The organism is Thiomicrorhabdus chilensis DSM 12352, assembly GCF_000483485.1.
Classification (GTDB): domain Bacteria; phylum Pseudomonadota; class Gammaproteobacteria; order Thiomicrospirales; family Thiomicrospiraceae; genus Thiomicrorhabdus; species Thiomicrorhabdus chilensis.
Window position 1 is genome coordinate 169026 of record NZ_KI519609.1, and the last position, 454053, is coordinate 623078.

General features: G+C 49.4%; 400 protein-coding genes, 9 tRNA genes, 3 rRNA genes and 3 pseudogenes. 207 read left to right on the forward strand and 208 right to left on the reverse strand.

Annotated elements, in window-relative coordinates:
- The 9 genes and pseudogenes from B076_RS13365 to B076_RS11655 all read left to right on the forward strand — a co-directional run.
- Window positions 1–135 (forward strand): annotated as a pseudogene (locus B076_RS13365) (BMC domain-containing protein); the annotation flags it as partial.
- 43 nt (window positions 136–178) lie between these two features.
- Window positions 179–727 carry a ferritin-like domain-containing protein gene (locus tag B076_RS0100805; RefSeq protein WP_028485640.1) on the forward strand — a complete coding sequence of 183 codons (549 nt, stop codon included), beginning with the start codon at window positions 179–181 and terminating at the stop codon, window positions 725–727.
- Window positions 724–984, forward strand: coding sequence for a 4a-hydroxytetrahydrobiopterin dehydratase (locus tag B076_RS0100810; RefSeq protein ID WP_028485641.1), 261 nt, complete (start codon window positions 724–726; stop codon window positions 982–984). The genes B076_RS0100805 and B076_RS0100810 overlap by 4 nt, the downstream gene beginning before the upstream one ends.
- Before the next feature lie 10 nt (window positions 985–994).
- Window positions 995–1291: a hypothetical protein gene (locus tag B076_RS0100815; protein WP_028485642.1), complete on the forward strand. Its 297-nt coding sequence runs from the start codon at window positions 995–997 to the stop codon at window positions 1289–1291.
- A gap of 241 nt (window positions 1292–1532) precedes the next feature.
- A complete protein-coding gene (locus B076_RS0100820) occupies window positions 1533–2540 on the forward strand; it encodes a sodium-dependent bicarbonate transport family permease (RefSeq protein WP_245566291.1) in 1008 nt (335 codons plus the stop codon).
- A gap of 11 nt (window positions 2541–2551) precedes the next feature.
- Entirely contained in the window at window positions 2552–2863 is a 312-nt protein-coding gene (locus tag B076_RS0100825; protein ID WP_028485644.1) for a P-II family nitrogen regulator, read from the forward strand.
- 12 nt (window positions 2864–2875) lie between these two features.
- Entirely contained in the window at window positions 2876–3487 is a 612-nt protein-coding gene (rdgB, locus tag B076_RS0100830) for an RdgB/HAM1 family non-canonical purine NTP pyrophosphatase (RefSeq protein ID WP_028485645.1), read from the forward strand.
- Window positions 3484–4089 carry a BMC domain-containing protein gene (locus B076_RS0100835; protein ID WP_028485646.1) on the forward strand — a complete coding sequence of 202 codons (606 nt, stop codon included), beginning with the start codon at window positions 3484–3486 and terminating at the stop codon, window positions 4087–4089. The genes rdgB (B076_RS0100830) and B076_RS0100835 overlap by 4 nt, the downstream gene beginning before the upstream one ends.
- A gap of 118 nt (window positions 4090–4207) precedes the next feature.
- Window positions 4208–5182, forward strand: coding sequence for a LysR family transcriptional regulator (locus B076_RS11655; protein ID WP_038150301.1), 975 nt, complete (start codon window positions 4208–4210; stop codon window positions 5180–5182).
- 57 nt (window positions 5183–5239) lie between these two features.
- Here the strand turns inward: B076_RS11655 and B076_RS0100845 are convergent, their stop codons facing one another.
- From B076_RS0100845 to gmk, 7 genes are all read right to left on the reverse strand, one after another.
- Window positions 5240–7381 carry a RelA/SpoT family protein gene (locus B076_RS0100845; protein WP_028485647.1) on the reverse strand — a complete coding sequence of 714 codons (2142 nt, stop codon included), beginning with the start codon at window positions 7379–7381 and terminating at the stop codon, window positions 5240–5242.
- 16 nt (window positions 7382–7397) lie between these two features.
- On the reverse strand, window positions 7398–7622 hold the full coding sequence (gene rpoZ / locus B076_RS0100850; RefSeq protein WP_028485648.1) for a DNA-directed RNA polymerase subunit omega: 225 nt from the start codon (window positions 7620–7622) through the stop codon (window positions 7398–7400).
- A 112-nt stretch (window positions 7623–7734) separates the two neighbouring features.
- Window positions 7735–8955: a 3-deoxy-D-manno-octulosonic acid transferase gene (locus tag B076_RS0100855; protein ID WP_028485649.1), complete on the reverse strand. Its 1221-nt coding sequence runs from the start codon at window positions 8953–8955 to the stop codon at window positions 7735–7737.
- 94 nt (window positions 8956–9049) lie between these two features.
- A complete protein-coding gene (gene kdsB / locus B076_RS0100860; RefSeq protein WP_028485650.1) occupies window positions 9050–9796 on the reverse strand; it encodes a 3-deoxy-manno-octulosonate cytidylyltransferase in 747 nt (248 codons plus the stop codon).
- Window positions 9797–9893: 97 nt separating this feature from the next.
- Window positions 9894–10967 (reverse strand): iron-containing alcohol dehydrogenase family protein, encoded by a 1074-nt coding sequence (locus B076_RS0100865; RefSeq protein ID WP_028485651.1) that lies wholly within the window; start codon window positions 10965–10967, stop codon window positions 9894–9896.
- A 9-nt stretch (window positions 10968–10976) separates the two neighbouring features.
- A complete protein-coding gene (locus B076_RS0100870; protein WP_028485652.1) occupies window positions 10977–12164 on the reverse strand; it encodes a DegT/DnrJ/EryC1/StrS family aminotransferase in 1188 nt (395 codons plus the stop codon).
- A gap of 38 nt (window positions 12165–12202) precedes the next feature.
- The gene (gene gmk, locus B076_RS0100875; protein ID WP_028485653.1) at window positions 12203–12820 is read right to left on the reverse strand and encodes a guanylate kinase; all 618 of its coding nucleotides are present in this window, start codon (window positions 12818–12820) and stop codon (window positions 12203–12205) included.
- Between the two features lie 218 nt (window positions 12821–13038).
- Between gmk and aroK the strand changes: the two genes are divergently transcribed.
- From aroK to B076_RS0100895, 3 genes are all read left to right on the forward strand, one after another.
- Window positions 13039–13563: a shikimate kinase AroK gene (gene aroK / locus B076_RS0100885; protein WP_028485655.1), complete on the forward strand. Its 525-nt coding sequence runs from the start codon at window positions 13039–13041 to the stop codon at window positions 13561–13563.
- A 65-nt stretch (window positions 13564–13628) separates the two neighbouring features.
- Entirely contained in the window at window positions 13629–14714 is a 1086-nt protein-coding gene (gene aroB / locus B076_RS0100890) for a 3-dehydroquinate synthase (protein ID WP_028485656.1), read from the forward strand.
- 72 nt (window positions 14715–14786) lie between these two features.
- Window positions 14787–15692 (forward strand): D-hexose-6-phosphate mutarotase, encoded by a 906-nt coding sequence (locus B076_RS0100895; RefSeq protein WP_028485657.1) that lies wholly within the window; start codon window positions 14787–14789, stop codon window positions 15690–15692.
- Between the two features lie 86 nt (window positions 15693–15778).
- On the opposite strand, the gene B076_RS0100900 is transcribed toward B076_RS0100895, so the two are convergent.
- The 4 genes from B076_RS0100900 to purT form a co-directional block, all read right to left on the reverse strand.
- A complete protein-coding gene (locus tag B076_RS0100900; protein ID WP_028485658.1) occupies window positions 15779–16474 on the reverse strand; it encodes a YoaK family protein in 696 nt (231 codons plus the stop codon).
- 114 nt (window positions 16475–16588) lie between these two features.
- Complete coding sequence (gene rpoH / locus B076_RS0100905) at window positions 16589–17485, reverse strand: RNA polymerase sigma factor RpoH (protein WP_084205665.1); 897 nt, start codon at window positions 17483–17485, stop codon at window positions 16589–16591.
- A 199-nt stretch (window positions 17486–17684) separates the two neighbouring features.
- Entirely contained in the window at window positions 17685–18116 is a 432-nt protein-coding gene (locus tag B076_RS0100915) for a flagellar export chaperone FliS (RefSeq protein WP_028485660.1), read from the reverse strand.
- A gap of 336 nt (window positions 18117–18452) precedes the next feature.
- Window positions 18453–19634: a formate-dependent phosphoribosylglycinamide formyltransferase gene (gene purT / locus B076_RS0100925; RefSeq protein ID WP_028485661.1), complete on the reverse strand. Its 1182-nt coding sequence runs from the start codon at window positions 19632–19634 to the stop codon at window positions 18453–18455.
- Window positions 19635–19782: 148 nt separating this feature from the next.
- Between purT and B076_RS0100930 the strand changes: the two genes are divergently transcribed.
- Window positions 19783–21318: a putative bifunctional diguanylate cyclase/phosphodiesterase gene (locus tag B076_RS0100930; RefSeq protein ID WP_028485662.1), complete on the forward strand. Its 1536-nt coding sequence runs from the start codon at window positions 19783–19785 to the stop codon at window positions 21316–21318.
- A gap of 74 nt (window positions 21319–21392) precedes the next feature.
- Here the strand turns inward: B076_RS0100930 and mtnN are convergent, their stop codons facing one another.
- From mtnN to B076_RS0100980, 8 genes are all read right to left on the reverse strand, one after another.
- The gene (gene mtnN / locus B076_RS0100935; protein ID WP_028485663.1) at window positions 21393–22106 is read right to left on the reverse strand and encodes a 5'-methylthioadenosine/S-adenosylhomocysteine nucleosidase; all 714 of its coding nucleotides are present in this window, start codon (window positions 22104–22106) and stop codon (window positions 21393–21395) included.
- A complete protein-coding gene (luxS, locus tag B076_RS0100940; protein ID WP_028485664.1) occupies window positions 22103–22624 on the reverse strand; it encodes an S-ribosylhomocysteine lyase in 522 nt (173 codons plus the stop codon). The genes mtnN and luxS overlap by 4 nt, the downstream gene beginning before the upstream one ends.
- A 16-nt stretch (window positions 22625–22640) precedes the next feature.
- Complete coding sequence (locus B076_RS0100945) at window positions 22641–23090, reverse strand: hypothetical protein (RefSeq protein WP_157753484.1); 450 nt, start codon at window positions 23088–23090, stop codon at window positions 22641–22643.
- A 234-nt stretch (window positions 23091–23324) separates the two neighbouring features.
- Window positions 23325–25778 carry a methyl-accepting chemotaxis protein gene (locus tag B076_RS12865; RefSeq protein ID WP_051347083.1) on the reverse strand — a complete coding sequence of 818 codons (2454 nt, stop codon included), beginning with the start codon at window positions 25776–25778 and terminating at the stop codon, window positions 23325–23327.
- 11 nt (window positions 25779–25789) lie between these two features.
- A complete protein-coding gene (locus B076_RS0100960; RefSeq protein ID WP_157753485.1) occupies window positions 25790–26680 on the reverse strand; it encodes a hypothetical protein in 891 nt (296 codons plus the stop codon).
- A gap of 447 nt (window positions 26681–27127) precedes the next feature.
- Window positions 27128–27211: transfer RNA gene (locus B076_RS0100970), tRNA-Leu, on the reverse strand.
- Window positions 27212–27251: 40 nt separating this feature from the next.
- Window positions 27252–27327, reverse strand: a tRNA-Phe gene (locus tag B076_RS0100975).
- A gap of 139 nt (window positions 27328–27466) precedes the next feature.
- Window positions 27467–27685, reverse strand: coding sequence for a (2Fe-2S)-binding protein (locus B076_RS0100980; protein ID WP_028485667.1), 219 nt, complete (start codon window positions 27683–27685; stop codon window positions 27467–27469).
- A gap of 222 nt (window positions 27686–27907) precedes the next feature.
- Between B076_RS0100980 and B076_RS0100985 the strand changes: the two genes are divergently transcribed.
- Complete coding sequence (locus tag B076_RS0100985) at window positions 27908–28789, forward strand: ABC transporter substrate-binding protein (protein WP_028485668.1); 882 nt, start codon at window positions 27908–27910, stop codon at window positions 28787–28789.
- A 1-nt stretch (window position 28790) separates the two neighbouring features.
- On the forward strand, window positions 28791–30791 hold the full coding sequence (locus tag B076_RS11665) for a putative bifunctional diguanylate cyclase/phosphodiesterase (RefSeq protein WP_051347084.1): 2001 nt from the start codon (window positions 28791–28793) through the stop codon (window positions 30789–30791).
- Window positions 30792–30834: 43 nt separating this feature from the next.
- On the opposite strand, the gene B076_RS0100995 is transcribed toward B076_RS11665, so the two are convergent.
- The 6 genes from B076_RS0100995 to B076_RS0101020 all read right to left on the reverse strand — a co-directional run bounded on the left by B076_RS0100995 (window position 30835) and on the right by B076_RS0101020 (window position 38975).
- Window positions 30835–33102: a bifunctional diguanylate cyclase/phosphodiesterase gene (locus tag B076_RS0100995; RefSeq protein WP_038150306.1), complete on the reverse strand. Its 2268-nt coding sequence runs from the start codon at window positions 33100–33102 to the stop codon at window positions 30835–30837.
- Between the two features lie 221 nt (window positions 33103–33323).
- On the reverse strand, window positions 33324–33974 hold the full coding sequence (adk, locus tag B076_RS0101000) for an adenylate kinase (RefSeq protein WP_028485670.1): 651 nt from the start codon (window positions 33972–33974) through the stop codon (window positions 33324–33326).
- A 142-nt stretch (window positions 33975–34116) separates the two neighbouring features.
- On the reverse strand, window positions 34117–34998 hold the full coding sequence (locus B076_RS0101005) for a fructosamine kinase family protein (RefSeq protein WP_028485671.1): 882 nt from the start codon (window positions 34996–34998) through the stop codon (window positions 34117–34119).
- An 80-nt stretch (window positions 34999–35078) separates the two neighbouring features.
- On the reverse strand, window positions 35079–37484 hold the full coding sequence (locus B076_RS0101010) for a penicillin-binding protein 1A (protein WP_028485672.1): 2406 nt from the start codon (window positions 37482–37484) through the stop codon (window positions 35079–35081).
- 219 nt (window positions 37485–37703) lie between these two features.
- Window positions 37704–37919 carry a hypothetical protein gene (locus tag B076_RS0101015; protein ID WP_028485673.1) on the reverse strand — a complete coding sequence of 72 codons (216 nt, stop codon included), beginning with the start codon at window positions 37917–37919 and terminating at the stop codon, window positions 37704–37706.
- A gap of 186 nt (window positions 37920–38105) precedes the next feature.
- Window positions 38106–38975: a YicC/YloC family endoribonuclease gene (locus B076_RS0101020; RefSeq protein ID WP_028485674.1), complete on the reverse strand. Its 870-nt coding sequence runs from the start codon at window positions 38973–38975 to the stop codon at window positions 38106–38108.
- A 195-nt stretch (window positions 38976–39170) separates the two neighbouring features.
- Between B076_RS0101020 and rdgB (B076_RS0101025) the strand changes: the two genes are divergently transcribed.
- Entirely contained in the window at window positions 39171–39764 is a 594-nt protein-coding gene (gene rdgB / locus B076_RS0101025) for an RdgB/HAM1 family non-canonical purine NTP pyrophosphatase (protein ID WP_028485675.1), read from the forward strand.
- Window positions 39765–39848: 84 nt separating this feature from the next.
- On the opposite strand, the gene B076_RS0101030 is transcribed toward rdgB (B076_RS0101025), so the two are convergent.
- Both B076_RS0101030 and B076_RS0101035 read right to left on the reverse strand, forming a co-directional pair.
- Window positions 39849–41246, reverse strand: coding sequence for an MBL fold metallo-hydrolase RNA specificity domain-containing protein (locus B076_RS0101030; protein WP_028485676.1), 1398 nt, complete (start codon window positions 41244–41246; stop codon window positions 39849–39851).
- A 156-nt stretch (window positions 41247–41402) separates the two neighbouring features.
- The gene (locus tag B076_RS0101035; RefSeq protein WP_028485677.1) at window positions 41403–41819 is read right to left on the reverse strand and encodes a hypothetical protein; all 417 of its coding nucleotides are present in this window, start codon (window positions 41817–41819) and stop codon (window positions 41403–41405) included.
- A gap of 294 nt (window positions 41820–42113) precedes the next feature.
- Between B076_RS0101035 and hemW the strand changes: the two genes are divergently transcribed.
- On the forward strand, window positions 42114–43262 hold the full coding sequence (gene hemW, locus B076_RS0101040; RefSeq protein WP_028485678.1) for a radical SAM family heme chaperone HemW: 1149 nt from the start codon (window positions 42114–42116) through the stop codon (window positions 43260–43262).
- A gap of 107 nt (window positions 43263–43369) precedes the next feature.
- On the forward strand, window positions 43370–45676 hold the full coding sequence (locus tag B076_RS0101045; RefSeq protein ID WP_028485679.1) for an AsmA family protein: 2307 nt from the start codon (window positions 43370–43372) through the stop codon (window positions 45674–45676).
- 26 nt (window positions 45677–45702) lie between these two features.
- Here B076_RS0101045 and trmB read toward each other — a convergent pair whose 3' ends face one another.
- Complete coding sequence (trmB, locus tag B076_RS0101050; protein WP_028485680.1) at window positions 45703–46443, reverse strand: tRNA (guanosine(46)-N7)-methyltransferase TrmB; 741 nt, start codon at window positions 46441–46443, stop codon at window positions 45703–45705.
- 74 nt (window positions 46444–46517) lie between these two features.
- Between trmB and mutY the strand changes: the two genes are divergently transcribed.
- The 4 genes and pseudogenes from mutY to B076_RS11670 all read left to right on the forward strand — a co-directional run.
- Entirely contained in the window at window positions 46518–47597 is a 1080-nt protein-coding gene (gene mutY / locus B076_RS0101055) for an A/G-specific adenine glycosylase (protein WP_028485681.1), read from the forward strand.
- A complete protein-coding gene (locus tag B076_RS0101060; protein ID WP_028485682.1) occupies window positions 47563–47832 on the forward strand; it encodes an oxidative damage protection protein in 270 nt (89 codons plus the stop codon). Before mutY ends, B076_RS0101060 begins: the two co-directional genes overlap by 35 nt.
- Before the next feature lie 66 nt (window positions 47833–47898).
- Window positions 47899–49101 (forward strand): EAL and HDOD domain-containing protein, encoded by a 1203-nt coding sequence (locus B076_RS0101065; RefSeq protein ID WP_028485683.1) that lies wholly within the window; start codon window positions 47899–47901, stop codon window positions 49099–49101.
- A gap of 114 nt (window positions 49102–49215) precedes the next feature.
- A pseudogene (locus tag B076_RS11670) lies at window positions 49216–49554 on the forward strand (IS3 family transposase); the annotation flags it as partial.
- Between the two features lie 72 nt (window positions 49555–49626).
- Here B076_RS11670 and hemE read toward each other — a convergent pair.
- From hemE to trxA, 5 genes are all read right to left on the reverse strand, one after another.
- Window positions 49627–50691, reverse strand: a complete 1065-nt coding sequence (gene hemE, locus B076_RS0101075) for a uroporphyrinogen decarboxylase (RefSeq protein WP_028485684.1) — start codon at window positions 50689–50691, stop codon at window positions 49627–49629.
- A gap of 186 nt (window positions 50692–50877) precedes the next feature.
- The gene (locus B076_RS0101080; protein WP_028485685.1) at window positions 50878–51681 is read right to left on the reverse strand and encodes a thermonuclease family protein; all 804 of its coding nucleotides are present in this window, start codon (window positions 51679–51681) and stop codon (window positions 50878–50880) included.
- A 235-nt stretch (window positions 51682–51916) separates the two neighbouring features.
- Window positions 51917–52165 (reverse strand): type B 50S ribosomal protein L31, encoded by a 249-nt coding sequence (locus B076_RS0101085; RefSeq protein ID WP_028485686.1) that lies wholly within the window; start codon window positions 52163–52165, stop codon window positions 51917–51919.
- 175 nt (window positions 52166–52340) lie between these two features.
- The gene (gene rho, locus B076_RS0101090; RefSeq protein ID WP_028485687.1) at window positions 52341–53597 is read right to left on the reverse strand and encodes a transcription termination factor Rho; all 1257 of its coding nucleotides are present in this window, start codon (window positions 53595–53597) and stop codon (window positions 52341–52343) included.
- Between the two features lie 123 nt (window positions 53598–53720).
- Window positions 53721–54035, reverse strand: a complete 315-nt coding sequence (trxA, locus tag B076_RS0101095) for a thioredoxin TrxA (protein ID WP_038150309.1) — start codon at window positions 54033–54035, stop codon at window positions 53721–53723.
- Between the two features lie 426 nt (window positions 54036–54461).
- Here trxA and uvrD point away from each other — a divergent pair, with 426 nt between their 5' ends.
- The 4 genes from uvrD (at window position 54462) to B076_RS11680 (ending at window position 58788) form a co-directional block, all read left to right on the forward strand.
- A complete protein-coding gene (gene uvrD, locus B076_RS0101100) occupies window positions 54462–56711 on the forward strand; it encodes a DNA helicase II (RefSeq protein ID WP_028485689.1) in 2250 nt (749 codons plus the stop codon).
- Between the two features lie 5 nt (window positions 56712–56716).
- The gene (locus tag B076_RS11675; RefSeq protein WP_084205666.1) at window positions 56717–57346 is read left to right on the forward strand and encodes an ABC transporter ATP-binding protein; all 630 of its coding nucleotides are present in this window, start codon (window positions 56717–56719) and stop codon (window positions 57344–57346) included.
- Window positions 57343–58137 (forward strand): ABC transporter permease, encoded by a 795-nt coding sequence (locus B076_RS0101110; protein ID WP_028485690.1) that lies wholly within the window; start codon window positions 57343–57345, stop codon window positions 58135–58137. The genes B076_RS11675 and B076_RS0101110 overlap by 4 nt, the downstream gene beginning before the upstream one ends.
- A 207-nt stretch (window positions 58138–58344) precedes the next feature.
- Window positions 58345–58788, forward strand: coding sequence for a rhodanese-like domain-containing protein (locus tag B076_RS11680; RefSeq protein WP_051347086.1), 444 nt, complete (start codon window positions 58345–58347; stop codon window positions 58786–58788).
- A gap of 74 nt (window positions 58789–58862) precedes the next feature.
- Here B076_RS11680 and B076_RS12870 read toward each other — a convergent pair whose 3' ends face one another.
- The 3 genes from B076_RS12870 to B076_RS0101135 all read right to left on the reverse strand — a co-directional run bounded on the left by B076_RS12870 (window position 58863) and on the right by B076_RS0101135 (window position 65297).
- Window positions 58863–60170 (reverse strand): diguanylate cyclase, encoded by a 1308-nt coding sequence (locus B076_RS12870; protein WP_051347087.1) that lies wholly within the window; start codon window positions 60168–60170, stop codon window positions 58863–58865.
- A 247-nt stretch (window positions 60171–60417) separates the two neighbouring features.
- Window positions 60418–63312, reverse strand: coding sequence for a methyl-accepting chemotaxis protein (locus tag B076_RS11690; protein ID WP_038150312.1), 2895 nt, complete (start codon window positions 63310–63312; stop codon window positions 60418–60420).
- 248 nt (window positions 63313–63560) lie between these two features.
- Window positions 63561–65297, reverse strand: coding sequence for a GNAT family N-acyltransferase (locus B076_RS0101135; RefSeq protein WP_028485691.1), 1737 nt, complete (start codon window positions 65295–65297; stop codon window positions 63561–63563).
- Window positions 65298–65461: 164 nt separating this feature from the next.
- On the opposite strand from B076_RS0101135, the gene B076_RS11695 reads away from it, so the two are divergent.
- Window positions 65462–66754, forward strand: a complete 1293-nt coding sequence (locus tag B076_RS11695; RefSeq protein ID WP_157753486.1) for a TlpA disulfide reductase family protein — start codon at window positions 65462–65464, stop codon at window positions 66752–66754.
- 315 nt (window positions 66755–67069) lie between these two features.
- On the opposite strand, the gene B076_RS0101150 is transcribed toward B076_RS11695, so the two are convergent.
- Together B076_RS0101150 and pgm are read right to left on the reverse strand one after the other, a co-directional pair.
- A complete protein-coding gene (locus tag B076_RS0101150; RefSeq protein ID WP_028485693.1) occupies window positions 67070–67996 on the reverse strand; it encodes a patatin-like phospholipase family protein in 927 nt (308 codons plus the stop codon).
- 24 nt (window positions 67997–68020) lie between these two features.
- The gene (gene pgm / locus B076_RS0101155) at window positions 68021–69661 is read right to left on the reverse strand and encodes a phosphoglucomutase (alpha-D-glucose-1,6-bisphosphate-dependent) (RefSeq protein WP_028485694.1); all 1641 of its coding nucleotides are present in this window, start codon (window positions 69659–69661) and stop codon (window positions 68021–68023) included.
- 204 nt (window positions 69662–69865) lie between these two features.
- Between pgm and B076_RS0101160 the strand changes: the two genes are divergently transcribed.
- From B076_RS0101160 to sppA, 6 genes are all read left to right on the forward strand, one after another.
- Window positions 69866–70168 (forward strand): hypothetical protein, encoded by a 303-nt coding sequence (locus tag B076_RS0101160; protein ID WP_028485695.1) that lies wholly within the window; start codon window positions 69866–69868, stop codon window positions 70166–70168.
- 137 nt (window positions 70169–70305) lie between these two features.
- Window positions 70306–72516 carry a TonB-dependent receptor gene (locus B076_RS0101165; protein ID WP_028485696.1) on the forward strand — a complete coding sequence of 737 codons (2211 nt, stop codon included), beginning with the start codon at window positions 70306–70308 and terminating at the stop codon, window positions 72514–72516.
- A gap of 239 nt (window positions 72517–72755) precedes the next feature.
- Window positions 72756–73676, forward strand: coding sequence for a DnaJ C-terminal domain-containing protein (locus B076_RS0101170; protein ID WP_028485697.1), 921 nt, complete (start codon window positions 72756–72758; stop codon window positions 73674–73676).
- 201 nt (window positions 73677–73877) lie between these two features.
- Entirely contained in the window at window positions 73878–74981 is a 1104-nt protein-coding gene (locus B076_RS0101175) for a TRAP transporter substrate-binding protein (protein WP_084205776.1), read from the forward strand.
- Window positions 74982–75170: 189 nt separating this feature from the next.
- Entirely contained in the window at window positions 75171–76160 is a 990-nt protein-coding gene (locus B076_RS0101180) for a 2-hydroxyacid dehydrogenase (protein WP_028485699.1), read from the forward strand.
- 22 nt (window positions 76161–76182) lie between these two features.
- A complete protein-coding gene (gene sppA / locus B076_RS0101185; protein ID WP_084205669.1) occupies window positions 76183–77184 on the forward strand; it encodes a signal peptide peptidase SppA in 1002 nt (333 codons plus the stop codon).
- Between the two features lie 15 nt (window positions 77185–77199).
- On the opposite strand, the gene B076_RS11700 is transcribed toward sppA, so the two are convergent.
- From B076_RS11700 to B076_RS0101225, 8 genes are all read right to left on the reverse strand, one after another.
- Complete coding sequence (locus tag B076_RS11700) at window positions 77200–77973, reverse strand: OmpA/MotB family protein (RefSeq protein ID WP_051347089.1); 774 nt, start codon at window positions 77971–77973, stop codon at window positions 77200–77202.
- Window positions 77974–77978: 5 nt separating this feature from the next.
- Complete coding sequence (locus tag B076_RS0101195) at window positions 77979–78770, reverse strand: motility protein A (RefSeq protein WP_028485701.1); 792 nt, start codon at window positions 78768–78770, stop codon at window positions 77979–77981.
- 189 nt (window positions 78771–78959) lie between these two features.
- The gene (locus B076_RS11705; RefSeq protein WP_245566292.1) at window positions 78960–80036 is read right to left on the reverse strand and encodes a ChaN family lipoprotein; all 1077 of its coding nucleotides are present in this window, start codon (window positions 80034–80036) and stop codon (window positions 78960–78962) included.
- A complete protein-coding gene (locus tag B076_RS0101205) occupies window positions 80011–81258 on the reverse strand; it encodes a malic enzyme-like NAD(P)-binding protein (protein WP_028485702.1) in 1248 nt (415 codons plus the stop codon). The genes B076_RS11705 and B076_RS0101205 overlap by 26 nt, the downstream gene beginning before the upstream one ends.
- Before the next feature lie 126 nt (window positions 81259–81384).
- Window positions 81385–81810, reverse strand: coding sequence for a hypothetical protein (locus B076_RS0101210; RefSeq protein ID WP_028485703.1), 426 nt, complete (start codon window positions 81808–81810; stop codon window positions 81385–81387).
- A gap of 12 nt (window positions 81811–81822) precedes the next feature.
- Window positions 81823–82494: a nitroreductase gene (locus B076_RS0101215; protein WP_028485704.1), complete on the reverse strand. Its 672-nt coding sequence runs from the start codon at window positions 82492–82494 to the stop codon at window positions 81823–81825.
- 21 nt (window positions 82495–82515) lie between these two features.
- Complete coding sequence (locus B076_RS0101220) at window positions 82516–83226, reverse strand: SDR family oxidoreductase (protein WP_028485705.1); 711 nt, start codon at window positions 83224–83226, stop codon at window positions 82516–82518.
- Between the two features lie 108 nt (window positions 83227–83334).
- A complete protein-coding gene (locus B076_RS0101225; RefSeq protein ID WP_028485706.1) occupies window positions 83335–84603 on the reverse strand; it encodes a TsoY family (seleno)protein in 1269 nt (422 codons plus the stop codon).
- A 480-nt stretch (window positions 84604–85083) separates the two neighbouring features.
- On the opposite strand from B076_RS0101225, the gene soxY reads away from it, so the two are divergent.
- A complete protein-coding gene (soxY, locus tag B076_RS0101230) occupies window positions 85084–85551 on the forward strand; it encodes a thiosulfate oxidation carrier protein SoxY (RefSeq protein ID WP_028485707.1) in 468 nt (155 codons plus the stop codon).
- Window positions 85552–85609: 58 nt separating this feature from the next.
- Entirely contained in the window at window positions 85610–85921 is a 312-nt protein-coding gene (gene soxZ, locus B076_RS0101235; RefSeq protein ID WP_028485708.1) for a thiosulfate oxidation carrier complex protein SoxZ, read from the forward strand.
- Between the two features lie 161 nt (window positions 85922–86082).
- Here soxZ and B076_RS0101240 read toward each other — a convergent pair whose 3' ends face one another.
- From B076_RS0101240 to gpmI, 6 genes are all read right to left on the reverse strand, one after another.
- A complete protein-coding gene (locus B076_RS0101240; RefSeq protein ID WP_028485709.1) occupies window positions 86083–88155 on the reverse strand; it encodes a [FeFe] hydrogenase, group A in 2073 nt (690 codons plus the stop codon).
- A 225-nt stretch (window positions 88156–88380) separates the two neighbouring features.
- A complete protein-coding gene (locus tag B076_RS0101245; RefSeq protein WP_028485710.1) occupies window positions 88381–89790 on the reverse strand; it encodes an FAD-dependent oxidoreductase in 1410 nt (469 codons plus the stop codon).
- A 24-nt stretch (window positions 89791–89814) separates the two neighbouring features.
- The gene (gene gltB / locus B076_RS0101250; protein WP_028485711.1) at window positions 89815–94305 is read right to left on the reverse strand and encodes a glutamate synthase large subunit; all 4491 of its coding nucleotides are present in this window, start codon (window positions 94303–94305) and stop codon (window positions 89815–89817) included.
- Between the two features lie 190 nt (window positions 94306–94495).
- The gene (locus B076_RS0101255; RefSeq protein ID WP_028485712.1) at window positions 94496–95245 is read right to left on the reverse strand and encodes an endonuclease/exonuclease/phosphatase family protein; all 750 of its coding nucleotides are present in this window, start codon (window positions 95243–95245) and stop codon (window positions 94496–94498) included.
- 17 nt (window positions 95246–95262) lie between these two features.
- Window positions 95263–96669 (reverse strand): cardiolipin synthase, encoded by a 1407-nt coding sequence (gene cls / locus B076_RS0101260; RefSeq protein ID WP_028485713.1) that lies wholly within the window; start codon window positions 96667–96669, stop codon window positions 95263–95265.
- A 218-nt stretch (window positions 96670–96887) separates the two neighbouring features.
- Entirely contained in the window at window positions 96888–98465 is a 1578-nt protein-coding gene (gene gpmI / locus B076_RS0101265) for a 2,3-bisphosphoglycerate-independent phosphoglycerate mutase (protein ID WP_038150314.1), read from the reverse strand.
- 98 nt (window positions 98466–98563) lie between these two features.
- Here gpmI and B076_RS0101270 point away from each other — a divergent pair, with 98 nt between their 5' ends.
- The 4 genes from B076_RS0101270 to B076_RS0101285 are packed head-to-tail and all read left to right on the forward strand — an operon-like array spanning window position 98564 to window position 100882.
- Window positions 98564–99004, forward strand: coding sequence for a rhodanese-like domain-containing protein (locus B076_RS0101270; RefSeq protein ID WP_028485715.1), 441 nt, complete (start codon window positions 98564–98566; stop codon window positions 99002–99004).
- Between the two features lie 44 nt (window positions 99005–99048).
- Window positions 99049–99306, forward strand: coding sequence for a glutaredoxin 3 (grxC, locus tag B076_RS0101275; protein WP_028485716.1), 258 nt, complete (start codon window positions 99049–99051; stop codon window positions 99304–99306).
- A 43-nt stretch (window positions 99307–99349) separates the two neighbouring features.
- Window positions 99350–99820 (forward strand): protein-export chaperone SecB, encoded by a 471-nt coding sequence (gene secB / locus B076_RS0101280; protein ID WP_028485717.1) that lies wholly within the window; start codon window positions 99350–99352, stop codon window positions 99818–99820.
- A gap of 33 nt (window positions 99821–99853) precedes the next feature.
- A complete protein-coding gene (locus B076_RS0101285) occupies window positions 99854–100882 on the forward strand; it encodes an NAD(P)H-dependent glycerol-3-phosphate dehydrogenase (protein WP_038150316.1) in 1029 nt (342 codons plus the stop codon).
- 97 nt (window positions 100883–100979) lie between these two features.
- On the opposite strand, the gene B076_RS0101290 is transcribed toward B076_RS0101285, so the two are convergent.
- Window positions 100980–101444, reverse strand: coding sequence for a tRNA (cytidine(34)-2'-O)-methyltransferase (locus B076_RS0101290; RefSeq protein WP_028485719.1), 465 nt, complete (start codon window positions 101442–101444; stop codon window positions 100980–100982).
- 14 nt (window positions 101445–101458) lie between these two features.
- Here B076_RS0101290 and B076_RS0101295 point away from each other — a divergent pair, with 14 nt between their 5' ends.
- The 10 genes from B076_RS0101295 to B076_RS0101340 all read left to right on the forward strand — a co-directional run bounded on the left by B076_RS0101295 (window position 101459) and on the right by B076_RS0101340 (window position 111363).
- A complete protein-coding gene (locus B076_RS0101295; RefSeq protein ID WP_028485720.1) occupies window positions 101459–102406 on the forward strand; it encodes a dihydroorotate dehydrogenase in 948 nt (315 codons plus the stop codon).
- A gap of 30 nt (window positions 102407–102436) precedes the next feature.
- Window positions 102437–103627 (forward strand): tyrosine--tRNA ligase, encoded by a 1191-nt coding sequence (gene tyrS / locus B076_RS0101300; protein WP_028485721.1) that lies wholly within the window; start codon window positions 102437–102439, stop codon window positions 103625–103627.
- A gap of 631 nt (window positions 103628–104258) precedes the next feature.
- Window positions 104259–105804, forward strand: a 16S ribosomal RNA gene (locus B076_RS0101305).
- Between the two features lie 75 nt (window positions 105805–105879).
- Window positions 105880–105956: transfer RNA gene (locus B076_RS0101310), tRNA-Ile, on the forward strand.
- Window positions 105957–105960: 4 nt separating this feature from the next.
- A tRNA-Ala gene (locus B076_RS0101315) sits at window positions 105961–106036 on the forward strand.
- A 434-nt stretch (window positions 106037–106470) separates the two neighbouring features.
- Window positions 106471–109333 (forward strand): 23S ribosomal RNA (locus B076_RS0101320).
- 155 nt (window positions 109334–109488) lie between these two features.
- Window positions 109489–109603: ribosomal RNA gene (gene rrf / locus B076_RS0101325) — 5S ribosomal RNA — on the forward strand.
- The 16S, 23S and 5S rRNA genes sit together here with 2 tRNA genes alongside, the layout of an rRNA operon.
- Window positions 109604–109678: 75 nt before the next feature.
- The gene (locus tag B076_RS0101330) at window positions 109679–110476 is read left to right on the forward strand and encodes a biotin--[acetyl-CoA-carboxylase] ligase (RefSeq protein WP_028485722.1); all 798 of its coding nucleotides are present in this window, start codon (window positions 109679–109681) and stop codon (window positions 110474–110476) included.
- Window positions 110473–111252 (forward strand): type III pantothenate kinase, encoded by a 780-nt coding sequence (locus B076_RS0101335; RefSeq protein ID WP_028485723.1) that lies wholly within the window; start codon window positions 110473–110475, stop codon window positions 111250–111252. The genes B076_RS0101330 and B076_RS0101335 overlap by 4 nt, the downstream gene beginning before the upstream one ends.
- Window positions 111253–111287: 35 nt before the next feature.
- A tRNA-Thr gene (locus B076_RS0101340) sits at window positions 111288–111363 on the forward strand.
- 194 nt (window positions 111364–111557) lie between these two features.
- Here B076_RS0101340 and B076_RS11710 read toward each other — a convergent pair.
- From B076_RS11710 to B076_RS0101400, 10 genes are all read right to left on the reverse strand, one after another.
- Window positions 111558–112526, reverse strand: a complete 969-nt coding sequence (locus B076_RS11710; RefSeq protein ID WP_084205670.1) for a phage integrase — start codon at window positions 112524–112526, stop codon at window positions 111558–111560.
- Window positions 112526–113749 carry a hypothetical protein gene (locus tag B076_RS0101355; RefSeq protein WP_038150318.1) on the reverse strand — a complete coding sequence of 408 codons (1224 nt, stop codon included), beginning with the start codon at window positions 113747–113749 and terminating at the stop codon, window positions 112526–112528. Before B076_RS0101355 ends, B076_RS11710 begins: the two co-directional genes overlap by 1 nt.
- A 480-nt stretch (window positions 113750–114229) precedes the next feature.
- Entirely contained in the window at window positions 114230–115567 is a 1338-nt protein-coding gene (locus B076_RS0101365) for a type II secretion system protein GspD (protein ID WP_084205671.1), read from the reverse strand.
- A complete protein-coding gene (locus B076_RS0101370) occupies window positions 115533–116549 on the reverse strand; it encodes a zonular occludens toxin domain-containing protein (protein WP_028485727.1) in 1017 nt (338 codons plus the stop codon). The genes B076_RS0101365 and B076_RS0101370 overlap by 35 nt, the downstream gene beginning before the upstream one ends.
- Before the next feature lie 13 nt (window positions 116550–116562).
- Window positions 116563–116952, reverse strand: a complete 390-nt coding sequence (locus B076_RS0101375; RefSeq protein ID WP_028485728.1) for a DUF2523 family protein — start codon at window positions 116950–116952, stop codon at window positions 116563–116565.
- A complete protein-coding gene (locus B076_RS13225) occupies window positions 116953–118401 on the reverse strand; it encodes a hypothetical protein (protein WP_028485729.1) in 1449 nt (482 codons plus the stop codon).
- 122 nt (window positions 118402–118523) lie between these two features.
- Window positions 118524–118694, reverse strand: a complete 171-nt coding sequence (locus B076_RS13230; protein ID WP_157753487.1) for a major capsid protein — start codon at window positions 118692–118694, stop codon at window positions 118524–118526.
- 246 nt (window positions 118695–118940) lie between these two features.
- Window positions 118941–119198: a hypothetical protein gene (locus B076_RS0101390; protein ID WP_028485730.1), complete on the reverse strand. Its 258-nt coding sequence runs from the start codon at window positions 119196–119198 to the stop codon at window positions 118941–118943.
- Between the two features lie 9 nt (window positions 119199–119207).
- A complete protein-coding gene (locus B076_RS0101395) occupies window positions 119208–119525 on the reverse strand; it encodes a hypothetical protein (protein ID WP_028485731.1) in 318 nt (105 codons plus the stop codon).
- A 13-nt stretch (window positions 119526–119538) separates the two neighbouring features.
- Window positions 119539–119772, reverse strand: a complete 234-nt coding sequence (locus B076_RS0101400) for a Cox family DNA-binding protein (protein WP_028485732.1) — start codon at window positions 119770–119772, stop codon at window positions 119539–119541.
- A gap of 225 nt (window positions 119773–119997) precedes the next feature.
- Between B076_RS0101400 and B076_RS0101405 the strand changes: the two genes are divergently transcribed.
- From B076_RS0101405 to fabB, 3 genes are all read left to right on the forward strand, one after another.
- Window positions 119998–120258 carry a helix-turn-helix domain-containing protein gene (locus tag B076_RS0101405; protein ID WP_028485733.1) on the forward strand — a complete coding sequence of 87 codons (261 nt, stop codon included), beginning with the start codon at window positions 119998–120000 and terminating at the stop codon, window positions 120256–120258.
- 277 nt (window positions 120259–120535) lie between these two features.
- A complete protein-coding gene (fabA, locus tag B076_RS0101410; protein WP_028485734.1) occupies window positions 120536–121051 on the forward strand; it encodes a 3-hydroxyacyl-[acyl-carrier-protein] dehydratase FabA in 516 nt (171 codons plus the stop codon).
- 3 nt (window positions 121052–121054) lie between these two features.
- The gene (gene fabB, locus B076_RS0101415; protein ID WP_028485735.1) at window positions 121055–122275 is read left to right on the forward strand and encodes a beta-ketoacyl-ACP synthase I; all 1221 of its coding nucleotides are present in this window, start codon (window positions 121055–121057) and stop codon (window positions 122273–122275) included.
- Window positions 122276–122412: 137 nt separating this feature from the next.
- On the opposite strand, the gene B076_RS0101420 is transcribed toward fabB, so the two are convergent.
- From B076_RS0101420 to ftsY, 3 genes are read right to left on the reverse strand one after another with little or no spacing between them, the layout of a single operon-like run.
- Entirely contained in the window at window positions 122413–122988 is a 576-nt protein-coding gene (locus B076_RS0101420; protein ID WP_245566293.1) for a transglycosylase SLT domain-containing protein, read from the reverse strand.
- On the reverse strand, window positions 122988–123938 hold the full coding sequence (locus B076_RS0101425; protein ID WP_028485737.1) for a DUF2914 domain-containing protein: 951 nt from the start codon (window positions 123936–123938) through the stop codon (window positions 122988–122990). The genes B076_RS0101420 and B076_RS0101425 overlap by 1 nt, the downstream gene beginning before the upstream one ends.
- 21 nt (window positions 123939–123959) lie before the next feature.
- The gene (gene ftsY / locus B076_RS0101430) at window positions 123960–125195 is read right to left on the reverse strand and encodes a signal recognition particle-docking protein FtsY (protein WP_028485738.1); all 1236 of its coding nucleotides are present in this window, start codon (window positions 125193–125195) and stop codon (window positions 123960–123962) included.
- A gap of 226 nt (window positions 125196–125421) precedes the next feature.
- Between ftsY and B076_RS0101435 the strand changes: the two genes are divergently transcribed.
- Both B076_RS0101435 and B076_RS0101440 read left to right on the forward strand, forming a co-directional pair.
- Complete coding sequence (locus tag B076_RS0101435; protein WP_028485739.1) at window positions 125422–126783, forward strand: M16 family metallopeptidase; 1362 nt, start codon at window positions 125422–125424, stop codon at window positions 126781–126783.
- Between the two features lie 12 nt (window positions 126784–126795).
- Window positions 126796–128091: a M16 family metallopeptidase gene (locus tag B076_RS0101440; protein WP_245566294.1), complete on the forward strand. Its 1296-nt coding sequence runs from the start codon at window positions 126796–126798 to the stop codon at window positions 128089–128091.
- Window positions 128092–128150: 59 nt separating this feature from the next.
- On the opposite strand, the gene B076_RS0101445 is transcribed toward B076_RS0101440, so the two are convergent.
- Entirely contained in the window at window positions 128151–129164 is a 1014-nt protein-coding gene (locus B076_RS0101445) for a glycosyltransferase family 4 protein (RefSeq protein WP_028485741.1), read from the reverse strand.
- 122 nt (window positions 129165–129286) lie between these two features.
- Complete coding sequence (locus tag B076_RS0101450; RefSeq protein WP_028485742.1) at window positions 129287–130048, reverse strand: EAL domain-containing protein; 762 nt, start codon at window positions 130046–130048, stop codon at window positions 129287–129289.
- 566 nt (window positions 130049–130614) lie between these two features.
- On the opposite strand from B076_RS0101450, the gene B076_RS11730 reads away from it, so the two are divergent.
- The 4 genes from B076_RS11730 to B076_RS0101470 all read left to right on the forward strand — a co-directional run bounded on the left by B076_RS11730 (window position 130615) and on the right by B076_RS0101470 (window position 138001).
- Window positions 130615–133455 carry a sensor domain-containing protein gene (locus tag B076_RS11730; RefSeq protein ID WP_051347092.1) on the forward strand — a complete coding sequence of 947 codons (2841 nt, stop codon included), beginning with the start codon at window positions 130615–130617 and terminating at the stop codon, window positions 133453–133455.
- A 220-nt stretch (window positions 133456–133675) separates the two neighbouring features.
- Window positions 133676–134422, forward strand: coding sequence for a DUF4395 domain-containing protein (locus tag B076_RS0101460; RefSeq protein WP_028485743.1), 747 nt, complete (start codon window positions 133676–133678; stop codon window positions 134420–134422).
- A 248-nt stretch (window positions 134423–134670) separates the two neighbouring features.
- On the forward strand, window positions 134671–136800 hold the full coding sequence (gene ovoA / locus B076_RS0101465; protein WP_028485744.1) for a 5-histidylcysteine sulfoxide synthase: 2130 nt from the start codon (window positions 134671–134673) through the stop codon (window positions 136798–136800).
- A gap of 10 nt (window positions 136801–136810) precedes the next feature.
- Window positions 136811–138001 carry a MalY/PatB family protein gene (locus tag B076_RS0101470; RefSeq protein WP_028485745.1) on the forward strand — a complete coding sequence of 397 codons (1191 nt, stop codon included), beginning with the start codon at window positions 136811–136813 and terminating at the stop codon, window positions 137999–138001.
- Between the two features lie 16 nt (window positions 138002–138017).
- Here B076_RS0101470 and B076_RS0101475 read toward each other — a convergent pair.
- Together B076_RS0101475 and B076_RS0101480 are read right to left on the reverse strand one after the other, a co-directional pair.
- Window positions 138018–138092: transfer RNA gene (locus B076_RS0101475), tRNA-Arg, on the reverse strand.
- A gap of 80 nt (window positions 138093–138172) precedes the next feature.
- Complete coding sequence (locus B076_RS0101480) at window positions 138173–138805, reverse strand: LysE family translocator (protein WP_028485746.1); 633 nt, start codon at window positions 138803–138805, stop codon at window positions 138173–138175.
- 325 nt (window positions 138806–139130) lie between these two features.
- Here B076_RS0101480 and B076_RS11735 point away from each other — a divergent pair, with 325 nt between their 5' ends.
- From B076_RS11735 to pdxH, 3 genes are read left to right on the forward strand one after another with little or no spacing between them, the layout of a single operon-like run.
- Entirely contained in the window at window positions 139131–140042 is a 912-nt protein-coding gene (locus B076_RS11735; protein WP_157753488.1) for an alpha/beta fold hydrolase, read from the forward strand.
- 14 nt (window positions 140043–140056) lie between these two features.
- Window positions 140057–140257 (forward strand): CPXCG motif-containing cysteine-rich protein, encoded by a 201-nt coding sequence (locus B076_RS0101490; protein WP_211230170.1) that lies wholly within the window; start codon window positions 140057–140059, stop codon window positions 140255–140257.
- On the forward strand, window positions 140258–140911 hold the full coding sequence (gene pdxH, locus B076_RS0101495; protein ID WP_028485748.1) for a pyridoxamine 5'-phosphate oxidase: 654 nt from the start codon (window positions 140258–140260) through the stop codon (window positions 140909–140911).
- A gap of 81 nt (window positions 140912–140992) precedes the next feature.
- Here pdxH and B076_RS0101500 read toward each other — a convergent pair whose 3' ends face one another.
- From B076_RS0101500 to rluF, 6 genes are all read right to left on the reverse strand, one after another.
- Window positions 140993–141319: a carboxymuconolactone decarboxylase family protein gene (locus B076_RS0101500; protein WP_028485749.1), complete on the reverse strand. Its 327-nt coding sequence runs from the start codon at window positions 141317–141319 to the stop codon at window positions 140993–140995.
- Between the two features lie 178 nt (window positions 141320–141497).
- Window positions 141498–142037: a hypothetical protein gene (locus B076_RS0101505; RefSeq protein WP_051347094.1), complete on the reverse strand. Its 540-nt coding sequence runs from the start codon at window positions 142035–142037 to the stop codon at window positions 141498–141500.
- Window positions 142038–142147: 110 nt separating this feature from the next.
- Window positions 142148–143143 carry a sensor domain-containing diguanylate cyclase gene (locus B076_RS11740; RefSeq protein WP_051347095.1) on the reverse strand — a complete coding sequence of 332 codons (996 nt, stop codon included), beginning with the start codon at window positions 143141–143143 and terminating at the stop codon, window positions 142148–142150.
- A gap of 158 nt (window positions 143144–143301) precedes the next feature.
- Window positions 143302–144420, reverse strand: a complete 1119-nt coding sequence (gene mnmH / locus B076_RS0101515; protein ID WP_028485751.1) for a tRNA 2-selenouridine(34) synthase MnmH — start codon at window positions 144418–144420, stop codon at window positions 143302–143304.
- Window positions 144420–145481, reverse strand: coding sequence for a selenide, water dikinase SelD (gene selD, locus B076_RS0101520; protein ID WP_028485752.1), 1062 nt, complete (start codon window positions 145479–145481; stop codon window positions 144420–144422). The genes mnmH and selD overlap by 1 nt, the downstream gene beginning before the upstream one ends.
- A 48-nt stretch (window positions 145482–145529) precedes the next feature.
- Window positions 145530–146420, reverse strand: a complete 891-nt coding sequence (gene rluF, locus B076_RS11745; protein ID WP_038150622.1) for a 23S rRNA pseudouridine(2604) synthase RluF — start codon at window positions 146418–146420, stop codon at window positions 145530–145532.
- 249 nt (window positions 146421–146669) lie between these two features.
- Here rluF and B076_RS0101530 point away from each other — a divergent pair, with 249 nt between their 5' ends.
- Window positions 146670–147497 (forward strand): CvfB family protein, encoded by an 828-nt coding sequence (locus B076_RS0101530; protein ID WP_028485753.1) that lies wholly within the window; start codon window positions 146670–146672, stop codon window positions 147495–147497.
- A gap of 36 nt (window positions 147498–147533) precedes the next feature.
- Here B076_RS0101530 and B076_RS0101535 read toward each other — a convergent pair whose 3' ends face one another.
- Window positions 147534–148604: a GGDEF domain-containing protein gene (locus B076_RS0101535; protein ID WP_028485754.1), complete on the reverse strand. Its 1071-nt coding sequence runs from the start codon at window positions 148602–148604 to the stop codon at window positions 147534–147536.
- Between the two features lie 215 nt (window positions 148605–148819).
- Here B076_RS0101535 and rsmD point away from each other — a divergent pair, with 215 nt between their 5' ends.
- Window positions 148820–149470, forward strand: coding sequence for a 16S rRNA (guanine(966)-N(2))-methyltransferase RsmD (gene rsmD, locus B076_RS0101540; RefSeq protein WP_051347097.1), 651 nt, complete (start codon window positions 148820–148822; stop codon window positions 149468–149470).
- Here rsmD and B076_RS0101545 read toward each other — a convergent pair.
- A complete protein-coding gene (locus B076_RS0101545; protein WP_028485756.1) occupies window positions 149467–149700 on the reverse strand; it encodes a DUF2789 domain-containing protein in 234 nt (77 codons plus the stop codon). The genes rsmD and B076_RS0101545 overlap by 4 nt on opposite strands.
- A 219-nt stretch (window positions 149701–149919) precedes the next feature.
- On the opposite strand from B076_RS0101545, the gene coaD reads away from it, so the two are divergent.
- A complete protein-coding gene (coaD, locus tag B076_RS0101550; protein ID WP_028485757.1) occupies window positions 149920–150402 on the forward strand; it encodes a pantetheine-phosphate adenylyltransferase in 483 nt (160 codons plus the stop codon).
- A gap of 35 nt (window positions 150403–150437) precedes the next feature.
- Here the strand turns inward: coaD and B076_RS0101555 are convergent, their stop codons facing one another.
- Together B076_RS0101555 and B076_RS0101560 are read right to left on the reverse strand one after the other, a co-directional pair.
- Window positions 150438–150893 carry a hypothetical protein gene (locus B076_RS0101555; protein WP_028485758.1) on the reverse strand — a complete coding sequence of 152 codons (456 nt, stop codon included), beginning with the start codon at window positions 150891–150893 and terminating at the stop codon, window positions 150438–150440.
- Between the two features lie 36 nt (window positions 150894–150929).
- Complete coding sequence (locus tag B076_RS0101560) at window positions 150930–151883, reverse strand: HPP family protein (RefSeq protein WP_028485759.1); 954 nt, start codon at window positions 151881–151883, stop codon at window positions 150930–150932.
- A gap of 236 nt (window positions 151884–152119) precedes the next feature.
- Between B076_RS0101560 and B076_RS0101565 the strand changes: the two genes are divergently transcribed.
- From B076_RS0101565 to modC, 4 genes are all read left to right on the forward strand, one after another.
- Complete coding sequence (locus tag B076_RS0101565) at window positions 152120–152929, forward strand: TOBE domain-containing protein (RefSeq protein ID WP_028485760.1); 810 nt, start codon at window positions 152120–152122, stop codon at window positions 152927–152929.
- Window positions 152930–153020: 91 nt separating this feature from the next.
- Window positions 153021–153782 carry a molybdate ABC transporter substrate-binding protein gene (gene modA, locus B076_RS0101570; protein ID WP_028485761.1) on the forward strand — a complete coding sequence of 254 codons (762 nt, stop codon included), beginning with the start codon at window positions 153021–153023 and terminating at the stop codon, window positions 153780–153782.
- Window positions 153783–153894: 112 nt separating this feature from the next.
- A complete protein-coding gene (gene modB / locus B076_RS0101575; protein WP_028485762.1) occupies window positions 153895–154590 on the forward strand; it encodes a molybdate ABC transporter permease subunit in 696 nt (231 codons plus the stop codon).
- 1 nt (window position 154591) lies between these two features.
- Window positions 154592–155680, forward strand: a complete 1089-nt coding sequence (gene modC, locus B076_RS0101580; RefSeq protein ID WP_084205673.1) for a molybdenum ABC transporter ATP-binding protein — start codon at window positions 154592–154594, stop codon at window positions 155678–155680.
- A gap of 33 nt (window positions 155681–155713) precedes the next feature.
- Here the strand turns inward: modC and mutM are convergent, their stop codons facing one another.
- Entirely contained in the window at window positions 155714–156571 is an 858-nt protein-coding gene (gene mutM, locus B076_RS0101585) for a bifunctional DNA-formamidopyrimidine glycosylase/DNA-(apurinic or apyrimidinic site) lyase (RefSeq protein WP_028485764.1), read from the reverse strand.
- 184 nt (window positions 156572–156755) lie between these two features.
- On the opposite strand from mutM, the gene B076_RS0101590 reads away from it, so the two are divergent.
- Together B076_RS0101590 and B076_RS0101595 are read left to right on the forward strand one after the other, a co-directional pair.
- Complete coding sequence (locus tag B076_RS0101590; RefSeq protein WP_028485765.1) at window positions 156756–156965, forward strand: hypothetical protein; 210 nt, start codon at window positions 156756–156758, stop codon at window positions 156963–156965.
- 224 nt (window positions 156966–157189) lie between these two features.
- Window positions 157190–159823 (forward strand): diguanylate cyclase, encoded by a 2634-nt coding sequence (locus tag B076_RS0101595; RefSeq protein WP_051347098.1) that lies wholly within the window; start codon window positions 157190–157192, stop codon window positions 159821–159823.
- 238 nt (window positions 159824–160061) lie between these two features.
- Here B076_RS0101595 and rpmG read toward each other — a convergent pair whose 3' ends face one another.
- The 7 genes from rpmG to radC form a co-directional block, all read right to left on the reverse strand.
- The gene (rpmG, locus tag B076_RS0101600; RefSeq protein ID WP_028485767.1) at window positions 160062–160214 is read right to left on the reverse strand and encodes a 50S ribosomal protein L33; all 153 of its coding nucleotides are present in this window, start codon (window positions 160212–160214) and stop codon (window positions 160062–160064) included.
- Window positions 160215–160224: 10 nt separating this feature from the next.
- Entirely contained in the window at window positions 160225–160461 is a 237-nt protein-coding gene (rpmB, locus tag B076_RS0101605; protein ID WP_028485768.1) for a 50S ribosomal protein L28, read from the reverse strand.
- A 252-nt stretch (window positions 160462–160713) separates the two neighbouring features.
- Window positions 160714–162441, reverse strand: coding sequence for a hypothetical protein (locus B076_RS11750; RefSeq protein WP_051347099.1), 1728 nt, complete (start codon window positions 162439–162441; stop codon window positions 160714–160716).
- Between the two features lie 146 nt (window positions 162442–162587).
- Window positions 162588–164504 carry an alkaline phosphatase PhoX gene (locus B076_RS0101615; protein WP_245566295.1) on the reverse strand — a complete coding sequence of 639 codons (1917 nt, stop codon included), beginning with the start codon at window positions 164502–164504 and terminating at the stop codon, window positions 162588–162590.
- 262 nt (window positions 164505–164766) lie between these two features.
- Window positions 164767–166656, reverse strand: coding sequence for a PhoX family protein (locus B076_RS11755; RefSeq protein ID WP_051347100.1), 1890 nt, complete (start codon window positions 166654–166656; stop codon window positions 164767–164769).
- Window positions 166656–167441 (reverse strand): lipoprotein intramolecular transacylase Lit, encoded by a 786-nt coding sequence (locus tag B076_RS11760; protein ID WP_051347101.1) that lies wholly within the window; start codon window positions 167439–167441, stop codon window positions 166656–166658. The genes B076_RS11755 and B076_RS11760 overlap by 1 nt, the downstream gene beginning before the upstream one ends.
- Before the next feature lie 2 nt (window positions 167442–167443).
- Window positions 167444–168127, reverse strand: a complete 684-nt coding sequence (radC, locus tag B076_RS0101630; protein WP_028485770.1) for a RadC family protein — start codon at window positions 168125–168127, stop codon at window positions 167444–167446.
- 329 nt (window positions 168128–168456) lie between these two features.
- On the opposite strand from radC, the gene B076_RS0101635 reads away from it, so the two are divergent.
- On the forward strand, window positions 168457–168852 hold the full coding sequence (locus B076_RS0101635) for an acyl-CoA thioesterase (RefSeq protein WP_028485771.1): 396 nt from the start codon (window positions 168457–168459) through the stop codon (window positions 168850–168852).
- Window positions 168853–169047: 195 nt separating this feature from the next.
- Here the strand turns inward: B076_RS0101635 and B076_RS11765 are convergent, their stop codons facing one another.
- The gene (locus B076_RS11765; protein ID WP_051347102.1) at window positions 169048–172509 is read right to left on the reverse strand and encodes a mechanosensitive ion channel domain-containing protein; all 3462 of its coding nucleotides are present in this window, start codon (window positions 172507–172509) and stop codon (window positions 169048–169050) included.
- A gap of 340 nt (window positions 172510–172849) precedes the next feature.
- Between B076_RS11765 and B076_RS12885 the strand changes: the two genes are divergently transcribed.
- From B076_RS12885 to B076_RS0101665, 4 genes are all read left to right on the forward strand, one after another.
- On the forward strand, window positions 172850–173290 hold the full coding sequence (locus B076_RS12885) for a c-type cytochrome (protein ID WP_051347103.1): 441 nt from the start codon (window positions 172850–172852) through the stop codon (window positions 173288–173290).
- Window positions 173291–173292: 2 nt separating this feature from the next.
- Window positions 173293–174642 (forward strand): FAD-dependent oxidoreductase, encoded by a 1350-nt coding sequence (locus B076_RS0101650; protein WP_038150331.1) that lies wholly within the window; start codon window positions 173293–173295, stop codon window positions 174640–174642.
- A gap of 280 nt (window positions 174643–174922) precedes the next feature.
- On the forward strand, window positions 174923–175984 hold the full coding sequence (locus tag B076_RS12890) for a c-type cytochrome (RefSeq protein WP_051347104.1): 1062 nt from the start codon (window positions 174923–174925) through the stop codon (window positions 175982–175984).
- Window positions 175985–175987: 3 nt separating this feature from the next.
- A complete protein-coding gene (locus B076_RS0101665; protein WP_038150333.1) occupies window positions 175988–177250 on the forward strand; it encodes an FAD-dependent oxidoreductase in 1263 nt (420 codons plus the stop codon).
- 322 nt (window positions 177251–177572) lie between these two features.
- Here B076_RS0101665 and B076_RS0101670 read toward each other — a convergent pair whose 3' ends face one another.
- Window positions 177573–178073: a helix-turn-helix transcriptional regulator gene (locus B076_RS0101670; RefSeq protein ID WP_028485775.1), complete on the reverse strand. Its 501-nt coding sequence runs from the start codon at window positions 178071–178073 to the stop codon at window positions 177573–177575.
- Window positions 178074–178197: 124 nt separating this feature from the next.
- On the opposite strand from B076_RS0101670, the gene coaBC reads away from it, so the two are divergent.
- The 3 genes from coaBC (at window position 178198) to betT (ending at window position 182760) form a co-directional block, all read left to right on the forward strand.
- A complete protein-coding gene (coaBC, locus tag B076_RS0101675) occupies window positions 178198–179409 on the forward strand; it encodes a bifunctional phosphopantothenoylcysteine decarboxylase/phosphopantothenate--cysteine ligase CoaBC (RefSeq protein ID WP_028485776.1) in 1212 nt (403 codons plus the stop codon).
- 146 nt (window positions 179410–179555) lie between these two features.
- Window positions 179556–180677 carry a hypothetical protein gene (locus tag B076_RS0101680; protein ID WP_028485777.1) on the forward strand — a complete coding sequence of 374 codons (1122 nt, stop codon included), beginning with the start codon at window positions 179556–179558 and terminating at the stop codon, window positions 180675–180677.
- 103 nt (window positions 180678–180780) lie between these two features.
- Entirely contained in the window at window positions 180781–182760 is a 1980-nt protein-coding gene (gene betT, locus B076_RS0101685; protein WP_028485778.1) for a choline BCCT transporter BetT, read from the forward strand.
- Between the two features lie 35 nt (window positions 182761–182795).
- Here the strand turns inward: betT and B076_RS0101690 are convergent, their stop codons facing one another.
- The gene (locus B076_RS0101690; protein ID WP_028485779.1) at window positions 182796–183431 is read right to left on the reverse strand and encodes a YchE family NAAT transporter; all 636 of its coding nucleotides are present in this window, start codon (window positions 183429–183431) and stop codon (window positions 182796–182798) included.
- Between the two features lie 264 nt (window positions 183432–183695).
- Between B076_RS0101690 and chrA the strand changes: the two genes are divergently transcribed.
- Window positions 183696–184958, forward strand: coding sequence for a chromate efflux transporter (chrA, locus tag B076_RS0101695; protein ID WP_245566296.1), 1263 nt, complete (start codon window positions 183696–183698; stop codon window positions 184956–184958).
- A gap of 148 nt (window positions 184959–185106) precedes the next feature.
- Here the strand turns inward: chrA and B076_RS0101700 are convergent, their stop codons facing one another.
- From B076_RS0101700 to arfB, 9 genes are all read right to left on the reverse strand, one after another.
- On the reverse strand, window positions 185107–186450 hold the full coding sequence (locus B076_RS0101700) for an MFS transporter (protein ID WP_028485781.1): 1344 nt from the start codon (window positions 186448–186450) through the stop codon (window positions 185107–185109).
- Between the two features lie 52 nt (window positions 186451–186502).
- The gene (locus B076_RS11780) at window positions 186503–187396 is read right to left on the reverse strand and encodes an SMP-30/gluconolactonase/LRE family protein (RefSeq protein WP_051347105.1); all 894 of its coding nucleotides are present in this window, start codon (window positions 187394–187396) and stop codon (window positions 186503–186505) included.
- Between the two features lie 108 nt (window positions 187397–187504).
- A complete protein-coding gene (trhA, locus tag B076_RS0101710) occupies window positions 187505–188158 on the reverse strand; it encodes a PAQR family membrane homeostasis protein TrhA (RefSeq protein WP_028485782.1) in 654 nt (217 codons plus the stop codon).
- Window positions 188159–188248: 90 nt separating this feature from the next.
- Window positions 188249–189019 carry a pseudouridine synthase gene (locus B076_RS0101715; protein WP_028485783.1) on the reverse strand — a complete coding sequence of 257 codons (771 nt, stop codon included), beginning with the start codon at window positions 189017–189019 and terminating at the stop codon, window positions 188249–188251.
- A gap of 133 nt (window positions 189020–189152) precedes the next feature.
- Window positions 189153–190064 carry a sulfurtransferase gene (locus B076_RS0101720; protein ID WP_084205675.1) on the reverse strand — a complete coding sequence of 304 codons (912 nt, stop codon included), beginning with the start codon at window positions 190062–190064 and terminating at the stop codon, window positions 189153–189155.
- Between the two features lie 395 nt (window positions 190065–190459).
- Complete coding sequence (locus B076_RS0101725) at window positions 190460–192373, reverse strand: 5'-nucleotidase C-terminal domain-containing protein (RefSeq protein WP_028485785.1); 1914 nt, start codon at window positions 192371–192373, stop codon at window positions 190460–190462.
- A 190-nt stretch (window positions 192374–192563) separates the two neighbouring features.
- Window positions 192564–193181 carry a response regulator transcription factor gene (locus B076_RS0101730; RefSeq protein ID WP_028485786.1) on the reverse strand — a complete coding sequence of 206 codons (618 nt, stop codon included), beginning with the start codon at window positions 193179–193181 and terminating at the stop codon, window positions 192564–192566.
- Between the two features lie 5 nt (window positions 193182–193186).
- A complete protein-coding gene (locus B076_RS0101735) occupies window positions 193187–195463 on the reverse strand; it encodes a sensor histidine kinase (protein ID WP_211230171.1) in 2277 nt (758 codons plus the stop codon).
- Window positions 195464–195704: 241 nt separating this feature from the next.
- Entirely contained in the window at window positions 195705–196118 is a 414-nt protein-coding gene (gene arfB, locus B076_RS0101740) for an alternative ribosome rescue aminoacyl-tRNA hydrolase ArfB (protein ID WP_028485788.1), read from the reverse strand.
- 191 nt (window positions 196119–196309) lie between these two features.
- Between arfB and B076_RS0101745 the strand changes: the two genes are divergently transcribed.
- The 4 genes from B076_RS0101745 to B076_RS0101760 all read left to right on the forward strand — a co-directional run bounded on the left by B076_RS0101745 (window position 196310) and on the right by B076_RS0101760 (window position 200421).
- Entirely contained in the window at window positions 196310–196951 is a 642-nt protein-coding gene (locus B076_RS0101745) for a CBS domain-containing protein (RefSeq protein ID WP_028485789.1), read from the forward strand.
- Between the two features lie 114 nt (window positions 196952–197065).
- On the forward strand, window positions 197066–197527 hold the full coding sequence (gene dut, locus B076_RS0101750; protein WP_028485790.1) for a dUTP diphosphatase: 462 nt from the start codon (window positions 197066–197068) through the stop codon (window positions 197525–197527).
- Window positions 197528–197687: 160 nt separating this feature from the next.
- Window positions 197688–198887 carry a hypothetical protein gene (locus tag B076_RS0101755; protein WP_157753489.1) on the forward strand — a complete coding sequence of 400 codons (1200 nt, stop codon included), beginning with the start codon at window positions 197688–197690 and terminating at the stop codon, window positions 198885–198887.
- A gap of 151 nt (window positions 198888–199038) precedes the next feature.
- The gene (locus B076_RS0101760; RefSeq protein WP_096777335.1) at window positions 199039–200421 is read left to right on the forward strand and encodes a phosphomannomutase/phosphoglucomutase; all 1383 of its coding nucleotides are present in this window, start codon (window positions 199039–199041) and stop codon (window positions 200419–200421) included.
- A gap of 80 nt (window positions 200422–200501) precedes the next feature.
- Here the strand turns inward: B076_RS0101760 and B076_RS0101765 are convergent, their stop codons facing one another.
- Entirely contained in the window at window positions 200502–201710 is a 1209-nt protein-coding gene (locus B076_RS0101765) for an aminotransferase class I/II-fold pyridoxal phosphate-dependent enzyme (protein ID WP_028485793.1), read from the reverse strand.
- Window positions 201711–201895: 185 nt separating this feature from the next.
- Here B076_RS0101765 and B076_RS0101770 point away from each other — a divergent pair, with 185 nt between their 5' ends.
- The 4 genes from B076_RS0101770 (at window position 201896) to B076_RS0101785 (ending at window position 205073) form a co-directional block, all read left to right on the forward strand.
- Complete coding sequence (locus B076_RS0101770) at window positions 201896–202381, forward strand: YajQ family cyclic di-GMP-binding protein (RefSeq protein ID WP_028485794.1); 486 nt, start codon at window positions 201896–201898, stop codon at window positions 202379–202381.
- A gap of 41 nt (window positions 202382–202422) precedes the next feature.
- Entirely contained in the window at window positions 202423–203337 is a 915-nt protein-coding gene (gene argB / locus B076_RS0101775) for an acetylglutamate kinase (protein ID WP_028485795.1), read from the forward strand.
- Window positions 203338–203387: 50 nt separating this feature from the next.
- Window positions 203388–204197, forward strand: a complete 810-nt coding sequence (locus tag B076_RS0101780; protein WP_028485796.1) for a mechanosensitive ion channel family protein — start codon at window positions 203388–203390, stop codon at window positions 204195–204197.
- A gap of 114 nt (window positions 204198–204311) precedes the next feature.
- Window positions 204312–205073 carry a sulfite exporter TauE/SafE family protein gene (locus B076_RS0101785; protein ID WP_038150336.1) on the forward strand — a complete coding sequence of 254 codons (762 nt, stop codon included), beginning with the start codon at window positions 204312–204314 and terminating at the stop codon, window positions 205071–205073.
- Window positions 205074–205175: 102 nt separating this feature from the next.
- On the opposite strand, the gene B076_RS0101790 is transcribed toward B076_RS0101785, so the two are convergent.
- The 4 genes from B076_RS0101790 to nfo all read right to left on the reverse strand — a co-directional run bounded on the left by B076_RS0101790 (window position 205176) and on the right by nfo (window position 208173).
- Window positions 205176–205805: an OmpA family protein gene (locus B076_RS0101790; protein ID WP_028485798.1), complete on the reverse strand. Its 630-nt coding sequence runs from the start codon at window positions 205803–205805 to the stop codon at window positions 205176–205178.
- 189 nt (window positions 205806–205994) lie between these two features.
- The gene (sixA, locus tag B076_RS0101795) at window positions 205995–206531 is read right to left on the reverse strand and encodes a phosphohistidine phosphatase SixA (RefSeq protein WP_051347338.1); all 537 of its coding nucleotides are present in this window, start codon (window positions 206529–206531) and stop codon (window positions 205995–205997) included.
- 13 nt (window positions 206532–206544) lie between these two features.
- Entirely contained in the window at window positions 206545–207183 is a 639-nt protein-coding gene (gene pyrE / locus B076_RS0101800; protein ID WP_028485800.1) for an orotate phosphoribosyltransferase, read from the reverse strand.
- A 150-nt stretch (window positions 207184–207333) separates the two neighbouring features.
- Entirely contained in the window at window positions 207334–208173 is an 840-nt protein-coding gene (gene nfo, locus B076_RS0101805; protein WP_028485801.1) for a deoxyribonuclease IV, read from the reverse strand.
- 150 nt (window positions 208174–208323) lie between these two features.
- On the opposite strand from nfo, the gene B076_RS0101810 reads away from it, so the two are divergent.
- Together B076_RS0101810 and B076_RS11785 are read left to right on the forward strand one after the other, a co-directional pair.
- Window positions 208324–208824 carry a hypothetical protein gene (locus B076_RS0101810; RefSeq protein ID WP_028485802.1) on the forward strand — a complete coding sequence of 167 codons (501 nt, stop codon included), beginning with the start codon at window positions 208324–208326 and terminating at the stop codon, window positions 208822–208824.
- Between the two features lie 123 nt (window positions 208825–208947).
- Window positions 208948–210039, forward strand: coding sequence for a flavodoxin domain-containing protein (locus tag B076_RS11785; RefSeq protein WP_157753490.1), 1092 nt, complete (start codon window positions 208948–208950; stop codon window positions 210037–210039).
- 53 nt (window positions 210040–210092) lie between these two features.
- Here the strand turns inward: B076_RS11785 and ppx are convergent, their stop codons facing one another.
- The 3 genes from ppx to yidD all read right to left on the reverse strand — a co-directional run bounded on the left by ppx (window position 210093) and on the right by yidD (window position 214593).
- A complete protein-coding gene (gene ppx / locus B076_RS0101820; RefSeq protein WP_028485803.1) occupies window positions 210093–211619 on the reverse strand; it encodes an exopolyphosphatase in 1527 nt (508 codons plus the stop codon).
- A gap of 234 nt (window positions 211620–211853) precedes the next feature.
- Window positions 211854–213974 carry a polyphosphate kinase 1 gene (gene ppk1, locus B076_RS0101825; protein ID WP_038150338.1) on the reverse strand — a complete coding sequence of 707 codons (2121 nt, stop codon included), beginning with the start codon at window positions 213972–213974 and terminating at the stop codon, window positions 211854–211856.
- A 289-nt stretch (window positions 213975–214263) separates the two neighbouring features.
- Window positions 214264–214593: a membrane protein insertion efficiency factor YidD gene (gene yidD / locus B076_RS11790; RefSeq protein WP_051347107.1), complete on the reverse strand. Its 330-nt coding sequence runs from the start codon at window positions 214591–214593 to the stop codon at window positions 214264–214266.
- Between the two features lie 172 nt (window positions 214594–214765).
- On the opposite strand from yidD, the gene B076_RS0101835 reads away from it, so the two are divergent.
- The 4 genes from B076_RS0101835 to B076_RS0101850 all read left to right on the forward strand — a co-directional run bounded on the left by B076_RS0101835 (window position 214766) and on the right by B076_RS0101850 (window position 219683).
- Entirely contained in the window at window positions 214766–216109 is a 1344-nt protein-coding gene (locus B076_RS0101835; protein WP_028485805.1) for a dihydroorotase, read from the forward strand.
- A 97-nt stretch (window positions 216110–216206) separates the two neighbouring features.
- Complete coding sequence (locus B076_RS0101840; protein ID WP_028485806.1) at window positions 216207–217418, forward strand: EAL and HDOD domain-containing protein; 1212 nt, start codon at window positions 216207–216209, stop codon at window positions 217416–217418.
- Window positions 217419–217537: 119 nt separating this feature from the next.
- Window positions 217538–218908 carry an NAD-dependent succinate-semialdehyde dehydrogenase gene (locus B076_RS0101845; protein WP_028485807.1) on the forward strand — a complete coding sequence of 457 codons (1371 nt, stop codon included), beginning with the start codon at window positions 217538–217540 and terminating at the stop codon, window positions 218906–218908.
- Between the two features lie 7 nt (window positions 218909–218915).
- Window positions 218916–219683: an EI24 domain-containing protein gene (locus B076_RS0101850; protein WP_028485808.1), complete on the forward strand. Its 768-nt coding sequence runs from the start codon at window positions 218916–218918 to the stop codon at window positions 219681–219683.
- Window positions 219684–219829: 146 nt separating this feature from the next.
- On the opposite strand, the gene B076_RS0101860 is transcribed toward B076_RS0101850, so the two are convergent.
- Together B076_RS0101860 and ppnN are read right to left on the reverse strand one after the other, a co-directional pair.
- On the reverse strand, window positions 219830–221053 hold the full coding sequence (locus tag B076_RS0101860) for a DEAD/DEAH box helicase (RefSeq protein ID WP_028485809.1): 1224 nt from the start codon (window positions 221051–221053) through the stop codon (window positions 219830–219832).
- A gap of 19 nt (window positions 221054–221072) precedes the next feature.
- Window positions 221073–222443 carry a nucleotide 5'-monophosphate nucleosidase PpnN gene (gene ppnN, locus B076_RS0101865; RefSeq protein WP_028485810.1) on the reverse strand — a complete coding sequence of 457 codons (1371 nt, stop codon included), beginning with the start codon at window positions 222441–222443 and terminating at the stop codon, window positions 221073–221075.
- 43 nt (window positions 222444–222486) lie between these two features.
- On the opposite strand from ppnN, the gene B076_RS0101870 reads away from it, so the two are divergent.
- On the forward strand, window positions 222487–223590 hold the full coding sequence (locus B076_RS0101870) for an AI-2E family transporter (RefSeq protein ID WP_028485811.1): 1104 nt from the start codon (window positions 222487–222489) through the stop codon (window positions 223588–223590).
- 63 nt (window positions 223591–223653) lie between these two features.
- Entirely contained in the window at window positions 223654–224745 is a 1092-nt protein-coding gene (locus B076_RS0101875; RefSeq protein ID WP_028485812.1) for an MBL fold metallo-hydrolase, read from the forward strand.
- Between the two features lie 389 nt (window positions 224746–225134).
- Here the strand turns inward: B076_RS0101875 and folE2 are convergent, their stop codons facing one another.
- The 4 genes from folE2 to B076_RS0101895 form a co-directional block, all read right to left on the reverse strand.
- On the reverse strand, window positions 225135–226094 hold the full coding sequence (folE2, locus tag B076_RS0101880; RefSeq protein WP_028485813.1) for a GTP cyclohydrolase FolE2: 960 nt from the start codon (window positions 226092–226094) through the stop codon (window positions 225135–225137).
- Window positions 226095–226216: 122 nt separating this feature from the next.
- Window positions 226217–227299 (reverse strand): CobW family GTP-binding protein, encoded by a 1083-nt coding sequence (locus B076_RS12895; protein WP_051347108.1) that lies wholly within the window; start codon window positions 227297–227299, stop codon window positions 226217–226219.
- Window positions 227300–227316: 17 nt separating this feature from the next.
- Window positions 227317–228669 (reverse strand): FAD-dependent oxidoreductase, encoded by a 1353-nt coding sequence (locus B076_RS0101890; protein ID WP_028485814.1) that lies wholly within the window; start codon window positions 228667–228669, stop codon window positions 227317–227319.
- A 228-nt stretch (window positions 228670–228897) separates the two neighbouring features.
- The gene (locus B076_RS0101895; RefSeq protein ID WP_028485815.1) at window positions 228898–229248 is read right to left on the reverse strand and encodes an ArsR/SmtB family transcription factor; all 351 of its coding nucleotides are present in this window, start codon (window positions 229246–229248) and stop codon (window positions 228898–228900) included.
- 179 nt (window positions 229249–229427) lie between these two features.
- On the opposite strand from B076_RS0101895, the gene B076_RS0101900 reads away from it, so the two are divergent.
- From B076_RS0101900 to arsJ, 6 genes are all read left to right on the forward strand, one after another.
- Complete coding sequence (locus tag B076_RS0101900; protein ID WP_038150641.1) at window positions 229428–230363, forward strand: MBL fold metallo-hydrolase; 936 nt, start codon at window positions 229428–229430, stop codon at window positions 230361–230363.
- A 6-nt stretch (window positions 230364–230369) separates the two neighbouring features.
- A complete protein-coding gene (locus B076_RS0101905; protein WP_211230172.1) occupies window positions 230370–231350 on the forward strand; it encodes a permease in 981 nt (326 codons plus the stop codon).
- Window positions 231347–231832: a DUF6428 family protein gene (locus B076_RS11800; RefSeq protein WP_051347109.1), complete on the forward strand. Its 486-nt coding sequence runs from the start codon at window positions 231347–231349 to the stop codon at window positions 231830–231832. Before B076_RS0101905 ends, B076_RS11800 begins: the two co-directional genes overlap by 4 nt.
- 54 nt (window positions 231833–231886) lie before the next feature.
- Window positions 231887–232525 (forward strand): thioredoxin family protein, encoded by a 639-nt coding sequence (locus B076_RS13130; protein WP_245566297.1) that lies wholly within the window; start codon window positions 231887–231889, stop codon window positions 232523–232525.
- 69 nt (window positions 232526–232594) lie between these two features.
- Window positions 232595–233611, forward strand: coding sequence for an ArsJ-associated glyceraldehyde-3-phosphate dehydrogenase (locus B076_RS0101925; protein ID WP_028485818.1), 1017 nt, complete (start codon window positions 232595–232597; stop codon window positions 233609–233611).
- Between the two features lie 46 nt (window positions 233612–233657).
- Window positions 233658–234863 (forward strand): organoarsenical effux MFS transporter ArsJ, encoded by a 1206-nt coding sequence (arsJ, locus tag B076_RS0101930; protein ID WP_211230173.1) that lies wholly within the window; start codon window positions 233658–233660, stop codon window positions 234861–234863.
- A gap of 244 nt (window positions 234864–235107) precedes the next feature.
- Here arsJ and B076_RS0101935 read toward each other — a convergent pair whose 3' ends face one another.
- Window positions 235108–236211, reverse strand: coding sequence for a YeeE/YedE family protein (locus B076_RS0101935; RefSeq protein ID WP_245566298.1), 1104 nt, complete (start codon window positions 236209–236211; stop codon window positions 235108–235110).
- Between the two features lie 381 nt (window positions 236212–236592).
- Between B076_RS0101935 and B076_RS13325 the strand changes: the two genes are divergently transcribed.
- From B076_RS13325 to B076_RS0101955, 4 genes are all read left to right on the forward strand, one after another.
- A complete protein-coding gene (locus B076_RS13325) occupies window positions 236593–238830 on the forward strand; it encodes a choice-of-anchor O protein (RefSeq protein ID WP_028485821.1) in 2238 nt (745 codons plus the stop codon).
- 127 nt (window positions 238831–238957) lie between these two features.
- Window positions 238958–239434, forward strand: a complete 477-nt coding sequence (mrtJ, locus tag B076_RS0101945) for a JDVT-CTERM system glutamic-type intramembrane protease MrtJ (protein WP_051347110.1) — start codon at window positions 238958–238960, stop codon at window positions 239432–239434.
- 177 nt (window positions 239435–239611) lie between these two features.
- Window positions 239612–240280, forward strand: a complete 669-nt coding sequence (locus tag B076_RS0101950; protein WP_084205678.1) for a DUF2202 domain-containing protein — start codon at window positions 239612–239614, stop codon at window positions 240278–240280.
- A 128-nt stretch (window positions 240281–240408) separates the two neighbouring features.
- Complete coding sequence (locus tag B076_RS0101955) at window positions 240409–241911, forward strand: thymidine phosphorylase family protein (RefSeq protein WP_028485824.1); 1503 nt, start codon at window positions 240409–240411, stop codon at window positions 241909–241911.
- A 37-nt stretch (window positions 241912–241948) separates the two neighbouring features.
- Here B076_RS0101955 and B076_RS0101960 read toward each other — a convergent pair whose 3' ends face one another.
- The gene (locus B076_RS0101960) at window positions 241949–243784 is read right to left on the reverse strand and encodes an ammonium transporter (protein WP_028485825.1); all 1836 of its coding nucleotides are present in this window, start codon (window positions 243782–243784) and stop codon (window positions 241949–241951) included.
- 327 nt (window positions 243785–244111) lie between these two features.
- Between B076_RS0101960 and B076_RS0101970 the strand changes: the two genes are divergently transcribed.
- Window positions 244112–244188: transfer RNA gene (locus B076_RS0101970), tRNA-Arg, on the forward strand.
- 32 nt (window positions 244189–244220) lie between these two features.
- Here B076_RS0101970 and B076_RS0101975 read toward each other — a convergent pair.
- The 4 genes from B076_RS0101975 to doeB2 are packed head-to-tail and all read right to left on the reverse strand — an operon-like array spanning window position 244221 to window position 249393.
- Window positions 244221–245609, reverse strand: coding sequence for an NAD-dependent succinate-semialdehyde dehydrogenase (locus B076_RS0101975; protein WP_028485827.1), 1389 nt, complete (start codon window positions 245607–245609; stop codon window positions 244221–244223).
- Window positions 245610–245618: 9 nt separating this feature from the next.
- A complete protein-coding gene (gene doeA, locus B076_RS0101980; RefSeq protein WP_028485828.1) occupies window positions 245619–246902 on the reverse strand; it encodes an ectoine hydrolase in 1284 nt (427 codons plus the stop codon).
- Between the two features lie 13 nt (window positions 246903–246915).
- Entirely contained in the window at window positions 246916–248172 is a 1257-nt protein-coding gene (locus tag B076_RS0101985; RefSeq protein ID WP_028485829.1) for an aspartate aminotransferase family protein, read from the reverse strand.
- A 57-nt stretch (window positions 248173–248229) separates the two neighbouring features.
- Window positions 248230–249393, reverse strand: a complete 1164-nt coding sequence (doeB2, locus tag B076_RS0101990) for a N(2)-acetyl-L-2,4-diaminobutanoate deacetylase DoeB2 (protein WP_028485830.1) — start codon at window positions 249391–249393, stop codon at window positions 248230–248232.
- 263 nt (window positions 249394–249656) lie between these two features.
- On the opposite strand from doeB2, the gene B076_RS0101995 reads away from it, so the two are divergent.
- Window positions 249657–250529 (forward strand): TIGR01777 family oxidoreductase, encoded by an 873-nt coding sequence (locus B076_RS0101995; RefSeq protein ID WP_245566299.1) that lies wholly within the window; start codon window positions 249657–249659, stop codon window positions 250527–250529.
- A gap of 40 nt (window positions 250530–250569) precedes the next feature.
- Here the strand turns inward: B076_RS0101995 and B076_RS11810 are convergent, their stop codons facing one another.
- From B076_RS11810 to B076_RS0102010, 3 genes are read right to left on the reverse strand one after another with little or no spacing between them, the layout of a single operon-like run.
- Window positions 250570–251808, reverse strand: a complete 1239-nt coding sequence (locus B076_RS11810) for an MFS transporter (protein WP_038150341.1) — start codon at window positions 251806–251808, stop codon at window positions 250570–250572.
- The gene (locus B076_RS0102005; RefSeq protein WP_051347111.1) at window positions 251805–252302 is read right to left on the reverse strand and encodes a nuclear transport factor 2 family protein; all 498 of its coding nucleotides are present in this window, start codon (window positions 252300–252302) and stop codon (window positions 251805–251807) included. The genes B076_RS11810 and B076_RS0102005 overlap by 4 nt, the downstream gene beginning before the upstream one ends.
- Entirely contained in the window at window positions 252295–253071 is a 777-nt protein-coding gene (locus tag B076_RS0102010; protein WP_038150344.1) for an SDR family NAD(P)-dependent oxidoreductase, read from the reverse strand. The genes B076_RS0102005 and B076_RS0102010 overlap by 8 nt, the downstream gene beginning before the upstream one ends.
- A 101-nt stretch (window positions 253072–253172) precedes the next feature.
- Between B076_RS0102010 and B076_RS0102015 the strand changes: the two genes are divergently transcribed.
- From B076_RS0102015 to B076_RS12900, 7 genes are read left to right on the forward strand one after another with little or no spacing between them, the layout of a single operon-like run.
- The gene (locus B076_RS0102015) at window positions 253173–254525 is read left to right on the forward strand and encodes an NAD(P)/FAD-dependent oxidoreductase (protein ID WP_169721402.1); all 1353 of its coding nucleotides are present in this window, start codon (window positions 253173–253175) and stop codon (window positions 254523–254525) included.
- The gene (locus B076_RS0102020) at window positions 254515–255297 is read left to right on the forward strand and encodes a DUF1365 domain-containing protein (RefSeq protein ID WP_028485835.1); all 783 of its coding nucleotides are present in this window, start codon (window positions 254515–254517) and stop codon (window positions 255295–255297) included. The genes B076_RS0102015 and B076_RS0102020 overlap by 11 nt, the downstream gene beginning before the upstream one ends.
- Window positions 255291–256568: an SAM-dependent methyltransferase gene (locus B076_RS11815; RefSeq protein ID WP_051347112.1), complete on the forward strand. Its 1278-nt coding sequence runs from the start codon at window positions 255291–255293 to the stop codon at window positions 256566–256568. The genes B076_RS0102020 and B076_RS11815 overlap by 7 nt, the downstream gene beginning before the upstream one ends.
- On the forward strand, window positions 256555–257106 hold the full coding sequence (locus tag B076_RS0102030) for a DUF3833 domain-containing protein (RefSeq protein WP_028485836.1): 552 nt from the start codon (window positions 256555–256557) through the stop codon (window positions 257104–257106). Before B076_RS11815 ends, B076_RS0102030 begins: the two co-directional genes overlap by 14 nt.
- Window positions 257103–257669 (forward strand): chalcone isomerase family protein, encoded by a 567-nt coding sequence (locus tag B076_RS0102035; protein WP_051347113.1) that lies wholly within the window; start codon window positions 257103–257105, stop codon window positions 257667–257669. Before B076_RS0102030 ends, B076_RS0102035 begins: the two co-directional genes overlap by 4 nt.
- Window positions 257666–259114, forward strand: a complete 1449-nt coding sequence (locus B076_RS0102040) for a cryptochrome/photolyase family protein (protein WP_028485838.1) — start codon at window positions 257666–257668, stop codon at window positions 259112–259114. The genes B076_RS0102035 and B076_RS0102040 overlap by 4 nt, the downstream gene beginning before the upstream one ends.
- 55 nt (window positions 259115–259169) lie before the next feature.
- Entirely contained in the window at window positions 259170–260009 is an 840-nt protein-coding gene (locus B076_RS12900; protein ID WP_051347114.1) for a MerR family transcriptional regulator, read from the forward strand.
- Window positions 260010–260120: 111 nt separating this feature from the next.
- Here the strand turns inward: B076_RS12900 and B076_RS0102050 are convergent, their stop codons facing one another.
- Window positions 260121–260585, reverse strand: coding sequence for a PAS domain S-box protein (locus tag B076_RS0102050; RefSeq protein WP_028485839.1), 465 nt, complete (start codon window positions 260583–260585; stop codon window positions 260121–260123).
- Window positions 260586–260806: 221 nt separating this feature from the next.
- Entirely contained in the window at window positions 260807–261781 is a 975-nt protein-coding gene (locus tag B076_RS0102055) for a YbgA family protein (protein ID WP_028485840.1), read from the reverse strand.
- A 199-nt stretch (window positions 261782–261980) separates the two neighbouring features.
- On the opposite strand from B076_RS0102055, the gene B076_RS12905 reads away from it, so the two are divergent.
- Window positions 261981–264635, forward strand: coding sequence for a diguanylate cyclase (locus B076_RS12905; RefSeq protein WP_157753491.1), 2655 nt, complete (start codon window positions 261981–261983; stop codon window positions 264633–264635).
- Window positions 264636–264692: 57 nt separating this feature from the next.
- The gene (locus B076_RS0102065) at window positions 264693–265265 is read left to right on the forward strand and encodes a mechanosensitive ion channel domain-containing protein (RefSeq protein ID WP_051347115.1); all 573 of its coding nucleotides are present in this window, start codon (window positions 264693–264695) and stop codon (window positions 265263–265265) included.
- On the opposite strand, the gene B076_RS11830 is transcribed toward B076_RS0102065, so the two are convergent.
- A complete protein-coding gene (locus B076_RS11830; RefSeq protein ID WP_028485843.1) occupies window positions 265262–265747 on the reverse strand; it encodes an ATP-dependent zinc protease family protein in 486 nt (161 codons plus the stop codon). The genes B076_RS0102065 and B076_RS11830 overlap by 4 nt on opposite strands.
- A gap of 140 nt (window positions 265748–265887) precedes the next feature.
- Here B076_RS11830 and B076_RS0102075 point away from each other — a divergent pair, with 140 nt between their 5' ends.
- Complete coding sequence (locus tag B076_RS0102075; protein ID WP_028485844.1) at window positions 265888–267171, forward strand: mechanosensitive ion channel family protein; 1284 nt, start codon at window positions 265888–265890, stop codon at window positions 267169–267171.
- A gap of 119 nt (window positions 267172–267290) precedes the next feature.
- On the opposite strand, the gene msrA is transcribed toward B076_RS0102075, so the two are convergent.
- Together msrA and B076_RS0102085 are read right to left on the reverse strand one after the other, a co-directional pair.
- Window positions 267291–268538 carry a peptide-methionine (S)-S-oxide reductase MsrA gene (gene msrA / locus B076_RS0102080; protein WP_038150350.1) on the reverse strand — a complete coding sequence of 416 codons (1248 nt, stop codon included), beginning with the start codon at window positions 268536–268538 and terminating at the stop codon, window positions 267291–267293.
- 323 nt (window positions 268539–268861) lie between these two features.
- Entirely contained in the window at window positions 268862–269407 is a 546-nt protein-coding gene (locus B076_RS0102085; RefSeq protein WP_038150653.1) for a peroxiredoxin, read from the reverse strand.
- A 111-nt stretch (window positions 269408–269518) separates the two neighbouring features.
- On the opposite strand from B076_RS0102085, the gene B076_RS0102090 reads away from it, so the two are divergent.
- Both B076_RS0102090 and folM read left to right on the forward strand, forming a co-directional pair.
- The gene (locus tag B076_RS0102090; RefSeq protein WP_051347116.1) at window positions 269519–270505 is read left to right on the forward strand and encodes a YbgA family protein; all 987 of its coding nucleotides are present in this window, start codon (window positions 269519–269521) and stop codon (window positions 270503–270505) included.
- Between the two features lie 78 nt (window positions 270506–270583).
- A complete protein-coding gene (gene folM, locus B076_RS0102095; RefSeq protein ID WP_028485848.1) occupies window positions 270584–271309 on the forward strand; it encodes a dihydromonapterin reductase in 726 nt (241 codons plus the stop codon).
- A 91-nt stretch (window positions 271310–271400) separates the two neighbouring features.
- Here folM and hemH read toward each other — a convergent pair whose 3' ends face one another.
- Both hemH and B076_RS0102105 read right to left on the reverse strand, forming a co-directional pair.
- Window positions 271401–272519, reverse strand: coding sequence for a ferrochelatase (hemH, locus tag B076_RS0102100; protein WP_028485849.1), 1119 nt, complete (start codon window positions 272517–272519; stop codon window positions 271401–271403).
- Window positions 272520–272753: 234 nt separating this feature from the next.
- The gene (locus B076_RS0102105; RefSeq protein WP_028485850.1) at window positions 272754–274097 is read right to left on the reverse strand and encodes a Y-family DNA polymerase; all 1344 of its coding nucleotides are present in this window, start codon (window positions 274095–274097) and stop codon (window positions 272754–272756) included.
- Window positions 274098–274199: 102 nt separating this feature from the next.
- On the opposite strand from B076_RS0102105, the gene B076_RS11835 reads away from it, so the two are divergent.
- From B076_RS11835 to B076_RS0102140, 7 genes are all read left to right on the forward strand, one after another.
- Window positions 274200–274868, forward strand: coding sequence for a LexA family protein (locus tag B076_RS11835; protein WP_245566300.1), 669 nt, complete (start codon window positions 274200–274202; stop codon window positions 274866–274868).
- A 193-nt stretch (window positions 274869–275061) separates the two neighbouring features.
- Window positions 275062–276897, forward strand: coding sequence for a sensor domain-containing diguanylate cyclase (locus B076_RS12910; RefSeq protein WP_051347117.1), 1836 nt, complete (start codon window positions 275062–275064; stop codon window positions 276895–276897).
- A 99-nt stretch (window positions 276898–276996) separates the two neighbouring features.
- Window positions 276997–277386 (forward strand): glycine cleavage system protein GcvH, encoded by a 390-nt coding sequence (gcvH, locus tag B076_RS0102120; protein WP_028485851.1) that lies wholly within the window; start codon window positions 276997–276999, stop codon window positions 277384–277386.
- A gap of 131 nt (window positions 277387–277517) precedes the next feature.
- Window positions 277518–278714: a class I SAM-dependent rRNA methyltransferase gene (locus B076_RS0102125; protein WP_028485852.1), complete on the forward strand. Its 1197-nt coding sequence runs from the start codon at window positions 277518–277520 to the stop codon at window positions 278712–278714.
- 22 nt (window positions 278715–278736) lie between these two features.
- The gene (locus B076_RS12915; RefSeq protein WP_051347118.1) at window positions 278737–280662 is read left to right on the forward strand and encodes a PAS domain-containing hybrid sensor histidine kinase/response regulator; all 1926 of its coding nucleotides are present in this window, start codon (window positions 278737–278739) and stop codon (window positions 280660–280662) included.
- Entirely contained in the window at window positions 280655–281728 is a 1074-nt protein-coding gene (locus tag B076_RS0102135) for an HD domain-containing phosphohydrolase (protein ID WP_051347119.1), read from the forward strand. The genes B076_RS12915 and B076_RS0102135 overlap by 8 nt, the downstream gene beginning before the upstream one ends.
- A complete protein-coding gene (locus B076_RS0102140; RefSeq protein ID WP_245566301.1) occupies window positions 281718–282905 on the forward strand; it encodes a hypothetical protein in 1188 nt (395 codons plus the stop codon). Before B076_RS0102135 ends, B076_RS0102140 begins: the two co-directional genes overlap by 11 nt.
- A gap of 55 nt (window positions 282906–282960) precedes the next feature.
- Here B076_RS0102140 and lysA read toward each other — a convergent pair whose 3' ends face one another.
- A complete protein-coding gene (lysA, locus tag B076_RS0102145) occupies window positions 282961–284214 on the reverse strand; it encodes a diaminopimelate decarboxylase (protein ID WP_028485855.1) in 1254 nt (417 codons plus the stop codon).
- Window positions 284211–284453 carry an LPS translocon maturation chaperone LptM gene (gene lptM / locus B076_RS0102150; RefSeq protein WP_028485856.1) on the reverse strand — a complete coding sequence of 81 codons (243 nt, stop codon included), beginning with the start codon at window positions 284451–284453 and terminating at the stop codon, window positions 284211–284213. Before lptM ends, lysA begins: the two co-directional genes overlap by 4 nt.
- 67 nt (window positions 284454–284520) lie before the next feature.
- On the opposite strand from lptM, the gene B076_RS0102155 reads away from it, so the two are divergent.
- Both B076_RS0102155 and B076_RS11850 read left to right on the forward strand, forming a co-directional pair.
- Window positions 284521–285183 (forward strand): alpha/beta hydrolase, encoded by a 663-nt coding sequence (locus B076_RS0102155; protein WP_028485857.1) that lies wholly within the window; start codon window positions 284521–284523, stop codon window positions 285181–285183.
- Between the two features lie 9 nt (window positions 285184–285192).
- Window positions 285193–285714 (forward strand): HugZ family pyridoxamine 5'-phosphate oxidase, encoded by a 522-nt coding sequence (locus B076_RS11850; protein WP_051347121.1) that lies wholly within the window; start codon window positions 285193–285195, stop codon window positions 285712–285714.
- A gap of 20 nt (window positions 285715–285734) precedes the next feature.
- On the opposite strand, the gene B076_RS11855 is transcribed toward B076_RS11850, so the two are convergent.
- The 10 genes from B076_RS11855 to B076_RS0102210 all read right to left on the reverse strand — a co-directional run bounded on the left by B076_RS11855 (window position 285735) and on the right by B076_RS0102210 (window position 296586).
- Window positions 285735–286151, reverse strand: coding sequence for a hypothetical protein (locus B076_RS11855; protein ID WP_051347122.1), 417 nt, complete (start codon window positions 286149–286151; stop codon window positions 285735–285737).
- Window positions 286152–286243: 92 nt separating this feature from the next.
- A complete protein-coding gene (locus B076_RS0102170; RefSeq protein ID WP_028485858.1) occupies window positions 286244–287185 on the reverse strand; it encodes a PilZ domain-containing protein in 942 nt (313 codons plus the stop codon).
- Window positions 287186–287226: 41 nt separating this feature from the next.
- A complete protein-coding gene (locus B076_RS13135) occupies window positions 287227–287493 on the reverse strand; it encodes a FeoC-like transcriptional regulator (protein ID WP_084205680.1) in 267 nt (88 codons plus the stop codon).
- A gap of 15 nt (window positions 287494–287508) precedes the next feature.
- Window positions 287509–289827 (reverse strand): Fe(2+) transporter permease subunit FeoB, encoded by a 2319-nt coding sequence (feoB, locus tag B076_RS0102180; protein ID WP_028485859.1) that lies wholly within the window; start codon window positions 289825–289827, stop codon window positions 287509–287511.
- On the reverse strand, window positions 289824–290060 hold the full coding sequence (locus B076_RS0102185; protein ID WP_028485860.1) for a FeoA family protein: 237 nt from the start codon (window positions 290058–290060) through the stop codon (window positions 289824–289826). The genes feoB and B076_RS0102185 overlap by 4 nt, the downstream gene beginning before the upstream one ends.
- A gap of 179 nt (window positions 290061–290239) precedes the next feature.
- Window positions 290240–290869, reverse strand: a complete 630-nt coding sequence (metW, locus tag B076_RS0102190; protein WP_028485861.1) for a methionine biosynthesis protein MetW — start codon at window positions 290867–290869, stop codon at window positions 290240–290242.
- Window positions 290866–292038: a homoserine O-succinyltransferase MetX gene (metX, locus tag B076_RS0102195; protein ID WP_245566302.1), complete on the reverse strand. Its 1173-nt coding sequence runs from the start codon at window positions 292036–292038 to the stop codon at window positions 290866–290868. The genes metW and metX overlap by 4 nt, the downstream gene beginning before the upstream one ends.
- A 15-nt stretch (window positions 292039–292053) precedes the next feature.
- Window positions 292054–292632, reverse strand: a complete 579-nt coding sequence (locus B076_RS0102200; protein ID WP_028485863.1) for a YggT family protein — start codon at window positions 292630–292632, stop codon at window positions 292054–292056.
- The gene (gene proC, locus B076_RS0102205; protein ID WP_028485864.1) at window positions 292632–293459 is read right to left on the reverse strand and encodes a pyrroline-5-carboxylate reductase; all 828 of its coding nucleotides are present in this window, start codon (window positions 293457–293459) and stop codon (window positions 292632–292634) included. The genes B076_RS0102200 and proC overlap by 1 nt, the downstream gene beginning before the upstream one ends.
- Before the next feature lie 484 nt (window positions 293460–293943).
- Window positions 293944–296586, reverse strand: a complete 2643-nt coding sequence (locus B076_RS0102210; RefSeq protein ID WP_028485865.1) for a Calx-beta domain-containing protein — start codon at window positions 296584–296586, stop codon at window positions 293944–293946.
- A 240-nt stretch (window positions 296587–296826) separates the two neighbouring features.
- Between B076_RS0102210 and B076_RS11860 the strand changes: the two genes are divergently transcribed.
- On the forward strand, window positions 296827–297840 hold the full coding sequence (locus B076_RS11860) for a hypothetical protein (RefSeq protein WP_051347123.1): 1014 nt from the start codon (window positions 296827–296829) through the stop codon (window positions 297838–297840).
- Window positions 297841–298031: 191 nt separating this feature from the next.
- Here the strand turns inward: B076_RS11860 and B076_RS0102220 are convergent, their stop codons facing one another.
- Window positions 298032–298730, reverse strand: coding sequence for a YggS family pyridoxal phosphate-dependent enzyme (locus B076_RS0102220; RefSeq protein WP_028485866.1), 699 nt, complete (start codon window positions 298728–298730; stop codon window positions 298032–298034).
- Window positions 298731–298955: 225 nt separating this feature from the next.
- Between B076_RS0102220 and ppk2 the strand changes: the two genes are divergently transcribed.
- Window positions 298956–299750, forward strand: a complete 795-nt coding sequence (gene ppk2, locus B076_RS0102225; protein ID WP_028485867.1) for a polyphosphate kinase 2 — start codon at window positions 298956–298958, stop codon at window positions 299748–299750.
- 77 nt (window positions 299751–299827) lie between these two features.
- On the forward strand, window positions 299828–300064 hold the full coding sequence (locus B076_RS0102230) for a hypothetical protein (RefSeq protein ID WP_028485868.1): 237 nt from the start codon (window positions 299828–299830) through the stop codon (window positions 300062–300064).
- Window positions 300065–300083: 19 nt separating this feature from the next.
- On the opposite strand, the gene B076_RS12920 is transcribed toward B076_RS0102230, so the two are convergent.
- The 13 genes from B076_RS12920 to metK form a co-directional block, all read right to left on the reverse strand.
- Entirely contained in the window at window positions 300084–300818 is a 735-nt protein-coding gene (locus B076_RS12920) for a hypothetical protein (protein ID WP_028485869.1), read from the reverse strand.
- A 23-nt stretch (window positions 300819–300841) separates the two neighbouring features.
- On the reverse strand, window positions 300842–302128 hold the full coding sequence (locus B076_RS0102240) for a dihydroorotase (protein WP_028485870.1): 1287 nt from the start codon (window positions 302126–302128) through the stop codon (window positions 300842–300844).
- Entirely contained in the window at window positions 302125–303165 is a 1041-nt protein-coding gene (locus B076_RS0102245) for an aspartate carbamoyltransferase catalytic subunit (protein ID WP_028485871.1), read from the reverse strand. Before B076_RS0102245 ends, B076_RS0102240 begins: the two co-directional genes overlap by 4 nt.
- Window positions 303162–303674: a bifunctional pyr operon transcriptional regulator/uracil phosphoribosyltransferase PyrR gene (pyrR, locus tag B076_RS0102250; RefSeq protein WP_028485872.1), complete on the reverse strand. Its 513-nt coding sequence runs from the start codon at window positions 303672–303674 to the stop codon at window positions 303162–303164. The genes B076_RS0102245 and pyrR overlap by 4 nt, the downstream gene beginning before the upstream one ends.
- On the reverse strand, window positions 303671–304096 hold the full coding sequence (gene ruvX, locus B076_RS0102255) for a Holliday junction resolvase RuvX (RefSeq protein ID WP_028485873.1): 426 nt from the start codon (window positions 304094–304096) through the stop codon (window positions 303671–303673). Before ruvX ends, pyrR begins: the two co-directional genes overlap by 4 nt.
- Entirely contained in the window at window positions 304089–304646 is a 558-nt protein-coding gene (locus B076_RS0102260; protein WP_028485874.1) for a YqgE/AlgH family protein, read from the reverse strand. The genes ruvX and B076_RS0102260 overlap by 8 nt, the downstream gene beginning before the upstream one ends.
- 264 nt (window positions 304647–304910) lie before the next feature.
- Window positions 304911–305963 carry an FAD:protein FMN transferase gene (locus tag B076_RS0102265; RefSeq protein WP_051347125.1) on the reverse strand — a complete coding sequence of 351 codons (1053 nt, stop codon included), beginning with the start codon at window positions 305961–305963 and terminating at the stop codon, window positions 304911–304913.
- Window positions 305964–306043: 80 nt separating this feature from the next.
- A complete protein-coding gene (gene gshB, locus B076_RS0102270) occupies window positions 306044–307012 on the reverse strand; it encodes a glutathione synthase (RefSeq protein ID WP_028485876.1) in 969 nt (322 codons plus the stop codon).
- Between the two features lie 58 nt (window positions 307013–307070).
- Window positions 307071–308378: a glutamate--cysteine ligase gene (gene gshA, locus B076_RS0102275; protein WP_028485877.1), complete on the reverse strand. Its 1308-nt coding sequence runs from the start codon at window positions 308376–308378 to the stop codon at window positions 307071–307073.
- A gap of 115 nt (window positions 308379–308493) precedes the next feature.
- Window positions 308494–310902 carry a transporter substrate-binding domain-containing diguanylate cyclase gene (locus B076_RS11870; RefSeq protein WP_084205681.1) on the reverse strand — a complete coding sequence of 803 codons (2409 nt, stop codon included), beginning with the start codon at window positions 310900–310902 and terminating at the stop codon, window positions 308494–308496.
- Between the two features lie 115 nt (window positions 310903–311017).
- Entirely contained in the window at window positions 311018–311755 is a 738-nt protein-coding gene (locus B076_RS0102285) for a 16S rRNA (uracil(1498)-N(3))-methyltransferase (protein WP_028485878.1), read from the reverse strand.
- Window positions 311756–311820: 65 nt separating this feature from the next.
- Window positions 311821–312675 carry a methylenetetrahydrofolate reductase [NAD(P)H] gene (metF, locus tag B076_RS0102290; RefSeq protein WP_028485879.1) on the reverse strand — a complete coding sequence of 285 codons (855 nt, stop codon included), beginning with the start codon at window positions 312673–312675 and terminating at the stop codon, window positions 311821–311823.
- Between the two features lie 107 nt (window positions 312676–312782).
- Window positions 312783–313943: a methionine adenosyltransferase gene (gene metK, locus B076_RS0102295; protein ID WP_028485880.1), complete on the reverse strand. Its 1161-nt coding sequence runs from the start codon at window positions 313941–313943 to the stop codon at window positions 312783–312785.
- Between the two features lie 303 nt (window positions 313944–314246).
- Here metK and B076_RS0102305 point away from each other — a divergent pair, with 303 nt between their 5' ends.
- Window positions 314247–316058: a GGDEF domain-containing protein gene (locus tag B076_RS0102305; protein WP_084205682.1), complete on the forward strand. Its 1812-nt coding sequence runs from the start codon at window positions 314247–314249 to the stop codon at window positions 316056–316058.
- A gap of 43 nt (window positions 316059–316101) precedes the next feature.
- Here the strand turns inward: B076_RS0102305 and B076_RS11875 are convergent, their stop codons facing one another.
- Together B076_RS11875 and B076_RS0102315 are read right to left on the reverse strand one after the other, a co-directional pair.
- Entirely contained in the window at window positions 316102–318507 is a 2406-nt protein-coding gene (locus B076_RS11875; protein WP_084205683.1) for an EAL domain-containing protein, read from the reverse strand.
- Between the two features lie 70 nt (window positions 318508–318577).
- A complete protein-coding gene (locus tag B076_RS0102315; RefSeq protein ID WP_028485882.1) occupies window positions 318578–319474 on the reverse strand; it encodes a phosphate/phosphite/phosphonate ABC transporter substrate-binding protein in 897 nt (298 codons plus the stop codon).
- Window positions 319475–319694: 220 nt separating this feature from the next.
- Here B076_RS0102315 and purE point away from each other — a divergent pair, with 220 nt between their 5' ends.
- The gene (gene purE / locus B076_RS0102320; protein WP_028485883.1) at window positions 319695–320207 is read left to right on the forward strand and encodes a 5-(carboxyamino)imidazole ribonucleotide mutase; all 513 of its coding nucleotides are present in this window, start codon (window positions 319695–319697) and stop codon (window positions 320205–320207) included.
- Between the two features lie 90 nt (window positions 320208–320297).
- The gene (locus B076_RS0102325) at window positions 320298–321404 is read left to right on the forward strand and encodes a 5-(carboxyamino)imidazole ribonucleotide synthase (protein WP_028485884.1); all 1107 of its coding nucleotides are present in this window, start codon (window positions 320298–320300) and stop codon (window positions 321402–321404) included.
- A 73-nt stretch (window positions 321405–321477) separates the two neighbouring features.
- Here the strand turns inward: B076_RS0102325 and B076_RS0102330 are convergent, their stop codons facing one another.
- The 3 genes from B076_RS0102330 to B076_RS0102340 all read right to left on the reverse strand — a co-directional run bounded on the left by B076_RS0102330 (window position 321478) and on the right by B076_RS0102340 (window position 325148).
- A complete protein-coding gene (locus tag B076_RS0102330) occupies window positions 321478–322962 on the reverse strand; it encodes a bifunctional ADP-dependent NAD(P)H-hydrate dehydratase/NAD(P)H-hydrate epimerase (protein WP_028485885.1) in 1485 nt (494 codons plus the stop codon).
- 162 nt (window positions 322963–323124) lie between these two features.
- Entirely contained in the window at window positions 323125–323934 is an 810-nt protein-coding gene (locus B076_RS0102335; RefSeq protein WP_028485886.1) for an undecaprenyl-diphosphate phosphatase, read from the reverse strand.
- A 26-nt stretch (window positions 323935–323960) separates the two neighbouring features.
- Complete coding sequence (locus B076_RS0102340) at window positions 323961–325148, reverse strand: class I SAM-dependent methyltransferase (RefSeq protein ID WP_028485887.1); 1188 nt, start codon at window positions 325146–325148, stop codon at window positions 323961–323963.
- Window positions 325149–325344: 196 nt separating this feature from the next.
- On the opposite strand from B076_RS0102340, the gene B076_RS0102345 reads away from it, so the two are divergent.
- Both B076_RS0102345 and B076_RS0102350 read left to right on the forward strand, forming a co-directional pair.
- Window positions 325345–325809 (forward strand): FliG C-terminal domain-containing protein, encoded by a 465-nt coding sequence (locus B076_RS0102345; protein WP_028485888.1) that lies wholly within the window; start codon window positions 325345–325347, stop codon window positions 325807–325809.
- A 31-nt stretch (window positions 325810–325840) separates the two neighbouring features.
- The gene (locus B076_RS0102350; RefSeq protein WP_028485889.1) at window positions 325841–326302 is read left to right on the forward strand and encodes a FliG C-terminal domain-containing protein; all 462 of its coding nucleotides are present in this window, start codon (window positions 325841–325843) and stop codon (window positions 326300–326302) included.
- A gap of 25 nt (window positions 326303–326327) precedes the next feature.
- Here the strand turns inward: B076_RS0102350 and folB are convergent, their stop codons facing one another.
- A complete protein-coding gene (gene folB / locus B076_RS0102355) occupies window positions 326328–326684 on the reverse strand; it encodes a dihydroneopterin aldolase (protein ID WP_028485890.1) in 357 nt (118 codons plus the stop codon).
- A 147-nt stretch (window positions 326685–326831) separates the two neighbouring features.
- Between folB and plsY the strand changes: the two genes are divergently transcribed.
- Window positions 326832–327449, forward strand: a complete 618-nt coding sequence (plsY, locus tag B076_RS0102360) for a glycerol-3-phosphate 1-O-acyltransferase PlsY (RefSeq protein ID WP_028485891.1) — start codon at window positions 326832–326834, stop codon at window positions 327447–327449.
- Between the two features lie 89 nt (window positions 327450–327538).
- On the opposite strand, the gene tsaD is transcribed toward plsY, so the two are convergent.
- Window positions 327539–328576, reverse strand: coding sequence for a tRNA (adenosine(37)-N6)-threonylcarbamoyltransferase complex transferase subunit TsaD (gene tsaD / locus B076_RS0102365; RefSeq protein WP_028485892.1), 1038 nt, complete (start codon window positions 328574–328576; stop codon window positions 327539–327541).
- A 172-nt stretch (window positions 328577–328748) separates the two neighbouring features.
- Here tsaD and rpsU point away from each other — a divergent pair, with 172 nt between their 5' ends.
- From rpsU to B076_RS0102390, 5 genes are all read left to right on the forward strand, one after another.
- Window positions 328749–328964: a 30S ribosomal protein S21 gene (gene rpsU / locus B076_RS0102370; protein ID WP_028485893.1), complete on the forward strand. Its 216-nt coding sequence runs from the start codon at window positions 328749–328751 to the stop codon at window positions 328962–328964.
- Between the two features lie 14 nt (window positions 328965–328978).
- Window positions 328979–329428: a GatB/YqeY domain-containing protein gene (locus B076_RS0102375; RefSeq protein WP_028485894.1), complete on the forward strand. Its 450-nt coding sequence runs from the start codon at window positions 328979–328981 to the stop codon at window positions 329426–329428.
- Between the two features lie 114 nt (window positions 329429–329542).
- Window positions 329543–331315 carry a DNA primase gene (dnaG, locus tag B076_RS0102380; protein WP_028485895.1) on the forward strand — a complete coding sequence of 591 codons (1773 nt, stop codon included), beginning with the start codon at window positions 329543–329545 and terminating at the stop codon, window positions 331313–331315.
- Window positions 331316–331475: 160 nt separating this feature from the next.
- Entirely contained in the window at window positions 331476–333260 is a 1785-nt protein-coding gene (gene rpoD / locus B076_RS0102385; RefSeq protein ID WP_028485896.1) for an RNA polymerase sigma factor RpoD, read from the forward strand.
- A 122-nt stretch (window positions 333261–333382) separates the two neighbouring features.
- Window positions 333383–333459 (forward strand) — tRNA-Ile (locus tag B076_RS0102390).
- A gap of 17 nt (window positions 333460–333476) precedes the next feature.
- Here B076_RS0102390 and B076_RS0102395 read toward each other — a convergent pair.
- Entirely contained in the window at window positions 333477–334178 is a 702-nt protein-coding gene (locus B076_RS0102395; RefSeq protein WP_028485897.1) for a hypothetical protein, read from the reverse strand.
- A gap of 1 nt (window position 334179) precedes the next feature.
- On the reverse strand, window positions 334180–335040 hold the full coding sequence (locus B076_RS0102400) for an HDOD domain-containing protein (RefSeq protein ID WP_028485898.1): 861 nt from the start codon (window positions 335038–335040) through the stop codon (window positions 334180–334182).
- Window positions 335041–335273: 233 nt separating this feature from the next.
- On the opposite strand from B076_RS0102400, the gene B076_RS11880 reads away from it, so the two are divergent.
- A complete protein-coding gene (locus tag B076_RS11880) occupies window positions 335274–336032 on the forward strand; it encodes a putative metalloprotease CJM1_0395 family protein (RefSeq protein ID WP_051347127.1) in 759 nt (252 codons plus the stop codon).
- A 24-nt stretch (window positions 336033–336056) separates the two neighbouring features.
- On the opposite strand, the gene B076_RS0102410 is transcribed toward B076_RS11880, so the two are convergent.
- Window positions 336057–336383, reverse strand: coding sequence for an ArsR/SmtB family transcription factor (locus B076_RS0102410; protein ID WP_407635172.1), 327 nt, complete (start codon window positions 336381–336383; stop codon window positions 336057–336059).
- Window positions 336384–336582: 199 nt separating this feature from the next.
- On the opposite strand from B076_RS0102410, the gene B076_RS0102415 reads away from it, so the two are divergent.
- The 10 genes from B076_RS0102415 to B076_RS0102460 all read left to right on the forward strand — a co-directional run bounded on the left by B076_RS0102415 (window position 336583) and on the right by B076_RS0102460 (window position 345103).
- Window positions 336583–337914: a S41 family peptidase gene (locus B076_RS0102415; RefSeq protein ID WP_038150354.1), complete on the forward strand. Its 1332-nt coding sequence runs from the start codon at window positions 336583–336585 to the stop codon at window positions 337912–337914.
- 58 nt (window positions 337915–337972) lie between these two features.
- A complete protein-coding gene (locus tag B076_RS0102420; RefSeq protein WP_028485901.1) occupies window positions 337973–338527 on the forward strand; it encodes a DJ-1 family glyoxalase III in 555 nt (184 codons plus the stop codon).
- A 281-nt stretch (window positions 338528–338808) separates the two neighbouring features.
- Window positions 338809–339120 (forward strand): HvfA family oxazolone/thioamide-modified RiPP metallophore, encoded by a 312-nt coding sequence (locus B076_RS0102425; protein ID WP_211230174.1) that lies wholly within the window; start codon window positions 338809–338811, stop codon window positions 339118–339120.
- Between the two features lie 130 nt (window positions 339121–339250).
- Window positions 339251–340105, forward strand: coding sequence for an HvfB family MNIO-type RiPP peptide maturase (locus B076_RS0102430; protein WP_028485903.1), 855 nt, complete (start codon window positions 339251–339253; stop codon window positions 340103–340105).
- Window positions 340095–340883 carry an HvfC family RiPP maturation protein gene (locus B076_RS11885; RefSeq protein WP_051347128.1) on the forward strand — a complete coding sequence of 263 codons (789 nt, stop codon included), beginning with the start codon at window positions 340095–340097 and terminating at the stop codon, window positions 340881–340883. Before B076_RS0102430 ends, B076_RS11885 begins: the two co-directional genes overlap by 11 nt.
- Window positions 340884–340989: 106 nt before the next feature.
- Window positions 340990–341868: a YihY family inner membrane protein gene (locus tag B076_RS11890; protein WP_084205684.1), complete on the forward strand. Its 879-nt coding sequence runs from the start codon at window positions 340990–340992 to the stop codon at window positions 341866–341868.
- Window positions 341865–342854, forward strand: a complete 990-nt coding sequence (locus tag B076_RS0102445) for a FecCD family ABC transporter permease (RefSeq protein ID WP_051347130.1) — start codon at window positions 341865–341867, stop codon at window positions 342852–342854. The genes B076_RS11890 and B076_RS0102445 overlap by 4 nt, the downstream gene beginning before the upstream one ends.
- On the forward strand, window positions 342851–343684 hold the full coding sequence (locus tag B076_RS11895) for an ATP-binding cassette domain-containing protein (RefSeq protein WP_084205686.1): 834 nt from the start codon (window positions 342851–342853) through the stop codon (window positions 343682–343684). Before B076_RS0102445 ends, B076_RS11895 begins: the two co-directional genes overlap by 4 nt.
- A 100-nt stretch (window positions 343685–343784) precedes the next feature.
- Window positions 343785–344315: a sigma-70 family RNA polymerase sigma factor gene (locus B076_RS11900; RefSeq protein WP_038150356.1), complete on the forward strand. Its 531-nt coding sequence runs from the start codon at window positions 343785–343787 to the stop codon at window positions 344313–344315.
- Window positions 344312–345103 carry a DUF3379 family protein gene (locus B076_RS0102460; protein WP_028485905.1) on the forward strand — a complete coding sequence of 264 codons (792 nt, stop codon included), beginning with the start codon at window positions 344312–344314 and terminating at the stop codon, window positions 345101–345103. Before B076_RS11900 ends, B076_RS0102460 begins: the two co-directional genes overlap by 4 nt.
- A gap of 116 nt (window positions 345104–345219) precedes the next feature.
- Here B076_RS0102460 and B076_RS0102465 read toward each other — a convergent pair whose 3' ends face one another.
- Entirely contained in the window at window positions 345220–345687 is a 468-nt protein-coding gene (locus B076_RS0102465; protein WP_038150358.1) for a hypothetical protein, read from the reverse strand.
- 204 nt (window positions 345688–345891) lie between these two features.
- Window positions 345892–348585 carry a bifunctional acetate--CoA ligase family protein/GNAT family N-acetyltransferase gene (locus B076_RS0102475; RefSeq protein ID WP_028485908.1) on the reverse strand — a complete coding sequence of 898 codons (2694 nt, stop codon included), beginning with the start codon at window positions 348583–348585 and terminating at the stop codon, window positions 345892–345894.
- A 33-nt stretch (window positions 348586–348618) separates the two neighbouring features.
- On the opposite strand from B076_RS0102475, the gene B076_RS11905 reads away from it, so the two are divergent.
- On the forward strand, window positions 348619–349545 hold the full coding sequence (locus B076_RS11905) for a histone deacetylase family protein (protein WP_038150360.1): 927 nt from the start codon (window positions 348619–348621) through the stop codon (window positions 349543–349545).
- Window positions 349546–349669: 124 nt separating this feature from the next.
- Here the strand turns inward: B076_RS11905 and B076_RS11910 are convergent, their stop codons facing one another.
- From B076_RS11910 to B076_RS0102520, 8 genes are all read right to left on the reverse strand, one after another.
- Window positions 349670–350824, reverse strand: coding sequence for an HprK-related kinase B (locus tag B076_RS11910; RefSeq protein WP_051347132.1), 1155 nt, complete (start codon window positions 350822–350824; stop codon window positions 349670–349672).
- Window positions 350821–351732, reverse strand: a complete 912-nt coding sequence (locus B076_RS0102490; RefSeq protein WP_028485909.1) for a GAK system ATP-grasp enzyme — start codon at window positions 351730–351732, stop codon at window positions 350821–350823. The genes B076_RS11910 and B076_RS0102490 overlap by 4 nt, the downstream gene beginning before the upstream one ends.
- Window positions 351725–353371: an aminoglycoside phosphotransferase family protein gene (locus B076_RS0102495; RefSeq protein WP_028485910.1), complete on the reverse strand. Its 1647-nt coding sequence runs from the start codon at window positions 353369–353371 to the stop codon at window positions 351725–351727. Before B076_RS0102495 ends, B076_RS0102490 begins: the two co-directional genes overlap by 8 nt.
- Window positions 353372–353382: 11 nt before the next feature.
- Window positions 353383–353667, reverse strand: a complete 285-nt coding sequence (locus tag B076_RS0102500; protein WP_028485911.1) for an amphi-Trp domain-containing protein — start codon at window positions 353665–353667, stop codon at window positions 353383–353385.
- Between the two features lie 211 nt (window positions 353668–353878).
- Window positions 353879–355012: a class Ia ribonucleoside-diphosphate reductase subunit beta gene (gene nrdB / locus B076_RS0102505; RefSeq protein WP_028485912.1), complete on the reverse strand. Its 1134-nt coding sequence runs from the start codon at window positions 355010–355012 to the stop codon at window positions 353879–353881.
- A gap of 252 nt (window positions 355013–355264) precedes the next feature.
- Window positions 355265–357208: an ATP-binding cassette domain-containing protein gene (locus B076_RS0102510; RefSeq protein ID WP_028485913.1), complete on the reverse strand. Its 1944-nt coding sequence runs from the start codon at window positions 357206–357208 to the stop codon at window positions 355265–355267.
- A 119-nt stretch (window positions 357209–357327) separates the two neighbouring features.
- On the reverse strand, window positions 357328–358044 hold the full coding sequence (locus B076_RS0102515) for a spermidine synthase (protein WP_028485914.1): 717 nt from the start codon (window positions 358042–358044) through the stop codon (window positions 357328–357330).
- A gap of 14 nt (window positions 358045–358058) precedes the next feature.
- Window positions 358059–358592, reverse strand: coding sequence for a redoxin domain-containing protein (locus tag B076_RS0102520; RefSeq protein WP_028485915.1), 534 nt, complete (start codon window positions 358590–358592; stop codon window positions 358059–358061).
- A 207-nt stretch (window positions 358593–358799) separates the two neighbouring features.
- Here B076_RS0102520 and B076_RS0102530 point away from each other — a divergent pair, with 207 nt between their 5' ends.
- Complete coding sequence (locus tag B076_RS0102530) at window positions 358800–359429, forward strand: thiopurine S-methyltransferase (protein ID WP_028485916.1); 630 nt, start codon at window positions 358800–358802, stop codon at window positions 359427–359429.
- A 75-nt stretch (window positions 359430–359504) separates the two neighbouring features.
- Here the strand turns inward: B076_RS0102530 and yrfG are convergent, their stop codons facing one another.
- Window positions 359505–360167, reverse strand: a complete 663-nt coding sequence (gene yrfG, locus B076_RS0102535; RefSeq protein ID WP_038150363.1) for a GMP/IMP nucleotidase — start codon at window positions 360165–360167, stop codon at window positions 359505–359507.
- A 35-nt stretch (window positions 360168–360202) separates the two neighbouring features.
- Between yrfG and nudE the strand changes: the two genes are divergently transcribed.
- On the forward strand, window positions 360203–360793 hold the full coding sequence (gene nudE, locus B076_RS0102540) for an ADP compounds hydrolase NudE (protein WP_028485918.1): 591 nt from the start codon (window positions 360203–360205) through the stop codon (window positions 360791–360793).
- Window positions 360790–361635 (forward strand): 3'(2'),5'-bisphosphate nucleotidase CysQ, encoded by an 846-nt coding sequence (gene cysQ, locus B076_RS0102545; protein WP_028485919.1) that lies wholly within the window; start codon window positions 360790–360792, stop codon window positions 361633–361635. Before nudE ends, cysQ begins: the two co-directional genes overlap by 4 nt.
- Before the next feature lie 52 nt (window positions 361636–361687).
- Here the strand turns inward: cysQ and B076_RS0102550 are convergent, their stop codons facing one another.
- The 4 genes from B076_RS0102550 to B076_RS0102565 form a co-directional block, all read right to left on the reverse strand.
- On the reverse strand, window positions 361688–362524 hold the full coding sequence (locus tag B076_RS0102550) for an HDOD domain-containing protein (protein ID WP_028485920.1): 837 nt from the start codon (window positions 362522–362524) through the stop codon (window positions 361688–361690).
- Window positions 362525–362699: 175 nt separating this feature from the next.
- The gene (gene nrdA, locus B076_RS0102555) at window positions 362700–364967 is read right to left on the reverse strand and encodes a class 1a ribonucleoside-diphosphate reductase subunit alpha (RefSeq protein WP_028485921.1); all 2268 of its coding nucleotides are present in this window, start codon (window positions 364965–364967) and stop codon (window positions 362700–362702) included.
- A gap of 449 nt (window positions 364968–365416) precedes the next feature.
- Entirely contained in the window at window positions 365417–366472 is a 1056-nt protein-coding gene (locus B076_RS0102560) for a CobW family GTP-binding protein (protein ID WP_028485922.1), read from the reverse strand.
- A 43-nt stretch (window positions 366473–366515) separates the two neighbouring features.
- Window positions 366516–367562, reverse strand: coding sequence for a GGDEF domain-containing protein (locus B076_RS0102565; protein WP_028485923.1), 1047 nt, complete (start codon window positions 367560–367562; stop codon window positions 366516–366518).
- A gap of 236 nt (window positions 367563–367798) precedes the next feature.
- On the opposite strand from B076_RS0102565, the gene B076_RS0102570 reads away from it, so the two are divergent.
- Window positions 367799–368359: a hypothetical protein gene (locus B076_RS0102570; protein ID WP_028485924.1), complete on the forward strand. Its 561-nt coding sequence runs from the start codon at window positions 367799–367801 to the stop codon at window positions 368357–368359.
- Window positions 368360–368450: 91 nt separating this feature from the next.
- Here B076_RS0102570 and B076_RS0102575 read toward each other — a convergent pair whose 3' ends face one another.
- Window positions 368451–368654 carry a DUF2892 domain-containing protein gene (locus B076_RS0102575; RefSeq protein WP_318901123.1) on the reverse strand — a complete coding sequence of 68 codons (204 nt, stop codon included), beginning with the start codon at window positions 368652–368654 and terminating at the stop codon, window positions 368451–368453.
- 157 nt (window positions 368655–368811) lie between these two features.
- Between B076_RS0102575 and B076_RS0102580 the strand changes: the two genes are divergently transcribed.
- The 19 genes from B076_RS0102580 to gspC all read left to right on the forward strand — a co-directional run bounded on the left by B076_RS0102580 (window position 368812) and on the right by gspC (window position 390530).
- Window positions 368812–369195 (forward strand): winged helix-turn-helix domain-containing protein, encoded by a 384-nt coding sequence (locus tag B076_RS0102580; RefSeq protein ID WP_028485926.1) that lies wholly within the window; start codon window positions 368812–368814, stop codon window positions 369193–369195.
- A gap of 177 nt (window positions 369196–369372) precedes the next feature.
- Window positions 369373–370047, forward strand: coding sequence for a TorF family putative porin (locus tag B076_RS0102585; protein ID WP_028485927.1), 675 nt, complete (start codon window positions 369373–369375; stop codon window positions 370045–370047).
- Between the two features lie 138 nt (window positions 370048–370185).
- A tRNA-Met gene (locus B076_RS0102590) sits at window positions 370186–370262 on the forward strand.
- A gap of 333 nt (window positions 370263–370595) precedes the next feature.
- Entirely contained in the window at window positions 370596–372611 is a 2016-nt protein-coding gene (locus B076_RS0102595; RefSeq protein WP_028485928.1) for a cache domain-containing protein, read from the forward strand.
- Window positions 372612–372800: 189 nt separating this feature from the next.
- Complete coding sequence (locus tag B076_RS0102600) at window positions 372801–373766, forward strand: ABC transporter permease (RefSeq protein WP_084205687.1); 966 nt, start codon at window positions 372801–372803, stop codon at window positions 373764–373766.
- Between the two features lie 17 nt (window positions 373767–373783).
- Entirely contained in the window at window positions 373784–374713 is a 930-nt protein-coding gene (locus B076_RS0102605) for an ABC transporter ATP-binding protein (protein WP_028485930.1), read from the forward strand.
- A 1-nt stretch (window position 374714) separates the two neighbouring features.
- Window positions 374715–375191 carry a CopG family ribbon-helix-helix protein gene (locus B076_RS11915; protein WP_038150365.1) on the forward strand — a complete coding sequence of 159 codons (477 nt, stop codon included), beginning with the start codon at window positions 374715–374717 and terminating at the stop codon, window positions 375189–375191.
- Window positions 375192–375193: 2 nt separating this feature from the next.
- On the forward strand, window positions 375194–375937 hold the full coding sequence (locus B076_RS0102615; RefSeq protein WP_028485931.1) for an urea amidolyase associated protein UAAP1: 744 nt from the start codon (window positions 375194–375196) through the stop codon (window positions 375935–375937).
- Window positions 375921–376562, forward strand: coding sequence for an urea amidolyase associated protein UAAP2 (locus tag B076_RS0102620; RefSeq protein ID WP_028485932.1), 642 nt, complete (start codon window positions 375921–375923; stop codon window positions 376560–376562). The genes B076_RS0102615 and B076_RS0102620 overlap by 17 nt, the downstream gene beginning before the upstream one ends.
- Before the next feature lie 134 nt (window positions 376563–376696).
- A complete protein-coding gene (uca, locus tag B076_RS0102625; RefSeq protein ID WP_028485933.1) occupies window positions 376697–380305 on the forward strand; it encodes an urea carboxylase in 3609 nt (1202 codons plus the stop codon).
- On the forward strand, window positions 380295–382115 hold the full coding sequence (atzF, locus tag B076_RS0102630; RefSeq protein WP_051347134.1) for an allophanate hydrolase: 1821 nt from the start codon (window positions 380295–380297) through the stop codon (window positions 382113–382115). The genes uca and atzF overlap by 11 nt, the downstream gene beginning before the upstream one ends.
- 183 nt (window positions 382116–382298) lie before the next feature.
- Window positions 382299–383318, forward strand: a complete 1020-nt coding sequence (locus B076_RS0102635; RefSeq protein ID WP_028485935.1) for a fatty acid desaturase — start codon at window positions 382299–382301, stop codon at window positions 383316–383318.
- Between the two features lie 35 nt (window positions 383319–383353).
- Window positions 383354–384136 carry an N-acyl homoserine lactonase family protein gene (locus B076_RS0102640; RefSeq protein ID WP_028485936.1) on the forward strand — a complete coding sequence of 261 codons (783 nt, stop codon included), beginning with the start codon at window positions 383354–383356 and terminating at the stop codon, window positions 384134–384136.
- A 6-nt stretch (window positions 384137–384142) separates the two neighbouring features.
- A complete protein-coding gene (locus B076_RS0102645; RefSeq protein WP_028485937.1) occupies window positions 384143–384982 on the forward strand; it encodes a sugar phosphate isomerase/epimerase family protein in 840 nt (279 codons plus the stop codon).
- Window positions 384983–385021: 39 nt separating this feature from the next.
- A complete protein-coding gene (locus B076_RS0102650; protein ID WP_028485938.1) occupies window positions 385022–385876 on the forward strand; it encodes a DMT family transporter in 855 nt (284 codons plus the stop codon).
- Between the two features lie 182 nt (window positions 385877–386058).
- Window positions 386059–387036, forward strand: a complete 978-nt coding sequence (locus tag B076_RS0102655; RefSeq protein WP_028485939.1) for an ABC transporter substrate-binding protein — start codon at window positions 386059–386061, stop codon at window positions 387034–387036.
- 180 nt (window positions 387037–387216) lie between these two features.
- Window positions 387217–387990 (forward strand): creatininase family protein, encoded by a 774-nt coding sequence (locus B076_RS0102660; RefSeq protein WP_028485940.1) that lies wholly within the window; start codon window positions 387217–387219, stop codon window positions 387988–387990.
- A gap of 15 nt (window positions 387991–388005) precedes the next feature.
- Window positions 388006–389367, forward strand: coding sequence for a type III glutamate--ammonia ligase (gene glnT / locus B076_RS0102665; RefSeq protein ID WP_028485941.1), 1362 nt, complete (start codon window positions 388006–388008; stop codon window positions 389365–389367).
- A 275-nt stretch (window positions 389368–389642) separates the two neighbouring features.
- Entirely contained in the window at window positions 389643–390530 is an 888-nt protein-coding gene (gene gspC, locus B076_RS0102670; protein WP_084205688.1) for a type II secretion system protein GspC, read from the forward strand.
- A 494-nt stretch (window positions 390531–391024) separates the two neighbouring features.
- Here gspC and B076_RS0102675 read toward each other — a convergent pair whose 3' ends face one another.
- The 7 genes from B076_RS0102675 to B076_RS0102710 form a co-directional block, all read right to left on the reverse strand.
- Window positions 391025–392554 (reverse strand): c-type cytochrome, encoded by a 1530-nt coding sequence (locus B076_RS0102675; RefSeq protein WP_157753493.1) that lies wholly within the window; start codon window positions 392552–392554, stop codon window positions 391025–391027.
- Between the two features lie 80 nt (window positions 392555–392634).
- Window positions 392635–393351: an SCO family protein gene (locus tag B076_RS11920; protein WP_051347135.1), complete on the reverse strand. Its 717-nt coding sequence runs from the start codon at window positions 393349–393351 to the stop codon at window positions 392635–392637.
- 121 nt (window positions 393352–393472) lie between these two features.
- On the reverse strand, window positions 393473–394258 hold the full coding sequence (locus B076_RS0102690) for a LolA family protein (protein ID WP_038150368.1): 786 nt from the start codon (window positions 394256–394258) through the stop codon (window positions 393473–393475).
- An 11-nt stretch (window positions 394259–394269) separates the two neighbouring features.
- Window positions 394270–394824, reverse strand: a complete 555-nt coding sequence (locus B076_RS13240; RefSeq protein WP_157753494.1) for a hypothetical protein — start codon at window positions 394822–394824, stop codon at window positions 394270–394272.
- Window positions 394825–394936: 112 nt separating this feature from the next.
- The gene (locus B076_RS0102700; RefSeq protein ID WP_028485946.1) at window positions 394937–402523 is read right to left on the reverse strand and encodes an Ig-like domain-containing protein; all 7587 of its coding nucleotides are present in this window, start codon (window positions 402521–402523) and stop codon (window positions 394937–394939) included.
- Between the two features lie 97 nt (window positions 402524–402620).
- On the reverse strand, window positions 402621–403937 hold the full coding sequence (locus B076_RS11930) for a multicopper oxidase domain-containing protein (protein ID WP_051347137.1): 1317 nt from the start codon (window positions 403935–403937) through the stop codon (window positions 402621–402623).
- A gap of 10 nt (window positions 403938–403947) precedes the next feature.
- A complete protein-coding gene (locus B076_RS0102710; protein ID WP_211230175.1) occupies window positions 403948–405249 on the reverse strand; it encodes a multicopper oxidase domain-containing protein in 1302 nt (433 codons plus the stop codon).
- Window positions 405250–406698: 1449 nt separating this feature from the next.
- Here B076_RS0102710 and gspD point away from each other — a divergent pair.
- The 13 genes from gspD to B076_RS0102780 all read left to right on the forward strand — a co-directional run bounded on the left by gspD (window position 406699) and on the right by B076_RS0102780 (window position 420082).
- Window positions 406699–408822: a type II secretion system secretin GspD gene (gene gspD, locus B076_RS11935; RefSeq protein ID WP_245566303.1), complete on the forward strand. Its 2124-nt coding sequence runs from the start codon at window positions 406699–406701 to the stop codon at window positions 408820–408822.
- Window positions 408819–410294 carry a type II secretion system ATPase GspE gene (gspE, locus tag B076_RS0102725; RefSeq protein WP_028485948.1) on the forward strand — a complete coding sequence of 492 codons (1476 nt, stop codon included), beginning with the start codon at window positions 408819–408821 and terminating at the stop codon, window positions 410292–410294. Before gspD ends, gspE begins: the two co-directional genes overlap by 4 nt.
- Before the next feature lie 37 nt (window positions 410295–410331).
- The gene (locus tag B076_RS0102730; protein WP_028485949.1) at window positions 410332–411555 is read left to right on the forward strand and encodes a type II secretion system F family protein; all 1224 of its coding nucleotides are present in this window, start codon (window positions 410332–410334) and stop codon (window positions 411553–411555) included.
- Between the two features lie 72 nt (window positions 411556–411627).
- Window positions 411628–412077: a type II secretion system major pseudopilin GspG gene (gene gspG / locus B076_RS0102735; protein ID WP_281168937.1), complete on the forward strand. Its 450-nt coding sequence runs from the start codon at window positions 411628–411630 to the stop codon at window positions 412075–412077.
- A gap of 26 nt (window positions 412078–412103) precedes the next feature.
- Window positions 412104–412625, forward strand: coding sequence for a prepilin-type N-terminal cleavage/methylation domain-containing protein (locus B076_RS12925; protein ID WP_028485951.1), 522 nt, complete (start codon window positions 412104–412106; stop codon window positions 412623–412625).
- The gene (gene gspI / locus B076_RS12930; protein WP_084205690.1) at window positions 412612–413010 is read left to right on the forward strand and encodes a type II secretion system minor pseudopilin GspI; all 399 of its coding nucleotides are present in this window, start codon (window positions 412612–412614) and stop codon (window positions 413008–413010) included. Before B076_RS12925 ends, gspI begins: the two co-directional genes overlap by 14 nt.
- Before the next feature lie 9 nt (window positions 413011–413019).
- Window positions 413020–413757, forward strand: a complete 738-nt coding sequence (gene gspJ, locus B076_RS11950) for a type II secretion system minor pseudopilin GspJ (RefSeq protein ID WP_157753495.1) — start codon at window positions 413020–413022, stop codon at window positions 413755–413757.
- The gene (gspK, locus tag B076_RS0102755) at window positions 413754–414770 is read left to right on the forward strand and encodes a type II secretion system minor pseudopilin GspK (RefSeq protein ID WP_028485952.1); all 1017 of its coding nucleotides are present in this window, start codon (window positions 413754–413756) and stop codon (window positions 414768–414770) included. Before gspJ ends, gspK begins: the two co-directional genes overlap by 4 nt.
- On the forward strand, window positions 414751–416046 hold the full coding sequence (gspL, locus tag B076_RS0102760; protein WP_028485953.1) for a type II secretion system protein GspL: 1296 nt from the start codon (window positions 414751–414753) through the stop codon (window positions 416044–416046). Before gspK ends, gspL begins: the two co-directional genes overlap by 20 nt.
- Window positions 416030–416518, forward strand: a complete 489-nt coding sequence (gene gspM / locus B076_RS0102765; RefSeq protein WP_038150370.1) for a type II secretion system protein GspM — start codon at window positions 416030–416032, stop codon at window positions 416516–416518. The genes gspL and gspM overlap by 17 nt, the downstream gene beginning before the upstream one ends.
- Window positions 416518–417318 carry a type II secretion system protein N gene (gene gspN, locus B076_RS0102770; RefSeq protein WP_028485955.1) on the forward strand — a complete coding sequence of 267 codons (801 nt, stop codon included), beginning with the start codon at window positions 416518–416520 and terminating at the stop codon, window positions 417316–417318. The genes gspM and gspN overlap by 1 nt, the downstream gene beginning before the upstream one ends.
- Window position 417319: 1 nt before the next feature.
- Window positions 417320–419485 carry a S8 family serine peptidase gene (locus B076_RS0102775; protein WP_028485956.1) on the forward strand — a complete coding sequence of 722 codons (2166 nt, stop codon included), beginning with the start codon at window positions 417320–417322 and terminating at the stop codon, window positions 419483–419485.
- A gap of 33 nt (window positions 419486–419518) precedes the next feature.
- Window positions 419519–420082, forward strand: a complete 564-nt coding sequence (locus B076_RS0102780; RefSeq protein ID WP_028485957.1) for a hypothetical protein — start codon at window positions 419519–419521, stop codon at window positions 420080–420082.
- A gap of 112 nt (window positions 420083–420194) precedes the next feature.
- Here B076_RS0102780 and B076_RS0102785 read toward each other — a convergent pair whose 3' ends face one another.
- The 7 genes from B076_RS0102785 to hslU form a co-directional block, all read right to left on the reverse strand.
- Complete coding sequence (locus B076_RS0102785) at window positions 420195–420716, reverse strand: thioredoxin family protein (RefSeq protein ID WP_028485958.1); 522 nt, start codon at window positions 420714–420716, stop codon at window positions 420195–420197.
- 32 nt (window positions 420717–420748) lie between these two features.
- Complete coding sequence (locus B076_RS0102790; protein ID WP_157753496.1) at window positions 420749–421399, reverse strand: hypothetical protein; 651 nt, start codon at window positions 421397–421399, stop codon at window positions 420749–420751.
- Window positions 421400–421483: 84 nt separating this feature from the next.
- A complete protein-coding gene (gene ubiB / locus B076_RS0102795) occupies window positions 421484–423097 on the reverse strand; it encodes a ubiquinone biosynthesis regulatory protein kinase UbiB (RefSeq protein WP_028485960.1) in 1614 nt (537 codons plus the stop codon).
- Between the two features lie 12 nt (window positions 423098–423109).
- On the reverse strand, window positions 423110–423715 hold the full coding sequence (locus tag B076_RS0102800) for a ubiquinone biosynthesis accessory factor UbiJ (protein WP_028485961.1): 606 nt from the start codon (window positions 423713–423715) through the stop codon (window positions 423110–423112).
- Window positions 423715–424467 (reverse strand): bifunctional demethylmenaquinone methyltransferase/2-methoxy-6-polyprenyl-1,4-benzoquinol methylase UbiE, encoded by a 753-nt coding sequence (ubiE, locus tag B076_RS0102805; RefSeq protein ID WP_028485962.1) that lies wholly within the window; start codon window positions 424465–424467, stop codon window positions 423715–423717. The genes B076_RS0102800 and ubiE overlap by 1 nt, the downstream gene beginning before the upstream one ends.
- Before the next feature lie 39 nt (window positions 424468–424506).
- Window positions 424507–424887 carry a gamma-butyrobetaine hydroxylase-like domain-containing protein gene (locus tag B076_RS0102810; RefSeq protein WP_028485963.1) on the reverse strand — a complete coding sequence of 127 codons (381 nt, stop codon included), beginning with the start codon at window positions 424885–424887 and terminating at the stop codon, window positions 424507–424509.
- Window positions 424888–424915: 28 nt separating this feature from the next.
- On the reverse strand, window positions 424916–426235 hold the full coding sequence (hslU, locus tag B076_RS0102815) for an ATP-dependent protease ATPase subunit HslU (protein ID WP_028485964.1): 1320 nt from the start codon (window positions 426233–426235) through the stop codon (window positions 424916–424918).
- 139 nt (window positions 426236–426374) lie between these two features.
- Between hslU and dapF the strand changes: the two genes are divergently transcribed.
- The 8 genes from dapF (at window position 426375) to B076_RS0102855 (ending at window position 431677) form a co-directional block, all read left to right on the forward strand.
- Window positions 426375–427211: a diaminopimelate epimerase gene (gene dapF, locus B076_RS0102820; RefSeq protein WP_028485965.1), complete on the forward strand. Its 837-nt coding sequence runs from the start codon at window positions 426375–426377 to the stop codon at window positions 427209–427211.
- A complete protein-coding gene (locus B076_RS0102825) occupies window positions 427204–427881 on the forward strand; it encodes a DUF484 family protein (protein ID WP_028485966.1) in 678 nt (225 codons plus the stop codon). Before dapF ends, B076_RS0102825 begins: the two co-directional genes overlap by 8 nt.
- 18 nt (window positions 427882–427899) lie before the next feature.
- Window positions 427900–428835 carry a tyrosine recombinase XerC gene (xerC, locus tag B076_RS0102830; protein WP_028485967.1) on the forward strand — a complete coding sequence of 312 codons (936 nt, stop codon included), beginning with the start codon at window positions 427900–427902 and terminating at the stop codon, window positions 428833–428835.
- Between the two features lie 293 nt (window positions 428836–429128).
- Window positions 429129–429650 carry a type II secretion system protein gene (locus B076_RS12935; RefSeq protein WP_028485968.1) on the forward strand — a complete coding sequence of 174 codons (522 nt, stop codon included), beginning with the start codon at window positions 429129–429131 and terminating at the stop codon, window positions 429648–429650.
- 157 nt (window positions 429651–429807) lie between these two features.
- A complete protein-coding gene (hslV, locus tag B076_RS0102840; RefSeq protein WP_028485969.1) occupies window positions 429808–430350 on the forward strand; it encodes an ATP-dependent protease subunit HslV in 543 nt (180 codons plus the stop codon).
- Window positions 430351–430384: 34 nt separating this feature from the next.
- Entirely contained in the window at window positions 430385–430948 is a 564-nt protein-coding gene (locus B076_RS0102845; RefSeq protein ID WP_084205692.1) for a YqhA family protein, read from the forward strand.
- Window positions 430949–431169: 221 nt separating this feature from the next.
- Window positions 431170–431424, forward strand: coding sequence for a type II toxin-antitoxin system Phd/YefM family antitoxin (locus tag B076_RS0102850; protein WP_028485971.1), 255 nt, complete (start codon window positions 431170–431172; stop codon window positions 431422–431424).
- Complete coding sequence (locus B076_RS0102855) at window positions 431417–431677, forward strand: Txe/YoeB family addiction module toxin (RefSeq protein ID WP_028485972.1); 261 nt, start codon at window positions 431417–431419, stop codon at window positions 431675–431677. The genes B076_RS0102850 and B076_RS0102855 overlap by 8 nt, the downstream gene beginning before the upstream one ends.
- 208 nt (window positions 431678–431885) lie before the next feature.
- Here the strand turns inward: B076_RS0102855 and B076_RS0102860 are convergent, their stop codons facing one another.
- From B076_RS0102860 to B076_RS0102875, 4 genes are all read right to left on the reverse strand, one after another.
- The gene (locus B076_RS0102860; RefSeq protein WP_028485973.1) at window positions 431886–432236 is read right to left on the reverse strand and encodes a type II toxin-antitoxin system PemK/MazF family toxin; all 351 of its coding nucleotides are present in this window, start codon (window positions 432234–432236) and stop codon (window positions 431886–431888) included.
- Window positions 432233–432499: an AbrB/MazE/SpoVT family DNA-binding domain-containing protein gene (locus B076_RS0102865; RefSeq protein ID WP_028485974.1), complete on the reverse strand. Its 267-nt coding sequence runs from the start codon at window positions 432497–432499 to the stop codon at window positions 432233–432235. The genes B076_RS0102860 and B076_RS0102865 overlap by 4 nt, the downstream gene beginning before the upstream one ends.
- Before the next feature lie 208 nt (window positions 432500–432707).
- Window positions 432708–433847, reverse strand: a complete 1140-nt coding sequence (locus B076_RS0102870; RefSeq protein ID WP_028485975.1) for an RNA-guided endonuclease TnpB family protein — start codon at window positions 433845–433847, stop codon at window positions 432708–432710.
- A 10-nt stretch (window positions 433848–433857) separates the two neighbouring features.
- Window positions 433858–434205 (reverse strand): hypothetical protein, encoded by a 348-nt coding sequence (locus B076_RS0102875; protein ID WP_028485976.1) that lies wholly within the window; start codon window positions 434203–434205, stop codon window positions 433858–433860.
- Between the two features lie 114 nt (window positions 434206–434319).
- Between B076_RS0102875 and tnpA the strand changes: the two are divergent.
- A pseudogene (tnpA, locus tag B076_RS13140) lies at window positions 434320–434715 on the forward strand (IS200/IS605 family transposase); the annotation flags it as partial.
- A 79-nt stretch (window positions 434716–434794) separates the two neighbouring features.
- Here the strand turns inward: tnpA and B076_RS11960 are convergent.
- From B076_RS11960 to B076_RS0102900, 5 genes are all read right to left on the reverse strand, one after another.
- Window positions 434795–435523, reverse strand: coding sequence for an ABC transporter ATP-binding protein (locus B076_RS11960; protein WP_051347141.1), 729 nt, complete (start codon window positions 435521–435523; stop codon window positions 434795–434797).
- 1 nt (window position 435524) lies between these two features.
- The gene (locus tag B076_RS0102885; protein ID WP_028485977.1) at window positions 435525–436673 is read right to left on the reverse strand and encodes an ABC transporter permease; all 1149 of its coding nucleotides are present in this window, start codon (window positions 436671–436673) and stop codon (window positions 435525–435527) included.
- Window positions 436670–437818: an efflux RND transporter periplasmic adaptor subunit gene (locus B076_RS0102890; protein WP_028485978.1), complete on the reverse strand. Its 1149-nt coding sequence runs from the start codon at window positions 437816–437818 to the stop codon at window positions 436670–436672. Before B076_RS0102890 ends, B076_RS0102885 begins: the two co-directional genes overlap by 4 nt.
- A 93-nt stretch (window positions 437819–437911) precedes the next feature.
- Window positions 437912–438352 carry a cytochrome c gene (locus tag B076_RS11965; protein ID WP_038150371.1) on the reverse strand — a complete coding sequence of 147 codons (441 nt, stop codon included), beginning with the start codon at window positions 438350–438352 and terminating at the stop codon, window positions 437912–437914.
- A 12-nt stretch (window positions 438353–438364) separates the two neighbouring features.
- Window positions 438365–439036, reverse strand: a complete 672-nt coding sequence (locus B076_RS0102900) for a TetR/AcrR family transcriptional regulator (RefSeq protein ID WP_028485979.1) — start codon at window positions 439034–439036, stop codon at window positions 438365–438367.
- Between the two features lie 132 nt (window positions 439037–439168).
- Here B076_RS0102900 and B076_RS0102905 point away from each other — a divergent pair, with 132 nt between their 5' ends.
- Window positions 439169–440335, forward strand: a complete 1167-nt coding sequence (locus tag B076_RS0102905) for an NnrS family protein (protein ID WP_038150372.1) — start codon at window positions 439169–439171, stop codon at window positions 440333–440335.
- Between the two features lie 7 nt (window positions 440336–440342).
- Here B076_RS0102905 and B076_RS0102910 read toward each other — a convergent pair whose 3' ends face one another.
- Genes B076_RS0102910 through B076_RS0102920 form a run of 3 tightly spaced genes read right to left on the reverse strand, consistent with a single transcriptional unit; the run spans window position 440343 to window position 443382 of the window.
- Window positions 440343–441695 (reverse strand): 3-deoxy-D-manno-octulosonic acid transferase, encoded by a 1353-nt coding sequence (locus B076_RS0102910; protein ID WP_028485981.1) that lies wholly within the window; start codon window positions 441693–441695, stop codon window positions 440343–440345.
- A 21-nt stretch (window positions 441696–441716) separates the two neighbouring features.
- Window positions 441717–442658 (reverse strand): KpsF/GutQ family sugar-phosphate isomerase, encoded by a 942-nt coding sequence (locus tag B076_RS0102915; RefSeq protein ID WP_028485982.1) that lies wholly within the window; start codon window positions 442656–442658, stop codon window positions 441717–441719.
- A 49-nt stretch (window positions 442659–442707) separates the two neighbouring features.
- A complete protein-coding gene (locus tag B076_RS0102920) occupies window positions 442708–443382 on the reverse strand; it encodes an acyloxyacyl hydrolase (RefSeq protein ID WP_028485983.1) in 675 nt (224 codons plus the stop codon).
- A 307-nt stretch (window positions 443383–443689) separates the two neighbouring features.
- Here B076_RS0102920 and hldE point away from each other — a divergent pair, with 307 nt between their 5' ends.
- The 7 genes from hldE (at window position 443690) to glgB (ending at window position 453914) form a co-directional block, all read left to right on the forward strand.
- Window positions 443690–445126, forward strand: coding sequence for a bifunctional D-glycero-beta-D-manno-heptose-7-phosphate kinase/D-glycero-beta-D-manno-heptose 1-phosphate adenylyltransferase HldE (gene hldE, locus B076_RS0102925; RefSeq protein WP_028485984.1), 1437 nt, complete (start codon window positions 443690–443692; stop codon window positions 445124–445126).
- Window positions 445119–445730 carry a D-sedoheptulose-7-phosphate isomerase gene (locus B076_RS0102930; RefSeq protein ID WP_051347142.1) on the forward strand — a complete coding sequence of 204 codons (612 nt, stop codon included), beginning with the start codon at window positions 445119–445121 and terminating at the stop codon, window positions 445728–445730. Before hldE ends, B076_RS0102930 begins: the two co-directional genes overlap by 8 nt.
- A 97-nt stretch (window positions 445731–445827) precedes the next feature.
- Complete coding sequence (locus tag B076_RS0102935) at window positions 445828–446955, forward strand: glucokinase (protein WP_028485986.1); 1128 nt, start codon at window positions 445828–445830, stop codon at window positions 446953–446955.
- Between the two features lie 83 nt (window positions 446956–447038).
- Window positions 447039–448307, forward strand: coding sequence for a glucose-1-phosphate adenylyltransferase (gene glgC, locus B076_RS0102940; protein ID WP_028485987.1), 1269 nt, complete (start codon window positions 447039–447041; stop codon window positions 448305–448307).
- 76 nt (window positions 448308–448383) lie between these two features.
- On the forward strand, window positions 448384–450102 hold the full coding sequence (locus B076_RS0102945) for a glycoside hydrolase family 57 protein (protein ID WP_028485988.1): 1719 nt from the start codon (window positions 448384–448386) through the stop codon (window positions 450100–450102).
- 53 nt (window positions 450103–450155) lie between these two features.
- The gene (malQ, locus tag B076_RS0102950) at window positions 450156–451556 is read left to right on the forward strand and encodes a 4-alpha-glucanotransferase (RefSeq protein ID WP_028485989.1); all 1401 of its coding nucleotides are present in this window, start codon (window positions 450156–450158) and stop codon (window positions 451554–451556) included.
- A gap of 81 nt (window positions 451557–451637) precedes the next feature.
- On the forward strand, window positions 451638–453914 hold the full coding sequence (glgB, locus tag B076_RS0102955) for a 1,4-alpha-glucan branching protein GlgB (RefSeq protein WP_051347143.1): 2277 nt from the start codon (window positions 451638–451640) through the stop codon (window positions 453912–453914).
- Window positions 453915–454053: the final 139 nt, after the last annotated feature.

Here is a 454053-nt window from a genome sequence, read left to right on the forward strand (position 1 = left end):
GCAGCGGTCCGCGCTGGAGCAGATGCTTGTGAACGTGTAGGTGACGGATTGGTTGCTGCACACATCATTGCCCGTCCACACAAAGAAGTGGAACCTGTCCTTGAAATGGACGGAAGCGGTGCAAAGCGCAGTTAATAGAGAGGGGAGTTTAGGCTCTCCATATCGAGAGGAGTAAGTTATGCGTTATCAACCACGAATGCAAGGCAGTGTTATGCCTGGTTCCGGTAGCTATCCTCGTTTTGAGACACCGCAGCAGATGGGTGGAAACTCAAGAGTATTGGGTTATTTAGGTAGAGCGTTGAGCTTGGAGTTTTCTGCAGGCCAACACTATTTAGCTCAGGCTTCCTTAGCAAAGTTTCGAAATGAAATGAATTACGCGCAAGGTTTTGTGACCTTGGCGAATGAAGAGTTTCAGCATGCTAACTTATTAACCGATCGTATGGTCGCTCAGGGCGCTTTGCCATCTGGCAGCGTACTGAGCCCGGCTACTCCGGCCAGTTCGATTGCCGAAGCCTTGAGAAGTTGTGAAGCCAGAGAGTTGGCTTTGATTCAGCTTTATGGTGAGGCAACTCAATATTGCGCCAACATGGGAGCCGCTGAAGACCATGCGTTATTCAGCCGTCTTCTAGAAGAAGAGCAGGCACAGTTAATGAGAATTAACGGTTGGCTGGAAGAGTTTTACCATTCAATGCAGGTGAACCAGGCGCCGTCAAGGGGCTTTGTATGAACGAGCGTTGGAAAACGAAAAAAAAGCCCGCCTCTTTAGAGGCGCGGTTTGAATTCGACGAGTTTGAAGTTTTAAGAGCTTTTTTGGATGAGTTGGCTGAACAGGCCGATCGCCTTGAGCATCACCCTAATATCAGTTTTGGGCGTAATCATGCTTCAGTGGTGATCTATTCAACAGAAGCGGAACTTCAACCCATTGATCTCGAGTTAGCCGAAAGCATTGATGAAGGCTATAACCGAGTGACCAAAATTTCATAAGGAGCAGGGTATGACGACTGTAGATGAAACCATAGAAACCTGGTCTGCGGCGAAGACATCATCGTCTACCGGCAGCACAACCCAGACTAAATCGGCTAATAAAACTGCCGAGCAGAAAGTGGCTGACAATAAAACGTCACCTGCAAAAGCGACACAATCTAAATCTAGCCCTTCTCCAAAAAGAAAGGCACCTGCAACCCGCAAAACGACAAGTCGTCCAAAAAAGACTGCGACTGCGGTTGTAAAAAATGAACATATTGCCGATCAGGTACAAGTGTTTCCAAGCAAGCGAGTATGGCCTGATTGAGTATGTTTCTGAATTGTCTTAGCCATTGAGGGTACCCTTCGGTTGTACCCTCTTTTTTTATCTGTCAATACACCTCAAATAGCGCGATTTAGCATGGAGGTAGGACAGTGTATTTTATAAAAATAATCCATTCACTGTTCTCTATAGCAGAGCGTTGAAATTTCAATTTCTCTTCTATGGGTCTTTTCAATATTATGAGAGCCATCGAAGTGATTGTGATGGCAATTAAAGGAGAAAAGTCATGTTGGGATTAGATAGCTTATTGATTCCCGCTGTACTGTTTTTTGCCTTAGGGGTGATAGCACAGTTAATTAAATCTGATTTAAAGTTTCCAGAAGGTATGGCCAAGGGTATTTCATTCTATTTGCTGATGGCAATTGGTTTGAAGGGGGGAGCCGAGTTGGCCCATGCAGACTTGGGCGTAGCTTTCCAAGCTATTTTCTGGGCGATCGTGATGGGCTTTTTGGTGCCGCTAATCGGCTATGCCTTGTTACGTTTCCGTGACCGCATTGATGCGTTCAATGCGGCAGCCATTACCGCCCACTACGGTTCAGTGAGTGCCGCGACCTTTTTGACCGCCGTCGCCTTTCTGGAAGCCTCACAGATTGCGCATGAGAGCTATCCGATCATCATGATGGTCATTATGGAATCCCCTGCCATCATTGTTGGTTTGATTTTGGCGGCCATGGCACGTAAGAAATTTTCGAATCCTTCAGCCGATGGCAGTACTAATGCTGCCAGTGCCCCTCAAATGGAGTGGAGCCCCCTTTTAAAAGAAGCCTTTACCAATGGCAGCGTGATACTGTTGTTGGGTTCGATGATTGTCGGCGCAATTGCCTCACCGGAAGCGATGGAAAAAGTCTATCCGTTTTCACATGAGATTTTCATGGGTGTTTTGTGTCTATTCTTGTTGGATATGGGGATGGAAGCCGCGAAACGCATTAAGTCGTTCAAGAATGTAGGGGCAACCTTGGTAGCGTTTGGCGTGATCATGCCCCTGATTGGTGGAACCATCGGTGTGTTTGTTGGTGTGACTCTGCTTGATTTGTCAATTGGTGGATCCTTGTTAGTCGCCATCTTAGGCGCCAGTGCCTCTTATATTGCAGTGCCTCCTGCAATGCGTTTTGGGGTGCCTGAGGCCAACCCGTCCTATTATTTGACGTTGGCTTTGGGGGTTACATTTCCGTTTAACGTGGTCATCGGTATTCCTCTGTTTTACCAGATGGCGACTTGGTATTCTGGAATCTAGAGGAGAGTATGATGGAAATTTCGACTTGTACGGAAAAGATGGTCCAAATCATCGCCAATTCCACTTTGGAAAAGAGTTTGAAAAAGACCCTAAAAGAAGTGGGTGTCAGCGGCTACACCCTATTTGATGTCAGGGGAGATGGCGATTCAGGCGACCAGAGCGGCCATTTGGAAGGGGATAGCAATATCCTGATGATGGTGGTGGTGCCTTTGAAAACCTCGCAAAATTTGATGGAAGCACTCAACGGCTACCTTAAGAAAGGCCATCACCTGATGGTGTTTTCAGTGGATGCCGAGGTGCTGACACCGAGCAAGTTCGGGTAAGAGTCGATTGATATGAAGACCTTGATTTTGGCCACCGGCAATCCACATAAAGTTAAAGAAGTGCATGCCATGCTCGAGGAGTATGATTTTGATGTGCATTTGCAGACTGATTTTTTCTGTGAGGAAGTGGAAGAAGATGGTTTGAGTTTTGTGGAAAACGCTCTGAAGAAGGCGCGTTTTGCCAGTCAGAAGACAGGCCTGCCGGCTTTGGCCGATGATTCCGGTTTGGAAGTCGAGGTTTTAGGCGGAGAGCCGGGCATTTATTCGGCTCGTTATGGTGAGGGTTATCAAGGTCAACCCGCTTCGGATGAATTAAACAACCGCAAGTTGCTCGATGCTTTGAAAGGCTTGCCATACAAACAACGAAAAGCGTGTTATTACTGTGCCATGGTGTTTGTCCGCCATGCAACCGATCCCGTGCCGATTATTGGCGTAGGGCAGTGGTGTGGTGAGATTTTGATGGAACCGCGAACCGAGTATGGCGTGGGCTATGATCCCATTATGTGGATGCCGCAACATCTTAGATCGGCATCGGAGATACCGCTGGAGGTCAAAAACCAAGTGAGTCATCGCGCCCAAGCACTGCGTCAGGTGCTACAACAATTACAACAGGAACGCTTATGATTGAGCTAAGAACCTACGTTTTTCTAGATTCCCTGCAACCGCAGCTGGCCTCCTATATGGGAACCGCCTCTATGGGGTTTTTGCCGGTACCAGGTGATTCCTGTCTTTGGATTGAGGTGGCGCCGGGCATGGCGGTACACCGTCTGTCTGATATTGCCTTGAAGGCTTCCAATGTGCATCTCGGTCAACAAGTGGTGGAACGCGCCTATGGTTCGATGGTTATCCATCACAGAGACCAAAGTGATGTGCTGGAATCCGGTGAGCATGTTTTGCGTTACCTGAATACCGAACACTCCACTCGCCAGCCTTGCAAAATGATGTGGAAAGAGGTGATCCGTGCCATTACACCGGATCATGCCACTTTGATCAACCGCGATAACCGTCGCGGGTCGATGATTTTGCCGGGGCAGAGCATGTTTATCATGGAGACCGAACCGGCAGGCTATATTGTCTATGCGGCCAATGAGGCTGAAAAAGCCGCCAATATCACCTTGGTGGAAGCTAGGGCGGTCGGAGCTTATGGACGGTTGATCATGGCCGGTAAGGAAGCGGACATCAATGAAGCGGCACGGGCTGCCACTGAAGCTTTGCAAAGATTGTGATACGATTTTAGTCACAATTATTGCATTTAGTTATACAGGTTATTTGCAAAAAATTATACGTTAATGGCAATTTACTGGTAATTTATGTTCTAACACTTTCAACTTGAGGAAAGTTGACATGGAAAAACACACACCCGAAGCCAGTCATGGCCAATTTTTAATCCGCCATGCCTCCTTGCGTCAAATTCAAATATTTGAGGCGGTGGCTCGTCATTTGAGCTTTACCAAGGCCGCGAACGAGTTGTATTTAACGCAACCGACCATTTCTGCCCAGGTCAAAAGCCTTTCCGAATCTATTGGACTGCCGCTTTATGAACAGGTTGGGCGCAATATCTTTTTGACTGAAGTGGGTGAGCATGTGGCTTGCACATGTCGTGATATTATCGATCGCCTTTCTAACCTTGAAATCCTATTGGATGATTTCCGTGGCATGACGCGAGGGCGATTACGGGTTGCCGTGGTGTCCACCGCCAAGTATTTCATGCCGATTGCTTTGGGTAAATTTGCAAAAAAACACCCGAATATCGATCTGAGTTTGAAAGTCGCCAACCGCGAGAAAATGCTCAAACGCATTCACCAGAATTTGGATGATCTCTACATTCTTGGCCAGGTTCCGCCAAGTCATCTGGATTTGGAAGTGATTCCGTTTGCCCCCAACCCGCTGGTGGTAATCGCCAACAGCGAACATGAGTTGGTCGGCCAAAAAGTGAGTTTGAAGAAATTGGCTAAGCAACCTTTTTTGATGCGTGAAGAAGGCTCCGGAATCCGTTCAGCTGTTGAGGATGTGTTTTCTGAGAAAGGTCTGAAAGTCAATGAACGCATGACATTGGAGACCAATGAGGCAATCAAACACTGTGTGGTCGGTGATTTGGGTGTGGCAGTCGTCTCCAGGCATGCCCTGTATTTGGAAGATATGCATGGTCCCATTGCCGAATTGGATGTGGAAGGCTTTCCTATCAACAAGCAGTGGAATATCGTCTATCCAAAAGGCAAAGAGTTATCGCTTTTGGCCAAAGAATTTTTAAACTTTTTACAGGAACGTGGCAACAAGTATATTCAGCTTGAAGGGAAAGACTCAGTCGAGTCCGCATAGGTTGAAAATAGGCAGGCCTGTCCGTTTTCGACGGCGGGTTGAACGAGCTTCGTTGATTTATATGCGCTGAATTTTGTCGACAATTGGCACACGTTTCAGGAAACGCATGACCTGAGCTAGATGGGTTCGGTCACGAACGGCAATCACAAAATTCATCAGACTGTAAGTCTCGTCTTTGTCTTCGGAACGCACACGTTCGATATCGGTTTTATTCTTGGCAATCTCGTTGGCGATGATCGCCAAGGCGCCACGTTGATTTTTCACTTCGATCTGTATCTCCGCCAAATAGGTGGCGTTTTGATCTTCTTCCCAGCTCACATCTAGCAGTTTTTCAGTCTGGTTTTTCATCTTTTTGACGTTATGACAGTCACTACGATGAATCACAAGTCCTTTTTCAGTACTGATAAAGCCCACGATTTCATCGCCCGGTATCGGATGGCAGCAGTTGGCAAAACTGATTACCATGCCTTCGGTGCCGGAAATCGCCAGGGGCGCATCTGGGTTGGCATTTTTAGGTGCAATCTTGTCTTCGGCACCCAGTAGAAGGTCATGAATCTGCTTGGCAACCAATCCCGCCATGCGGTTGCCTAAACCAATCTCACTGAGCAGCTCTTCCCAGCTTTGTAGTTTTAATGCCTCGGCAATTTCCCGGCGAATCAATTCGGTCAGACCTTCATAGGCCATGTTGTAGCTGCGCAGCGCTTTGGTGAGGAGTTTTTGTCCTAGGCTGATGGCGGCACCAGATTTCTGGTTTTTCAGATAATGGCGGATTTGCGAGCGCGCTTTGGCGGTGGTGACAAAATTCAACCAGGCCGGATTGGGGTGTGCATCCTTGCCTTTAATAATGTGGATGGTTTTTCCGCTTTCCAACGGTGTGCGCAACGGCACCAGTTTTTTGTCGATGCGACAGGCAACCGTTGAATGTCCGATATTGGAGTGTACCGCATAGGCGAAATCAACCGGCGTAGCGCCTGTCGGCAAGGTAATGATGTCGCCCTTGGGAGTAAACACATAAATCACATCCGGGAAGAGGTCGATCTTGACGTTTTCCAGGAAATCGAGTGAGTTACCAGCGCTTTGTTGAATTTCCAGCAGGTTCTGCACCCACTCCTGGGCGCGCACTTCAACCGCACTTAATGTGCCTTCATGCTGTTCAATGCCGTCTTTATAATGCCAGTGCGCCGCAATACCGTGTTCGGATACTTCGTGCATGGTTTCAGTACGAATCTGCACTTCCAGGTGCACGCCATAAGGGCCAAACAGGGTAGTATGCAAGGATTGATAACCGTTCGGTTTGGGAATGGCAATATAGTCTTTGAAACGATTCGGCAGCGGCTTATAGAGCGAGTGCACGGTACCGAGTGTGCGGTAACATTCGTCGGCGGTATTGACGATAATGCGGAATGCGAAAATATCGAGAATATCCCGAAAACTTTGGCGTTTGCTGCGCATCTTTTTATAAAGGCTGTAAAGATGTTTTTCACGACCGATCACACGTGCCGGAATGTTTTCTTGGCTTAGACGGTTCTGCAGGGTTTCGGTGATGTGTTCAATGACTTCATGACGATTACCGCGGGCTTTTTTGACTGCGTTCTCGAGCACGGCAAAGCGCAAGGGGTGCATAGCCTTGAAGCCTAGGTCTTCGAGTTCAATACGGATGGCGTTAATGCCCAGACGTGCGGCGATTGGCGCGTAAATGTCGAGCGTTTCATGGGCGATGCGACGTTGTTTGTCGGGGCGCATGACGCCTAATGTGCGCATGTTGTGCAGTCGGTCGGCGAGTTTGATCAGGATGACGCGAATATCACGAGCCATCGCCAGAATCATTTTACGAAAGTTTTCGGCTTGGGCTTCTTGGGGGGTTTCAAACTGAAGTTTACCCAGTTTGGTGACGCCATCGACAATCTCGGCCACGTTTTCGCCAAAGAGTTCAATGATGTCATCTTTGGTGTGGGGCGTGTCTTCGACCACATCGTGGAGTATGGCGGCGATGATGCTTTCTTGGTCGAGCTGCATCTCCGCCAATATTTCGGCTACCGCGACCGGATGCCAGATATAGTCGCCGCCCGCTTTGCGGGTTTGGCCTTGATGCGCTTTTGCCCCAAATTCAAACGCCGATTTGATTTTATTCAAGCTCTCGTCATTCAGATAGACCGAGGCCTTTTCAATCAAACCGTCAATTGAGCTGGGGGTGGGCATATACGGGGCTAAAATCTTAGCTGAAGAATGGAGGGGTGTCCGGATCGGTCATGACCACATCGCGGTCAATCGAGTTCTCGGCCAACTCTCGTAGGGCCATAACGGTTGGTTTGTCGTTGTCCCAGCTCAGAGTTGGTTCAGCACCATTGGCCAACTGGCGAGCACGTTTGGCGCTGACCAGTACCAACTCAAAACGGTTTTCAACTTGGGTTAAACAATCTTCTACTGTGACGCGTGCCATAATTCAGTCCACCTAAATACAAGTTTAAACGAGTATTTTACCCTAATTTCTCCAGATTTTAAGGGGAATATGCATTCATGCGACGATATTTTGATCCACTCACCGTCGAGCCTTAAGTAATGTTGAGTACCTTAAGATAGTTTTGTAAGGTGTCTTTTTGTGATTGTAAAGTCTGGTAAGCGCACAAACCCATGTCGATACGTTTTTCAGGGTGGTTGAGCAGGTCGAGGATGGCGGATTTAAGTTCAGCATAATCTTGACAGCGAAGGATGCCGTTGCGGGCTTGCAACATGGCCAGCTCGTCTTCAAAGTCTCGCATGTCGGGTCCGGTTAAGATGGCGCGTTTGAAGGCTGCAGGTTCCAAGATGTTGTGGCCGCCTTTGGGTACGAAGCTGCCGCCCATGATGACAAGCTTGGCGTGGGCGAACAAAGGCAACAAGTGGCCGATCCGATCGTCCAGAAACACTTGGGTGTCGGTACTCGGTTGTTGCCCTTTACTGGCCACCTTCAAAGCATCGCCCAAAAAAGCCAGTTGGGTCTGAATGTGTTCGCTGCGTTTGGGATGTCGCGGTACGATGACGAGCAATTCGTCACGATGGGTTTGTCGCCACATTTGGGTGATTTGCAGTTCTTCATCCTCGTGGGTAGAAGCGGCAAGCAGGTAATCGCGCCCAATCACGTCTTGTTGCGGCTGGATTTCAGGCTGGGCGGCATATTTAAGGTTTCCCAATACGGTGATGCGTTCCCGATCCGCGCCCATTTTGACAAAGAGTTCGGCGTCTTTTTCGGAGCGCACGATCAGTTTGTCAACGCGGCGGAGACTGTTGCGATAGGCGGTTTGCAACCAGTTGGGTGCGTTGAACGTTTTATGGGAGAGGCGTCCGTTGAGGATGCACAGTTCGAGGTGCTGTTTGTGGACGGTGCGGTACAGATTCGGCCAGATTTCGGTTTCCACAATCCACAGTCTGACCGGTTGATACCGACGAATGAAGCGTCGTAAAGCAAACGACCAGTCAAACGGCAAATAACGGTGTTCTACGCGGTCGCCAAACAGGTTACCGACAAGCGGTTTACTGGTGGCGGTATTGGTAGTGATCAGTATGGAGTGTTCCGGTATCAGTGCACGTATCAAGGGTTCGGCTGCTTTAAGTTCACCCACCGAAGCGCAATGAATCCAGATAGTAGGGTGACCAGACTTTGCCAGCGCGGGGAAGTATAGCCCGGTTTTTTGCAGGAAAAAACGCCAGCCGCCACGATTTTTGATGGCTTCGACCAGGATTGCAAGCACAATCACGGGACTTAAAAGGCGGATTAACAGCTGATAGATCAACACGTATATTCGTCCAGAGTGAGTTGAAATTGCAAAACAAGCAGGCCTGCTTGTTTTGTACGGTTTAATAAGATTTTATTAAAGGGTCAGTTGCTGGTTAATGACCGGCGATCAACAGTGCTTCCATCATGGCGATGTCACCCGGAAGATCCACCTCGGGAGAATCCCATTTGCTTTCCACGACTTTGATTTTATGGCCAAATTCCAACGCGCGCAGCTGTTCCAATTTTTCGATGTCTTCCAAGCGGCCCATCGGCAGGGTGTTGAACAGATCGACAAAGCGTTTGGTGTAGGCGTAGACGCCCAGGTGTTTGAAACTGTCATGATCCCAGTAATCGCGGCCGTGAGGAATGGTGGCGCGCGAAAAATACAAAGCGAAGCCATCAATATCGGTGACCACTTTGACGTCTTTGGGATTGGTGATTTCAGCCTCGTTGACGATTTTGAACGACAGGGTGCTCATTTCAAAGGCACCGTTGTAATTGTCAGCCAAAAAGGGCGCGATGACGTCCTCAATCGACTCGTGGTGCACCAGCGGTTGGTCACCCTGCACATTCACAATCAGGTCGTCGTCCTTAAGGCCCAGGGCGCTGGCCGCAGCGGCGATTCGGTCGGTGCCGGAGGCGGCTTCTACCGGCGTCATCACCACCTTTCCACCAAACGACTCCACCACGGTTTTGATGCGCTCGTCATCGGTGGCGACATAGACCCCTTGTAATCCCTCTGCCTCGGCGATGCGTTCATACACATGCTGAATCATCGGCTTGCCGTTAATCGGCTTCAAAGGTTTTCCCGGAAGGCGTGATGAGCCGTAACGGGCGGGGATAAAGACATAAATGTTCATTCAGAGGGTCTCGTGTTAAACCTGTTTGTTTGTATTGCGACTACTCACTATGGACCAGAATAATCAGGCAGGCCTGCTGATTTTGCCAGAGTAAATCTTACATCTTCTCGTAAAGGCTTCTCAGCAGTTCCGGAGTGACGTGCTCTTGCCAGTCGGTGCCGTAGACGTTTTCCCATAAAGGCGCCAAGCCGGAAGCGACCTTGATCATTTTCTCCATGTCGGCTTCGCTCATCCCTTTGGTGATCCCTTTTGGCAGGGTGATGTTGTGTTTTTTCATCATGTCGCGGAAGACCTTGACGCCTTCCGGATAGAAGTCGTCGAGCACGTCGAAAGCGATGCAGTTACCGATGCCGTGATGATAACCCAGCACGTACGACAGGCCGTAGGACAGCGCGTGGCAGGCTCCTACCTGGCTGTAAGCGATGCTTTGACCGCCCATGTAAGAAGCCATCATCAGTTTTTCGTCCGCATCCGGGTGGTCTTCCAGGAAAATCTCATGACACAGGTTCAGCGATTTCTCACCGAAAGCGCGGGCGAACTCATTGATGTAGGTGCCGTTCAAAGCTTCGATATTGTGGATGTAACAATCCATGCCGGTGTAGAACCACTGTTCCTTGGGCACGCCGGTTATCAAATCCGGATCGAGGATGATCTGGTCAAACACGGTGTAATCGGAATTCATGCCCAGTTTCTTGTCCGGGCCGGTCAAAACGGTGGTACGTGACGCTTCGGCACCGGTGCCCGACAGTGTCGGGATGCCGACATGGTGCACGGCCGGGTTCTTGATCAGATCCCACCCTTGATAGGAGGCCGAGCCGCCCGGGTTGGTCAACATCAGGGAGATGGCTTTGGCCATGTCCAGGGTCGAGCCGCCGCCCAGACCGACCACACTCACCGGATTCTTACCGTTGGCAAAGGCCTGCACTTCTTCCGTGAGCTGATCCACATAGCTGGTTTTGGGTTCGTGGGTGGTGTCGATCCAGATGATCATGTCGTGTGACTGTGCCGGAATTTGCTCTCTTAAGGGACGGTCTTTGTGGATATGGTCAACGGCGAACACCACGAAGTCATCAGCTTTTTGGCGCTCTTCGGCCAGTACGTCGTCGAGTTGTTCGAAAGAACCTCGTCCGAAAATGATTTTAGGAACGGTTTTAAAATTACGAAATTTCATGGGGTAACCCTATTTTTTGAATACGTTTGCAAAGGCATCGATGCGCTGCTGAATATCTTCTTCTGTCCAGGAAAGCTGAATCAGCATGGACAGTGTACGGCTCATGATGGCGTCGGATTTCGGAGTCTTTACCTGAGTATAGTCGGGGCGGTCGGCAACCAGTTCGATTGGCAATTTGGCCGCGCCTTTCATGTGCTGGATGTGAGTCCAATTCTTGAAGTAGTGCCAATTATTGGCATACCAGTAGAAGACCGCAGGCACCTTTTCCGCAGCCAGGGCGCTGACCACCTCTTTGGCGCGCTCTTCATCAGGCAGGAAGAAACTCAAGAATCCGGCATTGTCACCGGATTCGTCAGGGATTTCGCGGAAGCTCACTTCCGGATATTGTGCCAGAGCGTCTTTGAGGGCTTTCTTATTGCGGCGCTGGATCTCTAATATGCGATCGAGCTTTTTCCATTGAGCCACACCGACAGCAGCGTTCATCTCGGAAATGCGGTAGTTGGTACCCATGATCGGGTGGCTTTCGGCTCCGCGGTCTGAGCCGATATGGTCATGCCCATGATCGGAATACATGTGGGCATGATTGTAAATGCTTTCATCGTTGGTCAAGACCGCACCGCCCTCACCGCAGGAGATGGTTTTAACCGAATCGAAGGAAAAGGTTCCAACTTGCCCCAACGTTCCTAAAGCCTGCCCTTTGTAAGTACCACCGGTGGCCTGGCAGGCGTCTTCCATCAATACCAAACCGTGTTTATCGCACACCGCTTTCACTTCGTCCATCTTGCCCATGGCACCGCACATGTGTACAAAGTTGACCGCTTTGGTACGCGGGCTAATCACCGCTTCAATGCCTTCAGGCGACAGGGTCAGGGTTTCATCGATTTCGGCAAACACCGGAATGGCGCCGGCCAGAACAATCGCCTCCACGCTGGCAACAAAGGTGAAAGGCGGAACGATGACTTCGTCACCGGCACCGATTCCCGCGGCCGCTAGAGCCGTTGAAAGTGCCGCAGTGCCGCTGGAGACCAGATGAGCGTGCTTGACGTTGAGCGTTTCACAAATCAGGCTTTCGAGTTCACGCGCTTTCCAGACGTCATTGCGCATGCCATCAAAGTTGTAACGAAAGGTAAAGCCTTTCTCCATGACTTCATTAATTTGTTGTTTTTCAGATTCGTCAAAAATCTCAAAGCCTGGCATTGCGTGACTCCTTGGTCGGTAAAAGGGCGAAACCTCGTTTAGTTAGAGGAAATGAGCGCGTTAATTAAATTCTTATGCTGCATCTGCTGTTTGTTTTGGGTCAAACGGTTGGCGCTGAAAATGCTGTGCAGTTGTTTTAAGGCGGTATCAAAGTGGTTATTGATCACGATGTAGTCAAATTCATGATAGTGAGACATTTCGCTGACGGCATCCTGCATGCGCCGTGCAATCACTTCGTCACTGTCGGTGCCACGGCCACTTAAACGGCGATTCAGCTCATCCAGGGAAGGCGGCAGAATGAAAATGGAGATCGCTTCCGGAATCAGCTTGCGCACTTGTTGGGCGCCCTGCCAATCAATTTCCAGAATGACGTCCTTGTCGTTTTTCAGTTGCTCTTCGACGGTACTTTTTGAGGTGCCGTAGAAGTTATCGAACACTTGGGCATGTTCGAGAAAGTCTTCTTGCTGAATTTTTTCCTGAAACTGTTCGACACTTAAAAAGTGGTAGTTTACCCCGTCTTTTTCGCCAGGACGTTTGGCACGGGTAGTCGAGGAGATTGAAACCTTGATGTGGCTGTCCAGTTCGATTAATTTGCTTACCAGCGAGGTTTTACCCGCTCCGGAAGGGGCAGAAATAATGTAAAGAGAACCGCTCATAGGGCTTTGCTCCAATTCAGTTTGTTCAGGTCTGTTTCCAAGTAATGCGCTATTTTAACAGAGAAATCCGACCAGTTGGAATCTAAGAAGCCGGGCATGTTTGAATTGGAGCTCTGAGTCCAGGCAAGCCTGTTTCCTGCTAAGTGAAGGCCATAAATTTTGCGATGTTTTAGAAATCTTAAATGGAGGCAAAACCGTAAATCCATTACAATGATTTCATGCATAAAGAAAGTATATTTTTAATTGGCCCGATGGGTGCCGGAAAATCGACGGTAGGTCGTGCTTTAGCCGAACGGCTTGGCTATGAGTTTGTGGACAGCGATCACGAGATTGAAGCCCGCACCGGTGCGACCATCCCGATGATTTTTGATATAGAGGGCGAATCAGGGTTTCGTGACCGTGAGCAGTCGGTGATTGATGAGCTGACGCAGCGTCCGCAAATCGTTCTGGCCACGGGCGGTGGCGTCGTCGAACGTGAGGAGAACCGCAAGCATCTGCGAACTCGCGGTTTTGTGGTCTATTTAAAGTCACCGGTGGAATCGCTAATTCAGCGAACCAAGCACGATCGCAATCGCCCGCTGTTGCAGCAGGCAAACCCTCAGAAGGTGCTCAGGGAGCTGATGGTCAAACGTGAGCCTTGGTATCTGGAAATGGCGGATCTGGTGATTGAGACCCAGCAGGTTCCGGTACACCGGGTGGTCAAGGCGATTGTCGACCAGTTAGTGGTTGAACAGGTCGTTTAACCGACGGCTACCAGTCAGACAGAAAATCAACATTCAGCAAAACAAGACAGTTAAGAGAGACGTGAGTGAAAACATTAACGGTGGATTTAGGGGATAGAAGTTACCCGATTTTTATTGGTGAAGATATTTTGGGCCAAGCCGATTTGGTTAAGCCTTATGTAAAAGGTACACAGGTTCTCATTGTGACCAATACCACCGTTGCACCGCTCTATCTCGAGCAATGCAAACAGGCGTTTGCCGATTTTGAGGTGGAAGCGGTGATTTTGCCGGACGGTGAGCAATACAAGAACCTTGAGGTTTTGAATCAGGTTTTCGATGCGCTCATCGGCAAACGTTTTGATCGTAGTTGTACCTTGGTGGCACTCGGCGGTGGTGTGATTGGCGATATGACCGGGTTTGCAGCGGCGGCGTTTCAGCGCGGCGTGAATTTCATCCAGATTCCGACGACTCTGCTTTCGCAAGTCGATTCTTCGGTGGGGGGGAAAACCGGTGTCAATCACCCTTTGGGTAAGAATATGATCGGCGCCTTCCATCAGCCTCAATGCGTGATTATTGACACCAAAACCCTGAATACGCTCGAAGATCGTGAGCTTTCAGCAGGCCTGGCGGAAGTGATTAAGTACGGTCTGATTGGCGACACCCCGTTTTTTGAATGGCTGGAAAGCAATCTGGAAGCCGTTATGCAGCGTCAGCCCCAAGCTTTGGCCGAGGCGATTGAACGCTCTTGTGCCAATAAGGCACGTATTGTGGCTTTGGACGAGAAAGAATCCGGCATGCGAGCGCTATTCAATTTGGGTCATACGTTCGGCCACGCGATCGAGGCGGGCATGGGTTACGGTAAATGGCTGCACGGTGAAGGTGTCAGCGCCGGCACCATGCAGGCCGTGTATATGTCGCAATTGATGGGGCAGCTGGATCAGGCCGATTTTGATCGCATTAAGGCGATTTTCGAACGCGCCAAACTGCCAGTTTGCCCACCTTCGGTAAACGATATGCCTAATGAAAAGTATCTGGATCTGATGGCGGGAGACAAGAAAGTTCAGGCGGGGACCATCCGTCTGGTGCTGTTGAAACGCATTGGCGAGGCCTATGTGACGGGCGATTATCCGGCCGAATTGTTACAGCGTACTCTGAGTGAGTGGCGCTGTTAGGGTGTGGAAATCAAAACGCACTGTCGATTGGTAATCCGATCCCAACTATTTTGAACTGAAAAGGAAGGCCGCATGCCGGAAGCTTATCGCAGTCAATTCAATGCCAAGAACGTCCGTTTCTCGATGCGAGATCATCTGATGATGATTGAGGTGGACAACGATTATGCGCAAGCCACCATCACCACACATGGCGCATCGGTATTGAGCTATGTTCCCAAAAACCAATCCGATGGCACTCAGGATTTGTTGTGGGTCAGTTCCAGTGCTGTCTTTAACGGTCAGAAAGCGGTACGTGGCGGGATTCCGGTTTGTTGGCCCTGGTTCGGAAAAGCAAAATCGGCAGGCCTGCCCGCGCATGGCTTTGTTCGCAATCTTGTCTGGCATTTGGATCATGTAGCCGATTTGGAATCGGGTGTGACCGAGGTGGTGTTGAGTTACGATGCTGATGAACATACCTTGGCCATTTGGCCGCATCAGTTTCATTTGCAGCTGCGTATCGAAATCGGCGAAAAGTTGATTCTGTCCCTGACCACCACCAATCTCAACGATCACGACCTGGAAATCACCGAGGCGTTGCACACCTATTTCAATGTGGCTGACCCAAGGGGCTTGGTGATTCACGGACTGGAAGGCAGCACGCACCTGGATAAACTCAATGAACAGGCGCCTGCCGAAATCCAGCAAGAGCCTGTCGTGTTGCATCCACCTATGGATTCGGTCTATCTTAATCAGTCAGGCGACGTGATCCTTGACGACAGTGGCCATCAGCGTCGCATTTTGATTGAAAACCGGCAGACGACGTCTGCGGTGGTCTGGAATCCTGGGCCTGAAATCGTTAAGGGCTTTGATGATATAACGGATGATGGCTGGCTGCAGTTCGCCTGCGTGGAGAGCGGCAATGTGCTTAATAATGCGGTGATTGTGCCAGCCGAACAAAAGCATACCTTTAGCGTAATGCTTTCGGCTTTGCCCGCTTAAACTTGATAACCCTTGGTCAAATTGCACGTTTGAAAACGGGCAGGCCTGTCCTCCCTCCCCTTTTCTATGGCATTCTTCAATCTTTCTTACTGTTTTTGATAATAGACTTTTAAATAGAGTAGCCCCAGCAGCGCGGTGATGCTACTGGGTATTAACAAAGACCAGTTTGGAAAACTCCGGTAGGCGAAAATCCCCAAGACGCCGCCTATCAGAAAACTGACCAACAGCACCAGAAGAAGATTGGCTTGCCAAGGCCAGGGAGTGCCGGTTTTCAATTTAAGCGCCAAATGCACACCGATGTCGGTAACCGTGCCGGTCATATGGGTGGTGCGTAGCTGCAAACCCCGATAGCTGGCGACCAGCGCATTCTGCAAGCCACAGGCAACCGCACTGAGCAACAGTGAGATTTCCGAGTGAATGAAGCTGAAGATTGCCGCTGATGCGAGTAAGGTGCTGTTGATCAGCAAAGCGTGCCCGTAATTGGCGGTGGTTTTAAATTGCGCTTTGCCGATCAACAGGCCCGACAAGAGCGCGCCTCCCAGAAAACCAAACAGAATCATCAGGCTGGTGAGAAAGTCGCCAAGTTCTAGGTGAACCGCCGAATCGCTGAGGTGTGAGGCAACCCCCGTCATCTGACTGACGGGAATGCCGAATTCAATCAACATCGCACTGTTGATGTAGCCTGCCATCGACGCCATAAGGGTGGCGATCAAAAAGACTTTACGAACCGGAAATTTCAGCTCGTCGTTGTCCGATAGGGTTTCTTTAACGGGATAGGGCATCGCTTTTCGTGGATTATTCTTGAATTATAAAAGTTATATATGCGGTTGAAATAAAAAGGCCTGTTATATAACAGGCCTTTGAACTTAAAGGTTAGCGCTACTTAGAGCCGCTACTTAAGGCAGTAATTGGTTTTTAAGTTTGTTCAGGGCTTGTTTTTCCACTTGGCGGATACGCTCCATGGAAACTCCGTACTCCTGAGAAAGTTCCTTCAGCCCGACTTTGTCTTCAGTTAACCAACGCTTTTGCAGAATGTCGCGGCTGCGTTCATCCAGTGTCGCTAAGGCTGCTTGCATGCGGTTCATCTCGAATTCCGCATGGTTTTGCTGAACCAGTGCCGTTTCCGGATCGGCCGTGGGGCTGATCAATACCGGAAACGTGGTGTTCTCATCGTCGTCCGCATTTTGATCAACCGACAGGTCCTTACCGTAAAGGCGGGTTTCCATCTCCAAAACGTCTTTACGGGTTACGCCCAACTCTTCGGCCACCGCATCCGCATCTTTGTCACCAAACCATTCCAGGTTTTTCTTGGTGCTACGTAACTTAAAGAACAGTTTGCGCTGCGCTTTGGTGGTCGCCGTTTTAACGATACGCCAGTTTTTGATGACGTATTCGTTGATTTCGGCACGAATCCAATGAACCGCAAAGGTCATCAAGCGCACATTTTCTTGAGGGTTAAAACGTTTAACCGCTTTCATCAAACCGATGTTGCCTTCCTGGATGATATCTCCCAGTGGCAAGCCGTAACCACTGTAAGAGCGTGCTACCGGCACAACATAGCGCAAAGACGATAAAATCAGTTGCTGGGCGGCATTGAGATCTTTGTCATAATACAGTTTTTCCGCCAGCTCTTTTTCCTGCTTGGCAGTCAGTTGGTTGATGCTTTGAATGGTGCGCAAATACGCCTCCAGGTTCTGCCCCGGCGTTAATTCGTGTGCGAGAACACGTGCAGCAGGCACATTGGCGTGCTGTTTCAGTTGTTTAGTTTGTGAGTTTTTTACAAGAGATTGCATGTTTCTCCCTCCTAAACGCAATTTAATGACTTAAATATAACAGATATTTAGCACTCATTGCAAGAGAGTGCTAATCAAATTCATGATTGATTCATGGTTTGATTAACTTATTGAAATTATTTTATTTTTTATCTGGGAGAGGGGCCAGTGCCGAGGATCGGCGCTGGCTTTTTAAAGGGGTGGTTTTGATGGGTTTGGATTAAGCATTTTCTGGCAGTTGGCCGGTCTGTTGCATCATTTCCATCCAGGCATCGCGCAGTTCGGTCAGAATTTCGATGGCGCTGTCCAAATAGAAGGTCTCTTTTTCAAAAACCGATTCTTGAATGCATTGATCGGCGTAACGGTATAGTTCTTCCAGATCAAAAGCCAGCGGCGTATCCTGGGTGAATTGCAAACGGTCACGCAGTGCATCCAGAATCGTGGTCATGCGGCCAAGGTGAAAGCCTTTTTCAACCAGTGCGCTGCTCTGATGGCAGACTTTGGCCAAATTTCCTTTGTCTACCGCGCCTTGTAATAGAAGCAGTACGGTTTTTCTCGGGTTTTCAACCAGGTGTTGTTCCACTTCCTGGCTGCGCTGATATTCCTCTAAAAGAGGGGCTTTGGCTTGTGAAGCATCGTTGTTCGTTGTCATGGCAATGTCCTATTGTTGGAATCATAAGGCAAAAAATGCCTATAAAAATTAAAGTAATAGCGTTTATTGCCGTACAGCAGAGAGCGTGCCAGTTTTTTAGGGTTTGGCCGCTTAGGAAGAAAAGGTTTGAGATTTTTAGTCTTGATGATTTATTTTAACTGTATGTAATTTGAAGGTTTTTAAGTTTTATCTTGGGTTTTTTGTACGTTGAGTTTTAAGGCGGGGGTGGCGCTTGGACTGGGCCGGTTTCCAAATATTTGACACCCGGCAAGGCGGTCCGCTTGCCAATAAAGGCGAGCGGACGCAGAGATGCATGTGTTGGGAAAACGCCTGCTTTTAGAAGGTGACTTTGACGGCGTTGGCGACGTTTTTGGCTTTTTCAATCGCTTTTTCAATGGTATCGTCGCGTGCGATGGCGACGCCCATACGGCGGCGGCCATTAATGTCAGGTTTACCGAACAGGCGGATTTGAGTATCCGCTTCAGCCAGGGCGTTGTCCAAGTTGGAAAAGCTGGTTTGCGTGGAATGCCCGGTTGGTAGAATGACGCTGGAGGCTGAAGGGCCGTGCTGGGCGATGTTTGGAATCGGCAGACCAAGAATGGCACGGGCGTGCAAAGCAAACTCGGAGAGGTCCTGCGACATCAGGGTCACCAGACCGGTGTCGTGCGGTCGTGGAGAAACCTCGCTAAAGTAAACCTCGTCGCCTTTAATAAAAAGCTCCACGCCAAATAGACCGCGTCCGCCAAGCGCGTCGGTGACGTCTTTGGCAATTTGCTGGGATTTCTCCAAAGCCACTTGACTCATTGGATGCGGTTGCCAGGATTGGCGGTAATCGCCGTCTTCTTGGTAGTGGCCAATCGGTTCGCAAAAACGGGTGCCATGAATATGACGCACCGTCAGCAAGGTAATCTCATAATCGAAGTCCACAAAGCCTTCAATGATCACTCGTCCCTTGCCGGCACGGCCGCCTTCTTGAGCGTAGGACCAGGCCTGCTCGATTTGGTCTGCCGATTTTATGACACTCTGGCCTTTGCCGGAAGAGCTCATAATGGGCTTAACCACGCAAGGCATGCCGATGCGCTCGATTGCGGCGTTAAAGTCTTCCAGGGTGTCGGCAAATTCATAAGGAGAAGTGGGGATTTTCAGCTCTTCGGCGGCCAAGCGGCGGATGCCTTCGCGATTCATTGTCAATTGAGTGGCACGGGCTGTCGGAATAATGGTGACGCCTTGTTGTTCCATTTCAGCTAAGGTATCGGTTGCGATGGCTTCAATTTCCGGAACCACATAATGCGGTTTTTCTTCTTCAATCACCTTCCTTAATGCATCGCCGTCGAGCATCTCGATTACGTGGGAACGGTCTGAAACCTGCATGGCTGGGGCATTTTCGTAGCGATCGACGGCAATGACCTCTACCCCGAGGCGTTGCAGTTCAATGGCAACTTCCTTGCCCAATTCACCTGCACCACAGAGTAAAACACGGGTGGCGGTTGAAGAAAATGGTGTACCAATGCTAGACATGGCATCTCCTTTGCTTAGAACAAGTTAAGAATTTTATAAGGCAGAGTCATCGGCCGATTTAATCACTGTTTTAATAAGCCGTATTATACGGCAAAGCGTAGGTTAAATTCAGTGGCATCGGACGTTTTGTCGGGAAAGAGGAATCACCATGTTAGAGCTTCGTAAATCAGATAAACATCAGCAGCCCAAGTCTGTTGGCATGTTGCTTGAGGACGACCGCGTTAGAACCTCAAAAATGATTGCACGCAGTGAAGAAGAGAATCGCGCTGACGTCAAAAAAATGATGGGCTCTTTGCAGAAACGCTTTTCACATACCGCAGACCTTCCCGAAGAGATTGCCAAAATGGTTGAAGATCAGGTGCAGATGCGTACTCGTGACTTGTTCCGTCAAGCCAATTACGATGCCTTAACGCATCTGCCGAACCGTACTTATTTTGGCGAGACATTGGAAACTGTGTTGGAGCGGGCTAAAGCGGCCGGTTCGGAATTCAGTCTACTGTTTTTGGATTTGGACGGTTTCAAAGCGATTAACGATACCTTGGGTCATCATGCTGGAGATGAGTTATTGCAGCATGTGGCGGCGCGTTTGGTTTCGTCGGTTCGTGAAGGGGACATTGTCAGTCGCCGAGGTGGCGACGAATTTGTCATCCTTTTGACAGACCTTTCCAGCCGTGAAGACATCGTCAATATCTGTAAACGTATTATTAATGAAGTCAGTCGCCCTTATTGGCTGGAACAAAGAGAAGCCAATATCTCCACCAGCATCGGCGTGGCGCGTTACCCTTTAGACGGTGTGACCCCTTCCGAATTGATGGAGCATTCCGATTCGGCACTGTATGTGTCTAAATCAAGCGGCCGTAAAACCTTCCGCTTTTATGATGAAGTGATGAGTGTCGTGCCGGCTCAGTCGCATGAATTGCAGGCAGAGTTGTTGGACGCAATTGAACAGGGAGGCATTCAGACCTGTTTTGAACCCCAAGTTGAGCTGAAGTCCGGCCAGATTGTTGGAGCAAGTTTGACAGCCTGCTGGCATAACGATCATTTGGAAACGCCTTATTTGAATGGCTGGATGGAGCTGTTGGTAAAGAGTGGCCAATCGCGTTCAGTGGCCAGTTGGTTGTTGGATTCGGCACTGTATTACCTTCAGCAGTGGCAATCCCAGCAAAGTGAGTTGGTCGTGTCGGTTCCCGTGCTTGACAGCTTGTGGTTGCATGATGATGTGGTGGTCATGCTCGACAGTCGTTTGCAGAGCATGAAACTGGGTCGTGAACAGTTGCAGTTGGAATTCTCATTGGCTTCATTGCAGAGTGTCGACGGCAAATTGAAGCAGACCTTAATTGCATTGGGTCAGGCCGGTTATCAGATTACTTTGACGGAGGTCGGTGCCTATCCTTTGGATTTGGCTCTATTGTCGAGCCTGCAATTGAATGAGATCAAGTTGGACAGAGCCTGGTTGCAGACGTCTATGCAATCCAAAAGTGGGCAGGCCTGGTTGCAAGGATTGATTCAAATGGCGAAAAGCCTGGATATTTGTGTGATTGCAAGCGGATTGGATTCGAGCGACCAGGTTCGTCAGTTACGTGAGTGGGGCTGTTTGATGGGGCAAGGCAAGGTATGGAGCCAGCCGATTGAAGCGCAACGTTTCAATGCCCATTTGATGGCGCGTTCACGTGTAGGTGTTTGAAGATTTCCGATGAAAAAAACCGCCCTGCCGGGTTTCCGTAGGGCGGTTTTTTTATGGCTCGAATAAAGCTTGGCTTAACCCGATTTATTCATTTTTTTTAGCTGTTTGAGCATTTCCATAATCACCTTGGCGGAATGGGTGGCCGCCTGTTCCAGGTATTTCTCGAAGGTGACAGCGTTCTCTTTGCCGGCAATGTCCGATAAAGAGCGGATAATCACAAACGGAGTCTCGAAGGTATGGCAGACTTGGGCGATGGCCGCCGCTTCCATTTCGCAGGCAATCATTTCCGGAAAGTTGTTGCGTGTATTGGTGACGTCTTCCGCTTGATGCATGAAGCGGTCTCCAGTGGCGATCAAGCCGTGCATGTGCACCACTTCCTGTAAGGCATCAATGCTGTTTTGAGCCGCTTTCACCAAGTTTTCGTCAGGCAAGAAGCAAGCCGGCATGCCGGGTACCTGCCCTAAATCATAACCAAAAGGGGTTACATCGACATCATGATGGCAGACCGAGCTACTGATGACAATGTCGCCGACATTCAGGTCGGTATGAAAGCCGCCGGCCGATCCGGTGTTGATCACATAGTCCGGATCATACAGCTGCAGCAATAAAGTGCTGCTGATGGCGGCGTTGACCTTACCGATGCCGGAGCGCAACAGCACGACTTCAACATTGCCAATTTGTCCCAGATAGTATTCAAACCCAGCATGGTGTTGCGTTTGCAGGTAAGTCAATTGGCTGCGAAGAAGGGTGACTTCCTCTTCCATCGCGCCAATAATGGCTACTTTCATAGTTCGTTACCCAGCGCTTGAAGTTTGTCTTTGCTTAGGGCGATATCAGCGTTTTTATTAACGCCAATGCCATGGTCGATAATCTCCTGGGCAATGGCTTTGGCCTCTTCCAGCGAATGCATCACAAAAGTACCGCACTGGTATTCATTCAGTTCCGGAATGTCTTCCATACGCTCCACCTTGAGTACGTCTTGCATTGAAGTCAGCCAGGCCTGAGCAACACGTTCTTCAGAAGGGGTGCCTAGCAGGCTCATGTAAAAACCGGTACGGCAACCCATTGGGCTGATGTCGATGATTTCCACGCCATCGCCATTCAGGTGGTTGCGCATGAATCCGGCAAACAGGTGTTCCAGGGTGTGGATTCCTTTTTCGCCCATCATCGACTCGTTGGGCTTATTGAAACGCAAATCGAAAACGGTGATGGTATCGCCCGATGGTGATTGCATTGTCTTGGCGACACGCACGGCGGGGGCATTCATAATGGTATGGTCAACGGTAAAGCTGTCTAATAATGGCATGAGTAAAATCCTGTGGTTAAATCGAATTGGATGAATCGTCCGGGGTCAGTTCTTTTTTGAGTAACCAGCCCTTGTCGGTTTTGATGAAAAGGTAATCTTTCTTAAATTCAAGTTCATCCCCGGTCTGAAATTCCGGCATGGTCATTTTCAGCAATCCAAGGTTCACCGTTTGGCTCATTTTTTCAAAAGCCGTTAAGCTGCTGTCTTCCATGATCTGTCGGGCATATTCGTCCACACTGCGCTCGGCGCGTGCCTTGATAGTCATTTCGGCGACATAGTGGGTGTCGTTTTGTTTATAGCCGTTGTCTTTTTGGACTTGTGTGGCTGTAAACAGGCCGACATACTGCTGGTTGAACTGCTGTTCGGACATGTTTTGAATGGCCTCGTCCGTGGGCTGGTTAATACCAAAGCAACCGGATAGCAGGAGCATGGTCGCTGCCAGAAAACCTAATAAAGAATAACGCATAACCACTTCTCCGCTTGGCGCGATGGATAAAAAATAGGAGTTAAAGGATACCATATTCCAGTTTGTTTCGTGAAAGTGCAAGTTGCTCAGAGGATAGAAAGCGGGTTGATGTTGACGGTGGGTAAAAGAGGTGAAGGCAACTTAAGGAAGGGGAGTTTCAGCCTAATCAATCACCTTAGGCTGAAGTCCAAACACAAGTTTGCACAAGTCTTTGTGTGGTTTTTTGGTAACTTTTTAGGTTAACGATTTTAATTCCGATACTTTGAAAAATGCCATGGCCTCTTTCATGGTATGTGATTCATTCAGCATCTGTGTTGAAGCTGAAGAGGTCTCTTCTGCAAGTGCCGCGTTTTGTTGAGTGATTTCATCAATATTGGCAATTGCCGCGTTCACTTGTTCAATGCCCTGTTGTTGTTCCATGGAGCCTTTGGCAATCTGTTCGATCATATTGCTCACTTCGTAAATGGCTTGGTTGATCTCATCTAAGGAGCGACTGGTCTCTTCTACTTGTTTTTCACCCGCTTCAACTTGAGTCACGCTGTTTTCAATTAAAGTCTTAATGGTACTGGCGGCTTCAGCCGATTTTTGCGCCAGGTTGCGAACCTCCCCGGCTACGACCGCAAATCCACGCCCGTGCTCTCCGGCCCTGGCGGCCTCTACCGCTGCGTTGAGTGCAAGCAGATTGGTTTGGAAGGCGATGCTGTCGATCAAAGAGGTGATTTCTGAAATCTCATGGCTGGATTGAGTGATTTGAGACATGGAATCCTGGGCGCGTTGCACAACTTCCATACTTTTTTGCGATTTTTCGCGAGCGGCGTGCGACATCTGATTGGCATCCTGGGCCGATTCCGTATTGGAACGGATGGTGGCGGTGATTTCTTCGAGTGCGCTGGCGGTTTCTTCCAGGCTGGCTGCTTGTTGTTGAGTTCTATCCGACAAGCTGTCGCTGCCTTCATTGACTTGGGTGATCATCAGAGAGACCGACTTGGTCGATGCTTGAAGATGTGTGACGGTTTTGGACAGGCCTGTTATGGCACGGTTTACGTTTGCTGTGAGTTCGGCGAAACGGCCTTGGTAGTCTCCGCTGATTTGCACGTTTAAGTTGCCTTCTGCCTGTGCCTGGGTCACGCGACTGATATCATCGATGGAGTCTGCAATGACATCGATGGTCGTGTTGATGGCCTGTTTCATCTCGTTTAACTGCCCCGGCAACTCGACGGCGATACGGTTTTCAAGTTGACCTTGGCTGACGGCTTGCATGACCTTGTTGGTTTCGCTGACAAATTCGTTAAGTAAGGTCACCGTTCGGTTTACCGAATCGGCGGCACCTGCGAACTCCCCTTTTAGTTCCAGTTGGATTTGTTGAGAAAAGTCCCCGGAAGAGAGCGAGCGGTTGACCTGATTCAGTTCCTTGAAGATCGCATTGATTTGGTTGACTGTATGATTGATGTTGCCCTTCATGTCATCGAAATCACCTACAAGATCGGTTTGCACCTGTTGATCAAAGTTACCATTTGCCAGGTTACCCATCACGGATTTAATCTCTTCGATCGCTTGGTGTTGAAGGCTTAACATATCGTCAAAGGCGCGTGCCATTTGACCTATTTCATCGGTCGATGTGATATTGGCTCTTTGCGAGAAGTCGCCTTTTTTATGGACATCAATAATGGTGTTTTTAAGATGCTCAATCGGGGTATTAACTTTTCTGGCAATATAAATCACGATAAAACTTGAAAATATCAGGCTGGCTAGGGTGGCGGCAGAGGTGCTGTTAATCAACAAGTCAGCACTGTCCTGGATCTGCTGGGTATCTCGTCGGGTTCCGCTCCATACCGTTTCCTGCAGGCGCTGTGACCCATCGATTAATTGGGTTGTGATGTCAACCAGGGCGACGTCGGTCAGGGAGGTCAGGGATTTTAAATCCATTTTAAGTCTAAAAAGCGCACGGTTGATCTTATTGGTTGCGATAAATACCGCTTTGATCAACTCTTTTTCGCCTGAGTGGAGAAATTGGTTGGTCTGCATCAATTTGATGGCTGCTTTAAGATCGTTGATTTCTAAACTTAAACGCTCAAAGTCGTTTTTGTCGCGGGAATTGAAGTAGCGCAAGGTGTATTGCTGGACGATGTTTAAGGTCTGGATTGCATAGGAAGTCTGTTCATCCAGGGTTTCATCGGTGTTGGTTTGGCTGATAAGTTCGAGTTTCATCAGTGCATCCGGCGCTAAGTCTTTGGTGATCGCATTGAGTTTGTCTAAAGCATTTGTGGCTTTGGGAAGTATTTTGTTAATGGCCAGACCAAAATAGGTTTGGTTGGCTTCTTCAATGGAGGTGAGAAGTTCAGATTCCTGTTCGCCCAGCGGGTAAAGTTTGAGCTCTTCCTGCAACCAATGCGCACGCTCTCTTAGTAGTTTAAGCTCTTTCGCAAAGCGCTCATCGTAGGTCAAGAGGTAACGGTTAATCAGTATCTGCGCTTGTTGGGTGTTTTTCACCAGGTTTGTGGAAAGACTGGCGACAGGGATGGACGTCTCCTTTACCGTATCCGATGCATCCAGGATTTTGCTTGAATTGAAGTAGGTGATCCCTCCGATGACCAGCATCATCGCAATGATCATAAATGGCCCGATGGACAGTTTTGTAGACATTTTTAGATTGGAAATGATTCCTGTAAACTTCTTGGTTTCAGACATGATTAAATTCCTTATTCTGCCAAGGCATCGATTTTACGGCCAACTTGTACCATCAGCTGATTCACTTCATAGGGCTGTTTGCCTTGCATCAGCCTAGGGTTTGGTGCAGGGTCGGTCATTCCAAGCTTGACTTTAATACGTACCAGTTCGGCCAGGATATTGTTGGTCATGTCATAAACTTGGGTGGGGGTGATTTTTTCGCTAGGGAAGTCTGCAGCACGCACGGCAGGCATGCCGAGTTTGCGTTGTAATTTGGCCAATTTGTATAGATTCATAAACCCTTGAATGGTTGAGTCATAGGGCGTGGCGTTTTTGTCTAAAGGGATGGCCCGGTCGACAAATTCGACTTGCATGGCCTTTGCAATCAGGTCAATTTCGCCATTGATAATCTGACTGTTGCGAAATACCTGATTGGGATCGATCGGCTCAATTAATCCGTCCATTGCCATGGAGGCAGCCATCAGTTTTTCATAGGAGTTGGCGGGTGTTTTATTGTTTGCCGTTGTTGCGGGAGAGAAGTCCACGCCCTTGGCCTGTATGACTTTGGAAACCTCGAGGTTAAGTTCCTTTACCAGTTTGAATGCTTCAGAAACCGTAATTTCCTTCAGGGGAATAGTTTTCGGTGTTGCACTGGTGATGCCGTATTTGCTTTGAAGTTGAATGATCTTGTCGTTCAACTCAATCGCTTTGGCGTAAACGTGAACCGGTCTTTTGTCGGTTTGCAGTGAGGGGTGGTTCGGCGTGACGTCAATTTTCTCATGTTCGCGCAGAGCCATAATTTGCTTATAGATATTATCAGCTTGTTGAAACACCTCATTGGGGGTCGGGTTTGCCGATCCAAAGCTTGGGAGTAGGAGGCTTGTAGCGATTAGCCAGATCGAAAGACGTGCGCCTAGATTCATAATGAAACCTTTTGTATCAAAATAATGCTTATTGCGATAAAAAGCATTTATAGTGCCATTTGATAGAATGTTTTTGTATGAATGGGGTGTGTCTGAGTGTTTTATGAAATGAGTAATGGTGCTATCTATATGTATTATAAGTATTAATGGTTTTAATCTATTTGGGGTGAGGTGTATTATCTTTTTTGAAATTCGTAATACCGAAGGCCATTCTTATTTAAGGCAATCAAAAAGAATTGTGTTGATATTGTGCGGATGCACTATTTTAGTAACAGCTTTAAGTCCGAGTTCAAAGAAGTGGCTGAGAGTGATGGGTTGGGCGTTGAAGATGCTTGCCTTCAGGATGAAAACAGCATCTGTTTGTTTGTAGTAAGTCTGGATTTGGGCATAAAAAAAGCCAGCATAAAGCTGGCTTTAGAGTCATGTGAATGATCATCACATTAAATATGGTGCGGAAGGAGAGACTCGAACTCTCACACCAAAGGCACCAGAACCTAAATCTGGCGTGTCTACCAATTCCACCACTCCCGCGTATCTTTAAAGCCGTTATGTTAACCACTTCAAGAATTAATGGTGGCCTGACCTGGAATCGAACCAGGGACACAGGGATTTTCAATCCCTTGCTCTACCGACTGAGCTATCAGGCCTAAATTTGATTTGGCGTATTATAGAGAGGGGCTTAGGGCCTGTCAAATTTAATTTAAAGAAATTGTGAGAATTTTTGTTGCTTTTGTTAAAGGTGAATCCCGCTTATTTTGGCGGTTCTTCAAATGGGATTCTGGACTTTTAGGTTAAATGTTCCAGGATATCCTTGATTTGTAAACGGCAACAGCCGTTGCCGTCTGAGGCGTAGGTCTTGGCGCGTACTTTTTCCAAGGTGTCGGCACCTTCTGCAATGGCGTTGATCACAGTCATTTTTGGAACCTCATTGCAGACGCATAAGTTGCGGTCCAAGTTTCGTTTGAGAATTTCCGGTAATTTGTCCAGTGTGTTTTGTTGAGTCATGGCAGTTCTTTGGAAGGTTCGTTTCCCTATTTTATCGCATTGATCAAAAGATTGGCATGATTTGGGGAAGAACGGTTATCGATTTAAGGCATTGTATTCAGTCGATTTAAGATAATTTAACCTAGTTTTAATGCGGAGATTCTATGATATGATGCTGAATGATTAATTTCTGTTTTAATGTCACTCCTAAGCTGTTGGCGTGACCAGAAGGTTTTTACAGGTATGTTGAAAAAACTGGCGTTGTTTTTAAGTGCACTCTTGTTGCTTTCGGCCTGTTCGCAGGGTGATTATGCGAAGCTTAAGATTTCTGCGACAACCTGGGTGGGCTATTCTCCGCTTTTTTATGCTAAGGAGAAAGGCTGGCTGGACGGCTTGAATATCAAGTTGCTTCATGTGGTGTCGCTCAGTGAAAACATGTATCTGTTCCAAGTCGGTAATGCCGATGCTTATGTCGGGACTCAATATGAATACAGTTTATTGAGCGAGACAGATCCGACCTTGATGCCGGTGATGATGTTTGACCGATCTTACGGCGGAGACATCATCATGAGCAATGTCTCCCTGGAAGAGTTGAGGTTCACTACCGAGCCGATTGATGCCTATTTGGAGATGGATTCCATTAACAACACCTTATTGGCTGATTTTCTCTCTCATTATGGTCTGCAAGACAAAAAACTCAATTACATCAATCAGGATCAGGCCAATCTATCGGGCTTAAAGGCCAAAGCCCTTTCCCGTCCGAGTTTGTTGATTACCTATACCCCTTATAATATTCAATTGGCCAAGCAGGGATTCAAGGAAATTGCCTCCACCAAGGATGGATTGGGTCTGTTGGTGGTGGATGCCCTGTTCACCCGGGAGGCGACTTTACATCAGCATCGTCAACAGTTCGAGGGATTGAAACAATTGGTGGATGACGCGACAGAGGTCCTTCAACGAGACCCTCATGAGTTTTATGAAACCGTGAAGCCTTATATGCTCGGACTCAGTTATGAGGAGTTTTTACGTTCATTGGACGACATTATTTGGATTAATAAACAGATTTCTACCGATCTAAGAATTCGCATGCAGCAAGCCGACTTTCCAATAAGGGGGTTGATTTAGTATGCGCCTAAGCATCAAGCATTTCATGCTGCTGATCATTTTTTCCTTGTTGGGATTTCTGTACGGAATTTTTGCGGATTATTATCAGGAACAGCAGGAGCATACCGCAGAAGTCATTTTGGGGAGTTTGCAGGACGACATGTCAGAAATCAGTTATTTGCTCTCCAAAGACATTCAGGACAAAAAGGGAGTGCGGACTTCACGCGCCCTTTTGGACCGGGCAGTGTCCAATAATGATTTTATTAAGGCCATTATGATTCTGGACGACCAGCGTGTTCTTTTGACAACGGATCCGCGCTATCGTCACGCGCCTGCCAAAAGCGCGGTCTTTTTGGATCCTGCCCTAAGTGCCCAGGAGCAGTTGTCGGATAATAAGGGGTTTGAAGGGGTTATCCGTTTTTATCAGGGTAAGGATCTTCAAAAGCTGACTTTAGTGTTTTTGTTTGACAAGCAGGAAGTAGCCACTTATCTAAGCCATAACAGTTCGAAATTTCTAATCAATTTTGGCGTGATGCCGGGTTTGATTATATTGCTTATTTGGTTGCTGTTAAGCCACTTCATTATTAAACCTTTGGAACGCTTGCGACAATACGCCTACTACCAAAGTGAAATTCCCAAGGCGCTAAACCTCAGAGAATTAGAGTCGATTCGTAGCTCCATGGCGCAGACCTTTTCACGTCTTGATAATGAGCAAAAAGAGCTGTTTAAGATGGCGCGTACCGACTCTTTGAGCGGCTTGGCTAATCGGCATGCCTTGAATGAACATTTAAAACGTTTGATTGCCGATGCATCGCGCAAACAGGAAGAGTTTGCGTTTCTGTTTTTGGATTTGGATAATTTTAAAGCGGTCAATGATGCATTGGGTCACCATATTGGTGACGAGTTATTGCAACAGGTGGCCTCGGTCATTGCCGAGGTGTTGAGAACCAACGACTTTGTGGCACGCGTCGGAGGGGATGAGTTTGTGATTGTCTTGCATGATTATCAATCGCTCACCGAACTTTCTAATGTAATCGAGAGAATTCAGGATCGCTTGAAAATGACTTGGTTGATTCAGGAGCATCCCATCAATATAACCAGCAGTATTGGGATCGCACTTTATCCTAAAGATGCCCAAGACATGATTGGATTGATGCAGTGTTCCGATATTGCGATGTATGAGGCGAAGAAAAAAGGTCGTGCCCAGCATCATTTTTACACTGAGCAGTTGAATGTCACGGTGCAAGAGACCATCGCGCTGGATAAAGCCATGCGTCAGGCGCTGAAGAAGGATGAATATCAACTGTATTATCAACCTAAGGTGAATTTGCATAGCGGAAAAATCGTCGGTGCAGAGGCTCTGATACGCTGGATCAGCCCAACGCAGGGCATGGTTCGTCCCGATGTATTCATCCCTTTGGCAGAAGAGAACGGTTTTATTGTCGAGCTGGGGCAATGGGTGCTAAAAGAGGCGTTTCATCAGCAGAAGGCCTGGAAAGAACAGGGTATTGATTTGCCGATTTCAATCAATGTGGCGGCACAGCAGTTGCTCAATGATCGGTTTGAGTCACAGTTCCAGGCGTTATTGGAGGAGACTGGAGTTGATCCCCAACGCATCAATCTTGAGATTACCGAGTACCTGTTTCTGGATCAGAGTGAAAATAACTTCAATGTCTTAAGCCGTTTGCGCAGCCGAGGGGTGTCGATTTCCTTGGATGATTTTGGTACCGGTTACTCTTCCTTGTCTTACTTGAAGAAATTCCCAATTGACCACCTTAAGATAGACAAGGCGTTTGTGGATGATTACAACACGCCCGATGGCGCGGTGTTTCTGGAAACCATTGTCAAGATGGGGCAGTCTTTGAATATGCAGGTCATTGCCGAAGGTGTTGAAACCGAAGCACAGGCTCGTTATTTGAAACAGATCGGCTGTATCTATTACCAGGGTTATTTCTGTTCCAAACCCTTGCCTGTAGAAGAGTTTATTGCTTTTTATGGAAATCACCAGGCCTGCTCAGTTTGAGAGAAGCCAGGTAAGCTCTTCGCAAACGGCTGAATGAAGCGGATTAAGAGCGCTGTAAAATATAGTCTTTCAGGTCATTCAGGCCCATTGGGCGGGCAAAATAATATCCTTGGTAGAGATCGCATTCGAATGCAGCCAGGAATGTCTCTTGTTCCTGAGTTTCCACGCCTTCTGCAAGCACTGTCATTCCCAGTTTTTTGCCGATGGCAATAATCATTTCAACCAGGTTTTTATCGTGCTTATTGTTGAGGGTGTCTTGGACAAAGCTTTTATCGATCTTGAGTTCGTTGAATGGCAATTCCCGTAACATCGAAAGCGATGAATAGCCGGTTCCAAAGTCATCCAGAGACAATCTAAAGCCCTGTTGCTGAATGGATTGTAAAATAGGGCGGATGTAGTCAAGTTCTTCAATGAACAGGGATTCGGTCACTTCCAGAAAAATCTGTTCGCGTGCCAAAGGATAGCGTTCGACGGTTTCAAGCAGGTTTTCATAAAAGCGGGCTTCCATGAACTGGCGAACGGAGATGTTGATGGAGAGTTCAAAGCGAATGCCAATCTCCTGTTGCAAGTCACTAATCTCTCTCAGGCATTTATTGAGGATGTAGTCTCCCAGCTCCGGCATCAGGCCGGTTTCTTCGGCGATGGCGATAAATTCATCCGGAGGTACTTGCCCCAATTCCGGATTTTGCCAACGTACCAAGGCTTCAACGCCATGCAGGCGATGGTGGATATCCAATTGGGGCTGGTAGGCCATGAATATTTCTTCGTTGGCCATGGCCTGACGCAGGTGATGTTCGATTTGGATTTTACGCAGTGCTTGTTCTTTCATTTTGCCGGAAAAAGATTCAACCGCGTTTTTGCGTTTTTTGGCTTGATACATCGCTATATCGGCCAGACTGGCGAGCGCTTCGAGTTGGTCCGCGTCCACTGGATAGTGAGCAATTCCGATGCTGGCTCCCAGATTGAATTTCATTTCACCCACCAGATAAGGCTGCCCGACGGAGTGAATGATTCGCTGGCTGATTTCGGTATCGGCAACGCGATTGTTGAACAGCAGGATCATGAATTCATCTCCGCCAAAACGGATTAACGTATCCTCTGAGGAGAGCTCTTTCTGCAGACGTTTGGAAACCTCGACCAGAATATGGTCGCCCATTTCATGGCCAAAGGTGTCATTGATGTTTTTAAAGTTATCCAAGTCAACAAACAGCAGGCAAAAAGGCGTTTGCGATCCTTCTAGAAAAGGTTTCAGTTCCTTGTCGAGGTAGTTGCGATTTGGCAGGCCGGTCAGTGGGTCGTGATTGGCTTGGTGTATGAGTTTTTGACGGGCTTTCTTTTCATAGCTGGCAATGGTTTTGAACAGCAAAAACAGAGTGTACAGTATGATTAGAAGAATGCCGAAGTAGGTCAATATGGTGCTGATGATTTGATTGGTGAGTTTATTGGTGGGCTCGGTAATCGCAACCCAGAATTGGTAATTGGGGTTAAACAGTAAGGACATTTTGGCCTTTTGCGCAAACACGTTTGAGTAGCTATTTAAAATCAAAGGCTCGTGTGTCGATTTCGCCTGGTTGAGCGACCACAGGTATTCTTGTTTGGTTTCATGTTTGGCAAGCATGGTGTGTTCATCGAAAACCGGCGTTTGGTATAAGTCAGGGTTGGTATCAGGAGCACTGCCCGTTATCAGAATTCGGCGTTTGGTGCGGTCACTGACCAGCATGGCTTTACGTGCTTGAGATAGGCGTACATTGCTTAAATAGCCCGCCTTGTCGAGCCTTAAGCCGGTTGCCATCACGGCTACAACCTTGCCGTTATCGTCTCTGAGTGCCTTTCTGAGCGGAATCACCCAAGATTTGACCGGAGGGAAATAGTAGGTGTTGCCAATCACCATGCGGTCGCTTTGCAATGTTTCCAGAAAGGCTTCGCGTGATTCGGGCTGCTGCAGAAGGTTGGGAAAACCTTTAGGGTCAATGTTGGCGCTGAGTGCAATATAGTTGCCTTGCGGATCAATCAATCCAAAACCGGCCAGAACGGGTTTGGTTTTGAGCATGGATTTAAGCAGTTTTTGGGACTTCTTCTGATTCAAGAAAGTTTTATTTTCGAGCAGGCTGGAACCCAGAATATCCAGAACCAGTTCGTTTTCCACAAAAGCGGAGTGGGCGGAATGCGCAAACAGGTTGGTGAGGTTGGCCAATTCGGTATTGGAGTCCTCATGGATTTGCTGATATTTGTTATAGGAAATCGCGCCGAACAGGCCGAATGCAACCATCACAATCAGGTAAAAAATTGTCCATAAGTTGAATTTCAGCATTAATGAACCTGAGTGGATTAAACTTAAGAATACTTTAGCATTATTACAAGCGAAACATAATGATGTTTTATTGAATCGGATAAAAAGAGATAGAGGGAAGGGGGATTTTGATTTGACTGGACCAAAGTCCTATTTCAAATTAAATGAAAGGAAGAGATTTCACAGAGTGGAATCCGTGAAACCTCATAAAACCGCATGCAAGCAGAGCATGCTTTGGAATTTTAAGCTTTCAGTGCCTTTAAAATGGCTTTTTCAACGTCGTCGATTTTTTGGGTACCGTCGACTTTGATGTATTTCAGCGCGCTGTTTTTGGCTGCTGCATCGTTGTAGTAGTCGATTAAGGGTGCGGTTTGCTCATGGTAAACACTTAAACGATCCTTGACCACTTCCGGCTTGTCGTCATCACGTTGAACCAGGTCTTCGCCGGTTTCGTCATCCTTGCCTTCCTCTTTTGGCGGATTGTAAACGATGTGGTAGGTGCGTCCGGAAGCCAAATGCGCACGACGCCCTGACATACGTTTGACGATCTCTTCATCCGGCACATCAATTTCCACCACGGCATCGATTGCCACGCCGGCATCGGACAGTGCATCCGCTTGTGGAACCGTACGCGGGAAGCCGTCCAGCAGGAAGCCGTTGGCACAGTCGGATTCGGCGATGCGTTCTTTGACCATACCGATGATGATGTCGTCGGTGACGAGCTGGCCGGCATCAATCGCTTCCTTTGCTTTCATGCCCAGTTCGGTACCGGCTTTGATGGCGGCGCGCAGCATGTCGCCGGTCGAGATTTGCGGAATATTGAACTGTTTGGTCAGGAATTGTGCTTGGGTGCCTTTACCAGCGCCGGGAGCGCCTAATAAGATGAATTTCATTGGAAAATCCTAAGAGTCAATTTAAAAAATGCGAATGGCGGCTATTATACGGCCTTTACCCAGGAGGTAAAAGCCTTGGGTTTTTGCGTATGACCAGGCCTGCCGGTTTTCAGGTTTGCCTTAAAACCGTTTGTTATGGGGTTTATCCCTGTTGGAGCAGTTGCTCGATGGTGCCTTGTGCTTGTTGGGCGTAGTGGCCGCCAAACAGATTGTAGTGGTTTAGGATGTGGTAGAGGTTGTACAGCGGCTTGCGTTTGGCATAGTCGCGGTCAAGCGGGAAGACTTCATTGTAGCCGGCGTAGAAGGCGTCGGAAAAACCACCAAACAGTTCGCTCATGGCCAAGTCGGTTTCGCGGTCGCCATAATAGCAGGCCGGGTCAAACACCACCGCGTCGCCGCTGGTGGTGAAGGCGCTGTTGCCGCCCCACAGGTCGCCATGCAGTAGTGACGCTTCCGGTTGATAGTTTTGAAACCAGTTTGGCAGTCGCTCGATGAGTTCGCAGCCCAGTTCGTAAAGTTGTCGCGGGGCATCGTTGAGTTGTGTCATTTCCAGCTGAGGGCGCAGGCGCTCTTCACCATAAAATCCGACCCAGTCGCTGTGCCAGCGATTTAATTGAGGGGTATGACCGATATAGTTGTTCTCGAACCAGCCGAACGGTTTGGTTTCGTGGTTAATTTGATGATGCATCAAAGCAAGATCGCGTCCACGTTGAAAATCGTCGCCTTTGGAGGTTAATTGCAGGTGTTCCATCAATAACCAGGCCTGCTCATTATGCCGACCGAAGCCCAGCGGTTTTGGGCAGAGAATACTGCCTGAGCGTGTAATGGCGCGCAGGTTATGGACTTCGGTTTCGAAAAGCGGCAAGGCCTCAAGGTGGTTGAGTTTGAGGAAATAGTTGCCTGTGTGCGTGTGGAGTTTGAACGCCTGATGGATGTCGCCGCCAGATACCGGTGCTGCCGTTTCGATGTGGATGCTTTGCGATAAGGTCTGGGAGAGGGTGTGTGAAAATTCTTTCCAGTTCATATTGGCTCCTTATGGCGGCATGTGATTGAGCACAGCATAACTCCCGGCCTTGAATAGGCCGGGGCACAGTCTAAGTGGGTTTATTCAAACAGCTCTTCGGTGATTTGATGCATTTTTGTGGCGGTAATGTCCGGAATCTCCGGCGCATTGTCTTCTCTGAATACCTCAAAGAAGGCGTTGGGCGTATCCGCCGGTACGGCCTCGCCGGTATCCGGGTTAATGGGCACATTGACCAGACCATCGGGTCGGGCAAAAGGCGCATTCGGGTAGTCGGCCAGCGCTAGGCGCATGTAATCTATCCAGATCGGCAAGGCGGCACGCCCTCCCACTTCGCTACGTCCAAGCGTGGAAGGGGTGTCAAATCCGACCCATACCGTGGTCGCTACATAGGGATTGAAGCCGGAGAACCAAGCGTCTTTTTGGTCGTTGGTGGTCCCGGTTTTGCCAGCGATGTCTTCACGTTTGAGAACATTGGCTTTTCTGCCGGAACCGTATTTAATCACGTCCTGCATCAATGATGTGGTGATGTATGCGGTTTGCGGGCTGATGACGCGCGGTGCGCTGTTCGGGTCGCCTTCCATGCATTGCACCTCGCAGGCCGTTTTCGGGCTGGCACGGTAAATCACGTCACCGTTGAAATCGCGTACTTCCTGAATCAGGTAGGGGCTGATACGGTAGCCGGTATTGGCGAAAGTCGCATACGCCTGAACGATCTCCCAGGGCGTGAATTGCGCGCTCCCCAGAGACAAGGACAAGTCGCGGTGTTTGTTCATCTCTTCAACCGGCAAACCGAAACGCTGCACATAGTTGACCGTGTAATTGATGCCGATACGTTGCAGCAAACGGATGGAAACCAAGTTGCGCGAATAAGCCAGGGCTTTACGCAAACGTGTCGGTCCATAGAATCGACCGGAATAGTTCTCGGGACGCCAAACATCTTCCAGCGCACGGTCATGGAACACCACTGGCGCGTCGTTGATGGTGGTGGCAGGAGTCAGCCCCTTGTCAAATGCGGCAGCGTAAAGGAAAGGTTTGAAATTGGACCCCGGCTGACGTCTGGCCTGAACCACCCGGTTGAACTTGCTGCGGAAGAAGTCAAAGCCACCCACCAATGCGAAAATCTGCCCGTCTTTCGGGTTGACTGAAATCAATCCGGCTTCGGTTAAAGGGTCCTGCGCCAGTTGCCATTGTCCGTTCAGCTTTTGCAGGTACACCACGTCGCCCACTTTCAAAACGTCTTGAGGGCGTTTGGGTTCGGCTCCTTTCTTGTTGACCTCTATGTAAGGAGCCGCCCATTGCATATCCTCAAATGGCAGAGTCACCGTTTGTCCGTCCAGCATCATCAGTTGAGTATCGGTTTTAGAAAACCGGGTGACGGCGGCGGTTTGCAGCTGACCATACTTTGGAATGCCGTTCAATATTTCCAGTACCTGTTCCTCATCCGCCATTTCAGCCGGGCTTAGGTGCTGAATTGGGCCGCGATAACCATGGCGGCGTTCATATTCCTGCAAACCGTTGCGTACCGCCTGATTGGCTTGATTCTGCAGGCGACTGTTGATGGTGGTCACAATGGTTAACCCCTGCTTGAGGGCGTCTTCTCCAAAGTTTTCGATGGCGAAGCTACGAGCCATTTCTGCAACATAACCCGCTTCGATATCAATGCGGGCGCCCATCAGTTTGGCGTGCACTTCAACCGCTTGCGCATCCAGCATCTCTTGTTCTGTGATGAATCCCTGTTCAAACATGCGTCGCAGCACATAGTTGCGGCGAAGTTTGGCACGTTCCGGGTTGGCGATCGGGTTATAAGCCGAAGGCGCTTTGGGCAAGCCCGCAATCATCGCATATTCGTCCAGAGACAAATCATTGATGGATTTTCCGTAATAGGTTTGTGCGGCAGCGGCTACACCATAAGAGCGGTAACCCAAAAAGATTTTATTGAGATAGAGTGCCAGAATTTCCTGTTTGCTGATTTCATTCTCGATTTTATAAGCCAGGATGATCTCGTTGAACTTGCGCAGATACGTCTTCTCTTTGGTCAAAAAGAAGTTACGTGCCACCTGCATGGTGATGGTCGAGCCTCCTGACTTCTTGCTGCCGGTGGTGACCAGTTCGAAGACCGCACGAGCCAAACCTTTATAGTCGACACCGCCATGTTCGAAAAAGCTTTCATCCTCCGAAGAAATGATGGCCTGAGTCATACGCTCAGGAATTTCTGTATAGTCCAGTGGAATACGTTTCTTGGTGCCGATTTCGCTGATCAGCTGACCGTCTTCGGTGACGATCTTAAGCGGCACCTGGTAGGTCACATCTTTGAGTGAAGCGGCATCCGGCAAAGTCGGGTAGATGGTAAACACATAGACGGCCAGTGCAATCAAAGGCGCACCGATAAAGCCGGCAATCACACTTAACCAGAGTGCAGTTTTGAGTTTGTGTTTTGGCTTGGGAGTTGGTTGTTTTTCCGGAGTTTGCGGGTTTGTGTCGCTCATAAATACTCTGAGTAGGTTCAATTCATGTGTCTTATTAAAGAGATAGCTTCTTAACAGAAGTTGACTGAATAGCCAACATTATACCTATTTATCAAATATAAAGGGGCACAGAACGACAGGAGAGGCAGACAATAAAAAACCCAGACAAGCTGGGTTTTTTATTGCAATCGAAATCCAACCACCCCGCCTTTGTCAACAGCAGGGTTAAGGATAGACGATTTAAGAGTTTTTGCTGTAACGGCCGGTTTTGATGTCGCTCCACATCAAATACAAGTTGCCGATCAGGATGAAAGCAGCCGCTGCAATCACACCGAATACACCTACTGCAACCTGGACTGATTGCGGAAGAATGTCTGCCCAAATTCCCAATAGGACAACTAAAGGAATCACCACCGATACGACGATGGTCAATAGCATTTTTGTTAAATTACTCATAGTACTGCGCCTCAGATAATATATTATTGGTTTTATAACACTCGAAACTATACTTTTGTTAAAGTCGAATTTCAAATAAAAATGATTGATTTCAATCAAGAAACTATTTTTTGACGGCATGTTTTGTCGTTGTATTTGAATTTTGTCTTTTTCTGCTCGAACATCGACTCTTTGGATGCGTTCAAATTATTCGATATTCTGCACCTGCTCGCGCATCTGCTCGATCAGAACCTTCAGCTCTACGCTGATTTGTGAAGTGCGGCTGTCGGCCGATTTGGAACCCAGTGTATTGGCTTCTCGATTGAGTTCCTGCATTAAAAAGTCCAATCTCCGGCCGATGGCGCCTTTCGATTCGAGCACATGGCGCACCTCGGTCAGGTGGGTGCGCAGACGATCCAGCTCTTCATGCACATCGAGTTTTTGAGCCAGAATCGCGACCTCCTGATGAAGGCGCATCTCGTCGTATTCTTCCAGTAGAGTGGCAATGCGCTGTTGCAGTTTTTCGGTTTGGGTGGCAATGATTTCCGGCAACAGGCGCTGGGCTTCATTGACGTAATGGTCGATCGCTTCGCAACGCTGCAAAATGATTTCCGCCAGCGCCTGGCCTTCTCTCTGGCGGTGGGCATTAAGAGCGTCGAGGGTTTGCTCTAACCCCGCCATCAGTTCATTCTCTCTTTGCATCACGTCTCCCTCGCCGGCTTGTTCATGACCGAGTACACCGGGCCAGTTGAGCACCTCTAGCGGGTTGATCTGGGTGGCTTCCATCAAGGTTTGCTGCACTTCGCAAATTGCGGCGGATAAGGGTTGCAAGACAGTTTGATTGACTTCGAAAGCCTGATTGGCCTGGTTTTCGTTTAGCTTAAGGCTCACTTCGACCTTGCCGCGATGCAGGGCCTGTTTGATCTGCTCACGTATTTTCATTTCCAGATGACGCTGATTTTCGGGCAATTTGAAATGCGTTTCCAGAAAACGCTGGTTGACCGAACGAATTTCCCAGCTGAAATTTCCCCAGTCTGTGGCGGTTTGGGTGCGTGCAAAAGCGGTCATGCTTTTCATCGGATAGACTCCATCGTCAATATGGCTTGGTTTATAATTATCGCAATTTTAACGCGTATTAATTAAAGGTTACAGCCGAGCTTATGCAGAAGTGTCGTGCCTCATGTTTTTTAGTTGGTATGATCGCAACCAGGCCTGCCGAGATTGTAAAAAGAATGCAAAAAAGAGTTTTGTTTGAATGAAAAGGAACGTTTTATGAAACAGGTTGTTTTGGCAACCGGCAACCCCGGTAAGCTCAAAGAGATGGCGGAGATATTGCAGCCGTTTGGTTGGGGGGTGGCTCCACAGTCTGACTTTTTTGCCGATGAAGCCGAAGAGACCGGATTGAGTTTTATTGAAAATGCAATTTTGAAGGCTCGATTCGCCTGTCGGAAAACGGGCTTGCCCGCGATTGCGGATGATTCGGGCCTTGAAGTCGCGGCATTACAGGGTCGCCCTGGAGTTTATTCAGCACGTTACGCGGGGCCGAATGCCAGTGACGAAGACAATTTACAGAGATTGTTGGTGGATATGGAAAAGGTGCCGCCCAAGCAGCGTCAGGCGAGTTATTATTGTGCGATGGTGTTTTGCCGCCATGCCGACGACCCGACCCCTTTGATTGCTTTGGGACGCTGGAAAGGCGAAATTCTGCATGCCCCTCAAGGTGACGGCGGTTTTGGTTATGACCCGATTTTTTGGGTGCCGCAACTTGAAAGGAGTGCCGCTCAATTAAGCAAACAGCAGAAAAATGCCATCAGTCACCGCGCTCAGGCGTTGCATGCGTTGGTCGAGCAGATTAAAGAGGCTTAAAAGCTGTGGGCGCAAATTAGGCAGGCCTGCCCGGTTTTGTAAAAAATAAGCAGGCCTGTCGATTTGGGGTTTGAGTGAATCACATTAGACCCAAACTTCTTCCGCGTATTCCACAATATGCACGGTTTTATGCAGTTTGTCTTCGATGGCTTGCTTGAACACTTCTTGTTTGTCGCGTTCACCGTGAATCAGAAAGACTTTGCCGAGTTGTTCGAATTCCTGCATCCATTGCAGCATCTCGCTTTGGTCGGCATGGGCTGAAAAGCCGTTGATCATATAAATGTTAGCGCCTACCTTTATTTTTTCGCGATAGATGCGTACCTCTTCAGCTCCGTCGACCAGCAGACGGCCAAACGTTCCTTCCGCTTGGTAGCCGACGAAAAGCACGCTGTTGCGCTCGTTCCATAAGCGGTGTTTGAAGTGATGCAAAATGCGCCCGCCGCTGCACATGCCACTTCCGGCAATGATGATGCAACCGCTCTCCTCATCGTTGATGCGGATCGAGTCTTCGCCGGTGAGGGTGTATTCCAGATAGGGGAAGTCGAACACCGAACCGTCTCGCTGGAAAAGTCGGTTGGCGGATTCATTTAAATCATTGTGATATCGGTTGTAGATTTCGGTGGCGCGTATCGCCATCGGCGAATCCAAATAGACTTTGCACGGGGGGAGTTCCTGATCGTAATACATCTGCTTGAGCAGAACCAGAATCTCCTGGGTACGTTCGATGGCGAAGGATGGAATCATCACATTGCCTTGATTGTTCAAGGTGTCGGTAATGGCCTGTTTAAACTCCTCGATGCTGGCCTCCAGGGTGCGGTGATTGCGATCCCCATAGGTGGACTCGATGTAAAGCGCATCCGCCTTTTTAACAATGTCAGGCGAAGGCATTACCATGTCTTTGCGGTTGCCCAGGTCGCCACTGAAAACCACGGTTTTGGGTTCCCCGTTTTCTTCAAAGTCGACTTGAATGGTGGCCGAACCTAAAATGTGACCCGCATTGCGGAAGGTCGCTTCGACTCCTGGGGAGAGTGTGATCGAGTGATCGTAATCGGCATACTGTATATTCAGGTCAAACACCGAACGCACATCGTCGATGGTGTAAAGCGGCTCTTTGACTTTATCTTCTTCACCGCGCCTTTGTGCTTTTTTTAGTTCGGTTTTATGGTCTTCTTCGGCAATTTTGGCGCTGTCGAGCATGACCACTTCGGCCAGTTCCATCGTCGAACGCAGTGCGATGATTCGTCCGTCAAACCCCTCTTTGACGAGTTTGGGAATACGCCCGACATGGTCAAGGTGAGCATGGGTGATGAGCAGAATATCCACCTTTTGAGGGTCAAAGCCAAAATCGTCGGCCGAACGTTTTTCGGCGCTGCCCTGAAACATTCCGCAGTCAATGAGGATTTGAGGACCTTGCTTGAGTTGCAAAAAATGGCAGGAACCGGTAACGGTTTCGGCGGCGCCAAAAGATTGAATAGGAGTCATGGTGGTTTTCCTTGAGTTGTCAGTGCTTAAGCGACGTTGAATCTGAATATAGCATGAGTGCCCGATTCAAGTCTTGAGCCTAATCAAGCCTGAAAGCGATTTTGTGAATGCGCTTTAGGGTTGGTTGTTGAAGGTTGAATAATCGTTTTAGTTTATTCACTGATGGGCCAACGTAACGGTGACGCCTTTATTGGAGATCAAGTAGTCACGTCCCATGCCGCTGTTGGCCATGGTGCCTTTGATATTGTGCTGTCCGCGAACCACTTGTCCAACGCGGATTCTTTGGCCGTTTTTGATGCAGTTGATCGGCATCAGATCATATTCATAACGTAAACGCTTCGGGTTTAAAAAAGCCGTGCCTTGAGCCGTGCAGCCTTTTGCCGGCCCTTGAACAATTTCCAGCTTAACCGCTTGGGGGCTGGAGGCGGGTATGGCACCTTGAACTGGCGTAAGCAATACCGCACGGGTAGGTTCGGCATAAGCCGGAAAGGACAAGCTAAAGGTTAAGGCCAGAAGGCCGGAAAGAGTCGAAATGGACAGGTGTACAAAAGGGAAACGCTGTGATTTTGGCATAATTGAGCCCTCCTTGTTGGGTTGAACGCAAAGCCGTGGGCAGATGAAGGTTTTCATGCGCCATTTTGTTGGCTTTCATCAATTGATGCACGCTATCAGTATCCTCTTTAAAGCTTGTCAATATCAACAAAAACAGATATTTAATCTAATGATCAAAGGATAAGTAAAAGTGATGATTGTCTGAATTCGAGTGCCGTGCCTGATGCTTTCAGGTTAAAATGAGGCCGGCTTGAATATGGGCGCATCGATTTTGGCCATACCAGGCCTGCCGGTTTTCAAAATGAAGAGAGTTTTGTGAATTTTACCCAACCTATTCCATTGAGTTTATATGTGCACTATCCCTGGTGTGTGCAGAAATGTCCCTATTGCGACTTCAATTCCCATACTTTGAAAGCCCAGGCTGATGAGTCCGCTTATATTGAGGCCTTAATCAAACAGTTGGAGCTGACTTTGCCGCATATTTGGGGGCGTCCGATTCGCTCCATCTTTTTTGGCGGAGGCACCCCAAGCCTGATTTCAGAAGCGGGTTTGAACCGGTTTTTATCTCAAGCCCGCGCACTGCTGGGGTTTGGGCCTGAGATTGAAGTGACGCTGGAGGCCAATCCCGGGACGGTGGATTTTCAAAAATTCGCCGGGTTTCGTGAGGCCGGGATAAACCGACTGTCGATGGGCATTCAGAGTTTTGACGATGAAAAGTTGCAGGCTCTGGGACGTATTCACAGCTCCAAAGAAGCGTGTCTGGCGATTGATGCGGCGCGTCATGCCGGGTTTGATAACTTCAATCTGGACTTGATGTTTGCCCTGCCTGGCCAGACGCTTGAACAAGCCGTGGCCGATGTGGAAATGGCGCTGGGATTTGAGCCTCCCCATCTGTCACATTATCAGTTGACCTTGGAACCGAATACGCCTTTCTATAAACAGCCTCCGGTGTTGCCCGACGAGGATCTCGCCTGGGAAATGCAACAGGCCTGTCAGTTGCGTCTGGCTGAAAGCGGATATCAGCATTATGAGGTCTCCGCTTACACCCAGCCTAACCGTAACTGTCAGCACAATCTCAATTATTGGCAGTTTGGCGATTACATCGGTTTGGGAGCAGGGGCGCACGGCAAAATCACTGATCCGCCCCAGGGGCAGATATGGCGCACGCAAATGCCCGCTTCCCCAGGGGCTTATATTGAAGAGATGAAAACGGCCAGACCGGGACGAACCCACCAGCTTGATAAGCAGGATGCGGTGTTTGAATTTATGCTTAACGCCTTGCGCCTGCAGGATGGTTTCGATTTATCGCTGTTTACCGCCCGAACCGGTTTGCCATTGACGGAGTTGAGACCGCAGTTGACTGAAATGCAAACCAAAAACTGGGCAAAAATAGACAATAACCGTTTGTGTTTAACGTCTTTAGGGCAACAATATTTGAATGATGTGGTAGGGTTGTTTCTATAATTTTTCATGGACTGGAGCACAGCGATTTGTGTCTCTTGGCAACCGGGTTTGGCAAAATGGATCGTGCTGCAGTAAGGTACGATTCCAATCAGCATTAGGAGTGTTTGATGACATTGAATTCCGCTCAGCTTTTTAAATGGTCTAATCGGCTGATTTTGGTGGGGGCGATTGTGCCGCTTCTGCTTTTTCTTGGATTTGCGGCCGCCATCAGTTTTATAGACTTCAATCAGTATAAACCGCAAATCGAGAGTGAGGTGCAGCAGCGTAGCGGTCATGAGTTGCACATTGAAGGCGCCATTGAGGTGTCGGTGTTTCCGTTTGCTTTCAGTGTTGGAGAGTTGGCTTTAAAGAACAAGGCCAGCTTTGCGGAGAAGTTTGGTCAGGAAAACCTGTTGTCGGTTAAGCAGATGCGGGTTGAGGTTTCATTGTGGGACCTGTTTATCAACAAGCAGCTGAGCGTGGTGGGGTTGGAGTTGATTGACCCCAAACTGGTCTTGTTGAGAGGTCAGGAAGCCGCAAATTGGGAAGCCGTGGCTCGACTTATTCCTCTTTTTTCAAAAGAAGAGGCGGGTGTTAGCCGTCGCTATGCAAATGCAAGCCTGGAAGATCTGGATTTGTTCATGCGTCGGGTCTCGGCTATTGCCGCGCCAAAGGATGAGGCAATAGAGGCTGATTCTGTGGTGACCAATGCGTTAGAGGATCGGCTTTCTGACAAAGCCGAAGAGCTGGCCGATCCTTCCGGTTTAAACGGGGCAGACGTTACGGATAACCCAGAGGTTACAGCGCCAAATGCTTCCGACGATTTGGCTTTGCAGTGGCATTTTGAGAGTGTGATCATTAAAAATGGCCATTTTGAATTGCAGGATGCGGTGGTGAATCATCAGGCGGTGGTCTCAAGCCTCAACCTGTTGGCATTTGACGTCACCCTGGGCAAGCCGTTTCAGGTGCGCACCGATTTTGCCTATCGCAATACCCTTAAAGCCAGACACTACGAATTCGATTTGAGTGCCGATTTGGATGTGAGTAAAGATCTGTCTCTTTGGCAGGTCAGTGATTGGCAGGGCGCCTTTAAACTTAAACTGCCGGAAGCTCAAAAGGTTCCGGAAATGCGTTTGGTAACCGAAGGTAAACGTTTTAGTTTGAACCTGCTTGAAGACCAGATTCAAGTCACCGATGTGCAATTGAAAGCGCTGGGCTCTCAAGTGACCACCTCGTTTTCCGGTTTTTATGGGGAGCAGGCCAATTTGTATGGCGTGGTGGATGTCGAGGGTGTGAATGTCCAGAACTGGGGGCGTCATTTGGGTGTGCAAATGCCCGACTTCGTCAATGAAAAGGCTCTGACTGAGATCAAGGGTCAGCTTAATTGGGCGTTGGAATCAGGTACTTTGAATGTCAGTGACATGATGCTCAGTTGGGATGAGTCGACCCTTAAGGGCACCTTGTGGCGTAAGTCCGAGCCCCAAGTGAGTTACGCCTACGATTTTACGATTGATCGCTTGAACCTGGATGATTACCGGGCCCGTTTTAAAGACGATGCGCCAATGCAAAAGAAAGATGCGGGAACTCTGGCTGACGAACCAAAGCCAGCCGAGGGTAAGTCTGTTGATTTGGGGAGGATGGAGTCGACTTATTTGCCTTTAGCCGTTCCGATCTCCACTTTGAGAGAGTTGAACGCAGACGGCAAGCTTCAAATCGCAAGCCTGACAGCTTGGGGAGTGACGGCTCAGTCAGTGGAGATGGAGTTGAAGGCGGGCCAAGGCAAGCTGCAGTTGGCGCCGTTTGATGCCGAACTTTATCAAGGTCGGTTGACTTCCAAGCTTGAATTGGATGTAAATGGCAAGACACCAAGCTACCGCTGGCAAGGGAAAACGCAACAGGTTCAGGTGGGTGAGCTGTTGCAGGCCGGTTGGCAAACCCGTCCATTAGGCGGGGCTTTGGAAAGCCATTTTGATTTGAACACTTTAGGCAGCAATGCTTCCGTGCTCAAGCAAAATCTGCTGGGTGAATTGAACCTTTCCGTTACCGATGGGGCCTTTTATGGCGTAGACCTGGATCGATTGTTGGCCGGCCAAGCCGTGGCCGAAGGCGATAGCACCGCATTTAAGTCCATGGAAATCAAGGGGCCGATCAAGCAAGGGGTTTTTAACATTCAGAAGATGGGAGTCGACAGCCAACGTTTCAGTGCCACGGGGTTCGGATCATTGGATTTGAATCAGGGGCGCATCGATACACAAATGAAAGTGCTTGTATCCAATCCTATCAAGGCGTTGAGACACCTAAAGGGCATGAAGGTGCCGGTGCGTTATCGCGGGCCTTTGGATCAGGCGGTTTGGAGTGTAAACCTGCAAGCCTTATTGGCGGAACCGGGTAACCAGAAGAAACTGGTGGCTCAGCTTAAGGCCCTATTGCAGTAGAGGCTTTGTGAATCAGGTGGTGCTGTCTAATCGTGGTCTATTTTCTCGAAAATAAGATCCCAAACGCCGTGCCCCAGACGTTGACCGCGCTGTTCGAATTTGGTCAAAGGTCGGTAGTCAGGGCGTGGCGTATATTGGCCGTCTGGCTGGGTGTTACGAAAATCGGGCGCCGCGTTCATCACTTCCATCATGTGCTCGGCGTAGTCTTCCCAGTCGGTCGCCATGTGGAAGTGGCCACCGGTTTTTAGATGGCTGGCGATGGTTTTGGCAAATTCCGCCTGCACAATGCGGCGTTTATTGTGGCGTTTTTTGTGCCAAGGATCTGGAAAAAACAGGTACACGCCGTCTAAGGAATTTTTTGGGATGCGTTTTTCCAGAACTTCAATGGCATCGTGATTGAATATGCGGATGTTGGTTAGGCCCTTTTCTTCAATCAATTTCAGCAGAGCCCCTACGCCGGGACGATGCACTTCAATGCCGATGTAGTTTTGCTGAGGATTGGCCTCGGCCATTTCCGCCAGACTTTTCCCCATGCCGAAACCGATTTCAACAATGGTGGGTGCTTCTCGTCCAAACAGCGTTTTCATGTCCAGCAATTCATCGCTTATTTCCAGACCGAATTTTGGCCAGTTGTTTTCCATGGCGCGTTGTTGTGATTGCGACATGCGTCCCTGACGCAACACAAAGCTTTTAATGCGACGTGGTTTGTCGTCAATCTTTGCGGTGTTGGATTCGATATTGGATTCGTGCTGTGTCTGATCTGTCATGGCAGGGAATTTTGAATGGGTTGAAATAGAAATTCGGTATAGTATACCGTATCTTTAAAAACACAAGTTTGAATATGCCTTCATTCTCTCAACGACTGCTCGAATGGTTTGACGAACATGGACGTCATGACCTTCCTTGGCAGCAAGACATCACCCCTTATCGGGTTTGGGTTTCGGAAATCATGCTGCAACAGACCCAAGTGAAAACCGTGATTCCCTATTATCAGCGTTTCATGCAACGTTTTTCGAGTCTGGTCGACTTGGCGCAGGCGTCTCAGGATGAGGTACTGAGTTATTGGTCTGGACTGGGATATTATGCGCGCGGTCGGAATTTGCATAAGGCGGCGCAAATCATCCAACAAGATTTCGATGGTGTTTTCCCGAATCGTTTTGAAGACATTGTGGCCTTGCCCGGTATCGGTCGTTCAACCGCCGGAGCAATTTTGGCGATTGCCCATAAACAACGTTATCCGATTTTGGACGGCAATGTGAAGCGGGTATTGAGTCGCTATTTGGCGGTGGAAGGCTGGCCGGGTGATAAGAAAATCGAAAATGCACTGTGGTTGGAGGCGGAATCCCTGACCCCCATGCAGCGTTTTGACGACTATACTCAGGCCATCATGGATTTGGGGGCGACGTTGTGTACCCGATCCCAGCCAGGATGCAATCGATGTCCCCTTGCGCAAGCTTGTCAGGCTTTGTCTCAGGATCGGGTCAGTGATTTTCCGTTTTCCAAGCCCAAGAAAGACAAGCCGGTCAGGCAGGCGAGTCTGCTGATGTTGTTAAATAAAAAACGCCAAGTCTGGCTTGAACAGCGCCCCTCCCAAGGCATTTGGGGAGGCCTGTGGAGTTTGCCGCAGTTTACCTGCGCAGAGGCGCTGGAAGAGGAATTGAAGGCTTCAATGCAAACAGGTGTTGGTTGGCAACAGAGTTTGGTAAAATGGGAATCATTCCGTCACACCTTTAGTCATTACCACCTGGAGATTGAACCGGTTAAAGTGGCTCAGGTGCAAGAGGCACCCGCAGAATGGCAGGGACAGTGGCATAACCTTACGCAGGCCGATAATTTGGGTCTGCCAGCCCCGGTGAAACGTTTACTGGGCCAATTGGAGAAAGAATATGTCAAGAATGGTGAAATGCTTAAAAATGGGTGAAGAGCTGGAAGGCTTGGATTTTGCTCCATTTCCTGGAGAGTTGGGTCAGAAAGTCTATGACAACATCTCTAAGGAAGCGTGGAAGCAGTGGCTGGCACAGCAAACCATCTTAATCAACGAATACCGCTTGTCGAGCCTGGACCCTAAAGCACGCAGTTTTCTTCAGGAAGAGATGCAGAAGTTTCTGTTCAATGATGAAGATTTGGATATGCCCGAAGAGTTTAAGGCGATCTAATATAACCTGGTACGATTAAATTCAAAGCCTGTTGAAGTGAATGTGATTTTATAAAGAGATGTACTTATGGCGGAATTGTTGGATGTGTTTGTAGGGCGCCAGCCCATCTTTGACAAGGAGATGCAGCTTTTCGCCTATGAATTGCTTTTCCGCGGAAACCAGCAGGATAATCATGCCGTCATCTTGGGAGGCGACAGCGCCTCTGCTCAGGTTATGCTCAACGCCTTTGGCGACATCGGTCTGCAAGATGTGGTGGGGGAACACAAGGCTTTCATCAATTTCACCGAAGGGCTTTTGAACCCGGAGTACCAATCCTTTTTTCCGCGCAAACACATCGTGATTGAGGTTCTGGAAGACGTCAAGGTCACTCCACAGCTGATTCATTCTTTGAAGCAGTTGCGTGATAAAGGTTTCACTATTGCTTTGGACGATTATGTATTCAATCCTGAACTTGAGGTGTTGGAAGACTTTGCCGACATCATCAAGGTGGATATCATGGAGGTGGGTGCCAAGGCTTTGATTCAGCATACCGCGAAGCTGAAAGCCAAGGGCATTCGTCTGCTGGCCGAGAAAGTTGAAACCAGCAATCAGTTTGAATACTGCAAAAAGTTGGGTTTCGATTATTTTCAGGGTTATTTCTTCGCCAAGCCGAAGATCATTCAGGGCAAACGTCTGCCTACCAATCAGCTTAGCGTGGTGAACTTGTTGTCCAGTGTTTACGATCCGGATATTGATATGCGCAAGCTATCGGAACTGATCAGCCGAGACGTGACGCTGAGTCAGAAGTTGCTCAAGTTCGCTTCGGGTACCAGTCGTGGCAATCATGCCGTGACCTCGATTCATGATGCAGTCATGCGTTTTGGTCTGGAGCGTTTGAAAAGTTGGACCAGCATGCTGGTGCTTTCTGGCGTTGATGACAAACCGATAGAACTGTTTAAAACCGCGCTTACCCGAGCGAAGTTTTGCGAACTGGTCGGTGCCAAAATTCGAGATTACTCGATTGATACCTATTTTACGGTGGGTTTGTTTTCGAGTTTGGATGCGGTCATGGACAGCGATATGGGTGAGCTATTGGACAAATTGAGTCTGTCAGACGAGGTTAAAAATGCTTTGCTTAATTTTGAGGGCAGCTTAGGTAAGACCATGAAAGCGGTCTGCGGCATTGAGCATGGCTTGACCGATTTCGACCCGCCGGGAGAACTCAGTGCGACCGAAATGTCGAGTTTGTATCTGCAGGCCATGCAGTTTGCGGAAAGTGTTGAAATGTAATCGTCATCGGCTTACAAAGTCGGCTAAACAAAAAAAGCCCGCATTTAATGATGCGGGCTTTTTTTATGGATGTTGTCCCGTCCTGAAATAGGTTGACACATTGGAGACCTATCCATGGACATTCCGCATAGAAAAAGAACCCAACGTGATTACACTCTAGGCTTTAAATTATCCGTTGTAGAACAAGTAGAAAAAGGCACGTTTACCTACAAGCAAGCTCAAAAACATTACGGCATCCAAGGCCGTAGTACTGTATTAACCTGGTTGAGAAAACATGGTAATCTGGACTGGACAAAACTCCATAAGGAACCGACCGTGTCAAAACCCCAATCCAAGACTGCCCCCGAAACCCCAGCACAAGCCATCAAACGTCTAGAGCGCCAGCTATCAGACGAACAGCTCAAAAATAGCATTCTAAATGAAATGGTCGATCTTCTGGATAGTCAGTACGGAACGCAGTGTCCCGTCCTAAAATACGTTGACGGTTTTAGGACGGGACAATGCTTTAATGGCCGTTAAAAGCTTTTACTTATGATATTGAGGGCTCAACTCGACCACGGCATTAATGAAGGCGCCGGCATGCTCCGGATTGACTTCAGGGTGGATGCCGTGCCCCAGGTTGAATATATGTCCCGTGCCTTTTCCGTATTTGGCGAGGATGGTGGCGACCTCTTCACGAATGCGTTCCGGCTTGGCATAGAGGATACTCGGATCCATATTGCCTTGCAGGGCGACCTGGTCACCTACTCGGGCGCGGGCTTCGTCAATATCCGTGGTCCAGTCCAAACCTAGAGCGTCGGCTCCGGTAGCGGTCATTTTCTCAAGCCACTGGCCACCGCCTTTGGTGAACAGGATCACCGGCACTTTACGGCCTTCGTTTTCACGCTTCAGGCCATCGACGATCTTGTGCATGTAACGCAATGAAAATTCTTGATAGTCGCGTGGTGTCAGGACGCCGCCCCAGGTATCGAAAATCTGCACGGCTTGGGCGCCGGATTCGATTTGTGCATTCAGGTAAGCGATGACCGAATCGGCCAATACATCCAGAATATGGTGCAAAGTGGCTGGCTCGTCATACATCATGGCCTTGATTTTAGCGTAAGTCTTGCTGGAACCGCCTTCTACCATGTAGGTCGCCAGCGTCCACGGGCTACCGGAAAAACCGATCAAGGGCACACGACCGTTCAGGTTTTTGCGGATGGTGCTCACGGCGTCCATTACATAACCCAGATCCGATCCCATATCCGGAACAAACAGTTTCTTGGCATCCGCCAGGGTGCGAACCGGTTTATCGAAAACCGGACCTTCACCTGTTTCAAAACGCAGTCCCAATCCCATGGCATCTGGAATCGTCAGGATGTCGGAAAACAGGATTGCCGCGTCCAAAGGAAAGCGTTCCAGCGGCTGCAGGGTCACTTCACAGGCCAATTCTTTATTGCGGCACAAATCCATGAAAGAGCCGGCCTGTTTGCGTGTAGCACGATATTCTGGCAGGTAACGACCCGCTTGACGCATCATCCATACCGGGGTGCGGTCAACAGGCTCTTTAAGAAGGGCACGTAAAAAGCGGTCGTTTTGAAGTTCTGCCATGGAAGTTCCTTTGTTGCATTGAGCGCGATTCAACGTCTTGGGTGTCGGCACGCGTCATCGCTTATGAATTTTGTTTGAATTTGAAACAGTTAAGCCGGTTATTTTAACGGAAATGAGTGGCTGCGGGTATAAAAAATACCAGGCCTGTTCATTTTCAACAGGCCTGGTTTCTTACCCCGTTTGAGGTTAACGGTTAAGGGGGTTCAGCAGGTCGATGGCATTGGGGTGGTCGATTACAACAAACATCGCGCCCTTATACAGAAAGCCTGCACCGCGCACCTCAATCTCTTTGCCTTCCAGTTTCTGCAGGCTGGTGTAGTCGAATTGATCCCAGTGACGTTTGGGGACTCGAATCCCGGTGGTATCCAAGTTGACGATGTAATTGGTGCTGGATTTGTCGACCTTTTCCACCTTGCCGCGAATAATGCGAAAACCGTCATCGTCACGGCGCAACTCGGTGCTGTTGACAATCGGGTAGTGTAATTCGGGATATTTTTCAGCCAGATCCCAAAGCTGGTAACCTTTGTTACGGGCCTCTTGTTCAGCCTGGAAATAACAGCGCTCATGCAGGCTGTTTTGATTGCTGGTAAAGGCCAGAGCATAGCCGTTCTCCAACATCGCCTTTTGCACATTGGTGCCGTCTCTGAGAAAGAGGTGTGCCAACTGACGGTTGAACTTATCCACTTTGGTGGCATCGTATTCAACCCCAACCTCCTGGTTATTATTGGCCAACAGTTTGTTCAAAAAAGTTTGGGCCTCTTTCGCCAGGGGTTGGCCGGGAGTGTTGAATTTTTGTTTGCGGGGTATTTGCGGAGCCTGGATGCCAATCAAACGGAAGCGGCCATCTTGGATGATGACGGTGTCACCGCTTTGAGCATAAGTCGCCTTGACCCAAATCAAATCGCTTTGGGGCGCGCAGTCATCCGCATGGGCTGTCACCCCCCCCGCAAACCAGCCGGTCAGTAAAATTAATATAAATCGAATGTTCATGGCTGAAATTGTACTGCCTTTTTCTTTAAAAATAAAAACGCCCTTTCAGGAACCTTATGGAATCGAATGAAAAGTTGGGATTGCCAGCGGCTTGATTTAAAGCAATTACAAGGCCAGCTAGTGCACAGAGTGATGGGAGTGGGAAATTTTAGATATAAAAAAAGCGCTGCATTCAAACCCGTTTAGGCTTGAATAACAGCGCTTGCTTGAAAAGCGTACTTTACTGGAAAGTGGCTTATCGACGTGCGTATTTTTGTTTGAACTTCTCAACACGCCCTTCAGTATCCACAAGTGTTTGCTTACCTGTGTAGAAAGGGTGAGAAGCGCTAGAAACTTCAACACGAACTAGCGGATATTCTTTACCGTCTAAAGTAATTGTATCGCCAGAAGTTTTTTCAATGGTAGAACGAGTCAAAAATGTTTCGCCAGTAGAAATGTCCTGGAAAACGACTTCGTTATATTCTGGATGAATGTCTGCTTGCATGATGACGGTCCATTAATTAGTTTTTCAAAAAAAGTGAATTATAGTGATAAAAATATAAATTGCAAATTTCTTTTCAGGTTTATTTTCGGTTTCTGATTGAATTTACTGCAAAAAATTATTAAATCACCCTGGCTGGAGGGGCCTATAAGGGCCTTCTCATTGCCGAAGAGGATTTTTAGCGTTTCATCGCACTGAACAAGTCGCCATTGGTTTTCGTGACCTTCATCTGGTCGATCAAGGTTTCGATGGCCTCGACCTCGTTCATTGACTGTAAGAAACGTCGTAAAATCCAGATGTTTTGTAACTCATCTGGAGTGGTTAACAACTCTTCTTTACGCGTACCGGACTTCTCTAGGTTGATGGCCGGGAAGACGCGTTTCTCAGCAATGCTGCGTGACAGGTGCAGTTCCATGTTACCGGTTCCTTTGAATTCCTCAAAGATCACTTCGTCCATTTTAGAGCCGGTATCGACCAGTGCGGTGGCGATAATGGTCAAAGAACCGCCTTCTTCGATATTACGCGCCGCACCGAAGAAACGTTTCGGACGGTGCAGGGCGTTGGCATCGACCCCCCCGGAAAGGATTTTACCGGATGCCGGTGTCACGGTGTTGTAGGCACGAGCCAAACGGGTAATGGAATCCAGAAGGATCACGACGTCAGTTTTATGTTCAACCAGGCGTTTGGCCTTTTCGATGACCATTTCCGCAACCTGAACGTGGCGAGTAGCAGGTTCATCAAAGGTTGATGAAATGACTTCACCGCGAACGGTGCGTTGCATTTCGGTCACTTCTTCCGGACGCTCATCAATCAATAGGACAATCAAGTAAGCATCAGGATAGTTTTCGGCGATGGATTGCGCCATCTGTTGCAAAATTACGGTTTTACCGGATTTTGGCGGTGCCACAATCAGACCACGTTGCCCTTTACCGAAAGGCGCTGCAATGTCGATAATACGCGGTGTGATGTCTTCGGTGCTGCCATTGCCCACTTCCATTTTCATGCGTTCATCGGCATGCAGTGGCGTCAGGTTTTCAAAGGCGATTTTTTTACGCGCGACTTCCGGTTCTTCAAAGTTGATTTTCTCGACCTTCAAAAGCGCAAAGTAACGTTCGTTGTCTTTTGGCGGACGGATTTTACCTTGGATGGTATCCCCTTTGCGCAATCCGAAACGGCGGATTTGGCTTGGAGAAACATAGAGGTCATCCGGTCCGGCCAGGTAGGAACCGTCTGCGGTTCTTAGAAAGCCAAAGCCATCAGGCAATATTTCAAGCACCCCATTACCGTAGATGTCCTCACCCTTTTTGGCATGGGCTTTGAGAATCGCGAAAATGATGTCCTGTTTGCGCAGGCGTGCCACGTTGTCGAGCCCCATGGTGGCGGCAAGGTCAACTAAAGAGGATACGGATTGTTGTTTTAGATCGGTTAAATTCATAGTGTAATCTGGGTCGTTATTGTATTGAGTGAGGGTTATTCAAAGGAGTTGGGCGATGGTAAAACGGAAAGGGGGTTGGGTAGTGAAACTAAGCACCCTGAAACGTTCAGGGTGCCGAAAATCTTACAGGTTTCCGTCTAGGAAAGTGCAAAGTTGAGATTTTGATAGGGCGCCAACTTGGGTCGCATCAACTTCACCGTTTTTGAAAAGCATCAAAGTCGGAATGCCGCGCACGCCGTATTTTGGTGGCGTGGCCGGGTTTTCGTCAATGTTCAATTTGGCGACTTTTACTTTGCCGTCGTATTCACCGGCGATCTCGTCTAGGATTGGGGCAATCATTTTACAAGGACCACACCACTCAGCCCAAAAGTCGACTAGAACCGGAATGTCGGATTGCAGTACTTCAGCTTCAAAATTCGCATCGCTGGTTGAAATCATGTTTTAACTCCTAAATAAAAAATTTAATTCTATACGAGTAGGCTTAATCGTGCCCTGTTACTCAAAAATATGTCTGAGCAATCTTGCAGAGTTCACGTTAGATTCGTATGGAAATTTTCTGAATCGATGATGGATGTCCATATTTTAAAATCGAGCTTTAAAAAAGGAATGAGCATCCAATAAATGTATATTGAAATTTTAGAATTGACTAATTATTACATTAACGCAAAACAAATTGCAAGGAGTTATTTGGGATAGTTTCGGATTTTGCAAGGTGAAAGGGATCGAAAATTGCGGTTTTGCTTGTTTTGCCCGCCAAAAAAAACTCAAATTAGCGTACGATATGTGCCATTAAACAGGTTTTGCCGAATGGCGGAGATTTTGTAAGAAGCGGCGTGGTGGCGTCGCCTGAAAACGATGGACTTTATGGATATTTCCTACATATTAAATGATTTGAATGATGCTCAGCGGGAAGCGGTGACCGTAGAGGATCAGCATGCATTGATTTTAGCGGGTGCCGGCAGTGGAAAAACTCGTGTTCTGGTGCATCGCATTGCATGGCTGACTGAAGTCATGGGTTTTTCCGCCTATAACATTCTGGCGGTGACCTTTACCAATAAAGCCTCCAGCGAGATGCGCGGGCGGATTGAAAACCTGATTGGACAGCAGGCACAGGGCTTGACCATGGGCACCTTTCACGGCATCGCCTATCGCTTGTTGCGCCAGCATTATCAGGAAGTCGGCTTGCCGCAGAACTTTCAAATACTGGATTCTGACGATCAGAAGCGGGTCATTAAACGTTTGCTTAAAAGTTTGGACTTGGATGAGGCGCAATGGCCGCATCGCCAGGTGCAGTCCTTTATCAACAGCGAAAAGGAAGAGGGCCGGCGTCCGCAGCATATCGATCCCGGTCACAATCCGTTTGTCGCCAAGATGGTTCAGATCTATGCCGCTTATGAGGAGCAGTGCAAACGTTCCGGTTTGGTCGATTTTGCCGAGTTGCTGTTGCGCGCCCATGAGCTTTGGTTGAAACATCCCGCGGTATTAGCGCATTATCAGGCACGTTTTAAACACATTCTGGTTGATGAGTTTCAGGATACGAACTCTCTGCAGTACGCGTGGCTACGGGTTTTAGCAGGTGGCACGGGTAAACTGTTTGTGGTCGGTGACGATGACCAGTCGATTTATGGATGGCGCGGTGCCAAGGTTGAGAATATCCGCCAGTTCGATGAAGATTTCGCTAATGTCAAAATGGTGCGGCTGGAACAGAATTACCGTTCCACCGGCACTATTCTTAAAGCCGCAAATGCGCTGATTGCGCACAATGAGACGCGCATGGGCAAGCAGTTATGGAGTGCCGGTGAGGAAGGCTCACCAATTCGCATCTATGAGGCGTTTAACGACCTGGACGAGGCGAATTATGTCTGTAATCAGATACAGGCTTGGTGCGATCAGGGCGGTTCACGCAGTGATATTGCCGTGCTTTATCGCTCCAATGCCCAGTCTCGAGTCATGGAGCAGGGGTTGATGCATGCACAGATCCCCTATCGGGTCTATGGCGGCCTGCGTTTCTACGATCGCGCCGAAATCAAGGATGTCTTGAGCTACCTGCGTTTGTTGGCCAATCGCGATGACGATGCGGCTTTTGAGCGGGTTTACAATCACCCGCCGCGTGGTATCGGCCAAAAAACCGCCGACGGCATCCGTGATGTGGCACGTGATCAGCAGATATCAATGTGGCAAGCTGCCCGTAAAATGGTCGATCAGGGTCTGACGGCGCGTGCTAAAACCGCAGTCAATGGATTTTTAAGTCTTATTGAAGGTTTGGCTCTAAGCAGTGCCGATTTGGATTTGCAGGATCAGGTGATGCAGGTGATTTCGCGTTCCGGCTTGCAGGCGCATTTTGAAAAAGACCAGTCCGAACAGGGTCAAAGCCGCCTTGAGAATATTGATGAATTGATCAATGCGGTCAGTCAGTTCAAAAGTACCCCGCCCCAAGAAGCGGTAGCCGGAATTGAATCTGAAGAGCAGGCCAATCAAGCTGCTGCAGGCGTGACGATCGGCACCCAAACCGAATACGCCAATCCCTTGTCGGAATTTTTGGCGCAGGCCGCATTGGAGGCCGGCGAGCAACAGGCCGATGCGTGGGAATCTTCGGTACAGCTGATGACGTTGCATGCGGCCAAGGGGTTGGAATTCCCGCTGGTGTTTATGATTGGTGTGGAAGAAGGGCTGTTTCCGTCTCAGCAGTCTCTGGAAGATCCCTCTCGTCTTGAGGAGGAGCGGCGCCTCGCTTATGTTGGGGTGACACGAGCGGAACAGCAGTTGATCATCACGTTTGCCAACCGGCGGCGTCTGCACGGTTCGGAGTTTTATCCGACGCCGTCGCGTTTTATTAAGGAGATTCCGGCGGAGTGTGTCGATTTCGTCCGCCTTTCCGGTTCGGTAAGGCCGACGTCGGAAGGAGCCATGAATACCAGTTTGAATGCGGCTTTAGCGGCAGAAAATCAAAGCGGTTATCAGATTGGAGATCGCGTTATTCACGCCAAGTTTGGCGAAGGCATTGTGCTTTCTATTCAAGGCAGTGGCGATCATGCCAGTGTGAATGTGCATTTTGATGAGGTCGGTTCCAAGTGGTTGGTAATGGCCTATGCCAAATTAGAGAAATGCGGATAGGGCCGATGGTATTGCAAGTCAATCAGCTCAAAGCGAAAGGGATGCGCCAAGCGGTGAGCTTTAGCGTGCCTGCGGAGCAGTTGGTGTTGTTGTACGGCGTTTCGGGTACCGGTAAATCGGTATTGATGCGTGCCTTGGCAGACCTGATTGTCCATGAAGGTGAAGTGCTTCTGGACGGAGTTGAGCAGAGAGGGCTGTGTCCAGAGAACTGGCGCAGGCAGGTGATGTACTTTTCGGCGGAAACCGCCTGGTGGCGAGAGACGGTCGAAGAGCACTTCGAAACGCTGCCGTCGGCGGAAACATTGCATAAACTCGGATTGGATAACGATTATCTGAAACGTTCGGTCAATAGCCTGTCTAGCGGCGAGAAACAGCGACTGGCTTTGCTGCGTGGTTTGCTTTACGAACCGCGGGTGTTGTTGCTGGATGAGATCACCGCCAACTTGGATTTTGACAGCGCTTTAGATGTCGAGAAAATGGTGTTGGATTATAGTCGTCAACATCAGGCTGGCGTTTTGTGGGTCAGTCATGACCAGGCACAGCAGAAGCGACTGGCCGACTCTGAATGGCTCTGGGATATCGAAGATTTGTACGCGGGCAGGCCTGCTGAAAATTCAGGAGGAGTCGCCGAATGATCTATTTAAGTTACTGGGATCTGGCCACTCTTTCTGTATTGGTTATCTTGTTGGGTGGGCTTTTGTGGCTTAATGGCTTTACCCATGTCAAGCAATATTGGTGGGCCAATGTGCGCATGGTGGCGCAGTTGCTGTTGATGGGCGTGTGGTTGAGCTGGGTTTTTTATGCCGAAAACTGGGTATGGGTCGCTCTGGTTGGTTTGGTGATGTTGCTGGCGGCGGCCTATGAAATTGCTAAACGTCAACATTATCGTTTCCACAAAGGTTTCAGTGTGTGGATCGGACTGTTTTCCATCTCCATGACGTCTTTGTTATTGCTGGTGGGCGTTTTGACGGTGGTGATCGAGCCGCAGCCCTGGTATCAGGCACAGTACGCGATTCCGTTATTAGGCATGCTGTTGGGCAACAGCATGACCGCCATCGGCTTGGGATTGGATACGCTTACGCGCAACAGCGTGCAACTCAAAGCGCAGGTCGAAGCTCAGCTGGCGCTGGGTAAAACCGCCAAGCAGTCGATGCAGTTTATCCGTGAACAAAGCCTGCACACCGCAATGATGCCGGTGATCAATATGTTGGTGGCCGCCGGAATTATCTCCTTGCCGGGCATGATGACCGGCCAGATTTTGGCCGGTACGGATCCTTCCGAGGCGGTTAAGTACCAAATTATGGTGATGTTTCTGGTGGCCACTTCCACCGGTTTGGGTACCTTGATTGCGATTTATGTCGGCTGCCGCAGGCTGTTTGATGCCCGCCAAAGACTTGATCTGGAGCAGCTCTACAAAGCCAAATAAGCATTTGGATGGGCCTTGCAGTGAGACACTAAAAACTTCCAAAAAAGGCGTTGGTCTGCTGTTTTTACGCTCCTTTTTGTTCTGAAAAGGGGCAATCCTTTCTAAAATAACGACTTGTTATTAAACGAATTTGTCATTAAAACCTTATATTTTGAGCAGTTGAATTGTGCTAGGCTAATTCTGTCTCACCATAAGGAGGAAAGACCGATGCCATTACGTTTAAAAGAACTGGTTACGCAAGCCAAAGCCAATATCAAAGAGGTCAACTGTAAAGAAGCGCAGGACCTTTTTAAATGCGGATCCTATAAGCCGCTTGATGTCAGGGAGCCGGCCGAGTATTTGGATGGAACCATTCCGATGTCGTTACACGTTCCACGCGGCATGCTTGAGCCCATGTGCGATACCCAGTACGCTTGCCATAAGGGCGAATTGTCCGATTTGGAACAGGGCTGGGTGGTGTTTTGCCTGTCTGGCGGACGCGGTGCTTTGGCGGTTGATACCATGAGGAAAATGGGTTACACCAATGTGGTCAACCTGGCCGGCGGTTTCAATGCGTGGAAAGAGTTTGGTGGTGAAGTCAGTGTGCCGCCCATTGAAAACGGCTTAATGCGCTGCGATCACCCTTGGAATCCCGGTTTTCAAACGGCGTGAATTTCACGCTTAAGCGTTGTTAAACTCGAATTTAATGATTGTTTGAAAACAAGCAGGCCTGGTTAAGATTGCTCTCATTGACCGGGCTCACCCAAAGCCAGACGGTGTTGTGTTTTTGGGGTGAAAGTTTTGCTGGTGGTGATGCGGTTGCGGCCGGCATGTTTGGACTCGTAGAGGGCGTTGTCCGCACGATGAATCAGTTCGGAAGTGCTTTCCGCTGCTTCAATGCAGGCCAATCCAGCGCTTAGGGTAACCTGGCCGATGCGTGGAAAATCAAACGCCTCTACTTGTTTTCTGAAGTTTTCCGCTTGCTCTTCGGCCTTTTCTAATTCGCAGTCTTCCAGTATCACAATAAACTCTTCGCCACCCCAGCGGCCGATGCGGCATTTGTATTTAAAGTGCTGTTGCAGCAGATTGGAAAAGGCTTGCAGAACCTTGTCGCCGGTATGGTGTCCAAAGGTGTCATTGATGTTTTTAAAGTTATCCAGATCAATCAGTAGCGCGCAGTAAGTGGCTTGGTTTTTGGTGAAAGTCTCTTGCTGCTCTTCCAGGAACCGTTCGACTTTGAGGCGGTTGCACAGTTGGGTGAGCGGGTCGGTGGTGGACAGTTTTTCAAGCATGCTGTTACGTTGCAGCAGGCTTTCTTGAGTTTTAATCAATTCGTGTGTGCGTGACTGCACTTCACGCTCTAGGCTGTCATTGGTTTGCATGAGGCGTTGATTGATGTTGCTGAAACGGCGCGCCATCATAATCGAAAAAACCATACTCGACCCAATCAGCAACGCCGCAACAATGACAAAAGTCTGCATCAGTTGATCGATCTTCAAGCGAGCCTGGTTGATCGCATTTTGAATTTCCGTTGATTGGTAAAGTGAAAACTCTTTAACTTTTTGGTTGAAGGTATTCAGGTCGTCAATCAAGCCGGAAAACATCAGTTTTTTGGCCGCATCCACTTCATCATTGATCGCCAATTCCGCGACCTTGTCTTGTGTGGGGCCAACCTTGCTGGCCATGGCAGTGATTTCCATGAACCAAGCACGTTCAAATTCATTGTTGGCCACTAAGGGAGCCAGTTGGTCACGGTATTTGGCATAGCTGACGCCATTTGCATAAAAATTCAATAAAGCTTGATCTTGCTCAAAAGGATCTTCATGCAATAAGACCTGTTCCAGATCCACGGTGCGTTTCTGTCCGGCAATGTGCAGATTGATGAGATTATGCAGTTTTTGATACTGTGTTTCGGTGACTTCGGCGGTACTGTCGAGCGTGGTTTGAGTGATTCTGTCGGCCGTCAGCAACAGGACGCTGACCAGGGTGAGCGTTAAGAAAAAAGCAATCAGAATAATGCTGTTGTTGGGAATGGCAATGAAGGGTTTGGGCATTATCGGTAATTGCTGTAATTGAATGCTTAAGTTACTAACTTTACAGCAAAAATTGCGTAATGGTCAAGCAAACATTGGGTTAGATTTTGAAAAAAAACACGAGAAAAACAATAATTAACGAATGGGAATAGGTGAGCAAAAGCTTAGCCTTGTTGATAGCATTCCAGACAGGCCTGCTTGTTTTGTGAAAGAGGGGTGGGCGCATCGTTTGCAGGATGCGCCGGATTGGAAAAGGAATGAAAGTCGACTATTTCAGGCGACGTTTCAGCTGAAACGCACTCACTGCATTTTGCAGACGCTGTGCAGAATCGATCAGTGTCTCGGTGGTGGCGGTGGTCTCTTCCACCAGTGCAGCGTTTTGCTGAGTGGTGCTGTCGATTTGGGTGATCGCCTTGTTGACTTCATCCACCCCGTGAGACTGTTCTTCGGAAGCGCGTGACACTTCGTTGACGATGTCGAGCATTTTTTGCGTCTCCGAAGTGACTTCCCCTAAAGAATTGCCAACTTTTCCAACTTGTTCGACGCCGACATCGATGGCACTGGAGGTCTGCTCGATCAAGCTGCCGATCTCTTTGGCCGCTTCGGCTGACTTGGCGGCCAGATTGCGTACCTCACCGGCAACTACGGCGAATCCGCGGCCGTGTTCACCGGCACGCGCCGCTTCCACCGCCGCATTCAAAGCCAGGAGGTTGGTTTGGAAAGCGATGGAATCGATTAAGCCGGTAATCTCCTTAATTTTGTTGGAGGCGGTTTGAATGTTGCTCATCGATTCTTTGGTGTCTTGCATGATGCCATTGGCTTCGGTCAGCAAGCCGCTTTGCGAGGTGGCGATTTGTCGCGCCGTTTGAGTGTTTTCCAGATTGCTGCGTATTTGCGCAGTGGTCTGTTCCATGGCCGCTGAGGTCTCTTCCAAAGAGGCCGCTTGTTCCTGAGTGCGTTGGTTGAGGTTTTGCGTGCCTTCGGCCACCGTTTCAACCCCTTCGCGCACCTGAAAGGCCACATCGGTGACTTGGGTCAAGGTATCGGTTAAACCGTTGATGCTGTTGTTGATGGCTTCCTTGGCGTCGGCGATGGCATATTCATACTCTTGGCTGATGGTTTGAGTGAAGTCACCCTGCGCCATGCGTTTGGCGGCTTGCACGATATCGGAGAAGCCGGATTCTAGCGTTTCTAAAGACTGGTTGATGGTGTTTTGCAGCATCAGGATATTGCCTTTGGAAAGCGTTTGGATACGTTCGTCGAATTTCCCACGTGCCGCGTACCCCATGATCTGGTTGATTTCCGCAAAGGCCACAGATAGGCTGTGCATCGCCGAGGTGCAATCCTCAATGACTTGGTAATAGGCGCCTTGCAGGTTGTTTGTATGTTCCTTGTCAAAGTTGCCGTCTTTCAAATCCTGCATGACTTCGGAAATATTGTCGAAGGTTGCTTTCAAGCCTTGGCTGGACTGGTTGACACGTTCTTTAAGCATGCCGAAATCGGATTGCAGCGGGAAAGTGATCTCATTCTCGAGTCGTCCGGCGACAATCTCTTCGAGTGCGCTGTTGACTTCGGAGATGACCACTTGCGTGAGCATCGCCTGACGGTTATAGGCCAGAGCCATCTGTTTGATTTCATCGTTGCCGTAGCTGTGCACTCGGGTGAACAGGTCGGAATCGTTGACGGCCTGCTCCATGGTGTTGCGGGTGTTGCGTATTGGTTGGATGATAAGAACCCACAGCAGAACGGTGACCAGAAGCAGCATAATGAGCATACTCAACAGGATGCCGTAAGTGGTGCTTTCCGCAACGGCAAATTGCTTGTCGATTAAGGCCTGATAGTCTTGGATGTCTTCGGTGACGATGTGATAGCCGATCAGAGTTTGGTCAAAATCATAGACAGGCTGTGCAAAATGGAAATGTGTGGCAGTGGTCAAAAAGCCTTGTTTGAAGAGTGTGTTCAAATCCAGCTTTCTCAGCAATTCAATCTGCTGGCCGGATTTTTCCATAGAGAATTGCTTATTGTGTCCTACCACCCATTTTTTGTCGTTGGAGACGGGAATGTTTTCGGCGTTTTTGGCGCGAAAAGCATCACCGGACAGAGCATATTCAGTAGATACGGCAAGAAGGTACTGCAAATTCTGCACCGCAAAATCACGGCGAATCGATCCCAGACCTTGGATGAATTCAACCGCCCCCTGATATTGACCGTTCTCGATCAGAGGGACAATCGATTTGATATTGAACCCGGCCGAGCTCACGGCAAAGACCACCATCGGTTTCTGTTCCTTGGCCATGGCTTGCAGATAGCTGCGTCCGGAAAGATCGCTGATGCTCTGCTTTTCGGCGGGTTTCCACGATTTATAGAATGATTGCAGATTCTCGTTGGTGAAGTGTAGTTTGATGTTCTGCAGGTCCGACAGTTGGCGGTAATGACCGCCAATATTGGCTAGATTGTTGGCCAGCTCAGCCTGGTCTTCGCTTGAAGCAGCCGTGCGAATCGATTGCGAAAACGTCAGGCCTACTGCATTGGTCAGGCCGATTTCGGACTTTTTGGTCATCAGTTTATTCAGGCTGGTGGACAGAAGTTTGGAGTGGTTTTCGGCCGCATGTAATTCGATATTGGACTTAACATGCTGTTCATAAGCAAAGGCGCCGAGCATCATCAGTGCGGCAATGGCCACCATAGTGCCCAATACTTTCTGACTAAGCGAGGCTTTGTGCAAACCCAGCAATGAATAGAGGCGGTGTTTGCTCTTGCTGACCCATTCGCCGTTATAGAAAAGTATGCTGCCCTGTGCCATCTGCTGGTAAGCGCGTGCGGCCTTTTCAATGCGTTTGGGGTCATCAATCAGGCGTTTGACTGAGGTGTAGCCCTGATATTCGCCGTTTTCGAAAATCGGCTGAATCGCCATTTCTACCCAAAAGGTGTCGCCGTTCTTTTTTACCTCCTGAATGTCGAAACTCAGGGTGCGGTTATGGTGACACTCATCGCGGATGGTCTCTTGCACCGCTTTGGGGGTGCCTTGGGCTCTGAGTATCTGGGTGGGCTGTCCAATGATTTCTGCGTCGGCGTAACCAAGCCATTCCTGGTATTCACTGTTGATGTATAAGATATTGGCATTCTTGTCGACCTTGGTGACAAAGCGCAGATTTTTATTCATAGTCAAACATTCCACTGATAATTTTAGGGTTTTGTACAAAGGCTGTAAGCTGTTTTCTAGCTTTTGTATCAGTGCAATACTATAGCCCGAACGGAGGATGAATGCCATGCCTTACAGGCAATAAGGTCATAAAAATTAAGATTTTATTGAGGGCTGTTATAAAATTTACAAATGAGCAGGCCTGTCGGTATTGAAAATGGACAGGCCTGTTGGTTTTGAACGGAGTTTTATTCAATCCCAGAGCGTTTTCAGGCTCCGATAGGGGTCAGGTAACGCTGCTTTTTCTTGGGTTTGATTTTGTCGAGTTCTACCAGAATCAGGCTGTCGATGCAGTCGCCAAATTCGGGGTCGACACTGAAATCGATGAATCGGCAGCCCTTGTCTTCGCACAATTCGGCGTATTGTTTGAATAGGGTCGGTACTTTGACGCCTTCCAGATCAAGCAACGCATTGAGTTTTTTGAAGCTGGTTTTATAGTCGTCTGCAAACACGCTTTCGGCAATCTGGCGGTTTTCTTTGCGGATTTTCACCGGGCGTTTTCCGACCGCCAGGTCTTGCTTGGAACCGAACTGTTGCTGATAAAAGCCGATAATCAATTCTTTGGCGTTTTGCGGATAGGCGTCGCTTAGTGAAACCGGTCCGAACAGGTATTGGATGTGGGGGTGTTGCGCCACATAAGCGCCGATGCCGTACCATAGATAATCCAGGCTACGTTTGCCCCAATAGCGCGGTTGCACAAAACTGCGTCCCAACTCAATCGCATTCGGCAGATACGTTTCGATTTCCGGCTTCAGGTCAAACAGGGTACTGGTGTACAGGCTTTCGACCCCATGTTTTTCTACCAACTGTTTGCATTCGCCGATGCGATAAGCCCCCACAATCTCAAGGTCTTCGTCGTCCCAAAGCACCAAATGGCGGTATTGGCTGTCGTATTTGTCGAGGTCCATCGGCGTGCCGGTGCCTTCTTCGACCGAACGGAAGGTGAGTTCGCGCAGTCGTCCGATTTCATGCATCACCGGCGAATCCGCTTCATAGTCGTAGAGGTAGATCTTTTTGCCGTCCTGAGTCTGCCCCAGGAGTTGTGAATGCTTTAACGCCTTTTTCAGTGCTTTTCTATCCACTGGGTGGGCCACGGTTTCGACCGTCTCAAAAAGAGGTTTTTTGCCTTTTTTAGCGGCTTTGCTTTCTTTGTCGAGCTTGTAGAGATGTTTGCGAAAACGGTTGGCGAGCGCCTTGGCCGGCAAGTCGAGTTTGGCAACCGATTTCCACGGAATGGCTTTGCCGATGTGAAACTGGATCTCCTGATGGTCTTTGTTGAACATTTCCTGAACCAACATCAAGGTGCCAAGTGGTTTGTACAAAGCGGAAAGGCTGTAAAACAGGGCTGAGTTGCGTGCGTCTACATAAATCGGCACAATCAGCGAATTGGATTTTTCCGCCAACTTGATGAAACCGGCTTTCCATTTGCCGTCACGCACGCCATTCGGGCGGATACGCGAAACCTCTCCGGCCGGGAAGATGATCACCGCCTCATCGTTATTGAGGGCTTGTAAAATCGCCTTGAACTGGGTTTTGTGAGACGGTTTGCTGTTGATGTTGTCCACGCCCAGAAACAGAGACTGTAACGGGTCGATATGGTTCAGCAGGTCGCTGGCGACAATGCGCACGTCCGGACGCACACTGCGCACCATCTTCAGCAAGGCCAACCCATCCAGAGAGCCGATTGGATGGTTGGCGACCAATATGACACGCCCTTCGGAGGGAATCCGGTTTAGGCTGCGGGCACTGACCCGGTAGCCGAAATTGAAGTGGTTGAGAACCTGATCGAGAAACGCAAAGCCGCGTAAATGTTGATGGCTTTGCATATATTGGTTAATCTCATCTTCATGGGTCAGCGCTTTGATGAGCTTGATAATCAGTTTCCCTCCCTTCTTATTGGGAAGGTCGGGGAATTTTTCAATCAGGGCTTTTTCTAGGTTCAGCATCGTGTTTGAGGTGCCTTGTGGTTGGTCGGGTTATTTTGTGTCACAGTGGATTATGTAAAGTAGATTTGACTGTCAGATGACATTACGGTGATGTTTTTTTGACATACAATAGGATTTCAGCAGGTCTAGTAACGTTTCATTGAGGGGGCATGATGGCGGTGAATGTGGCAAGTAAATGGTTTGGGGTGGCCGCCTGTCTGGCGTTTTGGTTCAGTCTGGTTCCTGGAGCATTCGCCTCTGAACGGGTTCTGGAATTTGATGAGGCCAGCGTGACGATTCAAGTGGTAGAGACGAGTGGATCGCCTAGAGCACGCCTGCTGTGGTTACCCTCTGAATATGGTGTTTTGCAGAAGGAGCGGGATTTGGCGGATCAGTTGGCGAAAAACGGCATCGAAAGCTGGTTTGTGAATTATTATGAGGCGCTTTTTCTGGCCCCGACGCCAAGCGCGGTGGATAAGGTTCCGGAAGAGTGGATTGCGGCCACCATTCAGGCGGCACGGAATCCTGAATATTCCAACCAGGCCTTGCCAGTCTGGATCATTGCACCCAACAAGGCAGCACAATTGGCGGTGCGTGGCCTGGTTCATTCTGGACAGCAAAATGCGCCGTTGCATCATTTAGGGTTGATTCTGATTAATCCCAACCTCTATCTTGAGACTCCTAAGCCGGGTGAAGCAGCGCAATATTGGACACAGGTCTCCAGTGTGAATTTACCGGTTGGCATTCTGCAGGCTGAGTTGTCGCCATGGCGTTGGCGGCTCAAGGAGTTGGCCACTCAGTTGCGTCACAGCGGCAGTGATGTATTTGTGAATCTTGAGCCCAAGGTGCGGGATCGTTTTTATTTTCGTGACGACGCCTTGGCTTATGAAAAAGCCGTGAGTCAACAATTGGCCGATAAGCTGCGACGTATGATGCAGATGCAGCTGACGTATCTGCCAGAAAACAGAGTCATGGGTAAAATAAAAAAACAAGCGCCAAACAAACTCGAAGTCAGCCGCACCACGGAACTGCAAGCGTATCAGGGCGAGCAAGAGTTGCCGTTGGAATTGCTGAGTCTGGATGGTTTGCCGGTTTCCTTGAGCGACTTTCAAGGCAAGGTGGTACTGTTGAATTTCTGGGCCAGTTGGTGTCCGCCATGTGTGCATGAGATGCCGTCCATGGCGCGTTTGAAAAGCCATTTGCAAAATCGTCCGTTTGAAATACTGGCGGTCAATCTGGCCGAAGAGCAGCCTGCCATACAGGCTTTTCTGGACGAGCATCCTGTGAACTTTCCGGTGCTGCAGGACCCAGGTGGATCGGCGGTCAAGACCTGGCAGGTCTTTGCTTACCCCAGCACCTACCTGATCGACAAGCAAGGCAAGATTCGATTTGCATTGTTTGGCGGAACCGAGTGGGATCAGGCCAGTCATTTGCAAAAGATCGAGCCGCTACTGTCCGAACCTGAAAAAGTCGAATGACTTCGATAACGAAAGGCTTTTTTAGTGCAGGCCAATTAAAGGCAATGGATTCGGCGGGCGAAATAACCGGCAAACAACAAGCAAAGAACAAGCTGTGGATAACCGGGGCAAGTCGGTTTTTGGCTCTCATTAAGCGTGAACGATTAAGCTTGATAAGATTTGGCTATCTTTTAGTCATAAATTTTTAATTAGCTGAATCTCGGCTGTCTGTTTTATGCTTGGCATGAAAACGGAATGCCCGTTTTCACATCCCAGTTTGACTCCGGTGAATGCAGTCTGCTCTACCGGAGTCTTTTTTAGGGGCTTAGCGTGTTTTTATCTGCGGGTTTCTTTTGGGAGGGTGTCCGCCGCCATCCGGTATCCGAGTTGAATCATCTCGTTGACTTTGGTGAATTCCATCATGCCGCAGGCATTTCTGGGGATCTCAATAGTGATATCCGGCGGGTAAGCCGCCAACTTCTGGCGGGCGATGGTGTTTTGCATGCTGTCAAACGCCTTGTTGCTGACTTCATACACATCCAGGTTGAATGTTTTTTCCAGAGCTTTTTCCTTAGAGTTGGATAAAAAGTGTTCTTTGAGTGAATTGAACAGGCCTGTGATGTCGTTGAGCCAGGAATCCTCATCGATTTCGGCCTCGCTTTCGGCTTTGCTCGGGCCGTCGAAAACCGGTTTGCCGCCAAGGTTAACTGCAATCGTCAGGTCATTGTTATGGTTGAAGGTGGGGGCAATTGGCATGGGGTTGAGCACGCCACCGTCAATCAACGTCATGTCATGCCAGTGGTATGGCGTAAAAATCATCGGCAACGAAATGGAGGCGCGAATCGCTTTCAATAATGAGCCGGTTTGCAGCCACACCTCTTTTTCATCTTCGATGTCCGTTGCCACCGCGGTAAATGGGATCGCAAGCTCCTCTATGTCCGGGTCTCCAATCAATTCTTTGAGGGCATCGAAGAGTTTGTCGCCTTTGATTAAGCCGCTGCGGTCCCAAGCGATGTCGGCCAATCCAAGAATGTCCGTATTGCTGAGTTTTTTGAACCAGGTCTCAAATTCATCCAGTTTGCCGGCGGCATAGACACCCCCAATTAGGGCGCCCATGGAACTGCCAGAAACAAAACGGATTTCGTAACCCTGCTCTTCCAGCCAGCGGATGATGCCGATGTGCGCCAGTCCTCGAGCGCCGCCGCTTCCCAGAATCAGCGAGACGGTTTGTTTGCGGTTTTCCGTGGGGTGTGAATGTGGCATTATAATCCTTTGTCGAACGATGAGTTAGTTCAGCGCATCGGCCACAATGGCTTTGGCTTCTTCCAGAATGGCGTCCAGATGGGCTTGCCCTTTAAAGCTTTCCGCATAGATTTTGTAGATGTCTTCGGTACCGGAAGGACGTGCCGCAAACCAGCCATTTTCAGTGGTAATCTTCAGGCCGCCAATGGCCGCGCCGTTGCCCGGCGCGTGGGTTAGTTTGGCGGTAATGGCTTCACCCGCCAGGGTGTCCGCTTTGACCATCTCGGCTGAGAGGTTGCTCAAGACAGCCTTCTCCTCACGGTTGGCGGGGGCGTCGATGCGGCTGTATATCGGGTTGCCGAACTTTTGGGTGAGTTCGCTATATAGCTCTCCAGGGTCCTTGCCGGTGACAGCGGTGATTTCGGCCGCCAGCAGATTTAGGATGATGCCGTCCTTATCGGTGCTCCAGGGGCCGCCGTCAAAACGCAGAAAGGAGGCACCGGCGGACTCTTCGCCGCCGAATCCAAAGGTGCCGTTTTGCAGACCGTCCACAAACCATTTGAAGCCCACCGGAACTTCGCACAAATTAAGATCCAGTGCATTGGCGACACGGTCGATCATCGAACTCGACACCAGGGTTTTACCCACGGCGGCGTTTTTCGGCCAGTCCGGACGGTGGCTAAACAGATATTGGATCGCTACCGCCAAATAGTGGTTCGGGTTCATCAGTCCGACCGATTTGGTGACAATGCCGTGACGATCCACATCCGGGTCATTCCCGAAAGCCAGGTCGTAATTGTCTTTCAAATCAATCAAACCGGCCATAGCGTAGGGTGATGAGCAGTCCATGCGGATTTTGCCGTCCTTATCGACGTGCATGAAGGAGAAGGTGGCATCTACCTGTGGATTGACGATCTCAAGATCCAGTCCGTAATAGTCTGCGATCGGTTGCCAGTAATCCACGGCGGCACCGCCCATCGGATCAATTGCCAGTTTCAGTCCGGCGTCTTTGATCGCCTGCATGTTGATGACTTTATCGAGATTCTGCACATAGGGCGTGATCAGGTCGGTGGGGATGACCTGTTCGCAAACCATCGCGTCGTTCAGAGCCATGCGACGCACTTCTTTCAAACCGTCGCGGATGATGTGGTTGGCGCGATCCTGAATCCACTGGGTCGCCTCGGTGTCGGCCGGACCGCCGGTCGGCGGATTGTATTTGAAGCCGCCATCTTGGGGCGGATTATGCGACGGCGTGATGATGACACCGTCGGCCAATCCCCCTTGACGCCCTTCGTTATAGCTCAGAATGGCATTGGAAATGACCGGAGTCGGCGTATAGCGACCGTTGGACTGGATAATGACTTTGACCTTGTTGGCGGCGAACACTTCAATGGCGGTGGCGTGCGCCGCTTCGGACAAAGCGTGGGTGTCCATGCCGATGAATAGCGGGCCGATGATGTTATGCAGGCCTCGATATTCGACAATGGCCTGGCAGATGGCGGCAATGTGGTCTTCGTTGAAGGTGGTTTTGCTGGAGCAACCACGGTGCCCCGATGTGCCGAAACTCACCGCCTGATCGGCCAGGTTGGCATCCGGTTTAAGATTGTAGTAATCCGCCATCAATAAGGGGATGTTTTCCAGAAGTTGGTAAGGGGCTTTTTTGCCGGCAAAAGGAGATAGGGCCATCGGATTGCTCGCTTTTTGGGTTCGTCAACGGGTAAATGTATTTGCTCAGTTAACCATGTTTTGCGTATATCAGCTATTGGTCGCTTTATGATTATATCGGCTAAAAATGTGAATTTTATGAAAAATTGAAAATCGACAGGCCTGCCTAAAATGATAATGCTTTTCGGCTGGATTGTTACGCGGCTTTCCTTATAATGGAAGCCTATGATTCAAAAGCGACGCGCACTTCTTAAGCCCTCCTTGCATTGGCTGGTTTTCAGCCTGATGACACTGTTTGTGTTTTCACAAACGGCGGGCTTGTTGCATGCTGAAATTCATCCGTTTCATCAGCATACCGCCGAGTGTGACATCTATGAGCACATGGCGCAACCAAGCAGCGGTGCGCTTGACGAAGTGGCGACTTTGCCTGCCCGCTGGCAAAGTGTGTTGCAACCCGCAATGTGCTTCTCGACGGTTTCCATCGATTTTATGCCTGCCTTTATGGGGCGCGCACCGCCTCAGGCCTGACTGCCAATCCGAATATTTCATAAACTCATGAAACATTCGGGTTAAAACCATTCAAAACAGTTTAATTATTAATGAATGTTACCTCCTCCGGCGCTTATCGTAGTGTCGGCGGTGGGTCATGGTCATCAGGAAAAAACATGAAACTCAAAACCTTAACTTTGGCCGTGTGGACGGCCAGCGGACTCTTAACTGCAAATGCAGACAATACAGCGGCCACCAACACTTCCCCGCAAAACATGTTGGCACCGGTAACAGTCTCGGCCTCGCCGATTCATGAACACGAAGCCTTTGATGTGCCGTCACAAATCGACAGCCTGTCCGGACAGCAAAAAATGCAGAAAGACAGCGGTTCTTTGGGTGAGATGCTGGATGGCATTCCCGGCGTCAACAACATGTCGGCGGGAACCCAATCCGGCAAGCCGGTGATTCGCGGTATGACCGGTAATCGTGTCAAGGTCTTGTCTAATGGGCAAACCACCGATTATCAGGCCTATGGTACCCGTCACCTTCCCAATGTAGACCCCTATCTGGCCGAGCGCATTGAAGTCATCCGCGGTCCGCAAAGCGTGTTGTACGGTTCCGAAGCAATGGGCGGCGTGGTCAATGTCATCCAGTCTGATATCCCTTATGGTCGCGAAACCCACGGTGAATTGGCCGGGGAATACAACACCAATAACCGTGAAACCCAAGTGGGAGCGAAGGTGGGGGCAGGCTCCGAAAAGTTTGGTGTTACGGCCGGTATCTCCGTACGTGAGGCGGATAATTTCCGCGTACCGGATGTCGATTCGAAACAGGCCGCAAGCCCACCAATCACCGACCTTCCGGTTTTTGTCGGTGAAGTGCCGTTTACCAACTTTGAGAATCGCTCGGCGAATATCGGTTTGGGTTACCAGGACGATTGGGGTCAGGTCGAACTGCGCCATACCCAGTGGATTTCCAAGCAGAATTACCTGGGAATCGAAAAGGAAGACGGCCAATTTGAAGCGGTCGCCGCCGGTCAAAAACTGCAAAATGACGAAACCCAGTTGAGTGCCGAATTTTTCCTGGACGGCGATTGGGTGCTGAAACCGAGTTGGACGCATACGCGCAATACGCGTGAAGCGACGCACGACTTGCCGTATGAAACCATGAGTGAAGACGAAGGCACCGACCATTATCTGGATCTGGTGGTACACCGTGATGATGTCAAACTGGCTTTGGAACATCCGAAATTTGGCGATTTTGAAGGTGAGATCGGTGTGGAAATGTCTGAAAAGCAGCAGACCTTGCGTTCCGGCCACCTGACGCCGTCGGCGGATGTCAGCAAACGTGCGATTTACCTGTTTGAAGAAGCGGATTATGACCGTTGGCTGGTACAGTTTGGGGCGCGTTACGATACCCATACGGTGGAAGCGCCGATTAACGACGACAACGAGCATTTTGAACACCTCGGTTTCTTTGATGAAAGCAATAACGAGCGTGATTTCAGTGTCTTCAGTGGCTCTTTGGGCGCCACCTATCGATTGAACGACGAGTGGAGTCTGGCGGCCAATCTGGCACGCGGTTTCCGTGCGCCGAGCATTTTTGAGCTGTATGCCGGTGGCGAACATGGCGGTGTGCAAGCGTTCCAAATCGGGAACCCCGACCTGAATGAAGAGGTTTCGTTAAATACCGACCTTTCTTTGCGTTGGCAGACCGATAAGGCGCACATGGTGGCGACGGTCTATCAAAACAGCGTCAGTGATTACATCTATCTGGCGAATACGGGCAAATACCGTTACAGCGAAGCGGCCATTGAAGGCGATGATGCGCTCGACGAGGACGATTTAGCCACACAGTTCGACACTCAGGTAGACGGCACCTTGCCGGAAATGCAGGCGCAACAGACCGATGCAGTCATCCGCGGTCTTGAGTTGAGCTATGCACAGCGATTCAATGCGCGTTGGTCCGGTGATCTGGCTTTGGAGATCATTGACGGTCAGGATGTGTCCAACGATCAGGAACTGCCGTTGATTCCGGCCAATAACCTGACATTGAACGGCCATTATCATCCAGCGGATATGGGTAACTGGCGTAACCAGAAAGTTTCGCTTGGGGTGAAACTGGTGGCGGAAAAAGACGCCGCCGGTTCCTATGAACCCTTCTCGCAATTTGACAATATGCCGGTCGGAACCGCTTCCACCGACGCTTATGCGGTGTGGAATCTGGGATATGTGGCGGACGTGAAGCTGGATCGTCAAACCGTGCAGTTGGGTGCGGCGGTGGAGAACCTGTTCGACACCGATTATGTGGACTTCTTGAATACCTATAAGGGGTATACGTTGAATCCGGGACGCAACTTCAAACTGACGGCGCGCCTGAACTTCTAGGCGTCTTTTTAACCAGGCCTGCTTGTTTTCAAAAGCGGCTTTTCGTTAAAACCAAGGCTTTAAATTCGACATAGTGCGGGTTTAAAGCCTTTTTTGTCTCCATGCCCAGTTAAGACCCCATTAAATGGCAAAATGCGCTCCCTAAAATAAAATGCCCTAAACCTGTGCAGAAGACTTGAAAAAGACAACATTCATCCCTATGTTATTGGCATTCGTTGAGTTTTAAGAGAAAGGGTTCTATGAGCAAAGATTATTATGCTGTTTTAGGCGTGGGCCGCGACGCAAGCGAGGCGGACATTAAGAAAGCCTACCGCAAAATGGCGGCTAAATACCACCCTGACAAGCCGACTGGTGACGAGGCCAAGTTCAAGGAGTTGAGCGAGGCCTATGAAACCCTGAGCGATCCGGAAAAACGCGCCATGTACGATCAGTTTGGCTCGGATTACGCTCAAAGGCACACCTCCGGTTTTGGGGGCTATGGCGATCAAGGTCCCGACTTTGGTGATATTTTCGGATCCATGTTCGGTGGGGGCGGAGCACAAGGGTTTGAGGGCTTCGGCGGAGCCGGCGGCCACGGCGGCTTTGGCGGTCAACGTCAGGCGCGTCCCCAAAAAGGCGAAGATCAGAACATCGCGGTGATGGTCAGTCTGCAAGAAGCGATCAGCGGTGTCGAGAAAACCATTAACGTACAGATTGGCGATTCGCGTTCGGCCAGCCACTCTTATGACACCAAGCCCATTAAGGTGCGCATTCCGGCGGGTGTCACCCAGGGGCAGAAAATCCGTGTCAAAGGCAAAGGTTTCAGCGGTTTTAACGGCGGACCAAACGGCGATGTCATCATCGACATCAACTTGCAGAAAGACCCGCGTTTCAAGGTCGATGGCAAGGACATTTATGTGGATGTGCCGATTACCCCCTGGGAAGCCGCCTTGGGCGCCAAAATTGAGATTCCGACCTTAAAGGGCAATATCAAGATGGCGATTGCGCCGGGCACCCAGTCCGGTACCAAGTTGCGCATCAAGGATCGTGGACTGGGTCGTGAGCCGGGTAACCAGTATGTGGTGATTCAAATTCACACCCCGCCGGCGGAAACCGATGAGCAAAAGGCGCTTTATGAGCAGATGGCTCAACAGATGCCGTTTAATCCGCGTGCCGAGTAAACAGACATTAATTTGATAAGCCCGGAACTTTAGCCGGGCTTTTTTGTGTCTGCAAAACTTTTTCGGAGGCGATGCGGAAAATACGTTTATGGCGCCTTTTAAAAAAATTTCATTCCTGAAACGCTTTTGCATAAAATGATTCACAATCATCACAAAAGATAACGAATTACATCAGAAAAGAGAGACTTCATGAAAGACATTATGAGACGCAGAGAGCTGCTGGGTGCCATTGCCGGTGCCACCGCAGCCACGACCCTGAGCGCTTGCGGACAAAAGGATGAACAAGCCCCGGCCGCCAGTTCCGAGCCTCAGAAAACCTATGAGTGGAAAATGGTCACCACCTGGCCCAAGAACTTTCCGGGCTTGGGAACGGGCGCCAATAATGTCGCCAAACTGATCAACGAGATGTCCGGCGGGCGCATCAAGGTCAAGGTGTTTGGAGCCGGTGAGCTGGTGGGCGCGTTTGAGGTGTTTGATGCGGTCTCTCGCGGCAATGCGCAATTGGGTCATGCCGGTGCCTATTACTGGAAAGGCAAGATTCCGTCAGCAGCGTTTTTCTCTTCGGTGCCGTTTGGCCTGACCGCCAATGAGATGAATGCCTGGTTGTACTATGGCGGCGGGATGGAATTATGGGAAGAGGCTTACAAGCCGTTTGGCCTGATTCCCAATCCGGCCGGTAATTCCGGCACGCAGATGGGTGGTTGGTTCAATAAAGAGATCAATTCGGTCGAAGACCTGAAAGGCCTCAAAATGCGTATTCCCGGACTGGGCGGGGAAGTTCTGAAGCGTGCCGGCGGCGTGCCGGTGACTTTGCCGGGCGGTGAATTGTTTCCGTCGATGCAGTCGGGCGCGCTGGACGCCACCGAATGGGTGGGGCCTTATAACGATTTGGCGTTTGGTTTCTATAAGGTCGCCAAGTTCTATTACACGCCGGGTTGGCACGAGCCGGGTACCACCATGGAGTGTATGATTAATGAGGCGGCCTTCAATGAGTTGCCGGCCGACTTGCAGAGCATTGTGCGCAATGCCATCAAGGTCGCCAATCTGGAGATGCTCGCCGAATACACCGCCCGCAACCAGCAGGCGCTGCACACTTTGATCACTAAACATGACGTGCAGTTGAAATCTTTCCCGGATGAGGTTTTGAAGCAGTTGAAAGTCTTGTCGGAAGAGGTGGTCGAAGAGGAAGCTCAGAAAGACGATTTGTCCAAGCGCGTTTGGGCGTCGCAAAAAGCCTTCCGCGAGCAGGTTTCCAAGTGGACTCATGTCTCCGAGCAGGAATATATCCGGGCACGTGGTCTCTGATTCTTTAGGAGATTTTCAATAAGCCTGTTATGAAAAAAAAGCACGGTGTGGTCTGACTGCACCGTGCTTTTTTACGTTTTAGCTTGAGGCAAAGGATTTTAAAATGAACAGGCCTGCCTGTTTTTGGTAAGGTGATTCAAGGCACCTTCGGAATAGCAAAGGTAATCAAAGTTTCAGTGGGGAAATAACATGAAAGTCGTGGTCTACAGCAGCAAACTTTATGATAAGCAGGCGCTCTGCCGAACGCTTGATCCGCAGTGGCAGGTGGTCTATTTCGAAGCCGCTCTGGATTTGAATACCGTGCCCGGTGCGCACGGTGCCGAAGTGGTCAGTGTGTTCGTCAATGACCGTCTGGATGAGCCGGTTTTGCAGCAGTTGGCGGCTGGCGGCACCAAGATGCTGGCATTGCGCTGCGCCGGGTTCAATCATGTCGATTTGCAGGCGGCTCAGCAGTTGGGTATTCGGGTGGCGCGCGTGCCGGCCTACTCCCCCTATGCGGTGGCCGAACACACCATCGGGTTGATGCTGGCATTGAACCGCAAGCTCTATCGGGCTTACAACCGGGTTCGCGAAGGCAATTTTTCGCTCAACGGCATGTTGGGGTTTGATATGTACGGCAAAACCGTCGGCATCATCGGGGCCGGAAAAATCGGCCGTCTGGTGGGCAAGATGCTCAAGGCGTTTGGCTGCCGCGTGCTGGTGTACGATCCGTATGAGTGCAGCGTATGCAAACAGCTGGGCATTGAACAAGTCCAGCTGGATGAGATTTGGGAGCAGTCGGACATTATCTCCTTGCACTGTCCGCTGACGCCCGAAACCGACCATGTCATCAATGCCGACACCATCGCCAAGATGAAACGCGGGGTCATGCTTATCAATACCGGACGCGGCGCCTTAATGGATACCGAAGCCTTGGTGAACGGCCTCAAATCGAAACAGATCGGTTACCTGGGATTGGATGTCTATGAAAAGGAAGGTGCACTGTTTTTTGAGGACCACTCCTGCGAGATCATTCAGGACGACCTCTTCGAACGCCTTTTGACTTTTCATAATGTATTGATCACCGGTCACCAGGCGTATTTCACCGAAGAGGCGCTAAACCATATTGCCGAAACCACTTCTGATAACATTCGCGCCTATTTGGCCGACGAAATCATGCAGAATGAGGTTAAGGCCTAATTAGGGAGCTGGAGAAAGCAACATGGCAAAATGTAATGCAATGAGATCTTGGGCAAAATGGACAGGCCTGTTCATTTTAGTTACCGGTTTTTTGGGCTTGAGCGGCTGCGCCACCATCAAACTCGGGCCATCTTACGACAAGCCCTTCAAAGAACAGGTGGTGGCGGAAACCGACGGTGCGCAAGCAAAAGTGTTGTTGGTTGAAGTCAAAGGCACCATCAGCGATCAGCCGGATAAAGGCTTGCTCGGCAAAGCGCCGAGCTTGTTGGATTCGGTGTTGATGCAGCTGAAAAAAGCCGAAGACGACGAACGCATCAAAACCGTGCTGCTCAAAATCAACACGCCCGGCGGCGGCGTGACCGCGAGCGACATTCTTTACCATGAACTGCTGGCCTTCAAAGAACGCACTGGCAAGAAACTCTATGTGCAGATGATGGACGTCGCCGCCTCCGGGGGGTATTACATCGCTATGGCGGCGGATCACATTCAGGCGCACTCCACCAGTGTGACCGGGTCGGTGGGGGTGATTTCGATGACGCCCGACATTTCCGGCACCATGGAAAAAATCGGGGTTGGCGTCAATATCTATAAAACCGGCGAAAGCAAGGATATGGGTTCGCCTTTCCGTGCCGCGAGCGAACGCGACAAAACCTTATTCCAAAACCTGGTCGAAGAGATGGCACAGCGCTTCTACGGCGTTGTCCAGAAAAACCGTAAATTGACCGATCAACAGATGAACGAGGTGAAGAGTGCGCGCATATATACCGGAGAAGCCGCAAAACAGGCAGGCCTGGTGGATTCATTGGGCTATTTGTCGTCTGCGACTCAAGCGGCATGCGAATTGGGCGGAGAGAGCAAATGCAATGTGGTAACTTACCGTTACCAGAAAAACCCCAATGCTTCGCTCTATTCGCCGAATGTATCGGTTGCTCCACAAACGCCGTCGATGAATTTGCTGGAGGCGCCGATTCTGAATCATGCGCTTAATCTGGAGCCGGGGCTCTATTACCTGTATCTGCCTTAAGCCTAAGGCGGGGCTTTAACGCATCATGCGCGAGACGATGATTTCCACCCGGCGGTTTTGCGCGCGGTTGTTTTCGATCGGTTCGCCAGCCTCATTGCGGTTGGGCAATTTGGGGCGTGTATCGGCATAACCGATGGCTTTCAGTCGGTCCTTGCTGATGCCTGACTCGAAAAACAGCTGCAGTACCGCTATGGCGCGCCCTGATGAGAGTTGCCAGTTGGACGGAAAACGCGGATTGCTGATCGGCACGTCGTCGGTATGCCCTTCGATTTCAATGGTGTAGTTCTTGAACGGGAAGGCATCGATTTTCGCGGCCAGTTCACGGATCAGGCGACTGGAATCCTGTCCCAGATCGGTTGAGGCGGTTTGAAAGAGCAGTTCGCCCGGCAGGTCGATTTCCAAGCTGTTGTCGCTCAGGGTAATGGCCTGAATCGGGTTGATGCTATGCGAATCGAGCACATCCGCCAGAGAGCTTTGCAAGTCACTTAGCGGATTGCGTACCTCTTCCTTTTTGAGCAGGGTGGAACCGAGCGATTGGCTCAGGACTTCGAATTGGGTTTGGCGAATTTCCGAAACCGAAAAGATCAGCACAAAAAACGCCAGCAGAATGGTGACGGCATCGGCATAGGTAATCAGCCAGTCGTCGTCCTCAGACTCGGAAGGTTTTTTGCTGGGAAGCAACTCACTGTTCTCCAGCACTTTAAGCTGCAACAGGCGTTCGAACTCCGCGGGCGGAATATTGTGCGCTTCGGGTGTCTGTGGCTTGGCTGGCGTATTGGGCTTTTCCATAAGAATTACGCTCTTTTAAACTGGTATTTGGGTTCCAGATAGGCGTTCATGGCATCCTCGATGTGCGCTGGCGACACCCCATCCGAAAGCAACACCACCCCTTCGGTCAGCACCTTGTTGCGGTAGGCTTCCAATTCCTGTTTGTGTTCGACCTTGCGTGCGGCGGGTTTGAATATCAGCTGTGCCATCAACACACCGTATAACGTGGTCAGCAGCGCCACCGCCAATCCCGCGCCGATTTTTGAAGGGTCGCCGTTCATGTTGTTGAGCATGATAATCAAACCCACCAGCGTGCCGATCATGCCGAAAGCCGGAGAAGCGGAGGCCATGGTCATCAGCACTTTGGATTGCGTCATCTTACGCTCGTAAATCGACTGTTGGGCGTGTTGCAATAGCACCCGCAACTTGTCACCCCGATAGCCGGACAGCAGATAGACAAAACATTGCCCCAGAAAGTTCTGATCGTCTTCTGCCGAAAGCGACACGGTGTTTTCCAGTTTTCTAAGGCTTTCGCGGCGGACAATCTTGGCCCAGTCGATGAGCACGCCCACGTCTTCATAAAGGGTTCTTGGATCGACTTTGGCGGTGGTCAGGGTGGCGATGATTTCCTTGAAGGCGAGCATGACATTGCGGCCTTCAAATGAGATCATCGCCACCGCCATGGTTCCGCCAAACACCATCAACAGACTGGAAAGGCTGAAGAACATCAGATAGTTTTCGGTATTGAGGTAAACCGCCAGGGCAAAAAGCCCAAGCCCCAAAAAGAAGCCCATTAAAGCCGACAGTGAAATGCGCATTGTGTGTCCTAATTTTTGTGTGTTAAATCTTTTGGTATAACGGGTTTTGTTATATGAAGCCGTTTCCTGCCGTTGACATAAGCCCATTGAACTTTAGCCATCAGGCGCTTCGGTCAACGATACCAGCCGGGCTTTTTTTGAAACTGAATCAAACCCTTATAGGGGTTATCGACGGCCGGAATGAAATCTTTACCGGCAGACTTTTGAATCGGCGTTTTTGAACAGTTTGCTGAAGGCTTTTTGCCGATAGGCCGCGTTGCGGTACTGCTCGGGTTGCGCCTGCTGCAGATAGAGGTAGTCGCCTTGTTCAAAATCCTCAGATTGAACAGTGGGTTTAAGCGGGTTGTCGATTGTAATCGGGCTGATGACGCTGATTTTAAGATTGGGGTTGAGGGCTTTCAGAGCGCCAACGGTGCCCAAATGGGCCGCACTGTGAAAGGCGCCGTTCAAATGGATGACTTGATGTTTGGGGTGATCTCGCAAGGCGCGTAAAATGCTTTCCGCCATGGTGTTGTCGCGGACGATTTGCGCCTGGTAACTTTTTTGGGCTTGATCGTCTGTCAGATGACGGGCTTCCTGAATCCAGGACTGGTATTTTTCCAGATAACCAGGAATGTCGGCAAAGGGCGTTTGCGCGATCCAATTGCGTTCATCCTCGGTGAGCTTGCCGACATAGTCTTGTCCCTGACGACCGATGCAGCGCACAATATCGGTGGGGGCATTGGCGGCCACCACGGGTAGAAAATGCTGTTTGGCAAATTCCACCATCGGGCGGTAAGAGGCGGTGTAGTTGTCCCAGGCGGGTGCTTCTTTCACCAGGTAGGCTTCGCCGATTTCGTCATCCAGATAGCGAAAAACCAAGGTTTGCTGGTGGCGCTCAAATTGTTCCATCGACAATATTTGTAAAGGGCGTTGCTTGAAGAGCAAGGCTTGCAGTTGTGCTTGCAATAGATGTGATGCATGGTTGCCGTGAAATTCACCGATAAACACCACGTCGCGGTCTTTGAGGCGTTTTGCCAGATCTTGCAAGGAAATCGGCGTTTGGCTTTGGCTGTCCAGCACCACGGAATCGTATAAGGTGTGCAAAGCCGGCAAGGTTTCGGTTTTTTGCGGATAAAGACCGCAGCCATGCAAATTCACCAGCGCAAACATGGCCAGCAAAGCCAAACTGTAATGCAATAGACGATGCAGCGGTAATGCGTTCTTGTTCAAAATCAGCAGGCCTGTCAGTAGCGGTGGATTAAATGAAGTCTTCGGGTTCGGCATGCGCTTTGATGCGGGCGACGCCCGATTCCGCCGCCGCTTCACTGACCGCTTTGGGCACCACATCAATCAAACGCGGGTCATTGGGTTTGGGCAGGATATAGTCGGGTCCGAATTCCAGCGACTCCAGTCCATAGGCCTTGATGACTTCCTTGGGGACGTGGCTTTGTGCCAGTTTCTGCAAGGCGTAAACCGCCGCCTTCTGCATCGGCAGGTTGATGTCCGATGCGCGTACGTCAAGCGCCCCGCGGAACAGATATGGAAAGCCCAAGACATTATTGACCTGGTTGGGGTAATCGCTGCGGCCGGTGGCCATAATCAGATCCTGACGGGTGTGGTAGGCGAGTTTGGGATCGATTTCCGGATCGGGATTGGCCATGGCGAAGACAATCGGTTTTTCGGCCATGCTCAGCAACATGTCCGGGGTGAGGATGTCCTTGCCGGAGACACCAAAGAACACATCCGCATGCTGTAGGGCATCGGCCAGCGTCACTTTGTCCGTGTCCTGCGCAAAGGGTTGTTTGTAGGCGTTGAGGTTGTCGCGCCGGGTGGAGACCACGCCTTGACTGTCCACCAGTAGAATATTGGCCGGATCGGCACCCAGTTCGATCAGAAGATTCATGCTGGAGAGACCGGCCGCACCGGCGCCCACACAGACGATGCTGGCGGTTTGCAAAGTTTTCCCCTGCAACTTAAGCGCATTCAGCAAGCCCGCCGCGGCAACGATGGCAGTGCCGTGCTGGTCGTCGTGAAACACCGGAATGTCCAACTTGGCCTTAAGTGCCTTTTCCACTTCAAAACATTGCGGGGCGGCGATGTCCTCCAGATTGATGCCGCCGAAGGTGGGCGCGATGTTGGCGATGGTCTGCACCAGCTCGTCGGTGTCGTCGCAATCGACCTCGATATCAAAGACATCAATATTGGCGAAGCGTTTGAACAGCATCGCCTTGCCTTCCATCACCGGCTTGCTCGCCAAGGCACCGGTATGACCCAGACCCAATACCGCCGACCCATTGGAGATGACCGCCACCAGATTGCCTTTGCCGGTATAACGGTAGACATCGTCTGGGTGGTTTTGGATTTCGCGCACCGGCTCCGCCACGCCGGGGCTGTAGGCCAAGCTCAGATCGCGTTGCGTGTCGCAGGGTTTGATCAGACCGGTTTCCAGTTTTCCCGGCTGTGGGCGTTCATGATAATGCAGGGCATCTTGGCGCAGGTCACTCATCGGTTTCTCGCTTTGTTATAAAGAACGAATGGTTGGAGAATAAATTGTAAATCAAAAAAACAGCCCATGGCGCGAAGTTTTACGTATTCATTTCATGAAAACTCCAGTATCGTCTGTTTTCAGCAATCAGAGCGGCTTTACGTCAACCATACCACCGGACAACCAGCCGTGCAAAGTGGTTTGGGTTCGCAAAATGCAGGGCAGTTGAAGCAGCAAGAGATTAAAGAGGAGTAAGTCTCCCGGAAACCATACCCAAAACAGCACACTTGCGAAACTAGCGGTGTAGAGCCCCGCGTGCAACAGTTGATTCCGTGTGCAATAGCTGTGTTTCCAGTGCGTATGCTGCAATACCATGCCCGGCAGACGGTATTCGAAAAACGCAATCGATACCAGGTTTTCCAACAGGAACAGGCCGATAAAAATCCATTTTAACTCCACAATCGATAAATCCAACCACAGGAACGGGAGCAGAAACAGCAAGGCGACGCTTATATTGATAAGCGAGGTGAGCAACTTTTCAAGCGCGGTGGTTTCTCGAAAAGCCGTGTTCATCCTATGTGAACCTTATTCGAAAAACCGGGTAAAGTGTTCGACCGGTTCGCGGTCAGTGCGGTACTGGTTGACCGGGTGATTTTTATCTTCGTAACCGAGCGCCATGCCGCAGATTAAAAGCTGGTTGCTATCGTAACCGAGTTGCTGGCGGGCAATATCCGGGTATTCCCCCAAGGCACCTTGCGGACAGCTCGCCAAGCCTTCCTCTATGGCCAGCAGCATGACATTCTGTACAAACATGCCATAGTCAAAATAAGAGCCGGTTTGCAGGCAGTCGTCCATCCAGAACAGCAGCATGACGGGCGCGTCAAACGCACGGTAGTTGGCCGCCCATTGTGCCAGTTGGCGCTCCTTGTCCTGGCGTTCGATCTGCAAGGCGCCGTACAATTGTTTGCCGGTTTCGACACGGCGCTGCTTATAAGGCGGCTTCCATTCGTCGGGGTAGTAGCTGTAATCCATCTTGCCGCGTTGACCGGCATGGAACTCATCAACCATTGCCTGTTGCAGGCGCTGTTTGCTTTCGCCCGTGACCACCGAGACTTGCCAAGGCTGGGTGTTGACACCTGAAGGCGCAAAGCGCGCACGATCCAGAATGCGATGAATCAAACGGGTTTCGACAGGCCTGTCTAAAAAGGCGCGGACGGAATGACGTTGTTGGATGGCTTGGTGAACGGAGGTGGTCATTATTGTTAAGTTCCTATTGGTTTATCTTGGCAAAGACCCGTTATTGATGTCGATGCAGACGCCGTTAATGTATTCCGGCGAGTCGGTGGCCAGCCAGAATAGGGTGTCGGCCACTTCCTGGGCGGTGGCAAAGCGGCCGCTGATGGTGTTTTTCAAAAAGGCTTGCTGGCGCTGTTCGGGAATGCTGTTGAGCATTTCAGTTTCCACCGGGCTGGGGGCGACGGCGTTGACGATGATCTCTCCCTGAAAGGCTTTGGCAAACGCTTTGGTGGCGTTGATCAAGCCGGCTTTGGCGATGCCGTACCAGATGTCGGGATGGCCGATCTGCCCGGCGATGGAGGCGTTGTTGACGACACGGGGTTTATAATCGGAGGAGGCACGCAGTTTGGCTTCCAGTAGGGTGGTCAACTGCACCGGCGAGACGATGTTGAGGTTGAGCGAGTAGTCGCGCCGCTCGTCGGGATAGTTTTCGTAGGTAATGGGTTGCAGAAGACCGGCGTTGTTGATGAGTACGTCGATCTGGTCAATCTTGTCCACCAGACCCGGCAGGTTGTGGATGTCGGTCAAATCGAATGCAATGCAGCGCACTAAAGGATGGTTTTGGTAATCAAAGGCTTCCTGGTTGCTGAAATCACGCGCAATGATGGTGACGTGATCGCCGTTGTTCACAAATTTTTGTGTCAGAGCCAGGCCGATGCCTTTGTTGCCGCCGGTAACAAGGATATGTCTCATGCAGTTTTCCGAGTTGAACAGAAAGGAACGACATAGTAACAAAAAAACAGACAAGCCGCATGGCGGGCCTGTCCGTTTCTTTGGCTAAGACAAGTCAGTTAACGCGAATCAGGCGGCTTTGCCTTGAACGATTCGGTCGACTTCATCTGTGTGCCAGCATTGGATATTGCCTTTAAGCACCATGCGGTAAACCAGTGCGGCGACCGTGAAGAGGTTAAGCGTGAGCAACAGGGTTTCAACGCCGATGATGGCGTAAAGCGCGACACTGTCGTAACTTAACAGCCCGATTTTCAGAGCGGTCAGGGTAAACAGAGCGGTAATGACGTAACTTGAAACCAGCATACAGATCAGACCGAGCGAGAAGATGAGCGGACGCTGAGCTTGGAAGAGATGGCCAAAGAAGCCACGTCGCCACAGCGTAAACAGTACAATCAGTGCGAGTGTGACCGTAAGTCCGGCTCCCCAAGTGATCATGTTTTTGGTGGCAAAATCAAAAGCGGAAAAATGGTGTCCGTAGTTGAGGTAATTGCGCACGCTGGTAATCAGCCACACATTGAAGGCGGTGACGGCGGTGCCGAAATTAATGATTTGGGCCCAGTTGTCAGAGCGTTCAGTCTCGCTCATCTTCGAATTTTGGAGTGGGGTGAACAAGGCTTTGGCGTCGCGTTTAAAGACCGATAATTTGCTTAAAAACACAATCATCGACAGTGCCATAAATCCGAGCGACAGGGTCAATGAGAGGCCGACCACATCATCATGACTACCAAGTGCCCCCGGCCCTGCGAGGTTGAGTCCCATAAAAGCAAGGGCAAAGGGAACCACCATCGAGGCTTGTTCGGCAGCGACGTGCCCCTGACGTTTGAGGCGGGTTTTGAGGTTACGGTACCAGATATATTGCACCAATGCCATCAGGGCAATGGCGGTGTTGTAAGCGAGCCAGAAGGGCCAGATCAGGTCATCGGCTTTTGCACTCAGCTCAAAAAACATAATAGTGGCAAAGGCAGAGACATTGCCGTACATGGCTAAAGACAGAGAAACACCGAACCACCCGGCGGTTTCCATGGGGTTGGAATCGGATAGGCGGTGGGCGCTGGCTTTGAGAAACTGTATTGATTTATACAAAAAATAAGGCACCATTAGGCTGCCGAGAAAGAACAGCGTCCAAAATCCGTACCAGGCCAGCGCCAGACCCCAAAAGACAAAACCGTCTACGCTGGCAAGGTGAGTGCTGAACTGGGTGAGGGAGGGAAGAAAGTGTCCTTTGTGCGGGATAAATGCATTCAGAATAAATACCAGCATAATGCTTGTGCCCATCATGCCCAGCGGCAACAGCCAGTGGCGCGGATGCCATTTCTGCAGTGTGATTGAGGTGTTCATGATAAAGTCCTTTTATAAATTAAGTTTATTTATGCATATCTAAAATTAATGGTCTGTAATTTTACGCAAATTAACATCAGTAAGTCACTGATATAGTCTGCATCTTCATACTTTATTCACTGTTTTCTAAGGAACCTCAAATCGATTCAATCAGAGGTTCGTTAAACAGGCCTGATGAAAAATTAAAGTGGTTTTTTGCGCTTTTAAATCGTTAACCAAATATGACAATAGTGTGTACTCAGATTGGGTTTTTGAGTGACTTGGAAAGATGTAACCTTATGAAAATAAAGTGATTGTTAAAAGTATTGAGCGCTTAATACTTTTGCTTTGCCTTGTTTCTTGGTTGGATTTGGACTTGTTTTAATGCTGGGAATCATTAATCTGGAATTAAGGAAAGATTAGCCCTTTCTAATATTTAAGGAGTTTGCATGAAGGGTTGCTTCCTAGACATTTTTTATTGGTAACCAGGAGTAAACAATCATGAAACGTAGAGCATTTTTAAAAAATACCGTCGCCACCGGTGCGGCGGTTGTGGCCGCTAATGCGGGTCTTTTAACCCCGACTACAGTATTGGCGGACTGGAACAAAACCGCATTCTCGGCCAAAAAAACGGATGATGCCTTGAACAGCTTGTTCGGCTCGGCCAATGCAACGGAATCGTCCGACATCAAGCTTAAAGCGCCCGCCATTGCAGAAAACGGTGCGGTGACCCCCGTCACGGTCGATGCGACCAGTTTGGACGGAGTTGAATCAATTGCGATTCTGGCCAGCAAAAACCCGCAGCCGTTGGTGTGTCAATATTCGTTTGCAGCCGGAGCTTTGGGTTATGTCTCCACTCGAATCAAAATGGGTGAAACCATGAATGTCATGACGGTGGTCAAAGCCGGCGGCAAGCTGTTTAAAGCCCAGCAGGAAGTCAAAGTGACCATCGGTGGATGTGGCGGTTAATAAACGCCTAATCCACCCAATGAAAAGCATTAAATAATTAGTTTAAAAGGATGTCATCATGAGTATTAAAATCAGAATGCGCGGTAAATCAAAAGGCGGAATCGCCGAAGTCAAAGCCTTGATCAAACACCCAATGGAATCGGGGGTTCGTATGAACAAAAAAACCGGTAAGCCTTATCCGGCCAAATACATCGACATGGTCGAGGTGATGGTCAATGGCACCAAAGTGGTGGATGCCCAGTGGTCGGGCGCCGTGTCAGCCAACCCTTATGTGGCGGTCAAGGTCAAGGCCAATTCGGGGGATGAAGTCGCGTTGAGTGTGACCGACAACACCGGCGAGAAAGGGTCGAGTTCGATCACGCTTAAATAATCCGTTTAGCGTTTAAACGGATTCATGTTGCCATTGGCCAATTGCGGCCAATGGTTTTAGAAGCAAAGCCTGTTAAGAGAGATCTTAACGGGCTTTTTTGATTTTAACCGGTCTACAAATGGGCAGGCCTGTTCATTTTCACGGCTCTGTACCGGTTTTGATTACAGGATTTCTCTCGTCAGTTTTTTGATTAACATTCTGATTTGAGTGCCGTCATGCACGGCTTCTGTTTCCAGGCTGAAACGGCAGCGCTCTCCTGCTGGCGTGATGACGGTGAGGTCGTTCATGTCAGCAGCGGATTCCATTCGATGCCGCGCATAATGCGGGCCGTATTTTCGTGGCGGTAAAGCGTTTTTGATAACGTCTTGGATATTTGTAAGGCCTTGAATGTCGCCAAAAGAGGAAGCGGTTGACCAGACTGCATCGGAGTGAAACAGCTTGGCGACCGCGTCGGCATCTCTTCTGTCGACACAGTCGAGAAAGCGCATCAATAGTAAACGTCTGGAATTTCGCGCTGCATAGGTTGTGTGCAGCAATTTGTGGGCTTTCTTGGAGTTCGGTTTTTTCAGCTGCGTGGCATAGAGCTTCTGCACGTCGCGGTTTTCATAGGAGCGTCTTCGAGGCGCCTGTTTGTCGATCTCGTAAATTGCCTGCATGCGTTTTTCGAGTACCAGAGGATCCATTGACTTGGGTTCGCCGCCGCCGCCCAGACAACCGCCCACGCAAGCCATGACTTCTATGGCCACATAATCGTCCCGCCAGTTCTCCGATTCCAGCATTTTCTGCGCAGCGGCAATGCCGTTGCAAATCGCCACCTTACCTATGCCTGGAATCTCGGCCTCTTTCACACCTTGGTTGACGCCACGGAGTGGCTGCCATTCGATCGGTAGCGTGTTTTCTTCATCAATGAAATGGGAGGCCGTGCGCACCACCGCTTCCATGACACCGCCCGATGCGCCGAATATCTGCGCCGCCCCGGTGCTTTCTCCCAAGGGGTTGTCGAATTCACCGTCTTCCGGCAAGGCGTTGAATGCGATATTGCGCGCTTTAATCATTCTCGCCAGCTCACGTGTGGTAAGCACATGATCGATGTCTCCAGCGCCGCCCGGGCGTGCGGATTCGTCTTTTTTGGCGGTGCAGGGCATGATGCTGACCACATAAGGCTCGATTTTTCCTGCGGCGAAATCCGGACCAAGCGACGCTGCAAAGGCACCACGTTTGGTCAAAGCGCCGTGCATTTGCTGCGGGGATTTGGTGGTGCTCAGGTGTGGCAACAGGTCGGGACGGTTGAGTTCCACCCAGTTGATCCATCCGGGACAGCACGACGTGAATAATGGCAAGTGTCTCTGTTCTTCAAGACGGCTCAGAAATTCGGTGCCTTCCTCCATGATGGTCAGATCGGCCGCAAAATTGGTGTCGAACACATAATCAAAACCGAGTTGACGCAGGGCATTGACCATTCGTCCCGTGCTGATGGTGCCGGGTTTCATGCCGAACTCTTCACTGATGGCCACCCGCGTGGCCGGCGCGACCTGAACCGCAGAGACGCGTCGATGCGCGTCAAGGGTATGCAGTACTTGGTGCCAATGCGGTGTCTCAATCAATGCGCCGACCGGGCATACCAGCGTGCACTGTCCGCAGGAAATGCAGTGAGTATCGGCCAGTGACTGGTCAAAAACGGTGACGGGTAAACGAGCCGAACTGTGTTCGGCAAAGCCGATGATGTGCTGTTGCTGTCCAGCATCGCCGCAGGCCTCAACGCATAGGCCACATTCAATGCATTTTGACAGGTCACGCCAAATGCTCGGCGAGGTGTGGTCCGTCAACGCATGTTCGGGGTGTTCTTCCGAACCCCTTGGCATCTTGGGCCAACAGTCTTCCAGCTGATATTCGTGGATAAAGTTTTGAAATTGGCAAGTTCCGTTAACTTCACATCTTATGCAGTCGTTGGGATGGCGGGCCAGCAGCCATTGGGCATCCGTTTTGCGGAATTCGATCAGTTTTTTTGAGTCGGTCGTGACGATGTCGCCGTCTTTGGCTTGTGTTTTACAGGCAGGTTGGGGGCGATTTACCCCTTTTACGTCAACCAAGCACAAACGGCAAACGGCATGGGAGGGCAGGCGAGGGTAAAAGCACAGTGTCGGGATATGTACGCCGACTTCCCTAGCCGCTTCGAGCAGTGTCGTTCCTTCCTTAACTTTGACAGGTCTGCCGTTCACGGTGATGTTAATCATTTTATCCTCACAGTTTGGCGGTTTGGGGTAGGGAGGTAATTTGGCGTCTTATCCGATTCAGTTTTGCAATTAATGTTCTGGACAATCTTGTTGAATTTAAAATCAATCAAGTATTCATCATACAAAAATTTCAGACAGTCACAAACAAAAAAAGCCCGCCAGGAAGAATCTTGACGGGCTTTTCTGATTTGAACTGACCTGAAAATGAACAGGCCTGGTGGAAATTTAAACTTCGAGGAAGTCCAACATGCCTTCTGCGGCGGCACGACCTTCGGCGATGGCTTCCACCACCAGGCTGGAACCGCGAACCATGTCCCCACCGGCAAAGACTTTCGGGTTGGTGGTCTGGAACTGGTATAAAGACTTTTCGGAAGCGACCACGCCATTCCAGTTGTTGACTTCGATATTGAAGTCTTTGAACCATTCAGGAGGGTTCGGCTGGAATCCGAAAGCGACAATCACTGCGTCACATGGAATGACTTGCTCGGAGCCTTCGACCATTTCGGCACGACGGCGTCCGTTTTCGTCCGGCTCACCCATGCGGGTTTGAATGACCTTGATGCCTTCCACTTTGCCGTCACCAATCACTTCGACCGGAGCCAGATTGAATTTGAACTGCACACCTTCTTCCTTGGCGTTTTTGACTTCGGCACGTGAGCCTGGCATGTTTTCTTCGTCACGACGGTACACACAGTAGACTTCTTCCGCCTGTTGACGGATTGATGTACGCGTACAGTCCATGGTGGTATCTCCCCCACCCAGCACGACAACCTTTTTGCCTTTCATACTGATGAACGGTTCTGGATCGTTTGGCATGCCCAGCTCGTTTTTGACGTTACCGATCAGGAAGTCTAATGCCTTGTGCACGCCCGGCAGGTCCTCACCTGGGAAACGACCAGCCATGGGCTTGTAAGTCCCCATTCCCATGAAGACGGCATCGTAGTCGTTCAATAGGGTTTGGAATTGGATGTCTTTTCCGATTTCGGTATTGCAATGGAATTCGATGCCCATGCCTTCCAAAATTTGGCGACGACGCACGACGATGTCTTTATCCAGTTTGAATTGCGGGATACCGAAGGTCAAAAGCCCACCGATTTCAGGCTGTTTTTCAAAGACTACCGGTTTGACGCCGTTACGGATCAGAATGTCGGCCGCTGCGATACCAGCCGGGCCGCCACCGATAATGGCGACTTTTTTATCGGTCATCTTGACGTTGGAAAGATCCGGCGTCCAGCCTTGCGCCATGGCGGTATCGGTGATGAATTTTTCCACCGCACCGATGGTGACCGCACCGAAGTTGGTGTCTTCCAGAGTACAGGCCTGCTCACATAGACGGTCTTGTGGGCAGATGCGCCCGCACATTTCCGGCAGGGAGTTGGTTTTATGCGAGATTTCCGCGGCTTCCATAATGTTGCCTTCGGCAACCAGCTTCAACCAGTTGGGGATGTAGTTGTGCACGGGACAGGCCCATTCACAATAAGGGTTACCGCAGTGCAGACAGCGATCGGCTTGGGCCATCGCGTCTTTCATATCAAACGGGCTGTAAATCTCGGCAAATTCTTGGGTACGATCAACCGCGGCCTTCTTTTCGGGAAGCTGGCGGTTCAGTTCTAAAAATTGTCTTACATTTGGCATTTTTTAAATTCCTTCCAGTTTCTCTTAGTTGGCTTCGGTTGCGAACAGTTCAAACAGCGAATCGATGCTGATTGCACGAGATTTCACCAGCCAGAAGTCACCGATGAAACGACTGAAGTTATTCAACACCTCTTGTCCCCAAGGGCTGTTGGTTTTTTCAACGTATTCTGTAATCAAGGCTTTCAGGTACACGCGGTACTCTTCAGTGGTTTCGGTATCGATGCGAATTGCTTCCACCATTTCAGTGTTAAGCTGATCAGGTAAGGTTTTGTTCTCATCCAGAATGAACGCCATACCACCGGACATACCGGCACCAAAGTTAACGCCCACGGCTCCCAAACTCACGACAGTACCGCCGGTCATGTATTCACAGCCGTGGTCGCCCAAGCCTTCCACCACAGCGGTGGCTCCTGAGTTACGCACCGCAAATCGTTCACCACCGGTTCCGTTGGCAAACAATTTACCGCCGGTGGCACCGTATAGACAGGTGTTACCGACAATCGGCGTGTTTTTGGCTTCGAAGGTGCTGCCTGCAGGTGGACGGATGACGATTTCACCACCGGCCATGCCTTTCCCGACGTAGTCGTTGGCATCGCCGTCAAGGTGCAGGTTCAGACCATGCACGTTGAACACACCGAATGACTGTCCGGCAATCCCTGTCAGGTTCAGAGTGATTGGCGTGTCTTTCATGCCATTGTTGCCGTAACGTTCGGCGATTTCACCGGCCACACGCGCACCGATCGAACGCCCGGTGTTGACCAGGTTGAACGAGAAGTGTGCACTCTCTTTGGCTTCAATTGCCGGCAGAACAGTTTTGACCATGTCTTCGGCAATGTCACCGTGATCCCAAGGGTTGTTGCGATCAACCTGAACGGTTTGCGGCTTGTCAGCCGGTACGCCACCGTCAGAAATGAAAGCGGAAAGGTCGATGTTTTTCTGCTTTTCAGTGAGCGGGTTGTCGATCACTTTCAACAAATCAACGCGTCCGACCAGTTCTGACAGTGAACGTACGCCAAGCTTGGCCATCCATTCACGAGTCTCTTCCGCTACAAAACGGAAATAGTTCATGACCATTTCCGGCATGCCGATGAAGTGTTCTTTACGCAGACGTTCATCCTGAGTCGCTACGCCCACCGCACAGGTGTTCAAGTGGCAGATACGAAGGTATTTACAACCCAACGCAACCATTGGCACGGTACCGAAACCGAATGATTCCGCACCCAGAATGGCCGCTTTGATGACGTCCAGACCGGTCTTAAGGCCACCGTCTGCCTGTAGGATAACCTGTCCGCGCAAGTCATTGGCACGCAATACCTGGTGCGCTTCCGCCAGACCCATCTCAAACGGGTTACCGGCATATTTGACCGAAGTCATCGGACTCGCGCCGGTTCCGCCGTCATAACCGGAGATGGTGATCAGGTCGGCGTAGGCTTTTGCCACACCGGCGGCGATGGTTCCGACACCCGGCTCGGCCACCAGTTTGACCGAGATTAGGGCTTTCGGGTTGATCTGTTTCAAGTCGTAAATCAGCTGCGCCAAATCTTCAATCGAGTAGATGTCGTGATGTGGCGGAGGTGAAATCAGGGTGACACCAGGTACCGAATGACGCAGTTTGGCGATGGTCAAATCAACCTTGTGCCCTGGTAGCTGCCCACCTTCACCTGGCTTGGCGCCTTGCGCCACTTTGATTTGCAAGACTTCCGCATTACGCAGGTAGTGTGCGGTGACACCGAAACGTCCTGAAGCGATCTGCTTGATTTTGGACATTCTTTCGGTTCCGTAACGCGACGGATCTTCTGCACCTTCACCTGAGTTGGAGCGCGCGCCTAAACGGTTCATTGCGGTGGCAAGAGATTCATGCGCTTCCGGAGACAGGGCACCCAGTGAAATACCGGCGGAGTCGAAACGTTTGTAGATGGCCTCAACCGGTTCAACTTCGGTCAGTTCAACACCTTTGATGCCCTCTTTGAAAGTCAGCAGATCACGAATGGTCATGGCCGGACGGTTGTTAACCAAGTCGCGGAAAGTATTGTAGGCGTTCTGGTCGTTTTTCTGAACCGCTTCACGAATGCTGTTGACCACTTCAGGATTGAAGGCGTGGTATTCTCCGCCGTGAACGTATTTGAACAGGCCACCTTGCTGCAGAGGTTTACGTGGGTTGAAAGCTTCCCACGCCAAACGACGCTGATCCAACTCTAAGTGAGAGAAGTTGGTTCCCTGAATACGTGACGGTGTCCCTTTAAAACACAGGTCGACGATTTCAGAGGTTAGACCCACGGCTTCAAATAACTGTGAACCACGGTAAGAGGTAATGGTGGAAATCCCCATTTTAGAAAGGATTTTATACAAGCCTTTGTTGATTCCCTTACGGTAGTTTTTGATGTAGCTGCTGATCGGCGTAGCCTTATCCAGCTCGTTGGTACGGCGCATGTCTTCGATGCTTTCGTATGCCAGATACGGGAAAACCGCCGTGGCGCCGTAGCCGAACAATACCGCAAAGTGGTGCGGGTCACGCGCGGTCGCAGTTTGCACGATAATGTTGGCTTCCGGACGCAATCCCTCACTAATCAAACGGTGGTGAACCGCACCGGTCGCCATGATGGCCGGGATGCTCACCTTGCCATCTTCGATTCCCAAATCGCTTAGGATCAGAAGGGTGATGCCGTTGCGTGCCGCTTCAACCGCTTGGTCACAGACGCCAATAATGGCGTCTTTGAGTCCGAGTTCTTCATGGTTGTAGTGCAAAGAGATAATCTGGTTCTGATAGTCTTTATCATCCATGGACATCAATTGATCCATCATCGACGGACATAGTACCGGGGATTGCACTTCCAAGCGGTGGGCGTGCTCCGGGCCTTCTTCGAACATGTTCAACTCGCGGCCGAAACAGGTGTTCAAAGACATGACGATGTTTTCACGTAACGGATCGATCGGCGGGTTGGTGACCTGCGCGAACATCTGACGGAAATAATCGAATACCGAGCGAGGCTTGTGTGAGAATACCGGTAAAGGCGCATCGTCCCCCATGGAAACTGTGGGTTCCTGGCCGTCTTCGGCTAAGACGCGGATAATCGCATCACGCTCTTCAAAGGTGACCTGAAAGTATTTTTGATAGGTATCCGCAATATTAGAATCCCAGCCCAAAGTCTGGTCATCCTGCTCCATCTTCTCTTCGATGCGCATATAACCTTGATCCATCCATTCGCAATATGGCTTGGCGGATTTCAGCTGGTTGTCGATCTCTTCAGGCTTCAACAGGGTGCCGGTTTCCAAGTCAATGGCAATCAATTGTCCAGGTTTTAAGCGGCCTTTCTCAACGACATCTTCTGGAGCGTAGTCATAGACGCCGATCTCTGAAGCGAAAGTGATGTGACGGTCTTTGGTGATCACATAACGGGTTGGACGCAAGCCGTTACGGTCCACCCCGCAAATGGCGTATTTACCGGTGTTGATAACCATTCCGGCTGGGCCATCCCACGGTTCCATGTGCATGGAGTTGTATTCCAGGAAGGCTTTTAGGTCCGGGTCCATGTGTGGCATGTTTTGCCAAGCGGGTGGGATCAACAGACGCAATGCCTGGAAGACATGCATGTCACCCATCATCAACACTTCAAGCATGTTATCAAGCGAGTTTGAGTCTGAGCCTTCTTGAGCGACCAGCGGCTTCAATTCTGCCAAGTCCGGCAATAGCGGAGTGGCGAATTTACTTTGGCGCGCCAGAGCCCAGTTGCGGTTACCGCGAATGGTGTTGAGCTCACCGTTGTGTGCCAGGAAGCGGAATGGCTGAGCAAGACGCCATTGTGGCATAGTATTGGTTGAGAAGCGCTGATGGTATGAAATGATGGACGAGGCAAAGGCATCGTTATTCAGATCAAGATAAAACTCCGGCAGCTCGCGAGGCATGACCAGACCTTTATAGGACAGTAATTGGCTGTTCAAGGACGCGATGTAGAAGGTGTTGTCTTGTGGTTCAATGACCATTTCCGTTTTACGACGGGCGGTGAACAGCAGACGGTTGAAGTCGGCTTCACTCATGCCGGACGGTGCATTGACGAACACCTGTTCAATCACAGGTTCCATACCAGCCGCTTGCGCACCCAGAACCTCGGACTTAACCGGAACCTTACGCCAGCCGGCTACGTTCAAACCTTTATTGGTCAGTTTCTCTTCCAGGGTTTTACGTGCCAAATCCGCTTTGTCGGCATCTTGGTTCAAAAAGACCATTCCCGCAGCATAGATGTCGGCCAGTTCATAACCGGCTTGTTGCGCGACGCTTTGTAAAAAGGCTTCCGGTTTTTTGATCAACAGCCCACAACCGTCCCCCGTGCAGCAGTCGGCTGCAACCCCACCACGGTGGGTCATGTTTGCAAGAGACTCAATAGCCGTTTGTACGACCCAGTGGCTGGGTTTGTCATCCATATTGGCGATCAAACCGAAACCACAGTTCTCCTTTTCAAACTCGGGAGAGTAAAGGCCTGTCAGATTGAGGCCGTTTGGGGATTGTAATGGGTTCATAATTCCGTGTCCTGTCCGTCAAAAACCTACATAAAAGCCAGTCAAGGGTATACCTAACTTGTTGTTATGTAAGGGTTTTATTTGTTTTCAGCGCATTCAAAAAATAAAAATTGGTGCGAGATTATACTTTATATGTGCATTTGGAATCAAATTGTACCATTGTTTTTCTCTGTACTGGCGCGGATTTGGACTAGCTTTTGGCCAAACAGAAGGTGGCGATCAACGGGTTGTGATCGGAAATTTCGGGAATGGATAAGACTTCGGAGTTCTGTAGGGTCAGACCTCGGTAGTAAATGTGGTCCAGAGGCTGGCGGTTCAGGGTTTTGATGGCGCGGCTGTCGGGGAAAAGTGTCAATTTGAGGCCAAGTTGCTTGGTTGCGCTATCCAGGGTTTTCAGCCGGGTTAGATTCCAAGTGTTGAAATCGCCGCTGATGATCATGGGGCCTTCGAGATGGGTCAGGCGTTTCCAGAGCAGTTGCAGCTCTTTTCTGAAGAGTTGGTGGGGAACAAAGTTGATGGCGTGAATGTTGACGTGGGTCAGGGTGTCACCATTGGCTAAACGGTGTTCGGTAATCAAAGCGGTTTTGTGGGTCATCCAGCCGAGTTCGCGCGATTGTGTCAGGCACTGGTGATGCGGTTTCAGGTGGTGTGCCGAAGCGGTGAGTACGCCAAACTGTTTTTGTTGGGTTTGAATGTTGGGAGCCAAGGCAAATGGCAGGTCGAAAAATTTGAATTGTGAGGGGCGGGTGGCGGCCTCCTGAAATGAAAGAATGTGGGCTTCTGGTACCGGTAAAAGGGTTTCAATCGGGCGGTGTATGTAGTGAGAAAAGTCGACTTTTTGCAGGTTCCAGGTAATCAGGGTGAAGCAGTCCGGCAGGGCATTGGAGTTTTTTGAATTATGCAGGCTGTGTGGAATCGGCGTGAATTTGGGTTTATACATCTCTTTGCCCTCGTCTTTTACAGAATGGGCGCGACGATTCGCGTCAGGTTTTCAAACAGTTTGCGCAGACGATGATCGCTGGGACGATAGGGTTCGCTCTTTCCGAGCAGGATTTCAACCCAGTTTGAAAGCTGGTTGATCAGTGGCTTGGAGTAGATGAAGTTGACGATTTCGTGATTGATGAACAGTGAGCGGTAATCGAAATTGGCCGATCCTATGAGCATCGATTTACGGTCGATGATGATGAGTTTGGCGTGCAACATGGTGTCTTTATAGTAGTAGATTTCCCCGCCGGCTTCGATCAATTCACGCATATAAGAGCTGCGACCCAGGTCGAAAATGAGATGGTCCGAACTCTCGGGCGTCAGCAGTGTGACCTTGACGCCGCGTTTTATGGCAATCAGCAGTGCATTCATGATAGAACTGTCGGGGATGAAATAAGGTGTAACGATCTGGATATGGTCTTGGGCAAAGTAGAGGCTGTGAAGCAAGGTGTCAAACAAGGCATCGCTGGCGATGTCCGGCCCGGCCGGAACTGCTTGCATGATCTCTCCTGGCGCAAGTCCATCGGTTTCCGGTTGATGCGGAGCGGCCAGTTTTTCCTGGGTGGCGTAAAACCAGTCCGCATTGAATACGTTTTGATAGTGGAAGGTGATAGGGCCTTCGATTTTGAACATCAGGTCAATCCAGCGGCCGTTTTCTGGTTGGGTTGAGAAATTGCCCAAGTAGTCATTGGACAGGTTCATGCCGCCGGTCAGGAGTGTGGTCTGGTCGAACAGGTAGATTTTGCGGTGGTTGCGCAGGTTGATCTGGCTTTTGAAAAAGGATGACCACAACGGTTGAAAAAAAGCATAGTCGCCGCCCGCCTTTTTCAGCTTTTTCAGTTGCCCGGGGCGCAGGTAGAGCGAAAACGAACCCATGGCGTCAAGCAGCAGGCGAACTTGAACGCCTTGTTTGGCTTTGTTGATCAAAGCTTCCAGGATGGCTTGTCCGGTTTGATCCAGTTCAAGAATGTAGGTTTCCAGATGTATATGGCTTTGTGCTTGGTCGATGGCTTGCATCAGCTGTTCAAAAGCGTCTAAATCATTTGGGCACAAACTGACCCGGTTGTGGTTGGTGGTGCCGGCGATGTGGTTGGAGCGCAACAGACGATCCAGCTGGATGGCCAAGTCGTTTTCCGGTTTCACTTGCGAGACCGACTGCATGTCGATGTTGGGTTTGCCTTGTTTGTAGAGGAATTTTCGTGAGCCGAATACGACGTAAATCAGAATACCGATATAGGGCAGGAGGATCAGCGTCAGTATCCAAGCCATCAGATTCTGCGGCGACCGTCTTTGATAGAGCATGTGTAACAAGGCCGACAGAACCAGAATGAGGTTGAACAGGTATAACCAGAAAATCGGTTGATTGATGGAAAAGCTCATCAGCGCACGGCCCTGCTTTTGAAAAAAGACTGGTTATAGCATAAGGGGATTGTCGGGAATTATCCAGTGTTGAATGTGAGTCTGTCTGCTGTTTGGCTGGCGATCTGAATGGCTTTGAGTAAGCGGAAGGAAGGCTGAAATGAACAGGCCTGCCGATTTTGAAAATGGGCAGGCCTGTTGTTTTTTTGCCTGGAAGGCAAGGCGGATGCGGCTGAAGCTTAGTCTTTAAGGCATAAGCTTTGTCCGGTCATCTCTTCAGGTTGCTCCAGATCCATGATGTCAATCAAGGTTGGCATGACGTCAGGCAGGGTGCCGCCATCACGCATGCGGCACTTGCGAGGTCCGAAATAGACACAGGGAACCGGGCAGGTGGTGTGCGAGGTCAATGGCTCTCCGGTTTCCGGGTCTTGCAACATTTCAATGTTACCGTGGTCGGCGGTGACAATCACTTGAGCGTCTGCTTTTTCAATAGCGGATAGGATTTTCCCCAGGGCTTCGTCTACGGCTTCGACTGCTTTGATGCACGCATCCATGTCGCCGGAATGGCCGACCATGTCCGGGTTGGCGATGTTGCAGATAAAGGTGTCGTATTTGTCCGATTCAATCGCTTCTACGAGTTTTTCAGTCAATTCACCGACACTCATTTCAGGTTGCAGATCGTAGGTGCGGACTTTGGGTGACGGAATCAAGATACGGTCTTCACCTTTGTATGGGGCCTCTACACCGCCGTTAAGGAAGAAGGTGACATGCGCGTATTTTTCGGTTTCGGCAATGCGCAGCTGTGCCAGACCCAGTTTGGAGATGTACTCACCAAAGGTGTTTTTCAACTTGGTCGGGCGATAGGCGATGGCCGCTCCAAAACTTTCAAAGTTCTTGTTGTATTCTGTCAGGGTCACAAACGCTGACAGAACCGGGGTTTTGCAGCGGTGGAAATCACCGAAATCATCCATAATGAACGCACTGGTCAACTGGCGCGCTCGGTCTGAACGGTAGTTCATGAAAATCATGGAGTCGCCATCTTTGACTTTGGACTTTTTGCCTTTTTTGGTCAAAATGATGGTCGGCTGAACGAATTCATCGGTTTCACCGCGTTCGTAAGCCATTTCCACGGCTTCCTTGGCGGAGTTGGCTTCAAATTCGGCTTCACCACAGCAGACAGTATTGTAGGCTTCCTGGATGCGTTCCCAGCGGTTGTCGCGGTCAAGTGCGAAGAAACGGCCGGTGACCGAGGCGATGCGTCCCCCGCCGATGGCTTTCATGTGTTTTTCGATCTCTTCAATGTAACCCAGTGCGCTTTTGGGTGCTGTATCGCGACCATCTGTAAAAATGTGCAGTTGAGTCTTTGCGCCGCGTTCGACTGCCAGTGTCAAAGACGCTTTGATGTGGTTGATGTGCGAGTGAACGCCGCCGTCTGAAAGTAGACCCATGATGTGTACGGCATGGCCGCGCTCGACCGCTTTGTCTATGGCGTTCAGTAAGGCGTTGTTGTCGAAGAAACGGCCGTCGTCGATGTCTTTTTGAATGCGGGTCAGATCTTGGTAGACAACCCGACCGGCGCCGAGATTAAGGTGGCCGACTTCGGAATTTCCCATTTGCCCTTCAGGTAGGCCGACGGCCATTCCGGAAGTATGGATCAGGGTATGTGGATGCTTGGCAACCAGTTTATCCCAGTTGGGCGTGTTGGCCTGGGCAATCGCATTGTGTTCGACTTCTTCTCGGTGTCCCCAGCCGTCCAGGATGATCAATCCGGTTGGACGATGCTTGATTTGCTTTTTGGGCTTAAGTTCTTGGATCATCGTGTTTATCTACCATAAAAAGTTATAAATTCGATTTATTGTAGCGAGTTTCGCTGTTAAAATCATTAGCTTTGATCGAGTCTATCAAGGGAATATGAATGTTTATTGAATTTGTGCAAGAGCAGATGCTTCTGTTTGTTGCTTTGATTGTCATCATTCTGATGTTGATCTACACCTATGTGGGTGACCGGATTGCCGGTTATAAAAGTGTGCAAACGGATGAAGCCATTCGTTTATACAATGATGACGCCTTTATGCTGGATGTCAGAACGGCGGGTGAGTTTAAAGAGGGCGCAATCGGCAACGCCACCAATATATCGGTCACGGAGTTGCCTTCCAAAATTGATTCATTGAAAGCCGACAAGTCGCAGCCTGTTTTGGTCTACTGTTTGACCGGCGCGCGCTCAAGTCGCGCGGCCTCAATGTTGGTCAAGAAAGGCTTTACCCAAGTATATAATCTGGCGGGCGGCATCAATGCCTGGAAATCGGCAGGCCTGCCGGTAGGCTCGGTCAAGTCAAAAAAAAACAGAAAAAAATAGCCTCTAAACCGGCTCGGAAAAATCAATCGGAAAAGGAATCGAATATGGCAAATGTTGTGATTTACTGCACCCAGAGCTGTCCGTTTTGCACCATGGCAAAACGTTTGTTTGATGCCAAGGGCGTCAGCTATGAGTCGATCGATGTGGGTAATGATCGTCAGTTATGGGCGGATATGGAAGCCAAAACAGGCCGAAACACGGTTCCTCAGGTTTTTATCGGAGACCAGCATATTGGCGGTTTTGACGATCTTTCTGCTGCCGACAAGCGTGGTGAGGTCGATGCATTATTGAATGCTGAGTGATCCACTCAGTTTTTTAGGAAGTTAAGCAAATTAAGGAATAAGCATGTCTGAAACGACACAAGAGCAAAGATTCATCATTCAGAAGATTTACACCAAAGATATTTCATTTGAGTCGCCAAACGCACCGGGTATCTTTACCTCAGACTTTAAACCGGCCCTTGAGGTGAATTTGAATGTGGAAAGCAAGTCGTTGGAAGAAGGCATTTACCATGTTGTGCTGCGTGTGACGGCGACCACCAAAGTTGAAGAGCGCACCGCTTTTTTGTGCGAAGTTGAGCAGGCTGGGATTTTTACGCTGGTAGGCTTTGGTGACGAAGAGCTTTCTTACCTGTTGGGCTCTCAGTGCCCGAATACATTGTTCCCTTATGCGCGTGAAGTGGTTTCGGATTTGGTGGCGCGTGGCGGTTTCCCGCAGTTGTTGTTGGAGCCGGTGAATTTTGACGCCATGTATCAAGAGCATCTGCATAATCAAAGCTCGCAGTCACAAGAAAACAATCAAGAAACGGCACAATAAGTTAGTTTAGGGCGGATAAGGCTGGATCGAGTGATGAGAGTGGATGATTCCATTTCCAATATTGCGGTGATTGGAGCCGGTGCTTGGGGAACGGCCCTGGCTGTGCATCTGGCTCGTTGCGGACATAGGGTCAACTTGTGGACGCACAGCCCCGAGCAGGCTAAACAGCTTCGGGTGCAGCGAGAAAATGCCAAGTACCTGCGCGGGATTCCGTTCCCGGAAAACCTGACAATCTCCAGTGAATTTGAAACCGTCTTGACGGACGTGGAAGCGGTGTTGCTGGTGGTGCCCAGCCATGTCTTTCGGGAGACCTTGCATCAGGTAAGACAAATTTTGGCGAGACGGGCTGTGCATTTTGCTTGGGCCACCAAAGGATTTGAGCCCGAATCGGCGATGTTGTTGCATGAAATTGCTCAGCAAGAATTGGGAGAGGCGCAGCCGATGGCCGTGCTGTCGGGTCCGACTTTTGCGGATGAGGTGGCCAAAGGCCTGCCGACTGCGATGGTCAGTGCATCGGAAGATGAAGCTGAGGCGCAGTATTGGGCCGGAGTCTTTCATCATGCCAATTTCAGAATGTACACCCAGCGCGACATGGTGGGGGTTGAAATTGGCGGTGCCTACAAAAATATTATGGCGATTGCGACCGGTTTGAGCGACGGTTTGAAATTGGGCGCGAATGCGCGTGCGGCTTTGATTGCACGAGGCATGGCGGAGATGATGAGATTGGGCGAGGCTTTGGGTGGCCATGCTGAGACTTTTATGGGGTTGGCGGGTCTGGGAGACTTGGTGTTGACCTGTACGGACGACCTGTCCCGTAATCGTCGTTTTGGCTTGCAGTTGGCGCAAAATCCCGGCGGTGCTGATGAGATCATGGCCTCTATCGGCCAAGTCGTCGAAGGCGTCAAGGCCGTCAAGGCGGTTAAACGTATTGCTGACCGCTACCAGTTGGATTTGCCGATTATGGAGCAGGTTTACCGGATTATCGGTGATGGCTGTTCTCCGCAAGAGGCTGTGCAGGAATTGATGGCCAGAGACGGTCGGCCCGAATCCGAACAGGAGTGATTCAGTTTTTGAAAACCGGCAGGCCTGGTTGAAGTGGGAAGCAGGGCGGTCTGAAGGATCGCCTTTTGTTTTATGAGATCTGGCTTTGGGTAAAGGGTTACAGTTCCATGTCAAAATTGAGCTGGCGCCAGGCTTCATACGCCATGACCGATACAGCGTTGGCGAGATTCAGGCTGCGTCCACCGGGAATCATCGGAATGGTCAAACGCTGCTCTTCCGGCAGGCTGAGAATGACGTCTGCCGGCAAGCCTCGGGTTTCCGGGCCAAACAGGAAAGCATCGCCGTTTTCAAAAGTCGGCTCGGTATAATAACGTGTGGTTTTGGTGGTCAGTGCGAACACCCGGTTGGGTTGGATTTTATCCAGGCAGGCCTGTAGGTTTTCATGTTCCTGTAGATTGGCCAGTTCGGCATAATCCAGGCCGGCACGGCGAACTTTCTTTTCGCTTAGGTCAAAGGCGATCGGGTGAATTAAATGCAAGTGTGCGCCCATGTTGGCGCTCAGGCGGATCAAAGCCCCGGTGTTTTGCGGGATTTCAGGTTCGTATAAAATAATGTGCAGCATATAAGGTGTGTTCTATGGTTGATTTGTCTGTGGAAATTTGTGGAATGAAATGCAGCTCTCCGGTCGCGATGGCTTCTGGGAATGCAGGTTATGGCATAGAATACCAGTCTGTTTCCGGCTTTTCCAATCAGGATGTGGGGGCGGTGTTTTTAAAGGGTACGACCTTGGAACCGAAACTTGGCAACAAGCCGGAAAGGGTCATGGAATCGGCCAGCGGTTTGTTGAATTCCATCGGTTTGCAGAATCCGGGGGCACACGAGGTCATCAACCGTTATTTGCCAAAGCTGGATTTGAGTCAGTCGCAGTTCATTATCAATGTATCGGGTTCTTCGATTGAGGAGTATGCCGAAGTGGTGCGCCTGTTTGACCAGACCGATTTGCCGGCGATGGAGATTAATATCTCATGTCCCAATGTCAAAAAAGGCGGTGCGGCCTTTGGCAATGATCCGGAGATGGCTGCTCGTGTGGTGGAGGCCTGTCGGGCAAATACGTCGAAGCCATTGATTGTTAAGTTGTCTCCGAACCAGACCGATATCGCCGAAGGTGCGCGCCGAGTCATCGATGCCGGTGCGGATGCGTTATCGGCAATTAATACCTTAATGGGCATGCAGATTGACGCGCACACCCGCAAACCGACTTTGGGAAATAATCAGGGCGGGCTTTCCGGACCGGCAATCAAACCTGTGGCTTTGCTAAAGGTGCATCAGGTGTATCAGGTTGCCAAACAGCATAATATTCCTATTATCGGTCTGGGCGGAATCACCAGCGCGGAAGATGCGATTGAATTTTTTCTGGCAGGCGCCTCGATGGTGGCCATCGGTACTGCGGTAGCCAAGGATCCTTTGCTGGTTAAAAAAGTCAATAAAGGCATCATGGCGTATATGAAACAGCATGGCTATCAGACGATTGCCGAGATGACAGGCCTGCTGGAATTGAATACCGATACGGTATTGTGTGGATAACGAATTTTAAGTTTGAATAAAGAAGTAAAGATGAAATCAGTTAAAGAACAGTTGGCCATTATTAAACGTGGCGCAGAAGAGATTCTGGTAGAGAAAGAGTTAATAGAAAAGTTGGAATCCGGTAAGCCGTTACGAGTCAAAGCCGGTTTTGATCCGACAGCCGCGGATTTGCACTTGGGGCATACGGTTTTGATTAACAAGCTAAAGCAATTTCAAGACCTGGGTCATGAAATTTTGTTTTTGATTGGTGATTTTACCGCCATGATCGGTGATCCGACTGGAAAAAGTGTCACTCGTCCACCGCTGTCCCGAGAGGAGATAGAGGTGAATGCCGCGACTTATACTGAGCAGGTTTTCAAAATCCTGGATCCGGCTAAAACCAAGGTGGTGTTCAACTCGGAGTGGATGTCTAAAATGACAGCCGAGGATATGATCAAACTTGCCAGTACGGTGACGGTTGCGCGCATGTTGGAACGCAATGACTTTTCGGATCGTTACCAGTCCAACACCCCAATCGCCATTCATGAGTTTTTGTATCCGATGGTACAAGGTTATGATTCTGTCGCTTTGGACGCGGATATCGAGTTGGGCGGAACCGATCAGAAATTCAACCTATTGATGGGGCGTACTCTGCAGGGGCATTTTGGTAAGCCGCAGCAGTGTACTTTGACCATGCCGATTCTTGAGGGCTTGGACGGAGTGCAAAAAATGTCCAAGTCTCTTAATAACTATATCGGGATTAAAGATGAGCCGAATGATATGTTTGGTAAAGTCATGTCGGTGTCGGATGATTTGATGTGGCGTTATTATGAGTTGCTGAGTTTTGAATCGCTCGAAACCATTGAGAGTTATAAGCAGGCGGTGGCCGAGGGTGAGAATCCGCGAAATGTCAAAGTGAAGCTGGCAATGGAGTTGATTGCTCGATTCCATTCGGAAGAAGCCGCACAATCTGCATTAAACGATTTCGAGACGAAGTTCAGTAAAAATGCAATACCGGATGAGATGCCTGAGTTTAGCTTTGAAGGTGAAATGCCTTTGGCTAACCTTCTGAAAGAAGCAGGCCTGGTTGGTTCGACTTCTGATGGACATAGAATGACCAAGCAGGGCGCGGTTAAAATCAATGGTGAAAAAGTAGAAGACAGTCGGACCTTGATGCCAACGGGTACTACATGTGTCTATCAGGTCGGTAAACGCAAATTCGCCAGAGTGACTTTGAGTTAGTTTAATTTATAGGCTTAAAGTTACAGTCAGTTGAACTTTAAAGCGGGGTCATCGTCAGGTGGCCCCGCTTTTTTGCATTTAAAACTAGGTGAAAAGTTGAGCTCATTAATATGGAAAAATTCGTTTTGTGGATAACTCTGTGTATAAATACATGAGTAAGTTGGGGTTAAGTATAGGTTTGCCTGAAAGTCACAAAAAAGTGTCAAAAAAGAGTAAAAAAGTGAGGTTAGGGGGTTGCGGAGAAATGAAAAGAGTATAGAATACGCCTCACTTCAAGACGAGGTGGTGATTCACCGCTGAGCCGAGAAGGAAAGCGGCATAGCCGTGAGGATTTTGAAGAAAATAATTTGAAAATAATTATTGACATTAAAAGCCGAACGGACATATAATACGCAGCTTGCCGAGACGGAAAACAACGAAGTTGCTGACCGTCTCGAAGAGACCTAAGTTCTTTAAAAATCAGGTAATTCAGAGATAATTTATGTGGAAGCTCCTTAAGTGAGTAACCTAATAAAAAATCTCGAAACGACAAAATTATGTATATAGGTAGAAGAAATTCTTCCATGCAAAATCTTGTCAATTCCGAGTGTTTAGACCAGAGATGGTCGTTATAAATATATCAAGCAAGATTAAACTGAAGAGTTTGATCCTGGCTCAGAATGAACGCTGGCGGTAGGCTTAACACATGCAAGTCGGACGGAAACGATAGATTAGCTTGCTATTCTAGGCGTCGAGTGGCGGACGGGTGAGTAACGCGTGGGAATCTACCCTATAGTTGGGGACAACATATGGAAACGTATGCTAATACCGAATATGCTCTACGGAGTAAAGGAGCCCTCTTCTTGAAAGGTTTCGCTATAGGATGAGCCCGCGTAGGATTAGCTAGTTGGTAAGGTAATGGCTTACCAAGGCAACGATCCTTAGCTGGTTTGAGAGGATGATCAGCCACACTGGGACTGAGACACGGCCCAGACTCCTACGGGAGGCAGCAGTGGGGAATATTGCACAATGAGCGAAAGCTTGATGCAGCCATACCGCGTGTGTGAAGAAGGCCCGAGGGTTGTAAAGCACTTTCAATTGGGAGGAAGATAGAGTAGTTAATACCTGCTTTATTTGACGTTACCTTTAGAAGAAGCACCGGCTAACTCTGTGCCAGCAGCCGCGGTAATACAGAGGGTGCAAGCGTTATTCGGAATTACTGGGCGTAAAGCGCGCGTAGGCGGATTAGTAAGTCAGTTGTGAAAGCCCTGGGCTCAACCTAGGAACTGCATCTGATACTGCTAGTCTAGAGTTTAGTAGAGGGAAGGGGAATTCCAGGTGTAGCAGTGAAATGCGTAGATATCTGGAGGAACATCAGTGGCGAAGGCGCCTTCCTGGACTAAAACTGACGCTGAGGTGCGAAAGCGTGGGTAGCGAACGGGATTAGATACCCCGGTAGTCCACGCCGTAAACGATGTCAACTAGTTGTTGGCCTTATTAAAAAGGTTAGTAACAAAGCTAACGCGATAAGTTGACCGCCTGGGGAGTACGGTCGCAAGATTAAAACTCAAAGGAATTGACGGGGGCCCGCACAAGCGGTGGAGCATGTGGTTTAATTCGATGCAACGCGAAGAACCTTACCATCCCTTGACATCCTGCGAACTTTCTAGAGATAGATTGGTGCCTTCGGGAACGCAGTGACAGGTGCTGCATGGCTGTCGTCAGCTCGTGTCGTGAGATGTTGGGTTAAGTCCCGCAACGAGCGCAACCCTTATCTTTAGTTGCTACCATTTAGTTGAGAACTCTAAAGAGACTGCCGGTGATAAACCGGAGGAAGGCGGGGGCGACGTCAAGTCATCATGGCCCTTATGGGATGGGCTACACACGTGCTACAATGGGGGGTACAAAGAGCAGCCAACTGGCAACAGTGCGCGAATCTCAAAAAACCCTTCGTAGTCCGGATTGGAGTCTGCAACTCGACTCCATGAAGTCGGAATCGCTAGTAATCGTGGATCAGAATGCCGCGGTGAATACGTTCCCGGGCCTTGTACACACCGCCCGTCACACCATGGGAGTGGGCTGCAAAAGAAGTGGCTAGTCTAACCTTCGGGAGGACGGTCACCACTTTGTGGTTCATGACTGGGGTGAAGTCGTAACAAGGTAGCCGTAGGGGAACCTGCGGCTGGATCACCTCCTTTAAGATAAAAGGTTACGAGCTTAAGCGAGCTTTCACATAAATTGTCTCTGAATTACATGAAAATAGTGAACGACCTGGGTCTGTAGCTCAGTTGGTTAGAGCGCACCCCTGATAAGGGTGAGGTCGGTGGTTCAAATCCACCCAGACCCACCAAAACGGGGCTATAGCTCAGCTGGGAGAGCGCCTGCCTTGCACGCAGGAGGTCTGCGGTTCGATCCCGCATAGCTCCACCAATAACAACCGCTAATGTGGTTTTAGTTGATTGATAAGAAATTAGAGATTGATTGAGAATATATTAGCGGTTCTTATTGTCTGGGAAGTGAGTGAATGTTAGAATTCCGCTTCTCAGTTACACGATAAAACTGAAGTTCTTTAAAAATTTGGAATAGATCTCTCAAAGTGAATCACGCCGACATGTGATTCACAACTTAACCCCTTCCCGGGGGTTAAGGAGAAAAATCTTAAAGTGATCATTCGTAAGAATGATTGCTGTAAGTAATAGGTAAAAATGTATTTATTGAGAATACTCAAGCGATACATCATGACAGCGAAACTTTTAGTTGCGTACACTCATCAGACCTTATAAGCAGAAGCAAGTTCATTAAATGGTATAGCTACCAGAACCTGTGGAGTTAACAAAAGGCATAAGGTTATTTTTGAGTTGTATAGTTAAGTGACTAAGCGTACACGGTGGATGCCTAGGCGGTAGAAGGCGACGAAGGACGTAGTAACTTGCGATAAGCCACGGGGAGCTAGTAAACAAGCTTTGATCCGTGGATTTCCGAATGGGAAAACCCATCCTTTATGGATATCCCCTTGTGGGAGGCTAACCCGGAGAACTGAAACATCTAAGTACCCGGAGGAAAAGAAATCAACCGAGATTCCCCTAGTAGCGGCGAGCGAACGGGGACCAGCCCTTAAGCATTTATAAGAGTAGCAGAACAGTCTGGAAAGTCTGACGATACAGGGTGATAGTCCCGTATGCGAAACTCTTTTAAGTGTGAAATCGAGTAGGTCGGAACACGTGAAATTCTGACTGAACATGGGGGGACCACCCTCCAAGGCTAAATACTCTCTACCGACCGATAGTGAACCAGTACCGTGAGGGAAAGGCGAAAAGAACCCCTGAAGGGGAGTGAAATAGAACCTGAAACCGTGTACGTACAAGCAGTGGGAGCAGACTTGTTCTGTGACTGCGTACCTTTTGTATAATGGGTCAGCGACTTACATTATGTAGCGAGGTTAACCGAATAGGGGAGCCGTAGGGAAACCGAGTCTTAAATGGGCGATTAGTTGCATGGTGTAGACCCGAAACCGGGCGATCTATCCATGGCCAGGTTGAAGGTGCCGTAACAGGTACTGGAGGACCGAACCCACGTATGTTGAAAAATGCGGGGATGAGCTGTGGATCGGAGTGAAAGGCTAATCAAGCCCGGAGATAGCTGGTTCTCCTCGAAAACTATTTAGGTAGTGCCTCATGTATCACTGTTGGGGGTAGAGCACTGTTATGGTCTAGCGGTCCGTCAAGGATTAGCAGCCCATTGCAAACTCCGAATACCAACAAGTGCAATCATGGGAGACAGACTGCGGGTGCTAACGTCCGTTGTCAAGAGGGAAACAACCCAGACCGCCATCTAAGGTCCCTAAATATTACTCAGTGGGAAAGGATGTGGGAAGGCTCAGACAGTCAGGAGGTTGGCTTAGAAGCAGCCACCCTTTAAAGAAAGCGTAATAGCTCACTGATCGAGTCGGCCTGCGCCGAAGATTTAACGGGGCTAAGTAATATACCGAAGATGCGGATGCCGTAAGGCATGGTAGAGGAGCGTCGTGTAAGCCTGCGAAGGGAAGTTGTAAAGCTTCCTGGAGGTATCACGAGTGCGAATGCTGACATGAGTAGCGATAAAGGGAGTGAAAAGCTCCCTCGCCGAAAGACCAAGGTTTCCTACGCAACGTTAATCGACGTAGGGTTAGTCGACCCCTAAGGTGAGGCCGAGAGGCGTAATCGATGGGAAGCAGGTTAATATTCCTGCACTTTTTATTACTGCGATGGAGGGACGGAGTAGGCTAAATCAGCTTGGCGATGGTTGTCCAAGTTTAAGGATGTAGGCAGAACACTTAGGTAAATCCGGGTGTTTAATGCTGAGATCTGATGACGAGTCCTCTTTTGGACGAAGTGATTGATGCCATGCTTCCAAGAAAAGCTTCTAAGCTTCAGGTAATAAAGAATCGTACCCCAAACCAACACAGGTGGTCAGGATGAGAATTCCAAGGCGCTTGAGAGAACTCGGGTGAAGGAACTAGGCAAAATGACACCGTAACTTCGGGAGAAGGTGTGCCCCTGCCGGTGATGAGACTTGCTCTCTAAGCTAGTGGGGGTTGCAGAGACCAGGTGGCTGCGACTGTTTACTAAAAACATAGCACTGTGCAAAATCGAAAGATGACGTATACGGTGTGACGCCTGCCCGGTGCCGGAAGGTTAATTGATGGGGTTAGCTTATGCGAAGCTCTTGATCGAAGCCCCGGTAAACGGCGGCCGTAACTATAACGGTCCTAAGGTAGCGAAATTCCTTGTCGGGTAAGTTCCGACCTGCACGAATGGCGTAACGATGGCCACACTGTCTCCACCCGAGACTCAGCGAAATTGAAATCGCAGTTAAGATGCTGCGTACCCGCGGCTAGACGGAAAGACCCCGTGAACCTTTACTACAGCTTTGCACTGGACTTTGACACTATCTGTGTAGGATAGGTGGGAGGCTTTGAAGCCGTGACGCTAGTCATGGTGGAGCCGTCCTTGAAATACCACCCTGGTATTGTTGAGGTTCTAACCTCGGTCAGTGAATCCTGATCAGGGACAGTGTATGGTGGGTAGTTTGACTGGGGCGGTCTCCTCCTAAAGAGTAACGGAGGAGCGCGAAGTTACCCTCAGCACGGTCGGACATCGTGCAATGAGCGCAAGAGTATAAGGGTGATTGACTGCGAGACTGACACGTCGAGCAGGTGCGAAAGCAGGTTCTAGTGATCCGGTGGTTCTGTGTGGAAGGGCCATCGCTCAACGGATAAAAGGTACTCCGGGGATAACAGGCTGATACCGCCCAAGAGTTCATATCGACGGCGGTGTTTGGCACCTCGATGTCGGCTCATCACATCCTGGGGCTGAAGTCGGTCCCAAGGGTATGGCTGTTCGCCATTTAAAGTGGTACGCGAGCTGGGTTTAGAACGTCGTGAGACAGTTCGGTCCCTATCTGCCGTGGGCGTTGGAAAATTGAGAGGGGCTGCTCCTAGTACGAGAGGACCGGAGTGGACGAACCGCTGGTGTTCGGGTTGTTGTGCCAACAGCATTGCCCGGTAGCTACGTTCGGGAAGGATAACCGCTGAAAGCATCTAAGCGGGAAACCTGCCTCAAGATAAGTTTTCCCTAGACTTTAAGTCTTCTGAAGGGCCGTTAGAGACTATGACGTTGATAGGCAAGGTGTGGAAGTGCAGCAATGTATGAAGCTAACTTGTACTAATTACCCGTGAGGCTTAACTATACAACTCAAAAGTGACTTCTTATAGAAGAGTGTCCTGATGTATTGAATGAGTGTTCAAAGTAAATACACGAAAACCGAATTATAGAGCAAGATTGAAGAGATCTGTTTCAAAGAACTTTGAAGGTTGATGAAGATCAGCCTTCAGCACCAAATTGCTTGGTGACAATAGCAAGATGGAACCACCTGATCCCATTCCGAACTCAGAAGTGAAACGTCTTAGCGCCGATGGTAGTGTGGGAGGTCCCATGCGAGAGTAGGTCATCGCCAAGCTTATATCCCTAAACCCGCCCTTGCTTCGCATTGGCGGGTTTTTTTATGTCTGTTTAATATGGTAGATTCATCTCAATGATCGATTTAGATGTCATTAAAACCCAACTATCCGAATCGCTACAGGATTATGAACTCTTCTTTTTTGACGAACTGCCGTCTACCAATCGCTACTTGCATGAATTGGCAAAGAAGAGATTGGTTAAATCCTTTTGTTTGACGTCTAAGCAGACGGCTGGCTATGGTCAAAGGTCAAGGCAATGGTTTTCTGACCATCGATCTTTGACGTTCAGCATACTGTTACCCCTTTCTGAACCACCGGCGAACCTAGACGGCATTACGCAGCTGATTGCTTTAAAGTTGGTCGAATCTTTAAGCGATTTCACCGCGCAAAGATTTAGTATTAAGTGGCCTAATGATCTTTATGTTGATGATCGTAAAGTGGGCGGTATTTTGCTGGAAATTCCAGCGATTACAGCGGATCAAACTTGGATGGTAGTGGGGGTTGGTCTCAATCTGCACTCTGATGACGATAAAGTTAACTACCCTTCCTCTGCTGGACCTAACCCGGGTATGATAGAAATAACGGATGTGAATCCACTTAAAATTGCCTGTCTTCTATCGGATATCGCTTTAAACCTTGAGAGTCTGTTTCAGGGGTTCCATCACGGACAGTTTGAACATTATCTGCTTAATTACCAATTAGTCGATTATTTTCAAAGAGGCAGCAAGGTTATTGTGTATGATAACGATCAAAATTCAACAGGCCTGTATCAGGGGCTGAATACAAATGGGGAAGTCCAGGTTATGATCGATCATTCACTTAAGACCTACAGAAGTGGAAGTGTTTCGATCAGGCCTGTAGAGAATGTATGATTGATTTATTTATAGACATGGGTAACAGTCGAATCAAATTTGCAGTGTGCAAATCTGATGATTATGAGTATTTAGGTGCATTTAATGTTGATGAAACTCAACCGCAAGAAATTCTGGTTGATTTGCTGGCTGATTTTAAATTAAAACCAGATCAAATCTTTGTCAGTTCGGTTGCGTCAATGCAGATTGAGCAGAGCCTGCGTGAAGCCATTGCGTCCGTATGGTCCGTTTTTCCAGTCTTTCTTACTACTCAACTGAATTGCTGTGGTTTAGATAATGGCTATGAAAGCCCCCTTACCCTTGGTGTTGATCGCTGGATGGCGATGGTTGCTGCAAATAATATGTGCAAACAGCCCTTTTTGGTGATTGATGCCGGAACGGCCATTACCGTCGATGCCGTCAGCGCTGGTCGTCACCTAGGTGGTTTTATTGTGCCAGGATTAACCACTATGCGTGAGTCATTGGGCCTAAACACGGCAAATTTAGATTCTAGTTGCACGGGTATGGCAGAAGATTCTGGCGAGGAGGCACAAGAGAGTTTGTTCGCCACCAATACACAAGCTGGGATTTGTGGGGGAACTCTGTATATGGCTGGCGCTTTTATCGATGCGTCGGTCGCCGAGTTTGAACATAGGGTCGGTTCCGGAATCGAAGTTTTTGTTACAGGTGGTGACGGTTTGACTCTATCCAGGTTAATTCATGCGCAAGCGGAGTATGTTGAAGACCTGGTATTATTGGGCATGATGGGCGTCAAAGAAAGTGTAAAAAAAAGTTGACAGTTTTTACAGATTCCCTATAATACGCCTCATTCGCCGACATAGCACAATTGGTAGTGCAACTGATTTGTAATCAGTAGGTTTCAAGTTCAAGTCTTGATGTCGGCACCATATTCAAAGCCCCGTAGAACCTTAGTTCGCGGGGTTTTTTATTATCTATTAATAATTTTTAAATACGATCAAACTAAGATAGTTTTATTCTTTTTCCTCTTCCTTTGCTTTTTCATCAGCAATTTTATTGAGCCACAAAGCAAAAAAAGTTAATAAAAGGCCTGCGAAAATCGGAGGAATCATAAAAAATAAATTCATAGTTGTGCCACTGGATTAAGTTCTAAAACCTTTTCAGCGTAGTCAGGCGCAAGATGAGCGTAACGCATCGTCATTTTCAAATCAGAATGCCCAAGAAGTTTTTGAAGCGTCAACAAGTCACCGCCGTTCTGAACAAAATGACTAGCGAAAGAATGGCGCAAAACATGAGTTCTTTGACCTGACGGAAGTTCAATATCACAGGCTGAAAGAAGCTTTTCAAAGCGTTTCGTAAGATCGGGAAATCTTCTATTTTTTTCCAAATAATCCAAACAAGAATGAAAAAGACTTGATTCTATCGGTATGGATCGGGTTTTACGGCTTTTGGTTTTGTGAAGTGAAACACGGCCATGAATGAAGTTCATAGGGCGAAGGCTCAAAATCTCACCCCAGCGCAAACCAGCAGAAAGACCCAATCGAATCATCAGTTCAAGGGGAACATAGTCACAATTTAAGAGAATTTTTTCAATCTCAATTTTAGTTAGGTATCGCATTTCAGGCTCTTGATGTTTAAGCTTCTCTATGCCATCCAATGGGTTTTTGCGAATGTGAATATAGCCATGATCTAAAAGCTTTTTAAAAAGGGTTTTAAGATAGGTATGAATGTGATTTTTGGAATTCTCGCCCATTTTGACAGAAGATCGCCAAGCAAGAAAATCACGTCCGGAAAAATTTTGGTAGAAAGGATCTCCAACTTGACGAGCAAAATTCAGCATCATTCTCTTTCGATCAAAACCACTAGAAAGGTGAACGCCATAAATTTGAAACCATAGTTCGATAATTTCTGAAAGTCTTCGGTAATCTTTTTCCGGTTTGCTTCCGTGAAGAAAAGAATACTCTCGATTCGCCCATTCCAAACACTCTTTTTTCGTTTTAGCCGTTTTTTGTCGGCAGGACTTTGAACCTGGGAAGGGATAAATTCGGATTCTCCAGCGACCATCAGAAAGTTTGACGGGTTGCGACTTCATCAAATTCTCTCCTCATGAAATTTTTCAAAAGATTTACGACAATACTCTAAAACAGCAATTCGAAGATCAGAATCAGAAAGATCGGTCCGGTGGACGTGATCGAATTTCTCTTTCAGAAGGTATCGAAAGGACTGCATCCCCAAAAGGTCCTCAGTGATCTGTTCTGGACCGAGACCCATTTTTAAAGACGCACTGACCAAATTTCCAAGGGCCAAGGTCGCATTGTGCTGGATGTTTTCTTTGTCTTTTCGGGGTTTTGTGACAAAAACAGGTTCCTTGTGATCGACCGATTCAAAAAGAAGCCACCAAATCGGAGCCATTTTATTTTTTGTGGAATCCATATATCGAAGGCGATCGCTCATGAAATGTCTCATAATGGAAAAAGAATCTTTTTCGAGAAACTCGAAATAGTGTTTGCCAGTTTGATGATGAAATTTTTCAAGTTGTGATTGATGAAGGCGAAGTTCCAGACGAAAAACTGGGTTTTCTTCCTGATAGTCATAGCCCCATATTGACTTGAAATGTTCAACTTTTTTACTTTTCAGAATTTCTAAATCTTTTCGATAAATCGAAAATTGAAAGGAATCTGGCGCGCCTAAAGTGATCGTTTCTTGGCCCTTAGAACCGTTTGCCGTCAATTCGAAATCCTTAAAATCAAAGCTTAGACTTTCATTCTGATATCCACGACTGGAACGAAACCCTTTCATTCGAGATGCAAAATCAGGAAAAACATCGTTTACGTAATCATATCCGGGTTCATTCACTTGAAAGTCAATTGCAAAATGAAGGGCATAATGCACTGGTGTCCAATCGAGAAAAGAAAGATAAGAAAGAACCCCATCCAGCCATTTTTTTTGTTCAGAAATGGGCAAAATCAGAAAATGCGGAGAAAGCTCAAATTTGACCTGGCTTTCAGTGTCGTTAATAGAACGTCTAAATCGCTTAAAAAGGGCCTGAATCCCAAGTTGAGAGCTTTGAAGTGAAAACTGATATTGGGATTTACTTCCAATTCTAGAACGCTTAAATTCGACACCGTTAATTTCTACAATCGAAATTCCATGAATTTGTTGAAGAAGCTTTTCATCCAAGAAAACGTCATAAAATTGGCGAACAGAATCAACCGTATGCGCTAAGACCTTGAAATTGTCGTATTTTTCCATACTTCCATCCGGATTCAAAAAAAAATCTTCTACACGATTTGGTATAATCTTACTTAAGTCCATAGCAACCTCTCAACTTCGTTATGGATAATATTGAAGGGCCTTAAGTGGCCCTTTTTTTATGTCTAAATTTTAGTGAAAAATAAAGGCCTTAATTTAAGGGTTTACCATCACTTTTTAATGATAAAGTGAATTTTTTTTAATCGATCTGTCGTTTTACTCCACAAAACTACCATCTACAGCGTTTTTTTGTTTATAACTATAGAGTGTTACAGGAACTCTAAACCAGTGGTGGTGCCGGCGGGCAAGCCCTTGCCTGGCACCACCACCCACCAACCCCAAAAGCACGATTTATCCTTTTTCTATCCAAACAAAGAAAAGGCCCTTCGGGCCAGCCATGAGGTGGCGAGTAATGATCTTGTAAAGGCTCATATTGTGCAATCGCATTGGTCGCGCCTAGGCGCTCCCCGTGCAAATAGTTGAAGTCGGGCACCCGGTGCCAGCGCAGCCCTATCTGGGCCGCTGACTGGCCTTCGGGATGCGTCAATCCCACCAAGGGGAAATCGAAACGGTCACCGGGGGCTTGTCGGTTGGGCTGACATAAACAAAAACGGCAATTTCCTGCTCCTGACGATCCTGAGAATCGCCAAAAGAAAGAAGCCCCAAACTTTCAGCCTTCCTAGTGCGTTGATCCACTAAGCCGCCAAAAGCGTAAAAACGACCAGGCTCGACCTGAATGGTGGTGGTGATCTGCTGTTGATCAGTAACAACATCACTAGCTCCCTGGATCTGAGTCGCCGAAATATTTGAAAGTGATTGGCTGATTTTCAAAGAAATCAAATTAGGAGAAATCGTGCTCAAACCAATGTCGAGGTTAAGCCCAACATTTTTCCTTTCGACCACCTGAATGGTTTGGCCGGTCGTTTGATCAACAGTTGACTGAACAAAAGGAACTTCTTTACCAGAAACGAGAAGAGCCTTCTCACCGTCAGAAATTTGCAAATAAGGGCGCGCTAGAATTTGTGAAGTCGTTTCTGAATCAAGATATTGTGCAAAAGCTGAAATCGTCTGAGTAGCATCTGAAAGGCTGTTAAAGCCAAAAACGGAATTAACCACATCAAGGCTAAATCCACCCTGTTGAAAAGCAAAGCCAAACCCCTTTTTTTCCATATCAGTCCGATTCAGAGAAGCGATCAAAACAGCCACATTAAAAGTTTGTTGCGGACGATCAAGATGGCGAACGGTCGAAGCAACTTCAGCAGTTTTTTCAACAGGGCCATAGATAAGAAGCTTTCTAGTTTTTTCATCAAAAACCAATTGAACTTGATCACCAAAATCCAAAGCCTTTATTTTTGAAGGATCAACGTCCTGGAAATGAACGACGCGTGAAGTAAATTGCGTTTTCTCCTCTTTAATTGAAGAAAGAAAGTTTTCAATTGCACGATGCTGACCTGGAGAGGCATACACCAAGTGAAATTTTTTAAAAGTTGAATAGCGACCTTCTTTATCCAAAAAAGAAGAAAGATCCACACCTTCAAGAGCCGTTTGGTAAGCCTTTGAATAGAAATCTTTAAAAATAATTTGTTCAGATTCTTTCTTAACAAAAATCTGACGGCCTTTGACCTCATAATCAAAACCATTAACACGAAGCGATCCGAGAAGAAAATCTTTAAAATCAACGGGAGATAAATCCAAACCCTTAAAAAAGGAAATCGAACCATCCAATCCAGTCGGAAAAATCAAACTGTACTGAGTTTTTTCACTTGTCAACTTTGCCACTTCTTCAAGCGGCATATCTCGCAACTGAAAATGATTTGACTGGGCAAAAGCAGAAACCGAAAAAAGGCTAAAAAGGGCCAGGTGAATCAGAATCTTCATCATTTGAACTCCTTAAAATAAGAAATTGATCGTCAAAAACACAAACAAAACCGAAAACCTGATGGAAACGGCAATTTTCTTTTTTACTAATGTGATAGAAGGCTTTTTCATCCGTAATTCGAACACGATCACTCAAATCGAAATAAGCTATACGATATTTATGACTGACCAGAGAAGGATGAAAAAGCGAAATCTTTTCATCAACAGACTGAGCAAATTCCGGTTTTTTCTTTTCCAAAACTGGAGAAGAAATCCCCGGTGTGGGATCATCAGAAGAAAGAAAACCAGTCAAAGACCAAACCGCAAAAGACACAAGAAGAACAATCAAAAAAACCAAAAAAGGAATAGCGTAGAGCTTTTTAGGCAATTTTTTATTGTGGGTATGGGTTGCCGCAGATCGGTAAAGCCCGAAAAGCTTTTTGGGAAATCGTTTTTGCGATGTTTCGATTTCAGCAGAATCTTCATCTTTACCCTCCATAACCCGATTCAGTTTTTTGATGCGAACGGCATTTTGGCCCATGATTCTGGAAAAATGTCGATGTTCATTCACCAACGCTCGAAAGTGAACATCTACCTGTCGAATCTTTTGAGTGACGGCAACAAAATCACAACCGGTGTGACGATGCTTTTCGAAGAACTTCAAAAACTCAGGAACTTCACCCCTGGAACGGGTAGGATAAAAATCCTGACACTCATCGATCAAAACAATCGAACCCCACTCAATTTTTGGGTGATTGTCATCATAAAGAGACCAAAGGTTTTCGGTAATGTCGGGCGCTTCCAACTCAATCCAGTCAGAAACCTTGTCATAAAGAGAATGGGACTCATCAAAAATTTTTCCATCTGAAAAACGCTGAAAATTTACGACGTAGACTTTTCGATGAACACCATATTCCTTTAAATCGTCTTCTCGCTTTTTAATTACAAAATCAAGCGCATTAAGAGTTTTCCCTTCCCCAGGATTTCCAGTAAAAAGATACAACATTCAATTAGCCCTCTTAAAATAAATTGCCCTGACGGGGACGGATCATCATTTTGTAAGCGTGGAGCGTAAAAGAAATTGAAAGCGCTGAAACCAAAATTGAAAGAGACTGAAAGAAAAAAAGCTCATTCAAAGCAGTCAATGCCAGATTCAAATGCTCACCCATAAAAGAAAAACTAGCGTATTGACGAATTTCAGCTTCGACAAAATCAAAAGTTGTATCTACACCAAGAAAAACAACAATTCCTAAACCGAGCATATCAATGAGCTTAAAAAGGAAGGATCCCACAAGAACCGCCATCACGGATTTTGAAGTTGTGGATCTTGTCGAGAACCCAAAAAAAGACCGCAAAAGACGATAAATTCTTTGGCTTGCCAAAACAAGAATCGAAATCAAATGAAACATTTAAGAGCCTCCCAAAGAGCGCGTAATGATTCGGCCAGAAAGCAAAAGAACCCCGATCAAACCGATGGCACCGGCCAAATTGAAGATAGGAAAAACGGGTTGGAGATCCAGTTGATAAGTCTCGCCAAGCGCTTCAATCGTGAGAAAAGTCTGCTTCTGGTAGGTGGGTGAAGCAATTCGTGAATCATCAAGCTGATCGAGCGTAATTTCTTCCGTATTTTCAGAAAGAATTGAAGAAACTTCAGATTCAATATTCGAAGCATTTTGAGAAAGAACAGTTTCATCCAAATCCAAAACATCAGAAGTGGGATCTGAGCCAGTTCCCGCGTTGATTTCCTGTAACTGTTCTAGAATTTGAGAATCCGTCGAACCAGCAGTAGGATCAGTTCCACCGATTCCTGAAAGAGACTGAACGTCATTTGAAAGTTGAGCAAAACCATCAAAATTGGTCGATTGAAGTTGATCAATTTTGGATTCAAGGGCAATTTGATCAACATTCACATCAAAACCATGAATCATGCCGTTTTGCATCTGTTGAGCCAGATAATCTAAGTCGTCAGCCATTGAGGTGGAATTGGTTGAAATGGCAGTAGTGGCAGATGCAAGATTTCCAGCAATTTGCTCAATCGAATTCAAATCGCCACGAGAATCAAAGGTATTTTCGCTTATGGCAACAAGTTCTGAGTGAAGAGCGCTTATATCAGCTTGAGTTAAAGTCGTGTCGCCGGTCGTGCCGCCGGTAGTGTCACCAGTGTCGCCGCCGGTAGTGTCACCAGTGTCACCAGTGTCGCCAGTGTCGCCGCCGGTAGTGTCACCAGTGTCGCCGCCGGTAGTGTCACCAGTGTCGCCGGTAGTAAAAGAAGGTTGAGAATCCGTGACTTGACAGCTTTCACCAGAACTTTCTGTATATATAGTGTAAGAACCATCTGGGTTTGAATTTGAAATTGTGGTGTTGAAAAGACACGATTGAATACAGAACGTCGAAGCATAATCGTCAGATGTCACAATTGGACCATCTGTTCCTTCCAGCGAGCAAGAAAAAGAAGCTTCATCATAAGGCTCTGTTGATATATCGCTATTGGAAAAGGTGCAGTAAGACCCGTTATAGGATGCCACTTCATACTGAACGACAATTTTTTGACCTGGCTGGTAAGAACCATTGTGACAAGTGTGAGTGAATTCGGTGAGGGTCGCAGAAGCGCCAACCGCTGGACCAAGCGCAAGAACGACTTCATCCGTTACTGGTAAACCGAAAGCATCGCCATCACAAGTACCATCAGGCCCGAAATCTATCGGATAAGTTTTTTTTTCAAGCCGAACCTGGCATTCAGTTTTGTCAGAATAAGAAGTCGTTTGAGAAAAAACAGTTTTATCTTGGGCACGAGCGGTTTCAGCGGTAAAAACGACAAAAATGGAGGCCAGCGCCCAAATCATGAAATTTTGAGACATATATCACCTCAGCAAAATGAAGGCGGCAGCAGCCAAGACTAAGAGAACGAAAGTTGTCAGCGCCATAGTTTTCTCCTAAGAAAAAAAAGGGGCCGTGAGGCCCCTGGTGAGTCAGTTCAAGATTAGCCGAAGAAAGAGGCTTTCACCCACTTGATGACCACCGCGAGAACGGCCAAACCAATCATTGCCGCACCAACCGAGGCGATAGCTGTCATACCATCACCCGTGATCATTCCAACGCCACTATTGACGGCAGCCGCAAGCTCCGCGCTTTGTGCTGTAGCTTCATCCATGTCGAAATCTCCTTTTTTATCGATTTTGGATTTTTTGAAAGACGTAACGAAAGAGAAACGCCGTTATAAAAAGCAAGAGCGTAGCCCCTGCCAGCTCACCTACTTGAGAGTAAGTAAGATCCCCCAGTACCGGGGAATGAGGTTGTATAAGAAGTTGACCGCCCTCACACACAATTCGATCCGGGTTTAAGCCACCAGAAAGATAAATCGAGGCGGGATTGTCAACCTCACATAAAATTTCATACTTCATAAGGATATATGTGATCCGGTCGCACGAAGGAAGAAAAAGCGATCAGCTCGGATCGCCACCCCTCTTTCTATGGTCAGCTCGACTTCGCCCATACCATGAACAGAGACGAGATGAAAAATTTTAAGGGCTAGCTGCGGAGTGGCCTGAACCTCCATAAGATCATCAAGATCACCAGAGTCTCCAGCCCGAAGGAGCAGCACAGAGCGAGGCCTTGAAACGGCGATCACCTGAAAAAGTTCGTGCAAAGTTTCCATGACTTTCTCCTACTTGGCCGGAAGCACTTTCGTGGCGAAAAGCTGGATCTTCTGCTTCGCGCCTGAGCGCATATCGCACTCAAACACAAGTTCTTTAACCTCTCCTGGAGGAAGAAGCTTTCGCACCTCATCAAACACAGCATGGGTGCAAGAAAGCTTGACGGGAGCATTCCCGGCGCGGTCGTGCTGCTCGGGCTTAATCGGCTCAAGGCCCTGTACGCTGGCCCAATCAAAGTGCTTTTCTGGTGGCAAAGCGTTTCCATCCGAATCGCTATCAATGGTGCCTTTTTGGGCGGTGAAGACTTTTAAAGTGACTTGGGTTTGCATGGATTTCTCCTTTTCATGCAGTTAGATGAACGATTTCTCCAGACGCATCAGAGACCTTTGCCTGGATTTTAAGCAAATTTACATAGTGCGACTTACTGATCTGCTTACCATCAGTAAGACGAATTGTCGGCAAATAGCCAGATTTAATCATGTGTCTGGCTTGACTTTTGGTAAGTCCCGTCATTTCACAAAACCGCTGAACAGTCACGAAAGGGGTGTGACGAACTTCGGGCACGTCGATTTTCATGTTTTCCTCCTTTTGTGATGATTTTAGGGGGTCGTCAATAACTTTTTTAACGAAGTATCAACACTTTTTGTTGGTTAACTCGTTTTTTTTAATTTTCTGTATTTCGTAAAAGATTTCTGTATTTCGTCTTGATTTCTAATATATTTCAGAATATCGAACAAATCAAGCTTTTTTTTCAATAAAACGAAAAAAAAGTTTAGAATATGAAATAAAGGAGTTAAGAAAATGATGCACGAAAGAATCAAGGAATGGATAAATAATCACGGAGTGAAAAGAAAAGAACTCTGTGAAGTGGGTGATGTTTCAGCATCAACGCTTAGCTCTTTTCTACAAGGAAAAAGCATAATCAGTGCTAGAATTTTAGAAAAATGGGCAAAAAAATGGCCTAATCTTGTATGCCATGCTTTAGATCTGCCTTGTAAGAATCAATCAGACGAGGAAAGAATCAGGTTGATTGTGAGAGAGGAACTTCAAAAACTAAAGTAAGATAAAACTAAGATTTTTTTCTCCATGTACTGTATCATACCGCCAATTTTTAAGACTAAAGCCTTATAAAAACGTCAATACGAGTAGTCTGGTGGAGTCTGAAAGGATTTGTAATCAGTAGGTTTCAAGTTCAAGTCTTGATGTCGGCACCATTATTTCAAAAGCTCGTATTTGTAAGAATACGGGCTTTTTTTGTATTTAAAACCGCTCAATTGCTATGTGTTATTTCTAACTGTTATAATGTAGGGCACTATTATCTATACAATCGGAAAACCGAATGGAACAACAATCTAGTTATACTAAAGAAGAACTGTTATCTTGCGGAAGAGGGGAGTTGTTTGGCCCGGGTAATGCCCAGTTGCCATTACCTCCTATGTTGATGTTTGATCGCATTACTCACATCTCGGAAGAGGGCGGTGAATACGGTAAAGGTCAAATTCGCGCTGAATTGGATATAACTAAGGATTTATGGTTTTTCGAATGCCACTTTAATGAAGATCCTGTTATGCCCGGTTGTTTGGGGCTGGATGCGATGTGGCAGCTAATCGGATTCTTCCTGGGTTGGACAGGTGGCCCGGGTCGCGGGCGTGCTTTGGGTTCAGGCGAAGTAAAGTTTTATGGTCAGGTTCTGCCCACCGCTAAAAAAGTGGAATATGTAATCGATATGAAACGCGTTATCAAGCGTAAGCTTTATATGGGGTTGGGCGATGCCAAACTTTTTGTAGACGGTCGTGAGATATACAGCGCAGCAGATTTGAAAGTAGGCTTATTTACTAATACGGATAGTTTTTAAATTATGAGAAGAGTCGTCATTACAGGAATAGGGATTGTCTCCAGTCTGGGAAACAATAAACAAGACGTAACGGATTCTTTGCGTAACGGTCGTTCAGGCATTGTATTTGCACCGGAGTATGCCGAAAACGGATTGCGTTCGCAGGTTCACGGAGCGGTTAAGGATCTGGACTTTGCAGAGTATATTGATCGTAAGCAATTACGTTTTATGGGCGACGCGGCGGCCTATAGCTTCATCGCCATGCAGCAAGCCGTTGAAGATTCCGGATTGACTCCGGAACAGGTTTCAAACCCTCGTACTGGTCTGGTTGCCGGATCCGGTGGCGGCTCAAACTCCAATTCAACTCAAGCGGTTGAAGTGGCACGAGCAAAAGGCGTGCGTCGTGTTGGACCTTATATGGTCACACGTACTATGGGTTCGACCGTTTCCGCCTGTTTGGCGACCCCTTTTAAGATCAAAGGCCTGAACTACTCAATCAGTTCGGCTTGTTCCACTTCCGCGCACTGTATCGGTAACGCGGTGGAGCAAATTCAGCTTGGCAAACAGGATGTGGTGTTTGCCGGTGGTGGTGAAGAGTTGCATTGGACCATGTCTGTTCTGTTTGATGCTATGGGCGCTTTATCGACTAAGTATAACGAAACGCCTGATAAAGCTTCGCGTGCTTATGATGCGGATCGTGACGGTTTTGTCATCGCTGGCGGCGGCGGAATGGTGGTGGTCGAAGAACTTGAGCATGCTCTGGCTCGTGGTGCGAAAATTTATGCTGAAATTACCGGTTATGGTGCTAACTCCGACGGTTACGACATGGTCGCACCCTCTGGTGAAGGGGCGGTGCGTTGCATGAACATGGCGCTTTCAACGGTCAATGGTGCAGTCGATTATATCAACCCACATGGCACTTCTACGCCGGTGGGGGATACTAAAGAAGCGGCAGCGATTCGTGAAGTTTTTGGCTCTGATGTTCCTAAAATCAGCTCAACCAAGTCGATGTCCGGACATTCTTTAGGTGCGGCCGGTGTGCATGAATTCATCTACAGCTTATGTATGTTGGAAAATGACTTTATTGCGCCTTCCATCAATATCGATAATTTGGATGCTGAATGTGAAGGCATGCCGATCGTCACCGAGTTGGTGGAGAATGCCGGTTTGAACCGTATGATGAGCAACAGTTTCGGTTTTGGCGGCACAAACGCCTCGTTGGTGTTTGAGCGTTATAAAGCTTAAAAACCGTTGTTTCAAAATGAGCAGGCCTGGTCTCTGTGCATTTCATTTATAAAAAAACCGCTGTAAAGCGGTTTTTTTATGTCTGATGTTTAGGGCCGGAGTTTAATCCAGCTGAATGACTTAGGACTGCACAAGCTTTAGGAGCAAGACTTAAGTTGGCTGCGGTAACGTCTGGCCTGGTTTGTGACTTTGTGCGCGACTTTCTTCAACCAGGCCTTTTTCTCATAAGAGCGTCTTGAATAGCCTCCACGACCCTCATGGTAAGCCAAATACAGGTTGTAAGGGTCTTTGCGCGAGATGCCCAGCTGTTTGTGCGATTCATAGTTGTACCAGCCGATGAAGTCTAATGAATCCGACACACTGCTGCGGCGTGCACTCCAGCGTCCAGTCGCCTTTTGGTAGTCGTACCAAGCGGGGTCTTGAGCTTGAGCGTAGCCATAAGCCGAAGAGTTTCTAGGAAGTGGAATAAAGCCTAAAAAATATGGTCTTTCAGGCTGGGCATCATGTTTGAAACGCGACTCTTGATGGACAAACGCCATCAATACGTACATAGGGACTCCCCAGCGTTTTTCTGATGCTCTGGCCGCATCGTACCAATCGTCATCAAAGTCGTAAATTGAACAAATATTGTTATAGGTGTGCTTTGGAGGGTTGGAGCTGCAACCGGCCAGCAAGCCAAGCATCACGGTTATCCATAAGAGTTTAGGTGCCATCATCGTTTACCATACTTAAAGGATTGTCTATAAATCACGCGTTTTTCAGCGTCCAGTACTTCTAGTGTCCATTGTCCTTGCCAGGCACTGGTTAAGCGTTTACTGGACCACGTACGATACAGATTACTGTTTATTTGCAAAGGAATCAATGCCATAACCTGTTGATTGAACAGCCAGCGGTGATAAATCGTTTGCTGTTCAGCGCCTTTTATTTGGGTGAAAAAATAGAGTTTTCGTCTGTTTTTGGGCACATAATCCGAGAATGTATCGGTGGATTCTTTGTTTTGAATGGCTGAAGTGAGTACGGCTTTCTCAATTTTTATCGACGAGTCGATAACCGCACTCAAGGGGGCTTTGTCCGGGTTGGAGGCGGCCCGTTCCTGCTGGTTCAATACCAGGTCTTTTCGCTGGGCAGGTGTCAATAAGCCAAGTTCGGCTGTTTCTAATGACGGTTTTTCAGAGATTGGCTTATCCGCTTCGATTGTCTGCTTAGGCGGGTTCAAGACTGTGTTAGAGGAATCTTGAGTGGTTTCAGTGTCCTCACCGTTTTTAATGTCGGCGATCTGTCCTTGGGGTCTTTTTATGGGTTCGGCTAGTGGCAATTCGCGGGTGACTTCCGCTTGTTGCGTTTGCTGAGCAATCAAGGCGGCCTGTTCGCGTTTCTCTTCTTTGATATTGTTGATCAAGACCGTGGCCGTCACGATTCCGCCCAGCAACATCATGATAAGCCAAGCCAGTCTTTGACGCCAAGGAACCTGCTGACTTGCCTCCAAGCCCGCCGCAATCTCCTCCTGAGCCTGATCCCAGCCAAGCTGGCTAAATTCACGCAACGCCCGGTCGTAACGGATTTCGCTCGGAAGATTGTTGAGCGTTTTGTTCTCGGTCGCCAGACGGTAACCTTTTTTAAAGGCGTGTAGCTCTTTGGCGTTTTGGGTGTCCGGTAATCGCATTGCTATTTAACCTGTGGAGTTTTAACTTTGGTTCTGGTCGAACAAGGCTTCGGTGAATTGTTTGGCGTCAAATGGTCTCAAGTCGTCGATGGACTCACCTACGCCGATAAAACGCACTGGAATGGCCAACTGTTCAGCCAGAGCAAAGACAATCCCCCCTTTGGCCGTGCCGTCCAGTTTGGTGACGGTGATGCCCGATACCTCGACTGCCTGCTGGAACTGCTGTGCCTGATTCAAGGCATTTTGTCCGGTACCGGCATCAATCACCAACATCACTTCATGCGGAGCCGTTTCATCCACTTTGGCGATGACGCGTTTGACCTTTTTCAACTCCTCCATCAGATTGGATTGGGTATGCAAACGGCCAGCGGTATCGGCAATCAGCACATCGATGTTTTTGGCTTTGGCCGATTGAATCGCGTCAAAAATCACCGCAGCGGAATCGGCCCCGTTTTTTTGTGCAATCACCGGAACCTGGTTGCGCTCTCCCCAAGTCTGCAGTTGCTCAACGGCGGCGGCACGAAAGGTGTCGCCTGCCGCCAACATGACCGATTTACCCTCGTTCTGGAAGCGTTTGGCGAGTTTGCCGATGGTGGTGGTTTTTCCCACCCCGTTGATGCCGACCATTAAAATGACATAAGGTCCGGTGTTTTCCTCGAGATGTTGATCCACTTGCATCGGCTGGCTGATGGGTTCAACAATGGCTTGCAACTGGATTTTTAGCGCCGTAAACAGGGATTCGGCATCCTTCAATTCTTTTCGGGAAACCTGTTCGGTCAGGTTGCGGATAATCCGGTCTGTGGCATCGATCCCGACATCGGCAGTCAAAAGAATCATTTCCAGATCGTCCAGCAAATCGTCATCAATTTCTTTGCAGCCAAGCAGCAAGGTTGAGAGGCTATCGGTAAAGCTCTTGCGGGTTTTGCTGAGCCCTTTCTTTAGGCGAGTAAAGAGTCCAGCTTTGGGAGTTTGAGTTTTTTCGGCCTTTTCAGCTTCTTTGTCCGATTGAGATTCTGCCGGTGTCGAATCCTGGCTGCTTGATGAATCTGAGGCTGGGTCAATGGACAGGCCTGCTGATTCTTCCATGGACGGTTGGTCTGCCGTTTGAGATTCGATACTTTGCGTCGACGGGCTGTCAGCCTCGTCCTGATGCAAATCCTTTATTGGAGCCTCTTCAGCCGGTTGGGAAGAATCAACAGCCTGATCTTCAGGTTGGGTATCGGTGGTGTTTTTATTACGTCGCAAAAAACTGAACATCTTGGTTTCCTGTTAGCGGTCATCTGGATAACTTTATCTTGCCTGGGTTGTACTGTCTGGTTAAGACGATAAAATATCCCAGTATGCCGCTTGGTTTTTTAAGAGTTTATTAATACTTGAATTAAATTATTGAGCTATTATAAATCAATTCAAGCTGCCCTAGGACTCTCCTGAGGCACCTAAATTAATCCTAGAGACAAACAGATAAACATAAATGGCAATCAAAATGAAAAAAGAGATTAAGAAATTCGGTTTAATTGCATTGATGCTTTCTCTGACTACTCCGGTTTGGGCGCAACTGTCAGACTTTACACTCGACAACGGCATGCGCGTTTTGGTTAAGGAAGACCATCGCGCCCCAGTAGTGGTGCAGCAGGTATGGTATCGGGTCGGCTCCACTTATGAACAGGCCGGAAAAACCGGTTTGTCTCACATGTTGGAACATATGATGTTCAAGGGCACCCAAAACTTGGCTCCGGGCGAATTCTCCAAAATCGTCTCCCAGTTGGGCGGACAGGAGAATGCGTTTACTTCGAGGAACTACACCGCTTATTATCAGGTGGTCGGCAAGCAAAACCTGGAAAAAGTCATGCAGATCGAATCGGACCGTATGCGCAATCTGGTCATTGAAGACGCAGAATTCGACAAGGAGCGTGAAGTGGTCACCGAAGAGCGTCGCTGGCGCCTTGAAGACCAGCCACGTTCCAAACTCAATGAACAGTTTAATGCCACGGCCTTCCTCAACAGTCCGGCACGCAATCCGGTAATCGGCTGGATGACGGATATCCGTCATTATAAAGCCCAGGATTTGAGAGATTGGTATCAGAAATGGTATGCGCCCAATAATGCCACCTTAGTGGTGGTGGGGGATGTGCAACCCAAACAGGTGCTGGCGCTGGCTGAAAAATATTACGGCCATTATCAGCCGGAAAAGATTCCGCAACTGAAACCGCAGATTGAGATTGAGCAAGAGGGGCTACGTCGCATCGAGCTTAAGGGCAATACCCAAGTGCCGACTTTGCAGATGGGCTTTCATGCGCCCAGCCTGTTAACGGCCGAAGATCAGCGTGAGGTTTACGCCCTGTCGGTATTGAGCAGTATTCTGGACGGCGGCGAAAGCAGTCGTTTGCCGCAGTCTCTGGTTCGAGACCAGCAGATCGCCGCTGGAGTGGGCGCCGGCTACAGTGCCACCGACCGCTTGCATACCCTGTTTGAACTCAGTGGCACACCGGCAAACGGTGGCGATGTCAAAGAGTTGGAAGCGGCGCTGTTGGCGGAAATCGAAAAGCTTAAAACCACTTTGGTGACGCAAGATGAGTTGGAACGGGTATGGGCGATGGATGAGGCCGATCATGTCTATTATCGCGATTCGATCCAGGCTCAGGCTTCCATTTTAGGTTCTTTGGTCAGCGTCGGCTTGCCGGCCGATACCTTGGATAACTGGATTGAAAACATCCGTTCGGTTACCCCGCAGGAAATTCAGGCGGTAGCCAAAAAATACCTGACATTGGATAACCTGACGATTGCGACCCTCTATCCGGATGGCAAAGACCATTCCAATCTCAAACCTTACACAGGGAGACTGTAAATGGTGCGTTTCATGTTTAGGTTTATCGCCGGTTTGAGTCTGATTTTGGCCAGTCTTCAGGTGAGTGCGGCTTTGGATATTCAAACCTGGCAGACAACTAAGGGTGCCAAGGTGATGTTTGTTCATTCTCCGGGTTTGCCGATGCTGGATATTGAGGTCGTATTTGATGCCGGAAGCGCCCGTGACGGCGACAAATGGGGGTTAGCCTCGATGACGACCGCGATGGTCGGAACCCAGACACCAGAACTCAACGAACAACAGATTTCACAGCAGACCAATGCGTTGGGAGCCCGAATCAGCGGCAATGTAGGCCGTGATATGGCGAGTTTTTCGTTGCGGACCCTGACGCGTGAGAGCATTCTGCAACCGGCTTTAAAACTGTTTACAGAGAGTTTGACTCAATCGGTATTCAATCCGCAGATTTTTGAGCGGGAACGTCAACGGGCGTTGGTCGGCCTTCAGCAGCAGCAAGTATCGCCCAGTCAATTGGCGCAAAATGCGTTTTGGAAAGGGGTTTACGACCAACATCCATACGGCCACCCGGTCTCCGGTTCAGTTGAAACCGTCAAAGCCTTGAAACTTGCAGATTTGAAGGCTTTCTACCAGCGTTATTTTGTCAGCGCCAATGCCACCGTTTCCATTGTGGGTGACCTGAGTCGAACTCAGGCGCAAGAGATTGCTGAACAATTGTTGGCGGATTTGCCAAAAGGCTCTGCAGCACCCGCTTTGCCGAAACCCAAAGGCTTGAGTGAAGCCAAACAGCAAATAATCGATTTTGAGGCTTCGCAAACCCATTTCAGAATGGGGCAGCTGGGTGTGGAGCGCGGTCATCCCGATTATTATGCGTTGTTTTTAGGCAACCACTTGTTGGGCGGTAGTGGTTTTGGTTCCTTGCTTATGGAAGAGGTGCGTGAAAAACGCGGCCTGGTTTACGGGGTGGGTAGCGGTTTGGCGCCGTTAAAAGTTGCCGGTCCATGGGTGAGTTATCTGTCAACCAAAAACGAAAGCGCCAAAGAGGCCGAAAAGGTCGTTAAAGACACGCTGGTGGCTTTTATGGACTCGATTGACGATCAACACTTTCAGGCCATCAAGGACAACTTGATTGGCGGTTTTCCATTACGCATTGACAGCAATGCCAAAATCATCGGTTACATTTCAATGATTGGTTTTTACGGCTTGCCGCTCGATTATCTTGAGCAGTTTCCCAAAATCATCGAGTCTTTAAGCAAACAGGACGTGCTCAAAGCTTGGAACAGGCACTTTCATCCTGAGAAGATGGTCACGGTGATGGTGGGTAAACCCGGTTAAAACTGATTTGAAAACCGGCAGGCCTGCTGGTTTTCTGTTGCTTCCAGCTCTTTAGGAGCTTAAATTTTAGTCGCATGACTGGGTATTTGGGCCAGAGCACTTAAGAATGTTTGCGCACAGCTTCCCCAGCTGAAAGCACTGGCATAGTGACGGCACTCATTTCTATCGAGCTTTAGGGCTTTTTCTATCGCGATTTTTAAATCCTCGTCCATCACACCGCTTTGTGTCGTGAGCACATCCAGCGGCCCGGTAACCGGATAAGCGGCTACCGGCGTGCCCGCAGCCAATGCTTCGAGCATGACCAGACCGTAGGTATCGGTTTTGGAGGGGAACACAAACACATCTGCGCTGGCGAACGTTTGCGCCAAAGTTTCACCGCTCTGCTTGCCTAGAAAGTGCACTTCCGGATAGGTTTGTTTGAAGTTTTCCAATGCCGGGCCACTGCCCACCACCACTTTGCTGCCGGGCAATGGCAAATTCAGAAACGCGGGAAGGTTTTTTTCTACCGAGACCCGGCCGACATAGAGGTGGATTGGGGTGGGCAGTTCCATATCCTTTCTGCGTTTGGGGTGAAACAGTTCAATGTCGACCCCGCGGTTCCATTTGAACAGATGCGTGAATCCCTTGTCTTGCAGTTCGTTGATCAAGGATTGGGTGCTGACCAGGGTGTTTTGCGCCGGACGATGAAAATAACGTAAGTAGCGGTATCCCCAGCTGACCGGAACGAATGGCAGCCGGTTGTTGGCATACTCGGCGAACTTTGTGTGGAATGCCGTGGTGAAAGGCCAGTCTTTTTTCAGGCATAAGGCACGCGCACGCAAGCCTAACGGCCCTTCGGTGACGATATGAATCGCGTCGGGAGCAAATTCCTCAATGTTTTGTTTGAAATCTTTGGCGTGGATGACCAGGCGTATTTCCGGGTATCGGGGCATCGGTATGCTTGTATACAAAGCCGGATGCAAGACCTTAACTTGATGGCCGCGGTGCTCCAGAAAACGGATGACTTGAGTCATGGTGGTGACGACCCCATTGGTTTGAGGTAGCCAGGCATCGCTGACAATCAGAATATTCATCGGTTACTCCATAAGCGATTTTCAAGGTATCTTAAGGGCTATTATGCCGATTCGTACTATGGCTTATGTGTCAGTAATTTGAAATTTTACCGATGGTTGACTGGCCGCTCTGTTTTTTCGGCTTAATCGCCCCAATGAATATCGGCCAACGATTCGAACGAGGGTCTGGCGAAGTAGAAGCCTTGAAACAGTTCAATGCCGAAAGCCTGCAGGGTGATCAGCTCTTCTCGGGTCTCGACGCCTTCGGCAATGACGCGAATCTCCAGCTCATCACAGACCTGTAAGATGGCGCGTATAATGGCTTGTCGTACTTTGTCGTTGTCGATGTTTTTGATCAGTGCCATGTCGAGTTTGATAATGTTGGTTTGCATTTCGGCCAGCAGGTTAAGCCCTGAATAGCCTGCGCCGAAATCGTCGATGGCGGTCAGAAAACCACGCTGTTTGTAATGTTCGACGATATTGCGCAGGTGGGCATGGTCTTCAATCTCTTCCCCTTCGGTGATCTCGAAAATGATGCGGTCAATGGGGAAACCATACTCTTCCGCCGCATTGAGCGTGGCGCGAATGCACAGTTCCGGCCGATAGACCGCATTGGGCATGAAGTTGATGCTGATATAGGAGTCAATCTTGAGTTCGGAGGCGAGTTTGATCGCCTTAACCCGGCAGGCCTGGTCAAACCGGTACATGTTGTCTTGGTTGACGTGCTTGAAGATATCCCCTGCCGACTCATTATTAAGCCCTCTTACCAGGGCTTCTTGAGCAAACACCTCACGAGTTCGGGTGTTAACGATGGGCTGAAACGCCATAGTGAATTCGAAATCCAGTCCGGCTCCGTTGAGGCACTCTGAGCAGCCGAGTAAACGAGGTTCTTGTATGTGTTTCATGACCATTGTCGGTTCCGGTAAGTCGAAAATTGTTCAAGCATGAACCTTGACGTAATTGAGAGAAGTTTTAAGTTCAATCAATCATACCTCAAGTGGCTTTTTCTGCCTAGGTGGATGTGTGTGAATTTGAATTCATCAAAGAGCCCATTAATGCGATCACAAGACCTGCCACCACGCCGAAAGTGATGCTCTAAACGGTCGGCATCCAGTTGAAATAACTGAAACAGATAAAACTCACCAAACCTGTCAGAATCGTCAAACCGTAAAACAGTGTGAATCAGCCATCGTAGTACCACTGCATTTTGGCAGTTTTGCTGGCATAGTCCTAGGCCATAAAGCGGATGACGATATGGGGCTGACCGATTACGCCCATGCCCCCAAGTAGTCAACCCATAATAAACAGCACAGCTGAAAAAGCCCCCATCTCCTCGGGAAACCAAAACATAAAGCTGGGGGATACGCTTTCTAATTGAGCTTTATGCCTCAGGTTAAATGATAAGGTGTTTTGATTGCCTGTTGGATTAAGCCTATAATGATTCAACCAATTTTTAGGTGAGTATCTCATATTGACGCACGATATTGATTATAAGGCGAAGTTTGATCGCTATGAAGAACATCTGGGCGATAAAAGTTTTTTTTATGTGCATGACACCGATGGCGTATTCACTTATATCAGTCCGTCGATTACTGCCGTATTAGGGTACTCGCAACAAGCTTTTTTAACCGATTTCGACGCCTATCTGACCGACGGCCCAGAAAATAAAATCGCTTTTGAACACACCGCGACCTCGATGTCGGGCAAGCAACCCCCACCTTATGTTGTTGAAATATTCCATCAGAACGGTCAGATCAAGTGGCTGCAGGTTCAGGAATTTCCGGTCTTCGATGAGCAAGGTCAGGTAATCGGCGTCGAGGGTTTGGCTACCGATATTACCGAGCACAAACGTATCCTCAAAGAGCTGCAGTTGCAGACGGATCGATTTGAACGTGCGCAGCGCATCGCCAAAGTCGGCAGCTGGGAGTTTAACCTGGTCACCGATGAGCTCTATTGGTCGGATGAAATCTATTCCATTTTCGAGCTCGACCCCGATCAGGTTCAGCCCTCTTATGAGCAGTTTTTGCAGCTGGTTCATCCACAAGATCGCGAACAGATGGATAGAACTTACAGAGATTCTTTAGAGACGCAAGCGGCGTATCGTTTTGAGCATCGTCTGTTAATGGCTGACGGCCGCATTAAGTATGTGATGGAGGAGTGTGAAAGTCAGTTTGACGAATCCGGAAAGCCATTGGTTTCAATCGGAACTGTTCAAGACATCACCGAGTTCCATCTGGCAAAGCAGGAAGTCATTAAAAAACAGAGTCTGTTGTCGGAAACCGAAAGCATCGCACTGATTGGTTCCTGGGAGCTGGATTTGAATACCCAGGAAGTATGGTGCTCCGACGGTTGTTATCGGCTTCTAGGCTTGGAATTGCATCAAGATTTACGGCTGCCGGATCTAATTAAGATGGTGCCGGAAGAGGAACGAGCCTTAGTCGAGGAACATTTGCAACAAATCTTGAAAACCGGCGCTGAGCGGTCCCTGGTGCATCGTATCATTCGCACCGATGGCACTCGCCGTTATTTACAGCAAAAAGGATTGGCTAAATTTGGTGAAGATGGACAGCCGGCGCGCATTGTTGGCACCACCCAGGACATCACCGAGCAATTTCTGGCGCAAAGCGCTTTGGACGAACAAAAAAACCTTTTGAAATCGGTTATCAATGCGACTCCGGATCTGATCTTTTTCAAAGACCGTCGAGGCATCTATCAAGGGTGTAATCCGGCTTTTGAAGCGTTCACCGGTAGAACGGAGGAGGAGATCATAGGGTGCAGTGATTTTGATCTTTTCAGCAAGGAGGTCGCGAGTTTCTTTCAGGAGCAGGATCGTGCCATGTTCCGCATGGGCAGTGCACGTCAAAATGAGGACTGGCTCAAATATCCGAATGGTGGCCGTAAAGTGTTGTTGGATACCGTGAAAACCCCTTATTACGCTCATAATGGCGAATTGATTGGCCTGGTGGGCGTGAGTCGCGATATTACCGCACGCAAAAAAAGCGAAGAAGCCCTTAAACATTTGGCGCATCACGATACGCTGACCGGACTGTCCAATCGAGAGCTTTTCAGTGAGCTGGTTTCCTCAGCGATTGCACAAAACGAACGTGAGCCGAGCTGTTTTGCGATTTTGTTCATTGATCTGGATCATTTCAAGCAGATTAACGATTCCTTGGGACATTTATTGGGCGATCAGGTATTGGCACAGGTGGGCGAACGTCTGCAAAAAATCGGCCGAGTGTCGGATACCATTGCTCGTTTGGGGGGAGACGAATTTGCGATTTTGATGCGTTCCTTGAACGATCCGGAGGATGCGGCGGTGATGGCGCAGAAGGTTCTAAAAACCTTGAAAGAAGCTTTTGTTGTTGAAGGTCATAAGCTTTATATTGGTGCCAGTATCGGCATCAGCCTGTTTCCTGAGAATGGCCATACGCCGGAACTGTTGTTGCGTAACGCGGATGCGGCCATGTATCGAGCCAAAGCGAATGATCGTAACACCTATGAATTCTATACTCACGAACTGACTCAGCTTGCGTATCAGCACATTCAATTGGGCAGTGAGTTACGCCGCGCTATCAGCGCCCAAGAGTTTGAAGTATATTATCAGCCAAAATACGACTGCCACAGCTTGGAAATCATCGGTTCCGAAGCTTTGATTCGTTGGAATCATCCCGAAAAAGGCCTGCTACTCCCGGGCAGTTTTATTCAGGAAGCGGAAAAAAATGATTTGATTATCCAGATTGGTGGGTGGGTTTTAGAGCAAGCCTGCATCCAGAATGCGCAATGGCATAAAGCGGGTTTGCAGCCGGGGAAAGTTTCCGTGAACCTGTCGAGCAAGCAGATCGCCAAGCATGATTTGGCCCAAACCGTTTTGTCTACCCTTGAAGATACAGGCTGCCAGCCGAGTTGGTTGGAACTAGAGATTATCGAACGTTTTGTGATGTCTTCACCTGAGCAAACGCTTCAGGTTTTAAGGGAAGTGCACGAGATTGGCGTGGAGTTGGCCATCGATGACTTTGGCACCGAATATTCTTCATTGACCTACCTCAAACAGTTGCCTTTGAGTACCTTGAAACTCGATTACTCTTTTGTGCGCGATATTCCTGAAGATAAAAATGATATGGCCATTATTCAAGCCATGCTGGCGTTGGCAAACAGTTTCGGTTTGAAGACCATTGCGGAGGGTGTTGAGAGGCCGGAACAGCTCGAATTTCTCAAGCAGGCCGGTGCAGACTGCTTTCAAGGTTTTCTTTATAGCCGACCCTTACCGGCAGATCAATTTGAAACCCTGCTCCAGAGTCGGCTGAAGGCCTGATTCGTAGGTCTCTGCGCCATTTATTCTGTGTTTTTGATTCTGAATGCTCGCGGTTAAGGTCATACCGTTTTTGCAATACTGCCATTAAAAACTCTGATTATTTTACCTCTTATTTAAGAGTGTAACTTCTGCTACACTTGCTTACGTATTAATATTTTCTTATATAAATTGAGTGTTTTTCCGGAATCCTGTCAAACACTCAAAATAGGCAAGGTGGCCTATGTTAGAAGTCTTTAAAAATCTTTGGTTTCGAGATCCTAAAGAAGAAACGCTTTTTATCAATGATGTGGCCGTGCGAATTCGTGCCGGTTTTTTGCTGTTCATTCCGATCTATATGAGTTTTACACTCTACGATGCGGTGTTTGTCTCGAGCTGGATTGTGGATGGCAATACCGCAGTTGACAGCGGGGATATGGATTGGGACTACCATATCATCTATCATGTGGATGCGATTAAACGTGCCTATGATTACACTTTCCAGACTTGGGTATTGTTTTACGGGCTGTTTGAAATGTTGGCCGGCATGTTTGTGTGGAGTTCCAGGTTGTCGCCGATTATTATGCTTTCAAGCTTTTTGGCCAGACATCAAAAGCCGGTATGGAAGCCGTTAGTACCTAAGCGTTTTGCTTGGGGACTGGGGTCAACCTTTATCATTGTCTGTTTGATCTTTTTCAATCCGGAAGTGTTTGCCCATTGGGTCAACGCGATTTGGGGGTCAACTTTGTTGCCGACCACATCCAATTACATGTCGCCTTATATCCCCGTTGTCTTGGTTTGGGTTTGTTTAGGTTTCATGTGGCTGGAAACCGTTCTTGGCTTCTGTGTGGGCTGTAAAATTCATGCTTTACTGGTATGGATGGGGGTCTTCAAGGAAGAATGTGAAGCCTGCAACAATATCGACTGGGAAGAGATAGCTAGAAAAAACAAAGAACGCCAGGCGGCGGAGCAACAGGAACCCAAGAGCTAAGGTCCGCAAGCCGCGATATGTCCTTAAGTTCTGAGTATGAATTCTCGCTGGCATTATATTAAAAGCACAAGCCAAAAACTTGTGCTTTTTTGTTGGCGGCCAGGCGAGAATCTTGAGTCGTCAGCCGGTTATCGAATCAGATATCCAACGATTTAAGCCTCATTGTATAAGTTTTGTGTTAATTTATAACGCATGATTCACTCATTCATTGAATGAGCTGTAATGAACGAAAATCTATGGGAGTGTTCATGTTGACTCGATCCGATCTTATCGCTAAACCGGTTATTCTTAATCAGGGTGAGATTGAAAGCAAGCGTGCCGAAATCAAAGCCTATTTCAATCTGACCTATGACAGTTATGAAACTTTGTTTGAAAGTTTGAAGTCCGACGAGGCTTATTATCTGCGTCCTTGTGAATTGCGTCATCCCCTTATTTTCTATTTTGGCCATACCGCCACTTTTTTCACCAACAAGCTGGTGCTTGCCAAGCTTCTGCCGAAACGCATCAATCCCAAAATCGAATCCATGTGTGCCATTGGCGTGGACGAGATGTCCTGGGACGATTTAAATGACGAGCATTACGACTGGCCGAGTGTGGATGCGGTGCGTCAATACCGTAATCAGGTGCGTGATGCCGTGAATGCCTTGATTGATGAAGTGGATTTCTCCTTGCCGATCGACTGGCAAAGTCCGATGTGGCCCATCATGATGGGCATTGAACATGAACGCATTCATTTGGAAACCTCTTCGGTTTTGATTCGACAGTTGCCTTTGGATTCGGTGCAGCCTCATGCATTGTTTCCGCTGTGTCCGAATTCCGCCAGCGCCCCCCTCAACGGTTTGCTGGAGGTGCCGGCGGGAGAGGTGAATATTAATCATCACGATCCGGCGGAAACCTATGGTTGGGATAATGAATACGGTGAACACCATGCCCAGGTTGCGTCCTTTAAAGCCAGCACTTTTTTGGCCTCTAATCAGGAGTTTTTGGAGTTTGTCGAAGCGGGTGGCTACGACAATCCCGAATATTGGGACGAAGAGGGCAATCGCTGGCGACAGTTTACTCCGGATAAGCATCCAACCTTTTGGATGAAAAAAGCCGATGGCTGGTGGTTGCGCTGTATGACCGAAGAGATTCCGATGCCGTGGAATTGGCCGGTCGAGGTCAATTACCTGGAGGCGCAGGCGTTCTGTAACTGGAAAGGACATCAAACTAACCGACCGATTCGCCTGCCGAGTGAGGATGAGTATTTGCGTTTGCTTGAGTTCAGTCAGGCGCAAAAACTGCAATCTCAAGCCAACCTGAATTTGCAGCAGTACGCTTCCTCAACACCAGTCGATCAATTTGAAAGCAACGGTTTTTATGATGTCATCGGCAATGTCTGGCAATGGACACAAACCCCGATTTACCCCTATGACGGTTTCAAGGTGCATCCGCTGTACGATGACTTCACCACGCCGACATTTGATAACCAGCACAACCTTTTCAAGGGCGGCAGCTGGATCTCTACCGGAAACGAAATCAACGGCCATTCGCGTTACGCTTTCCGTCGTCACTTTTTCCAGCATGCCGGTTTTCGTTACATTGAGTCCGAACAGAAAGTACAAACCCATTTTTCTACGTATGAAACCGATAATTCGGTCTCTCAGTATTGTGAATTTCATTACGGTGAGGAATATTTTGGCGTGCCGAATTTCGCCCGGGCCTATGCCAATCTGTCCATACAGGCTGTAGAAGAAGATGCCGCTTTTAAAGGTCGAGGTGACCTCAAGGTGCTGGAAGTTGGTTGTTCGGTGGGGCGCGCCAGTTTTGAACTCGCCAAGCGTTTTGCTCAAGTCACCGGGTTGGATTTCTCGGCGCGTTTCATCCAGGTGGCTAATCAGCTCAAAGAGTCTGGCAATGTGCTTTACACCATACCCCGTGAAGGCGAGATCATGGAGTTTAAGGAATCCACCTTGGCGGATTTGGGTTTGGCGGATCATGCCCATAAATGCGAGTTCCTGCAACAGGATGCCACCAACCTGAAACCCATTTTCAGCGGATATGACATGATTGTGGCGGTGAACCTCATTGACCGCTTGTACGAACCCAAGAAGTTTCTTGAAACCATTCATCAGCGATTAAATGACGGGGGGCTGCTGTTGCTGGCTTCACCTTACACTTGGCTGGAAGAATATACTGCAAAAGAGCACTGGCTGGGCGGCTACAAGGACGCGCACAGCGGAGAGAATGTCACCACTCTTGAGGGGGTGCATGCCATTCTGGATACGGAGTTCGATTTGGTCAAAGCGCCGTTTGATTTGCCGTTTGTGATTCGTGAAACGCAACGCAAGTTCCAGCATACGATGTCTGAAGTGACGCTCTGGAAAAAGAAAGGGTGAGTTTCCAGTGATGCAGGATCTCAACACCCCCATTTCCCGAGAGGGCACCTGTTCCGAAAAGTATGAATTGCGTCAGGCGCTGTTCGGTTCCGATGAGGTGTTGCCGATGTGGGTGGCGGACATGGATTTGCCGACACCTGATTTTATTCTGCAGGCTTTGAAGGAGCGGTTGGAGCATCCGATACTCGGGTATTCCATCACGCCCGATTCGGTTTATCAGGCCATCATCGACTGGCAATCGCAGCACGATTACCGGGTCACAAAATCGCAGATTGTATTCACTCATAATGTCGCCAACGGTTTTTTTATGGCGGTGGAAGCCTTTAGCGAACCGGGAGAGACGGTGCTGGTGCAAACACCGGTCTATCCGCCGTTTTTAAAAGCCCCCAAACAAAATGGAAGGCGTTTGGTCGAAGCGCCGTTGCAATTAGACAGCGGCCACTACCAAATCGATTTTGATGCCTTTGAGAAAACGGTGGAAGAGCAGCAGGTGAAACTCTTTCTGTTTTGTCACCCGCAGAACCCATCCGGTCGCGTTTGGCAAGGTGCGGAACTGGAACGCCTGGCCGACATCTGTTTACGCCACGGGGTGACCATCGTATCCGACGAAATCCATTCCGACCTGGTGTATGCGGGTAACCGGCATATTCCCATGGCCTCACTATCGGAAAGGGTCGCCAACATTACCGTGACCCTAAACTCGCCCGGCAAGACATTCAATCTCGGCGGTTTGCAGATCGGTTATGCGCTGATCGCCAACCCGGATTTGAAAGCGGCTTACCTCAAGGTGTGCGATGCGGTTTCGATCCATGAATTGAACCTGTTTGCGATGTTTGCTTTGCAAGCCGCCTACTCAAAACAGGGCCAGAACTGGCGTAACCGTTTGTTGGGGCATTTTGAAGCCAATATCAATCAGTTGGAACGTTTTTTTGGCGACTACCTGCCGCAAGTCAGGGTCATGCGTCCTCAAGCGTCTTATTTGGTCTGGCTGGATTTCAGGGAGTTGTTTGATGACCATCAACAGCTCAAAAAGTGGTTGGTGGAACACGCTAAATTAGGATTGAATGATGGTGAGAGTTTTGCCGGGAAGAGCGGGGATGGCCAAGGATTCATGCGCATCAACCTAGCTGTGTCTAAACCGGTTTTACAACAGGCTTTAAACCAGTTGAAAGCCGCTGTTGATGTCCTGCATCCATCCTGACCAGGCCTGCTGAATTTGGCGCAGCCACCAGGACTCGAACCTGGAACGGCCCCTTAGGAGGGGGCTGTTATATCCCTTTAACTATAGCCGCGTGGCGGTTATTTTAGCAGTTTTTTGCTTCTTGTTAAGTCCAGTTTGTTTTTGATGAAGAGGCCGAATATCTTTCCGGGTTCAGGCACCCCACAAGAGTTTCAAAGCTAAGGCAAGGAACAGCATGGCCGTGATTCGGTACAGCAGGACTTGGGCGTTTGGGGATTCTGCAAGCCAGGGTTTGATGAAGCCGGCCAGTAATGCAAAGCTCGAAAACACCAGAAAGGTGATGAAAATGACCAACAGGCCGAGAATAAAGATCTGTTGTTCGATTGAGCCGTTTTCTGCACGCGCGAACTGGGGCAGAAATGCCAAAAAGAAAATCGAGACTTTCGGATTTGATAAGTTCATTAACAGACCGCGTCGGTAGAACTGCATAGCCTTGAGGTTATTACTTGGCGCGTTGCTTTGGGGATTGGCGTGGCTCTTTGCTGCTTGCCAAGCTTGCCAGGCAAGGTAAACCAGATAGAGAGCTCCGAGCGTTTTCAGCGCCATAAAGGCGGCGGGTGAGGTTTGCAGCAGGGCGGCCACGCCCAAGGCCACTGCACTGGTGTGGATAATCAGCCCGCTGCACAGCCCCAGAATGATGATGAGGCCGGTGCGATACCCGTGTTGCGCCGATTGCGTCAAGACAAAGAGGTTGTCCGGTCCTGGCGCAAGACCGATCAGAACGGTGGCGAAGACAAATGGAAGCAGTAAATCCAATGGAATCATGCAGGAATATCTCTTGGGGAACCCTTTTATTGGTCAGTCAGAAAGCAGGCCGCGTTTAAGTTTGTTTAAAGGTTATGCTAGCACTTTATTGGCATGAACCCTAAGCCTAAAATCCCTATCGACAGGCCTGCTTAAAATTCGAACGGGGTTAAAGATGAGGCTTCGATCCGTTTTAAGTTGACTTTACTTATACATAAGCTGTACATTGAATTTGTGTCAAAAGATTGCAAATCAATGCAAACGAATGAAGTGAAGAAGTCTGGAGTGGATGGTGGGCAAGTTTAACGCACTGGATAAAATGAGGCGATCTGCCTGGCTGGGTTTGATGGCCTTATTTCTGAGCGTGTCTGCTCAGGCGGGATATTCCAGTCCAGGGCTGAAGGTCACGTTACAGGAACAGGAATTGATATTTCATGTTGAAGGTCAGGCTGATTTAGGTACGGTGTTTATACTGGGCGGCGGCCCGGGATTTACCAGCTGGAACCTGGAACCCATTCAAAAACAGGTGGCTGACCAAGGGTATCAGGCTGTGGTGATGGATATGCAAGGCATCGGCGAGAATATCAGGCCTTTCCAAAAACCGATCCTGGAGACCTGGGTGGCACAGATAGAGGCGGTCAGGCAGGCCTTAAACGCACAGCCGGTTACTTTGATTGGCCATTCCTGGGGCGCCCTGATGGCGATGCTGTATATCGAACGTCATTCTCAGCAGGTTGATAAATTGATTTTGTTGAACCCGGTGGATCCCGAAAAAAAGGCGATGATCCATCTGACCACCGAAATACATCAGCGCAATTTAGATCAACAGAATCCGCAATGGGATAATGAGCAGGCCTGGGATAATGATATTGGCGACAGTCAGGCGCAATTGGAGCGCATCACCTTACGCCAGATTCAACAGGTATTGCCCACCTATTTTTATGATTATTCGCAAGGTGTCGCTTACGCTAATCAATTTAGCAGTCGCGATTTCAATATCGATTTAAACGTTTCCGCGTGGAAAGAGTATGACCGCCATCCGCTGAATTATGAGCTTTTTGAAAAGTGGCGCAAGCCGGTCTATTTCATGGAGTGTCGCCAGGATCACTTAATGCCTTATAATTTACAGGCCATGCAGGCACAAATCGACTTCAGACGGGTTGACCTGTTGGAGTCATGCGGCCACTTCCCTTGGGTGGAAAAACCGCACGCTTTCAAAGCCCTTATTAAGGCTTATTTGAACGACCCGATTCATTAAACAGGTAAAATGTCATGCACAGCGGTTTGTTAAGCAGTCAGCAGGTTCAGTGTCCCTATTGTTGGGAGATGATTGAAATCGTCGTCGATGAGAGCGCTGTGGAACAAGATTACATCGAGGATTGCAGTGTGTGCTGCCGTCCAATCCATTTTAGAATCCACTTGGATGAACAAGGCCAAATGGAGATAGAAGCACTACACGAAGAGGAGTTTTAGATGACCGAATCGGTTGAACTCAATTTGCATGACCTCAGACGGCGTTATTTGAAAGATGGGCTGGATGAATCCAATACCGATGCCAATCCATTCAAACAATTTGAACTTTGGTTCAAACAGGCACAAGAGGCGGATCTGCTAGAGCCCAATGCGATGGTGGTCGCAACGGTAAACGCCGATTTACAGCCCTCAACACGCACGGTTTTGCTAAAGTTGTTTGATGAGCGCGGTTTTGTATTTTTTACCAATTACACCAGCCAAAAGGCCAAAGACATTGCCCACAACCCCAAAGTGGCTTTGCAGTTTAATTGGCTTGATCTGGAGCGCCAAGTGAAGATACTCGGTGTGGCCGAAAAGATCTCCATGGCCGAATCAATGAAATATTTCGCCAGCCGGCCTAAAGGCAGTCAGATTGGTGCCTGGGTCAGTCAGCAAAGTGAGGTGGTCTCTTCCAAACAGGTTTTGATGGCGCAGTTCTCCAAACTGAAAGACAAGTTCAAGCAGGGTGAGGTGCCGTTTCCGGATTTCTGGGGCGGCTATCGCGTGGTGCCCAGCCAGATCGAATTCTGGCAGGGCGGGGATAATCGTTTGCACGATCGCATCTGTTATCAAAGAATGGATGGGCAGTGGCAAAAGTCGCGCTTAGCTCCTTAACCTTTCCAGCACTTGATCCGAACTAAAATCAGGCGGACAGAAAAAAGCTTTCTGTGCGTCAACCTTGATGCGCGTCGGATCCTACTTAAAGTATTTATCGATCTCTTCGTAAACGATCTCGATATACATCATTTTGGGCCCGCCGCCCATCACCACCGCCATCATCGCAGCTTCCAAAATCTCTTCTTTATTGGCTCCGGCATCGACACAGCCCTTTACATGCACAGCGATGCACCAGGCGCACTGAAAGGCGACCCCCAAAGAGCATAACATCAGGTGTTTGGTTTTCTCGTCGAGTGCGCCTTCGGCTTCGGCGGCTTTGATAAATGCCGAAAAGCTTTTGAGTTGGTCTGGCATGTCCTGCATTAGGCGTGACATGACCGAACCGGCTTCTTCTAATCGTTCCATGGTGTTTCCCTCAAAATTTACATTAATAAAATGAACAGGCCTGTTCATTAAACCTTATGTTAGGGGGGCAACAATAATCAATGTTTTCAATGATGGTTAAAGCCCTTTTATCAGCAAGCCAATAACTTGATACAAGCCACCGTTTCTAGTCACTTAAGTCACTTAAACGCTGGCCGGGTCATTCAGGCTGGTCAAGCGCTCCCAGGCGCACCATGCGGTATTCTCTGCTGACGGTATCCAATTGATAGATGTTGAAATTGGTGTCGATATCAAAGTCCGGCAAACGTTTGGCATAGTTGGTGGAAAGGCTACCCTCGGGGGAGTGGACACGGTGGAATACCTGCGGCTCCCAGCCTAAAATGGCGGCGCCATCGTAGATTTTTTGGCCGTTGTGATAAATCGCATCGGCCGTCACTTCAAACTGCTCGACTTTACCATGTTGGGTCGAATAGAGTTCCACCAGGCGTTTGCCTTGATGCACCATCAGCTTATCTTCCTGATCGGTGTGCATATACCAGTACCAGGTGTCGTCACCGGCAATCAACGGGCTTTTCCCGCCGGGTTCATGAATAACCAAGTCCACCCCGGACAAGCCGTCGACGACGCCTTCAATGTTGAAAAACTGAACTTTGGGGGTGGAGCGCAGGGTTTTCAGCGGGATGATAAAACACAGGTTTTCGATATACACCGTGCGTTTTCCGGCTTCATTTAAGGGCATGCTTAAGACCTTTTTAATTGAGTGGATGTGTATTGATAAGCTGACAAACTGATAAGGCGGAACCCATCGTCGGAGAGCCCATCACCAGGGCATTCGGCGATGGTGGTTTTTCAATCAATCTCGGTGATTTCAAAACGGTTTTTCCCGCTTTTTTTGGCTTTATAGAGCATTTCGTCGGCTCTTTCAATCCACTCTTCCGCGCTTCGGTTCGGCTTGCCGGGATGGGTGATGGCACAGCCGATACTGAGGGTCACATGGTCTGCAATGGAAGAGTGCTCATGGGGGATATTTAGCTCATTGACTGCCTGTAAAATCTCTTCGGCCATTTTCTGCACATATTCGTACTCGGTCGGCGCCAATACAATCACAAACTCTTCACCGCCGTAGCGCGCCACATAGTCGGTTTTACGTTTCACGGTATCCTGAATCAGTTGAGCCAGTTTTTCCAGAACGGTATCACCTTCGCTGTGGCCGTAATTGTCGTTAAAAGCCTTGAAATTATCGATGTCCAAAAACAGCAGTCCGATGGGGGTGTAGGCACGACTTGAAAAATCCCATACATCCGTCAAGATTTCATCGAGCTTTCTGCGATTGTAGAGGCCGGTCAATGCATCGGTGTGGGAGAGTTTCTCAAGCTTCTCATTCTTGTCGGTCAGTTCCTGGGTTTTTTCTTCAACCAGACGTTCCAGCTTGCGGGTTTCAGTCACGTCTTCAATGATGGCACGTAAAGCTGTTTTGCCGTCAAATTGGATGCGTTTCAGGGTGACTGTGGAAAGGAATGGATCACCATTGGCTTTCTGGTGCATCCATTCAAAGCTATGCTGGCCATCCTGAAGAGTAATGTCAATCATTCGGTTTGCTTTGTCGAAAGAGTTTTGCCCATCTGGTTGAAATGCAGGGGAAATTTTAGCGGGATGAAAATTTTCGAGCTGCGATTTTTTTGTATAACCGATGAGTTTGTAGTAAGCCTGATTGTAATCCAGGTAGGTTCCCCCGGTATCGATGATGAGCATGGCCAATTCGCTGGTATCAAACAGATAACGATAATCCGCCAGTTGCCTTTTTAATCGGGTATTCTCGTCAATTAGGGCTTGAGGGTCGGTCATCGGCAAAAGGCTTCCTGTCTGCGTTGTTTTTAAATATTAGCAGACACAACCCATAAACACTATGTTTATTACCAAGCGGTGCATTTTGTAATATTGTTGAGCGGTTTAGCCGTTTCAAACCAACCTACCGGTAAGAAAATTTTGTCAGGCACACTCTCTTATTGCAAAGTACTTTGAAGGAACTGAATCACTTCTTCGATAGAACCTTGAAAGCAAGGGGGATGGGGGTGTTTTTGCATCTGGTAGTCGTACATCGGATCATAGTATTCGGTCAGCAGTGTTTTGATCCAAGCCTCGTGCCCATAGGTCTCCCCGGTGCGGGCCTGCAGATCCCAGGCCTGCTGGAATTGCTTGAGGACGCGCTGGTAACGTTCTCCGCCCAGGCGTTTTTGAATGCGGTTTAAGGCGGCTCGCATAAACTCCACCCAATCCGCTATCTGCGGGTACTCCTGTTGCGCTTCAATCACATACTCCTGAAAGGTGATTTGGATGCGTTCGGCAAGCGGGGTATCCACGATGATGCGTTGCCCGGATTTCAGGGCGTCAAATACGGATTTGGACATGGATACCGAACCGATATTACGGCCTTCGTCTTCAATCACCAGATGACGAACGGACTTTTCCATAAAACGCATCAAAGCCATCGCCAAGCGGTTCTCAAAATCGATCTGAGTCGGCTGCGGGGTCGCATGGCGACCAAACGCCGATCCCCGGTGGTGAGCGATGCCTTCCAGGTCGATGGCCTGTTCAATTTGTTGAATCACCAGGGTTTTCCCGGAGCCGGTGCGCCCCGCGAGAACCAATGGCTGGATGTCGTGCTGAACCAGCAGGCTTGGAAGGGATTCCAGGTAATCGATCAAATAACGGCGGAACGCCTTGTAGCCACCTTTGAGACGGACAATGTCACGGCCACTGTCGGCCAGCCATTGCTGAGCGATTTTCGAGCGCATGCCACCGCGAAAGCAGTAGAGCATGGCCTCGGGATGTTGCTCCATGAATTTTGACCAGGCCTGTACACGTGGCTCCCTTACCGATTCATTGACCAGCTGGTGCCCCAATTTTACCGCCGCCGCATTGCCGTGCTGTTTGTAACACAAGCCGACTTTCTGGCGTTCTTCATCATTCATCAGCGGCAGGTTGCTGGCCGAGGCAAACGCTCCCTGTGCAAATTCAACCGGAGCACGCACATCAATCAAAGGCGTTTGTTTTAATACAATCGATCGAAAGTCATCGGTTTGCGGCAAGCTGTCCGAAAATTCAGTCAGTTGAACCGTCATTATATGACCTCAACGCAATGGCTTTGCGAAGCTGCATCAACCGTCTGGCCGATGGCTTCGAGTTCCAGGCCGAACTCAGCGGCGACTTGCTTGAATTGTTCAACCGCGTCGGATCGCACCGCCGCTAGAAGCCCGCCGGAAGTTTGCGGGTCGCACAGCACCATCTTTTGGGTTTCGCTGAGGGTGTCCGCCACCTTATGGCCGTAACTGTCGAAGTTGCGACCAGTGCCGCCTGGCGTGCAGCCCTGTGCCAGATAGTCGAGCACGTTCGGCAGAATGGGAACCTTATCAAATTCGAGACGTGCGGCAATGCCGCTGCCTTCGCAGATTTCGATCAAATGTCCTAAAACGCCAAAGCCGGTGACGTCGGTTAAAGCGGTGACGCCGGAAATCTGTGCCAATTGGCTTCCGGCTTGATTCAAAGTGGTCATCGCCTCAATCGCCATTTCCAGGTGCTCAGGCTGGATTTTTTTCTGTTTTTGCGCCGTGGTCAAAATGCCAATGCCAACCGGTTTGGTCAGAAACAGTTGGCAACCGGCTTCGGCCGAGGCGTTACGTTTCAAGTGTTGGTTGTCGACGATTCCGGTGACCGCCAAACCGAAAATCGGTTCGGGAGCGTCAATCGAATGTCCACCCGCCAACGGAATGCCGGCCGCTTCACAGGTGGCGCGGCCACCTTCAATGACCTGTTGGCCCACTTCGGGCGGCAACTTGTCGATTGGCCAGCCAAAAATCGCAATCGCCATCAAGGGCTTTCCACCCATGGCGTAGATGTCGCTGATGGCATTGGTGGCGGCAATGCGGCCGAAGGTGTAAGGGTCGTCCACAATCGGCATAAAGAAATCGGTGGTGCTCAATACCGAGGTGCCGTTGCCCAGGTCGAATGCGGCGGCATCGTCTTTGGTGCTGTTGCCTACCAAGAGCTGTGGGTGCGGAGCAATGTCCATTTGGGTTTTGAGGATGCTGTCGAGTATTTTTGGGGAAATTTTGCAGCCGCAACCGGCACCGTGGCTGTATTCAGTCAATTTGATGGGGGTGTTTTCAGTGATATCGTGAAGCATGGTCTTTCCTTATTGAATCGATTGGCAAGATGAGCAGGCCTGTTGTATTTATGATCGGTTGGTTTTCTTGGGCGCGCGCTGAACAGGTGAACTTTTCGGTCTAGGCGTTCTGCTACTTTCTTTGGCTCTTGCCGGTCTGCGTGTTCTTTTTGTTTCGGTCTCTTTGGTTTTTATCTGAGTTGGGTTGGTCCCGTTTTTTGAGGTGGCGGTTTTAGTTGAACCCGCCACGGCACGGTTGATCTCGTCCATCTCTTTTGCTGTCAGATTGCGCCACTGTCCTGGTTTTAGGTTGCCCAACTCCACCGACATAATGCGGGTGCGTTTGAGTTTGGTGACTTCATACCCAAGGTATTCGCACATGCGGCGAATTTGACGGTTCAGCCCCTGGGTGAGGATGATCTTGAAGACAAAGCGGCTGACGATGTTCACTTTGCAAGGCTTGGTGACCGTGCCTAAAATGGGCACGCCGCGTGACATACGTTCCACGAAACGATCGCTCAGCGGTTTGTCGACGGTGACGATGTACTCTTTGTCGTGAGCGTTTTCGGCACGCAGAATTTTATTGACGATGTCGCCGTCGCTGGTCAGGAAAATCAATCCTTCCGATGGTTTGTCGAGGCGTCCGATCGGGAATATGCGCTGTGGATGGCCGATGGCGTCGATGATATTGCCTTTGACCCGGCTTTCGGTGGAGCAGATGATGCCGATGGGTTTGTTGTAGGCGATGTAGGTGCGGTCGGATTTGTTGGCGGCGCTGGGTTTGATGGTTTTTCCGTCCACCTCAACCTTGTCGCCGGGCTGCACCTTGGTGCCTAGTTCGGGTATTTTGCCGTTGATTTTGACACGGTTTTGCTCAATCAGTTTATCCGCTTCGCGCCGGGAACAAAATCCAGATTCGCTGATGAATTTGTTGAGTCTTTTTCCACTGCTGCTGGTCACTAAGAGTCCTGTTGCTTCCTGTTGTTTCACTTCAATTGATGTAAAGCCATTTCTAGTAGCTATTTTGAATGATTTGTGAATATTTTGCTGAGTTTTATGCAGCACAAAATAAAAAGGACGGTCAGCCCAAGTGCGTTTGCATAAAATGATCGTCGCCAGGCTTTGTCTAGTCGGTTCATAGTTTTTTCGCGATTGATGGGCCGGCAAGGTATCATATTGCCCATTATGAATCACATTAAGGCGAATGTTATGGCACAGATCGGACAGGTAAATCGACTCAAGGTGGTTAAGGAAGTTGAATTCGGATTGTATTTGGATGGCGGTGACTTGGGGGAAATCCTGCTTCCTAACCGTTATGTGCCAGACAGCGCTAAATTGGGCGAAAAACTGGAAGTGTTTGTTTACCAGGATTCCCAAGACCGACTGGTGGCGACCAGCGAAAAACCGCTGGTCTCGGTCGGCGAAGTGGCGTTTTTGAAGGTCAACCAGGTCAATCGCACCGGTGCATTTCTGGACTGGGGCATGCCTAAAGACCTTTTGGTGCCGTTTGCCGAACAGCGGGTTCCGATGGAAGAGGGGCGTTCCTATTGTGTTTATGTCTATGTCGACAGCAGTGGGCGTATTGCCGCGTCCAGCAAATTGAGCCTGTTTCTGAAAGAGACCAATACCGATTTCAAAAGCGGTCAGGAAGTCAGTCTGTTGGTGGCAAGCCGCAGCAACTTGGGCTATACCGCCGTCATCAATGGCACCCATTTGGGTTTGATCCACAATTCAGATATTCTGCAGCCCTTGCGTATGGGGCAGAAAATGAAAGGCTACATCAAAGGTATTCGCCCCGATTTGAAAATCAATCTGACATTGCAGAAGCAAGGTCGCGAAGGGCGTGAGGAACTGGCCGAACAGATTCTGGCTCATTTAGCTGAGAATCAAGGGCGTTCGACACTTACCGACAAGAGCTCACCTGAAGCCATATTTAAGCAGTACCGTGTCAGTAAGGCGCGTTATAAGAAGACGCTGGGGCAGTTGTATAAAGCGCGCAAAATCGCCATTGAACCCGATCATATTGCTCTGCTGTGATGTTCAAGGGGGGGGCTTGTGGAATGGATGCATGCCTCAAGATTGAACCTGAATGCCATGTGAACTTTTGGCCTGATACATTTTTTGATCGGCTTCATTGATTAGGGTGGCCGCATCGCTATATTGGTTGGGGCCCGTCTGTGCGAGGCCGATGCTGATTGAAAAGTCCGGGTATTCTTGTGAAAACTTGTCTGTAATTTTTTGGCAGACCGTTTGGGCATCGTCGAGTGAGCAGTCCGGCAAGATCACACAGAATTCGTCCCCACCACAGCGGCACGGCAGGTCGGAGTCGCGAATGGTATGCAACAGGACTTGACCGATGAATTTCAGGACCTCATCGCCCTTTAAGTGACCATGAAGATCGTTGATCTGTTTGAAATCATCGACATCAAAATATAAAAGGGTCAGGGGAGTGTTGTGGCGTTGCGCCAAAGCCAGCTCTTTTTTGAAAATCTCTTGCATGAACCCTTGGTTGTAGAGGTTGGTCAGGGGGTCATGTTTGGTCTGTTCTTCGAGTTGTTTGGTGCGCTCGGCCACGGTGACTTCGAGACTGCTTGCATAGTCTTCGGCTCTTTGTTTGGCGGCCTCTACCTCGCCGATAAGGCAGTCGATGTAGGTGTCGAAGACCAGGGTGATGTCAAAATAGAGCAGTTTATCCAATGCGTTGAGCGTAGCATCTAAGACTTGGCTGTTTTGAATCTCTTTGCTTAAGGTGGCGGAAATCAACTCTTTCAAGCTCTTGACCGCAGACAGATAGAGTTTGGGTTCCACGCCTATGCGTTTATGAATCATCCCGATGCGCAAACGATTATTCACATAATCGTGACCGTATTGCCCAGTAAACAGGTCAATAACATAGTGTCGTTGAGCGGCATTCAAACGGCTCAAGGTGTCGGCATCGCCAATCAATAAGGCGATTTCATCAATTGCGGTTTGGCGTTGATAAAATTCTTCTACAATCTGGTCGATATTGTTTTCGATGAGGGTCTTTTGCTGGCTTAACAAATTCAGGTCATTCTGACTGAGTTCCAATAATGCCATGCGTTGCGAAATTTCGGTATCGCTCATCTGTAGTTGTTCAAACAGCGTCTTGTCGGTTCTTGGCATTTTGGCTCCCGGGGATGCATTCACAATCCAGTCAGAAAGATACGCAATAATTCCAATATTACAGGCTTTTTCCCTGTTTTGCATCCATTGAATGCATGAAAATGAGATAAAATTACGCCATAAGTCAATGAATCAATGGCTGTTTGGGCCTGTGCCGCTTCTGTCCGTTTGGGAATCGGTTAAGCCACTAGCCGAATAGATGTTTTAGGAGAAAAATGGGCAGAAAAACGCTGAAAAAAACGTCTCATAAAAAACCGCTAAAAAACAGCAGGCCTGCCCATTCTTCAATGGGTGAAGTGCGCATTATCGGTGGAGATTGGCGTGGCCGTAAACTGCCGGTGCGCACCGCCCAAGGCCTGCGCCCGACGTCGGATCGAGTGCGTGAAACCCTGTTCAATTGGTTGCAGTTCGAAATCCCGGGCGCCCGCTGTTTGGATGTGTTTGCCGGATCCGGGGCCTTGGGCTTTGAAGCCTTGTCACGCGGCGCCATACAGGTGACCTTTCTGGAGATGGATGGCGCCAATGCCAAGCAGTTGCAAGCCAATTTGTCGACCTTGAAAGTCGAACGTACCGAACACGCCGAGGTGGTGTTGACCGACAGCCTGCAGTTTTTGGCAAAACCGGCTGAACAGCCGTTTGATGTGGTTTTTCTGGATCCTCCGTTCCAACAAGGCCTGATGCAGCCCGCAGTGGATCGGCTGTTTGATCACGGCTATGTCAAGAATGAACAGGCCTGGTTGTATATCGAGCAGGAAAAAGAACTGGATTGGCCACAGCTTCCTGAGGGGTGGGTGTGTTTTCGTGAAAAAACCACTTCTCAAGTGCGTTTTGGCCTGTGGTGTCGCGAATCACTGGACGGCGATTAAGCACGCAACATGGCGTCCAGTTGATCGACCACTTCCGCCCAGTCGGCATCGTCGCTGATCGCTTCGGCTAAAAAAGCCGCTTGCGAGGGAGTCCAAAACGGAGCCTGCGCTAAGGGCGTGGTGTTGGCGATGGTTTTATGGGTTTCGATAAAGGTTTCTATTTCACTTTCCGAACTGGGCAGTCCGAGCTGTTCAAATAAGGCATTGAGGCTATGTACCGGTGCTTCCATGATGACTCTCCTAAATCGAATATAGAGATTCAAGCGTTTTTAAAGCTTGAAGTTTTATCATAACCTTTTGCTAAGCAAGCGCAATCCCAATTTATCTGAAGCCTGACGGGTGCAAAGGTCTTTTAATCCAGTTATCATAGGCGAAAAGAGGCCTGTGAATGGTGAATAACCATCCCTTGGGTCTTACACCTCTTACAAAACCTTAAGCGAAAGAGACCTATGAGCATTACAGCCGTCTATCCCGGTACGTTTGACCCCATTACCTGCGGCCATTTTGATTTAATTGAACGCGCCGCACGATTTTACGACCGTTTGGTGATTGCCGTGGCCGATAACCGCAACAAAACCTCCTTGTTTAGCCTGGAAGAGCGTGTTGCCCTGGCCAAGGAAGTGACCGCCGATTTGCCGAATGTAGAAGTGATGGGCTTTAGCGGGTTGTTGGTGGATTTTGTGCAAGAGATTGGCGGCAATGTGTTGTTGCGGGGGTTACGCGCCGTGTCCGATTTCGAGTACGAATTTCAGCTCGCTTCGATGAACCGCAAGTTGGCGCCGGATGTGGAAACCATGTTCATGACGCCGGCGGAACAGTACGCCTTCATTTCGTCTTCGCTGGTGCGTGAAATTTCCGCCCTGGGCGGCGATGTCTCCGAATTTGTGCATCCGCAGGTCGCCAAGGCCTTAAGGGAACGACAAGGGCTTTAAAATCCAGAAACAAACGCGGACAAGCCCAAACTGAACTAACGGTTAACGGTTTCCAGGTAGTAGGGGATTTGAATTTGTCGGTCATTCGCCTGATGAATGATGAGCGTGATTTGCCACTGCATGGTCTGGTTGGTGCAAAAGGCCAGCATGGAGGTGCCCACATAATGGTCGGGTTTGGTCGACGTCAAGGTCACGCGATTGTAGCCCATGTACATATTCACGCCGGAAATATCCAGCTCGACTTTTTCAGCGCTTAGGTTCTGCAGCTCAACTTCAATGCCCAGCGGCTTTGCGATCGGAATCGGATGGGGGCTGATTTTAAGGCTTACCGAGGCCTTGCCCATGGTTGCGCGGCAGCTTTCGCGGTGCAGGTCGCAATCCTGGACGGCAGGCCACTGCGAGACTTTGCCGGAGTCCGACTGTTCGCAGCTTGTCAGGCTCAAGAGCGCCACCAGGCCTGCTAAAATTGAGAACCATTTTTTTGTTTTCATGCTGGAATCATACTGCCTTTTAAATAAGCACTCAATTTAATTTTCGGGGCTGGGTTTGCGAATCCAGCAGCCGGCCTCTTCAATCATTTCATATTTGGCCCAGTCTGCAAATTCTGCACGCGTCAGGCAATCACTGCGTTTTGGGGCCTGCCCCGCGATCTGCCTGAAAATCACAAAATCCTTATCGGGGTTCTCATTGGGCGACTCATCAATGATGCGGCGCATGCTCCACTCTTTGCCTAAACGGCCGTTGCTGTAGACCCTGCCGAGCTGGATATCACCGGCTTGAAGTTGGGTTTTGGCGGCATTGAGATTGGCCAGTTCAAAGATGCGTCGCAGTTCGTATTCGTTGACATCCACAAAGGAGTCGATCTGTTTGAGGGCGGCCAGAAAGTCCTCGTGTGAAATGCCGTCCTGCTGCTGGCTTTGGGACGCGGGCTCAATGTGCTTTTGTCGCCAAAAGGCCGGATAGCGGCGCCAGTGGAACAAGGAGTTAAAGAGGATGGCGATCACCAGAATTGCGATGACGTTAAGCAGCACCGGCGTAAGCACGAACTGATAACCGAGTTGATGAATGCTTTCGCCGCCGATTACCGCAGTCAAGGCGGTGGCGCCGCCCGGCGGATGGATGCAGTTAAGGTAGTACATGGCTCCGATGGTCAAGCCGACGGCACCGCCGGCCGCCATAAAAGGGTCGCTGATCCACATCGCACAGGAGACTCCGATCACGGCCGCAACCAGGTGGCCGCCCAATAGCGGCCACGGCTGGGACAAAGGGCCGTGCGGTACGGCAAACAGCAGAACCGCTGACGCGCCCATAGAGGCGATGATTCCCAGGCTGGCATCAAGTTGCAAAAAGGTTTGGCTGATGACCATAACCACAAACAGGGCGATGAATCCTCCCAGGGCGGAAAGAATCTTTTCACTGTGGCTGACGGGCGAGGGCTGTAGCCCGATGAAAGTTTGTAAGCGCTGGATGAGGTTTCGCATGGTGCTCTCTTGAAAGGCGTGTTTGGCTTATTTTTATGGACGGACTGTTGTAAGGCAAGAAAATAACATGGTGTCGATGGTTACGCAATATTGGCAGGCCTGTCAAAAGAACCTTTCTGAATGAGGGGGGGTAAAAGTCGAATTGCCGGCTGAACAGCGGATGCCCGCTAGGAAAGGGTTGACATGTCGTTTTGCGGCTTTATAATCCTTCGTTATGTACATAAGGTAATAATGAGTTGACACATTCACATCCCGAACAATTAGTGCAGTCTTTTCTGATGGGCAGTAAACAGACCCGCTCCGGGCAGAGGCGCTTGCTGCTGTTGAGCAAAATCGCGTCACTGGGCTCGCTTTCAGCGGCGGCCAAGGCGTGTGGCATGAGCTACAAAGGCGCCTGGCAGGCGGTGGAGGCCATGAATCTGGCGGCCGGTGAAGAGTTGGTTCGTGCCCAGAAAGGCGGTTCTGGTGGCGGTGGCATGGTGCTGACGGCGGCGGGAGAGTCTTTGGTGAATGCCTATTTGCTGTTCAATGAGCAGATGCAGCACTGGATGCGCGAATTGGAAGCGCTGTCTCCTGGCGTGTTAAGTCAGTTGGAAATAATGAGGAAAATTTCGATGAAAACCAGTGCACGTAATTTGTTTCATGGCAGTGTCACCGCTATCACTAAGGGGGCGGTCAACAGCGAAGTGCTTTTGTCGATTGGCGACGATGCCCAAGTGGTGGCACAAATCACCCCGGAAAGTGTCGAACGTTTGGGGCTGGAAGTGGGGTCCGATGCCTATGCGCTGGTCAAAGCCAGTTGGGTGATTCTGAGCGAAGACTTGGGAGATGGTTTCAAGACCAGCGCACGCAACCAGTTTTGCGGCCAGGTCAGTGCGCTTGAGAAAGGCGCGGTCAACAGCGACGTGACCATTGAACTGAAAGGCGGCCAGCAGGTTTCGGCGATTGTCACCAACCAGAGTCTGCAGAGTTTGGGGCTCGAACTCAGCAGTCGTTGTTGTGCCTTGTTCAAGGCCAGCCATGTGTTGTTGGCGGTCGCAGACTGATTGCCTTGCCTGCGGGCAAATTTTTTTTGTTAATCGATATGTATATAAGGTTATATGCAATTTAAATCATTAAGAATCATTGGAGAGAAATATGAAAAACATGCTTCGCACCTTTACCTTGGCAGCGGGTCTGCTCGTGACTTCGCAAGCTATTGCCGAGACCGCCAAGATCGCCGTGGCGGCGAATTTCACCAAAACCATCGAAGAGGTCGGCAAGGCGTTTGAAAAAGAGAGCGGCCATACGGTCAAGTTCTCGTTCGGGCCGACCGGTAAGCTCTATGCGCAAATCAAGAACGGCGCGCCTTTCGATGCTTTTTTTGGCGCCGATGAACGCCGTCCAAAGAAAACCATTGAGGATGGCATCGGGCTGGCGGACAGTTATTTTGTGTATGCACAGGGGCAGATCGTGCTTTATAGCGCGGCCTTGCCGGTTAAGGAGCAGCCGTTGGCGGTTCTGAAAGCCGGCGATTTCAATCATTTGGCTGTCGCTAACCCTAGAACGGCGCCTTATGGTGAACGTGCGGTCGCTTACCTGAAGGATAAAGGCTTGTATGACAGCTTGCAGTCCAAAATGGTGAACGGCGAGAGCATCGCCCATGCGTTTCAGTATGTGGTGACCCAAAACGCCGAAATCGGCTTTGTGGCCATGTCACAGGTGGTGGATCCGCAAAGCCCGGTCTACCAGAAAGGGCAATACTGGGTGGTGCCACAAGCCGATTATAAGCCCATCAATCAGGGAGCGGTCATTACCAAACGCGGAGAGAACAACGCCGCGGTGCAGGCGTTTATGAAATTCATCAAAACCCCGAAAGCGATTGAGATTATCAAAAAATTTGGTTACAACGTCAGTTAAACTAATCCTTTTAGAACACACTGCCGAAAACGACCAGGCCTGGTCGCTTTTTGTGTAAAGCACCTCTTATCAATGGGGCGCTGTTTGACCCACTGCTTTTTAGGAAATATTCATGCTGGAAATTTTCGGAACCCAAGTCAATTTGGACCCCATCTGGTTGACTTTGGAGGTCGCCGCCATCACCACGGTGGTGCTGATTTTATTGGGTACGCCGCTGGCTTGGTGGATGGCGCAGATGCGTTCCTCCAACAAGGTGTTGCTGGAGGCGCTGGTGGCTTTGCCTTTGGTCTTGCCGCCGACCGTACTCGGTTTTTATCTGTTGATTGTGTTCAACCCCAACGGGCCGGTGACCGATTTTCTGAGGTTTTTCGGCTTTGAAGGGCAATTGACCTTCAGTAAAACCGGGCTGGTCATCGGCTCGGTGTTTTATTCCTTGCCGTTTGCGGTGCAGCCGTTGATGCATGCGTTTGAAGCCATTCCGCATCGCCTTCTGGATGCTGCGGCGACCCTGCGGGCAGGGGTTTTGGATCGGTTTTTTTCCATCGTGGTGCCCTTGTCGCAACGCGGGTTTCTGGTGGCCGCCACCTTGACCTTTGCGCATACCGTGGGCGAATTTGGTGTGGTGTTGATGGTGGGGGGCAACATACCGGGTGAAACCCGCATGGTGTCGATTGATATCTTCGATCACGTGGAAAGCTTGGAATACGATCAGGCGCATATCCTGTCGGCCATAATGTTGATTTTCTCATTAATGGTGTTGATGTTGGTGTACGGCCTCAACCGCCGTTTTGGCGTGAAGGTGGGTTAGCATGAAACACAAACGCATGATGCATGGAAACTTGAGACTGAGACTCGGCGATTTCGAACTCAACAGTGGCGATTTCAGCCTGAAACTGGAGGGAGTGACAGTGCTGTTCGGACGTTCCGGAAGTGGCAAGAGCACTTTGCTGCGCGCCATCAGCGGACTCGATAAACGTACCGAAGGCTCGCTTAACGTCAAGGGGCAGGTTTGGCAGGAGGGTAAACGTCGTGCGTCCCCCCAGTCGCGCAATATCGGTTTTGTGTTTCAGGATGCCGCCTTGTTTCCGCATATGACGGTACGCCAGAATCTGATGTACGGTTTGAAACGTCTGCCTAAAGGTGTTGCACCGTTTTCGGATGCTGAGTTTTCTGAAATTGTCAGCCGGGTAGGCATTGCCGATAAGCTCGATCGTGCGGTGACCTTTCTTTCCGGTGGAGAGCGCCAGCGGGTGGCAATCGCGCGCGCCTTGTTGAGCCGTCCGGAACTGTTGTGCATGGACGAACCTTTATCGGCCTTGGACTGGCGTTCCAAAGCCGAGTTGTTGAGCCTGATTGAAGAGGTGGTGGCCGCCTACCGTTTGCCGGTGTTGTATATCACCCATGCTCCGGCTGAGGTCGAGCGTCTGGCAGACCGCATTTTATTTATGAGCCGGGGGCGTATCGAAACCATCGAAACGCTGCAAGAGGCGCTGGCACGTCCGGATTCTCCGTTGTTTGACGAGCAGGGTGCGGTCTCGGTTCTGGAAGGTCAGCCGAAGCCGATTGAGGCCGGATTGCGTCCCATTGTCATGGGCGAAGATTCTCTTTGGCTGCCGGATGTCTCGGAGCTTAAAAAAGAGACGGTTCGGGTGCGGGTGCTGGCTCGAGATGTCAGCTTGGCGCTGTCGGATCCGCAGGATTTAAGTATCATCAATCACTTCAAAACCACCATTAGCGAGTTGATACCGCAAGGTGATCACCGCACTCTGGTGCGTCTGCAGATGGCGGACGGGCAAAAACTGTTTGCCGAAGTCACGGCCCATTCGGCGCAAAGGCTCAATCTGCATGTCGGGCAGAGCGTCTATGCCTTGATTAAGTCGGTGGCGATGACGGAGTAGACTAGGTTTTGTCAGCAATTTGGACAGGCCTGCTTATTTTGCTTTGTTTTTAGAGCGGCTGCGTTTGAGCGGTTGGCATTTTGGGCAGAAGTAGCTGGCGCGTTGATTCAGAACCAAGCGTTCGATTGGCGTGGCGCAATTTGGGCAGGCCTGCTTGTCTCGACCGTAGACATTGAGTTTTTGTTCAAAGTAGCCGGGTTTGCCGTCGGCGTTCAAAAAGTCTTTAAGAGTGGTTCCGCCTTGTTGAATGGCGGCCGCCAGCACCTGTTTGATATTGTTCACCAAAAGCGTGTACTGAGCTTTGGTGAGCTGTTTGGCTGGCGTTTGCGGGTGGATTTTGGATAGGAACAGCGATTCGTTGGCATAGATGTTACCGGCGCCGACGACAATGTGGCTGTTCATGATAAAGCTTTTCACCGCCACACTGCGATTGCGCGCTTGCTGGTAGAGGTATTCGGTGTTAAAGGCATCCGATAAAGGTTCCGGTCCAAGTTTGGCCAGCAGTTTGTGGGAGTCCAGTTGACCTTTGCTGGCATCGTGCCAAAGCACGGCACCGAAACGTCTGGGGTCATTGAGGCGCAATAAGAAGCCGTTGTCGAATTCAAGGTCGATATGGTCGTGCTTTTGAACCGCGGTGCCAATCGGCAAAACCCTGAGATTGCCGGACATGCCCAGATGGATCAACAGGGTGCCTTTGAGGGTTCTCAAAAGCAGGTATTTGCCTCTGCGCCCCACTTCCAAAATCTGCAGGCCTGGCAGTGTGTCGGTCAGGTGCACGTCAACTGGCCAGCGCAAGTTCGGGTTGCGAATTACCAGCTTGGTGATGGTCTGCTGATGGGTTTTGGGTTCGATTCCTTTGCGGGTGGTTTCAACTTCGGGCAGCTCGGGCATGGCGATGATTGGCTTGTTTAAAAAGCCTCCATTGTAATGAAACTGTAAAACCTTGGGCGAAAATTTTGCATAAAGTAAGGTTGATTCGTGTTGTGGATAAGTTGTGGATGAGCTCCAATGCCTTCTTCAGTTTTAATGAGATCAGTCGATAAAGATAAAGAATTCAATAGAAAGGATCAGTGAGATGGTTTCCTCGGAATACACGGTGGAGTTTGAAGGCAGTCATTATGTTGTGGTTAAATCCGGCCATATTGTCGCGGCGTTTGTAAGTGCCGAAGAGGCTTATGAAGCCAAACGCAGCTTTGTCGGCAAAACGGTCATTGAAGATTGGCAAAAAATCCCGCCCTCGATTCGTTTTGCCAAAAGCCAGTTTGTGGTCTCGCCTGCGGTTTAATGTTGCGTCAGCCTGTTTTGAACGGAGCGACCTTTCAATTTTTTTCTGTTTTTCAGTCCTTTTTCAATCCCTGCATCTTGTCTCGTTTCGTTTTGTTGTGAAATATTGCTTTTCTGCTTGATTTTGTTTTGTTTTGTCGACGATTTTGTGTCTATAATTGTCCAATGAAATTTCCTCGTTGTTTGTCAAAAATCTCCTTGTCGGTGTGGTTTGGAATCTTTTTAATGGTTTTGCTGCCAAGGGTGGCTTTCGCCCAGCCAAACACCACGGAGAAATTGCAACTGGTGACGTTGCAAATTAACTGGAACCACCAGTTTCAGTTTGCGGGTTTCTATGCCGCCATCCAGCAAGGCTATTATCGACAGGCCGGTTTGGATGTGACGGTAAAGGGCTGGAAATCCGGCATCAATGTCTTGGATGAGGTGGTTTCCGGACGTGCCGAGTTTGCAGTGGGTTACGGCACCCTGATGTCGGATTACGCCAAGGGCGCACCGATTTCGTTGGTGATGGCCTCGTTCCAGTTCTCTCCCATGGTATTGCTCTCTCATGAGCCGATTAACGACCTTTCGGAACTGTCTGGCAAAACCGTCATGCATTACGGCAACCTGCAGATTCACGGTCTGCTCAATAAGGCCAAAGGGTTGGTTGAAAAACCGATCAAGACCCTGGACTCTTCCGGTGATTTGAACGATTTCATTGATAAGAAAGTTGATTTGTACGCGGCCTATTACACCAATGAACCCTATCGCCTGGAGCAGTTAGGCATTCCTTATTACACCTTGGATCCCAAAACCTATGGGGTGCAAAGTTATGGCGATTTTGTCATTACTTCCAAAAAGTTGGCTCAGCTCGAGCCGGACATGGTTCAAAAATTCAAAGAGGCCAGTATCCGCGGCTGGAAATACGCCATTCACCATCAACAGGAGGTGGTGGACTTCATTATCGAACAGTATCCGGTGGTAAAGTCCCGAGAAGCGTTGCTGGCAGAAGCCAAAGTGACCACCCGTTATGTGCAGTCGGGGGAGGTGCCGATCGGTATGGTGGAATCCTCAAAGTTGTTGGCCACGGCGGCCGGTGCCAAAGAGGTCGGGCTCATTTCCCAGGAGGAATATGACCGTCTGGACATGCAGGACTTCATGTTCCATGAAAACCGTTCCCTGTTTACCCAAAAAGAACTGCAATACCTAGCGAATAACAACGTGATTCGCCTTGCCAACGACATCAATTGGGAGCCGTTTGAATTCATTGATGCTAAGGGACGCTACCGTGGAATTGCCGCGGAATATTTTCAGCTTTTTGAAAAGAAGCTCGGAATTCGCTTTGAGGTGGTTAAGGACAAAACCTGGCCTGAAGTGGTCGAAATGGCCAAACAGGGCAAGTTGGATGTCTATTCTTGCGCAGTGGCCACCGAAGAGCGTCAGGAATACATGGAATTCACCGAGCCCTATCTGTCTTTTCCAATGGTATTGGCAGCCGATGGAGATGTAGGGTTTATTGAACGTTACGACCAGTTAAGCGGTCAGACCATTGCGGTGGTGGACGGCTACTGGTCGCATGAATATCTAAAACGCCAGTACCCGCAGATTAAATTACTGGTGGTAAAGTCGGTTAAAGAGGGCTTGGATGCGGTGATTGATGGCCGCGCATCCGCCTATAGCGGTAATTTGGCGGCGATTAATTTCGCGATACGAAAATACGGTGCCGAAGGAGTGCGTATTGTCGGCCAGCTTGAAGAGCGTTTTGAACTCGCCTTGGGTGTGCAAAAAGACAATCCGGTACTGTTCGGCATCATGCAGAAGGCGCTGAATTCGGTGACCGAAAAAGAGCGCCAAGCCATATTCGATCATTGGATACGGTTGCAGGTCGTCAATAAGATGGATCAACGTCAGCTGATGGAGATTTTGATTCCGGCCGGAATTATTATTCTCGGTCTGTTGGTGCTTTTGTCGATTTATTCGTACCAGAAGCGCCGTCAAAAAGGCTATATTCGCCAGATTCATGAATTGTCGTATGCGACCGAGGTGGATATAAATACACAAACCATCGTGTGGGCGAGCGACAGTTTTGCCAAGTTGAGTGGCTACAGCAAGCAAGAGTTGCAAGGCATGAGTTATTTCAAGCTGGTATGCGACAGTTTGAGTGAGGATGTAATCAGCTACATTAAATCGCTTTTGCAGCAAGGGAAAACCTGGCATGGAGAGGTTGAGGGGCGAAAGAAGTCCGGACACAGCTATTGGGTGGATCTTACCTTGACCCCTAAAAAAGACTTGTTTGGAAACGTTAAGAGGGTCATTGCCACCCGGGTGGACATCTCCGACCGTAAAAAGGTCGAGAAGCTTTCCATTACCGATGTACTCACCGGTTTATACAATCGCCGTTATTTCAACGAGTTCATTGAAATTGAATTGAAGCGCACCCAGCGTGAAAAACTTCCCTTCTCGTTGGCCATGATCGACATCGATTACTTCAAGGGGGTGAATGACTATTATGGTCACCCTCACGGTGATGTCATTCTGCAGCAGGTGTCGGCGCAAATTAAACAGGCGTTTTCTCGCAGTCATGACCACGTTTTTCGCGTGGGGGGTGAGGAGTTCATGGTGATTGCGTATTTTGAATCGCGTCAGCAGTGTTTTGAGCACTTGCAGGCCATGAGTGAGCAGGTTGAGGCGCTTCAGCTCGAAAACCTGGCCTCTCCTTATGGTGTGGTGACCATCTCCACCGGAGCGATCTTTCTGGAAAGCGGGCATTCATTGGATAGTGAAGAGATTCTGCAGGCGGTGGATAAGTTGCTGTATCAGGCTAAATCAAGCGGTCGAAACCAAGTGGTGATTACCCAGCCGGGAGAGCATGAAGTTTAAACTGCGCTGAGTCTAGCCGTTTAGGTTGTAAGTTTGAATGAGATACGGTGGCGTGTCTAAATCAACGGGCTTTAAATGCTAAGAAAATCAACAGGCCTGTATGGAGTGCATTATTGGAATGGCTTTTCAACGCTTATGCGGTTAACAGTCAAGCTTCATTTTTGAATCATGGTAAATTTCGGGCATAAAAAAACCCGGTCTTTTGAACCGGGTTTCATCATTTAAACTTGGGTAAAGTTTATTTGATTTTTGCTTCTTTGAACAAGACGTGTTTACGAACCACTGGATCGTACTTCTTGATTTCAAATTTTCCAGCCATGTTCTTCTTATTTTTATCCGTAGTATAAAAATAAGCCGACTCGGTTGACTGTAATTTAATCTTATCGCGCATGGCAGTCTCCTTAGACCTTCTCACCACGTGAACGCATTTCCGCGATCACAGAGTCAATCCCGTTTTTGTCGATAATGCGCATACCAGAAGTGGAGACACGCAATTTAACAAAACGGCTTTCCGCTTCAGACCAAAAACGATGCGTTTGCAAGTTTGGCAAAAAACGACGACGTGTTTTACGGTGAGAGTGAGAAACATTGTTACCGACCGCAGGACGTTTTCCTGTCACTTGGCATACTCTAGACATTTCACAATCCCTCTAACATTTGAAAACTCCGACAACGCTTAACGTAATAAGCCAGCCGAAATCCCCATTTAAAATAAAAATATTCGAATATTTCTACATTCTGCTCTTTTGACAGAGCTAAAATTAAGAACGCGGAATTATCCATGAAATCGGACTCAAATGCAAGTGTCTGGCCTGCTTAATTTTCAAAGCGATTTCAAACACGTGTCGCCCAAATGTCTAAGGGCGACTTAAGGTGCTCTTAACTTCAGATTAATTGCGGATAATTGGGCTTTCCACTCCAGTTTTTTCGTCAATCGGCACAATGTCCCAACTGGTGGTCACCGGCTTGACGTGAGCATCGCGTCCGTAGATATAGCTTTGTTCGTCCACGATCACTTTGTAGGCCTTGTTGAGTAAGAGCGCGCGTTCTGCACTTGGGTTCAACAAGTGACCGATGTCGCCATGCAGGGTCTCAACTTCTTCTTCCTTTAGCGTACCATCTTCATTGAAGAATTTGGCGATGACTTCGTCGTTATTGCGGAACTCATTGGCCGATTGGTTTTGTGTCAGGTATTCAGTGTATTGCCAGGTACCGTCTGCATATTTAGGTTCGGGCAGGCCTGTCAGGTTCTTTTGTGACCAGTGATACCAGCCGGCTTGGAATTGGTCGGCCCCCAATTTGCGAGGGAAAGCGAAGCTGCTGTCCGTGGTCACACTCAAACCCGAGTGGCAACCGATGCAGTTCATGGATTCTTCAAAATTTTGTGGGCGCAAAGCCCCGTTTTGAGATTCAATGAATCCTTGGTAAGTCCAACCCAGGCCGTTGATCATTCCGGTTTCGGCATTGCCTAAGATGGTTCTTAAACGATCCGGAAATTGCGCCACTTCTAGCTCTTCACCCAGCGCGGCATTGTACAGCTGAGAGTAGGTGTTCCATGAGGTTTTCTTGGCATAGCGCAGCTCTTTGATACGTTCACTTAATTGCGTTGCACCGTCGTCCGTTACGTCAATATAGCGTACCGTGTGCAAAAACTCGGTGCCTTCCGGGTAGAGCCCCGCCGCCAGATGGAGGCTGCCGTCTGCTTGCAGGGTTTTGGCCAAGCCGACATAAGACATATAACGCCCCTCGGTGGGTGCCCAGTCGTACACCACTTCGCTTGCCATGTCCAGGGAGCCATTGCGGTTCAGGTCTTCGCCATAAAGAGTTTCATCGGTTTGTGGAATACCTACATTGCGGCGGGTGATCATCGCTTTAACGATGGACAGGTTTAAGTGATAAACGTCACGCGAATATTGTCCGTCGGCAGCCTGACGCATGCTCTCCGGCAGGCGGATAATGACATCATCGGTGCTGCCGTTGGTTGGCCAGAAAGTACCCAGAAAAGGGGTATAGGCAAAGGCGCGCCAGCCAGTATCTTGATTGTTTGGGTCTTGGTCAAAGCCCTGATCATCAAAGTTGAAGTAGCAGTCGGGTGTGTAACCGTTCCAGTTACCGTCACCGTTATAGTCCCATTCCACCGGAACATTCGCCAAGGTTTCCGCGAGAGTGATGTTGCCTTCTTCATCAAAATAGTTTGAATTTCTGACGTAGCTCAGGATTTCGGCATCGCTGATTTGCTCAACGGCTGCGGTACGGTCCTTGAACAGGTTGGTCCAGCGATTGGTGCGGCTGTAGGTTCTGAAGTCGTACTCCATCTGGAAGGCCGAATCGTCTATGTAGTTGGGCACCACACCTTGGGTGTGGCAACTGAAACAAGGGTTATGCACCTTGTTATCGATCCCGACGGTTTTGGTGTAACACTGTGAAGGGATGTAGGCCGCATCATTATTTTGGATATGGTTAGTCAAAAGGTTGATTTCGACCGGGGAGGCTTGGGAATATTCTACGCTGTTTACAGTTTCCGTGTTTTCGTCCCCGTTGCTGTTGGAACCTGCACAGCTGTATAACAGAGCGCTCCCTACTGTAATTCCAATAGCCGATAAATATAGATTTTTCATGTGTCCATTCTCGCTGATTTTGAATCCTTTTAAAACGTAACGCCTTCAAATATTACTTTTACGGGCATTATTTTTTAAAAGGGTTCAAATAGAAAACAGGCCTGTTTAAACAGGCCTGCAAACTCAATGGTTGAGCTTAAGTAGGATTAAGGTGTAGAGAAATCGAATACACCTAGAACGCCTGCTTCAGATTGCTTTTGAGCATCCGTCGCGCCGTCCTGATCTTCCATTGGGTGCTGAGTTACCGCTGTCATGTAACCAAAACCATTTACATCTTTGTGCCAGAAAGGCGATGTAGTTTCAGCGTCCAGTGGCGTTGTCATCATGCGATTAAGTGACTTGTCTTTGATGTTGTAAGCCCAAATCATGTTGTTTTCATGTGCACCAGTATCTTCACCGATCACAAGAATGTTTGAGTCTTCAAGGAAAGTCACGTTATCCGGGTTAGAGATGCCGTTTACGTCACAGCTGTTTGCTGAAAGCAGCGGGTTGGCAGAGTAGTCTGTTGGAATACCGGCAATCAAGCCTTTCATGTTGTAAGCAACGAAGTCGGAACCGATGGTGCTGTCTTTCGCCACATCCATCTCATAAACCCCACCACATTTGTTGTAGTCAAGTTTGATGTCGTTGTTACCGCCGATGTCGTACTTGGTTTCAGCTTCACCGTTCTTCATGTTATTTTCCATTCCGCGAGCCACTTCAGACATAGCCACATACAGCTTGTTGTCTTTAGCGTTGAAAGTGATGCCTTCCTCTTTACGGAATTCGGTCGTCGCACCCTGCATGGCCGCATAACGACGTGTTTCAAGGCGAGAAGCCAAAGCACCGTCAGTATCGTCGATGTTGCCATCGCCGTTGACGTCATTCAGTTTCAAACATTCGTTACCCGCAGTAGTATTGATTGCGGTGAAACCGTCTGTCGGACAAGAGCCATCTTCCGCAGGATCTTCAGCGGAGAAGATGTCAGAGAAAACCGGCGCATCGTTGGTGGCAACGTCATTGTCCGCGTCAAGTAGGGCACGAACGGCTGCGTTTGTGGTGTGACCTAAATCAATCCAGTTGATGGTTGCGTTACCTAGGCCTGCGTCAGAAACCTGGTTCCATTTTGCAGCATATAGAGAACCGGCAGAAAGATCGCCAGCCACATCTGCAACAAACATGAACAGACCTACGTTAGTTCCGTCATCGGACATGTATACCGTTTTCTGGTCAGGCATGACATAAGATAGCTCGTGAGAGAAACGACCCATCGCATAGTGCTTAGAATATTCTGGTGAGCCAGCAACAACTTTTACTTCAGGCGTCCAACCGTAGTAGTAAGGGTTCAGCTTAGTACCGTCGTTACCCCAGAACTTGGCGGTTTCATCGTAGTACTTATTACCTGTCAAACCGGTTACAGGATCAGCCGTTTCTTCAACCATGCGAGCGTCGGTTTCATACTCTTCCGACCCCAAGTGAGAGTTCCAAGGAGTCGTTTGCCCGGCACAGTGAACAAATCCACCGAATTCAGGAGACTGATCGATAAATTCAAGTGTGCCTGGAGTAACAGAAAGGTTTCCAGCACCATCTTGAGTCAATTGATTCATATACATCGCACCAATCTGACACTCGAACTGGGAAACCATATAAAGGTTGCCACCCTGTTGTAAGATTGAAAAGTAGTCCAAACCAGAACCGACGCCATCATTAGTACCGTTACAGATATAGGCTGAAGCATCTTCAAAAGTAATGGCATTACCTAGGTAGTCCTTAACCGCACCGAAAGTTTCAGCATTGTCAGTTTCACCGGTTGCAATCAGTTTTGTGTAACCGATTGACTGATCCGTTCCATTGATGCGAACGGTATCAGTGGCTTGTAGAGTTGTTTTTGTAGCATCGTCAACAGGGAGAGCAACAGGATTAAATTCTACCGTCAGTGCTTTTAGACTCACGTTAGTGGCGTTTGGGGTTTCAACGCTGCTGACACCGTCTGCACCGTCCAAACCGGCAACACCGTCTACACCATTTGAACCGTCGTCACCGGCACAGCCGGCTAAAGTCAATACCGATGCGGTCAATGCCATCGAAATCGCTAAATTTAAAGCTTTTAGTTTCATGAGAGTTTCCTTAAGAGAGTTAGACCATTAATTGGTACAGGAATCTTAAGGAAGTTCTGTTACAGTCAGGTTTAAGGAAATTGGCAGTTTTTTTAAGTAAATAAGTCAATTTGATGACGCGATAAAATTAGGTTGCTATGTGTTTGAAGTTATACAGAAATGCCGGGTTAAAATCTGGCAGGCCTGTCTGTTTAAATGAGGGGGGTAGGACGAGATTAGGCTTGTTTTTTTAGTCAGGAATGGCAGTCAATGCAGGTTCGGAGTCCTTTTCAAAGAACTTGAAAGGGCCGATATAACCGGCTTGGGATTGTTTTTTGGCGAGTTCCACCGCCTGTTCCTCAAGAGGGTGTTGGGTAACGACGGTCAAATAACCAAAGCTGTTGATGTCCTTGTGCCAAAAAGGCGAGGTGGTTTCCGCATCCAGCGGGGCGCTGAAAATGCGGGTTAGGTTCTGTTTGTGGATATCGTAGGCCCAGACGAAATTGTTTTCGTGCAGGCTGCTGTCTTCGCCGATCACCAAGGTGTTGGAGTCGTCCAGAAAGCTCAGATTGTCCGGATTGGCAAGGCCGTCAGCCATGCATTGATTGTTTTTATCGGGTTTCCCGGCATTCAGCCCAGACATGTTGGAGGCAATGTAATCTGAATCCATTTGCGCATTTGCGGCCACATCCAACGCATAAACGCCGCCGCAAGGGTTGTAAGGCAAACGGATGTGGTTGGGACCACCTGAATCGTATTGTGGATTGGCTTCGCCGTTTTTGGCATGGTTCTCCATGCCACGGGCGATTTCCGACATGCCCACATAAAGCCGGTTGTTTTGGGCATTGAAACTGATGCCTTCTTCTTTACGGAATTCGGTGGTGGCGCCGAGCATGGCCGCAAAACGGCGGGTTTCCAAACGCGAGGCGATGATTTCGTCCTGGGTGTCGATGCGTTTATCGCCATTGATGTCCTTAAGTTTCAGACATTCGTGGCCGTGGGTGGTGTTGATTGAACGGAATCCGTCCACACACTGGCCTGCTGAATTCGGTTCGAGACTATCAAACAGGTCACTGAATTTGGGTTTGCTGGCGACCACTTTTCGGATTTCGGCGTTATTGGCGTGCCCTAATGAAATCCATTGCAGTGAGGCTTGCCCCAACCCTCGATCAGAGGTCTGTTGCCACCGGGCGGCATAAAGCGTGCCGGAGGATAGATCTTGCGCACGGTCGGCCACAAACAGATAGAGGCCCACATTGGTGCCGTCATCGGACAGGTACACGGTTTTCTGGTCGGGCATCACATAGGCGAGTTCGTGCGAAAAACGCCCCATGCTGAAGTGTTTGCGGTATTCGGGCTCCCCTTGGGCATCAATCTGCACCTCGGGAATCCAGCCATAAAAATAGGGGTTGGCGCGGCTCAGGTCATTCTGCCAGTAACGCGCCATCTCGTCGTAATAGCGGTTGCCGCTGCTTTGGGTGAAGTTATCAAAGTGCGTTTCAATATAACGCGCATCCGGTTCATACTCTTCCGAACTCAGGTGGGATTGCCACGGGGTGGTTTGTCCGGCGCAGTGCACATAACCGCCAAAGTCAGAAGATTGGTCAATGAATTTCAGGCTGTCGGGTTTGACGCTCAGTTGGCCGTTTTCATCCTGTAAAAGTTCATTGACATACATTGAGCCGATCACACATTCGTATTGCGACACCATATAGAGCGTGTCGTTTTTGTGCAAAATGGAGACGTGGTCGAGCCCCGAGCCCACCCCTTCATTGGTGCCGTTGCAGAGGTACGGTGAGCCGTCTTCAAACACAATCGGCTGACCGCTGACATCTTTGCTTTGACCAAAACGTTCACCGTTGTTCTCATCGCCGGTGGCAAACAGCGTGTGATAGCCGATGTTCTGGATTTGGCCATTGACCGAGACTTGTTCGCTGGCGCGAATCCTCATTTTATCCTCAGTCGTGGTCGCAACGCCAAGTTCCGAGAACTCAAGATGGATGGCGGCTTGTGAGGACTCTTTAGAAGCGCTTTCAGCGAGTCTTTCGGGCGTTTGATCACAGGCACTCAAAATCAGCAGGCCTGTTAAAAGGGCGATGGCGGTAGGAGTTCGGGTCAAGGGTGACGGGCTTTGCGGCATTATTCGGACTCTTTAGATATTTTCTGGCGACTGAACAGGCTGAATAGGATAGCAAAAAACAGCAACCCCAGTGTCAGCAAACTGGCCGCAATGTAGGCGAACAGATCCGGTGCCTTCATCATGGTGCTCATCAGCGAGTCCTGATAATAGAAAAACCACGGGTGATCGGCCGGAAACACCCAGATATGCAGTTGGTAAAAGACGTTTTTGGGGCCGTAAATCAGCAGAGTAGCCAGTAGCAATCCCAGCCCGGCAGCCAGGTTTAGCATCGCGTTTTTGGCGCTGGGGAAAGCCTGCCGGGTCATCAGCAGATAGGTGGTCAACGCCGCCCAGATCAGCAGTAACGCCCAGCCGAGTTTTTCCATGAATTCGATCAGCAAGGCCACATCGGTCAAATGCACGATTTCCGCACGATGCAGCAAGGGGATTTGGCTTTGAGGGTTGTCAGGCAGGGTGTAACTGAGCTGATCCAAACCGTTTCCCTGTTGATGAATGGCATCGACGATTCCAGCAAACAGGGTTTTGCGCGTTTCGTCATCGGTGTGCTCAAAGCCATGGCGAAAACGGTTTTGCGGAGCATAGCGTTCAATGTGTTCGCCGATTCCGGCATGATCGTACCAGACGCCATAGAGGAAATCGGCTTTGGTCAGCACCGTCCAGCTTAGATACAGCGCCAGAATCAAGGTCAGCCAAACCCACACGAAACTTCGCAGGATGTGAGGCATATTCGGCTGTTTGAAAATGGACAGGCCTGCTGGTTTTGAAGAGCTTTGTTTCGGTTTCATTGTTAGTCGGACATTTGATTATGTTGCGCCAGAGAATGCCAGCGTCCGAAATCGCCGAGAATGACATGATCGAGACAGCGTACATCAATCAGCGCCAGTGCCTGACTCAGGGTTTGGGTCAATTCCAGATCGCTTTGGCTGGGGGTCGGGTCTCCGGACGGGTGGTTATGGGTCAAAATGACCGCCGCCGCATTGGCGTTCAATACGGCTTTGACCACCTCGCGCGGATGCACACTCGCTTGGTTTAGAGTGCCGGTGAACAGGACTTCAAACTGAATCAGATGATGCTGCTGGTCAAGCAAAAGCACACCGAACTGTTCGCGTTGCTGAAAACCAATGATGTGGGTCAGATAGTGGGCGACCGCTTCAGGGTCGGTGAAGGCGTCGCCTTTTTGCAGGCCCGATTCAAAGTGGCGGCGCGACATCTCCAGCACGGCTTTGAGCTGTACGAATTTGGCTTGCCCCAATCCTTTGGCCTGGCAGAATTCGCTTTCATCGGAATTCAGCAAGGCGTGCAGGCTGCCGAAGTGGTCCAGTAAGTTTTGCGCCAACTCCACCGCGCTTAACCCTTTGACGCCGACGCGCAGAAAAATCGCCAGCAGTTCGGCATCCGATAAGGTGGTTGGGCCGAAACGCAGCAGTTTTTCCCGGGGGCGGTCGTGTTCGTGCCAATCGCTAATTGCCATAGAGCCGCATCGCTTTTTGGATTAAGATAAACTTAAGGGCATCTCAATTAACCCCTGATTGATTCTGGCAACGCCAAGTTTGTCAGATCAAGGCGTGAAGGTGAAGTAATGTCTAGACATTACAAAGCTTCACAACACCGAGTTGGCCAATTTGGCTAAGCCCCTTTGGGCGGGACTTAAAGACCACTTCTTCGTTGTTGTAAATCTTGATCTTAGAAGGGCTAAGGTCGGCAATTTACGCCTAGAATAAGCGGCCTTTAAGTCCCGCAGAATTCAACCAGGGGTTGATTGAGGTGCCCTTATCTTAAAAGTGGCAGGGAGATAGGTCAATGTTTAAATATCCGATGCGCGTGCGTGATTACGAATGTGATGTGCAACGTGTGGTCAATAACAGCGTATATCAGAATTATTTTGAGCATGCGCGGCACGAGTTCCTGCTTTTAAAAGGTGTTGATTTCTCGGCGTTGGCGGAGCTGGAAGTGAACTTGATGGTGACGCGGGTGGAGCTTGATTTCAAACGTCCACTCAGGCCCAAAGACAATTTTTATGTGACCGTGGAAGTCGAAAAAGTCTCGCGCATTCAATACGCCTTTATTCAGCATATCCACCATCATGAAAACGATCAGTTGATGGTGTCGGCACGCACCCTGGGGGTGGCGGTCAATGCAAAAGGTCGCCCGATGGCGTCGCCGCATTTGGATCAATTGCTGGTAGAGTCTGAATAATTCGATTAGAGAGCTTTGCACGAGTGGGGCGCGAAAGAAAAATGAGGAAAAAATTGGCGGATTGAGGCGGAAAACGCAGCTAATAGCTGGCTATTAGCAAGTTGTCGCCCAACAGAAGTGCCCTTGGGGTACAACAAAAATCAGATGATTTTTAACCATTTTTATTCGTGCAACCATCTCGTGCAAAGCTCTCGATTAATCCGCCGGGTTCGGGCTTTGTTGAGTTGGCGACGGCTTGGAATCGGCTTTGCTTAGGCGAATTTCCAGCGGTTTGGAGGCGTCCAGATGCACATCGCGCTGCGGGAATGCGATGACAATGCCGGCCTGGTTGAGCTTGTCGTTGATCAGACTGTTCAGTTCCGAGCGGATAACCAAGTGGTTGTCCAAATCTTCCACAAAAACACGCAAAGTCAAATTTAAGGCGTTGTCGCCGAACTGCTCGAAAATGACCGACGGTTCCGGGTCTTTTAATACGCCTGGGTGCTCGTCAGCTGCCTGTTTGATGAGCTTGAGTGCCAGTTCCACATCGCTGCCGTAAGCTATGCCGACATCGATTTTGACACGTATCACCTGATCGGTAAGCGACCAGTTGATGAACTGTCCGGTGATGATCTGTTTATTGGGAATCACCAGTTCCTGACGATCCCAATTGACGATGGTGGTGGCGCGGATGCGGATTTTGGAAACCTTTCCGGAAACGCCGTCTACCGTGACGATGTCGCCCACACGCATCGGCTGTTCAAACAGCAAAATCACCCCGCTGACAAAGTTGGCGACAATTTCCTGCAAGCCAAACCCCAAACCGACCGAGAGCGCGGCCACCAACCATTGAATGTTGGACCATTCGATTCCCAGTGCGCGGAAAATCATCACAAAGCCGATGATGACAATCACATATTGCGTCAGCGAGGTGATGGCGTAACGTGCGGCACCGCTGATGGGCAGATGTTTGAGCAGGGTGAATTCAAGCAGGCCTGGCAGGTCTTTGGAAAGCAGCAAGGTCAAGGCCCCGAGTGCCACGCCCAAAACCAAGTCGCCCAGGGTCAGCGGTACTTGTTGCATAACGCCGTCCACCAGTTGCGACTTGGTCAAAGACAACGTACTGTCGCTGATCAGGTTCAAGGCTGGCAAGACGTCGCGCCACAAAAACCACACGCCGAACAGAAGGGCGAGGAGGTAGGCCAGATTGAGCGCCTGACGCACCTGATTGCTGAGTTTGCTGTAATCCATTTCCGGTTCTTCAATGGAAGGAAGCTCGGCGGAATTGGCGCTCTCTTCTTTGGACTGGATCCTCTGTTCCTGCAGGGCTTGACGTTTTTTCAGACGTTCTGCGTATTCGAGTTTGCGTTCCGACAGGTACAGGCTTCGTAACAGCAGTTCTCGCAATACATAGACCAGCAGAATCAATCCCAGAGTCCAGTTGAAGCGTTCGGCAATGACCAGAGCGGTATAGAAATAGCCGTAAACCGTGGTCCAGATCAAGAACAGCGGCAGAGCCAGCATGAGTGGAAACCAGAGGAAGTGCAGTTGCAACCAGGCTTTGGATTGGGGAAGATTTTTAAAGTCGCGCATGATTTCGCTGCGGGGTGACCATAAACGATAGAAAAGCAGCGTCAATCCAGCCATCAGGGCGATGAAGGCGAAACGTCCCAGCATTTGGCGGTCGGCGGGGCTACTGCTGTCGGTGTTGAGGTCAATGAGCAGCACCATAATGGCCCCAAACGGGATGGCCCAGCGCAGTTCGCGTTGAATGCTTTGGCGGACGCTGGCACGCCAGTGAAAGTGGTGTTCGGCCAGCCCGTGTTCTCGACAGATCTGATTGAGCGTGGAAAGCACGAATACCAGAATTCCGGCATCGATGAGTCCTTTAGTCAGGTTTTGCGTGTAGTCGGAAGACGAGTCGATTTGGGTGAATAAGACGGCCATTCCAAGCAGTATAAAGGGGAAAAGCATGCTCAGCCCCAAGGTATAAGCGGTGGCCTGCAAAGAGTACAGGAAGGAGTCGGTACGAATGGAGCGGACCTTTTCCGCGACTCTTTTCAACCCATTAATGTAACGCCCTCTGAAATACGTCAAGAGTCCAAGCAGCAGTAGCCAAATGATAATATACGGCTGCTGTGTGTTCAGTACCTTAGAGGTGTCGTGTGCCAGTGCGGTTAGATTTTTGCCCGATAAAAACCATTCCAGGCTCTGGGTCAGGGCCTGAGCCGAAAACAGACCGCTGACTCCGACATTGGGCAGCCACAGCAGGTGTTCGTTTAAAAACCGGGTATAGCTGTCAGTTTGGTCTTGCAGTTGTGTGTACACGGAATTCAGTTCGGAGAGTTTGCTGATGTAGTTCGGGTAGAGGTTTTGCAACTCTTTGGCTGCAGTCAAATAGGTTTCATGCAGCATCTTGGCTCGGGCTTGCAAGGCCGCCAGTTCTTCTGAAATGACTGAATTTTCTGATTCGTCCAGTAATGCCTGCACGATTTCTGCATCGTTTTGTTGGGCGAATTCGCGCAGGTTTTCATTCAGCAATAATTGATTGAGCACGGCGTGATTGATTCGGTCTTTGATCTTTAAGGCTTCTGAGTCGCTGACGCTCACCGAGGAGATGGTTTCCAGACGTTTGTGTAACACCTGAGCGATGGTTTCGCGCGAACCCTGTAACTCGACAATCTGTTTGTCGCGTTCAAAATGGGTTTTCAGTGTGGCGATGGCTTCATTGCTGGCGTTGGTTTTACGGTCAACCTGTTTTTCATAATCGATCAGGTCGGCTTTTTCCTGTTGAATCTGGATGGTTTTTTGCTGCAGCTCATAGAGAGGATCATTTTTTGAAAGCGAGGTGCCCATAGCCTGCTTAAGGTCTTCGGCTGCCTGTTTGGCTTTATCGCTTTGCAGAGCCGCTTGTAATTTTTCAACCTTATCGAGCAGTCCGACTTTGCGAGTTGACAGGTAGTCGCGTTCGGTTTGTGCCAGTTCCGTCAAAATGCTCATGTTGTCGATTTGATAGTTCAAACGTTTGAGGTTTTGTTCCAGCAGTTGCTGGCGCGCTTGCAATAACATCAGCTGGATGCGTGATTCCAATGATTGCGCGTTTTCGATTTGTTTGGCTTTAACACTCTCTTGCAGTTGATTCAGCGTTCTTTTGAGTTCCACGATTTGTTGAGCGCCGTCAGTCGCCAGCAAGAGGTATTGCCCTAGAACCTTATCCAGCCGTAGCAGGTCTTGATTAGCCTTCTCCAGTGTTTTTTCCGCTTGATTTAAAGACGCATCCAAGTTTGCAGGTGTGCTTTCGAGAAAAGCCTCGGGTGCGCTTTGAGAGTCGACTTTTTCCAGTTGTTTTTGCGAGGCTTTTAAATCCGCCAGACGTTGTTTGGCATGGGTGACACTGTGGTGGAGCAGGGTGAGTTCCTGACGATATTTATGAGAATCGGCAATCCACTGACTGGCCTTTTCAAGTTCAAGTTCCAGACCTTTTTTGTCATCGTCGGAAAGTTTGTCTGACTGTGTGAGTTCCTGTTGGAGCAGGCTGATATCCGAGGAGTTCAACAGACTGTTTAACGCACTGGACTCTGTTATGGAAGGAGCCGGCTCGGCGGCACTGGCGGGCAGAACGTGAGCGAACAGAAAACCAATTAAGGCTAGAAAAACAGAGGTTATGATCGGTTTCATACGCGCACTCTCACAAAAGGTGAACAATCGTCTTAACCCATTGTTGCATCATTAGGCAACCAGGCTTCTGGGACAGAGTTATTGTAAACACGAACGCTCCAAAAAGACACGTCTTATCGGCTAAGAGTCAAATTCTGCAGAGGCTGTGCAAAATGAGTTGCAACGATTGTTAATAATACTTTCGGGTGAAGATTTTTTGCCACATCCCGTAAATGGAAAAAACGATACACATAATTTTATTGTGATTATATTGTATGGGGTGTAACTTTTAATCAAATAATAAGTGGTATTAATTAGTTTTGAGTGTGAAGAATAATCGAGTTAGCAGTGAGAGCATGTTATGAACAGTAACCTAAAAAAACGTAATATGAAATTGGGCAGGCCTGCCGTATTGGCGGTGATTGGCTTGTCTTTAAGTGGATGTTTGGATTCGTCTGGTTCGTCAAACGGGGATGATGAGATCAACAGTGGGATTTATTTTGACATTTCTTCGGTTGATTACAGTGCCGTGAGTGTCGATGCCAGTGCGGCGGACTTAGCTTCGGGTGCACGCCTGTTGGCGGCCCAATGTGCTCAGTGTCACGGCACCTACGGGGTGGCCGTACGCGAGTGGCCGGATCTATGGGGCTCAGGTCGGCAGATAGGCAATTGGATGAGCCAGTATCAAGATGTCAATTATGCAGACAATATGATGCATGTGCATGCCTTAGGCTACACCGACGATGAGGTGAACTTATTGAAAACGTATTATCCAAAAATTGCATACAGTGGAGGGCAGTAATCATGAGTAACTCATCCATTGCTATCGAAGTCAGACAGGCGATGTGGTCGCGTCGCGGCTTTTTGAAAGCCGGAGCGGGACTCTTGGCTGGGGTCGCGGGGTTGAATGCTTTGCCTGTTCGAGCCGACGGGCCTTATCGCATTGTTGTGGTAGGCGGGGGATTTGGCGGTGCCACTGCGGCCAAGTACTTTAAACTCTGGGGGCAGGAATCTGGCTTGGATGTGGCGGTGACGCTCATTGAACCCAATGCCAAATACAGCTCCCCGATTTTAAGCGGCATGGTGGTGACACGCCAGTTAGAGATAGACCGTCTCGATTTTGGTTTCGATCGGTTACAGGATGTGCATGGTGTGAGTCTTCTGCAAGACAGTGTCACCGGGATTGATGCTGTTGGCAAAACGGTGACCTTATCGGATGGTTCCACCACTGTGGCTTATGACCGCTTGATTCTCTCACCGGGCATTAGTTTTGTGGATGTGGAAGGCTGGGATACAGATAAGGTTCCGCATGCTTGGAGTGGGCGTGATCAGCTGCAACTTTTGACTCAGCAATTGGCCGATTTCCCGGAAGGGGGAACCTTTGTTTTGAAAGTGCCTGCCGCACCATATCGTTGTCCTCCGGGGCCTTACGAACGGGCCAGCACGGTGGCCGATTATTTGCGCGCCAACAATAAAAACGCACGAGTGGTGGTGTTGGATGCGCAGGCGGACATTGCCGTGGAGCCGGATACTTTCCACGCCTTGTATGACGATTTCGGTGTCGAATACTATGGCAACATTCAGATTGAACGAGTCAATTCAGGCGACGCCGAGGGCAAGAGCAAATCGATTACCTATGTCACCTTGGAAAAAGACATTGACGGTACTGTCATCGGTCAAAGTGCCGAACAGACGATTGAGGCCGATGTGATTAATCTGATTGGCGACCACAAGGCGGCCGATTTGATATTCGATGCCGGTTTGAACGACGGCGGCAACTGGGCGCCGGTGAATCCATTGACCTATGAGTCGACGGTGGCGGGTAAAGAGTTCATTCATATTTTGGGGGATGCTCAGGGCACACCGATCGTCAAAGCGGGTCAGGCCGCCAACAATGAAGCTAAAGTGTGTGTGGATGCCATTCTGCGCACTTTAGGTGGGGATTCGCCTTATGCCACGCCGATCGTCACGGTGGGTTGTTCGGCTCCGGTTACGCAAACCAAGGTCAACTGGGCCGGTAACGTATGGCGTTACAATGATGGAACCTTGAATATGGAAAAGGTGGCGGGCAAGTTTGCACCGGAACCCACGGAAGCCAATTGGCAACCCATGTTGCAATGGGCGCATAACCTGTTTGCGGATAGCTTTGGTTAAAGTCCGATAATTTGTTTAATGCACTCAAAATGAAAGCCGATTCAGACTCGTTTGAATCGGCTTTTTTTATGGTTTTTTATTACGTTTCAATGTTTTTAAAAGATATATTTTACAATCACTTAGGCGTGGTACATATGTCCCATGGGGCATTTGCCCACTGGTTTTTGAAAAAAGTCTTACTTAGGATGGGGTTATTGTTCAAGCAAAGGATGAGCGAAGATTTTTTCGCTATCGAGATGTGTGGACCAATTAATTCAATGGCTGGGTTTAGGAGCGAGTTATGAAAAACCAAAGAGTACCCTTTTTGCTTTCCGGTCTGTCAGCAGCCATGCTGCTGGCGGCCTGTGGGGGGGGAGGTTCGTCCTCCGATTCAATTAATGAGGTCACCACCAGCGGTGCGGTGATCAGCGGTACCGTACCTGGTACCAAGATCGAGGCCTTTTGTGCGGATGGACTTTATTATTCGGTGAACTCAACCGATGACGGCAGCAATGAACATCCCTTTAGTCTAACCGTGTCGTCCGGAGTGGATTGTCATTTGGTCATGACCACCAACGAGCACGATGCTGACAATCGAGTCATTACACCGATTATTATCAACTCCGGTACGGTCAGCAGCGGGGTGCTTAATCTTCAAGCTCCTTTGAATATGGGGTATGTGCCGCTTGCCATGTCCTTGGCGGAAATTGTGGATACCAATGGAGACGGCGTTTCGGATCAACCTTTAGAGGTTGCGCTGACCCTGCCGGATGGCGTGGTGGTACGTGAATTGTCAATCGACCCGTTGGACGACGACAAGGACGGCATTCCAGACAGTTATGACGACGACGATAATGACGGTTTATACAATTCCGAAGACGATGACGATGATAATGACGGCACGCCGGACAGTGAGGATGAAGACCATGACGACCGGGACAGTGACGGGATTGACGATCTGTACGATCGGGATGATGACAATGACGGTCTGACGGATGATGAGGACGACGACGACGATAATGACGGCATCCGAGATGAAGACGATGACGATTATGACGATGATAATGACACCTCTTCCGGTTCGGTGGATTACACACCTGTGAGTGCTTATACCCTATCTGACGGACGTTTATTGGCTTCCCAATGTGCGCAATGTCACGGCACCAATGGTTACTCTGTGAATGAGTGGGATAGCCTGGCTGGCGAATCGGCGGCTGAACTGGTGGAAGAGATGCTGGAAATCCAGAATGGTGAGGAAGCGCCGATCATGCAGGCTCAGGCTCATGGTTACACTCAGAGTGAGATTGAAGCATTAGCGTCTTGGCTGGCCACACAGCCGAGTAGTGAAAGTGAAGAGGATTAAATCATGACAACAAATTTATCGCGTAGAACCTTATTAAAGGCTTTGGGTTTAGGGGCGGCGGCGACGTTGATACCTGCTTTGACACGAGCGGAAGCTCTGCCTCATGTGGTGGTGGTCGGTGGGGGCTTTGCCGGCGCCACCGCCGCGAAATACCTGAAAATGTGGGGCGGAACCAGTGTCGAAGTGACTTTGGTGGAACCTAATACCACCTATGTTTCGCCGATTTTGAGCAATCTGGTGTTAAACCATCAGAGAACCACTTCCGATTTGAGCTTTGACTACACCCATCACAGCACCGTCTACGGCATCAATATGATTCACGACTCGGTGAACGCTATTGATAAAACCAATCAGGTTTTGACGTTGCACGACGGTGTGACTTTGTCTTATGACCGTTTGATTCTGGCCGGGGGTATGGATTTTGTCGACATTCCGGGATTGGATTTCGATAAGGTTCCGCACGCCTGGAAAGCCGGGTTACAAACTAATCTGTTGAAAGATCAGATTGATGCCATGCAGGACGGCGATCATTTTGTGATGACGGTTCCGGCATCACCGTACCGTTGTCCTCCGGGGCCTTACGAGCGAGCCTGTGTGGTGGCGGATTACTTGAAAAACACCAAGGGCTTTGCAAATTGTGAGGTTACGGTTTTGGATGCCAACTCAGCGATAACCGTCGAAGCGGAGACGTTTGGCGCCAAATTTACCGAGTACGGCGTGAATTATCGTCCGAATATCGTCATTTCCAGTGTGGATTCGGATACACGTAGTATTACCTTTAGTGAAAACGGCGGGGCGGCTCAGACTCTGGATGCTGAGGTTTTGAATGTGATCCCTAACCAGAAAGCCGCCAAAATCGTTTTTGATGCGGGCTTGAATTCGGGTAACTGGGCGCCGGTCAATCCGTTGAGTTATGAATCTACGCTGGCCACGAATATTCATATTATCGGCGATTCGCAAGCGACCCCCCAGCCTAAATCGGGGCACATGGGTAACTCTCAGGCCAAGATTTGTGCGGATGCGGTGTTGCGCTCTTTGAATGGCATGGATTTGAATGCCGCGCCCAAAACCAACACCGCCTGTTACAGTCCGGTGTCGGCCACGCACGCTTCCTGGTTGACGGCGGTGTACGAATACAATGCCAGTACCCAAGCGATGCAGTTGGTGCCCGGTGCCGGTTACCCGGCGGCAGGCGCGCCGAGCACCGAGAACTATACTCAAATGTTCAACTGGTCAGGTAACCTGTTTGCCGACACCTTCGCCTGATTTTAAGCCACGTCTATTTGAACAGGCCTGTTGGTTTTTGGGAACCTCTGCACGAATCGGTTTGACTTCTGGCAACGCCAAACGAAGTAAGCGTAGCTAAATTTTCCAGATCAAGGCGTGAAGTTGAAGTAATGTATAGACCTTACAAAACTTCACAACGCAGAGCTGGTAATTTTGGCTAAGCCCCTGCGGGCGGGGCTTAAACCCCACATCTTCGTTGTTGTGACTCTTGACCTTAGAATGACTAAGGTCGGCGAGCCACGCCTAGAATAGGTAGGCTTTAAGTCCCGCAGAAGCTCAAACTGATTCGTGCAGAGGTTCCTTAGTAAATCAGCAGGTCTTCAAAAAAGTAGGCCACCAACTCATGCCGGCCCGACAAGCCGGCTTTTTTGTATAGGTTGGACGCTTGTTGACGTACGGTTTTCTCTTTGGTCTCGCGCACACTGGCGATTTCGTCCAGAGTCAGCCCTTTCAGTAAAAGCAACCCCACCTCTTTTTCGCTGTTGGTGAGTTTCCAATCGTCAAACTGGGTTTGGATGATTCTGGAAAACTCGCCCATCAATTTTTGCGCCTGAAGTTGCGATTCGCTGAGCTCTTTTTGCGTGCTGCTCAAGGACTCCTTTAGGGTTTTAAGCTGTTTGTTCTGTTGCACGCTCCACACCATCAACACCACAAATGCACCGAGGGCGATCAACCCCATAGCAATCTCGACCATGATATGCGGGTTGAGCCCTCCCATGCCTTCCCAGTCATGCAGGACATCCAGAAAAGAGATCAGAAAGATGATGGTGTAGGTCGATAAGCTGAATTTCAAATGGTTCATGGGTTTGCCAATCCTTTAAGCTGTTTCTGGTAGTTTGGCGGCTGTGCTCTTGTGAGAAAGTCCGTCAAAATGACTCTAATATGGGTATCATAATGTCAGTTTACTCACTCAAAATGAAACGAACATGAAAATTTTGCTAGGCGTGACCGGTGGCATTGCCGCTTATAAATCGTTGGAATTGACCCGTTTGTGCATCAAGGCTGGGCATGAAGTACAGGTGGTAATGACCGCCGGGGCCAAAGAGTTCATTCAGCCGCTCTCGTTTCAAGCGCTTTCCGGGCACCCGGTCCGCGACAGTCTGTTCGATGCCAATCAGGAAGCCGGTATGGGGCACATCGAATTGGCGCGGTGGGCCGATCAGATTGTGATTGCCCCGGCCAGCGCGGAAACCCTGGCTAAATTGCGTTTGGGGCGTGCCGATGATCTGCTCACCACTGTATGCTTGGCGACTGACCGTCCGATTATGTTGGCTCCGGCGATGAACCGTTTGATGTGGAGCAACCAGGCGACCCAGGAAAATGTCGAACTTCTGAAGCAGCGCGGTTTTACGTTGTTGCAACCGGACAGTGGCGAACAGGCTTGCGGAGAAGTCGGGGAAGGGCGGATGCCCGAACCGCAGAGCATCTTCGAAGCTTTGCAGGAACTTCAAAAACGCCATTTTGAAAACCAGCAGGCCTGGTCAAAACTGAAGGAACTTTGGACAGGAAAATCGTTACTGGTGACCGCCGGGCCCACTTATGAAGACATCGATCCGGTGCGTTTTATCGGTAATCGCAGTTCCGGAAAAATGGGCTTTTCGATTGCCGACGTGGCGGCCAAGGCCGGCGCAAAAGTCACTTTGATTGCCGGGCCGGTTTCGCTGGCCACTCCATCCGGGGTGGAGCGAATTGATGTGCGTTCAGCGCAGCAGATGTTTGAGGTGGTGCAAACTCATTACGCCCAAGCCGATTGTTTTGTCGGTGCGGCCGCCGTGGCCGATTTCAGACCGGCACAAAGTCAGCAACAGAAGATCAAGAAACGCGCAGGTTTGGAGCAGATGACTCTGGAGCTGGTTAAAAACCCTGACATCATCGCCTGGGTCGCCCAGCAGGACAACAAACCTTTTGTGGTGGGCTTTGCCGCCGAAACCGAAAACGTGGTCGATTACGCCCGAAGCAAGCTTAAAAGCAAACATTTGGACATGATCTGTGCCAATCAGGTCGGAGAAAATCAAGGGTTTGAGCGCGACGATAATTCGCTGACCGTGATCACTGCCAATCATCAGACGACTTTCCCGAACTCATCCAAATTTCAGCAGGCGATGGCTTTGCTGCAAGAAGCCGGACAAAAATTTTAGTCGGCTTCAAAATTCTGTCTTTTTCCGTTGAACTTGTCTTTTTTGTAGCCTTTTCTGAGCATATTAGGCTTCAGTAACGGGTTTGAAACCCTTTGGGTGTTCTGTTAAGGTCTGTTGATAGTCCCTAAACATGAGTCTTTCATTCTATGACACCTTCCCGTCTTTCCTCCTCTTTGACGACTGCCTTATTAATCTCGTTTTCCCCTTTCGCCCTGGCGTCGCACCAGATTACGTTGGGAGCTTGGTACAACTATGCCAATGAAAACGACAATCTTGCGGGTGACGATTACACTAAAAACGGCGACTTTGGGGATGGAGCGGTCATTCTCTATGCGGATGGCGCGGCCGATGAAGGACAGGGAAACTGGTCTTATTCGGCTGAACTGCGTGTAGGTCCTGGCTCATTCAGCGATACTTTAAATAACTCGACTGGTGACGAAGTTTCGTTGCACAAGGCGTGGCTGGGATTGAAATTTGCTGACGATTACAAGCTGATTATCGGTAAAAGTCAGGTGCCTTTTGGTTGGAAAACCACAAACTTCTGGCCGGGGGATATGTTTCAGGCGGGGTATGGCGACCAGATGGATGTTGGTTTGAAGCTGGAGGCACGTAAAGACAAGCTCAATTACAACTTGGCCTATTATGTCCAAGATGACTGGTGGGCAACCAGTACCGATACGACCGATGACAATCGACATTGGGGGTCTTCCACAACGTATCGCAAAGTCGGGACTTTTGTCGCCGATTTGAATATGGCGGTGGCACCCAGTCACAGAGTTGGGCTGTCATTGCAGTCCGGTAAGTTGGAAGACCTGACGTCCGAACGTTCCGACAGCTTGACCAAACTCAATAACCGTAATGAGTCCGACGGGGATCATTCCGCGGCGGTTGTTTACTATAAAGGTGAATTTGGACCGACCTTTGTGAATGCCGAAGTGATTCAGACGCAACGTAAGATGCCGGGTGACTTGGTGAGTGCGGACGGCATCGCCAGCAAATACGAAACCATGCGTTATGCCTTTGAAATCGGACGCAGTGCCGGAGACTGGACTTATTACCTGGATGCCACCTGGGCCGATTCCTCCACCAAAGGCAATGACAACGGCTTGATTGCGGCCTACGCCCCCGGCATTCGATATGATTATGGGCCGGGGTGGATTTATGCCGAATACTTGACCCAAAATGGCTACATCGACCGTTATGGAGATGTTGTGGCGGACGATTATGAATTCAGTGCGGTTTACCTGTCGATGGATTGGTATTACTAGGATTGCACCCAATTAGAGCCATCTTTAAGGGCTTTGTAAGTCAGTTAATGGGTTTACAGAGTGAAGCGACTTCAGCAATACGAATGTAAAAGGTAAGACAAGAATGAGTGAAACGCAAACAACGATTCCAGCCAAACTCAACCCGCCGGTGTTTTACAGCGCTTCCGCTATCATCCTCGCACTGTTGCTTTATGCAGCGATGTTGCCGGGTCATGCCGAAACGACATTCAGTAGCTTGCAGTCGGTTTTAATCGACAATGGAGGCTGGTTTTATATTCTGACCGTGGCCATTATCCTGATTACGGTCGCGTTTCTGGGGCTGTCACGTTATGGTGAGATCAAGCTCGGACCGGATCACTCGTCCCCGGATTATTCAAATATCACCTGGTTCTCCATGCTGTTTTCCGCCGGTATGGGGATTGGTTTGATGTTTTTTGGTGTGGCCGAACCGGTGATGCATTATTTGGCGCCTCCTGTGGCTGAAGAAGGCACGGTTGAAGCCGCGCGTGAGGCCATGCGCATCACCTTCTTTCACTGGGGGTTGCATGCCTGGTCGATTTACGCGATTGTGGCGTTGATTTTGGCTTTTTTCAGTTACCGCCACGGTTTGCCGTTGACCTTGCGTTCTGCTTTATATCCGATAATAGGCGAAAGAATTTATGGACCCATCGGCCATACGGTGGATGTGTTTGCGGTGATTGGCACCGTTTTCGGTATCGCGACGTCACTGGGTTATGGGGTTCTACAGATGAATACCGGTCTGAATTATTTGTTTGGAATCCCGGTCGATACGATTTCGCAGTCTCTGCTGATTGCCGCCGTGACCGCCTTGGCGGCGGTATCGGTTGCCACCGGTCTGGATAAAGGCATCCGTCGTCTCTCGGAACTCAATATGAGCCTGGCCGTTCTGTTGATGTTGCTGGTATTGGTGTTAGGTCCCACGGTCTTCCTGATGCAAGCCTTGATTCAAAATGCCGGTTCCTATGTATCGGATATTGTGCGCGTCACCTTCAATTTGTACGCTTATGAGAAAACCGACTGGATAGGGGGGTGGACGATTTTCTACTGGGCTTGGTGGTTGGCCTGGGCTCCGTTTGTCGGCCTGTTCATTGCACGGGTGTCGCGCGGACGCAGCATTCGCCAGTTCGTGACCGGTGTGCTGTTTGTGCCGGTGGGCTTCAGCATGATGTGGTTTACCTTTTTTGGTAACTCGGCGATCGACATGATCTTGAACCAGTCCATGAACAGTTTGGGCGAGGCGGTCTCCAATGATGTGGCGGTAGCGCTGTTTGTTTTCTTGAATCAATTCCCATTGGGTGAGGTCTTGTCGTTTATTGCCATTGTCATGGTGGTGATTTTCTTTGTGACCTCGGCCGATTCGGGCGCTTTGGTGGTCAATATGCTGTGCTCCAACGGCCGGGACGACACGCCTTTGTGGCAACGTATGTACTGGGTGGTCGGCGTGGGACTGATTGCTGTGATCCTGTTGTTGGCCGGTGGTTTAGGTGCTTTGCAGACCATGACCATCGCCAGTGCCATGCCGTTCTCGGTGGTATTGCTGATGGCCACTTATGGTTTGATCAAAGCGTTGCGCGTCGACATTACCAAACGCGAGAGCTTGCAAGTCAATGTGTCACCTCTAACGGGCAGCAACGACAGCAGCTGGAAAGAACGTTTGCACAACATTGTCGATTATCCGAGCCGTTCGGCGGTGAGCCGTTACATTCAAACGATCGCCAAACCCGCCTGCAAGGAGGTGGCGGAGGAGTTGCGTGCGCAGGATTTGGATGTTGAGGTTGAGAACGAGCCCGATCTCGATCGTGTGCGTTTGATTGTGCATCATGGTGAAGAGGTTGATTTCATTTACGAGGTGCGCAGTCGCTCACATTTGAGACCGGAATTTACTCAAATTGAAGAGCCATCCGAGCAAATTGATGAAAGCGCCCATTATTATCGTGCTGAAATCCACTTGCGGGAAGGGGGTCAGGATTACGATGTGATGGGTTGGTCAAAAACCGCCATCATCAATGACATCATCGATCACTACCATAAGCACATGCACTTCTTGCACGTTTTGCGCTGAGCTTTCCTAACCCGCCCTCTCTTATGGCGGGTTTTTTATTGCGCTAAAATCGGAAACAGACCGCGCAGGCCATTGGCAATGAACTCAACGGCGATGGCGGCCAGTATCAAGCCCATGATTCGGGTGAAGATATTGATGCCGGTGGTGCTACTGTGATTGGTAATCCAAGGCGATAATCTTAACAAACCCCATACGATCAGACCCAACAAAAAAATGCCGAACGCTACCATCAGGTAGTGGCTTGCCGCCGTGGATTTGTGTGCCGCCAGTATCACGGTACTGATGGCTCCGGGACCGGCCAATAGCGGCATAGCCAAAGGCACGATGGCTACGGACTCTTTTTGTTCCGATTCGTAAGCTTCTTCTTTTGTCTGTCTCGCCGGACTGGTTTTACCGTGTAGCATGGAGATCGCCATCAGTAGGATCAGTATTCCGCCTCCGACACGGAAGGAGTCGATGGTGATGCCGAAAAATTGCAGCAGAACTTCGCCAAAAAACAGCGATACCAGCAGGATGCTGATGACGCCGATGGCCACCAGGTTGATGGTGACTTGTCGTTCCTTTTCCGTTTCATCTGCGGTCATGCTGATAAACAGCGGAATCGCACCAACCGGATTGATGATGGCGATTAAACCGATAAAGATTTTGAAATATTCAGCGTAATCCAGCATCGGAATAGCGTCTCCGTTAAAGTCGCAGGGTTGAAAAAGCGCGTGAATGTGCAGATTGTATGGCCGTGTTAGAGAGCATTTTGCCGTTGCTTGTGCATTTAAACAAGTGATATTTGAGAGTTTATTATTCACTTACTTTTTCTCAACGGATTTTCCACTTGGCCGCTAACGGCTCCGCCGACAGGTTCGTGAAATTGTCATATTGGTTGAGTCAGGGTGCATTAAAATTTAGTCATGAATCATGATGAGCAACGGGAAGCGACATTGAAAACAAGCAAATCGACGCCGGATAATTCGGCAGGCCTGGTTTTGGAAGTGTTTTGGCGTTTTTTCCTGCTTGGTTGGGTCAGTTTTGGTGGACCCGCAGCTCATCTGGGTTATTTCAGGCGTGAGTTCGTTACCCAACGCGCTTGGCTGGATGAAGCGCATTATGTGCGTTTGGTGGCGTTAAGCCAGTTTCTGCCCGGCCCGGGTTCCAGTCAGGTGGGCTTTGCGATCGGCTTGCACCGCGCCGGTTTTTGGGGCGGCTGGGCGGCTTTTTTGGGGTTTACGTTACCATCGTTTTTTTTATTGCTGTTTGTGGCTTTGTATCAACCCGATTCAACCAACCGTTTTGTTGTTGAAGTGATTAACAGCTTAAAGCTTATGGCGGTGGTGGTGGTCGCCGATGCCGTCTACGGCATGGCACGCAGTTTCTGTCGTAGCCCTTTTACCCGGGTTCTGGCCTTGTTGACGGCACTGTGGATGTGGTGGTTTCCCGGATTACTCATGCAAATTGCCGCTCTGATCTTGGCGGGCTTATTGGGGGCTTTGGCTTTTAAACTGAAACAAATCGTACCTCAGTCAGAGCTGGCTCAGCAGAAGAAGACAGCGCAGTCAGACGATGCTCCTGCAAGTGCGTTTAAAAAGTCGGCTAAGTTGGGGATGTGGGTGTTTGCCGGTCTTTTCGTGGCCACCCTTTTGCCTTCCCTGACAGGCCTGTTCAATTCTAATGCCTCTGAGTCACTTTGGATCTTGTTTGGCCATTTTTATCAGGCCGGTAGTTGGGTGTTCGGCGGTGGTCATGTGGTGTTGCCGCTGTTGCAGAGTGGTCTGCAAGGTCAAGTGAGTGAGGATGTGTTTTTGAGCGGTTATGCCATGGCGCAAGCCGTGCCCGGTCCGATGTTTACCTTGGCCACTTATTTGGGTGCCATGGTCTGGCCACAAGCGCCCATTTTGGGCGCAGTGACAGCAACTTTGGGGGTGTTTCTTCCGGGGCTTTTGCTGGTGCTGGCATTGAACTCTGTGTGGACGCAGTCGGCGCACCGTCCGGCTTTGGCGAGCAGCATGACAGCGGTGAATGCCGCCGTGGTGGGGTTGTTGTTGGCGGTCTTTGTGCAACCGGTTTGGAGCTCGGCGGTGCACAGCGGCTTGGATCTGTTATGGGTCGTGTTGGGCCTGCTTTGGCTGCGTGGGTATCATGGGTCGGTTTTGTGGTTGGTCGGGGGCTTTATCGTGCTGGGCTTGTTGACTGCTTGGCTGGGCTGATTCCCATCAAAAAAACGGCCAGCCAATCTTCTGATCCTGAGCTTTATAGCGTGAATCAGAAGCTGGATGGAAACCGCTTGATATGGGTCAAGGTCTTCTTATTTTCATGAATCAGCGAGTTTTGTGTGTGAGCATGGTCGGCTTTGTGTCACTCACTGACATCCCGCAAATTTCCATTCCACCAAGCGGCCAACAAAGCCACCAGACTTAAGGTGAGAATCACGAAATGAACTGAAATCCAATCGGCCAGCAAGCCAACTAAACCACCTAAAAGCATTGCGCACCCGATAACGGTGTTGCTCAATGCAACGTAGGTGGCGCGAGTCTTTTCATTGGCCAGGTCGACCAGGTATACCTTGCGGCCCAGGCGCACACCGCCATGAAAGACGGTAATCAGGAAGAAAAACGTAGCGTGTGTGAGCGGGTGATTCAACCAGTTGCTGTTGAGTTCCACCAAGCCGAAGAGCAGCATGCCGAGTACGCCCACTAATAATGACGCCAGCATCATCACAAAGCGGCTTGAACGATCCCCCAGTTTTCCCCAGAGCGGTGCACTGACCATGCTGGCGATGCCGCTACTGATGATCAGCATCCCAAATCCGGTCAGTTCACCGGCACTGTATTGCTGGGCTAGCAGAATGTAGAACGGGGGCACCAGTGCACTGCTGAGCAGCAAGATGCGGCCAATCACATAGTGGCGAAACGGTTTGTCGGTTTTGAGGAGCCCAAAACTTCCAAAAGCCACACTGATTGCATTACCTCCGCCCTCGGTGGCCCCATCGTGTTCATTGATGCCGGCAAAGAAGGCCAGGGCAACAAACCAAAGCACCCCGCCCAATAACAATAACCACGCCAGTAGTTCCACCGGAGGAGTGGCATTGAAAAACTCAATATATAGCCCAACCGCCAAGGTGGCCAGGCCGGCCAATCCTGCACTTAACCCCATTAAGGTGCCGCGTCGACCTTTGGAAACGGTTTTACCTAAGACATCTTTGGCGGACACAGAACACAGTCCGCGTGCCAGACTGAATATCACCAATGCAGCCAATAATGCCCAGCCCGCGACGCTTCCGGTGAAAGTAGTCGCAGTCAGAGCCATGGCCAATAAGGCGATGCCGGACAGCCCAGCACCCAGTAGCCAGACCCCTTTACGTTTGGGGCGGTGCCGAACCGCAGCGGCAACAAACAGTTGAGGCAAAAGGACGCCAGCCTCACGAATGGGAACCAAAAAACCCACTAATGCGGCCGGTGCGCCGAGGGCACCCATCAACCAAGGTAAAATCAATTTTGCGCTGGCAAGCTCATCGGCGATTTTGCCAAGGAAGTTGGCGACCAGGTAAGCAAAAAAGTTTCGTGGCTGATGGCGACAGGCCTGATCGGGGATTTCTTTACAGATTCGGGCATCCTCATCTCCGGTGACCCATTCAAAGGCTTGAGTCAGCCTTTGATGGCTGGGTGGTTTCGAGTTGGAATCTGCATTGGGTGAGATCATGGTGCTTGGTCGCCGCCTATTTTATGTGTTGCCAGCCGTCTCAATATTTCATTCAGTTTAAGGGGTGAATTAAAATCTCATTCTTTAGAAACAAAGGAATCAGCAGGCGGTTGCGTTTGCTGTCGTAGCCAAGATCCGCGGGCGATTCCAAACCGTCTGTAATCGTATCTATTGTGTAGTCACCATTGATGGCAAAAATCGATTTGGCCGCCCAGCTGGAGGTGATGATGCGTCCGTCATCCAGTTTCAGCAAACCATCAAGGCGGTTGTAGGGCAAGGTCATAAGCGCCTGGGTACCGCCTTGCTCATCAAGAAAATACACCTGGCCACTTCCTAAGGTGACCATGATGATGTTTTCCCCATCGGCGATGACTCCGTTTGGATGGCCGAGCGAACCGCTTCTTAATTGTTGCACTTGACCATCGGTTGCGATGCGATAGAGGGCATCGGTTCCGGATGGTTTAAAGCCGGGCGCCATGCCGCTGTCGGTTGCATAGAGACTGTTTTCCCCAGCCACGCTCAGTCCGTTCATAAAAGTGCTGCCTGCAACAGGAATGTCTGTTAATTGCTGACCGTCCGGCAGTGAGAAAACACGGATGCGATCGATGTCGGCGATGTACAGTCGGTGATTCAGAATCGCCATGCCTTTGGGCGCATTCAGGGCCGTTTCTTCGGATTCGCCATCCAGCCATTTGAGTTCACTTACCTGGCCATCCGGCGTGACTTTGGAGATGAAGCCGTTGTCGTCCTTTGCGAATGGACTGCCGTTGATATTGGCGACTAGATACACATCCTCGTCGGCGTAATACTCCATGGATTCGGGCGTGGCGAAACCGGCATCCTTGATCAGAATCGATTCGGCGGTATCCGCCCAGGCCGAGAAAGAAGTGAGGGCTAATAAAAGACCGCTTAACAAAAATTGATGGGGAGCAGATTTGATGTGCATTGCAGTTTCTCCAAATGTGTTAGACAAAAGCTTTCAGACATGAGCCTATTTTGAGTATTTCATTGTGCCATTTTTTGGCAAAGGTGTGCTCGACATTAAGGCGTTTTTTTAGACCGCGTACCAAACTGCAAAATAGTGGCTGAAACTGCCGCCCAGTACAAACAGGTGCCAGATCAGATGGCCATAAGGCAGGCGCGAATCGGTCAGGTAAAACAGGATGCCGAAACTGTAGCAAAGCCCGCCCGCCAAAAGCCACAATAATCCCGTGGTCGCCACATTCTCCATAAGCGGCTGGATTGCGATGACAATCATCCACCCCATCAGCAAATAGAGGGCATTGTAAAAAATAGGGCGGGTGGCGCCGTCGAACAGCTTGAGCACGATCCCGATCAATGCCAGTCCCCAGATAATACCAAACAGCGTCCAGCCCCATGCACCGTTCAGAAGACCCAAGGTGAAAGGGGTGTAGGTTCCGGCAATCAGCAGGAAAATCAGCGAGTGGTCAATCGCCTGAAAGATCCGTTTGGCTCTACCCGGTGGCATGGCATGATAAAGCGTGGAACTCAAATACAGTAGTATCAGCGTTGCGCAGAAAATGCTGACTCCCACCAAATAACCGATATTTTCAACATCGGCGGCGTGGATTATCAGCAGCGGCGTTCCCACGATTGCGGCCAGCACACCCAGGCCGTGACTCAGGCTGTTGGCCATTTCCTCGTTTTTGGATTGAGGTCGATCTTTATCTGCATTTATGGTCAGCATATTGGATTCCTGACAAGGCTGAAATTAAAGTGTAACGATTATTATCGACAAGTGCCACTCTGAAACTCAGGACGGGGAATTCGACTTTTCTTACAGGGTCGGCTGAACAGGGAGTGAGGCCAGCTCAGAGGCGATTTCGCAACGAGGATGAACGGTGCTGATGTGTTTGAGTTCTTGTTGGCTCAGCGCGCGGCTTTCTCCGGGTGCGAGAGCCGGGTCGAGGGCCAGGTTGCCAATGGATTGGCGATGCAGTTTGACCACCGGATTACGAAAACGCCCGAACATACGTTTGATTTGATGATATTTGCCTTCTTGCAAAGTCACCAAAGCGTCGAATTCGGAAAGAATCTGTAATTGAGCAGGCCTGGTGATAATGTCTTCGTAGGCGAAATGCATGCCTTGCTGGAAAGCGCTGATGTAGTCTTCATTCAGCGGGTTCTGAAGAGTGACATGGTAGGTTTTGGATACTTTGCTTTCGGGGGCCGTCAGGTGTCTGGACCAGCGTCCGTCGTTGGTCAGCAGCATCAAGCCGGAAGTGTAGCGGTCCAGGCGACCGACCATATGCAGGCCTGCACGTTGATTTTCGGGCAGCAAATCCAGTATGGTGCGGTGTTGATCATCTTTGGTGGCGCTGACCACGCCTATGGGCTTGTGCAACATCAGATAACGCGGTTGATTGTCCTGTAACGTCTGTCCGTCGACTTGCACAAAAGAGAAGGCATCGATGGTTTGTTGCACGCTGATTGCCAGACATCCATCCACCCAAATTCTGTTCTGCGCCAGCATGAGTTTGACACCCCGGCGGTTGATGGTGAGTTTGGCGCTTATAAAACGGTCTAAGCGTGTGCGTTTTGATGGCATCGTTTGATTGTCTACCTGCAAAGAATGTGTGTGTTGATTTCGGTATTATAGGGTCTTATCGCTTATCAAGAACCAAACCCTATTTTACTGTATTTACGCGTCATGGAGTGCGTGTGATTTCGTTCAAGGTCGTTTAACTGGGGTGGCCCGTTGTTAATGGTAAATTGAGCGCATTCCAACGGCGTAGGCCGGCATCGTGCAATCGTAGGTTTCGATAGCCATTGATATAGAACATAGCATAGTTGGTAGCCCCTCCGGTTCCGCCAAAACAGGTCAGAATCAAGGGTTGCTGCGGGGTAATCATCTGTGTCTTTAATAGGCTGGGTTGGTGTCCGGTATCAATGAATATCAGACCGTTTTCATCCGTTTGCAGGTACTCTTCCCACGGCTGATTTAGGCTTCCAGAAAGTCGCCCATAACGTGTATTGGCAGGAAATTTTTTTTGTCCGATGAAGTGGCTAGTAGGACGACCATCAATGACAGTGTAAAAGCCCCGTATGGTGTAAAGCTCGGAGGTTGTGATTTCTAGAGCGCCAAGAGAACGAGACCTGAAGTTTCCTGTTGGGTAAGACGGGCTCTCTTCCTGTATGGTCCCCCCATTTTTGATCCAGCCGTGCCAACCCTGATTTAGCATGGCGACTTGAGTGTGGCCTAGCCGATGGAATATCCAGAATAGGTAGTGCGCGCCCAGAACCTCGTTGAGGTTTTTGCCTTTGTAATAGAGAATCACCGCGTCATGATCGTTGACGCCAAGACGGCGAATCTTGTTTTCCAGCTTTGATAGTGAAAGATGAACCAGCGAACCATCATGATCCTGATAGCGCCAGTCGGATTTATTGGTGAAAATTGCACCGGGGATATGGCCTTCAAACTCGTAACTTGAGGCATCCGACATCTCGATGATTTTAAGGTTTGGTTGCTTAATATTTTGTTGTAACCATTTCGCCGAGACCGATCCGTCGATCACGGATGAGGCGTTTGAAACGGATGGTAATGCAAACGAAATGTAAGCCATAAGTATCCATGTTAGGGTGCGTTTTTCCATGTTGTTTCCTTAGAGCGGTTAAATAAGAGTGTTGTGAATACTGTGGCATAACGGGAGTTAAGAGGGGATTGGTGCAGAACCTATAAAAACTAATGGATGACCCCTAGTATGGGAGGGTAAAAAGTTTTCTTTAGGCATTAAATTTTGAGGCTCTAACTGAAGTCGGCCTTATTTAATTAAGAGGAAAATCATTGAGTTGAGTGACCAGTGTGTCTGTATGCCGTTTGTGGTTTTTAAGCGATGTGTTTAGCTTGAGAAGATGGCGTTTGGATAGAATAAAGGGCGGGTTCTAATAGGAAAAAGCCCCCTTTGACCACGGTGTCAAAGGGGTAAGTTTTATTCGATTATTTTGTGAAAAAATCAAATAAAACGGAGACAAATCAAATCATAGAACCTTATATTAGTTTGCCATCGTAGTCCTCCAGTCCAGGGTTGTTAGAAATGCCTTTGAGTGTTGGATGATTGACTTTCGTCAGTTTCATGTTCGATTTATGGTTGCGTAAGTAATCGGCTACCACATCCCAAATGGGACGACCATTACCGACTTCCTCAACCTGTCCCCAGCCAGCAATCGTATAAGTTTTATTTGGGTCGATGGGCGTACCATCGTCCAATTGCATATTGCTAATTCGGTTGCCAAGTGTGGAATTGGGTTCACAGGTATAATCCATACCGCCAACACGCACCATGTCGCCGCCGGATTGCAGATAAGGATCTTTTTGGAAGATATTTTCGCAGACTCCTTCAAGCACATCTTTGAGCTGGGCTCCTGTGAGTTCAGATTTGTAGGTTTCACCATAAGTCATAGAGGTTTCATCCATGACCCTTTCCATGGTGATGGTTTCGCCGGCGATGACCGAGGTGCCCCAGCGTACCCCGGCGGAAAGCGCAATCTGTGCATCATGCTCTTCACGAAGTGCGTTTACGATGATCTGATCCCACGTTCCCATGAAGTTCCCGCGGCGGTATAGGGTGTCTTCGGCAACAGCCAGTTCCTCGCTTAAGATTTCTTCAAACCGCTTGCCAAGACGGTCCGGATTATGCGCATATTTTGGATTACGCGATTCTATAATGGATTCGCTGTAACGTGTCTGGCGCATCTGTGTAATGAAGTCGTCGACTGTTTTATCGGCTGGGATTACGTTGGAAAATACGGGTAAAAGCTGGAAGTGGATGGCGTTAAGTTTGCCGTTTTTGATGTCCAGATCCATGCAGCCAACGAACTTACCATTAGAGCCGGCATTGGTAATATGGCATACGCCGCCTTCTGGGGTTTTAATCGGAATCGCCTTGGGAATGCCGTCATGGGTGTGGCCGCCGAAAATCGCATCGATTCCGTTGATGCGTGAGGCCATTTTGATGTCGACATCCATGCCGTTATGGGAAATCATGATAATGGCAGAAACATCTTCATGGCTACGTATCTGGTCTACAGTCTGCTGTAAGGATTCTTCACGAAGGCCGAAAGACCAGTCGGGGAAGTTGGCGCGTGGATTTGCATTGGCCGTTCTAGGGAAGGCTTGACCAATCACAGCGATACGTTGTCCATTGATGATTTTGATCGTATAAGGCTTAAAGGGCAACGCATTGTCCTCATCAAACAGACCGATGCCATGGTTTTGTTCGACCATCTCGCGGTAGTCATCGCCAAACAGGGAGTCTTCCTTAATGCGCATGTTTTGGGCGAGAAATTCTCCGTTGAATTTTGCAATGTTTCTGAGAACTTCCTGTTCAGAATAGGTGAACTCCCAGTGGCCGGTCATGATGTCAACGCCGATGAGATTGGAGGCTTCGACCATATCTTGGCCACGTGTCCACAAGGCGGTGGCCGAACCGTGCCATAGATCACCTCCGTCCATCGTCAGGGTGTTCTGTCGCCCGCCGGCTTGATTGCGCAAATGATCCAGTAGGGTTTTAATGTGTGCAAATCCACCGACTTTACCGAAGGTTTTGGAGGCCTCTTTAAAGTTTAGATAACTGAATGCATGCGCCAAAGGTGTGTTAGGTTCAATGTTCAGTTCTTTCAAAAGCTTGTGGCCAACCACATGGGGCAGTTTTCCAAATGCAGGGCCAATTCCAAGGTTAACGTTAGGTTCGCGATAATAAACCGGCTTGAGTTGAGCATGGGTATCGGTTATATGCAAAATGCGTACGTTTCCCTGCATGGGAAGGTGGTACATATCCATTGACAGAGCTGGAGTTTTGTCCTGGCTGGGTTGGGATGAAAAAGCGTTGGCCACTTTGGGTAACATTCCTGCGGCGGCGGCCATAGACATAACATGAAGAAATTCACGACGATTTAAAGACATCTGCATGCCCCCTTTTGTGAGTTAATCAAATAGATAAACAATCTAAGTTGAAAACCAGTTTACGGATTTTTCAGGGGGGGGATAACTAGGTTCTTTACCAAAATTACTTAGGGTTTTCCCTGATTTTGGATCATTAAAAGAGGGGGGGGGTAACTTCCCTTAAAATTTATAGTCAGACGTGATTTTGGCTCTAGTGAGGCGCTGAGTCTTTCCCCGCACGTATTGAGAGACGCACCAGTTCGGTGACGGTTTTGACTTCCAGTTTTTGCATTAAATTGGCGCGATGGACCTCAACCGTTTTGATGCTGATGCAGAGCTCGTCTGCAATCAGTTTGTTGGGCCGGCCTTGTAAGATCTCTTGCAACACCTGAGACTCCCGTTTGGAAAGTTTGTCAAAGCGTTCAGTCAGGGCGTTTTTATGTTCCCTGGATTTTTGCAAATCGTTGCACTGGTGGATCGCTACCTGAATGCGTTCTAGCATATGCTGATCGTTGTAAGGTTTTTCAATAAAGTCGAACGCTCCTTGTTTCATGGCTCGGATCGCCAGGGGAACATCTGCATGCCCGGTAACGATGATGACCGGAAAGTTAGGGTCGATTTCTTTGATTGCCTGATAAAGATCCATTCCATTGATGTTCGGCATGCGCACATCCAGCACCAAACATCCCAACAGGCCTGGTGAAAAATCTCGAAGAAAGTCGTGACCATTTTCATAGAGTCTGCTTTTGAGTTTGATCGATTCCAAAAGCCACTGCAAAGATTCCCTGACCAGCAGATCGTCATCCACTACATACACACATGCATCCATGACGCTTATTCCTTCGAATTTAAATGGGGGGATGTTGCCAGAGGCAAACGGAATGAAAACTCAGCACCGTGCTCGGTGTTCTTAACCTGTAAGCTACTACCATGCGCCTCAATAATGCTTCTGCAAATGGCGAGTCCAAGCCCCATTCCAAAAGGTTTTGAGGTATGGAAAGCGTCAAAAATTTTAGACATATCTTCCGGTTCAATTCCCTGTCCGGTGTCACGCACCTTAACGGTAAGGTAGTCGACTTCAATTTCGGTTGCAATGGATACCTGCCCCTTTGCTTCGCAGGCGTCAATGGCATTGCGGACCAGATTCAGCATCACTTGTTCCAACTGCACTCGATCGCCTTTGACCAGAACCGTTTGATTCTGAGAGGGGGTAATCAGGACAATGCCGTTCTGACGGGCCTCGGTGGCCAGTAGATCGAGCACCCGGCCTACCAGGATAATGAAATCAAAGGTTTCGTCTCGAGGAACGCCCGTTTGCACGAACTCACGCAGTCTTCGTATGATGCTGGTGGTTTGGTTAAGGCAGAGCAACGAACGGTTGAGTCCATTTTCAACCTCTGGGTTGCTGGCGTCTTCTTTTAAGCGTCTAAGGCTGCCGCTGATAAAGTTGGTGGCCGCCGTGAGAGGTTGGTTGATTTCGTGCGCCAAGCCACTGGCCATCTCGCCCATTGTATAGAGACGCGCTACTTTCCCGAGTTGAAGACGATAACGTTCTCGATCCTCCTCGATTTCGTGGCGTTCGATACCCGAACGGATCCATTGCGTAATCAATCGCAATAATTCCTTGTCCACATCGGCCAGTTCCTGCTCCTTACGGATTTGGCCTACAAGTGTCAGAATGCTGTGCAACTTGCCATTTACATTAACCGGCAGGCTAAGCATACGCTTATCGCAAGCCGGATTTTTATAGGATTGGATGTCACTGGACAGGTAGTTTTCCTGCAGGCATTGACGTATTTGTGTGTGAAGTTGGTAGTCGCCTTCAAATGCCGTAATGGTTAGGGTTTGATTGTTGAGGGTTTCAGCTTCTTCACTCTCAATCTGGTATAAAAAAACCGCCTCCATTTTGAAGTGTTTTTTGGCAAGAGCCATGAGTTGATGCAGTTTGTCCAGGTAGCCTGAGCTTGGATTGACCAGTATCTGATAAAAGCCTTGCAGGGCATTTTGGCTGCGGCGTAACGTGTTTTCTACTTTTTGTCGCGCTTTGATGTCTTCTTCCAACATGGAGTTGAGCTGAATGAGTTCAGCGGTACGCTGTTGAACTTCTTTTTCCAGATTGTCACGATGATTGGCTAATTCGGATTGAGACACGGCCAGTTTGCGGTTGACCTGACGCATACGGACGCTGAATATCATCAATATTAAAATCAATGCATTGATAAGGCCGACCGCCATTCCATGTTCATGAATAATGGCTTTTAGACTGACTTTATCCATGGGGCTGTAGGGTGGAAGTTTTAGGGCACGAAGCAGTCCATGTACTGTGGTGAGGTCTTGCGCTTCCGTCCAGCCGTATGCGGGGATGAAGTCAACTTTAGAATCCGGCTTGGGCATGCTGATCAATACTCGCGCCACCTCTTTTGCAAGCGCAATATCGGTCTGTTCTAGGCCAATGAAACTCCACTCTGGATACTGAATGGTGCTGTGACTGGGGAACATTGATTGATGGGGGTCACTGTTTAGAACTTTGATTTGACCGGGTTGCAATTCTCCGCTATCGATTAAATGTTCCAAAACCCCTGATTGAATCGCCGCCACATCCGCCTCGTTGCGTAAGATTGATTTAACGATGTTTACATCCGAATCATTGGAAAAAAACAGTTCAAAAAAGTCGTTTTTGGGGTTGATTCCCGCATCCAGAAATTGGCGCCAAACCATTTGGTAACCACCAAATTCATTTGGAGAGGAGGCCATAAAGTGTTGGCCTTTGAGATCGGCTAGGCTTTGGATATCGTCGCGTTCACTTCTGGTGATGATGGCTGCGCTGAAGTGGCTGAACGAATTTTGTCTGTAGCGCGATTGCAGGGTGGCGATTGGAAAGGCGTCATAGCTTTTTTCCAAAAGCACAAAATGAGCGGGGTTGGTGATCGCGAAGTCTAGTTGGTGTTTGCTGATTGAGTGGGTGAGACATTCGAGTCCCAAAGATTTGATGACAAAAGTGTGCTCTGGAATTTTTTGAGAAAGATTCTTGGCAGTTTTTTTCCAGAAGGACTGGTATTCGTCGCTGTTTCTCTGACTGAGTACACCGATTGAGATTAGGTCAGCGTGCACTATTTGTGGAAGAGCTATGATCAAAAAAATTAAAACACTCTTTAGGCGCATTGACTTCATGGTTGAGTAGACTCGTAGAATGTTTACTAAAGGAAAATTAAAGCCATATTTTAACACTGAATAAAAGAGGGGTCTTTTAGGGTAAACCCCAAGCTTTGGGGCGGAGGTGTCATATGGCGATAATGTAAGCGAATTCTAGAGTGTTTAAGTTAAAACGGTGAAATTTACCGGTATGTGCTGTTTAGTCGAGCACCTTGCCGCGCAATGATTTGATCCGGCCGCGTTTGGTTTTGCTGTCCAAACGGCGTTTTTGCGAGTTGCGGGTCGGCTTGGTGGCGTATCTTACCTTATGCACCACCGAGACGCTTTTGATCAGGCTTTGCAAACGTTGCAAGGCATCTTCTCGATTGGCGTCCTGGGTACGGAACTGCTGGGCTTTGATGACAATCACGCCCTCTTTGGTGATGCGCGAGTCCTTCAGGTTGAGCAGACGTTGCTTGTAAAAATCCGGCAATGAGGAAGTGGCAATGTCAAAACGCAGATGGATCGCCGAGGCGACTTTGTTGACGTTCTGCCCGCCAGCCCCCTGCGAACGGATGGCGGTCAGTTCGATTTCATTGTCCGGAATGGAAACGTTGGTGGAGATGATGAGCAAACCGATCTGCCTTTATTTAGGTGTGTGAGTGACTGGGCTGAATGACATACATTATCCCATTAAGCATAGGGTGCATTCAAATCGAAGATTAACCGGCCCTCTAACCAGGCCTGCCGGTTTTCAATTTTTATAATTTTGCAGTAAAAAAAACGGTACTATTGGTTTGTTAAACAACACCTTATGGAGGGAGTATGTTTGCAATCTATAATATTCAAGGCCGGCGTTTTCGTGACAATCTGGAAAAACTGCAGAAGGTTCGCCAGGTAAATCAAGGCGAGCAGGCTGCGTTTCATGAGAATGTCGCTCAGGATGAAACTTTGGTGATACAAGGCGCTTCAGCCGAAGACCAGCTTGAGATGCAGTCTGCGAAAGGGATTCAGGCCTATCGGGATCAGTTGCACCTGAACCAGCGCGCGCCAATTTACCATGTCCATCAGCTCATGAGTCATCCGGTGGTGACCATCCGTTTGGATACGCTGCTTGAAGAGGCGCATCGACATTTTCAGACTCACGGTTTCAATCAGATGCCTGTGCTGGATCCACAGCATAAATTGGTGGGCATGGTGACGGTTCAGGGATTGTTGAGGCTGATGACCATCGATCAGGATGAGGTGCGTTATCTGACAGGTAAAAGTGTGGCGGACGCCATGTCCAGTGAGGTGATCACCGCCGATCCGGTATCCGATGTGCGCCGAGTCGCCAAGGTCATGGTGGAATACCATCTGGATGGCTTGCCGATTGTGAACGAACATGATCATTTGGTAGGCATGGTGACGCGCAGTGACATCATGCGTGCGGTGATGAACGATCCCCCATTGAGTTTATGGACGTGAAGGAGTGGGAGGATAAGGTCAAACCCGCTCCGGCCGAATCGATATTTTGAGGTAGAATAGGCGTGTTTTAGAAATGCTCGCCGCATTTTGGCGAAATGGATAAAGGAAAATCACATGACCATGCAAGTTCAATACAAAATTTTAGACCCGCGTTTAGGCCAAGAAATCGAGATGCCGCATTACGGCACGAAAGGTTCCGCCGGTTTGGATTTGCGCGCCTGTATCGACGAGGCGATGACCATCGAGCCGGGGCAGACGGTATTGATTCCAACCGGCATGGCGATTCATTTGGACGATCCGGGCTTGGCGGCCATGTTGTTGCCGCGTTCCGGCCTGGGACATAAACACGGCATCGTCTTGGGCAACTTGGTCGGTTTGATCGATTCCGATTATCAAGGTCCCTTGATGGTTTCTTGCTGGAACCGCGGTGATACTCCATATACAGTTGAAGTCGGCGAACGTATCGCGCAGATGGTGATCGTGCCGGTGATTCAGCCGGTGTTCACCCAGGTTGAAGAATTTGGCGACGCCACCGAACGGGGTGAAAGCGGATTCGGGCATACCGGAACAAAGTAGTCTTTCAATTTAAGGTCGATATGACGTTTATGGCTTACTTTAAAGGTTGGTGAATTAATTAAAGTAATAAGCAATATTTCTTGAAATATGCTATTGTTTTTATTGAGAAATTGTTTTTTTCCTATATGCAGAAAGTGAAAAAGTAAGTCTGGAGGGGATGATGAAAGCAAATCCAAAATTGATCGTATCTTTTATGAGTGCCGTTATGTTGGCTGGCTGTGGAGGAGGAGCTTCAGATCAAGCATCATCCGACACTCCTTTGACAGGAACGTTTGTTGATAGTGCTGTTGCAGGTGTGGCTTATAAAACGGCTACGCAAAACGGTTCGACTAACCAAGATGGCAAGTATCAATATCAAGCGGGTGAAACCGTTACGTTCTCTATTGGTGGGGTAGAATTTCCGCCTGTTACCGCTAAAGCTGTAGTGACTCCGTTTGATATGTCAGCCACGTCAGCTGGTCAATTAAATATCGCACAGTTATTGCAATCACTGGATGAGGATGGTGATCCGTCAAATGGCATCCAGATTCCTGAATCTACTCATGATGCCTTGAAAGAGGTGTCTGATATTGATTTTGAAAAAAATGACGAGGCTTCCTTTAAGGTCCAGTTTGGTGATGCAGATTTGGATGGTGATGGGGAATATGACTGGAAAAGCCGTACAGAGGTTAAAGATCATTTAACCAATGTTAACGGCTTTGTAGGAAGTTGGATGTTAGCCAGCAGTGATGAGAACGGCTTGGTGTTCTTGAAATTGACGGCTGATAATCAATATGTCCTACTGAGTGACCAAGAATTCACGCAGGATGATGTTCTACAGGTTGGAAGCTATGCAATTGATAGCATCGACGACACGATCACCTTTACTAAGGAAATAGGCAATGTTTCGTCGAGTTTAGAATCGGGTCTGGCTTATCCTGTAGAGGTTTCAGATGATCTAAACGAATTGCAAATCACCAATGATTCAGGTGGTGAGTCTGAATTTGAGCGTGTGGTTTCATTGACCGATCAGGCTAAAAAACCGGATGCCATTAATGGTGTTTGGAAATTTAATTTTGACGATGGCACTAATAAGCTGGCTGTTTTCAATAAAGATAATACCTATATGGTGTTTTCATTGGAAGGCAATAATGCTGGTTCAGTCGTTTATGAAAAGGGGACCTATCAGATTACAGCTGAAGGAGGTTTCTCTTTTGCCGTGACTGAGAATGGCGATGGCAATAAAGGCTTTAGCTCGGCTAATCCAATCGGTTACAGCATTGAAGGGGCGACACTCACGTTAAGTGTCAGTGAAGGCTCTATAACATTGACCAAAATTTTACCTTTTGTTCTTAGCTCTTCAGTGACAATAACCTTTTGATAAGGCAACAAAAAATCAAGTAGCTTGAATACAGGCTCTTGCTATTGTCAAAACCGGCTTTTATGCCGGTTTTTTTATGTCCGGTGTAAATGTGTCATCCCTGCGTCTTAAAACTGCATTAAAATAATCGCATTGGAATTCAGGGAGCCGCATGATGGCACAGGTAGTTGAGAGCATTTTTAGAGCATACGACATCCGCGGCGTAGTGGACGAGGCGTTGTCCGAAGAGACGGTTGAGTGGATCGGGCGCGCTTTGGGTTCGGAAGTGATTCAGTCTGGTCAGAGCAAGATTGTCATCGGCCGTGACGGGCGCTTGTCGGGACCGCGTTTTATCGAGTGTCTGGCTAGAGGCCTGCAAGCCGCCGGTGTGGATGTGATCTATCTGGGTGAAGTGACGACTCCGATGGTGTATTTTGCCGCGGCCACGCTGGATGGCGTGAACTCCTGTGCAGCCATTACCGGTTCACACAATCCGCCCAACTACAACGGCATCAAGATGGTGGTCGACGGCACCACCTTGTCGGGCGACTGGATTCAGACGCTGCTGAAACGCATTCAAAACGATGACTTTGAAACCGGTTCGGGCTGTTTTTCGGAGTTGGATATTTCACAGGCCTATCATGATGCAATTGTAAAAGAGATCCAATTGAAACGTCCGTTGAAGGTGGTGGTGGATGCCGGCAACGGCGTGGCGGGTGAGTACGCTCCGCAAATCATCCACGATTTGGGATGCGAGGTGACCGAACTGTTCTGCGAAGTCGACGGCACCTTTCCGAACCATCATCCCGATCCGGCTAAACCCAAGAACCTGGTTGATTTGATAAACAAGGTCAAAGAGGTCGGTGCGGACATTGGTCTAGCGTTTGACGGCGACGGCGACCGTTGCGGTGTGGTTGACGATCAAGGCATGGTGATTTATGCCGACCGCCAGATGATGCTTTACGCACGCGATGTGCTGAGCCGTCAGCCGGGCGCGGAGATTCTGTTCGACATCAAATGCACCTCTCTTTTGGCCAAGGAAATTGAAGCGGACGGCGGCAAACCGACCATGTGGAAAACCGGACACTCGTTTATGAAAGCCAAACTCAAAGAGACCGGCGCGGCTTTGGCGGGCGAGGTCTCAGGACATATCTTTTTCAAAGAGCGCTGGTACGGATTTGACGACGGCATTTACGGCGCGGCCAGAATGTTGGAGATTGTCGCCGGACAGCCGCAAACCGCGCATCAACTGTTTTCGGCGTTACCGGATGCCTACAATACGCCGGAGATGGATGTGGAGTTTGCCGAAGGTGAGCATTACGCTTTTATGGAGAAATTCAAGAAAATCGCACATTTTGCGGATGCAACCATTTTTGATCTGGACGGCATTCGCGCCGACTTCGCCGACGGCTGGGGGTTGGTGCGGCCTTCCAATACCACGCCGGTTTTGGTGATGCGTTTTGAAGGTGAAACGCCGGAGGCTCTGAAGCGTATCCAGGCGGAGTTCAAGGTTCTGCTTCATCAAGTCGACCCGAATCTGGAGCTGCCGTTTTAGATCGAATTCAAGTTTAAAAACGTTTTTTTAAGAATGAGCAGGCCTGGCCGCAATTAATTTGCCACCAGGCCTGTTTGTTTTCAGGCGGGTGATTTTACAGGTAAGTGTTTGATGTATTGGGTTATTTTATCGACGGCGATTTGTAGTTGTTTCTCGTCGGTGGTGTAGGCCAGGCGCAGATGCTGTCTCGCTTTGTGTTCGCCGAAGTCGGTCCCCGGCGTTAAGGCAACACCGGTCTGTTGCAATAAATCGGCGGCAAAGGTTTCGGAATCGTCGGTCCAGGCCGACACATCCCAATAGAGATAAAATGCGCCTTGCGGTAATACTTTAAGGTTGAATCCAGCCTGTTGCATGGCATGAAACAAGACATTGCGGCGTCGTTCAAAGACCTGTCGGCGTTGTTCCAGCTGTTCAAGCGCATCGTCTTCCAATACCCGTAAAGCCGCATATTGCGCCGGTGTGGGGGCGGCCAGGAAAAGGTTCTGCCCCAGACGATCCAAAACCGGCATCAAAGGCAGGGGCGCGACACACCAGCCCAATCGCCAACCGGTCATGCCGAAGAATTTTGAGAAGGAGTTGATGACAATGACGTTGTCCGGCAGGGTTTTGTTGGCGAGAATGCTTTCCGCTGGACGATCATACACCAAGCCCTGATAGATTTCGTCGACCAGCAGATAGGCGTTTTTTTCGGCCAGAAAATGCGCTATTGCCAGCAGTTCGTGCTGTTCGATCACGGTGCCGGTTGGATTGGCGGGGGAGGCGACCATCACCAGTTTGATGCCGTCTTGCCAGTGGTCTTTTAGCTTGGCCAGAGTGAGCTGGTAGTTGCTGTGATGGTCAACCGCGACGCTCACCAAATCGGCATGCAGTAACTTGACGAATTGGCGGTTGCACGGATAGGCCGGGTCGCTCATCAGTACCTTGTCACCCGGATTGAGAATGGCGGTGAGCACCAGTTGCAAGGCGCTGGAAGAACCCGGTGTGATCATGAAACGTCCGCTTTCGACTTGGGCATCGTAAAAACGACGATAGAATTCAGCCAGCTTGTGACGCAAAGCCGGCAATCCCAAGGTCGGGGTGTAGTGGGTCAGGCCTTGTTGCATGGCTTCAAAGGCCGCTTGGTGAGCGCAATCCAGTGACGGAAAGTCCGGCTCGCCGATTTCCATATGAATGATCTTTCTGCCGCTGGCTTCCAGGGCCTTGGCTTCGCCCAGGATCTTCATTACCCGGAAAGGTTGAATGGCTTGGGCGACTTCGGAGAGCGGCGGGTGGAATGTCTTTGTAGGCATGGATATGACGACTTGTAAGGCAGTGAAAGAACGGGCCATTATAGTCGGGCTTGCGGTGCAAGCCAAATGTGCCGCCATGTGCGGGGCCGGAATAGATAAAAAGCCGTGTTAAACGGCTGTTTTTGTTAAAATAACGCTTTGATTTCAACAGGCCTGGTGAGAATTTCGGCCATAGAGGAGAGAAGATGCCTTCATTTGATATTGTTTCTGAATTGGATAAACATGAATTGACCAATGCGGTGGATCAGGCGAACAAGGAAGTGACCACTCGCTACGACTTTAAAGGCACGGACAGCAGTTTCGAACTTAAGGGAACCACAGTCACTTTGAAGACCGAATCGGATTTTCAGTTGAATCAGATGTACGACATTTTGGTTCAGAAGGCCAACCGTCGTGGCATTGACGTCAAATGCATGGATGTCAAAGACCCGACCATTCAGCTCAAAACCGCCGTTCAGGTGATTGAGATGAAAGAGGGGCTGGATGCGCCTTTGGCCAAGAAAATCATCAAGGCGATCAAAGATTCCAAAATCAAAGTGCAGGCCGCCAACCAGGGTGACAGCATCCGCGTCACCGGCAAAAAACGTGACGATCTGCAGCAGGTGATGCAATTGTTGCGCGGCATGGAAGACTTGGAACTGCCGTTGCAATTCAACAACTTCAGAGATTGAGCAGGCCTGGCCAGTCTCCCCTTACAGAAAGAATAACGCCCATGAGAGTGCAAAACACCATGAACCTGAATAAAGAACAAGCCCAAAACATCGCTTCGGTATTGGCCGAAGCCTTGCCGTATATCCAACGTTTCTCCGGTAAAACCATTGTGGTCAAGTACGGCGGGAATGCGATGATCGACGAAAAGCTCAAAGAGGGCTTTGCGCGCGACATCGTCTTGATGAAGCTGGTGGGCATCAATCCGGTGGTGGTGCACGGCGGCGGTCCTCAAATTGGTGATCTGCTGAAACGGGTGGGTAAAGAGTCCGAGTTCATTCAGGGCATGCGTGTGACCGACACCGAAACCATGGACATTGTCGAAATGGTATTGGGTGGACAGGTGAACAAGGAGATCGTCAATCTGATTCACCGTCATGGCGGGAACTCGGTGGGATTGACCGGTAAGGACGGCAATCTGATTTGTGCCAAGAAGATGCACATGGAGTTGAATGCGCCGGAACTGAATGCCCCGGAAATCATCGATTTGGGTCACGTGGGTGAGGTCGAGAAAATCAATACCCAGGTGCTGGACATGCTGATTCAGGGCGATTTCATTCCGGTGATTGCGCCGGTAGGGGTGGGCAAAGACGGTCATTCTTACAACATCAACGCCGATCTGGTGGCCGGAAAGGTCGCCGAAGCCTTGAACGCCGAGAAACTGATGTTATTGACCAATACCGCCGGCTTGCTCGACAAAGAAGGCAATTTGCTGACCGGTTTGACCGCAAAAAAAGTGGACGAATTAATTGGTGATGGTACTATTTATGGTGGTATGTTGCCTAAGATTCGGTGTGCGTTGGATGCGGTGCAGAATGGCGTGCATTCAGCCCATATTATCGACGGACGTGTGGAGCATGCGGTGATGTTGGAAGTGTTTACCGATGAAGGTGTCGGTACTCTGATAACAGCGGAATAAATATCGAATTGGATCGGTGATTCAATTCAAGTCTCAGAAGGAAGGTTATTATGGATATAGAACTCATGATGAATGATTATGCGATTCCATGGGGAATCAAGATTGCTCTGGCGATTTTGATTTTTGTAGTGGGTCGTATGGTGGTCAAAGGCATTGTTAAGATTGTCAGAAAGCTGTTGGGTCGTACCGGTAAGATGGATGAGATGCTCATCAACTTTGTCGCTTCGATCATCAATGCGGTATTGTTGCTGTTTGTCATCATCGCCTCGTTGGATCAGTTGGGTGTGGATACCACCTCTTTGGTCGCCTTGATTGGTGCCGCCGGTTTGGCCATCGGTCTGGCGTTGCAAGGGTCGATGCAGAACTTTGCCGCCGGGGTGATGATTTTGGTCTTCAAACCTTTCAAAAGCGGTGACTTCATTGATGCCGGTGGGGTGACCGGGGTTGTTGAAGCGGTGCAGATTTTCAGCACCACCATGCGTACTGGCGACAATAAAGAGATGATTGTGCCGAATGGCGCCATCTATTCGGGCCCTATCACTAATTTCTCAGCTCGTGATACCCGTCGTGTGGATATGGTGTTCGGCATCGGTTATGACGATGACATCCGCAAAGCCAAGACCATTCTGGAAAAACTGGTTGCCGAAGACGAGCGCATTTTAAAGGATCCGGCTCCAGTGATTGCATTGTCGGAGCTGGGTGACAGCAGTGTCAATTTTGTGGTTCGCCCATGGGTCAATTCCGCAGATTACTGGGCGGTCATGTGGGATATGAATGAGAAGGTCAAATTGACGTTTGATGAAGAGGGTATTTCCATCCCTTATCCGCAAATGGACGTGCATTTGCACAAGCAGGATTAGTGTTGACCGGGTCTAGCCCGTTTTGAAACCATTTAAGCCCCAGACGCCGTGCTGGGGCTTTTTTGTTTGTATTATTGAATGCATCGCCATTGCGCGATGTTTGGAAACTCTAAGATGTTGTTAGACCAGCTTGTGCTTTTTATCGTCTCTTTGGTAGCCAATCTGTTTTCCGCCTTGGCGGGGGGCGGGGCCGGATTGCTGCAGCTGCCCGCTTTGTTGTTCCTGGGACTGCCGTTTGGCACTGCGCTCGCCACCCATAAGGTGGCCAGCGTATTTTTGGGTTTGGGCGCCACAATGAGACACCTGAAATCCTCCACGTTTGACTGGCGTTTCTCCGTTTTCATTTTGGCGACCGGGCTTCCCGGTGTGGTGTTGGGTGCAAGCCTCATTCTGCAAGTAGACGATCGTCTGTCGCAGTTTCTGCTCGGTGTCTTGACCTTGGGGTTGGGGCTTTATTCGTGGTTCAAGCCCGAATTAGGTCAAATTGAAAATGTACAGAATAGAAATCGGGCAGGCCTGCTGTGGGGCGGTCTGGTGTTGTTTATGATTGGTGCCTTAAACGGCTCTTTGACCTCGGGTACCGGGTTGTTTGTCACCTTATGGCTGGTGCGTTGGTTTGGACTGGATTATAAGACTGCGGTGGGCTATACCCTGATTCTAGTCGGTATTTTCTGGAACGGTTCCGGAGCCGTCACTTTAGGCATGTTGGGCACCATTCAGTGGGATTGGCTGCCGGCACTGATTTTGGGCTCCCTGATTGGGGGCTATTTAGGGGCGCACTTTGCCATTGTTAAAGGCAATCGCCTGGTGAAACGCAGTTTTGAGGTGGTGACCATCTTGGTGGGGATTTCATTGATTGCCAAAGCGATGCTCTGACAGTGAGGCACGTTATTTTTAAGGGCGATAAAAAAGGCCGTTGAGCGGATTGCTCAACGGCCTTTTTTTCAAACCACGATGTTAAAAAGAGAGGATTAAACCTTACTTAACCACTTCAATTTCAACACGACGGTTCTGTGCACGACCGTCTTTGGTTTTGTTGCTTGCAACCGGGCTGGACTCACCCATGCCGGCCGCTTCGATGCGGTTTCCGTCGATACCGCTTTCTTCAAGGTAGGTCTTAACCGCATTTGCACGTTTTTCAGACAGTGTCTGATTATACGCTTCACTGCCGGTTGAATCGGTATGTCCGGTAACTTTGATGTTTTTGTCCGGATTACGTGTCATGTAACCAGAATAGACATCCAACTCTTCCTTGGCATTTGCTTTCAAGTCCGCTTTGTTGGTGTCGAAGAAACCACGGAAAGCCGCAGGTGCATCTTCTTGTACTTTTTCAACGACTGGCGCTGGTTTTGGGGCAGGAGCCGGAGCAACCACTGGAGCCGGAGCCGGTTCTGGTTTTGGTTCTTCCCAACCTTCACATTTTGCGATGGCGGTTTCTTTGGTCCAGTCGATTGAACGAACACACCCACCGAAATTGTCACGAACCACATCACCGTCAGAATCAATGGCATAAGCTGTGGTGCCTTCGCTTGGGATGTCTTCAGCGTGAGCCGGTGCAAATGCAGCCATTGAAATGATGGCGAATAAAGGGAGTAGTTTTGTTTTCATGGTAAATATCCTCTTGATTAAAAGCTTCTTAAGAGCTTATTGGAAGTAGAAAAAATTTTCTAATTGAAATATAACATTTTTAAAAACAACTGCATAAGGGTTTTTGCCTAACAACTTATTTAGTATCAATAAATCGTATCGATACAGTATTAGGCAATCAGAAAAAATTCTTAGAGTGACAACTGAGGATCAGTCTTGAAGTTTGATGTCTTTGGGGCGCATGAACTGAATCAGTTTGCCGTCACCGGAAGCCAGGTTTTGCCAATCGTCGGGAAGCACGAAGTGGGCGAGACTTGCGGTTGGAAAAAGGTCGGTTTGTGATTCCTCGGTGGAGCTATTGAGGTAGTTGAAGAGACGTTCAAGCCCAGGGTTATGACCGATGATCATCAGGCATCTGACATTGGGGGCTTCGGCCAAGATGCTTTTCAAGGTCTCCAGATCGGCGAGATAGAGCGCTTCCACTGTCTGCGTATCGGAGCCGCACTCCGAACAGATGCGTTTCAGTGTCTGTTGGGTGCGTTTGGCCGGTGAGGTCAGAATCATGTCAGGAATGATGCCTTCCTGTTGTAGCCACTTTCCTACTTTGGCGGCGTTTTTTTTGCCTTTTTCAGCCAGCGGACGATCGATATCCGCCAGGCTGTCATCCTTCCAGTCCGATTTTGCATGGCGCAACAGAATCAGTTCGCGCAATCGGTGTGATGTAGGAGGGGGAGATTCTGTTTTCATGTCGTTCATCTGACTAGGCGATACCATATTGTTTACGATACTCCACCATCGCATCCAGATAGTTCTGCATGTCGGGTTGGGTTTTAAGGTAATCGATGATGTCGTTCAGGGTGATGATGCTGATGACTGGAATGCCGAATTCCACTTCCACTTCCTGAATGGCTGACAAGTCGCCCTGACCTTTTTCCATGCGGTCCAAGGCGATCAACACTCCGGCAGGTTTGGCGCCATTGGACGTGATGATGTCGATCGCTTCGCGAATGGCGGTGCCTGCGGTGATGACGTCGTCGATGATCAATACCTGACCTTCCAGGGCGTGTCCGACGATATTGCCGCCTTCACCATGGTCTTTGGCCTCTTTACGGTTGAAGGCGTAAGGTTTGTCGATACCGTGTTCCTGAGCCAGCGCCACGCTGGTGGTGGCGGCCAGCGGAATGCCTTTATAAGCGGGGCCGAAAAGTACGTCGAAATCGATGTTCGAACCGGCGACGGCCGAGGCATACCCTTGGGCCAAGGTCGCAAGTTGTCCGCCGGTATTGAACAGGCCTGCATTGAAGAAATAGGGGCTTTTGCGTCCCGATTTAAGGGTGAATTCACCAAGCTTAAGCACGCCGGCTTGCATGACAAATTCGATAAATTGATTTTTATTCATTGAACGGGTTCTTTGTTTTAAGAGTGATTATCTTACTCCATGCAAATTCTCGCCCGCAAGTTTTTTACCGGATGGGTTTTGCGGGGTTTGCATGACCATGAAGAATCAAATCTTCTGTGACGGGGTTCAAGCCTGAGGCATGGCTTGAATTCAGTCTTGGCAGTAAGATTTAAGTTGGGCGATTTCTTGCGGCCAGATTTGCGGGTCGATGGTTTCCAGGGTCATGGGAATTTCATCGATACGCGGATCTCGCATGATTTTTTTGAACGCTTCCCAGCCGATTTCGCCTTCTCCCAAGCTGTGGTGGCGGTCAAGCTTTTGTCCGAGTTTGGCTTTGGAGTCGTTAAGGTGCATGCCTTTAAGGTATTCGAATCCGACCACGTCGGAAAAGTCCTGCATCACACCGTCATAATCGTTTTTCAGATCGTAACCGGCCGCATAGGCATGGCAGGTGTCAAAGCACACGCCGATACGGGTTTTATCTTCAATCTTGTCAATCAGGTAGGCGAGCTGTTCGTGTTGGTAGCCCAGGTTGGAGCCTTGTCCTGCCGTATTTTCAATCACCGCAGTCACACCTTGGGTTTGCTCCAGGGCGAAGTTGATGGACTCCGCGATGTAATCCAGGCATTGCTGCTCTGAAATCTCACGCAGGTGACTGCCGGGATGAAAATTCAATAAGGTGATGCCAAGTTGCTGGCAGCGTTGCAGTTCGTCAATAAAAGCATCCAGCGATTTTTGGCGTTTATCGACATCCGGATGTCCGAGGTTGATCAGATAGCTGTCGTGCGGCAGGATCTGTTTGGAGGTGTAGCCGTAACGTTCGCAGTTGGCTTTGAATTGTTCAATGCTTTTTTCAGTGAGCGGCTTGGCGACCCATTGACGCTGGTTTTTGGTGAACAGCGCAAAGGCCGTGGCACCAATTTCATGCGCTCTAATTGGCGCGTTTTCAACACCGCCGGCTGCAGAAACATGGGCTCCGATGTATTTCATAAATTAAATTCCTCTGTTTTTTGCAAAGACATGAGTGAATTGGCACATTCTCTGCATAGGTAACCAATAGATAGGATTATACCGAATAAATAGACAAAAAATTGACACCTCGTCTTGCAGGCGGCCGGTGTTCACACGAGGGTGGGAAAAATGGCGATTGATTTACGAAATGTGGAACCTTTGGGATCGAAAAGTGTGCTGTTGGAGCAGGCTATGCGCCGCCATCGCAGCAATGCCAATGGCAAGGGTTTGGTGCATGACGATATGGACATGTCGGATATGGTGACGCCGGATTTCGAGTGGTTGAATGAAGACAAGACGGCATTGAAAAACTTGGTGGCGCAAATGGATGCTTCGATTGGCCAGTTGTCTCAGCAAATGAACCAGCTGGAGGAGCAGTCTGGCAAGTCGCGTCATTTGCTTGAAAAAGAACAGCAGCTATTGTTCAAACAAATCAAGACCTTGAACGGCCTGCTGAAAAAGCAGGTGGATGTGTTTTCGTCAATGGAACGCCAAATGTCAGAAATCGAAATCAAGCAGAACAACATTGTGCCTCAAGTGGGCATCGGCCTGGTGGCCGGGTTGATGTCGGCAGTTACCATTCTGGTGACGGCGCCTTGGATGACAGTGTTGATGGAACACATTCGCTAACGGTAATATGAATATGCGAGCCGTGTCTCTGGCGCGGCTTGAAACATTTGCGCTGCGCTATTGGTAGTTTGGCGTGCTAAAATGCAAGGCTGATTCCCTAACCCAAATATAGTGGACCAAGCCGTGCAACTTCGTGTCAAACACAACATTAATCTGACTCCCTTATGTGCCGACAAAGCGATTTATCATCTGGCACTCACTCCCCTAGAACCGATTCAGCTCGACTATGAGCCTGGCGACTGGTTGACTTTGCAATTTGAAAATCAGCAGGCCTGGGTGCAAGCGGTGCTCACAAAGCTGGGCCTAAGCGGAGAGGAAGAACTCGAACTCAGGCGAGCAGGAAAGGTTTCGGCGCACGAGGCGTTGTTGCGGCATTTGGAGATTTCCCAACTCAACCCGGCTTTGTTGAATAAGATTCAGCGCCAATATCAATTGGGCGACTGGGCCGACCGACAGGCGATGATGGACTATGCCTATGGACGAGATATTGTCGATTTGCTGGCGGTTTTTCCCGAGTTATGTGAATTGGGGCTTGAGTTTTTAAAGCTGCTGGCGCCTTTGGCACCGCGTTATTATTCGATTGCTTCGACTCCGGTTGCGGTTGGTAATGAGGTGCATCTGCTGGTCAAGTTGGTGGCGTATGTGAATACGACTGTGGGTCGCCGCATGCATTACGGGGTCGCCAGTTATGCCATTAGTCAATTGCAGTCGGGCGAACGGGTTGAGTGTGAGTTGAAGGCCAATCCGACGTTCAAACTTCCGCAAACCCCGGATTTGCCGATAATTATGATCGGTGCCGGAACCGGCATTGCGCCGTTTATCGGCTTTATCCAGCAACGCATCGCACAGCGGGCCAGTGGTCGAAATCTATTGTTTTTTGGCGAAACCCACCAGGCCTGTTCATTTTTATTTGAAGACGAGCTGACGGCTTGGCAACAGGCCGGACAGATTGAGTTGTTTACCGCCTTTTCACGTGATCAGCCTGAGAAATGTTATGTTCAGCATCGAATGCTGGCGAATAAGCAATTATTGTGGTCCTTGATGGAACAGGGGGCGCACTTGTATATTTGCGGCAGCCAGCAAGGTTTGGCTCAGGGCGTGACCGAGACTTGGCTGGACATGATTATGGAGTTTTCCGTTTGCGACCGGGAAGGCGCTTTGCAAATCTGGCAGGCCTGGCGTAAAAGCAAACGCCTGCAGATGGATGTGTATTAGGCACGGGCAGCGCTTGGCTTTTTACGCCAAGTCGTTTGATTGTGAGTGAGTGCCTATTCAAACGTCAGCTGGAACCCGGCGGCATCCAGTCGTTTGGCCTCGATTTCCAAATCCAGGCGGCTCAATGGGTGTTGTTCCAGCCAGTGCTCATCAAATTCGAGATGCAACTGGGTGTCGTTTTCGATGAACAAGATCGGCTTGATGACCTCGAAGTCGCGGCCGCGATGAATTCTCACCGCCAGACGCAACAAAACCGTTAGATACAGCAATTTTTGCGGTTCGATATCGATTTCGTCATAGGCTTCGATGATGAATTTGCCGCGATGGTTCAGTAGCATAGTGCTGAGCATCTGTTTTTCCTGCTGATCGAACCCCGCCATTTCCGCCTGAGCGATCAAGTAGGCACTGTGGTGGCGGTAACGTTTGTAACTGATAGCGATGCCGCACTCATGCAGCTTGGCCGCCCAGTTTAGCAGTTTCTTGAAGTTGTATTCGGTATTACGCAGTTGCCATATGTTGTGCGCCTGCTTGAACAGGTTCATGGCGGTTTTGGCGACATGTTCTGCCTGCTGGGTATCTACGTGCATCCACTGTTGCATGGCGGCCACGCTCAGCTCACGGGCATCTTCCGCAAAAAGCCGACCCAGCGTATCGAACACCAGACCTTCGCGCAAAGCGTTGGAAGAGACTTGCATCTGCTGGATATTGAGCTCTTCAAAAGAGGCAATCAAAACCGCCAAACCGCCCGCCAGTACCGGGCGACGTTCATCCTTGAGGCCTTCCAGTGATAGCGCCGCAGCACTTTGGGTTTCGATTAAAACATCCCGCAGCTGATAGAGCCCCTTGAGGGTGATGCCGCCTTCACTCCAGTGATTGACTTCCAGAATTTGGCCAATCGACTTGATGGTGCCGGAGGCGCCGATGGCGGTATCCCACCCCAATTTTTTGAGTTTGCCTTGATGCGGTCGGAGAGTCAGGCGGCAAGAGGAAATGGCTTGATTCATTTTGCTGGCCGAAATCTCATCATCGGCAAAAAAGCCTTGGGTGATGCTCACGCAGCCCATCTCGGTACTGGTCAGATGATTGTGGGTGAAGCCTTTGCCAATGATGAACTCCGTACTGCCGCCGCCGATGTCCATGACCAAACGCTGTTCGTCGCTGTTAGGCAAACCGTGCGCCACCCCCAGGTAGATGAGGCGTGCCTCTTCTTGTCCGGCAATGATTTGAATGTTGTGGCCTAAGGCTTTACTGGCCTGTTGCAGGAAAATTCGGCTGTTACGGGCGTTGCGCAGGGTGTTGGTGCCAACGGCGCGCACGTTTTGAGCTGGGATGTTGTTGATGCGCTGTCCAAAACGTTCCAGACAGGCGATGGCTTTATTGAAGGCTTTTTCATTAAGCGTGCCGTCAGCTTGCAGACCGGCACGCAAGCGAACCATTTCCTTGTGTTTGTCGATGACTTGCATTTGTCCGTGGGTTTCACGGGCGATAATCATATGGAAACTGTTGGAGCCCAGATCTATCGCGGCGAATAAACCGCTGTCTTGGGAGGCGTTTTGCGGGTCGGTTTCTGTTGTTTTCATACTTACAAGCTTCTGATAAGCCGCTTAAGATCAAGTCATGAAATAAACGGTTTCACATTAAAGTTGGTTCGTTCAGTGGGAGGTCCGGCGGTTTTGTAACCGACGTGAAGTTCCCCGTCCGAAAAGAGCACATAGTGTACTCTTTTTTGGGTTAACGGGCGATAAAACTATTTTGTGAAGGCTCCTCAAACGCGCTTTCAATCAGGCTTTGCGGGGAAATACTTACGCTTGCCGTTATTGACTGTATTTTTCGATCAGCGCCTGTTGAGCGCTGAACGGCACCGATCCTTCCGGGGTGCGCTGCACATAACTGCCGTCGGCTTGCAGAATCCAGGCATTGCAGTTGTCTTCCAGATAAATGGCCAGGCCTTCCGTGTACACTTGCTGGAAGCAGTCTGGATCCAGAATCGGAAAACAGGTTTCCACTCGAGACAAGAGGTTGCGTCCCATCCAGTCGGCGCTTGAGCAGTAGAGTTCGGGATGTGCCGGACTGTTCTCAAAGTAATAAATGCGGTGGTGCTCCAGAAAACGACCGACAATGCTGGTGACGGTAATATTCTCAGACAATCCCGGCAGGCCTGGTCGCAAACTGCACATGCCGCGCACGATGAGGTCGATTTTGACACCGGCCTGAGACGCTTCGTATAGGGCGTCGATGATGCCTTTTTCCTGCAGGCCGTTCATTTTGGCGATGATGCGTGCGGATTTGCCTTGAGAGGCGTGTTCCGCTTCACGGCGGATGCGTTCGATCATGCCGGTTTGCAAAGTGAAGGGTGACTGGAGCAAGACTTCAAGTCCCTTACTTTCCCCCAGGCTGGTGAGCTGTTGGAAGATCTTTGAGGCATCGCGACCAATCTTAGGGTTGGCGGTGAACAGGCCGAAATCGGTATAGAAGCGGGTGGTGATGTGATGGTAATTGCCTGTGCCCAAATGTGTGTAGTGGCGAAGTTTGTCGCCTTCCCGGCGCACGATCAGAATCATCTTGGCGTGGGTTTTGTATCCGACCACGCCATACACCACATGCACCCCGGCATCTTGCAGGCGGGTTGCCTGAATGATGTTGGTGTCTTCGTCAAAACGGGCTCGCAGCTCGATTACCGCAGTGACTTCCTTGCCGTTGCGGGCGGCTTTTTCCAAGGCGTCGATAATTGCGGAGTCCTCACCAGTGCGGTACAGAGTCATGCGAATCGCCAGCACGTCCGGGTCGGAAGCGGCCTGTTTCAAGAAATCGATGACCGGCGTGAAAGCATCATACGGATGGTGTAATAGCAGGTCTTTGCGATGGATGCGTTCAAACAGGGTTTCAGGTTCCTTTTTGCGATGGAACAGACGGAACGACTTGTTGGGTTTTTGCTGGTTCAGCTGTTTTGGAGAGTAAGGGGTGAACAGCAGATCGGGACGGCCCACCATATCCGGAACCGCATTGAGCCGGTGCAGGTTGACCGGTCCGTTAACCTGGTAGAGATCTTCTTCGTCAAGCTGGAATTGATCGAGCAGGTAGTCCACCATATGGCGCGGACAGTTGTCGGCCACCTCTAGGCGGATCGCCCCACCATACTGGCGTCCGGAAAGTTCCCCCTTGAGGGCGCGCATGATGTCTTCCACTTCCTCTTCGTCAATGAATAGGTTGGTGTTGCGGGTCACCCGGAACTGGTAACAACCGGTTACGGTCATGCCCGGAAACAGGGTGGCCACGTTGGCGTGCAGTACCGAGGACAGGAATACAAAATCGTTTTCGCCGTCGGTGGCTTCGCTTGGCAGTTTGATCAGGCGCGGCAATGAGCGTGGAACCTGGACAATCGCCAAGCCGTTGGAGCGCCCAAATGCATCCTTGCCTTCCAAAGAGACGATGAAGTTCAAACTCTTATTGAGCACCTTGGGAAACGGGTGGGAGGGGTCGAGTCCCATCGGGCTCAATACCGGGTGCAGGGAGTCGATGAAATAGTTTCGGATCCACTCTTTGTGCTGTTCGGTCCAATGATTACGACGTAGAAAACGGATGTTCTCTTTTTCAAGTTCGGGAATCAGTACGTTGTTGAGGGTGTGATATTGGTCTTCGACGACTTCGTGCGCCACATCGTTCAGCATGTGCACGGCCTCCTGCGGCACCATGCCGTCTGGATTGGTGCGCGCCGCCGGATCGTTTTCCAGTTCATGCAGGCTGGCAAGGCGAACCTCGAAAAATTCATCCATATTCGTGCAGGAAATGCATAAGAACTTGAGCCTTTCCAATAACGGGATATCCGGGTTTTTGGCCTGAGCCAGAACGCGGCGGTTGAACTCTAGCAGGCTGCGTTCGCGGTTGATGTATTTTGGGTAGGTTTCAAGAGAGGATGCCGTCTCATCGATGTGCATGGTTGCGCCTTTTAATCTTATTTGTTTCTGAGCGAGAGCTTTGCACGAGATAGATACACGAGTAAAAAATGGCTAAAATTCGTCTGATTTTTGTTGAAAAACTTGCTAATAGCTAGCTATTAGCTGCGTTTTCCGCCTCAATCAGTCAAATTTTCTCTCATTTTTCCTTCGCGTCTTACTCGTGCAAAGCTCTCTGAGCAATCTGCCGATTTTTTCAAAAAAATAATGGAATTTTTCATTTTAGCCTATTTTGCATACAAAACATGACAGCTGCATGAATTTTGTTACCTCATTTTGAGTCACGCTGGTTCTCTGGGCCGGCTTTGTCCTGCGAGGATGCGTCCTCTTCAGGGGATGTTTTGGGAGGTTCGCTCGGGTGGTGTTTAGCATGGCAGCCACATTCCGGTACTGGATCGACCCCCCCTGGGTTGGCGGGGTGACAGCGCCCGATGCGTTTGATGGCCAGCCAGCTTCCGCAGAGCACGCCGTGTTGTTTGATGGCCTCGATCGTATAGTTTGAACAGGATGGGTAAAACCGGCATCTTGGCCCAAGTAACGGGCTGATAAACAGTTGGTAAAAGCGTACGATGCCGATTAAAAGCCACTTGATGGGGTTCATCTTCAGTCTTGTCTTTGAGTTATAGAGTCTGTCTATTCTACTGGCAGGATAACCTGGTAACAAAGCGATTTGAAAAAGCGCCATATTTTCAGGCCTTTCAGGATAAAATACACGTAAAGTTCAGCACGATATAAACGGTTTTGATGTCCACCAGTAAAAAGGAAAAATTGTCATGAACGCAGCGTTAAACAGCATTCTTATTACTCAGGCCACGATTGTGAATGAAGGCAAGTCTTGGGTGGGGGATGTTTTGATCCGCAATGGCCGAATTGCCGAAATCGCCGAGCACATTGCGCAGCCAGCCGATCAGGTGATTGATGCTTCTGGATTGACACTGCTGCCGGGGTTCATCGATGATCAGGTGCATTTTCGTGATCCGGGCTTGACTTCCAAGGGTGACATTTCCACCGAATCGAAAGCGGCTTTGGCAGGCGGCACGACCACCTTTATGGATATGCCTAATGTCAAACCCACGACCACCACAATCGAAAACTTGGAAGCCAAATATCAGATCGGTGCGCAAAAGTCATGGACCAACTATTCGTTTTATTTTGGTGCCACCAATGACAACCTTGATGAGCTGAAACAGGTGGATCCGAGCAAGGTCTGCGGGGTGAAGATTTTTATGGGCGCTTCAACCGGCAACATGTTGGTAGATCGCGAGCAGGCATTGCGCGACATTTTCACTCACAGTCCGACGTTGATCACCACCCACTGTGAAGACACGCCGATGATTCAGGCTCAGGAGGCTAAGTACCGTGAGCAGTACGGTGAGGATGTTCCGATGCAGGCGCACCCGGATATCCGTTGTCGTGAAGCCTGCTACAAGTCTTCTTCTTTTGCCGTTCAGTTGGCGAAAGAGACCGGTGCGGATTTGCATATTCTGCACTTGACCACCGCTGAAGAGATGGCGTTGTTTGACCCCGGCCCGGTTGAAGGCAAAAAAATCACCGCTGAGGCCTGTGTGCATCACTTGTGTTTCAGTGACGAAGACTATGCCCAGAAAGGGACTTTTATCAAATGTAATCCGGCCATCAAGTCGGTGTCGGATCGAGAGGCGATTCGTCAGGCCGTACGCGATGGCCGCATCGACATCATCGCCACCGATCATGCGCCGCATACCGAGGCGGAAAAACACAATAAATATTTCACCGCTCCAGCTGGTCTACCGCAGGTTCAGCAGTCTTTGTCGGCACTGTTGGACATGGTGCATGATGGTGTGTTTGATTTGCATACGGTAGTGCAGAAAATCGCGCACAATGTGGCCATACGCTATCAAATAGAAGACCGCGGTTACATTCGTGAGGGTTATTGGGCGGATTTGGTTCTGGTGGATATGAACAAGCCGCACACTGATGATAAGGCGCATAACCTGTACAAGTGTCAATGGTCACCTTGGGAAGGACACACTTTTAAATCAAGTGTGGTGAGCACCATTGTTTCCGGTGAGTTGAAATACCATCAAGGCGAGTTTGCCGAATTCACTCCGGGACAGCGCCTGCTGTTTAATCGTTAAAACATAGGCTTTATAAAGTTATGGTTTTTCTTGAATGTGTTTTCAAAACATCGTACAGTTCAAGGGCATAGCGCATGATAATCAAGGTGAAAAAAGTATGAGTAGGTCCGAGGTTTTTATTGGTCGGCAACCGGTTTTAAGCAGCGACATGAGCTTGTTCGCCTATGAGCTTTGGTTTCATCAGGGGCTCAATCCAAATGGGCATTCGGTGCCGGCCACTGAAGTTTTGATTGATAAAATTCAAAATGATATCGGTTTCCAGGCGATTGTCGGCAGCCACCCTTCGATCTTGAAATTGCCTAAAAGTCTGCTTAAGCCAGAGAGCATTCCCCAGTTTGAATCCGATCACAGGGTGATTCTGGAGCTTGAGACCGATGTGCTGAATGATGCCGAAACCCTCAAGAATCTCAAGGCTTTAAAACTCAAGGGTTATCATTTTTTACTGGACGATTGCAAAGCCGATACCGCCAGTGAAAAGCTTTCCACGATTACCGAGTATGCCAAAATACGAGTCAATCGTTTTTCCGATTCCGAGATAGAGTTGCGGAAGCTGGTAGAGCGTCTGCAAAAACAGGGCATCAAGGTGATTGCCGACATGGTGCAGAATGAAGATCAGTACCATCACCTCAAACAGTTTGGTTTTGACTACTTTTTGGGTTATTTTTTCACCAATCCCACCATTGTCAACGGACACAAGCTTTCAGGAAACAAACTCAATTTATTGCAGTTGATGGCGAAGGTAAACGCCCCGCATTCCGATTTTGACGAGTTGACCGACATTCTGTCTCAGGATGTCGGGTTGAGCCATAAGTTGTTGATGGCGATCAACCATCCCGCAAATGATGTTCCGGTCAGGGTCGAGAAGATATCTGACGGACTCAAGTATATGGGGCTCAAGCGTCTCAAGTTTTGGGTCAATCTGTTGATGTTGTCCAATATGGAGGATGTGCCGCAAGAGCTGTTGACCACCTCACTTTTGAATGCGAAGTTCTGTGAGTTGATGGCGCTACAGTCTGGCCATGAACATGAAAAAGACAGTTATTTCTTGGTTGGCTTGCTGTTCAATTTGGACGCTTATTTCAAAATCCCGATGAACGAGGTGGCCATGTCGCTGCCTTTGACGCCGGAACTTAAAGAAGCCTTGACTCAGCGAACGGGTCCTATGGGGCAGGTGCTGAACATCCTGAGTGTGATGCAGAATCAGACTCAGGATGCCGAAATTCTGGAGTTTGAGGGATTGAAAATCGATCGAATCAGCACCAATTTTATTTCCGCTTCGGCTTGGGCTCAAGAGGCTCTGATGGCCTAAGCGTAACCCTTGTCCGTAAACTCGGTCAGGCGGTTATGGTGTCACCCTTTCAGCCATGCTTATCCCGGATGTGCCGGGATAAAGCGTCATACAGAATTAATACGTTTTAGGAGTAAAAGATGGCCATGCAGTCCATTAATCCCGCCACAGGCGAATTATTAGCGACTTTTGATACTTGGGATAACGAGACTTTGCAGGAGGTGGTGACCCAAGCCGGTTACCACTTTCCGGACTGGTCGAAACTGACGCCGATTGAGGATCGTTGCGCCTTGATGCGACGGGTGGCGAATGTATTGCGGGATGACAGTGACCTTTTGGCCGAATTGATCACTCTGGAAATGGGTAAAACCTACGCCGAAGCCGAAGCCGAGATAGAAAAATCGGCTTGGGTGTGTGAATTTTATGCCGATCATGGCCCGGCTTTTCTGGCGGATGAAACCATCGAGACAGACGCCAGCAAGAGTTATGTGGCTTATCTTCCTTTGGGGGCGGTTCTGGCGGTCATGCCGTGGAACTATCCTTTCTGGCAGGTATTCCGTTTTGCAGCTCCGGCTTTGATTGCCGGTAATGTTGCATTGCTCAAGCACGCCTCCAATGTGCCGCAATGTGCCTTGGCGATTGAGGAAGTTTTCCGCAAAGCCGGCTTTCCGGACTATACCTTTACCACCTTGATGATTCCCTCCTCTCAAGTTGAGCAGGTGATTCGCCACCCGGCGGTGCGTGCCGTGAGTTTAACCGGCAGTGAACCTGCCGGACGTAAAGTAGCGAGTATCGCCGGCTCCGAATTGAAAAAGGCGGTGTTGGAACTGGGTGGTTCCGATGCCTTTATCGTATTGGACAACGCCAATATGAGCGCCGCTATTGAGGGAGCTATGAAAGGCCGTTTCATCAATATGGGGCAAAGCTGCATTGCCGCCAAACGTTTCATTGTCGACCAGTTTCTGGCGGAAGACTTTATTGAACGTTTCAAACAAGCGATCGAAAGCCATTTTGTGGCCGGCGACCCAATGGATGAGAAAACCACCTTGGCTCCTATGGCACGTCAGGATTTGTTGGATGAACTGCATGACCAGGTGATGCGTTCGGTGGAAATGGGCGCGAAGATTGTCACCGGCGGTTACCAGTTGGATCGCCCCGGCAGTTTTTACGCGCCCACCATTCTCACCAATGTGACCAGTAACATGCCCGCGTACAGCGAAGAGCTATTTGGGCCGGTGGCTGTGGTGTTGAAAGCTTCTGAACCGGCCCATGCGCTGGGCATCGCCAACTCGGTCGATTTCGGTTTGGGCGGATCCATCTGGAGTGATGATTTGGCCACCGCAGAAACCATGGCGCGTGGCATGGAATCCGGCGCCACCTATGTTAACAGCACCACTTTTTCTGATCCGCGCATGCCGTTCGGGGGCGTCAAAAACTCCGGTTACGGGCGTGAACTATCGGTTCACGGTATCCGTGAGTTCACGAACATCAAATCTATTTGGATTAAGTGAGACATCTATGATTGACCTCTTCTGGAAAACCCTAGCGGACTTGAAAGAGCCGGCCATTTTGTGGCGTCTGTTCATTCCGTTCGGTGCCGCGATTATCCTGGTGTCGGTGATGGGCTATGGATTGTTTGGCGTGTTTTTGATGAGCGATTTCATTACAAACAATCCGATGGTTCAGGAGTTCAACGGTTGGCAGCAGCAAGCCGAGCAGACGATTGGCGCCATTCCGTTTATCGGGGCGGCGTTGTTGTGGTTAATCGGCGTGGTGGTCGCGGTGATTGCTGGTATTCTCGGCATTTTGCTGGGCAGTTATCTGATTTTATTGTTTGCCATGATCATCACAGGATTCATGACCGACAGCCTGGTTAAGGCGGTGCACGACAAACATTACCCGCACACCCGTTATCAAGGTCATGGAACGATTTCCGGCATGCTTTGGAAAATGCTGAAATTCGGTTTGCTGATGTTGTTGCTGTTTTTGGTCACCATCCCCATGCTGTTTATTCCGCTGGTCAATATAGTATGGTTTTGGTTGCTCGGTTTCCTGTTTTTCCGTTATACCGTGGTGTTGGATGTGGGGCAGGTGATCTTGCCGGAATCGATGTTCAATGAAGTCAAAGCCTTGAGTAACTGGACGCCAACCCTGACGTTGGGCGGTTTTTTCGCGCTCAGCCTGCTGCCGGTGTTAAGCCTGTTTGCTCCGGTGTTGGCGGTCATCGCGTTGGCGCATTATTATTTTGATGTGCTTTCCACCATGCCAAAACAGCAGGAAGTTTGAAGAACGAAATTGCATTCGTTTTTTCTGCTTATCAAATAAAAAAAGCGGCCACAAAGGCCGCTTTTTTTGTTTTTGTAACCGGTATTGATAATGTATGTTTGCAAATCAAACCGTTTACCGACCAGGCCTGCTCATTTTGAAAAGTCTTATTTTTTGGCTTTTTTCTTGGCGGCGCTTTTTTTACCGGGTTTCTTCTTTTTCTTGCTTTTGCTTTTCTCAACATCCTTGAGGGTGAAGCGGGCTTCCAAGCCTTTTATTTTGGCGACCGGCAGGCGCTGTTGCAGGTGGTATTCGATGCGCTGCAGGTGTTCGATGTCGTGGCGTTCTACCAGGTTGATCGCCAGCCCGACCTGCTGGGCGCGCCCGGTTCGGCCGATGCGGTGTATGTAGATGTCTCCACGGAATGGCATGTCGTAGTTGATGACATGGGTGACGTTAAGCAGATCGAGACCTCTTGCCGCGACATCCGTGGCCACCAATACTTTGATTTTGCCGCTTTTGAACTTCTGCATTTTTTCCAGGCGCACCGCCTGAATGAAATCGCCATGCAATACTTGTGCGGAAACATTGCGCGATTGCAGCCAGTCGGCCACTTCGAGCGCGCGTTCTTTTTTGTTGCAGAATACGATGGCGCTGTTGCAGCTGGCATCATTGAGGATGTTTTCCAGCAGTGCCTGCTTATGCGCTTTGTCGTTGGCCAGATAGACCAGCTGTTGGATCTGTTCAGATTTTTGGTTGGGTGCTTCAATCTGGATGGTGACCGGGTCTTCCAGAATCTCTTCGGCAAATTTTCTCACGCCTGAACCGGCTAGGGTTGCGGAGAACAGGCCTGCCTGAAAATCGCCGGGAATGGCGTCGAGCAGGGCACGCACGTCTTTGCCTTGACCCATATCGAGCATGCGGTCGGCTTCGTCGATGATGACCATTTCGATTTCAGAAAGATTGACGGCGCCTTCCGCCATCAGATGTGTCAGGCGCCCCGGTGTGGCGACCAGAATGTCGAATGGATCTTTCAGGTTTTTGATCTGTTTGTTCTGATCGAATCCGCCAGTGATGATCACCGATGAGAATTCGCATAGGCTGCCCAGCTGTTTGATGACCTTGTGAATCTGAAACGCCAGCTCCCGTGTCGGAGCCAATAACATCACCCGAGGGTGGCGTGGATGTTTGGGTTCGTCCAACAGGTATTGCAGCATTGGCAATACGAAAGCGGCGGTTTTGCCTGTGCCGGTGGCGGCGCCGGCAAGTACATCCTGACGCTCCAGCAGGGCGGGAATCGCCTCGGCTTGTATGGGCGTAGGCTTGTGGTAGGCTTGTTTCTCAATGGCGCTCAGGAGTGCGCCATCCAGGTCAAAATCTTCAAATGTCATGCGAATCTCAAGTGTTGGGTCAACGAATAATCTTATAGCAGGGATTATACGTGCTTGCGTCGATTTTCATGCGTTTTTGTTCAACGAAGCTCTGCAATAAAGTGTCCATTTCCTGCATGATGTCGGGATCCCCATTAATCTCAAACGGGCCGTGGAATTCGATTTCGCGAATGCCGTCCGCCTTCACATTGCCGGCGACAATGCCTGAAAAAGCCTTGCGTAGCTGGCTGGCGAGTTCATGAGGCGGCTGGTTTTTGTGCAGGTTGAGATTCGCCATGTTCTCATGAGAGGGGATAAACGGTTGCTGCTGATCGAGTTCGATGTGCAGGCGCCAGTTGAAATAGTAGGCGTCGCTGCTCTCTTTACGGTCTTGACGAATTGCTTCCATGGCTTGTTTCATCTCTCTGGCAACCTTGCGGGGTTCGTTGATGATGATATTGAGTCTGTCCACTGCCGTTTCCCCCAAGGTATTGCGGACAAATCCGGCGATGCTCTCAAAATAGGCTTGGCTGCTGGTCGGCCCACTCAAAACCAGCGGGAAAGGTATATTGGCATTTTTGGGGTGCAAAAGAATGCTCAGCAGATACAGAATCTCTTCCATGGTGCCGGCGCCGCCAGGAAAAACCACAATGCCGTGGCCGATGCGCACAAAGGCTTCAAGGCGTTTTTCGATGTCTGGGAAAATGCACAGTTCGTTGACGATTGCATTGGGGGCTTCGGCGGCGATGATGCCGGGTTCGGTGATGCCGATGTAACGGCCATAAGCGTATCGCTGTTTGCCGTGTCCGAGTACTGCACCTTTCATGGGGCCTTTCATGGCACCCGGTCCGCAGCCGGTGCAAATGTCCAGGTTGCGCAAGCCCAGTTCATAGCCTTGGTGTTTGGAGTAATCATATTCTTCAACGGAGATGGCGTGGCCGCCCCAGCAAACAATCACATTGGGCAGGGTATTGGGTTGCAATAATTGGGCGTTGCGGGCGATGTGAAAGATGGCGTTGGTGATTCCGAAACTGTCGTCCAGTTTGAACTGGCCGGACTCCAGGATCTCGTTGCGGGCGTAAACCAGGTCACGCAAAACGGCATAAAGATGTTCTTTGAGACCGACAATCATCTCGCCGTCCACAAACGCATGTTTGGGTGGGTGATTGATGACCAATTGAACGCCGCGGCCTTTGACGGTGACTTGGATGTCGAAATCCGGATAGGCTTCCAGCAAGGCCAAGCCGCTGTCTTCGTTTGAACCGGTGTTCAAGACTGCCAAGGCGCACTGCTTTAGGAGATCGTTGAGGCCGCCGGCACTCATGTCAGACAGTTGTTCGGCTTCCTGGTAGGAGAGTATCTGCAATGAGCCTTCAGGGCGAATTATCACTTTTTCAATGTTTGGGTTCATGGTAGGGTACTCTTAATTTTTAAATTCGGTCTCGAGGACTATTATGCGTTCAAATGCTCCCTATGAGGAAGGCTTTTTACTCATTTTACTGTTGCTGGCGTTGTTTGGCCTGTTGTGGCTGTTTTCGCCCTTTCTGGAGGCGCTGTTTTTTGCCATGATTCTCGCCACCGCCAGTTATGGCTATTATGCCAAATTACTGAGACGCTTCAATGGTTCGCAGACCATGGCGGCTTCGGCCATGAGCCTGTTGGTGTTCGTCGGGGTGATTGCGCCGGTGACCTATCTGTTGGTCGAGGTCAGTCTGCAGGTCGGGCACCTTTATGGCAGTGCGCAGGCCTGGATTGGTCAGCAGAACGCGGAAAGTCTGGTCAAACTCAATCAAACTTTTTTGAGTTATCTGCCTTTGAGTGATGAGGCGCAACTGAGTGTCATCGAGCAGTTGCGCAACAATTCTGAAAAAATCATCGCCTTCGCCCAGAAGGTGACGGTGTTTTTGCTGGAAGGCATTGTCGGCAGCACCTCTTCGTTTGTGACCTTTATCGGTTTGTCGGTGTTTGCGTTGTTTTTCTTCTATCGCGACGGTCATCTGGTGGCGCACCATTTGAAAATCCTCTCCCCTTTGGAAAACTATTACGACCAGATGGTCATGGATCGTTTTGCCAGCCTGTCTGCGGTATTGACGCTGTCGGTTTTGGGGATTGCGGTGATGCAGGGGGTATCCTTCGCTTTGGTGGCTTGGCTACTTGGGCTTCCCGGTTTGTTCATCGGTATGGCCATAGCCGTGGCCTCTTTCATTCCGGTGGTCGGGGCCGCGCTGATCTGGATCCCAATTACCGTGTTTGCGCTGGTAAAAGGCGATTATGTGACCGCCGCCGTCATCGCCTTTTGGGGGGTGGTAATCACCGGGTTTGTGATCGACAACATTATGCGCCCCATTTTAATCAACCGTATTACACGCTCTTTGGGGCAGGCCGGAGAAGGTTTGGCGGTGGCCAATCATACTCTGTTGACCGTGCTTTCGACCTTTGCCGGGCTGATTCATTTTGGTGTGATTGGGCTGTTTTTCGGTCCGGTGATCGCGGCCATGGCGATCACCATCTTTGATGTTTATGAGCATAAAAATTCTAATTTGCTTGATAGAACTTAGTGATAATTACGCATAGATTTTAATGTTAAGATGCTTGTGAATGTTGAATCAAGGGAGATCTACATGAATAAGCGAATCTTAATGTTGGCGATGTCATCGGCTGTTTTAAGCAGTTCCGTTTTTGCCGCCACAAATGAAGACCCTTATGTGGCCGGATTTGAGCAATACGCCAAGGAGATCGGTTCACACAGCGTGATGCTGGAAGAGGCCGTAGAAAGTTATGCCAAGGATGTGGCCAAAACCGAGAAAAGTGTGGGTTACATTGGTAAGCAACTGCCCATACCGCAAGCCCAGAAAGTCACCGATGGGGTCTATACCGTGGTCGGCAGTATGATCTGGCATAACCCTTCCAACTACGGACTCAACAATAACCTCTCGTTTATCATTTTTGAAGATGGGGTGTTTGTGTTCAATGCCGGCGCCAATCCGGCTCTGGCATATACCCTGCATCAACAGATCAAGAAAATCACCCATAAACCGGTTAAGTGGGTTGCGGTGGAAAATAACCAGGGGCATGCCTATCTGGGCGCAAGCTACTGGGTGGATGTGGGGGTCAGAAACCTCTATTCCAGCAGCATGGCCAATCAGCAGTTTGACGAGGCTTTTCCTTACATCAAAGAGGAGTGGTCCGTGCGGGTTGGAAGAGACATTACCGCTTCGGCTCGTAATGTTGCCGACAAGTTCACTACCTTTGACGGCGAGTTAGAAATTGACGTCGGCGGCGGTGAGACGGTGTTGCTCAAAGATTTCGGGCCGGGGCACACTCCCGCTTCAACCAGTGTTTATGTTCCGTCACGCAACGTCATTCTGACCGGTGATTTGGGCTTTAACGAGCGCATGCCGGTGTTCTTCAAATACACCGATTCCTTTGCTTGGGAAGGGTCCTACAAAAACATGCTCAGTCAAATTCCGGAAGACACTATTGTGATTCCGGGACACGGTACACCAACCGATATGGCCACCGCTAAACGTCAGATGTACGATTATCTGGTGTACATGCATCAAGAGGTTCAAAAGGTGGTGGATGCCGGAGGAAACCAGGAAGATGCCGAGCAGGTTGACCAGTCGATGTACAAGGATCGTCCGGTGTTCGATCAGGCGGCTAAAAATAACGCGCGTCATATCTATCAAGAAATCACCGGTGGCGACTTCTAATTTTTGGTGAATTTTGCACATTTCTTTGTTGGAGTCGGACTCATTGAGTGTTACTCAACGTCGTCCGTCTCCGCCGCGAACTGCACTAAAATTCCCTCAAAAATTCAATCGCTTCAGTGAGAAAGCTTCGCAACCATTTGCCTAGAAATCTCTCAAAATACTTTTCCAAATTTTGTAGTCAAACATTTCTTTGTTGGACTCGGACTCATTGAGTGTGATTCAATGTCGTCCACCTCCGCCGCGAACTTCACTCAAACCAGTACCAAATTAACATGTTTGTCGGATAGACAGTACGATTTAATGTGTTTCCGATCAGGCAATAAAAAAAGCCGAAATGGACAGGCCTGTCCATTTCGGCTTTTTAGTTTACGGCAACCAACAGGATTGGCTTACTTCATCGGGTCCATCAGGTTTGGATCGTCGATGTAACCATTGTCGATACCTTTGGTGACAATCGCCACGGCGTCATGCGGATGCAGACTTTCCAGGTGGTTGACGCGTACCCAGTAGTCGAGGTAACCGCACTGGTCTAGTTTGTTTTGCAAACGTCGACCGGCGTCTTCGCAGAACATCAGATTGGAGGCGTTCAATCGTGCGAATTCCTGTTCGTCTTCGCGTTTTACCGCAGCCTGAACCGGCGTTTGCACAGCGTCTTCAATCTGATTGATCAAACCGGAGATGTCCAACTGCTCGCTTTCCGGAACCTTGACCTTGACCTGGGCGTAAGAACGCTGGCTGTGCGGGGTGGCGTTGATGCCCTCCGGGGTTCCGAGCCAGTCAAGCACGGTTTGATAATCAAGCGATTGTCCCGCAAACTGGGCTTCAAAGGCTTCTTGAATCAGTTGGCGGGACAGGGCTGCGGAACAGGGGCAGGTCGAAGAGTAAGGGATCTCTATCGACAGTTCACATTCAAACTCACCATTGCGCAGTTCGCCGCGCAAGGTGGTCGGGTAGTGTTTCCAGCCGCTGTTGTCGCTTTTCAGTGAGTTGCGGCGTTCGTAGTAGTCGAACTTGAATTCTACAAAAGCATGCGTACTCAGCGTTTGGTGGGAATCAATGAATGCGTCCAAAATGGCTTTGACGGCTTTTGGCGTCAAGGCTTTTTGGGTGGCCATCTGGTCAAGCAGCAAATACAAACGCGACATATGAATGCCTTTGCTTTGCGGGTCAATCAGGTTCACGTAGGCTTGCGCCTGAGAAGACAGGCGTACATCAATCGCGGCCGAACCGTCCGATTGGGCTTGTTTCACTAAAATAGGGAGTTCGATTCCACTCATTCCAACCCAGTTCAGTTTACCTGTCGGGCCAAAATGTGGTTGGCATGCGATATCGGGCATGTGCTTGGTCATGCAATTTCCTTCGACTTTAAGAGAGCTTTTTAAAGAGGGCTCTGAATGGCAGGGAGGTAAATCCTTGTCATTAATGAAAATAAGACGCAATTCTAGCAAATTTTTGTTATGCACATAAATTTTTAATGACGTTTTTTTGACGAATGTATGCAACTAAGTAGTTGAATTTCAATGTCCTTGGCTGTGGTTGGGTTTTTGTGCGGGCCCGATTTTAGCGGCAAATGACCGGTTTTGAAAATCAGTTCCAGGCGAGAATCTTGACGCCAGGCGATGTCTTCAAACTGTAATCCTTCCCCCGACCCGTTTATAAGTTGCCACTCTTTACCGGTTTTGAGCAACCCTTTGGCGCGACTTAAAAGCGGATTAAGCTGTTCAAAAAAGGCCTTGAGTTGCACTCGGTTAAACTGGGTGTCGGCGCTGAATATCCAGCCTAAGGCTTGAATTTGTCCGTTCTCCGGGTCTTTTGAAAGTTGGCAGACCTGTACCCCCGGCAGAGTCGAGTGATGCATTTCGGTTTGGTAAGTGGTTGGGCTCAGGTGGCTATACGCAGTATGCAACAATACAAAGTCAGCCGGGCGGTGTGGCTGTTTCAACTTGGCCAGTTCAATGCGACCGAACTCCGTGCGGATGACTTCGGTTTTTGGCGGATAGAGCCCGTCCACTAAAGTGTGGGCGCTGTCCTCTTGTTGGGCGCTGCTCAAGTCGATTTTATTGAGTAGAACAATGTCCGCCAAGGTCACCAGATCGCGCATCACGGTGGATTTGCGCCAGCGTTCCTTTGTCAGTTGTTGAGGGGTGATCACGCAGATGATCGCCTGCAAGTCTAAAGGACGTTGGAGGGGGGCGTGTTTTAGCGTGTCGATGATTTTGGCGGGGTGTCCGAGTCCGGTCGGCTCAATCCACAAGCGATCCAGATCATTTTCAAGTAACTGCTGCAAGGCTTGCGTGAGTCCGAACTGGGCGGTGCAGCACACACAGCCCCCGGAGACTTCCAGAATGTGAACGGAGGCTTTTTGGTCTTGTGACTGGGTTTCGGCTTCGGCTTTGAGTGTGGCGGCATCAATGTCGATGTCACCGAATTCGTTGATTAAGATGCCCCAGCGTTCACTGACGGGTTTCTGTTGTAACAGCTGTTTGAGCGTGGTGGTTTTGCCGCTTCCTAAAAGGCCGCTTATCAGGTGGACGGGAAGGGCACGAGCAGTCACGGTAAGAGGCTCTGGGCTTATTTGAAAAACAACAGGTCGTCGCCTTCCAGTAGCTCTTCCACCAGCGTCTCTTTATCCAGATTCACCCCGAGACGTTCGGCAATGATCTGTGCGTCGCGATAGGCGTTGCCCAGGCAGGTGGTGGCGCCCGGCGACGGCGTCATGTTGAAAATCAGGTTCTCTTTTTCCGGCACAATGCTGGCTTCACCCAGTTTCAATTTCATCTCGGTCTTGTCGATGACTTGAGGGCGCAAGCCGCCGATGCCGGCCGCGTATTCCAAATCCTCGGGTTTAATGTCCGGCAGGATTTTCTGGGCGTCTTTGGCAAACAGGCGTTGACGTACCCACGGGATTTCAAACGCGAAATTGCGGAAAATGTAGTTGCGGATGGTGCTGTCTTTCATCAAATCCCAAAAGACTTTGAGCACTTTGAAATCGAGTTTCAAACTTTTCCAGAAATCCCAGTAGGTGCCGCCTGTATAGCGTTCCAGTTTGGGCAGAACCAGGGCGGTCGGCCCCAATCGGGTTTTGTCGAGCTCCACCAAATCCGGATCGCCGTGCAAAGCGGCAAACGGCAGTTTGTCGTTTTGCATGGTGTAGACCTTGCCGTTGAGCATTTTTGGCACGTAATAGAAGCTGCCGGCCATCGGCAAAATCGACATGTCCAGACCGTGTCCTAGCTGGTTGGCCAGCAATAAGCTGTGCGCGCCGGCGGACACCACCACAAATTGCGCCATAAAGGTGCCTTGTGGGGTGGTGAGTTCGTAATGGTCATCAAAGCGGGCGATTTTTTCGACTTGCGCTCCCAAGGAGACGTTGATCTCTTTGCCGTATTTACGAGCGCTGTTGATGAACGACTTGGATAGGTTGCCATAGTTGACGGCGGAATATTCATCGGTACAGCCCGAAGCGAGGATTTTTTCCGGACGCGGCTGTCCATCTTTAAAGGCAACTTTGGGTTCGACTTCGGCGATGCGCTCGGCGTCCCAGAGTTCCATATAAGGGAAGGCTTCGGCAAAGGTGTGATGGCGTTCTTCCAAGCGGGCGCATTCGTCTTCGCCCACGGCCAGAATCATCTTGGGGAACTTGAACAGGAAATCGTTCTTTTCAACCTGGTTGGCGTAATGCACCAGCATATTGGCCTGGCGTTTGACGATAACCGCTTTTTCAAGCGTATAGTTGGTTTCGATATCACCGCAGTGCAGGGTTTGGCTGTTGCTGCGGGCATTGGAGTTTAAGGGTGCCAGTGAGCCATATTTTTCAAGCACGGCGATGGATTTGACATCGCTGTATTTAGATAAAATATAAGTCAGGGCACTGCCGGAAATTCCGCCACCGACGATGACAACATCAAAGACTCTGTTTTTCATTTACCAAACTCTGCTTTAGGCTTTTAAATATAAAGAGAGCTTTGACTCGTGCAAAGCTCTCATAAGGAGCCCATTATATAAAATAATTTTCCCGCATATCGATTTAACTCCGCCCAAGTTTATGGTTTTATGGCATTCATGCTGTGCATTTTAAGCAGAATTCACACTGTTGCCGAACCGGGATACGTCAAAGTGAGCAGGCCTGTTCATTTTGTTGAAGCTTTGAAATTAAGAGAGTGCGCACTTTCTAGGGGCCTTTTCATGTTCGATTAAGCGGTTTTGGTCTTGCTGAATTTCGGCAAAATCCTGCATGGTCGATTCAATAAACTCGCGGTTGACCGGGTCAAGTGTGGCTTGGTTGAGCGCGTAGTGCATCCAGGTGCCTTCCCGCCAGGCTTGTACCATGCCGGCATTTTTCAGGTAAGACAGATGACGCGAGACGGTGCTTTGGTTGAGTTGCAGAATCTCAACCAAGTCGCAAACACATAGGGAATCACGCTGCATCAGCAGGTGGATGATGCGAAGCCTGATGGGTTCGGACAAGGATTTGTAAATCTGAGTTAGGGTGTCAAGGGTCATGGAATTGTCTGTTAAGCCTTTTTTAACAAAATCGGAGCAGTCTTTTATTCTGAACGATTTTTTCATAATTTTCTAATGTATGGCTTGTAATTTACGATAAAAACAGGAAAAATGTATATCCGTATAAGCGAATATAAACAATTAAACCGATGTTGCAAACAGTTGCAAAAGGAGTGGGAATGAAAAGCTTGAAAAAACTGGTGGGGTTTTTAATGGTGCTGTGGGGGCTTTCTTCGCAATCCGCGCTGGGATTTGAGGTGAAGTTTGAGCCGGTTGCCGATCAGGTCTATGCCTACGTTGGCCCTTTGACGAATCGTACCGAAGAAAATCTGGGGCTGAACAACAATATCGGTCTGGTGGTCACGAGTGAAGGAGCGGTGCTGATTGACTCCGGTGCCGGCAATCCTTCAGCCAAAGCCTTGGAGCAGGCCGCCAAGCGCATTACCGACCAGCAGATTGTGGCTGTCATCAACACCGGCAGCCAAGATCATCGCTGGTTGGGAAACGACTATTTTGCGGCCAAGGGAGCGAAAGTGTATGCGTTGGCCAAAACCGTGGCCACCCAGAAAAGCATGGCATTAGGGCATATCGAGAAAATGACAAAAGTCTCGACCCTGTTCGCCACGACCCAGCCGGCCTATGCAGCCAACCCTTTTGAAGGTGAGACAGGTAAATTCAGTGTGGGAGGCGTGGACTTTGAACTGCTTTTCTTGGGGGATGCTCACTTTCCTGGCGATGCAGTCTTGTGGCTGCCCAATCAGAAGGTGTTGTTTTCCGGCGACTTGATCTATGTTGACCGCATGCTGGGAGTGCATCCTTTTTCTAAGGTGAACTCTTGGCAGCAGGCCTTTCATAAGGCGGAATCGTTTCCAGCCAAGGTGATCGTGCCGGGGCACGGACAGGTGTGTGATTGGAAAAAGGCACGACGCGATACCGGTGACTATTTGGATAAGTTGGTGGAGGTGATGTCGGCCGCTGCAGACGAAATGTTGGGTGTGGATCAGGCGGTGGCAGACAATGCGGATTGGCCGGAATTCAAACATCTGGAGCATTACGATTCCTGGCATAAAACCATTTTAAACCGAACCTATCTGCAATTTGAACAGGGTATGTAAGTCGGTATGTTTGAGCTGTTCGACCTTATTGGAAACTGGGTTGCGTATGATTTGCTGACACTGGCCAGCGACAGTGCCTCGGGTGCGGCCATTCAGTTTTTTGTGATGGATGCCCTGAAGATATTCTTTTTGCTGGTGGTGATTATTTACGCCATGGGTTTGCTCAGGGCGTTTGTCTCTACCGAACGCATTCGCGCGCTTGTTGCAGGCAAACCTTTGTGGGTAGGGCGTTCGATGGCGATTGGTCTTGGATCGGTCACACCGTTTTGTTCGTGCTCGTCGGTGCCGCTGTTTATCGGTTTTGTGGAAGCGCGCATTCCGGTGAGTATTACGTTTGCCTTTTTGATTGCCAGTCCGATGGTCAATGAAGTGGCGGTCGTGTTGCTGGTCTCGCTTCTGGGCTGGGAGGTGGCATTGTGGTATGTGCTTGCCGGTTGGGCCGTGGCCTATGTCGGCTCGGTGGTGATCGGCTGGTTCAAGCCAGAGCGTTGGGTGGAGTCCTATGTATGGGATATTCAACGCCGCCAGCAGCAGGAAGCCTTTGCACAGGCCAACGGTTTCAAGGCGCGGCATGATTTCGCGTGGAACGAAGTGAAGGTCATCGTAAGACGCATCTGGCACTGGGTGATCATCGGTATCGGTTTGGGCGCCTTGTTTCACGGTTATGTACCCGAAGCGTGGGTGACGGCCACCCTGGCCGACGCGGCTAATTGGTGGAGCGTGCCGGCTGCGGTATTGTTGGGTGTGCCGCTTTATTCCAACGCCACCGGGGTGATTCCAGTGGTAGAGGCGATGCTGGGTAAAGGTGTGCCGTTAGGCACAAGCCTGGCGTTGATGATGAGCATCGCGGCGCTGTCTTTGCCCGAACTGTTGATTTTAAGAAAAGTGATCCGTTGGCCGGCTTTGGCGCTGTTTGTGGCGGTGTTGGTCGTGGCGTTTATTTTGGTGGGTTATTTGTTTAATTGGTTAGGGCAGTGGATGGTATGACGATTCAATTTCAGGTGTTTAAGAGAGTTTTAACCGAACATCCCGAAAAGACGTTACGGTTTGTATTGCTCGATTCCAAGCCGGTTCCGGCGCATTTTCACATTACCGATGTGGGGAGCGTTTTTCGCCACTTCATCGATTGCGGTGGACAGGTTCGCGAGGAGTCTTATGTGCAAATTCAGTTGTGGTTAGGAGCCGATAGAGAGCACCGTTTAACTGCCGAGACGGCCAGTAAAATTTTGCATCAGAGTCAGGAAGTATTAACAAAGTTACCGCATTTAGCGCATTCTGAGGTCATGATTGAATATCAGACGGATCTGATGGCGCTCTATTCTATTGATGAAGTTGAAGTCGGCGAATTTGAAATCGTATTCAGCCTGGCGGCCACGCAGACGCAATGCCTGGCGGCTTTGCGTCATGAACAGGAAAAACAGCTTGGCCAAGCCACAGCCTGTTGCGCCAAGAGCAGCTGTTGTGGCTGATCTGGCTTGCGATTTAAGGGTGATTTAAGGTAATGAATTTATAAGGAGTTAAAAATGATGGTGAGTATAAAAGGCAATAAGCCATTGCGTTTTTTTGCAATGGCAATGATCGTTTTATTAGTGGTGGCGCATTTTATGGATCAGGTCGATCTGACCGAGGTGTCGTTTTTATGGCTGATGATCGCCATGGCCTTGAACGCCATTCAGGCATCCTTCAGCGGATTTTGTCCAATGTTCAAGAATGCCCGTGGTGAATGTGTCGCCTGTGGCGTGGTGTGCGATTCCGACAAAAGTCAGGCTAAAGATTTGGGTTGTTGCTCAACTCCCTCCGGCAATGCAAGCACGGGCGGAAACGAGAACTGTTGTTCCGGTGACTCCAAGACCTCCTCGGGATGTTGTAGCGGGACGCAAGAATCCAAGTCGTCTTGTTGTGCCGATCAGGAGGCTTTGCTGATAAAAGTATTGGGAACCGGATGCGCCAGCTGCAACAACACGGTCAAGCTGATTGAGGAAGCGGCGCAGCATAAAGGAGTTTGCGTGGCGGTTGCCAAGGTGGAGGATGTGGCGGAAATTGCGGCTTACGGCGTCCTCTCGACACCGGCGGTGGTGATTCACAACCAGGTGGTGCACTCCGGTTCGATCCCCACTCGAAAGCAGGTGGATGAGTGGTTGGACACTTCAAAAAGTCAATGAAGGTGATTCATAGGCTTGTCATATTGACGTGGTCTAATAGGCCACACTAAATTTTGAGAGGAAAGACCCATGACGATTAAAGTGGCGATAAACGGTTTTGGCAGAATGGGGCGCTTGGCGTTGCGCGTCGCCTATGATTGGCCGGGAGTGGAGTTTGTGCACATTAATGAGACCGCGACCGATGCCTATGGTTCGGCGCATCTTCTGAACTTCGATTCGGCGCACGGTCGCTGGCATCATCAGGCCACCGAGGATGCGGATCAGATTGTAATCGGCGATCATGCCATCAGTTACACGCAAAATTCGGCCATCGGCGATACCGACTGGGCCGCGCTTGAGGTGGATGTGGTGCTGGAGTGTACCGGAGCATTTCGTACCCTTGAAAAGCTTCAGCCTTATCTGGATCAGGGCATTAAACAGGTGATTGTGGCCGCACCCATGAAAGAGGGCATTAAGAATATCGTCATGGGGGTGAATGATGACATTTTCGAGGCGGGCAAAGACCGAGTCATCACTGCGGCTTCCTGCACCACCAACTGTATTGCGCCGGTGATTAAGGTGTTGCATGAGCAGATCGGCATTCAGCACGGCATGATCACCACCATGCACGACCGCACCAATACTCAAAAAGTGGTGGATCATGGACATAAGGACTTAAGACGTGCACGTGCCGGGTTTGAATCTTTGATTCCCACCACCACCGGTTCGGCCAAGGCGATCGGTACGATTTTTCCGGAACTGAATGGGCGCTTGAATGGTTTGGCGGTGCGTGTGCCTTTGATGAACGCTTCTTTGACCGACTTGGTGTTGGAGATGAAACGCGAAACCTCGGTGGATGAAGTCAATTCACTGTTCAAACAAGCGTCTGAAAGCTATCTGAAAGACATTTTGGGCTATGAAGAACGTCCGTTGGTGTCGGTGGATTACGAAGGCGAACTGTGCTCGGCGGTGATTGATGCGCCTTCTACTATGGTGGTTGACGGCACTCAACTGAAGGTGTTGGCCTGGTACGACAATGAGATCGGTTATGTGGCGCGCATGATGGAGTTGGCCATCAAGGTCGGTTCCATGAATCAGGCTGGCTAAAGACATGGGAATCACCAGGCCTGCTGGTTTTGAAAAGGAAGGTTTTATGAATCCGATGCAACAATATGCGATTGTGACCGCCAATTATTGGGCGTTTACTCTGACCGACGGTGCCTTGCGCATGCTGATTCTGCTGTTTTTTTATCAGCAGGGATTCACACCGTTTGAGATTGCGATGCTGTTTGTGCTCTATGAGTTTTTCGGTATCGTCACTAATCTGATCGGTGGTTGGCTGGGCGCAAAAATGGGGCTGAAGCTCACCATGGACGTGGGTTTGGCGTTGCAAATCGCGGCCTTGATGATGCTGACAGTCAATCCAGAGTGGCTCACGGTGTTTTATGTGATGATCGCCCAAGCTTTGTCGGGAATCGCCAAAGACCTCAACAAGATGAGTGCCAAAAGCAGCATCAAAAGCCTAGCCAGCGAGGCAGAAGGTCAGCTTTACCGTTGGGTGGCGCTGCTCACCGGTTCTAAAAACGCCTTGAAGGGCGTGGGTTTTTTTATCGGGGCTTTTCTGCTTGCCAGCGTCGGCTTTGAAAACGCCCTTTACGTTCTGACAGGCCTGTTGGTTTTGGCTTTGTTGGTGTCTTTAGTGTTTTTGGATAACCGTCTGGGACGGGCTAAAAACAAGCCAAAATTCAGCGAACTGTTTTCCAAAAGCCCGGCGGTCAACGGCTTGTCGGCGGCGCGATTTTTCTTGTTTGGCGCACGCGATATCTGGTTTGTGGTGGCGCTTCCGGTCTATCTGGCGAGCGTTTTAGGATGGACGCATACTGAAATTGGCGCTTACTTGGCGTTTTGGGTTATTGGATACGGCTTGATTCAGGCGGCCGCGCCTAAATTGACCGGCATTCGGGGGGGGGATCGTCAGGCGACTCCATCCTTACCACCCACGGCCAGAACCGCCATGTTGCTCGCGTTCGCCTTGGCTACTATTCCGCTGGTGATGGGATTAACCCTGAGTTTTGAACCGCAATGGATTCTGCTGATTGGTTTAATCGTCTTTGCGGTGGCATTTGCCCTCAACTCAGCGGTGCACTCTTATCTGATTGTTTCTTATGCCGATGCCGACGGCACCTCAAAAGATGTCGGCTTTTACTATATGGCCAACGCCGGTGGGCGTTTGGCCGGCACCTTGTTGTCCGGGTACGTTTACCAAGTGGCGGGAATGGAGGCCTGTCTGTTTGTCGCCGCCGCCTTTGTGGTCATTGCCGGTGCCCTGGCGGGCCGCATTGCCCCGCAAAGCCTTTAAAGAAGCAAGCACGACGCTGTTTGAATAAAAGTGAACAGGCCTGTTCACTTTTCAAGGTCGTGTCTGATTATTGCTCGTTGTGCCTGCCGTTTGTGTATTCCTCTATGTCATTTGGGTTTTATCGGACATTGCAATTGCCCTGGCATCCCGAGCATAGCGAGGGATCTCTTAATCGTCGCACAAAAGGCTGGATATCCTTCAGCTACGCTTCACGATGCCGCCGAATGGTTGGCTTTTGGTCGTTTCAACCTTGTAACAAACGCGCCCTCAGCTTCAATCCCACATAGTTGCCCATCAGCGCAAACACAAACCATACCCAGCCATGTGCGCTGCCCGAGGCGATTCCGCTGAAAAATGCGCCGATATTGCAGCCTGATGCCATCACCGCGCCAAAGCCCATAATCAGGCCTCCCGCCATGCTGCCCAGCATGCCTTTGGTGGTCATCGGAATTTTGGCTCTGGGGTGCGCAATCGAGACAATCAGCGCGCCCAATATCACACCGATGGTGGTTAAGCTCACCGGATTCTCGAACAGTCCTTGATTTAAGCGCGTGGTGTTTTCCATGCTGTAATCCCAAAATCGCCAGTCGATTGGCAGTTGCAGCAGGTCGATGACACGGCTGCCCCAATAGGGAAAGATCGAGCTGATCGACCAGGGCGAACCGGATACAAATAACAATAGGGCGTTCAAAACAGCCAGGCTCAACGCCGCCAGCAGAAAAGGGTGAACAGCTCTTTTGGACGCTTTTTTGTCATAAAGCGGTTCCAGTGTGGCATGGCGTCGCTTTTCGATTTTGGTCAGCAGCAGATACAGGCCTGCCAGTATTGCAATCTGTATGAATGCACCTAACCTCCAACCAAATTTCAGTTGAAATGCAAAGGGTTCCAAGCTGGGCAAGTTCTGCCAGTCATTGTAAGTGAAAGCCGCCAAGGTGCCGCCCACCATCATGAAAAACAAGGTAGTGAAAGACAAAGGCTGAAGTTGCCCGACTCGATTCAGCGTGCCGGAGGTACAGCCGCAGCCAATCTGCATGCCAATGCCAAATAGAAAGGCACCGATTGGAATAGCCAGACTCAAACTGCGAATGAATCCTGTGAAATTATGCTGTTGCCACTGCTCCACCGCCAACAAGGGTGCGAACAGCACAATCGCCAAGCCCAGCATCCAGATGATGGCGCGCATGCCCGAAGTCTTACCTTCATTCAGCAGGGATCGGAAACTGCTGCTGAATCCATATTGGAAATAGTTCAGTGTCGCACCCAGCAAAGCTCCAATCAGGATCAACCCCCATAGGTCGTTCACTGAGGAGGGATTAGACCATAAAGTCAGACCTATAAAAGTTGCCAACAGTAGGCCGGGGATGAGGAGTAAGGGCACCATATTCATTTATCTGCTGTTTGAAATCACATTTCATATTAATAAGTTTTGTTTATTAAAGATAATAAATAAATTCTATGTATGGATTATTCATGAAGTGAATTTATGAGAGTCCTATTTTTATAAAAAGGACTGATATCAGAGGATTTTAATGTGTATGTTTGAGATGAAAAAGTTATTTCAAATCAATTTAGTAAGTAATTAACCCTAAGGGGTGATGGCGTCGTTAAGCCTTTTTTATATACTGAAGCTGTAGATAAACAATACGTTCAAATTAAGTTGATGAGCCTTGATTAGCATGGTTTATGTCTTGGTTTGAATGGCGTTTTTTCAGCAACAAGGAGACTTAGAATGAAATTGAGAAAAAAATATTTAGTGGCGGCTATCGCCGCGGCGATGACGGTACCTGGAGTCAATGCGGCGGATGAAGTCCAAGAGCAAGCGACAACGCAATTGCAGTTTTCGCAGCCGATTGATTTGTCGAATCAAGCATCTGATTTAGATTCTGCTTATAAAGCCAAATTGATACGCTTAGGAAATGGGGCATTGATTTCGGTATTTGGTGATGCGGTTGATGCGAGTAAAGTTGTTTATGATTTAAAAGATGATGCAGAACGTCCAGCAAGAGATATCTTCATTCGTACCTGTGACAGCATCAATACAGACTGCGCGTTGGATGAAAACTGGAGTGCGCCTGAGAATGTTTCAGGAACGGCTGAACTATCCAGTATCAGTACTGATATTAACGGTGACTTAGACGGAAGCACTGCTAGAACATCTTACTATGGGGATTCGGATAAACCGAATATTTCACAAGGTGGTTCAAATATCATGATTACTTGGACGGATAAGTACTGTGATGCTTTGCCAGGTGATGCGGATGGTGAGACGAATCAAAGAACAGTCTCCTATGTAACACGTAATAATCGTGAAGTACCTTTTAGCTGTACTTATGCTCGTTATGCTTCAGTCTCAGGAGCAGGTGTTATTGCATGGGGTGCAGGAAGTGAAACAGGTGGTATCCAGTTAAGTGATGGATCCCGTGATGCCAAACAGGATTCCAGTAAAGTAAATTCGCTCGGTAAATCGATTATTGCTTGGCAAGAAGATCCTCAGGGATTGCAGATTGGGGGTGGTGATGGCCCAGGGCATGGTGCTTCAGGTGCAACGGCTAATCATGGTACCGATATCTGGTTCACAACGACAACCCAAATAGATACGAAAACGGACCCTGAAACAGGAAAAGCGATTGCCGGTAAAACAACAGGTTTAAATACCATTGCACGTTTAACTGACAATACAACCAGTACGCTGAATGGTGGGCATCCGACGGTTAAAGATAAAGATGGTAATCCGGTAGATGGTGCAACTATTGATGGGGGGCAAACTGCCTCGACACGTGCCAATACAGGGTTAGTTGGACCAACTATTGTGATTGCTTATGAAGAGACAAAAGGCTCTGAAGAGATAGAAACAGGTAAATACGTTCGTTACCACAGTTTCCCTTATACAATGGATCCAAGTGCATTAGCGGATGATTCTGACGATGGAGTTCCAGGGCAGTCTGGTTGTTTGATCTCCAATCCAGCAGAAAATGCACGTCGTGTACGTTTTGTTCCGCAAGCTACGCCAGGTTCAAGTGGATTACAAATGGCTATTTTCTGGAAAGAGGGGCAGTATGACGCTGGTGGTCCATCAGACATCGTGACTCGTTTGCTTAGAAATGGGGTAAGCCATACCAATATGTCTCCTGCGGTAGCGGCAAACTGTGAAACGTCTGATTATGCAGTGTCCTCAGTTTTGGTTAATGAACCTGCTCTAAACTTGAGCAGTAATACCAAAACCGGCGGTAATTTAGAAGATACAACAGAAACCAATAATATTGAAAATGCATTGGCGCATCGTGGTGCGATTGTTGGAGATGATGTTTATATTGGTTATACCTATACCTCTGACTGGGCATTGACCACTTATACTACTTTGGATAATTATGATTTCTGGTTAAGACATTATGATGGTGCAACCGATACTTGGACAGCGCCAAAAAATATCTCTAATTTGCCGACTTTAGATTTGAATGTGCGTGAACCACGTTTTGTGAAAACGCCATTCTCTGATGACCCTGCGCAAAACTACAATCCAGATGCGTTCATTATTGCCTGGGGTAGTCAAACCAATGTGGCTTCGCATTTAGAAGATCCTTCAGATGTTGATATCTTCTATACACGTTCGTTTGATAAAGGCGTGACTATGGAGCCAATTGTCAGAATTGATAATCCTGATGGATCAGGTAGATTTGAATCTCAACTACGTCCAACACCAGATGGTCAAACATTGTATGCGGTGTGGAATGAAGAGAAAGCGGATGGATCCGTTAATGCCATGTTCTCTAAAGCCGTGAATGGTGAAGTGACCGGTGAAGATCCATACGAGGCTGTATTGTCTTCCTTGAATCCTGCTGGAACGTCTTCTTCTTCAAGTGGTGGATGTACGGTTTCCGGCAATGCCAAGTTTGATCCGGTGTTACCCGCCATTTTGGCTTCTGCGTTGGCTTTCCTAGGCTTCCGCCGTTACCGTAACCAAGGTTAAATGCAAAGCGCATAACGCGTTTAAATAACCTTTAACTTAAAAGGCGCCATTTGAGCAATCGAATGGCGCCTTTTTTATGGTCTGCGATTTATAATGAAAATTCTGATTGGGATGTGGAAGGTGTTAAATGAACAGGGCGTTCTGGTTGTCTGAGTTAGGGCTGGTATTTAAGGGTAAATTTTTACAAGAGAAGTGGTTTTACCTTGCATTGGTCTTATCTCCGCTCGCCTTGGCCGTGGGGTTATTGTGGTTTTCCGAGCTGTTTTCTCCTTTTGAGATTACCTGGATGGCCTTGTTTATTATGGTTTTCTGGCAGCCGCTGATTGAGGAGCTGTTTTTTCGCGGACTTTTACAGGGAAAGCTGTTTCAGCAGACCTGGTTCCAAGAATCATTGGCTGGAATCAGCCGGGCGAATATCGTGGTGAGTATTCTGTTCGTTGCAACGCATTTTATTTATCATCCGCCGCTTTGGGCTTTGGCGGTATTTATTCCATCTTTGATTTTTGGCTGGTTTCGTGACCGTTACGATTCCGTGCTTCCCTCAATTTTACTTCACGCCTTTTATAACGCCTCTTTTTTGACGGTATTCATTTTCCTATCCTGATGTCCTCTTGCTTATATAGAGGGTTCTCAATCAATCCATATTAGTAATTTCTAATGTGTATTAACTGGCTTTATTTATGGTGATAGAAAACTTAACCTTTATTAATGTGAAAATTTCCCATATAGTGAGTTCCGTGAAAGAGAGACAACTTTTCAAAAGGAATCAAAGGAAAAGATTATGAAAAACTCAATCCAGAATTTATTTGCGGTCAGTGTGTTAGCCGGTGCGATGATGATGAATCTAGGGGCGGCGCAGGCGAGCGATGTTGTGTCAACCGATACGAGCCTTGAGGCGACGGTTGCGGATATGCCAATTGAGGCCTTGTCGGTTGAAGAGGAGCATGGTTTGATTTTCATGCGTGAGGAAGAAAAACTGGCGCGTGATGTGTACCTGACTTTATATGATATATGGGGTCTGAGTATCTTTGAAAATATCGCCAAGTCTGAACAGAGCCATACTGATGCGATTAAACTGTTGATTGAGAAGTATCAATTGGCGGATCCGGTGGTGGACGATTCGATTGGAGTCTTTACCGATTACCATTTTGTGGAAACCTATGAAGCCTTAGTGGCCAAGGGGTCTGAAAGCTTAGAAGGTGCTCTTCAGGTAGGGAATATGATTGAAGAGTTGGACATAAAAGATATTGCTGAATCTGTTGCCGTAGTGGAAGGTAATGACGATATCGTGGCGGTTTACAGTGAACTGATGAAAGGGTCACGCAACCATCTGAGATCTTTTTGGGATGTGTTGACTAAAAAAGGCTTTACCTATGAGCCGCAGTTTATTTCTCAGGAAGAGTTTGACGCGATCATTAATTCACCGATGGAAACCACGAATTTGAAATAATCTTCCGGTGCCATTGTTATAAAGGGGCTTTTTGGCCCCTTTTTTGTGTTTGCCGCATAGGATGTTGGGTGGCATTGCGGGTAGAATGAATAGCACAGCACGACAAATGAAAACGGAACAATACAACGATGGCAACCTTAACATTGCGCAGCATTGCGATTGATACCTATAAGGAAAACGTGGCTTATTTGCACCGCAACTGCGAGGTGTACCAGAGTGAGGGTTTTCAGGCACTCAATAAGATCGAAGTGCACAGCAGTGAAAACGGTGAATCGGTGGTGGCGGTGTTGAATGTGGTGGATGACGATTCCATCGTCGCCCCGGGTGAGCTGGGCTTAAGTGAACAGGTGTTCGAACAGTTTGGTTTGCCGGAAGGCTCAAGCGTCAGAATCTGCCCGGCCAGTCAGCCCCACTCCTTTTATTATGTTCACCGTAAGATTGCCGGGAATTCCTTAAGTCATGAACAATATTTGGAGATAATCCAGGATATTTCAGCCAACCGGTATTCTAAGATCGAAATGACCGCCTATCTGGTGGCCTGCGCCGAAAGTGGCATGGATCGGGACGAGGTACTCTTCTTGACGCAGGCTATGCTTAAAACCGGAGAGCAGATCGATTGGGGCGAGTCTCTGGTGGTGGATAAACACTGCATCGGCGGCATTCCAGGCAATCGCACCAGTATGTTGATTGTGCCGATTGTGGCCGCGCATGGTCTGTTTATGCCTAAAACCTCCAGCCGAGCGATTACCTCGCCAGCGGGAACGGCAGACACCATGGAAGTGTTCAGTCGTGTGGAGCTAAGCATCAAGCAGCTTCAGAAAATTGTCCGGCAATTACGCGGCTGCCTTGCCTGGGGCGGCACTGCCAAACTTGCGCCGGTGGACGATGTCTTGATTTCGGTTGAACGCCCCTTATCGATGGATTCTCCGGGGCAGATGGTGGCCTCCATTCTTTCCAAAAAGGCCGCAGCTGGGGCGACTCACTTGATTGTCGATATTCCGGTTGGGCCGACGGCCAAGATCCGTAACCAGAGTACCGCGATGAAGCTGAGAAAGCTGTTTGAATATGTGGGTGACAACATGGGGCTTGAGCTGGAAGTGGTGATTACCGATGGCCGTCAACCTGTGGGACGCGGAGTAGGGCCGGTGCTGGAGGCGCGGGATGTGATGCAGGTCTTGGAAAATGATCCTCTGGCTCCACGCGAGTTACGTGAGAAAGCGTTGCATCTGGCGGGGAGGATTATTGAATTTGATCCCGATGTTCGCGGTGGCCAAGGTTATGCGATTGCGCGAGACATTCTCGACTCCGGACGCGCTTTGGAAAAGTTTTTGGCCATTGTGCAGGCTCAGGGAAAAAATCATCATCCCCCTAAGTTGGGTCGGATTCGACACGAGGTGTTGGCCCAGCAATCGGGAGAGGTTAAGGCCATTAATAATTTCCAGATTGCGCGTATTGCCAGTTTGGCGGGCGCGCCTATGGATAAGGGCGCTGGGGTGGATTTACATAAAAAACTGGGCGATCAGGTTCAGCAAGGCGAGCCGCTTTACACCATCTATGCCGAATTCAGTTCGGATATGAATTTTGCCAAAGAAGCGGTTGGCCACGATGTGGGCTTTACTTTGACGAGCTGAGTGAAGCCGGCGGCTTGAGAGCTTAATCGTAGGCCATTCAAGCCGAAACCCATTGCCCCTTGCCGCGTTTTTTGGCCAGATACATCGCTTTGTCCGCCTCTTTGAGGATGTCATCCACACTGACGTTCATGGTTTGATCAAACGCTTTGAGTCCGATAGAGGCTTTAACATGGGCTTGATGTTGGTTGGAAAGATCAATGGGTTGACTGATTGATTCAATCAGTTTGTCCGCCAATTCGGCGGCAAAACTTTCATTGCGGATGCCTTCGAGCAGAACCACAAATTCATCTCCCCCAAAACGTGATGCTAAATCGGTTTTGCGTATGGTGTGTTGAATGCGTTCGGCTACTTCTTTCAGTAGAATGTCCCCGGCGTCATGGCCGTATTGGTCATTGATGGCCTTAAAACCATCCAGGTCGATGAATAACAGGGCGTGTGTCTGGGGGTTGTGCGGCAGACTCAAGATAGTCTGCTCCAGTTCGGTTACTAATAACCTGCGTTTTGCCAGTCCGGTCAGATGGTCGTAGTGTGCAATTTTGTAGCTTTCGGCAAGCAATCCCTCTTTCTCTTCGCTCACTTGGTTGAAGGCGTGAATCACATGATTGTAGTAGGCGGCGATTAAGGAAGCGTCGGAATAGGGGTCGACCAGAATCTTGTGGCTAAAATCCTGTTTTTGAGCCTGAATGTTCATGGCCTGGGCCAAATCAAACATCGAGGTGGTGGCCTGGTGTTCGCTGATGTTGAGGCCCAGTATTTCGTCAGATTCCGAGACCCTTAGAGTGTAAAAGTGATTGATGCTTTTCAAAATCAGGTAGCTGAGGCTGAAAGAAAGCAGGCCAATCGCAATCACGCCCGTCAATTGAATTTTGAATTGCGCCCAAATGTCCACGTCTGTCATCAGCCAAGGCACGGCAAGGGTTCCGGCTATCCCTGCAAAAAGATGGACTGGAACCGCTTCAATGGCGTCATCGATTTTCCATTTTATCAGCAGTTCTTTACCGATGCAGTAGGCGATAAATCCAAGGACTCCGATCAGCATGGCTGAATAAGGAGAAGCTAGATGAGCCGATGCGGTGATGGCGACCAAGCCGGCTAGAATGCCGTGCATGATGGAACCCACTCTGAAATAGCCGGTGAATAGTCGACTGAATATCAATCCGGCAATGCCTCCCATTGAGGCGGCAATCAGGGTGTTAAGAATGACCAGGCCTGTCAGGTTGTTGAGGGCCAGTACGGAGCCGCCGTTAAAGCCGATCCATCCTAACCAGATTAGAAAAACGCCCAAGGCGCTGTAGGCCAGGTTGGACTGTTCAAACAGTGTGTTCTCGCCATCAAACCGTCCCAGCCTGGAACCGATTACCAGGATCGCTGCCAGGGCCGCCCAGCCGCCTACCGAGTGGACGACGGTGGAGCCGGCAAAGTCGATGAACCCCATTTGAGCGAGCCATCCCGCTTCATTCCAGACCCAATGCGCCTGTATCGGGTAAATGAACACCGATACCACCACGGCAATGATCAAATATGACAGGTATTTGGTTCTTTCCGCGATGGCGCCCGAAATGATGGTGACCGCGGTCGAGGCGAACATGGCTTGAAACAATACCATGGTCAAGTCAGAAAACTGGTTGAGATAGAAAAAACCGCTGTCTAAACCGATGATTCCATTAAAGCTCTCTCCCAACATAATGCCCGCACCAAAAACGACAAAAACCATAAACGAAATGAAGAAGTCGCTGATGTTCTTAATGGCGGTCGAGATTGAGTTTTTAGCCCGGGTAGCCCCCGCCTCAAGTGCTGTAAAGCCAGGCTGCATAAGGGCAACCAGGGTGGCGCTTAACAGAACCCAGAGAATGTCAATCGGTTGGTCGCTCATAACGTCATCTGTATTTTAAGTAGAATTATTTAATTTAAGCAAAATCTATACCTTGTTAGTTTTCAATATAAATATCCAATATGTTGTTTTATTGATTGTTGTGTTTGATTTAGTGATTGGTGAAAATTAAATTTTTTTAATTCATTTTGCACTTTAATGGTTCGTAATTGACAGGGTGGAGGTTGAAAATGCAAAGATTGGAATTGGTTTTTGGGGGAAAGTGAGATCTTTGGTTGAATTGCAAATAATTGATTGGCTTTGCTGTCATTCGGCATTTTTAGCCTTTATAATAGCCACCTGCATATCACATCTGCTTGTGTCATATACGCGCCCGTAGCTCAGCTGGATAGAGCGCTCCCCTCCGGAGGGAGAGGCCGGGAGTTCGAATCTTCTCGGGCGCGCCATTTATTCTTTTATTTTCAGAGAGTCCCTTAGTTTAGTCATTGACCTTGGGTCCTACCCAGACTTGCTGTACATTGACAAATTCCATTATTCCATGTGGGCCTAATTCTCGGCCGTATCCTGAGCGTTTGATGCCTCCGCTTGGCAAGCGTGGGTCGGTTTTTACCAAGCCGTTGATGGTGACTTGTCCAGCCTCGATCCGGGATGCCATTTGTTGCGCTTTTTTAACATCGGCTGTCCAAATAGAGGCAGCAAGGCCGTAAGGTGTGTCGTTTGCCATTTCCAGGGCATGTTCTTCGGAATGCGCTTTCATGACGACCGCGATTGGACCGAAAGTCTCTTCACAGGAAGCTTGCATTTCAGGCGTGACATCCACCAGAAGCGTAACGGGATAAAAGAAACCCGGATGATCCGGGATTTCGCCGCCCAGAAGACACTTTCCGCCTTGGGCAATCGTCATCTTGACCTGTCTGTGCAGACCGTCGCGTAAATCTTTGCGTGCGATGGGTCCTACTTGGGTTTGCGGATCGGTCGGATCGCCCATTTTCAAGGCGGCAAGACGGGCGTGCAGTTTTTCCACGAATTCGTCATAAACCGATTCCTCAACAATCAGGCGCTTGGCTGCAATGCAGGATTGTCCGGCATTGATAATCCTTGAAATCGTCAAGGCTTCGATGGCTGCATCCAGGTCTGCATCGGCAAATACCAGGCTTGGATCGGAGCCGCCCAGTTCGAGTACGGCCGGTTTGATCAGGCTGGCCGCCAGAGAGGCGACCTGACTGCCGGCGCGACTCGATCCGGTCAAGGACACCGCTTGTACGGCATCATGTCTGATGACCGCCTCAACCTGTTCACGATGAATTGGAAGGTTTTGCATCAAACCCTGCGGGACTCCGATTTTTTCGCCAACCTCCGCAAAAATATCGGCAATGGCTTGGGCGCAGGCGGGTACGTGTTCGTCATGCTTCATCAGACAGGTGTTGCCAGCCATGATTGCAGGCGCACTGAAGCGCAATGCCAGCCAGAAAGGAGCGTTCCACGGCAAAATGCCTAAAACGGGACCTAAGGGTAGATGCTGTACGTAACTGTGGGTTGCATCCGAAGGCAGGGAGATGGGGGTTAAATACGTCTCCCCATGTTCGGCGTAATGTTCGGCGCACCATGCTGCCTTTTCCACTTCGCCGTAAGCTTCTGTGATCGGTTTGCCCATTTCTAGGGTCATCAGCATGGCCAGCCGTTCTTTGTCCTCGCGCATTCGTTCAGCGACTTTTTTCAATAATTCGGATCGTGTCTTAAAGTCGCTTAACTTCCAGTGTCGAAACGCTGCGACCGAGGTTTCGATTGCAGTGGCAATCTGCTGATCCTCCAGCGGAGGAAAACGATGTGCTTCTTGCCCGGTATATGGGTTGGTTGCTACTAACATTTTATCTCCTTACTTGGCGTGTTTTTGAGAGGACTTTTTGCTCTGCTTAAGGTCCGTTTTTGACGAAGTGTTTTTTGAGTTTTCAATCGGCAGAACCGTTTTATCATTCGCTCTGCTTTTGCCCGTATCCGGTTTGATGACAAAGTCTTGTTCAAAGTCATCAAAGAACGAACCGCAACCGTCTTCGGTAATATAAAAGGTGTCGGAAATCCCACAGGTTTTATCGCCGTCAACGCCCCATAGCCACGGAATGATATGGAACGTCATCCCCGGCTTTAAAATATCCGATTGCCCTTGGTTGAGGCTGAGAATATAGCCCTCATCCCAGGAAGGCGGGAAAGCGATCCCGATTGAGTAACCTGAGCGGGTAATCAAGCGTGCGCCAACCTTGTTTTCATGCAGAATGCTACGCACCATCTTATCGACGTCGGAAACGGTCAGGCCGGGCCTCAACTCTTTGCGCAATTCTGAGAGCGCCTTTTTCATGATTTCCTGTGCCTGGTACATGCTGTCGGACAATTCGCCGCAGATTGCGGTACGCATCATGGCGGTATGATATTTCCGGTAACTGCCGGCGATTTCGATAAAAACATGCTCGCCCGGTTGAACGGTTCTTCCCTCCCAGGAGGCGTGACCGATCATGGTGCGTGGGCCGGATGTGACATAAGGCATGACCGAAGGAATTTCACCGCCGGCCGCAAACATCGCCTGGCTGATCGCACCGCCGATTTCGTTTTCGGTTACACCGGCCTGTACGGCGTCCAAGCCAGCCTGCATGCCCGCCTTGGTGGCAAAAGCCGCTTTTTTCATCACGTCAATTTCATATTGCGATTTGCAGATGCGGCTCTCTTCAACGATTCCAAAGCAGTCCATCAGGCGGCTGCGCATGAAAGACGTGCGGAATACATCTTGATGATAGGCGTTAAAATAATAGGAATTCCGCTCGTAACCGATGGTTTTACCCGCCAGACCAAATTCGACCAAAGAAGTGATCAGCATTTGGATTGCGTCCCCTGTGTCCGGGAAAGGGCGGGTGATTTCCACCCAGGTACGATGAATGACGTTGGATTCTTCCAGTTTGCGCGTCACCATGAATGGCTCGCCTTCCAGTGGCACGACTAAGGCCTGGAAGAAGGAGTAGCCGGTTGTCTGGTAATCGGTTAGGTATAAAATGTTTTCGGCATCGGAAATGATTACGGCATCCAGCAGGCGTTCCGCCATACGTACGCGCAATTCGTTAATCCGGCGTTGATATTCGGAAAACGGAAAGGTCATATCGTCTCTTTCTCTCATGGCTATGCCCTCCTTACGCCGTTTTGATCAAGCGATCAATGGATTCTTTAAAGATGGCCAATCCGCTCTGCAGGTCAGCTTCCGGAATGGTCAAAGGTGGAATCAGTTTCATGACTTCACCCCCTATTCCGCAAGGTCCAAACAGCATGCCATGCTCAAAACAGTCTCTGGCGATGGCTTTTGACAAGGTTCCATCGCCAATGTCCAGCGCCTGCATCATGCCTTTGCCGCGAACCTTGAAGTTTTTCTCCGGGTATTGGTCGGCAATGTCCTGAAGCGCGGTGCGCATGATCTCGCCTTTAGTTCGAGTCTCTTCCATAAAACGGTTGTCTTCAAAGTAACGTAACGCTTCTCTTCCGGCGACAAACGACAGGTTCTGACCACGGAAGGTGCCGGTATGTTCCCCTGGTTGCCAATGTTTGTCGTGTTCCGGTTTAACCAGGTTCATCGCCATCGGTGTTCCGATGCCGCCGATTCCTTTTGCCAGAGTAATGATGTCCGGTTGAATCCCCATCTCTTCAAAACTGAAATAATGTCCGGTGCGGCCGCATCCGGCCTGGATGTCGTCCACAATTAACAAGGCTCCCAGGTCTTTTGCCAGTTTTTGCAACGCTTGCATCCATTCGGTGCTTGCAACGTTCACCCCGCCTTCTGCCTGGACGACTTCAACCATAAAAGCCGCCGGCGGTTCGGTGCCGCCGGAACTGTTTTTAAAGAGTGCGCGCAAGGTATTCAGGCTGTCCAGCCCTCCGCCTTCATGGGTTTCGAACGGCCAGCGTATGACGTTGTTTAGGGAGACTCCGGCGGCGTTGCGGAAGTAGCTGTTGGCCGTACAGGCCAGTGCGCCTAATGTCATGCCGTGAAAGCCTTGAGTGAAGGAGACGACCTGTTCCCGTCCGGTGACTTTGCGGGCAAGTTTTAATGCCGCTTCTACCGCATTGGTTCCGGTGGGTCCCATGAACTGGAGTTTATAGTCCATGTTTCTGGGTTGTAAAATCGTTTCGACAAAGGCTTGGATGAAGTTACGTTTTGGAGGCGTCATCATATCCAAGGTGTGAATGACCCCGCCGGACTGTAAATAGTCCACCATGGCATTGGTCATTTTGGCATTGTTGTGCCCAAAGTTGAGCACGCCTGCACCAGCATAGAAGTCAATGTAGACCTTGCCGTCTTCATCGACTTGGCGGGCATTGTCTCCCTTGACGAAAACAGCTGGATAAGCCCGGCTGTAAGCGCGAATATCGGATTCATAAGCTGCAAACCAATCCATAACTACCACCCCACTTTTTAAGAAAAATAAGATTGCTTTTAGTGCAATCAAATAACATCAAGCATGATTCAGACCAGATAATTTTGAAAAAGAGCGCATAACGGTTTCGATGAGTCGGTCATTGAACTCGTAATGCGGGTTGTGACAGGGGTAATGATATTTGTGCCCCTCGGCCTGATTTTCGGCCATGCCGATGAGTGCGAAGGCCCCCGGAATCTTTTGAAGGTAATAACTGAAATCTTCCGAAGCCATGATGGGAACCATCAACTCAGTGTTGGAATAGTCCTCTCCCAATTCGCTCTTGAGCACGGTTCGATAGATTTCAGCCGCATTGGCATCGTTGATGGTCGCTTCGTAGCGCGGTAGGATTTCGACCTTGGCTTCTACGCCATACGTTTTGGCGGTGTCCTCGGCGATTTGCACAATGAGTTCATTGATTTGTGCTCGCCACTTAGGATCGGAAATTCGAATCCCTCCGGCCATGTGCACGATTTGTGGAATCACGGTCACGTCACTGTCGGCGTTCAGGCGGGTGACACTGACCACGGCCGAGGCTTGTGGAGGCAGTTTACGACTGACGATCTGTTGAAGATTCAAGGTGATGGCTGCGGCGGCAAGCACCGGATCTCGACAAGCTTCCGGTTGGGAAGCGTGACCACCAAGCCCTTTTACTTGGATATGAAAACTGCCGTTGCCGGACATTACGGCGCCGTCTGGGCAGACCGCTTTTCCATATGGGATGGCAGGCCAGTTATGCCAGCCAAAAATCACATCGATGCCGTCAAGGGCACCGTCTTCAATCATTTTTTTGGCGCCATGACCGCCTTCCTCGGCAGGCTGGAAAATCAAACTCACCGGCCCGGGCAGTTTGGGTTCATGGTTTTTTAGCCAGATAGCCGTTCCCAAAAGCGCCGCCATGTGACCATCATGTCCGCAAGCATGCATTTTCCCGGATTCGGTTGAGCAGAATTCCACGTTGGTTTGCTCGTTAATCGGTAAGGCATCCATGTCGGCACGCAAAGCCACATGCCTGCCTAGACGCTCGGGAGCCAGGGTTGCAACGGTACCATGTGTGGCACAGGCGCGCCATTCGATTCCCCAATCGTCTAAACAATCGCGAATCTTTTTGGCGGTGTGCTCTTCCTGCCAGGTCAGTTCAGGGTGCTGGTGAAACCAGTGGCGTAATGTTATCGCCTGATTGACTGCTTTTTCCCATGTCATGTGCTCACCGTCCTTATTGGTTGGGACTGCTGGCTAAATAATCTTAGCAAAATGAGGGTGCCTAACAGTCGGGTTAATTTCATCCTAACAATTTGATATTCAAGTTTAAAGGGGATCAGGCATCAAAGACTGAATAAACAATCGCTTTGCAAAATGAGGATTCTTACCAGGCCTGCCGGTTTTGGATTGAGTGGTTTTTATATGCTTTGCTTGGAATCTTGTCGGCTGGGTGTACAATGATTGTACAGCATGGAGGAGTCGGTATGAGTGCATCGTTGAACATAGTGATATTGGGCGGCAGCGGGTTCATTGGCCGACACTTGTCGAATCGTCTGCTTCGCTCGGGACACAGCGTTAAAGTTTACGGGCGTGAAGCCTTTAAGTCACCGCAGGTTTTGTCTGAGCGGGTGTGTGGTTGTGATCTATTGATCATGCTCGCCGGTGCCAATGTTGGGCAGCGCTGGACCAAGGCCCATAAGCAGGCGCTGTGGGACAGCCGCATTCAAACCAATCAGATGTTGCAAAGCGCTTTGCAGCTGTGTGAGCATCCGCCGCAACGCATTTTTTCCGCTTCCGCGATTGGCATTTATCCAGAGAGCGATTGTACCCATCCTGTGGATGAATCCTGCGAGCAGGTTGGGGACAATGTTCTGGGGCAACTGGGTGCCGACTGGGAGGTCGCGAGTCGTGCCCTGCAGCCCAAGCCGGTGATTTTCCGGTTTGGAGTGGTACTGGGACTCGACGGCGGTGCTTTGCCGAAGATGCTGCCCGCTTTCAAGTTGGGATTGGGTGGCCCAGTGGCGGGTGGTCATCAGTGTTTCTCCTGGATTCACATCGAGGATTTGGTGAACGCCTTTGAATTTGCCTTGGCTCACCCGCAGATGGAAGGCGTTTACAATGTGACCTCACCGAACCCCGTGAGCAATCGCGAGTTCGGCCAGGTTTTGGCGAGCACTTTACAGCGTCCGTTTTGGTTGCCGCTGCCTGAGTGGCAACTCAAGCTGATGTTTGGAGAGGGCGCGCAAGTGCTGACGCATTCAGCGGCCGTGTTGCCGACGCGCTTGGAACAATCCGGATTCCGTTTCCAATACCCACAAGTCAGTGCCGCTTTGCAGAATCTTTTGAAGCCGGCATGAAGTCGGCCGAATGAGGGAATGTTTGTTCTTAAGAATGTCATCAGGCCTGTCGGTTAAGAAGTCGCCAGGCTATCAGCTTCAGTAAAATGGGCAGGCCTGCATAAAGCCAGAGTATCGTATTGTCTTGTGCGTTGATGGTTTCACTCCAGTCTAAAATAGGGAAGGCCATTCCCACTGCCAGTGCCAAAGTCAGTTTGGTGAGCATGCCCCAGATCCCAAACAAGAGTCCGGCAATCGGTGGGCGGTGATTGTTTTCGAATTTCACTTCCTGGGTGATGTCGGCTTGAATCGATGCGGGCATGGCAATGTCCACGCCCAGGCTGAGACCGGTCAGCAGGCTGACAATCAGAAAACCGTTTAAATCCCCGGCGTCTAAAAAGAATACGCCGATGAAGCTCAAACTGGCCAGCAGCATGGAGCCTTGCCAGGTCTGGCGTTTGCCAAAGCGTTTGGAAAGTCTTATCCACACAGGCAGAGCGAGCAGGCCTGCCGAAAAATAGATCAAAAGAAACAGGCCGGTGTACTCTTCCAGTTTCAAGTAATCGCTTACAAAGAGAATGAACAGCGTAGCGGGTAGGGCGTTGGCCAGGTTATTGAGGAAATAACTGGGCATGATATGGAACACCTGTGGGTGCTCGCTCCAGAGTCTTAAGGCGGTTTTCCAGAAAACGAGATTTGGCTTGTGGTGGGTTATTGGCTTGGGCAGGCGCGTCAGCACAATGGCCGCAATCAGCAGGGCGAACGCAAACAGCGCAAACAGCTGTGCATAAAATTCGGACTGGGTGTGCTCCAATCCGAGAATCACCGGCAGAATCAAAACCAGCACCACGCCGATAATTGCAAAGCCTTCGCGGTAGCTGGCCAGTTGGGTTTTGGTGTGGCTTCGGGTGCTGAGTTCGGCGGCCATCGCCAAATACGGAATTTGCACTGCCGTCCAGGCCAGGTAGGTGACAAAGCTCCAAAAAAACAGCGACCACCACGACAAGGTGGTGAGGTCGGGGAGCCAGAGTTGCTGTACGCCAATCACTAGCAGAACACTCGCCACAAGAATTTGCAGTGTGCGCGAAAATCGAGATTGATAACGATCGCTCCACCAGCCAATTAGCGGGTCGGTGATTACATCGGCAAAACGTGCGGCCAGCAAGGCACTGCCGACCGCGGTCAAGCCCAAAGCGCTTTGTTCAGCGTAATAGGTGGGCAGATACACATAGAGTGGAATACCCAGCATCGCCAAAGGCAAACCCAGTAACCCATATTGCAAAAAATTCAAGCGATTCATTGCGCCGACAGACGTTTGGCGACTTGACGAATGCCCCAGCCGAGCAACGGAACTTTGGCATAGACTTCAGCTCCGGCATCCCAGAAATCGACGTGTTCGGTCACCAAGCCTCGTTGATTGAATTGTACCCGACTCATGCCCTCAATTGCGTTTACGGGTTTGTTTGGCTGCAATCGAAACTGAAAAACCCAGTTTATAAAGCCGATATGGCCGTCCAGCGCCCGATGGGTCACTTTGAATTGTGGTTGCTCAAGTGTGGCGAACATGTGCTGGAAGATGTGCAACGTTTCGGCTTTTCCCGTCACACAGTTAAACGGATCTTTAAATACCACGTTTGCATCGAACAAAAGAGCCAGTTGGTTCTGCAGAGTCGCTTCGCTCAGGTTTTCAAAGGCTTCAATGTAATGCTGGAGTTGTACAGCATAATCTATTGGGTGGGCGCTTGAAGCCTCGGTTGGTAGCGGGTTTGGGTCATTCATCGGGCGCTCAGTCATGATTGGGTTTCCGTAACATTTTTTTCGTGAGGAGCAGACTCCAGGATTTGGGCAGGCGTTTCAAAATCGACAAAACCGCGCCCAGATTGAAAGGGAACCGAGTTTCAAACCGGTTTTGTTGCAGCGCCGTAACAATTCTGTCTGCCGCATCTTGCGCCGACATCAATCCCAGCATCGGGAAATCGTTTTTGGCCGTCAGACGGGTTTTAACAAAGCCGTGGTTGACCACCTTGAGCTGGATATTGTGTTCCAGCAGTTCGGGGTGAAGTGACTCCGCCAGGTTCATCAGTGCGGCTTTGGGTGCCGAATAGCCGCCTCCGTAAGGTAGTCCGAAATCGGATGCCAGGCTGACATTCCATACCCACTCTCCAAAACCTTGTTGCTCGAATTTTGGCCATAGGCCGTGCATCAGATAGACCGCTCCCAAATAGTTGCTTTGATTCATCTGTTCAAATTTTTCAATCTCCCAATCTGAAATCGACATGGGTTGATAGCTGCCGACGTTGTACAGCCAAATGTCGATTCCGTTAAAAAACGACCAGGCCTGCTCAATAATCGGCGGCAAGCTATCTTTTTGCCCCACATCGCAATTGATCAGTCTGAGTGTGTCGGGGTATGTTTGTTTGAGTTGAATCAGTTCCGGGCTCTGTTCGGCGTTTCGCGAAGAGGCGATGATGCGACATTGGTCTTTCAGTAGAGATTCAACCAGACGCAGTCCGATTCCTTGCGAGGCACCGACAATCCAGATGGTTTTTCCGTTTATGTGCATTTGAATCTCCCGTCTGAAATGGCTGTTACGTCAAATTGTATAACTTTTTACTGTTAATTTGTACAGTTATTGTATAGACTCTAATTAAAGGTTTAACAGGCATGGCGGAAATTAACATGAGCAGTGGAATGTATTCGAATAATTTACCTCAGAAGGTGGCGGTAGTCGGCAGTGGCATCAGCGGTTTGAGTGCCGCCTGGCTGCTGGGGCAGAAACACCGGGTGACCCTGTTTGAGAAAAATGCCAAGTTGGGAGGCCACACCAATACCCTGAGTGTGGAAGTGGATGGAAAAAAACAAGCGGTGGACACCGGCTTTATCGTGTTCAATCGCCCCAATTACCCTTATTTGAGCGCCATGTTCGAGCACTTGCAGGTGGCGACACAAAATACTGAGATGAGTTTTTCAGCCTCCATAAATAAAGGTGAGTTGGAGTATTCCGGCAATAACCTCAATACCCTGTTCGCGCAGCGCCGCAACCTGTTATCGCTCGCTCACTGGGGCATGATTAGACAGATTTTAAGGTTTAATAAACAGGCCAAGGCCGATCTTGCCAACGACGATCTGTTAAACGTGTCATTAAGTTTGACCTTGGGAGACTATTTACAAAAGCATGGCTTTAGCGAGCGCATGCGCGACTTTTATCTGCTGCCGATGGCGGCGGCCATCTGGTCGTGCCCGGTTTCCACTATGTTGCAGTTTCCGGTGCGCAGTTTTCTGAACTTCTTCGAGAATCATGGATTGCTTAATATCGAAGACAGGCCGCAATGGGAGACAGTGATCGGCGGGTCGGATCGCTATATTCAAGCCATTCTGGATGAAAAACAGTTCGATGTGCGCCTAGACAGTGCCGTTCAGCAAGTCGAAAAAACCGATATCGGGCTGCTGTTAAGTTTGGAAAACGGGCATGAAGAGTATTTTGATCACATTATTTTTGCCTCTCATGCGGACCAGACCTATCGCATGTTGCAGCCGGAACTCCAGTTTGAATTCGATGCCTTGAGTGCTTTTCAGTATCAGGAGAACATCGCCTATCTGCATTCTGACACCGATCTGATGCCCAAGCGCAAGCTGGCTTGGGCGAGCTGGAATTATTTGCGCAACACTTCGCATCCCGAAAACCGGGTGGCGGTGACCTATTGGATGAATCTTCTGCAAAATATCGAGACTGAAACACCCTTATTGGTGACGTTAAATCCAATCGATCTTCCCAAAGCGGAATCGGTGTTTGAGCGCATCATTTATGAACATCCGGTATTTGACCGCAACGCCATGCAGGCGCAGCACTGTCTGATGGATCTTCAGGGCAAATACAACCTTTGGTTCTGCGGCGCCTATACCGGTTATGGTTTCCACGAAGACGGCTTGAGAAGTGCGGTGAACTTGGCGCGCATGTGGAATATTGACCTGCCTTGGGAGAAAACGGCGCAAGAGGACAAACACCATGCCCAGTAATATCTATCTCGGTCAGGTGTTGCACCAGCGTTTTGAGCCGGTCGCCTACCAGTTCAAATACGGAGTGATGAGCCTGAAAGTCAATATTGACGCAATTGAACGTGAGGCTGAACACCTCAAGTGGCTGTCGTTGAATGCCTTCAACCTATACAGTCTGGATTTCAGGGATTATGGAGCGCGTGATTCAACCCACTGGCGTACCTGGGCAAATGCTTTGCTGGCCGAGTATGGTGTGACCGAACCGGCGCAGCGCATTGATTTGGTCTGTTTCCCGCGTTTTATGGGCATCGTTTTCAACCCATTGGCAATGTGGTACGCCTACAACGCTCAAGGCCAGCTGGTCGGGGTGATTGGTGAAGTCAGCAATACCTTCGGCCAATGGCACCACTATGTGTTGACCAATCAGGGCAAGCCCTTGAGCGACAAACTCAAAGCTGAGGCTGACAAAGTCTTTCATGTTTCGCCTTTTATCGGCATGGATTGTCGCTACGCCTTCCGATTCCGTAAACCCGCCCAGGATTATCAGCTGGCGATCCATCAGCAGGAAGCGGGTAAACCCTTGATGATCGCCACCCAGGTTGGACGCGCCCAGGCATTGAACGATCGCAATCTGTTAAAAAGTGCCTTAAAGCACCCTTTCAATACCCTGAAGGTGGTGGTGCTGATTCATTGGTGGGCGCTCAAAATCTGGTTAAAAGGCGGCAAATTCCATAAAACGCCTTCTCATTTGCAAGACATTAAAAATACCCATACGGAGATGAAGCTATGTTGAAGAGCATGACATCCGGAAAAGCCTTATTAAGTGGCGCCATAGAAAAATTGCTGCATCCGGCTTGGATCAAAAAGGTGGTGCGACAGTCGCCCTTTAAGCATATTGAAAGCGGTTCGCTGACGGTGACGGTGTTAGGGCAGAGCCAGCGTTTTGAAGGGGCACAGCCCGGCCATCAGGCAGAGTTGATGATTCGTCGCCCTCTACGGGTCTACTGGTTGCTGAAAACCCAGGGGGAACTCGGGTTTGCACAGGCCTATTATGAAGGGGCGGTTGAAACCAATTCGCTGTATCAGCTGATGCACCTGGCGCATGAAAATAGCGCGTCTTTTGAGTCTCTTTTGGGAGATAAGGTTTTCAATATCAGTCAGTTATGGCGACACCGAAAACGGCATAATTCGATCCGTAACAGCCGTCGCAACATCTCATACCATTATGATTTGGGCAATGATTTCTACCGATTGTGGCTGGATCACAGCATGACTTACTCCAGTGCCTTGTTCCAGGCGAAGGATGAAAGTCTTGAAAGCGGGCAACATCACAAATACCAGCGCATTCTCGGGCAACTCGACTTGCAAGGTGGCGAATCGATTCTTGAGATCGGTTGCGGCTGGGGTGGTTTTATGGAAGCGGCCCTGAAACAAGGCTGTTCTATCAAAGGGCTGACCTTGTCGACCGAGCAGCAGGATTTTGCGCGAAAACGCCTGTTGGGTATCGGCAAGCCCGACAGTTCAGAGGTTGTCTTACAGGATTACCGTCACGAAACCGGCCAGTATAATCATATCGTCAGCATTGAGATGTTTGAGGCGGTCGGCAAAGAGTATTGGGACAGTTATTTTCAAACCCTGAAAAACAGTTTGAAACAAGGTGGCAAAGCGGTATTGCAGGTGATTACCATCGATGAAAAACATGCAGCGCATTATCAACAGAATGTGGATTTTATTCAGGCCTATATTTTCCCCGGAGGGCTGTTGCCGAGTCTGACTCAGTTAAACGAGTTGGCGACGGATCATGGCTTTGAGGTGGCCGACTGCTTTGAGTTTGGGCGCGACTACGCCAAGACCTGTCAGATTTGGAAACACGACTTCAACCGCCAGAGTGAGCGGCTGGAAAACCTGGGCTATGACCGCGCTTTTCAACGTCTGTGGAATTATTATCTGGATTACTGCACGGTCGGTTTTGAAAGCGGGCACATTTCGGTTCACCAGCTCACTTTACGGTTTTCGTCCGATGTTTTGTCGGCGCCAGTGGAGAATCAGTATGAGAAAGACTAAATGGGCAGGCCTGTTGATTTTGGTTTTGATGTTGACGGGGTGCAGTAGCATGAAAGTTGAAGGGTATCGTGGCGCAGAGCCGAAGCTAGATTTGTTTGCCTATTTTGAAGGCAAAACTTACGCCTGGGGGCAGTTCCAGGATCGTTCCGGTAAGGTTCTGAGACGCTTTACGGTGGAGATTGACGGTCAAGTTAACGCCAATCAACTGACGTTGGACGAACGTTTTGTGTATGACGACGGCGAATTTCAGCAACGCATCTGGCGCATTACTCAAACCGGCGAAGGCCGTTATATTGGCGAGGCCGACGATGTGGTAGGGCAGGCTCAGGGGGAGTCTGCCGGAAATGCATTGAACTGGCGATACACCCTGGATTTGCCTTACAAAGACAGTTCGATTCATGTGCGCTTCGATGACTGGATGTTTCTGCATCCTGACCGTGTGATGCTGAATCGAGCCGAGGTCAGCAAATGGGGTTTTAAGGTCGGAGAAGTCACCCTGTTTTTCAGCAAGCAGCCGCTTGACGGGGCTGAAGGGTGAAGCGCTTTTTTGGGGGGCTGCAAGCCGGAGCAATACACGCAACGGGCAAACTGGCGCGTTGTTTTTTTCCGGTTTGGGGTCTGGCTTTATGCTTGCCGTTTCTCAGTCAAAACGCGCTATCATCGACCGCCTGGCAGCCGCTTAATCAAACCACCGCCACCTGGTTATGGCTGGATGTTTATCAGGCAACCCTTTATGGGCAAGGTGAAATTGACCGGACGAACTTATTGACCGAGCAGACGCCGCTTAAACTGGAGCTGTGTTATTTGCAATCGATCGACAGGCAGGATTTCATCAAGGCTGCCAGTGAAGGTCTGCCAAAGCGTTTCAGTCCGGAGTTGTCGACGGAAGTGGCGCGTTTACATGCCGAATACCAGGACGTCTCTGCAGGCGATTGCTATACTTTGAGTTACCAGCCGGATTTCGGCACGCAGCTGGCTTTGAACGGACGTACCGTGTTCAGCACCCGGCTAGCAGGGTTCAAGGCGCTCTATTTCGGCATTTGGCTTGGGCCGGAGCCGCTTTCCGATTCCGTTAAACAGGGGCTTTTGGAGGGCTTATGAAAACCGCATCCGCCACCACCTTAGTCTGGTTGCAGCGTGAACTGCGTCTCAGTCATCTGCCGGCTCTGCAGCAAGCCTTGAGCGACAGTCAGCGGGTGTTATTGGTGTATTTTCATGATCCGCAACAGCAGGTCGGCTCCGCGAACAGCACTTGGCTGGCTCACTCTCTGGCCAAACTGCAGCAGCAGGTGTCTGAGAAAGGTGGGAGTTTATGGGTCATTCAGGGTGAGCTGTCTGATACCTTGTCCAGGCTCATCGAGCATTACGCTGTGCAAGCTGTCTATTACAGTCATCAGGTTGGCGAACCGTTTGCCAGCAGTCAGGAGGTTGCCCTGCAGGTTTGCCAAAAAGCTCAGGTTGAACTCAGGCCGTTTTTTTCCGAATACTGGTTTGACCCCGGCGTGATTCTCAATAAACAGGATTCACCTTATGTGGTGTTTACCCCTTTCTATAAGGCGTTGATGGCGCGCATCGATTTATTGAGTCCGTTTGAGGAGTCGCTTGGAGACCTGAGCAAAACCGCAGTGCAACCTTTGGAGCGAAGCTGGCTTGACTTGCCGGAAAACCTTAAAACCCAAATTGAGCAGGCCTGGTCTAAAAAGGTGATGTCACATTGGCAGGTTGGCGAGGCGGCCGCGTGGCATCGCCTGGACGCTTTTGTTGATGAAAGCTTGTCCAGTTATGACGAGCAGCGCGATTTTCCGGCTGTACACGCCACGAGCGCCTTGTCGCCGCATTTGCATTTTGGTGAGATTTCCAGCCGAGCCATCTATTTCGAACTTTTGGCCAGAATGGAGTCCTCCGAGTTGGATGCGCAGGCGGTTTATCCGTGGATTCGGCAACTCGCCTGGCGCGAATTCGCGCGTTTGTTGCTGTGGTTTTTCCCGGAAACGGAGTCTCAGCCGTTTCAGGCCAAGTTCGCCAAAATGCCGTGGCACAGCGAAAATGAAACTACGCAGGCCTGGTCTCAGGGGAAAACCGGCATTCCGATTATTGATGCCGGCATGCGTGAGCTGTGGGAGACCGGTACCATGCATAACCGGGTACGCATGTTGGTGGCTTCGTTTTTGACTAAAAACCTGAATCAACATTGGCTAGTTGGCAAACGTTGGTTTGACGACACCCTGGTGGATGCCGATCCCGCCAATAATGTCATGGGATGGCAATGGGTCGCCGGTTGTGGAGTGGATGCCGCGCCTTATTACCGGTTGTTCAACCCTTTGACCCAAAGCCTTAAGTTTGATGCCGAGGGCACCTATTTGCGTCGTTGGTTGCCGGAGTTGAGCCTGTTGTCAAACAAGGCGATTCACGCCCCCTGGCAGCACATTGAGGAATGTCGTCTTATAGGCATTCAACTCGGGAAAACCTATCCTGAGCCACTGGTGGATTTGGCGCAAAGTCGTCAGTCACATCTGGAAAGAGTCGCATTCATAAAAAATGCTTGATTGCGAAACCCTGGTATTTTGTCTAAGATACGCACAAACAACTGTGAAATAAATTATGAAGTCCAATGAACCGCTTTATCCAATCCGAGAAGTGTCTCGCCTGACGGGCGTAAATGCCATTACCCTGCGTGCGTGGGAAAGGCGTTATGCACTGATTGAGCCGGTGCGAACCGATAGCGGCCATAGACTTTATACACAGGCGCACATCGAACGCATCAAATCCGCAGTGAAACTGACCGAACAGGGCATTCCCATTAGTCGGGTCAAAGGTTTGTTGGACGAAACGCTTGCTTCCAGCAGTATCACGGTGTCAGCCGACGATTCGGACTACCCTGCCTTGCTTTTGCAGAAAACCCGTAATTTCGATTTGCCCGGTTTGCATCAGACGCTGGATTTTCTATTCACCGATTTGCCCGATGACCAGGTTCTGCATGTCGTGTATCTGGTTTCCAGTGAATTGCAGAGCGAATCCAAAGAACTGGCACGTCTTTGGGGTGCGGCAGTGCTTCCTAGGCTTTATACGCGCTTACGTTTTTTGACTCGAAGACTCAACCTGATGATCACCAAGCGGGTTTGGATTCAATCAGGCAGTACTCAAACCTCGGAAGTCAGTCTGGTGTTGGCGGCGCTTTGGTTTGCTTCTCAGGGAAATTATCCGGTCATGCAGATGGATACTCAGCAAGGGGTGCAAATCAGTTTCGATTCTCTCAAAAAACTGCAATGCGAAGCCTTGGTGGTGGTGGACGATTGCGGTGCCTTTGATGAAGAGGCCTGGTGGGTCTGGATTCAAAAACACCCCACTTTGGAATTCCATTACGTGACCAAACAGGCCAAATCATCATTATTGGGCAACCAGCTTCAGGCGGAGCACCACGATCTTGAAACACTGTTTTAATGCTTTTTAAAGTGGTGTTGGTCAGGTTTTTCGGAGTTTAAAAAAGGGAAGGCTCCCTTTTGATTAAGCAATCATTCTTTTTAAGTCAATGAGCTTTTTTGGCAAGAGTTTTTATTGATTTGCTTTGAGAGCTTTAATCTCATTTTCAAGCTGGGCGATTTTTTGATCGGCTTCTTCCAACGCTTCCTGCAATAAAACCTGATCGGTCACATCTTTCTGGATGCCGATGAAATAAGTGATTTCATCGACTTCATCATAATAGGGCGTGACGCTGAGTTCATTCCAGAAAATCGACCCATCTTTGCGGTAGTTTTTGAGCACGGTACGCACCGCTTCGGCATCATCTATGGCATGACGAATCAGTTTGATCGATTCCTGCTTGGTGTCGTCACCCTGTAAAAAACGGCAGTCCTGATAAAGAATTTCATCGGCCGAGTAGCCCGTTAGCTTTTCAAATGCCGGGTTTACATAAATCAGGATGGTGTCAGGCCCTTCTTTTTCTGCAACCACTACGCCGTCTTGAGCGTTCTCAACCAATTGCAGGAGTAAGGCGTTTCTTAGTTTTGGATCTTTCATGCGACTACAGATTGAATTTAATGGAGCTTCATCTTAGCGTGTTCAAAATCCGGGGGCAAGCATTGTCTGTGACAATTGAAACGATTTGTTTGTGCACTTGAGTGGGTGAAGAGGGGATAACGACGCTGACGCCCGCTGTCGAAAGTGAAGGCTGACGGTTTGGTGTCTGCCTCATTGGAAAGCGTTAATAGGCATTCTTGTTGTAGAGCTCTCTAGGTTCCCTAGCGGTAAGCGGTGATTTTAGACCTTAAGGCAAGTTCGGCTGGATAGGGATGAAAAAACACCTGCTCAGCCAAATAATCCGAACCGTAATGCATTAGATACTGTTCCAGGATTTTGATGACGGTAATCAACGGCACCACGCCCTGTATGAATTCTTGTACCGTTTGGTGGTACAGGTTTTTTTCACCGGGGCTGAGTTGGTGTTTGAAAAAGCCGTATATCTGGTCTAGTACGTGGCGAACTTGGCCGCGTTTTGTGCGGTACGCCAGTAGTTCGGAAAGCTTGTTTTGATAGCCCAGTAAGCTTTGATGCAGATTGTCCTTGCGGGTGGTGGCGACCAAGGCGCCCATTTCTCGGTGAATCGACGGGCTTTTGGTCAACATCAAATATTTGTGGTTACGATGAAAGGCCTGAAAATCGGCCAGGCTTGGTTCGCTTGCTAAAAACTCGCGCCATCTGGCCGTGGTATAGAGGCGCACAACAAAATTTTCCCGCAGCCAGGCATCCTGCAAGCGCCCTTCCTCTTCAATCGCCAGATGCGGTAAAGTCTTTTGCAGATGGCCGGTAAATAGCCCTTGCCCCATCGGATCGGTGGAGCCGAACCATTCGCCCGATTCGCGGTACACCTTGATACGTTCCAGTCCGCAGCTCGGCGAACGCGACTTGACCACCGCGCCATCGACATTGCGCTGTTTGATGAGTTCCACCCGTTTTTCGGTATAGTCTTGCAAGCCGTCGGTATAGTCGGTGTGCGATTTGCCGCCCAACACCCGAACCTGGCCTTTGACGTCCACCAGGCGCACCGTCTCCCGGGGTGTACCGATCACCGCCGCCTCGGGGCAGAAAGGCACAAAGTCTGCGTATTGGGCAAGCTGGTTTTTGACGAAATCGTCCTGTGCGTGACCGCCGTTATAACGACACTCCACCCCTTTGAGGCAGTCGGAAACGGCAATTTTCAATCGGGGGAATGTCATGGGTTTTAATCTCAATAATAAGCTTGAATTTAATTATACATTAGTTGTACGAATTATGTATAGGTAATGTGGTCAGCTTGGCTTGAAAGGAAAAGTCGCATTCAGGCCATCAATCGTCTGAAAACATTATGGAAATTGCCTTAAATGGCATAAACTAGAGCCTTTATTGGATTGTTTATTGTTAAGGTTGGTTGGGCGTTTGTTAGCTTGGAAGCACATTCAAAAATATGTATTGGCTTACGGAATGTTTGCCTTGTTGGTCGGGGCTTTATTGTTTCAGGCTTTTGAATCCCGGCATCATGACCAGGTTGAGGCGGAAAGTCGGCTGGTGAAAATCACCTTTCAGTCTGTTTTGAAAGGCTTTGAGAATAACGCTGAACTGTTTTATTTGAATGTGATTGATCGCCCGGAAAATACCCGGCTGATGAAAGCGGTTTACCAAGCCTCTGAATCGCAGAGGGCCGAGTTACGTCAAAAACTTTACGCCAACCTGATTGATAATTACCGTTCTATGGGCGACTTTAAAATCAAACAGTTGCATTTCCACCTCAAAAACAATGACAGCTTTCTGCGGTTTCACCGTCCTGAAAAGTACGACGATAACTTGACCGAAGTGCGCCCTACGGTGGCTTATGTGAATCAAAAACAACAAACCATATCCGGGTTTGAAGAAGGGCGTATATTTAACGGTTACCGCTTTGTGTTTCCGCTTTTTGACGGGGATGAACATGTCGGCTCAGTGGAAACCTCGGTTTCCATGCAGGTGCTCATCGATCAGATGCAGGCCGAACTGGGGGAACAGGCCGGTTTTATGATTCAAAGTGCACTGGTCAAGCAGAAAGTGTTTTCATCGGAGGCTTCAAATTACCGGCCTACCTCATTTTCCTCCAATTTTTTATATGAAAGCTCCATTACACCGCACGATGGAGACAGCCTGCCGGATCGTCTGATTCAAACTTTAACGCTTTCCAAACCGATTGAAAGTTTTTTGCCGGTTGAACGTGAACGTACCTATGAAGTGCATGACCGAGGTGCAGATTATTTTCTGACTTTTGTGCCGATTAAAAATGCGGTATCCAAGCAGACGGTCGCTTATTTGATGTTTGCCAAAGAAAACTTTAAACACCAGCAGCTGTTGATGCAGTTTCTAATCTCCCTGCTTGCCATTCTTGTTTTGGGGGCTTTGATTTTTTGGCTGTTTTATCAGATCAAAATGAATGAAAAACGTTTGAGACAGCTCCAGCGGGAGACTGAGCACAAAAACACCCTTTTGAGCAAGGCGCAAGAGGTGGCAAAACTTGGATACTGGAATCTGGATCTGAAAAGCAATCAGCTGTACTGGAGTGACGAGGTATATCGGATTTTTGGTCTGCAGGCTCAGGAATTCGACGCGACCTATGAGGCGTTTCTGGAGTATGTGTATCCAGAGGATAAAGAACGCCTCATCCAGGCTTACGCGGATTCTCTGGAGAATAAAAAGCAATACCGGATTACTCATCGCATCATTCGCCAAAATGGTGAGTTGGGTTATGTGCAGGAGGAGTGCCGACATGAACTGGATGAGCATGGTGAAATTGTTCGTTCTATCGGTACAGTGTTGGACATCAGTGAGCAGGTTCACCATGAACAACGCCTGCAAAGCCTTAAAGAGCAGTATCAATCTTTGGTGCAGAGTGTGCCTGAAATCGTATTCCGTTGTGAGTTGGATGAGGATTGGACCATGCTGTTTGTGAACGATTCGATTGAAAAAATCACCGGTTATCCGGCCAGCGACTTCATCGGCAACCGGGTGAGAGGGTTTGCCAGCATCATCCATCCTGAAGATTTGGAAAGGGTGATGGCCTCGGAGGATGATCAGTATGAACTCGAGTACCGTTTATTGCATCGCTCGGGTGAAATCGTTTATGTCAAAGAACATGGTCAAACCGTAATATTGGAAGAGGGGCATGAGGTGCTTGAGGGGATCATTGCCGATGTCACTTCTGAAAAACAGGCCTTGCAGCGGCTTCAGCGGTTCATTGATACTCAGAGCCAGATTGTGATTGTGCGTAAAGGCCGTGAACTGGTGTATGCCAACAAGAGCTTATTCAAGTTTTTGGGTTATGTCGATTTGTCAGATTTCAATCGCCATCATCAGTGCATGTGTGAATTTTTTCTTCCTCAGGAAGAGTTTTTTCATGTCGAACCGACAGATGACCGGGACTGGGTTGAAGTCTTGTTAGCCTTGCCCGGCAGTAAGCGTAACGTATTGATGCAGGACCATGCAGGTAAACGCCACGTGTTTTCGGTTTCGGTGAATGCGTTTGATGAGACCTCAACCATTATCACGTTTAATGATATCAGTGACACCATGCGCGAGCACATTGACTGGAAGTATCGTGCTTCTCATGACCCTTTGACCGGCTGCCTGAATCGCCATTTCCTGGAGAAGAATTATCAGGAGTTGGTGTCCGAGATGACCCGTTCTGGAAAGTCGGCAGGCCTGATACTGTTTGATGTGGATTTTTTCAAAAACATCAACGATACCTATGGGCACAACCGTGGGGATCAGGTTCTGAAGGCGTTGGCCAAACTGGTACAGTCTCATGTCCGTGATTCGGACCGATTGATTCGTTGGGGCGGCGAAGAGTTTTTGCTGCTCTTCCCGGTGGATTCCCTGGAAGGGGTGGAGGCTTTCGCCAGCCATCTCAGAGTCCGAATCGAGGACAACCCGATGGCCGATCTGGCTTTGACGTGCAGCTTTGGCGGAACCTTGATAGAAGGCTCCGAGAAACTCAAAAAATCCATTTCACGAGCCGATGAAGCCCTTTACTATGTCAAAGAAAATGGCCGTAACGGGGTTAGGGTGCAGTGACAAATTCTCTCTTGCTTTGTTAATGTGGATTGAAATTTCTTGGATGGATTTTTGAGTATGATGAGTTTGGAAGATTTACCTTTTGTGCAGATCATTATCAGTGTGCTGGTGCCGTTTGCCATTATCGTCACGCGCTGGATCGTCAAAAAACTGGTGTTGAACTTGGGGCAGGTCAAGCATGTACCAGCTGAACGGGCTTATCAGGTGTATCGCTATTTCAAAGCCTTGATCACCGTTTCCTGGTTGGTGGTCTTGCTGGTGGTCTGGGGGATCGACTATCAGGCTTTGTTGGTGGTGGCTTCTTCAGTATTAGCGGTGATTGGAGTGGCTTTGGTCGCACAATGGTCTATTCTGAGTAACATCACCGCCAGCATTATTGTGTTTTTCAGCATGCCGGCCAAAATCGGCGACGAGGTGGAAATCATCGACGGCGTCAACAGCGTCAAAGGCGTGATTACCGAGATCAACTTTTTCAATATTCTGCTCATCGACGAAGACGGCAATCAGCTCGCTTATCCAAATAACCTGATTCTGCAGAAGCCGGTGAGAAAAACCCAGCAAAAATCAGAAAAACAGGATGCACAGCAGAGCAGTGTGATTCGACAGCGCTTTAAACGCCGTCAATCTTAATGGTTTGTTTGGGATTGGAACAAGCAATCGGGACGAGTCAGGTGGGTTTGGTTCGGGTCGATTAATAGTCCACGCCACAAGGCTGAGCGCCCTATGAGCATGGGCTGTTTGAATGCGGAACGATCCACTAGGTTAACCGGAATTTTTATTAAACGACCGTTCAGGCAGAGTCTTATTTCCACCACCGGACGTGGCTGTGAATGAGACTGTTTCTGTTTGATGAGTGCGGTGCGCACCAGGGGACGAATCAGGACGGTTTGCTTGACCGTGGTGAAGCGTATCCAGGTTTGGCCATGCAAATCAAACTGGGTGATGCCGGTAGCGTGCAAAGAGGAGTGGTCGGCTCCCGAGTCGATTTTGGCTTCAATCGGCTGGGAAAACGAGTCGAAACGCACTTTTTCCAACCAACCGAGAGTTTGCGCTGGAGGCTTCGAAACGTGTGGCTCTGAAACACAAAAAGCGGGAGTGGAAAAGCCGATCATAAGGCCTGCTAGCAACAGATAAGAACTGGTAACAGTCAGGGACGACAAGTACCGAAAGGGTTTGGCCATTGCTTTTGAAAGACTCCTGATGATGGTCACGTCATGTTGAAATTTGGCAAGTTTGAAAATGGAACACAAAGATGAATTTTGAACGTATAAACGAAATAGCGCAAACTCTTTTTCAACAAGTTTTGGCCAGTGTCACCGAACTGGGTTTTTATCTGCAGTTGTTGGCGGTAGTCTTGACGTTGGGGCTTGCCTGGGCTCTGAGTGCCAAAATTAAACACGCAGTGGATGTGCGTTTGCAGTCGGTCACACGCAATCAGAGTTGGCTTGCGCAGCCGCTTGAGGTGGTGAAGGGTTTGCTTCTTCCGGTGTTGGCTCTGATGTCGCTGGGTTTACTGCATGCAGCGTTACAGCAGTCAGGGTTGGATTATGAGGTGGTCAAAATCGCGTTCAGTCTGTTGCTGATCATCACCCTGTTTATTGTGATTCATCAGTATGTGAATCATGTGTTTGTCGCCGCAATGCTCAAGTGGGTGATGATGCCGACAGCCGCGCTTTACCTCTTAGGGTGGTTGGATCAGACGGTCGTCTTTCTGGAGAGCTTGGCGTTTCAGGTCGGCGACATCAAATTGTCGGTCTATGCGGTGATTCGACTGCTGGTATTCGGTTCCATTCTGTTCTGGCTGGGACGCATTTCAAATCGCTACGGTCAGCAGATTATTCGCAATAAGCAAAACCTGGATGTGCGCAGCCGTGAGGTCTTTGCCAAACTGTTCGAAATTTCGCTGTTTTTGGTGATTTTCCTGCTGTTGTTAAATGCGGTGGGCATCAACCTGACCGCTTTGGCCGTGTTCGGTGGGGCGCTCGGGGTGGGAATCGGGTTCGGGCTGCAGCAGATCGCCTCCAATTTCATTTCCGGTTTGATCATCCTGCTGGACAAGTCCATGGCGATCGGCAACTACATCGAGCTCGAAGACGGCAAGGCGGGCGTGCTCAAAAAACTCAATATGCGCTCCTCGTCACTGCAAACCTATGACGGCAAGATGATTGTGGTGCCCAACGAACGTTTCATTACCAGCGCCTTCACAAACTGGACACACGATGATCCACGTCAGCGTTACACCTTGCAGTTTTCGGTGGCTTACGATTCCGATATCCCTGCGATTCCCGAACTGATTCTGAACGCCGTCAAACAGCATCCTCAGGTTTTGCTGGAACCGGAGCTTCCCGACTGTGAAATTGTAGAATTTGCCGATTCCGGCGTGGTGTTTCAATTGGAATATTGGATTGAGGGCATTGACGACGGCAGAAACCGAGTGGGGTCGGATTTATTGATGATCATCTGGAAAACGCTGCATGACAATGATATCGCGATCCCGTTCCCTCAGAGGGAAGTGCGCATTCTCAAGGATGAGTAACGAGCAGTCTTACTTTCGGAAAAGCCAAGTTTGAAAATGAGCAGGCCTGGTCAGGATGTTGCCTCTACCAGGCCTGCTTATTTTGTCATGGGTTGAATGTACGATTCATCGGCACATGATTACTGTTCTCGGTCTTCGTCCGCCACAAACTTCAATACATTGCCGTTGATGCAGTAGCGTTTGTAGGTGGGCGGCGGGCCGTCATTGAAAACATGTCCCAAATGGATGCCGGAGCTGGCGCTGCGTACTTCAATGCGCAACATGCCGTGTGAACGGTCTTCATGTTCGGTGATGGCACCCTCCACCGGGTTGAAGAAACTCGGCCAACCGGTTCCGCTTTCGAATTTGGTGTCACTGCGGAACAGCGGCGCTCCGGTAATCGGATCGACAAAGGTGCCGGGGCGTTTTTCGTCCAAATGCGAACCGGTGAACGCATATTCGGTGCCTTGTTCAAAGGCGATGCGCTGTTGCTCCGGTGTCAGCAGTTGGAATCCGAGCCACTTCCAGAAACGCGGCTTGTCGCCGTTATAGCCGGTAAAACGCGACGTTTCCTGACCGTTTTCAAACAGCACGATGGTGGGGGTGGCAAACAGGGTTTTCTGAAGTTTCCAGCCTTCCGGCGGATTGGTGTTCAATGTGGTCACAATCGGCACTTCCGACTGCCAGCTGGCAAGCACTTCGCGTTTAAACAGTTTGCAGAACTCGCACTCTTCGGCTTCAAACACAATCAACTGACGCTCGCTGTTTAAGTCGCTGGCCTTCAAAACCGGGTGGGTCGGCCCCTTGGCGCTTTCCGATCCGGGGTAGGCTACGCCCGTGCCGCCCAGCCCGCAGTAGCCGTTGGGGTTCTTTTTCAGGTAATCCTGATGGTATTCCTCGGCGGAATTGTAATTGCGCAATTCGGCGATTTCCGTGGTGATTTTGGGATAGCCCGCCTGAGTCAAAGCCTGTTGGTAAGTGTCACGAGTTTGGATGGCCACGGCTTTCTGGTCTTCATTGTGATAGTAGATGGCACTGCGATAGTTGGTACCCACGTCGTTCCCTTGACGGTCGCCTTGAGTTGGATTGTGGTTCTCCCAGAATTTAATCAGAATTGTCTGCAAATTGACCAGGGATGGGTTGAACGTGACCTTAATGACTTCGGCATGGTTGCGCTCGCTGGCTTTTCCGGCCTGCAGGGCTTTTTCATGCCCCAGTACATCGTAGTAGCCCACCTTTTTAAAGTCACCGCCGGCATAACCGCTTTCAACGTCGACCACGCCCGCGACTTCCGACATGCGCTTTTCCGCACCCCAAAAACAGCCCATTCCAAGTACGATCGAATCGGTTTGCATGGCGGTGTTAACGGTGTCGTTTTGAGTGGTCATATCGGGCTCCTTGGCGCAACTTTGCAGGCTAAACATGAGAGGCAGGCAGAGTGTCACAAAAAATCGGCTTGACCATTTTTTGAATGTTTTCATTGGAAAAATCCTTGCTTGATATATCGGTTCTTTGTCATTACGTGCTGTCATCACGTATCAGTTTTTAAGGCGCTATTTAATAAGAACGGATACCTGCCGGTTTTGTTTCAATCCGACCCTTAAATACAAAAATAAGGGAGTCGAGTTTTATTTTACCTAAAAACCAACCAAATTACTCGGGAATAAAGGTTGTGGCAGTGAAGGTGCGGCACGTCGCCTGAATGCAGTGACTAGATGGCGTTTTGCAGCTGCGTCAGGTCTTTGAGGATATCGCCGACATGTTCTTGCGGATCGACGTCGCGGTAAATTTTGGCGATGCGCCCTTGGGGGTCGATGATGAAACTGTGGCGTTTGGCGAATTGGATCACTTTAAGATCCAGCAGAGCGTCATACTGTCTGGCGACCCGTCCGTCGGGATCGGACAGGAGACTGAACGGCAGTTTGAACTTTTTGGAAAAATCCTGATGGGCGGCCACCGAATCGACACTGACGCCGAGGATCACCGCCTGCTTGCTGATGATGGCGTTGATGTTATCGCGAAAACTGCAGGCCTCTTTGGTGCAGCCGGGGGTGTCGTCTTTAGGGTAAAAATAGAGCACTACCCACTTTCCGAGATAGTCTTTGAGTTGGCGTTGTTGTTGGTGTTGGTCAATCAGAGAGAAAGCTGGTGCGCGGTCGCCCGCTTGCAATTCCGCGGCATGCGCGCTACCTATAAACAGCAGGGTCGCCAGCAATCCGAGCAGTTTGGTGAAAAGGCGGTGGGCAGAGGTTTTCATCGGGATCACTTGTTGGTTACTTTTAAGTTTATAGGCTATCATAAGAGTCTATTTATGTGTATGTGCTTTGTGTGTCAAAATGTGCCAGAAACGCGAGTTAAGAGAGGCTTTATGCAACAAACAACCGAATTTCCCCGATTGAAAATTGCCGTTTCCGACTGCCTCAAAGGGGTGGAATGCCGTTATAACGGCGGCCATGCGCAGGACGATTTCGTCAAAAACCAGCTTGCCCAATACGCAGACTTTGTGCCTTTCTGCCCCGAGGCGGCGGTGATCGGTACACCTAGGGAGACGGTTCGTTTAGTGGACGTCAAAGGTCAGGTTCGGGTGTTGGGCGGCAAATCGCATACCGATTACACCGACGGCTTGCAAGACTATACCGAAAAACGGGTGGAGCTGATCAAACAGCGCAATGTTGATGGCGCAGTGGTCAAGTCGCGTTCGCCGAGCTGCGGACTGGAGCGCATCAAGGTATATCGAGAAACCGGCGAATGGTTCGGTTCAAATGACCCGATGGGGCAAGGGCTCTTTACCGGCCATCTGCAAAAGACTTTACCGCATCTGGCGATTGAAGAGGAAGGGCGCTTGCAGGATGCCTGGCTGCGGGAGAATTTTGTGATGCAGGTGTTTTCCGCGGCGCGCTGGCGCGTGTTTTTGACAAGCGAACCGGGGGTCGCCGATTTCCAGGCGTTTCACCGCGACCATAAGTATCTGCTGCTTTCCAAAAATGAAGCTTTGTATCGAAAAATGGGGCCGATTGTGGCACAAGCGACGACTGACAATCTGGAGGAATCTTTGGATCAGTATGGTGAGCTGTTTTATCAGGCGATCGCCGAAAAAGCCAAACGCGGGCAAATCATTAATGTGTTGCAGCACGTATATGGGTATTTTAAAAAACAGATCACGGACACTGAGAAAACGTTTTTCAACGAGGCGTTGGAAGAGTTTCGCGACGGCATGATTCCGTTGATTGCGGTCATCAAGATTTTGCAGCAATTCATGCATCATTACGGTTCGGATTATCTGAGCACTCAGGTTTTCTTTCAGCCTTATCCGGCAGAATTGGCGTTACGCTCGACTGTCGGAGCCTATAAATAACTTAAGCATGAGCGCGAAGTTTGAAAATGAACAGGCCTGCCCATTTTGAATCCATAAATTGAAAGCGATAAAAAAGCGATGTTACAAGAAGCCATATTGATTACCGGAGCGGGACAACGAATTGGCCTGTTTTTGGCCAAGCAGTTTTTGGAGCAGGGCCAATACCCGGTGGTGTTTACTTACCGGACGCGACATGCGGCGGTGTCCGAACTGGAATCGATGGGTGCTCTGGGTTTTCAAGTGGACTTTACTCAGCCAGAGACTGTGAGCACTTTTCTGAACGAGCTGAAAGAGAAGGTCGGCAGTTTGCGCGCCTTGATTCATAACGCCTCGATTTGGGCGAATGATGCCATGGTGGACGAGAATTCGGATTTATACACGGCCATGTTTCAGCTGCATGTTGAGGTGCCTTATCGTTTGAACATCGCTTTGCGCCCTTTTCTGGAAGCCTCAAGAAGCCCAATGAAAGACATCATCTGCCTGTCGGACAGTTCGGCCGGTCTAACTAGTGTGCCTCATGGCGATTATTCCGCCTATTTGGCGAGCAAGGCCGCTTTGCAATCCCTGAGTCGCAGTTTTGCCCAGAAGTTTGCCCCGGCCATTAAGGTCAATGACATTGCGCCGGGTTTGATAATCTTTAATGAACACGACAGCGAAGCCTACAAAGAGCAGCGTCTGCAACGCTCTTTGCTGGGGATTGAGCCGGGCGCGCAGGTCATCTGGCAAGCGGTGCAGTACCTGTTGAACAGTGCTTACACTACTGGGGTGAGCCTGCCGGTGGACGGCGGCCGTAAAATTCTGTGATGTGATGTGATGGGAGAGGAAATGATTGGGATTTGAACAGGCCTGTTCAGTTAAACAGGCCTGCTCATTTTGCGAGGCTTCTTTTGTCGTTTTAGAATGGACAGCCCATCGCTTTGGCGTTTTGTTTGACGGTGTCGCGTTCTTTGCGGTCGGCTTCGGCATCGAAACCGTCGCGCTCATACCAGCCCTGGGTATGTTGCAACACCACTTCCGCCAAGGCTTGGGTGTGGTCGGGGCGGTCGTTCAGACAGACGATGTAACCAAATTTTTCGCCACCGGCCTCTTCGAAATACTCGCGGTTCTCCTCACCAATCTCTTCAATGGTCTCCAGGCAGTCGGCCGAAAAGCCGGGGCAGATCACCTGAATGTCTTTAACGCCTTGTTTGGGCAGGGCCATCATGGTTTCATCGGTGTAAGGTTGCAGCCACGGCTCTTTGCCGAAACGCGACTGGAAGGTGACCTTGTATTCGTCCTTGCTCAATCCCAATTCTTCGGCCACCAGTCTGGAGGTGACGTGGCACTCGCAGTGGTAAGGGTCGCCGTTGTCCAGATAGCGTTGCGGGACGCCGTGATAGGACATGACCAGCAGTTGCGGTTTGCCGTGCTCGGCCTGGTATTCACGGATTGAATTGGCCAATGCTTTGATGTAACCCGGGTGGCGATGGTATTTGTTGATGAAACGCAGTTCCGGAATCCAGCGCCAGGTTTGCAGTTCGGCGGTGACCGCATCAAAGGTCGAGGCACTGGTGGCGGCGGCATATTGTGGATACAGCGGCAATACCAGAATGCGCTGACAGCCTGTGTCCTGAAGTTTTTTCAGGGCGCTGGCAATCGAGGGGTTGCCGTAACGCATGCCCAGCTCAAACTCCACCGGCCCTTGGAAATGCGGGCGAACTTGTTCGGCAATGGCCTCGACCTGGCGCAGGCTGATGTTGAGCAAAGGCGCTCCAGGGCCTTCCGAATCCCACACAGTGGCGTAGGCCTCGGCCGATTTGGCTGGACGGGTATTGAGAATGATGCCGTTGAGAATCAATTTCCACAGCCAGCGTGCTGGTGGTGGCTCGACCACGCGTGGATCCATTAGAAACTCTTTCAGGTACGGTTTGAGTGCCTGTTTGGTGGGAGCGTCCGGTGTGCCAAGGTTGGTGATTAAGATACCGGTGGCGGCTTGGTCGCCGTGCTGATAAGTGGCGTTTCCTTGATAGTGCAAAACAGTGCTCCCTTTGCGAAGAAGTTAAAAACAGTGCCTTCTGCATAAAGTCTTATGGGGAAGGCGTTAAGGCTTTATTCGACCGATTATACCTAATAAAATGGATTATACGTATAAAATCTGTATAAGTTTTTACGAGCCGGACAGGGTGGATGCCGACGAGTGATCTTCATAAGGCTTTAAAATTTCACAAAGCATAGCAAGATTTGAGGCATTAGTGAATCGCTTCGGAAGTTATCGCACTGTTAAGAGTTCGTTCCAGCGTGTGGTGTAGCGTGGCGACATGAGGTTGCGGTTCATCCGCCAGCGGTTTTGTTGTTGTAAACCGCAGTTGGCGAGGTTGAGTGTACCTTTGCCCATTTTGTGGTTGAGTTCGTCCATTACCTGCATTAACTGGTCGGCCTTGGGGTTGCCGGAATAGTGTGGATTGGGGGCGAACAGATCGGTTTGCAGTGCGCCTTTTTCGGACAAGTCGGACAGCGTCACCGCCGCTTTTTGGTAGGCATAGCCCGGTTTCCAAATGTGGTTGAGGGCTTTGATGGCGACTTTGCTGAGCAGGACGCTGTTGTCGCTCGGGTAGATCAGCGGAATTTGGTAGAGGTTGCGGTATTGCGGCCGATCGGTCTGAAAAGGGGGCGTGGTGATGAATACGCTGAGGCGTTTGCAGACGCTGTTTTGTTGGCGCAGTTTTTGTGCCGCCGTGGCGGTGTAGCTGGCGACCGCCTGTTTCATGAGCGCGTGGCTTTCGACCAGCTGTCCAAAAGAGCGGGATGAGATAATTTGCTGTTTGTTCGGGTGGGTTTCATGCAGTGAGAAGCAGGCCTGCCCATTGAGTTCTTCAACGATGCGTTCGACATTGACGGAAAACTGCTTGCGAATCGATTTTGGGCAGGCCTGCTGTAAATCGTAGGCGCTGAGGATGTTTCTGGATTCGAGCTGTTGAGACAGGCGTTTGCCGATTCCCCAGACTTGCCCGACCTTGACCTGTTTCAGCAGCAGGGTTTGCGTGCTGTGAGACAAGGATTCGAAATCCAAAACGCCGTTCAGGTTAGGCTGTTTCTTGGCGAGATGGTTGGCCAGTTTCGCTAGGGTTTTGCTCGAAGCGATGCCCACCGCCACCGGCAGGCCAAGCCATTGATGAACACGCTGTTTGATCTGCTGGGCGTAGTCGCTCAGATTGTCAATCGGCAGGGTGCTGAGTTCCAGAAAGCTTTCGTCAATTGAATAGATTTCTTGATGTGGGGAGAATTGCCCGATGATGTCATGCATGCGCTGACTCATGTCGGCGTAGAGTTCATAGTTGGAGCTGAATACCACGGTGTTGTGCTGTTTGAGCAGTTTGGCGACCTTGAAGTAGGGTTGGAACATCATGCTGTTGGTTCTGGCCGCATGGTAGCCGCCGGAACCGAGTGAGCGACCCAGCTTTTGGTCGAGTGCCTTGGCGTGCGCATTGGCCGCGACAATGCAGCCATCGTTGTTGGATAAGACCACCACCGGTCGTTTTTGCAGCTCGGGTTGAAATGCGATTTGGCAGGAAGCGTAAAATGAATTGCCATCTATCAGGGCGAAGGTCGGCATGAGTCGGTTACCTGGATTAGTCGAGTGAAAGGGTTGGACTGAAATGGTTTGTGTGTGTTAATATGAAAATTGTAACATAATTCAAAAGAGATAACGAGTCATATGGACAAGCTGGACAAAATGGGCAAACGGGGTGAGAGCCAAGAGGCGGAACACGCCGAGAACAAAACACGTAAGCAGACAAACCGGGGAGGTGTCCGCGCAGGAGCGGGGCGGAAAAAAGGCAGCGGTAAATTCGGCGAGCCCACTAAGGTGATGCGTGTGCCGGAATCAAAAGTCGCCCAGATTCAGTCCTGGCTGGAGCGCCAGAAAAAGGGCGAGCAAAAACTGGCAGGCCTGTTGGAGCACTCGGCGTTTAAGGTGCATCAACCGGCCAATGATGAGCGGGTGACACTGCCTTTGTACAGTCATAAGGTGGTGGCTGGATTTCCCAGTCCGGCCGACGATTACATTGAAACCACACTGGATCTCAATGAAAAACTGGTGCGTAATAAAGAGGCGACCTTTCTGCTGGTGGTGGAAGGTGATTCCATGCAAAAAGCCGGGATTCAGGATGGCGATATTCTGGTGGTCGATCGCAGTATTGAGCCGAGCGACGGTAAGATCGTGATCGCGGCGCTGGATGGCGAATTGACCGTTAAACGTTTGTCGGTGAAGTCGACCGGAACCTGGCTGGTGCCCGAAAACGACAATTATCCGCCGATATTGGTCAGGGAAGAGGCGGAGATGGTGATTTGGGGTGTGGTGACCGCCACGATTTCACAGTTTTAATCTCTCACGATGCCCAAAGATAAAAACGCTCTGTCAAAACCGGCAGGCCTGGTGGGGGCGAGTAAAAAACCGATCCTAATAAGGCATATTTTTAGTCCCCAAGTATTTTTAGGTATATAAAACAGTGATTGGGCTTGAAACTTAATGGGGCTCGGCGCAGAATGAATCAACTCCCCCGTTGAATTTGTGTGCAATGAGTAAACGAAATCGTCACTACCTTTTGTTGATATTGGTACTGGGTGGTGCTCTGGCCTTTACCAAAATCCTCTACGACTATGCCGAACAGACCCTTCGGCATGAGGTGCTTTTGGCGCATCAACAGCAGACACAGAGCAAGATTCAGTCCCTGATCAAAGAGCAAAAGAGCGCTTCCATGACGCTGACATTGAGTTTTTCCGAGAACCCATTGGTGCAACGTTTGTTGGTGTTTCAGAATGATGGCCGTAACGCCGAAAAAATAAGCCGCATGGTGGAACGAATCAATGACCAGAATGGTTTTAAAGACCTTTGGGTGCAATTGATTGACCTAAAGGGGCGGAGCATCTACCGAAGCTGGACGGATAAAACCGGCGACAATCTTTCCCTTATTCGATCCGAAATCAATGACCTGCTTAAAATGCCGCGTACGCATCAAGTCATCAGTGTCGGCAAGTTCACCGTGTCGTTTAAATCGATTATGCCGGTTATGGATGACAGCCAACGCTTGCTGGGTCTGCTGGAGGTGATCACCCACTTTACGCCTTTGACACAAAGTCTGCAGCGCGAAACCGGGATCGAATCGGTTTTACTGACGGATAAACGTTTCCGCTCGCAATTGACCAAGGCGATTACCGGAGAGTTTATCGAGGATTATTATGTGACCAACGAAGATGTGTCGCCGACTTTGATTGATGTGATCCAAGAGGCTGGTGTCTCGAGCTTATTGAAAATCGATGGGTACCGGACGGTTGGGCCTTATGTGCTGACTCGGATTCCGATTGAGAACAGCCGACACGAAGTGTTGGGGCAATGGTTGACGTTTACATCGCTGAGTCAGATCAACTTCTCCCAGACAACCTGGGTGTTGCAAAAGTATTTGGTCATCAGTGTCGGCACCATCTTATTGTTGATACTGGTCTTCACAATCTACATGAGCAAGTCCGAATCCGAGCAGAAAAAACTTTATTACCGACAGATCATCGACTCGGTGTCCGATATCATCTATATCTCCAACTACAAACAGATTGTCGATGTGAATAGACACTTTTTCGATTTCTTCAGTGAATTTGTCAGCGTAAAAGATTTTTTACAAAAACATAATTGTGTCTGCGACCTGTTTGAAGAGGAAGAAGGGTTTTTGCACCGAAAGATGGACGGTCTTTATTGGTTGGATTATGTCATGGCACACCCGGAAAAACGCCATAAAGCAAAAATCATCAAAGCCGGAGAGGCGCATGTCTTTCTGGTTAAAGTGAAGCGCATGCGCGGCATCAAAGAGGTGCTCTACAATGTCTTAATGCAGGACATAACGCAGATTGAAGCTTATGAAAAAGAGTTAAAGATATTGAGTGTGACCGACGAGCTGACGGGTGCTGGTAATCGTTTGGCCTGCAATCAGGCTTTGGAACGTGAGATTATTCGTTCACGGCGTTACCAAAAGAAGTTGTCGCTGGTGTTGTTTGACTTGGATCACTTTAAAAACATCAACGACTCCTTTGGGCATGATGTGGGCGATCAGGTGTTGATTGCGGTGACGGCTGAGGTCAAAAGATTGTTGCGTGATACCGATGTGCTGTGCCGCTTTGGGGGAGAGGAGTTTTTGATTGTCATGCCTGAAACCGCTGCACAGGATGCGGCAGATAGTGCGGAACGCTTACGAGCGGCGATTACTTCACTGACGGCGGTGGATGTGCCGGTTCAGGTCACGGTGAGTTTTGGGGTGGCGGAATTGACTCGCTGGGATACCGAATACACCTTGTTGAAACGAGTGGATATGGCGCTGTATCAAGCGAAAGAAAACGGTCGTAATCGGGTTGAATTGGCGGAGTGAAGGTGCTTTTGAAGGTTGAAAAAGGCGCGTTAAAAACAGAAGAACCACCGATTAAATGGTATCATTCGCCTACAAAGTTTACTGTTTTGGAGAGAAAGAATGAGTGTCTTACCGAGTCATTTGAAATATGCACAGACCCATGAATGGGTCTACCTTGATGAGCAAGGCAATGCAGTGGTGGGTATCACCGATTTTGCGCAAGAGTCCTTGGGGGATTTGATGAGTGTCACCTTCCCCGAGTTGGGCGCGGATGTGGCGGCCGAAGACGAAGTGATGTCTCTGGAATCGGTTAAGGCGGCCTCGGAGATTTATGCGCCTGTCAGCGGTGAAATCGTCGCCATTAATGAAGCGCTTGAGGATGAACCGGAATTGATCAATGATGAGCCTTATGACGGGGGGTGGCTATTCAAGATTGCCCCTCATGACGACACTGAACTGGAAGATCTATTATCCGACCATGAATACCAAGCACTGATTGACCAAGCCTGAACCGGCTTAAATTTAAAGGAATCTCTGATTGAATCAGAGGATTCTCAATAGAGTTCAGAAATAACATGCACCCATAGCGGTGCATGTTGTGTTTTGAACAGACCGACCATTAACGATACGTTGCATACAGAATGAAATTAGCCAGTTTACGTTTAAAGAAAAATGAAGAACGCCGCATCAAACAAGGTCACCTTTGGGTGTTCAGTAATGAAGTGGATAATAAAATCACACCCTTAAAGGATTTTGAAGCCGGCCAGCCGGTGATCATAGAAGCGTCGAATGGCAAGCCAGTTGGTATGGGTTATGTGAATCCGAATACGCTAATCTGTGCGCGACTGCTTAGCCGCAGTGCAAAAGTGGAATTCAATATCAAATTTTTGAAACGTCGGATTCAAGAAGCACAAGCTTTGCGTGAACTGAATTTTGACGAACCTTTTTATCGTTTGGTGTTTGCTGAGAGCGATGGTTTGCCTGGGCTGGTCATCGACCGGTTTGGTGACGTGTTTGTGGTGCAGATCACCACCGCCGGGATGGAGAACGTCAAGGCTGATATCCTGCAAGTGTTGGAAAACCTCTATCATCCGCAAGCGGTGGTGATGCGCAATGACTCCAAAAGCCGTGAGTTGGAAGGTTTGCCATTATATGAGGAAGTGGCGTTGGGCAACTTGCCGGAAGAGATTGTGATTGTCGAGAACGGAGCCAAGTTTGCGATTCCCGTTGAAGGGGGTCAGAAAACGGGTTGGTTCTATGATCACCGCATGGCGCGAGCGCGTCTGCAAGGTTTAGTGGCAGGCAAACGAGTATTGGATGTATTCAGTTATTTGGGTGGCTGGGGCATTCAGGCCGCCGTGGCCGGGGCTGAATCGGTGACCTGTGTGGATGCATCAGAGGCGGCTTTGGACGGCGTGGAGCGTAATGCCGAACTTAACGAGGTGTCTGAAAAAGTGACTTTGATACAGGGCAATGCATTTGATGTGCTGAATGCCTTGCGACTGGAGGCAGAGCGCTTTGATGTCGTGATTGTCGATCCGCCAGCGTTTGTGAAACGTAAAAAAGACTTGAAGTCCGGCTCCGAAGGCTATCGACGCATCAATGAGATTGCCATGCGTTTGCTGAACCCGGATGGCATTTTGGTGTCGGCTTCCTGTTCCCACCATATGGGGCGCGACCAGCTTCTGTCACAGGTGCAATCGGCGGCTCGCCATATCGATCGTCAGGTGCAGTTGTTTGATCAGGGGCACCAAGGGCCGGATCATCCGGTGCATCCGGCGATTCCGGAAACCGAATATCTGAAATCGTTTTTCTTGAAAGTATCGCAGAGCTGGTAAGTTGTACAGGCAAGGATTAGGTATGAAGTCGAGCATTCAAGTCACCAACTTTATAGCGAATGAAATCTATGCGATTCATATCCTGTGCGATAAGTTAGAGTGTTTCCGCGTGCCCAACCCGCGATTGGTGCTAGCATTGGGCGTGCAGTTGAAATTGGTGATTGAACTGTTTGAGGCCATGCCGGAAGAAATTCGTGGGCACTTTTCAGAACCACTGGATGTGTTTGTCAAGAGTCTGCCTATGGTTCTTGATGCCCAATCAGGTGACTTTGTCAGTCAAGAGCATAGACAGGTTTTGCGTAATGCCATTCAGCTGTTGATAGAAGACAATGGTCTGCTGGATTTACACTCTGATGATTTTCTGACCAATACCTGGGGTGATTTGTTTGCGGTAAACAATCATGCCATTGTCTCTAAAGCGGATAGGAACGGCACCATCATTTCGGCCAATCCCAAATTTGTCGAGATATCCGGCTACCCGTTGGAAGAGTTGATTGGTGAAGACCATGCGATTTTGAATTCCGGCCGGCACCCTAAAGGCTTTTTCAAGCAGGTCTGGGAAACCATTACCGCAGGAGAAACCTGGCACGGTACGATTTGTAATCGAAATAAAGAGGATCGATTATATTGGGTGGAGTCGACCATTCAACCGATTCTCAATCACAGTGGTGAGATTGAACACTTTATTTCCATTCGCACCGATGTCTCTGCTTTGAAAAAGGCGGAAGAGTCGATGAGAGAAAAAGTCAGAGAGCTTCAGGGAGCCAAGCGGGAAGCCGAAGCTGCCAACCAGGCCAAGTCCGGATTTTTATCCAGTATGAGCCATGAACTCAGAACGCCTTTGAATTCGATCATCGGTTTTTCCGATCTTTTGGCCAATGCTCGCTTGACGGAAAGTCAAAACAGGCAGGTCAATAATATCCGTCAGTCCGGTTACCACTTGCTGGAGCTCATCAATCAGGTGCTGGATCTCTCCACCATTGAATCGGGTAATATGGAGCTTAGCCTGGAAACGGTTGATATGAAAGATGTCATAGACAGTTGTCTATCGACTATTCAGCCCATGGCCGAACGCAATGGCATTGCGGTGGACTACGACAGGCCAAAAAACTGTGACGCGACCATCAAGGCCGATTACACCCGCGTGAAGCAGGTACTGCTAAATTACCTTTCCAATGCGATCAAATACAACAAGGACAACGGTCGCGCTAGCATCAGTTGTGAACGTTTTGAGGTTGGGTCGGATGGTGAAGGGGAAGCCTTCTTGAAAATCAGCGTGGCTGACACCGGGGTGGGGATTCCAGAGTCAAAGCAGCATAAGGTTTTTGAACCCTTTAACCGGCTGGGAATTGAGAGCAAGTCAATCGAGGGCACGGGTATTGGTTTGAACATCAGCCAGAAAATCATTGAGTTGATGAACGGGGAAACCGGCTTCACCAGTGTGGAGGGACAAGGCTCGACCTTTTGGTTTACACTGCCTCTGACGCAAAGGAAAACGGCGGGTGTGTTCGAAGATGTTGCAGAAGGGCAAGCGCTAAATCAGCAAGTTGAACCGTCGAGCAGTCTGAGACTGGGCAGTAAACAGGTGCTCTATATTGAAGATAACCCATTGAACATGCAACTGATGGGCGAAATTTTTGAAATGTTGGATGATTTTGAGCTGACGATTGCGCCTCTGGCAGAGATTGGATTGGAAAAGGCGCGCGAATTGGTGCCGGACTGCATATTTTTTGATTTGGATCTGCCGGGAATGAGTGGGGAAGAGGCTTTTAAAATTTTACGGCAAGAGCCTGATCTGTTGCAAAAAGGCACGTTTATGGTGGCTTTGACGGCCAAGGCAATGTCTGAAGATGTTGAGCGTGGCCATAGACTGGGGTTTGATCGGTATTTAACCAAGCCAATTGATGTAAAAGAGATTGTTCAGTTATTACGTGATTTGAATGGATGAAGCGCTGATGGATGAAACATTGCGACAAGCCTGTATTCTGGTGGTTGACGACCAGGCGGTTAACTTGGAATTGATAGCGGATTTTTTCGAAGAGTACGATTATACCAATACCATCACCTGTTCGAATCCTTTGAATATCAGTATGTTGTTGAACGAAAATTCCGTGGATTTGATTTTATTGGATATCAATATGCCAGTGTTGGATGGCTTCGGTGTGCTTTCGATCATTCGCCAACATTTCCACGAAGCGAATAAGCCGCCGGTGATCATGTTGACTGCGCAGAACGATCAGGAAAACCGTAATAAGGCGCTGGATTCCGGAGCTAATGATTATGTGATGAAACCCTTCAATCAGAAGGAGCTGCTCAGACGTGTTGAGTTGCAGTTGGAAAACTGGTTTTTGCGGAAGCAGTTGCAGCAGCAGAATGAATCATTAGATCAAAAGGTGAGACAGCGCACTCAAGCCTTGAATGATGCTAACCTGGAGATTGTGCACCGACTCGGTCGAGCCGGAGAGTATCGTGATAATGAAACCGGTAACCATGTTAAACGCGTCAGCTTGTTTTCTTATTGGATAGCCCGTCAGGCCGGGCTGGGTGAGCGTCGTGCGCGCTTGATCGAGCTGGGATCGCCGATGCACGATATTGGTAAGATCGGTGTTTCCGACACCATTTTACTCAAGCCGGGAAAATTGACGGAAGAAGAGTATGCAAAAATGCAGGATCATGTGATTATTGGTGCCCGTATTCTGGAAAACTCGCAGTCTGAAATTCTCAAGGTCGCGCATAGAATTGCGCTGACACATCATGAGAAGTTCGATGGCAAGGGGTACCCGCATGGTCTGGCGGGAGAAGATATTCCCATTGAAGGGCGGATTGTCGCGATTGCCGACGTGTTTGATGCTTTGACGTCAGAACGTCCGTACAAAGCCGCCTGGTCGGTGGAAAAAGCGATTGGCCTGTTGGAGAAAGAGAAAGGTCGTCATTTTGATCCGAATCTGGTGGACTGTTTCATCCAGGTGTTGCCGGAAGTGCTGAAAATACGGAATACTTACTTTGAGTCCTAAACGCTTGCAGGATCGCACTCAAAACAGTTTGCAGCAACGTTTGGCAAAAAACTGTTATTGGGATGATCTGGAACATATTCTATGGATTGACTGCCGGCGCATCCTGCCAGCAAGAGGTGTGGTCAAGGTCATCAGCTGGGATAATATGATGCTTGATGCCAACCCCATTCCCGCTTATCCGCCTGAGTTTAAAATATTTACATGGTCGAACTACTCGCAACTGGCCTATTGGCGCAAGCAAATTCCCAAATGGGTGCAAGACAGTTGCGCCTTGTTTCCAACCCATCAATTGACCCTGTTGCACTATTGCGGAAAATATCCGCAGATTCTTGAACTGCTGGACCAGGCTCCATTATTGGCCTGGCGGTTGATATCCTCCGGGCTTCAAGAGCCGGAAGTTGTCGCCTTGCTGTCCGGCAAACGTGTGGAGATGGCCGCGCAAATGGGGTGGCCAGGTAAAGAGGAAACGGTCAAATTTCTGCGTAACCTGCGTTTGCGCTGGGTCAATCAGGAGATTGCCGAACAGGTTGAGCTGTGTCTGCTCGATGAGCGGCGTTTGCAAGCCTTGCAATCTTTGCCGCGCATCAATTCCATGGCGCTTTCTCTAGCTGCCCGCTTTCCTGAATTGATTGGCAGTCGGCTGCATCACGCCTTAGCGCAGTTGCCTTGCCGACCAATGCAGTGCCAGAGTATGGTGGCACTGTTGGAGGATGCCTACCGTCTGGCCGAGGCCCACGCTTTGCCCGAGCAAGAAATCGCCAGAATCGGCCATAGCCGTTATCTGGTGGAGGTAACTCAGATTTACCAAGCTTGGCTCAGTACTGCGATTGAAAGTGCTTTGCAGGACGAGGAGCAGGCCATGCCGGTTTTGTCTGAAAGATTGAAAGCCTCCGCGCAGCCGTTTGTGGTGCTTGACGTATTGGAGGATTGGATTCAATTAAGTTTGTGGCAACAGCATGCCTGGTTCATCGATTTCCCTGACCAAAAAAACGCGGCGGACCTCAAGCTGGTGGCTTGGCTGGACGAAGGCAAGGTCTGGGGTGCACTGCTCAGCACGCTTGGCGGAGAAGAAGGCGAGTCTTCGCAGATTTTTCGGGTTCGCGGCGAGGAAAATAGCCTGCCAAACGCCAAGCCGCTTTCCGACCTACATCTCTGGCAGGCAACCGGAAAACTTTAAAGTCCTGCAAAACAGACTGGCCTGTTCAGTTTGTTTGTCAAACAGAATGTTTCTCTTAGTTCTCCAGAACGCGCTCTTTGCCCATGAGGTCATCGTAGCTTTCACGCGGACGAATCAACCAGGCCTGTTCATTTTGTACCATCACTTCGGCGGCACGTGGGCGGCTGTTGTAGTTGGAACTCATGGTGAAACCGTAAGCTCCAGAGGACATGACCGCCAATAGGTCTCCCGGTTTTAAGTTGAGCTGGCGGTCTTTGCCCAAGAAATCCCCGGTTTCACACACCGGCCCGACGATATCCCATTTTGCTTCGGTACCGTCTGTACGCGGCGTGACCGCCACTATCTCCTGATAGGCCTGATAAAGTGCCGGACGGATCAGGTCATTCATGGCGGCATCGATGATGGCGAAGTTCTTGTGCTCGGTGGGTTTCAAAAACTCCACTTCGGTCAAGAGTACGCCGGCATTACCGGCAATGGCGCGTCCCGGTTCGATGATGATTTCAATCGACGGGTCATCGAGTTTGTCGATGAGTGCTTGGATGTAATCGGCAATCTCCGGTGGGCTTTCGTCCGTGTACTGAATCCCCAGTCCGCCACCCAGATCCAGGTGATGAATGTCGATGCCGACTTCTTGCAGTTGTTCTTTTAAGGCTAAGACCCGTTCGAGCGCGTCCACAAAAGGATCGATTTCGGTCAGCTGAGAACCGATGTGGCAATCGATTCCAATCGGGTTGATGTGTGAACACTCACACGCATCGGCATAAAGCTCCGGCGCGGTGTTGATGTCTACACCGAACTTATTGTCTTTGAGGCCGGTCGAAATATAAGGGTGGGTTTTGGCGTCAACATCGGGGTTCACACGAATTGAGATGTTGGCGATTTTGTCGACTTCTTGCGCCACGGCTTGAATGCGGTCCAGCTCGGCGTGGGATTCGATATTGAAACAGCGAATGCCCACTTCCAGAGCGCGTTTTATCTCGGCAGACTGCTTGGCGACGCCTGAAAACACCACCTTGCCTGGATCGCCTCCAGCGCGTAAAACGCGTTCCAATTCACCTTGTGAGACAATGTCGAATCCGGCTCCCAACTTCGCCAATACGTTTAATACGGCCAGGTTGGAGTTGGTCTTGACGGCGTAGCAGACCAGATGCGGTTGACTCTTGAAGGCTCGATCAAATGCCAGCCAGCGATTTTCCAATTCACTTCTCGAATAGACATACAGCGGTGTGCCAAAGTCTTTTGCCAGTTGTGCCAAATTGACATTCTCGGCGTGAAGCGTGTTGTGTTTGAATTGAAAAGGCTGTCTCATGGCGTTTCCTGTGATGAACTGGATTGAGTGGTATCGGATTCTAGAGCGTTTGGCTGTGCCTGTTGGCTCGCTTCAGCCTTTTGGGCTTCTGGCAGGGTCAAAGGGCCTTTTTTACCGCACCCGGCCAAAAGCGATAGGATACAGATGGCTCCCGCCAGTTTCCAGGTTTTATGACGAACCGAAAAGAGGGGCTTTAATGGCGAATTGGCAAGGCGGTCAAGGCATCTTAAGTCAGGCATTTTTACTGTATTACTCGATTGAAACCGTTAAAATGAGGCTTATTTTAGCAGAAATACAGGATAAACAATGCAAGAAGCGCAACACGACCTGCCAATCATTCTCGAGCCGCCGGGTAAGGCGGAGGCGGCTGTCATCTGGTTGCATGGTTTGGGAGCGGACGGTGAAGATTTTGTGGATCTGGTGCCGCAACTTAAGCTGCCGGAGGATCATGGGATTCGTTTTATTTTTCCGCACGCGCCGCACCAGCCAGTCACTATCAATGGCGGCATGCGCATGCGTTCCTGGTATGACATTCGATCTACCGATTTTATGGGAGACGTCGACGCGGCGGGTATCCGCGTGGCCTGTTACCGCGCATACGACCTCATCAAGCAGCAAATTGATGCGGGCATTCCCGCCGAGAAAATCGTATTGGCGGGGTTTTCCCAAGGCGGACTGGTGGCATTGCATGCGGCATTGAGTTACGAACGCCTATTGGGTGGGGTGCTGGCTTTATCCACCTACTGCCCGATGTACGAACAGTTTTACATGCACCGTGAAATACCCATTATGATGACGCACGGTGAATACGATCAAGTGATTCCGTTGGCCATTGCCCAACATTCCAAGCAGGCCTTGGAGCAGAAGGGCTATCAAATCCAATGGCATTCCTATCCGATGCAACATCAGGTCTGTGCCGAAGAGATTGACGACATCGCGGCTTGGTTGAAACAAATCCTTAAGTTTTAGGAGACGGCGATGAGTGTGGAGTCAGCGTGCCAAACCTTTGTACAAAGCCGGAAAAGCCTGGTTTTAAGTACCTTGTCCCAAGAGGGGGAACTTGAAACCAGTGTTGTGCCGTTTGTAAAGTTGAATCAGACCGATTGGGCCATTTGGGTCAGTGAATTGTCGACTCACACCCAAAACCTACAGGCTTTAACTCAACAAAACAATTTAGAAAGTGGGCTTTCAAAAACGGCAGGCCTGATCAGCGGGTTGTTGTTGGCTGACGAAAGTGATACGCCGCAAATCTTTGCCCGTGAACGCATGAGTGTGCAGTGTAAGGTTTTTCAAGTTGAAAAAGGCACTGAAGTTGAGGAAGTCATTTACAGGCAGTTTAGTGAAAGCTTTGGTGAGGTAGTCGAGGTGCTCAAGACATTGCCGGACTTTCATTTTTTTAAGCTGGAATTGGTCAGAGGGCGTTACATCAAAGGGTTTGGTGCTGCTTATGCGTTTGAGGGGCCACCCTGTCGAAATCTTGATGCCGTTAAAGGTAAATGAGTGACAAGGGATAATCGATTTTAATTGGGGTTATGCATGCGCGCTTTTTGCTGTTTGACAATCAGACAGGTTTTAACCCAGTTTGCAAAAATCGGGTGATCCTTGAGCATGGCATGATAAAGCTCGGATGCGTTGCAGCCTTTTTTGCCGGCGGCAAAGGCGGCAATTTCCAATAGTTTGTCGATATACACATTCGGAAAATGCATGGAGATTTGAAAATAACTGATTTTGGTTAAGATCACCGCATTCAGAACGTAGTTCCACTGATCCGGAGTAAGATTGTATTTATGGGTGTAGAAGTCGGTCGGGCCGTTGAGGCGCATCAATAGCATCTCTTTCAGTGCCGCATAACGGATCAAATCCAAGGCCGGTTCGCGCACGGATAGGGGAACTTTGTCCATGAAAGTAGGATCGACATCGTGACTGCTACCTGGCATAGGAATTCCTCTTTTTTAATCCATTGGTTGCGAAAAGTTCGAGACGTTTCGGGAGTGTGTGATTAAACAATGCATTCATCTAATAAAAACGACTATAAAACGATGTCCATACAGTCTTTGACTTCCTGTTTTTGAATCTGGGTTTGCAGGTAATCCTGCGAGACCCCATCGGGAAACTCAAAATTGATGGCGACGCGTTCAGTTAAGGTTTTGTCATCGGTCCGGGTATCCACAACGGTACCGTCAAATTGCAGGACCTTCTCGTCCTCCGGAAAATACAGGTAGACATCCACCCGGGAATATTGTTCAAAACGTTTGCCTAAATGCACCGCCAAACCACTGGCACTGACATTGGCCATCTGCACTTTCCATTCGGAAGGAAACTGTTTTAGATAGTTGTCTTCGTTGATGTAACGATAAGCCTCCAGGTACGAATCCATGTAGGCGGAAACGTGCCGCAGGGTTTGCACCAGAGGAATCTTGTCAAACTTCGCGGATTCAAAGGTCGAAATCATCTCATCCACCTTAAACCCGTGCGGCAGGTGATCATCCACGGCAAAGTGGGTGGGCGTGGATTTTTCAATACTTGCGACCATGCTGCGCAGGAACGTCATGTATTTCTCTTCAATCATTTTAATGTATTGGTAGGTCTTGGGTGACGAAGGTTCCATCAGACGTGCATGTTGAAAGCCGTTTAGGTGGGTGTGGACACGCATCCAGTATTTGGGGTCTTGACGAGGATTCTGGCCTTCGGAGATGGATAAGGCACACTCACCGAAAAATTCCACAAACTGGATGATTTCATCGAAAATCTTAAGCAGAATTTCAGAGTGCTCTTGAATGCGGTTGGCCCAATGCAAAGCGTGAAATTTTTGGGCTTCTACTTTACTCTTGAAGCTGGCTGGAAAATAGTTGGCACCGGTTGCGTAAATCTCGCGGTCTTTAATCGGTGAACTCGGTACAATAAAATGCCTGACCGGCATATCAATCCGGTAGAAGCGTCGCGCATTTCCTTTTCTAAACCATTTGTTCATTTCTGTGAAGTAGCCGAAATCGGGAAGTTTATGTACTTATTCTATAGAACTTGTACCCCTATTGGTAGGGAAATAAAGCATTTATCACGCCAAAGATAGCGTTCATTACCGCCACGTGAGGTGCAGCCCGTGCTGCAGCGTCCGCTTGAACATTGAGGGGATTCGATCATTTGAATGTGGCCCTGACGGATAAGCGGAGCCATGAGGCCGTGAACAGCCTCTTCGGAGAGGTCGAAATGATTTTGGATGTCTTCGAGGGAGACCTCATGGTGCTGTCTGATGTATTGCTTCAATTGTAAAAGAATCATAAGCGTCTCTCATCGTTACAGTTTCGATCTTGAACTTGTCCCAATTCTGCGCAAGGTTAAGGCAATGCCTGCAAAACCGGTAAGCAGAACCGCCAGCCATATTGCCGAGGTTTCCGGGTGACGACTGAAGTTGGCAAGTTGGTAGAAGCCAACCGCGACGCTGTAACCCAGAAACAGACTCCAACCTCCGCTGGTCAGAGCCCAGCGCCAGCCCAGTTCCTGTTTAATGGCTCCAAAGGTGGCCACGCAGGGAAAGTAGAGCAATACCAGAAGCAGGTAGGCATAGGCACCGATCTGTCCATCAAAGTAGGCGCTCATTTTATCCAGGGTCGAGAGGGTGAAGCCTTGTTCCTCTGCAATCAGCTGTTTGTCATCTATGTTTTCAATCGACTGCAAACCAAGTGGGTCGTTTACATCGGTGACAATGCCGGGCAGGTTCTCGGGAATCGTCAGCACGGCGGTTTTTAAAGCGCCCCAAAAATTATAGGGTGTGTCTTCATCGACAACGGGTGACTCATCCATATTCTGATAGAGTGCGTCTAGTGATCCTACGACCACCTCTTTAGCCAGCAAGCCGGTAATCAAACCGACCGTCGCGGGCCAGTTTTCTTCGGTAATGCCCAGCGGTTCAACCACCGGAGTGGCCGCTCTGGCTACGGTGCTCAAGACTGAGTCGGATTGGTTTTCATGGCCGAAAGTGCCGTCGGTTCCCAAGCTATTGAGAAGATTCAAAGCCAAGACCACCAATACAATGATTTTACCGGCATCCAGGATAAAGCTTTTCAGCTTATTACGGGTATTCAGCAACACATTGAGGGTCGCGGGTTTATGATAAATAGGCAGCTCCATGAGCACCGGTGGCGCTTCACCTGGCAACAAGGTATGTTTGAGAAGCAAGGCGGTCAAGACCGCAGCCAGTATGCCAACCGCATAGAGCGAAAAGACAAATAAGGCCGCATAGTCACTGAAAAAGGCGGTTGCAAACATCACGTAAACCGTCAAACGGGCACTGCACGACATAAACGGGGTCATCATAATGGTCATGATGCGGTCGCGATGATCGGGCAGGGTGCGCGAAGCTAAAACCGCCGGGATATTGCAGCCAAAACCGACCACCAGCGGAATGAACGCCTGTCCGGAAAGGCCGAGGCGACGCATCAGACCATCCATGATGAAAGCGGCGCGTTGCATATAACCGGTTTCTTCAAGTATCGAAAGCAGTAAAAACAGCGCCCCGATGACCGGAATGAAGGTGGCGACCACCTGTATGCCGCTGCCGATACCATGTGCCAAAATAGCAATGAGCCAGTCGGGTGCGTGCAGGCTTTGCAATAAGGCACTCGGGCCGTCCACAAAAATCGCCTGAGCGCCCAGGTCGAAGAAGTCAATGAAAGTATTGCCGACCGTAATCGACAGCGCAAACACCAGATACATGATGAACAGGAAAATAGGCAGCCCCCATAGCGGGTGCAGTATCCAGTGATCAAGCCAGTCGGTGGTGTTGCGGGTGAAACGATCGGTATGGGTCAGGCTGCTGTGGGTGGCATCATGCGCAAACTGAAAATAAAGGTCGGCGGCAATCAATGCCAGATCCTCAGAGTAATGCTGTTCCAGTTTGTTTTTTTCGGCGGCGCAAAAACTCCTCAGTTCCAAGGGAGCCTGCAGCGGGTTGATGAGCATGTGCAAAGTCTTCCAGCAGGAGTCGGAATCGGGTTCCGCTTGCAGGTTGCGCACGGCATGCACCGAATCATGCAAGGTGTCCGGCAGGTCGAAATGCAGATCGGATTTCTTATTGAGCAAGCCCGGAAGTTGCTGTTTAAGTTCGTCGATGCCCTGATTGAAATAGCCGGAAACAGGAATGACCGGACAGCCTAACGATTGTGAAAGGGCATCGATGTCAATTTCCAGGTGGCGTTCATTGAGTAAATCCATGCGGTTGAGCACCACCACTACTGGTAAGCCCATGTGTAAAAGTTGTGCGGTCAGGAATAGCTGGCGTTCAAGACTGGTGGCATCGACCACGTTCAGAATTAAGTCGGTCGGCTGGCATTGAAGATAATCCAGGGCGACCTTTTCATCCAGGCCGGTATGACTGGACATCTCCAGACTGTAAACCCCAGGCAGATCCATGAGATGGAAGTGTTTGTCGCCGATGTCCATAAAACCCGACTTACGTTCAACGGTTACGCCCGGCCAATTCCCTGTTGTTTGCTGGGCACCGGTCAAACGGTTGAATAACGTGGTTTTACCGCAGTTGGGGCTGCCTATCAGAGCAATCTGATAGGCATGCTTGGCGTGCTTTTTGAATTTGATTTTGGGTTTGACGACGGTCATGACAGCACTTCCACTTCGATGTTTTCGGCAATTCTGTGGTCTATGGCAAACCGACTGCCGTCGACACACACCACCAGATTGTGGCCACGAAGCATAATCAATTTGACAATGCTGTGGGTGTGAAATCCAAGGTTGACCAAGCGCATTTTGGTTTCCAATGCGCCTTTAAGGGCTGTGATTTCGCCGGTTTGGCCAACCTGGCACTGATTGAGGGTAAGGGTGTGTGTTTGCATCAATAAATGATAATTGTTTTTATTTAAAAAGTTAAACGCTAGAGTAGCAAACTCCCGCTAAAATCACAAGTCAAATGATATTTGTTTGCATTTAAACAGCGTGGCTGAGGAGGCTTATTGTCCAACGTTTTACGGGCTAATTAAGCCCGTTTTTTTCAGGAAAAGGTGTGTTTTCGGCTTTAAAGTTGTGATTTTTTTTGCACCTTGTAGAGCGCGACTTCACCGAGTAAGTTCGGTGCGATCTTCATGCCCAGCGTGCTTTGATGTTCCGAGTTGACCACCGCACGCTCCATCACCTCAATTCCTTTTGAATGACACAGGTCTTCAAAATCATTGAAGGTACACATGTGGATATTGGGGGTGTCGTACCAATGATAAGGCAAGGTACTGGTCTCCGGCATGCGTCCTCGAAACAACAGCTGGCCGCGCATACGCCAGTGGCCGAAGTTTGGAAAGGTGATGATGCTTTGTTTGCCAACGGCAAGCATGTCGTCCAGCAATTCATCGGGTCGCTTCACCACCTGCAGTGCTTGTGTCATGATGACGAAATCAAAAGAACCCTCATCAAAATATTCGCAGATATCGTGATTGTTCAGGTTGCTTTGAATGACATTGATTCCTGCTTCAATCGCCTGGATGTTTTTGTCGGGATCCAGCTCCATGCCGTAGCCGGTCACCTTATGGGTCTGGATCAGGTGGGTAAGTAGTTTGGCATCACCACAGCCCAAGTCCAATACTCGGCTATTGGGGGTGATCCAGTCAGAAATCAATTTGAATTCCGGGGAGATAGGGGCATTCAGTGTATTCATGATACGGACTCCCTGTTTTCGTTATGGGGGCGGATTTCATTAAGCACGCGCTGCATATAGGCTTTGAAAACGCCTTGATAATGCGGATTGGGCAATAAGAAAGCATCGTGGCCATGTTCCGAGGAGATTTCCGCATAACTGACATCGGCATCGTTATCGAGCAGAGCTTTGACAATTTCATGTGAACGAGCGGGCGAAAAACGCCAATCCGAAGTGAACGACACCACCAGAAACTTGGCACAGGCCTGCGACAATGCTTTGCTCAAATCGTGGTCGAACTCGGAGGCCGGATCAAAGTAATCCAAGGCTTTGGTCATCAACAGATAGGTATTGGCGTCAAAATTCTGTTTGGTGGCAAACTTTTCGCCCTGGTAACGCAAATAACTTTCGACTTGGAATTCCACGCCATAGTTGTATTGCAGTTTGTCTTCACGTAATTCGCGGCCGAATTTGCTTCCCATCATATCATCGGACAGATAGGTCAAATGTCCGAGCATTCGGGCCAAAGCCAATCCCTGTTTGGGGGTGGTGCCGGCTTCGATAAAGCGCCCGTCATGAAAGTCGGGATCGGACATGATGGCGCGTCTGGCGACTTCGTTAAAGGCGATGTTTTGCGCCGAGAGTTTCGGAGCGGCAGCAATCACCACCGCATGGCGCAGCTTGTCAGGATAGTCGATCGCCCATTGCAACACCTGCATGCCACCCATGGAGCCACCGACCAAAGCCGCCCACTGTTCGATTTCGAGGTGCTTGCGCAATTCATTTTGCGAGTTGACCCAGTCCCGACAGGTCATAATCGGAAAATCCGGGCCGTACACTTGGCCGGTTTCCGGGTTGAGAGAGGTTGGTCCGGTGCTGCCGCGACAACCGCCCAGGTTATTGGAACATACCACAAAAAACTGGTTGGTATCGATCGCTTTTCCGGGGCCGATATAGCCGCTCCACCATCCCGGTTTGCCGTCCGCATCAACACCGCTTACATGGTGGTCGCCGCTGAGCGCGTGGCAGACCAGAATGGCGTTGGATGCATCGGCATTGAGTTTCCCATAGGTTTCATACACCAGTTCATATTCGGGCAAAACCGCCCCACTGACCATTTCAAGAGGCGTGCTTACCTTGAGGGTTTGCGGTTGGGTGATTTCAGTGTGGTCATTCATCGTTGAATTCATTTTGTCCTGGTCACCTTACAGTAAGCCTTGCGCGACTTGCACAATCGAGCCGACCACCACAATCTGAAACAGTTTGATGGATACGATGGCGGCAATCGGCGATAAGTCCAGCCCGCTGATCGGTGGGATTAAACGTTGAAACGGCGTCAGAATCGGGCGCGTCAGTTGATTGAAGATTTCAGTATTGGGATTGTACCCCGGCGAGACCCAGCTGAGAATGACCTGAATGATGATCAGCCAGAACATCATGTCCAACAGTTGATTCATGATTTCGGTGGTCGAGGCAAGGACAATGGCCGCCACCCCAAAATCACGTTCGGTCAACAGGCCGATGACCCATACAAACAGGCCTTGAATCACCAGAGCGGTGACAATCGCGGCCCAGTCCCAACGTCCACGTGAAGGCAGGACTTTATTGGCGGGGGCGCATAACGGGTTGGTCACCTTGGCCACGAAGTGCACAATCGGATTACGCCAGTCGACGTGTGCGACGCGCATTAAAAAACGCAACATCAAAACGAAAATCACCAGTCCGATCAGGAACTGAAACAAAAACAGACCGCCTTGACCAACGGGTGAGCTAAAGGTTTCCATTAAACATCGTCTCCTAATTCATTGGCTAATTCTACCGCCCGGTTTTGAGCCGCCAGCATCGCTTTTTTGATCATGTCGCGCAGGCCTTCGGCTTCAAAGGTGTTGATCGCCTGCTCCGTTGTGCCATTGGGTGAGGTGACGTTTTGGCGCAGTTCGGCGCAATTCAGATTGCTTTCCATCACCATCTTGGCCGCCCCAAAAGCGGTCTGCATAGTGAGCAGGTGGGCGGTTTTGGCATCCAGTCCCATTTCTTGAGCCGTTTGTTCCATGGCTTCCATAAACAGAAAGTAGTAAGCCGGGCCGCTGCCCGATAAAGCGGTGACCACATCCAGTTGGGATTCTTCGTTGACCCAAATGGTCAGGCCTGCCGCGCGCATAATGTGCTCGGCCTGGTTTTTCTGTTCTTGACTGACTTGAGGGTTGGCATAAAGGCCGGTTGCGCCGCTTTGAATCAAGGCCGGCGTATTCGGCATGGTGCGCACAATCGCCTGATTCCCGCCCAACCAGCGATTGATGTCGTTGGAGCGAATGCCCGCCGCGACTGACAGAATTAGGGGATTGGATTTCTGAATGCTGTCTTGGATGCTTTTACAGACCGCTTGCAGAATCTGCGGTTTGACCGCCAGGATGACAATGTCGGCTTGTTGAATCGCCTGATTGTTGTCTTCATAACACGCGATGCCGAAGGTTTCCGTCAAATGATTGCGTTGTGACAGAGTGGGGTCGGTGGCGAGGATGTTGGCTTTGGGGTAGCCGCTGGCAATCAGACCGCCTATCAGGCTTTTGGCCATGTTTCCGCCGCCAATAAAACACAAAGTTGCTTGCATAGTCAGATGAATCCGTTTTGAAAAAGACAATATTCCTTATTATAAAGGATAAACGCCCAAAAAATAGCCTAAGGAACCTCTGCACGAATCAGTTTGAGTTTCTGCGGGACTTAAAGCCTACCTATTCTAGGCGTGGCTCGCCGACCTTAGTCATTCTAAGGTCAAGAGTCACAACAACGAAGATGTGGGCTTTAAGCCCCGCCCGCAGGGGCTTAGCCAAAATTACCAGCTCTGCGTTGTGAAGTTTTGTAAGGTCTAGACATTACTTCAACTTCACGCCTTGATCTGGAAAATTTAGCTACGCTTACTTCGTTTGGCGTTGCCAGAAGTCAAACCGATTCGTGCAGAGGTTCCCTAAGCCATCAGATGCTTTATCGGATTTTAAGAGACGTTTGCAAAATGAGCAGGCCTGTCTGATATTTAGAGGCCTGCAAACATAAAAACGCCGCGTTTAAGCGGCGTTTTTAATGGTTGTTATAGTCGGTTATGGTGACGTTGTATTTTGTGTTGCCAACACTTCAGGAACCGGTGGATTTTCCTCGTACATGTATTTGAATCGACGTACGTGACTGTCGCCGTCAATTCCGCCGTGCTCGACATCGTCGGCATGCATGCTGTACACAAAACTCGGACGAATGCTTTGATAAAGCAGTTCCACTTCTATAGCGAACGGGCCGGTGAATCCGTTGGTGTCGATTCTATAGGTGACCGTGTCTTTGCCGTCGGATCCAGAACCGTCCTTACCGCTGGCGAAGTTGGTATCCCCAGCTGCCAGACCGGTGACATCATCGTCATATTGTCCTGGCGTGACCGGGTTGGCGTGGCGATTATCCAAGGTCCAACCAATCGGCGGAATGCGATTGTCTTTGATGTATTCGTTGGCGTGCAACAAGACATGGGTGATGTCGCCGTTGACGTCGCCCAGAACCGGCTCGTAGATTTGAACCTGACTGGCATCGTCAATGACATCATGATGCGCTTCGTAACAGCCGTCGGCCAGCGAGTCAAAACCGGTTTCCTTATTGATTTCCAAACAGGCACTTTGGATAAAACCGGTGATGTCATTGTCTTTGGCCAGACGTCCGTTGGCATCCACCGCACCGGATTCAAAAATAACCGTATCACTGTTGGTGTCGGTGACGGTCAGGTGCACCCACATACGTCGCGAAGGGAAGCTCGTCGGCAATCGGTGACCGGTCAAGTTGGTGATGGTTACCGGTACAGTTAATTCATTACCCGCTAGAGATGAAGTGACTTCCAAGCTCGCCGCAGATTCCAGCATGGAGCGTGTTTGCGCAATCTTTTCATCAAAACCGGTTTCCGTGGTTTTATCGGCAATGCCCAGCTCTTCCATATAGGTTTTCAGCAAGCCCAGTAGGTAGCTGTTGCCGCCTACAAACTCGTGGACTGAGAAAACAGTATCAGCATCATCTTTTGCAGCATCAGGCCTTGCCGAGGCTGAAGTTGGTTTGGTGGTGATTGGGGTTGTGTAACCTGGTTCAGGTTGGGCCATATGGCAGGCCTGACAGGTTTTATTACCTTGCGGATTGTTGACATCGGAATAGATGCTATTGAGCCAATCCCAGTAAGGGGTTTGTTCTGGGAATTGTGCAATCTTATCTCCCTCAGCCGTTGTGACCAAATGAGGGTCACCGTTCAAGTCCAGGGTCGGCGTGTAAAGGTTGTGGCAGGTCGCACACATGGCCGACTCACTGATGTGCGCGGCATATTGTGGCATGTATCCAGTCTGGGTCTGCATGTTTGAACCAATTGGACTTTTAAATGGGCCAAAAATGCTTGGGGCTATACCAGCATCATTATTGTCAGCCTCAGATTTGATTATGTAGTGTCCACTCATGCTTGCCAGCAGATTCTCTTCTGCGTTTTTTATCGGATCAGTAATAGTGGGGTCTTGCATTTGGTGGCAGGCAGTACAAGAGATGCCTTCGCGAGCATGCGGATCAGACATCGCCGTTTCAAATGGATAACCTCCGTCAGGGGACAGACCGGTCGGATCATCAACCAACCCTGTGAGGGTTTGATGTGCATGGGTTGAGGCCATGGGAGCATGGCAACGCAAGCAGGTGTCTTCTATAAACACTTTTTTATCCGGGAAAATGTGCACCTCTTCTTCGACCACGGCATTGTAATAAGGGTCATTTAACGAGTGTGCCATGACGCTGTGTTTCCACTGGGTCGGCGGACTGATGTCGGTATTGTCATAATTCATCACCGTGGTGGTCCCCGTATGACACGATGCGCAGGTGCTGGCATTGGTGAAGACGCCACGTGTGCCCCAGTTGGCTGAGTAGGTTGGATTGTTGAATAGTGAGCTGTGTTCGCTATCCAGCAAGGAGATGTCCGCTTGCGCGTCGGCAATGGTTGCATTGACCGGCGAGCTGAGATTGACCACAAACGATTTCAAACTCGTGGTATCCCGCCCGTCTTTGAGCGTGATGCTGATGGTTTTTGTAGTGTCTCCTGCGGCAAACGTCAGGGTGCCGCTGGTCGTGTCGTAATCCGCCGCACTGGTAGCCGATCCGTCCCCTGTTGCGTAGTCCACGGCTACTTCCTGGTCGCTGACCTCTGATAGGGTGACGGTCACATCTAAGTTGGTTGCAATGTCTGTGGCTGTAGCATCGGAAATAGAAAGGCTTGGAATGATATTAGTTCCATTGCCTGAAAGTAGAACAATAACAGCTTGGTTGTTGGCTAATTCAGCATTCTTAGGGTTGGATAGGTTGATTAAAAGTGTTTTGAGTAAACTCGTGTCACGGCCTTCCACCAAAGTAACGCTAATGGTTTTGACGATTTCTCCCGGGGTGAATACTAGAGTTCCACTTGTTGTTTGGTAATCAATTCCGTTATTTGCTGATCCGTCCGCTGAAGCGTAGTCCACTGTCACTTCCTGATCGCTAGCCGCAGACAGCGTTACCGTCACATCCACACTGGTGGCCACATCCACAGCGGTGGCATCGGCAATCGACAAGCTGGGCGTTGTGGGTTGTGGAGAAGGCTCATCAGAACCACCTCCGCCTCCGCCTCCGCAAGCGCTTAGGAATAAACTGAGAAAGCTTATGAACAGTAGATTGAGCAGTTGGTTTGGGCTGAATGAATAGTGTGACATGGTGATGTCCCTGCAAAGCGTTGATGTAGCGGTAATTACAGCACTGGCATGGTGGCCTGTCAAAGACAACCCCCTCCTTTATTGACCAGAATCAATAAATGGACTGGGTTTTTTAATTAAAGTTTGGATTTAAGGAGCCGATATAAATACCACATATAAAAAAATATAAAAAACTTTGTTGAACATGCTTTAAACAAGGACGCACAAGGGTTTTAAATTCCAGAAAAAGAGTATCCAGTTATGTTGAATCCAATTTCCAACTCCACTTGGTTGAATCAAAATCCGCATGATGCCAAATCCGATAACACAGCGTCCGATAAACTTAACTTGGGCTCGCTGCTTCAAGCCAAACAAAAAGCGGATTTGATGGCGAGTGCAAAACCGAACCCTCAGGATTTGGCGAATAAGTCGGATTCGACCCGACTGTCAACCTCCGCTATGCAGCACATGGAGCAGGCTTATCAGTACAGCGAAACCATGAGTTTGCAACTGACTACCCGGGAAGGAGACCAGGTGACGGTGGATTTTCGTCAGCTTTATGCGCAGTATCAGTCCTATAAGCTGGAACAGCAGGCGGAGCAAGGACCAGAGGGCGTACGTTATTTTGAAAGCCGGGAAAGCATGGAAGTGACCGCTTTTGAGGAACGTTTCGCGTTTTCGGTGCAAGGTGAGCTCAATGAAGACGAACTTAAGGCGGTGTTTGAGGTCTTTGAACAGGTCGATGGACTGGCGAATGAATTTTACAATGGTGATCTTGAGCTGGCTTTGCAAAAAGCGATGGAGCTGGAGATGGATTCCGGTCAGTTGCAAAGCCTGCAGTTGAATCTGACTCAAACAACCGTGGTTGCAACCCGCTACCAGGAGTCCGCCATGGCGCAATATGAAGCCATGCAGCAGGATGCTGATGTCGACGACGCACAAGGCGGAAAGATAGCCGATTTACCTCCGTATTTGCAAAAATGGCAACAAGCGGTGGAACGTTTGGATGAGCAGTTTGAAAACGCCCAGGAATTTTTGGATCAGTTGATGGCTAAAGTATCCGAGCAGCGCTTTCCACAACAGGACGAATCTCAAGAGTTTACGGGTTGGCTGGAGCGTATCCGTGATTTTCACCAGCAACTGTCTGAGTTGATGGGCGCTGAGAAACCTGGCGCTAAAGAGGCCTTGGAGCCATCACAGCAATCGCTTGAAATGCCTGGAAATAATGAAAAATTAACCGAAAAAATATCAGAAAAAACTGCAGTAACCGCCTAAGCGGTCGATACAGTTATTAGAGAGGCGACAGGATGCAGAGCACTGCATCACACAATAAGTTGCCCTTAAGGTTAGAGGAAATACATATTCCTCAGCCGCTCAAAAAGGAGAGCCCGCCGGATTCAGTTTGACTGAGTCTGGCTTTTCTCGTCGTTTTTCTTGCGCTTCAATGCCTTCCAATTGATCAAACCCTATGACTGGCTGTAGTCACGAGCCCCAAAAATATCAGTTCCGATGCGAACCATGGTTGCCCCTTCCATAATGGCCGCTTCCAGGTCTCCTGACATGCCCATTGACAAGGTGTCCAGCTGGCAATCCGGCAAAGCTTTTTGCAGGCTTTCAAGCAGACTTCTCATTTTTGCAAACGGAATGCGCTGGCTTTCAAAATCGGTGACCGCCTGGGGAATCGCCATCAACCCCCTTAAGTTCAGGTTGGGCAGTTGTGCGATTTCGGATGCCGCTTGCATCAGGTCTTGCGGTTGAAAGCCGGCTTTGCTCTGCTCACCACTGATATTGACTTCCAAAAGTACGTTTAAGGGGGCTTTGTCGGCTGGTCTCTGATCACTAAGGCGTCTGGCGATTTTCAATCGATCGATGCTGTGCACCCAATTGAAATGTTCGGCAATGGGTTTGGTTTTATTGGATTGGATCGGGCCGATGAAGTGCCAGTCCAGTTCCGGATGAAGCGCAATTTTTTGCAAGGCTTCCTGAACATAGTTTTCACCAAACGATGTTTGCCCTTGCTGGGCGATGAGTTCAATATCTTCGACTGGTTTGGTTTTGCTGACCGCCAGTAAAGCAACCGATTCGGGCCGGCGTTCTGCCTGTTGACACGCTTTGTGGATGCGTTGCAGGACATGTTGGTAACGTTGCAGTAATTCGGTGGACATAAAGATCAAACTCCTGGCGTTGGCATGGAATGCCTGTAAAGATGGCATCAAGATGATTTCATTATACTGCGAGTAGATCAGAGATTTAAGACAAGCGCCTATCGATTATTCACGGAACCGCATCAGTAAATTGTTCTGCATCAATTATTGGGTTGGAGTGCGTTTAAGTTCTGTCTGTGAAGCGTATACTGATAAGTAAAGAACACAAAGTTAGAAGAGGTGCAGATGAAAAAAGTTAAGTCCAGTGAAAGTAATTACCCTTATCAGGAAAAGATGCCGCGTTCAGAATACGAAGAGACCAAACGCCTATTGCAGATTGAGTTGCTCAAGTTACAGAAATGGGTCAAAGATAACAATGAACGCATTGTGATGGTTTTTGAAGGGCGTGACGCCGCCGGAAAAGGGGGGACCATCAAACGTTTTATGGAACACCTCAACCCGCGTGGAGCGCGAGTGGTTGCCTTGGATAAACCCAGTGAGATTGAAAAAGGTCAATGGTATTTCCAGCGGTATGTACAGAACCTGCCGACCGAAGGTGAAATTGTGCTGTTTGACCGCTCTTGGTACAACCGTGCTGGGGTTGAGCGTGTCATGGGGTTTTGTAAACCTACCGAATACACCCAGTTTATGCATCAGGCTCCGGAGTTTGAGCGCATGATTACCACGGATGGCGTGCGTCTTATGAAGTTCTGGTTTTCGGTTGGCCGAAAGGAGCAGTTGCGTCGTTTCAATGCGCGCAAACATGATCCGCTCAAGCAGTGGAAACTCAGTCCGATGGATTTGGCTTCCTTGGATCGCTGGGATGATTACACCAAAGCCAAAGAAGATATGTTTTTCTATACCAATACTAACCATGCACCCTGGACGGTGGTGAAATCCAACGACAAGAAACGGGCACGTTTGGAAACCATGCGTTATGTGTTGAACATGATTCCCTATGAGGGCAAAGATGAAGCGGTGATCGGCAAACCTGATCCGCTGATTGTTAGTGCAGGTGAAGATATCTTTCAATACGATTGAGTTTTAAGTTGGGCCGAACTGAAAACCAGCAGGCCTGTCCAAAAATAGAATAACTAAAGCTATGCAAGGAATAAAAGATGACCATGAAAATTGAAGATCACGCGGGGCTTGTCGTCAAGCGTTTTAAAGAGATGTTGTCGGAAGAGCAATTGGCGGTGATCGAGCCGGAACATTTTGATGAGCTGGAAGTGTTGGTGGAAGCGGCGATTGGTTCGTCCGAAGCGCAAGCTCTCCTGGAGGCGGTTGAGCAGGTGGAAACTCTGGCCAAATCGTTGGCCAAACATGCGGCCACCATTCAGAATCTGGAAGGGTGAATTTTCAAGGAGCTGAATCTTATCTAGATGGGATTTCGATGCCGGTCAGCTTGATCCAATCATAGGCTTGGATCAGGTCTCGACAGGCCTGTAGGTTTTCAGAATCTAAAAAGGCCACGATTTGCCACTCGTTTAGCACTTTACTTTGCATGTGGCGTTGCTGGCTTTCATGCTCCAGCCAGAAGCCAAATAACTCTAACAGGCTTCCATCAAAACAGCCTGGAAGACCGGTTATGCTGGCCAAACGGTTAGGTATTTTCCAGTCTTCCAACAATGGGCAGCAGCCTATGGCTTCAGCAGGCATTGAACCCAACATGAATCGCGCGGGCTTCACCATAAAAGGAAAGTTTTCCGTGGCCTGTAATAAGGCCAACGTGGAAACCCCAGTTGCCCTGTTTGAAGCCTGTCTGGCGAGATGCAATAAGGGGGCGATTCCCAAATCAGCGCCTAGCAACAACACTGAATTCTGATGATGAAACACATCCATCGGCATGGCATCGTCTGATTCTTGGATCAGCTCGATTGGGGTTTGGGAGCAAAGCAGTCTTTCCGGCAGTGGTTGTTGACTTAAAAGTTGCAGATGGTTGGTGTGTGTTTGAAATAAGGTCAAGCTGACTTCAGGATGGCCTTTTATATGGAATACAGCGCCGATATTTGCGGTTTCAGGTGTTTCTTCCAAGGTTGCTGACACCAACCAAAAACCCCCGGGTTGGGAGGTTTGCTGAATATTGGAAAAGCGATAGCTCTGAGTCATATGAAAACGTGACCGGTTTCGGATTACAGCGGATTGTTGCGGTAAACCGGACGCCCCTGGAAGAAGGTTTGTTCAACGACTCCACTGAACTCCCAGCCGATGAACGGAGTATTCTTACCTTCGCTGAGCATACGGTCAGACTCCAAGGTCCAATGGGCATCCGGGTCGATGATGCTCAAATCCGCTGAATTGCTGACTTCGAGACTGCCGATGTTGCGTCCCAGGATCTGGGCTGGGTTTTGCGTGACACTGCGCACCGCAGTCATCAGATCAAGGCCGTTTTCATTGACCAGTTTCAACAACAGTGGAAGCAGGGTTTCCAGCCCGCTGATACCAGGCCTACTTTCGCCAAACGGCAGGAGTTTATCGTCTTTTTCCAACGGGGTGTGGTCACTGACGACCGCATCGATGACACCGGTTTTCAATCCCATCTGCAAGGCTTGTTTGTCTTTCAGGCTGCGCAAAGGCGGGGTGACATGGAACAGGCTGTTGAAGCCCATGACGTCCATTTCCGATAGATGCAGTTGGTGGATGGCCACGTCGCAGGTGACCGGCAAGCCGCGTTTTTTGGCGTCGGCGATCATTTCGATGGAGCGGGCGCAAGACAGCTGTGAAAAGTGGGCGCGAATCCCGGCTTCTTCCACCAGAATCAAGTCGCGCGCCAAGGCGCTGGTTTCGGCAGAAGGCGAAATCGCGGGCAGCCCCAAACGCGAACTGACCGGACCGCTGTGTGCCACCCCTTTGTTCTTGAGCTTTTCATCCTCACAGCGCAAGATCACCACCAAATCATGTGATACGGCATATTCCAAGGCGTTTTTCAGGGTCAGTGCGTTTTGAATCGGCTGGTTGGCCTGGCTCAAGGCCACGCATCCGGCTTGCTGCAGAGAATACATGCCGCTTAGTAGTTCGCCTTTAAGTCCCTGCGTCAGTGCGCCGATCGGCATCACGAATGCGGTGGCCGCCTGGCGGGCACGGCGTTGAATCAGTTCGGTGACGGCCTGTGAGTCATTGACCGGCGAGGTGTCCGGAGGGCAACACAAGCTGGTGATGCCGCCGGCCACGGCCGCTTTGGTTTCCGAGGCGATATTGCCAGCATAGTTGCTACCGGGATCGCCCAGACGCGCTTGCAAATCAACCAGGCCTGGCAGAATCCATTTATCGCTGGCATCCAATTCCTGATCGGGGGTAAAGCCTTCCGGGGCTTCATCGCCGATGCCAGCAATGCGACCGCGTGAGATGTATAGGTTGGTAATTTTGTCTAAATTCTGACTCGGGTCGATGATGCGCCCGTTGCTGATTACGAGTCTCATGGTGCTTCCTCCTCGTTATCGACATCCAGTGCCAGAGAGGCCTGCTCGGATTCATGTTGGGCCAATTGCGCGGCATTGCTCATAATGATCGACATCACCGCCATGCGTACCGCAATACCGTAAGTCACCTGTTGAAGGATGACCGATTGCGGGCCGTCGGCCACTTCGGAATCAATTTCCACCCCGCGATTGATTGGCCCCGGGTGCATCACAATCGCATCCGGTTTGGCCAGGGCAAGGCGCTGTTTGGTCAAACCGAAGAGTTTGAAGAACTCTTTTTCACTCGGGATCAGCGCGCTTTTCATGCGTTCGCTTTGTAGTCTGACCATGATGATGACATCGACATCGGCCAAGCCTTCTTCTATGTTGTCGTAATAATGCACGCCCATCGCTTCGGGGTGGGTCGGCATCAGGGTTTTGGGGCCGATGACGCGGATTTCACGCGCTTCGAGAATGCTCAACGCCTGAATCTGCGAACGGACTACTCGGGAGTGCAGTACATCGCCGACAATCGCGACCTTGAGGTCGAAGATGTCGCCTTTGTGTTTACGGATGGTGAACATGTCGAGCATCGCCTGGGTCGGGTGCGCGTGCTGGCCGTCACCGGCGTTGAGCACATGCACATGTGGGGCGACGTGCTGGGCGAAAAAGTGCGCCGCGCCGCTTTCGGCGTGACGGATGACAAACATGTGCGCCTGCATCGCCTGCAGGTTCCACAGGGTGTCCAGCAGGGACTCGCCTTTTTTGGTGGCCGAGGTGGCAATGTCCAGGCTGGCGACGTCGGCCGACAGGCGTTTTTCCGCGATCTCAAAGGTGGTGCGCGTTCGCGTGCTCGGCTCGAAGAACAGATTCATGATGGTTTTTCCACGCAGAATCGGTACTTTTTTGATTTCGTTGGTTTTGGGGTTGATGAAGGATTCGGCGGTGTCCAGAATTTCCAGAAGGTGATGCTGCTTCAAACCTTCCAGGGTGAGAAAGTGTTTGATTTTGCCCAGCTCATTCAATTGCGGGTTGGGGGTGGATAAACGAGAACTCATGCTGGCTCCTCACTGTGGTCGAGAATGGAAACGGTGAGCGGTTCGGGGCCGGAGACTTTCAGGGTTTGGCTACATTTGATGGTCATGCCGGTGACATCGGCCTGAATCGGAAGTTCACGGCAGCCCTGACGATCCAGCAGGGTGACAAGGGTCACTGAAGCTGGACGTCCAAAATCAAAAATTTCGTTGAGTGCGGCACGGATGGTGCGTCCCGTGTATAGCACGTCATCCACCAGAATGATATGTTGATCCACCACTTCCCATGGGATGTCAGAGGGTTTGACGGTCGGGTTCAGGCCGATTTTGGAAAAATCATCACGGTAAAAACTGATGTCGATGACCCCCAATGCGTCGCTCAGCCCCAGTCTTTGATGCAAAGCCTGAGCGACCCACTCTCCGCCGGTGCGGATGCCGATCATTTTGGGCGACTTGTCCAGAACCGCCTTGTCTCTGAGTTGTGCGCTGATGTTGTCAAGCAGTTCGTTTACATCAATATCGAGTTCGGTCATGTCTGTTTTCCAAAGGTTTGTTGTAACCAGTTTTCTAAAATGATTTGCGCCGCATGGTCGTCAATGTGGTCGCTTTGAATGCCGCGTTGCTCGGCTTCTATCGAGCTTAACTGTTCTTCAATGTAAAAAACCGGACAGTGGTAGCGTCCGCTTAAACGCTGCCCAAATTTACGCGCCGGTTGCGTCAAGGTCTGTTCGCTGCCGTCCAGTCGCATCGGCAAGCCGACCACAATAGCCACTGGCTGCCATTTTTCGAACAGTGCGCTGATGTGCTCCCAATCGGGTTTGCCGTCGCGGCTGTTGACGATGGCTTCGGGGCTGGCGGTTTGGGTGACGGTTTGTCCAACCGCCACGCCAATGCGTTTGAGTCCAAAGTCAAATCCCAGCACCATTCCAGTGAGCTCGCTTGCACCCTTAGGCATTGCCTGCCTCTGCGGTTAAGAACTCCGGCGAGATGCCCAGAGTGCCCAGCGCGACTTCCCACTTTTCTTCTGTGTCGGTGTCGAACAACAGGGTCTGATTGTAAGGGATGGTGAGCCAGCTGTTGGCTTGTATTTCCTGTGCCAATTGCCCGGGTTTCCAGCCGGCAAAGCCCAGGCAGACCAAAAACTGTTCCGGCCCCTGATTTTGAGCCAATGCCTGCAATAGGTCGTCCGAGACGGTCATCGCCAGGTTTTCATCCAGGCTCATGCTGCTTTTCCAGTTACCGAGCGGGTGATGCAGAATGAAACCGCGTTCCATGTCGACCGGTCCGCCCATCATCACTTGTTGCGACAGAAACGGGTAGGCTTCCTCCGGTGTGTAATCAAAGTGCTCCAGCAGCTCTTGAATGGAGAGCTTGTGTGGCAGATTGATGACCAGTCCCATGGTGCCGTGTTCGTTGTCTTCGACGATGTAGATGACGGTTTTCTCAAACCAGCTATCGTCCAGACTGGGCATGGCGATCAGGAAATGATGTTCAAGTGATTGCATTTGTTTCATAGTCGCAAATTATAACAGGGCACTTCGATTATCCCCAGATAATTTCTGGCAACGCCAAGCGCTTCGGGTCAAGGCGTAAACGAGCCGTCATGTCTAGACCTGGCAAACGTTTACAACGCAGAGCCGGGGTGCTTGGCTAAGCCCCTTCGGGCGTGATTGAAAGGCCGCTTCTTGGTTGTTGTGAATCTGGGTCTTAGAATGACTAAGACCTGCAATCCACGCCTAGAATAAGTGGCCTTTCACTCACGCAGAATTTTATCTGGCGATAATCGAAGTGCCCAATAGTTTGCTGCGTTTTGCCATCGCTTTTGTTTGTTCGATTTTGCCCTGTTGGTCGATGACCAAGGCTTGCTTGATGCCCATTTTGGCAGCGGTCTCGCGCCAGTGTTCGGGGCCCGCAATCAGCAGGGCGGTGGCCGCGGCATCGGCGCTGGTGGCATCCTGATGAATGACGGTGACCGACACCAGGTGATCCGCGGGTCGGCCGCTGTTGGGATTGAGTATGTGGCTGAAGCGTTGCCCCTGCCATTCAAAATAACGTTGGTAGGTGCCGGAGGTGACCACACTTTCGTCCCCGGAAAGCTTCAGCATGGCGAGCGCTTGTGACGGTTGTTGTGGGTTTTGGATGCCGATTGACCAGGCCTGCTCGTTCTTGCGACCGATAATGCGCATGTCCCCGCCGATATTGACCACGGCATTGTCAATGCCGGCCTGACGCAGTTCCTGCATGGCAATATCCAGCGCCAAGCCTTTGGCATTGCCACCGAAATCCAACCGTACCCGGTCATTACGGCTATAGAGAGTGTTGCCCTCAAAATAGAGGTCGGCAATCGAGGGACGCTGGCTCAGCCAGTTTTGAATCTGTGCCTCGGAAGGCGGTGGGCCTTGCCAGTGTTCGCTGTGGAAACCCCACATTTCAATGAGTTGGCCGATGCCCGGGTCAAACAGGTAGTCGCTTTGTTTGGCTAGCTTTTGGGATTTGACAATGAACGCTTTGACCGAATCGGCGACCGTTATCGGTTGCCGGTCGGCAATCGCCTGATTCATTTTGCTGACGATGCCGCCTTTTTCCCAAGCATGCCATTCATGGTGAAACGCCTGGAAGCGCTGTTCGACTTTTTGGATCGCGTGTTTGGCTGGTGGCGCTGAATCGGTGTAGGTGGTGATTTGCACCAGCGTGCCAAACACCAGCAGTTCGGCTTTCGTTTCAAGTTGCTGATGTTGGCAGGCGCTCAAAAACAATCCGGCCAGCAGCAGGGCGGCAAGCCTTTGAATGGATTGTTTAGGGAATATCAGCAACGTTTTCATGGAGCAACCGTTTTCATGTAAGAAAGGACTGTAGTAAGCGTGTTATTCAAAATGGACAGGCCTGTCCATTTTGCCATCGATCAATGTTCAGCCTTGTTGGATAAGGTTTCTTCCAGACAGTCGAACAGGGTGCCGGCGATGTTCAGGTTAAACTGTGCGTCCAGTTCGCGGATGCAGGTCGGGCTGGTGACATTGATTTCAGTGATGAAATCGCCGATGACGTCCAAGCCGACAAAGTAGAGCCCTTTGGCTTTGAGGGTCGGGGCGATTTGCTGGCATAGCCAGGTTTCGCGTTCGGTGATCGGCATGCCGACCCCGCTGCCCCCGGCGGCGATGTTGCCGCGGGTTTCGCCTTCGGCCGGAATGCGCGCCAGGGTATAGGGAATGGGTTTCCCATTGATCAGCAGGATGCGTTTGTCGCCCGCTTTGATTTCCGGCAGGTAGATTTGCGCCATGATGTGGTGCTGGCCGAAACCGGTCATGGTTTCGAGAATCACATTGATATTGGGGTCGTCGTGTTTGACTCGGAAGATCGAGCTGCCGCCCATCGCATCCAGAGGTTTCAGAATGGTGTCTTGGTACTCTTGGATAAACGTCTTGAGCTGGGGCATGCTGGCCGAAACCAAGGTGGTGGGTATGCATTGCGGAAACCAGCTGGCAAAGAGTTTTTCATTGGCGTCGCGCAGGCTTTGCGGTTTATTGACCACCAACACCCCTTCGGCTTCGGCCTGCTCAAGAATGTGCGTGCTGTAGAGATAGTCGTTATTGAAAGGCGGATCCTGACGGATCAGAATGATGTCCAGCTCATTCAAGGCACGATCCTGGGTTTCGCCAAAACCGTAATATTGCTCTTCGCGCTCGCGATCCCACACCTTGAGCTGACTACAGCTTGCCCAGGCCTGCCCGTTTTTAAGATAGAGGTCTTCAGGTTGCATGTAGACCAGTTGATGCCCTCGGCGTTGCGCTTCCAGCAGCATCGCAAACGAACTGTCTTTGTAGGGTTTAATGTTTTCAATCGGGTCCATGACAATGCCGACGGTTAAGGTCATGTGCAATCCTTATGGTGTTGTATGCGTTTTAATCCGGTTATGGTCAATTTCGGGCGACTTATGCAGAGGCTTCTGCCGAGTTGCTTTTTGCTTCCGCCATTTCACGCGCCGCCGCCAGCAAAGCCAAACGCGCCACCACGCCGTAAGCGTAGAAACGGTTTGGCGAGGCGTCCGGCGATTGATTTTCATCCGGTACCACACACGAGCCTTCGAAAGAGAGCGGTTCAAAATGCATGCCCGGAGAGTTGAGGTTGTCGGTGGCGGTTTTGCCGGTGTGTACGCGGTAGAATCCGCCAATGACATGGCTGCCAATCATGTAGACCACGGGCTCTGCTACCGCTTCTTCGATGGTTTCAAAGGTGTAGACCCCCTCCTGAACCAGCATCTGTTCAACCTGCAAACCTTCTTTGACCGAGGCCATTTTGTTGCGCTGCTTGCGGTTGAGGTTAAGCACATCCTCGGCGGTGTGCACCGACATGATCGCCATGCCATAGGTTCCACTGTCCGATTTGACGATGACAAACGGACGGCAGTCGATATCGTGGGTGTTGTAATACTGCTGGGTGTTGTCCAAAACCCGGTTGACCGCTTCGGCCAGGTTCTCCAGACCGGTGCGGTCTTTGAAATTAATGGGGCCGCACTGTAACGAGGTCGGGGTGATCAACCAGGGGTCGATATTGATCAGTTCGGCAAAGGTCGTGGTGACTTCGGCATAGTGTTTGAAATGTTGGGTTTTGTATCGGTCGGCCCAACCTAAATCCAGAGGAGGCAGCAGGGTTTGGTCGATGTTTTCCAAAATCTCAGGGCGTCCGCCGGAAAGGTCATTGTTCAACAGTACCGCACACGGGAAAAAGTCGTCTACGCCAACCTTGTTTTCTTCACGTTTGATCGGCTTCAGGATCAGTGTGTTGCCTGAGGGCAATTCAATATCCATCGGTTCCGTCAGGTCGGGTAACAAGGAGCCAATCTGAACTTCGTAACCGGCGTTTTCCAGAATGGTCTTCAGGGCGAAGACATTCTCCAGATAGAAAAAGTTGCGGGTATGGTTTTCCGGAATAATGAGAATGCCGTCCGCCACCGGGCAGATCTGGGTCACCGCGGTTTGCGCGGCATGCACGGCCAAAGATTTTAAATCGGGGTGCAGGTTGTTGAAACCCGCCGGAAACAGATTGGTGTCAACCGGGGCCAGTTTGTAACCGGCATTGCGCAGATCCACCGAAGCATAAAAGGGTGCGGGTGTGGTCATGAACTGTTTACGGAACCACGACTCAATCTCCGTGCGGTGAGCGAGCAGGTGTTTTTCCAGTTTCAATAACGGGCCGGTCAGGGCCGTCTGCAGATGAGGAACTTGGTTGGTTGACAGCATGGAGTTTCTCTTTTGAAGTTTGATAAGGTTGGCTGGCCTGTCATGCGAAGGAGGCAGACCGGTTAAATCTAATTGAGAACTATTATAACGCGCAGAAAGTCGAGCTGGGCAAAACTTATTGAATCAAATCAACCGGCGGAAAAGAGCTGGAATCACGATCCTGTATCAGGTCGCGACAGCTGACGACCTGGTTTTTGCCTTGGTGTTTCGCCAGATAGAGCGATTGGTCGGTTCTGGAAATCCATTTATTGATGGCTTCGTCGATTAGGTATTGGGAGACGCCCATGCTTAAGGTGAGTTTGATTCCATCCGGAAATTTCTGCTCTTCAATGCCCTGACGGAGCTTTTCGCCAAGGCCGACGGCTTGATCCAGCTCGGTGTCCGGGCAGATGACGATAAACTCTTCACCACCCCAGCGCCCGAAGGTGTCGGTCTCGCGAATGTGCGATTGAATCCAGTTTGAGGTCTGGCACAAGACCTGGTCACCGCTTAGATGGCCGTAGATGTCATTGACCTGTTTGAAGTCATCCAAATCGATCAAAATCATGCTGAGAGTGGTTTCGTTGCGGTTGGCGCGTTTGCTTTCCCTGATTAGGGTTTGGTCGATGTAGCTGCGGTTGTAAACGCCGGTCAGGTGATCGGTCACCGACAGGTTTTCCAACTTGTGATTGGATTCGGTCAGTTGGATTTGGGTTTGCGTCAGGTTTTTATTGAGCTGGCTCAAACGACGGTTGTAGAGGGTGGTGATCAATAATATCAACGCCATTGGAACCAGTATTGCGGCCAGTGTTTTCCACTCCACTTCGGTCTTATAGGCCACTTGTAGCCACGGATGAGTCAAACGGTTTTTGGTATTCTCGTCCATACCAGACAGTGTTTTCTCAAGAATGCTATGGAGTTCCGGCCAATCTTTTCTCACCGCCATGGTGATGTCGGCCCGGAAGGGGGTTTCCCCTGAGATTTGTAGATTGGAGAAGTTTTCCTGTTTGATGGTATGGCTGATGACGGCAATATTGTCGATATAGGCGTAGGCTTTGCCTTGTGATACGGCTTCCAAACCTTCAAGCACCGTTTGGACCAAAACCAGCGGGATGTCGGGATAGAATTTGCGCAGGTTTTCGTGCGAGGCGTAATCTTCCACCACTGCGACCGGTTGGTATTTGATTTGTGCCATATCGCTGATAAAGGCTTCATCGCGTTGGGTGGCAATGACCATCGGGAACTTTAAGTAGGCTTGCGTGAAGTTGACGTAATCACGCCTTTCTTGGGTATTGACCACCGCGGAATACATGTCAAGCTGCCCGTTTTTCATTTGCATGACCGCTTCCGACCACTCCAGTTCTTGGGCGGGTTGGAAATGGATACCGGTTTTTTGGCTTAAGTAATTCAGGTAGCCTGCAGCAATGCCGGTGAATTTGCCCTTGTCATCGACAAACTCAATCGGTTCCCAAGCCTTGTCCACCGCTACCTTTACCACCGGGTGCTCGCGCATCCATTCCAGCTCTTTCTGAGAATAAGTGATTTGCAGTTTTTCCGGGCGATAAATGCCTTCTCTCAATGAGAACTTTTTGTCTATCAAACCGTGTTTGACGAACAGGTTTTGCATGTACTGGAGGCGACCTTCATCCAATTGTCCGATGGGTATCAGTTGCGGTGAAATGACCCGCTCAATCACCTCCGCTTCAAACAACAGGTGTTCCAACGATTTGTTGCTTCCCAAGGTGTGTTTGATGTATTCCACCAGTTCACGTTTATGTTGTAGCGCGTACTGCCAGCCGCGAATGCTGGCGCGGCGGAAGCGTTCAACCCGATCGGGGTGCTCAGTCGCTTCGGTTTGGTTGGTGAAAAGCATGTCGCCGTAGAAATCGATACCGTAGTTCATCGGGCGGATAATGTTGATGTCGATGCCCTGTTGTTGCAGCAGAAAAGGTTCATTGGAGAGATAGGCGGGATAGGCTCCCACTTCCCCGCGTGCCAGCATGTCAAGGTCCGAACCGATTTTAACCCGGTTGAATTTTGGTTTGACGCCGATCTGTTCGAGCATGGCTAAGAGCGAAAAGCCGTCGGTGTCTTTTTGGTAAAAGGCCACATCCTTGTCCTGCAGGTCGTAAGGGCTGTTGATTCCGCTGGATTCCAGCGTGATGAAGACCTGAGGGGAATGCTGAAAAATCGGGGCGACAATCACCGCCGGTTCATTACGAGCCTGGTAAAGCAGCAGGATGCTGTCGGCAATGCCGTATTGCGCCTCACCGTCGAGTACCTGACGGATATTGTTTTTAAAGGTGTCTCGGGGTTTGATGGTGACATCCAGCCCTTCATCGGCATAATAACCTTTCATCTTGGCGGCGTAGTAACCGGCAAACTGAAACTGGTGCAGCCATTTGAGTTGAAGGGTCACGTGTTCGAGAGAAGGGGATTCTGTTGAGGGCTTTTCAGAAGCGCTGGCAGAGGGGGCGATTGCCATGGCGGTCTGTATGAAAAGCAGCGTCACCATTAAGAATTTGAGCAGTGCGGAATTGGCCATTGATTAAGGTCAGTGCAAGCAGTTAATTATTTAAGGTGAATTATAGCCATTTTTAATGGTTACGGGTGGGTTATTTTGGTATAACCGATTGATTTTTGAGGGTAAGCAGGAATGCTTACCAGTCTCCCCAGAGGATTTGCAGGCCTGCGAGTATGGCAGGGCCGGCGGTTTCGGTGCGCAGGATACGCGGGCCTAGCTTGATCGGAGTCAGTCCCTGGTTGACCGCTTGTTCGACTTCCGCTGTGCTGAGCCCGCCTTCAGGACCAATCAGTAAATGAACAGGCCTGTCCGTTTTGGGTGGTTGAAGTGTTTGCAACGTATCGCTGGCGTAGGGGTCAAGCACCAGCCCGAAAACGGGTTGCGGCAGACTGCTCAACCAGTCTGAATAGGTTTGGATAGGCAGGATTTCGGGCACTGTGCAACGTCCGCTTTGTTCGCAGGCACTGATGACCATGGCTTGCCATTGGGCACGACGTTTTTCAAGTTTGTCGCCACTGAGTTTGACTTCGCAGCGTTCCGAAAAGATGGGTTGAATTTGAGTGACACCGAGTTCCACCGCTTTTTGCAGCGTATAGTCCATGCGATCTCCGCGTGAGATGCTTTGCACCAGCACGCTGTGCAGAGGCGATTCGTTTTGCGGTTGACTGAGATTTTCAATGCACAGATCGGCACTGCGGCGGCCAGTCACTATCAGGGTGGCAGAGGCTTGCAGACCTTGACCGTTGAAAACCTCGACCGGGTGCTGGTTTTTCAAACGCAAAACATTCAAGGCGTAATGCACCTGTTCTTTGTGCAGAGTCATAACCTGTTGAGGTTGGTATTCACCCGGCAGATAGAAACGTGGAATGCGCATGAAAACTCCTTCTAATTTAAACGCTTGCTTAGGGAGTCTCTGATTGAATCAGAGGTTCCTTAGCATCACCCTTTAAAGGTCAAAGCCTTAGCGATGCTGATGGTCGGTTCAAGCTGGTTCATGCTGTAGAAATGGATACCAGGCGCGCCGGCGTCGAGCAGGCGTTGTGAAAGCTCGGTGACCACATCTTGCCCAAACGCAACCAAGCTGGCTTTGTCGTCCTCAAAACTTTCCAGGCGGCATTTCAACCAGCGGGGGACTTCCGCCCCGCAGCCTTCTGAAAAACGGATCAGGTTTTCGTAATTGGTGATGGGCATGATGCCCGGCACAATCGGTAAGTCGATGCCGTTGCGCTCGCAGTTGTCGATAAAGTAGAGATAGCTGTCGACATTGTAAAAATACTGGGTTATGGCCGAATCGGCACCCTGTTCAACCTTGTGTTTGAACCACTTGATGCCGATGTCACAATTGCGCGCTTGCGGGTGGGTTTCCGGGTAGGCCGCAACTTCCAGATGAAAGGTGTCGCCTTTTTCTTGTTTGATGAAGGCGACCAGATCGCTGGCGTATTTGAATTCGCCCGGATCCATCATGCCGGAAGGCAAGTCACCGCGTAGCGCGACAATGCGTTTGATGCCCATTTTCTCATAGGTATCGAGTAATTCCATTAGGCCTTCGCGGGTCGTGCCCACGCAGGTTAAATGGGGAGCCGCATCGTGTTCGGTCTGTTCCTGAATGTAACGCACGGTTTCCAGGGTGCGTTCCTGAGTGGTGCCGCCGGCCCCGTAGGTAACGGACATGTATTCGGGTTGAATGTCGCCATAGCCGGAAATTACGGTTTTGAGTTTCTCCATGCCTTGTTCGGTTCTAGGAGGGAAAAACTCCAGACTTAATTTTTGCGCATATTTTTGTTGAGACTTCATGGTATAACCTTGGTTTTCAGCGATTTAAAACCACCAGGCCTGGTGGTTTTGATTTAAATTTGATTGATGAATTCGGCTTTTGCCAGTGATTTTCCCTGCGATCAGGCTTAAAGCCCGGCATCCGCTCTGAGTGCGTCCGCCTTATCGGTTCTCTCCCAGCTGAACTCCGGAAGTTCACGCCCGAAGTGACCGTAAGAGGCGGTTTTTTGATAGATTGGACGATACAGGTCGAGCATGCTGATCAGGCCTTTAGGGCGCAGGTCAAAGTGGGTTTTGACGAGGTCTTCAATCAATTCGATGGCGACCTTTTCTGTGCCGAAGGTTTCAATGCTGATCGAGGTCGGCTCGGCCACGCCGATTGCGTAAGAAACCTGGATCTCACATTTGTCCGCCAAGCCGGCCGCAACAATGTTTTTGGCGACATAACGCCCGGCGTAGGCCGCCGAACGGTCCACTTTGGATGGGTCTTTTCCTGAAAAGGCTCCGCCGCCGTGACGTGCCATGCCGCCGTAGGTGTCGACAATGATTTTACGGCCGGTCAAGCCCGCATCGCCTACCGGACCGCCGATGACAAAACGTCCAGTCGGGTTGATGTGGAACAAGGTGTCCTTGTGCAGCCATTCTTCAGGCAGAATCGGCTTGATGATTTCGTCCATGACCGCTTCACGCAAGGTGTCGGTATCAATTTCCGGGTTGTGCTGGGTGGAGAGCACGACAGCATCAATCGCAACCGGCTGGCCGTTTTCGTAGCGCAGCGTGACTTGGCTTTTGGCGTCCGGTCTCAGCCAGGAAAGCAGGCCGGATTTCCTGACATGCGCCTGGCGCTCCATTAGGCGGTGAGCATAGTAGATTGGAGCAGGCATCAGCACTTCGGTTTCGTTTGAGGCGTAACCGAACATCAATCCCTGGTCTCCAGCTCCTTGTTCGTGGTCGGCGTATTCATCGACGCCCATGGCGATTTCTGGAGACTGCTTACCAATTGACGACAGTACCGCACAGGTTTCGCCGTCAAAGCCCAGGTCGCCATGATCGTAACCGATCTCCTTGACGACTTTGCGCACAAGCTCTTCCTGGTCAACCCAGGCTTCGGTGGTGATTTCGCCACCAATCAGAACCATGCCGGTTTTAACGAAAGTCTCACAGGCAACGCGTGCTTTGGGGTCTTGTTGCAAAATGGCGTCCAGCATCGCATCGGAGATTTGATCGGCGATTTTATCTGGGTGGCCTTCGGATACGGATTCGGAAGTGAATACTGTGGTTTTAGTCATGTCTGTTCCTCGAAAGAAGGTTTAAGTTATTACGAGGTACGGAAAAATCGGCGGGAATAAAGTGTTTCCTCGCTTTAGCCGTACTTTTAATGCGCCCGCAAGCTGAAATTCAAATCGGCGCTAACTTTCAATTATCTCATTTTTTTTCATCTAGTCAAATTCGATTTGAAGGTTTGCCAGAATCCAAACTGATTCAATCAGAGCTTCCTTAATAAAACTGTCATCTGGATGTCAGCTATTTGAAACTTGGTGTGGATAGAATTTCGACTCTATTTAAAAAGCCTAATCGACAGGAATAATTATATGGTGGAGTGCAGTCAATTAGAGGTGTTAACGGTTCATGACCGTTTGAAAACGCAGTTGTCTGACAGCTCTTTGGGGCGAGAGCTCTTGTCGATTCTGAGCCTCAAAAACCTGACTCCGGTGTATCAGCCGATTGTTGACCTGAAGAAACGTCGTATTTTTGGTTTTGAAGCTTTGACCCGCGGTCCGGAAAACTCCCCTCTGCATCGCCCGCTGCACCTGTTTCATGTTGCCGAAGAACACGGCTGTCTATTCGAGATGGATCTGTTGGCGCGGCAGGTGGCGATTGAGCATTACCATCAGTGCGGCAATAGCGAATACCTGTTTGTGAATGTCACCGTCAATGCGTTGATGCAGAGCAGCCATCGTCGCAGTCAGACACTGGAATGCCTTGAGAATTTGGGCATTGATGTCTCCCAAGTGGTGATTGAAATCACCGAGCTGCAACCGGTCGAAGATTTTGAGGTTTTTATCCAGTCGATCAACCATTATCGCAAGATGGGCTTTAAAGTGGCGATCGATGATTTGGGTGGCGGTTACAACGGTTTGCGCATCTGGTCGGAAGTGAAACCCGATTTTGTCAAAATCGACAAACATTTTGTATTTGATTTACCCAAAAACAAGGATAAACAGCGTTTTATCGAGACCATCTGTGCTTTGGCAAAAGGTTTGAATACCCAGGTGATTGCCGAAGGTGTTGAAGATAAAGAGACCTTACACGCCCTTGAAAAAATCGGGGTGGATTATGTGCAGGGTTTTCTTTTTAAAAAACCTCAACCGCACCCTTCTTTGCAGATGGATTTTGAATGGTCGCAGAGTGAGGTAAGCGAACTTCAGCAAAATGAGACTGCAGCCTGTCTGGTGCGACAGATATTAAGTATCAGTTCCGATATGCCGGTGCCAGAAGTGTCCGAACTGTTATTGCGGGAAACGGAACTGGATTGTTTGCCTGTTGTGGACAAGGGCCGCGTTGTGGGCATGGTTTGGCGTCGCGAGTTGATGAATTTATATGCAAAACCCTATGGACGGGATCTGCATCATCGCAAACCCATCAGAAAAATCATGGATAAGTCTCCCATTGTGATTGATGTGAAAACGCCTTTGGTGGATTTGAGTCGTATGATCACCGAGTATGACGGCAGTCACCGGGGCGACATGTTTGTCATAACCAAAGACGGCGATTATCAAGGCTGTGGTTGTTTTATCGACCTGTTGAGGGCGATGACCGACTTGAAAGTGCAAAGTGCGCAATATGCCAATCCTTTGTCAGGCTTGCCGGGCAATGTGCCGATTCAGAACATGATCTGCTCATTTTTGGATCGCAAAGTTGATTTTATGGTGATTTACATTGATATGGATCACTTCAAACCCTTTAACGATTTTTACAGTTTTGAAAAGGGCGATGAGATTATCCGTTGCATGTCGACCATCTTGCACCACCATACCAAAGAGAGTACCGATTTTATCGGCCATATTGGCGGGGATGATTTTATCGTGATCTCTCCAAGGGTCAAAAAATACCGAACCATTTGCGAGGGGATTCTCAAAGAGTTCAGAGAATTGGTTCCCGGGCATTACAGCCCCGAAGACCAGCAGAGAGGTGGGATTTTAGCTGTGGATCGCGAAGGTCAGGAGCGTCTGTTTCCGATGATCAGCCTGTCATTGGGGGTGCTGCTGGTGTCGCCGGAAGTCTTCACCCATCAGCAAATGTTGACGTCCTACGCCACCCAGGCAAAAAAGAAAGCGAAATCACTTGGTGGCGACAATTATGCGGTGATTGATTCGGCTAAACTTGACAAAAAATGTTTATAAAACCACTTTGTTTTTAACGGCGGTGGATTCATTTAACTGGGCTTCAGAGGACTGATTCCAGTGCACAGGGTTTATGGAAATGATAACCTTGTGCGTAGTCGATTCCGACCTCTTTGAGCCAGTCCGCCACTTCCTGCGTTTCAACAAATTCTGCAATCGATTGAATGTTCATTTCCTGGCTGATTGTGTGAATGGCCTTGACCATAGCGGCATCTACCGGGTCACTCAATACGTCGAGTATGAAGCTACCGTCAATTTTCACATAATCCACCGGCAGGGTTTTTAGCCAGCTGAAAGAAGAAAAGCCGGAACCGAAATCGTCGAGCGCCAACTGACAGCCGTGGTTTTTGATGCTGTGTAAAAATGAGATGCTGGCCGACATGTGGGTGATGGCGGCTGTTTCGGTGATTTCAAAGCAGATTTTGGAGTTTAGATCTTCATTTTCTTCCAGGATCTGGAGCAAGCTATTGTTGAACTGGGTATTGTCCAGGGATTGTCCGGAAACATTGATGTTAAGTATTTCGATCTGATCGTGTTTTTCTCTGATCCACGCAAATGCATGCTGAATGATGTAGATATCCAGTTTGCTCATCAGGTTGAAGCGTTCGGCTGCCGGTAGAAACTGGTCTGGGCCAATCAGTTTGCCGTCTTCCGTCTGCAGACGAACCAGGATTTCATAGGCGCTTTGGCGGCGTGTGTTCTGTAGGTTTTCGATTTTTTGGGCAAATAAGACAAAATTTTTGTTTTCAATGGCTTGGTTGATTTTTGTGACCCAGTCCAGTTGTGAAAACTCTTTGGCGAGGGTTTGGTCGTCTTCGCGATAAATGTGAATGCGATTGCGGCCATGGTCTTTGGCTAAGTAGCAGGCCATGTCGGCTTGGCTCATGATGCTGGCTTTGCTGGTGATGCCTGTAATGTTGGTGATGCCGATACTTGCGCCGATTTCAAAAATTCGATTTTCCCAGGTAAAGCGGTAGTCGGAGACCTGTTTACGGATTTTCTCTGCAATGGTTTCGGCGTTTTCAGTCGAGCAATTATCAAGTAGTACCGCAAATTCGTCGCCGCCCAATCTGGCGAGTAGGTCGGAATCGCGAATTTGCTGTTCGAGAATGGTGGCGACCTGTTTGAGCAGCTGATCCCCCGCGGAATGGCCGACGGTATCATTGACGATTTTGAACTGATCCAGATCGATGTAGATCAGGCTGTGTTGTCGGCCCTGTTCTTGACCGGCGTTGTCGATTAGTTCATCAAGGCGGTTTTCAAAGGCTTGGCGGTTTTTGAGTCCAGTCAGGCTGTCATGGGTCGCCTGCCAGGTAAGACGTTCTTGCAGTTTGCGAGCTTCGGTGGCGTCATGAAAGACCAGAACCGAGCCGATGACTTCATTTTGATTGTCGATAATCGGTGCCCCGGAGTCTTCGATTGAGATCTGTTCTCCATTACGGCTGATGAGCACGGTGTGATTGGCCAGGCCAATGATTTTTCGGGTTTTCATGCTGTGCAAGGCCGGGTTGACCGCCGGCTCCATGGTGCGTTCATGAAAAATTCGGAACACCTCTTCGATAGGCTGGCCTTTTGCGGCGCAATTACTCCATCCAGTGAGCCGTTCTGAAACCGGGTTTAAATAGGTGACTTTTCCTTGGTTGTCGGTGGTGATGACGCCGTCGCCAATCGATTTCAAAGTGATTTCCGCACGTTCTTTTTCGGCGTAAAGCGCCTTCTCATTGGCCTCCAGATCCAAGAGCATGGATTGAAAGTTGAGTGCCAATTTTTCAAGTTCATCATGGCGGTTCAATTCGATTTTAACGCCGCGTTCTCCGGCTCTAACCCGCTGAGTGGCGTTAATCAGCAGGTAAATGCCTTTGGTGAGGTTGTTGCCCATGATCCATGCAAACAGGGTGCCGATGAGAATGGCGAACAGGGTATAGATCAGGCCTTCATGGGTGATGAATTGAATGCTGTTGGAGATGTTTTTACGGCTCATTTGCACTCTGGCCCAGCCGATCAAGGTGTCGTTGACCAGAATCGGGGCGGCCACATCGATGACCTGATCGTTATCGAAGAAGGTGATCAGTTCTTTTGGATTTGAAAGCCTGCGCTCTATATCAGTGAACTGTGCGGATTTTTTGTCGTTGGGGGCATCGACATTGAAATAGGCGAGAATTTTTCCTCTCGGGTCGAGCACCATGGCAAATTTCACGTTGGATTGCTGCGATTGAGAGGTGATGATTTCTTCAAGTCCGGCCACGTCATTGGACAGTACCCAAGGGATGCTGTTGGCGGCCAGAGTCTTGGCGATGCCGGTGGTGGCGGCTTGCGATTCGGCAATCAGAAAACTCTGCTGGCGCGAAACCAGGTCGTAGATGAAAATGCTCATGAGCACGGCGTGAACCGCGGCAATGCCATAGATCAGTTTGCGTTTGATCGAGTTATGGTAAAAAAGCTTCAGCATCGGTTGTCCTGTAGTTCAAATAGTCTGCGGGTGACAAGGGCGCTCATCACCGCCTGGTTTTTGTCTAAAATCATAGTGGGCGTACGGTTTGACCGAATTGTTCGATGAAGTCTTTAACCGTTTGATAACTCTGGTTGTCGGCCAGTTCGTAACGTGAAAGGTGCATTTTTGCGAGGATTTCTCGCCCTTCCTGGGTGGTGTGCAGGTTGGCCAGCAACTCGCGTACTTGCTGAGTCAAAGCTTCAGGCACATCTTTTCGTGCCACTATGCTGTTATTGACCAGGTGTTGGGTTTGCCAAATCACCTTCAGCTCGTTTTTCAATTGCGGGCGTTCTTCGGAAAGGGCTTTCCAAGGTGGTGGCCAGGTTGCGCCTGCGGCGGTATTGCCTCGATAGACGTTCATGATTGAGGATTCTTGCGAGCCCACGTATCGGTTGTCGACGTCTTTTTGGATGTTCACACCGTGTTTATGTAAAAAATCCTGAGGCAGCATGGTTGCCGCTAAAGCCGTGGGGGCGGGGTAGCTGATGGCGCGGCCTTTTAGGTCGCTGGGTTGTTTGATAAAACTGTCTTTACGAACCAGAATAATGCCTTTGAATTGTTCATCATCCGCCATTTTGGCGATGACCCGGTAGTTATGTTCGATGGCAATCAGGGTTTGGTAGGGGTTGGGTAAAGCGAACTCGACCGCTTCATGTTTGAGTTTGTTGTCAAAGGCCTGGTAATTACGAGAGGCTTCGATTTTGAAATGTGCGTCTGCAATGTGTTGATTCAAATATTGCATCAAAGGATTGAAGACTTCAAACAAGCGTACCGGATTGTGCAGAGGGTGAACGGCAAACGTGTATTCGTGAACCGTCTCCGTGGGTTCGATGAACACCGGTGAGTGGTCGGCCTCCGATTTTGAGCTACAGCCTGTCAATAATGATTGAATGCCGATAAAAAGCACCAAAAGTAGACGTTGCATAGATGTAAATGCTTCCTTAAGCTGTATATTTTGCCAATGAACTTGAGTACGTATAATGAATAAACGATAAAAAAGCATTCTATCAGAGTGGTTTTCTATGTGTGAACTAAAATTAGTGTTTGTATTCTAGGGTCTGTTTAAATTATTTTATCTTAAGTTATTGAATAACTTGATTATTGAGTGTAATATCACCAGCTTTTCTAAAATTCAGAGTACGAATATGACGCAAGCAATTCAGCCCGGTCAGTGTCTGGTGGGCGTAATTATGGGTTCCAAGTCAGATTGGCCGACCATGCAACACGCGGTTGAGATGTTGGAGCAGTTCAAGGTGCCTTATGAAGTTAAGGTGGTTTCCGCGCACCGCACTCCGGATCTGATGTTTGACTATGCCGAACAGGCAGAAGGACGAGGTCTTGAAGTGATTATTGCCGGCGCAGGCGGTGCGGCGCATCTTCCGGGCATGGTGGCGGCAAAAACCGTGGTGCCGGTTCTGGGTGTGCCAGTTAAATCCAAGGCGTTAAGCGGTCAGGATTCCTTGCTGTCGATCGTGCAGATGCCGGGCGGGGTGCCGGTCGGAACTTTGGCGATTGGCGAAGCCGGGGCGAAGAATGCCGGCATTATGGCGGCGCAGATTGTCGGCAATCATAACCCTGAGATTCGCGAAGCGGTCAATGCCTTCCGTCGTGCGCAAACGCAAACGGTATTGGAAAACCCGGATCCGCGCGCCGAATAAACGCATAGACATAAATCGATTTCAAAACCGTAGTCGGGCTGTTTTTTGTTAGAATAGTCCGCTACGGTTTTTTTGTTTGGAGAGAGTGGGATGACCCCGTTTACAAAACGCATTGGTGTATTGGGAGCCGGCCAGTTGGGCCGCATGTTGGCGATTGCCGGCTACCCTTTAGGACAGAAGTTTGGGTTTTATGGAAGCAGTGACGACGAGCCGTCGGCTCTGCTTGGGCACATGTATAAGCAAGCGGATGATGTCGACAGCTTGCAGACGCTGGTGGCGTTTGCCGATGTGATCACCTATGAAAGCGAAAATACCGATGTGGACAGGGTGCGCGAAATCGCCAAAACCACCCCGGTGTTCCCGGCAGAAAAGTCACTGTTTGTCTCCCAGCACCGAGGGCGCGAAAAAGGCATGTTCGATCAGTTGAACATCCCTTGCGCCCCTTATCAGGTGGTGGATTCTTTAGACAGTTTGAAGGTGGCGGTGACGGAAATCGGTTTGCCGGCGGTATTGAAAACCACCACGGAAGGTTATGACGGCAAAGGCCAGTTCGTGCTGAAAAGCGAAGAGCAAATTGAGCAGGCCTGGTCGGAAATCGGCAATCGGGAATTGATTCTGGAAGGCTTTGTCGATTTCAAACGCGAGCTGTCGATTGTGGCGGTGCGTAACGCCGACAACGAGCACGTCTATTATCCGCTGGTGCAGAATGTGCATCATGACGGAATACTGCGTTACACCATTGCCCCCGCCCGCGATATTTCGGATGACATACAGCAACAGGCCGAGTCTTATATGCACAGCCTGTTGGATGAATTGGACCATGTTGGTGTTCTGACGCTGGAGCTGTTTGAAACCGAAGAGGGCCTGGTGGCCAATGAAATGGCACCTCGCGTGCATAATTCCGGACACTGGACGATTGAAGGCGCTTTGACCAGCCAATTTGAAAATCACATTCGCGCGATTACCGGACTGCCCTTGGGAGCGACCACACCGCGTCAACCGATGGCGGCGATGATTAATATCATCGGTGAAACCGGCCCGGTGGAAACGGTGTTGAAAACGCCGAACGCCTTTTTGCATTTGTATGACAAAGCGGAACGCAGCGGACGTAAATTAGGGCACATCAATGTGATTGCCGAAAATGAAGAGCAGTTGTTTGAGATGTTCAAGAAATTCGAAGCTTTTCTTCCCAAGTAGGTCAGCGGCGGGCGATAATTTTCGCCAGGCCTGTGGAACGCCTTGTTTGGCAGAAGTGAACGGGTTTAAGTTTTTAACTTCTAGAATCCGCATAAGTCAGCAGTTGACTTAAAATCGAGGCCAGCTCAGTCGGCAATAGACTGAGTTGGCCTTTTTGTTGGGCGAGAATGTCACCGGCGTGGGCGTGCAGGGAAACGCCTAGACATGCGGCACTGAATAGCGGCAAACCTTGAGCGATCAATCCGCCGATCGTGCCGGTGAGAATGTCGCCCATTCCTCCCACTGCCATGCCCGGATTTCCGGCCAGACACAGTTCCATGTTTTTGCCGTCATACACCAGGGTGCCATTGCCTTTCAATACCACCACGCCGCCGTATTTTTGCTGCAAGGTTTTGATGGCTGAAAAGCGGTCCTGCTGAACCTCCTGGGTGGTGCAGTCCAGTAAAGTCGCCGCTTCTCCCGGATGCGGGGTCAGTACCCAGTTGTCTTGTTTTTGTGGAAACTGCGCCAACCATTTCAGCGCATCGGCATCCATGACTTTGGCTTTTGAATGGAACTCTGGCGATTCCACTGTCTGTGTGAAAAGTTGCCGTCCCCAGTCGTTCAGCCCCAATCCGGGGCCGATAGCGATAACTCGGGTGTTCAATGCGACGTCGTCCAGAGCCTCCGGCGGATAGCACATCAATTCGGGCAGGGCTTGAGTCAAGGCGATGCCATGCTCTGGATGGGTAATCACTTTGACCAGTCCGGTTCCAACTTTGAGGCTGGCCAGTCCGGCCATTTGGATTGCGCCCATCATGTGTCGGTCGCCGCCGATCAGGCAAAGGCTTCCAGCGGAACCTTTGTGGCTGTTTTTACGGCGTAAAGGCAGTTCTTTAAGCCACTCTTTCAGGCTGTGGTTATGGGCGATGGCCGGTTGCGTGTTGAGAATGTCTCGATCCAGAAAAAGGGTGCTGAAATGGACTTTTCCGGCAAAATCACTGCCCTCGAATTGGTATAAACCGGGTTTCCGGGTGAGGAAGGTGCAGGTGTGTGTGGCCTGAACGGCAACGCCTAAAACACGGCCGGTATCGGCGTGCAGCCCGCTAGGCAGGTCGATGGAGATGACCGGTTTGCCGCTGGCGTTGACCTGTTTGATCCAGTCGGCTGTGATGCCGGTGATTTCACGGTCCAGGCCGATGCCGAAGAGGGCGTCGATAATCAGATCGCACTCCTCACATAACTTTGTATCGAAGGCGCTGGGCTCAATGCCCAGTTGAACCAGTTCCTGATAAGCGAGCAGGGCCTCGTTTTTTAGGTTTTTTGGCAGGCCTGTCATGACGAGTTTGACTTCCAAGCCGGCCAAAAGGGCAAACTGCGCCACAATCAATCCGTCTCCGCCATTATTGCCGCTGCCGCACAAGACCAGCAATCGTTTGGCTTTGGGAAAGTGGTTTTGCAGGGTCTGGAAAGTGAACAGGCCTGCTCTTTTCATCAGTAGCAGACCGGGAATGCCGGCGGTTTCGATGGCAAAACGGTCAATGGCTTGGCTTTGTTGAGCTGTGTGAAAGTCAATCATCTGGGGGTTCCGTCCGTTTTAAGTTTTGAAATGGATCAAAAAAACGTCTTTGCAAAATGAGCAGGCCTGGTCTCGCCGATGCGCTGCCGTGCATTTAACAATTATTGTGAACCTAGCCGTCGTGATTCACAAGCCGTTATGCAGTGGTGCTCGATGTCGTGGTTAGATGAACAGGTAAATCAGCAACGCACCCAACGCAAAACGGTACCAGGCAAACGGGGCCATGCCGATGCGGTTGATCCATTTAAGGAAGACCGAAATCACGATATAGGCACTGACCGCCGAGATCACTGTGCCGCCGATCATCGCCTCCCATTGTACCGTGTGCGTGCTTTCAATCAGATCCTTGGTTTTAAGCAGACCTGCTCCGAGGATGATGGGGATGGAGAGCAGAAACGAGAAACGTGCGGCGGCCTCTCGGGTCAGTCCCAGCATCAGTGCGGCGGTAATGGTGATGCCGGAGCGCGATGTGCCCGGAATCAAAGCCAGCGCCTGGGCAATCCCGATAATCATGATGTCTTTGAAACTCAGGCTGTATTCATCCCTGATTTGCTGGCCCTTGATGTCCGACCACCACAGCAGAACCCCAAAACCGATGGTGGTGGCCGCGATGATCAATGGATTGCGCAAGGCTTCTTCCAGACCGTTGTTGAGGAACAGGCCGAACAGCACCGCCGGAATCGTCGCGAAAATGACCCACCAAGCCAGTCGGCTGTTGGATGTGGGTTGGCGGGTGGTCAGAGAGCCTGACCAGTCGCGCGCCATCAACCAGATGTCGCGGCGAAAATAGAGCATGACCGCAGACAGGGTGCCGATGTGCACCGCCACGTCAAACGCCAAGCCCTGATCCGGCCAACCGAAGAGGTTAGGCATTAGGATCAGATGTCCGGAGCTGGAAATCGGCAAGAATTCGGTCAGCCCCTGAATCAGGGCCAATAAGGTGATTTGCAGCCAGTCTAACATCGGTTCCATTTTTTCTGTCTATTCCGTTTGTTGCGTTAAAGTTGATGGCGTAAATCGCGCATCTTGAAGCCCATCAGTTTAACATCCAATTGTTTGCTCAATGCCATCACCTTGAAGGTTTCTCCCATCTCGTTCGGCAGGGTCAGGGTTTTGAGTTGTTGGGCGATGCGGATCTGTTCGGTTATCGGTGCATCCGCATCAGACGACATTTCCAGCAGGCCTGTGGCCATCAGGAAATGCGCTTGGGTGGTGAAGCCGGCTACCTTCAACCCGCTGTCGTAGGCGGCTTCCGCCACGGCGGTAAAGTCGACATGGGCGGTGATGTCCTGCAGTCCCGGGTAGAAGAACGGGTTGCTGTGCGCGCGGTGCTGATAGTGGCAGCGCAAGGTGCCCATGACGCGTGCCGGCTGGTAGTATTCGTGGCGGGTGTAACCGTAATCGATCAGCAGAATCGCACCTTGTGTGAGCGAATCGCTGACCGATTGTAACCAGGGCTGGATGTTGAGGTTGATTTCGGTTTCGTAGCCCAGGTCGGAAACCTCTCCGATGTGTTCGATCAGTTGGTTGGCAAACTTCTGCAGGGGTTTGTCGGTGATTTTTTGGTAGTCCCATTCGAACTGCTGGGTGCTTTCATTGAAGGTGACATAGCCGCGCAAAGCTTGTTCCGGTTCGATGCGAAGGCGTTCAAACGGCATGGCGTCAAGCACTTCATTGGCCACCACCATAGCCGAAATCGGCTGTTCCGGCAGGCGATCCAACCATACGACTTTTGCAAACCATTCCGGTGGCAGGGCTTGCTCCAAGTTGGCCTGTTGGCGTGCGCGCAAATCGGCGCTGAGTTCGATGATGAAATAGTGCTCCACTGGCTGTTGCAGAGTTTGCAGTTCCAGCAGTATGTCTTTGGCCATGGTACCTTGCCCTGCGCCAAACTCGAGGATATTGGGGGTGTCGAGTTGTTGCAGCACCTGTTGCACTTGATGGGCGATGCAGCGCGAGAAAATCGGGGAGATTTCCGGGGCGGTAATAAAGTCACCCTGGTCGCCGATTTTGGGCAGCCCGCTGGCGTAGTAACCCAGGCCGGGCGTGTAGAGCGCCATCTCCATGAATTGCGGAAACGTCATGTGTGGGTGACGACGCAGGCTGCGTTGAATTTTGTGGCTGAGCTGGGTGCTGTGCTGTTTGGCCTCGTCAGAGGGTTCCGGCAAAGAGTGCTTGGCTTTCATAGGATTACTTCGTAAGGTCGCAGAATGTTCGGTTGAATGTGTGTGGTATTATGCTACAAAGCCACTTAAACGACTAGTGAAGCTTATTTGAATTCGTGCGTTGTGATAAAGGCTTGCTTTGAAAAAAGGGTGGTTTGGCTAAAAAGTTGCTAGAATCTTTTGATCCATGCAAAGGGTCTAAACACAGAAGAGAATTATGAAAGTCGGAATTAAAAAACTGCATGAAAATGAATGGCAAGTTCATATCGGCTGCGCCTCGGTGAAGATGGACAGATTTTCCCTGGCGCTGCTTCACATTACGCTGGAACATTTGCTGGCGCTGGAGAGCGGTCAGAGCCATTCAACCCTGAAAAGTTATGTGAAACTTGGTCTGAAACTGGATGAGTTGGACGACTTGGCTCTGCAAAAGGTGTTGAGCGAGGTGGATAATAAGGCGATTCTCGACCTGTTGATTTTGGCTAATTTGCCAAAATTCAATGAGCGCGTACTGAATAATATGGGCGGGATCTTGTCGAAACAGATTCAGGCGGATCTTCAATCGGCCATCATGCCACCTGAGGACGAGGCGAAAGCCGCCATTAAGCATCTGATTGAAAAAATGTTTGAGCTTGAGGCGAGCGGTAAAATCGAATTCATTCGCGAAGATACGCAATACATTTAAGTTTTTGGCAAACTCATAAAGGCACAGCAAGATGGAAGTGAAAGCGAAACGGGATGGGCAAGGTGAATATTATCTGGACATCGGGCCGGTCACCTTGTCTCTGTCTGCACAGGTAATCAAGGCCTTGCATACGGTGATCGACCAGCGTCTCAATCAGTTCAGTGAGCAGGAAGCGGCGGCGCTGGATAAGAAGTATCAGGCTTATAAGGTTTTGGCCACCAAAATGTGCGGTGTGGATGACCGTATTATCCAGAAGTTTGCGCCCCAGGTGTCACCGGAGCAGTTGGTGACCATTGTCAGGCTGGCGGAAGGGGATGTTTTGTTGCAGAAGGTGTTGAAGAACCTTTCCCGTCAGAATCGCCGACAGTTTGAAGACGATTATGCGGCGATGGACAAGATTACGGTTCAGCACGCCTGTCTGTATATGGAGCAGTTGGTGCCGATGATCAAGAAAGCCGCTCAGGAGCAGCGGGAGTTGCAACAAAACGTCTAGGCGTTTGCGTTTTGATGGCGCTGAATCAGGCGGAGTGGCGTTCAATGATGAGACCGACCGTGTCGGTTTCACTGACGGCCTGGGGTTTGCTGACCTTGAGGCGAACGCTGGTGACGGCACGATGTTGCTTCAGAATATGTTCGCAAATCGCTTCGGCCAGACTCTCAAGCAGTTCGAAGCGGCTGGCTTCTACCAGCTGTATGATTTCATCGGAAACCTGTTTATAGTCCACAGTGTCTTTTATGGCGTCGCTTTTGGCGGCGTCTCCAATCGGCAGTCTCATGTCGATGTCAAAGATCAGCGGTTGACGCTTTTCACGTTCCCAGTCGTAAATGCCGATGATGGCTTGCGTTTTTAATCCTTGTATAAAAATGATGTCCATGCATTTTCCTGGCACTTTGCCTTTATGGGGTGGGCGACTCGACAGTCATCAAGCCATTTATCTGAACCCCTATTATCTACTTCTAGTAAAATCATTCAATCTTAACCATAACCGGTTCGATTCAAAAAGGAGTAAGGTGAGTCATTTATGGAATTCACAGCGATCATGTTCATTTTCGGTGCCTATGTGTTAGGTTCGCTTTCATCCGCCATCATCGTTTGCAAATTGATGGGTTTTGAAGACCCCCGTCAAGGCGGTTCGGGCAATCCGGGAGCCACCAATGTGAAGCGCCTCTACGGCAACAAGCCGGCCGCCATTACCTTGGTGGGGGATACCTTAAAAGGCCTGTTGCCGGTGTTGGCGGCACACTGGTTGGGATTCACGCCGGAGCAGATCATGGCGGTCGGTTTTGCGGCGTTTGTCGGCCATTTGTATCCGTTGTTTTTTGGGTTTAAGGGTGGCAAGGGCGTGGCCACCATGTTGGGTGTGATGTTTGGTTTGTCCGGCTGGATCGGTCTGGCGGTGGCGGCAACCTGGCTGTTTGTCGCCAAGGTGCTCAAGATTTCTTCCGCTTCCGCTCTGGTGGCGACCGCTTTGGCACCGGTTTACATCTATTTTATTTCGGGTGAGCTCAGCTGGGTGGTGGGTACGGCGGTGATGACCGTCATTCTGTTTGTGCGCCATAAAGACAATATTCAGCGTCTATTAAAAGGCGAAGAAGGTCAGATAAAGAAGCAGGCGAAAAACGGAAACCCAAGCGAATAAAACCCGCTTGATGAAAATGAGCAGGCCTGTCCATTTTCTTGATTGAATTCAATGTAACTGTGAGTCTCGCCCGTTTTCGTTTATTGACGTTAAATGGCCGGCAAGTCTTCCAGAGACCACCTCGGGGTGGTGGCGAAGTTGAGGTCGGTTTGCTGCCCGGCGAGCAAACGTTGTGCGCCCGCATAAGCAATCATGGCTCCATTGTCGGTACAGAACTCTAAACGCGGGTAAAAGGCTTTACCGTGGCGTTTAGCCATTAAGGCATCGAGTTTTGCACGGATTTCACGGTTGGCGCTGACCCCGCCCGACACCACCAAACGATTCAAGCCCTCCTGCTCCAACGCACGTTTGCATTTGATGCTCAAAGTATCGGCCACCGCCAGTTCGAAAGCCCGGCAGATATCGGCTTTGGTCTGTTCGCTCGCCTCGTTGTTTTGCACCGCCGCCTGCCAAGTATTTAAGGTATAGGTCTTAAGGCCGCTGAAGCTCATGTCCAAACCGGGGCGGTCAACCATGGGGCGTGGGAATTTGTAGCGGCTGGCGTCACCTTGCAGAGCCAAGTTGGAAACGTTTGGGCCGCCGGGATAACCCAGGTCGAGCAGTTTGGCGGTTTTATCGAAAGCCTCTCCTGCGGCGTCGTCCAGAGTGTCGCCCAGGACTTTGTATTGACCGATGCCGTCAACCCGAATGATCATGCTGTGCCCGCCGGATATTAATAGACAGATGAATGGGAATTGCGGACGTTTGTCCTCCAGCATGGGGGCGAGCAGATGACCTTCCATATGGTGTACGCCAATGGCTGGAATCTGCCAGGCGTAGGCTAGACTTCGTGCGACTGAAGCACCGGCCAGTAGAGCCCCCATTAATCCTGGGCCGGCTGTGTAAGCAATGCCCTGAATCTGTTGCGCAGAGACGTTAGCTTCTTTCATAAGTTGTAAAATCAACGGGGTCAGCTTTTGGATGTGGTCTCTGGAGGCCAGCTCGGGAACCACGCCACCATACTGGGCATGCAGTTCGATTTGGGTGTATAAGGTGTGGGCGATTAAGCCTTTTTGGGTGTCGTAAAGCGCGACGCCGGTCTCATCACACGAGCTTTCTATGCCTAAAACTAAAAGGGAATCTGTCATCGCTATTACTCAAATCGGTCAAAGTGGCTGAATTCTAACAAAATAATTGTGATTTATCGTAAAAAGGTTTGCAAAAAACCGATAGGAAAATTATAATTCCACGTTTTCCGCTGTCTCCCTTTTCTTGCTGAGGAAGATATGAACCGAATTCTAAAATTTAATAGGTAGAACTATGCCAAGCGTAAAAATCAGAGATACAGAACCATTTGACGTTGCATTACGTCGTTTCAAACGTGCTTGTGAAAAAGCCGGTGTTTTAACCGAATCTCGTAAGCGTGAGTTTTATGAGAAGCCAACTTGGGCGCGTAAGCGCATGAAAGCGGCTGCGGTTAAGCGTTTAGCCAAGCGTTTGTCGCGTGAGAACCGTCGCACGACTCGTATGTACTAAGAGCGGAGTGATTCGTGTCTAGTGAGTTGAAAGCACAACTGACGGCGGCAATGAAAGCCGCTATGAAAGCAAAAGAGAAAGAACGTCTGGTTGTCATTCGTTCTTTGCTTGCCGCAATCAAACAAGTTGAAATCGATGAGAAGATTGAGCTGGATGATGCCGCCGTGCTTGCCGTATTGGATAAAGCCATGAAGCAGCGCCGTGATGCCCAGCAGCAATACATTGATGCCGATCGCGCCGATCTTGCCGAGCAAGAAGCGTATGAGATGACGGTGATTCAGGACTTCATGCCTCAGGCTTTGACGGAAGATGAAATTAATAGCCTGATTGAGCAAGCCGTGACCGAAACTGCTGCCAGCTCCATGCAGGACATGGGCAAGGTCATGGGGTTGCTGAAGCCGAAGATGCAAGGCCGTGCCGATATGGGACAGGTGAGCAAGCTGATCAAAGCAAAGTTGAGCTAAGTTATCCATCACTGGACTCATTGAGTCAATTCTGTGTAAACCTGTCAGTTGAAAAATTGGCGGGTTTTTTGCGTTTTAAGGGGTGTGTATTTTTCTGTGGATAAGGTGTGAGTCGTGGTAAGTCAAACGGGTTCTATTCCGCGTTCCTTTATCGAGAATTTATTGGCTCGAGCCGACCTCGTGCAGGTCATAAATCAGCGTGTCCCTCTAAAAAAAGCCGGTGCCACCTATAAAGCCTGTTGTCCTTTTCATGATGAGAAAACCCCCTCTTTCAATGTGAATCCCAGTAAACAGTTTTACCACTGTTTCGGTTGCGGGGCGAGCGGTGATGCCATCAAGTTTTTGATGGAATATGACGGCCTATCCTTTGTGGAAGCGGTTGAAGCGCTGGCTGCCCAATATGGCATGGAGGTTCCCAGGGAAAAACTCTCAGCTAAGCAGCAACAACAGCAACAGATAAAGCAGCAACAGCAACGGGATTTGTATGATGTGATGCATTTGGCGGCGAAGTTTTATCGCCATCAGCTTCGAGATCACCCGGCCGCCGAAGAAGCCAAACAGTATTTAAAAAACCGTGGTTTAAGTCCCGAAATTGCCAAGACTTATGTGATTGGCTTTGCGCCTCCCGGTTGGGACAGTTTGATGAAAGGTCTGCAGGCGGATGCCAAACTCAAGCAGCAGCTGATTGAAGTGGGCATGCTGGTCGAAAAAGAGGGTGGCAAACTTTATGACCGTTTCCGGCATCGCATCATGTTTCCGATCCGCGATGGACGCGGACGTGTTGTGGCTTTTGGTGGCCGGGTATTGGGAGATGATCAGCCCAAATACCTGAATTCACCCGAAACGCCCATTTTTCATAAAAGCTATGCGCTGTACGGCTTATACGAAATGCGGCAGACACGCGAGAAGTTTGATCATATCCTGGTGGTGGAAGGCTATATGGATGTGGTCGCTTTAGCGCAATTTGGTTTGCGAAATGCGGTGGCCACTTTGGGCACGGCCACGACCGTCGACCACTTGGCGATGCTCTTTAGGCAGGTCAATGAGGTGGTGTTCTGCTTTGATGGAGATCAGGCAGGTTTGAAAGCGGCCTGGAAAGCCATGGAGCTGTCGCTTCCCTTAATGGAAAATGAGCGTTCGGTTAAATTCCTGTTTTTACCCGAAGGAGAAGACCCGGATTCAATGGTGCGCAAAGAGGGCTTGCAAGCATTTCAGGCCCGCATTCGCAATGCTTTAAGTCTGTCGGAATTCTTGTTGCAAGGGCTGCAAAGCCGCTTGAATTTTCCGGTGCATTCAATTGAGGGGCGTCAGCAGCTGGTTTCTTTGGCACAGCCGTTTATTCAGCTGGCAAAAGGGTTGTACCAGTTTTTGTTGGTGGAAGGTCTGGCAAAGCTGGTGGAGTTGCCGACCTGGCGACTCGAAAAACAGATGAACGTCTATTCTGGGTTTGCCGGCGCTAAGCGGGATGTTAAACCGGCTAAACAAGGTGTTTCCGGGGTCAGAAAAATAGTCACCTTGCCGTTAAAGTTAGTGCGTATATTGTTGAAAAGACCGGTTTGGGCAGAATTTTTTCCGGAAAAATTCGCCGAAGACCTTTTAAAAACCACTCAGCGTGACTATCAAGTATTAGGCGGCGCAATAAAAAGCATTATGGAGCACTCCTTTGTTGCGGATGCGGCGCTTTATTGGTTGACTCAAAACGGCTTCCAGGCGGAGCTGGAGTTGATCCAGCAGTCGGAATTGCCCGACGATGACGCCTTTCTGAAGGCGGAATTTGATGTTGCGATTGTGGCGCTTGCCGTGGCGATTGATGAAGACAGGTTGGGGCGTTCCGGCTGGGATTTGACCGAAATGATCAAGTTGCAGAGCTTAGCCAGTGAAAAGTGAGTGGACGACGGCGTTTTCACCAGGGAAAAGCACTAAGGCAATCTTTTTTAAAGATTTTTAAGTTTTTTGTAAGAAAATTCAGTATAATTTACGGTTCCGTTTTTTATGCGCATATCGCGCGCGGGCGAAGAGTGGACTCCAAATAGGTATCGAGGCAAACATGACAAAAGTTGAAAGAAAGCAGCAGTTAATTGATCTGATTGAGCGCGCTAAAGAGTTAGGTTTCCTAACGTATGCTGATGTGAACGATGTTTTGCCCGATGATATTGAAGAGGATCAACTAGGTCAGGTTCTGACCATTTTGAAGGATTTTGGAATCCAGTTGTTTGATTCCGCTCCGGACGAAGACGAATTGCTGACCAAAGATGGCGAGTTGTTTGACGATGCCGCCGCCGAAGCCGCCATTGCTGCTTTGGCTGAAGTGGATTCCGAGTTTGGTCGTACCACCGATCCGGTGCGTATGTATATGCGTGAAATGGGCTCGGTTGAACTATTGACTCGTCATGGCGAGATTGACATTGCTAAGCGTATTGAGTCCGGTATCCGTGAAATGTTGGACGCTTTGGCGACCTATCCGATTTTTGCCGAGCACGTTCTGGCGACCTTTGCCAAGATGGAAGAGGGTGAGGGTAAGGTAGCCGACGTGGTGCAAGGCTTTGTACGACCTGGAGATTTGGTTGATGTGCCTGTCGAGGAGCTTTCTCCCGACAGTGACAATCAGGAGCCTAAGGAAGATGGCGTTGACCCTGAAGAATTGGCCGAATTCCTGAAAGGGCTAGAGAAGTTTAATAAAGCGGCTCGTGATGCCGAAGCGAAACTCGGGTTTGAAGACCCTAAGGCGCTTAAGAAAAGACAGGCGGTGGTTGAGCAGCTGCAAAAGGTAAAAATCACTCCAGCGTTTTCAAATAGATTGATTAAGCAGATCAAAATGAAAATCGCCGGCATTCGTGAGCAGGAACGCGTGATTGTCGACAAGGTCATGCGTCAAGTCAGAGTGCCCCGCCCGGTGTTCTTAGAGGTATTTATCGGTTCTGAAACCGATTATGAGATGTTGGATCGCTTAATTGAAAAAAATCCATCTTTGGCGGAACAGCTGGAGATGGTGCGTGCTGATGTGAAACGTGCTCAGAAACGTTTGGCGATGATTTCCAAAGCTGAAAAAATGCCGATTTCAATCTTCAAGTCCACCTACAAAGATTTAAGCCGCGCCGAAACCAAGGCACGTTTGGCAAAACGTGAAATGATCGAAGCCAACTTGCGTTTGGTTATCTCCATTGCCAAAAAATACACCAACCGTGGTTTACAGTTCCTGGACTTGATTCAGGAAGGGAATATCGGTCTGATGAAAGCGGTCGATAAGTTTGAGTATCGTCGTGGTTACAAATTCTCGACCTATGCCACTTGGTGGATCCGTCAGGCGATCACCCGTTCGATTGCTGACCAGGCTCGTACCATCCGTATTCCGGTGCATATGATCGAAACCATCAATAAACTCAATCGCATTCAGCGCCAGCTTCTACAGAAAATGGGGCGCGAGCCAACGCCTGAAGAGTTAGCCGAAGAGATGGAAATGCCGGAAGACAAGATCCGCAAGGTCATGAAGATCGCCAAAGAGCCGATCTCCATGGAGACGCCGATCGGTGATGATGAAGATTCGTCATTGGGTGATTTCATAGAAGATTCAAATATCCTGTCACCTCAGGATGCCGCCGATGCGGAAGGCATGAGCGAGACCGTGCGTGAAATGTTGAGTACTTTGACGCCAAGAGAAGCTAAGGTTTTGCGTATGCGTTTCGGTTTGAGCATGAACACCGATCATACTTTGGAAGAGGTTGGTAAGCAGTTTGATGTGACGCGTGAGCGTATTCGTCAGATAGAAGCTAAAGCATTGCGTAAGTTGCGTCACCCAAGCCGCGCAGAGCGCTTGAAAAGTTTCTTAGACTAATCCGCTTGACCTAATCCCGGCAATCTGAGGGTTAGGCGATAAAATCATTTCATAATAAGGTGCTTGTCGCTATAATAAGCACCGCAAAATGAGCAGGCCTGTTCATTTTCACTTCCCATTCGGGGCCCTTAGCTCAGTTGGTTAGAGCACTCGACTCATAATCGATAGGTCCACGGTTCAAGTCCGTGAGGGCCCACCATTAGTTTGCACAATCACTCACATCTCCCGTCCTAAAGCGGCACGACTCATGGCTTCTTTTACTTTTGTGATGATGGCAGCTTTGGCTTCTTCGGGTACACTTAAACCATCGTTGAATGTTGAGCTGTTTTTCATTTTTTGGTAATTTTCTTTGGCCTTTTGGGGAACCTGGAACAGGGTGTCGCTGTAGCCAGAATCGTCCATGTCGATGGGCAGGGATTTTTTATCGGAAAACATGCGTTCAATGTCTTTAACAAAAGCATCTGTATTGTGGATGATACGGCTTTTGGTGGAGATGGCGATGGAGATGTATTCTTTGGGTGAAAAGTCGATTTCGGTGGCGATACGGTGGGATATGGCTTTTTGGTCACTTGGAACAAACGGTTCCAGGTTTTTCATGAATTGTTTCTGTTCCAGTTTCATTATCTGTTTGAGGGCTTCAGACTTGGCGCTTTTGCGGAATTGTTGCACGGTCACGAAGTAGACTGTGCCGAGAACGGTCGTCAGCAAAACCATGGAGCCTATGATATAGATCACAGGAAAACCGGTGAGTAAACTCAAGGCCAGGGTGATGATTGCGACAAGCAGTATGAATAAGCCGGATAAGATCCGTATTCCACGGGTTTGAATATACCAGGGATAATACAATTCTTCTTTGAAGATGGCAGTGTCCATCTGTAGAAGGTGTTCCAAGGCGGTTAGGTGGTTGAAGCGGCGCATGTTAATGTCCTCCAGGGGCGATGCCCTTTGAATTACCCCATTTGGTTACAGCCGCTATTGCTGCCTTCATGGCGTTTTCCGGTAAATTTAAAGCCTTTAAACCCAGATCACGGTAATTTTTGAGTTCCTGAGTCAGATATTGGCTATCGTTCGCAATCGCGACCGCATAGTTTGACGCCATGATCAAGGCGGTCAGATGGCTCACTTTGGAATCATTGGCGGTTTTATGGATGAAATCAGGATCATGGTGCATCAAAATGGCTTTGTAGAGCTCAGGGGCAATATTCCATTTCTTAGCAATCAGTATGCTTAAGTACATGTGAGTGGTTTGAAACTCGGCTTCTTCCTGATCTAAACTGCTAAGCGGTGCGGAAAGGTGTGTTTTGAAAAACGGGGCATAGTCTTCTGGGTTTAGACGAGACAGGAAAATGCTGCCGGTGTTTTGCATGAGTGCCGCCATATAAGCTTCGGAGCGGCTCACGTCGTAGACCCAGTAAGAGAGCTCCGCCGCTGCCAAACCAGCTTGTGCTCCATGCAGCATGATCTCTTTTTCCAGTGTATTCTGCGCGATGGTCTGGGTCAGGCTGCTGGCCATGAACAGATTGTAGATTTCATTCAGTCCCAGCGCATTGACGGCGGCTTTAGCGTCCCTGATTTCGGTTTTTTCGTTGGTGACATTGGTGTTGACCAAAGAAAGGAAGTCGCCGAGCAATTCGGGGTTGCGAGCGATCAGGTTGGCAATGGTAACGGTATTTGGGTATTTTTTATTGAGTTCATCTTGCAGGAGAACGAGTTCTTCGGGAACGCTAGGAATGCCAGTCATTTCGATGATCTGTGATGCCCTGCTCAGTTTTGCTTGCATGAATCCTGCCCAAAGTAACATTGCTTTTTTGCAATATACCTAGTTTATACGCAAGCTTGGCAAAATTCAGTTAGTATTTCTTCTTATTCAGTTGCTTTTTTTAGTGCATGAGTTGATTGTAGGCTTTCGGTAAGCTATGTGTTACTCCTTAGCGGGTTGATTTATAAGCTTTTTTGAAGTTTTTTTGCGAATTTGTTAATATTGTCTCATGGTTGGAATTTGAGTAAATCAACATGATCAGCGCCAATATTAATGACTCTGCTGCTTTTTCTGGTGTTGCGTTCAAAACGCAGGCTTCAGTGTTTGCGAAGAACCAAAGCTTACCAACACAACCCGCTGTTGCCGTTGTAGATCCAACTCGTACTCAAGTCAGTCCTTCTTCAGATTCGAGAGCCTCTTCCTCTGAGACGAATAATTCCCGAATCGAGCCAAGCAACTCTTCGTTGAATTCTACCCAGGATCCTGCGGAAGCGGTTCAGCAAGTCATTAATCAACTGAAATCAAGGGATGCCCAAGTACGAGCGCACGAGAGGGCGCATTTAAGTGTTGCGGGCGCTTATGCTACCGGTGGCGCTTCTTATGTCTATCAGGTTGGTCCCGATGGCCAGCGTTATGCCATAGGCGGTGAGGTAGGTATCGATACTTCTCCTGTTGCCGGGGATCCGCAGGCGACATTGCAAAAAGCGATGGTGGTTCAGCGTGCGGCCTTGGCACCTGCCGAGCCCTCCAGTCAGGATATGAGGGTAGCGAGTTTGGCGGTGCAGATGGCGATGCAGGCAAGAATGGAATTGAGTGCCCAAACAACTGAACAAGAGAATCAAAGCGGTACGGACAATCTCCAGCAATCTAAACCAGTAAAGGAACAAGGGGACGAAATGAACGGTAGCATTTCAGAACCCTTGTCTTTAATGCCTTTGGCCGCAGAGAATCGAGTTTTACAGGGGCAACGCCAGGAATTTAACCTGAGGCTCTCTTTGCAGTATCAGACTTAATGTATGCAATGCTTTTGCTGTACCTTAGTTGACCGGACAGAAAGTCTCTTGCATCGCGCCCATCAGTTTGAGGATATTTCTATCCCGCACCTTGCAAAGAATTTTACTGCCTTCGCGACGGGAGGTGATGATCTCTTTTTCACGCAGGATGTCTATGTGTTGGGAGATGTTGCTTTGGGTCGTGCCTACCTTGGCAACGATGTCCATGACCGGCAGTTCCTGTTCGCCGATAACGCATAGAATTTTAAGTCGAAGCGGATGCCCCATGGCTTTGAGTGCTTTAGACGCCTTGTTGATGTTGTCTTCTTTCATCTCAAATGGTACGTTTTCCTGCATATTAGATTTCACCATTTCACTGTATAAAGATATTATTAAGTATTTAATATTATGGATTTTAATGAAAACCGGACTCTATGTCACGAAAAGTTAATTTATAATGAACTAAATATTTTTGGTCTAGAGTAAGTTTTAGGAATCAGCAAGAAGGGTTCCGGCTTTCAAAAAATTGGAGACGCAAGTGAGAATAGCGGCATATAAAAAAGCAACCTGGATGGGAATTGGTGCCTTGTTGGGGGCGTTTATTGTTGTGACATCCAGTGTTATGGCGGATAAAGCACAAGATGACACCCAAAGTGAAGTGGCCAGTCAACAGGAGAAGTTGGTATTGCCGCTGCAGGAGTTGCGTGCGTTTGCGGAAGTGTTTGAACGCGTTTCCAGCGATTACGTTGATGAAGTCAATGAAAAGGACCTGCTTGAGGGGGCGATCAGCGGTATGTTATCGAGTCTGGATCCCCACTCCTCTTATTTGCCACCCAAAAACTTCAAGGAAATGGAAGAACACACTAAGGGTGAGTTTGGTGGTTTGGGCATGGAAGTCGGCATGGAAGACGGATTTGTTAAGGTCATTTCACCGATTGACGATACCCCGGCAGAAAAGGCGGGCGTCAAGGCTGGGGATTTGATCGTTAAACTCGGGGATGAGCCAGTTAAGGGTAAAACCTTAAGTGAAGCTGTGGATATCATGCGCGGCAAGCCAGGAACCAAGTTGAAACTGACCATTGTCAGAAAAGGCGAAGATGCTCCGCTGACCCTGACGATTACACGTGCGGTCATCAAAGTGAAAAGCATCAAACAGAAAATGCTTAAGGACGGCATCGGTTATGTGCGCATCAGCCAGTTCCAAATCCGTACCGGGCAAGATCTGGTGAAGGCCATTAACAAGCTGGATGAGCAGAACAAGGAACCCATCAATGGCCTGATTTTGGATTTACGTAACAATCCGGGGGGCGTTTTAACAGCCGCAGTTCAGGTGTCCGATGCATTTTTGGAAGAGGGTTTGATTGTCTATACCGAAGGTCGAATCAAAAACTCGAAAATGCGTTTTGAGGCTGAAAAAGGTGATGTGCTCAATGGTAAGCCGATCGTGGTTCTGATTAACGAAGGATCCGCTTCAGCCTCCGAAATCGTCGCCGGTGCTTTGCAAGACCAGTTGCGAGCCATCGTGGTCGGTCGAACCAGTTTTGGTAAGGGTTCAGTGCAAACGTTGTTGCCGTTGAACAATGGTGCGGCTATTAAAGTCACCACGGCTCGATACTTTACCCCTCTTGGGCGTTCGATTCAGGCGGAAGGCATTAAGCCGGATATTGAAGTTGATTTGGTCAAGGTTGAAAAACTTCAGGCTTCTGAGCTGAGCAATGTCAAAGAAAAAGACCTCTCCGGCCATCTTGAGAATGGCAATGGTGCCAGCGAAACCGATGACTCAACGGAATCTGAAGAGCAAAAGGACAGTGAAGAAATTGATCGTTTGCTCGAAAAAGATTATGAGTTGAATGAAGCCGTGAGGGTGCTCAAAACCATGAGCCTGGCTCAGAAAATGAAATAACTCAAATTAAAATGGAGCCACTGTTTGCAGTGGCTTTTTTGTTTAGGGAGGTAAAACCATGTCAAAAGTATTGGTGCCTTTGGCACAAGGCTGTGAGGAGTTGGAGGCGGTCACCATCATCGACTTGCTGGTGCGTGCGGGAATCGAGGTCACAACGGCCAGTTTGGACGCTGAAAGAGTGATTACCGCTAGCCGAGGCGTACAGCTGGTTGCCCAGACCACTTTGGATGCCGTTAAGGATCAGACGTTCGACCTAATCGCTTTGCCCGGCGGATTGCCGGGTGCGGACTATCTTCAACAAGACGACAGAATCCTTAAGTTACTAAAAAGTACCGCAGAACAAGGAGGGTATGTGGCCGCGATTTGTGCTGCGCCAAAAGTCTTGGTGAAGGCCGGATTGTTGGACAATAAACAGGTCACCAGCTTTCCTGGCGCTTTAGGGCAAAATCCAGCTCCAGGAATGGAGTATCTGGATCAAGCAGTTGTCGAGGACGGGCGCATCATCACCTCCAAGGGGCCGGGCACGGCAATGGACTTTGCCTTGACCTTGATTGAAAGGTTGGAAGGTCAAGCTAAACGCAATGAGGTTGAACAAGGCCTGCAAAGAATTTAAAAGTCAGGAAAACGCTTTGCGGTGGTTTGTCCAAATTGGCTCGGGTAATAAACTCCATGTATTGATGCTCAAAATTAATTGTCTAACCGATTGATTCATCATGAATTAAACTGGAAGTCGCAACCTGTCTTGACGGCTTGGATAAATTCATGGATTCGCTTAATGAAATGTCCCGCTCGTTTGGGCGGTTTGCAAAAAAACGCCATAAAATGAAATAAAAACTCAGGCGATAGGTCTTGTAATTGAGGACTTAATTTTGTGTGGATACTATTTGGAGAATAATGATGAAAAAACAAACACGTCGTGATTTTTTGAAACTCGCGGGTGCTTCAGCGGTGGCCGCCACTGGAGTGGCTTCTGCCGCCGAAAACCCTTTTTCTTTTGCAAAGATGGAATCTGGCTATACGCAATTGGCCGATAACCACATGGAAGGTAAGAATGGTGAAGGTAAATGCGGCGGCGATAAGGCTAAAGAAAAACTGAAAGAGAAAGCCAAAGAGGGTAAATGCGGTGAAGGCAAGTGCGGCGGCGACAAGGCCAAAGAAAAACTGAAAGAGAAAGCCAAGGAAGGCAAGTGTGGTGGCAACAGCTAGTTCCATATTCGATACGGGCGCTTGAATTTTGCCTTTAAGTGAGCAAAAGCCACCGCTTATCGGTGGCTTTTTTATTTGTATTTTTTAGTCACCTAACCAGGCCTGCTCATTTTAAAAAAGAAGAAACACTATGCATCACAGACACTATCCTGTCGAAGGGGTCGGGCTCGGATTAAGGCGCGACTTTTTCGATGAGATTCTTAATACACCGGATTTGGCCATCGATTTTATGGAAATCGCTCCCGAGAATTGGCTGCATTTTGGTGGAAGACAGGGCAAGCAGCTGAGGACTTTGACTGAACGCTGGCCGTTTTTGTGCCACGGTTTGTCTCTTGACTTGGGCGGTCCGCATCCACTGGATGAAGACTATGTCCGTGAATTGAAAACGTTTTTCGATCAGCATCAGATTCGTGCCTATACCGAGCATTTGAGTTATTGCGGTGACAGTGGGCACCTGTATGATTTGATGCCGATTCCTTTCACGGAAGAGGCGGTACACTATGTAGCCTCGCGTATCCGTCGGGTTCAGGACATTCTGGAACGTAAAATAGGCATCGAAAACGTCTCGTTCTATGCCATGCCTTCCCAGGAGATGACCGAGCAGCAATTTGTGACCGCCGTGCTTGAAGAGGCGGATTGTGATTTGCTGTTTGACGTTAACAACACCTATGTCAATTCCATCAACCACGGTTATTCGGCCTACAACTACATGGATTCCATGCCAAGCGATCGCATCGTTTACCTGCACATGGCTGGCCATTTCGATGAGGCGGAAGACCTCAAGATTGATACGCATGGTCAGCCCGTCAAGCAGGAGGTATGGGAGCTGCTTGAACAGACCTACCAGCGGCACGGTGTGATTCCGACCTTATTGGAGCGGGATTTTAATATTCCCCCCATGGACGAACTGATGCGCGAGGTCGAACAGATCCGTCACTGCCAGGAACGTGTACTTAATAAAAAGAGGGCGGAAGGTGTCGGATAAGACTCTATCTCAAACGCAACCGCACTTTCAGAAGCTGCAGATGGAGTTTGCGCAACACATCCGCAATCCCCAAAAGGCTTATGCTCCTGCAGGAGAACCAGCCATCGAAGCTCGACGATTGAAGGTCTATGAGTCGTTGTTCTTCAACAATATCGACAGTTTTTTCAGCCACTTGTTTCCGGTTTGCCAGCAGGTTATGGGAGAGATGCGTTGGCAGCAATTGCTTCGTGAATACATGCTCAAACATCGCGCCAGAACCCCCTTGTTCCATCGATTGGGTGAGGAGTTTTTGGCGTTTCTGAATTCGGATTATGAAGCCCGGGCGGGGGATCCGGCATTTTTGCTGGAGCTGGCGCATTATGAATGGGTTGAACTGGCACTGGAAATTGCAGAGGCCGAAAGCGTGGAGAATGCGCCGAACACTCGGGCTGATTTAAAACAGGCTTATGGGCTTTCAGCGCTTGCCTGGCCTTTGGCTTACCAATGGCCGGTGGCTCAGATTTCCGTTGATTATCAGCCCGCGCAGCCACTTGAACAACCGGCTACGCTGTTGGTCTTCAGAAATGCCGATTATGAGGTCGAATTCATGGAAATCTCGCCTTTGTTATATCAATGGCTGACTCGGTTGGAAGACAGTACGAGTGCCGAGCAGGCATTGATGTCTGTTGTGGATGAGCTGGAGGCCGATCTGGAAACTTTGTTGAGTTTTGCTGAGCAAACCCTGCAACAATTCATCGATATGGACATTGTTTATCCGCTTCATTCTGTTCAGCCTTAAAAAGGATGCGGTATCATAAACACCGATCCTTTTAAATAACCCGAGAGTCTGTTGCAAGCGCCCAAGGTCGCCTTGCCCCCACTCTCTTTTGGCAAAATTCTAAATCATGACGACAAGCACCCAACATAATATGGAAGACGCGATTTGGCACTGGATGTTCTGGAAACGCGTGGTCATTCATTTTATTAAACGCAAAGGCACGGATGCGGCGGGCATCTTGGCTTATACCTCGTTATTGGGCATTGTGCCGATGTTGGCGGTGATGTTGAGTCTGTTTTCGGTCTCTTCTTATTTTGCGGATTTTGAATCCCTGGTGATGGAGCAGGTGGTGCACAATTTGATGCCTTCTTCCCAGCCGGTAATTGAATCTTATTTGGTGACGTTTTCCCAGCAGGCGGTGAATCTGAAGGGGCCAGGTTTGATTGTGATGTTCATTACCACCATTATGCTGTTGTGGAAAGTGGACGACAAACTTAATGGCCTTTGGCCCAATGCACGCAGAAGACGTTGGTGGGTGAGTTTGCTGCACTATTTGGGTATTAGCCTACTGGGACCGATTCTGCTTGGTCTCAGTCTGCTGACCAGCTCTTACCTGTTGGCGGTTCCTTTGCTTGAAGAAACCTATCCGCTGCTGCAAAAACTCACCTTCGGCATCAGCCTGTTGCCTTTTGTGTTTGCTTTTTTAGGCTTCACGGCTTTGTACAAATTTGTGCCGCATTACCCTGTCAGCACTAAAGCGGCAATGATAGGGGGGCTGTTGGCCACTTTGCAGTTGGAGCTGTTGAAAGAGGGCTTTGCGCTCTATGTGCAATGGTTTCCCTCTTATAATCTCATTTATGGTGCCTTTGCCGCAGTGCCTCTGTTTCTGTTGTGGCTTTATCTGATGTGGGTGATTGTTATCTGGAACGGAGCCGTGGTGGCGGTATTGAACCAACGTTATCATCCTGCCAGGTTGTTGAAAAAAACGCCGGAGCAAACGGAATGACAGCTGCGCTGAGAATGAGTCTGCTCTCGATTATTTTAGTGTCGGTTATGGTTTTGAGCCTGCAGTCCGGCAGTGTGAATTTGTCCTTGATCGACTTTTGGACAGGCCTGTCGGAACAGCAGTCTTTGGTATTTTGGGAGATTCGCATGCCGCGCATTGTCATGGCTGCTCTGGTGGGAGCCGGTTTGGCAGTTTCCGGTGTGGCTTTGCAGGCCCTGTTTCGTAATCCGTTGGCCGAGCCCGGGCTGATTGGCGTGTCCAGCGGAGCCGCGCTGGGTGCGGTGATGGTGATTGTGTTGGGCGGAGCCTTGTGGGGCGAGGTGCTGAGTTGGCAAATGAGCCTGTCGGCTTTTGCGTTGGCCGCCGGCGTGACGCTGTTGATTTACCTGATCGCCACCTCAAAAGGGCATACCGATGTGGCCTTGATGTTGTTGGCGGGGGTGGCCATCAATGCGGTGGCCGGGGCTTTGACCGGACTGCTGATCAGCGTGTCCAGCGATGTGCAATTGCGTTCGGTGATTTTCTGGATGATGGGCTCCTTATCCGGGGTTTCGTGGGACGGCATCGCTTTGCTTGGAAGCGTAACTTTGCTGGCTTTGGCCGTGTTGTACCGCTTGCGCCACCCACTGAATGCCTTATTGTTGGGCGAGCAAAGCTGCCTGCATATGGGCTATGCGGTGCAGTCTCTAAAATGGCAGGTTATGACGGCTAGCGCAGTGTTGGTGGGCGTGTCGGTGGCACTGGTGGGAATCATCGGCTTTGTCGGTTTGATGGTGCCGCATATGGTGCGCCTATGGGTCGGGCCGGATCACCGTCAGTTGATCCCGTTAAGTGCTTTGGGAGGCGCGCTTTTATTGGTATCGGCCGACTGGTTGGCGCGTTCGGTTGTGCAACCAGCCGAATTGCCGATCGGATTGTTGATGGCGTTGCTTGGCGGCCCCTTCTTTTTGCTGATGCTGTTGAAGCGTCGTGAGGTGGGGGTATGAGCTCAGAAATGACGCCAACTCAGCAGACGGATAACGCACTGGTGTTTGAGGAACTGCATTACCGCGTAGAGGGAGCAACCCTGTTAAGCGAGGCCAGTGGCCGTTTTGAGGCCGGGAGGATACATGCCATCTTAGGCCAGAACGGTGCCGGAAAATCGACCCTGTTGCGTTGTTTGACCAAAGAGCGGCCGGCCAGTTCGGGCAGGGTGGTGTTGGCGGGTCATGATTTGCAATCTTTGAGTTACCGTGAATTAGCGCTTCGCCGAGCCGTCTTACCGCAGAATCCATCATTGGTGTTTGCGTTTCAGGTGGAGCAGCTGGTCGGTTTGGGCTTTGATGTTCAGCATTGGTCGTCTGACAGTCGCGCTATCGCCATGCAGGCCATTCTCCAGGCCTGTGATTTGGTGCACTTGGCCAAGCGGGATTACTTGAGCCTGTCAGGTGGCGAGCAGCAGCGGGCGCATTTGGCGAGAGTGCTGGCACAGATCTGGCCCAAAAATCCCGACACCAGTCAGGCCTTTGCCGGTAAATGGCTTTTTTTAGATGAATGGTCGGACGGGTTGGATCTGAAACATCAGGTGAGATTGAGTGCTTTGTTGCGTCAATGGGTCAAGCAAGGGTTGAGTGTGGTCATGATTTTGCATGACCTGAATCAGATTATGCAGTGGGCCGATGACTGTATGATGCTTAAACAGGGGCGGGTGTTCACCTATGGCTCGGTGCCAGAGGTGATGACGCCCGAGAATATCGAATCGGTTTTGGGTGTCTCAGTCAGGGTTCTGCAAAGTGAAGATAGCGTTTCTACGATGATTTTTCCGCAGCTTAGCTAAATTTCTCTGGAATTTTTTGGCGGACTTCCGGTCTTGTAAATGAGTGCCGTTGGTTTTGGTTTGGATCAGCGTTTGAGTCAGATAGGGTGAATCGGTCTATATGAAAAATAAACAGCGTTTTTTTGAACAGCTGGTCAACGCATACAGTAGCGATTTGTATCGTTATGCCTATTGGTTATGCAAACAGCCTTCCGTGGCCGAGGACTTGGTGCAGGAAACCTTTTCCCGAGCTTGGAAAGCTCTGGATAAACTCCATGATGACAAAGCGGCCAAGGCGTGGCTGATCACCATTCTGCGTAATGAAAATGCGCGGATGTACGAGAAGTTTCAGCCCAAATGGGTCGAGATAGAAGAGAGTCTGGCTTCGGATGAGGGACGGCATGACCCGTCATTAAGCCTCGAACAACGTGAGTTAAGGCAAGCCATTATGGCCTTGCCCGACGATTACCGCGAGCCGATGGTGTTGCAGATTCTTTGGGGGTTCAGCGGTGAGGAAATCGCCACCCAGCTCAACTTGAAGTTGGCCACCGTCAATACCCGTCTATTCCGTGCACGTCAGCAACTTAAACAAATTATGAACCTTGAAAGCGAGACGCCTTCTGCGGCGGATACAGGGACAATGAAAAAATGAATGAATTTGATTTTCGCAAACGACTGTTAGAAAACCCAACGGATTTGGATGAGGAGATGTTGGCTTTTTTAAAGGATAACCCCGATCAGGAACAGATTCTTAAACATTTCCGTTTGGTGGATCAGCGCATTCAAGAGGCTTTGCATATTGAGGCACCGGAAGGCTTGCAGGCAAGAATTCTGCTGAACCAGAGTTACCAGAATTTGCATGAAAATAACGAGTCGACGGCAAAACCCTTGGGCCGAGATTCCGAACCTAAGCAGCCTTCTGAGGTGGCATCTGCCTGGTTGCCGTGGTCTTATTTTGGAACCGGTTTGGCCGCAAGCCTGTTGGTTGCGTTGCTGGTTCTCGGGCCGTGGAAACCGCTCCCTTTTGGCGAAAGACCTATTTCCGGTGATGCGATGGTGGTGCATATTCTGGAGCATATCGAAGCCGATCCCAGTCTAATGCTCGCGCAAACCCCGCCACATAGCCCGGAGCAACTGCAAAGTTTGTTCGCTTCGGTGGGGGCGAGCCTGAAAGAACCGATCGATTCGATGAGTTACGCCGGGGAGTGTGAGATCGAAGGTCGTCTCGGCCTGCATATTGTCATGCAGGAGGAAACCGGTCCGGTGACGGTGATTGTGATGCCCGGCCAGAAACTGGCCGCGATTGAGGCCTTCCGTGCCGGAGGCTACAGCGGGGAGTTGATTCCGGTGAAAGGCGGCATGGTGGCGATTATCGGCAACAGCATGGAGCAGCTTGCTTTGGCTCAAGCCCGTTTTTTCAAGGCGGTTCGTTTCGGTTAATGCTTTTCTGAAAATTCTGATTTTTTGAGTAAACACACAAAACCAACAGGCCTGTTGGTTTTGTCTTGCTTAAAGGTTGTTTGCTAGTTTTACCGGGCTTTAGGTTTTATGTTTTTTTAGCCATCATTGGTTTTACTCTCGGTATTGACACTCAGTTTCTGATAAAGCCCCAGTGCGATTAGGGCGAAGGTGGCCGAGATAAACAGCAATGCCGGATAGATAAGCTGACTCAGATCCGTCATGCCCGCTTTGAAAATATAGACCAGGCCTTCCAGACCGATGGCGATGATCAGGATGGTGATGATTTTGGTCAGGGTTTTTCGGGCTTCCTCGGGCGAGCGCAATTCACGTTTGCGGAACAATTCTTCCTCCACCAGGTATTTGGCGACATCAATCAAAGCGATGGCGACGATGGTTGCGCCAATGGCCTGCAACATGTTCTGGATAAACAGTTCGGTGGACGAAAAGTCGATAATGATCTGCCAGACCGAATGCAACATCAGAATCAGGGCGATGGAGAACAACAGCAGGATGGCAACTAAATAGAGCAGGTTGCCGATGCCGGAGAACAGTTTTTTAAGCATAGCCTTTCCTAAGGAAATGGGTGTGCCATTCATTATGAAGCCCATAATGGAATTTGCAACCTATGCAACTTTTGCAATCTCTACAGCCATGAGAAAAACGGACAGGCCTGTCTGTTTTACAGAACCCAACCTGCACTTACTCTCATTGAACAAGCGGGGGAATGAAAAGTTTCGCTAAGGGTCGTTCGCCACCTTTAAGTGTTGTTAAGCACTCGTCAAATCCAGGCATATGGCGGTGACTTGCGGATCGTCACTTAAAACCTTGTGTCTGAAGCCAAACTGTTTCGCCAGTTCGAGCATGCCGCGGTTTTCCGTCAGCACTTCTCCTTCCATCTGTCTCAGACCTTTGGATTTGGCTTGACGTATCAGACTTTGCAATAACAAAGCGCCGACCCCCTGATGCTGGAAGTCGTCACGCACCACAATCGCCATTTCGCAGGAGTGGCCGTCAGGATTGGTGGTATAGCGCGCCACTGCGATCTCAATGGTTTCGTCCTGTGCATTCTGAGTGGTGGCGATAAAGGCCATCTCACGGTCATAATCGATCTGCGTGAAGCGTGACAGCATCTCCGGGGTCAGCGTTTGCAGGTTATTCATAAAACGCAGATAACGACTGCGTTTCGAGAGATTTTTAACAAAGTCGATTTCCATTTTGGCATCTTCCGGACGTATCGGACGAATTGTCAGCTCCAGCCCGGTTTGCGTCTGTGTTTTATGACTCAGTTCCGCCGGATAAGGATGGATGGCCATATGCTGGTAAGGCGTGTGCTGTCCCTCTCTGGAGTGCACTCGAATGCGTGCATCCACCGCCATCACGCCATTCTCGTCGGCAAACAGCGGGTTGATGTCCAGCTCCATGATTTCCGGTAATTGCGAAACCATGTCGGAGATGCGCAGTAACACATCCACAATGGAATCGAGATCGACCGCCGGCAGCCCTCTGAAATGGTCGAGCATTTTGGAGACTTTGGTGCGGAGGATCATTTTCTTGGCGATGTAGGCGTTCAGTGGCGGTAGGGAGATACTGCGGTCTTGCAGGACTTCCACGGCGGTTCCGCCACTTCCGAAAGTAATGGCGGGGCCAAAGACAGGATCGCGCATCACCCCGATCAACAACTCTCGGGCGTGGGAGGTGGGGTGCATGGGTTCAACGGTCACACCAAGGATATTGGCATCGGGTTGCGCTTGCTGGATGCGTTCCACCATCTTGGTGAATTCATGGCGCACTTCCTGCACTGAGTGGAGGTTGAGTTTGACTCCGCCGACATCTGACTTGTGGGTCAGGTTGGGGGAATTGACCTTGATGCTGACCGGGAAGCCCAGCGATTCAGCCGCCACCATGGCTTGATTGGCATTGCTCACTTCGACCGCTGCGGTGATCGGGATGCCGAAAGCGTGCATGACGGCGCGGGTTTCGGTACTGCTTAAAAAGGTTTTCTGTTCGCCGAGAGCGGCTTCTATGATGAGGCGCGCGCCATTGACGTCGGCCGGTTCGCAGTATTGGTTGGCGGTGGCCGGAGCCTGCATCAGCAGACGTTGGTTTTGATGGTAGGCTGACAAAAAAGCAAATGCTTCAACCGCCGCTTCCGGGGTGCGGAAGCTTGGAATCTGGTGGCGGCTGAAATGATTGCGCGCATCGCTCACCAGGCGTTCTCCAAGCCAGGCGGTGAAAATCGGTTTGCAATGGGGCGTATTGTGATAAAAATCGGTGACGGCTTCGGCGATTTCAGTCGGTTCGGTCATCGCCTGAGGGGTCAGCAACACTAGAATGCCGTCGACTTGAGGATCGTCCTGGCAGACTTGTAGGGCTTTGCGGTAACGCTCGCCGGTGGCGTCTCCAAGAATGTCGATCGGGTTGCCGTGTGACCAGTGTTGGGGTAAAAAGGCATCAAAGGCTTTGATTTGTGTTTCTTCAGGTTGCGGAATCTGAATGCCCAGTTCTGCCGCACGGTCGGTGGCCATTACACCCGGACCGCCGCCATTGGTGAGGATCGCCAGGCGGTTGTTTTTAAGGGTAATGTGGTCGGACAGGGTTTTGGCGGCGGCAAACAGTTGCGAGATGGTCTGCACTCGAATCGCACCGGCGCGTTCAATGGCCGAGTCGAAAACGTCATCGGCCCCGACCAATGCGCCGGTATGCGAGAGTGCCGCTCGGGTGCCTTCCGGCATTCTTCCGGATTTGAGTAAGATCACCGGTTTCATGCGTGCCGCCGCCTTGAGGCCGCTGATGAAACGACGTGCATCGGCGATGCCTTCAATGTAGAGCAGAATGCTGTGGGTTTTTGAATCGGCGGCCAGAAAGTCCAGAATCTCACCAAAATCGATGTCGGCGGCATCCCCGGTGGAAATCACTTGTGAAAACCCGACATCATTGGCTTCCGCCCAATCCAGAACCGCCGTACATAAAGCCCCCGATTGCGAAACCAAAGCCAGGTTGCCCGCTTGCGCCTGATTTTTACTGAAGGTGGCATTCAAGCCGATTTCGGGTCGCAAGATACCCAGACAGTTGGGGCCTAATAAGCGCATGCCGTAGGCGTGTGCGGTCGCGGCAATCTGCTGTTGGAGACGTTTGCCCGCTTCGTTTTCAAAGCCGGCAGAGAGAATCACCAGGTTGGCCACGCCTTTTTCGCCACAGGCCTGGACAATGGAGGCGATGCTGTGTGCCGGGGTGGCGATCACGGCCAGTTCGGGAATGTCGGGCAATTGTTCGATATTCGGATAACACGCTTGATTTTGAACCGTGTCGTGTTTAGGATTGATGGGGTAAATCGGGCCTTTGAAGCCGGCAGTAAGCAGGTTGTGCAAAGCATTGCCGCCGACTGATTCCGGGCGGTCGCTGGCTCCGAATACGGCCACGCTTTGAGGTTTGAAAAGCTTCGATAGATAATGCGGTCCCATTTTTACCCTCTTGCCTTTTAGGAGAACGGTTGCATGAACCTCTATATTACTCATTCTCTGTGTCGTTTGCATGACAATGGGTTGGGACATCCGGAAATGCCCGAGCGGATTGCGCGGATTCAGGATCAACTCATCAGCACGCAGTTGTTTGACTGGTTTTTACATGCTGAATCACGCGCCGCCAGCGATGACGAGTTGAGTTTGGCACATCATCCTGACCTGGTGAAACAGATTGCTGAGGCTCTGCCGGAAAAAGGCGTCAGGGAAATCGGTGAGGACATTAGCTTAAGCCCCGGTTCTTTGCAGGCCGCCCGCCATGCGGCCGGTGCCGTATTGGATGCGGTGGACGCGGTTGAAAGCGGGCGTGCCAAAAGGGTTTTCTGCAATGTCCGTCCCCCTGGGCATCACGCCGAATACAACGAACCCAAGGGATTTTGCCTGTTCAACAATGTCGCCATAGGCGCGGCTTATGCGTTGCAAAAATACGGCTATGAGCGCATTGCGATTGTCGATTTCGATGTGCACCACGGCAACGGCACCGAATCCTATATTCGCCGTGAGCCTCGAGTCTGGTTGGGTTCCAGTTTCGAGTCTCCGTTGTATCCTTTCAGCGACCCGTTTTCCGATGTGCAGAATATGGTGAAGATGCCACTTGAAAAGTACAGTGACAGCGCCGTTTTTCAGGAAGCCTGGCTGAACCAGGGATTGCCGGCTTTACGTGCTTTTGATCCGCAATTGATTGTGGTGTCAGCCGGTTTCGACGGCCATTTTCTGGACCCGATGGCCAATCTGCGCCTGCACGAAAAGGATTACCTGTGGATTACCCGTGAGATTGTGCGCATTGCCGATGAGTGTGCCGACGGCAAGGTGATTTCGGTATTGGAAGGCGGTTACGACCTGGCGGCCTTGAGCATGAGTGCCGCCGAACATATCAAGGAATTGTTTGGTTTGAACGCCTAGCTCCAGCCATTAAGCTAGGGTGTGATTGTATTGACTCTTTTCTTCAAGACGCCTGAAAATGGACAAGCCTGCTCATTTTATTTGGTTTTGTTTCTGCCATAAACGGTTTTCACGGCAGAGCCAATCAAAAATTTTTCAGAAGTGCCTGTATCTGCCGCTTGGCGCTTTCGAAATCGATCTTTCCGGTGATCTCATAGACCTTGCAGTGTTGTAACAGGGTTTGGTAGTCCTGTGGTTCGGGTTCGAAGCCATTGGCCAAAAAGCCGTTTTCATTTGGGGCGTAGAAAGGCCCCGGGGTTTTCATAATGGCGGGAAGCAGCTCTTTTCTATCATTGATGTCGACTTCCGTCACTTGGGTTCGGAGCGGACTTAGCGCCTGCCAATTCAGAATGAAGAGTGCGTCGAGTTGCGCTTCGCTTTGATAACAATCTTCATGATAGAGTTGGTTTACCGGCGCGTCATACTTTTGTTCCAGAGCCCGTAAGGACTCGCTGGGCATGGCAAGGAAGCGCTCACGTTCGGTTTGGCTGATCAAATTTTGTAATCGCGGATTATGCACGATGGTGCCCGGATTGATGCGTGGTTGCTTGGGAATGCCGCGCATGCTCAAAAAACCGTCGTCTTGTTGTTTCATCAGTAAACGGTCATTGCTGATGAAATGTTGGCCCTCTTCCAACAGGTGCAGCATCAAGGTGGATTTCCCGCCTCCGGAAAGTCCGGCAATCGCCAGGCCGTGGTTGTGTATCTGCAAGGCCGAGGCATGCCCCAGCAGCCATTGATGGCGCAGGTGGTGGTTCAGATATTGGGTGAGGACAAAGTTGATGATCTGGCTGCTATGGGTTTCCGCCGGTCCGAAAGCCATGGGGGACACCGCCTCCGTAAACGGAGCAGGTTGCATAAACAGCATGCCGGTTTTGACCTTATGAAGCAGGCGTACTGGATGCTCATCCAGTCGAACGTCGGCCACGGCATCCTTGCGGCCGGTTTTTCCGGGCTCTCTTTGCCAGTCCTGCCACTCGGTTTGTTGAATGGCGTTTTCCAGGACGTCGCTCTGATAGACGACAATGGTTTGCTCCGAACTCAAGTTTGAGGTCGAACTCCATTCGCTTAGTCCGGCAAAATAGTACCGCAGAGTCTCAAGCAAGGCTTGTGAATTACTGCGCACCTCTAAAGGGAATCCCTTTAAGTCAAGGGAAAGCCCTTTGGGTTGAAGCCGGGCCTCTTTAGAGGTGTTCAGCAGGTAGTCGAGTAGGTTTTGCGCGTTAGGATTAGTACTCATGTCGGATTATTCAACAGCTTGTCTATGACGTAATCGGCATACTGTGCCGCCATATTCAGTCCCAAACCGTCCTGGGCACCTTTGAATCCACCGAATGCGGAGACCTCAAAGCAGACCGGTCCGGTTTCAGTTTCGGCGATGTCAACGGTGGTGTAGCTTAGGTTGAACTGCGCTTGTGCCTTATGCGCCATGGCGATTATCTCATCACTGGGTTCGACTTGGGCATATTTTCCGCCTGAATGGATGGTGGTGTTCCAGCTGTTGCCATTGCAGACCCTGGCGTAAGCACCTTTGTATTCACCGCCCAGGAAAATCAGACCCATATCATGGCCGGGGAGGTCGAGTTTTTTCTGCACATAAAAGAAGCCATGTACGTTAAAGTAGTCGAGCAGTTGTTTTTTGAGCTGCTTTTCCGGTGTTTTGCTCGACAGCACTTCCATGCCGCGCGCTTTGGTCGAAAACAGCGGTTTAAGCACCACTTTTCCGAACTTGTGTACTGCCTGAAAGGCCGCTTCCAGATCTTCGGTGATGAGGGTTTCCGGCATCGGAATCTTGGCTTTGGCGAGCGATACGGTGCAACTCATTCGGTCGACCAGACGGATGATTTCGGCAGGATCGGAGTATATCTGCACGCCGCAGCACTCCACAAAACGCAGGATTTCAAGGCGGTCGAGTACTTTAGGTGAGTAGGTCTGGGAGATTTTCTTGATGATGATGCCGTCGAGCTCGCACAAGCATTGATCCTTGTAGAGTACTTCGGGTTTGGAGAGGTCGGCGACCACTTTTTCAATATCGATCACACAGCGGAAGCCGGTACGGGCTTCGATTTCATCGGCCAATACTTCGGTCGACCATTTGCCGGGAATGCCGACTACGCCAATTTTGAGTTCGGACGGAGTTTTATTCACGGAAAATTTCCTTTGGAATGCGGTAAGTTGTATGTTGTTTGGTGTTGAGTTTGATTAACTGTTCAAGCAGATACCGACCACGGTAGTGCATGGCTTTGGCATGCTCTTCATCGAGTACGAAACGTGTGGAGCTCAGGAACGAGCGCGCCAACCCCAACGCCATTCTCAGATGATAACTCTGGTCATTGATCTGTTCTGCATAACGTTCACCGAACTCATAAACCCCCTGCATGGTGAGCGCAATCAATTTGCGCACATTGGGGTCGAAATTGAGCATGCGGTAATTGGAAACCATGAACACCGACAGGTCTTGTACATAATCGGAATATTCGGAGCGATGCAGGTCGATGAAACTGATCTGCTTTTCAAGCGGATCGTAAATGATGTTGTCCACATTGAAGTCGCCGTGAATGTAGACGCTTTTGGGCGGGCGGAATTTCTTTTCCAGACGTGCCGCTTTGCTCAGCAAAGACTCCAGAGAGATGCGTTCGACGTCTCCGATTTTGAATCCGCGCACGTCAAAATCCGGATGCACCCGATAAACGTCCTTGAGGCGTTTCTTAAGTTGCCCCATGTAGTTGGCCGAATGGCGCTCCTTGATTTGAGTCTCTTCCCAGATTTCCAGCAGCAGTGAAAACAGTTGGTTCAGTCCGGCTTCCAGGTTTTTACGGTCCAGGTTGACGATCAACTTGTCAAAGGTCTCTCCGGTCAGATATTCATAGAGCAAGGCTGCTTTGTTACCGCTTTTATGGTAGGAATAAACCTTGGGCGCAATGCCGGGAAATTTCTTATTCCAGCTTTCAATGCCTTTTTTCTCGTCCAGCAATTTCTGTTTTTGACCTTCCTTGAAGATCGCCAGCAACTCATCATCGGTCGGGTCGTTGCTTGAGACACCGGAGATGGTGCAGCCGGATTTGGTCTCGGCCATGCTGGTGATGGAGAACTGCGGGGCATTTGGATCAAGGTCAAGCGCACTCAAGGTCTCTTCCAGAGAGTGGTAACGTTCCAGCTTGATGCTTTGCCCGAGGTTGGCGGAAAGGATGGCTTCGCCGATACGCAAAAGCCCGTCACCAAGTTGGTTGATGTCCTTGATGATGAAGCTGGCGTTTAACAGGGCTTGTGTCTGCTGGCCTTTTTTGAGGCGCTCCTGATAATTTTCCAGTTGCTGTTGACACAGTTTGCTGATGCGTAATTGCAGACGACAGATGTCGACCGCGGTCTGTGAAGTCTCGGAAAGCATCGCCGTCTCAATCAGCTCCAATCCGGTGCGTAAAGTATCTAAGGCTTTTGCCAGAGCGGGCTTCTGAAGCAGTTTGAAACCGCTCATATTGAGCGCTTGGTAAGCGATCCGTTCCAACTGTCTGGAGAGCTCTTTCAGGCTGTGGGTCAGGTGCTGATAACTTTGAGTCAGAATCTGAATGTCGTCATCGGATGCCTTCCGACACTCCACCAGCAGATACTCCGCAGTACGGTTGAGCAAGGTGATTTGGAAATTGTCGATGTAGTCGACCCGAGCCAGGCTTTTTTCGGCCAGTTCCTTATCCGCAGTTTCCAAAAAGGCTTCCAGTGATTGGAGCTGTTTGTGGATTTCAATGATCAGGAAACGCAGTGGGTCAAAGAGTTCAGCAGGTGTTTTCATGACGCCATCAATTATTTCGTTTTATTGGCATCGATAAACAAAGGGGTATCGTCAATGGAGGATTCGGTGTCCGAGGACCAACTGATTTTGATGCTGAGGCTTTGTGATTTTTTGCTCTGTTCTGCTTTGATTTTCAATTTGGCGAGGGTTTCCGGAGTCAGGGTCAGTTCGTCTTCGTCATCGGACAATACAATTTCACCTTTCTTGAAGCCTTTCATCACCGCTTTCAGATAGTTGGCGATGGCTTCTTTGTCCTGCAGGGATTCGTGTGAGAAATCTTTAATTTTTTTAGCCATGGTTGCTTAACCCGTCTACCTCAAACAAGGCAATTAGTATAACGCGAAAAAGGGTGGAAGCGCGATCAATAATCGGTGATGCTTATGAAAGTTTTATGACAGGATAAGTGTTGTAAATCTTATTGGAAGCCTTGTTGGTAAGGCTTTAAGCCTCACAGAAATGAGACTGTGAGGCGATTTTTTGGAGGCTAAATGCCTGAAACGATAGCGATTAGAGGGCGAAGTCGGTGAAGTCGTCCTTGTCCACTTTGGAGTCCACTTGACCCACCAGATAGGAGCTGATTTCCGACTCCTGCGGTGCCACCTGCACATTGTCGCTGACCAACCAGTTGTTCATCCATGGCAGCGGATTGCTTTTGTTTTCAAAAATCGGTTCCAGTTTAATGGCTTTAAGGCGCACATTGGTGATGTACTCCACATAGTCCTTGAGGATGCTGGCGTTAAGGCCGATCATGGAACCGTTTTTGAACAAATACTCGGCCCACTGTTTTTCCTGCTCGGCGGCCTGACGGAAAATGTCGTAGGTGGCTTGCAGTTGCTCTTTGGCGATGACCGCCATTTCCGGATCGTCCTTGCCTTCGGCCATCAATGTGATCATGTTCTGGGTTCCGGAAAGGTGCAGTGCCTCATCGCGGGCGATCAGTTTGATGACCTTGGCGTTGCCTTCCATCAACGAGCGTTCCGCAAACGAGAAACTGCACGCAAAAGAGACATAGAAACGGATCGCCTCCAGCACGTTTACCGACACGATGGTCAGATACATCGCGGTTTTGATTTTTTTACGGAACTCGTCGTCCTTCTCCAAATCAATGCGGTTGGCATACATGTGATTGGTCAGGGCGATCAGCTGGTCATAATATTCGGTGACGCTGACGGCACGTTTGACAATTTCATCATTGGTGACGATGTCGTCGAACACCAACGAAGGGTCGGACACGATATTACGAATAATATGGGTGTACGAACGGCTATGGATGGTCTCCGAAAACGCCCAGGTTTCAATCCAGGTTTCCAGTTCAGGAATGGAAACCAAAGGCAGCAGCGCCACGTTTGGCGAGCGCCCCTGAACCGAATCCAGAAGGGTTTGATATTTGAGGTTGCTGATGAAAATGTGCTGTTCATTCTCGGGCAGATTGGCATATTCGGTACGGTCGCTGGAAAGATCGACCTCTTCAGGACGCCAGAAAAAACTCAGCTGCTTTTCGATGAGTTTTTCAAAAAACGGATACTTCTGTTGATCGTAACGCGCTACGTTGACATTTTGTCCAAAAAACATGGGTTCTTTCAGTGCGTTATTCTGCTCGCGACAAAAGGTGGAGTAGGTGTGTTGGTCTTTACAGCTCATATCTATGCGTATCCCGGATTAAACAACAAGTCGGACTATTTTATACATAATTGCCGCCAACTAAAAACTATTTAAATAAAACAATTTAATGATTGCGACAAATTCTCATTTGGGCCGTTTACAAGACCCTTAGGTGGCGGATTCCCGATTGAGGATACTGCTTTTCTCAAAGGCAGAAAAGCGCTGCCTGAAAAGCAGATTTGACGCCGGGTGAGATTTTGAATGTGTGAGTCACCAAGCAAAAAAGCGGTGTTAGGTTTCACCCATGACTTGAGCCTCAAGAAGTTCCCAACGTTCAAATGCGTTTTCCAGTTCGGCTTCTTTGTCCGCCAATTGTTTCAGCGTCGCTTGCACCTTGACCTCGTCCTGCTGATAAAAATCGGGCTGGTTCATCTGTTCGCTCAAAGATTCCAGTGCCTGTTCCAATTCCTCAATCAAACCCGGTAAAGCATCGTATTCGCGCTGGTCTTTATAGCTGAGTTTCTTGGGTTTGCTGGTCGAGGTTTTAGCCGCCTGATTTTCAGCAGGCCTGTCGGTTTTGCTTTGGGTTTTTGATTGAGTCTGGTTTTTGCTTGGTTCCTGTTTAGCGGATTCCGAGAAATCCGGACGCTGGCGCAACCAGTCGTCGTATCCACCGACGTATTCGTTGACGATGCCTGGTGCGTCAAACACGATGGAGCTGGTGACCACGTTGTTCAAGAAGGCGCGGTCGTGACTGACGATGAGCACGGTGCCTTTGTAATCCAACAGCAATTCTTCAAGCAGCTCCAGGGTTTCCACGTCCAAGTCGTTGGTGGGCTCATCGAGCACCAGTAGGTTGGACGGCTTGGCGAATACACGAGCCAGCAGCAGACGGTTGCGTTCGCCTCCGGAAAGCGCCTTCACCGGCTGACGGGCACGGTCGGGGGTGAACAGGAAATCGCCCAGATAACCGATGATGTGTTTGCGCACGCCGTTGATTTCAACGTAATCGCTTTCCGAAATCACGCTTTCGGCCACTGTTTTGTTTTCATCCAGCTGTGCGCGATGCTGGTCAAAGTAGGCGATGTCGATGTTGGTGCCGAGTTTGACCGTGCCGTGTGTCGGTTGCAGTTTGTCCAGAATCAATGCCAGCAGGGTGGATTTGCCGCAGCCGTTTTCACCAATGATGCCGACCTTGTCTCCACGCAGAATGGTGCTGGAAAAATCGGTGACGATGATACGGTTTTCAAAGTTGAAACTCAGGTCTTTGATTTCGATGACCTGTTTGCCGGAGGTGACCGCCGTATTCAACTGCAGGTTGGCTTTGCCTTGCTGGCTGCGACGCGCACTGTGTTCCGAACGCAACTTCTCCAAGGCGCGAACACGGCCTTCGTTGCGGGTTCGGCGTGCCTTGATGCCCTGGCGAATCCAGGTCTCTTCCTGTGCCAGTTTCTTGTCGAATTCGGCGTTCTGTTTGGCTTCGGCTTCTAGCTGTTCGGCTTTGCGCTCCAGGTAGGTGTGGTAATCGCATTCCCAGTTGGAGAGTCTGCCGCGATCGAGTTCGACGATGCGCGTCGCCAGAGATTGCAAAAAGGCACGGTCGTGGGTGATGAACACCAGGCTGCAGCGGATGGTCTTGAGAAAGCCTTCAAGCCATTGAATCGACGGAATGTCCAAGTGGTTGGTCGGTTCGTCCAGCAGCAGAATGTCCGGTTCCTGAACCAAGGCCTGCGCTAAAAGTACGCGGCGTTTCATGCCCCCGGAGAGATTGGAGAATTCGGCTTCACCCGGCAGGCCGAGTTTGGAGATGATGGTTTCCACCCGCTGTTTGAGTTCCCAGCCGTTTTGATTGTCGATCTGCTGCTGTACTTGCGTGAACTCCTCCATCAAAGCTTCGGAATAGTCGTTTTCCATCTCCAGGCTAATCTGGTGAAAACGTTCGATCAGGGGGCCGGCGTTGCCCAGGCCGCTGGAAATCACATGGAAGACGCTGCCGGTGGTGTCGTGCGGCACTTCCTGTTGCAATTTGGCGATTTTAAGGCCGTCTTGCAGAATGCGGCTGCCGCCGTCGGGCTGAATTTGGCCTTCAATGACTTTGAGCAGGGTGGATTTTCCTTCGCCGTTACGGCCCACGATACAGACCCGTTCGTTGGGTTCAATCTGCAGGCTGGCTTTGTTCAGTAAGGGCGCGGAGCCGAAACTCAAGGTGATGTCGCGTAGAAACAGTAGGGCCATTGAAATCCTTTAAGCACTCTCTAAGTCGGGTTGAAATGAATTGGGTAGATTATACCTTGTGTAACGTTCAGGTGGATTTGTTGTATTTGTCCGATGAGCTTTATTTTGCACAGGCCTGCTCAGTTTTGTTCGACCGCCAGCAGCAGATTGTCGCTGGATTCGATATTGTAGCGGGTTTGGCGCAGGTTTTTGTGGTTGGCGACCAGGTTTTGCCAGTGATTGAGAATCTGTCCGCTGGCTTTGGTGGGTTTCAGGGGGTCGCTTGCATGATGGCGCATCTGGTTCCATAAATTGAAAATCAACAGGCCTGGTGTGTTGAGTTGGCTCAGCAGATTTAACTGAAAGTTTTCGGCGCTGAAATCGGCGGGGATGCCGTGGCTATCGAACAGGTCCACAATCACCGCATCGTAGGCAAAATCGTTGTCGGTGACAAATTCCAAGGCGTCTTCCTGCAGGGTCTCAATTTCCGCCACATCGGGCAGCTGAAAAAACCGGTAGGCGCAGTCGATGACGGTTTGACGCAGTTCCACCACGGTCATCTGCAAATTGGGCAGGGTGTGGTAGAGATGGTGCGCCATGCTGCCGCCACCAAGTCCAAGCATGAGCACGCGAAAGTCGGGGTGCGAATCCTTGGAGGAACAACGTTCGGAAAATTTGAGCAGCAGGTCGATGATTTTTTGCTGGTATTCAAAGTTCAGGGTCATCGGAGCCTTGAGGTAAAAGCAGCTTTGTTCCACCGGCGAATCGAAATAGAGTTTGCGGGTGGTGCGGTTTTCCACGACTTTGATGGGGCCGAATTCGTCCTCGGCGCTGAAAATGGTAAATCCGTTGTACATAAAACTCCGTGTGTTTACAGTCCCGCCCACCATAGGCGCAGGCGCAGGCCGATTTCACTGGTGAAGCCGACTTCGACAAATTCGATTTGACCGTTTGGGCCGACAATGAAGTCGGCCGGCACCGCTTTGGCTCCGAACTGCTGCATCAAGCTGCCGTCAAAATCGTTGACGATGAGTTGCGGGTTGAGCTCATTTTGCAGGGCGTAGGCCAGCAATAGATCGTCGTCACCGGATTGGGTGGCGATGTTGATGACACGGTAATCTTCGGCGACCGATTCGACACTGCCTTTGGTGATGTCGCAGATCGGACACCAGGTGGCCCAGATGTGAATCAGGTACGGCTCTTGCAAATCGTGCAGGGAGACGGTTTCTCCGCTGATGCTTTCTAGCTGGATGTCGGGCACTTGTCCTTGTATTACGTCACCTTGCATGAAAGGGCGTAAACTCAGATAGGCGATGACAAAGACCAGCACGGTCAGGCTGTTTTTGACCCAGCTTTTTTGCCAAAACGTAGGGGAGGACTGCTGGTTTTCGGGTGATTCCTTCATACTCTGAACTCGCTTTCGGGTTTTGATTTAAGGCCAAAGGTGCGCTATTCTGCTCGGTTGGTTGCGGAGTCCGGCGCAGCTGACATCGGATGCAAGACATTATAGAGGGTTTGAGGCTCTGATGTGGTGATGAAATGGATTGGAATGAAAAGCGTCAGGCTTTTGTTCATGAACCAGGTTGATTAAGACGTTCAAAGAGGAAAGGGTATGCAGGCAGAGTTTTGGCACAAAATGTGGGACAGCGGCGTGGTCGGGTTTCATCAGACGGAAATCAATGCCTTTTTACAGCAGCACTGGAGCCGTCTCGATTTGAAAGGCGATGAGACGGTACTGGTGCCGCTTTGCGGCAAATCTTTGGATATGCTTTGGTTAAAAGAGCAAGGGCATGAAGTCTTGGGGGTGGAGCTCAGTCAAAAGGCGTTGGATGAATTTTTGAGCGAAAACCATATTGAGGCGCAGCCGGTTCAGCATGAGCGTTTTTGCGGGTATGAACTGGGTGCGATGACTTTATTGTGTGGTGATTTCTTTGACCTCAGTCGGGCGGATTGCACCTCCGTCAAGGCAGTGTATGATCGCGCTGCGATTGTGGCTTTGCCGAAGACCATGCGCCGCGCCTATGCCGACCATCTTCAGGCGATCTTACCTGAGGGAACTGTGTGTTTGATGGTGACCATGGAGTATGACGAATCCGAACTTTCGGGACCGCCTTTTTCGGTTTCTGAAAACGAAATTCACGAGCTGTTTGCAGCCTGCTGTGAGGTGAGAAAAGTCTCCGAACAGGGCTTTAATCGAAAAGGCGTTGAGGCCATTGAAAAAGTGTATGTGATTCGGTTTTGAACAGGCCTGCCGGTTTTCGGCATCATTGAGTTGGCGAAAAACCGGGGATAAAGTAAGTGGCGCTTAAAACGTCACTTAAAGCGGTGTAATCTCTTTGAAACTTTCAAAATGTTCGAAACCCTGAGGATCGACCTTGTCGAGTTTGGGGCTCACGTGGGTGGCGCACAACAGGAATTCGATGCCGTATTGCTGGGCGGTGTCGAGCGCGTGCAGGTTATCGTCGATCAGCAGGGTGTGTTTGGGGTCGTAGGGCTGTACGGTCTGGATTTCCGACCAGATACGGATGTCTTCTTTGGGAGTTCCGAAATCGTGGGCTGAAATCAGGTGGTCGAAATACTGGCCGATCTCGGTCATTTCCAGTTTGATCGCCAAGCTGTCGCGGTGGGCATTGGTGACCATGATGACGTGTTTGCCCATCTGTTTGAGTTTGGCCAAAAAGTCGATGACGTCCGGATGTGCCTGAATCAAATGTTTGAGTTCGCGTTTGAGTTCGGCAATCGGCAATTGCAGCGTATCGCTCCAGTAATCCAGACAGTACCAGTTAAGCGTGCCTTGTTGATCCTGGATTTTACTATGGATGATTTCACTGGCCTGTTTTAACGTCAGTGCGTTTTTCTCGGCGTAGGCTTGCGGTAGGTATTCCATCCAGAAGTGCCAGTCAAAGTGCAAGTCCAGCAGGGTTCCATCCATGTCCAATAACACGGTATCAATTTTTGACCAGTCCAGTTTGGGATTCATTGGCAATCTCATTTCCTTGGCGTATGATGCTGTTTATGAAAAAAATATCTGACAAAGACGAATCCGGTTCGTCCTCCCCTGCTGCTTCTCCCACAGTCCTGTCTCAAGACATCGTGGCTCAGTCTCGCATTTTTACCGTCGAGTCTCAAGCCCTGCAGTTTGCAAATGGCACCGAGGTGATTTATGAACGTCTATTGGGCAATCCGCACGGCGCAGTGTTGATTATACCCATGCTGGACAGTGAGACCATGTTACTGATTCGTGAATTCTGCATCGGAGTAGGTCGTTATGAACTGGGCTTTCCCAAAGGCAAGATCGATCCGGGTGAGACTTGGAAAGAAGCCGCCTTGCGTGAAAGTCAGGAAGAGGTTGGTCATTTGCCCAGTGACGTCCGTCTGTTGGATTCGGTGAGCCTGGCGGCGGGTTATATGACGCATCAGACCCATATTGTGCTGGCGACTGGCTTAAACCATGAACCTGCTGAAGGGGATGAACCCGAACCTTTGGAAGTGGTGCCGTGGAAATTGCGCGATTGGCCGGCTTTGTTGCAACACCCGGATTTCAGCGAGGGGCGCGCTTATGCGGCTTTGATGTTGGTATTGCAAGAGATGGGGCATATTGGATGAATGCCAAGAATGAGCAGGCCTGGTTGCAACAAGTGTGTCGCATTGCGGTGCAGGCCGGTGAGCGGATTTTAAGCGTTTATTTTGCGGCCGAACCCGCTAAGGTGGAGCAGAAGTCCGATGGTACGCCGGTCACGTTGGCGGATAAAGAGGCGGATGAATTGATTTCCGAAGCGTTGCGCATTATGACTCCGGACATTCCTTTGGTGACCGAAGAGAGTATCGAAACGATCCCGTTTGAGAATCGGCAGGCCTGGTCGCGCTTCTGGTTGGTGGACCCGTTGGATGGCACCAAGGAGTTCATTGAACGCACCGGGGAGTTCAGTGTCAATATCGCATTGGTAGCCGAGGGCAAGCCGGTTCTGGGGGTGGTCTATGTGCCGGTCACGAGGATATTGTATTGCGCCATGGCAGGTCTGGGAGCCTATAAAAACCGGGTTCCGGAAAATCCAGATTTGCAATTCTGGCAGGCCTGTATGCGGCCCGAATCGCGCATTTTCTCTCAAAGATTGGATTCACAACAGCCGATTCGGGTGGCGGTGAGTCGCCGACACGGAGGCTCGGTGAAACAGTTCATGCAGGCTTTGGGGTCGGTGGAAACGGTTAAAATGGGATCGGCCATCAAAACCTGTCTGGTGGCCGAAGGGGCTGCCGATGTCTATCCGCGCTTTGGGCCGACTTCTTTGTGGGATACTGCCGCCGCTCAATGCGTGGTGGAAGAAGCGGGCGGAAAGCTGCTCGACAAGCAGGGACTTGCCTTGACTTATCAGCAGTCTGAATCGCTGCTCAATCCTCATTTCATGGTGATTGGCGATACCAATTATCCTTGGCCGGATTTTCCGTAGTCAGGCCATTATCGGCATTATCCATGCGTCGCCATTTATCAGTTGGCAAACTTCAGAAGAGCAATTCTTTGACATTGACTTGAATGTCGTGCAGCTGTTCGTCGCTCAATTCTAAAATCGCTTGGCATTCCTCATAAATTGAGTCGGCTTCTGCCGACGGCTGTTTGGCGTGTTTCTGTTTAATAGAGATGGCATGCGCCATTTCGATAATCGCGATGTAGTGTCTGAGTTTTTCATTTTTGATGGAGTGGAGATTGGGTTCGTGATGCAGCAGAATGCTCTGGCTGATGAAGTTGGAAATCCGCCAAGATTTGGCGATGACGTATCCTAATGCGGAATGGGTGGTGCCGAATTCGGCATATTCCAGTTTATGTGAAGTGTAGTGGTCTACCAGTTTACCGACAAAAGTTTGTCCGTAGACGTTGTCCAGTTCACTCAAGGCAAATGAGCCGATGTCGTGCATCAACCCCAGAAGATAAGCTTCATCGACACTCATAAAGCGGCTGAATCGGGCGATTTCAGCGCTGATGATGGCAATGTTTTGGCTGTGGTAACTGAGCCCTTTGATTTGGGGGTTATTCAGCAGTTTCTTAACATAGATCGATAAAATGAAGTTTTTGAGTTGTTTATTGCCCAATCGATAGATGGCGCTGTCGATGTCTTTGATTTGGATGTGGCTACGGCTCGACAGAGTCGGCAAGTTTGCCAAGCAAATCAGTTCGCCCGCCAGAAAAGGATTGGAGGAGATCAGGCGTTTGACTTCCTGAGGGTCGGGCATATCACTCTTGTTAAAAAGGGTTTGCAGGTCGAGCACCTCTTTAGGCAGTAAAGGAATCTCAATTTTGTTTAGAAGCTGTTCGGCGACGTCAATTTGATTTTTGAAACTCATATTTTTTTATTGGCTCTTGGTGCACACTGATTTTAGGTTCTGCAAACGGGTTATATAAGTTTTCATTATAGATTTTTTGACGTAAAAGAATGTATAGAAGTTGTCAGCTAGGGGGCAAAAAAAAGCCCCTGAAATTTAATGGGGCTTTTGAGGGTTTATCTGTATGGCTTTAGACTTACAGCTTGCAAGCTCCGCCTGCGCAACCGTCGTCTTCCTGGTTGTCATCCGCGCCGTCTCGGGTGTTATGATAATACAGGGTTTTTAGCCCCATTTTGTAGGCGTACAACAAGTCTTGCAGAACCAGTTTGATTGGCACTCTGTCCTCATCAAAACGTGCCGGATCGTAGTTGGTGTTGGCGGAAATCGCCTGATCGACAAATTTTTGCATGATGCCCACTAACTGCAGATAGCCACGGTTGTTCGGAATCTGCCACAACAGCTCGTAATCGTCGCGGTGCTCTTTAAAGCCGGGAACGACTTGCTTCAAGATGCCGTCTTTTGAGGCTTTGACTGAGACGTAGCCCCGAGGTGGTTCGATTCCGTTGGTGGAGTTGGTGATTTGAGATGAGGTTTCGCAGGGCATCAGGGCCGTCAGGGTCGAGTTACGCAAACCGTGCTGCTTGATCTCTTCACGCAGGCTTTCCCAATCTTGATGCAGAGGTTCTTGGCAGACTTCATCCAAATCTTTTTTATAGGTGTCAATCGGCAAGATGCCTTGCGCATAAGTGGTGTCATTAAAATATTCGCAGGCTCCCTGTTCCTTGGCCAGATTGTTGGATGCTTTCAGCAGGTTGTACTGAATCGCTTCAAAGGTGCGATGCATCAGACCGTTGGCGGAACCATCCGAATATTTGGTGTGGTTTTTGGCCAAATAATAAGCCATGTTGGTGACACCGACACCTAAAGTGCGTCGTCCCATGCTGGCGCGACGAGCCGCTTCGACCGGATAATCCTGATAATCCAGCAGACAGTCCAAAGCACGTACGATCAGGTTAGACAGGTGTTCCAGCTCATCCAGGTTGTTCAGCGCCCCCAGGTTAAATGCGGATAAGGTACACAGGGCGATTTCACCGTCAGGGTCTTCGACCGAGTTGAGCGGTTTGGTCGGCAATGCGATTTCCAGACACAGGTTGGATTGGTGAACCGGCGCTTTGGCAGGATCGAACGGGCTGTGCGTATTGCAGTGATCGACGTTCTGCACATAGATACGGCCGGTTTGTGCACGTTCCTGAGCGATTTGAGTGAACAAATCCAGGGCTTTGACCGTCTTTTTGCGAATGCTTTCATCCGCTTCATAAATTTTATAGAGACGGTCGAACTCTTCTTGATCTTCAAAGAACGCATCGTACAGGCCGGGTACGTCGGATGGGCTGAAGAGGCTGATGTTTCCGCCTTCAATCATGCGTTGATACATCAGCTTGTTGATCTGTACGCCGTAGTCGAGATGACGGGCACGGTTTTCTTCCACCCCGCGGTTGTTTTTCAATACGACTAGCGATTCCACTTCCAAATGCCAGATCGGGAAGAACAAGGTGGCCGCTCCACCGCGAACCCCACCTTGTGAACAGGATTTAACCGCTGTTTGAAAGTGTTTGATAAACGGAATCATACCGGTATGGTAAGCTTCGCCTCCGCGGATTTCACTTCCTAAGGCACGAATGCGGCCCACGTTGACCCCTATCCCGGCGCGTTGCGACACATATTTCACAATTGAAGAAGAGGTGGCGTTGATGGAGTCCAGAGAGTCCCCGCATTCAATCAATACGCATGAACTGAACTGTCGGGTCGGGGTACGCACGCCTGACATGATCGGGGTGGGCAAAGAGAGCTTGAAGAGCGAAGAGGCGTCGTAAAAGTCTTTAACGAACTGCAAGCGGGTATCGCTTGGGTAATGCGCAAACAGGCACATCGGAATCAGCATGTAGATGAACTGCGGGCTTTCGTAGATTTTGCCGGTTACGCGGTTTTGAACCAGGTATTTGCCTTCCAGCTGTTTGACCGCGGCATAACTGAAATTCATGTCGCGATCGTGTTGAATGTAACCGTCCAGTTCGTCAATTTCTTGCTTGCTGTAGTCTTCTAAAATCTGTGAATCATACAGGCCGGTACGCACCATCTTGTTGAGGTGTTCAAACAAGGTCGGTGGCGTGAAACGGTCAAAGGCTTTTTTACGCAGGTGGAAAATGGCCAGACGTGCGGCAAGATGCTGGTAATCCGGGGCGTTTTCAGAAATCAGGTCGGCGGCCGATTTTACGATGGTTTCGTGAATGTCCGAGGTGGTGATGCCGTCGTAAAATTGAATGTGAGAACGTAACTCAACCTCGGAAACGGAAACGTTTTCGAGTCCTTCCGAGGCCCATGTAATGACGCGGTGGATTTTTTCAAGATCAATGGGTTCTTTGGTTCCGTTACGTTTTGAGACCTGGATGTTCTGATTCGTCATGAGCGTTGTTAAACCTGTGTATAAAAAGTTGGCAAGAGTTTTTTATGGTTAAAATGGTTTTTTTAGCAAATTCAGAAGCTTAGAAAGGAAAGGCAAAAACATACTCTAGATTGCGCAGATAATACGTTGTGCCTATCGGATTGCTTTTCTACAAGATGTAGTTGAGCAATGGATTTGCTAACGCAAAATATAGTAGATTTTTGTGTTTGACGCAACACGTTTGAAAACCGCTTTTTAAGTAAGTCGCACAACGATTTCCTGTGGAAAAGTCGATCAATCATGCAGTAAATCATGCCTATAGGGGTGTGGATAACTATGTTGATGTTTTAAAAAATAACTAAATAAAATTTTCTATCTAGGTGTAAAAAAAATTATCGCTGATTTTTAAAAGAGAATCTTGTCGGGACTTGACGATTTTGATTTTATGTTTGTATCCAAAGATTCAGGACTTAAGGTTGCCGAATGCAGTTTTTAAGTTCTTGTTCAAATGCTTCGAGGTTGAAAGCAGGCTCTTCTTTGATAAGCAATTCAAAACGCGAGTCGCGCCGGTAGGCGATGTATTCTCGACTGACGTGATGCTGGCTCCACTGAAAAAGCATCCAGGGCTTTCCGACTTTAAAAAGTCCTTTGGCGCGTTGGATTTTGACCAGGCCTGTCAGTTTTGGCAGGGATTCAAATAATCGTTGCAGTGCTTGCCAGTCAAAGATGAGCTTTGCGTCAAACTCATAACCTAACGACAGAACGCCCTGTTCCCGCTTATGCATGGTTTTAACTTGGACACCAAAATCGATGTGGCTGAATGTCACTTTGTCCTGTTGTGGTGAAGTTGTGTGTGAGTGACCACTACGATCGGTGTGATGCAGAATCGTCTTGAATCCAGGTTCTTGAATTACCGGTGTCGTGGTCGGCAGGTCAATCAATCTTTGATCGACCTCGGCATGATTGCAGAGGATTGGGTCTTTGGGCGGATAGAGGCTTCGGCAATGCGCCTGCAGTTTGGCGATTTGTTCAGGTTGTGCCAGGTCCTGCTTGTTGAGGAGAATAACATCTGCCATGTTGAGCAGGTTTTGCTGGATGGTGTAGGTGTTTAAGTCATCAATGCGCGTGGCGGCACTGTCAATGACCGCAAAGAACGTTTGTAGGCGGATTCTGTTGGCCGCCTTCAAGGAGAGCAGGATGTCATAAATCACATCGGGTTCTCCCAGGCCTGTCGGTTCAATCAGGATTCTGTGCGGGTATTGCGTTGCATCGAGAATCTGTTGCAAGCTCTGTTTGAGTTCGTTTTGGGCGCTGCAGCAGATACAGCCTCCGGGCAGCTCCACTACCTGGACGTTGTGGTGTCCAGAGAGGATGCCGCCGTCAATGCCCATGACGCCGAATTCGTTTACCAGTAGCGTCCAACGTTCGTCACTTGGCTTTTGTGATAGCAGGTGACGAATGAGGGTGGTTTTTCCGGAACCCAGGCTGCCACTGATGAGGTTAACGTGTGTGAGCTGTGGATGCATGTGCGTAATGTTAAAAGCTGGGTGTGGTCTGCATTTGCATGGCTTAGAGTTCGCTTTCGCCGCACACCCGGTTTCTGCCCGAGGTTTTGGCTTTATACAGACATTGGTCAACACGATGGAAGAGCTTGTCCAGATCCTCACCCATCTGATACATGGCCACCCCGGCGGAAATGGAAAGACTCAGGGTTTGCTGATTGGTTTTGATCTGCAATGGGCGAGCATTTATTTTAGTGCGAATGTTGTTGGCCACTTGAATGGCCGCATCGTATTGAGTGTTGGGCAAAAGGACAACAAATTCCTCTCCGCCAAAACGGGCGATGCTGTCTTGGCCTTTGGTTTCTTTGTGCAACAGTTTGGCAATGTATCGGAGTACGCTGTCACCAATCAGGTGGCCGAAGGTGTTATTGACTTGTTTGAAGTGATCCAAGTCCAAAAGAATAATGGCAAAACTGGCTTGTTGTTCCTGGGCGTTTTGGCTCAATTTCTTGATGATTTCGTTGAAGCCGCGACGGTTGGGGATATTCGTCAGTTCATCGGTTTTGGCGATGGTGGTGGTGCGTTCCAGTTCTTCTTTTAACAGTCGAACTTCTTCTGAGGTGCGAACCACTTCTTTTTCCAGGTGTTGCGTATCTTTCACAATGCCGTTTACATTGGGAAGGACGTCATTGTGCAGCGTATCCGCTACAGCCTGAGGCAGGTCGTATTGGCTAAGACTGGCCAAGCCGGCGTCAAGTTTCTCTTGTCTTTGCTTTGAATCTTGAATCCAGTTTTCAAGCGTTGATAGAAGGTCGTTTAGAAGTTTGCAGGCCTTTTCAGCCGGTAACGCTTTGTAGAGTATCTGGGTAATCAGCGTAATATAAAGCTTTTCGGCGGTTTCGTTATCATAATTGTTTTCACGGATTAAGCGCTCCACTTCTTCACTGAAGTAAGGGTCTGATTGGCTCAGGAGTTCATACATGAGTGTAAAGTGAACGGGATTGCTGGGCACTTTAAGTGCCTGGATTTTATCCAGACTTTTTTGAGACCATTCGTGACTTGTTTTTGAATCGGCTGAATAGCGTTGGATAACCGAATTTTCGTCTTTTTTCATTGCCGAATCTCTTACAAAGCTTTCGTTGCGTTTAAAAATACTAAAAAAATTAGCGTTACAATTCTACATCAAAAGCGTCTCTGGCTGAATTTCTAAATCATCTAAAGTGTTCGGAATAAGCAAAAATCATCATGATTCATTCCCAAGCTTCATTTTTTTGTCATAAAGCGGTCATCAAATTGTTATGTTGGCTTCGTAAACTTAGAGCGTTTTTAATTTCACGAAGGAACGGTAAAATGAAAAAGTTATTGGTTGCATTGTTGGCTTCAGGCGTTATGGCTGGATGTACGGCTACACAAGAAAAAGCGGTTGACACTAAAGCGCAGGAAGTTGCTCAAACGTTGAACAATGATGATCTATATGTGGTTTACCACGATGGACGCATGAACGTATTTTATGATGCAGACCTTTATAAAGAGTTTATGCAGATTGGCGAGACTTCTTATCGTAAAACGTTCATTGGAGCTGGCCCTAAAGGCGAAACCGTTGTTCATGGTTTGACCAAGGCAGACAAGAAGAAGTTGGTGGGTATCCCGTCCATTGAGATGATGGAAGAGCGCATGCCAGTGGCTGAAAACTTCTACGGTGAGATCATCGCTGATGGACGCATTAACGTGTTCAGTGATTGGGGTAACTTCAAAGCTTTCATGGCGCACGGCGAAGTTCCTTATCGTTTGACCGACATCGGTGCTGGGCCAAAAGGTGAGACGGTTGTTTACGCTTTGACCAAAGAGTCCAAAAAGAAGCGTCCTGAAGCTCTGATCGCCAAGTTTAAAGCGTTCCACGGAATGAAGTAAGCGAAGCTTGCGATCAGCTTAAAATAAAAGCCGGGCACTGCCCGGCTTTTTTGTTTTCGCCATCTGTTGGTGTGGTGGGTTTGTGAAGGGGTTATTTTTTATATTTGATGCCTTCGTGAACCGGGCAGGTTTGAATGCCCAATAAGGTATAAATCGGACACCAGCGCAATAGTCCTGTCAGTAGGGGGATGATACCGATGTATCCCCAAACGCCAATGTAATCTGTGGCAGCGGCGATAATCAGAAAGAGCCCAATCACTATTCTTATGATTCGATCAAGTTGGCCAACATTCATTTTTATACTCCTCGGTGGTGGGTTGAATATCTTCGTGCAGGATAGGCTTATAGTATAACTTGCAATATACTTATTTGAGAACTTGCTTGGTCAAATTTAGCAGGGGATTCGATGTTCTGCTGGTCTGGCAAAGGCTTTAATTTATAAGGAGTGTCCTGTGAGCCAAAAAAGAGTGGATGAGGTAAAGCTGCCGGGTGAGCAATATTCTAGCCGGATACGTGCGCGCTTTTGGATTACCGGGGAGCAGCAAGGCTATGTTGGGATTGGGCGGATCGAGCTGTTGGAGCATGTTGAGCGATATGGTTCGATAAACCGTGCTGCCAAAGAGATGGGTATGTCCTACAAGAAAGCCTGGAAGTTAATTGAGGAGATGAATCAGATGTCTGAGCGTCCTTTGGTTGTTAAGGCTCAGGGAGGGCGTTCTGGAGGAGGCACGTCTGTTACCCACGAAGGGGAAAAGTTGATTGCACATTTTCGGGAGTTAGAGAAAGAATTGGCCCTGTTTTTGGAGCGAGCTTCGGAAAAGCTTAATAATGTATAAAATGGTGCGGGTGCACCATTATTTTTAAATATAAAGTTTTAATTTGCTTCATGTCTGCGTGATTTACTCCGCTTAAAATCTTAATTATTTGAAATGTAAGAAAAATTTAATTTTTGGCACTCTGTATGTTTTATGTCTAGCGAGCTTTTTGGATAAATATATTACTGGAGATAAAGCATGAAAAAAGCATTTCAATTAAAGTCACTTGTTCTTTCAATGGCGGTTGCGGGTGCAGCCTCAATGGCTATCGCGCCAGCCACGACACAAGCGGGTGTATCAGCCAATATTGGCGCAGTGTCTAACTATGTTTTCCGTGGTATCGAGCAGACTGAAAGTGCTTCAGCTTCAGCTGGTTTGGATTACGAAAATGATTCAGGGTTCTATCTTGGTACTTGGGTAGCTGATGTTGAAACCGGTCTTGAGTACGATATTTACGGTGGCTGGGCTGGTTCAATCGGCGATGTTTCTGTTGGTTTGGGTGCAACAACTTTCCGTTACACTGATACGGCATTTGATTACCCTTACAATGAAGTGAACTTCTCCCTAGGGTATGGCATGTTTACTGTTGGTTACGATAAGGGTGTCTATGAAGATCCAGCGGGCGATGTCGATTATGACAACAAGTATATTGGTGTAGAGTATGAAGGATTCTCAGCCACTTATGGTATGTTGGATTCGGACTTGGATGCGGATGATGATGCAAACTCTTATTTAGAAGTTGGTTACTCTACTGAGTTGTCAGCAGGTTTGGATGGTTCTGTAACTTATGTTTTATCTACTCCTGAAGATTCTGATTTAGACTCAGAAACTTACCTTGTATTTGGTGTAAGTAAGTCTTTCGACATTATGTAATTTCCTTAGTTAGTTAAAACCTTAAAAGACCCGCTTTGCGGGTCTTTTTTGTTTTAAAGCGGTCTTTAAAAATATGATAAAAAACATTTGAAGATGTTGACAATGATGCATAAAAACTTATAATACGCGCATTCTTTTGGCTACATAGCTCAGCTGGTTAGAGCACATCACTCATAATGATGGGGTCCCAGGTTCAAATCCCGGTGTAGCCACCATATTCTTAAAAAGCCCGCCTTGTGCGGGTTTTTTTATGTCTGTAAGAAAAGTTTTCTATTTGTTGCGCGGATGGCTTGTTTGCATTGACCTAGAAAGAGGCGTTTGTTGTTTATTGGTGCATGGGCTGCTTTTGGTTTGTTGTCTAGCTTTGTGTCTGTCTTATATGTCTGTTTTGAGGGAGGGCTGTAAGTTGTTGTTTTAGTATGTTTAAGTGACTTGATTCAGTAGGTGATAGGTGGGTTGCACCTGGTTTTTGTGGCAATTGTAGATAATTGTCAGTATTTGGAATGGTGTTTGCTGTAATTTTTGATTAAGTTTAATGGGGGAAGTCGATGCAGCATCAACAAGATTCAAGGTCTTATCGGGAGTTTATTCAGTATTTGCCTGAGGTGAAACGATATCTGTCTGAGTTAGAACATCAGGATTTATGGTGGACAACGGTTGCGATGGTCGGAAAAATCAATAACGAGAATATCGACCCTCAGCTGTTGGAGTCTATTGTAGACACTCAAAAAGAGTTTCAGAACCTGCGCGATATTATGATTGAAGGGTTGATTGGTCGTTACCTGAATCAGGCCAACAGTGAAATCATGTTAAAAGCACAAGCCGTCATTGATATTCTGATTCGAAACCTGTTTGAGCGCACGGCAGACGTTGGCTTTTTGGCAACGGATAATGATTTGGTTGATTTCATGGCATCGGATGATGTGAGTGAAGAAACGAAAGGGTTTATTCATCGGCGCATTGAGGAGTATGTCGCTAAGTATACGGTTTATGATGATGTGTTGTTGGTCTCTCCTGAAGGAAAAGTCAGGGCTAAGTTGGACGAATCCAATCCAGTGGAAAAAAGCTTTGATCCTCTCATTCAGCAGGCGCTAACGACCGATGAGGAATATGTTGAGGTTTATCGGCATTCCGATCTTTTTCCGGGTAAGCCGGCCAGCTTGATCTATGCCAAGCGTATCGAGGCTGAAGTATCAGGGCAGCTTCGAGTGGTGGGGGTTCTGTGTCTGAGTTTTAATTTCGAGGATGAGGTTGAACGCTTGTTCAAGGTTTTGAACAATGAGCAGGATGGTTATGGTGTCATGCTTGTGGATGATTCCGGTAAGGTGTTGGTGGCCAATCATCCTGAGAAGTACCCGGTTGGAAAGCAGCAGGCCTGTCAGTATGGCATGAAAGAGCCGGTTAGATCGGGTAACAATTTGTATTTTGCGACAAAAACAAACGGTTATCAGGGGTTTTATGGTCTGCCGTGGCTGGGTTATGTGGATGTGCCAAGTGAGGTGGCTTTTGATGACAAAAGCAGTAAAAAAGAGATTAATGTCACCATTCCTAAAGATTCTCCTCTTTATCTAAGGGATTTGGAGGAGACGAACCTAAAGGTAAGCACGCTTTTGTTGATCGTAATCCTGAACGGTAAGATTCTTTCGATCAAGCGTGATGTTAAGGCCTTTTTGCCTATTCTGGATAGCTTTCAGGATATCAGTGTCGACATTCAGGAAATTTTCAAAGGTTTTATCCACCATATTCATCAGGTCCTGGTCAAGACCATTCAGGGTAAGGTCGCGTTCAGTGCGGCTTTGGCGGTTGAGGTGATGGATCGAAACTTGTATGAGCGTGCGAACGACTGTCGTTGGTGGGCTCTTAATAGTACCTTTAGACAAATTTTGACCGAACACAAACAGACTCAGGCAATTTCAGCCGAGCAGGTGGAGCGGCTGACCGAGGTGTTGGCCTATATTAATAAGCTCTATACGGTTTATACCAATATCATGCTTTACGATCATAAGGGCAAGGTTCTGGCTGTTTCCAATCCGGCTGAATCCGAGTTGGTCGGTACTTTATTACCACGGCCGAATGATACGGCGCGCTGTTTGTCTTTGTCGGATACCCAGGCTTATGTGGTTTCTGATTTTCATCAAACCGATTTGTATAGTGGAAGGCACACTTATATTTACCATGCGGCGGTCAAGGAGTGGGGTAACCTGCAGAAAAACGTGGGTGGGATCGCTTTGGTGTTTGATAGTGAGCCGGAATTCGCGGCAATGCTTGAAGAGACACAGCCCAAGTATATTAATAATTTGATAAATGATACGACGTTCAGTGTGTTTGTGGACAGGAGCGGTTTGGTCATTTCCTCTACTTTGCCGGATTTATCGGTTGGCACTCAGTTTGAGGTTCCTGCGGAGGTGTTGGAAGCCGAATCAGGGCAAAATGATACTGTTTACTGGGAGTGGCGTAGTCAGCCCTATTTGGTGGGCTACCGTGTGAGTGAAGGGTATCGTGAGTACAAGAATGGCGACGGCTATGAAAACGACGTTATTGCTTTGGTGTTAACCGGTATTTAAAGCGAAGGTGCAAGGCCTTTCTGTTTTGGTGCGTTTGTTTATTTATTGGATCATTAATTGTTGTTAAGGACCCGTTTAAACGGGTCTTTTCGTGATAACTATATGAATTATATTGATTAATAGTTTTTTGGACTGCATTAAGCTTATGTTTATTACGTTTTTATAAAATTGTAATAAATAGGCGGAAAGATGCAGTTGCTACCTAAATCCTGGCTCACGCCGCGTGTGCCTTTAGACACACATTCAAACTACTCTTTGGTTATCGCAAGTTTTTTGCTCCCTTTGTTGCTTTGGTCTTTGATTAGTTATGTGCCGCAGATATGGCACCCTAAAATTGAAATCACCGATTCAGGCGATGCGGGTTACCTGCGTGTGGGCATGTTGGTCGACAAAGAGATCTTCTATAAGGAAGTCGACAAAAAGCTCGCCGAAGAAAAATTGCCGCCACAAGGTACATCTTCCAACCCTGTTTATCTTCCCGCCCCTCATGAAGTTGGCGTGGCTCTGTATACCGCCTTTACCACTCCGCCTAAACGTAGTAATGAACCTTGGCTGCACGAGAGCTTGCTGCACAGTATCCAAATCATCGCACTGGGCTTCTTTTGGGCGGTCATTATAGGTGTGCCGCTCGGTATTCTGGCCGGGTCTTACGAATCTATTTCCAAATTGGTAGAGCCTTTTACCGAATTCTTCCGATATTTACCCGCTCCGGCATTCGGAGCCTTGGCCGTTGCGATTCTGGGGATCTATGATGCGCCTAAGGTGGCCATCATCTTTATCGGAACGGTGTTTCAGATGATACTCATCGTCGCCAACACCACCCGAAAACTCAGTCCCGCTCTGATCGAAGCCGGTTTGACGTTGGGCTGTAATGGCTTGTCCATGTTGAAACGCATCATTGTGCCAGGGGTTTTGCCGGACCTATATCGGGATATGCGAATCCTGCTTGGATGGGCCTGGACCTATTTGATTGTGGCCGAGCTTATCGGTACCAGTTCGGGGATTACCTGGTTTATCACCCAGCAGGCGCGTTACAAGAATTTTGACAATGTGTTTGCCGCCATTTTAATTATCGGAATCATCGGTCTGCTGACCGACCTGATTCTGGCTTGGTTGGGCAGAAGGCTCTTTCCTTGGCACAGCAGTAATCAGTAAGGGGATCATGAAGACTTATGGAACAGAAAACTTTAAATAATTCCGAGGCGCATCCTTTGGATGGTTTTTATACCCCTGAGATTCAAGAGCGTTTTGAAAGAATAGAGAAGCGCCCTTTGGCAATAGAGGTTCAGGATCTCCAAAAAAGTTTTGCCCATAAAGGACAGGTTAATCAGGTTCTGGGCGGCATTAATTTTGATGAGTATCAACGTGAATTTATGTGTGTGGTGGGGCCTTCCGGGTGCGGAAAGTCAACTTTGGCGCGCACCATTGCCGGCTTGGAAAGTGCGGACAGTGGTGTCATGGTGGTAGCCGGGTCTGAAGTCAAAGGGCCGGGGCCGGATCGTGGCATGGTGTTCCAACGTTATACGTTGTTTCCATGGATGACCGTGAAACGAAATGTGATGTTCGGACTGACGCAAAATGGAATGGAAAAACCGGATGCCGAGAAGGAAGCCGCGCAATGGATTGACTTGGTGGGCTTATCCAAGTATGAGGAGTCCTATCCGCATCAGTTGTCCGGGGGGATGCAGCAGCGTGTTGCCATTGCCCGTGCACTGGCCACACAGCCCAAGGTGTTGTTGATGGATGAACCTTTTTCGGCTTTGGATCCACAAAATCGCGCCAAAATGCAACAGTATCTGCTCGAAATCTGGCAGAACATCGATATCACCATTTTATTCATTACGCATGATTTAGACGAGGCGGTGTATCTGTCCGATCGTATTTTGGTGTTGGACGCGCATCCGGGAAGAGTCAGAGAAGTTTTGAAAGTGCCTTTGCCGCGCCCGCGTCCGTTAGACATTATGTTAAGCGAACCGTTTTTAGCCACAAAACACTATTTAGAAACGTTGGTTCATCCGCCTATTACCGATCTGGATATTGAGGAAAAGCTCAGTATGGTGCAGATGGTGCCGGTGGATTCCGCCGTTCCGGATATTTTTTAAGATGAATAAGACCAACTTAGTCAGAGTCAGTGCCTCCATGCCATCCAAGGTATTGGAGGATTTGGATAACCTGGTGCGTCGCAGAGGTTTCAATAACCGTTCCGCTTTGTTGATGGAGATGATTCAGAAAGAAGTGGCTTTGCAAAACCAAAAGCACAGCAACGAAGTCATGGCCGGTACTGTGACCTTGTTTTATGACCACACGGTTAATGGATTGCAACATCGTTTGAATGGGATTAAGCATAAATATGTGGCTGAAATCATCTCATCGACTCAGATTCAACTGGTGGATCAACACACCTTGGAGGTCAATCTTTTACAAGGACCGGCACAGCAGTTGCAGCTGATTGCCGATGAAATGATTTCAAACCGGGGGGTTAAGACCGGGAATTTCTATTTGGTAAATTCCGCTTTGCCTCCCATTTACAGTAAAAACTCGATACGTTCAAACGTATTTGATGAAAGTAAAGAAGGGTGATTATGAGTGATCAAAAACCGATTATCTGGTCAGAGCAGCTCCCGGGAGGCGCGCACTGGTCAGGTGTGATGCGCCGTGGTTCCATTTTGAGAGTCAAGGATCTGGACGGCGGAGCCAATGTCTCGATGTTGATGTTCAATCTGGAGGTTCCAAGTGAACGTTACAACATGCCAGACACGCTTAAAGGCCAGAAGACCGCATTTCTAACCCGTCCAAACGTCTGTTATTCGGATATGGGTAGGGTGATGTGTTCGATTGTTGACGATACTTGCGGCTGGCATGACACCATCGGCGGCATATCCGATGCCGAGATGGTTAAGGCCAAATATGGGGAAGCGGATTATCAGCAAGCTCACAATGATTACCACAAGAATGGCTATGACAGCCTGATCAATGAATTGGAGAAGTGGGGGTTGGATGCCAAAGACTTGGTGCCGAATGTGAACTTGTTTTCTAAAATTCGCGTGGAGCTGGATGGCGACATGACTTATGTGGCGGATAACAGTCAGGCGGGCGATTACGTGGATTTGCGTTTTGAAATGGATTGCATTGTGGTGCTGGCAACCGCTCAGCACCCTTTGGATTCCAACCCGGACTATGCTCCCCAACCGATTGAATTAACCGCCATGAAAGCGGAGCCGGTGCAGAGTGACGATGCCTGTCTAAGGCATAAACCAGAAAACGAACGCGCTTTTTACAATACAGCGATTTATTACGGAGAGAAACCTTATGACTTTAGCAACTGAGCAGATATCGGACAACCAGATCGTTCATCGTGAAGTGGTTAAAGCCGGTGATCCATGGATGCATGTTGTCAAAGCCGGCCAAAAATTTCGTATTGTCGATTTGGAAGGCAACCAAGCGGTGGACACGCTGTTTTATAACGCCAACGATACCGAAGAGCGTTACAGCGCCACGGATACCATCAAAGGCCAGGGCAACATCTACCTGACCACCGGGTCGGTTTTACGTTCTAACTTGAACAATCCGATGCTGACGATTACAGAGGATACCTGCGGGCGTCACGACACCTTGGGTGGAGCCTGTTCTGCAGAGAGTAACACGGTGCGCTATTCCATCGATAAACGCCATATGCATTCTTGTCGCGACAGTTTTCTCACCGCCTTGAGCAAGTGGGATTACGGAATGAGCAAACGAGACTTGTCCAGTAACATCAACTTTTTCATGAACGTGCCGGTTTCACCGGAGGGTCATCTGGATTTTGATGACGGCATTTCCGCCCCGGGACGTTATGTGGAAATGACGGCGCATATGGACACCTTGGTGCTGGTTTCAAACTGCCCGCAATTGAACAACCCCTGTAATGGTTACAACCCGACCCCGGTCGAAATGGTGATTTGGGAAGAATGAGCAGGCCTGTCATCGGCCGAAGCAATTGCACTCAGGATAGCATCGGGACGACCCGGAAGAGCGCATTCTTTTGAGTGTGATGTTGAATTAAGTGGGACGACTCACTGCGCAAAGAAGCAAAAGAGAGAAAAACAATGTTTTCAAAAGTATTGGTGGCAAACCGCGGAGCCATTGCGACACGCATTATCCGCACGCTTAAAAAGATGAATATTCGTTCGGTTGCGTTGGCCTCGGAAGTGGATCATGGATCACTGCATGTGCAATTGGCCGACGAAGTGATTTTATTGAAAGGCGCAACTGCGACCGAGACCTATTTGAATGTCCCTTTGATTTTGGAAGAAGCCAAGCTCCTGAAGGTCGACGCAATCCATCCGGGTTACGGATTCTTAAGTGAGAATGCCGGCTTTGCCGAAATGTGTGAGGCGAGCGGTATTACGTTTATCGGACCGAGTCCCAAGCATATTCGTGAGTTCGGTTTAAAACACACTGCGCGTGAACTGGCCATTGAGAGTAAGGTTCCCTTGTTGCCGGGTTCGGACCTGTTGCAGAACAAGGAAGAGGCTCTGGAAGAGGCCGAACGCATCGGTTATCCGGTGATGCTCAAAAGTACTGCGGGCGGCGGTGGAATCGGCATGCAGAAATGCCATGATGCCCAAGAACTGGATGAGGCTTTTGAGCAAGTCGTGCGCATGAGCCAGAACGCTTTCGGTCAAAATGGCGTGTTTCTTGAGAAATTCGTCACCAATGCCCGCCATATTGAAATCCAGATTTTCGGTGACGGTCGCGGCAATGTGGTGTCGTTCGGCGAGCGTGACTGTTCGTTACAGCGTCGTAACCAGAAAGTGGTTGAAGAAACCCCTGTGGTCGACATCGACCGAAACTTGGTCGAGTCGATGGAGCGCGATGCGATCCGTTTGGGGGAGTCGGTCTCTTATCAGTCGGCCGGTACGGTCGAGTATGTGTATGACGGCGACACCAATGAATACTATTTCCTGGAAGTGAATACGCGCTTGCAGGTTGAACACGGCATTACCGAAGCGGTTCGCGATGTGGACCTGGTTCAATGGATGCTTGAAATCGCCTATAGCCACCAGTTCCCGGAGGCCGTCAAACCAGCCAAAGGGCATGCCATTGAGGTGCGGGTTTATGCTGAAGATCCGGCCAAGAATTTCCAGCCAAGTAGCGATAAAGTCACCAAGTGGCAGATGCCACAAGGCATTCGAGTCGATACCTGGGTTTCCGGGGGGCAGGAAGTCAGTTCTTATTATGATCCGATGTTGGCTAAAATCATCGTACTTGAACCGACGCGTGAGCAAGCCACCGCAAAACTTCAGGAGGCATTGGAGCAAACTAAAATTTACGGTTTCGAGACCAACGTACGATATCTGTCCGCCTTGTCGAAAGATGCTCAATTTCTCAGCGGTAAAGATTTGTACACCAAATACCTCTCCGGTTTCGCCCCTGCCCCTTCTACCATTGAGGTGCTGAATCCGGGAACGCATTCGATGATTGTCAGCTATCCGGGGCGCGTTGGATTCTGGGATATCGGGGTGCCGCCATCGGGGCCGATGGATGCTTTGGCGCATCGTTTGGCGAACCGGGCACTGGGCAATGAAGAGGAAGCCTCTACCATCGAGATGACCGTTTCCGGTGTGAGTCTGAAGTTCAACCAAGATACGGTGATCTGTTTGAGCGGTGCCGATGTTAAGCCGACGTTGGACAAAGAGCCGATTGCTATGTGGGAACCAGTCGCGGTCAAAGCGGGTCAGGTCTTAAAGTCAAAAGTGATTAAAGAGGCCGGACAGCGCGCTTACCTAGCGGTGCAGGGCGGATTCGATGTGCCGGATTATATGGGCAGTCAAACCACCTTCTCCTTGGGTGGTTTCGGTGGTCACGGCGGGCGCTTATTGCGTGCCGGTGATGTCTTGCCGATTCATGAATTGGAGATGAATGCTGAATTTGCGGCCATCCCTCTTGAGTTGGTGCCTCAGTACGGAAATGAATACGAGATCGCAGTCACTTACGGGCCTCAGGGTGCGCCGGATTTTTTCACCGACGAAGACATCGAAACCTTCTTTTCAACTGAGTGGGAAGTGCACTATAACTCAAGCCGCACCGGTATCCGTTTGATCGGCCCTAAGCCGAATTGGGCACGTAAGGACGGTGGCGAGGCCGGATTGCATCCGTCCAACATCCACGACAATCCTTATGCGATTGGAGCCATCGATTTCACCGGGGACATGCCGGTTATTTTGGCGCAGGATGGTCCGAGCCTAGGGGGCTTTGTCTGTCCGGCGACTATCATTCAAGCGCAGCAGTGGAAAATGGGACAGTTGCGTCCGGGCGATAAGGTTAAGTTCAAGGCGGTCTCAATCGAAACGGCTGAGCAACAGCTTAAAGCGGTGGAAGGCCTCATCAACGAATTTGAGTTATTGCCTGACTTGGCCTTCCTGAAAGAGCCTACTGAAAAATCCTGCATCTTGCTGGAGTTGGACGATACCCAGCATGAAGTCGGTATCCGTTACCGCCGTTCCGGCGACAGCAACCTGCTGATTGAATTCGGAAAGATGGAGCTGGATATCGCATTGCGTTTTAGAGCTCAGGTACTGTATGAAAAACTCAAAGGGCTTGAATGGCCATACATCATCGATTTGACGCCGGGGATTCGAAGCTTGCAGGTGCATTACGATGCCAAGCAGGTCGGCCAGTTGGATCTTGTAAAACAGATTCATGAAGTCGAATCCGGACTTTCAAGCGGCAGCGATATGGTGGTGAAGAGCCGTATCGTGCATTTACCCTTGTCTTGGGACGACCCAAGCACCCAGTTGGCGATCGACAAATATACCCAATCCGTTCGTCCTGACGCGCCTTGGTGTCCGAGCAATATCGAGTTCATTCGCCGTATTAACGGGTTGGACTCAATCGAAGAAGTGAAAAAGATCGTTTTTGACGCCAACTATCTGGTCATGGGTCTGGGTGATGTTTATCTGGGCGCGCCGGTGGCGACGCCTTTGGATCCTCGTCACCGTCTGGTGACCACCAAATACAACCCGGCACGAACTTGGACGCCGGAAAACGCCGTGGGTATCGGTGGGGCCTATATGTGTATTTACGGCATGGAAGGGCCGGGCGGTTATCAGTTTGTCGGCCGTACCATCCAAGTTTGGAACGCTTACCATCAGACGCCGTTTTTCAATACCGAAAAGCCTTGGTTGTTGCAGTTCTTCGATCAAATCAAGTTCTACCCAGTTTCCCATGATGAATTGACGCAGGCTCGTCAGGACTTTCCGTTGGGGCGTTTTGATATCAAAATCGAAGAGACCGAACTGTCATTGACGGACTACCAGGCGTTTTTGGCAAAAGAGTCTTCGTCGATCGAATCTTTCCAGGCCAAGCAGCAGCAGGCCTTTCAGGAAGAGCGTCAGCGTTGGGAAGAGAACGGTCAGGCGAATTATGAATCCGGTAGCGGTCAGGAGGAAGTCGCCAGCGAACCGCAAGCGGAAATCCCAGACGGATTCGAAGCGGCGCTTTCACCGATTACCGGCAGTGTCTGGAAGATTCCAGTCCGTCCGGGCGACCAGGTCAAAGAGGGCGACATCATCGCCAGTTTGGAAACCATGAAAATTGAAATACATATCGAAGCCGAAGTGGATGGCACAGTCACCGAAATTCTGGTGAACGAAGGGGATTTGATTCAGAACGGCCAGCGTTTGATGGTACTGGAGTTGCAAAATGAGTCTTAATGCCAAAGCGCAAAAGCGTTATTTCTTGAATATAGAACAGATTCACGGCTATTACGCTCGCGGAGATGTGAGCCCGGAAGTGTTGTTTGAGTTTTTGCACCAGCAAGCCGAGTCCATGGCCGAATACAATATTTGGATAGAGCTGTTGCCGTTGCAAAAAATTCGAGGTTATCTGGAAAATCTGGGAGAGTTTGACCTGGACAGCAAGCCTTTGTGGGGCATTCCTTTTGCGGTCAAAGACAATATCGATTTGGCTGGGGTGCCGACTTCGGCGGCCTGCCCATCTTATGCTTATACCCCACAAGAAGATGCGGAAGTGGTTCGCCTATTGATTGAGGCCGGGGCGGTGCCTTTAGGGAAAACCAACCTGGATCAATTCGCGACCGGTTTGGTGGGAACACGTTCGCCTTATGGGGTCTGTCACAACAGTTTTGATTTCGAAACCATTTCCGGCGGTTCCAGTTCCGGCTCCGCAGTGTCGGTGGCGATGGGTTTGTGCAGTTTTTCGCTGGGGACGGATACAGCCGGCTCCGGACGGGTTCCAGCCGCTTTCAATAATTTGATAGGACTCAAACCCAGTAAAGGAATTTTGAGTACACGGGGCGTGGTGCCGGCCGTCAGGTCACAGGATGTGGTGTCGATTTTTGCGTTGGACAGCGTGGATGCCGAAAAGGTGTTTGATGTGGTGGCCAAACAGGATCCTGACGATGCCTTTAGTCGCAAACAGTCTGAGTTGAACGTCCCGGCCTGGGGTGAAAAACCAGTCATCGGTATTCCGGACGAAGCCGGGCGGATGTTTTACGGTGATGCTCAGGCACAGGCCAATTTTGAAAAGAGTGTGGCGCAACTGCAAGAGATGGGCTATGAGGTCAAAGAGCTGGATTTTTCTGCGTGGCTGGAAACGGCGAAATTGCTTTATGGCGGAGCCTGGGTGGCGGAACGTTATGCGGCCATCGCCGAGTTCATAGAATCGACTCCCAAAGATATGGATCCGACGGTGGAGGGCATTATCCGTTCAGCCACCGATTTGAGTGCGGTCGATGCCTATCGGGGCGCTTATCAGCTGCAAGACGCTATTCGACAAACCGAATCGATTTGGCAGGAGGTTGATTGTTTTGTCACGCCGACGACACCGAGCATCTTCAAAATCGCTGAGGTGGAGAAAGAGCCGGTTGCACTGAACAGCGCCTTGGGAACCTATACCAATTTCATGAACTTGTTGGATTACTCTGCGGTGGCCATGCCTAGCGGATTCCGTGAGGATGGCCGGCCATGCGGCATTACCTTGTTTGCTCCGGCGGGCAGTGATTGCAAGTTGTTGAACCTGACCAAACAGTGGCACCCGAAATTTGTCGAGTTTGCGGCGGTCAATCGCAGCCCAATCCAGAAAGGGCAAATAACGGCCGATCACCATGCCATTCCATTGGCTGTGGTGGGCGCACACCTCACCGGGTTTCCGCTAAACTCACAGCTGTTGGAGCGCGGTGCAAAATTGCTCAAATTGACGCAGACCGCGTCCAAATATAAGTTTTATGAATTGAGCAGCCGTCCTCTGCTGAAGCCGGGTTTGCTTAAGGTGGACGATTCTTCTGGAGCCTCCATTGAAGTGGAAGTATGGTCGATGCCCAAAGAGCATCTGGGGAGTTTTCTGGCGTTGATTCCCTCGCCACTTGGTTTGGGCAAGGTCGAACTGATTGACGGAAGCGAGGTGGTCGGATTCATTTGCGAGCCTAACGGACTGCACGGTGCGGTGGACATTACCGAGCACGGCGGTTGGCGTAACTGGATGAAAGCCCGCGCCGAAACCTGACAGGCCTGTTCATTTCTGGCAGGCCTGCTCAATTTCAAAATGATTTTCAGAGAGTGGCGCTTGAAGGTTTACTCAAGCTCTATCCGCAATCCGGGACGACCCGGATTGTGTCTTTCCAACGCAGGACGGCCTGCATAAGAAAGCTTGGTTTTTCGGCTAATTTTGTGCACAGAGGTTTGCTTTATGACTGCCCGCAATACGTTTTCGATATGGCGCTATGAGGACTCGATGCTCCCCAACTTATTGGCTTTGAGTTATATTGTGCTGGCTTACGGTTTAGGTCTTTACGGTATCTTGTCGCCATTGCTTTGGTTGAATTTATTGGCGGTACCTTTGTTGGCGCACAGCATGGTGATGGCCGCGTATTTCATTCACGAGTGCGCCCATGAGAGCGTGTTTAAGGATCGCCGCCATAATCGTTGGCTCAGCGAGTTGCTGTTGTGGGTGTGCGGCTCCAGTTACAGCGATTTCGATGACATCAAACGCAAGCACAACCGTCATCACAGTGATCGTGCCGATATTGTCTCGTTCGATTTCCGCCCTCGTTTAATGGCTTATCCGAAAACGCTGAAATTCATTCAGGCGTTGGAGTGGGCTTACATACCCGCTCTGGAAGTGTTGATGCACGCTTTGGTGATTGTGTTGCCGTTTGTAAAGACAAGCCGCAAGTCGCGTCGTGCTCGCGTGGTGTTGTTTGTTCTGTTGCGCGCCCTGTTTTTCATCGGTTTGGCTTCTGTCTCCTGGAAAGTGTTGCTGTTCTATCCCATTGCTTACCTGCTGTTCCTGACGGTGATGCGTTTTATGGACGTGCATCAGCATACCTATGAATTGTTTGAAACGCTGGATCAAAAGCGCGGACCGGAGGCTCGACTTAGGGATCGCGAATTCGAACATCACAATACCTATTCGAATCTGCTGTCGGAACGTCATCCTTGGCTGAACCTGTTGGTGCTGAATTTCTGCTATCACAATGTCCATCACGACCAGCAGGCACAGCCGTGGTATCGGTTACGTCGCCTGCATGAGCAGATTTATGGCGATGATGAACGCCAGGTATTGACCTTCAGACATTTGATTAAAAGTTATCACCGTTACCGGGTGCCGAGAATCTTGAATTCCGATCCGATCAATATGGACGTTAAACAGCATGAAGGTGAGACCTTTATCGGCGTGGACGGCGTCTCTTTTCTGACAGCTCATTAAGTAAGCGGCTCTAAATACGTTAAAGGAATCAAATTATGACTCAGGTAAAAAAATTCTGGCCGATTCTAACCGGCACACATCATTACGAAAAAACCCTTTCAACGCGTAATCAGGGTAAGGGCACTTTTATTGACGCACCGATTTTGGCCTACCTGATTGAGACCAATAACGGCCGCATATTGTTTGATGTGGGCTGTGATTACCACAAGATCAAACAGGCCGAACAGCGTAAATTCTATTACGAGAATGAGGCTTTTCCATTTGGGCCGCCGGAGATGACTGAGGAGCAGAGGCTGCCGAACAAACTCGAAATTCTGGGGTTGTCGCCGTTGGATGTGGATTTGGTGTTTTGCAGTCACCTGCATTTTGATCATGCAGGAGGTTTGTGTGAATTCTGTCATGCCGAAGTACATGTGCATCAGAGTGAGTTGCAAGCCGCGAAACAGCCCGCAGACGACGCCTATTTTGCCGAAGACTTTTCCATGCCGTTGAACTGGAAAATCCAGACCGGTGAATACGATTTGATTGACGGCGTGCGTGCGATCGAAACGCCGGGCCATACGGCAGGACACATGTCGATGTTAGTCGAATTGCCCAAGGGAGCGCCGATTTTACTGGCCGGGGATGCGGCCGATTTGACTGAAAATCTGGAGCAGGAAATCGCCCCGGGTTTGTGTTGGCAGGATCGTGATGATTTGGCGATTGAAAGCATTCAGAAACTCAAACGGCTTAGTCGGGAAACCGGTGCGGCCCTTTGGCCGAATCACGATATGGAATTCTTCAAAAAACATAACGTTTTCCCCAGTTTTTTCGAGTAATGGAATATGAAACTCAAAATTTTTAAAGCCTTGTGGGGCTGCGATTTACCCATTGAACAGGCGGTTGCGCAAGCGGTGCATGCTGGTTTTCAGGGAATCGAGGGGCGTGCTCCACAGGATTCACGAGAGCAGAAAAAATGGTCGGCACTATTTGAGCAGGCCTGTCTGGATTACGTGGCGGAAATTGTAACCGGCGGGGATTATGTGCCCCATGCCAGCGCTACTCCGGAACAGCATTTGGCCGATTTGAAGTTAGGGCTGGAAAACAGCATGCCGTTGAATCCCAAGTTCGCAACCTGTATTACGGGTTACGATGCCTGGCCGGAAAGCGAAAGCATCGACTTTTTCAAAGCGGCGATTGAATTAGCCCAAACCTATGGCCTGCCCATTAACTTCGAGACTCATCGCAGCCGCTCGCTATTCAATCCTTGGGTCACGCGGCGAATCGCTGAAGCGATTCCTGAGATGCGTTTGACCCTGGACATCAGCCATTGGTGTGTGGTGTGTGAACGCCTGATGGATTCCGAAATCTCTGTACTTGAGAGCTTTCTGCCTCAAGTCAGGCATATTCACGCGCGAGTGGGATATGATCAAGGGCCTCAGGTTCCGCACCCTGCCGCACCCGAGTATGCTGCGGCTCTGCTTTCCCATCAAACGATATGGGCGCGGGTTTGGCAATTGCAAAAACAGTCTGGTCAAACCTGCACCAGTATGACGCCGGAATTTGGCCCGGATGGTTATTTGCACCGTCTGCCTTTTACGCAAGCACCCATTGCCGATCTTTGGGAAATCAACCAGTGGATGGCTGAAACCGAACGAGCGCACTTCCAACGTTTTTCAAACTAGAACCCTCGCCATTCTGGCGCACTTTTAAGGATAGATTTTATGCAAACCGTAGCGGTTTCGGTGCTTTTCGCGGCCTCCATTTTATGGGGGTTAAGTTGGCTTCCTCTTAAATATCTCAATGAACTGGGGTTTGACGGCCTGCCGTTGACTTTGTTTTTGTACCTGTTGATGTTTGTGATGATGTTGCCGGTGATTTGGTCACAGCGTCAGTACATCCCAACGTCGTGGCGCATGCTGTTGTTGATCGCACTTTTGGGGGGAGGGGCCCAATTGGCCTTTAATACCGCCTTGATTTACGGGGAGGTGATTCGGGTGATGGTGTTGTTTTATCTGGTACCGTTATGGGGGGTGCTGGGAGGACGGATTTTTCTTAAGGAGCCTATTGATCGGATACGGTGGCTGGGAATGGGCTTGTCGATTATCGGTGCGTTTCTAATTGTAGGGGGCATGAATGCCTTCATTGCTCCGCCCTCGTGGATTGATGGTCTGGCGTTGCTTTCCGGATTCTTGTTTGCGATGAATAATATCGCTTTCAGGCTGACGCAGGCGGTACCGGTCAAGATCAAGTTGGCATCGATGTTTATGGGGGCTTTCCTATTGGCTTCTTTCGGTCTTGCATTGCAGGGCCAGTCTGTGAATCTTGAGTTGGGGTGGACGGCATGGACGGCCCTGTTTGCCTATGGGGCCATTTGGATGATGATCGCCAACTTTGGTACCCAATGGGCGGTGACTCATCTTGAGGCCGGACGCTCTTCGATCATTGTCATCATGGAGTTGGTCACGGCGGTGATCTCCGCCAGTTTGATTTTGGGGGAAACCATGAGCAGTTTGGAAAAGGTGGGCGGCGTTATGATTTTATTGGCGGCGTTTATTGAGGCCAGAAAGGCCCGTTAATTTGCACCATAATGAACTTTTGAACCAAAAAAGACGAAATATACCCATATAAAAATATCACCCAAGACGTAATTAATTATTAACTAATTGTAATTAAAGGCATTTATTTATTTATGGTACGCATCGTGATTATTAATTATTACTAATTTAATAAATCGTAATAATTATTTGGAGGTACGGTTATGTTAGGTAGCAAAAAAGTATTGGGTGCATTGGCGGGTTTGTTTCTTTCGGCTCAAGCGATGTCTGTAAATGCAGAACCTTTGAAGATTGGATACAGCGACTGGCCTGGCTGGGTGGCTTGGGAAGTGGCCATTGAAAAGAAATGGTTTGCGGAAGAAGGGGTGGACGTCAAATTCGAGTGGTTTGACTATGTGGCTTCTATGGATGCGTTTGCCGCCGGCCAGTTGGATGCAGTGGGCATGACCAATGGGGATGCATTGGTAACCGGTGCGACCGGTGCCAAGAGTGTCATGGCGATTATCAATGATTACAGTGACGGTAATGACATGTTGATTGGTGGTCCTGGCATCGCTTCGGTTAAAGACCTGAAAGGCAAGAAGGTTGGCGTTGAAGTTGGATTTGTCGGACACCTTCTGTTGTTGAATGCCTTGGAAAAGAATGGTTTGACTGAGTCGGATGTGGAGTTGGTGAATGTACCTACCAGCGAAACTCCGCAAGTTTTGGCTTCAGGTCAGGTGGATGCGATTGTCGCATGGCAGCCGAGTTCTGGTTCAGCGTTGCAGTTGGTTCCCGGATCTACTGCAATCTACACCAGTGCGGATGAGCCTGGTTTGATTTACGATGTCTTGGCGGTTGCACCGAGCAGTTATGCTAATAATCGTGACGAATGGGAGAAGGTGGCTAAGGTTTGGTATAAGGCTGTGGATTATATAAAAGATCCTAAAACGACCGACGATGCCGTTTCCATTATGGCTTCTCGTGTTGGTTTGTCTGCCGATGAATATAAGAAATTTATCAACGGAACAAATATCCTGACGTTGGAAGAGGCGAAAAAGCATTTCAAGAAAGCGGACGGCTTCAAGTCACTTTACGGATCAACCAAAATCTCGGATGATTTCAACATCAATAACAAGGTTTACGATGAACCGCAAGATGTTGATTCTTATATCGATCCTTCATTAACAGAAGGTCTGTAATTACTCTCTTGTAAACTATGATTGCTTAGTTGCAGTCAATTTTAATCCAGTCGTCATGGTTCTCATGACGGCTTACTCCTATAAACCCCACAGAACAGTGCATGCCCGAACCTCTCAATTTAAGGTTGGATTGGCTGTGTCCTGATTTTATTGCTCAGTAGGATGAGCGGGGAGAACGCTATGAATCAATGGCATCACATGACTTGGGAGGAGATCGGGCATCTGTCCGGCTCCTCCATGGACGCTGCGTTGTTGCCAGTCGGCGCAACAGAACAGCATGGTCCGCACTTGGGGTGCGGCATGGACTCCGAGATTGCACAACAGCTGGGCTTTCAAGTCGCCCAAAACACTCAAGTCGCTTTATTGCCGACCTTGCCTTACGGCTGCTCACTCGGACATTCTCAACGATGGCCGGGCACCATCGCCTTACAGCCCAAGACATTGATCGATGTGGTCAAGGAAATCGGCGACTGGGTTTATGCGTCCGGTTTCAAACGTTTATTTATCCTCAATAGCCATGTCTCAAATTTTGCGCCATTACGCTGTGCTTTAGAGATGTTGAGGGCCGAACATGACGGCTTTATGGTGGCGATTGTCAATTCGGCGACGATCAGCGAGCGGGTTAAAAAAAGGCATTTTGAGGATGCCGATGACTGGCATGCCAATGAAGCCGAAACATCTTTGATGATGGCGGTTGCGCCTCAGCTGGTCAGGGAGGAGCGTTTGAATGACAGTGACGACCCGGATCGTACACGAGAATGTGTGTTTTCACATCCGGTGAACCGCACCAGTCTCAATGGCGTGACAGGCCTGCCCAGTTTGGCAAGCGCGGAAAAGGGTGAAGAGTTGTTTGCCTGGATGGTTGAGGATTTGAGTGAGTTGGTGAAAAAAGGCCTGCGTGAAGAGGCCCCTTTGTCACATGGTTATTTCGACAAAGTTAATAATGAAAATTAAGAGTGGAAGAGTGATATGAACAGTCAATTTGATGTAGAAGATTTAAAGAGAAAATTGCAAGCCTCAGGAGTAAAGTACTGTATTGGGGCCTATGTGGATATTCATGGGGTGCCTAAAGGTAAGTTTGTACCTATTGAGCATCTGGATCATATGGTGAAGGGATCCGAACTATACACTGGTTATGCCTTGGACGGTTTGGGGCAGAAACCCAATGAGGATGAAATTGCATCGATACCGGACTTGAACAGTCTGATTCAGTTGCCTTGGCAGCCGGAAGTTGCCTGGATGGCGGCGGACAATACCTTGCATGGTGAGCCCTATGAGATTAACACGCGCGTTGCTCTGAAAAAGGTATTGGCACAGGCCGAAGAGATGGGCTTTGGTTTTAACCTGGGGATTGAATGTGAGTTATTCGTTCTCAAAGAGGAGGAAGATGGTTCTCTGTCGGTGCCGGATAAAGACGATAAGTTGATCAAGCCATGCTATGACGTGCGCAGTTTCATGAACCGTTTCACCTGGCTGGACAAAATGGCCACCACGATCAACGATTTGGGCTGGGATCTGTATTCGTTGGATCATGAAGATGCCAACGGGCAGTATGAATTCGACTTCCAGTACAGCGATGCCTTGACCATGTGCGATCGCTTTATCTTCTTCCGCTACATGGCCAAGCATTATGCTCAGGAAGAAGGGTTGCTGGCGACCTTCATGCCGAAACCTTTTGCCGACAAGACCGGTAATGGCGCACATTTCAACATGTCGCTTTTCGATAAAGAAACCGGTGAGAATGTCTTTAAGTGTGATCCTAAAGACGATCCACGCGGTTTGGGCTTGACCGAGTTGGGTTATCAGTTCATCGGTGGGGTTTTAAAGCACGGTCCGGCATTGTGTGCGGTCTTCTCCCCAACGGTCAACAGTTATAAGCGATTGGTCAGGCAGGGAGCCATGGCGACGTTTTCCTGGGCACCGGTGTTTAATTCGTTCGGTTCCAATAACCGAACCAACTCGGTGAGGGTGCCGATGGGCGGCGGACGTTTTGAGTCCCGAAATGCCGACGGTGCGGTCAACCCCTATCTGGCAGCGGCCTTGGTATTGGGGGCAGGACTTCAGGGGATTCGCGAGAAGTTGGATCCGGGCCAGCCTCAGGAAGAGAACTTGTATGAATACAGTGAAGAACAGCTGTCGGAGAAAGGAATTGAATTTCTGCCTCAGAACCTTGCGGAAGCGGTTGAAGCGTTCGACAGCGATCCGTTTGTCGAAGAGGTGCTGGGTAAAGGTCTTAAAGACGAGTTCGTCAAGTACAAAACCATGGAGTGGGAAGAATATCACCGGACGATTTCTGAGTGGGAGATCAAGAGATACAGCCATATGTTCTAAGAGCACTTTAGCTTTCGACTGCTGAAAAGCGGCCTTTATGGCCGCTTTTTTTTGAGTTTTAGTTTCTTATGTCGGTAGGCATTCCGAGTTTGTTTTTAAATGACTGCTTGGATTTTTATTGTTTATTTGTGTTAGAGGCGAGTTTTTAGGTTAAGCTAAGTAAATGAGAATTTCTCTGTCATTCATCACGTTTTTGTCATAAAACTATAAGCAAGTTTGGGGTGAGCTTGAATGATATCTAGTTTACAATATTAGTTACTTTAAGGTTATGCATAATGAATCCGTCTGCTTCTATGGTCAATTTGGTTTCCTCTCTTCAAGCGTTTGTACACAACCCCTCTCTAGCAAAATGGACGACGTATTTCATGCTGGTGCTATTGGCATGGCAGGTTGGTGTACTTGCTACTTCACGATTGAACGTGGTTGAGAAGCCCGCATTGCCTCAGATTTCTGTTGTTTCCCAAAAGGCGGTAAAGGTTCGTGATGAGGAATTTTTGCTTTTCGGTAAGCCTGAAGTGAATTCGGCGCAGCCTGCAGATTTAGCTGATGACGGTTTGTCGCCTTCCGAGGTGGATGCCAGTCGTCTACGCTTGAAACTGGTCGGGGCGATTGCGACGGAAGGCAAGGGTGTGGCAATTATCGAGTCCTCGGGTGAGACGCTGGTGATAGGCGAAGGTGAAGAGGTCCTCAAAGGCGTTGACTTGCTTAAGGTGTATTCGGATCAGGTTATTATCCTTAATCGCGGAAAACGCGAGAAATTGATGATGGAAGAAGGTGGTTCGGATCTGTTCGAGAAAGCGGGGTCGTCGACAAAAGAACCTCAAGGCTCTGCAGATATAAGTCCGGAACATAAGGCAACCTTGAGACAAATCGGTGAGAATCTGCGTAGCAACCCGGTCAGTATTTCCAAATACATCCGTTTCCAACCGATCAATAAAGATGGTAAATGGGTGGCGGTAAAAGTTTGGCCAAAATCAGAGCCAGAACTTTTCAAGACAATTGGTTTTGAGGCAGGAGATTTGCTTAAATCGGTGAACGGGCGATCCATTGAAGAGATGGCGCAGGAACCGAGCCTTTGGCAAGCCTTTTTGAATGAGAGTCAGTTCGACCTCACGGTAGAGCGTGACGGGCGAATGGTTGATCTTTCGGTGGATTTGAATTGATTCGGTTTTTTGCGTCGAGCGATGACGAAATGAATTAAGAATGATCGTGATATCTTTTGGGCATGCTGAGCACGTGTATCCATTGGCCATGATAAATTCAAACTAAGTAAGTGATCCAGGAAGTTCCAGCCAATATGGCAAGGTATTCATTGTTTCTCTCATGTTCTGGCCACAAGTTGGTTGCCTATTCTGTCCTGAAAGATAATCAATGAATCAGTATTGAGATTCCCCTTCCTAATATGAACACATAAGTGTGAAAGCAAAATTCTCTGCCTTATAGGTTTGGATATTGGAGGCAGCTCCTCATTTATACTTTTCCGTTCTTCAATTGAAAGCTGTAGAAAACTCGAAGCACAATGTTTGAAAGTTGAGAACGCAACGGGGATCATGTTTATTATCAACATAACAGCATGCAAAGACGCAAAAAGTATCTAGCATTTTAGCTCTGATACAGGCTCAATGAATTTGGAAATTGCGAGTATATCATTGAGTATTCAGGGTAGAATCCAGGTTGCATTTTCAGTATCTGTGCGACCATCTAAAAGCTCTAGCAGGTAGCCTCCTTTTGTGAGAAACCGTTGATCTGGACCAATGGTGGCTCGTGGGTGGACAGGTACATAGGCCGCGAGTCCTTGAGCGTGGTCCAATGAATCAAGCATATAGTCTCTCAATAGGTAGCGCCGTACATGGTAGAGTGCGTCATTGGTTGCAAAGCAGGCAAAGAAAGCCTCAGATTGAATTCGGGGGTAGCGAATGTCGATGTCACGTGTTCGAGCCCAGACTTTGAAGCGTTCCATTGCGGAGTCAGGTTGACCGGGTAAATAATAGGGGTGAGCTATTAATGTTTTTTTGGATGTTGAAATAGGTAGATTAACTAGATTGCGCTCTAGCAGCGTTGAGGAAAGGTAGAGTCGCTGGGTGGGAAATACATGCTTAAACCTTGCAAGCTGTTCACGATTTAGCCAAAGTATGACAGCGGTCTTCAACGAATCAAACTCCTGCAATTTTAACTTTGTTAAAGGAAGAGGGTCTTTGCAAGAAAAAAGATGGTTTTCTACACTCATTTTTTTTCGTAGGAATGTTGAGCGCAGATTATTTGCTGCTATTTCGGATGCCTCTGTGCAGTATATTTGGACGACTTGTGATATGGGGTGTGTAGCGAGGTGTTCGGCGATTAGACTTGCTTCAAGGTCGAGACCTTGCGAGAAATAATGAGTATAAAAGTCTGTCGGATCAGCATCGGCTAGGTCAGTAGACGGGAATAGGCAGGGTATATTATGTCGTTCGCAGAAGCGGCCAATCGGTCTCCAGGAACCTGAGTTTAATCCGCTCATCATGGCAAAAACGGGGTTGTTTTTATATCTGTTTTCTAGCTGTTTGCTCCAGCTGGAACTTGGTCCCTTAAGGTTCCAGATATCGAGCATCCATTCTCGATATAAAGTAGGTAACTTGCTTGCAGGCGTTTTTCCTCGATTCCAGCGCAGACTCTCCAGACGTGTCTGTCTATTTTTTTCATCAACATAAGTTTGTAGCACTGAGAGAAATGCATCGCGCTTATGTTCATCAACTTCGTCAGTGATTACCGTAGCTAATCGAATCACCTTGTCATCTACCCCTGGAGGAGGTGTGCTGGATAATTTTTGTAAATAAGATGCAAGAGCGGTTACTTCATCGTCGGAAAATTTATAACGAGGCATCAATGGATCAAGTTTGCGACCTGCAGGATTTATTCCAGTGCGAAGGGCTCTTGCAAAGCTTTGCTCATCATAGGCTGGACGCGGAGGTTGAATGGAGTCAGAGAAAAGGAAGCGGCCTGCAATAGGGAGAACTTGGTAGGAGCCTTCGGAAGTTCCCATACCGCTTCGACCATGGCAGTTATGACAGCTAAATTGGCTGCCGGATACACTGACATCTCCAGTAACAATGGCCGTTATGGGATCGCCGGAAGGGCGAATCCCCTGTCTGTAAATGCGCTGCCCATCTTCTATTCGTTCTAGACCTTCAACGGAGGCTGGAAAAGACATATGAAGTAAGCCGCTCCCAAGAAGGGTGACGGCAATGAGTGCACTGAAGCTGACACTCAATGATGAGCGAATATTGATCCTCAATTTAGTAGTCTCGTGGTGATTTCTTTTGCTAAATCCGTACTGCTGGCGAGTCCGTCTATGCGAATCCATTGGGTGCTTGTGGGGTGTTTAAGGAGTGTTAATGGTCTGTGATTCATTTTTGAACCGCTGAGGGCATCAAAATTGTTGAGTACCCGAGAAATATCTTTGCTGTCACCAGTGAGGAAAGTCCAATTCGAGCCCGCATTAAAAAGTTTTGCGTACTTGTTGAGAACCTTGGGCCTGTCATATTCTGGATCGATTGAAATGGAAATTAACTTGAGATTTGATCCGGATTCGCCCAACTGCTTTTGCATTTGAGCAAAGGTTGCGGTCATGACCGGGCAAATCGTATTGCAAGTTGTGAAAATGAAGTTGAGGGCAATTGGGTCGTCCGCGTCAAGTAGGCTATTCAGTGATACATTTGAATTAAATTCGTCGATCAACGTCACTTCAGGCACTTTATATTGTTGTGTTGTGACTGAGTAGCTTGGGTTTTCCATTGCTGCACGGTGTGCTGCATGTTCGTCCATCCCCATATGATTGCTATGATGGTTCATGTGTTGGTGATGTTGCGAGTGTTCACTCACCTCACTGCTCCAGACCGGAATGGTGCTTGTCAATATGAAGATTATGCAAGCTCCCAGGCCTCCATGCCAGCGTGATCTTAATAGGGCTTTACGCTTTGAATTCTGCTTGGTGTATGGGTTATTCATGGACTTATCCTCAAAGCTTATGATTAATTGTCCCATCGACTAACACATCAAAGGTTACTGGCTAGTCGTCACGGACTCGAGTTTGGAATCTTGTCAACACTCTCAATTTGGACTGTCTTCACTACCTTACAGAAGCCATGTTTATGGAGGGCATTGCGAAATGATTATCGTCAAGTTTAGGGTTGACCTGAAGGTTCTCGACAGTCAGGAAGTGAGATTGTTGATCGCCCTCAGTCTGTGTTTCCTGACGGCCTGCGATTAATAATCCCTCCATATCTTTCCAGTCATGGTAAAAGGTCTCAACTCGTAACTTTCTTGTTCCTACCTCACGCAGACCTTCGACTTTAACTTCGAGCGACGTTTCACTATCAAGATAAATCCAACGTACATCACCACTCGATAAGGTAACTTTAAGTTTAAATGTGTCTGTGTCGGCAACCTTTTCTTTACCGAGAAGTTCTATTTTATGTCCACGTGTCTTGTAGTCGTAAAGTAGCCCATAGAGCTCAGAAGTGTCTGCCGCTATGCGCAATTCGTTTTCGCTCATGGGTTCAGGGTTTCTTCGCCCTAAGAAGGGCAATAGTTTCCAACCTGTTGTACCGTCAAAGGCCTGTATGGCTGTTTCGCCATCAAAAACGAATTCAAGACGCATTTTGTCTGGGCGTTTTTGCTCAAGAGTGTAGGGCAGATTCATACCTTGGCCAACATCCATGCGGCCTTGGAGTTGCAGAGAAGATACCGCATCCCATTTTTTTTCACCACCGCGCGCTTCAATGTTTTGGTCGACAAGTTTAGCGACTTCACGATCCGCTTTTTGCTCTGTTGAAAAATAATAGTAGGGAGAGAAATAGAGTGCCGTTAGCCCAAATAGGACGATGATTGTAAGAAAGGGTAATTTTTTTGACATTAGAATTCTCCTCAAGAGTCTTCTTGCACGGTGAGTTGCTTGGCAATAAATTCACCAATTTGAATATTGACGTGTGCACCTGGCTTGATTAACTGGCCAGGGTTGGCAAAGAACATCCAATAGGTGTGGTTAGCCAGTGGTGGATCGGAGTTTCGTAGTGCACCCGTTTTGGCTGGAGTGGGTACGATGAATGTTGAGCCGCTTTCAATGTGCGTCAGTTGTGGTTTAGTTTGGCGTTCAAACAGCGGTTTAGCTTTGTCTGGATCGAGAACCTTGTAACGGAATTCAAGCATGTAACCCGCTGCGGTGGTGCGTACATAAAGGATTTCGACGCCCCATTGACGTTTCATGTAGGTTTTTTCACGAGGGTGGGTTGCTACCTTTTGTGTAGATATGCTTGCCATAATAGAGTCGCTAGTATTTGCAACAGAAAATCCTGACTCTGCAACAGACGTTCCGCAGATGGGGAGCAGAAGAAGACTGCACAATAGCTTTATAAAACGACTTCTTAATAGCGGCTTGTTTTCGTTAAGAGGCCTTTTTGTTATCTTAAAATGTTGTTGCATTCTGCTTACCTCGTTTTCTACTTATTGGGGCTGAAGCATCACGGTTTGCAGAATACTCCGCAAACCGTATGATTGCTTTTAACCTTTTCACTAGATGTTATGGCTCACCTCATTACAACGCTCTCTCGTCGGCACCACGATCAAATCGAGCACCTTGTGGTCTGGTGTCACCGTCAAAGTCGAGTGCTGAACGAGGTTTTGTACCGTTCAAGTTTTGAATTCGTTGGGCGTTATTCAAGCCTGCTGAGGCAGCACCAATGTGGTAATTCCAGATAGTTGGTGTAGATGCCCATGGTGTTGCAGCTTCTTGGGTTAGCGGGCCAAAACGAATATCTAACATATTGCCGCCTTCACCAAAGGCTGGCGTTAAACGTATTGGTCCAGGGGTACTCAAAGTTCTATCTCCATTACAGTATTCAGATATAAAGTCTGGATTTCCTGTAAGGTTTGAACGGTGATAACCTCCCGCAAGCGTGGTTAGGATGGATCTTCTTGGATTAAGTTTTAGGTCACCAGCCAAAGGAACTTGCGGTTCACCCAGAACACCAATATCCCAATAGTTAGCTCCTGTTGGGCAGTTTCCAGCTGAAGTTGGAGTTAGAACTGGTTGTAAAACGGAACCATCAAAAGAGAAGGCTCTGTTGTGCCAGATGATGTTATTAATCAATTGCAATGGGTTTGAGAACCCATTCGTTTCATTGAGTGCCGCTGCTAAGGATAGACTGTAACGTTCAGCAGAAATACCCGCTGGTTGAGGTGCTGTTGCGCCTCCTACAATAAGGCCACCCACCGTTGCTGTACTGTCGTTGTTAGCAATCGTATTGTTATTGATAACGGCTCGTACAGTGTCTTGTAGAGAGATTCCTCCACCCGAGTAACCGGCTACATTGTTGACAATGATGTTGTTGGTAAATCGCAATAACCAAGGTTTCCTAGATTTGTTGTTGGTTTGAGTGAATCCGATTTCGCTACCATTGACAAATTGGGTACGAATACCACCACCGTGCCCACTACCAGCCTGGTTCCCTTGGATTAGGTTGCCGTTGACTTTGACATTCCCCGTTCCGAGTGAAAGTGCTGGCGGTTCTGATGGTTCACCACCAATAAAGATACCACCACCAGATGGATTCGCAGTCGGATCAAACGACTGGTTAAATAGAATCTGGTTGTGCTCAATCATGCCAGAATGACTCTGACCTAAGTGTGCGATACCGGCACCGTCACCACTGGCATAGTTACCACAGATAAAGTTGTTTGCTACCGTATAGTTGTAACTACCCGTTGCGAGCGCAAGCCCACCACCGATACTTTGTTCACCTATAGCACCATTTAGAGTGATTGCGTTATTGTGGATATTCAGATTTCTATTAAACGCAATGATACCGTTGGCATTGGCTTGCTGATCTACATTGGGCAAGAATGGATGGCCGACACGGATACCGCCGTGCAAGAATCCAGAGTTACCGGTTATGTTATTGTTAGAGATCTCTAGTTTGTGGGCATAGCCGTTGACAAATATACCACCACCACTGTCTGCATCTGTGATGGTGAATCCATCAATACGTGCAGGGTGAATAACAAATCGGTTCGGGCCATTACGTTTTGCGAGTACCGTGATACCAGCACCGCGTTCGGTTGGTAGGCCAGCAAGTTGTCCTGGTAATAAGTCAACGATACCACTGTTTACAAGTTCATTAACTTTATCAGACCAGGCCTGTAACTTCTCTGTAGGACGCTGGATTGCATTGATAATCGTATCAGAACCAGAACCTTGCAGGCGAACGGGTTTCGACATAATGACAAACTCATTGTAGTTACCAGGTTCAACCAAAATCAGAGCGCCATTAGTTGCCGAGTCAATCGCTGCTTGTATTGAATCTCCGGCGGCAACACGGATAGGCGTTTCAGTGTCAACCGTAACGGTAACGCTATTGATAGATGCGTTTCCGCTGTCACCGCGAGTAACTAAAAGTTCACCTGTCATGGGTGTTGCAGGTGCAACAGCGCGGATTTCATCAGGTCCCCATGCTTGTATAGATAAAGCGTGTTTGATGCCGTTTGCATCAATAAGTTCTACGCTACCTGTTCCAGAACCGAAGCTTAGATCTCTCAGAACAGTGGGTTCATTGTAAGGAGCTGTGGCAAATGGACCCTCATAGGTTGGATTGGGAACTTCTGCGGCCGTTCCTGCTGAACGAATCGCAATCGTTTCACCTGGAGCGACAAGTGGTCCAAAAGCTCCTGATGTCGCGTTGCTAACTGAAGTAATGACTGGCGTTCCTTTGACAGCCGCACAATCTACAGGGTTGAAACCTCCAGCAAATGCCGCTTTTGGTAATACTGGGGTATCTAGATAGGTTGTTGCCCCAGGCATGAATTGTGCCGTGTAACACGCCGTACCATAGGTGGATAATTTGAGCGGGTCTGATTGACCATCACCACCATCATTCATACAGGCAATTAACATCGCAGGGGAGTAACCACTAGGGATTGGTATGTTTGCGGTGTATGTTGATGGTAAAAGCCCATTGTATCGACCGAAAGAGTCACCATAAGAGCGGTATACTTCACGTCCTGTCCAGTCGCGCAGTGAAACGGGCAGATTAGCAGGGCTCCATTTTTCACCAAAACCTGGCGAAGCTGGATTACTTTCGTTGGAAATATCGTCTGTTATCAGGCCTGTAAACTGCGCTGCAACGGGCGTTGTCGTAAATAGATGGAAGTCTGCCGCCGCTTGACCCTGGTCAGAAAGGGTGACTTTTTTACGGTTACACAATGGTCTTAGTGCCGTGGCAAATGGAGCAGGTTCTGCAGCATTCGGGAATAAGCTCATGATTTCAGGAACCTCGCGCAAATCACCCACACAAGGGGGTTGAGCGATGCCTGGCTCTGGAGCTAATGCCGCTGCAACAGTGGCTGCATCAGGGAAGGTAAATACCCCTGGTCCACCCGCTGGAGGAGAGACTGAAACGGTTGAGAAAATATCACCAAAACCAACGTTGACGTCTTCTTCTTTAATCAGTTCATAACCAGGGGGAGGTACAATTTCTACCACGTAACTACCTGCAGGTATGTCGTTGAAGGCATAGCCACCATCAAATACCCCAGGTCTTGCTTGGTTCCAGTTACGGAAGCCATCGTAGCATTTGTCAATATTTGCAACACCAAGTGTTTGAATGGCGAACTCAGACTGAGGATCTTCACCAGGGCAACCTTCAGGTAGAGATCTATCCCAACTGTCGGTGGTCGTTTCTGCAACTAATGTTAAAGCAGAATCCGTCGTTAATTCCAGGCGTACGTCATCGAACAGTACCCAGGCACTAGATGAAGTATTGGAGGCAACAAGTCTAATGACCAGTGGAAGCCCTAGGCTAGGATCTTCTGCTGTCGCCGTATAAGTCACTGTCGAAGTCAAGTACTCTTGGTCTGGACTCAAGCTGTCATTATCTTCGGCAAGCAACACAAATGTGCTTCCCTGCATAACCCCAAGCTGTACTTGGTAGTCTGCAATTGTAATGGAGTTAGATCCTTGATCACCTACAGCTACACTGAGGTTGTAAGAACCTTCCTTCAATACTTCACCGAGCATTTGTTGAATGCTACCATCGCCTTGGAATTGATACATATTGGTCCCTTCGGCAACATTTGCATTATTGTATGGATTAAAGATTCGACCTGAACCGATTTTAATCCAAGCAGGCAAGGGGTTGCTATTTAAGGAACTACCATTGGTTAAAATGGGCTCTTCAAAGCTTGCGTTTGAAACGGCAATATTGAATGGCGCTTCTCTAGGGACTTCACGATAAAGTCGAACTTTGACACCTGGAATACCAGGTTCCCAAGGATCTCCAACCGTTAGACGAGGATCATTTTCACCACGGGTTGAGCCGTAAAAGACGATTCCCGAAATACCGCCGTTTTCGCCAACCTCATAGGGTTTTTTACCCCAATTGAAGACACTGGTTTGGCCAGGAAAACCTTGGAAAGCCTGAGTTAAAACGGGGCCTGTTTCGGTGCGTGATAATTCACCATTTGCTTGCACTTGTGGATTTAGCAGGCCTGGATATGGATTGTCAGGAAGGTTAACGTCACCACCCCCATCAACAGTGGCAGTCATGCCCGTCGCTTTAAAACGAGTGTAGTCAACCTCTAACACTTGCCATGAAAAGAATGGGAATGTTTGGTCGAAAGACACATATCCTTCTAGATCCGTTGGAAATGACTGGTTGACGGTACCATCACGCCAGCGAAGGTTGATGGCCTGTTCAGACAGTGGTGATTCACCATTATCGAGAATACCGTTTTCATTCATATCCATGAATACATTATGTTCAGTACGGGTGAACCAAGCATTTACTGCAATGGGGGCACTCAGTTCAACATTGCTGTCAACGACATCAACCAATTGATAAGCAATAATCTGGTCTAGATAATCGTCCCAAACAACAAGTTGATAATTACCATTGGGGATGCCATCGAGCATAAAACTGCCGTCTGGTTCAGCATGTACGGTACGAATATTGGCACCGTCGCCTGAATTATCATTTAGTCCAACCCACGCTCGAGTAAATCCAAGCGCATCGTAAGATCCGGTTTCGACAGAGCCTAAAACTCCGGGTGGACGGGGGTCATGAAGAAGAGTAACCTGACCACTGATGCTGTTGCTTCCGGAGACCGGTGGCTGTGTTGTCTCAGGGTCAACGAAACCAATAAATGCATGTTGCATTTGTCCCCCAAACTCTAGAAAAAATTCAGGTTCGTTCGCTTTTACCCAAGCATCGATAACTTTTGAGCCTTCAATGGTTGAGGTCTGTACCCAGTCTGGGCCGCCAGAAGGTTTAACTGCAATTACCCCATATTTTCCAGGAGGTAGGTCTTTAATTAATGCACTACCATCAGGGCAAGTCACAATGATGCCTGTAGCCGCTGCAGGAGCACAAGGCAGCCAGTTTTTTAGCGGAGTGCCAAAGGCATCTTGGCTCATGGTGCCGCCAGACATGCCGTAACGCCCACCTGCATCTTCAAGAATAATCTGAAACCCCTCTAAGCCAGGTTCATTGGCATCTGGAGCACCATTAGTTGGGAAGTTGTCATTAAATACCAATACGCTGATTTGAGCAGTGGGTATGGGTTGTTTATTTACATATACAGTAACGGCACTAGAACCCGGAGGGATTTGTGCACCACCAATTGAGTGCCCATTAACATTGGCTCCATCGTCGGGTAAAACGGATACGTAATAGTGTTTACTTGGGTCAAGTGCGACCTCTGAAAACTCTCCTGCTCCGCTACCTTGTGCCACTATTGGCATATAGCTTTTATGGAAATTAAGCGACTGTTGATTAATAAGAGCATCGGGAGCATTTGGATCGTGGTGGAAGGTTGCATCTTCTTGTACCAACCAGCGGTAATCTGTAAGTGCAACACCATCAGGATCTTGTACACTTAGAGCAATGTTGGCGACAGGATTAAAGTTTAAGGTAACCGTTGTTGGCTGATTTCCAGTCGAGTTTGGATCGCTATCACTTTGTAATGAACCATCAAAAGCAAAGTATGAGAAGGTTGCAGGAGTGCCTTGTGCATTACCCGTGTAGGTAAAGGAACCATCAGCATTGAGTGTGAGCCCGGCAGGTGGTGTGCCATCAAGTACTGCTGTTAGCGTATCTCCATCGGGGTCGGCATCGTTGCCAAGCACGCCTGCAGCAGCTGCAACGGTTATTGTTGTTCCTGTAGAGTTGGTGTAAGGCCCATCTACCGAAGCCATTGGCGCATCATTAACAAAGGACACATTTAGAGTGACTTGGGCTGGATAACTGTTTCCATCACTTGTGCTCGCACTGTAAGTGAAGCCATCTGGCCCTGAGTAATTTTCATTTGGAGTGTAAGTAAAGGTACCATTACTATTTAAATTGATTGTACCGTTGGATGGACTGCTTATCATGGCTACTGTTGCATTAGATAGCATGACATCGTTGCCTAAGACACTCGTCGCATTTAGCGGAGTGTCTTCGACCACATTGTATACATCGTCAACAGCGTAAGTGGTCGCAATAGGTGCAGGAGGAGTACCTGTACCTACCTGTAACTGAACGAGTATTCCGCCAGCAGGTAGCGCGTCAGGATTGTCTTCTGTACCACCAGGTGCACTGATGCCGCTATTGCTCGGTGATGTTCGATCGAAGAGTGAGAAGGTCACGTCTTGGTTAGGCATGGCTACGAGAACGTCAAGCGTTTTACCCGCTGGTAACAGTGCGTGACTTTGCTGTTTTATAAGTCCTGGATAAGGGTTACCGTCTTCCGCGATTAAGCCCATATCTGGCCCAATAATCGCTGGAGTATGTGAGCGCAAGCCTGCATTGAGAAAACGAAACAGTACATTATCACCTGGCCGACCGGCAGCCATTGCAGCCTCGGGAGAAATGGCTCCATTTACGAGTCTATAGATAGGATTGTAATCAACGGTACAAGGATATCCAACAGTAGCATTGGCAATGTAGTCTGCTAACGGAACACACTCCATTCCAGGAGCGCCTAAAGTTGCTGTTAATGCGGCATCGGCACGTAGGTTTTGTATAGGGTCTATTTCGCTTAATAATAATATGGCATCAGTATCGGGGGCTATACCTGGGTAGGCATTACCTGCGCCAGCATCAACTACCAGTGCTCCATAAAGCCCCATTGGTACTTGAATCGATGGATGAGTACCGCTCTGATAGAGATAGGTTCCTGGACGTAAATTAGTGAAATTATAGGTTTGGATATCGCCTCTAGCAGCCACTTCAGTTGTGAATGACTGTACACGACTTCTTCCCAAAGAGTCCATGGCCATTACCGGGTTACCACCGTTGGCTTGGCCAGGAATGATAATAGAGGTTGGCGTGCGTAGAGCGTTTCTGAGGTGAACAGTAAGGTTTGGACCGGTTGAAGGTGCAACTACGGGAACGGCAGTAATTTCTTTAACGCGGAAAGGTGCGCCACTAGTCGTATTTTTGATTGCTAGCGTTGTTCCCGTTGGTGTTCCATCTATCTGATAGGTAATCCAACCATGGGTGCCACCTGCATTTTCGTGTGTTGTGGGTAATGATGGTAGCGGTTCGTGAATGGGTGCGGCTGTAACGAGATTTCCATCAAGGGTCACTTCTAAAGAGGTGTTGGAATTCCCCCCTGCGCTCCATAGTGAAAACCTTTTGGGAATAATCGCGTTATCAAAATCGAAGACGGCAGTCTGGTTGGTGCCTATGTTGGCATTTGCCACACCAATCCCCTGTCTTGTGCGACGAACACTTGCAGCTGGATTACCATTACCTAGCAGGCCTGTAATTGTGACGCCGGGGTTTCCCTGGTCGTAGAGTGTTGCGCCAGATTCGTTTGGTTGAACACCAAAGTTTATTGTGTAAGGGTTAAGTTGAGGTCCGGGTGCGTCTTGCGTGGCTGCAGCTTGGCCGCAGTTAACAAAGCCTTGTCTACACCATTGATACCCCCACATAGGAACAGTTGTGTTGTTCTTCAAGGTCTTCTCGAAGGGTTGTGCCTGCAGATAAACATCAATTGCTGATGAAGTGCCACTAAATCCGGTTGCGATTAAAATCACCGTAGCAAGGATTAACAATTTTACTCTCAGTAGTAGATTATGGCCATTGCTGACATTTGGTTCTAATGTAGAGTCCTGTTTTGAATTTTTGTGCATTGCCTGTTTCATTGCTCTCTCTCCTCAATTGAGAGTTACCTATTCGATTAGGTAGTGCTCAGAATGTGCTTTTGTGACTGATTAAATTGTATTTTTTTATTTCAGTCTTTTATTCGGTTATAACCACGCTAGGCGCTTCTATGATTAGCATGGTCATCATTCCACCTGGAAATACGTCGTTGTTTACCATTTCACGTTCAGTATGTGAGTGCCACATATATGCATAACCAGCATTGGGGTTAAGGCCGCCTTCTCCCGGGGGCAAACTTCCCATTGCGCCAAGGAAAGGACTTCCGCTGTAGAAACCACCGAACGCCATTGAACTTAAGCTGGGTAATTCAACGGGGATCGGTTTGCCGTGGTCTGGGGCCCATTCGTGTTCTTCCATTGGATCGGATGGCTTGTGACCATAAATATCCCAACCAAGATCTTTTCCTGTCCATCCAAAGATGGCATCAACCGTTCCGCCAGGCGCGGCAGGGATAGTAAACAGTAATGGACCTGCAAGCTGGCTTGAATCTGTTGCGCTTAATAGCAAACGACCATCTCGAGCAAGTACTTGGGAGTGGTTTCCGTGGGTGTGGAATGGATGCATGTCTCGTCCAGCTCCGACTACACGCAACAGTATTTTTTCACCAGGATGCATGCGAGTCATCGCATTATAGGGTTGGTTTGGTAGTAAACTCGTGCCAGCAGAAGCCATAGTGTCAGGTGCGGCTCGTCCGTTTAATAGCCAGTATTCTGGATGAAATGGTCCCGATCCAACATCAATTGGCCCTGGTCCTGTTGCCTGCTGTTGGGCTGCTTCATGAATATCTATGTCGATTTCACTCAGAAGGTATAAATATTCACGGTCGTAGCAAGTTTTTGGGTGATCGTAAGCAGAAGCTACACTACACCCCACGGCTGGTGAGGACGGCCGGACGATAATAGCGCCATATAATCCCATCTCAATTTGAAGGTCTGGTCGAGTGCCGCTGTGGTATTGATAGGTTCCTGGCGTATTGGCGACAAAACTGTAGGTAACCGATCCACCAACGGGTGCTTCCTGGGTTATTTGGCCAGCAACACCAGAGCTGGTTGTGACCTGATGACCCGGAAATACAATCGATGTGTTTCCAGCCGCTGCAGGCAAGTTGTTATTGAGAGTAATCGTTACTGTGGTCCCTTGGTCTACGATTAGTGTTGGGCCAGGAAGTTGCATGGTTCCGTTATTGCTGTAACCCCAAGAGTATATTGAACCACCATCTGCAATTGAGATATAACCTTCGCTAGCGGTTAGGTTGAAATGACTTCCGGTTTCACCAATGATCATGGCGCGCACTGTGGCTGGGGCCAATAAGGTTACAGATAGCACCAATACAACAATGGCTGAGAAGAAATCGGGTAATTTCCTATTACTAATGCTTTTCTTGAAAATAGTCATTGCCGTTCTCCTAATTGATCCGTATCTCGGTCATCATGCCGCCGAAATTTTCTGCATCGTTGGCGAGTTGATCAAGATTCTTGGTGTAAAGGAAATAGGTTCCAGCAGTCGCTGGAGTTGTGATGATGACATCTGCAGATTGACCACCGCCAAGGGTTAATGAATTCGTTTGATAATTCATGTTGTTTCCGGCACCATCGCGTAATAATCGAGCATCAAGTCCTACCACGTTCATCGTCAGGCCACTGGTTCCGATTGTGTAGAATTGAGTCACGCTTAGATTTGATATTCTGAGTAGAATGCGCTGACCGGGAGATGCGGAGATCAGGCTAGAGATGGGTTGGGAAACTTGAGTATTGCCAAGGGGGTCTACCGTGCTGAGCGCATTGGGATTTACCGTGTCCGGGTATCCTCGGCCATTCAATAAAAAGTAACGATCACGCATGCCAGCAAAAGGCAGAGGTTGTACATTGAAGCTGGCATCATGGAAGTCGGGGTCAAAAGAACCAATCTGGATAGGGTACTCCACATCGTAACGGGTTGATCCGTCGCCATCATTGTAGGCATAAGTACTGACACCGCTGATGTGCCCATCTGGACAAATGCCACCCGGTATCGAAGAATCGTTAATTGTGTCGCAACGATTCTGGCGAGGTCTTACGAACAAGTTCCCTAACATGCCCATCTGCATGTGTTCAGCCGCTTCCACGTGACAGTGGTACATATAGGTTCCGGCATCCTTGGCCTGGTAGTAGTAAGTTAAGGTTGCCCCCATATTGATTGATATTGAAGCATCCGGTACACCATCAAAAAGTGCAGAAGCTTCAGCAAACCCGTGCCAGTGAATGGTGTGCGGGTCAAATAGGTCGGGTCGCATCGCCATGCCGACATTGGTCATAGACAAAAAGAGCTCGTCATCTTCATCAATCGCAATCGTTGGTGCTGGCGCGTTCGCTGCCAACATCCCTTGATCCATCACCCAGCCTGGGTAGTCACCGCTATTTTCTGTTGGTGCACCGTCTACTCCGGGAAGGGGGAGTTCGGCAAAGCTGAAGACATACATCGGTTTACCAGCACCAGTATTCTGGTAATTGTCGGCCATGGTTACCATTCCGTCGCCGGCGGCAAGATGCATGCATTTAATACCCGGGTTGTTTGCTCCAGGGTGGATGAGAGTTCCTGTCCCTTTAGGGCACTGTACGTTGATGCTGCTTTCCTGTGCACTTACACCGAGTGTTATGAATAGCAGTAAGAAGATTGTCGAGCTCAAGTTGATCACAGAGTTCATCGATATATTTCGTTGAAGTTTCATTTCGATCTCCTTGGCTAGAAATTGATTTGTTTAAATCCCTTACTGCCAGATTGATTGAGGCGAAACTATATAAAATAGATCTGTAAGGGGGGTATGTCTTTTTTGGTATTTGGCATTTGTAGTCGTAATTTTGGTTAATTTAAATTTATTTCGTTATAAAGATGTATCGGTCATTAGGTAGGATAAAGTTTAATTTTCTAATAGAAAAAATCCGCAGTTCAATTAGTCGTAAATTTAGCCAAATTGGATGGAAAATGAACTTTGTAATTTGAAGGACAAAATTCTTTCTAGTTTTTTAAGCTTTGGTTACCATGACTTGCTTTAATCTTGTTAAGTTTGATTCTATCTCTAAGTATTTGATAAACATAATCAAAATAATCTATATTGATTGTTGTAAATTTTAAATATAATCAAAGACTTATCTTCTTTTTTTGGACGTTTCCCCTTTGTTTTAAGGGATTTCTTGAGATATTTAAATAATCCTGTGCACTGAATTTGGGTGATGAATTGTCGTAAGCGATAAGTGTAGATGGTTCAAGAAGAGACAAATGTGTACATATTGAAATTGAGTTTAAACATCAAATCACTGCCGCTTTTTCAGTCGCCGACGAATCAAGTCGCTATGCTGATCGATAGAGTGAGCCAGCAGGAAGAGGTCAAGCTACTTTGTGACTTATTTCTACTGTCCTGAGCCTAGAGAAGAAAATGCAGGCACAATCTAACTGTGGCACCGGATTTATTTGTTCGCCCGTTTGCTGGCTAGATGATGTCGAAAAACTGGGTGCGCAACCTGCGGTTAACCTTTAGGATTACGCTGATGAGAAGTGTGGGAGGCAAAAAAAAGCTTGATGTTCTTCTTTGGCTTGGGAGTACTGGGGGTACAATGCAGTGGTAATCAATATCGCCAACGGGTCTGATGGTGGCGGATTGAGCGGAGCATTTGTCGTCGTAGCAATTGGTTAACGGATTCAGGTTCTTACGTTCATTGCCTGTTTAATTTGGCTGTTTAATACAAATTTGTGGAGTACAAAGAGGGCCGCCATTAAATTCAATTGCCAATACAACGTTAATTGAATCACCCTGGCATTTTATTATCTTTATTCTTTTTTTACATTTATGTTTAATGTTTTGTACAAAATAGGTGGCCTGCTGGAATAATTGTTATTAGGCTATATAATGTCATCAGTTGCTTTGATAGTGGAATACCGAATTTTTTGTAGATTTGAGTGTCAATAACATTCAGAAATTTTCGGCCTCTTGTTTATTTGTTTCTATTAGCATTGTTGATCTAGTATGTGGGATTTCAGCTAGCAAGTGCTTCCGGAAAAAAATTCTGTGCTATTGATCGGATGGCAGGAGTTGTTACACAGAAGTTGCTTAAAATTGATTGTAAAATGTGACGGACAAGAATTCCGTATGTCTGTTCAGATAGATAACTAAGGAAGTTATATGGCGTTTTTTCCACATCTCTCGAAAACAAAAACTGCGCAGGTGAAAGCTTCAAGCTCATTGAGTTGGATAGTGAGTATGGCCTTCTTATTTGCATTAGTGTTCTCTTCGCAGTTGAAAGCAGAGGGAGGGTTGAAGCAAAATTTCAAACAGGCGGATATCACGACAGTGATTGAATCAGTCGCCAAAATCACCGGCAAAAACTTTATTATCGATCCCAGGGTAAAAGGTAAGGTCACCTTTATTGCTCCAGAAGGGATGGAGCCAGAAGCACTATATGATTCCTTGTTGGCGGTATTGAATGTACACGGCTATGTTGCGGTTCCTGGCGATGGCATAATTAAAGTGGTTCCAAGTAATTTGGCACGAGATCAAATACCTTACCGTACCAGCAGTGAACTTTATGAGCAGTGGATTACGGAAGTGATCTCTATTCAACATGTTAATGCCAGTAAGTTGGTAGCCGTCTTGCGACCATTGGTTGCGAGAGAAGGGCATTTAGTCGCCCTGGCGGAAAGCAATAAGTTGATTGTTACGGATACGGTCTCAAATATTAAGCGAATCAAGAGTATCTTAAAACGAGTGGATGTCGACGTGGCCGGTGCCTTTGAAGTCATCCCAGTCAAGCATACTTCTGTTGTGGACTTGTCGAAAACTCTGAAATCTGTAATCCCAAAAGGTCAATCCGGGGTGGATGTTAATGTCGGTTTTGATGAACGTAGCAATCGTCTGATTTTAAGTGGTGATGAACTGAAGCGTATGATGATTCGTGCTTTAGTGGCGGATTTAGACCAGCCGGTTGATGCAGAAGGAGGCGCGCAGGTCGTTTATTTACGTTACGCCAAGGCGGCGGATATGGTTGAGGTTCTAAAAAAAGTAGCAGGGAATAGAATTTTCCAGACTACAGAACCAGAAAAAGGTGGCAATACACCAAGTGCGGTGACTGAAGCCACGCCAAACAACACTGAAAACAATGCTGTCTCTATTGCTGTTCAGGATCAGAAAGAGATCGACAGTCAGATCAGTATTGAAGCGGATGAACGGATGAACGCGCTGATTATTAGTGCGCCAACCAATGTTTTGAACGGATTGAAGCGTGTCATCAAACAGCTCGATATCCGCCGAGCTCAGGTACTGATTGAAGCCATTTTTGTTGAGATTTCAGCGGATAAAGCTGCAGAACTTGGGGTCGAATGGGGTTTGAGCGGCACCGGTGCTGCGGGCATAGTGAATTTTTCTGGTGCAATTCCAGCCCTTATTGGTAATGCTGGTAACGCCCTTGCCCAGTCACAAATTATTGGTCGAGGTATTACTTTGGGTGGCGGTGATATTAGTTCTGATGGAACTGGTTGGGGGGCCTTATTGCGTGCTTTAAACACGAGTTCTTATTCCAATATCTTAGCGACACCGTCTATTTTGACGTTGGACAATGAAGAAGCTGAAATTTTGGTAGGTAGGGAGGTCCCTTTTCAAACAGGCTCTTACGCCAGTACGACTACAACGGTTACGAATCCCTTCACTACCATTGAGCGTAAAAATGTTGGATTGAAACTCAAAGTAAAGCCGCAAATTAATGAGGGGAATGAGGTCTATTTGGAGATTGATCAGGAAGTCTCTGATGTTATTGATAAGGGACAGGCGGTTGATATTCAGACCTCTAAACGACAAATCAAAACCCGGGTAATTGTCGGTGATGGCAATATGGTTGTACTTGGTGGCTTAATAAATGAAAAAGAGTCACGTTCAAGATCCAAAGTGCCGGGGCTTGGCGATTTACCAGGAATTGGCGGTTTGTTTAGTTCTTCAGAGGATACACGTGAAAAAGTGAATTTAATGGTTTTTTTGCGTCCTGTCATTATCAGAAATAATGAAATGAGCGATTACTACAGTAATAAAAAGTACAACTATGTGTATGAGCAACAAGACGAGATGTTGCATAAACCAGAGGGGCAGTTATTGGAAGGTTTGCGTCCCAGATTGCCAACGATAGAGCAGTGGAAAAAACAAGAACAAGCCACGCCTTTTCAACCGAAAGTGGAAACAAAAACGGATGATAAAGCAAAGCTAGACTCGGGTGAAAAACAAACATCGGATTTTGATCCGTTGCTTGAGAGAGATTTATGAATACCGAGCTGGCTTTCGCGTTTGCACGCACCAATGAAGTTGTAATGACGCCCTTGGAAGACGGTAAAGTGGGGGTGTTTTATACTCAGAAAACCCCGACCTCGGCTTTATTGGAGTTGCAGCGTAAAATTGAGCAGGTAGAGAAAGTTGAGCAAAGTGGAATTGTTTTTCAACAGTTAGACGAACAGACGTTCGAGCGTAAAATCCAGACAGCCTATGCCGGTAGCGGCCAGAGTTCTATTGAGACATTCGATGAGTTTGAAAGTGAGGATTTGGCCAGTGTGGTCGCTGAGTTAGGTGAGCCCGAAGATTTGCTTAACAGTGCCGATGACGCTCCCGTGATAAAATTGCTTAATGCGATTTTGGCGGAGGCGATTCGTGCCAATGCTTCTGACATACATATCGAACCGTTTGAGACCCAGCTGCGCATCCGTTTCCGCATCGACGGACGTTTAAGCACGATGTTGGCCCCCAAGCCAGGTATCGGCAGCATGTTGGTGTCTCGTATAAAAGTTATGGCACGTTTGGATATCGCCGAAAAACGCCTGCCGCAAGACGGACGTATTGCCCTAAAGCTAGGGGGGCGTGCGGTCGATTTGCGTGTCTCCACTATACCGTCCAGTTTTGGCGAAAGGGTGGTGTTACGATTGCTTGATAAAAGCGCAGGTCGTCTGAACCTGAATGAATTAGGCCTTGCGGAACCGATTTATGCCGGCATTCAGAAGTTACTGAATAAGCCGCACGGAATTTTTCTAGTAACGGGGCCCACCGGTTCTGGTAAAACCACGACGCTGTATGCAGGTTTAAGTCGTTTGAATGATACCCAGCGTAACATTATGACGGTCGAAGACCCGGTGGAATACAATATTGATGGCATCAGCCAGACACAGGTCAACAGCAAAGCCAATATGACATTTGCGAAGGGACTTAGAGCAATTTTACGTCAAGATCCGGACGTGGTGATGATTGGTGAGATTCGAGATATCGAGACTGCAGAAATCGCGGTTCAGGCGTCATTGACCGGACACTTGGTTTTGTCTACCTTACATACCAATACGGCTGTAGGAGCCATCACCCGTTTGCGTGATATGGGGATTGAGCCATTTTTGCTATCATCAAGCTTGATTGGTGTTCTGGCTCAGCGTTTGGTCAGAAAATTGTGCCCGCACTGCAAGCAGGAGCATCATGCCGATGCGGCGGAATGCGAAACCTTAGGGGTTGATCAGGCCTTGATTTACCAGCATGTCGGTTGCGATTACTGTCAGCACACAGGCTACCAGGGACGTATGGGATTGTATGAGTTGGTCATGGTCGATGAAAAGGTACGTCAGATGATTCATGAGGATGAATCCGAATTGGAGATTGAGCGTTATGTTCATAAGGATTCAAAATCTCTTGTACAGAGTGGATTGCAAAAGGTTCTGGCAGGCGAGACCTCTCTGGAAGAAGTCTTGCGAGTTACCCAGAATTAACTCTTTTTGAAGACAGATAGAGAGATAGAAATCGCCCATGGCTGCATTTGAATACAAAGCGATGACCCCGACGGGGCAGATGAAGAAAGGCCTGATGGAGGGGGATTCTGAGCGTCAGGTTCGTCAAATGCTGCGTGAACAGAATTTGACTCCGGTGGAGCTGAAATCCATTGAGCAGAAAAAGAGCACTTCTAAAGGCGCATCAGTACAGTCCTTCTTCGCGCCGAAAATTCAAACTTCTGATTTGGCCTTAGCGACTCGTCAACTGTTTACCTTGTTGGATGCGGGCACGCCGTTGACGCAGGCGCTGCAATCGATTTCCCAACAGGCCGAATCCAAACTGATGCAGCGCTTTCTAGCGAATTTGCATAGCCGGGTTTCCGAAGGTTACTCTTTGGCGCAAGCTTTGGAAAAATCGAACTACCGTGTCGGTCAGGATTTTGTCGCCACCATTCGTGCCGGTGAGGAAAGTGGCCATTTGGATAAGGTCTTGTCGCGTTTGGCGGATGCGATTGAGCAGCGAGACCAGCTCAATAAAAAGATGAAAACCGCCCTGATCTATCCGATCTTGATGGTGGTGGTGGCGGTCATCATCGTGTTCTTTTTGATGATGTTTGTGGTGCCCAAAGTAGTCGGCGTCTTTGACAATATGAATCAGACCCTGCCGCCGCTGACTCAGGGTTTGCTCAGTGTCAGCGAATTCATTCAGGCTCAATGGGGCTGGTTGCTGGCGCTGTTAGTATTGATTTGGCTGGGGTTCAAAATATTGATGAAACAACCCAAGTGGCGTTATAAAGTGCACCAGTTACTTATGCGCTTGCCTGCGGTCAAACGTTTTGTGATCTATTCGGCCACCGCCCGTTGGTCGCGAACCGTGGGTATGCTCTTGTCCAGCGGGGTCACGGCGACCGATGCTTTGAAGATTTCGGCGGAAGTCATGAATCTCGATCCGATGAAACAGGCGGTCGAAAAGATGGTGGTGCAAGTCAAGGAAGGTAAAAAAATCAGTGTGGCGATGCAACAAGCGGGCTTCTTCCCGCTTTTGCTGCTCAATCTGGTACAGACTGGAGAGGGCGGCGGTGAATTGGACAACATGTTGCTCAAAGGGGCGGTGCATTACGAACAGGCCGTTGAGAACGCCGCCAGTACCCTGGTGAGTGTTCTCGAGCCGATGCTGATTATTATCATGGGGGGCGTGGTGCTGACGATTGTGTTGGCCATCATGATGCCGATCTTTGAAATGAACCAGATGGTAGGTTAGGGCTTGGCAGCTGTTTTTGGGAAATATGCAGCGGCTGACCCGATTTTAAATTTAGAAAGTTAGGAGAGAAATGTGACAAAACAGAATGCAGAAAAAAGCAGAATCGGACGCCAGTCGGGTTTTACCCTGATTGAGTTGATGGTCGTGGTGGTGATCCTTGCGGTATTGGCAGCCTTTGTCGCTCCCAAACTGATGGAACGACCGGATGAGGCCCGAATCGTTAAGGCCAAACAGGACATCAGTGCCATCTCGTCTGCTTTGAAACTGTACAAGCTCGATAACTATGTGTATCCGACCACCGATCAGGGAATTGAAGCGTTGGTGACGGAACCGACCGAAGAGCCTCTACCGAAACATTGGAAAGCCTATTTGGAGCAGATGCCGATGGACCCGTGGGGCAACCCTTATCTTTACATTAGCCCTGGTGAGCATGGAGACTTTGACCTGTATACTTATGGTGCAGATGCACAGGAAGGTGGAGAAGGTGTGAATGCGACCATCGGTAACTGGAATATCCAGTAATCCATTCAAATCACATTGACTTGAATATGCACACTCGAGCCACCGCCCAATCCGGATTCACCTTGATTGAATTGATGGTGGTGGTGGTGATTATGGCGGTGGTGGTATCGGTAGGCATGATGTCGCTGGGTTCGAACGAGCAGGCCACCTTGAGAGCACAGGATCGCAGCGTAAAAAGCCTTTTGATGGCGGTTCGCGATCAAGCCGCACTTAAGCAGCGACTCTATCTGGTTGGAGTCGACGAAACCGGGCTCACCACCTTTTCACAAACGCGCGGCGAATGGCTGGTGGATGAAAAAATAAACCTGCTGAAGTGGCCGGAAAGTTTGCTGGTGGAATGGAAAATCGATAATCAAACCTTTGTTCAGCAGCAGAGTTTGCCGCAGGAAGGTTGGGTGTTTTGGCCAAGTGGAGATGTTTTGGCCGGATCGATTATATTGAGGAATTTGGATAATCAATCCTTCGATCGTGGTCAAGAGACGACCGAGTATATAATTCGATGGAACGGATTGTTGCAATTTGAAAAAGAGTCGGATGATGCCCTTTAAAATGAACAGGCCTGCCGGTTTTTCCCGTAAAAACAAGGCGCAAGCCGGATTTACCTTGATTGAGGTGATGGTGGCACTGGCGGTGGTTTCCATTGCTTTGGCGGCTCTGTCGAGAGCGATGGGATTAACGGTGAGTAACCACAGCGCTTTGGATGAACGCATCATTGCCACCTGGGTGGCGGAAGACGAGTTGGTGAAAATGCAGGTGATGCCTGACAGTCGGGAAGAGGCCAAGCAGGAGGTCATGATGCTTAACCGTAGCTGGACGACCGAATTGAGCACCGAGGATACGATGATACCAGACATCAAAAAAGCCACCCTGTCCGTCATGCCGACCGGCCAGGAAAAACCCGTCGCCAGTTTGGTGACGGTGGTTGGCCCATAGGGTTTGGTGGTGACTATTCAATCGTCGCTTGACCAGTTGGAGTCCTCGGAGCGAGCAGCTCGAATGCTTCAGGTCAGGCCCGATGGTTTGCGCAGCACGCAGTCGGGTTTTACGCTGATCGAACTTTTGATTGCCTTGGCGATTTCTGCGGTGATTGCGGTGCTGGGTTATCAGGCGGTCAGCAGCGTGGTCAGCGTGCAGACTCGCACTGAAGCCCATGCGGCCGAGATGGAGCAGTTGCAGCGTGCGGTCTGGTGGATGGAGCAGGATTTGATACAGCTGGCACCACGCACCATTCAGGATAGTTTGGGAGCCGTTTTGCCGGCTTTTCAGTATCGCGACGATCTGGGCTTGGAGTTTACTCGTATTGCTGAATTTCCAACGCCTTACGGTATGGGAGGATTGCTGCGCGTGGCCTACCAGTTGGACGATGGCATTCTCTATCGTCTGGTGTGGCCGGTACTGGATCGGGCACCGGATACCCAGCCGACACGTTTGCCTGTTCTCGAAGGTGTTCAGGCTTTTGAAATTCAGTTGCTAAATGCACGTAATGAATATGTGACCAGTTGGCCTAACGAACAACAAACCTTGACCGATTTGCCAAGGCTGACGAAAGTTCGCCTGGAGATTGAAGGCATGGGTGAGATGACGCGACTGTTTATGGGAGCTGAAATGGAAACTGTGCCTCAGGCTGCGATGACCGAGACCGGGGATGCTGGAGAAATAGAAGGGGTTCCGGTGCAGTGAAACGAGATAGGCTCAGAGAGCCCGGCTATGATTGTTTAGAGGTTAAAGCACCATCAACACAGGATGGCTTTGCGTTGCTGACGGTGATGTTGATTGTGGCTTTGGTGGCGATTTTGTCCGGGCAATTGATTTACCAGCAACATCTTACCCTGAACCGCAGCGCCAACATGCTTCATCAGGCTCAATCTTTAGCCGTTGCGTGGGGCTTGGAAGGTTGGGTCAAGCAGGGACTGCAGCTGGACGCCAAAAACAATCAGATCGACCATCTACAAGAGATGTGGGCTCAGCCGATGCTCAGTGTGCCTTTTGAAGGGGGAGAGATTTCCGGACAGTTATACGATTTGCAGGGGCGTCTGAATCTCAATAATGTTCAAGATAGCGACCAGGCTAAACGTGAGCTTTGGCAAGCCATTATCGATCGTTGGGCTTTGCTGGTTGGCTTTGAGGTGCCGCTGGCGGAGGTTTTGACCGACTGGGTCGATGCCGATAACGAACGTCTGCCAGGCGGTGCAGAAAGCGATGCTTACTTGCTGATGCAACCGCCTTATCGTGCCGCCAACCAGTCACTGGTGATGCTTGAAGAGTTGAAGAACCTGCAAGGCCTGCAGAAGATCGAATACGAGGTTTGGCAGCGGGTTAAATCTTCGGCAACGGTTTTGCCTGGAGTGACGGCGGTCAATGTCAACACCGCACAAAAAGAGGTGTTGATGGCGCTTGCAGACTGGATGAATGAAAGCCTGGTGGATGCCTGGATTAAGCAGCGTAAGGAAACCCCGGCGGAATCGGTGGAAGCTTTTCGCGTGTTTGTCGGGCAACAGACGGGTATGGAGTCGGCTGAACTCAACGAATCTTTGCCAGAATGGCTGCTGAGCGTCAGCAGTGATTATTTTTTATTGGTCGGCCAAGTCAATTATGGTGAGTCCCTACAGGGTTTGTCGGCGATATTTTATCGTCAGGATCAAAACCAGGTTAACTTAGTACAAAGGTGGTTAAGTGTTGCAGAAACACCCTGAAACAAATGGCTTGCAGTCACAAGGCGAGTCACCCAAACAAGCGGTAGCGCAGACGCTTCACGTTTTGCAGGCCCAATTTGACTTGAGCGGAAAACTGCTGTTCGAAACTCAGCCGGGTATCTGGGATGAGGCCGCTTTATGGCTCCAGTCGCATGACCGGAACGAAGAGCGCGATCAGGTTAAACGTGCTTTGAAAGCGCTTTCGGTGGTGTGGGTGCCGTCCGAGCAAATCACGCTGGTTGAGCGTTTTGTACCGGGCAAACGCCGGGCGGATTGGCAAAGCGCTTTGCCTTTCGCTTTGGAAGAGTCGCTTGCCGAACCGGTTGAAACCTTGCATTTTGTGCCGCTAAACCGCAATGCCGAAGGTCTGGTGTCGGTGGCGATTGTGACGCTTGAACGCATGCGCATGTGGCATGAACAATTGCAGCAGATTGGATTAGTACAGGCATTTTTGGTGGCGGACTGTTTTCGCATTCCGCCTGCGCAACAGGCGACGGATTTGGAGCAGGCACCGGATAATGGCCATGCCGTCGAAAACCAAAACCAGCAGGCCTGGTCTGTTTTTCAGCAAAGTGAGCAGCGTATTTTGGTTCGCAGTGGTGAATATCTTGGATTTGCGGCGAGCCCACAATGGTTCGAACAAATGAAACAGTTGAGCAGTCAGCAACAGGGAGATGTTAAGATCTTGCCCGTTGATGCGAGTCAGCTGTCAGGCACTTGCGTACTCAGTCAGTCGGTTACGCGTAATCCTTGCGCAGCCTTGAACCTGCTGACCGGTGAATTCCAAATCAAATCCCAAAGTTCGGCCTATTGGAAGCTCTGGCAATGGCCGGCTGTGGCTCTGTTGGCCTTGGTCGTGGTGTATCTGTTAGGAACATTTATGCAAACGCAGCAACACCGAGAACAGGCGCTAGCCTATCAGAAACAGACCGAAAGACTTTTTAAAGAGCGCTTTCCGGATGTGAAGCGCATCATCAACATCCGCGCTCAAGCCAAAAGTGGCTTTCAGCAAAGTGGTGGCTTGTCCGCCAGCATCGGGCCGGGGCAATTAGCAAAAAAACTGGAAACGGCGTTTGCTCAATATGACAAAGTGCAGATTCTACGTCTCGATTGGCGCGCATCCAGCCGCCAATTGTCAATTCAGATGCAGGCCCCTCAAGTGAATGATTTACAAAATTTGGCGCAGGCCGTCAGTGCCATTCAAAGCAGTGAGCTCAAAGTCAAAAACGTCTCGCAAACCCAGGCGGAAGGAGTCTTGTATGTGGATGCAAATTAAGCAGGCCTGGTCGCAATTGGCGCAACGTGAACAGCAGATGCTGCTGGCTCTGGGCGTGTTTCTGGTCGGGGTTTTGCTCTATTTGATGATCTGGTCGCCGATTCATTCCGGCTATACACAAGCCAAACAGTTTGAACAAAAAAGCCTTGCGGATTGGCAATGGCTCAGCGAACAAGTGAAGAAATATCCCATGCAACAAAGCGGCCAGCAGACTTTGCAGTTTGCCTCGCAATCGCAGTTGATGGGCAGCATTCAGAAAACCCTGCGCGATGAAAACCTGCTGGGGTTCATGCAAAGTATTACTCCCAGCGCCAAGGCCATCAAAGTCAGTTTTAACGAAGTCCCAGCTCCGCGCTTTTTCCGCTGGTTGTCTTCATTGGAAAAACAAGGGCTGGTGAGCAGTCAGTTGCAGGTGAGTCCGGTTAAGACCGGGATTATTCAAGTCAGTGTCAGTTTTGAGGTGGTTAACTGATGCCAGCGAAACCTCTTTTTATTTCCAAGCTGTGGCTAGCTCTGGCATTTGTAGCCGTTATGTTGATCTCTTTTGTCTATCATCTTCCGGCAAGCTGGGCTTTGCAGCAATTGCCTGCGCAAGCCAAGCAGCAACTTGAACAAAAAATGTTTATCAGTGAAGTCCAAGGCAGTCTCTGGAACGGGCAGTTGTCGCTTGGTCTGAATCAGGCGAAACAGAATGTCCCATTGGGCACTTTTAGTTGGCAACTCAATCCTTGGGCCTTGTTGGCGATGAACCTTAATGCGGACATGCAGATGGTTCCCGTTGAGGGAGCCGGCGGGCTTGACTGGCAGCTGTCGACCGGTTTGCTCAATCAACAGAATGTTGAGTTGACCGATTTGAATGGAGAATTGGATCTGCGCAACTTGCAAGCGCTTTTGCCGGCGGGAATCCAAAACCTGGGTGAGTTGAAAGGCCAGTTGAGTTTCCAGCAAATTAACCTGGCCTGGGACACTCAGTTACGCTGGGCCACTCAATTGTCGGGAGACGTGAAGGTGGCGCAACTGGACGTGATGGGCGCACAGATTCCGCACTTGAGTTTGACCCCTAGCTTGAAAGACAAACAGGTTCAGGTGGCCGCCCAGGGCGGTGATAAAGCATGGCAGCTTAAAGGTTCGAGCCTGTTGAATGCCAAGAGTTTTCAGCATAACTTCACAATCAAGGCAGATGGGGCCAACAATATGCCGCCTTGGGTTGACTTGGTAATGCGCAAAAAGACGCCAACCTTGGCGACGTTCAATCAAAAAGGACGCTGGTAAGATGAAGAGTAGAGTCGGTTTTGTCGTTTTCTTGTTTCTGACAGGCCTGCTCAGCAGTTGCGGCGGCGGAGGTGGAAGCGATCCGGTCAGCAATCCGGTGACTGCGATTGCCCAAGATGATATTTTCAATACCGAGCAAGGCGTTGCCCTCAGCGGGGATGTGAGCTCAAATGATGAAACCAATGGTGACGTGACCTTTACTTGGGAACTGGTAACGCCACCCGCTCATGGTGACTTGTCTTTTGCAGTTGATGGAAGCTTTGATTATGTTCCCGATGCTTCTTTCTTTGGACAAGATGTTTTCTATTACCGAATCCTGGATTCAAACGATAGTCCTTTGACTTCCGCTAAAGTCAGCATCAACGTACTGCCGTCAGAGTTGATTCAAGATACCTTTATGCTGCATCAGTGGTATCTGTACAACTACGGACAGGCTGCACTTACGGTCAGTGAAGAGGGTGGCCAAGTGAATAGCGAAGGGACTTATGCCGATATACGTGTGTTTGACGGCACAAACTCAGTTGATGCTTACGCACAAGGATTTACTGGTAATGGGGTGCAGCTTGCCATTATTGACAATGGGGTGGACATCGGACATGAAGACTTGGCTTCCAATGTGTTGCCCAATGCTTCTTATAATTTTTTCTCGGACATCAATGGCAAGACGCTACTGGATCCCACACCGCCAAGCAGTGTCAGCAATCCCGACGGATATCATGGTGTGGCGGTCGCCGGTTTGGCGGCGGCGAGAGGCGGCAATGAGTTGGGCATTTGGGGAACCGCACCCAGCGCAGAACTGGCGGGTTACAACTTGCTCTATTCCGGTTTTGACCTGGGCATGGAATTGGCGGCATTGGGTGAAGCCGATGCGTTGACCAATCACCCACAATTGTCCAGTGCCGACAGCGATATCTTTAATATGAGTTATGGGCGCAACCCCTACCAGGGAACCAATGAAAATGATTACTATACCTCGGAAATTCTTGCAGGGTTGGAGGCTGGGACGGATAGCCTGAGAGAAGGCAAAGGTGCACTTTACCTGAAAGCAGGCGGTAATGAATACCGAGGCGGCGCGGCTTTTAGTGACGAGTGCCAACAGGCCATTAATTATGGGGTGACCTGCTACAACGTTAATATGGAAGATGAAAACGTCACGCCCTATCTGATGGTGATCGGCGGGTTCAACGCCGATGACAAACGTGCAAGCTATTCCAATACCGGGTCCGCCTTATGGATGGTGGGGCCGGCTGGGGAATATGGGGTCAATGATCCGGCCTTAATCACCACCGACATGAGTGGTTGTACCTACGGTTACAGCCAGAACCAATCCAGCGCCGGGATTTTCGCTTATTTGCCATTCAATTCGGATTTTAATACCGGTGCGATTGGAACCGAAAACGAGAGCTGCCATTATTTCTCGGCCTTCAACGGCACTTCCTCCTCCACGCCGTTGATGAGCGGCATTGTCGCTTTGTTATTGGAGGCCAACCCCAATCTGAGCTGGCGCGACGTCAAGCATATTCTGGCCACGACCGCACGTCAGCTTGATCCGGATTTGGCGAATAATAGCGCTTCAATCGGTGGCCAATCGGTTCTATTGGAGTCCGGCTGGGTTGCCAATCAGGCCGGTTATGCTTTTAGTAACGCCTATGGATTCGGCGCGCCCGATACCATTGCCGCGATTGATATGGCGCTGGATTGGAAAACCAACGGCACGACATTGGATAGCTTGCAGGTGAGTGCGCCTGTATCGGGCAATGTGCCTATTCCGGATGCGATTCCCGATGCCAATTCGACAGGCCTTTCTGCTACGGTGAATGTGGCGGCGGATTTGATCACAGAGAGTGTTGAACTGGTGGTGAGCATCGAAGGTTTGAACGATGCCGTTGATGACGGGGTGGACAATAAAATCGATATGAGCGATTACCAGATTGTATTACGCTCGCCAGCCGGCACCGAAAGCGTCTTGCTGACTCCTTTCAATGCCTACCAGTCCGGTTATGATATGGTGGAGTTGAATCTGATCAGTCACGCTTTCTATGGCGAAGCCAGTCAGGGCAACTGGACTTTGATTGTGCGCGATCTGGATGGATCGACCGATAACCAGATCAATCATGCCGGCGAAGGCAAATTGACCGGCTGGTCTTTGAAGTTTTATGGCCATTGATCCCTAACCCTAATGAATAAAATGAGTGTAAAAATGAAAAAAATAATTTGGGCAGGCCTGGTACTGGGTATTTCTTTCATCACGTCACAGCAAGCGGCGGCGTTTACCGGACCTTGCCAATTGGTGGCCAAAATGGCAGGACCGGCTTATGAGACCAAAGCATTGCGTGTCGCGAGTTTTACCGCAGAATCGGCTATGCCGCAGGCATTTGAACTCTCGTTTTTGGAGCAGAACGGAGGTTGGTTCATTTACCAGACGCAACAGAGCTGGTTTGATAAAGAGAGCTGTGCCCCTTTGGTGAAGTGGCATGAAAACAAAGCCATCGAATTTGCTCCGGTGCTGTTCAATACCTCCACCGGGCGCAATGCGGTTGTCACCCCGAGCTTTCTCATCAAAACCTACAATAAAGACGACATCGACAAGATGGCCGGACGCTATGGGTTTAAGTTATTGACCCATTTGCCCAGAGGCAGTTCGGCGATTTTTGATGTGACGGGGGTAACATCTTACGACCGCATGCTTGAAGAGTTGGATCGCGACAAAGACGTTCAGGTGGCGGCACCGGTATTATCGGAGCCACGTTACCGTTTGCGTTGATGTGAATTGAATCTAAGCAGGCCTGCTCAGATTATTATCGGTTTGTTTATCGGTGCTAGGGCAACTCTGATTCAATCAGGGGGTTCTAGCCCAAATTCATGAAATATTCGGGCTAGAGGCCGTCGCTTTCTTCCACCAGCTTGTAGATGTCCAAACGTTTCGGATTGCCCAGTTTTTCCAACGCCTGGTTGATGCGTTTTTCCAGATTGGCCGGATAGTGTTCTTCCAGCGTCAGGCCGATAATCGGTTCAGCGATCTGTTCGCCCCGGCTGTTGAAAAACAGCGTGGTGGGGGCGACCTTAACGCCCAGTTGCGGGCCGTAGGTTTTCATTTCGATGTCGTTGCCGGCAAAGTCCTTCATCATCCAGTGAGACTTGTCCAACAGCATCTGCTGAAATTGGGCGTATTCCTCAATCGGGGTGGTTTCCAATAAAGGCGTCAGAATGTTCTCTTCGAGTTTCTTACAGTAATTGCACCAGGTGGCGGTGACGAAAATCACCACCGGAACTCGATGCTTTTCTGCAACCTTTCCGGTCTTTTGCAGGTCAACGGCCAGCGGCAGAATCTCACCCGCTTGGCTCGGTAAAGGCATGAGCAGGCTGATAGAAAACAGTAAGGTAAAAATCGATTTCATTGGGTTCTCCAGTTGTCCACAGTCTGTTAAATCTATCGGTAACGACGACTGTGGCAGTTTGAGTTTTGTTCTTGAACAAAAATCTTCAGGTTGTTTAAGGCTTCATAACTTGAAAAGGCAAAGCTTTTGCGGCTGCTGGAACCGCAGGCCCAGTGACCATCTCGTAATACGGCGATGTAATCACGATTATAGTCACTGGGACGTGTCATATAAAGATAAAGACCGGTGCCTTCGACATTATATTTCAGATAGGCGCGTTCTGTATTGGAACGTCGTTTGGCATCGCGCATCACCAGTTCGATCTGTTTGGTTTCGCCTCGCGCAAGCAGGGTCGAAAAGGGTTGAATCGAGTAGCTTTTTTTATGACTCCGATATTCGCCGCCCAACAAATTGACCATGATGACGTTGCCGCCAACCGGATCGCTGTAAAGTTTGTTCAAGCGTTCTTCTTGCTTAAGCTTTAGGGCCATCTCAAGCTCTTGCTGTTTGGCGTTGGCTTTGATCTGCTCGAGTCGCTGGGTCTCGCGGAACTCCTGGTGTTTAACCAAGAGCACTTGGCGTTCTTGCGGGGAGAGCTTTTGCCATTGCTCTTCATTCATGTCGAGCGGATAGGGGCTGCTTGCGCATGAAACCAGCAGGGTTGTGAACAGGCCTGCTGATATTGCTGTGAACAATCTTTTCATGGCCTCTCCTTAGCCTAATAGATATATAGCGTCATAGCTTGAGTTTTGGATGTGTGGACACCTTGTTCGAGTCTCTCAGAGTCATTATTTTCGGATAATAAAATAACTACCGAGAGCCAACAGCCCTAACTGCATCCAGCTGTCATACAAAATCTCAACCGGTAAAAACAACCCCAGCAGTATCAGGCCCAAACCGATGGCACGCTGACGCTGCTGACGGTTTTGGGTGCGGATTTCAGTCTGCAGTGAAATCATCTGTTGAGATTGCACATTGAGGTCGTTATGCGCCAGCTTATTGAGTGTGCTGTGCAACAATCCCGGCATCTGCGGGGCCTGTTCAATCCAAAATGGCAGGTTGGCCTTGATGTTCTTAATCAGGCTCTGCGGGCCGACCCGTTCCTGCATCCACTCTTCCAGGAACGGTTTAGCAGTATCCCACAAATCCAGTTCGTCATCCAGCTGACGCCCCAAACCTTCAATGTTTAGTAAGGTTTTCTGCAACAACACCAATTGTGGCTGCACTTCCATGCCGAAACGACGCGCAGTCTGGAAAAGTCGCATCAGAAAGAGCCCGAATGAGATCTCTTTGAGCGGGCGATCCCAAATCGGTTCGCACACCGCACGGATGGCCGATTCCAGTTCATTGACGCGGGTATCGGAGGGCACCCATTCCGATTCGATGTGCAGTTCCGATACCTTGAGGTAGTCGCGGTTGAAAAACGCCAGGAAGTTTTCCGCCAGGTAGCGCTGGTCTTCCGGAGTCAGGGTGCCCATGATGCCGAAATCGATCGCCGCATAGCGGCCGTCCGGCAGCACGAAGATGTTGCCCGGGTGCATGTCGGCGTGAAAGAAGTTGTGTTTGAACACCTGGGTAAAGAAAATGGTCACGCCTTTGGCGGACAGGTCAGTCAGGTCGATGCCCTGTTCAATCAGTTTTTCGGTTTCACTGATGCGTGTGCCGTAGATGCGTTCCATGGTCATGACATTGTCGTTGGTGTGCGACCAGTAGATTTCCGGCACATAAAGCAGGTCGGAATCCTCGAAATTACGGCGTAGCTGAGTGGCATTGGCGGCCTCGCGCATCATGTCGAGTTCGTCCAAGATGGTTTTCTCGAATTCCGACACCACTTCCACAGGATGCAGACGGCGCGCTTCTTTTACCGCTTTTTCCAGCAGGCCTGCCAGGCTGAACATGATGCCCACATCCTGTTCGATGACCGGCTTGATATTGGGGCGCACCACCTTGACCACCACATCGGTACCGTTATGCAGGGTGGCGGCATGCACCTGAGCGATGGACGCGGAAGCCATCGGTACCGGATCGAAACTGGCAAACGCCTCTTCCACCGGCTGTTTGAGCGCCAGCTCGATAATCTGTTTAGAGTGTGCTTCGTCAAACGGTGGACAGTCGTCTTGCAGTTTGGTCAACTCCACGGAAATATCCTGCGGCAACAGATCCTTACGAGTGGACAAGGCCTGCCCGAGTTTAATGAAAATTGGCCCCAATTCCTCTAGCGCGAAACGGATGCGTTCGCCACGACTGGCCGAAGACTTGCGGCTCCAGTTCCACGGCAGCAGTTGGTTCAGTAAAATCAGCCAGGCGTATTTCGTGTTGGCGAGCACCATGCGGTCAATCTGATAGTGACTGAGCACGCGGTTGATTTTGATCATTCGAAAAAGTTGTTTCAGTAATTTCATTGAGGTTGGCTTCTATTTTGAAGGTGAGGCGGGCTGCTGTGAGAGTTGTTGGCTTAAGGCATCGATGCGATTTTCCAGTGCCTCCACGTCTTTTTGGGTTTGAAGCACCTGCTTGCCGAAGCGTTGAACCTGCGAGTGGGTGGGCAGGGCATTGAGTTCAAATTGCAGGTACTCTTTCAAAGTATCGCCGATCTGCTGCTTGACGGCGGTTTTGCTCTGCATCATAGAGCGCGCCGCGTGGCCGATTTTGAAGGCGATGAGGTCGCCGGTGTAATGCGAAAGATGTTCTTCCCAGTCGATTTCCACAGAACCCAAGGCGTTCACAAACGTTTCCGCCAAGGCTTCGTCCGTTTGATAGGTCGCGTGTTTGAGCAGGCCTGTCTGCGCAAACGCCAGTAGATCGGTCAAGGTGGTTTCGATTTTCGCGTCGGCTTCGCCTTGCAAGGTGTTTTGTACGCTGATGCCATAGTCGGTGAACAATATATACAAGGTGGTGTTCAAGTCATTCAGCTGCAGGGCGATGACCTTGTCGTTTAAAGGCTGGAAGACCTGCCCTTGCTGTTCGTCCAGACGCACCGCTTGATTGAGCGCGAATTCAAAGACTTGGCTTAAGATCATCAGTATTTCCACCCGCGATGCAAGGCGACAATGCCTTCACTCATGTTCAGATAGTCGGCTTTATCGAAACCGGCGTCCAACATCATCTGCTTTAAGGTCTCCTGATCCGGGTGCATGCGGATCGATTCCGCCAGGTACTGGTAACTGGCCTCGTCATCGGCGATCAGTTTGCCCATTTTCGGCAGGATGTTGAACGAGTAGAAGTCATAGGCTTTGGCCAGCAAGGGCTGGGTGACCTTGGAGAATTCCAGCACCATCAGCTGTCCGCCCGGCTTCAAGACCCGATAGAGCTCCTCCAGCGCCTTGTCTTTGTTGGTGACGTTGCGCAAACCGAAAGCGATGGTCGCCAAGTCGAAGGTATTGTCCGGAAAGCCCAAGGCTTCGGCGTTGGTAATAGTGTAATCGACATTTCCAGCGATGCCTTGGTTGATGAGGCGGTCGCGCCCGACGCGCACCATGCTCTCGTTGATGTCTGCGAGCACCACCCGACCGGTTTTGCCGACCCGTTTGGCAAATTCTTTGGTCAAGTCGCCGGTGCCGCCCGCCAGATCCAGTACCGCATTGCCTGGGCGGATGCCGCTGAGTTCGATGGTGTGGCGTTTCCACAGTCGGTGAATACCGAGTGACATGACGTCGTTCATCACATCGTAATTATCGGCTACCGAGTCGAACACGCCTTTGACTTTTTTGACCTTCTCCTCAAGAGGAACTTCGCTGAATCCAAAATCGATGGTTTTTTTGTGCTGACTCATAATGGCTGCCTATGTGGAAATGAGAGAGGGGTTATCAGGTTATCGGTTCTGCGCTTTGAGGCGCTGTAAATCTTCGTGGTCGTGACCGGCGCGCATCAGTCTGCGCAAATAGTCTGTCCAGTAATCCGTTTGGTGTTTGCCCAGGTCGTAGAGACGCTCCCAAGTGTAGAGGCCGGTGTCGTGACCGTCGTCGAAATGCAGTTTGACCGCATAGTTGCCCACCGGTGTGATGTTTTCGATGTTGACGTTCTGCTTATCCACTTGCAAGACTTCCTGTCCGGGCGCGTGCCCGGTTACCTCGGCCGACTGCGAGTATACCCGCAGATATTCACAGGGCAATTCAAAGGTCTCGCCATTGTCGAATGTCACTTCAAGCTTTCTGGAAACTTGATGTAATTTGATGTCGGTCGGGTGCGGCATGTTTTATCCTATGGAGGTATAGATGACATTACAGAATGTACTGCGACAAATCCTGATCCTGAGCCAGTTCGCCAAGGCGTTCCTCAACGAACTCCGGGGTAATCTCGATTTTGCTGCCGGGTTTTTCCGGCGCATCAAAAGAGATTTCTTCCAGTAGACGTTCCAGTACCGTGTGCAGGCGACGTGCGCCGATGTTTTCGGTGGTTTCGTTGACCTGAAAGGCGATCTCGGCCAATCGCTGAATGCCGCCATTGGTGAAACTCAAATCGACCCCTTCGGTTTTCATCAGGGCAATCGCCTGGGTGGTCAAGGCCGCTTTGGGTTCGGTGAGGATGCGCACGAAATCTTCGACCTTTAGCGATTGCAGCTCCACACGAATCGGTAGACGCCCTTGCAGTTCAGGAATCAGGTCAGACGGTTTGGAGAGGTGGAAAGCCCCGGAGGCGATAAACAGAATGTGATCGGTTTTGATCATGCCGTATTTGGTGGACACGGTAGAACCTTCAATCAACGGCAACAAATCGCGCTGAACCCCTTCGCGGGAAACGTCACCGCCACTGGCTTCCTGGCGTTTAGCGACCTTGTCGATTTCATCGATAAACACAATGCCGTCCTGTTCCACAGCGTTGACCGCTTGGGTTTTGATGTCCTCCTCATTCACCAGGCGTTGCGCTTCTTCGTCTGTCAGGGCTTTCAGGGCGTTTTTGATCGGCATCTTACGCTTCTCTTTTTTACCCTGGTTCATGCCTTCGAACATGCTTTGCAGTTGTTGAGTCATGTCTTCCAAACCGGGCGCTCCCATGATTTCCACTTGAGGTTGGACTGCGCTGACATTGACTTCGATTTCCTTGTCGTCCAGCGAACCTTCACGCAGGCGTTTGCGGAACTTCTGACGGGTTTCCGCCATATTGTCATAACTCTCCTCCTCACGTCCGCGGGCGGGCGGTAACAGAATGTCGAGAATGCGTTCTTCGGCGGCGTCCTCGGCTTGACGCTGAACTTTTTGCATGGCCTGTTCGCGTGTCATCTTGATGGCGTTTTCCATCAAATCGCGAATGATCGAATCCACATCACGTCCCACATAGCCCACCTCGGTGAACTTGGTGGCTTCAATCTTGAGAAAAGGCGCGTTGGCCAATTTTGCGAGACGACGTGCAATCTCGGTTTTTCCGACCCCGGTCGGACCAATCATCAGAATATTTTTGGGGGTGACTTCCTGACGCAGTTCTTCAGAAAGCTGCGATCGACGCCAGCGGTTGCGTAAAGCAATGGCGACGGCGCGCTTGGCTTCACTCTGTCCAACAATGTGAGTGTCTAAACTGTGAACAATCTCTTTTGGGGTCATCATCTGTCAAATCTGTCCTTAATCGAATAATGGGAAACATTATAAAGGAAATTCCAAGGGTTTGCGTATTCCCTGTGCGCGTGATAGATTTGAGTTTTAATCACTTTAGCATAGTGACGTAGATTAAGGACGAAGACACGGAATGGGTGTGAAATTCACAAAAATGCACGGTTTGGGGAACGACTTTATGGTGATTGACGCCATTAACCAGTCGGTTGAATTGGGTTCTGAGCAAGTGCGACTCTGGTCGAATCGGAATTTCGGCATCGGTTTTGATCAGCTGTTACTGGTGGAGTCGACCCAGACTCCGGGTGTCGATTTCCGTTATCGGATTTTCAATGCCGACGGCTCAGAGGTTCAACAGTGCGGTAATGGTGCCCGCTGTTTCGCCAAGTTTGTCTATGACAAAGGCTTGACCGACAAGACCGAAATCACGGTGGAGACCGCGTCGGGAATCATTGTGCTTTATGTCGAAGACAATGGCTGGATTCGTGTCAATATGGGGCCGCCAAATTTTCTGCCACATAGTTTGCCTTTGTCTGTCCCGAGTGAGCAGGAGACTTACGAGCTCAAGGTGGATGGCGAATCCTTTGAAGTGGGCGCGGTCTCTATGGGCAATCCGCATGCAGTGTTGCGCGTAACCGATATCCGTCAGGCTCCGGTCAACCAGTATGGCCCCGCGCTGGAATCCCACGCGCTGTTTCCCGAACGTGTTAATGTCGGTTTTGCCGAACGGGTGGACGACACCCATATCAAATTGCGAGTTTATGAACGCGGAGCCGCCGAAACCCTGGCGTGCGGTACCGGAGCCTGTGCGGCCATGGTCGTCTACCGCAACTGGAACGAGGTGGCGGATGAAGTGACGGTCTCCTTGCCCGGAGGTGACTTGATTGTATCGTGGAGTGGAGACCGATCCGAGCCCGTATGGATGACCGGGCCCGCCATCACCGTGTTTGAGGGGGAAACGACCGATGTCTAGTTTGCTCAATGATATCCATGAAGAGGATGTCGCCAATTTCCTGAACCGTAACCGTGAATTCTTCCATGTGTTTCCCAATCTTTTGGATGAGTTGAGCATTCCGCATCCCGAGACCGGCAAGGCGGTTTCCCTGTTGGAGCGCCAGATTTACCAATTGCGCAAACAGCGTGATGAACTGCAGGTGGAAGTCGATACTTTGATTAATATCGCCGGTGAAAACGGCCAGCTGTTTCATAAGGTTAAGGAGTTCACCAAAAGCTTGATGGCGTGCCGGACTGAGCAGGCGGCGGTGAACTGCATCATCCAAGAGATGAACCAGCGCTTTGACGTCGAGGAGGTCGCCTTGGTTTCCTGGGAGGTGCCAAGTCAAAGTTTGCATGGCATCACTCAACTGGGTATCAGTCAGACCTGGGTGGAAACGCTTAAAGCGACTTTGCAGCCCCAAGAGCCTGCTTGCGGATTACTTGAGGACGAATGGCAAAAAGGTTTGTTTCACAGTCATGAACCGATGCAATCGGTATGTTTGCTGCCACTGGGTGAAAAGCGGGTCTGGGGTGTGCTTGCATTGGGCAGCACCACCGATCGCTTTCATCCGAACCTGGGCACCTATTTCTTGAAAATCATGGCAGAGATGGTCACGGCACGCCTATGTCACCTTTTCAATGATTGAAAAGACACGGGGCTCCAAATGCAGGCGTTGAAACAGTTTTTACACAGTTTGTCGGTGCAAAACCGATCTGCGCACACGATTTCAAACTACCGGCGTGATGTGGAGATGTTTTTGGCGTTTTATCTGACCGGAGAAACCGAGGTCAAACGCACAGGAGAACAAGCCGAGCGGTTAAGTCAGTTCAACGGTTGGTCGACGATTCCTTCAGACGCCATACGTTCGTTTTTGGGCGACCGGGTGCAGCAAGGCATCAGCGCGCGTACTTTGGCCCGCCAACTTTCCGCCATCCGCTCGTTTTATGATTTTTTGCTGTTGGAGGACAAGGTCACAAAAAATCCGGCAAAGGGAATCAGAGCCCCCAAACAACCCCAGCCTTTACCTAAAAGTCTTGATGTGGATTGGACCCGTAAACTATTGGAACAGCCATTGAATAGTTGGCAAGATGTGCGCGATCAGGCAATTTTTGAACTGCTCTATTCGGCAGGCCTGCGTGTTTCCGAATGCACTGACCTGGATTTGACGCCCGGCCTGGATCAGCTCGATTCTGGCTGGGTGAGGGTAATGGGGAAAGGCCAGAAGGCGCGATTGGCTCCGGTGGGTTCCAAGGCTCAGGAGGCGATTCATCATTGGTTGGATATCCGCAAAGATTACGCCCAAGCCGACGAGCGGTCGGTATTCGTAAACCGTCAGGGTGAGCGTTTAAGTGTGCGCAGTGTGCAAAAACGCCTCGATCAACGCACACTTCAAGCCGGTCTGCCCACCAAAATGTCGCCGCATCGTTTGCGTCATGCCTGCGCCACCCATGTGTTGGAATCCAGTGGCGACTTGCGCGCTGTACAGGAGATGCTTGGTCACGCCAACCTTTCGACTACACAAATCTACACCAAACTTGACCTACAGCACCTCGCCCAGGTTTACGACCAGGCGCATCCCCGAGCCAAAAAAGGCAAATAGAGAGCTTTGCACGAGGTGAATCCACAGCTAAAAATGGCTAAAATTCGTCTACTCTGCGTTGAAAAACTTGCCAATAGCTGGCTATTGACTGCGTTTTTCGCCTCAATCAACCAATTTTTTCCTCATTTTTCTTTCGCGCCCCACTCGTGCAAAGCTCTCAAATAAGATTTTTAGCTTAAATTTAGTCTTTAAAATTCATTGTCTTAGTTAATTTTTTAGGTTTGATCGGTCTTTTATTGGATTTTTAAATATGTTAAATTGCGTATTAGGTTTATCCAAAGAGAGGGTAGGTTATGCGCAAGACTCAGTCTGGATTCACTCTGGTGGAGTTGGCGATGGTTTTGGTGATTGTGTCGCTGTTGTTGGGGTCGGTTATCAAGGTACGTTCGATGATTGACAACGGCCGCATCAAAGCCGATATCAAGGCGCTTAAGGAATTTTGGGTGATGTCGATGCTCTATCGTGACCGCTATCACCGTTTGCCTGGCGAAGACCTAAATCATCCTGGACGGTTTAAAACCGTTCTGTCTACGGATTCAGCGGCCAGTGAAGGTCTGTTTTACGATTTGCATCAGGCCGGTTTTGCCAAAATGCTGTCGCCGAAACCGGCAATCGGTTCGGCATTCAAAGCCACATGGGGTGGCAGCAGTGGCGCTAACTACGGATTGATTGCCGGTCAAAATCAAGTCTGCATTACCCAGATCGAGGTCGACCTCGCCGAATCGATTGAAAGACAGTTGGACGAAGGCGATCGCTCTCAAGGCGATGTTGAATACACCTTGAACGGCTCACAGCTTTGTATGGCTATGAACTGATTGCTGAAGAAGTAAATCCGTCACGGCGTTGCTTCCTATCAGGTTTTAAACCAGCAGGCCTGTCTATTTTCTGTGATGGCACTTGGGTAAATGTTTTATCTCTTGTCAGGTTTTCATTTAGAATAGCGTGCATTACGCAAGACAAAAGGATTGGACTATGTCATTTAGAGGAACAACGATTTTATGTGCAAAACGCCATGGCGAAATGGTGATTGGTGGTGATGGACAGGTTACCCTGGGTCATGTCGTCATGAAAGGCAATGCGCGTAAGGTTCGCCGTCTCTATAACGGACAGGTTTTGGCGGGTTTCGCCGGAGCGACCGCGGATGCCTTTACCCTGTTTGAACGTTTTGAAGGACGTTTGCAGACACATAATGGTCAGCTGATGCGTGCTGCTGTGGAGATGGCCAAGGATTGGCGCACCGACCGCGCATTGCGCAAACTTGAAGCGATGATGCTGGTGGCGGATGAAGAGAACATGTTGTTGATCTCCGGTACCGGGGATGTCATTGAACCGCAGGACGATTTTATCGCCATCGGCTCGGGTGGCAGTTACGCACACTCGGCCGCCCAGGCGTTGATGGAAAATACTGAACTGTCCGCTCTGGATGTGGTGGAGAAGTCCCTGCATATTGCGGCGGACTTGTGTATCTATACCAATCATAATTTGACCATTGAGTCGCTGGGTTCTAAAAAATAGAACCCAGAAACCATAATACTTTAGGAGTTTAAGCATGGAAAACAAACCTGTGGAACCTTGTTCAACCGAAGAGCACAAGCCGAGTAAGGCGGAAGTCTATTTTGAAGCGGCTTTGTGGAATAGCCGTTTTGTGGTGTTGGTCGCCGTCATCGCCAGCTTGATCACCGCCTTTGGGGTCTTTTACCTGACTTCGGTGGACATCTTCTATACGATTTCGCATCTGACCCATTACCACGAGTTGGACGACGCTGGACGCGCTATGCTAAAAGCGCAAACGGTCGCGCATGTGGTCGGGTCGGTCGACGGCTTCTTGTTGGGCGCAATCCTGTTGATTTTCTCTTTGGGTCTGTACGAACTCTTTATTTCCAAAATCGACATTGCCGGCACCAAACACGGAGCCAGCAATATTTTGTTTATCAACTCGCTGGATGACTTGAAAGACCGTTTGGCCAAAGTGATTGTGCTGATTCTGATCGTAATGTTTTTCGAACAGGCCATTTTCCTCAAGCCGACCGAGCCGCTGGAGTTGTTGTATTACTCCTTGGCAATCATGCTGGTGGCTCTGGCTTTGTACCTTTCTCATAAAGCCTACCACTAACCGGCTCGATTGACCGAGTTTCTATAAGCCCCTTGAATGGGGCTTTTTTAATGCCTGTCGAATAAGACATTGTTGTTCACCAATTATATCGTTTTCGGGTTGTAAATATTCGATGCTAAAGGGAGCGCTTAAACCCAAAATGTTTTATCCATTAAACTTTATGTACAATCTGCTGTACATGTAGGATAATGGCATTTTAATTCAATATTAGGGGTACCCTAATGCAAGTCGTAAGCTATACCGATGCTAGGAACAGTTTAAAAACCGTTTTAGATTCCGTTGTTGAAAATGCCGATTTCACCATTATCACGCGCAGAGATGCCGAAAACGCCGTTGTCATGTCCCAAGATTACTTTGATAGTTTGATGGAGACGGTACACTTACTGAAATCCCCAGCTAATGCTGCCCACCTGAAGGAATCGATTGAACAGTACCGTTCAGGAAAAATGATTCAAAAAGGGCTCATTGATGATTGAGCTACTGGCTTGGACTGAGAAAGCTTGGATTGATTATGAGTATTGGCAAACACAAGATAAAAAGACTTTGAAGCGGATAAATAAACTCATTCGAGACATTATGCGTTCTCCATCTGAGGGAATAGGCAAGCCTGAACCGCTCAAAGAAAACCTTTCTGGGCTTTGGTCAAGGCGTATTGATGAAACTAATCGGTTGGTCTATGCGATAGATAGCAGTCAAATAACCATTATCTCTTGCCGCTATCATTATTAGAATTAGCTGGTTTAATCCAGAATTGATTGGATTTCATGCATTAACTTTGGGAGCACGCCGCTGTTTTTCTCAAAGGCTTGCTGCGCTTTCTTTCCTTGCGAAATTTGTTTTTCTGGATTGTTTGCAAAGTCGATTAAGGTGTCTGCAGGCGTATTGCTATTTTCGACAACGTTCAGGGCATCATCCTGAATGAAGGTCTGCCCCTTTTTTAAACGATTTCTAAGGCACCGATAAGCGGAAGCAGTCTTTGTAACACAGCGTTTAAAACGCCGCTCTCAGATTGGGTGATGAACTTCGCCTTGCGTTCTTTCCAAGACAGTGTTTGCACCAGACTTGAAGCAACCACTGATGGTTTGCCTAAGTTTTTGAGTGGAACCTCGGTTAATCCACCTCGAATGCTTGTACTGATAGGGCAACAAATTAGCAATCCAGTTTGTTGATTATAAGCTTTGCTAGACAGTACAAATGCAGGTCGATATTTGCCTATCTCTTTGCCTTTAGTTGGCTCAAAATCCAGCCAAATAATATCTTCTCTATCAGGAATGTAGTGGTCACTCATTCAGTCCACTCGCTTTCCAAAGTAACGGGTACTAAGTCGCTGTGTGCTGTATTAGGATTCAGACCAACAAGCAATTGCTCTTCGGTAAAAGGCAGTGGATTAATGCTTTGCTGTGCTTTTTTAACGGTAAACCCATCCTCTGAAATTTCTACGGTAACTGGTGTATTTTCCTCAAAATGAGGAATATCTCTCATTAAGCCTGAAACCCTAAGTCCAAGCCCATTACCCCATTTTTGTATTTTAGTGTCTATTGCAATACTCATAACAACGGCCCCTATAATGTCGGCGTACATCTTTGTTTATACATTGTATAAATGTTTAATCTGTTAAACAAGTGCTTCTACCAACTTTTGCACAAAACGGGGCAGCATTAAGATTCGTCAAAACGGTGACCACTCCCCGCCCGTCGCCTAAAGGCTATGGGCGAGGCTTCTTGTTTCAACGTCCATAACAATCAAATTAATGATTGAATTACACAGACTCCGCAAGCGAAAACGACAGTCCAGCCGCTTTAAGTTCAATCATGCCTTGCTTTAAATGGTTGATTGCCGCATTGACATCACGATGATGGCGAGTTGAACAACTCGGACATAACCATTCACGGATATTTAGTGGCATTTCATCCATCTTATGACCACAGCATGAGCAGGTTTTAGAGCCTGCAAACCACTGCGAAAGCTTGTGCAGATAATGACCTTTGGCTTTTGCCTTATATTCCAGTTTGGAAATAAAACTATTCCATGCGGCATCACCGATTGCTTTAGCAAGATGTTTATTTTTCATCATATTCGAGGATTTCAACGTCTCGACAATGACCGCTTGGTTTTCGTCAACCAGTGTGCGAGAGAGTTTATGCTGAAAATCGTTGCGAATATTTCTGAGTTTTTCGTGAGCATTTGCCAGTACTCTTCGTGCTTTTGCACGATTGGCTGACCCCTTTTTCTTGCGTGACAACTGGCGCTGTTTACGCTTTAAGTTTCGTTCTGCACTTCTCAAATGGCGAGGATTTACCTCAACGTGACCATTTGAAGCAGTGAAGAAGTCCGTTAAACCCAAGTCCAGCCCAACGGCTGTTTTGATTGTTTGGACGGGTGCGGGTAGAGCAACACCTTCTTCTATCAAGATTGAAGCGTAATATTTGCCATTGGTTGTTTTTGATAACGTAATGCTTTTGACTTGGCCTTGGATATCACGATGGATTTTTGCTGGAATCGGTTGGCATTTAGGAATCTTAATCCAATCATCACCGACTGAAACATTGGTGCAGTGGTAGCTAGATTGCTTGCCATACTTGGATTTGAACCTTGGATAACGAGACTTTAATTTTGGATTAAAGAAGTTTTGAAACGCTTTATCAAGTTGAATAACTCCTTGCTGCAATGCAATCGAGTCGTACTGCTTGAGCCATTGATATTTACGTGATTTTTTCGCTTTTGACAATAACGGCTTAATGTCCTTTAGTGGTTTTAAGCTAACACCTTTGACCTTATAGAAATGTGACTGAATCGCCAAACCTCGATTAAAAGCAAAACGTACCGCCCCAAACTGAGCATTTAAAAACTCAATCTGTTCTTTGGTTGGGTAAATTCTGACTTTCGTTGCTTTTAACATACGCTTAATTCTATCGTTCACTCATCTGCTCAAGGCCCACCTTAAGAATACCTTGAGCTCTTCTGACCGCTCGAACATATTCAATATCTATAACATCATGATTGCAATTACATACTGCATCTTTTAGTTTTTTTGCTGTTTTTTTCTTAGGGAAAATATCAAAATCACTGCTGTTTATCCTCTCTATAAATTCATTGCAAGCCCCTTGTATATTCTCTCTCGGAGATATTTTAAGGTTTGCAGAATACATATAGCTAGTCAAAGTACCCAAATCAACTCTACCGCAATGCTCGCAAGAGAAAGTAACTCCTGGATTTCCCGTTTCTGTAAAACCTTTAATTTTAAACTGATATTGCATTATTCAGTGTTCCTGCTTAATATTCTTCATCTATAAGCTATTAAAGAGGCATTGTCAAGTGAGTGTACAGGAAAATTATTAAGCGACAATTACCCTGGCCGGTCTAGCGATAATTATCTTAGAAAACATCACAGCGTGTCACATTTAGTCGTGCATTTGGTTTTTACAACAAAATATAGGAGAAAGTTGCTAGAGAGTTATATGTATCCGCAACTTGAAAATGCTTTTAAGTCATCTTGTGAAAAACTAGAGTGTGAATTAATGGAGTTTAACGGTGAATCTGACCACGTTCACTTGTTAGTTTCTTACCCACCAAAACTAGCCATTAGCGTGCTGGTAAACAATCTTAAATCGGTTTCTTCTCGAATGGTACGGCATTTTAACCCACACCTATCTCGCCAAAGCCAATCATCTGCATTATGGTCAAGATCGTACTTTGCGAGTTCAGCAGGTGGCGCAACGATTGAAACTTTGCGTAAATATGTGGAAAATCAGGCTACGCCTGATTAGCCCTTTCATCCCCACCCGCATTAGGCGAGGGTTTTCGGGCAGTTTTGCTAAATTCCAACCTCAGTTTGCAAATAGCCATTTAAATTACAGGATTGTTTTGTCCTTCTTCAAAATCACGATTGTCAATGGTCTCGATTTTACCCGCCACAATTTTAAGGATTTTGTCGCAATAGGTGAGCAGTCGCTCGTCGTGAGTGACCATGATAATCGCGACTTTTTGACTTTTGGCAATATCCCTAAGCAATTTGACCACGCTGTGTGCGCGTTCAATATCCAGTGCCGCAGTCGGCTCATCGGCTAGTATAATTTCTGGATGGGTCGCTAAGGCACGCGCAATCGCGACGCGTTGATTCTGTCCGCCCGATAAATCGCTGGGCATGGCATGTAATTTCTCTTCCAGTCCAAGATAGGTCAAAAATTCCGAACTGATTTGAGTGGCTTGCTCTTCACTCTGCTTATTGGTGAGGGGTAAAAGGCTGACATTTTCAAGTACGTTGAGAAAAGGGATGAGATAGTGTGCCTGAAAAATAAATCCAATTTTTTCTCTGCGTAAAGCGCGTGTGTCTGCTTTGCTCCAGTTATTGTCGTAGACCAGGGTATCGCCTAGCCAGATTTTACCTGAGCTGGGCTCCAGAACGCAGCCAATCATCATTAACAGGGTGCTTTTCCCGGCACCACTGGGTGCAATTAAGGCGGCCAGCTCTCCTTTTTCAACTTCAAAGCTGGCTCCTTTGATGACGCTAACGGCGTTGTCGCCCTCGCCAAACTGTTTCATTAGGTTTTCAACGCGTATCCCACTGTGCTTCATATTACCCTCCAATGGCGGCGGCTGGATCGGCTTTCATGACTTTGTAAACGCCAAACAATGACGCGAGAAAGGAGGCAAACAAAATGACAAAAAACAGCGCAATCGAATCGGGCCACAACAGCACCACGCGCTTGGGAAATTGAATATAGATTAAGTGGGCAAAGACATTGCCAAAAACAAAGGCGATGCTGCCCAGCATTAAGGTCTCCTGCATAATCATTTGCACGACCATGCGGTTGGGAATGCCGATCAGTTTCATAATGGAAATTTCCTTCATTTTTTCCAGCGTCATGGTGTAGATGATCAGGCCAATAATGATGCCGCTGACCAATACTAAAATGGCGGTGAACAGCCCGATTTGTTTAGAGGAACGTTCAATGAGATTTTTACTTAAAATGGTGGTTTGTTGCTCGTGTGTGTAGGTGGTGAGGTGTTTCCATTCATTCATGTGAGCGCCGACTTTTTCCGGCAGATACCCCGGCCTGACCTTGGCCACCACGGTATTAACCAGTTGCGTGGCTTGCGTAGGTTGGCCGCGCGCGCGATCATTGCGAATTCTGGGGTTGGAGTATGAAAACTGCACATTTTGTGCGTCTTTTAAACTGATGTAGACCAATGGGTCTCCACCGGATGAAACGGTGCCTTCGGTCACGCCGACCACCGTATAGGTATCTCGACCCAGAGATAGGCGCTCTCCTAATTGAAAGCCCGTTTTGTCGGTCACCACCATTTCAAAGTGTTGTGCTTGCAGTACACGCCCGGCTTTAAGGCGATGAGGCGGTATGATTTGAAAGTCACCAAGCGGATCAACCCCTACGGCCAACACCCGGATGGCTTGATTTTGTCGGTTGAATAACTGTATGTTCTGAAAGGTCAAGGCCGCGGTTTGAGCGATGCCATCAAAACTTTTAAGCGTATCTTGTAAATCTTGGTGCAGGCGTGAAGACTCGGCAAAGGGCCCTAATGTATGTTGTTGAACCACCCATAAATCCGCCTGAATATCGCTTAAAAGGATGCGGGCATCATCGACCATGCCGCGATAAACCCCAATCATAATTAACACAATTCCCAGTAACATGCCCACGCCCATGGCCGTGACAATGAATTTGCTCAGGGTGTGGCGTATGTCTTTATTGGCTAAATTGATCATTGTAAGGCCCTTGCCCCTTCGAATAAGGGCTTTTTGTCCTTATGGGGCACAATAACCCGGGTGTTGAGATCCAGGTCAGCCTGAAAAGCGAAGTGCGTGGGGTTGCTGGCCAAGACGTCAATCGGCATAAAGTGCGCACGACCCGCTTGATTTAACCAAAGTCCATGTTGGGTTTTGTAGATGCTCAGTGCGGCGTTTGGCAGGTTGAGCGTTTGCTCTAAGGTGTGAGTATGAATTTTTATTTGCGCTTGTTCGTACAAAAACGGTTCAGGCAAGGGGGGATTAAACCCTAGATAAACGACGCGCTCAAGTGTGACGGGATCACTTTGGGCATCAATACGTTTCACGTAGCCGTTAAAGGTATGTTCGGGCTGAGAGCGCAAGCGTATTTCAGCCGGCTGGTTTGGGGCCAATTGCCCGCTGACGCGTTCATCGATATACGCTTTAACCCATAAGGAATCGGGTTGAATCATTTTAAAAACCGGCTGCCCCGGCATCGGACTTTCACCCACTTCGGCCATACGTTCGATAATAATGCCGTCAACCGGGGCATAGAGCTTAAGATTATCGAGTTTAGCCTGAATCACATCACGGCTTTTCTCGATGCGATTGAGTTCGGCACGAATCAATTTAAGACGGGTTTTTGAAGATTCCAAAGCAATATTCGCTTGTAATTTATTGGATTCAGATTCGTCAAATTGGGCTTGTGAAATGGCTTGTTTTTGCAGCATTATTTTGTTTCGGTCATACAGCAATTTGGACAGATTGTAACGTTCCTGATTGAGCTGTATGTCTTGTTGGGTCGCTTGTATTTCTAGTTGGGTTTTTTCTAGAAAGGCCTGTGTCTCTTCAAGCGTGGCCATCAGTTCGGATGCATCCAGTTGCGCCAAGAGCGCGCCGGCTTTGACCCTGTCTCCGTGGTCTGCATGGAGTTCGGTCATGCGACCGCTTACCGGAAACCCCAGATCATAAATAAGCTGGGCATCCAGCTCGCCAATGCCTTGAATCCATACATCAAATGTCCCGCTCTGTGGCGACACACTCTGGTATGTAGATTTGGGTTGATAGATATAGGTGTAAAAGGCTGCAGATCCAATGAGTACAATACCCAGTACGGCCCCCCAACGGATAAAAGATCTTTTCATAACGACTCCTTATAAATCGTCAAAACATTATTCGAGATGCCCATTAGAGAGCTTAGCACGGGTCGTGTTTCAGTTTATCTCACATGGTCTGATTTAGTCGCGTTCCAATCGGTAAGTTGCGTGGCATTGAATGCACAGCGTTTGCAACTTTGCCAAACGATTTAATATTTCATTAGCGTCGCCTAATGTTGCGGCTTCGTTGGCGATTTCTTCAAATTCCTGATGGACTTGCGGACCCCATGCCTTGAATTCCTGCGGCAGCTTGGCGCTGAGTTCAGCCGACATGCCCCTGAGTTGTTTGAGGCCTACTTCACGCGCAGCGGTTTCAACCTTGTCTATGTCCTCATCTAGCGTGCCTTGAAGAATAGCCTGACTGGCAACAAGAAATTGGCGCATTTCTTCAAGTACCGTATTGCGTTCCGTCTCGCTCAACCAGATTGTCGTGCGCTTGTCTTCAGCTTGCACGTTGGAAACCCACAATCCTGTCAGTAATGAATAGATTAGAAAAAATCCGATATAAGTGTTGTGTCTCATGGTAGAGCCTCTTTAAGTTTGATTGTATGTAGAAGGGGAAAGTAATAATGCCGATTCAATGATACGAATCAGTTCGGCAATGGTTTCATCGAGGTTTGGATCTAGCTTGGCCTGAGAGGGGATAGCCAGTCGCATCGGTTCACTGCTGATAAAAAAGCACAGGGTTCCAATCACCATGAACTGAATGGTTAAAGGGTCTGTCCTTTTGAAGAGGTTTTGTTCGTAACCACTTTTCAGGATGACTTTGAGTGCAAACAGCAGACGTTGCATCTGTTCCCGGGCGGAAACTGGCATGTGGATACCGCCAGATGCAAGCTCACGCATCAAGACGGCAGGCATGGCCGGTGTGTGGCTCGCAGTGCGTGCGAACATATCAATAAAAGTGTGCAACTTCTGTTGAGGGGTTTCCCTTTGAGCGACCGCAGATAAAATTGGGTCTGCAACGCGTTTGAACAAATCGGTCAAGGCGGTGTCATAGAGTGTGGCTTTGTCTCCAAAGTGGTAGTAAATGCTGGCCTTGTTAACACCACTGCGTTCACATAGCTCATCCATTATGGTGCCGTCAAAACCTTTTTCGGCAAACATCTGTGTCGCCACCTTGAGAATGTGTTGCGCGGTTTTATTGGGTTTTTTCACTCTCACTCGCGTTGCGATGGTCTCAGGTGATAGGCGGGTTGGTGGCATGGCGTTTCCAAAAATAGATAAATTTGACTAAATAGTTTAACTAATTAGTTAAAATAATCAATGGTCCTGTATACAATTTGGAGTAATCAATGCTCGGAATCAGTCGATGACGAGAGTGCAAAGGAGTCAATCATGTATTTTTTTGAGCGTGCGTTTCGTTCTTTCTTTTTAGGGGGCGCATTGTTTTCAGTGGTGGCCATGTTAACGTGGTGGCAGGCGTATCCGGCTTCCAGTGTCTTTGCTGGTGTAAGCGGTGTCTATTGGCATGCTCATGAGATGGTGTTTGGCTATGCCCTTGCAACGGTCAGTGGTTTTCTTCTCACGGCAGTGATGAACTGGTCGGGTCAGAATTCCGCCTCCGGTTGGAAGCTAGCCTGCCTGTTCTTTCTATGGCTAGGCGCGCGTATTGCATTTTTAGCCGATTTTCCCTTGGTGTGGGTTATGGGGCTCGACATGGCATTTACGTTTGGCTTGTTTGTTCATTTCTTTTGGCCGGTTTGGCGTAGGCGTTTGTGGAATCAGGCTGGGTTAGCCGCAAAGTTTTTACTGATCATTGTGGCTAACGCACTGTTTTATGGCGGTGCTACAGGCCTGTTGGAAAACGGTGAGCAAAACGGTATTTTATTGGGTCTGTTTTTAGTTTTGGCCATTAATCTCACCATGATGCGCCGCCTGATGCCTTTTTTTACCGAAAAGGCGTTACAACTTCGGCCGTTCAAGCAATCTAAGTGGATCGATAGCATTGCACTGGGCGGCTTTTTGTTGCTGATGGTGTTGGCAGTATGGTGGCCGCACAGTTTCCTGATGGCTCTGACCGGTTTGATTCTGGCGGGGGTGCACGGATGGCGTTGGTGGAGCTGGTATCATCCGCGAATTTGGAGCGTGGTGCTCATCTGGCCGCTGTATCTTTCGTATGCATTTATGATTATGGGGATGGCGCTGTACGGTTTGGTTGGGCTGGGCTGGATACCCGCCACGGTGGCAATTCATGCATTGGCCGCTGGTGGCATTGGATTGTTGTGTTCTGCCATCTTGGCGCGTATTGCCTTGGGGCATACCAATCGAAATGTTTTTGAACCGCCCCAAATCGCCGGTTTTGGCGTGGGTTGGGTATTTGCATTGTTGGCTATAAATGGCACAGTGCGGGTTTTTATGCCATGGCTGGACCCTGCAAATTATGTATTTTGGATTGGGGTCAGTCAGTGGGGCTGGGCGCTGGCTTTTATGGGGTTGTTGACGCTTTACGGCAGGATTCTATTGACTCCAGGCCCCAAGCGTAGTCACGGAGTGTTGCTGTAGTACGGATTCAACTACTTATAGTAGGTTTGGATTCGAGTACTGCGTGGATTTCATGCATTAACTTTGGGAGCACGCCGCTGTTTTTCTCAAAGGCTTGCTGCGCTTTCTTTCCTTGCAAAATTTGTTTTTCTGGATAGTTTGCAAAGTCGATTAAGGTGTCTGCAAGCGCCTGACTGTCTTTGACAATGTTCAGCGCATCATCCTGAATGAAGGTCTGGAACAACGCATCTAGATTGGCATAGTATGAACCGGAAATCACCGGTTTTCCAAGAGCGGCCGGTTCAAGGATATTGTGTCCGCCAAACGGCACCAGGCTGCCGCCGATGAAGGCGATGTGGCTGGCGGCAAACCACTGCATCAGTTCGCCGACGCTGTCGGCCAGATAAACTTGAGTGGTTTCGGTGATCTTTTGGTCAAGGCTGCGTTGTGCAAAATTCAAGCCGCTGTGTGCCAGCAGCTCGGCCACGTCACCGAAACGGTCGGCATGTCTGGGAACCAGAATCAGCAAAGCGTTGGGGTGCGTTTTCAAAAGCTGTTTATGCGCTTGCAACAGCAGACTTTCTTCACTGGCTTCGACTTGATTGGGCTGGTGCGGATGGGCGTGAGTACTGGCTCCCACCCAGGTGAAACGTTCTTCAAGCTGGTTGGTTTTTTTCCATTCGTGAGCTTTTTCAAACAGGCCTGCCGAAATTTCCAAATCGAATTTTAAATTCCCCAGCGTTTTGACCTTTTCGGGCCGGGCACCCAGTTTGATAAAGTGCTGCGCATCCACTTCGAATTGTGCGGCAATGAATTGGGTTTGATTCAGAGCCGTTTCGAGCATTTTTCCGCCCCATTTCTGGTAAGCATCAAAAGATTGCTCCTTAAGGCGTGCGTTGGCCAGAATAATTGGGATTTTGCGCTTTGAGCAGGCCTGGTAGAGATTGGGCCAGATTTCGGTTTCGATCATGATCACTAGTTTGGGTCTGATCTGATCCAGAAAACGATTTACCGCAAAGGGGAAGTCGTACGGAATCATTTGATGCTGAATCTCCACCGGGGCAAACTCCAGCGCCTGGATTGCGCCTTGAGTCGAACCATTGGTGACGGTGATCGGCAGGTTTGGATATTGCTGTTTGAGTGCGCTTAGCATCGGGAAAATCGAACGGGTTTCACCGACCGAGACGGCGTGGATCCAGATGCCGCCGGTTCGGTAGGGTTGCGGGTTGCGACCGAAACGCGAGGCGAAACAGTGTGGAATGGCCGGCAAGTCAGGATGGCTTTGTTGCTGTTTCTGGTGTTTTTTGCAGCGCTTCCAGCCAGAATAGGCAATCAGCGGAAGGACCAGAAAGGTCAAGGTGCGGTAAAGGCCAAGTCGCATATCTGCTCGCCGCCGGATGTCTTAGCGGTTCAAATCGTAGATTTGAATGACACCGACGATCTTCCCCGCTTCCTCAACCAGCAAGGAGGTGATTTTGTGCTGATTCATCAGCTCTTCGGCTTCATTGAGACGCGCTTCGCTGGAGATGGTCTTGGGAGTGGTGCCCATCAAATCGGCCGCGGTTTTGTTCATAAAACCTTGTGTGTCCTGTTCCATGTGACGGCGCAGGTCGCCATCGGTGATGATGCCGCGCCCGGCGTCCACGATGCACAGCCCAAGACGCCCTTCGTTCATGGTGTGGATCACTTCCGATACCGATGCGTCGGCTTTGACCATCGGCAAATTGCTTGAGGTCATTTCGTGTTTGACGCGCACCAATAATTTGCGTCCCAAGCTGCCGCCGGGATGAAAACGCGCAAAATCATGCGGCTGGAAGTCACGCGCTTCCATTAAGGCCACCGCCAAAGCGTCGCCCATCACCAGGGTGGCCGTGGTTGAAGAGGTGGGAGCCAGTTGGTGAGGGCAGGCTTCCTGCGGCACAGCAATGTTCAAGTGAAAATCGGCGTTTTTGGCTAACGTTGACTGCGGGCGTCCGGTCATAGAGATGACGACATTGCCATTATCCTTCAGAAACGGCAGTAAACGGATGACCTCCTCGGTTTCGCCTGAGTTGGATAAAGCCAGAAACACATCGTCCGGCGCGACCATGCCCAAGTCTCCATGGAAGGCTTCCCCGGGATGCATGAAGAAGCAGGGGGTACCGGTGCTGGCGAAGGTCGCCATGATTTTCTTGCCGATCAGCCCGGATTTGCCCATGCCGCAGATGACCACACGGCCTTGGGTCTTGAGGATGGCCTCTACGCTGCCGTTGAAGTCTTCGTCCAACAAGGTTTTGAGGTGTTGGATGGCTTGCGCTTCAATGTCAAAAACACGTTTGGCGATGGTTTGATAATCTGTAGACATGTGGATTCCGTTCAGTCAATCGTTGTTATTTATTATGTGAGTCTGGTTGTTAAAAGCGATAACCCAAGTGGAGGTTGTGCAAATCGGTTCCAGGATTAGGCATCTCAATACCGGCATTGGAAATATGCAGATAACGGTAGCCTATTTCAAAATCCTTGTTTTTCATGCCCAAGCCGAAGACGTCACCGAATTGAAACTGGGTCGATTTGAATTCGTTTTCGATGGTGGGGTCATCCAACCACAACAGGCCGGCACCGGTTTCCATATAAAGATCAAATTTTGAAAACTTGTAGCTGTACTGAAACAGCGGGGTGATGCCGAGAATATAGCCTTGCTCATTATCCGGGTTAGCGCGGGTCGAATTCCAGTGGTTGGCGTTGAATTCCCAGCGACCGGCGATCTCGAAGTTTGGGGATTCATAGAATTTTTCTTTCCAATCGGCACCCAGGGCGACGCGGAGGTGTTGGATGGTGTTGTCGGAACCCTGGTCAAAACTCACCGTCAATTTGTCGGTGTCGATGCCCGGTGAAAGCGAACACGGCGCTTTGCCTTGGTAGCAGGCCATGCCGAATGAGAGCAGCGAGCCGGCAATCGCCAGCGTCATCGGGTCGTTATTGGACTTGCCCGCCATCGCGTTTTGAGGGGCGAGCCAACTGAGGCAAACGGTACTCAGTAACGCGAATTGAGCGAACCGTGAAGAAAACTGTTTTTTCCAACTGTGCATTAAAGGGTTTCCTGCTAAACTAATCAATGGGCACCTCGAATAACCCCTGATTCGATTCTGCGGAACTTAAAGGCTACTAACTCTAGGCGTGAATCGCCGTCCTTAGCATTCTAAGGTCAAGATGCACAACAACGAGAAAGTGGCCTTTAAGCTCCGCAGAATCAAACAGGGGGTATTCGAGGTGCCCGATATATTCTAATCGATTTAAACCATTTTATGGGTAATTTAAGGCCCAATAAAAAACGTGGTTTAAAAGCGAATTCGAAGCCTTTTGATTCTACTGATAATGAACCTTTCTATTTGATTTATGCACGATTTTTCACACTCTAAAATACTGGTGGTCGGCGATGTGATGCTCGACCAATACTGGACGGGCCGAGCCGGTCGCATTTCGCCGGAAGCTCCGGTTCCGGTGGTCAAGGTGGCCGACGAAGAGGTGCGTGCCGGTGGGGCCGCCAACGTCGCTTTGAACATAGCCGCACTGGGTGCTAAGGCGCATCTGTTGGGTGTGGTCGGTGAAGATGAATATGCCCGCCAGCTGGAGACATTGCTGAGTGAGTCCGGGGTGAGTTCGGATTGGGCGTATTCATCCAGCGGCACCATCTGCAAATTGCGGGTGTTGAGTCACCATCAACAGCTGATTCGCATGGACTTCGAAAACCCGGTGCCGGCGGAACCGGCGCGGGTGCTGGCGGACAAGGTGGCCCAGCAGGTGGCGGATTATGATGTGTTGGTGATTTCGGATTACGCCAAAGGGGCGTTGCAATGTGTTGAGCCGATGATAGCGTCGGCCAAACAGGCCGGCGTGCCGGTGTTCATCGACCCGAAAGGTACGGATTTTTCACCTTACCGCGGTGCGACTTTGATCAAACCCAATCAGGGTGAGTTTGAGGCCATCGTCGGGGCCTGTGGTCAAACCGAAGCCTTGGTCGAGAAGGCCGAAGAGGCTTTGAATGAACTGGATCTGCAGGCGCTGTTGGTGACCCGCAGCGAACACGGCATGGCGTTGGTGACAAAAACCGAAAAGCCGTATCTGTTGAAATCCCAAGCGCAGGAAGTGTTTGATGTCACCGGGGCGGGTGATACCGTAATGGCGGCGCTGGCCACCGGGTTTGCCAGTGGCATGAGCCTGCAGAATGCGGTGCATTTGGCCAATCAGGCGGCCAGCATCGTGGTGCGCAAGGTCGGAACGTCTACGGTTTCCAAAGCCGAGTTGGATGAGGCTATCAAGGCGTCGATGCGTCATCAGGGCTATGTGGCCATGAATGAGGACGAATTGTTGGAGTTGGTTGAACTGGCGCAGAACAATGGTGAGCGAGTGGTCATCACCAACGGCTGTTTCGATCTGTTGCACAGCGGTCATGTGCGCTATTTGAATGAGGCGGCCAAGCTTGGCGAACGCCTGATTGTGGCGGTCAATTCAGACGAATCGGTACAGATGCTCAAAGGGCCGAGCCGTCCGATTGTGCCGCTTGAAGGGCGTATGGAGTTGTTGTCCGCCTTGAGTTGTGTGGATTGGGTGGTACCCTTTAATGAGCAGACACCGGAACGCCTGATCTGCAAGCTCAAGCCGGACGTATTGGTGAAAGGCGGTGATTATCGACCGGAAGAGATTGCAGGTTCGCAGTGTGTTTGGCAGAATGGAGGGGCGGTTGAGGTCTTATCCTTCTGGCAGGGCTATTCCACCACCAATATTGTTGAACGTATCCATGAAGCGGAACGTCAAGAAAGTTTAGATGAGTAGCCCATTGAAAGAACAGCAGCTGGCCAATAAAACCGTGAACATCGATTTCGAGCACGCCTTGAAGGAACATCAACAAGCCATCGAATCGGTGATGGCTCAGGCAGACAGTATCCGCGCAGTCACCGAGCATATTGTGCAGGCGATCGAGTCCGGCGGAAAGGTCATCTGGTTGGGTAACGGCGGGAGTGCCGCCGATGCGCAGCATATGGCGGCGGAATTGATGGTGCGTTATGTCAAAAACCGTCGTCCAATCGCCTCCATCGCCCTGACCACCGACAGTTCGATCCTGACCGCGCACAGCAACGACTATGAGTTTGCTTCGGTGTTTGCCCGTCAGATTGAAGGTCTGGCCGGGGCGCAGGACGTGGTGATTGCGATGTCCACCTCCGGCAATAGCGAGAATGTGGTGCAGGCCTTGCAGGCCGCCAAAGAAAAAGGTTGTTTCTGTGTGGCGATGACCGGACGTAGCCGCAATCGCGCCGCTGAGTTGGCTGATGTCTGTTTTCAGGTGGATACATTGGAGACGGCGCGGGCGCAAGAGGCGCACAGTGTCATCAGTCATTTGATATGTGAAGGATTGGATTCGGTTTATGCGACAGAATAACCATTGTTGGCTCTTTTGGCCTGAATTTCGGCAGCATAAGGCCATCGCCTATGAATGTCCTTCGCGTTTAAATATTATCGGGCAAGAGGGCATTTAAATGTTATTTCTGGCGGGGGATATCGGGGGAACCAAAGCACTGCTTCAACTGATTGAATTCGAGCCAGACTCTTCTGCAAGGCAAACACTTGCCCAGCAACGTTACCTCTGTGAGCAGTTCGATTCTCTGCAATCGATTATCCAGCATTTTCTTCACTCTTTCTTTTCTGAAACCGATTCGGTTTCCAATCCCATCGATTCCGCCTGTTTTGGTTTGCCTGGTCCGGTCAGCGGATCCCGGGTTCGTTTGACCAATCTTCCATGGGTGGTCGATGCCGGTGAAATTGAACAGGCCTGTTCAATTAACCAAGTTTTTTTCATTAACGATTTTCACGGTGCCGCTTTGGGAGTGGAAGCGCTTTCAAAATCACAACTCGACACCTTGTATAAACCAGAGGGCGGTCAAGAACTGGAGTTCAAATTCGACAGGCCTGTGCTTGAGGGAAATTTTCTGGTGATTGGCGCGGGAACCGGACTGGGTGTGGCTCCGGTTTTTTTCGATGGAACCCATTCGATTCCGGTGGCGCATGAGGGCGGGCATTTTGACTTTGCCCCCATCTCGGAAACCCAGCAGTGTCTGCTCAATTGGCTATGGCAGGAATACGAACACGTCTCTTATGAGCGGGTTTTGTCCGGGCCCGGCCTGGAGACACTCTATCAATTCTTTCTCAATTTCGATTACCCGACCAGTTACGTCAGGGATGCTTCACAAAAGCTTAAAAAAAGTCGAATTAAAAGCCCGCAAAATGATCAATTAGGTTTGTTTATTGCTGAAGACCTGGGTAGGAATGAGAATCAAGGTTCGGTTAGTGCCTCAGAAATCCATAGCAGAGCCGAAGCGGGAGAGCCTGCGGCCGTCAAGGCGATGACCGAGTTCGTCACCATTTACGGGGCGTTTGTTGGTGCAGTCGCACTGCTTTGGAATGCGCCACAGGGGGTGTTTCTCGCCGGTGGGGTGGCCAGCAAGATCGAGGCGTGGATGCGTTTGCCTTATTTTCGTGAAGCCTATTTGGAAAAAGGGCGCATGAAATCGATTGTGGCAAGCCGTCCCGTATATCTGGTGGCCGATGAAACGCTCGGACTGCAAGGAGCGATGCAATATAACTTAAACCAAAGTCAAAGCCTGTGACCCAGCCTCTGATTGAGATTGGGTCGTTGGCCGACGAAGAATGAATACCTGATAAATTCCGTGGAATGCAAGAGGATAACTGCATGAAGTATTATTGTGAAACCAAGTCGGCAACCGATCTAACCCGTAAGACTCTGGCCCTGGTGTTGGCCGGGGGAGAAGGCAGTCGCCTCAAAGACCTGACGCGCTGGCGGGCTAAGCCCGCGGTGCCGTTTGGTGGTAAGTATCGTATTGTCGATTTTGTGTTGTCCAATTGCGTCAATTCCGGTATCCGCAAGATCGGCGTGCTCACCCAGTACAAATCCCACTCCTTGATTCGCCATATTCAACGTGCCTGGAGTTTTATGCGTTACGAAGTGGGTGAGTTTGTCGAACTGCTCCCGGCTCAGCAACGTGTGGATAAAGATTGGTACAAAGGCACCGCCGATGCGCTTTATCAGAATCTGGACATCATGCGCCGCCATACGCCGGAGTATGTGTTGGTGTTGGGCGGTGATCATATCTATTCGATGGATTACAGCAAAATGCTGGTGGATCATGCCAATTCGGGCGCAGATGTGACCATCGGCTGCATTGAAGTGCCGCGCATGGAGGCCACCGGTTTCGGAGTCATGTCGGTGGATGAGAATATGAGAATCACCCAATTCGCCGAAAAGCCCGCCAATCCCGATGCGATGCCCGGCAAGCCGGATATCGCTTTGGCGTCGATGGGTATCTACATCTTTTCTACCGAGTTCCTCTATCAGAAGCTGATTGAAGACAGCGATGACCCGAATTCCTCGCGCGATTTCGGCAAGGACATTATTCCTTCCATCATCGAGGAGTGGAACGCGCGTGCCTTCCCATTTGTGGACGAAGAAGAGAAGCCGCTTTACTGGCGTGATGTGGGTACCATCGAATCCTTCTGGAAAGCCAACCTGGATTTGTGCTCGATTGAGCCGGAATTGAACCTTTACGACCGCGACTGGCCGATCTGGACCTACCAGGCGCAGATGCCGCCGGCCAAATTCACCTTCGATGACGAAGGGCGTCGTGGTGAAGCCATCGATTCCATGGTGGCGGGTGGCTGTATTATTTCCGGCGCACGCATCAAACGTTCGGTCATTTCCAGTGGAGGTCGAGTGCACAGTTATTCTCATATCAAGGATTCGGTCTTGTTGCCTCGCGTTGAAGTCGGGCGCAACTGTCGAATCCAGAATGCCGTCATCGACAAGGGCACCCTGATTCCAGCGGGTACCGTCATCGGTGAAGATCCGGAAGAAGACGCCAAACGTTTTTATGTGGAGGAAAGCTCCGGAATCGTGTTGGTGACACCGGATATGCTCGGACAGAAGCTGCATACGGTCCGTTAAGGAACCTCTGCCAGAATCCAATCTGATTCGTGCAGAGGTTCCTGAATTTAAATCAACAGGTCAAACGGTAGGCAAAATGAAAAACAAAAAAATCAAAGTCGTCTTATGCTGGCACATGCATCAACCCCACTATCGCGATGGGTTGGATGGTGCCTATCGTTTGCCGTGGGTTTATCTGCATGCCATCAAAGACTATACCGACATGGTGTGGCATCTGGAGAATTGTCCGGACGCAAGAGTGGTGGTCAATTTCGCACCGGTGCTGCTGGAACAGTTGAGCGATTACCACCTGCAAATGCAGGCCTGGCTGGAAAAGGGCGAGTCGATGCAGGATCCGTTATTGAATCTGGCCGCCGGCATTACCCCTATTCCGGATGACCTTGCTGAACGTGAGCGTCTGATCGCCGTGTGTCAACGTGCCTACGCACCGACTATGATCAACGTGTTACCGCATTTTCGTGAGCTCATCGACCTGGTGAACTGCAACAGCGCTCCGGAGGGCATTGACCCGACCTGTTTAGGCTATTTGAATCCGCAGTTCTTCACCGACCTTCTGGTGTGGTATCACCTGGCGTGGATGGGCATCAGCCTGCGTCATGAAGATCCGCGAGTCAATCAATTGATGGCCAAGAAACGCCATTTCGATAGTGCCGATCAGCGTGTTCTGGTCGAGATTATGGCCGACGCGGTCGGCTCGATTGTGCCGCGTTATCGTAAATTGATGGAACGCGGCCAGATCGAAATTTCCATGACGCCCTACGGCCATCCGATTGTGCCCTTAATGATCGATTTCGCCAGCATGCGCGATGCTTTGCCGGATGCACCTAAGCCAAAATCACCCGGTTATCCGGATGGCTATGAACGTGCCAAATGGCATATGGAGCATGGCTTCAAGGTCTATGAAGAACATTTCGGTACGCGTCCCAACGGGGTTTGGCTGTCCGAAGGAGCGGTGAGCAGTGCTGCGGTCGGTCTATTGGATGAATACGGCATTAAATGGACGGCATCCGGCGAAGGCGTGTGGCGTCACTCCTGCGAGGCTTCTCATCTTGATCAGCATGATTTGCACAGCAAAAGAGCGCTCTATCAGCCGTTGCAGCACGCTTCGCAAGACTGTTCCTTGTTTTTCCGTGATGACGGCTTGTCCGATTTGATCGGTTTTCAATATAAAGACTGGCACCCAGAGGATGCCGCCAACGATTTCGTGCAACACATGGAAAACATCGCCAACTTCCTGGGTGAAGAGGTGGAAGAGCATGTGGTCAGCGTGATTTTGGACGGTGAAAACGCCTGGGAGTATTACTCGGACAATGCACATCACTTTCTGTCGACTTTGTACTGCAAATTGTCCGAAAGTGAGCGTGTGCAAATGACCACCTTTGCCGATGCGCTGGAGCAGGGTGCGAAGGTGCGCCATCTGCCGATTCTCAAGGCAGGCAGTTGGGTGTACGGTTCCTTTTCCACCTGGATTGGTGAAAAGGACAAAAACCTGGCATGGGATCTGTTGGTGGAAGCCAAACGCTGTTTTGACGAGGTGGTTTCTAGCGGACGCTTGAGTCCGTCGGAGTTGGAGCAGGTCACCGAACAGTTGGCGATTTGCGAAGGTTCCGACTGGTTCTGGTGGTTTGGCGACTACAACCCGTCGGATTCGGTGCAGGATTTCGACAAGCTCTATCGACGCCATTTGACCAAGCTGTATCAGATGCTTGGCGAGGCCGTACCGGACATTTTGCAGACACCGATTTCACAGGGTGGTGGCGATATGGAGAATTCGGGGACGATGCGCCGAAACTGACGGGTGTTTAGGCTTTCAAGTTTTTTTATGCGGTTTTCAGATGAGGTACGATTGTGAATACAAGACAAGCCGGTGTGCTGTTGCATCCCACCTCTTTGCCGAATGAGTCGGGACAACCCGGACAACTCAATGAACAGGCCTGGCGATTTCTGGAATGGATGGAATCGGCAGGGTTGAGCATCTGGCAGATGTTGCCTTTGACCGAACCGCACGAAGACGGTTCGCCCTACCAGGCTGTATCCGCTTTTGCATTGAATCCGGCGCTTTTGCCGGATGGCTGGTTGGACGAATTAGATGAACAGGGTTTTGCCGATTTTCTGAATCATCCACCTCACTGGCTGGAGGATTATGCCTTGTTTATGGCGATTCGCAGGGTGCATCATCTGGCCTCCTGGAGAGACTGGCCGCATGCACTCAAGTCACGTGAAAGCGACGCCTTGAAGGAATTTGCGCAAGACCACCATGCGGCGATACAGCTTTTGAAAAAACAGCAGTATGCTTTGCAGGCAAGATGGCGTAAGCTGAAAGAAAGTGCCAACCGCAAAGGCATTCAGTTGTTTGGCGACATGCCGATTTTTGTGGCCTATGACAGTGCAGACGTGTGGGCCAATCCGCAGTTGTTTAAGCTGGACGAAAATCTGAATCCTACCGTGGTGACCGGTGTGCCGCCCGATTATTTTTCGGAAACCGGCCAGCGCTGGGGCAATCCGCATTACCATTGGCAGGCCATGCGGGTCGACCAGTTCAGTTGGTGGCGACAGCGGGTGGCGGCGGCTTTAGCCGATTTTGATCTGGTACGCATCGATCATTTCAGAGGTCTGCAAGCCGCTTGGGAGATCGACGCCAATGAAGAGACCGCGATTCATGGCCGATGGGTGGAAACTCCGGGGCAGGAATTGCTGGACGCCTTGCAGGCGGATTTCCCGGATTTGCCTTTGGTGGCCGAAGATTTAGGCATCATCACCGACGAGGTGGTGGCACTCAAGAACCGTTATGGCCTGCCTGGAATGTCGGTGTTGCAGTTTGGCTTCAATGGCTTGCCGGATAATCCACATGCTTTGAACGAGCAGGTCGAGAATTCGGTGGTTTACACCGGCACCCACGATAACGACACCAGTTTGGGGTGGTTCGAGAGTTTGGACGAAGGGGCCAGGCAGTGGGTCATGGAACAACTGGCTCCCATTACCTTCGATAAACTCGCGGCGGCTGATCTGCCGCATCAAATGCCCTGGCCATTGATTGCCGGTGCCTTGGATTCGGTTGCCAGGCGGGCGGTGGTGCCGATGCAGGACTGGTTGATGCTGGACGGTGAACATCGCATGAATGTCCCCGGTGTGGCCGGTGGCAATTGGACCTGGCAGTTCGATTGGGCGAATCTTCCCCTTGAGCTGGACACCAAAATACAGGCTTTGTTGGCGCAGACCGGGCGATTGGCGAACTCGCAGTGTGAGTGAATTTTTCAACCGTCCTTATCAGGCCGCTCATGCCTTCGTCTTTAAGTGAGCTTTAACAGAATTAATTGGATAGAAAACAATATGCAGAACACTTCATCGCTCATCCACACGCTGTTTGCAGAAGACATCAAACGTCTGCAGACGGGGTCTCATCACGATCCGTTTGGCATTTTAGGCTGTCATCGATTGGATGCCGTCGCGGTGGCGGGATTGTCGCAAAATGGGGAATCCTTGTCTCCGGCGATTTCAGATTCTGAAAATGGGCAGGCCTGGTGTGTTCGGGTGTGGTTGCCTTCTGCTGAAACGGCGAGTCTGTTGATTCAAGATGATGTGCCGATTGAATTGCACAGGGTTGAAGGCAGCGATCTGTTTGTGACCCTCCTAACGGAAGCACAAAAACAGCTATTGCCGCAACATTATGCGTTGCGTTGGATTGAAGCCGACGGTTCGCAGCATCAGACGGTTTCACCTTACACCTTCCTTCCGCAGCTTGGGGAACTCGACCTGCATCTGTTTGCCGAAGGGCGTCACTGGCATCTCTATGAGGTATTGGGGGCTCATCCGGTCACGGTTGATGGGATTGCGGGTGTGCGTTTTGCAGTGTGGGCCCCGTCGGCCGAACGTGTCTCGGTGGTGGGCGACTTCAACGGTTGGCACGGCTTGCGCCATCCGATGCGGGTTTTGGGCGGGTCCGGCGTGTGGGAGCTGTTTGTTCCGGGATTGCGTTCTGGGGACATTTATAAATTCGAAATCCGCAGTCGCCAAACCGGGCTCAGTTTCACCAAAACCGACCCTTATGCGCAATCCATGGAATATCGTCCGGCCACCGGTTGTATCGTTTACGATTCCAAACACCAGTGGAATGACCAGGCCTGGCAGGAATACCTGTCCGAATTTGACTGGCAGAAGTCGCCCATCAATATTTATGAGGTGCATCTGGGCTCCTGGCAGAAGACCGATGACGGCGGGTTTCTGAACTATCGTGACATCGCGCATCGTCTGGTCGAATACGTGCAGTGGATGGGCTACACGCACATAGAGCTCTTGCCGGTCTCCGAACATCCTCTCGACCAGTCCTGGGGCTATCAGGCCAGCGGTTATTTCGCGCCCACCAGCCGTTTCGGCTCACCCGACGACTTCCGTTATTTTGTGGATTACTGCCATCAGCATAATATCGGCGTGTTTCTGGACTGGGTGCCGGCGCACTTTCCCAAAGACGAATTCGCACTCGGGCGTTATGACGGCACCGCGCTCTATGAACACGAAGACCCACGCAGAGGGGAGCATCAGGACTGGGGAACCTACATCTTCAATTTCGGCCGCAACGAAGTGCGCAACTTTCTGATCAGCAATGCGCTCTATTGGCTCAAGGAGTTGCACATCGATGGCCTGCGGGTGGATGCGGTCGCCTCGATGCTTTATCTGGACTATTCGCGTGAAGCAGGCGAGTGGTTGCCCAACAAACATGGCGGCCGTGAAAATCTGGAAGCCATCGAGTTCTTGCGCGCCTTGAACGAAGAAGTGCACTCGCAATGTCCGGGTGCGGTGGTGATGGCGGAAGAATCGACCTCCTGGCCGATGGTGTCGCGTCCGACCTGGATGGGCGGATTGGGCTTCTCCATGAAGTGGAACATGGGGTGGATGAACGACACCTTGGATTATTTCGAAAAGGAACCGATCTATCGCCCTTACCACCATAATCAGCTGACTTTCAGTCAGATGTACGCCTATTCGGAAAATTTCGTTTTGCCGCTGTCGCATGACGAGGTGGTGCACCTGAAAGGCTCGCTCATCGGTAAAATGCCGGGTGACGACTGGCAAAAAGCCGCCAATCTGCGTTTGTTGCTGGCCTATCAAAGCCTGCACCCAGGTAAGAAATTGCTGTTCATGGGCTGTGAGTTTGCGCAGTGGGACGAGTGGAACGACGCACAATCGCTGGATTGGCATCTGTGTGATGTACCTTTGAACCGTGGGGTGCAGTTGTTGGCCAAAGAGCTCAATCACCTCTACAAAAACCATCCGGCTTTATATGCGCGCGATTTCGACAGCGAAGGATTCGAATGGATTGATTGCCATGACTACCAGCAGTCGATATTGAGTTTCATCCGTCATTCCGATCAGGAGAAACTGGTGTGCGTGTTTAATTTCACGCCGGTACCAAGGGAAAACTACCGGATTGGCTTGCCTGTAGCCGGCAGTTATCAGGAACTCATTAATTCCGATGCCGAGATATATGGAGGCAGTAATGTCGGCAATGCCGGCATGGTGTTCACCCAGGATATTCCGTGGATGAACCAGCCATGCTCCGCCGAAGTCACCTTGCCGCCTTTGTCGGTGTTGGTGTTGGGGATGAGGTAAAAACGGATTTTAAAACGTCGTGCACAAAGTCTGTCATCCTGACCGAAGTGGAGGGATCTCAAACAGGGTTATTGCTGTCACCCTGAGCGAAGTCGAAGGGTCTCAAACCTATGTGCACAGTCTTGGGAGATGCTTCGGC

Bases quoted from the DNA above. Each gene is read 5' to 3' on its own strand.
- B076_RS0100980 (WP_028485667.1), bottom strand. From the start codon at position 27,685: ATGACTCAACAAAACACACTGGACAAATTACCGGAAATTCTCAAACGA.
- B076_RS0102010 (WP_038150344.1), bottom strand. From the start codon at position 253,071: ATGCACATAAACGGAAAAACCATCTGGATTGTCGGTGCCTCGCAAGGA.
- B076_RS0102600 (WP_084205687.1), top strand. From the start codon at position 372,801: ATGCAGTTGCTACCTAAATCCTGGCTCACGCCGCGTGTGCCTTTAGAC.
- B076_RS0101490 (WP_211230170.1), top strand. From the start codon at position 140,057: ATGCACAGCGGTTTGTTAAGCAGTCAGCAGGTTCAGTGTCCCTATTGT.
- B076_RS0102065 (WP_051347115.1), top strand. From the start codon at position 264,693: ATGATGAGTTTGGAAGATTTACCTTTTGTGCAGATCATTATCAGTGTG.
- gspM (WP_038150370.1), top strand. From the start codon at position 416,030: ATGTGGATGCAAATTAAGCAGGCCTGGTCGCAATTGGCGCAACGTGAA.
- hemE (WP_028485684.1), bottom strand. From the start codon at position 50,691: ATGGCAGAACTTCAAAACGACCGCTTTTTACGTGCCCTTCTTAAAGAG.
- B076_RS0102430 (WP_028485903.1), top strand. From the start codon at position 339,251: ATGCATCACAGACACTATCCTGTCGAAGGGGTCGGGCTCGGATTAAGG.
- arsJ (WP_211230173.1), top strand. From the start codon at position 233,658: ATGAATCCGATGCAACAATATGCGATTGTGACCGCCAATTATTGGGCG.
- uvrD (WP_028485689.1), top strand. From the start codon at position 54,462: ATGGATATTTCCTACATATTAAATGATTTGAATGATGCTCAGCGGGAA.
- B076_RS0100930 (WP_028485662.1), top strand. From the start codon at position 19,783: ATGTTAGAGCTTCGTAAATCAGATAAACATCAGCAGCCCAAGTCTGTT.
- cls (WP_028485713.1), bottom strand. From the start codon at position 96,669: ATGAGCTTTTCCATCAATCAACCGATTTTCTGGTTATACCTGTTCAAC.
- B076_RS0101405 (WP_028485733.1), top strand. From the start codon at position 119,998: ATGATGCACGAAAGAATCAAGGAATGGATAAATAATCACGGAGTGAAA.
- B076_RS0102055 (WP_028485840.1), bottom strand. From the start codon at position 261,781: ATGACATTCCCCCGATTGAAAATTGCCGTTTCCGACTGCCTCAAAGGG.
- B076_RS0102425 (WP_211230174.1), top strand. From the start codon at position 338,809: ATGATGAAAAAACAAACACGTCGTGATTTTTTGAAACTCGCGGGTGCT.
- B076_RS0102655 (WP_028485939.1), top strand. From the start codon at position 386,059: ATGTTAGGTAGCAAAAAAGTATTGGGTGCATTGGCGGGTTTGTTTCTT.
- metW (WP_028485861.1), bottom strand. From the start codon at position 290,869: ATGAATACACTGAATGCCCCTATCTCCCCGGAATTCAAATTGATTTCT.
- B076_RS11915 (WP_038150365.1), top strand. From the start codon at position 374,715: ATGAATAAGACCAACTTAGTCAGAGTCAGTGCCTCCATGCCATCCAAG.
- B076_RS12935 (WP_028485968.1), top strand. From the start codon at position 429,129: ATGCGCAAGACTCAGTCTGGATTCACTCTGGTGGAGTTGGCGATGGTT.
- B076_RS0102640 (WP_028485936.1), top strand. From the start codon at position 383,354: ATGACTCAGGTAAAAAAATTCTGGCCGATTCTAACCGGCACACATCAT.
- radC (WP_028485770.1), bottom strand. From the start codon at position 168,127: ATGGCAATTAGCGATTGGCACGAACACGACCGCCCCCGGGAAAAACTG.
- gspI (WP_084205690.1), top strand. From the start codon at position 412,612: ATGATGCCCTTTAAAATGAACAGGCCTGCCGGTTTTTCCCGTAAAAAC.
- B076_RS0102865 (WP_028485974.1), bottom strand. From the start codon at position 432,499: ATGAGTATTGCAATAGACACTAAAATACAAAAATGGGGTAATGGGCTT.
- B076_RS11810 (WP_038150341.1), bottom strand. From the start codon at position 251,808: ATGAATCGCTTGAATTTTTTGCAATATGGGTTACTGGGTTTGCCTTTG.
- B076_RS0100865 (WP_028485651.1), bottom strand. From the start codon at position 10,967: ATGAAATTTCGTAATTTTAAAACCGTTCCTAAAATCATTTTCGGACGA.
- cysQ (WP_028485919.1), top strand. From the start codon at position 360,790: ATGAATGCCAAGAATGAGCAGGCCTGGTTGCAACAAGTGTGTCGCATT.
- B076_RS0101440 (WP_245566294.1), top strand. From the start codon at position 126,796: ATGTTTAGGTTTATCGCCGGTTTGAGTCTGATTTTGGCCAGTCTTCAG.
- B076_RS0102915 (WP_028485982.1), bottom strand. From the start codon at position 442,658: ATGTCTACAGATTATCAAACCATCGCCAAACGTGTTTTTGACATTGAA.
- B076_RS12870 (WP_051347087.1), bottom strand. From the start codon at position 60,170: ATGCCCAAACCCTTCATTGCCATTCCCAACAACAGCATTATTCTGATT.
- B076_RS0101545 (WP_028485756.1), bottom strand. From the start codon at position 149,700: ATGGAAGCACCGGTACATAGCCTCAATGCCTTATTTGAACAGCTCGGA.
- B076_RS0101010 (WP_028485672.1), bottom strand. From the start codon at position 37,484: ATGAGCGACACAAACCCGCAAACTCCGGAAAAACAACCAACTCCCAAG.
- B076_RS0102210 (WP_028485865.1), bottom strand. From the start codon at position 296,586: ATGTCACACTATTCATTCAGCCCAAACCAACTGCTCAATCTACTGTTC.
- gspN (WP_028485955.1), top strand. From the start codon at position 416,518: ATGCCAGCGAAACCTCTTTTTATTTCCAAGCTGTGGCTAGCTCTGGCA.
- B076_RS0101555 (WP_028485758.1), bottom strand. From the start codon at position 150,893: ATGAAAACAAAAAAATGGTTCTCAATTTTAGCAGGCCTGGTGGCGCTC.
- B076_RS0102315 (WP_028485882.1), bottom strand. From the start codon at position 319,474: ATGCAACGTCTACTTTTGGTGCTTTTTATCGGCATTCAATCATTATTG.
- B076_RS0102860 (WP_028485973.1), bottom strand. From the start codon at position 432,236: ATGAGTGACCACTACATTCCTGATAGAGAAGATATTATTTGGCTGGAT.
- B076_RS0102475 (WP_028485908.1), bottom strand. From the start codon at position 348,585: ATGGGACCGCATTATCTATCGAAGCTTTTCAAACCTCAAAGCGTGGCC.
- sppA (WP_084205669.1), top strand. From the start codon at position 76,183: ATGGCAAAATGTAATGCAATGAGATCTTGGGCAAAATGGACAGGCCTG.
- B076_RS0101205 (WP_028485702.1), bottom strand. From the start codon at position 81,258: ATGAGTGACCTGCGCCAAGATGCCCTGCATTATCATGAACGCCCACAG.
- B076_RS0102445 (WP_051347130.1), top strand. From the start codon at position 341,865: ATGACAGCTGCGCTGAGAATGAGTCTGCTCTCGATTATTTTAGTGTCG.
- B076_RS0101180 (WP_028485699.1), top strand. From the start codon at position 75,171: ATGAAAGTCGTGGTCTACAGCAGCAAACTTTATGATAAGCAGGCGCTC.
- purE (WP_028485883.1), top strand. From the start codon at position 319,695: ATGACGCAAGCAATTCAGCCCGGTCAGTGTCTGGTGGGCGTAATTATG.
- B076_RS0101215 (WP_028485704.1), bottom strand. From the start codon at position 82,494: ATGACCACCTCCGTTCACCAAGCCATCCAACAACGTCATTCCGTCCGC.
- B076_RS0102515 (WP_028485914.1), bottom strand. From the start codon at position 358,044: ATGTACAACGGATTTACCATTTTCAGCGCCGAGGACGAATTCGGCCCC.
- B076_RS0102730 (WP_028485949.1), top strand. From the start codon at position 410,332: ATGGCTGCATTTGAATACAAAGCGATGACCCCGACGGGGCAGATGAAG.
- B076_RS0101900 (WP_038150641.1), top strand. From the start codon at position 229,428: ATGAAAAGCTTGAAAAAACTGGTGGGGTTTTTAATGGTGCTGTGGGGG.
- coaBC (WP_028485776.1), top strand. From the start codon at position 178,198: ATGAAAATTTTGCTAGGCGTGACCGGTGGCATTGCCGCTTATAAATCG.
- B076_RS0100960 (WP_157753485.1), bottom strand. From the start codon at position 26,680: ATGAATCTAGGCGCACGTCTTTCGATCTGGCTAATCGCTACAAGCCTC.
- B076_RS0102790 (WP_157753496.1), bottom strand. From the start codon at position 421,399: ATGAAAAGATTGTTCACAGCAATATCAGCAGGCCTGTTCACAACCCTG.
- B076_RS0101425 (WP_028485737.1), bottom strand. From the start codon at position 123,938: ATGCGATTACCGGACACCCAAAACGCCAAAGAGCTACACGCCTTTAAA.
- B076_RS0102495 (WP_028485910.1), bottom strand. From the start codon at position 353,371: ATGAAAACACCTGCTGAACTCTTTGACCCACTGCGTTTCCTGATCATT.
- B076_RS0101225 (WP_028485706.1), bottom strand. From the start codon at position 84,603: ATGAACACCTCAATCACACTGCAGAAATGGCATCCGCGCCACTGGCTG.
- B076_RS0101480 (WP_028485746.1), bottom strand. From the start codon at position 138,805: ATGATTCCATTGGATTTACTGCTTCCATTTGTCTTCGCCACCGTTCTG.
- B076_RS0101450 (WP_028485742.1), bottom strand. From the start codon at position 130,048: ATGAAACACATACAAGAACCTCGTTTACTCGGCTGCTCAGAGTGCCTC.
- B076_RS0102700 (WP_028485946.1), bottom strand. From the start codon at position 402,523: ATGAAACAGGCAATGCACAAAAATTCAAAACAGGACTCTACATTAGAA.
- B076_RS0102945 (WP_028485988.1), top strand. From the start codon at position 448,384: ATGAAAAACAAAAAAATCAAAGTCGTCTTATGCTGGCACATGCATCAA.
- B076_RS11800 (WP_051347109.1), top strand. From the start codon at position 231,347: ATGACGATTCAATTTCAGGTGTTTAAGAGAGTTTTAACCGAACATCCC.
- B076_RS0101220 (WP_028485705.1), bottom strand. From the start codon at position 83,226: ATGAGACATATCCTTGTTACCGGCGGCAACAAAGGCATCGGCCTGGCT.
- B076_RS0102850 (WP_028485971.1), top strand. From the start codon at position 431,170: ATGCAAGTCGTAAGCTATACCGATGCTAGGAACAGTTTAAAAACCGTT.
- B076_RS0101005 (WP_028485671.1), bottom strand. From the start codon at position 34,998: ATGAACTGGAAAGAATTTTCACACACCCTCTCCCAGACCTTATCGCAA.
- pdxH (WP_028485748.1), top strand. From the start codon at position 140,258: ATGACCGAATCGGTTGAACTCAATTTGCATGACCTCAGACGGCGTTAT.
- B076_RS0102890 (WP_028485978.1), bottom strand. From the start codon at position 437,818: ATGAAAAGATCTTTTATCCGTTGGGGGGCCGTACTGGGTATTGTACTC.
- B076_RS0102410 (WP_407635172.1), bottom strand. From the start codon at position 336,383: ATGGTGAAATCTAATATGCAGGAAAACGTACCATTTGAGATGAAAGAA.
- B076_RS0101560 (WP_028485759.1), bottom strand. From the start codon at position 151,883: ATGCGAAACCTCATCCAGCGCTTACAAACTTTCATCGGGCTACAGCCC.
- ppnN (WP_028485810.1), bottom strand. From the start codon at position 222,443: ATGAACCCAAACATTGAAAAAGTGATAATTCGCCCTGAAGGCTCATTG.
- doeA (WP_028485828.1), bottom strand. From the start codon at position 246,902: ATGAGAGAAAGAGACGATATGACCTTTCCGTTTTCCGAATATCAACGC.
- fabB (WP_028485735.1), top strand. From the start codon at position 121,055: ATGAGAAGAGTCGTCATTACAGGAATAGGGATTGTCTCCAGTCTGGGA.
- rpsU (WP_028485893.1), top strand. From the start codon at position 328,749: ATGCCAAGCGTAAAAATCAGAGATACAGAACCATTTGACGTTGCATTA.
- B076_RS0102005 (WP_051347111.1), bottom strand. From the start codon at position 252,302: ATGACTGAGCGCCCGATGAATGACCCAAACCCGCTACCAACCGAGGCT.
- folB (WP_028485890.1), bottom strand. From the start codon at position 326,684: ATGGACATCATTTTTATACAAGGATTAAAAACGCAAGCCATCATCGGC.
- pyrR (WP_028485872.1), bottom strand. From the start codon at position 303,674: ATGACCGAACTCGATATTGATGTAAACGAACTGCTTGACAACATCAGC.
- xerC (WP_028485967.1), top strand. From the start codon at position 427,900: ATGCAGGCGTTGAAACAGTTTTTACACAGTTTGTCGGTGCAAAACCGA.
- B076_RS11855 (WP_051347122.1), bottom strand. From the start codon at position 286,151: ATGCCAGGTAGCAGTCACGATGTCGATCCTACTTTCATGGACAAAGTT.
- B076_RS11675 (WP_084205666.1), top strand. From the start codon at position 56,717: ATGGTATTGCAAGTCAATCAGCTCAAAGCGAAAGGGATGCGCCAAGCG.
- B076_RS0101835 (WP_028485805.1), top strand. From the start codon at position 214,766: ATGAACGCAGCGTTAAACAGCATTCTTATTACTCAGGCCACGATTGTG.
- B076_RS0101285 (WP_038150316.1), top strand. From the start codon at position 99,854: ATGAGAGTGGATGATTCCATTTCCAATATTGCGGTGATTGGAGCCGGT.
- B076_RS0102085 (WP_038150653.1), bottom strand. From the start codon at position 269,407: ATGAAAACCTCTGCCCACCGCCTTTTCACCAAACTGCTCGGATTGCTG.
- B076_RS0102420 (WP_028485901.1), top strand. From the start codon at position 337,973: ATGTCAAAAGTATTGGTGCCTTTGGCACAAGGCTGTGAGGAGTTGGAG.
- soxY (WP_028485707.1), top strand. From the start codon at position 85,084: ATGAAACGTAGAGCATTTTTAAAAAATACCGTCGCCACCGGTGCGGCG.
- B076_RS12890 (WP_051347104.1), top strand. From the start codon at position 174,923: ATGAAAAACCAAAGAGTACCCTTTTTGCTTTCCGGTCTGTCAGCAGCC.
- B076_RS0101335 (WP_028485723.1), top strand. From the start codon at position 110,473: ATGATTGATTTATTTATAGACATGGGTAACAGTCGAATCAAATTTGCA.
- B076_RS0102090 (WP_051347116.1), top strand. From the start codon at position 269,519: ATGCAACAAACAACCGAATTTCCCCGATTGAAAATTGCCGTTTCCGAC.
- rpoZ (WP_028485648.1), bottom strand. From the start codon at position 7,622: ATGGCACGCGTCACAGTAGAAGATTGTTTAACCCAAGTTGAAAACCGT.
- B076_RS11830 (WP_028485843.1), bottom strand. From the start codon at position 265,747: ATGATCGGCTTTTCCACTCCCGCTTTTTGTGTTTCAGAGCCACACGTT.
- rpmG (WP_028485767.1), bottom strand. From the start codon at position 160,214: ATGCGCGATAAGATTAAATTACAGTCAACCGAGTCGGCTTATTTTTAT.
- B076_RS0101395 (WP_028485731.1), bottom strand. From the start codon at position 119,525: ATGCAAACCCAAGTCACTTTAAAAGTCTTCACCGCCCAAAAAGGCACC.
- B076_RS0102330 (WP_028485885.1), bottom strand. From the start codon at position 322,962: ATGATTGACTTTCACACAGCTCAACAAAGCCAAGCCATTGACCGTTTT.
- pyrE (WP_028485800.1), bottom strand. From the start codon at position 207,183: ATGAATAAAAATCAATTTATCGAATTTGTCATGCAAGCCGGCGTGCTT.
- ppk1 (WP_038150338.1), bottom strand. From the start codon at position 213,974: ATGCACATCGATGAGACGGCATCCTCTCTTGAAACCTACCCAAAATAC.
- rpmB (WP_028485768.1), bottom strand. From the start codon at position 160,461: ATGTCTAGAGTATGCCAAGTGACAGGAAAACGTCCTGCGGTCGGTAAC.
- B076_RS0102050 (WP_028485839.1), bottom strand. From the start codon at position 260,585: ATGAAAGATCCAAAACTAAGAAACGCCTTACTCCTGCAATTGGTTGAG.
- B076_RS0102785 (WP_028485958.1), bottom strand. From the start codon at position 420,716: ATGAAATCGATTTTTACCTTACTGTTTTCTATCAGCCTGCTCATGCCT.
- B076_RS11740 (WP_051347095.1), bottom strand. From the start codon at position 143,143: ATGACCGACCCTCAAGCCCTAATTGACGAGAATACCCGATTAAAAAGG.
- folE2 (WP_028485813.1), bottom strand. From the start codon at position 226,094: ATGACCAAGCACATGCCCGATATCGCATGCCAACCACATTTTGGCCCG.
- B076_RS0101975 (WP_028485827.1), bottom strand. From the start codon at position 245,609: ATGTTAGTAGCAACCAACCCATATACCGGGCAAGAAGCACATCGTTTT.
- B076_RS0101780 (WP_028485796.1), top strand. From the start codon at position 203,388: ATGGATATAGAACTCATGATGAATGATTATGCGATTCCATGGGGAATC.
- modA (WP_028485761.1), top strand. From the start codon at position 153,021: ATGAAAAACATGCTTCGCACCTTTACCTTGGCAGCGGGTCTGCTCGTG.
- metK (WP_028485880.1), bottom strand. From the start codon at position 313,943: ATGACTAAAACCACAGTATTCACTTCCGAATCCGTATCCGAAGGCCAC.
- hslU (WP_028485964.1), bottom strand. From the start codon at position 426,235: ATGATGACCCCAAAAGAGATTGTTCACAGTTTAGACACTCACATTGTT.
- B076_RS11870 (WP_084205681.1), bottom strand. From the start codon at position 310,902: ATGGCCAATTCCGCACTGCTCAAATTCTTAATGGTGACGCTGCTTTTC.
- B076_RS0102465 (WP_038150358.1), bottom strand. From the start codon at position 345,687: ATGCTTAAAAAACTGTTCTCCGGCATCGGCAACCTGCTCTATTTAGTT.
- B076_RS11700 (WP_051347089.1), bottom strand. From the start codon at position 77,973: ATGGAAAAGCCCAATACGCCAGCCAAGCCACAGACACCCGAAGCGCAC.
- purT (WP_028485661.1), bottom strand. From the start codon at position 19,634: ATGTCTAGCATTGGTACACCATTTTCTTCAACCGCCACCCGTGTTTTA.
- B076_RS0101785 (WP_038150336.1), top strand. From the start codon at position 204,312: ATGTTGTTAGACCAGCTTGTGCTTTTTATCGTCTCTTTGGTAGCCAAT.
- B076_RS0102910 (WP_028485981.1), bottom strand. From the start codon at position 441,695: ATGCGACTTGGCCTTTACCGCACCTTGACCTTTCTGGTCCTTCCGCTG.
- plsY (WP_028485891.1), top strand. From the start codon at position 326,832: ATGGAATTCACAGCGATCATGTTCATTTTCGGTGCCTATGTGTTAGGT.
- B076_RS0101995 (WP_245566299.1), top strand. From the start codon at position 249,657: ATGAGTGCATCGTTGAACATAGTGATATTGGGCGGCAGCGGGTTCATT.
- rdgB (WP_028485645.1), top strand. From the start codon at position 2,876: ATGAAGACCTTGATTTTGGCCACCGGCAATCCACATAAAGTTAAAGAA.
- B076_RS0101690 (WP_028485779.1), bottom strand. From the start codon at position 183,431: ATGCTGGATTACGCTGAATATTTCAAAATCTTTATCGGTTTAATCGCC.
- B076_RS11705 (WP_245566292.1), bottom strand. From the start codon at position 80,036: ATGCCGAACCCGAAGACTTCATTTAATCCACCGCTACTGACAGGCCTG.
- B076_RS0100995 (WP_038150306.1), bottom strand. From the start codon at position 33,102: ATGCTGAAATTCAACTTATGGACAATTTTTTACCTGATTGTGATGGTT.
- B076_RS0100870 (WP_028485652.1), bottom strand. From the start codon at position 12,164: ATGCCAGGCTTTGAGATTTTTGACGAATCTGAAAAACAACAAATTAAT.
- sixA (WP_051347338.1), bottom strand. From the start codon at position 206,531: ATGAAAACAGAATCTCCCCCTCCTACATCACACCGATTGCGCGAACTG.
- gshB (WP_028485876.1), bottom strand. From the start codon at position 307,012: ATGACCTTAACCGTCGGCATTGTCATGGACCCGATTGAAAACATTAAA.
- B076_RS0102650 (WP_028485938.1), top strand. From the start codon at position 385,022: ATGCAAACCGTAGCGGTTTCGGTGCTTTTCGCGGCCTCCATTTTATGG.
- B076_RS13325 (WP_028485821.1), top strand. From the start codon at position 236,593: ATGAAATTGAGAAAAAAATATTTAGTGGCGGCTATCGCCGCGGCGATG.
- B076_RS0102400 (WP_028485898.1), bottom strand. From the start codon at position 335,040: ATGCAAGCAAAACTGAGCAGGGCATCACAGATCATCGAAATGACTGGC.
- B076_RS0101420 (WP_245566293.1), bottom strand. From the start codon at position 122,988: ATGGCACCTAAACTCTTATGGATAACCGTGATGCTTGGCTTGCTGGCC.
- B076_RS0101810 (WP_028485802.1), top strand. From the start codon at position 208,324: ATGGCGATTGATTTACGAAATGTGGAACCTTTGGGATCGAAAAGTGTG.
- B076_RS11850 (WP_051347121.1), top strand. From the start codon at position 285,193: ATGAGTGTGGAGTCAGCGTGCCAAACCTTTGTACAAAGCCGGAAAAGC.
- B076_RS0102350 (WP_028485889.1), top strand. From the start codon at position 325,841: ATGGAAGTGAAAGCGAAACGGGATGGGCAAGGTGAATATTATCTGGAC.
- B076_RS0101535 (WP_028485754.1), bottom strand. From the start codon at position 148,604: ATGCCAAGAACCGACAAGACGCTGTTTGAACAACTACAGATGAGCGAT.
- B076_RS0101435 (WP_028485739.1), top strand. From the start codon at position 125,422: ATGAAAAAAGAGATTAAGAAATTCGGTTTAATTGCATTGATGCTTTCT.
- B076_RS0101670 (WP_028485775.1), bottom strand. From the start codon at position 178,073: ATGAACCATTTGAAATTCAGCTTATCGACCTACACCATCATCTTTCTG.
- B076_RS0101665 (WP_038150333.1), top strand. From the start codon at position 175,988: ATGACAACAAATTTATCGCGTAGAACCTTATTAAAGGCTTTGGGTTTA.
- ubiB (WP_028485960.1), bottom strand. From the start codon at position 423,097: ATGAAATTACTGAAACAACTTTTTCGAATGATCAAAATCAACCGCGTG.
- soxZ (WP_028485708.1), top strand. From the start codon at position 85,610: ATGAGTATTAAAATCAGAATGCGCGGTAAATCAAAAGGCGGAATCGCC.
- lysA (WP_028485855.1), bottom strand. From the start codon at position 284,214: ATGAGACAGCCTTTTCAATTCAAACACAACACGCTTCACGCCGAGAAT.
- B076_RS0101370 (WP_028485727.1), bottom strand. From the start codon at position 116,549: ATGTTGTATCTTTTTACTGGAAATCCTGGGGAAGGGAAAACTCTTAAT.
- B076_RS12915 (WP_051347118.1), top strand. From the start codon at position 278,737: ATGAAGTCGAGCATTCAAGTCACCAACTTTATAGCGAATGAAATCTAT.
- B076_RS0100895 (WP_028485657.1), top strand. From the start codon at position 14,787: ATGCCGGAAGCTTATCGCAGTCAATTCAATGCCAAGAACGTCCGTTTC.
- fabA (WP_028485734.1), top strand. From the start codon at position 120,536: ATGGAACAACAATCTAGTTATACTAAAGAAGAACTGTTATCTTGCGGA.
- atzF (WP_051347134.1), top strand. From the start codon at position 380,295: ATGAGTCTTAATGCCAAAGCGCAAAAGCGTTATTTCTTGAATATAGAA.
- hldE (WP_028485984.1), top strand. From the start codon at position 443,690: ATGCACGATTTTTCACACTCTAAAATACTGGTGGTCGGCGATGTGATG.
- metF (WP_028485879.1), bottom strand. From the start codon at position 312,675: ATGAAGTCTCAACAAAAATATGCGCAAAAATTAAGTCTGGAGTTTTTC.
- ubiE (WP_028485962.1), bottom strand. From the start codon at position 424,467: ATGAGTCAGCACAAAAAAACCATCGATTTTGGATTCAGCGAAGTTCCT.
- gspC (WP_084205688.1), top strand. From the start codon at position 389,643: ATGAATCCGTCTGCTTCTATGGTCAATTTGGTTTCCTCTCTTCAAGCG.
- ppk2 (WP_028485867.1), top strand. From the start codon at position 298,956: ATGAAAAAAGTTAAGTCCAGTGAAAGTAATTACCCTTATCAGGAAAAG.
- B076_RS0101030 (WP_028485676.1), bottom strand. From the start codon at position 41,246: ATGACTCCTATTCAATCTTTTGGCGCCGCCGAAACCGTTACCGGTTCC.
- B076_RS11710 (WP_084205670.1), bottom strand. From the start codon at position 112,526: ATGAAGTCGCAACCCGTCAAACTTTCTGATGGTCGCTGGAGAATCCGA.
- B076_RS0102460 (WP_028485905.1), top strand. From the start codon at position 344,312: ATGAATGAATTTGATTTTCGCAAACGACTGTTAGAAAACCCAACGGAT.
- B076_RS0102510 (WP_028485913.1), bottom strand. From the start codon at position 357,208: ATGGCCCTACTGTTTCTACGCGACATCACCTTGAGTTTCGGCTCCGCG.
- B076_RS0101700 (WP_028485781.1), bottom strand. From the start codon at position 186,450: ATGATCTCACCCAATGCAGATTCCAACTCGAAACCACCCAGCCATCAA.
- B076_RS0101135 (WP_028485691.1), bottom strand. From the start codon at position 65,297: ATGCTGAACCTAGAAAAAGCCCTGATTGAAAAATTCCCCGACCTTCCC.
- B076_RS0102615 (WP_028485931.1), top strand. From the start codon at position 375,194: ATGAGTGATCAAAAACCGATTATCTGGTCAGAGCAGCTCCCGGGAGGC.
- B076_RS11750 (WP_051347099.1), bottom strand. From the start codon at position 162,441: ATGAAAAATCTATATTTATCGGCTATTGGAATTACAGTAGGGAGCGCT.
- B076_RS0102550 (WP_028485920.1), bottom strand. From the start codon at position 362,524: ATGAGTTTCAAAAATCAAATTGACGTCGCCGAACAGCTTCTAAACAAA.
- B076_RS0101720 (WP_084205675.1), bottom strand. From the start codon at position 190,064: ATGGAAAAACGCACCCTAACATGGATACTTATGGCTTACATTTCGTTT.
- B076_RS11755 (WP_051347100.1), bottom strand. From the start codon at position 166,656: ATGCCGCAAAGCCCGTCACCCTTGACCCGAACTCCTACCGCCATCGCC.
- B076_RS0101860 (WP_028485809.1), bottom strand. From the start codon at position 221,053: ATGACATTTGAAGATTTTGACCTGGATGGCGCACTCCTGAGCGCCATT.
- B076_RS11680 (WP_051347086.1), top strand. From the start codon at position 58,345: ATGCCATTACGTTTAAAAGAACTGGTTACGCAAGCCAAAGCCAATATC.
- msrA (WP_038150350.1), bottom strand. From the start codon at position 268,538: ATGACCACTCAAAACGACACCGTTAACACCGCCATGCAAACCGATTCG.
- mnmH (WP_028485751.1), bottom strand. From the start codon at position 144,420: ATGACGGTTCAACTGACTGAATTTTCGGACAGCTTGCCGCAAACCGAT.
- B076_RS0101060 (WP_028485682.1), top strand. From the start codon at position 47,563: ATGTCAAGAATGGTGAAATGCTTAAAAATGGGTGAAGAGCTGGAAGGC.
- B076_RS0101175 (WP_084205776.1), top strand. From the start codon at position 73,878: ATGAGACGCAGAGAGCTGCTGGGTGCCATTGCCGGTGCCACCGCAGCC.
- B076_RS0102105 (WP_028485850.1), bottom strand. From the start codon at position 274,097: ATGCCGACCTTCGCCCTGATAGATGGCAATTCATTTTACGCTTCCTGC.
- B076_RS0101985 (WP_028485829.1), bottom strand. From the start codon at position 248,172: ATGGATTGGTTTGCAGCTTATGAATCCGATATTCGCGCTTACAGCCGG.
- B076_RS11930 (WP_051347137.1), bottom strand. From the start codon at position 403,937: ATGACTATTTTCAAGAAAAGCATTAGTAATAGGAAATTACCCGATTTC.
- yidD (WP_051347107.1), bottom strand. From the start codon at position 214,593: ATGAACCCCATCAAGTGGCTTTTAATCGGCATCGTACGCTTTTACCAA.
- B076_RS11780 (WP_051347105.1), bottom strand. From the start codon at position 187,396: ATGCACATCAAATCTGCTCCCCATCAATTTTTGTTAAGCGGTCTTTTA.
- B076_RS0101170 (WP_028485697.1), top strand. From the start codon at position 72,756: ATGAGCAAAGATTATTATGCTGTTTTAGGCGTGGGCCGCGACGCAAGC.
- B076_RS0102605 (WP_028485930.1), top strand. From the start codon at position 373,784: ATGGAACAGAAAACTTTAAATAATTCCGAGGCGCATCCTTTGGATGGT.
- B076_RS11890 (WP_084205684.1), top strand. From the start codon at position 340,990: ATGACGACAAGCACCCAACATAATATGGAAGACGCGATTTGGCACTGG.
- B076_RS0101150 (WP_028485693.1), bottom strand. From the start codon at position 67,996: ATGCCACATTCACACCCCACGGAAAACCGCAAACAAACCGTCTCGCTG.
- rpoD (WP_028485896.1), top strand. From the start codon at position 331,476: ATGACAAAAGTTGAAAGAAAGCAGCAGTTAATTGATCTGATTGAGCGC.
- B076_RS0102305 (WP_084205682.1), top strand. From the start codon at position 314,247: ATGGTGGAGTGCAGTCAATTAGAGGTGTTAACGGTTCATGACCGTTTG.
- B076_RS11905 (WP_038150360.1), top strand. From the start codon at position 348,619: ATGAACCTCTATATTACTCATTCTCTGTGTCGTTTGCATGACAATGGG.
- B076_RS0102015 (WP_169721402.1), top strand. From the start codon at position 253,173: ATGGCGGAAATTAACATGAGCAGTGGAATGTATTCGAATAATTTACCT.
- B076_RS0101955 (WP_028485824.1), top strand. From the start codon at position 240,409: ATGGCAACCTTAACATTGCGCAGCATTGCGATTGATACCTATAAGGAA.
- gspE (WP_028485948.1), top strand. From the start codon at position 408,819: ATGAATACCGAGCTGGCTTTCGCGTTTGCACGCACCAATGAAGTTGTA.
- B076_RS0101845 (WP_028485807.1), top strand. From the start codon at position 217,538: ATGGCCATGCAGTCCATTAATCCCGCCACAGGCGAATTATTAGCGACT.
- glgB (WP_051347143.1), top strand. From the start codon at position 451,638: ATGCAGAACACTTCATCGCTCATCCACACGCTGTTTGCAGAAGACATC.
- B076_RS0102285 (WP_028485878.1), bottom strand. From the start codon at position 311,755: ATGCGCATTCCACGTTTCTATCTGCCGGGTGAATACCAACCTCAACAG.
- folM (WP_028485848.1), top strand. From the start codon at position 270,584: ATGTTACAAGAAGCCATATTGATTACCGGAGCGGGACAACGAATTGGC.
- B076_RS11665 (WP_051347084.1), top strand. From the start codon at position 28,791: ATGCGCCTAAGCATCAAGCATTTCATGCTGCTGATCATTTTTTCCTTG.
- B076_RS0100825 (WP_028485644.1), top strand. From the start codon at position 2,552: ATGGAAATTTCGACTTGTACGGAAAAGATGGTCCAAATCATCGCCAAT.
- B076_RS0102220 (WP_028485866.1), bottom strand. From the start codon at position 298,730: ATGTCCACCGAATTACTGCAACGTTACCAACATGTCCTGCAACGCATC.
- nudE (WP_028485918.1), top strand. From the start codon at position 360,203: ATGAAAAAAATATCTGACAAAGACGAATCCGGTTCGTCCTCCCCTGCT.
- B076_RS0102395 (WP_028485897.1), bottom strand. From the start codon at position 334,178: ATGCGCCGCTTCAACCACCTAACCGCCTTGGAACACCTTCTACAGATG.
- B076_RS0101245 (WP_028485710.1), bottom strand. From the start codon at position 89,790: ATGCCAAATGTAAGACAATTTTTAGAACTGAACCGCCAGCTTCCCGAA.
- B076_RS0101615 (WP_245566295.1), bottom strand. From the start codon at position 164,504: ATGGCATTGACCGCATCGGTATTGACTTTAGCCGGCTGTGCCGGTGAC.
- mutM (WP_028485764.1), bottom strand. From the start codon at position 156,571: ATGCCCGAGCTGCCCGAAGTTGAAACCACCCGCAAAGGAATCGAACCC.
- B076_RS0101045 (WP_028485679.1), top strand. From the start codon at position 43,370: ATGACATTGAATTCCGCTCAGCTTTTTAAATGGTCTAATCGGCTGATT.
- B076_RS0102335 (WP_028485886.1), bottom strand. From the start codon at position 323,934: ATGGAACCGATGTTAGACTGGCTGCAAATCACCTTATTGGCCCTGATT.
- doeB2 (WP_028485830.1), bottom strand. From the start codon at position 249,393: ATGACATGGGAAAAAGCAGTCAATCAGGCGATAACATTACGCCACTGG.
- B076_RS0101950 (WP_084205678.1), top strand. From the start codon at position 239,612: ATGAAAAACTCAATCCAGAATTTATTTGCGGTCAGTGTGTTAGCCGGT.
- adk (WP_028485670.1), bottom strand. From the start codon at position 33,974: ATGAAATTCATCTTATTAGGCGCTCCCGGCGCTGGTAAAGGCACCCAA.
- B076_RS0101960 (WP_028485825.1), bottom strand. From the start codon at position 243,784: ATGAGCGACCAACCGATTGACATTCTCTGGGTTCTGTTAAGCGCCACC.
- B076_RS0101375 (WP_028485728.1), bottom strand. From the start codon at position 116,952: ATGTTTCATTTGATTTCGATTCTTGTTTTGGCAAGCCAAAGAATTTAT.
- B076_RS0101445 (WP_028485741.1), bottom strand. From the start codon at position 129,164: ATGAATATTCTGATTGTCAGCGATGCCTGGCTACCTCAAACCAATGGG.
- B076_RS11960 (WP_051347141.1), bottom strand. From the start codon at position 435,523: ATGAAGCACAGTGGGATACGCGTTGAAAACCTAATGAAACAGTTTGGC.
- B076_RS0102595 (WP_028485928.1), top strand. From the start codon at position 370,596: ATGCAGCATCAACAAGATTCAAGGTCTTATCGGGAGTTTATTCAGTAT.
- B076_RS0101730 (WP_028485786.1), bottom strand. From the start codon at position 193,181: ATGGATGCATGTGTGTATGTAGTGGATGACGATCTGCTGGTCAGGGAA.
- B076_RS0102800 (WP_028485961.1), bottom strand. From the start codon at position 423,715: ATGATCTTAAGCCAAGTCTTTGAATTCGCGCTCAATCAAGCGGTGCGT.
- ovoA (WP_028485744.1), top strand. From the start codon at position 134,671: ATGTTGACTCGATCCGATCTTATCGCTAAACCGGTTATTCTTAATCAG.
- B076_RS12865 (WP_051347083.1), bottom strand. From the start codon at position 25,778: ATGTCTGAAACCAAGAAGTTTACAGGAATCATTTCCAATCTAAAAATG.
- glgC (WP_028485987.1), top strand. From the start codon at position 447,039: ATGAAGTATTATTGTGAAACCAAGTCGGCAACCGATCTAACCCGTAAG.
- B076_RS0101590 (WP_028485765.1), top strand. From the start codon at position 156,756: ATGGTTTCCTCGGAATACACGGTGGAGTTTGAAGGCAGTCATTATGTT.
- B076_RS0102040 (WP_028485838.1), top strand. From the start codon at position 257,666: ATGAAAACCGCATCCGCCACCACCTTAGTCTGGTTGCAGCGTGAACTG.
- nrdA (WP_028485921.1), bottom strand. From the start codon at position 364,967: ATGACGAATCAGAACATCCAGGTCTCAAAACGTAACGGAACCAAAGAA.
- B076_RS0102570 (WP_028485924.1), top strand. From the start codon at position 367,799: ATGAAAAAGTTATTGGTTGCATTGTTGGCTTCAGGCGTTATGGCTGGA.
- pgm (WP_028485694.1), bottom strand. From the start codon at position 69,661: ATGGCCCTATCTCCTTTTGCCGGCAAAAAAGCCCCTTACCAACTTCTG.
- B076_RS0102585 (WP_028485927.1), top strand. From the start codon at position 369,373: ATGAAAAAAGCATTTCAATTAAAGTCACTTGTTCTTTCAATGGCGGTT.
- B076_RS11690 (WP_038150312.1), bottom strand. From the start codon at position 63,312: ATGAATAAAAATCTGCGCTTTGTCACCAAGGTCGACAAGAATGCCAAT.
- B076_RS0102530 (WP_028485916.1), top strand. From the start codon at position 358,800: ATGCAGGCAGAGTTTTGGCACAAAATGTGGGACAGCGGCGTGGTCGGG.
- B076_RS0102500 (WP_028485911.1), bottom strand. From the start codon at position 353,667: ATGGCTAAAAAAATTAAAGATTTCTCACACGAATCCCTGCAGGACAAA.
- B076_RS0101035 (WP_028485677.1), bottom strand. From the start codon at position 41,819: ATGCCAAAATCACAGCGTTTCCCTTTTGTACACCTGTCCATTTCGACT.
- B076_RS0101745 (WP_028485789.1), top strand. From the start codon at position 196,310: ATGTTTGCAATCTATAATATTCAAGGCCGGCGTTTTCGTGACAATCTG.
- B076_RS0102690 (WP_038150368.1), bottom strand. From the start codon at position 394,258: ATGTCAAAAAAATTACCCTTTCTTACAATCATCGTCCTATTTGGGCTA.
- proC (WP_028485864.1), bottom strand. From the start codon at position 293,459: ATGCAAGCAACTTTGTGTTTTATTGGCGGCGGAAACATGGCCAAAAGC.
- B076_RS0101895 (WP_028485815.1), bottom strand. From the start codon at position 229,248: ATGACCCTTGACACCCTAACTCAGATTTACAAATCCTTGTCCGAACCC.
- B076_RS0102185 (WP_028485860.1), bottom strand. From the start codon at position 290,060: ATGCAAACACACACCCTTACCCTCAATCAGTGCCAGGTTGGCCAAACC.
- B076_RS0102775 (WP_028485956.1), top strand. From the start codon at position 417,320: ATGAAGAGTAGAGTCGGTTTTGTCGTTTTCTTGTTTCTGACAGGCCTG.
- rho (WP_028485687.1), bottom strand. From the start codon at position 53,597: ATGAATTTAACCGATCTAAAACAACAATCCGTATCCTCTTTAGTTGAC.
- gmk (WP_028485653.1), bottom strand. From the start codon at position 12,820: ATGAGCGGTTCTCTTTACATTATTTCTGCCCCTTCCGGAGCGGGTAAA.
- B076_RS0102265 (WP_051347125.1), bottom strand. From the start codon at position 305,963: ATGAAAACGTTGCTGATATTCCCTAAACAATCCATTCAAAGGCTTGCC.
- selD (WP_028485752.1), bottom strand. From the start codon at position 145,481: ATGCTTCACGATATCACTGAAAACACCCCCATCAAATTGACTGAATAC.
- B076_RS0101595 (WP_051347098.1), top strand. From the start codon at position 157,190: ATGGTTTTGCTGCCAAGGGTGGCTTTCGCCCAGCCAAACACCACGGAG.
- B076_RS0102030 (WP_028485836.1), top strand. From the start codon at position 256,555: ATGAGAAAGACTAAATGGGCAGGCCTGTTGATTTTGGTTTTGATGTTG.
- B076_RS0101470 (WP_028485745.1), top strand. From the start codon at position 136,811: ATGCAGGATCTCAACACCCCCATTTCCCGAGAGGGCACCTGTTCCGAA.
- B076_RS0102415 (WP_038150354.1), top strand. From the start codon at position 336,583: ATGGGAATTGGTGCCTTGTTGGGGGCGTTTATTGTTGTGACATCCAGT.
- B076_RS11760 (WP_051347101.1), bottom strand. From the start codon at position 167,441: ATGAAACCGAAACAAAGCTCTTCAAAACCAGCAGGCCTGTCCATTTTC.
- dapF (WP_028485965.1), top strand. From the start codon at position 426,375: ATGGGTGTGAAATTCACAAAAATGCACGGTTTGGGGAACGACTTTATG.
- B076_RS0101295 (WP_028485720.1), top strand. From the start codon at position 101,459: ATGGTTGATTTGTCTGTGGAAATTTGTGGAATGAAATGCAGCTCTCCG.
- B076_RS0101400 (WP_028485732.1), bottom strand. From the start codon at position 119,772: ATGAAAATCGACGTGCCCGAAGTTCGTCACACCCCTTTCGTGACTGTT.
- nrdB (WP_028485912.1), bottom strand. From the start codon at position 355,012: ATGAGCTGTAAAGACCAACACACCTACTCCACCTTTTGTCGCGAGCAG.
- B076_RS11860 (WP_051347123.1), top strand. From the start codon at position 296,827: ATGTTGAATCCAATTTCCAACTCCACTTGGTTGAATCAAAATCCGCAT.
- B076_RS0101085 (WP_028485686.1), bottom strand. From the start codon at position 52,165: ATGCAAGCAGACATTCATCCAGAATATAACGAAGTCGTTTTCCAGGAC.
- B076_RS11735 (WP_157753488.1), top strand. From the start codon at position 139,131: ATGGCCTTATTTCTGAGCGTGTCTGCTCAGGCGGGATATTCCAGTCCA.
- B076_RS0101765 (WP_028485793.1), bottom strand. From the start codon at position 201,710: ATGCCTACAAAGACATTCCACCCGCCGCTCTCCGAAGTCGCCCAAGCC.
- B076_RS0101505 (WP_051347094.1), bottom strand. From the start codon at position 142,037: ATGCCCTTAAATGAAGCCGGAAAACGCACGGTGTATATCGAAAACCTG.
- B076_RS13230 (WP_157753487.1), bottom strand. From the start codon at position 118,694: ATGGATGAAGCTACAGCACAAAGCGCGGAGCTTGCGGCTGCCGTCAAT.
- B076_RS0101160 (WP_028485695.1), top strand. From the start codon at position 69,866: ATGATTCAAAAGCGACGCGCACTTCTTAAGCCCTCCTTGCATTGGCTG.
- B076_RS0102825 (WP_028485966.1), top strand. From the start codon at position 427,204: ATGTCTAGTTTGCTCAATGATATCCATGAAGAGGATGTCGCCAATTTC.
- B076_RS0101875 (WP_028485812.1), top strand. From the start codon at position 223,654: ATGAATAAGCGAATCTTAATGTTGGCGATGTCATCGGCTGTTTTAAGC.
- B076_RS0101500 (WP_028485749.1), bottom strand. From the start codon at position 141,319: ATGGAACGATTAGAAGAAGCCGGTTCGGTCATGTCACGCCTAATGCAG.
- B076_RS0101925 (WP_028485818.1), top strand. From the start codon at position 232,595: ATGACGATTAAAGTGGCGATAAACGGTTTTGGCAGAATGGGGCGCTTG.
- metX (WP_245566302.1), bottom strand. From the start codon at position 292,038: ATGAATTCAACGATGAATGACCACACTGAAATCACCCAACCGCAAACC.
- B076_RS0102920 (WP_028485983.1), bottom strand. From the start codon at position 443,382: ATGCACAGTTGGAAAAAACAGTTTTCTTCACGGTTCGCTCAATTCGCG.
- B076_RS0102125 (WP_028485852.1), top strand. From the start codon at position 277,518: ATGAAATTAGCCAGTTTACGTTTAAAGAAAAATGAAGAACGCCGCATC.
- B076_RS0101020 (WP_028485674.1), bottom strand. From the start codon at position 38,975: ATGAAAAGCATGACCGCTTTTGCACGCACCCAAACCGCCACAGACTGG.
- B076_RS0100835 (WP_028485646.1), top strand. From the start codon at position 3,484: ATGATTGAGCTAAGAACCTACGTTTTTCTAGATTCCCTGCAACCGCAG.
- B076_RS0102345 (WP_028485888.1), top strand. From the start codon at position 325,345: ATGAAAGTCGGAATTAAAAAACTGCATGAAAATGAATGGCAAGTTCAT.
- B076_RS0101195 (WP_028485701.1), bottom strand. From the start codon at position 78,770: ATGCGCATTTCACTGTCGGCTTTAATGGGCTTCTTTTTGGGGCTTGGG.
- B076_RS11815 (WP_051347112.1), top strand. From the start codon at position 255,291: ATGTTGAAGAGCATGACATCCGGAAAAGCCTTATTAAGTGGCGCCATA.
- B076_RS0101770 (WP_028485794.1), top strand. From the start codon at position 201,896: ATGCCTTCATTTGATATTGTTTCTGAATTGGATAAACATGAATTGACC.
- B076_RS0101290 (WP_028485719.1), bottom strand. From the start codon at position 101,444: ATGCTGCACATTATTTTATACGAACCTGAAATCCCGCAAAACACCGGG.
- B076_RS0102075 (WP_028485844.1), top strand. From the start codon at position 265,888: ATGAATTTTGAACGTATAAACGAAATAGCGCAAACTCTTTTTCAACAA.
- B076_RS0102855 (WP_028485972.1), top strand. From the start codon at position 431,417: ATGATTGAGCTACTGGCTTGGACTGAGAAAGCTTGGATTGATTATGAG.
- B076_RS0102875 (WP_028485976.1), bottom strand. From the start codon at position 434,205: ATGCAATATCAGTTTAAAATTAAAGGTTTTACAGAAACGGGAAATCCA.
- trhA (WP_028485782.1), bottom strand. From the start codon at position 188,158: ATGCTGACCATAAATGCAGATAAAGATCGACCTCAATCCAAAAACGAG.
- B076_RS0101355 (WP_038150318.1), bottom strand. From the start codon at position 113,749: ATGGACTTAAGTAAGATTATACCAAATCGTGTAGAAGATTTTTTTTTG.
- feoB (WP_028485859.1), bottom strand. From the start codon at position 289,827: ATGACCGTCGTCAAACCCAAAATCAAATTCAAAAAGCACGCCAAGCAT.
- B076_RS12900 (WP_051347114.1), top strand. From the start codon at position 259,170: ATGAAGTCCAATGAACCGCTTTATCCAATCCGAGAAGTGTCTCGCCTG.
- B076_RS0101015 (WP_028485673.1), bottom strand. From the start codon at position 37,919: ATGAGTAATTTAACAAAAATGCTATTGACCATCGTCGTATCGGTGGTG.
- gshA (WP_028485877.1), bottom strand. From the start codon at position 308,378: ATGCTGTCAACCAACCAAGTTCCTCATCTGCAGACGGCCCTGACCGGC.
- B076_RS0101365 (WP_084205671.1), bottom strand. From the start codon at position 115,567: ATGATGAAGATTCTGATTCACCTGGCCCTTTTTAGCCTTTTTTCGGTT.
- B076_RS0102230 (WP_028485868.1), top strand. From the start codon at position 299,828: ATGACCATGAAAATTGAAGATCACGCGGGGCTTGTCGTCAAGCGTTTT.
- B076_RS0101680 (WP_028485777.1), top strand. From the start codon at position 179,556: ATGACACCTTCCCGTCTTTCCTCCTCTTTGACGACTGCCTTATTAATC.
- glnT (WP_028485941.1), top strand. From the start codon at position 388,006: ATGAACAGTCAATTTGATGTAGAAGATTTAAAGAGAAAATTGCAAGCC.
- gcvH (WP_028485851.1), top strand. From the start codon at position 276,997: ATGAGTGTCTTACCGAGTCATTTGAAATATGCACAGACCCATGAATGG.
- B076_RS0101255 (WP_028485712.1), bottom strand. From the start codon at position 95,245: ATGTATAAACCCAAATTCACGCCGATTCCACACAGCCTGCATAATTCA.
- B076_RS0102710 (WP_211230175.1), bottom strand. From the start codon at position 405,249: ATGAAACTTCAACGAAATATATCGATGAACTCTGTGATCAACTTGAGC.
- B076_RS0102260 (WP_028485874.1), bottom strand. From the start codon at position 304,646: ATGCAATCACTTGAACATCATTTCCTGATCGCCATGCCCAGTCTGGAC.
- coaD (WP_028485757.1), top strand. From the start codon at position 149,920: ATGAGCATTACAGCCGTCTATCCCGGTACGTTTGACCCCATTACCTGC.
- B076_RS0102020 (WP_028485835.1), top strand. From the start codon at position 254,515: ATGCCCAGTAATATCTATCTCGGTCAGGTGTTGCACCAGCGTTTTGAG.
- ftsY (WP_028485738.1), bottom strand. From the start codon at position 125,195: ATGTTCAGTTTTTTGCGACGTAATAAAAACACCACCGATACCCAACCT.
- tyrS (WP_028485721.1), top strand. From the start codon at position 102,437: ATGAAATCAGTTAAAGAACAGTTGGCCATTATTAAACGTGGCGCAGAA.
- B076_RS0100900 (WP_028485658.1), bottom strand. From the start codon at position 16,474: ATGCCCTATCCCGTTAAAGAAACCCTATCGGACAACGACGAGCTGAAA.
- B076_RS0100915 (WP_028485660.1), bottom strand. From the start codon at position 18,116: ATGACAACGAACAACGATGCTTCACAAGCCAAAGCCCCTCTTTTAGAG.
- B076_RS13135 (WP_084205680.1), bottom strand. From the start codon at position 287,493: ATGATTCTTTTACAATTGAAGCAATACATCAGACAGCACCATGAGGTC.
- B076_RS0101870 (WP_028485811.1), top strand. From the start codon at position 222,487: ATGCGTTCAAATGCTCCCTATGAGGAAGGCTTTTTACTCATTTTACTG.
- modC (WP_084205673.1), top strand. From the start codon at position 154,592: ATGAAACACAAACGCATGATGCATGGAAACTTGAGACTGAGACTCGGC.
- B076_RS0102340 (WP_028485887.1), bottom strand. From the start codon at position 325,148: ATGAAAGCCAAGCACTCTTTGCCGGAACCCTCTGACGAGGCCAAACAG.
- dut (WP_028485790.1), top strand. From the start codon at position 197,066: ATGACCATGCAAGTTCAATACAAAATTTTAGACCCGCGTTTAGGCCAA.
- gspD (WP_245566303.1), top strand. From the start codon at position 406,699: ATGGCGTTTTTTCCACATCTCTCGAAAACAAAAACTGCGCAGGTGAAA.
- B076_RS0102325 (WP_028485884.1), top strand. From the start codon at position 320,298: ATGACCCCGTTTACAAAACGCATTGGTGTATTGGGAGCCGGCCAGTTG.
- B076_RS0101905 (WP_211230172.1), top strand. From the start codon at position 230,370: ATGTTTGAGCTGTTCGACCTTATTGGAAACTGGGTTGCGTATGATTTG.
- trmB (WP_028485680.1), bottom strand. From the start codon at position 46,443: ATGACAGATCAGACACAGCACGAATCCAATATCGAATCCAACACCGCA.
- B076_RS0100815 (WP_028485642.1), top strand. From the start codon at position 995: ATGACGACTGTAGATGAAACCATAGAAACCTGGTCTGCGGCGAAGACA.
- B076_RS0102560 (WP_028485922.1), bottom strand. From the start codon at position 366,472: ATGCATCCACAGCTCACACACGTTAACCTCATCAGTGGCAGCCTGGGT.
- B076_RS11875 (WP_084205683.1), bottom strand. From the start codon at position 318,507: ATGCTGAAGCTTTTTTACCATAACTCGATCAAACGCAAACTGATCTAT.
- B076_RS12885 (WP_051347103.1), top strand. From the start codon at position 172,850: ATGAACAGTAACCTAAAAAAACGTAATATGAAATTGGGCAGGCCTGCC.
- B076_RS0101755 (WP_157753489.1), top strand. From the start codon at position 197,688: ATGAAAGCAAATCCAAAATTGATCGTATCTTTTATGAGTGCCGTTATG.
- B076_RS0102675 (WP_157753493.1), bottom strand. From the start codon at position 392,554: ATGTCTTTTCCAGCCTCCGTTGAAGGTCTAGAACGAATAGAAGATGGG.
- B076_RS0102900 (WP_028485979.1), bottom strand. From the start codon at position 439,036: ATGCCACCAACCCGCCTATCACCTGAGACCATCGCAACGCGAGTGAGA.
- B076_RS0100845 (WP_028485647.1), bottom strand. From the start codon at position 7,381: ATGCCCACCCCCAGCTCAATTGACGGTTTGATTGAAAAGGCCTCGGTC.
- mrtJ (WP_051347110.1), top strand. From the start codon at position 238,958: ATGAACAGGGCGTTCTGGTTGTCTGAGTTAGGGCTGGTATTTAAGGGT.
- B076_RS12920 (WP_028485869.1), bottom strand. From the start codon at position 300,818: ATGACTCAGAGCTATCGCTTTTCCAATATTCAGCAAACCTCCCAACCC.
- mutY (WP_028485681.1), top strand. From the start codon at position 46,518: ATGCCTTCATTCTCTCAACGACTGCTCGAATGGTTTGACGAACATGGA.
- secB (WP_028485717.1), top strand. From the start codon at position 99,350: ATGTCTGAAACGACACAAGAGCAAAGATTCATCATTCAGAAGATTTAC.
- B076_RS0101240 (WP_028485709.1), bottom strand. From the start codon at position 88,155: ATGATTAACATCACCGTGAACGGCAGACCTGTCAAAGTTAAGGAAGGA.
- B076_RS13225 (WP_028485729.1), bottom strand. From the start codon at position 118,401: ATGTCTCAAAATTTCATGATTTGGGCGCTGGCCTCCATTTTTGTCGTT.
- B076_RS0102780 (WP_028485957.1), top strand. From the start codon at position 419,519: ATGAAAAAAATAATTTGGGCAGGCCTGGTACTGGGTATTTCTTTCATC.
- B076_RS0100810 (WP_028485641.1), top strand. From the start codon at position 724: ATGAACGAGCGTTGGAAAACGAAAAAAAAGCCCGCCTCTTTAGAGGCG.
- B076_RS0102575 (WP_318901123.1), bottom strand. From the start codon at position 368,654: ATGAATGTTGGCCAACTTGATCGAATCATAAGAATAGTGATTGGGCTC.
- B076_RS13240 (WP_157753494.1), bottom strand. From the start codon at position 394,824: ATGCAACAACATTTTAAGATAACAAAAAGGCCTCTTAACGAAAACAAG.
- B076_RS0100820 (WP_245566291.1), top strand. From the start codon at position 1,533: ATGTTGGGATTAGATAGCTTATTGATTCCCGCTGTACTGTTTTTTGCC.
- B076_RS0101850 (WP_028485808.1), top strand. From the start codon at position 218,916: ATGATTGACCTCTTCTGGAAAACCCTAGCGGACTTGAAAGAGCCGGCC.
- rpoH (WP_084205665.1), bottom strand. From the start codon at position 17,485: ATGCAATCTCTTGTAAAAAACTCACAAACTAAACAACTGAAACAGCAC.
- B076_RS0101330 (WP_028485722.1), top strand. From the start codon at position 109,679: ATGATCGATTTAGATGTCATTAAAACCCAACTATCCGAATCGCTACAG.
- B076_RS0102645 (WP_028485937.1), top strand. From the start codon at position 384,143: ATGAAACTCAAAATTTTTAAAGCCTTGTGGGGCTGCGATTTACCCATT.
- B076_RS0102930 (WP_051347142.1), top strand. From the start codon at position 445,119: ATGAGTAGCCCATTGAAAGAACAGCAGCTGGCCAATAAAACCGTGAAC.
- B076_RS0101890 (WP_028485814.1), bottom strand. From the start codon at position 228,669: ATGAAAAACAGAGTCTTTGATGTTGTCATCGTCGGTGGCGGAATTTCC.
- B076_RS0101635 (WP_028485771.1), top strand. From the start codon at position 168,457: ATGTTTAAATATCCGATGCGCGTGCGTGATTACGAATGTGATGTGCAA.
- B076_RS0100945 (WP_157753484.1), bottom strand. From the start codon at position 23,090: ATGCGTTATTCTTTATTAGGTTTTCTGGCAGCGACCATGCTCCTGCTA.
- B076_RS12925 (WP_028485951.1), top strand. From the start codon at position 412,104: ATGCACACTCGAGCCACCGCCCAATCCGGATTCACCTTGATTGAATTG.
- B076_RS11765 (WP_051347102.1), bottom strand. From the start codon at position 172,509: ATGAAACCGATCATAACCTCTGTTTTTCTAGCCTTAATTGGTTTTCTG.
- B076_RS0102240 (WP_028485870.1), bottom strand. From the start codon at position 302,128: ATGAGACTCGTAATCAGCAACGGGCGCATCATCGACCCGAGTCAGAAT.
- B076_RS11835 (WP_245566300.1), top strand. From the start codon at position 274,200: ATGGACAAGCTGGACAAAATGGGCAAACGGGGTGAGAGCCAAGAGGCG.
- B076_RS0102200 (WP_028485863.1), bottom strand. From the start codon at position 292,632: ATGGAAACCTTTAGCTCACCCGTTGGTCAAGGCGGTCTGTTTTTGTTT.
- gpmI (WP_038150314.1), bottom strand. From the start codon at position 98,465: ATGATCCAAGAACTTAAGCCCAAAAAGCAAATCAAGCATCGTCCAACC.
- B076_RS0101460 (WP_028485743.1), top strand. From the start codon at position 133,676: ATGTTAGAAGTCTTTAAAAATCTTTGGTTTCGAGATCCTAAAGAAGAA.
- B076_RS0102905 (WP_038150372.1), top strand. From the start codon at position 439,169: ATGTATTTTTTTGAGCGTGCGTTTCGTTCTTTCTTTTTAGGGGGCGCA.
- B076_RS0101210 (WP_028485703.1), bottom strand. From the start codon at position 81,810: ATGAACACGGCTTTTCGAGAAACCACCGCGCTTGAAAAGTTGCTCACC.
- luxS (WP_028485664.1), bottom strand. From the start codon at position 22,624: ATGCCATTATTAGACAGCTTTACCGTTGACCATACCATTATGAATGCC.
- rdgB (WP_028485675.1), top strand. From the start codon at position 39,171: ATGAAACAGGTTGTTTTGGCAACCGGCAACCCCGGTAAGCTCAAAGAG.
- B076_RS0102810 (WP_028485963.1), bottom strand. From the start codon at position 424,887: ATGCCGCACCCGACCGACATCAAATTACATCAAGTTTCCAGAAAGCTT.
- B076_RS0102935 (WP_028485986.1), top strand. From the start codon at position 445,828: ATGTTATTTCTGGCGGGGGATATCGGGGGAACCAAAGCACTGCTTCAA.
- kdsB (WP_028485650.1), bottom strand. From the start codon at position 9,796: ATGAACATTTATGTCTTTATCCCCGCCCGTTACGGCTCATCACGCCTT.
- B076_RS11895 (WP_084205686.1), top strand. From the start codon at position 342,851: ATGAGCTCAGAAATGACGCCAACTCAGCAGACGGATAACGCACTGGTG.
- B076_RS0101715 (WP_028485783.1), bottom strand. From the start codon at position 189,019: ATGCCATCAAAACGCACACGCTTAGACCGTTTTATAAGCGCCAAACTC.
- B076_RS0102155 (WP_028485857.1), top strand. From the start codon at position 284,521: ATGCAAGAAGCGCAACACGACCTGCCAATCATTCTCGAGCCGCCGGGT.
- mtnN (WP_028485663.1), bottom strand. From the start codon at position 22,106: ATGAAAGTAGCCATTATTGGCGCGATGGAAGAGGAAGTCACCCTTCTT.
- ruvX (WP_028485873.1), bottom strand. From the start codon at position 304,096: ATGCCTAAGGGTGCAAGCGAGCTCACTGGAATGGTGCTGGGATTTGAC.
- B076_RS11965 (WP_038150371.1), bottom strand. From the start codon at position 438,352: ATGAGACACAACACTTATATCGGATTTTTTCTAATCTATTCATTACTG.
- B076_RS0102245 (WP_028485871.1), bottom strand. From the start codon at position 303,165: ATGAGTTCTCGTTTATCCACCCCCAACCCGCAATTGAATGAGCTGGGC.
- aroK (WP_028485655.1), top strand. From the start codon at position 13,039: ATGCATAAAGAAAGTATATTTTTAATTGGCCCGATGGGTGCCGGAAAA.
- B076_RS0102885 (WP_028485977.1), bottom strand. From the start codon at position 436,673: ATGATCAATTTAGCCAATAAAGACATACGCCACACCCTGAGCAAATTC.
- B076_RS11910 (WP_051347132.1), bottom strand. From the start codon at position 350,824: ATGAGTACTAATCCTAACGCGCAAAACCTACTCGACTACCTGCTGAAC.
- B076_RS0102870 (WP_028485975.1), bottom strand. From the start codon at position 433,847: ATGTTAAAAGCAACGAAAGTCAGAATTTACCCAACCAAAGAACAGATT.
- B076_RS0102660 (WP_028485940.1), top strand. From the start codon at position 387,217: ATGAATCAATGGCATCACATGACTTGGGAGGAGATCGGGCATCTGTCC.
- B076_RS0102565 (WP_028485923.1), bottom strand. From the start codon at position 367,562: ATGAAAAAAGACGAAAATTCGGTTATCCAACGCTATTCAGCCGATTCA.
- B076_RS0101790 (WP_028485798.1), bottom strand. From the start codon at position 205,805: ATGAAAACAAAACTACTCCCTTTATTCGCCATCATTTCAATGGCTGCA.
- B076_RS0101760 (WP_096777335.1), top strand. From the start codon at position 199,039: ATGATGGCACAGGTAGTTGAGAGCATTTTTAGAGCATACGACATCCGC.
- B076_RS0102620 (WP_028485932.1), top strand. From the start codon at position 375,921: ATGACTTTAGCAACTGAGCAGATATCGGACAACCAGATCGTTCATCGT.
- hslV (WP_028485969.1), top strand. From the start codon at position 429,808: ATGTCATTTAGAGGAACAACGATTTTATGTGCAAAACGCCATGGCGAA.
- nfo (WP_028485801.1), bottom strand. From the start codon at position 208,173: ATGAAATACATCGGAGCCCATGTTTCTGCAGCCGGCGGTGTTGAAAAC.
- lptM (WP_028485856.1), bottom strand. From the start codon at position 284,453: ATGCCTGACTTAAGATGCCTTGACCGCCTTGCCAATTCGCCATTAAAG.
- B076_RS0102635 (WP_028485935.1), top strand. From the start codon at position 382,299: ATGACTGCCCGCAATACGTTTTCGATATGGCGCTATGAGGACTCGATG.
- yrfG (WP_038150363.1), bottom strand. From the start codon at position 360,167: ATGAATCCCAAACTGGACTGGTCAAAAATTGATACCGTGTTATTGGAC.
- rsmD (WP_051347097.1), top strand. From the start codon at position 148,820: ATGGGCAGAAAAACGCTGAAAAAAACGTCTCATAAAAAACCGCTAAAA.
- trxA (WP_038150309.1), bottom strand. From the start codon at position 54,035: ATGATTTCAACCAGCGATGCGAATTTTGAAGCTGAAGTACTGCAATCC.
- uca (WP_028485933.1), top strand. From the start codon at position 376,697: ATGTTTTCAAAAGTATTGGTGGCAAACCGCGGAGCCATTGCGACACGC.
- B076_RS0102845 (WP_084205692.1), top strand. From the start codon at position 430,385: ATGGAAAACAAACCTGTGGAACCTTGTTCAACCGAAGAGCACAAGCCG.
- modB (WP_028485762.1), top strand. From the start codon at position 153,895: ATGCTGGAAATTTTCGGAACCCAAGTCAATTTGGACCCCATCTGGTTG.
- B076_RS11920 (WP_051347135.1), bottom strand. From the start codon at position 393,351: ATGAATAACCCATACACCAAGCAGAATTCAAAGCGTAAAGCCCTATTA.
- betT (WP_028485778.1), top strand. From the start codon at position 180,781: ATGAGTGAAACGCAAACAACGATTCCAGCCAAACTCAACCCGCCGGTG.
- tsaD (WP_028485892.1), bottom strand. From the start codon at position 328,576: ATGACAGATTCCCTTTTAGTTTTAGGCATAGAAAGCTCGTGTGATGAG.
- grxC (WP_028485716.1), top strand. From the start codon at position 99,049: ATGGCAAATGTTGTGATTTACTGCACCCAGAGCTGTCCGTTTTGCACC.
- B076_RS0101080 (WP_028485685.1), bottom strand. From the start codon at position 51,681: ATGAACATTCGATTTATATTAATTTTACTGACCGGCTGGTTTGCGGGG.
- B076_RS0101270 (WP_028485715.1), top strand. From the start codon at position 98,564: ATGTTTATTGAATTTGTGCAAGAGCAGATGCTTCTGTTTGTTGCTTTG.
- B076_RS11880 (WP_051347127.1), top strand. From the start codon at position 335,274: ATGATCAGCGCCAATATTAATGACTCTGCTGCTTTTTCTGGTGTTGCG.
- B076_RS0102170 (WP_028485858.1), bottom strand. From the start codon at position 287,185: ATGAACAAATGGTTTAGAAAAGGAAATGCGCGACGCTTCTACCGGATT.
- gltB (WP_028485711.1), bottom strand. From the start codon at position 94,305: ATGAACCCATTACAATCCCCAAACGGCCTCAATCTGACAGGCCTTTAC.
- B076_RS0101840 (WP_028485806.1), top strand. From the start codon at position 216,207: ATGAGTAGGTCCGAGGTTTTTATTGGTCGGCAACCGGTTTTAAGCAGC.
- B076_RS0101725 (WP_028485785.1), bottom strand. From the start codon at position 192,373: ATGTCTTTAAATCGTCGTGAATTTCTTCATGTTATGTCTATGGCCGCC.
- B076_RS0100985 (WP_028485668.1), top strand. From the start codon at position 27,908: ATGTTGAAAAAACTGGCGTTGTTTTTAAGTGCACTCTTGTTGCTTTCG.
- B076_RS0101530 (WP_028485753.1), top strand. From the start codon at position 146,670: ATGGCACAGATCGGACAGGTAAATCGACTCAAGGTGGTTAAGGAAGTT.
- B076_RS12910 (WP_051347117.1), top strand. From the start codon at position 275,062: ATGAGTAAACGAAATCGTCACTACCTTTTGTTGATATTGGTACTGGGT.
- ppx (WP_028485803.1), bottom strand. From the start codon at position 211,619: ATGAAAACAACAGAAACCGACCCGCAAAACGCCTCCCAAGACAGCGGT.
- B076_RS11655 (WP_038150301.1), top strand. From the start codon at position 4,208: ATGGAAAAACACACACCCGAAGCCAGTCATGGCCAATTTTTAATCCGC.
- B076_RS0101165 (WP_028485696.1), top strand. From the start codon at position 70,306: ATGAAACTCAAAACCTTAACTTTGGCCGTGTGGACGGCCAGCGGACTC.
- B076_RS0102135 (WP_051347119.1), top strand. From the start codon at position 280,655: ATGGATGAAGCGCTGATGGATGAAACATTGCGACAAGCCTGTATTCTG.
- B076_RS0101650 (WP_038150331.1), top strand. From the start codon at position 173,293: ATGAGTAACTCATCCATTGCTATCGAAGTCAGACAGGCGATGTGGTCG.
- B076_RS0101390 (WP_028485730.1), bottom strand. From the start codon at position 119,198: ATGGAAACTTTGCACGAACTTTTTCAGGTGATCGCCGTTTCAAGGCCT.
- B076_RS0100805 (WP_028485640.1), top strand. From the start codon at position 179: ATGCGTTATCAACCACGAATGCAAGGCAGTGTTATGCCTGGTTCCGGT.
- argB (WP_028485795.1), top strand. From the start codon at position 202,423: ATGAGAGTGCAAAACACCATGAACCTGAATAAAGAACAAGCCCAAAAC.
- B076_RS0101110 (WP_028485690.1), top strand. From the start codon at position 57,343: ATGATCTATTTAAGTTACTGGGATCTGGCCACTCTTTCTGTATTGGTT.
- B076_RS0101065 (WP_028485683.1), top strand. From the start codon at position 47,899: ATGGCGGAATTGTTGGATGTGTTTGTAGGGCGCCAGCCCATCTTTGAC.
- B076_RS11900 (WP_038150356.1), top strand. From the start codon at position 343,785: ATGAAAAATAAACAGCGTTTTTTTGAACAGCTGGTCAACGCATACAGT.
- B076_RS0102520 (WP_028485915.1), bottom strand. From the start codon at position 358,592: ATGAAGGAATCACCCGAAAACCAGCAGTCCTCCCCTACGTTTTGGCAA.
- B076_RS13130 (WP_245566297.1), top strand. From the start codon at position 231,887: ATGATGGTGAGTATAAAAGGCAATAAGCCATTGCGTTTTTTTGCAATG.